Raw genomic sequence first — 461,373 nt, 5'->3', positions numbered from 1 at the left:
GGAACAGTTGATTCTGCTGTAGACGCCATGAGAGAAGGCGCTTACGATTTCTTAACAAAACCCTTAGACCTTGAAAGACTCTTGCTAATAATAAAAAGATCATTAAATAAAAAAGAAAATAACAATGAAGAAAATGTCAATTTAGAAAATATTCTAATAAGAAAAGATTTAAAATACTATGAAAAAATCATGGGAAAATCGCTGTTAATGCAAAAGATTTTTGAACTTGTAATAAAAATAGCAAAATCAAACGCATCTGTTCTTATAACGGGCGAAAGCGGCGTTGGAAAAGAGATAATAGCCGATGCTATTTTTGATCTTTCAAATAGAAATGACAAACCATTTATAAAAGTAAATTGCGCTGCACTTTCTGAAAGCATCCTTGAAAGCGAGCTTTTTGGGCATGAAAAAGGAGCATTCACTGGCGCAATTTCCAAAAAAAAGGGCAGATTTGAACTTGCTAACAAGGGTACAATTTTTCTTGATGAGATAGCAGAAATTTCACCTGAAATTCAAGTGAAACTTTTAAGAGTACTGCAAAACAAAACCTTTGAACGCGTTGGGGGCGAAACTACAATTAAAGTTGACATTAGGCTTCTGGCTGCAACAAACAAGAACCTTGAAGAAGAAATTAAAAAAGGAAAATTTAGAGAAGATTTATTTTATAGATTAAATATCATTAATATAAACATACCGCCTTTAAGAGAGAGAAAAGATGATATATCTAATTTAACAAGCATACTAATAAGAGACGTCGCAAAGGAAAATAATAGACAAGAAAAAACTCTTTCTAATGATGCAATTAAAGCTCTTTATTATTACGATTGGCCAGGAAATATTAGAGAATTAAAAAATGTACTTGAAAGCGCATTAATATTATCAAAAGGAAAGCAAATCACTAAAGAAGATTTACCCGCAAAAATCAAAAATAATGAAAATCTTATATTTAAAATCACACTACCAATAGGAATTAGCCTAAAAGAAGCTGAAAAAGAAATAATAAAACAAACGCTTTTTCATTCCAAAAACAATAAAAGTAAATGCGCCGAAATATTAAAAATAGGAAGAAAAACTTTACATAATAAAATAATCGAATATCAAATTGATCAATAAGATTTATTTCAAATTATTAAATAATAATCAATACAAAAAAATAACATTGTTATAAATTGAATGTATAATTTTGAACCCAAAAAATTTTTTAATGTCAATATTTATATTAAAATGAAACACTTTCTTTCAAAATCCTGGTGCAAAGGTGTAAAAATATTTTTACCAAACAATTAATTATACATTATTATTTATTAATAATCAATACAATTTAATAATATTATATTTAGCTACCTGCAACCCAGGTTTACTTCAAAAGCTTTAAAGGGTTAATAGGAATATTTTTTTTTAATATTTCAAAGTGTAAATGGGGTCCTGTTGAGCGCCCCGTTTGTCCTACCATTCCAAGCAATTCGCCTGATTTAATCGGGTCTCCTATCTTTACAGAATATGAATTTAAATGCCCATAAAGAGATTTAATATTATTTTTGTGACCAACTACAACAAAATTACCATAAAGATCATTGTATCCAACTTCAATGACTATTCCAGAAGAAGAGGAATACACTTCCGTATTCATTGGAGCTGCAAGATCTATTCCCGTATGAAAACTTTTATTACCAGTGAAAGGATCATTTCTGAATCCAAAATCAGAACTAACAATAAATTTTTTTAAAGGAAAAATAAAGTTGGCATTTAAAAAAAAAAGTAACTCTGTACCTGAAAAAAGTCCAAAATCTGGATTCTTTACAAAATCAAAAAAATAAAACTCATAAACTCTGTCGTTCCTTTTAATTTTTACTTTTTCAGCTTTAGTAAGATCTCTTGTTGCTAAGAGCAAATTATTAAACCTATAATCTTTGCTATCAAAAACAAAAACTCCTTTTTTACTAGGAATAAGAATCTCTTGCCCAACACTCACAAGAGGAGAGTCTAATAAATTAACGGTAGCAATGCCAGACTGCCATCCATTTATTTTATTAGCAATTTTAAAAAAAGTATCCCCCTTTTTAACTTTATATAAGTAAAAAAACAGGGGAATATGCTGTTTTTTATTATATTTTAAAACTTTGACTTTAAGATCAGAAAAAATAGGATCTTTTCTTGAAAAATTTTTTATTTCTGGATAAGAAAAAACACAAATTACTTTTAAAAAAAAGAAAACTACTTTAAATAAAAAAATTTTACTCACACTGCAAATTCTTTCACCCTTAATTAATCAAAATATAATAAAAAAAATAAAAAAAATAAATCGTGTTTAGACTTGCAAATAATAACAAACTGTAATAAACTTTCTCTCAACATGAAGCTAAACGAATACCAAGAAAAAGCAAAAAAAACTGCTAAATACAAAAATAAAAAAGAAGAATTAATTTTAACAACACTTGGTCTTGCTGGAGAAACTGGAGAAGTTGTTGAAAAAATAAAAAAATTAGGAAGAGATAAAAATTACATTATTGATGATGAGTACTTAATATCAATTAAAAAAGAGCTTGGGGATGTTTTATGGTACTTATCAACTTTAAGTAATAATCTAGGCATTACACTTGAAGATGTTGCCCTAACGAACCTAAAAAAAATACAAAAGCGTCATGAGAATGGAACAATAAATGGTGAAGGTGACGACAGATAAAGCATTGAGATCAAAAATACTTAAAGTCTAAAAATACAAATGCTTAATGTTTATATCAAGGGAATTTTACTTGGAATTGCAAACATAATCCCAGGGATTTCTGGGGGAACACTGGCTTTAATATTAAAAATTTATTATAAAATAATAAACTCTATTTCAGAAATCTTAAAGCTCACAGAAATTAAAAAAAATTTAATGTTTTTAACCATTTTGGCAACAGGAATGTTAACCTCAATATTATTAACTGCAAAAATATTCAAAGCTTATGCCTTTGACAATGGAATAATAGAAGCATTGCTAATAGTATTTTTCATAGGATTAACATTTGGGAGTATGCTAACACTAAAACCAGAAATATCAAAAGAAACAAATAGTAATAAAAAAATATTAAAGTATTTGTTGTTTTTGATTGGCATGGCCATTATTGTCCTTTTCTTAATAATCAAAGAATCTAATATACAATTGCAAAGTACAATACCTAAAGACAAAAACTCAATAAAATATTACTTATTATTAATATCCTCTGGAACAATAAGCGGAGCATCAATGATCTTGCCCGGAATCTCGGGATCTGGAATGCTTTTACTACTTGGTTTTTATAAAGAAATAATACTCATTATATCCAAATTTAACATTGTTCTTATTACAATCTTTGCAATAGCTGTAATAATAGGAATAGTTATATCAATATTAATAATAAAAAAAATAATAGATAATCACTTAAATAATTTTATTTATTTATCAAGAGGCCTAATTTTTGGCTCCATTCTACAAATGATATTAATCATTTTAAAATTTAATTTTAAAATCAGCTTTACATCTTTTACACTTCTGGGAACATCATTTATATTGGGAATGTTTATAAACAAGAAAATAGCTAAAAAATGTAAATAAAAATCTTAAAAATACCGAAGACCGGACTTGAACCGGTACGGAGCTTCCTCCTCAGGATTTTAAGTCCTGTGTGTCTACCACTTCCACCACTTCGGCATAGAATAATATAATAAATAATAATAATTGCGATGTCAAGTTAAACAAGAATACAAATCCAAAAACTCAGCTGATAACTATTTTTTGAGGAAAATTCTCAATAACATAATGACTATGCAAATAATCTACAATTACAAACATAAATGAATATAAAGAAACTCTAGCAAAAAAATTAGAAAAAACTCTAAAGTTAATTTTATTTGCCAACATTGAAATATTGTTTGAATTATTTATTAAGCTAAAAAATCCATTTTTGATTAATAAATCAAAAATAATAAATTCGGATTCATCTAAAATAAACATTAATTTATCTATTTGGGCTTTTAAATATAAAATTTGCTCATTAATTTGCAAACTAGTAGGATTTTAATAAAATCATTACTTAAATTATAAATAACAATACCATAACGATTATCCTTGAATTTAAAATCAACAAGCAATCCTAATTTTAAATCGCCATAATCTTGCATTGCGCTTAAAACTTTAATATTTATTTTACGCTTAGAAAGAATACTAACAGAAAGCCCTTTCCCTTGATCAATAAAATAAGCATTCTTAAAAGTTCCAAATAAAACTCTATTGTTGATTAAATCAAGAATATTTTTATTCTCAAGGTTCTTAATGATTATTAAATCAAAACTTTGATTTAGAATATTATAAGCAGAATCTAATAATTCTTGATTCTTGAAAAGAATTATCACTTAAACCAAGGTTTGCAACCTTAAGCTCCAAAATACTAAAATCTATATCTACAAAATTACAGGAAAAAAATAAAACACTAAGCAGAAATAAACTCTTCAAGTTGACACTTTGTCTCAACAACTTCAAATACAAGTCCATACTTTTTTGCAGCACTACTGTCTAACCAAAAATCCCTATCAGTGTCCTTTTCTATTGTAGAAATCTCTTGACCTGTTTCTTTTGAAATAATATTATTAAGCTCTTTTTTAACTTTATTTAACTCATTAGTATAAATCTCAATGTCTGTGGCAACTCCTTTAAATCCGCTCAAAGGTTGATGCAATAAATACCTGGCAAAAGGCAATGAAAATCTATTTTCTAATTTTGCAGCCAAAAAAATTAAAGCGGCAGCGCTAGCAACAAGCCCTACTCCAACTGTAAAAACTTTAGGCTTAACAAAACGAATCATATTGAAAATAGCAAATCCAGCATCAATATCGCCTCCTTCTGAATCAATGTACACAAATATAGGCTTTTTAAAATCTAAGGTCTCTAACAATAATATTTTTTCCTGAAAAAGTCGAGAAACATCCTTAGTAATCTCACCAGCAATCACTATTGATCTACTCTTTAAAATTAATTCCAATGATTTATCATGCAAAACACAAATATTATCATCTTCTTTACCGGTCATAAAACATCCCTTATACAAAAACATAATGATATATTATAATTTAAAACAAAAGGTTTTTAAATTATAAAAAAGTATAAAAACTAAACAATTGCAAATAATTTCTTAAAAGCAAAAGGCTAATGGATCTTTAATTAACTTAATTATAGTCAAACAATACTCTAAATTTATATATAAGAAAAATCTAAAAAGGAGTTTATAATGCATTATGAATTTGCAGTTATCGGCGGAGGAATAGCAGGAAGCACCGTTACTTACGAACTACTTAAAAGACATAAAAAAGTAATTCTTTTCGATGATGAAGATACAAAAGCAACAATAATAGCTGGCGGACTTATTAATCCTATTATGGGTAGAAAAATGAACATTGCCTGGAAAGAATCGCATATTTTTGAATTTGCAAAAAACTACTATCAAGAAATTGAAAAAACCATTAAATCCAACTTTTTCATAGAAAAAAATATCTTTAGACCCTTTACTACCGAAAATCAAAAAAATGAACTGGTTGATAAACTTGAAAACGATAAAAACATTAAAAACTTTATTTTGAAAATAAAAGGTGGAAAAATTTATAATTTCTCAAACGACTCTAACGGCGGAATGATAATAAAAGGCGCTAGGATTAATACAAAAATCTATATAAAAAATATTAAAAAATATTTAATCAAAAAAAAGTCATACATAAACAAAAATATCGACGAAAATAAAATTAAACTCGGAGAAAGTTTTTTTAAAATAGAAGATTTCAAGTTTGAAAAATTAATATTTGCAAAAGGATATAAAGAAAAACTCAAAGGATTTTTTTCTTACCTACCATTTGAACCTGCAAAAGGTGAAATCATTATATTAGAATGCAAAAAATTAAATTTTAAAGAAGTTTACAATAGGCATGTATCTTTAATTCACTTAAAAGACAATAAATTTTACCTTGGGGGTACTTACGAATGGAACACTTGGAATACACTTACAAATGAATGGGCAAAATTAGAATTATTAAAAAAATTCCAAAAAATAACAAATCTAAAATGCAAGGTCATTGATCAAAAAGCACACATAAGGCCCTCAACTCTTGACAGAGAGCCTTTCTTAGGAGAACACCCTAAGCATAAAAATATCTTCATATTAAATGGTTTTGGAACAAGAGGTATATCAATGGCACCATACTTATCCAATTTATTGGTTAATAATATTGAAAAAATTGACAAAATTCCAAATCATTATAATATTAAAAGATACGCAAAATATTACAATATTTTAAATCATTCTTAAAATCAAAATTTTTATATCCATACTGACAAGCAATTACATATCTTAATATTTCTAAATTTATGGAAAAATAATATAATGTTTAAGTTAAGCTAAAATAATTATTGTCAAAAGAGAAGCTAAAAGTGAATCAAGATTTAACAAAGCAATTAAAATTAATCAAAACTTTTAAAACAAACCAGGAGCATAATCTTTGGGATTCAACATTAACATTATAGGAACTGGGGGAACAAGGCCACTCCACAACAGATATTTGTCATCAGTGCTAATCGAATACAATGGAGACAATTTTTTATTCGATTGTGGAGAAGGAACTCAAATGTCTTTAAGAAAACAAAAAATATCTTGGCAAAAAATAAAAATGATTTGTATTACACACTTACATGCTGATCACATTACAGGACTACTTGGAATAGTAATGCTAATGTCACAAAGTGGAGAAACAAGAAAAGAGCCATTAATAATCGCTGGACCTGTTGGAATAAAAAACTATACAAAAACTAATATAGATATTCTTAAAATATATAAAAACTATGAAATAATTTATAAAGAAATAATCATAGACAAAACAGAAAAAATAATATATGAAGATAAAACAAAAAAAATTGAATACACCAGGCTAAAGCATTCAATAGAATGTGTTGGATATTTATTCATAGAAAAAGATAAACCTGGCAAATTTAATACAGAAAAAGCAGAAGAGTTAAATATCCCCAAAGGGCCTATTAGAAAAACTCTGCAAGATGGGAAAGAAATACTAATAGACGGAAAAATTATAAAGCCATCAGAAATACTTGGAGAATCTAAAAAAGGATTGAAAGTTGCATACATTACAGATACTGGTTATTTTAAAGAGCTTATACAGCAAATCAAAAATTTCAACCTTGTAATAATTGAGAGCACATTTAAAAATGAGCTTAAAAAGGAAGCGGATAAAAAACTTCATTTAACAGCTGGTGGGGCTGCAAATATTGTTAAGCAAGCAAAAGTTTTAAAAACAGGCCTTATTCATTTTAGCGAAAGATATACATTAAGAAAAGATCTTGAAAACTTACTAAAGGAGGCAAAATTGGAATATCCAGATGGAGAAATTTTTTTAACAAAAGACGGAATGAGACTTGAAGCAAACAAGAATAATTTTATTATTAAATAGGAGGGTATATGATAAATGTAGAAAAAGTTACCAAAATGTATGGCTCATTTACAGCGCTACTTAATATTAACTTTAAGGTGGAAGAAGGCGAAGTGCTTGGCATACTTGGCCCAAACGGAGCCGGAAAGTCCACATTAATCAAAATCTTAACATCATTTCATTATCCAAGTAAAGGTAATGTAAAAATTTTTGGAAAAGACATTGTAGAGCATTCAAAAGAAATATTACAACAAATAGGATATGTTCCTGAAAAACTAGCTCTTTATCCAGAACTTTCTGTTAAAGAATATTTAAAGTTCATATCAGAAATAAAAGGTGTTAAAAAAATAAAAAAAGAAATTGACAAGGTAATAAGCATATTTAAATTAAAAGAAGTTGAAGATAAGCTGATTTCTCAACTTTCAAAAGGATTTAAGCAAAGAGTAGGAATAGCTGGTGCTTTAATAAATAATCCTAAGCTTGTAATACTTGATGAACCAACAAATGGTCTTGACCCAAATCAAATAATTGAATTTAAAGAATTCTTAAGAGAACTCACAAAAGAAAGTACAATATTATTCTCTTCACACATACTAAGCGAAGTAGAATCTATTTGTAAAAGAATAATTATTGTCAACAACGGAGTAATTGTTGCTGATGACACAAAAGAAAATATTATTAAAAATAAACTTAAAGAGATCGAAATAGAATTAATAGTTTTAAAAAAATCTGAAAATGAAAAAAAAATTTTCAATAGTAAAAACGATATTTTTACATTAATACAACTTGAAGAACACGAGAAGGACTTAAATATTTCATTAAAACTATCTCAAGGCAAAACAGAAGAAGATCTCTTTAGCTACATAGTAAAAAATAATATAATCTTAAAAGCAATGATCCCAAAACATGAAAGTCTTGAAACGATATTTAGCAAATTAACCAAGGAGAGATAAAAATGAAAATAGATTTAAAGCAATCTTTAGCTCTTTCTAAAAAAGAACTAAAAATATTATTCGGAACTCCAACTGCATACGTTGTGATGCTATTTTTTTTAACATTTATAAACTTTTCATTTATTTTTTTATCAGGATTTTTTATTAAAGACAATGCATCTCTTACCTCTTATTTCTCTTCAATGCCTATTATTTTAATGTTAGTACTGCCAGCACTTAGTATGGGAGTGTTCTCAGAAGAACATAAAACAGGAAGCATTGAACTACTTTATGCTCTACCGCTAAGACCTCAAGAGATAGTCTTAGGTAAATTTATTACACTCAAAATATTTACCTTAATACTATTCTCACTTACCTTACCTCTTACAATAATGACAATTTTCATGGGCGAATTTGATCTTGGAATAATATTGCTTCAATATCTGGGGATAATTCTTTATTCTCTCTCAGTGCTAAGCATGGGAACATTTATCTCCTCTATTACAAAAAGTCAAATAGTCTCTTACATAATAACCGTATTTACACTGATATTAATACTATTTTCTGGGAAATTGGTTATGATCTTTGGAAAAGAAAATATAATAGGAGAAATGCTTAATTTTATTTCAATAACTAATCACTTTAGCTATTTTAATATGGGAATACTAAACTTATCAGACTTTATTTATTTTATTACATTCACAATCACATTTCTAATACTAAGCACACACAGCATAACGCTAAAAAAATGGAGATAAAATTATGAAAAATAAAGAAAACGAAGTTTTAAACCTAACTTTAAACCTTACAATAATCTTTTTGATTTTTTGCAATATATCTATTTTCATTTTTAAAATAGACTTTACAAAGCACAAAGCTTTTACAATATCTAAAGTTACAAAAAATTTGTTTTCAAGTGCAAATGAAACAATATATATAACATATTACAATTCAGGAAGCCTTGAAAACTATTTTGCTTTTCCAAATCAAATAAAAAATTTTTTAATAAGTTTTTCTGATGCTTCAAAAGGCAAAGTAATTTATAAAGAACTTGATGCTGATAAAATTTCAACACCATTAGAACACATTGGCATTCCTTCTCAGCAAATCGACTTAAGAGATATTAATCAACTCTCAATACTCAAAATATATTCAGGAATTGAAATTATTTATGAAGGTAAAAGAGAAATAATACCAGTTGTAACAGAAATCAGCAATTTAGAATATGACCTAGCAAATGGACTTGACAAGCTAATAAACAATACCAAAAAAGTTTTAGGACTTGCTTTTGGAGACATTACTTTAAAAGAAGCACACAAAAACTTTTCTGAAATAATGAAAAAAGCATTTGGTATTGAAATAAAAGAAATAGATTTAAAAACTGAGAAATTAGAAGACATAAGAAAAGAAATCAATGGATTATTCATTATTGGTGCTAAAGAAATTGATGAAGAGATTGCAAAAAAAATTGACGATTTTATTGTTAATGATGGAAAAATATTTGTTGCAACAAGCACAATTGACTACAATCCTCAAAATCCATATGGCATAACTCCTATTAAATCTAAACTATTTGATCTATTTGAAAGTTATGGTATAAAATACAACGACAATATTATTCTTGATAAAAGAGCACCTACAATCTTTTTAGGTGGTAATTTCCAAACTTACTATCCATGGGTCTTAATAGACAAAAGTAATATTGTAAAAAAAGACATACCACTACTTAAAAATTTTTATGCTGCTACAATTCCTTGGAGCAGTTCATTAGAACTTGTAAAAAAAGATGCAGCAGAAGTAAAATTTTTGCCTCTATTTGCAAGCTCCAAACAATCATGGCAAGTTAAAGAGCCTAATCTTTCAAACATATCTTTGAATGCATTCGAAGTTCCAAATAAATTTGAAGAAAATGAACTCAAAATGCTAGGATATGCAATTGAAGGAAAAATTAAAAGTCTATATAAAGAACAATATTCCAAAAATTCTAAAATAATTCTAACAGGATCAAGCATGATATTTAGTGATTATATGTACAACGGTTCTCCATCAAACTTTGAACTATCAGGAAGAATTTCGGATTATTTAATGCAAAAGGAAGAATTTTTTAATATTAAGTCCAGAGAAGTACGAGCTAAATTAAAATTTACAAGTTCTTCAAACGAAATGGTCAATGCAAAGTTTTCATTAATAATTGTTAACTTAATTATTCTTCCAACAATAATATTAATATTTGGACTTGTTAGATTTACTAGAAAAAGAAAAGCAAATTAAGAATAAAGGAGTATTTATGACAAAACCAAAAATATCCTCAATCAATAAAGAAAAAATAAAAATATTGACAATATTAGTGTTAACATCTACATTCTTATTAGGAATAATTTTTTCAAATGAAAATAAAGTAGCAAGAATCCTGGAAGAAAAATTTTTCGATTTTGACTTAAATTTAATTTCTAAAATCGAAACAGAACTTGAAGGAACACTGACAAAACTTGGTAAAGATTGGATGCTAACATACAACAAACAAAATATTCCCGTTGACAATAAAAAAGTTAATGCTCTAATCAGAGCATTAGACGAACTTCAAAAAAATAAACTTGTAAGTAGAGATCAAAAAAAACACAAAGAATTGGGAATTGGAGAAAATCCAAGCTTCAAATTATTTGACAATAATAACAAACTATTGACAGAAATTTTTGTTGGAAAACCAGGAGAAGGCGATTCAAGATTGGCATACATTAAAGGTAGTAGCGAAAATGTTTACTTAACAAAAAATATTTTCTTATCATATAAAGGGAATTCTTATAATACATTTTCAGATACTACACTATTTCAAGAAAAAAACACAAAATTAGAAAATTTATCATTCAAAATAATAAGAAAATTAAACAAAGAAAATGAAAATAACATAAATAATAACTATGAGATTACCACGAAAGATGGTCTTTATTTTTTAAATAACCAAAAAATGTTAAAAGAAAGACCTTTAAATATTATTGCTGAATTTAAAGCCGATGGACTTGAAATTGATAAATCTAAAATAAATGGCTATAACCTTCAATACAAGATTGAAGTCAAATGGAGCAATAAAAGTGTTAACAATATTGAAGTTTACTTTAATAAAAACGAAGAAAATGACAAAGACATATTAATCAAAAAAGATAAAGATGAATATTACTACATGACTAGCAAATGGACTTTTTTTGATGTATTTAACTTAGAAAAAAAAATAATAGAAAAAGATAATATTTCTAGCAATGATAATCAAGAAGATGAGCATGAACACCACAACAATGCAGATTAATCTTGCTATGGATTAAAAAGAATAAAAAGCAAAACATATAAAAATAAATATAATCAAAATATAACCATGAAAATAGACAGCATCTTATCAAAAGATAAGATGCTGTCTCGCTTTAATGATAAATTAGTTAATCTTTTAAATTAAAAAAATATATTAGATAAAGCAAAAAAATTGTTCAGCTATCAAAAATTAAGTTAAAAATTTTTATATAAAAATGAAATAGAATTTAAACTGAATAGATTCTTTAACCTTTAGTAAGTAAAAATTTAACTTTTTTTAAAACTTCATATTCTTGTTTAACTTTAAAAATATTTCTATTAGGATTTAACTCAAGCTCACTTTCTACCCTATCAATGAAATTTATTAATACGGTTTTTTCATCGCTATTTAGCACAACATTACTTAAAGATTCTTCAGCATTAAATTTGCTCACAACCTTTTCAACATCATGAAAATTGAAATGAGAAGAAGAATGATCCTCAGTTATATTTTGAGAACTAAGCTTTTCACAATTAGCAATATTATTACTTTGGTCTTGACCTGCTACATCTCTTAAACTATCACGCAAATTTTTCTCTCCATCATTAGAAAAAGAACCTTCAATCATTTGAGAATCTAGGTCCTTTTTTAAAATGCTTTCAAAGTCATCAAATTCTTTTAACTCAAGAGGTTCACCAGAACTCTTAAAAACCGTACAATTAGCACTATCCTCATGCTCAATATTTCCATTATCATACATTAAATCTAAATGTTGTTTATTATCTACAAAACTCTCCAATTTTTCATTATGATCGTTATTATTATTTAACTCCATATTTTCTAAAGACACATTATCGCTACCAACGTAAATACCTTCTTTTTTAATCAAATTATTCGAAATATTCGAAAAATTATCAGCCGTATGTAAATTGCTAGTTAAATCAAAATCTTTATCTTTATTAAATTTAACATCATGCTGAACTACTTCACTTTCTTTTGGGGCATAATTAATACCCTCAAGTAGCGCATCTAATTCTTCTTGACCAATAGAAATATTAGGCAAATTATCTTCTTTTTTAGAATTAGAAAATGAATCGTCAATCTCAGGCGACTTTTTTTCAAAATCTTTAGAATCAGAAGTAATAAAATCTCTTTGAACAAGCTTAAGCCCATTATCAATCATTTCTTTTTCAACTCTTTCAACACGAAGCTCAACATCCTTTAAACAATTAATCAACTCACCATGTCTTTCTTTTAATATATTATCGAGTTTTAATAGCTTTTCATCTAAAAAAAATTTAAGATTATCTGAAGCTGTAGAAACAACATCAACAGACTCATTTCTTAAAAATACTTTTTCCATATCAAAATCAACTTCCTTGGGACCTTCTTTGATAAAAAAAACACTTTTCTTCATGCTAAACTTGCTCTCCAAAACTACTCAATATAACTACAATCTAAATCAACCTTAACTACTTGTAAATATAGTATATTAAGAATATAATTACAAGCTATATGATCATTTATAAAAAAATTGCGATGTCTTTTTACTCAGGAATACTAAGCTACTTTATAATAGCTCCCATATTTGGAGAGAGAGGATTTGTTAATTATCAAAAATTAGATAATAACTTAACATTAATAAAAAATCACATCGGAAAATTAAAAGAAATTCAAAAAGAATTAAAAGCAAGATATATTAATTTACAAGTATCTAAATCCGAAATTCTAAAAGAAGCCAACAAGTTGGGCTACTACCCAAAAAACTCAATAGTAATAAAAACCAATAACAATAAAGATCAATATAGCCAAGGGCAAATATTAACACTACAAAATCCCCTTTCTAAGAATCAAAATTTTTACTTTATATCAATAGCAATAGGTTTAATTTATTATTTTTTATCAAGTTGTATTATCCAAACCAAAAAAATCACAAAAAGCAATAAACTTGCTTCCAATAGCTCTAAGGATTAGCTTTATTGAAAATATTTATTTTAAAAAATGTAATATATTTATTAATTAATTTAATTTGTGCATCATTTTTTTGTGTATCGTTAGTAAGTTTTTTTTCAAATGAACACCAGTATACTCCTTTTGTTAAAATAAATATCCTAAAAAAATACTTGCAGTACATTGGAATATGTAAAAGTATAGAAAGATATGCTTTGATACATAACTTTAACCCCAAATCAAAATTAGAAAAAAATTACTTTTTAAAACATATAGCTGGTAATTCATATATAATATACAAAACAAAAAACAAAGGAATACTATGGGGTGATTATCGATACTCACTACTGAGTCAAGGAAAGCCAACTACTAAAATAATTTTCGAAAAAATATTCAATACTTTAAAAGTCTCAATTCCAGGAGCCCTGCTCTCTTATATTGCAGCAATAGCCCTTATTATAATTTGGAAACTTTACATAAAAAACAACCTAATAAATAATTTTTTAGAATATTTAATGCTATTACTCCACTCAATGCCAAGAAACTTAACAGTATTTTTAATATTGTCTTTAATATATTACTTAAATTTAAATCCAAAAAATTTAATAATAGGTGGATTCGCATGGTTTTTTTCATTCTTTATATTTAATTCTGTAATTTTCAAACAATCTCTTGACAAAACTTTATCAGAATTTTACATAAAAGCTGCAAAATCAAGAGGAATAAATAAATTACAAATAATCTTAAAACATGCATTAATTCCATCGATAACACCATTACTTACTAACATGAGACCTATTCTCACAACTGCCTTTTTTGGAGCATCAATGATTGAATCAATGTTTAAAATTGATGGAGTTGGAGCCTTATATTTAAATGCTTTAAAATTCAACGATTATGCTATTTCTAAAGATTTAATTTTTATTGGTGTTTTCATTATGCTTATTCCAAATATAATAACAGATATATTAATTTACAAAATCAACCCATACAAGGACACGCTAAGCTAATGAAACCAGGTACAATAATAAAAAAAATTTATATCTTACTATTTAGCATATTTATTATATTATTAATCATTGCTCCAAAACTAGTTAATGAAAATTCAAAAATTGCAATCTACAAAAAAGATCCAAATAAAATTTATTTAAAATCTATCCAAAAAATACCTATGCCACCCACAAAAGACAATCCACTAGGAATCGACAAAATGGGAAGAGATATTATGGCAAGATTAATAATTGCAACTAGAAATTCTATTCTACTTTCACTAAGCTATGCAACAATTTCCGCAATAATCGGAATCTTCATTGGGACAATAATTGGCATGTTTAGTTTTGAAATTTGCATGCTAATTTCAAAACTAATCGAAGCATTACAAACATTACCCTTTTTTTATGTTGTGTCTTTAGTTTTTTACTACTTTTTAAAACAAAAAACTTACAATATGCTTCAAACAGCAACACTATTCGCATTGATTCATGGATGGATTAGGTTTGCTTTTATTGCAAGAAACAACACGCTAATAATAAAAAATTTAGATTATGTTAAAGCCGGTGAAGCTATGGGAGCAAGCAAAATTCGAATAATATTAAGTCATATTTTTCCAGAAGTATTCTCATCAATATCATCCATAATTCCATTACAAATGGCAAGAAGTCTTACTACTTTTGAAGTAGTAAGCTTTTTACAAAAAAAAGATAAAAATCTATATCCTAGCCTTGGAGAACTGCTCAACTATATGGAAACGGGTAATAAATATTCATGGATATGGATCAATCCCCTACTCATATTAATAGGTATAAACATAATACTAGCAATAATAAATTTACAACTGAGAAAAAAAATGAAACATTTAATATCATCTTAACTAAAAAAATTAAAAAACTCTTGGAGAAAATTTTTCTAAAAAACAATTCTCGCAACTTACATTTCTAGCAGTGCAAACTTCTCTTCCATGCTTATTAATAGCCATAGAAAATCTATACTGTTTACAAGACTCTATTCTTCTTTTTAGATCCAGTTCAATCTTAATAGGAGAATTTTCCAAAGAAATAGCATGCCTTTTAATAACTCTGATAAAATGAGTATCTACAATAATTGCAGGCTTATTGTAAACAGCACCAAGAATAACATTTGCTGTTTTTCGACCTACTCCGGGTAGCTTAACAAGATCAAAAATATTATTTGGAATAACACCATTAAATTTTTCCAAAATATCAATAGAACAATTTACAATATTATTAGCTTTCCTTGAATAAAAACCAGTCTTATAAATTAATTTTTCAACATCTCTCATATTTGCTCTTGATAAACTTTCAAAATTCCCATACCTTTCAAAAAGATATGGAGAAATTTTATTTACCAAATTATCTGTTGTTCTTGCACTTAAAATCGCCATTATTAAAAGTTCATAATTATTCTTATAATTTAGAAAGGGTTTAACATCGGGATATCTAAACAAAGTCTCATCAACAATCAAATCAAGATTAATCATAAAAAAATTATAAAACATAAAATATACAAATTAAAGGTATCTAGACCTTATTGACAAGGATTTTTCAAAATGATATACTCATCATTAGCATTTAAAATGCATCAATAGCTCAATTGGATAGAGCAACAGACTTCTAATCTGTAGGTTTTAGGTTCGAGTCCTAATTGGTGCGCTTCATTCGGGATGTGGCCTAGTGGCTAAGGCACCTGCTTTGGGAGCAGGGGATCGTGAGTTCGAATCCCACCATCCCGAAAAAAATTCAAAAAGCTAAAAACTGTGTTTTTAGCTTTTTGATAATTTATAAACATTTAATCAAACCTTAAAATTATTCAACTTTCTTTAAAGTATTTAAATCTAAAGTAATAAGACTTTTAAACTCATCTTGCAAATAAATAAAATTCTTTCTCACAGAAAAGCTAGTAAAAGGCAAAATTTTATTCTCTGAAAGAATAAACTCATCTAAATTTTTAGGAGAAAATTTAGCCAATCTCCAAACATTACCACTATCTTTCACAGCTACTAAAATCATTTTAGAGTCAACATAAAGAGATGAATTTTTATTAATCTCAAAATTAGACTCTGATATCACTTTTAAATTCTCAAGTTTATTAAGTATTTGAAGCTTAGCTTTTCCTGAATCCATTTTAATAACAACTAAATCTTTTTCACGTTCATAAATTCCATAACGCTGAATGCCTTGCTGAGTGCTTTCTTTAAGTCTAACACCAGTATTTAAATCAATAAGTTGAAGCATTCCTAAATTTGTAATAGGATCAATAACCTCTAAAAATACAGGATTACTAGAATCTATAGACATAGTAATCAAATCTTGATTTAAAGAAGTAGATTGACTTTTAGCTTGAGGCTTGGTTTCTTGCAAATTAACATCTTTATTATCTACAACCTCTTTTGAATCGATATCACTATAAGAAGGCTTATCTAATGGTGATGATTTGCTAACCTCATTGTTGTTAGACTTTGAAATTTCATTTACTCTCTCAATCTCAGAAACAGGTTTTAAATTTTTTTTACTATCTAATTTTTTATCCTCAGATAATTTTTGATCTTCCGGCGTCATAAGGGTTTCGTCATTATCCAAATCACCTAAACTTACCTTTGATTTCTCTTTGACTATTTCTTTTTCTTTGCCTTTAATTTTTTCTTTACTAGAAGCTTTAGAATTTAAATCTCGATTAAGATCTAATGCTTTAGGATCTTTGCTTTTTAAAAGTTCTTCATCACTTTTTTTGATTTCAATTTGCTTTTCAATTTCTCTTTTTTGATTTTCATCGCTAGTTTCTTTAAGCTGCTCCTGCAAGTCTTCTAGACTCTCTTTTATTTGTAGCTGCTTATCAACTTTAGGAGAACTTACATCACCAGGTTTTGGTAAATTCTTTTCCTTATTAATCTCGTTAATATCCTCTTGAATCTTCTCTCTAACAGTATCCCTTTGAATATCTAAATTATCTTCAGAAAAATCTAATTTTTGTTGGGCTTTATCAAGATCGATTGCCTTTTTATCTAGTTCTTCTTTTTGTTTCTTTTTAGCATCAACTTGACTTTCAATCTCTTTTCTATGCTCTTCATCTGTAGCCTTTTCAAGCTGATCTCTTAAATTCTCAATAGTTTCTGTTATATTGGAATCACTTTCATGAACATTATCTAATTCAATATCAATTTTATCTTGATCTGCTTTATGAGTTTCTCCTTGAATATCTGTAATATCCCTTGCAAAGTTAACACCTGCTTCATTTTCGCTTAAAAGAGCTGCCACAACCTTATCTGTAACCAAACTATCAATATCAATGTCAGACTCAATTTTTCCAGATAAAATATTCTTTTTAAGAGGAATAAATATTTGTGTCTTTCCAGCCCATTGACTGTACACTCTAGAAAGACCTGCATTTTCTTTAGTTAAAGACTTTAAAGCAGACTCAATATAAAACTCTTTATAATAATTTAAATCACCTCTATAAACAGCATTATGTATTGTAATAACCTTGGCAATTAATTCAGCACTAGATCTTTCATAATCAAAAGACTTTATCAAATACCCTGTAAGAATTCTTCTTAAATTCAATATACTGTCAAGCTGTGACTTACTACTAATAGAAAAAACATCAACGCTTGCTTTTTTATCTTGATCGTCAATAAATCTATTAATAAAATATTTACCATAATAACTTGAGTTGCTATTGAAATTAATCAATGGTCTTGCTAAAAACTCACCAATACCTACTATTTGTTCATATGTATTTGTAGAATCATAAGGACCTTTATAGTTTACAAACTCAAGATCCATATTAACAAAGTCCTTTAATTTTTCCTTATCAACTTCCCTTGCATTAAGGGGAAATCCATTCAAAGAAATAAGAAAAAAACTAAAGATTAGTAACATTTTTTTCATAAAAGAAATTCTCCTATAAACTTAATTATAATCTACCTTGCCAACTAAATTCACTAATTTAAACTTAATTTTAACATAATCAGATTTATATACAAAACAGCTATTTCAATCTTGAATGATTGAAATAATTTCATTAATGTGCTTGTTAATATTTTCAGAAAAATTTTGCCGCCTCATAAACATTAATAAATTTAGATACTTATGCTTACAAAGCGTAAGAAGCTTGTCTGTTGAATTTAAAATTATATTTCTCAAATTTAAAATTACAGAATAAGCTATTTCTAAATTACCTTGATAATTTAACACTATATGCTGGATGTAATTATATATAATACAATCTTGCCCATAATAACTTTCAAATTTGGTAATGGTTTTCACTATGGCAATTATATTATTAATATCTCTTTCTCTAATTGCCAAATCAATAAAGCTCTTAATTGCAAATTCATCATTAACATATATAAAATATCTATAAAGCTTGCCCCTTGAAATAATTCTATCAAGTCCCTTTTCTGGCAAAAGCCAAACATTAAAAGCCTTTTTATATAAATTTAAATATTTTTTGGGGAAATTTCCATCTTTAGTTGCAAGAAAATCTAAAATACCTAAAAATTTATCATAAGCAGAATGACTATAACTAGAATTAAGAATCTCATCAAGAAGTAAATAATTTTCATCATAATCTACAGAGCCTTTCTCTTTTAAATCTATTCTACCTTGATTGTATTTATTACCTCTAAAATGGTTCCACACGCTAACATCAAACTCTTTGTCGTACTCATAATAATAAGTACTAAGAACCCAATCACTACCCCCTAAGACAATAATACCTGAATTAGCACTAAGTCCCAACAAATCCTTAAGTTTAGAATCTGTGAAAGATATATCAAAATCTTCTTCAAAAGACAAAAGTCCATTTGATTTAGTTGAAATTAAAAGATTTCTATTGTTATAAAGAACAGCTTTCTCAGGCTTAAAGTTCATTTTTTTTTTAAATTTAAGCTTAAAGTTTCTACTTAAATTAAAAAACATACCAACACTTGAAATTGCGACATATTCACCATTAAACTTTTCAAACAAAAAATTAATAGGAAAGTCTAATTTAATAGAGTTAACAACTTCCCCAAAATCTCTCCCATAAGCAACAATATGACCTGACTTATGTCCAACAACTACCTCTTTTTTTGTATTTATCATTAACAAAAAAGGGAAAGCAACCAGCCTTGAAAACCATTTCTTATTACCCAAAAAATCAAACAAAAATATTTCATCATTTTCGCTTGCGATGCAAAAATCACCATTATCAAAAACTACAGGAGAAGTAGCGGGTTTGCCACCTATGTCAACTTCAAATATCTTTTTTCCACTCTTTAAATCAATAGAAACAACCCTCTCATTAATAAGGGGAATTAAAATGCTAACATTCCCTATGGCAGGATCGCCTAAAGGTGAAAAATCAAGCTTATGCTTCCAAACAAGCTTTCCTCTTTCAATCTTTTGAACTTCATTTTTAGCTGTAATAACATAATAACCATTATCAAAATCTTTTAAAAGAAAAGGATATGGAATTCTATTCAATCTATAAGAATATTTCTTCTCAAATGACATTGTATAAGTAATCAACCATCTATCTTTTGTTAAAACCGTAATAGTATCACGTTTTTCATCAATAATTGGATTGCCTACAACTTTACCAGTTAATGCTTTTTGAAAATATAAATTAATGCTAGAATAAAGCCTTAAAAAAGAAGCTGAAAACAAAAATATAAAAAGTAAGCCTCTCAAAACAAAAAACCTTTTGAGCTTTTAAAAAACTACCACTAAAGCCTAAACCCAGCATTATCACCATAAAGGTTATTTCTCAGATCCCTAATCTTAGTATCATCAACATACTCAGAAAAAGTCATATATCGATCAATTATTCCGTTGGGAGTAAACTCGATAATTCTATTGGCAACAGTATCTATAAATTGATGATCATGCGATGTAAAAAGAACAACTCCTTTAAATTCTTTAAGCCCAGCATTTAAAGATGTAATTGCTTCAAGATCTAAGTGGTTTGTAGGCTGATCCAGTATTAAAACATTTGCTCCGCTAAGCATAGCCTTAGCAAGCATGCATCTTACTTTTTCTCCTCCTGAGAGGACATTTACCTTCTTTAAAGCTTCATCTTGGCTGAAAAGCATTCGACCTAAAAATCCTCTAATATAAGTTTCATCTTGTTCTTTTGAATACTGACGCAACCAATTAACTAAATTTAAATCCAAATCAAAATATTTCCCATTATCCTTATTAAAATATGAAAAATTAACAGTAGATCCCCATTCATAATGACCTTTATAATTTTTATCTTCATTTGTAATAATATCAAACAAAAAAGTTGCAGACATGGGATTTCCCAAAAAAACAATCTTTTGTTGGGGTTCAATAATACTGCTAAATTTATTTAAAATTAAATTCCCTTCAAATTCTTTTGTCAAATTTTTAATTGTAAGAACATTTTTACCAAGTTCTCTTTCGCTTTTGAAATTAACATAAGGAAACTTCCTTGAAGAAGGCTTCAAATCTTCAACCTTTATTTTTTCAATCAACTTTTTCCTTGATGTTGCTTGCCTAGACTTAGATGCATTACTAGAAAATCTTTGAATAAATGTCTTAAGTTCAGCAATTTTATCTTCAGATCGCTTTTTAGCATCTTTTAGCTGCTTGTTTAAAATCTGGCTTGTTTCATACCAAAAGTCATAATTTCCAAGATACACTTGAATCTTTCCGTAATCAATGTCAACAATATGGGTACAAACTTGATTTAAAAAATGTCTATCATGAGATACAACAATAACTGTATTTTCGAAATTAATTAAAAACTCTTCCAACCATTTAATAGATTGTAGATCAAGATTATTGGTAGGCTCATCAAGAAGCAATATATCAGGTTCACCAAAAAGCGCTTGCGCCAAAAGAACTCGAACCTTTAAAGACCCTTCAATGTCACCCATTAAATTATTATGAATTGACTCATCTATTCCAAGACCCTTAAGAAGAACTGCCGCACTAGATTCAGCCTCGTATCCTCCAAGTTCTGAAAATTCTGCTTCAAGCTCCCCGGCTCTAATCCCATCCTCATCACTAAAATCAAGTTTATTATAAATTTCATCTTTTTCTTTTTGAATAGAATAAAGCCTTTTGTGACCCATAATAACAGTATCGATAACCTTATATGCATCATAAGCAAATTGATCTTGCTCAAGAGCCGCTACTCTTTGATTTTTTGGAATAAATATTTCACCCTTAGTAGATTCAATCATTCCACCTAGCACTTTTAAAAAAGTGCTTTTTCCTGCTCCATTAGCACCAATTATTCCATAACAATTTCCAGAAGAAAATTTAATATTTACATCTTTAAATAAAACTCGCTCTCCAAATGCAACTTCCAAATTATTTACAGTTATCAAACCATTACCCTGCCTAAAATTAATATTCTAATAACAAAATTATCTTGAAAATTAATTTAATTTTCAAGCACTATATAAATATATTGACTCAACTCTCAATTTTTTCGTATATTTAATATTATTAACACAAGGAGATGTTTGAAATGAAAAATATTAAGCCTTTAGCTGATAGAGTTTTGATAAAAATCAAAGAAGCTGAGAGTAAAACAATCTCAGGACTTTACATACCAGAAAATGCAAAAGAAAAAACAAATATTGGGACGGTTATAGCCATCGGTTCTAACAAAGAAGAGATCACTGTAAAAGTTGGCGACACTGTACTTTATGAAAAGTATGCAGGAGCTGCTGTAAAAATCGAGAATAAAGAGCATTTAATACTAAAAGCAAAAGAAATAGTTGCAATAATAGAAGAGTAAAAAGCTAAGTAGCTAAACTTAGCTTTTATCTTTATAAAAAATATTTTATAAAGATAAAGATTATTAAAAAATAAGGCTATGGTTTTAATATGAATAAAAAAATGACCATAACTTAAAGAGATAGTAGGAATGGTAGGAAGTTTTATATTCCTAAAAAAATACTAAACTTTACAAATACTTATAAGTTAAAATTTTTTATTAAAATTTGCAGTCTTTTAATAAAGATTACAAGTTTATCATAAAAACTTATTATTCTGATCAATCAAATTAAAAATTTCAAGCTTACAAAATTCTGTAAGCTTGAAAAAGTGAAATTAAATGACAAATCTAATTTTTAAAGAGAATACCATATATTCAAGCAAATTCGATGACATCTATTACAATCCAAAGTATGGAATTGAAGAGAGTTTTTATACATTTATTAAAGGCTGCAATCTGGATTTAGAATTAAAAACAAAAGAAAATATTTTAATAGCAGAGTTAGGATTTGGAACAGGATTAAACTTTATATGTCTTTTAAAATTCATAAAAGAAAACAATATAACCTCAAAGATTAATTATTATTCTATAGAAAAATTTCCACTCAAAAAAAAGACAATAATGCAAATTTCAAAGTTCTTCGTTAAAGAAACCGCTTATTTCAAATTAATGCTAAAACATTATCCTAAAATTCCAAAAAAAAATTTAAAACTAAAAATAACAGAAAATGTTAATTTAAAAATTTTAATTGGAAACGCTAAAATAAAAATCAAAGAAATTCCAAAAAATGTAGAATATTGGTTTTTAGATGGATTTAGCCCTAAAAAAAATCCTGAAATGTGGAACAATGAAATATTTAATTTAATTTCTCAAAAAAGCAGTCCGGGATGCAAGCTTTCAACATTTTCTTCTGCAAGAATTGTAAAAGATGGCTTAAAGCTTGCCAATTTCAAATACATTCACATAGAAAAAGGATTTGGAAATAAAAGACATATGATAAGGGCCCAAAAAAATTAAAAATTACTTTTAAAATAAGCTATTAAAAAAACAATGCCAATCAAATATGATATACTATCAAGGAAAGGAGAATTTTAATGACAAGAAAAATATTTACTACAGTCTTAATTTTTTTAATATCTAATAATTATATTTTTGCAAAAGACACAATCAAGGATTTGTTCTTTATACAAGATATATTAATAAAAAAAGAAAAATATTCTGACGTTCTAAATAATGCAAGCCTTGAAGGCATTATTGAAATTGAACATAAAGGATCATACATTAAAGATAACGATTCAGAAGTTAAGCTTATCCTAAAAGAAAATGGATATAGAAGAAATTTTAGCTTTTTTAATCTTTTAAATACTAGCAATATAATCAAAAGTCTAAGCTTATTTGATGACAGACCAAAAAGCATCAAAGAAAACGAAATCGTATTATTAGGCACAAAAATGATTAAAGAAAATCCTAATAAACGATACAAAGACAATGATGATTTTGAATTAAAACTGAGCGTAACTCGTAAGAGTAATCAAATTTATTTAATTCTTGATTTTGAGTTTCTCTTTGATCAAAGAAAAACGTTTCCATCAATTTACATCAAAGAAGAAGATGTATCAACAATAATAAACAGCTTCATGAAACTACAAGATTCAAACTTTTTATCTCCTCAAGCATTTCTTAGCAATTAATAGCACAAAATATGCTATTTCTAATAGAAAGCAAGCATTTTGCTGAAAAGCTAACCATAGCAAATTCAATTACATAATAATTTTTCAACTTTTTTACAGATTTTTTAAATTAATAATATAACTATTTATCTTATTAATCAAAGAAGAAAATTCTACAAATTTTAATTTTTCAGATTCAATAATTTCCTTAGGAGCATTCATTAAGAAATTTTCATTTTCAAGTTTCTTTGAAACAGAAATCTTAAGCATTTTATACTTTTCAAGCTGCTTTTCAAGCCTTATTAACTCCTTGGTTTTATCTATCAATAACTTAACATCTGCATAAATTTCAAAACCAACTACAGCTAAACCAAGCATACCATCACAATTTTCATTATAAAATATATTTTTAAAATTAATCATTCTTTTTGAAATGCTCTCATTAGCCTTAAAGTATCCTTCATATTTAAAGTCAGAATCAAACTTCAAAGCAACATCAATCTCAATGCTAGAAGATATATTGAATTCACTCTTAAGTGTTCTAACGGCCACAATGAAAGTTTTAAATACTTTAAAACTTTCAAATTCTTCTTTAAAATTGCTAGAAATATCAAAACTTGGATATTCATTTAAAGCTAAAATATCTCCTTTTTCTGAAAATTCAGAATAAATTTTTTCTGTAACAAAAGGAATGAACGGGTGTAAAATTAACAATGCTTTTTTAAGAAAAAATAGCAACTTAGAAATAGCCATATTTTGAATATCAACATTTTCACTATTAAGATCAATTTTACTAATTTCAATATACCAATCACAAAAATCATTCCAAAAAAACTCATAAACAAATTTTGAGGCTTCATTATATTTATAATTTGCAAAAGAAGACTCTACGCCAAGAATGGTTGAATTTAAGCTTGTAAGCAACCATTTGTCAATGTCGTTAAATTTCAAATTATTGAATATTTCTCTATTTTCTAAATTTAAAAGAATAAATTTGGAAGCATTAAAAACCTTGTTTGCAAACTTGGCTCCAAGCATAAAATCCTTAGCATCAATATTTAAATCTTGGCCTTGAACAGACAAAAAGGATAAAGTAAATCGCAAAGAATCACTTCCATACTCATGAATAATATCAAGAGGATCAATTCCATTACCTAAGGACTTTGACATTTTTTTACCCTGTTTATCACGCAAAAGAGGCGTAATATAAACATCTCTAAAAGGAGTTTGTCCTGTAAATTCTAATCCCGCCATTACCATTCTTGCAACCCAAAAAAATATTATATCGTAAGCTGTAATTAAGGTCTTTGTTGGATAATAATTTTCAAAATCAACAGTAATATTAGGCCATCCAAGCGAAGAAAAAGGCCATAACCAAGAAGAAAACCAAGTATCAAGAACATCTGGATCTTGAACAAACCTCTTCCCCACGTTCTTTTCATCTAAAGAAGGATCAGTATCACTAATAATAAGTTCTGATGTATCAATATTGTACCAAGCCGGTATTCTATGTCCCCAAACAAGCTGCCTTGATATACACCAATCTTTAATATTTGACAACCAGTATTTATATGTATTTTCCCACTTTTTAGGGTAAAATCTTAATTCGCCACTCTCTAAAGCCTTTAAGGCTTTCTCTGCCAAAGGTTTCATGCTCACAAACCACTGAGTAGATAAATAAGGTTCAATAACCTCCCCTGATCGATAACAATGCCCAACCTGTTGCCTATGTTTTTTAACACCTTTTAAAAACCCTTTTTCCATTAATTCTATCTCTATTTTAAATCTTGCATCCTTAATGCTTAATCCTTGATATTGTAAAGGAACATTTTCATTAAGTTTTCCATCTTGAGTTAAAATATTGACCTTGGGAATATTATGCCTTTTTGAAATTTCAAAATCATTAGGATCATGTGCAGGAGTAATTTTTAAAGCCCCAGTACCAAAAGCACTATCAACATGAAAATCTGCAATAATTTTTATCTTTTTAGTTGTCAAAGGAATTGTGACCTCTTTCCCAACTAAAGATTTATATCTCTCATCATTGGGATTAACAGCAATAGCAGTATCCCCAAACATCGTCTCAGGCCTAGTTGTCGCAATCTCAATAAAAGAAGAATCATCGATAAAATACTTAACAAAATAAAGCTTGCCATCAACTTCTTTATATTCAATCTCTTCGTCACTAACAACACTCCCAGATCCAGGATCAAGATTAACAAGATACTCACCTCTATAAATCAACCCCTTGGAATATAAATCCTTAAAAACCTTGTTAACAGCCTTACAAAGACTCTCATCAAGAGTAAACCTTTCTCTTGAGTGATCATAAGACGCGCCGAGTTTTTTTATCTGATTAACAATTACACCTCTATGCTTATCTTTTAATTTAAAAATTTCTTTAACAAACTCTTCTCTCTCAAAATCATTCTTACTTTTGCCAATATTTTTAAGATTCCTTTCAAAAACAGTCTGCGTTGCTATTCCTGCATGATCTGTGCCAAAAAGCCATAAAGTATTATGCTTTTTCATTCTTTTATACCTTACAAGAATATCTTGCAAAACAAAATTAAGAGCATGCCCCATGTGCAATACACCAGTAACATTAGGAGGCGGCGCAACCATACTAAATTTTTCAAATAAAGAATTATTTGGCAAAAAAACATTATTTTTAAGCCATTTGTTGTAAATTTCATCTTCAAATGCCTTGGGATCATATTTTTCAAGAAGTCTAAAATTCATTGTTTTAAAAATCTCCTACCATGTCAATAACGTTTAAATTTTCAAAAAGCTCTTCGTAAGTTTTTGAATTTATAAGATTTGAGAAATATTTACTCTGTCTTTCCTTCTCAGTAAAATATATCTTAAAATATTTTTTAAGTTTATTAAAATCTTTTTCAAGTCCCCAAGTAGCATGAAAATCCTTTATATGGAATTTTAATATATTTAATCTAAAATTTAAATTACTATCCAAAAAATGTTTTGAAGATAATTTAAATAAATTTAAATTCTTAAAAATTCCACGACCAAACATAATCCCATCAATTAAATATTTATCAACGTAATATCTAGCATCCTTAAGACTTAAAACATCTCCATTGCCAATAATCAGAGTAGAAGGACTAAGATTATTCCGCAATTTAACAAGTTCATAAAAAATATCAAAATTAACAGGGCCTTCGCTCTGATTAACAGCAAGTCTTGGATAAACCGTTAACATATCAATTCCAAAGCCCAATAAAAATCCCAGCCAATCATTAACTTCTGGATATGAAAATCCATGCCTGGTCTTAACGCTAAGAGGTAAATTAAATCTCGCACAAGCTTCTTTGCTTGCAAGAATTATTTCTTTGGCTAAAGATTTATTATTAATTAAAGCCGAGCAAACCCCTTTTTTAATTATTTTATTCTTAGGACAACCCATATTAATATCAATTCCCCAAAATCCCATGCCCCCTAATATTTCTATTGCTCTATAAAATTGCTCAGGATCATTACCCCAAATTTGAGCAATTAAAGGCCTATTAAGTTCATTGGGTTTTAAAAAAACATGTTGAATAGACTGTTTTGACTCATTTAAAATTCCCTTTACAGAAATAAATTCAGTAAAATAAATATGGGGTTCTCCTTCTTTAGATCCTATTAAATGAATTAAATTTCTAAAAACAGTATCAGTAACGTCTTCCATTGGAGCCAAAATCATAATTGGAAGAGGAATATCAAATAAAAACTTCATCAATTAACTATATAACAATAAAACATATCTATTAATCAAAACAGTTGCTTTGCTTAATAGATTCAAATTTTTAAAAATAACATTATAATTTTTAGAATAAAAAACCACCACAAAAGGATTGGTAACAAATAAAATAATCATAAAACTTTAAAAAGTCAATAAATAATTTTGATAAAAAAATAATTTAAAAAATTAATCCATAATAAGACTCTCTCCTGGAACCTTGGTTTTTCTTACTAAAGTATCTTTATATCCAGCAGATTTAATCAGTTCTATATTTCTTTGAATATTATCAGCATTAGTAGGAATAAAAACAGTATAAAAAGGCCCATGAGAATTTACTACAACAAAAAGGCCTGCTTTTTTTAATATTCGATAGGCCCTATCAGCATAATCTTTTTTTCTATAAGATCCAACTTGTATGTAAAAATCTGTTTCTTTGTCGGCAGAAATTGAATAATCTGCTAATAAATTTGAAGATTTATTTTCAATAAAAACATTCTCTTCTGATTGCTTGGTTTTCCTTTCTTCTTTAATCTCAGGAGTATTAAATGCTTTTTTAAAATCATTAGATCTTGATACAGAAGGTCTTTTTTCATTTACACTTTCAATTACTTCAATTTTTACAGGAGCAACTCCTATCCCTAAAAAATCAAGCTTTTCAGCAGCATGTTTTGATAAATCTATTATTCTATCCTTCCTAAAAGGCCCTCTATCATTAATTCTTACAACAACTGATCTATTATTTAAAAGATTTGTAACCCTTACAGCAGTATTAAAAGGCAATTCTTTGTGAGCAGCAGTAAGAGCCATCATATCAAATTTTTCGCCATTAGCAGTAATTTTGCCGTGGAAAGCTTCACCATACCATGAAGCAAGGCCTACTGTAGCAGAATTTAAATGAGAAGCAATAAAAAAAAACACAAAGAGAAAAACAAAATTTCTATTATCTTTTGCGAGGGCATCAATTAAATTTCTCATAATGTTTATTATAATATAAAAACATATTTCAATAAACAATCAAGCTCACAAATTGCTTATTCACATTTTTTTTGATTTAATTATAAATAAAAAGAAAAAAGACTAAAAAATGATATCGACAGAAATAATTAGAAGTAACCAAATACAAAAAGCAGCAAAATTTATCAAAACAGGCGAGCTTGTTGTATTTCCAACAGAAACAGTCTATGGAATTGGTGCAAATGCTTATAATGAAGATGCCGTAAAAATGATTTTTTTAGTTAAAAAAAGATCTATTCAAAACCCCTTAATAGTACACGTTGACACAGTAAAAAAAATAAAAGAATTAACGGAATATATTCCTAAAAGTGCTCTAATGCTAATCAAAAGGTTTAGTCCAGGCCCTTTAACTTATGTTCTTAAGAAATCAATAAAAATATCCAGATTTGTTAGTGGAAATCTAGACACAGTGGCAATAAGAATTCCTGCAAATAAAATAGCTTTAAACCTAATTAAAGCATCTAAAGTCCCCATAGCGGCACCGTCTGCAAATATATCAAAAAGACCAAGCGCAACAAACTTCGAAATGGCTTTAAAAGAATTAAATGGGCTTGTAAGGGGAATAATAAAACTAGAAGAAAATAAAGACTTTAATATCGGAATCGAATCAACTGTAATTGGATTTGACCTAAAAGATAACGTAATAATATTAAGACCGGGTGCAATAACAAAAAAAATGATAGAAAAAGAGCTTAAAGGAAGATATACAGTGAATTACGCAGAAACAAAAATAGAGTTAGAAAAATCACCAGGGAATATAATAGAACATTATAAACCAAAAATTCCCGTCTATTTATTTAAAAGTCAAGACAACATAAGAAGATATTTAAACAAAGATACAAAAATACTTATTACAAAACCTACTCTAAACTCCTACTTATTTAATTTTTTGTGGGATAAAAAAAATATTACAGTATTTAACACTCTTGAAGAATATGCGCAAAATCTTTACAAAGAGCTAATCAAGTCTGAGAATAACTACAAACAAATCCTTAGTGAATTCGTAAAAGACGAAGAACTTGGGTACTCAATAAACAATAGAATCAGAAAAGCCAGTTCAAATACATTTATTAATTTAAAATAATGCTGAATTATTATTTTAAAAGCTAAAAAGCATAAATATAATTACTCATTAGTAAAACAATACTAAATCTACAGGTAAACGTCTAAGCCCATAGTACAACAAGCTGCCTCACCCTAATCCCAATAAAGCCAAAAAATAAAATAAAGAAAAACTTAAACTAAGTATTACGAGCAAATTTTCACATAAGAATTATTTTAATCTTTTGATTAATTAAAATAATCATGGATTAACATAGTATACTCAAGTGGTATTTTGTCTTCATCAAAAGCAATGCCAAGCGCAAAAACCTTTCCATTAGGCGTCTGAATAACACTTAAACTTTTTGATTTACCCTCAATAAAAATCTCTTTATCCATGAATTCAAAACTAAAAATCAAATCAATTGAATCTTCTTTGAAATCTCCATAATCAAAAGAAGAAATTACTAAAGCACCCCCATAAGATAAATCTTTTATTAAGCATTTATGTTTTGATCCATTAAACTTGATAAAAGCTTTATCAGAATCAATTTTTAGTTTTCTAATAGAATCTTTATCAACAATAATCCTCTCGTGAATTCTCTGATTTTGCCCAAGTTTTAAATCAAGAAGTTTCCCAACTTTAATAGCAATCTCTTCTGGCATAGGAGATAAAAATTCCAATGTTAATAAGTTGTATTCTTTATTTTGAGAAGAATAGGCAGAAGCACTTAAAAGTTTAACAGACAAAAAGGGGGAAAAAGCCACGTTATTATTAGGATCTGAATTCTTCTTAAGTTGAAGAGAGCCTAAATTTTTATTTTTAGCCAAAGCAGGCAATACTGTATCTTCTTGAAAAATAAGCTTAAGAGAATCCATAGAAATAGAATAAATTACTCCAAGCACAGAATAAGCGCCTATTCTCATCTCAATAGTATTGCGAAGATTTAAAAAACTATTTATCTCTGTACTCATTTTAATTTCTTTGCCCCTATACTTAGCTCCATAATCTCTTATTTTTCTAGATAAAAGCATAAACCTCTCCTTTCTCCTTTTTTTGAATATAAAAATAAAAATACTAAACAAAATTGAAAGCTATTTAAAACAGCTTTCAAACAATCAAGTTATAAACAAGCTTAATCAATAATCAATAAATCTGCTCTTAAAATCAAAGACATACCATCACCCCACCCTTACAGCATCCGTTTAATTTAAAAAACTTTAAAATACTGTATACATAGTGTAAAATTATAACAATAATTTTACACTATAACAATCAACTTATAACATTATTAATTCTTATGCACTTATAGTATACTTTAGTAAAAAGTATGAAATTAAATAGTCTTAGTTTGAAAAAAATAAATAAGCATAAGCTACTTATTTATTTAACATATTTCACAGTTAGCTTTTCTATTATTGCACTCTCATTGGCAATATCTAAGACTATAAACATACAAAAAGATAAAAACTTTGGATATGTAAACCCAGCAATTCCTTCAAGGCTTTTAGATATTAATGGAAAACAAATAACTCAATTTATATCTGATGAGAATAGAGAATTAATGCCATTGAGAAAAATGCCTGACAATCTAATTAATACACTTCTTATCGAAAAAGATATTGGCTTTTTTTCTCATCGAGGTTTTTCCTTAATAGGAATATTTAGAGCCGCATTTAATATTGTTCTTGGCAGATATTTTTCAGGCGGCAGCACATTAACCCAACAGCTTGCAAAGCTCCTATATACAAATCAAGCAAGAAGATCTATCTTAAGGAAATTACATGAAATATGGTGGGCAATCCAACTTGAAAAAAAACTCTCAAAATACGAAATACTAGAAAAGTACCTTAATAAGGTTTATTTTGGAAACGGCAACTATGGAATAGTTGCCGCATCAAAATTCTTTTTTGGTAAAAGCGTAAATAAAATAAATACAGCAGAATCTGTGATGATGATAATCCAACTCCCAAATGCAAAACTTTATTCACCTCTTTACAATCCAGAATTTTCAAAAAAAATTCAACGCGCGGTTTTAAACCAAGTTGTATCAAATGGAATAGTAAAAGCCGAAATTGCTGAAAAAGAATTTAATGAATATTGGCGAAATTATGATTGGACTAGAATGGCTGATACATCCGCAATTTCAAACAAAAAAGACCAAGCTCCTTATTTCTCTGAATACATAAGGCAAAAAATACTAAAATATTTACCAGATGGTGCAAACATATATAAAGATGGATACTCAATATACTCAACTCTTGACCTTGAAGCACAAAAATATGCAGATAAAGTTACAAACGATATGATTAATAAAGCAAGAACAATGCATAATTTAAATAGATCATCTGAAACAATGATTATTAATTCAGAAATTGTCCCCGTAGTAGATGCAATATCAGATTTATTAGGAATTAAAAATTTAAGAATAAATGGACGGCAATATAAAAAACTTAGAAAAAGAAAATTTTACGAAGACAATATTGATCTAATTGCAAGCTTTGGAGCTATACTTGGAATTGATAAAATAGATAAGGCAACAAAAGAATACATTATCAAAAATAAGTTAACACCAAAACTCATTGCACAGCCCGAAGGAGCAATGATAGCAATAGACACAGCAAGCGGAGCAATAAAAGCCATGGTTGGGGGTAGCGGACATGCTAAAGACAATGAATTTAATCGCGCCACACAAGCAAAAGTCCAGCCTGGAAGTGCATTTAAAGCATTATATTTTGCAGCCGCAATTGATCTGAAAAAAATAACAGCTGCCACAATGTTTTCAGACTCTCCGGTAGCATTTCTAGATAAAAAAGGAGAGGTTTATGCTCCAGGAAATTATGGTGGCAAATGGAGAGGCAACGTTTTAACACGCCAGGCATTGGCTTTGTCTTTAAATATTCCAGCATTAAGAATATTGGACAAGTTGGGTTTTGACTCTGCAATTAGCTACTCCTCAAAACTACTAGGAATAACAGATCCAAAAGAAATAGAAAAAACGTTTCCAAAAGTTTATCCGCTAGCACTTGGTGTAATATCGGTTTCTCCAATACAAATGGCAAGAGCCTTTGCAATTTTGGGGAATAGTGGTAACGAAATCGAACCTTATGGAATAAGATACATTGAAGACAGAACTGGAAGAATAATAGCAAATGAAGAAGCAAAGATATTGGCTAAAATAAAAAGCCAAGAATATCAAACTCAAATAGTGTCTCCTCAAGCTGCTTATATCATAACAGATATGATGAAATCAACAATTCAATATGGAACCTTAGCAAATCAAAGATATACAAATCTCAAAAATTTTAAATCTGACATTGCTGGAAAATCGGGAACAACGCAAAATTGGGCAGACGGATGGGCAATAGGATATTCTCCTTATATAACAACAGCATTTTGGGTTGGATTTGATAAAAAAGGATATTCACTGGGAATATCCGGAACAGGAACAGGATTGGTAGGACCTAGTTGGGGGGAATTCATGGCAGAATATCACAAAAACTTGCCTAAAAAAGTTTTTGTAAAACCTGCAGGAATAATTAGTATCCCGGTGCAAGCAGAAACAGGGCTATTACCAGAAGAGATTGCTGACGAAAAAATAATAAATGAACTATTTATTTCCGGCACCCAACCAATTGAAAAATCAAAATACTATAAAAATAAACTAGAATTTAAAAATACAATAGAATTTAACATATATGGAATTGATGAGATTAATAATAACGATGAAATAAATTTTGACACTCCTGAATTTGAATATCTTGATAATAACCTTGAAAGCCTAAACAATAATAACAATGATTTTGAAAACAAAAATAATAACAATGATCTTGAGAGCATTAACAATGATGAAAATAAAAATGAAGATGGAATAGAAATAAATATTAAAGAACCCTTAAATGAAATAGAAAATAAAAACCCACAACAAGATTTAATAAATAACGACAACAATAACGAAGAAATGTTTATTAAAAATACAAAAGAAATTAAAGACGAAGTCATTGTTAATGAAACAAACACAGAAGTACAAAACATAAAAGAATTAAATTCAAATAACAATGAAAATGAAAAAATTAACAATAAAGACGTCAACGGAGAAGATATCCAATTGGATTAAAGCAGTATGTTAATAGATATCGATCAAATAAAAATAAAAAAAAGAATTAGAAAAAATGTAGGTGACATTGAAACCCTTAAAAACAGCATTATAAAACATGGATTAATTTATCCAATAATAATCGATAAAAATAAGAATTTGATTGCAGGATTTAGAAGATACCAAGCCTTAAAAGAAATCGGCTATAAAGAAGCTGAAGTAAAGGTAATCTCAATTGAAAACAAAAAAACTTTACTTGAAATTGAAATTGATGAGAATAATGTTAGAAAATCATTTACAAAAAGTGAAGCAAACGAAGGTGAAGCTTATTTGAAGATTTATTCTGAAAGTAATGTAATAATAAGATTTATTAAATTTATTATCTTGAAAATTAAAAACATGTGGAAAAGAAAAAATAGAAAAATTTAAGCCATAACAAAGGGGTATGTTTATGATAAATTACAAAAATCTTAATGAACTTGAAAATTTTAAAATCCTTGAAGGAATTGCTCCAGAGGTGCTAAAAACTGCATTGACTGGGAAAAGGATAAAAGAGTACGACATTACAATAGAAGGAGATAGTGTACATTATAATTATGCTTCAAAGCAAATTAATGAAAATCACCTTAAAATTTTTCAAAATTTAAGCGATGAAGCAAATTTAATAGAAAAATATAAAGAAGTACTTAATGGGGAAAAAATCAATATTAGTGAAAACAGAAAAGTCCTACATCACCTTACAAGAGGGCAAATTGGTAAGGACGTAATAGAAGACAATAAAGAAAATATGAGAGAGTTTTTCCAATCAGAACTTGAAAAAATATATAATTTTGCAAAGCAAGTACATTCTGGAAATATTAAAAGTGTAAATGGTAAAAAGTTTAAAAATGTAGTTCAAATAGGAATTGGCGGATCCAGTCTAGGACCAAAAGCTCTTTATAGCTCAATAAAAAATTATGCAAAAAAACACAATCTAGCCTTAATGAATGGCTATTTTATTTCAAACATTGATCCAGACGAATCAGAAGAAGTATTAAATAGCATTAATCTTGATGAAACGCTTTTTATTATTGTCTCAAAAAGTGGAAATACATTAGAAACCACAGCTAATATGCAATTCTTAATAAACAAATTAAAATCAAATGGCATAAAAGAATATAAAAAACAAATGACCATTATAACATTAAAGAATAGCATGTTAGCACTAGAGGAAACAGGATGCCTTGAATATTTTTTCATGCATGATTCAATAGGTGGAAGATTTTCTCCAACATCAGCAGTTGGACTTGCACTACTTACTCTTTGCTTCACAGAAAAAATTGTAAAAGAAATTATAAAAGGAGCCAATAAGACTGATAAAAAATCATTAAATAAAAAAGTAAAAGACAATGCACCTCTATTAGCAGCACTAATTAGTATATATGAAAGAAATGTTCTCAACTACAGTAGCAACTGCATCATTGCTTATTCTAAGGCAATGGAAAATTTTTATCTTCACTTACAACAGCTTGAAATGGAAAGCAATGGGAAAAGTGTAAACAGATTTAACGAAACAATCAACTATAAAACTGTAAGAATAATTTGGGGAGGTGTTGGAACGGATGTTCAACACTCATTCTTTCAAATGCTTCATCAAGGAACAGATATAGTCCCAATGGATTTTATAGGTTTTAATGCAACACAACTTAAAGAAGATGTAATATCTGATAATAGCTCAAGTAATGACAAATTAAAAGCAAATTTAATAGCCCAAATAATAGCATTTTCAAAAGGCAAAGAAAATAGTAATAAAAATAAAAACTTCAAAGGTGAGAGACCTTCTGCACTAATATATTCAAAAGAATTAACACCTTATGCAATAGGGGCAATACTCTCCCATTATGAGAATAAAGTAATGTTTGAGGGATTTTTATTAAATATAAACTCATTTGACCAAGAAGGGGTTCAGTTAGGGAAAATTCTTGCAAATCAAATTTTAAAAAATAATGCCTTTGAAGATGAAGTAATAGAGTCTTATTCTAAAAAAATATTAAAACAAGATTAATTAATTTTGAATATATAAACTTAAGTTTAAAAAAGAATGCGCTAAGCTTATATAAAAGAGGTAAGAATGGATAAGGTAAGTATATTATATACATTAATTAATATTATAATTATGCTTATTCTAATAAGTATAATTTCTTTTTGTAAAAGAAAAAATATTTCTTTTACAAAAAGAGTATTTATATCGTTAGGACTAGGAATAGTATTTGGAATGACTATCCAATATTTTTATGGCACAAATTCATCTATAACAAACGAAACTATCAATTGGATAAATATTTTAGGTGATGGATATGTAAGGCTTCTTAAAATGATTATAATTCCCTTAATAATAACATCAATAATATCTGCAATAATAAAATTAACAAACAGTAAAGATGTTGGGAAAATGAGCCTATTTGTAATATTAACACTAGTATTTACAGCAGGCATTGCTGCTATAATTGGCATTTTCACTGCTTTAATATTAGGATTAACAGCTGAAGGACTGCAAGCAGAAGCCAGCGAAATTTTACAAGGTGAAAAATTGCAAAAAGGCCTTGAAATATTAAATCAAACACCAATCACAAAAAAAATTACAGAACTTATTCCAAAAAATATATTTGAAGATTTGGCAGGACTTAGAAAAAATTCAACAATCGGAGTTGTAATATTCTCAGCTATCATAGGAATAGCTGCCCTTAAAACATCTAGAAAAAAGCCAGAATCAATAGAATTTTTTAAAAAAATAATATTAACGCTTCAAGACACAATATTGGGAATAGTAACTTTAATTTTAAAACTAACGCCTTATGCTATATTAGCCTTAATGACAAAAATTACAGCAACCAGCGAAATCAAAAGCATAATAAAGCTTGGAGAATTTGTAATTGCTTCTTACATTGCTATAGGTCTTACATTTCTTCTGCATATGACATTAATTGCAATAAACAAATTAAACCCAATTACTTTTATAAAAAAAATATCTCCAGCACTAACATTTGCATTTATATCTAGGTCTAGTGCTGCAACCATACCTATTAATGTAGAAATTCAAACTAAAAACCTAGGTGTAAGCGAAGGAATAGCAAATTTATCAAGCTCTTTTGGAACATCAATTGGACAAAACGGTTGTGCAGCACTGCACCCCGCTATGCTTGCAGTAATGATAGCGCCAACTCAAGGAATAAACCCTACAGATACTTTATTTATACTCACGCTTCTTGGATTAATAATAATAACTTCATTTGGAGCTGCTGGTGCTGGCGGAGGCGCAACAACAGCTTCATTAATGGTACTCTCAGCAATGAACTTTCCAGTAGGATTGGTTGGACTTGTAATATCTGTTGAACCTTTAATTGACATGGGAAGAACAGCTGTTAATGTAAGCGGCTCAATGGTTGCCGGCGTCATATCTGCTAAACACCTTAAACAATTTAACCACAATATATACAGCAAAAAAGAGTTTATAACTAAATAAATGGAAAAACAATCATGAAAATAATAATTATTGGGGGCACATCAGCAGGAACTAGTGCCGCAGCTAAAGCAAAACGCTTAAACAAAAAGCTAGACATCACTATCTATGAAAAAACAAATATTGTGTCCTTTGGAACTTGTGGCCTACCTTACTTTATAGGGGGATTTTTTGATAATCCAAATAAAATGATCTCAAGAACACCGGAAGAATTCGAAAAAACTGGGATCTCTGTTAAAACTAACCACGAAGTTATCAAAGTAAATGTAAAAAACAATACAATTGTAATAAAAAATCAAATAACAGGAAGCATTTTTAACAATACTTACGACAAACTCATGATAGCAACTGGTGCAAAACCTATTATTCCGGCAATCAATAATATCAATCTTAAAAATTTTTATACGCTGAGAAATTTAGAAGACGGTCAAAAAATAAAAAATTTAATGGATAAAGAAGAGATCAAAAATATAGTGATAATTGGTGCTGGATACATTGGAATTGAAATGATAGAAGCAGTAAAAAATAAAAGAAAAAATGTAAGATTAATTCAACTAGACAAACACATACTAATAGATTCCTTTGACGAAGAAATAGTTAAAATAATGGAAGAAGAACTAATACAAAAAGGAGTTGATCTTCATACAAGTGAATTTGTAAAAAGTTTAATAGGAGGAAAAAAAGTAGAAGGAGTAGTAACAAACAAAAATACTTATCAAGCTGACGTTGTTATACTTGCTACTGGAATAAAGCCTGCTACTGAGTTTTTAGAAAATCAGCTTAAAACTAGTACAAATGGAGCAATAATTGTAAATGAGTATGGCGAAACTAGCATAAAAAATATTTTTTCTGCAGGAGATTGTGCAACTATTTATAATATAGTAAGCAAAAAAAATGAATATATACCTCTGGCAACAACAGCTAACAAACTTGGAAGAATAGTCGGTGAAAATTTAGCTGGGAATCATGTTTCATTTAAAGGTACATTGGGCTCAGCTTCAATTAAGATACTATCTTTAGAAGCTGCAAGAACAGGGCTTACAGAAAAAGATGCAAAAAAGCTTCAAATAAAATATAAAACGATTTTTATAAAAGATAAAAATCATACAAATTATTATCCTGGCCAAGAAGATCTTTATGTTAAACTAATTTATGAGGAGAATACTAAAATAATCCTTGGAGCACAAGCAATAGGAAAAAATGGAGCCGTAATAAGAATCCATGCTTTATCAATTGCAATCTATTCAAAACTTACAACAAAAGAACTAGGAATGATGGACTTCTCATATTCTCCACCATTCTCAAGAACCTGGGATATATTAAATATTGCTGGAAATGCTGCTAAGTAGAAAGAATTTAATTAATTTAATTCTTCATGCTAATCGGTTGTCCTGTGCTTGAAAGAACATCTCTCCAAAAAGAACCATTGGGATTAACCTTATTTCTGTCAATTACTGCCATCTTAATCGGTATGTGCACAAACTTTGTACTCCACAAACTAATCAACATTTTTGTCTTGCCAGACATTGCAGCATGCACAGCATTTGAACCAAGCCTAGCACAATAAAGTGAATCACTAGCATTAGCAGGCGAACTTCTAATAATATAGCTGGGATCAATGTATTTAAGAGTAAATTGTATATTTTTTGCTTTAAAATATTCTGTAATTTTATCTTTAATATAAAGCCCAATATCCTCATAAAGCAAATTCCCAGAATCGTCTTTTTTGCGAGGAAACTGATTAAAATACTTTTGCCCTGCTCCTTCTGCTATCAATATTACTGCATGAGGAATTTCCTCTAAGCTCTCTTTCTCTAAAAGTCGTCTTTCAAGATGAACAAGAAATCCATTAGGACCTTCTATATCAAAATCAAGCTCTGGAATTAAACAAAAATTAACATCATTAGAAGAAAGCGCAGTATGAGCAGCAATAAACCCAGAATCCCGCCCCATAACTTTAACAAGTCCAATACCATTATAAGCACTATTAGCTTCAAAATGAGCACCAGCAACAGCTGCAACCGCTTGTTCTACAGCGGTCTCAAATCCAAAAGATTTTTGAACAAACATAAAATCATTGTCTACAGTTTTAGGAATGCCTACAACCGCTATTTTTAAATTTCTTTTTTCTATCTCCTCAGCAATAAGAAGAGACCCCTTTTGAGTACCATCTCCACCAATATTAAAAATCATATTAATGTTCATTCTCTCCAAAGTGTCAACTATTTCAACGGGTTTAATACCACCCCTTGAAGAGCCAAGAATAGTGCCTCCAAATTTATTAATATCATCACCAACATCTGGATTAAGATTAATAAAAGGTGAATTTGACTCAGGAAGAAGACCTTGATATCCAAATTTTACCCCATAAATATTACGAACCCCATAAATTTTCCATAAAGTTCGCACAATAGAACGAATAACATCGTTAAAGCCAGGACAAAGTCCACCGCAAGTAGTAATAGCAGCTTTAACGTGCCTGGGCACAAAATAAATTTTTTCTCTAGGTCCAGCTTTTTCTAAAAGAATATCTTCATACTTATCTCCCTCGTCCTCATTTCTATATACACTAAATTTAATTTTATTTTTTTCATTAACAAAATGTGAAGAGCCCTCACCAGCATAAAAATCAATCAAAGGATTGTTTTGCTTGCATTCCCCTAAACTATCTATTTTAAAATCTAAATTTTCATTTTTAATTCTATACACTAAATACTCCTTTATAGAATTATAACCCAATTATTTTCTAATAAATTGACTTTGATCTTTAATCATATCGTATATGTCGTCGTAAATATAAGGAGACCCTTCAACAGGAGATTTAATTAAATTCCTAGCTATGAATTCAAAATATTTATTCAGCTTTGAATTCTTCTCAAAATCAATAAATGGCACTCTATTATTAATAGCCTCTCTAAAACTTTTTGCAAAAGGTACAAAGCCTATAAACTCTATTGGTATATTAATATTATTCTTAACAACATTAATCAAATTTTCACACATAGCGATCTCTTCACTAGTTTCTATTCTATTCAGCACTACTCTAGGATAAAAATTATTCATCATCTTCTTAACTTTCAAAGAAGAACTCAAAGAAATAAGTTCAATCCCAACAACCAAATCTTTAAATCCAAGCCTTGTCCCTTCAATCTTATCTTTAAAAAAATTACCAATATAATCGCGCTCAGGACTTTTCTGTGGAAAGCTTAAATATAAAAGACGATAAAGAGCATTCTTTAAAAAAGAATAAGCATTAAGTATAGAAGGGGTTTCTGGTACTGTAATAATTACACCACTATAAGATGCTAAATAAAAATCTATTGTATTATAAGAAGTTCCAGATCCTAAATCCAAAAAAATAAAATCAGCAATAAGATCTTTTTGAATGGATTCTATAATCTTTTTCTTAGCAGAAAAAGGAAGATTAGCCGTTCCTGTATAAAGAGCATCACCTGGAATAAGGTAAAGTTTGTCATAAGATGTTTTGCATACCAAATCCGAAAAACTTTTATCCTTTTTATTAATAAAAGAACCAATACCCACGCCCTTATTTTTGACACCTAAACACGTATGTAGATTAGAACCTCCAAGATCAAGGTCAACAAGTATTACAGTTTTACCTAAACTAGAAAGCTTATAGCCAACATTTGCAACAAAAGATGTTTTTCCCACACCACCTTTGCCACTTGCTACAGGAATAATTTTAGTCATTCTTGAATCCTAATTATCCTTACGATCTTTTTGAAAAATTTTCATAAAATTAAAAATCCCTAAAAATCTCGATTTCTTTTCAGCATCTTTATTTAAATTTTCATCCTCTTTAGAAACCGAAATTAAATCTTTAATTAAATCTTTATTGTTTGTAAAATTTTCAATACTATCTGGTTTCCCACAAATTACAATTTTATCATCTTTTAAAAAAAAATAATCGCCATCAACAAATTCATATCTAGAATTACTTAAATTTCTAACAGCAATAACTGTAATTCCACATTCTCTTCTAAGATCAGCTTCAAAAAGAGTTTTTCCAACATATTCCCTAGGAATAACAGTTTCAGCAACAATAATATCATACCCAATAATATTATAAGTTGAAAGATTAGGAGATACTAATAATGGAGTTAATCTTCTTGCAGCATCTTTACTTGGAAATATAATTTTTGTTGCGCCAAGAGTTTTTAATATTTCAGCATCATCCCTATTTTCTGTCTTAACACATATTTCCTTCAAACCCAAAAGATTACAATAGTGAGTTACAAGAGCACTTTTACCAAGATCATCATCAAAGTCAATCACAACAGCGTCTGTATCTACAGGAATTATTCTTTTTAAAGCATTTTTAGTGAATTGTTCGACAACAAAGCTTTCTGTAGATATCACATCATATTCTTCAATAAGCTCTTTAGATGTATCTATAATAATAATTTGACAATCAAGTCTGCTTAAATCTTCAAGCAAGTGAATTCCTAAATTACTCAGTCCAATAATAACAAATGTTTTCATATGCTTCAACCAACCAAAATATCTTGCCTTGGCCTTGTAAATTCTTCAAAACGCGACTTTCTTGAAACAAAAACAGCCATTGAAAAAAGTCCTATTCGTCCTGAAAACATAGTAAAGATTATAATAACTTTACCCCAAAATGACAAATCCTGAGTTACTCCAACCGAAAGACCAACTGTTCCAAAAGCAGAAAACACCTCATAACCTAAATCAATAACTTTCCAATTGCCAGATCCTCCTTCAAAAAAAAGAAGCATAAAAAAGGAAAAACTTACAATAAAAATAGCTCTTGCAAAGAATAAAAGTGCGAATCTTATACTATCTATTGAAACCTTGTAAGACCCAATAATATATCCATTGCCGTTTTGATTTTTAACAACAGCTAATACAATTAAAAAAAATGTTGTAATCTTAATTCCTCCTGCAGTTGATCCAGGTGCCCCACCAATAAACATAAATGGTAGAGAAACTATTTGAGTTCTTCCACTTATTAAAGAATTATCAAGATAATTAAACCCAGCTGTTCTGGTACTAATCGAATAAAAAATTGAATTAAATATTAGAGTACCTATTGAATAACCATCTTTTAATTTATGCATCTCTGTAAAAAAGAATAAAATTGCACCAATCATAATTAAAAAGAAACTTAAAGAAAAAACTATTTTAGCATGAAGTGATAGTTTTTTTTTGTTTTTAATAGTATTATTTACATCCCTATAGACCATAAACCCAAGCCCACCACAAATTATTAAAACAGAAACCACAACTATAGCTTCAGGAACATCTCGCCATGCATAAATACTCTCAGAATGCATGGAAAAACCTGCATTGCAAAAAGCAGAAATTGTCGTAAACAAAGCTTCTAAAAATGAAATATTAACTCCCCTAAGCTTAAAACAAATAAGTATCAATATTAAACCTATCATTTCAATTGAAAAGGTTATAAACAGTATGCCTTTTAAAATTCTAATAGGATTATATTCTATATTTGAAAGAGAATACTGCTTTATTATTCTTGCATCTGTTAAATTCATTTTCTTTTTAGGTATAAGCAAATAAAAAGTAGTAATACTTATAAATCCCAATCCCCCAAGCTGGACTAGTAACATTATCAAAATAAATCCAAAAGTAGAAAAACTTTCTATTTTAACTGTTATAAGACCTGTAATGCTTACAGCAGAAACAGCAGTAAAAAGCGCATCAATGTATGCTAATTTGCCATCACCTCCCCAAGAAATAGGCAGCATTAATAAAAGAGAGCCTATAAGCATAATTAAAACAAAATAACTAAAAAGTAAAAACCTGTCGCTAAATTCAAATTTCAACATATCATACAAAAAGTTGTTTAAATTATTAAAAATCCATTTTATATAGCATAATATTTTAACATTGAAATATTATCATAATTACATTATTTTTAATATATGTTAGAAATAGAATCAAAAGCATTTATTCCCCAAAAAGAGTTAAAAAGAATTATTAAGTTAGCAAATAAAAAATTCAAGTTTATTAAAGAAGAAATAAAAACTGACATCTATTACTCAAACCTAAAAAAAATTATAAGAATAAGAAAATTAAATACTCTAGAAAAAATTGTCACATTTAAAAAAATATTAGACAACAACAATGCTATAGAAATTAATAAAGAGGTAGAATTTAAAATAGATAATATTAATAATTTTTTAATCCTTATTAAAGAACTTGAATTTAAAAAGCTATACAAAAAGATAAAAAAAAGTCTAATTTATCAAACTAATAATTTAAATGTAGAGATAAACGAAATAAAAAATCTTGGATTTTTTTTAGAAATAGAAAAAATAATTAATAATCAAAATGATATAGATTTAGCAAAAAAAGAAATTCACAACATAATTAATCAATTTGGATTACAAGAAAACCTTGAAACTAGATCTTACTTTGAATTACTTTCATTGACAAATCAAAGTAAAAAATAATTCATTGGAATTAGCGCTTAAAGTAGAGATTACAAGGCCTTTATTGCCATAAATTCCAATCTGGGGACTAGCAACATTATTCTTAAGATACTCCAACTTATTTAAAAAATACCAATTTTTATTCTTAAAATAAATTAATCTCACATTATTATTGTCTTCAAAAGCTAAAAACAAATTATTTTTATAAAACCCAACATCAATGCTTGAACCTTTCATTTCAACATTAGGGCTTATATTAACCCACCTTTTGCTTTTTAAAGGACAAATGCTTACAATAGGCCTATTCTCAGAAAGAAAACTCATAATTATTTGATTAAAATTAGAATCAAAAAAACCTTTAATAAAATTAGCCATATAAACAGAAGAAATATTTGCATTTGCCCAAGCATTCTCATTGTTTACAATAAATTCAGATTTAATCTCATTATTTGACTTATAATTATAAAAAATACCCAAAAAAGGTTCAGATATTAGTCCAATGTTTGATGAATCAACATTAGAATCACCTTTGCTTAAATAAGAATGTATTACATCGGTCCAAATATTTCCGTAGCCCATATTTGAGATTAAATTTATTTTATATTCACCTCCAATTTCTCTTAAATATGTCAAATAAAGCCTATCTTTTAAATCAATGCTAATATTCAATAAAGATCCAAAATTTTCTATGTAACCAGGACTAATATCAATCCATTTCCTACTATTAAATTTTTTAACTACAAGCTCACTAGCAAAATCAGAACCTGATTTTGTAACAAAAGCAATATATAAATTTCCTTTTGAATTAATTGAAAAATCAAAATTAACTATATTAATGATATTCCCATTAACAGATGAATCAAGGTTAAACCAACCAACATCCTTAATAAACTCAGCAACTTTAATGTCGTCGCTATTTTCTAACTGATAAGCAATATAAATATTGTTTTTATAAATCCTTAATATATACTTTTTAAGCTTGGCAGTTAAATTTAAAACGGGCAAATCTTTTAAAGTAAAAAATAAATCTTCTTTTTCAATCTTAGATGTTTTAGCTTTAAGGGAATCGCTATTCAAAATTGAAAAATCTAAATCTGTGAGCGAAAACTTTATGTTTTCATTTTTAGTACCAACATATATTATTGCATAAAGAAAATTTTCATCTAACCTTATTTTAAAATCTCTTCTTTTTATTTTATCAGTTATATACTTTTTATTAGAAATATCATAAATTTTAAAAACAAAATCGGAATTTGAACTCTTATCTAAAGTTAAAATATAATTAGAAGATTTGCTGACTTTTAAATAAACACTCCCTTTCCCATTTCCACTTAAAATACTTATCGGACTAATTTCTGTTAATATTTGATTTACTTGAACTTGAATAGAAGAAAGCTTTGTAAATAAAAATAGCAAAATTAATATCTTATTTATTTTCATATTTTTTTACATTCAAGAATATTAACACATAATCTAAAAATGATAAAATTGCAAAAAAAGCAGCACAAACATACGCTACTTGAACAATAAATAAAAATTTAAATTCAAAATTTAAAATGTAACTAATAAAATTTTGAATCGGTTCTGTAAAGTTTAGTTGATTTAAAGTATAAAACAAAAGGCTTGCAAAAGTACAAACAGCATAAAGAATTGACTTTAATTTTCCCAAGAAATTAGCTTGTTGAACTATATTAAACTGAATAATTAAATTTCTAACAAAACCAATAGAAATTTCACGATAAATAAATATTACAAAAAAATAATAAGGGGTTATGTCTTTGTAGAAGAAAAAAACAAAATATGTTAAATGTTGCAAAACATCTGCATAAGGATCTAAAATTTTACCCACATTGCTAACAAGACCATATTTTCTTGCAAGATACCCATCAATAAAGTCAGTAAATTCATTAAAAATGATTAAAAACCAAATAATCCCAAAAAACAAATATGGAAAAAATATATTTTCCAAAAAAAATAAAATTAATATGATAAAGGAAAGTATAATCCTAGCTAATGTGATTTTATTAGGAGTAATAATCTTGATTAAATTATTCAATTTATGAAATCTCCTTATCTCTTACTTTTAATAAAATAAGTTTAAGAGCTTCATCAAGTTCAATTCCATTTATTTGCTCATTTGTTCTTGTTCTAATAGATATTCTTTCTTCTATTGCTTCTCTCTCACCAATTATAAACATATAAGGTATTTTTTTAGCCTGATATTCTCTAATTTTAGCATTCATTCTTGAGGAACTATTATCAAGTTTTATTCTAATGCCCGCATTTTTAAATTTATTAAAAACCTTAATAGTATAATCTTCTACAATATTGTTAACAGGAATGATTACTGCTTGAACATGAGACAACCATAAAGGAAATGCTCCACCATAGTGTTCTACAAGAATTCCAAAAAATCTTTCAATAGATCCCAACAGGGCTCGATGAATCATAAATGGTCTTTTTTCTTTACCATCCTCAGAAGTATAAGTCATATTAAATCTCTCGGGAAGATTAAAATCAAATTGAATCGTACTCATCTGCCACTCTCTCTCAAGCGAATCAACTATCTTGAGATCAATTTTAGGTCCATAAAAAGCACCTCCCCCTTTATCAATTTCATAAGGAACTTCAAAATCACTTAAAGCCTCTTTAAGGACCTTTAAAGACATTTCCCAGTCAGAATTATTCCCAACAGACTTGTCAGGCTTTGTAGAAAGATATGCCTTTAAGCTGTTAAAGCCAAATTTGCTCCACATATAAATAGCGAACCTAAGAACTTCTTTAATCTCATCTACAACTTGAGAATGGGTACATATAATGTGAGCATCATCCTGAGTAAAACCTCTGGCTCTCATCATACCATGCAAAGCACCTATCTTTTCATAACGATATACAGTACCAAGTTCAGCCCATCTAAATGGCAAATCTCTATAAGAATGCTTACCTGTATTGTAAATTGCAATATGAAAAGGACAATTCATAGGTTTAAGATAATAATCACTTTTATCCATTTCTATTTTTTCAAACATGCTGTCCTTATAAAAGTTTAAATGGCCAGAAGTTTGCCAAAGCCAAGATTTGCCAACATGAGGAGTAAAAAGAATATCATATCCATTTTTAGAGTGCTCTTCTCTCCAAAAATCCTCTATTAAAGCTCTTATTTTAGCTCCATTTGGATGAAAGAAAATAAGCCCTGGTCCAATCTCTTCATGAATAGAAAATAAATCAAGCTCTTTCCCAAGCTTTCTATGGTCTCTTTTTTTTATTTCCTCTCTCAAATTAAGATAAGATCTTAGCTCTTTTTCATTATTCCATAAGGTTCCATAAATTCTGGTAAGCATTGTATTTTTTTCATTACCTCGCCAATAAGCCCCAGCAATACCAGTAAGCTTAAATGCCTTTGGATCAATTTTATTCATATTATCAACATGGGGACCCCTGCAAAGATCGATAAAATTATGACTCTTGTAAATAGAAATTTCATTTTGTAAATCAAAATTTTTAATCAAATCGATCTTATAAGGTTCATCTTTAAAAATTTCAAGAGCCTGTTCTAAGCTTATTATCTCTTTTTCAAAAGAACTCCCAGTCTTTAAAATCTCTCTCATTCTATTTTCTATATCCAAAAGAGAATCTTCTGTAATTGGATTTTTGAATTCAAAATCATAATAAAAACCATCTTTAATAGGGGGTCCTATTGCAATTTTCGTATTTGGAAATAAATCGCACACAGCTTCTGCCATAACATGGGCTATTGAATGTCTTTTTTTGTAAAGAATATCTTCTTTATATAAATCTTTACTCACAATAACACCTTTAATCTTTCGATTTTTATTAAACGATTAAAACTCACATTCATCACTTTTACGCAAAAACACGTACCTCAAATATTTATAATTACTAAATTAAAATATACAAAAAAATTTTCTAAAAAAATAGAGATAAGAAAACAAAAAAATTAAAAATAAATTTTCAATCCATAGCAACTATTGATTCAATATTAAAATAAAAAGACATCGCTAAAAAAAATGTAATAGTAGAAGAACCCCCATAAGAGAGAAAAGGGAAAGGAATTCCAGTAATAGGAAGAACTCCTAAAGACATTCCAACATTAAAAGAGGTATGAAAAAATAAAAGTCCTAAAATTCCAGATATTACTAAAGCCATATATCTATCTTGACTTTTATTCATTATTATCAAAAATTTGAAAAAAAGAAAAAAAAATAATATTAAAATCGTACTAACACCTAAAAACCCAAACTCTTCAGCAAGAATAGAGAAAATAAAATCCGTGCTCTGAGACGGCACATAATTAGCATGAGTATAAGGCCCTTTTAAAAATCCTTTACCAAAAAGACCTCCAGAACCGATTGCTATCTTAACTTGATTCAAATTCCAACCAGCGCCCTTGGCATCAATAGCAGGGTCCAAGAATACTAAAAACCGTCTAATCTGATAAGTCTTCATTAACTTTGAAAGGACTTTTGAAAGCACTATTGAAACCAACAAAATAGAACTTGCAAAAAATACATAAAAGTAAATTATTTTAATACTCAAACCATATTTAGCAATAAAAAATCCTAAAACAGAAATCAAAAGTATTAAAAGCAATACCCCTATTATTACTCTAAAATAAAAAGGATTTGAGAAAATAAGATAAAACACATTACCCATATTTACCTTATATTCATACCAAACGGGCAGAATTGCAAAAACAAAAGAAAAAAACCCTATCAAAGTAAATGCTAAAACATAATGTAAATCTATTCCTGCAAAAAAAGAAATAAATATAAAAATGGTTAAATACACTATAGCTGTACCAAAATCAGGTTGCAATAATATAAGAATTACCGATGGAAAAATTAATAAAAATGCAGCAATAAAGATAAAAAATTCATTATAACCTTTTTTTTCAGTATAAAATTTTGAAAGGGTTAAAATAATAATAACTTTACCAAATTCAGAAGGTTGTCCTCCAAGTTTCCATATACCAATCCAAGACCTTGCTCCGTTTACCGTCATTCCAAAAAGTGCAGTACAAATTAAAGCTAAGATTAATAAAAAATATAAAGGATATACCATGCTATAAACAAATTTTAAATCATATTTACCCACTATAAAAATTAGAAAAAATCCAATAATTACCCAAAATATTTGCTTTATATATTCATTCTTAGTTAAAGATCCACTAATATTATAATCGCTAGAATAGATTAACAATATACCAACAAAAGAAACCATAAGTAAGCTTATCAAAGCTAAATAATCATAATTTTTTCTAAAAACCATTAATCTACCTAATATACCATGGCCTATAACCTTTAAGAATATCTTCATAACTTTGATTTGCAAAAATACCTTGCATTATTAAATCTGTAGATTTTGCAGGCCACCAATCCACATTACTCTTTGCCTCAACTAAACTAAAAACAATAATTTGATTATCAGCTGAACCGTTATAAGGAGCAAGTCCAATAAAAGAACTATTTTCAAAACCATCTATACCGGTTTGACCAGTACCTGTTTTTCCTCCAACCTCAACAGCTTTCGTAAGAACTGCATATCTTGCTGTACCATAAGTTATAACACTTCTCATATATTTTTTTAGAAGCTTAAATGTGTTCTTACTAATAAGGTTTGTCTTTCTTAGTATTTCTGGTTTATTTTCAAGAAGAACTTCATTACCACCGCCTTTTAAAATTTTATTTACAATTCTAGGCTTATATATAACACCTTCGTTTGCAATCATAGCAACCATATTGACAATCTGAATAGGAGTAGCATTCAAAAATCCTTGACCTATTGAAAAATTTACAGTATCTCCTCCTACCCAAGACTGATTAAAAGTTTTTTCTTTCCACTCAGGACTAGGAAGAAGACCAGATACTTCGTTGGGCAAATCAATTCCCGTTTTTTCTCCAAACCCAAATTCTTTTGCATATTTTCTAATTCTATCAACCCCAAGATACTTAAGTCCAAGTGTATAAAAATAAACATTAGAAGAATGTGCAATTGCCTCTTCTAAATTAACATACCCATGACCACCAGGCTTCCAACAATGAAAAATTCTATTTCCAACTTTAAAATGTCCAGGACAATAAATTTTACGATCTTTGTCTATAACTCTCTCCTCAAGAATAGCAGCAGCAACAACTAATTTAAAAATAGACGCTGGTGGATAAACAGATTGAATCGCTTTATTTAAAAAAGAATAATCTTCTTTATTATATTTATTGTAAACATCTGTCATAGAATAATAAGGATAATTATGAAGAGCAAGAACAGCGCCTGTTGATGGTTTTAATACCACAATAGCACCATACCTTTTGCCTAAAGCATTCTTAGCAAGATCTTGAATATCTTTATTAATATTAAGTACAACATCATTACCCGGCACCATATTCCTTATAATAGTACCGTCGTCTATTCTTCTCTCCTTGGAATCTACTTTGTATTTAATTAATCCCTCTTGCCCTCTAATATAATTATCATAAACTTGTTCAATACCCAACTTTCCAATTGTAGACGTATTATCATATCCACTAATATTATAAAAAGTTCTAAGTTCTCTTTGATTTATTTGTCCAACATAACCTATTGAATGCGAATATGAATCGTCTACTAAGTAGTTACGCTTAAAAGAATAGGTCCATAAAAGAGCAGGATAATAAAACTTTTTTTCAGAAATTTTAAACAACATCTTTGGAGTAAGTTCAACTATTTCAACATCTTTTAGATATCCACCGGGCTCTTGAAGCTTAGATAAAATGATTGATTTATCAATATCTAGAGTGCTTGATAAAAAGTCTATCATCTCAATTCTAGTAGCAACAGGCATATTATAATACTGTTGCAAGCTTATCTTTAAAATAAACATAGTTAAATTATTTGCCAAAACATTAGAATTAGAATCTAAGATCTCACCCCTTGAGGCATTGATTTTTTCCAATCTTGATAAAAAAACATTAGCTTCTCTATCGTAAAATAAATGCTTACCAATTTGCATTTGAAATAAAATCGCTAAATAAAGCAACATAATTATTATTAAAAATAATATGGCAAACTTGTATCTAAAATTTGTTATAACACCCACTAATAATCCTCTTTAAAAGAATAAAAACTTCTAGTAAAATAATTTTGAATTGGATATAAAAAGTTGATAAACATTATATTTACAACAAGGTCAAGATTAAAAATTGAATAATTAAAAGATTTTAAATCTATGAAATCATAAAATATGATAGCCAAAAACCATAATATAACTTTTGCAAAGACAAAAAATATTGTCATACTAAGCATATTTTTAGGCATTAATAACTTTATTTTATTGTTAAAATAAAATATTAGTGTATACCCAAAAACAAAAAATCCAAGTGGCAATCCTGTAAAATAATCCATAAGAAGACCATATAAAATACTAGATAATAATCCCACATTAAAAATAAAATTCAAAGAATTAAAAACTAAAAAAATTAAAAAAATATCTATTGAAAAATAAAAATAAGTTGCAAAATAATATTGAAAAATTTTACCTAAAAATGCACTAGAAATAAAATATGTAAAAAATGCTACCATTATTCACTAATCTCTTTGTTGTTTTTAACAAGAAAAACATACTCAAGTTTATCTAAAACTATTGCCGGTTCTACTTCTATTTTTAAAAGAGAATTGTAATCAAGAATATGAAAATTGGTAATCTTTCCAATATAAATACCAACAGGATATTCACTAAACCCAGCAGTAACAATAGAATCACCTATTTTCAAATCTTTTTCAGCAAGCCTATTAACATAATTCATTTCAAGTTTTTTGCCATAACCATTTCCTTCAATAAGGCCTATAAACCTACTGCTTTGAATCCTTGCCGAAACAAAATTTTCATAATTAGTTAAAGGCAAAATTTTAGCAGTATTAGAATAAACTTTTACAACTTTACCTACAAGTCCACTAAATCCATCTTGATATGCAACTGCTATCATATCCTTTTCTATTCCATCATTGAATCCTTTATTAATAGCCATTAAAGTCGATATATTTGAATAATTTAGATATATAATCTCTGCTGAAATAAAATCGCTAGAACTTGACGAATAAAAATTTAATTGCTCCTTAAGGCGAATATTCTCTTGCCTTAGTGACTGTATATTTTGAGTTACTATTTCAAGCTGTTGTATCCTTTTTTTATAAAATTCTATCTTGTCCTTATAATTTTTGTATTCATTTACAGTTTTAAAAACATTGGAAATAAAACTAAAAGCCCCATGCATTCTACTTTGAATATAAGAACTAAAAGTAAAAAACAAAAAATTATCAGGCCTTCTCCTTTGAACACTGCTTGAATCATAAATCATAAAAACAAGAGAAACTATCAATACTAAAAGCACTTTGATAAAATTCTTGAATTTGACAAGAAAATTCATAACTTATTCATTGATAAAACTGTAAATATTCTTACTGATATCTATTCTGTTAGCATAATCATAAAATAATCCCGCACCAACAGCTACAGAGAGAAGCGGATTGTCTGCAACATAAACAGGAACTCCAGTCTCTTTTGAAAGAAGCCTATTTAAACCCTTAAGAAGAGCTCCTCCTCCTGTTAAAATGATGCCACGTTCAACAATATCTGTAGCAAGCTCTGGAGGCGTTGCACCAAGAGTGCGCTTAACTTCATCCACAACAACATTAATGGGCTCTTGTAAAGATTCCCTTACTTCCATAGAATCAACAAGTTGCTTTCTAGGAAGACCGGTTACAGCATCTGTACCCTTAATATCTATTTTTTCTACCCTCAAATTTTGAATATCGGGATATACATTTCCTATCTTAATTTTTAATTTTTCTGCTGTCTGTTGACCAATTATAATATTATGAGAATTCCTCATATACTTTATTATGCTCTCATCAAATTCGTCACCACCAGTTCTAATCGCTCTACTTACAACCATACCACCAAGAGAAATAACCGATATTTCTGTAGTTCCACCTCCAATGTCACACACCATATGCCCTGTAGGTTCAAAAATAGGAATATCAGATCCAATAGCAGCTGCAAGAGACTCTTCTATTACCTTAACTTCTCTTGCACCGGCATTCATTGCACTTTCTTTTACAGCTCTTCGCTCAACCTCTGTAATGCAAGTTGGGACACCTATTACCATTCTTGGCTTAAAAAACAATTTTTTACGCGAAAAAATTTGATTAATAAAATATTTAATCATTTTCTCCGTATTCTCAATATCAGCAATAACTCCATCTCTAAGTGGGCGCACAGCTTTAATATTTTCTGGAGTTTTCCAAAGCATTTTTTTAGCATTTCGGCCAACCGCAACGACTTTATTACCTTTGGTGATATCTATTGCAACAACAGAAGGCTCACTCATAACCACACCATAATCTTTAATATAAACCAACGTATTACATGTACCAAGATCAATACCAATATCTATTAAAAAAGACTTAAACAAATTCAAATCAACCTCCCTAAAAGTCTTCCAAAGTAATTCCAAGCCTCTCTCTTGCTGATTCTAAATAAGGATTTAGATTGAGAGCTTCTCTCCAGTATTTTCTAGCTTTAGGATAATCTTTATCTTTCTTCCTATATATATCTCCTATTTTAACATAAACGCTAGAATTTGAACTATTAATTTCTAGAACTTTATTATAGTAATTAAAAGCATTGTCAAAGTCACCCTTATCTAATAAAATGTCTCCATAAAGCAAATATACCTTTTGAATTAAATTTTCATCAGTTTTCTCACCCTTTGACAATTTTTCTTGCTCTTCTTCTATTATTTTTTTTATATACTCGATACTTTTATTTATATCATTCAGCTTATAATTAACATAAGCCAAGCTCCAAAGCACTAAATCAGATTTATTTTCATTATAAGCTTTTTCAAAAAACTTTAAACTAGACTTGTAATCTCTTAAAAGCTGATAAGAATATCCCAAATATTCAAAAATATCTTCTTTAATGTTCATGAAATTAAAATTATCAACACTTAAAGCCTTCTTCAAAAATTTTACAGCAAGTTCACTATAAAACTCTCCTTTATGAGAATATGCCTTTCCTAATATATAATACAAAGGGCCTATAGAGACTCCATTATTTATAGAAATCAAAAATCTTAATCTTTCTATGGATTTATCTAAAAATTCTCCTTTTAAATACCCTTCATTTACTATTAAAGAATAATAAAAGTATGAAAATCCTAAAAGCAAATTTAAATTAAAATCAAATCTATGATTTTTAATATCATTTTCAGCATAATCTATTATTTCTTTATATTCTTTTTTATCCCACAGTAAAAGCAAATCAACCTCTGTTGGCCCGGCTTTCAAATAAGAATTAGAAAAAGATTTAAAATATGACAAAATATAATAAATTAAAAAAATAAAAATGAAAATCATAAATGAATAAAAAATATATCTTAAATATCTTATTTCCATTTAAAACTCTCTTTTGGACTTATGAAATTAAGCTGACACCCATAAGCCGAGTTCTGTACTATGCCATCATCTCTCTTGTTTTCTTATCGCTAAAAAAATCATGCGATCTACCCGTAAGCATGTCCTCAAGAACAAAGGAAGCCTACATACTTGATCTTGCTCCTAATGAGGTTTATCTTGCCTGTATTTATTACTAAATAAGCGGTGAGCTCTTACCTCACCTTTTCACCCTTACCTTTTATGGCGGTAATTTTCTGCGACACTTTCTTAGGTTTAAAACCCCTAGGCATTACCTAGCATTATGTTCTTATTGGAGCTCGGACTTTCCTCTTAAGCTTTAATTATTATAAAACCAAGCGATGGCTGACTGTCAGCTTAAATAAAAAATATCAAATTAATAAATTTTATTCAACAAGATCTGCCAAACTACCAGGAATTATTTCATCACTTATTCGAATTTTATCCTGATAATAGAGTATTCTACTACAATAAGGACAAAATTTAATATCGTTGGGCTCACGTCTTACTTTATTTGCAAATTCAACAGGAAGTATCATATGACAACCTTTGCAAACATTGTTAATCAAAGGCACAACTCCATTTGACTTATTTCTTATTATTCTTTGAAATTTAAATAAAAAATCTTCATTCATCTTAGAAGCACAATTTAGCTCTTCACTCTCTATTTCTAAAAGCTTATTTTTAATTTCTAAAAGCTCTAACTCTAAACTATTACTTTCAGCTCTAAAACATTCTTCTTCTTTACTGTGCTTCTCGTTGAGATCTAATATTTCCTTTTCCACTTTAGTTTTAAGCCCATTAACATGTGTCATCTTTTTCCTAATTGTAACTTCATCGTCAATAATAACTTGCAGTTCTTTTTCAAGAGCTTCATATTCTCTTTGCGTTTTAATGCTATCAATTTTTTCTTCTGCCTTGCTCTTTCTTGAATTAATATCTTGAATATCTAGCTTTAAAGCAGCGTCTTCTTTTTGATATTCCTTAAACTTTTCTTGTAAATCAATAAGAACTTTCGATAATTCTTCAATCTGAATTTTTTTCATCTCTAAATATCTAGGAATACTTTTTCGCCTTTCCTCAAGCTCAAACTTAGATTTATATATAATTTCAAGTTTCTTTAATGTATCAATATTATTCTCCATTAATCCTCCATGTTCAATTTAAATCTTCAAGATAATCTTTTAATTTTTGAGTTTTTTTAGGATTTTTAAGTCGCCTTAATGCCTTAGATTCAATTTGCCTAATTCTTTCTCTTGTAACATTAAAATGAAGTCCAACCTCTTCAAGAGTTAAAGAATAACCATCTTCAAGTCCAAATCTCATTTTTACAACTTCTTGCTCTCTTTCGGGAAGAGTCCCAAGAATTGATCTTATTTGATCTTGCAAAACCACAAAGGATGTATGATTCGCAGGATTTTTTATTGCCTTATCCTCAATAAAATCACTAAGAACAGAATCTTCTTCTTCTCCAATTGGCGTTTCAAGAGAAACAGGCTCCCTTGAAACACTTTTTACAGTTTTAACCTTTTTAAGCTCCCATCCAAGTCTGTCTGAGAGCTCTTCATCTGTAGGATCTTTCCCTAAAACTTGAACTAAATATCTAGTTTCTCTATTAAGCCTATTTATTTGTTCAATCATATGGACAGGAACTCTAATTGTGCGAGCTTGATCAGAAATAGATCTTGTTATCGCCTGTCTAATCCACCAGGTAGCATAAGTTGAAAATTTAAAACCTCTCTTATATTCAAACTTTTCAACAGCTTTAATTAATCCAATATTGCCTTCTTGAACAAGATCAAAAAAATGAAGACCTCTATTTGCATATTTTTTAGCAATGCTTACAACAAGCCTTAAATTGGCCTTAATCAACTGATCTTTAGCATGCTGCATCATTTGTTTTCCTTTAGCAATTTCTTCTGACATGCTTATTATTTTATCCATTGGATATTCATAATACATTTCAATTCTCTCAAGTTCTTTCTGAGCAAGTTGAGCCTCTGTAATCTGCTCTTTGATAGCATCTTCTTTAAGTTTAAGAGATTTTTCTATCTCTATTCTTTTTTCAGCAATAGTCAAATCTCTTCCAAGTACCCTTAAGTCTCTTATTTTTTCAATTTTCAACCTGCTTAAAATTATTCTTTGCTGTCTTTGCAAATCCTTTATTTTGTTAGCAGAGTCAATATAATCATCTGAAAAAATCCTTAGTTCATCTTGATATAAAGGAACATCTCTTAAAAGCTCTTTTAGGGCCAATCTCTCACTTTTTAAATTCTTTTCAAAAATATCCCCCCCAAGCTCATATACCCTATGCTTATTATCTACATAACTTATTAAACGATCTTGAATTGGTTTTAAAGGAATTTTATAAAAAGAGGCAATTCTTTTTTTTTTATTATAATAATCAGGGTTACTCTCTTTATCCTTATCTTTTTCTCTTTTAAAAAACTCTTCCCTTTCCATTCTTGAATAAATAGTATTAATAAGATTATAATAATTTTCTATAACAAGTCCCTCATTCTTAAGAATATTCTCAATTATACTCTCTCCAGAATCCATTTGCTTTGCAAGTTCAACTTCCTGATTTCCTGTTAATAAAAACTCTTTTCCTATTTCCTTTAAATAAAGCTTTATTGGATCTTCTGAGTGACTATCTTTTAAGGCATTACTTTTAATATACCCTGAACCTAAATCATCCTTTACAGAAATATCTTCTTCATCACAATCATCCAGCTTTCCATCAATATCAATATCTTCCTCATCACTTTGAAAACCATCATCTAAAATCATAAAATTTCTATCAGATTCAATCTCTGACTCTTCCTCTTCATCATTTCCATCTTCGGTGCCGACCAGATCCAATTCTGAAATTTTATTAACTAATATTATTCCCCTATCCTCAAGTATCGAACAAATAAAATCAAGTATCTCTGGCTCTAATATATCATCGGGAAGTAAATTTGACAATTCACTAAAACTAAGAGATTTTCTATCTCCCAAATGAGTAACAATACCCTCTATAAGCTTCGAATATTTCTTTTCCAAATCGGACAAAACTTAACTCCCTGGAACATCGTCTGTGTAGATTTTTAAATTTTTTCTCTGCATATTTAAAAACATTAATTCATTTATTTGAATCTTAGCATTTACCAAAGAGTCCCCATCAATTTTTTTCTTGCAAAGCAAAACACGAGAATCTAATTTTCTTCTCTTGATTGCAATTAAAATATGAATGAGCGCCTCATCATCTATTTCAAATCCAGAATTTAAAATTTCTTCAAAAAAAAATTCACTAACTTTATAGCTATCTTTTAAATTTCTTTTTAAATCCATTAATGAAAAATCTTTATTATTTTCAAATAAATCCTCAAAACACATAAAAATTTTTCTGGCATTGATATCACTTAAATCACTATCAATAATATTGCGCCTTATTATACCAAAATAACTAAAATTTTTCAACAAAGCTACTATTAGATACCTCTCATAAGAATCATCATTATGAGCATACAAATTTCTTTTATTATTGTCAACTACAAATCTTTCTTTTATTCTATAATAATCTTTCAATAAAGTTGTTACACCAACACCAAGCTTATTGCTTAGCTTATCTAAAAAAATTTTTTTTTGAGTATCTATTTTAGATAAATTTATCAAATTTAAAAATAAATTAATCATAGCATTTAAATCTACAGTTTTATTTAAATCATATTTATTAGAATAAGCATCTAAGAGATATTCAAAAGCATCGCATTTATTATTTAAAATTTTTTGTAAAGATCCCTCACCTTTATCTTTAAGAAGATCCGCAGGATCAAGGCCAAAATCCATTTTAACAACACTAACATTAATATTAAATGGCAAACAAATTTGATAAGCCTTTAAAGTTGCAGAAAGTCCAGCATCATCCCCGTCAAAAGAAAATATTACCTCATTGGCATATCTTTGAATCAAAGCCAGATGTTCTTTTGAAAAAGAAGTGCCAAGGGTAGATACAGCTCTCTTAATCCCAGATGTAAAAAAGGCAAGAACATCTATATATCCTTCTACTAATATAACTGACTTTGTAGATTTAATCTCATTAAGACCCTCATAAAATCCATAAAGAAGCTCCTTTTTTTTAAAAACTTCAGTTTCACTTAAATTAATATACTTAGAGCCTTTCCCATCTAAATCTCGGCCCCCAAAGCCAACAACATTTCCTTTAAAATCTTTAATTGGAAAAATTAATCTTTGAGATAAAATAGAAGCTTTGGGATTTGTTTTTGAGAATAAACCACTTTTCCTTAGTATTTCAGAAGAGTATCCTTTTGAAACTAAAAAATCATGAAGTTCTAAGCCATCTTTAATACTAAACGGCAAATAACCAAGTTCAAATAAATCAACGACTTCCTTAGATATTGCTCTACTCTTTAAAACGTAATCTAATGCTTTTTTATTTTTATTCAAAAAAAATTTAATAGTATTGATTAATCTAGAGTTTAAAGAGTAAATTTTTGAAACCATGTCTTTATTTTCACTTTTTTTTTCACTTTTTCGATTTATTTTTAAATCATTATAATAAATACCAAATTTTTCACATAAAATCTTAAGAGCATCATTGTAATTGATTTTTTCCATATCCATTAAAAATCCAATAACATCCCCACCCTTTTTACATCCAAAACAATAAAAATATCCTTGCAAAGAATTTACAAAAAAAGAAGGGGTTTTCTCGGCATGAAAAGGACACAGCCCTTTATAAGTAGATCCCGATTTAGCAAGCTTAATATATTGCTCCACAATAGCTACAATATCAAATTTAGCTTTAATTGAAGCTGCAGTTTGTAAATACTCCATACTTCTTAATCCTTAGTAATAAAATTTTTAATATAATCTTTTGCTCCTAAAAGATGTGAAGAATAATCTGATGAAAATTGATGTGTGCCCAACTTAGAGTCTTGTACTACAAAAAATAAATATTGCGTATTTTTAGGGAAAAAAGCTGCTTGCAGTGAAATAATACCAGCATTTGAAATTGGAGTAGGAGGATACCCTTTATTAATATATGTATTATAGGGAGAATCTATCTCTAAATCTGAAAAATAAATTCTTTTGGGATGGCTTCGTCCTAGCTCCTCTGTAATAATATATTCAATAGTAGCACAAGATTGTAATGCCATACCGGATTTTATTCTGTTATAAAAAACCGAAGACATAGTTGAAGCTTCACTTTTAACTCTATACTCACGCTCAACAATAGATGCTATTATTACTCTATGGTAAAGATCTTTATTTGAATAATCACTAAAAACAACACCTATAGATTTAAGCTTATTAAAAAAATTGTCAACAAACATGCGAACAATATTCTTTATTTCCATACCCTTATAAAATTTATAGGTATCTGGGAATAAAAATCCCTCAAGAGAATCATAATCGAACCCAAGCTCGTAAATAAATGATTTTTCGTTGATCAAAAAAAGAAAATCTTGAACATCATCAATAACAGCAAATTCTTTAAGCTTAGAAGCAATTCTTCTGCTAGTATACCCTTCGGGTATTGTAACATCAATATTTACATTAGAAGATCCCCTTAAAAACTCTTTATACATCTCAAATGTAGAAAGATCACTATTGATTAAATATCTTCCCTCTTTAAATTGTTTGTCACTACCAAAAATATACGAAATAAAAACAAGAAGCAATTCGGATTTAATTAATTTTTGTTTTTTTAATTCTTTAGCTATTTTTTTAACTCCCCAACCTTTCTCAACATCAAATTCATAAACTAAACCATTTGCTAAAGAAGATAGATTTAAAAAATATATAAAAATTAAAAAAACAGATCCTAAAAAGAACAAAAGAATAAATACTTTCCCAATTTTAATAAGCACAAGAATCTCCTAGCTAAACAAAAGTATTTGCTAATTACTCTTTAGTTATCAATTAAAAGCTTTAACTGATAACTAACATCATATTTTATAACCAATAAGAACTTTTCTAAATAGATAAAAATATAAGCACCATAATGAAACGATACAACACATTTAAAAGATTACAATCAAAAAATTATAAAAAGGAAATCATTTATAATTCCACTAAATTGGGGAGGGTGGGATTCGAACCCACGTAGGCAAAGCCAACAGATTTACAGTCTGCCCCGGTTAACCACTTCGGTACCGCCCCTAAAAGCCGACTGTCGGAGTCGAACCGACGACCTGCGGTTTACAAGACCGCTGCTCTGGCCAGCTGAGCTAAGTCGGCAAATAAGAAACTAATAGTTAGTTTATAAAAATAAAATTTATTAGTCAATAGAATAATGACAAACAATTAATGCAATCTTCCTATTAATCTATTTATTGCCAGAAAGAAAAATTTTAAAAACAAGAGCACAAAAAAAAATCATAAAACTAAAAATTAAAATTAAATAATAATTAATTTTTTTATTTCTCAATAAATAAAAAAATATTAGCCTAGTAGATTCAAGCCCAAAAGAAAAAGCACTTAAAACAATAGTAAGATCAAGATAAAATTTCTGAAAATTGTAAACAAAAATATTGTAAGAACCTGCCAAAAAAACAAAGAAACTCAATAAAGAATTTAAAAACAATACAATAACCAAAATTCTAATAAAATTTGAAAAACGTCTTAGATTTTTTACTTTAAAAGCTTTCATCAAATTTATAAATTTTTTATTATAAAAAGTGCTTGATTAATAATTTCTAAAAGATTACCAATAACATCAGCTAATGTAATTTTTTTATTTCCATTTGCCATTGACTTGTAAGAAACTGTTAAGGATTTTCGAATAAAAACATTTTGATTTTCTAAAAGAGCCAAACATCTCTTTTTAAGCTCAATAAAATAATCTACAAATCTATTTGAAGCTTTATCAATAGAAATCGATTCATTTAAACACCGCTTCAAAATCCTTTCCTTATAAGAATCATCAATTTTACTCTCTCTTTTATGCCTTTCAAACTCTTCATTTTTATAATCAATCTCAAAGTAAATATTATAAATTTCTTTTTTCAAAGCAGTAATATTATTTTCAATGTCAACATATATATTTCTAAGGTCATGATTATTGATTAATACGACATTATTTATAGTTCTTAGAACTTCCATCATTCTAACATCATATATGTTTTTAAAAAAATCATTAAGAAAATATAACTTTTTAAAACTATAGTGACCAAGATTTAATTCTTTAAAAATCTCACCCTTTAAATTTAAAACTACACCAGGATCTCTAACAAGATTTTTTAGCTCTTTAATCACAAGAGCTTTTAAAGAGCTATCACGCCTTTTAATAGCCTGGCCCATAACATTTAAAAATAAAATGTTCTCATAAAAATTTTTCACATCAAAAAAGGGTACATATCTTTTAGGAGATGCAACCGGGTTTTTGCAATAAACCTTAAAAACATCTAAATAAGGTAAGGTTCTTGACAAGCCAACAATCTTAGATAAAATCGATAAAACATTTTTCAATACATATTCTACTCGAGATAAATGATCTTCTCTTGAAATTATTTCTGAATTGCTAATATCATCAGATATTAAAAAATAATTTGATATAATACTTTTAACGATATTCTCATCTATCTCAGTATCTTTTAATGTATACAAAATGTCAAAAAAATAATTCAAATACTTACTAACACTTGAAAAGCTAGTTCCAAAGTCAACCTCAAGGTCAACGATGCTAATATTTTCAACATTATCTAAAAGATCTACATTGAAAAATGAAAAAAAAGATTTGTAAGGAAAAAACGCTAAACTATTAAAAACATAATAAACTTCAAACATATTAGAGACAGTTCTGTAAGTATCAAGTGGAATAGAATTAATATACTCATTTATCTTAACCTGAAGAGATTCTTCTAAATCGTTTTGGGTCTTTTCTTTTTTCAAAAAAAGCTCATATTCGCCTTCATCCAAAAAATCTTCCAAATTTTTCTTAGAATTAAGAACTTTGTTTTGAATAATTTCTAAAATAGTTTGTTCAACAGCAATGCCACCTTTTTCTAATTTTTTAAAAAATTCTTTTAATTCCATTGAATATCGGCAAACACTAAAAAACATTTCTACAAAGCCAACATACAAACATTCTTTCTTAAAATCTATTACTGGATTTTTACACATTTCATTAATTTGATTTTCTAGGTTTTTTATAACATAAGCTTTATAAATATCTTCTTTACTTTTATCCTTCTGAAAAAAATTTAAAATAGTTAACCACATTCTCATAAGAAATGACTCTTCCATTAAACGCCCTGAAAGAAATTTTTCAAGCTGAGAATCAACATAAGGCTCATTACTACAATTGGGCAAAACAAACTCAGAAGAATTCAAGCCTAAACTTTTTCTTATATCGTTCATCAACCTATTTTTGGTCTCTTTTGAAAGCTGCCCTATAGCGTTGTATACACTATTGTTATTACCACTCATAAAACCCCAATAAAACCATTTAAAAAATAAAAGCACTACTTACAACATACTTCAAATAAATTAAAATTGTAAATCAATTTTAGAAAAAAATTATTTACAATATAATATAATTTTATATGAATCTAGGTAAAAATAATAAAGATATAATTAAAATTGGTAAAATTTTTAAAAAAAACAACTACGAATTTTATTTAGTTGGAGGAGCTTTAAGAGACTTACTACTCAATAAACAACCTTGCGATTTTGATTTTGCAACAAATGCGACTCCTGAAGAAATAATAACATTATTTCCAAATAACATTAAAACAGGAATAAAACATGGCACAATTGGCATTATTTTTAATAAAAAAATCTTTGAAATCACTACATACAGAATAGAAAAAGAATATGAAAACAATAGAACCCCTAAACAAGTAGAATATACCAAAAATTTAATTAAAGATCTTGAAAGAAGAGATTTTACAATCAATGCAATTGCAATGGACATTTTTAATTTCAACATAATAGATTGCTATAATGGAAAAAAAGATCTTAATAAGAAAATAATAAGATGCATAGGAAACTCAAATAAAAGACTTGCAGAAGACGCCCTTAGAATACTAAGGGCAGCAAGATTCTCATCTACACTTAATTTTAAAATTGAAAAAAATACTTTAATTTCAATGAAATATAAAAAAGAAAATATTTTAATGATTTCAAAGGAAAGAATAAAAAATGAATTTCATAAATTGTTAGAGGGTAAAAATATACAAAAAGGAATTTATTATCTTAAAAAAGTTGATTTTTTTAAAAATTTTTTTAATCTAGAAATAAAAACAAAATTAATCAAAAAAACTGCCCTGCTTAACAAAGAAAAATTTTACCTAAAGGCAATCACTATATTGACAATTGAAAAACCTATAACAGAACTAAAAGAAAAATTAACTTTACTTAAATTTTCAAATAAAGAAATTAAGTTAATTTTATTTTATAGAAGCATAATCGATAATAAAAATATTTTTAATATCAAAAAATTGAGCGATATTAGATATTTGCTTAGCAAAAGTACAAGAGAACATTATAAAGAAATAATCGATATATACAAGGCACTCAAAGGGAAAAAGAAAAAATATTTATTTATAATAAAAAACATAAAAAGAAAAAAATTGCTAAAAAATCCTCTCTCTTTAAAAGATTTAAAAATAAATGGAAAAGATATTCAAAATCTAGAAGAAATAGAAAATAAAAATATAGGTAAAATTTTAAATATACTTCTAAACCATGTAATTGAAAATCCCAGACTTAATACTAAAAAGTATCTTATTAAAAAAATAAAAACCCTAAAGATTAATATCTTCCATAGCCTTTAAAGCTACTTCAGCAGCTCTCATTTCGGCTTCTTTTTTAGATTTGCCCTTTCCATTTGATATAAACTTTTCTCCAACATAAAGCTCCACGCAAAAAACTTTATCATGATCTGGACCTATTTCCTTGTCTAGCTTATAACTTGGCGAGATTTTATATTTCTTTTGAACATATTCTTGCAACAAGCTCTTATAATCTTTAAAATCACCTCTATTAAACATTAATCTTATATACATGTCAAAAAGTCCAACCACAAATTCTGTTGCCATTGAAAACCCACTATCAAGATAAATAGCGCCTACAAAAGCTTCAATAGCATCTGCAAGAATGCCTTTTTTGTTGCGACCATCATTACTCTCCTCCCCTCTGCCAAGTAAAATATAAGAACCAAGATCAATCTCTCTAGCAATACTAGATAGGGAGTCTTCACTAACAATATAAGACCTGGCCTTACTAAGCTCTCCTTCACTTTTATTTGGATAAGTTTTATAAAGATGATCTGTGATAATCAAATTAAGCACAGAATCTCCTAAAAATTCTAATCTCTCATTATTGTCAGCTTTCTGATCTAACTCATTAGAATAAGACGAGTGGCTCAATGCCGTATTTAGTAAATCAAAATTATTAAAATCAATGCTCAAATTTTCCAAGAATTCACTTAATTGTGCTTTTCTTTCACTGCCAAAACAAAAATCGGAAGATTTTTTTTTCATCAACCTTTTCTCTTTTTAATAAAATTAACAACATCACCTACTGTCTCAAATTCATTGGCTTCGTTCTCTGGAATCTTATCATCAAAAGCCTCTTCAAGTAAATATAAAAGCTCATAAATATCAAGACTATCTGCATTAAGATCCTCAACAAATCTAGAATCTATAGTAATTTCATCTTCTTTTTTATCAAGTTGCTCAGATATAATAGACCTAACCTTACTAAAAATTTCATCATTATCCATGAATACACCTTCCTTGCTACAAATTACAAACCTATTTCTAGATATTGGTTATTTCTATAATATCCACACTTTAAACAAATTCTGTGCCTCACCCCAAGATTACCACAATTAGAGCATTCTTGAAATTGTGGAATTTTTTTTCTCATATTTATACTACGCCTTGTTCTACTCCTAGATTTTGAAGGCTTAAATTTTGGAACAGCCATTACTTTCTCCTACTACTTTTAAACTACATTAAATTATCTTAATAATATATATATTAACCAAGTCATTTGTCAATAAACTTAGATTTCAATCTATTGAACACCAATTCTGGAACAAAATGAGAAAGATCAACATCCTTTTTCATCATCAATTCCTTTACAAAATCTGACCTTACATATAAATGCTCTGCACTACTTGGCAAAAATATAGTATCAATTTTAAAATTTAACTTGTTATTAACAAGATATCTCTCAAACTCTATATCAAAATCATTAAAAGCCCTAATTCCCCTAACAATAAACTTAATAGAATTAATTAGTGCATAATCAACAATAAACCCGCTATACCTATCTACAAATACATTTAAAAAATTTAAAGAAGAAATAACATCTTTTGCAAGACTAAACCTCTCAACATCACTTAGCAAATATTTTTTTGATTTGTTTTTAGCTACTAAAACAACAACTTTGTCAAAAATAGCCAATGATCTTTTAATTAAATCAATATGACCCCAGGTAATTGGATCAAAAGATCCTGGAAAAACTGCCACCTTCATATCAAGAAAGCCTAAATCCTCTATTAATATCTTTAAGAATTTTTTTGCGCCACATTGGCTGTTCTTCTAAATTTTCAAATTCAATTTCTTTAATAATTTTGAAATATAAATATTCTCCTCTAGAGGATGTATCCACAATAAAAAATTTACCAACACCCCTATAAACCAATTTTTCATTACGTGAAAGATTATTTTCAGCCGTTAATTTGTTGATAGCACAATCAAAATGAATAGGCTTATCTTCATTTTCAACCTTTAAAGACATACTAAAAGCAAGATCATTTATTTTTTTTTCACAAATAACACAAGTAATATCAAGATTTATTCTTGTTTTAAATTTTATATTTTTTCTTCTAAACTTACCCTTAAAAACATTTTGTTTATCTGGATTTAAAACACTCGATCTATTATTAAAACTGTTTAACGGGATAACATTTTGACTTTTACTCTCAAAATTTAATCTTTTATTTTTAAAACCATAAAAACGCTTATTGTATTTCTGAAAATTACTACCCTTAAACTTACTTTGAGTATATTTCAAAATCAACTCTCCTTAAAGAAAATAAATAAATATTTGTCCTCCAAAAAACAAAAATTTAAGAACAAAATTACTTACATAGCTTAAAAGTTTTTCGATAAATCAAAATTTCAAATCTTTAGCTTTTGAAAATAAAAAAATGCAATTAAACTCGCATTAAAATTAATAAAAATAGTTAATTAACGCCTTTAATCACAACAAATACAAAATTAAGCTTACCGAAATTATTTTCTAAAACAGTAAAAATCCTAAATTTTTGAATAAAAATTTGCAAAACAAAAAAGCATTCAAAAATAATTTTTAATATTAATCTCATGACCCAATTTACTAAAATATTTAAAATAACTTAAAAACTAATGCTTAACTTTTTTAATATTAAGACGCTCCTTTATCTTCATAGCAGCTTTACCAATTCTATTTCTCATATAATAAAGCTTCGCCCTTCTAACCTTTCCCCTTCTTAAAACTTCAACTTTTTCTATAATAGGAGAATATACTGGAAAAATTTTTTCAACGCCTATTCCTGAAGAAATTTTTCTAACCAAAAATGTTTTGCCAATCCCCTTATTTTGAAAAGAAATAATAATTCCTTCAAAACTCTGCAACCTTTCATTACTACCTTCAATAATTTTATAAATAACCCTTACAGTATCCCCCACATTAAAGACAAAAGCCTCGCTTTTCTTATTCTGGGCTTCAATTTTTCTTATCAAATCCATTATCTTCTCCTATTATCTCTAAATATTTAAGGTATAAATCATATCTATTTTTCTTAGTTTTTTCTCTAGCTTTAAAAAGTCTCCAATTCTTTATATTTTCATGATGTCCTGAAACAAGAACTTCTGGAACCTTTATCCCCATAAAATTATAAGGTCTGGTGTAATGAGGATATTCAAGTAACCCATTTTTCATCCCAAATGATTCTTCCAATAAAGAATTAGGATTTATTACTCCATCTAGCAACCTATATACACTATCTATTAAAACAAGAGCTGCAATCTCCCCTGAAGATAGAACATAATCTCCAATAGAAATCTCAAAATCAACATATAAATCTATAATACGTTGATCAATTCCTTCATATCTTCCACAAATTATAACAATTTCTTCTTTTTTTGACAAGGAATATGCCAATTCTTGAGTATACTTTATACCAGAAGGACTTAAAAATATTGTTGTTTTCTTAGTAGCTTCGACATGCTCAAGAGCAAAAGACATGGGCTCAGCTTTTAACACCATCCCAGCACCGCCTCCGTAAGACAAATCGTCACACCTTTTATGTTTATCTTTTGAAAAATCTCTAACATCAATAAGCTCAAAACTTACTATTCCCTTGTTAATAGCTTTTTTCATTATTGAATTTTCAAAAAATGGTTTAATTATTGCTGGGAAAAGAGATATAACGGTAAATTTCATCTTAAAAGATCTAAAACCTTAAGCTCAATTGTTTTTTCTCTTGCATCTATATCTCCAATATAAATGCTCAAAAAGGGAATAAAAAAAAATTTAATACCCACTTTGACCTCAAGAAATACGCTATTTAAATATTCAAAGAAAGATACAACCTCTCCTAGCCTTCTGTTGTCGTTAACAATAGCATAGCCAATCAATTTACCCAAATAATATTCACCTTCTTTCAAACTCGATGCAAGCGAATCATCAACCCATAATTCAAAACCAATCAAAGACTTTACTGACTCTGGAGTATTAATCCCTTCAAACTTCAAATATAAAGAATTGCTTTTTATATTAACATCTACAACTTTAACTTCAATGGTAAAGCCATTGTTTTTTTTTAGAAGGACTTTATTGTCTTTTAGATTAATAAAATCACAAAAATTATTGGATATGCTTTTAACCCTAGCATACCCATTAACTCCATAAGACGATAATATTACGCCTTTAATAAACATAAATCAATCTAAAATTTCCAATTGCACTCGCCTATTGGTTTTAGCAGCACAAGCTCCAAGCAAAGTTCTAATAGCTCGCGCAATACGCCCTCGTCTTCCGATTATTTTTCCTACATCACTTTGAGAAACCCTTAATTCTAAAATAGTTGATTTTTCACCCTCAATTACATTTAACTTTACTTCATCTTGTTTATCTACAAGAGACTTTACTATAAACTCTATAAGTTCAATCTCATTCCCATACTCTTTCATCTAAACCTCCTGACTTTTCGCATTCAAGTTGTTTTTATTTAAAAGCATTTTCACTGTATCGCTTAAAATTGCTCCCTTGCTTATCCAATCTTTCATTCTATCTTCCTTAATTTTTATTTGCTTTTGCTTTTCAACAGGATGATAATAACCAAGTTCTTCAATTGCTCTACCATCTCTAGGAGAAGCAGAATTCATAACTACAATCCTATAATAAGGTCTTTTTTTAGCACCCATTCTCTTCAATCTTATCCTAACACTCAAATTTATTCCTCCTTATTTCCCTAAAAGGGATGCAATCTTATTTTGAAAATCTTTATTTTTCATTTTTTTCATAATTAAAGTTGTTTGACTAAACTTCTTTATAAGCTTATTAACATCAAAAATAGTTGTTCCACTACCCAAAGCTATTCTTTTTTTCCTTGAGGGATTGTTCAAAATAACTGGATTTATTCTTTCTTTTTTAGTCATAGAAAGAATAATAGCCTCTTCTTTGTTAAAACTTTCTTCGGTTAAATTATTGATATTCAACATTGATTTTGAAACACCTGGTAAAAAACTTACAAAATTAGAAACCCCCCCTATTTGCCTCATGCGCTTAAATTGACTTAGATAGTCTTCAAAATTAAAACTAGCTTTATTAATTTTTTCCTCAAGCTTAATAGCCTCTTCTTTGTCAACAACGCTTTGAACCTTCTCTACAAGGCTAACCACATCCCCCATGCCAAGAATTCTAGAAGCAATTCTTTCCGGGTAAAATGAATCAAGATCTTCAACTCTTTCTCCAACCCCAATAAATTTAATAGGAACTGCACAAATACTTTTGAACGATAGCACAGCCCCACCCCTAGTATCTGAATCAAATTTAGAGAATATTGCACCAGTAAGTCCAACATTCTCATTAAATTCCTTAGCAATATTTACCGCAACTTGTCCCATCATAGAGTCTACTACCAAAATGGTTTCTGTGGGTTTTAGAATATCCTTGATTTTTTTTATCTCTTCAACTAACAAAGATTCAACTTCAAGCCGTCCTCTAGTATCAACTATTACAGAATCAAAAAACTCAGACTCGGCAAACTTTATAGATGCTTTAACAATTTTAATAGGATCTTTTTCTCCTGTAAGTGAAAATACTGGAACACCTATTTGGCTGCCCAATATTTTTAACTGCTCTATAGCTGCTGCTCTAAATGTGTCAGCAGCTACAAGAAGCACTTTTCTATTTTCCTTTTTAAGCTTTAAAGAAAGCTTAGCACATGTTGTAGTTTTGCCAGAACCTTGAAGTCCGAGCATAAGAATATAAGATTGCTTATTGACAGGATGTAAGCCAAGCTCATAACTTTTGCCTCCCAAAAATTTAACAAGATTATCGTTGACAATTTTAATAAACTGAGATTTAGGATCAACACCTCTTAAAACTTTTACTCCCTTGGATTCTTCAATTATAGAATTTAAAAAACGTCTTATAACTCTTAAGTTGACATCAGCATCAACTAAAGAATTCTTAATAATCTCAATAGCCTCTGAGATGTTTTTATCATTTATTGTAGATTTTCCAGAAAGATAGTTTATAAAATTTTTAAAATTTGACCCCAAACTTTCAAGCATTAAAAACAACCCTTATTCTCAAAAATAATCTTATCAAATATAAGATACAAAAAAAGGCAATATTAATCAATATCTCCTCCTGTCAAATAAAATTTATTAAAAATAACACTAGAAGCGGGTCCAACAACAGAAACTTCGGTGTCTAATGAACTAAGCTTTAATATTATATTCTCTTTATTGCGCTTTTTAATCTCTTCTTTTAACGAATCAAAAAAAGCTTTTAATTTAAAACTTTGACCATAGAGTACTAAATAATTAAAATCAAGCATTCTTTGAATATTGATAATAATTATTGCTAAATATTTAACCGTATCTTGCATAATTTTATTTACAAAATCATATTTTTCATAAAGAGAGAAAACATCATATATTGTAACCTTTTTCAATCTACCCTCATACTTTTCATAAAGCTCAGGAATCTCACCATTCATAAACTCTTTTGAAATCAATCTCTGCAAAGCAAAGTTAGATATTAACATATTAACACAACCCTTATTGCCACAAGTTGGACAATTTTTTTCTCCTTCGTAATCAATTATCATGTGACTAACCATACCTGACTTATTATTAAAACCGGGATAAACATTGCCATCTGACCAAATCGAAAGTTCAGCAGTATCTGTATAGTCAAAAAACATAATATTATCTATATTTTTGCCCATAAATTCAGCAAGAGATAAATTTTTAACATAACTTTCAAGATAAACTGTAAGTGAAAAATATTCCTCAAGTATTCTCTTAACAGGGACATCTTTTTCAATCCATGCTCCATAACTGTCATTAACAATGCCTGATTCTTTATCTTTTATTAGCCCTGTAATACTAAAGCCCAAACCAATAAACTTATCTCTTGAAAAATTATGTTTCCAAATAATTTCTATCATATGATCTTTTATTTTTTCTAAAATCTCATAAGCACTAACTGGGGGCTCAAAAGAATGAGTCTCGCTTATTAAAACCTCGCATTTAAGATTTGCAATACCTATTTGAAAATAATTGCTAGAAATAATAACTCCCATTGAATACGCATAATCTTTATTAATATCAAGAAGTATTTCTTTTCGTCCATGTTTTTTAATATCAGACACTCTAGAACCAACTTCAATCAAAAGATTTTCTTTTATCATTTGATTAGTCAAAATAGTAACCGCAGCATTTGTTAAGGTTAACTTACGAGCTAAGTCTGTTCTTGAATATTGCATATTTTTCAAACTAAGAAGAATTTTTCTTCTATTTCCGCCCCTAATTGAAACCATATTTTCACCCTGCATAATAGGCCTCCTTTGTTTTTTAAAATAAAAAAATATTATAAAATATCATACAAAAAAAACAATATAATATTCTATCTATCCCTAAAAGACAAACATGCCTTTATAAGGCTAAAAATATTTTACATCATAATATCACATTCATAAACTATTAAAAACTTAAAGCTTAGCAAAAAAAGGAATAAAATCATTTTTACATAAAACTCATCAATAAAAATTAATTAGATTTAAAAAATAACAAAAACAAGAAAAGCCATTTTACCTTAAAAACTAATAACTTTAACCTACTTTTTCCTTAAAATAAGAAAATTCCATAGTAAAACTACCTCTCCCTTTAGTAGAACTTCTTAAAATAGAAGCATACCCAAAAAGTTTCTCAAAAGCCGCCTCCGATTTTATTAAATCATACTCCCCAATATTGCTAACTGAATGAATAACACCCCCCATAACATTGAATTTAGAAATAATTTCTCCGGTATGCTCAATAGGCGTTCTAATTTCTAATAACATTATTGGTTCAAGTTTAATAGGATCCGATTTTTGAAAAATACTATGAAAAGCAAATCCTGAAATTGATTCAAAAGCGCTCTCGCTAATCTTACTAGTCTCAGAAACAATAGAAAAAATACCAACATTAATATCAATAATAGGATACCCAAAAACTCCACTTACAAATGCGGTTGTAATTCCCCTAAATATTGCAGACTTAATTGTGGGGTTAATGTCACATTCAAAATCGATTTTATTTCCTTCCCCCCGTGGCAAAGGTTTAATGATCATTCCAATTTTAAAATCAATATTTTTGCCAGCAAAGATATTATTAAACTCAAAAACTTCTTTTACAATTTTACCTGCACTCTCTCTATAACTTACTTGAGGTTTTCCTGTATAAACATTAAGATTGAATTCATCTTTAATTCTTGTCAAAATAATCTCAAGATGTAATTCGCCCATTCCAGATATAATTAATTGCCCTGTTTCTTTGCTTTCATAATAACTAAAAGTAGGATCTTCTTTAGATATTATTCCAAAAATTTCCCTTAGTCTAACTTCATCTGATGATCTTTCGGGCTCAACAGACATTAAAACAACTGGTTCTGGAAACGTAACAGATTCAAGTAAAACATTATTATTTTCTTCAACAAGAGTATCCCCTGTAAAAGAAAACTTTAATCCTAAAACAGCACCAATATCCCCTGTTTTTACGCAATCTATTTGTTCATTTTTATTTGAAAAAACTCTAAAAATTTTTGTAAACTTTTCACGCTTGCCATTTGAAGCATTAAAAATTTTTTTACTAGAATTAATCTCGCCAGAATAAACTCTAACAAAATAAAGATGAGCAGCAATTACGCTTGAATATTGAACTTTAAAAACAAGCGCTGACAATTTTTTATTTTCATTGGGATTAACTAAAATTTTTTTATTTGCATCTAAAGAAAAAGCACTAAAGTTTTTTTCAAAAGGACTTGGCAAGTAATCTACAATCGAATCAATTAAAGGTTCTATTCCAATATTTTTTAAACTAGTTCCCATTAAAACAGGAATAATGAATCTAGAAATAGTACCTCTTCTGATCTCACTTTTAATAATATCTAAACTAATTTCTTTATCTTCAAGAAATAATTGAGTAATCTCTTCACTAAATTGACTAAGAATGTCTATTAGTTTTTTCTTAAAAAACCCCACTTTTTCAGCGAATTCTTCTCTAATAGGGCTATAAGTTAATTTTGGAATTCCATTTTCCATTGCAAAATGAAGCTCTTTGTTTAAAATAATATCAACTACTCCTTCAAAATTACTCTCATTTCCAATTGGAATTTGCAAAATTAAAGGAATAGTTTTAAACTTGTTTTCAATATCTCCTACAACTTTAAAAAAATTAGCGCCCAATCTATCCATCTTGTTAATATAAGCAAGTCTAGGAATTTCATATTTTTCCGACTGTTTCCAAACAGTTTCTGTTTGAGCTTGAATTCCATCAACAGCGCTAAAAATAACAACACCCCCATCAAGAACTCGAAGGGATCTTTCAACTTCTGCTGTGAAATCAACATGTCCTGGAGTATCAATAATATTTATTTGGCAATCTTTCCAATGGCAAGTAATAGCAGCTGAACTAATAGTAATTCCTCTTTCTTGCTCTTGAGGCATCCAGTCAGTAATAGTATTTCCAGAATCCACATCTCCTATTTTATGACTTTTGCCAGTATAATAAATAATTCTTTCTGTAGTAGTAGTTTTGCCAGCATCAATATGAGCCATAATTCCAATATTTCTAATACTCATAAAATTCCCAACAATAACTACAGCCTTAATTCAGATAAACTAATCATTGGTATAAGTTAAGCCTTTTTTTAATAAAATTGTTATTTTATATCGCACTCGCAACATTTGTGCTCATCATGACAAAGACAATCACAATTTTCAAGCAATGCCTTATGCATCCATAAATGCTTTTCAAGATCACTCATTATGTCATCCATAATATTAGCAGTACCATAATCACAAGCAACATCAATCAATTTCCTCATTTCAAAAATATTTTTCAAAATCTCAGCAAGACTGCAAACAATGCTTTGCATTGAAAGTAAAAAATCAGAAGTTGATTCAATATCAAGCTCCTTAATAAAGGATTTTTTTATAAACTCAGAATATCTAAATTCAGAATCATATCCAAGCATTCTTGAACGCTCTGCAACAATATCAATAATCTTTTCAATATATTCATAAAGATCTTGGGTTTTTTTGTGAATAACAAAGAAATTGGTATCTTTTATATTCCAATGAATACCTCTCAAATTAGAATAAAAAATATGCAAACTTGCCAAGAGTTCTTGTAATTTTAAGTGTATTTCTTCTAAATCATCCTTTTTTATATAACTTAAATACTTTTCCATAACTATCTCCTTTATATAATCATTATAATACATAATGAGATATAATTATGATTTTAATACCATAATAAATAAAAAGGATCTTTAATGAAAAAATTGATTTTGATTTTTACACTGTTTTTGTCTCAAGCATGCAATTTAAATACAATACATCCAATAGATACAGAAGAAGATATGAAAATTCTATATTCAGAAATTGCTGAATTGAGAAAAAAATTAAATCTAAACCATCTAGAAATAGATGATACTCTTGAAAAAGTTGCAAAAGAATATGCTATCAAACTAGGTGAAAATAAAACACTAACTCATACCCTTTTTGGCACAAGCCCAATGACAAGAATACGCAAATACGATAAATCCTTTACTTTAACAAGAGAGATACTAGCATCAGGAATTGAACTTGACAGAGTGGTTGATGCATGGCTTAAAAGTCCAAGCCACAAAGAAGCTCTTATTAATAAAGATACCAATAAAATAGGTGGCTATAGATTAAAAACAGATAACAATATAAATATATTTGTGGTTCTTTTTGGAAAAAGAAAAGAGAATAATTGACACCATTAAAGCTTATACTGTATACTACTTATTAGTAAAAAGGGCTCATAGCTCAGTTGGTCAGAGCGCCTGCCTTACAAGCAGGATGTCGGGAGTTCGAATCTCTCTGGGCCCAAAAATAACCTAAGCTTCAAGTATTTTTAACTCTAAGACCAAGTTTATTTTATAATTTTTAAGCATATTGTTTAATTCTTTTTGAACTGTATTGGCTTTTTCTCGACTTTCAAAAAGAAAAACAAAAGCTCCTCCTTTACCAGAGCCACTTAACTTACCAGAAAGAGCGCCCAATTTAATCCCACTACTTATTAGCCAATCAAGAGTATCATTAGATAGCCCTAAGCGCTTTAAAAAATAGTGTGCAACATTCATTTCATTAGCTAAAGAATATATATCTTTATTATGAAAAGCAGTATAAGCATTGCTTACAGCAAGACCAAGCTTTTCAATAAAAACAAACAAATCAGCATTAGATAATAACTGTTTTTTTAAATTAACAACTATTTCTTTAGTAGTAAAATCTCTTTTTATAGCTCCTATTAAAAAATAAAAACCAGAATCTTTCAATTTTTTTGAATTAAAAACATCTTCTTTTTTCTCTAAATAAAAAGTTCCACCAAGATCAATTAGTCTAATATCCATTCCAGAAGATTTGCCATGAAAAATGTTTTCAATTTGATTTGCCAACAAAATTTTATTACAATCCCTATATTCAAAATGACTTGTAATATATTCTGCAAAACACAAACTAAGACTAGCAGAAGAACCAAGGCCAACTCCAATAGGAATTTCAGAAAGAATAACAAACTCAATTGGATTAACTTTGTTGTAATTCGAAACAATAAAACTTATCAGGCCATTTAGTCTTGTACTAGATTTTCCTAAATATTTCCAATTTTTAGATACACTGTAAACCAAATCCATATAAATTGGAACTGTGGCTCCAATAACTGGAAATCCATAAACAGCGCTATGTTCACCTAAGAATAATATTTTAGCAGGCTTTCTTATTCTTAGCATTTCTCGCTTTCAAACTTAATGTTTTCGTGCTCTAGAACAATTGGAATAATTTTTGACAAATCAAAAGCTTTAATATTAGGCCTAAAAACTAAAAAAGTTTCATTTCCAGCTCCCAAAGCCTTAATCAAATCACATTGATCCTGAAGGTGCTCAAAACTTGGGGGCAAGGCTGCAGAAATTCCTATTGCCTCTCCGATTGCCAATCCCAATTCCTTAGCTCTTCTTAAACTAGAAATTAATGCAGATTTAGAAGTGCTAACACTTAAAACAAGTTTTTTCATCTCCGAATTGCATTTAAATATAAAATCTAAAATAGAATCTCTATGTTTATTGTACTCATAAATAGAAGCAGTGGTTTTAACTGCTTGCAAACCCCGCATTAAATAAAAATCATCAAACTCTAAAGAACCTAGTTGTCTGTATTTAGGAGTAAAACCGCCTTCAAACTCAATAACACCTCCAAAAATACTAGTAGCAATATCATACCCACTACCTATTCCTCCTTGAGCGTGCCTGTAAGCTTCTAAACAATATTTAAAAATTTCATCTTTCTCAACAACATTAGTAGCATTATAAATAAAAAAAAGTCCACACGCTATACCAATAGCAACAACAGCACTTGATCCAAATCCCTTTTTAGTTCCATCATTAAAGAAAAAATTACTTGTATCAATATAAACATCATATGCAAAACTCTCTAAATTTAAAAAACAATTTTGACTCAAATATGAAAACATTTTAAAAACAAGATCATTTCTATTTTCTATTAAAGAAAAATCATCTATCTCTTTCTTTTTGCTAAAGAAACGCCAAGAATCGCTTTTTTTGAAAGAAAAAAATGCTCTCTTATTGATGGCAATTGCCAACCCCAATCCATTTTCCTCTAAAATAGTATATTCCCCCATTAAAAGCAAATTTCCAGGCACAGAAAAACTAATCAAATCCATTCTAAGCCACGCCCAACCTTTGAAACAATAAAATTAATGTCGGTAAAATTTTGTTTAAGTCTTTTTAAAATAGTATTTAAATTTTCCTCCAAACAAAGAAACTTTACCTGGGGGCCTGCATCCATTGTCTCAAATACAAAAATTCCTTCATTTCTCAAATTAGCAGCATATTTAATTAAATCTATTGTACTACTTTTAAAATAAAAAATAGAAGATGCAAACATTAAGGCAAACATATTCTGATAACTTTTTACAACAGTTGCTCCAAAGCGTATAAAATCTTTTTTTAAAAAAAAATATAAAGCATCTTTAAAAATCTTTTTACTAGAAGCAATCCAAGCATCATAATAAAATTCATGGTGTTTACAAATATTCATTGCAACTCTTGAAGACAATTCTTTTTCATTACTATCAATTATGGCGAATATAATGCGCAAGTCATTAAAATAAGATTGATCTCTTAATTGAAAAGATTCTTTTGATCCTTCTTTCAAAATAGTAAACCCTCCATAAACAGCCCTTGCTGCAGAAGCTGATCCTACTCTTGCAAGATTAGATGCACTATTAAAAGAATATTTATTAAAATATTTCAAAATGCAAGCAGCAATAGAAGCAAAACCTGAACTTGAACTTGCAAGGCCTGCTGCTGTTGGAAAATTGTTTTCACTTTTAATTTTAAATCTAACATTCGGTTCACTAAGAATTTGTCTTGCATAATCAAAAAACACCTTTTCTCTATTTTGAAATACAACTGGCTTTGAATTTAAAATTATTTCATCTTGGTCTGAAAGTTCAAGTTCACTTATTGAATAAAATTTATCAACACTAACGGCAAGACTAGAAGTCGCTGGAATGTTTAAAAAAGCATCCTTCTTGCCCCAATATTTAATTAAAGCTAAGCTTGCATTAACTTTGCACTTTACTTTCATTCTCTAACCTTATTTTCTTTAAAATTTGAAAAGCAAAATCAAAAGAATAAATATCCATTCTTTCCATTTCTAATAATAATTTGTCTTTCTCGAAATTAGAAATATTATATTTTGTCTTTAAAAGGTAAAGTATTTTATTAACATGTAATCTCATATGACCCTTTTTAATCCCGTTAAATGCAAGAGCTCTTAATGCAGCAAAATTACTAGCAAGTCCAACGCAAGAGAGAATGCCCATAAATTCACTCTTACTATTTACATTCATAATTCTAAAACTTAAAATTGAAGCTTCGCTAAAAGATGTAACCCCACCCTTAGTGCCAACTTGCAAAGGAATTTCGATTTCTCCAACCAAAGCATTATCAATAGTATAAAATTTACTAAGAGGAAGATATTTACCACTTTTTGAAGCAAATCTGTGAGCAGAGGCCTCAAGCGCTCTTGTATCATTAAAAGTTGCAAGACATACTCCCGTAATTCCATTCATAATACCTTTATTATTAGTAACAGCTCGCTCCTCTTCGTAGAAACCTATACTAGAAATAAGTTCAATTTTTTTAGCCAAATTCCAAGACTCCTCTTTATTTGGTAGCAAATGCTTAAAATCTAAAACAAAAGAGGCTTTGGTTGTAAATTCATTAATATCATTGCTTAAAACTTTTAAAACGCACTCATATCCAAATTCTAAAAAAATACATTCTGCTACACGCTCTGCAATTGAGTTTAGTAAATTAGCACCCATAGCATCACAGGTATCCAAATAAAGATTAAATTTTTGAATACCAAGCTCTTTAATATACCTAGTTGATAATCTTCTAAATCCACCTCCTCTTTGATTCATATTGACCAAAAGAGGTTCAATCCAGGTCTTGATTTTATCACTAAGATCAACAAAAATTTTACTTAAATCTTTTTCCGTTTTTATATAAATTTGAGAAATTCCCAATACTTCGCCCAAAGAATACTTCAAATTAGCATTTTCAAGAATTTTTGCCGCAAAATTTAAGGCAGCAACCACAGAAGATTCTTCTGTTGCAATAGGCAAAGAATAGTATTTACCATTTATTTTCAAATTTTTTACGATTCCAATAGGAAAAGATAAATATCCAATATAATTTTCTATCATATTAAAAAGAAAATCTTCATTGGCATTATTATAAAAAAAATCTTTAAAAGATAATCCCAAAAAACTTTTTATCTCTTGCCTTTTTTCTAAAACACTTTTATGCCTAAAATTTTTACTAAGTTTCATAAAACTGCTTAAAAACTCCAAGCTCTGCAAGTAAATAGCTACTCAAAAAATACTTATTTTTTCTAAGTTCTGACAAACTTTTACTTCCACTTAAAAACATAGACATTTTTAAAACATGCTCATAATCAGAAAAAAGACTAAGTACAGCATCTTCTCCTGAATTATAAAAAGCTCTAAGAACAACAGCTGCAACGCCTATGAGCTTAGCTCCAAGAGCAATTCCTTTAGCAATATCCATACCAGTCTCATATCCACCAGATGCAAAAACATTAGCCTTTAGAGAATCATCAATGCCAAGCAAAGTAAAAATCGAAGGAATACCCCAATCAGAAAAACAAGATGCAACATTTAGATTATTACTCCTTATACCTTCTACTAAGACCCAATTAGTTCCACCACTCCCCGCAAGATCAATATAAGAAACACCAAGTTTCAATAATTCCTTAACGTCGTTTGGTGAAATTCCAAAACCCGTCTCTTTAACAATCAATGGAACACTTAAAAAATCAGCCAATTTAGCTATTGACTCTTTTATTCCTTTAAAATTTCTGTCTCCATTAACATTCATCAATTCCTGACCTGCATTAAGATGGGTAACAATTGCATCAACTTCCAATCTTTTGATCATTTCAGCTATTCTAGAAATACCAAACTCAACAATCTGAACAGCGCCAATATTGGCAAACAAAGGAATATCATAAGCATACCTTTTAAGACTAAAGTCTCTTATATATTCGGGATACTTAAACAAAAGCTTAAAAGAACCTAAGCCAATGGGAATTTTCAAATAATTTGCAATTTTAACTAAAGATTTATTAAAATCATTCCCTTGTTTACCGCCTCCTGTCATGGAAGAAATAAAAACAGGCATATTAATATTGTATCCAAATATTTCTTCTTTTAAGCTTATCTCAGAAAAATTAAAATCACTAAGAGCATTATGTTTTAGCTTAATAAACTTTAAAAAATTGCAGCCACCTTTAACATCGTTTTTATTTAAACAAATTTCAATATGCCTTTTTTTATTTTCTAGTATATTAGGCTCGATACCCATAAACTCGGTATTTATCATTCCTTAATTCTTTTAAATAAAATCCTTTGGATTCACCAGGAACTATTTTATTCTGAAAGAAATCTTTATATTCTTCAAAATTTGCATTATTTCTATTTTTTATAAGTCCATCAAGATCCCATAATTTAACAACATCAAAAGCACCTTTTTCAATGGTAAATTCATAAATAATCATAATATTGCCAGATCCATAAGAACAAAACAATATCTTTTCTCCTGTAATATCTTTCTTGGAAAAAACTTTTTTTAAATAAAATGCTAAAGATAGAAAAATTGAACCCGTATACAAATTCCCCACTTCCATAGCAGCTTCAACTCCATCGTAAAAATCTATTGATTCTAAATAAGCATTCCTAACAGATTCATCATCACTATAATATTTTTTTAAAATATGATGCATTGAATCTATCGGCATTTTAGCAAAAGGAACATGCAAAATAAACCTATAATTAGAAAACAAATCTTTAATACTAAGTTGCTTTTTGGCAGCAAAATCTTTTAAAGCATTTTCATTGGCATTATTGTAACATTCAACTGAATATTGACCCCGCACCTTAGCTTCAACACTTCCAAAAGGTCTAAAAAAATCATCAACATCATCAGTATAAACTCCGAATTCAGATAAATTAATAGAGAGTAGCTTTGGATTTTTTTCAACCAGAATTGCAGTTGCACCAGCTCCTTGGGTAATCTCAGCTGTAGTAAGATTGCTATAATGCGCAATATCTGAAGAAAAAACTATACCATATTCAGAATTATTAGAATGGCTTAAAACACTTGCTACACTGTGTAAAGAAATAGCAGCACCAGCGCACGCATGCTGAACTTGGAAGGTTAGAAAATTATTCCCCAGACAAATACCAGACTGCTTTAAAGCCCCAAAAACATAAGAAGAAATTGCCTTTGAATGATCAACACCTGTCTCAGTTCCACCTAAAAGCATTCTAATTTTGTTTAAATCAAGATTATTGTTGTCAAAAATAAGCTTAACAGCCGAACTTGCCATTGTTACACTATCCTCATTGGGACTGGTAAACCTAAAACCTTTTTGCAGAGTTGCATCTATCGCTCTATTGATTTTTTTTAAAAAAACTTCATTGGAAGAATATAAAGGATTTTCCAAAAGAACAGAAAAGTCTAAATAATTTAAAGGTAAAAAAATCCTAATATCACTAATACCTATTTTCATATATTCCTCGGTGCATTAATGGATTTAAGTATTATATTATAATTTACAAAAATTATCAAAATCTTATATAATGAAACCTAAAAAGGGAAGTTTATGAAAATAGCCGTACTTTTATCTGGAGGAGTTGATAGTTCTATTGCCCTTTATAAAGTTATAAACAAAGGATATACAAATATAAAATGCTATTATCTAAAAATTTGGCTTGAAGATGAACTGTCTTATATTGGAAACTGCCCTTGGCAAGAAGATTTAAATTACGTTGAAGCCGTATGTAATAAATTTAATATACCGTATGAAATAATAAACTTTCAAAAAGAATATTATAACAAAGTAGTAATCTATACTATTGAAGAACTAAAAAATGGCAATACACCAAGTCCAGATATTTTTTGCAATCAAAGAATAAAGTTTGGAGCATTTTTTGAGAAAATTAATGAACAGTATGATTTGGTTGTCACAGGACATTACGCCAGAATACAAATAAAAGAGAAAAAGTTTTTTTTAAAACAGGCAAAAGATAAAATTAAAGACCAAAGCTACTTTTTATCTCATCTCTCTCAAGAACAAATGTCAAAACTATACTTCCCCTTAGGAACATTGTTTAAAAGCGAAGTAAGACAAATAGCTAAAAGCATAAATTTGCCCAACAAAGATAGAAAAGACAGTCAAGGTATTTGTTTTTTAGGAAAAATTAAATATAACGAATTTATAAAATATCATCTTGGCGAGAAAAAAGGCAATATAGTTGAAAAAGAAACAGGAAAAATAATAGGAATTCACAACGGATATTGGTTTTTTACAGTTGGCCAAAGAAGAGGAATAAAACTTAGCAACGGACCTTGGTTCGTCATAGAAAAAGACTTAGAAAAAAATATTATATATATCTCACATAACGAGAATTATTTAAAACAAGCAAAGCGCAAATTTTTAGTTCACGAAATACATTGGATAAATGGCATGCCTTCAGATTTTGAAAATTTCAAAATTAAAATAAGGCATGGTGAAAAAAAATACTCATGCAAATTAAGACTTATTACAAATAACTTAATTGAAATTTTTCTAAACAAAAAAGATCATGGGATTTCTCCTGGGCAATTTGCAATCTTTTACAAAAATACAGAATGCCTAGGAGGTGCTAAAATTTTTAAAATCATAGAATAATAAGCCACCAAAAAGCTAGAGAAGATTTTTTCAATCTTCTCCTTACTTTTCGATCTTAAAGTAATCAACAGATTCTTTTAAATCTTTGACACTCTCTAGCATTTTTTCAGACATAGCAGAAAGCTCTTCGCTACTTGAAGCTGTAGTCTGAACTAACTGACTAACCTGTTCTATTGCATTTTTAAATTGCTCTATCTGAACACTTTGCTTAGAACTTTCATTAGAAATGTTTTTCACAAGTCTAGCCGTTTGCTCCATGCCAGGAACTATTTGTTCAAAATTTTCCCCAGCACGGCTTGCAACAGTTAAGCTTCTGTTTGCAATATCAATAATCTCTCTTGCTGATTCCTTGCTTTGATCCGCAAGCTTTCTAACCTCAGCGGCTACCACTTCAAATCCCTTACCTTTTTCACCTACTCGAGCAGCCTCAATCGAGGCATTTAAAGCAAGCAAATTAGTTTGTCTTGTTATCTCATCAATAATTCCAATTTTTTCAGTAATTATGGTCATTGCCTTAATAGCTTTAACAACAGATTTATGGCCCTCTTTGGTTCTCTCATTAGTATTAACGGCAATTTTTTCAGTAGTAGATGCATTTTCAGTATTTTCAGAAACACCTTGTGATATTTGTTCAATATTTGCTGTCATTTGCTCTAAAGTAGAAGCCTGCTCAACAGCACCAGAACTTAAATTTTGACTTGCATTTGCTATTTGAATAGCATTTTCATAAAGGTAATCTAGGTTTTCAATGACCCCTTTAGCAACTGAAGAAAAATTAGTTCTGAGTTGTTCAAGACCTTCGTACAAGCTATACAGCTCCACGGTATCCCATTTGCCAAAATTAACATCTGCAGTAAAATTACCAGAAGCAAGTCGCTCAGAATATTCTAATATCTTATTCAAAGAAGAGCTCAATCTCTTTACAAGATAAAGAGTTGCAATGGCAAGAATAAGCAATGTAAATGCAAAACTAATACCCAAAATTAAAGATGTAGCTCGCGACATATAATAAAAATCATCCTCTGAAGTTCTCATCAAAAGAATAAATTTACTATTAGACAAATTTAATAACACCTTTTGACTAATTCCCACATATTTTTTACTGTTATTAGGATCATAATAATAAACAGTTGAAATTTCTTTATTTTTTTGCAACAACTCTTCAGATGTTTTCTTAAGAATATTAGAATAAGAAGCACTAAGATCAGTCAAAACATCGCCTGGCAATACTGTATGATGAACCAAGAATCTACCCGTAGTATCATAAGCTAAAGCACGGCCGCTAGATAGTATTCCAAAATTAATTCCTCTAAAAGACCTATTTATATAATCTACTGAATAAAAAAACATAAAATAACCAAAAATATCGCCTGTGCCAAAATCTCTTAATGGTATACCTATTAATATATAAGGAGTCTGACCTTTTTTATTTCTTATTTTGGAAATATTTTTAACTAAAGACTCCTCAATAGATCCAGGATCTGCTAACATGACAAAAGAATTGTAAACAATGCTTTGAGATTCTTTAAGTTTTGTAAAATATTCTCTATCCCCAATAGACTTTCCAAAATCACTATTATCCTTAACAGCCGTAGTAAAAACTATTTCACCTTCCTTGTTTGTAACCATCATATTACTACCAGTTTGAACAAGAATTTCAGATTGATCTGAAATGAAATTCAATCTTTTGGATCTAATTTTACTAGCCTCATTAAATTTTTCAGCAGAATTGAAATACATGGAACTAACCCTAACTTTCTCTTCCATTGAAGAAATATAAAGGTTAAAAGAACTTTTAATGTTTCCAATAAGATTTATCATAGGATCAAACTGTTGATCTACCAATTTATTATTAATCAACATTCCAAACACAAAAAACAAAATTGATATAAAGAATGCTATAAGAACAAGAACAAGTAGCAACATCCTAGCTTTCAGCTTCATACTAACCACCCCTTTTTACAAAAAAAATTCTAAAACTCTGAAAAATCATCATCAAAATTTAAATCCTTATCAGCAATATCGATAGCTTTTTTAGGATCAACCCGCTTATTAATAGTTCTTGCAGAAGGCTCGCTTTCAATACTTAAAGAATAATTACTATGTCTACTGCCATTTAAAGTAGAGATTTCATTTCCTTTCAAATCTTGATTTTCATCTTTAAAAGAATTTTCAGGACAATCCATCAACCTGAAATCATAATCACCATCTTCCAGATTTTCAATCTTAGAATCTTTAATTTTGAAAAATAATACAGATTTTCTGAGTTCCTTAGACTTTTCTAACATTTTATCAGACATGCTAGAAAGTTGCTCACTACTTGAAGCTGAAGACTGAACAACTTCTCCAACCTGGTCTAAAGCCATTTTAAATTGAGCAATTTGATCGCTCTGCTTAGAGCTACCTTCTGAAATTTTTTTGACAAGATTAGCTGTTTCTTCTATTTCAGGTAACATTTCTTTGAAGATCACTCCAGCTTCGGTTGCTACCTTAGAGTTATCTTCAACCAACTCTCCAATCTCAAGAGCCGAAATTTTGCTAAGATCAGCCAACTTTCTAATCTCACTAGCCACAACAGCAAATCCCTTTCCTTCATCACCTGCTCTTGCAGCTTCAATAGCAGCATTCAAAGCAAGTAAATTGGTTTTTCTAGCTATTTCTTCAATAACGCTAACTTTCTCTACAATATCTTGCATAGCAATAACAGATTCTTCAACAGCTTTACCACCTATCTGAGAATTTTCATTGGTCTTTAAAGCTATTTGCTCAGTTTCATAAGAATTATTAGCGCTCATATTAACACCTGACGCTATTTGCTCAACATTGGCTGACATTTCTTCAAGAGCAGATGCCTGCTGTAACGCACTAGAAGTTAAATTTTGACTAGAACTGGCAACTTCTAAACTTGCCTTATTTACATAGCTAATATTTCTCAAAACACTAGCAATTGCTACAGAAATAGCTTTTTTCATTTTCACAACCTGAAGACTTAACATGCCAAGCTCATCAAAATAATCATCACCATCATCAAGGGCATAATCTTTGTCTAAATCTCCCTTGACCATATCTTGAACTAAAACTCTAATTGCGTTTAAACGAAAACTAATAATCCTATCTATTCTCATTAAAAGAACAATGCTTAATGAAATAATGCCTAAAACAGAATACAAGATATACTGAAATTTTAGACTAGATATTACTCCGTAAATATCTTTATAAGGAAGTCTAGCAATAAGCACCCCACCTTTCTCTCCTAATTTACTACTTATGGGCAACAATGCATAATAACACTCTTCTCCCATTTCGGAGAATAATATCCTATCAATAGTGTAAACCGACACTTCAGTAGGAATATTTGATAAAAGAGGTGGCTTAGAAAAAACATCTTTAAGAATATTTAAAAATTTAGAACTAACCCTACTGGTTTCATTGTATTCTTCAAAAGGATTAACTGCTATATTATTAGAATCTATATAAACAAAATTGCCCCTTTTATAAAAACCAAATCTAAATCTATCAAAACTATCTGCTAAAACATCATTAAGCAAATATCCAGCCAAATATCCACAAACAAGCTTATCTTCTGGGGAGTATACAGGCACAATTATTGCAAAAGCCTTTTTTTCACTTTGCCTAGACCTAATGGCAACTTCTGCAGATATTCCTTCAGAAAGATTTGAATACCAGCCTATAAATTTTAATTGGTTTTGCTTATAATCCTCAATCGCTTTTTTAAAATAATTAGTATTGGCCTCAGAATGTCCAAAATCCATATTATTTTCATGCCTTGTGCTAACAATTATTCTCCCTTCAAAATCAAAAAACGCGAATTCTTCAAAAAGAGTATCATTTTTAAGATTAGTCATAAAATTGTATAAGTATTGTCGATATTTTTTATTCACCTTTACAGAATCAATAACAAATTTTGAATTTTTTCTTAAATCTACCAATTCAGACTCAGAGAAATCTTTTCCTCTATTCTCGGAAATTGCAAATTCTGATATGGTTTCAAGTGCTAAATTAGAAGCTGCACCGTTGATTATAACATACAAAGTGTCTAAAAAAGATTGCGTAGAAAAAGCTGCTCTTCTTAATTGCGCCCTTGTAAGCTGCTTATAATAATCTTCTAAATAACCACATAAAACAAAATTAAAAATCATAGAAAAAAGCAACAGTATAAAAATTAAAAACAATAATAAAAATCCAACAAACCTGTATTTAAGCTTCACAAGCATAATAAACTACCTCACAAATCATCTACTTATTTAATCAAACAAACTTAAGACCAAAAGGGTATTAAAAAAAATTTACAGCAAAAAATTAAAAACTCTTAAAAATATTAAAAGAATTTTCACAATATGAAAAACAAGTTATAAGCTACATATTAACTGCTAATGCTTTTTATAGGGTATTCCTAAAAACTTGGGCGCATAACTTCTTTTTGAAAAAAAGATAAGACTTAAAATAACAATTAAATACGGAGTAATAACTAACATTTTAGGAGGCATTATTAAAGACAAAAAAGGCGATTGAGCCAAAACAATTGCCAAAGTTTTAACAAATGAAAACAAAAAACTCCCCATTAAAATCCCCAAAGGCGTCCATTTTCCAAAAATTAACATCACAATAGCAATAAAACCTTGTCCACCTGTAACCCCTTGCACATAGCTTGATGCAATTACTGTTGTAAGAATAGCACCCGAAACCCCTGCTAAAAAACCACTCAAAAGAACACAAAAAAATCTAATTTTATTTACACTAACTCCAACAGACTCCAATGCCTCTGGATTTTCACCACTAGCATTAATTCTAAGCCCAATTTTAGTATATTTGAAAACAATATGAAATAAAACCACGCCTAGCATTGCAATGTATATAGAATATCTTTTGCCAAAAATTTGGAATATAAAAGACGTTTTGCTTAAAATTCCATCAAAAAGTATTGGCAATTTTATTTCTATAGGCGGAGTTGAAATAGAAGAAAAAATCAAAGTGCTTATAAAAACAGCAATAGCGGGTCCTAAAAAATTAAGCGCCATTCCGGTTATAATTTGATCTGATTTTAAAAAAATTGTAAAAACAGCGTGCAAAATAGCAAGCGCAAGACCTGCTAATCCACCAACAAAAATTGAAAATAATGGGTCATTTGTAAAATATGCAACCGTAGCTCCTGAAAATGCTCCTATTGTCATTATTCCTTCAAGTCCAATATTAATAATTCCACTTTTCTCACTTATAAGACCACCAAGGCCAGCTAAAATTAAGGTTTGAGAATTTATTAGAGTTTCACTAATTAAAAATATTATTACGTTTGACACTCTTAACACCTTTTAAAAAGATTTTATTTAAAAAATAACTAGCAGAAATCACAAGAACAATTATTCCCATCATCAAGGATACAATTGAAGATGGAAGGCCCATTAAACTTTGAACCCTACTACTTCCATAAAGCAATATAGAAAAAAGAATACTAGAAAATATTATACCAATCGGCGAATTGTTTCCTATCAAAGACACAGCTATCCCATTAAAACCAACTCCTTCCATATAAGAAAGCTTAAATATGGCTTTATTAACACCCATAATTTGGATAGCACCAGCAAGGCCCGCAACAGCTGCTGAGAGAAACATTGAAAAGATTAGCACGGCTTTTACATTAATGCCCATACATCTTGAAGCTTCAATATTACTCCCTATGGCATTTATTTTAAATCCAATAATAGTCTTATTAAGCAAAAACCATATTAAAATAGCAAAAATTATTCCCAAAATTATTCCAAAATGAAGAGGCGCTTTTAAAAGCTCATTAACAAAAGGATGAGAAGATCTATAAGCAAGACCTTCTGGTGAAAGCTTCCAAGAACCTAAAAGATCAATAAATGCACTTTCTTTAATGGACTTTGAAAAATCGCTATTATCTCTTTTAATAAAACTAAAATCCAAAATTATATTATTCAAATGAAATAATATCCAATTAAACATTATTCCTGAAATCACTTCGCTAATATTGAATTTAGCTTTTAAATATCCAATTAAAATTCCTAAACTACCTGACGCTAAAAAAGCAATAACAAAAATAGTAATTACATGTAAAATTGGAGGTAGATCAAGGAAAATCGATGCTATTAAAGCAACAATAGATCCTAGTATAAACTGACCTTCAACCCCAATATTAAAAAGGCCTGTTTTCAAAGAAATACCAATAGAAAGACCTGTAAAAACCAAAGGAGCTGCATAACTTAAAACATAACCTAAATGTTTGGGGGACGAGAATAGAATCTCTAGTATTATAAAATACATTCTAAAAGGAGAATAACCAAGCCCCATCACCACTAGCCCAACCATTAAAAATCCAACAAATAGAGCAAAAATACTAACAAATGCTGAAGAATTTAAAATTTTTAATATAAATTTGCTGCATATGTTTTTACTAATTGTCATTTAGCTTAAACCCATCATCATTTTACCAATAACATCAATATCAAAATTGTCCTCTAAAATACCCACTATCCTCCCATCATGCATTACGGCTATTCTGTCACAAACATTAACAAGCTCATCAAGTTCAAGAGAAACCAACAAAACGGATCTACCAGCATCTCTTTGCTCTATTATTCTTTTATAAATATTCTCAACAGCTCCAACATCAAGACCTCTTGTTGGCTGAATAGCTAAAAGAATGTCTGGCTCTAAGCTAATCTCACGAGCAATAATCACTTTTTGCTGATTGCCTCCAGATAAATATTTTACCTTATTTAAAATACCTCTTGGCCTAATATCAAAATAATTTACAAGTTGGTTGCTCAATTTTTTTAAAATGTCAAGATCAAACCCTACAAATTGTCTTTTAACCTTATCAAATTGTCTTTTAATAAAATTGAAAAAATTAAATTTTAAATCAAAATTACTCTTTGAATGATTTTTTTTTAATCCTAAATAATCGGGATTATCAAAGCTCTTAAGTCCAATATTTTGCATAACATTGAACTCTAAAATAAGACCATGTCTTTGCCTGTCCGAAGGAATATTACCAATTTTTTTATCTATTATTTGCTTAATCGTTAAACCTTTTAGAGATTCTAGGCTCCCTGAAGAATTTTTTTTAAAAATATCGCCCTTAAATATGTTTTTTAAACCCAAAATTGCATCAACTAAATCCTCTTGGCCACTTCCCTCAATACCAGATATCCCAAGAATTTCACCATTTTTCAAATTAAGATTAACGTCTTTAACTTTTAAAACTCCCCTCTCATCTTTAACACTTAGATTTTTTATTTCAAGAACATTAAAATGATTTTCAAATTGAATTTTAGATGAGCGAAGTGAAATCTCTTTGCCTATCATTAATTTTGTAAGATCCTTGTCATTAATCTCAGCAATATCAACAGTTTTAACAGCCCTACCAAGGCGCATAATTGTGCATCGCTTTGCAATAGACCTAATTTCTTTTATTTTATGAGTAATAAGTATTACAGTATGACCCTCTTGAGTTAGTATCTTTAAAATATTTATAAAATCATCAACTTCACTAGGAGTAAGCACTGCAGTAGGTTCATCAAAAATAATAATATCTGCATTTCGATAAAGCACTTTCAATATCTCTATTTTTTGCTCCATGCCAACACTTAAGTCTTCAACCTTTTTCTCTAAATCTATCTTTAAACCATACTTTTCCGAAAGATAATTTATTTTTCTTTTGGCTTGTTTGTAATCAAGAAAACCAAATTTTGAGTTTTCATATCCTAAAATAATATTCTGAACAGCGGTAAATTGTGGAATTAACATAAAATGCTGAAAAACCATTCCAATCCCATTGTGAATGGCCTCGCTTGAATCCTTAAAGCTTACTTCTTGGCCTTTTAAAATAATTCGACCACTATCTACTTGATGAATCCCGTAAATAGTCTTCATTAAGGTAGTCTTTCCAGCACCATTTTCTCCAAGAATAGCATGAACTTCGCCTGCCTTAAATTTAATAGAAACATCATCATTGGCAACAAAATCACCATACTTTTTTGTAATATTTTCTAATACTAGTACATCTTCTTTCATTAAGCTTTAAATCCTAATAAACATCAAACATGAATTGCCCACAATATTCTTATTCTAATGAAATATAATAAAGCTTAAAGTTTATATTTTCAATAGCATTTCTAGATTTCAATAAACAAAATAAATCATTCATAAAAGTTGTTAATTAATAGTAAATAAAAAATGCTTAAAATATAAAAACCTTAATAAAGAGCGCAAATTAATGATAAAATAAAAGAATGATTAAACTATTAAAAAAGAGAGTATTATGAAAATCAAAGCCTGCATTTTTGATATGGATGGAACCCTGGTAAATAGCATCATGGATATTGCATTCTCAATGAATTCTGCTCTTTCAAACTTGGGATATAATGAAATAGAGCTAAACAAATTCAATGCCCTTGTTGGTAGAGGATTTGACAAATTTGTAATAGACACTCTAAAGCTATTATCTCTTGAATATAATAATCCCAATTTACAAGACAAACTTTATAAAGAATTTGTAAAAGAATATAACAAAAATCTTTCATCTAAAACGCAACCATACGAAAATATAAAAACCCTTCTAGAAAATATGAATGATCTTAAAATTCCAATTGGAATTTTAAGTAATAAAAACCACGAAGAATTAATAAGTTTGGTAAAAAATATTTTTGGAAATATACTTTTTTTTGAAGTCAGAGGTTATTCAAAAAAATTTCCACCAAAGCCAGATCCTGAAAATGCCCTTGATATGATATTAGAATTGAATATCCAAAAAGAAGAAATCGCATATATTGGAGACAGCGATGTAGACATGCTAACTGCAATAAACGCTGGATTTATACCAATAGGAGTTTCCTGGGGATTTAGAAGTGTTCAAGAATTAAAACAAAATGGAGCAAAACATATAATCCATAAACCCCTTGAACTATTGGACCTAATAAAATGAATGCAAAACCATATTTTCCTTACCTATATCATTACCTATTTAATCATGAAAGCATAAAAAGTTTGTCTGCTATAGAAAAAGAAATTGAAATGCTCAGCTATTTAAAAGAAAACAAAAAAACTATTACTACATTCATCAAAAATGATTTTGAATCAGAACTAAAAGATCTAATTCAATACATCAAAGATAAAACAGATGCAATGATTACGCCATTTGTTTTATCTGGCATTGAAGCTATTGATTTTAACATTGTAAAGCCTCTTTTTACCAAAGAATTAACAAAAAACGACTTAAATTTGATATTTAACTTCGTTAAAGCCAACTCATCTTTAAGAAAAGAATTCTTTTATAATTTTAATACTATAAGCAATGGATACATCACTTTTTACATAAACAAACTATTTGAAGGAAAAAATTCCTATACAATATATTTAATACAAAAAGAAAATAAAGCCCTTTATTCATCAGACATTATAAAAAATTATATAAAGATATTACTCCTCTTAAAGGTATTGGTAATTAAATACTGCTTTGAAAAAGGAATAGAATTGACTATTAAAAATATTGAATCGACTTCAAAAGCAATAAGCAATGATACCGATTTTTTAGACGAAAAAACAGCTAGACTCATAATTGAAAGCTTTTTTAAATATGAGACTTTACAAACAATGTCTCCAATTTCAACATTAATTGCCATTTTTTCAGCCAGAGCAAGAATTCCAAAATATAAAAACAATCCAGTCAAAGGTTTTATTGGGTATGATGAAAGTTGGTTTTCAATAAAACAATCAGGCTCTAGAGAATATGATTCAAGAATAATCAAAGAATTATTAGAAATAGCTAAGGGAAATAAATGGTAAAAAAATTTTCAATTTTCTTAAAAGCAATAATAATTTTTTCAATATTTGAACTTTTAATCGAAGAGCTCTCAATAATTCTTTTTTTACCATACAAAATACGATTTGCACTAATATTTCTTGGTTTTCTATTTGACACAATTTTTATTTTCATTTTTTTATATAAAATAACCAGGGCTTACCTTTCTAAAAGATTAGAAATCTACGTCAGAAACAATCTATTTTTCGATATAATTCACTGTCTTATCCCATTAGTATTTTATAGTTCATATCAGCTTAAAAACATAATTGTCACCTACGAAACTATATTAAATCCAATAATGCTATCACTTTTTAAGCTAAGATTTTTAAGGCTTCTTAGGTTTAACGACCTAATAATAGAAATCTATTACAATTCAAAAGAAAAGAACCTAATATTAATAGCATTTGCTAGGACATTTTCAATGAGCTTATTAATACCATTTACATTTTTTATAATAATATCAAGCTCAAAAATTGTAAATTCAATACCAGAAAAACAAGAATTTAATATTATTAAAAATATATCAATAATAAATGAAAAAGCTTACATTAAGGAAAAATATCCCTTCATCCTAATAATCAAAGAAAAAGAAGATATAATATACTCAAAATCAGACGAAATATTTGTTTACTACAGTCCTAGTGAATACAAAGTAATAGAAATAGAGAAGACAAAATTTTATATAGATAAATATTTGCAAAGAAAAAGCGATTCTATTCTTGGAATTTTTCTATTTGCATTGTTTGCATCATTTACTATTTTTTTAATGAATTTTTATAAATTTTTTAAAGCAAGCTTTTTAAATCCTATTATTTTAATGACAAAAATTTTACAAGACCCATTAGAATATCGAAAAATTCAAATTCCTTTTACTTTAAGCGAAGAAAAAGTATATGAACTTGCAAAAGCATTTAACAATCTTTTACTAAAAGAAAAACTAAATTCAAAGCGAAAAAGCAAAATACCTTTAGAAATTGAAAAAGTAAAAAAAATAATTAATAAAAGCCAGGAATTAAAATGAAAATTCAAATAATTGCAATGCTACTTATATTATATTTTCCACTTAATGCTAGGCTTTTGAACATCTCAATTGAAAAAAGAGTAAACGAAGAAATAAAAAAATACTCATCTTTCAATTTAATTTTAGAAAAAGAATACTATACTAATTTTCCAACAAGCGAAATAGAAAAAAATATTTATCAATTAACCGAACATTTTGTAAAAAGCATAATGCTAAATAAAACTGATTACAGCTTATTAAATTCAAACTACAGGGAAGTAAATAAATATCTAATTCAAAGCGAGCTTATTGATAACAAATTTTTAAAATATAAAATATTTAAAATTAAAAATATAAATGGGATTTTTAAAAGTTATTCACTAATATACACAAAAACGGGATTTTACAAATTAGAGCTTTACATAGAAAATAATGCAGAGCCTATAAAAATATTCAATCTTAACATTACTTATTTTTTAAAGAATTCAGATAAAATAAGTAATGAAATGATTTTTTTCCAAAAAGAATGAAAATAATAAAATTAAAACTTGAGCTATTTTATAAACAATTTATTTAACAAAGACAGACATTACTCTTTGAAGAACCTTTGCCCTATCTAATGGTTTAACAATAAATGTTTTTGCTCCTTTTATTAAGCAATCCTTAACTAATTGTTCTTTACCTAAAGCAGATATCATTATCACTCTAGCATTTTTATCAAATTCCATAATATTAGAAAGACAAGTTATTCCATCCATTTTTGGCATAGTAATATCAAGAGTAACAATATCAATATTAGGATAATGATTCTTGTATTTTATCACAGCCTCCTCTCCATCAGCTGCTGTATCAATAATATTAAAGCCCTCTGATGTAAAAATTTGTGTAAGCTGCTTTACAGTAAAAACAGAGTCGTCAACAATTAAAACATTAAAAGGAATGCCTGTATCATAATTGATTCCTCTAGGTTTAGATGAAGAATCTGCAGCAATTGTAGTCTTTTGAATCATATTAACCTCTCTTTTCTAATAAAAAGATTTTTTTTTTCATATCAAACCCTCTCTCTTATTGCAATATTAACTTCTATAATTTTACCATCAGGCAAAGAAAAAGGAACAATCAAAGCCTCAGAACCTTTATTGCTTATTTTCATATTTTCTCCATAAATAAAAGCTGGTGGGGTTATATCAAATACAAAACCTTTAGCGTGCAAAGTAGTAACAAAATTTCCGGCAATAATGTTGCCAACCTCAGTAAGAGTTGCAGCAACCATCTCTTTTGTTTCCTCATCATCAAAATCATCATACTCTTCAAAATTCAATTTAGAAGCAACAAAAAGAGCTGTTTCTATGTCCATGTCAATAATTATACTACCCTCAACAGACCCGGCAAGCCCTACTATTACAGAAACACCTTTTATCTTTTGATTTATCGATTTAAGCCCTGGTTTACCCATTTCTATATTCTCAACAAGCAACATATCTCTTAAAACTGAAGAAGCGGCATCCAAAAACGGCTCTATATAATCTATTCTCATTAATTTCTCCTTTAGACTTTCCTGTATAAGTTAAAATATTTTGCGGATTTCTCTTTTATAAAAACATCATTATTTTTAAGCTCTTCGTTATCTCCCAAAACCAAAAGAGCCCCTTTAATAGTTTTGGAAGCAATGATATTTAAAATTAAAATCTGATCTTTACTATCCAAGAAACATAAAACATCTTTTAAAAAAACCATTCCCAAATTATCAGGCAAATCTGAAAAAAGAGCATCGGAATATTCAAACAAGACATTATTAAGAATTTCTGACTTAAATTTATAAACCCCAGGACTTTGTTCAAAAGAGTTCCTACGATAAATTTCACTAATACCAATTTCTGACTCTGAAAAAATCAACCTAGAAGTTTCAACCACTTTTGACAAATCATTATCAATAGCTGTCAACTTAAAAGGTTTTACATAATATTCAGACAAAGCATTAACTAAGGCTATAGTCTCTCTTCCGCTACCACAACCAATTTCCAACACGTTAAAAATAGAATTCAAATTATCCATAAAATTTAAGCGATTCTTAACAATTTCATTTTGAAATTCTTCCAAACAATCAACTCCCCACAAACTTCCCGATGATTTTGAATAAAATTCATTTAAAAAAATATCGTAAGGCAAGCAATCAGTATCAACCATATTAAATTTTACTCCAACTTTTTCTAAAAACACATCATTTACTAAAGAAGCATTAAACTCGTATTTCAAAAGATTTTTTTTAATATTCTCCAAATTAAAAGTTGAAATATTCTTTAAAGTTGAATTTTCATTGTTATTACTATTTTTTGGAAAAACATTATTGGTGACAAAATTACCTTTGCAATCATCTAGCACATCTAAATCATCAGAATCGCTTACAAAATCGATTTTTTCAGCAGAATTTTGGCCAGGCTTTAATACCTTTTCTTCTTCACTATAATTAAAAATTTTAAAAACATCGAGGAGTATATAAAGTTTTTCGTTATAATCTACAACGCCTTTTATATAGTTTATTAAAGAATCTTGAGATAAAACTGGGTGTGGATCTTGAATAAGACTAGAATCTATTGAAAAAACATTATTAATTTTATCAACAATAACCCCTATAAGAAGGTCTTCATTTTTTAAAACCATAATATCTTCAAGATCTTTTTTATTAAATTCTAAATTAAACATTATTCTAAGGTCTATAATAGGAATTATTTCGCCTCGTAAATTATCAAGCCCAGCTACATATTTTTTGACATTTGGCACATAAGTAAAATTACTAGATTTTCTAATTTCTTTAACTTGCATAATGTCTACCAAATAATGATCTGGTCCAAGCTCAAAAGAAACAACCTTAAAATCAAAATTGGTCAATTTAGAATTACAATTTTTATCGTCTAAAATTTTAGGTCCAAAATAAATTTCTTTTATCTGCACAAGAGATTCACTCCTTAATATCCTTTTTTAAATCAAAAAGTTTAAAAACATCAATTATTAATACAACCTTACCATTACCAAGCGTAGTAGCTCCAACTATACCCGAGCTTGCTGAAAATTTATCCTTAATAGGCTTTACTACAAAATCTTCCTCGCCAAGAATAGAATCTACAACAATTGCAGTTTTTATGTTATTAGTATTAACAACTATTAAAAATTTCTCTATTAATGAATCGTCTCTTGCTATATTAAAAAGTTTATCAAGCCTGAGAACAGAAATGATTTCATCTCTTAAATTATAAACTTCATGATAATTTTCAAGTAATTTTATATCGTACTCAGTTATTCTATGAGTTTCAAGAACATTGTTCAAAGGAATAACATAGGTCTCAGGCCCTGACTTCACCAAAAGACCTTGTATAATCACTAATGTCAATGGTAGCTTAATTTTAAAAATTGTTCCACGTCCAATTTCTGATTCTACTAAAATGGTTCCATTAAGCTTTTCAATACTTTTTTTAACAACATCAAGACCAACCCCTCTACCTGAAAGGTCTGTCACTTGAGCTGCTGTTGAAAAACCAGGAGCAAAAATTAAGTTAATAAGTTCAAAATCAGAGTAAATTAGACCTTCCTTTATTATTCCCTTTTCAATTAATTTGCGCTTAATAATCTTTGGATCTATACCAATCCCATCATCTTCAATCTCAATTGATATTACATTTCCCTCATTCTTAGCGCGCAAAATTATAGTACCTGCTTTATTCTTCCCCTTTTTAACTCTCTCTTCGGCTGTTTCAAGTCCATGATCCATTGAATTTCTAACACAATGCATCAAAGGATCTACAAGGTCATCTATAACAGACTTATCAAGCTCAGTTTCCTCTCCTTCCATTTCAAGATTTACAATCTTATTCAATTTCTTTGAAAGATCTCTGACAACTCTTGTAAACCTTGAAAATATATTAGATATTGGCAACATCCTAGTCTTTAAAACGCTCTCATGCAAATCTGTAATTATTCTAGATAGCCGCCCAGAAGTCATTTTAAAATTTTGAAGAAGTCTGAAAAAAGAATTTCTCAATTCAGATATATCATTAAGAGATTTCTCCATTTTAAAATTCATCAAAGAATTAATGTGTGATTCGATCTCATCTTCTAATGTCAAGCCTGCATCTTTAAAAATTATCTTTAAATCAATTAAAAAGTTTCTCTGAAAACTTTCTTGATAATCATAAAAATAATTAAAATTATAAAATAACGTAATCATTTCTGAATTTATTTGATTATAAGATGATTTACTTATTACAGCTTCACTGACAAGGTTTAATATGTAATCTATTTTTTTACTATCTATTCTAATTAAATTAACGCTAATTGGATTGTTTTTCTTAATACTTTTATTTGCCTTAAAAGGTACTTCATCGTTTTCTTTTAAACTTATATTCTTTAAAGATTCTAAATCAACATTTTCAATTTCAAAATGACTAACAACATCTGGTAAATTAATCTTTTTAACAATACTGTCTATACTGACATTTGATATTAAATAATATATAACAAAATCAAAAAATTTATCTGCCAATAATTCACTAGAATCTGGAAGAGACTTGAAAATTTTTCCAAGACTTTTTAATGCCTGAAGCATTTGAAACCCACTAATCGTAGCCATAGGATTATCTTTTACAAAATTCAATTTAACTTTAAATAACTTTTGATTTTCAATCTCAAGTAATAAATCAGAAGTTTCATTCTCTGTAAAATCAAAACCATCATTTAAAACAAGATTGGAATCTAAATCAATATCTTTAGTCTTTCTATCTGAGAGCTTTTTCAATTCTTCTTTTACATTAAATTCATCAACCAAATAGCTCTCAATTAAACTTGAAGCGTCTAAACTTTTTTTCACGCTCTCTATATCTGAATATATCAGATAATAATCTACTCTTGTTAAAAATTTATCTTCAATGATTTGCTCATATTTAGGGATTGTATGTAAAACAGACCCTAAATTTTTTAAAATATTAAATATTTTCAATCCACCATTTTCAACTTTAGAATCACTGCTTGCATTAAAAATAACGCTGATCCTTAAAACCTTTTGCCCAATTCCTAACCCCTCTCTTATCTCCTCAAGATCTAATTCTGAAAGACAAAAATCGTTTTTGGTTGAATTTTCGTCCAATCTCTTAATATAAGTTTGATTATCAACTACTAAAAATTGATTTAACTTGCTTTTAAGATTACTTATATCACTCAAATAAACCTTGCCATCAAGACGAAACGCAAGCATTTCCTTAATAACATCTAATGAATTTAAAAGCAGATCAACAAGATCATTATTTATATTTATCCTATCATCTCTAATAGCATCAAAAACATCTTCAACAATATGGGTAAAATCAGATAACTCCATCATATCAAGAGAAGCAGAACTTCCTTTTAAAGTATGAGCTGCCCTGAATATTTCATCAATAGTATCAGAATTATTAGGATCATCCTCTAATGACATAATATTCTCTTCAAGAATATCTACAAGATTTTGAGCCTCTTCGAAAAAAACTCCTAAAAGCTCTTCATTTTCTAAATCTAATATTTCCATACCATTTCCTATTAAAATCTTATACATGTAAAGCTAACCTTTTAGGTTAGCTTTACATGTTATTTAAACCTACTTTTTTGGGGATGATTCTTCAGGTTTTTCACTCTCAACCTTTTCTATAAAGTTTTGGAAAGACCCTTCGGGCATAGAAATTTTTTCTCGAAGCTTTAAAACTCTTTTAAAAGTTTCATGTGCCTTTAATTTACGAAGAGATTCAGTTCCGCTAGTCTCATAAACTTTAAACACAGATTCACTATCAATATCAGAATCTATTGAAACACTCAACTTATCATAAAGAACTCTCAAATCTTTAACATAAAAGATGAAATTTTGCTCTTTTGAACTATGTGATTTTGAAACTCTAAAAGCCTTAAATCTCATTTTACTTGAAGCAAGAGGATAATTTGGAACATCGTCCTTAATTATTCTAGATGATATATTGGGAATATAGTTAGGATTTGACCAAATTAAATCAGCCCACCCTTTAAACTTTAAAGTCCCTAAGGAATAAGCATACTCCATGCCATTCATATCTTCAAATAAAACTTCAAGATCTATTTCATATCCTAAACTATAAACTGCTACTTTAATCTCTTTCATAGTTTTAATGTTATCAATAAGACCTTTGCCTAAGAATTGATTACCACTTTCTCCTGAATAAAAAGGAATTTTAAATGGTGGCATAATCATAGCAGATGATTGAGAATAGCTTGGAAACAAAACTCTTACTCCTAAAATAGTGTCGCCTGCATATCTTTTTGACTCGCTCTTGACAACAGCAGGCGCAACAACTGAATTTTTAACGTAAGCCTGCAACCTCGCAGAAGGAGTAAGCAAAACACTCCAATTATTTATCCCAAGATCTACAACCATATCTTCCGGCTTCACAATACCAGAAGCACCTGAATAAACATAATCAACATAATTTGTAAGATCAAGTTTAGTTGAACTTGGATCTCTTGCAAGTTCTGCAAAATCTAAAACTAATTCTCCAGGCTCTGCCCTTTTAGAGCCTTCTGGCAATCCATCAGTCTCTTGAGCAAAAAGAGCCGTGGATAATAAAAAAAGTAAAATACTTTTAGCTTTCATCTTCATATAAACCAACTCCTTATATATAAATCTTTTATAAAATTTTCGTTTTTTAATTGCCATTATTAATAAAATTAAACTTATCAAATTTGCTCCTTTAGCATACACCCTTCAATAAGAATAACAAGCTTTTTTACCTTGCCGGGATAGTTAAAGTGTATTGTTTTTATTAAAGACATGACAAATAGGTTAACCTTAACATCAAAAGATTCATAAGATTCATTATGATCCCCATTATTAAAAGAATCATAGAACTCCCTTGAAAGATTTATATAATAAATTCCATCTTTTAAAAAAGAATATAAAAATCTTGCATCACTTAATAAAAATCCAAAAGAAAATCCTTCATTGCTTCCCAAAAGGAAATCTTTTGCTAAAAGATCTAAATTATCTTTCAATTTTTTTTCATCTCTTAAATACCTTAAATTAGAAACAAACCCCTTGCTAGAGTAAAAATAAAAAACCTTTTTTGAAAAAAGATTATCATAATTTAAAAAAACCATACAAATAGAAAACAAAAAACTTGCTGCCAAAATCACTAAAAGCAATCTAACCGTATGCTCTTTTTTTGAATTTAAAAAATTATAAATCACTGTATTATATTTAAAAAATACATCCGAAATATTATTTTTCATAAAAATTTATAAATTTTACCAAAGATTTAAGTATTAGGATATTAAACTTGCTCATGTAATTATAATCCAAAATTAATTTAGCATCTAAAATATTGGACAAAAAACCCATTTCAATCAATACAGCAGGCATACTGCTATTTTTTATTACAAACCACTGCTCTTCTCTAATTGGCCTAATATTAGTTTCGTTTAACTCATTTTTAAATACTTTATACAAAATTTCAGCCAATCTTTTAGATTCATATTTATATTTAATATCTAGTATATCATTAAGCTCACTTAAGTATCTATTACCTTTAATATCATATCCCTTAAAATGTTTAATAACCTCTCTTTTTGAATCCTTAGGAAGATACCAAAACTCAACTCCTCTAGCTTCATTATTTGGAGCATCATTAGCATGTATGGACAAAAATATGACATTATTTGGAAAATTTGGCTTTATTGCATTTGCAAATTCCGACCGCTCTTTTAAAGTTAAAAAAACGTCATTTACACGAGTTAACAAAATATTTTTATTTATAAAATAATTACTTAAAATTTTAGACAAATATATAGAATAAGTTAATGCAAAATCTTTTTCTTGAAGCACAACATCGTAACCATTTATCTTTAAAGTCACAACCGCACCAGCATCATGCCCTCCATGTCCAGGATCAATGATTATTGAAGTAATTCTGGGTTTATTATAACTTTTAAGAGAATTGAAATAATTTTCAATTTGTTTTAAGACCTTTTGGCTTATTAAAATTTCTCCACGAATGTCAATAATTGGGTCTACAAACATATAATAACCAGAAGATGTAAGCGCATATTCAAAACCTAACCTAAAATTTAAATATCCCTTATCATTTTCAATTGTAAAAACATCATTTTCAATGTTTAAATCAAACTTAAAAACATCGGTGTCAAAAAAATCAAGAACATTTAAGTAATCAAGGGTCTTGGAATATAAGCTTAAATATGAAAACAAAATCAAATTAATCAATAATATCATTTTCCCAAAGCTCGATGGCACTCTTTAAGTCTCCTTTGAATCTTAAGCTATTTTTAGCAATTTCACCTTTTATTTCTTTAAACTCTTTTTGAAAGAGAAAGGGATTAATTTTGTATTTTAAACAAATTTTACAAAACCTCAAAAAAGAAAAAACAACGCCATTTCCAACAAAAATTGGGACATAATTCTTAAGTAAAAAAATTAAAAAACTTTTATTTTTGGTCAAATTTTCTGGCGAATTTAATGCAGTATACTGGATTCTTAGCTTTCTATAAATATAGACATGTTCTCCAAAATAAATAGCTCTTAGTCCAAAATCTATTCTTTGAAAATATTCATTTTGAATCCTTCCATCAAAACCTCCAAGCTGTAAAAACTTCTCCTTAGAATAAAGTCCACAATAATCCATGGTAATCAAAGTTTTTTCATAGTCTTTTTCAGAATTTACTAAAATTACCTTAAACTTTTGCTGTTCATCTATGCTGGGAAGAAAAATTGAGGGAATCATCTCTTCTTCTTTGTCAAAAAACTCACCCCCAACAAGAAGAACATTTTTTTTGACTATTTCGTCAAATATATTTGGAATCCAAAAAGGATTTAACAAGTACATATCACTTTGCAAAACAAAAACAAAGTCACAGCTGGATTCTTTCATTGCTAAATTAACCTTTTCTCCAGAATTCAAATCATCAGAAAGTAAAATAAATTTTAACTTACCATAACTTTCTGAGATAAACTGCAAAGAACTTCTATTGCTCTGTTTTTCAATTGAAATTATTTCTCTTATAAAGTCAAAATTTGATAAAAATTCAAACAAATCTTCTCTAAAAATTTTTGTTCCTCTGCTTAATATTACAAAAGAAATTCCAAAAGAAGATTTTTGTGAATAATTATTTTTAGATTGAATAACAGTATATGAATAGCCGCTACCTTGAAGACGCATAAATTACTTTTAAAATCCTCACAATTAAATTATAATAATCATATGTCAAATAATACAATGTTAATTCCAAGAATAATTAATATTAATTCATTATTCTATAGCACGATTATTATCATTTTTACACTCATTTCTTGCAACCATAAGAATATACAGTATGACAAGAGAATTAAAAAATTTTTAGATAAAAACAAAATTGAATATAAAATAGACTCAGAGAATGACTTTATAGCATTTAAAGATATAAACGACAACGAAAGAGAAGAAATAATTATTAGATCAAGGCTAAACTCATATAAAAATTCAAAAATAAGAGAAATATTTGGAATTGTTAAAGTATTTGATGTAAACACACAAAAAATTAAAGAAATATCTGACTCCCTTATGAGCGACAGCTATAATAACAGAGTACTGGGATCATGGGAGATTATTCACAATGCAGAAAGAGGAATTAACTCTTTAGTATATATTGTAAAAGCAGAAGAATTTGCAAGCGAAACACTTTTGCTTGATGCAATTGACGAGATCGCCTCAACAATAACTATTTTTAAGAAAATAATAACAACCAACAACGAAAGCATTGATAATAATGAAGAAAATAATAATGCAAATAAAGCATCAAGTGAACAGTCCTCTTTAAAAAAAGAAAAAACAAATTCAATAAAAGAATCTAATAAAAATGAACTTAAAAAAGATCAAATCGAAGAAGAACTTCAAGAAATTAAAGCCCAATAATTTCAAAATCATTCTACCGATAAAGAATTAATATCAAAGCAAAAATTCACCTTATCGCCTATTTTTATTTGAAATTTAGAAAATGAGCCTCTTGGAAGCTCAAGGGCATACTTTGCTTTATAAATAGAATTAACATTTGCTCTAGAATATGGCTCTAAATCATAAATCTCTTTAATAATTCCATTTGAATCAATATAGGCTATTTCAAGAGGCAAAGGCGTATTTTCCATCCAAAAAGATAACTTTTGCTCTTTTTTAAAAATAAAAAGCATTCCATTTCCATATTCAACTTTTTCGGTGCCCATATAGCCTTTTGCTCTATCAAATTCATTAGATGCTATTTTTATAAAAAACTTAAACCCATTTATCACAACTTTTCTATCATAAAAATGATCAGCGAAAGATAAAAAAGGCATCAACAAAGCTAAACATAAAAACCGTTTTAAAATTTTTTTCAATTATCAACCTTATTAAAAATCATTTATTATAATTTTCAATATAAGATTTTAAGGTCATTCTTAAAATATTTTTATTTAAAACAATAATATACTCACCAAGATCCCACAAATAATTCAAAGGCGTTACCAGAGTAGCCTCGCCAAACTTTTTCTTTACCTCAATAAAAATTGAATACTGAGATATTAATTTTTTATCAAAAACAAAAGTGTATGAAAACATTTTATTTTTGTCAAAATTAAAAACAGCATATTTTAAATGGGTTTTACCAATAAATCGTAAAGTCTGTTTCATGGCATAAGGAAATTCAACTTCTTCAATATCATAATAAAAAATAGTACTCTTGAGAACATTCTCTTTAACAGACTCCATGCTAGAACCCATAACAAAAGATGTAAAAATAGAAAATAAATAAAAAACTGTAATACCCATACAAAGCCTTCAGCCATAAACAATGTAAAGAAAAAGTAGAACAAATAAAAAACTTGAAAATAAATAAAGCAAAATACTAACATTAATCCCAAAATGAAAAAGTCTTATAAAAACTTTAGAAACTACTCCACCACCGGCCATTCTTACTCTTTCTTTTCTTTTAAAAGGTTTTTCTTTAAGCTCTTGAAAGGGACTGTAGTGACAATTAGGACAACCCTCTCCAAAAGCAGAAACTGGGCCTACATGCCGACAATTTGGACATTCTATGTCGCCAAGCTTAGCAGCACAGTTAGGACAAATAGACCTATTAAGCCCAACCTTTTCACCACATTGCTCGCAAAAAACTTCAAAAGTTACTCTTGCCAAATGAAATTTCCTCAAATTTTACTTAAAAATAAAGTATCTAAAATACTATATAATTAATTATAATAAAAAATATATGAATATTACATATTTAAGGAATGCTAAAAGATGAAATCAGGATTTGCAGCAATACTTGGTAGACCATCAACTGGAAAATCTACCCTTTTAAATTCAATATGCGGGCATAAAATATCAATCATATCCCCTATTCCACAAACAACTAGAAATAAAATAAAAGGAATCTTTACCGATGACAGAGGACAAATTATTTTTATAGACACACCAGGATTTCATCTGAGTAAAAAAAAGTTTAATATTGCAATGATGAAAAACATACACTCTTCAATAGGGGAAGTTGAACTTATTCTATACATAATAGATATTCAAGACAAACCTGGAGAAGAGGAAAATAAAATACTAGAAATAATTAAAAACTCTAAAATTAAATTCTTAGTACTACTCAATAAAGTTGATCTTAAAAATACAAAAATAAAAGAAATAACACAATTTCTAAAAGAAAAAGAAATAGAAGATAACAATATAATTAAGATATCTGCTGAAAAAAAAATTAACACAGAAGAATTAAAAAATAAAATTTATGAAAATTTTTCAGAAGGCCCACTTTATTATCCACAAGAATACTACACAGATCAAGAAATAAATTTTAGAATTAGTGAAATAATAAGAGAAAAAGCTATTGAAAACCTAAAAGAAGAACTTCCCTATTCTTTGTATGTAGATATTGATATCTTGGAAAATAAAAAGGGAAGTCTTTTTATCAGAGCCAATATTTTTGTAGCCAATGAAAGTCAAAAAGGAATAATTGTAGGAAAAAACGGAAAAGAAATAAAATCAATAGGAGAAAGGGCAAGAATAACGATTGCAAAAATTTTTGAAACAAAATGCAACCTATTCCTCCAGGTAAAACTTAAAAAAAATTGGAACAAAGAAGACAAACTAATAAAAAGACTTATAAATTAATATTCAACTACAATTTTCTAAAATCTTGAAACTTGAAAAATAAAATGCTAAAATTTGGGTTAGGAATAAAATGTGAAAACGGCGCATTGGGCAGATTTTTATGCAGAAAAAATAAAAAAAGAAAAGGGTCCAAAAAATATATATACAGTAGCATCAGGAATTACTCCATCTGGAACTGTGCACATTGGCAATTTTAGAGAAGTTATCTCGGTAGACCTTGTAGCAAGAGCTTTAAAAGACTCTGGATCGCAAGTAAGATTTATTTATTCTTGGGATAATTACGATGTATTTCGCAAAGTTCCCAAAAATATGCCAGAACAAGAACTTCTTACAACTTATTTAAGGCAAGCAATAACAAGAGTTCCTGACACAAGAGGATATAAAACAAGTTATGCAAGAGCTAATGAAATTGAATTTGAAAAATATCTGCCTATAGTAGGCATCAATCCTGAATTCATTGACCAAAGTAAAAAATATACTAACAGTACTTATGCAAGTCAAATAAAATTCGCACTTAATCATAAAAAAGAACTGGCTGAAGCATTAAACGAATATAGAACTTCAAAGCTTGAAGAAAATTGGTATCCAATCAGTATATTTTGTACAAAATGTAATAGAGATACAACAACTGTAAATAATTATGACAATCATTACTCTGTTAAGTACTCATGTGAATGTGGAAATCAAGAATCTCTAGACATAAGGACTACATGGGCCATTAAGCTTCCCTGGAGAATAGATTGGCCTATGAGATGGAAATATGAAAAAGTTGACTTTGAACCTGCAGGAAAAGATCACCACAGCAGTGGTGGTAGTTTTGACACATCTAAAAATATTGTAAAAATTTTTCAAGGCAGTCCACCTGTAACATTTCAATATGACTTTATTTCAATAAAAGGACGTGGTGGGAAAATATCATCCTCATTAGGAGATGTCATATCACTCAAAGATGTTCTTGAAATCTACACGCCTGAGGTCACAAGATTTTTATTTGCCGCTACAAAGCCAAATACTGAATTTTCGATCTCATTTGATCTTGACGTAATTAAAATATACGAAGATTACGACAGATTTGAGAGGATCTACTATGGAGTAGAAGATATAAAAGAAGAAAAAAAAAGATCATTTAAAAGAATTTATGAGCTATCTCAACCATATATGCCAAGTAAAAGAATCCCTTATCAAATTGGATTTAGACATTTAAGTGTAATCTGTCAAATATTTGAAAATAATATAAATAAAATTCTAAATTACTTAAAAAACGTTCAAGACGATCAGAAAGATAAACTAATAAATAAGATCAAATGTGTAATTAATTGGATAAAAGATTTTGCACCCGAGGATTTCAAATTTTTATTAAGATCTAAATTTGATAATATAGAAATACTAAAAGAAGATAACAAAAAGGCAATTAGTGAGCTTTTGGATTCCTTAAAGAAAAATTTTGAAGTTGCTACAGAGCAAGACATTCAAAACGAAATATATAAAATTTCAAGAGAAAATAATATAGAACCCGCTTTGTTCTTTAAACAAATTTATAAAATTTTAATCGACAAAGAAAAAGGGCCCAAATTAGCCGGATTTATTAAAATAATTGGTATTGACCGCTTTGAAAAGATTGTAAGCAAATATATTTAAACCTTAAAATGATAAAAAAAATAAGCCATAAATACGGCTTATTAACACTTTAATAGTAATAGACTATTACTTTAACTTTCCTTGACTAGCAACAGATTCCATTGCACTTTTAATCTTACTTTCATCACCTAAATAGTAATGTTTAATAGGATTTAAATCTTTATCTAATTCATAAACTAAAGGAATACCCGTAGGAATGTTAAGCTTTAAAACATCTTCTTCGCTTAAATTATCAAGATATTTAACAAGAGCTCTTAAAGAATTGCCATGAGCAGCAACAATAACTTTTTTACCCCCAAGAACTTCTTTTGCAATCTCATCAGTCCAATAAGGAATAACTCTTGTAACAGTATCTTTAAGGCATTCTGTTGAAGGAAGCTCCCTTTTAGGAATATATTTATATCTTGGATCTTTTATTGGATGACGATCTTCAGACTCATCTAAAGACATTGGGGGCACATCATAACTGCGTCTCCAAATTAAAACTTTACCTTCCCCATATTTTGCAGCTGTTTCTGACTTATTTAAACCTTGTAAAGCTCCATAGTGCCTCTCATTTAATCTCCAGGTTTTTTTTACACTAATATAAGATTGCCCCAATTCTCGCAAAATAATATTTAAAGTATCATTAGCCCTTGACAATAAAGAACTAAAAGCAATATCAAAAGAATAGCCTTCTTGCTTTAGGAGCAAACCTGCTTCTAAAGCCTCATTGATACCCTTGTCAGAAAGTTTAACATCTGTCCAACCAGTAAAAAGATTTTCTTTGTTCCATTCACTCTCTCCATGCCTCACTAAAACTAATTTATACATAAAATCTCCTAGCATATTATTTTATTTACTAATACTAATAATTATAAATTAGCACGAAATCTAGTCAAGATTTCAATCTTAATTAAACAATGATATACTTTAAAATGCATTGGGTTTTAAATCCATTAAAGCAAGGAAAAAAATTTATGGAAAATCAAAAAATGTTGGTAGCAAAATACGCAATTGATCGCTACATCAAAAGCAATATGAACCTTGGGGTTGGAACAGGTACAACTATTTATTATGCAATAAAATATTTAAGCGAAAAGATAAAATCGGGCAACCTAAAAAATTTAAAACTCTATGCAACAAGTAGCGATACAAAATATTTACTATCAAAAGAACAAATTCCTTGTGAATCAAATTTTTCAAAACTTAATAAAAATCTAGACATTGCAATTGATGGAGCTGATGAAATTCTATTAGAAAAAAAAAGCTTAATAAAAGGAATGGGAGGCGCACATCTAATGGAGAAAGTAATAGCTTACAATTCAGAAACATTGCTAATAATAGCAGATGAAACAAAAATTGTAAAAAAATTGGGAACAAAAATGTCTATTCCCATAGAAGTTGCCCAAAATGCAGTTGGATTTATTATGACCAGGCTTGAAGAAATGAATTTAGACACAACCTTAAGAGTTTGTAAGGAAAAAAAAGGACCTATTATAACTGACAATAATAATTATATTTTAGATGTAAAAATGCACGTAGAAAATCCCGAAGGAACAGAAAAATACTTCAAACTATTTCCAGGTATACTTGAGATTGGAATATTCAATCATAAAAACACAAAAATAGTTTATTACCAAAACAAACAAATCAAGGAAGCCTAAACTTAACTTTAAAAACGTTATCATTAAAATAGTTCATAATTTTTAATAAATAAAAATCTAACTTAAATCTTTCTCGCCCTTTTAATAACATAATATTATTATCAAAAACAAACTTTTTACTTAAATTTGAACAATAATTAATAAAATGAAAAAATTGTTTGTCATTATACTCAAATCTAAGCCTAAGAGACCGCAAATTAACACCTTGAATAGTTCCAAGTCCTTGAATAAAATGATAAATAAAAAACTCTAAATCCTCTAACAATTCAAACTTTGCCAAGTGATTACTTGCTTTTACAAAACCACTATCTTTTCTAATCAAAGCTCTTACATTATTATTCTTATCATTACAGAAAAGCAAGCTTACAGCGTGCAATCCTAATCCTAAATACGGTTTTAACTCCCAATTTAATTTATTATGCTTACTCTCATGACCCTTTAACATAAAATTGGTAATTTCATAATTAATGTAGCCATTGGACTCTAAATATTCAAGAGCATAAAACCATAGCTTTTCTGAATCAATGCCGCTATCAAAATCCCTCAAGGTAAGGTCTTGCTCTTCACATATAAAATCACTAAAACAAATATGTTCAGGTATATATGAGAGTAATTCTTTTAAATCTCGCTTGAGATCAGATTTTTTTTGGAAAGGAATATTAATAGTCATATCAATATTTAAATCAAAAGAAAACTTTCTAATATTTTTAATTAGAATATTTATTTTCTCATAAGAAATTTCGGGTATCCCCATAATCTTTCTAAATTTTAAAGAAAAACTTTGAACACTAAGATTAATTCGAGTAATACAAAATTCATCCAAAAGTTTGAATTTTTCAAAATCAACATAACCTGGAATAATTTCTAAAGTAAATTCTTCTAATAAAGCCAAATTAATATATTTGGACAAAGAAGTGAAAATAAATTTTAAACTATCCTGCCTACATAAACAAAAATTTACATGCTTAATGTAAAGTGTTTTTATAATTGGATGACCTAATAAGGTTAAATAATATTTCAATTCCCCTAAAATTCTATTAAAAATGCTAAAATCTTTACAACAAAATGACATATTAATATAAAGACTTAACTCGAAAAGAGGTAAAAGATCTACTCTCATAATTGGTCTTTTAAAAATTTAAATTTAATTATAACATATATAAAGTATAAATATTAAATTTTATTTCAAAAAATATAGTAAATAAAGGGATTTGAAGGAGATTTTTTAATGGCAAAAGATTACTATAATATACTTGAAATACAAAAAAATGCTAGTAATGAAGAAATTAAAAAAGCTTACAAAAAATTGGCAATAAAATATCACCCGGACAAAAACAAAGGAAACAAAATAGCTGAAGAAAAGTTTAAAGAAATAAATGAAGCCTATGAAATTTTATCTTCTCCTGATAAAAAAAGAAATTACGACGCTTTGGGTAGCACCAATTTTAATGGCAACAACGACCATTTTGAAAGAGAATTTAATGGCTCAAGATTTAGCAATTTTGAAGATTTAGATTTTTTTTCCAAAATATTTACTGGATCTTCAAGAAAAACAGCAGACAAAGAAATAACTTTAAATATTTCACTTTATGATGCTTATATGGGAAGTAAAAAAACAATACTTATAAACAACAAAAAAGTCGAAGTAATAATCCCAAAAGGAACATTAGAAACAACTAAAATAAAAATAAACAATAAAGGCCCTATTAATCCAATTTCTGGAACAAAAGAGATCTTAATAGTCAAATTTAACATATCAAGCTATAAAAAATTTAAACTGAATGGAAAAACCTTAGAAACAACAATAGAAGTTTATCCATGGGAAATAGCTCTAGGTTGCGAAAAACTATTTGAAACAATTGAAGGAAAAAAAATAAAACTTAAAATTCCTTCGGATGCACAAAATGGAGAAATTTTAAACTTAAAAGAACTAGGAATGCCTATAATTGGAAGCAACTCAAAAAGGGACCTTAAAGTCACTTTGATAGTAAAAATTCCAAAAATAATAAATAATGAAGTAAAAGCTATTTACGAAAGATTAAAAGAGATATATGACTAAAGTATTTCTGAAAATAAATGACCAAAGTTTTTTAAATTTGCCTCCCAACCTGACCTATATTCATTAAATTTATTTATCTTAGACTCATATTCTTTGATTCCATCCTCAATATTATCAAAATTCTTAGCAATATCCACTGAAAATTGAAAAACATCGCCTTGTCGAGGGGCAAGAGTAAAAAAGGCAAATTTCCAATTTCCAGAATTTATAGTAGATATTATCCTTTTTTGGAAAACATAATCAGATATTAAAACAAATTTTTGAAATTCTTTTCTTCTTAAATAAATAAGCTCATTCCACTCATTAAAAATAGCATCAGGCAATTCATTTAAACCTATCTCAATTATATTATTAATAGATAAAAGAATTTGTAAAATTTCCAATAAATTCAAATAATAGCTATCAAAACATTGAATTGTAATCTCAAGCAAAGCAATTTTTATAAGCAGCTTAGAAATGTCAAGACTATGATCTTTCATGATTTTATCAATTCTATCTTTTGTGTGGTCTATAATAAATTTCTTATGGGTTTCTTTAATGTTGCTACTTTTCTTAATTTGCTCTACTTTTTCATAATAATCATTAATTTCTTTATTAATTACATCTAAATTATTACTATTGGCCTCATTAGAAAAAAAATCCAACGAATTACTAAGTCGATCTAAAAACTCTTCTTGAATAAAGAATGTAGCAATTCTTATGCAAGAAAATGGAGCTTTACTCTTTTTTTCAAAATTTTCAATTTTTTGTTTAAGATCTACTCTAAAATTCAAATATTTAAGTTTATCTAAAAATTTATTAAAATGAGAAACATCTTCTAACAATTCATCTTCTTGAATGTCTAAAAATTCTGAATTAGGATGATATTTTTTTATTAAATTCTTAATAATCAGCAAAGTATCTAAAAAAATAGCTTTATTAGCATCCCAAGATTTACTGATACTGGGATTAAAATCCTTATAAATCTTATCCAAAAACACAAGTTTATCTTTAAGTAAATTAGCATCGTTAATAAGGCTAGACTGTTCTCGATAAGAATAATAATTTATTAAACTATACCTAAAAATACTAAAATTAAGATATTTTTGAAAATCAAAAAATCTATAAAATCCCAATGAACCGAAATCAAAAAACTTCATGTCGCAATATCATCTTATTTAAGATCTACTTTATCTTTTTATACAGATTTAAAAGTATTGGAGATGCTATGAACACAGAAGAATAAGTTCCAACAATTACACCTACCATAAATACCAAAGAAAAATCTTTTATAGACCCTTCAGTAAACACATAAATAGAAAATACTGCAACAAATGTTGTAACTGACGTCAAAACAGTTCTTGATAAAGTTTGACTAATACTTATATTTAATACATTTAAAAATGTGTTATCGGTTAATCGCCTAACATTATCCCTAATCCTATCAAAAATAATTATTGTGTCGTTTAAAGAATATCCAATAATGGTTAGTATTGCCACAATAATATAACTATTGATCTCTATTCTAAATACCCCTAAAAAAGCAACTATAAAAAATATATCATGAAATGTTGCAAGTATGGAAGCAATAGCATAACTTAGTTTAAATCTTAAAGTTATATAAATCAAAATCAGAGTAAATGTTCCTAATACTAAAAGTATAGACTTAATTCTCAAAGTAGAAGAAAAGCTTGAATCAATAAAATAAGAATCTAAAACTTCAATATTGGTATTAAATGTTTTTTTAAGTTCGTCCATTATTGTTTTTTGAACTTCTGTTTTAAAAGCATAATCAATAATATCTGACTTTACCATAATAGAGAATTCGCTTTTATTCTCATTGGGTGAAAAAATGCTATTGACATCTAAAGCCTTATAAATAGGAGAGAATATTCTTTTAATTTCATTTTCTTTAATATCTGATTTTTCTATTGAAAGATTAATATTAACTCTAGGAGAAAAATCTATTCCCCAATTGTATCCACCATGATAAAAAAAGGTATAAATAAGCCCAATAAAAGTCAAAATAACACTAACAATTAAAAAATTGCTTCCATATTTTGAAAAATTAATTACTCTTTGCATATTTTGAACTCCAAGATATACTTATAAATTTGCTTTTTCTAGCAGATATGATCAATTCCAAAATAAATCTTGAAAAAATCAAACTACTAAAAAGAGATGCCACAATTCCAACAGAAAGAGACCATGCAAAACCTTGAATAACTCCTGTCCCAAGAAGAGTTAAAAAAAGCACTGCAATAAATGTCGTTATATTTGCATCCATAATAGATAAAAAGGCTTTTTTAAAACCATCTTCAAACGCATTTTCAAATTTTCTGCCTTCTCTAATTTCTTCTTTAATTCTTTCATAAATAACTATATTTATGTCCACAGCCATACCCATTGTCAAAATAAGACCTGCAATACTTGTTAAAGTTAAAGTAAAATTAAAGGCAGACAATATTGCTAAAATTAAAAATACATTATAAATAACAAGTGAAAATCCAGCTACAACGCCACTCAAACCATAATAAATACACATAAATAAAAAAACTAAACAAAGAGCAAGTGCAGAAGATTTAATACCGAGATCAACAGTCTTAGCACCAAGAGTAGGCCCTATTATTCTCAAATCATCTATTTTAATATCAACCGGAAAGGCTGCAGTTTTAAACACCAAAGCAAGATCTAAGGCCTCTTTTTTATCAAAAGAATCGCCTTGAATTGAAACATTGCCTCCAGTAATAGCGTACCCAATTCCTGCTACAGACTTAATTTTACCTTCCATAACAACGGCCAAAGACTTTCCAACATTTTTTTGAGTAAATTTAAAAAATTTTTCACTCCCATCAACATCAAGATTAAAAGCAACAATATCTCGGCCTGTTCTAGGGTCATTAGAAACCCCGGCATCTTTAATATGAGCACCATCAAATGAATTTTCAGGACTTGCATCAACTACATAATAACGCACTGATGACTCATCATCCACTCCATAAGAATCCTTAACATACCAAGGAAAAATTTGCTTACTATCTGGAAGGTTCATATTTTTCTGAATTTCGGAAATAGAAAAAAGAGAGCCTGCTTCTAATATTTTTTTATGTAAAAGAGATGTAAGTTCGTCATCAACCACATAAAAAGTTAAATTGCCTTTCCCACTCAAAAGAGTGCTTACCCTACTTTCATCTTTTTCTCCAGGAATATCTAAGAAAATTTTATTTCCTCCAGCCTCTCTTGCAATTTTAGGCTCTGTAAGCCCAAACCTATCCACCCTATCCTTAAGAATTTGCATTATGCGGTAAATAGCATCTTCTTTCTCAGCAAAGGTCAAAGAACGACCTAATTTTTTTTCAACACTTGAATAATCAAGAGAAATGGTAACACTCATACCTCCAGACAGATCAAGCCCAAGATGTATTATTCTGCTTTTACTCTTCTTTATGTTCTCATAATGTCTATAAATCTCTAAACTTACTTCTCCCATATCCGAATCGGTCAAAAATCCTTCACGCAAAGATTTAGCAGTAAAAAAATTGGGCGGAATTTTCATTGAAGACTTATAATTATTTTTTGCTATCGGAATCAAATAAGAAAGATTAGACGGAATACTGCTATTGGGATCTTTATGATACAACTCCTTAAGCTTAACAAGATCATCCAAAGCTTTTTTCTTTGAGTAATCCCTCAAAGCCTCTTGTGAATATGAGCTTATCTTTTTATCCTCAATACTCATTAAAAAATACCACTTTAAAGTCGGGAATATTAAAAGACATGCAAAAAGCGTCACCAACAATATCAATATGAGCTTAGATCCTTTTTTCATTATACAAATCCTTAAAATTTTTAATAAATACCATTATTAGCTAACAGTTTTAATTTTACCTTAAATTATATAATACCTTATAGCACCTTTTTAACTTCATTTTTTTCAGACAAAACTTTATCAATAGAGTTTTTTACAAATACTGCTTCGATATTTGGATTTAATTCTAAAATAACATTCGTATCACCTAATTTTTTTACAACTCCAAAAATTCCACCTATTGTTAATACCTTATCGCCTTTTTTTAAATTTTTTATCATTTCTTTTTTATTCTTTTCTTCCTTGCGCTGAGGAAATATTACTAAAAACCAAAATATAGCAATAACAGGCAAAAAAACCAATAAACTTCGAAAAAAGATGCTATTGCTGCTAAATTCTTGCAATAAAAACACAAACCCTCCCCTTACTATACATATGTCACTTTTATCTTATTAATATCATCAGGATAAACTACCCCAAATAAAAGCTTAAAGTCGTCTTTTTTGGTATAATTAGAATTACTTATTTTATTATACTCTTCAATTAAATAATTAATAAGAGCATCGTCATTTCTATAAAGAGCTTTGCTAAAGGCACTTCTATAAAGACCAAGTTCAAAAAGTTTCTTAACGCTTTTACCTTTGTTTTCCCTTAAAAGATGCCTATCTACTATTGCTTTTGAACAATCATAGCCTATACAAAAAACAAATTCATCCTCACTCAAAACAAATTCCTTTGAATAATAAAATATTTCACCGGCAAAAACAAAAGTTCACCGGTGAAACTTTAATTTACATCATTCCCATTCCCGGGTCCATAGGATAACCACCGCCACCAGAAGTATTTTTCTCTTCTTTAATATCGGTGATTGCGCATTCTGTTGTTAATAAAAGCCCAGCAATTGAAGCAGCATTTTGAAGCGCGCTTCTTGTAACCTTAGCAGGATCAATTATTCCACTCTCAATCATATTTACCCACTTGAAGCTGGAAGCATCAAACCCAAGCCCCTTTTTCTCAGTTTTAATTTGATGGATATAAATAGATCCTTCAAAACCAGCATTTGAAATAATCTGTCTCATTGGCTCTTCAAGACTTCTTTTTACAATCTCAAAACCTTGCTTTTCCTCATAGCTTAATTTGCTTGTATCTATTGTATCCAAATACATGGCAACTTCAATAAGAGTTGATCCGCCACCAGGCACAACACCCTCTTCAACAGCAGCGCGAGTTGCAGAAAGAGCATCTTCAACTCTATGTTTTTTTTCCTTAAGCTCTACTTCAGTAACAGCTCCAACATTAATAACCGCAACTCCGCCAACAAGCTTTGCAAGACGTTCTTGAAGTTTTTCTTTATCATATTCAGATGTTGAATCTTCAATTTGTTTTTTAATAAGCTCTGAACGCTCTTTTATTTGCTCTTTATTGCCGGTATTAATAATAGTAGTATTGTCCTTATCAACCTTAATAGTTTTAGCCTGTCCAAGTTGCTCAATTTCAACTGTCTCAAGAGTAATACCTAGCTCCTCACTGATTAAAACACCACCGGTAAGCACTGCAATATCCTCAAGCATTGCTTTTCGTCTATCACCAAAACCAGGCGATTTAATTGCACAAACTTTCAAGGCTCCTCTAACGCTATTTAAAACAAGAGCGGCAAGAGCATCCCCTTCAATGTCCTCAGCAATAATTAATAAAGGTTTATTTGTTCCTAAAACTTTCTCAAGAACTGGTAAAAGCTCTTTAATAGAACTAATTTTCTTCTCATATATTAATATAAAAGCATCATCAAAGCTAACGCTCATATTCTCTTTATTGGTGGAAAAATAAGGAGAAAGATATCCTCTGTCAAATTGCATACCCTCAACATAAGAAATCGTAGTATCAAAAGTTTTTGACTCTTCAACTGTTATAACCCCATCTTTTCCAACTTTATCCATTGCCTCAGCAATTTTTTCACCTATATAACTGTCATTATTAGCAGAAATTGAAGCTACTTGTGCAATCTCTTCTTTTGTTGTGATTTTCTTTGCAGACTGACGAATTTTCTCAGCAGCTAAATTTACAGCATGATCTATTCCCTTTTTTATTCCAATAGGATTAATTCCTGAAGACACATTCTTAAGGCCTTCTCTTGCAATAGCATAAGCAAGAACAGTAGCAGTTGTTGTTCCATCGCCGGCAACATCATTTGTTTTAATAGCAACTTCCTTTAAAAGCTGCGCTCCCATATTTTCAAACGGATTTTCAAGCTCAATCTCGCGAGCAACGCTAACCCCATCTTTTGTAACCGTTGGAGAACCGAACTTTTTATCAATAAGAACATTTCTCCCTTTTGGCCCAAGAGTTACTTTTACAGCATTGGATAATTTTTCAACGCCACTAAGTAAGCTTTTTCTAGCATCTTCATTAAAATATATGTCTTTAGCCATAAAAATTTTACCCCTTTTTATACATAAAATAATTTATATTTAACAATATAAGATTAACATAAACTTAATACATTCGCTATAGAGTATTACTTCTGTATATCAAAAAATACAAAATATACAAAGCCAGCACAAATTTTTATTATATAATATAAACATTAACTGATCTTTACATCATAAAGACAAAGAATTTATGTTTAGAAAACTAAAAAAATCAAAAACTTATATTATTATTATTTCAATAACTAAATTTTCAGAGAATAACCTGTTATCAATAATATCAAATATAAAATATTTGATTGAGCACAAACAGCTAGCTTACAAAATACATTGGACATTTCCAATATACTTTTTTGAAATTCTAAGAGAACATGAGGAATTAAATAAATGGCTATTTGAAAGATTTAAAACCAATAAAGATATATATATGCCAGGAACTTACAGTGGAAGCCCTCATGAATACATGCTACACGATGAAATACATTTAGATTTGTATTGGGCACTAAAAAATCCATTTAGAAGTGGATACAAAGATATATTTCAAAATACACCTATTATGCTTTATATATACAACATAGAAAAGTTTAGAAAAAAAGTGACTGAACTTTACAGAAAGCTTAATTTCAATTATACAGAGGGAATAAGGCAGAGTAAAAATAATAAAACTTACTTAATTTTTTATAAAAATAACTGTCAATATTTATATGAAGTCCAAAAAATAGATTCTCCCAAAAGCAATGTAGAAACTCTTATTTATTTTTATGAAATCAAAGAAAGCTATGATAATCAAGAATTAAAAAATTTTTTACTTTATTTAAAAGCCTTGGAAAATAATTTGCACAGCATCAAAATACAAAATCTAGAAGGATCTAAACTTACTGCTGAACTGCTAGAAATTCCAAAATTTAACTCCCTTAAAGAGCAAGAGCCAATAATAAATTTTCAAAACAAAAGGCTTAAAGATTATCAAATCAATGAAAAAAGCTTAAGAGAATTTTTAATAAATAAACAACAAGAAGAAATTGTTAAAGATTTGGAATCCATTGCACCTAAGAATTTGGAATATAATATGGAAGGAAATTTTACACTATCTCACGATCAATACAATATCAAATTCGAAAATGGAAAGTTAAATAAAATAAAATTTAAAGATAAAAAAGTTGAATTTTTAAACACATCTAGAACCTATTTAAAAGTTTTATCAAAAAAAGAATTAATAAGAGAAGCATCTATTGAAAGCTCATTTTCCTTCTCAAATGAAAAAATTTTAGGAATAAAACAATATTTAGCTTTTAACTCTGCCACAAAATCAACAATTGATTTTTTTATAGATGAGACTATCCCTAGCTTCTTTTTATCAATTAAAATAAAATGGCCTTCCAAAATCAATCTGGATAAAAAAACATTAAAAAAATGTAATCCTGATTATCTTCTTGAATATTCAGCCCTTGAAATACCTATTTTTGAAATTGCAAAAGGCACTAATTTAAAAATAACAGCAAAATACAGTGATCTTGATACTTATGAAAAAATAATAATAACTAAAAACAATCCCAAAGGATACATTAATGGTACAGAATTTTTAATATCTAAAGGAAATGATAAAAATAGTAATTTTTTTATAAGCTTTTTAAATGTTGAAAAACAAATCATTCATACAATTAATTATAAAATTGAAAAAATAAATTCTAAAAAATGGTTAATTTTAAACATAGGGGGTTCCTATAACACAGTCAAGATCCAAGATGTAATAAATTATTCTCAAACGCTAAATTTAATGATACTGCCATTAAATAATAATTTTGATAACAAAATAAAACTGAATTCAAAAATAAAAAATTTAATTTTTTATACTAATATAAAAAAATATGAAAATAAATAAATAATAAGTAGTAAAATATTAATAACTGGGTATAAAATTATCTTAAGTAGAACATAAAAGTATTTAATCTTTAATTTAAACAAAAAGGTATAATGACATGAGCGATAACATAATAGACGTCCACTCTACATTGGAAAAAGTCGGCATTACAAATGATCCTGTATTATTGAAAAATTTAACATCAGAATTGGGAATTAAAGCATCTCATTCGAGAAACAGAATCATTTTATATATAGCATCAAACCCAAAAGAATATTTTACGGCAAAAGAAGTTTACAATAAACTTGTAAAAGAAATTCCAAGCCTATCAAAAGCAACAGTATATAACACATTAAACATTTTAAAAGAAAGAAATATCCTAAAAGATATAAAAACTACTGATCAAAAAGAAACAAAATTTTATCTAAGCTTGGCTTCCACAATAGCTCACTTTAAATGTAATAAATGCAATCAAGTCCATCCTATTCAACTTGACGATATTAAAGATATTTTGAAAGACAAACTTGGGGAAAACTGGGAAACAAAATCTATTGAAATAATTTACTCAGGGCATTGCAATAATTGTTACAAAAAAGATATTCATAATAACAACAACGTCCTAAATAGCAAGGAAATCACTGTATGAATATAAAGAATATCATTTTTATAATTATATTCTTATTACTCTTAATACTAGTTAGTCCAAGAATAAAATTCAAAAATGAATTTTCAAAAAAAACAATTCCCAAAAACCTTAAAGAAATTGATAATTACCTATTAAAAGAAGAATTACAATTTAATTTAGAAAAAAATACAAAAAAAGAAATAATATGGTATAAAGAGGCTCAAAAAACAAAATATTCTGTAGTCTATATTCATGGATTTGGAGCATCAAAAAATGAAATTTATCCAGTTCCAAATAATATTGCAAAAGCGCTTAATGCAAATATTTTTTTTACAAGATTAAAAGGACATGGAATTAACAATAAAAATGCATTTCGGGGGGTCACTACCCAAGATTGGCTGAGAGATATTGATGAAGCTATTAAAATTGGAAAAATGATAGGTGATGAATTAATACTAATTGGCACCTCTAATGGAGGTGCTGCCAGTATCTGGGCCTTAGCAAACTATCCAGATAAAATAAACTCAGCAGTATTAATTTCTCCCAATATATTCCCTTATGATAAGAGAACAAATATTGTTTACTATCCCTGGGGACGACAAATTGCATATCTTATAACAGGTGGTTACAATAAATTCGAAACAAAAGAGGATAAACGAAAAGAGCATAAGACTATAAAAAGTTACTCTTCAAAAGTTCAACATGTAGACGCAATTATTGCGATGATGGGCCTTGTCAAATTATTAAATTCATATGATTTTAATGTAATTAAAACACCTTTAATAATAACCCACACACCTAATGATCATACAGTGGACCCAATAAAAATAAACGAATTCATAAAAAATTATGGGGGTAAAAAAAAAGATATTCCCATTATACTTCTTGAAAATTCACACGCACACGTGCCTATTGGAAACCAAAGCTACAAAAGCGCCCAAAACACATCATACTTCACAAAATATGCAGTTGACTTCATAAATAAGACAAATAAGCAATAGCCTTAGGGCTATTGCTTATTAAAAAAATCAATCATCTAGCAATTCTTCTATTTCATTTTTAAGAACGCTAACACCTGGTCCATAAACAACCTGAACCCCATTACCTTTAATAATTACTCCTTTGGAACCGGTTTTTTTTAAAATTTTTTCAGAAACTTTAAGAGCATCTCTTACTGTAACTCTTAACCTGGGTGCACAACAATCAAGCTCAACAATATTTGAAGCACCGCCAAGCCCAATAATAACCTTAGTAGCATAATTTTCTTCGAATTCACTACTCTTAGAATTTGGAGAATCTCCAGAATTTAAATCTTGCGTTCTACCAGGGGTTTTAAAATCAAATTTATTTATTAAAAATACAAAAGTAAAGTAATAAAGGAAAAACCAAACAGTGCCTACAACTGGCACCAAAAGCCAATTAGTTCTTGAATTCCCCTGCAAAATACCAAAAAGAATAAAATCAATAAACCCCCCAGAAAATGTTTGACCTATTGTAATTTGAAGAATATGCGCCAGCATAAAAGCAAATCCATCAAATGTAGCATGAACAATATAAAGAATAGGAGCTACGAACAGAAAAGAAAATTCAAGAGGCTCTGTTATGCCTGTTAAAAATGATGTTAGGGCTGCAGACATTAAAAGACCAAAAACTTTTGTTCTCTCATCATACTTTGCGGTGTAGTATAGCGCAAGTGCGGCTCCTGGCAAACCAAACATCATAGTAATAAATCGTCCACTCATAAAACGACTAGTTCCAACAAAAAATCTACTTGTACCTTGAGAAGCAAGTTCTGCAAAGAAGATATTTTGAGTCCCTTCAATCAACTTTCCATCAATAATAACAGATCCCCCAAGGCCTGTTGTCCAAAATGGTAAATAAAATATGTGATGCAGGCCAAAAGGTCCAAGCATTCTTAAAAAAATTCCAAAAATAAGTGTTCCGATATAGCCGGTTGAATCTACCAAGCCTCCTACTTTATTAATTCCATTTTGTACAAATGGCCAAAAAATAAACATAATTACAGCAAGAAAAATACTAGAAAAAGACACAATAATCGGCACAAATCTGGATCCCGAAAAAAACCCAAGAGCCTTGGGTAAATCTACCTTGTTAAACCTAGAATGAAGATAATAGGTCAAAATACCAACTACAACTCCGCCAAAAACCCCTGTTTCTAACGTCTTAATTCCAAGAATCAAACCCACAGCACCGCTAGAAAGAGACTCTGCTTTGCCCGACATATCAATTAAAACCCCAATAGTAGCATTCATTACAAGGTAACCAATAAATGCTGCAATTCCAGCTGTACCCCTATCTGACTTGGCAAGCCCAACAGCAACCCCAATAGAAAATATTGGCGCTAAATTCGAAAAAATAATAGAACCTGATGCACTCATTATCTTGAAAACTGATTGTAAGAAAAATATATCTAAAAAAGAATACGACTTAACAGTTTCCGGATTAGAAAGAGAGCCTCCAATTCCTAAAAGCAACCCTGCTGCTGGCAAAATAGCAATGGGAAGCATGAAAGAACGCCCAAATTTTTGAGCTTGTTCAAAACCCTTTACCATAAAAACCTCCTAAAATAAACAATACATTGACTCTATAATGCTTAAAATTATCTTTTAACCTGATTTATTTTCTCTACAAATTTTTTAGTAATCTCAACGGGTCTTGTAATAGCTCCCCCTACAACTACTAAATCAACCCCCATTTCAAAACATTTTTGAGCCTTTAAAGGGGTATCTATTTTTCCTTCCACTATTAAAGTGGACTTAAAATTAGAATTAATCAAAGCTTTTAAAAAATTAAAATCATTGTCTGCAATATCTAAACCATTAGTACTTTTTGTATAGCCATACAAAGTTGTTCCAATAAAATCAAACCCCAATTTATCGGCATTAATAGCTTCATCCAAAGAAGAAATATCTGCCATTAAACACTGCTTTGGATATTTTTTTTTAATACTTTCAAAAAAATCATCAAGCAATACACCATCGGGCCTATTCCTAAAAGTGGCATCAAGGGCAATTATATCTACTCCTTCATTACAAAGCTCATCGATCTCTTTCATGGTGGGAGTAATAAACACATCGCAATTATTATAATTTCTTTTAATAATACCTATTATTGGCAAATCAACTTCCAACTTAATCTGGCTAATATCATTAACTCCGTTAGCTCTTATTCCAATAGCTCCACCCATTTTAGCTGCCAAAGCCATCTTAGACATAATAAAACTACTATGTAAAGGCTCGTTCTCAAGGGCTTGGCAAGATACTATTAACCCTCTTTTGATTTTTTCAATAATAATCAAACCTCCTATAAATTTATTTTTAAAAAAGTATAAAAACTCAAATACAGAATATATTTTAAAAAAAAAACAATTCTTTTAAAGAAAACTAACATAATTAACATAAATTTAAAAGATAAAAACAAAAATAATTTATTATTCAATACACATTAAGCTATAATTTAGGCATGATAAATAAAATCAACTGGTTTCCTGGCCACATGAAAAGAGCCTTAGATTTAATAAAGAATAATTTAGAAAAAACCAATATTGTGCTAGAAATACTTGATGCTAGAGCTCCATTTAGTAGCAAAAATCCATTAACTGAAAAAATTATTAAAAATCAAACCAAAATAATTCTTTTACACAAATCTGATATTGCTCAAATAGCTGAAATTATAAAATGGAAAAAATATTTTGAAAATCTTGGCAATACTGTAATAATAAGCAATATTTACAAAAAAGGAATGCGTAAGCAAATAATAGATAATATTAAAAAATTGGCAATTGTTAAAAAGATAAAAAACTATAAAGAAAAAATAAAGGTTTTGATTATTGGAGTCCCGAATGTTGGAAAATCTTCAATAATAAATCTATTATCCGGCAAAAAAAGCGCAAAAGTTGCTAATAAACCTGGATATACTAAAAATATACAAATAGTAAAAATAAATGAAGAAATCAATCTTTTTGATATGCCAGGGATTTTGTGGCATAATCTAGCAGACCAATCAATTGCAAAAAAACTTGCAATATTAGATATGATCAAAAATGAAATAGTAGACAATATAGATCTTGCATTATATTTGCTTGAAATAATGGATCAAAATAATAAAAATATTTTACTAAAAAAATATGAAATATATCATAAAAATTCACTTGATATTCTTCAAAATTTTGCAAAAGCAAGAAAATTAATCCATAAAAAAAATGAGCTTAACCTTGAAAAAGCATCAAAAATATTAATTAAAGAATTCAGAGAAGGTAAATTTGGGAAAATAATTCTTGACAAGAATTATAATGTCTTTTAAAAAGGGCATTTACATAAATAATAATATTAAGTATAATCTTGATCTGTATTAATACAGCCATAAGGAGGTTGGAATTAGTTGGATAATTGTATCCTAGAGATTAGAAATCTAAGTCATTATTATGATAACAATGGAAACAAAACTTTAGATAACATAAATTTAAAAATTAAAAAAAATGAGTTTATTACATTATTAGGCCCATCTGGATGTGGAAAAACAACATTAATAAAAATATTGGGTGGTTTTTTAAGTCAAAAAAATGGAGAAATTTATTTCTTTTCTAAGGAAATATCTAAAACCAGCCCAAATAAAAGAGAAATTAATACTGTATTTCAAAATTATGCACTTTTCCCGCATATGAATGTTTTTGATAATATTTCATTTGGACTTAGAATGAAAAAAACACCAAAAGATATAATAAAAGAAAAAGTAAAAACATCTCTTTCGTTGATAGGAATGCCAAAATATGCATACAGAAATATTAACGAACTATCAGGGGGACAAAAACAAAGAGTTGCAATAGCAAGAGCAATGGTAATGGAGCCCAAGCTTCTGCTACTAGATGAACCACTTTCTGCTCTTGATTTAAAAATGCGACAAGAGATGCAAAAAGAATTAAAAAAAATACAGCGCCAACTTGGAATCACATTTATATATGTTACTCACGATCAAGAAGAAGCATTGACAATGAGTGATAGAATTGTTGTAATGAATGAAGGAATAATTCTGCAAGTAGGAACACCTGAAGAAATTTACAATGAGCCTAAAACAAAATTCGTAGCTGATTTTATTGGAGAAAGTAATATTTTTGATGGAACATATAAAAAGGAGCTAGTTGTAAGCTTGCTCGGCTATGAATTCGAATGCCTTGACAAAGGATTTGAAGCTGAAGAAGCAGTTGACCTTGTAATACGCCCCGAAGATATAAAACTGCTTCCAAAAGGAAAAGGACATTTAAGCGGCATCATAACATCTGCAATTTTTCAAGGAGTTCATTACGAAATGACTCTAGAAATTCAAAAAACAAATTGGATAGTTCAAAGCACAAGACTTACAAAAGTTGGAGAAGAGGTTGACATATTCTTAGAACCCGATGATATTCATGTTATGCACAAGGAATAATGGTTTTGAAAAAATTGATATTAATCATATACTCTATATTCCTATTAACATTTAGTATTCTGCCTTTACTAATAATAATAATACTGGGATTTTTAAATGAAAAGCATGAATTTACAATCTATAATTTTATTGGGCTTTTAAACTCAAGTTATCTTAGTATCTTTTCAAGGAGCTTGAAACTAGCAACAATAGCAACAATTTTCTGCATTTTAATAGGCTATCCTGGCGCCTGGCTAATTTCATTATCAAAAAAAAGTGCTCAAAATAAATTAATAATAATGATAATACTTCCCATGTGGATAAACACATTGCTTAGAACTTATGCCTGGATGAGAATACTTGGAAAAAATGGATTCATCAACAACTTATTTGAAAAGATCGGAATTGGTGCTTTAGATCTTCTTTACAATGAACAAGCTGTTACAATGGGCATGGTATACAATTTTTTGCCTTTCATGATCTTGCCAATATATACAGGATTTTTAAAAATCAAGTCAGAATACATTGAAGCAGCACAAGATCTTGGAGCAAGAATGTGGCAAATATTAATTTATGTAAAAATACCCTTAACGCTCTCCTACCTTGCAACAGGAATAATCATGGTATTTATTCCTTCAATCACGGTATTTATAATTTCAGACTTATTAGGAGGCTCTAAACAAATTTTGATAGGAAACCTAATAAGCAAGCAGTTTCTTTTCATAGAAGACTGGAATACTGGAGCTGCAATTTCATTTATTTTAATGTTAGTAATATTAATTTTTAATTTAATAATAATAAAATTAATGCGAAAAAATAATGGAGAGTAAATATGTTTAGAGCTTTTAAAAACATTTTCCTATTTCTAATACTCAGCTTTATTTACCTCCCAATAATAATCTTAATAATTTATTCCTTTAACTCTGGTGATAGTGGATTTATATGGCAAGGATTTAGTCTAAAATGGTATAAAGAAATTTTTGCTTCAAGTCAAATAAAATCAGCAATATTTAACACCATTTTAATAGCTACAATCTCATCTTTAACCTCTGTTATTATTGGAATTATTGGTGCTTACGCAATCTACAAAGCAGAAAATAAAAAATTAAAAACAATATTATTATCAGCAAATAAAATAACAATAATTAATCCAGACATAGTAACAGGAATAAGCTTAATGACATTTTATTCTGCAATAAAAATGCAATTAGGATTTTCTACAATGCTAATATCACACATAATTTTTTCAACGCCTTACGTGGTAATAATAATTTTGCCCAAATTATATTCCCTTCCTAACAATATTATTGATGCTGCAAGAGACCTTGGAGCATCAGAAATTCAGATATTCTTCAATATAATTTATCCAGAAATTGTCGGGAATATAGCAACTGGAGCTCTTATTGCCTTCACATTATCAATAGATGATTTTTTGATATCATTTTTCACTACTGGACAAGGATTTAATAATTTAGCTATTCTAATAAACTCTCTAACAAAAAGGGGTATCAAGCCCGTAATCAATGCTATTTCTGCTATATTATTTTTTACAATATTGAGCCTTTTGTTTGTTATTAATAAATTTATAGGAATTAAAAAATTAACAACAGATGCTGAGCTTTAAAATAAAAAAAGGAGTACTTATGAAAAAAATGTTTATATTAATAGCAATTCTTACAACTTTTACTTGCACAAAAAAAGACACAATAACCTTAAACGTATTTAATTGGGCAGAATATATTGACGAGACTTTATTAGATCAATTTGAAAAGGAAAATAATATAAAAATTAATTATGAAATCTTTCATAACAATGAAGAAATGATAGCTAAATTTAACACCACAAATAGCTACTACGATATAATAGTCCCATCAGAATATTTAATCCAAGAATTAATCGATGAAGGCAAAATTACAAAATTAGATTACTCAAAATTACCAAATGTAGTAAAAAATATTTCTCAAAATCTCACAGACCTAGAACATGATCCTGGCAATTTTTATTCAGTGCCAGCTTACTGGGGATTAATGGGAATACTTTACAATAAAACCAAAATAGATTTAAATGACATGCAAGGTTTTGACATACTATTTAATGAAAAATATAAAAAAGAGATTACAATGCTAGATTCCCCTAAAGACAATATTGGGGTTGCTCTAAAAAAACTTGGATACTCAATAAATGAAAATAATATAGATAAAATCAAAGAAGCAGGTGAACTTTTAAAAATCCAAAATCCACTATTAATCGGATATTTCTCAGATGTACCCGCAAAATCATTAATGCTAAACGGAGAAGCATCTATTCAGCTTACATGGAGTGGTGAAGCACAAAACGCCATGCTAAAAGATAAAAACTTAGACTTTTATGCGCCAAAAAACACTAATCTATGGATAGATGCATTTGTAATTCCTATTGATGCTCCAAATAAAAACTTGGCTTACAAATTTATAAACTTTCTATACGAAAATGAACCATCTTATAAAAATTTTAAAGAAACTAGATATAATTCTCCAAATAAAAATGTAATAAAAAGAATAGAAGAAGAAGCAAAAAATAATCCCGAAATGAAATTATATTTAGAAGAAAAATTTCTACCAAAAGATTTTTCCAAATTTGAAATTTTTAAAAAAATACCTAAAAAAATAAAAGAGGAAATCCTAAAAATATATTTAAATCTATCTTCTTAAATATTTAAATGCAAAAAAAAATCTTAAAAGCTTTCATTTTAAAAGCTTTTAAGATTTTTGGCTATTATTTAAAAAAGATCTAAATACTAATCTTATATCAAGTCCAATTATAGACAAAACAATCAATAAAACTAAAAATCCTTGATAAATTAAAAATGGAAAAATGTCAAAAGGAGAAAGCTTGCCTTTTGTAAAATCTACAAGAGCTATAACATGCATACTATGGGGCAAAATACTTAAAAAAAAGCACGAAGACATACAAAGTAAAGCTGCAATACGTTTTGAATTTAAATTATTCTCTTGAGTTATTGATCTTACAACAGAACCACTCATTAAAATAGCAAGTCCATTATTTGCAAGAAACACTGTCAAAATGCCAACCAAAAACACAATTACAAATTCCGAAGTTCTTTTAGACTTTGACATTTTTTGCAATTTTAACAGTAACCAATCAAACCCCCCATACTTAATTGCCATATAAGAAATTCCGCCTGTAAAAACAACAAGAATAAACATTTCTCCTAAGCCTAAAAATCCCTCATTGATTTTTTTAGCCAGCAATAAAAAAGTAATATCTGAGTAATAAATTCCAATAATACCAGCAACAAAAATCCCTAAAAACAAGGCTAAAAATACATTAAAGCCTGAAATTGCAAAAGCCATAACAAAAACATATGGAACAATTTTAAAAAAATTTATATCACTAGGCTCAATAATAAAATTAGCAGTCTTACTATAATAAGAACCTAAAAATGCAAAAACAATGCTTGCTAAAATTGCTGCTGGAAACGTATAAAAAGCTCCATTTTTAAAAACATCAACAATATTAACCTTTTGAGTATGACTTGAAATAATAGGAGTATCTGATATTAAAGACATATTGTCTCCAAATGCACCAGCGCTAAGAATAGCGCCAGCAACCAATGGAAGAGAAATGTTCACCTTATCTGCAAGTTCCAAAGCAATAGGAGCAACAGCAACAATAGTCCCCATAAAACTTCCAGTAGAAAAAGACAAAAAAAGAGTAATTAAAAAAATGCCACATACTAGTAAATTAAATGGAACATATTTAAGGCCAATATTTACTACAGCCTCAACACTTCCTATTTCTTTGCAAACAGCAGAAAAAGCACCGGATAACATAAATATTAAAGATATAAAAATAACATCTTGCTGAGCACAACCTTCAATAAATTTATTCATTTTTGCTAAAAAAGATCCCCTAAAAACAATAAATGTCAAAACAATAGCAATAAACATAGCAAATATGGGGGGCATTTGATAAAATGCCCTTTCTACACCATTAAAATAAAGAACAAGTCCTGTACCAATATAAATCCCTATAAAAAGAAAAAAAGGCGTAAGTCCCCAAAAATTTGGAACTATATTAGTTTCTCTTTCCAATTTTAAACCTCCTAAATCATATAGCACAATTAAAAGCAATTTATTCTAAATAAAACAAATAAAAATTGAACAAGACAAATCTTAAAATTTTCAAAATTTTTATTTTTTTAAAAAATATAAAAAAACTTTTTTTATATCAATTCCCAAAATAGATAAAATAACAAAAAACAATAAAAATCCAAAATAAACTAAAAATGGTAAAACGCTAATTGGCGATACAAGCCCATTTGAAAAGCCTACTAGAATAATCATTTGAGCACCATAAGGAATAATACCCTGAAAAATACAAGAAAACATATCTAAAATAGAAGCACTTCTTTGAAATCTAATATTATTTTCAAAAGCTATCTTTTTTGCTACTTTACCGCAAATAAGTATGGCAATTGTGTTATTAGCAAGAAACACATCAATTATTGAAACAAAAGCCCCAATAGAAAATTCAGCTGAACTTTTCCCTCTAATTAAAGATTTCAATTTAATAAACAACCATTTAAAGCCTCCATTATGAATAACAGTAAAAGACACTTCCCCTGTTAACATTGAGAGAAAAATTAAATCCGCCATATTTAAAAACCCTTTATTAATGTTTTTCATTACATCCAAAAGGTGTAAATTCCCGTAAAAAACACTAATAAGGCATATAAAAAAAATGCCCCAAAAAAGAACTAAAAAAACATTCATCCCAGCCAAAGAAAAAAATATAATTATTAAATAAGGCACAGTTTTCACCAAATCTATTGAACTTTCATGTAAAAGGTTTGTAGTATTAAGTAAATTTTCAGAAAGAAAGAAAAAAGAAAAAAAAGTTAGTATAGCAGATGGAAAAGCATAAAAACTACTGCTAATAAAAACATCTAAGATACTACTGCCTTGAGTTCGACTAGAAACAATAGTTGTATCTGATATTAAAGAAAGATTATCCCCAAACATAGCTCCACACATTACAGATGCTGCTATTAAATTTGGATTAATATTGCTTTTAACAGCAATATTAAAAGCAATAGGAGCAATTGCAACAATAGATCCAACAGAAGTACCAGCAGAAAAAGAGAGAAAGCAGGTTATAAAAAATATACCAGAAACAATCCAATTGGGATGAATATACTTAATCCCTAAATTTGCTACAGTTTCAACACAGCCTATTTCTTTGCAAAGAAAAGAAAAAGCTCCCGAAAGCATAAAAATAAGACACATTAGTATAATGTCATACTGAGCAGCTCCTTGAATAAATATGTGAATTTTGTCGGAAAATTTGCCTTTAAAAGCTAAAAAACAAACAATAGAAGCAAAAAACATTGCAACGCTGGCCGGTAGTTGATAAAAGGCCATTTCTACCCCAATAACCCCCAAATAAATCCCTGTGCCTAAATACATAATAATAAAAACAAAAAAAGGAACGAGTCCAAAAAAATTTGGCTGACCTCTTACTTCAATATTTTCCATATATATACATCCTTTAAATATAAGCACTGTTTTTAAAAAAAGATTACTTATATTTTTTAAATGATAACGCAAATTATTAATCGCTGCATAAATTTACAATCAATTCAAGAACAAAAATTCCTAATTTTCTTAAAATATCTAAAAAGAAATAAAAATTTGATGCCTTTAAATTACAAATAAAGTAAGCGTTAAAAATAAACAAGAATAAATGATATAAAAATTTTTATCTCATTTATCTTTTAAAATTAAGAAACTGAAAAATTAAATTTTACGCCAAAAATGATCTTTTTCTAAAATAGAATCTATTTCTTTTGGTCCTTCAGATCCATAAAAATAATTACAAATTTCAATATCTTCCCATTTATTTGCAATATCTGAAACGAATTCCCAAGAACTTTCAATCTCATCGCTTGTTGCATACAAAGTGCCATCTCCTAAGAAAGCATCTAACAATAAACGCTCATAGGCCTCATCAAACAATCTTTTAAATGTCCCGTAATATGAAAATTCCATATTAGCAGTTTGAATTTCATAATTATATCCGGGCTTCTTGGTATTGAATTTAATTTCAATTCCATCTCTTGGTTGAATCCTAAATATTAAGGCATTAGAAAAATCAACAGAACTATTGTTAAAAAGAGTAAAGCTTGGTTTTTTAAATTGAATATATATTTCTGAAAATTTTCTAGCAAGACCTTTGCCGGTTCTAAGATAAAAAGGAACACCAGACCAGCGCCAATTATTAATAAACACTTTCATGGCTAAATAAGTTTCAGTATTTGAATTCCCCAAAGATTCTGTTTCATCTTTATAGCCTTTTTTAAAAACTCCTTGAACTTGTGAACCTATATATTGCCCCTTAACAATGCAATTCTTAATATCCTCTCTGTTAATTTTCCTCAAACTTTTTAAAACTTTTACTTTCTCATCATGAATAAACTCAGAATCAAATTTAATGGGAGACTCCATTGCAACAAGACTTAACAATTGTAAAATATGGTTTTGAACCATATCCTTTAAAGCACCAACAGAATCATAATATTCAGCCCTTCCATCAAGGCCTAATTCTTCTGCAACCGTAATCTGAACAAAATCTACATAACGATTATTCCAAATATTTTCAAAAATAGAATTGCCGAATCTAAATGTAAAAATATTTTGAACTGTCTCTTTACCTAAATAGTGGTCTATTCTATAAATTTGATCTTCTCTAAAAGCAGAGTAAAGTAAACTATTTAATTTTTTTGCTGTCTCAAGACTAGAGCCAAAAGGCTTTTCAAGAACTATTTTTGATAAAGTCAATCTTTCGCTTACAAAATGTTTTTTTAAATTATTAATTATTGGGCCATAAAATGTAGGAGACGTCGAAAGATAATATATTGTTTCTCGACTTTTATCTAAAAATTTAAATAGTTTTATATAAGGCTCATTTTCATTAAAATCACCAAATACATAAATAAAGAAATTTAAAAAAATTTCAATCAAAGAATCGGTCTCTTCCTGCCATAAAGAATCTTTAATATACAATCTAAATTCTTTATCTGTAAAAATTTTACGAGAAAAACCAATAACCCTAAAATTGCTAATACATTTATTTTTAAACAAGTTAAAAAGTGAAGGAATAAGTTTTTTTCTAGACAAATTCCCAGTAACTCCAAAAATTACAATATCAAAATTAGAAACACTTTTTTCTTTCATATAATTAGCCCAATCTGGTCAATTTATTACATATAAAACACATTCATAAACATTAACAAATAAAAATTAAATATCATTTTTTTACAAGCAAAACTAGTATATAATAAGTAGAATGAAAAATCTATCACTATTCACAGATTTTTATGAAATTTCAATGATGAATGCTTATTTTACAAAAGGCATTAATCCTAAAGCAAAATTTGAGGTTTTTTTTAGAAAAACACCGTTTAAAAATGGTTATATTGTTTTAGCTGGAATGCATACATTAATTAATGAATTAAAAAATATTTGTTTCAATGAAAATCAACTTAAATATTTAAAAAGCTTGAATATACTTGATAAACAATTTTTAAACTTTCTCAGAGAATTCAAACTAAACATAAAAATAAGCTCAATAGAAGAAGGTCGCCTGGTCTTCCCCTATACCCCAGTAGCTGTGATTGAAGGGAATCTAATAGAATTACTATTAATAGAAGGACTGGTTTTAAATATAATAAACTTTGAAAGTTTAATAGCAACAAAAACCGCAAGAATAAAAGAATCTGGTGCAAAAATTTTAGCAGAACTTGGGTTAAGAAGAGCACAAGGAATAAATGGCGCACTCTCTGCTAGCAAAGCCGCCTACATAGGAGGAGCGGACTTTACAAGTAATATGCTTGCTGGGTATAAATACAATATACCAGTCACAGGAACAATGGCCCATAGTTGGATAATGAGTTTTGAAAGCGAAGAACAAGCATTTAGAGAATATGCAAAGACCTATCCAAACAAAGTAAGTTTACTAATTGATACTTATGACACGCTTAATAGTGGATTAAAAAATGCTATTAAGATATTTAAGGAGCTAAAACAAGAGGAAAAAAATAAATTTTCAATAAGAATTGACAGTGGGGATCTTGAATATTTAAGTAAAGAAGCAAGAAAAGAATTAAACCGAAATGGATTAAATCACGTAAAAATTATTGCATCTAATGAGCTTGACGAAAATATTATCATGTATCTAAATTCAATAAATGCTCCAATTGATATTTGGGGCGTTGGAACAAATCTAGTTACAGCAAAAGGAGATCCAAATCTTTCAGGAGTATATAAAATGATCTCTATAGAAAAAAATGGAAAATTTATACCAAAAATGAAAATATCAAATAACATAGAAAAATCAACATTACCTGACCAAAAAGAAGTTGCAAGAATCTATTTAAATGGTCAAATGATCTTTGATTTTATATTTTTGAAAGAAGAAAAAGATGAAATTAAAGACCATCTAAACTTAAGAAAAGAATTTACCATTTTTCATCCAATACAAGATAATGTTTTCAAAATTATCAAACAATATGACGATTTTGAATTTTTAATTCACGCTGTCTTAGAAAATGGAAAACTTTGCAAAGGCTATGAATCTAGTTTAAACAACATTAGAAATAAAACGAAGCTTGACTTAAGTAGACTTGAACATACTTACAGAAGAATAATTAATCCCCATATATATAAAGTAAGTATAAGTAAAAACTTAAGAAAGTTAAGAAACAAACTCATAAAAGATAATAAAAGTAATTAATCTGTGAATATATATAAAACTAATAAAGTAAATAAAATTTATAATAAAATAAAAGAATTAACTCAAAAAGACAATATCTTTAAAAAAGAAACACTCATAATAGTAAAAAATGATCTTTTAAAAGAAGAAATTAAAAAAACTATAGCAAGACTAAATGAGATTTCTTATAATCTAAATATTAAAAAAAATGCTGTAAAAAGCATATATGAAATTTTTTTAAAAAATCCCAATATAAAAAAATATATAGAAAAGAACACTTTTCCATTTTATTTGGAAACAGAAAAATTCATTTTATACAACATATTAAAAACTGAAAAACTAAAATACATAAAAGATTTCAAATCAGCAAAGAATAGGTACTTTTTTGCATCCAAAATAATAGATTTATTCCACCATTATTACTCAAAATTTTCAAAATTAATTGAAATCTGGGAAGACGATGGATTTTTATTCCAAGAAGAAAATTTAAAACCCTACGAGAATATGCAAAAAGAACTATTTAAAAAGCTCTTTGAAAAGCAAAAAAATATTTTAAACTTACATAAAAAAGCAATTCAGGAAAAACCAACAAAAAATATAGAAATTGAAATTAAAAAAATAATATTTATTGGCAATAATAGAGAGATTGAAAAAAAAATTCTTAACTCTTTAGAAAAAATTTTTGATTTTGAAGTGCATGTATTAATTTTTGAAGATTTTCTCAACTATAAATCTACTCTTATTGAAGAATTATTGCTAACAAAAGCAAAAATCAATCCAATAAAATATAAAGCTTTAGAAAAAGTAGATATTGAATTATTTAAAGGTGAAAATTTTTTAACAAGCATTAAAAATAACATTATAAGAGGAACTCCGCTTTCAAAATTAGACGATAGCTTTAAAATAATAGAAGCTAAAAATCAAAAACGTGAAGTAGAAATTTTAGTCAATCAAATTGTACACTCAATGCAAAAAAATAACCTAAAATTAAGTGAAATAGCAATAACTTCTTTGCAAGAAAGCTTTAATGAATATTTGCCATATATAGAAGAGTGCCTAAATAAATATGAGATTGAATACAGTGTTCTATCTTATAATAATTTGTCAAAAGGAGAAAGTATAATAGCCTTAAAAAGGCTAATGGATCTTTTTATATCAAAAAACGAAAAAATTAGCAATTTCAGCAGAAAAGAAGTATTCAACCTGCTAAGTAATAATAAAGTAATGAAAAAATTTAATATATCAACTTCTGAATTAAACTATTTAATAGAATTTAGCGATGCAATGAACATTAGTTTTGGTGCAAACAGCACTCACAAAGAAAATTTAAAATATGATCAAAACTTTTTAAACTCATGGGAAGACGGATTTAATCGATTTTTAATGTCTGAAATATTTGACGAAAAATACGAAGGTGAAACTCCAAAAGAAAGCATAAGATTTCAAGATCAAGAATCAATAATAAAACTTATAACAATAGTAAAAAGTTTGTACGAAGATATAAACTATTTTAAAAATAAAACATATAAAGTATACGAATGGGCAGAAATAATAGAAATTTTTATTCAAAAATATATTGATCTTGAAGAATTTAATATAACTGATGAATATTTAAAAAATAAAATAAAATCCTTTAAAAATTTCCCCAAAGATTTTAATGACAATCTTTACAAAAGCTATTTAAAAGAAATTAATGAAATAAAAATTGAATTTTATCTTTTTAAGATTATGTTTGAAGAAAGTCTTGAAAAAGAAAAATATGGAGTAATGTATAAAAAAAATGGAATACTAATTGCCAATTACAAAGAAATAGAATATCTTCAAAAAAAAGAAATTCATTTTTTGGGATTTCAAAAATTCAACTCCAAGATAAATTATGATAATATGAATTTATTAAATGAATACTGCGAATATAATAACACTGAAAAAGAGGCAATCGCGAATCTTTTTAATTTAATTTTTGCAACATCAGAAAAATTTTACCTTTACTACTCATTTCAAGACAATCTAAACCCAGAACTTAATATATCAAAAACAATAAACAAAATACTTGATCACATACAAAAATATGAAAAAAATTTTCAAATAGAAAAGCATCCAAATGAAAACCATGACCTAGCATACTTTAAAGATGTAAAAGAAAATTATTTAATAAACTATGATTTAGAAGCCTTTAACATCGCAAAAATACTACAAAATTCTAAGCCAATTAAATTTAAGCAAAACAAAATTCAACTAGAAGGTCCAATTAAATTAAATTTATACGAATTAAAAAGCGCCCTTTCTAATCCTTATAAACATTTTTATGAAAAAACTTTAAACGTTAAAATACAAGACATAAGATTAGAAAATGAAATCAAAGAAAAACAAGAAGAACAAATTTTCAGCACTATTGAGATTATTTACAGACTTATAAAAAATTCAACACTACTGCATGAATACATAATGGGTAAAAAATATGATACGGATAAAGCAATAGAAATTATTAAAAACCATATTAGATATGAAATACAACAAGGAAGTATTCCTTTCAACATAGATCAAAAAACGATTGTGAGTGATATCTTTACAAAAATAAATAAATTAAAATATAATGCTGCTGAAAATCTTAAAAACCTTTCAATAATGATTGAAGCCAAAATTAAATTTTGTCAAACAATAAAACTAAATTTTCAAAAAAAATATATAGAATTTGAATTAAAAAAAGATATTGAGAATCTATATAAAATTGAAAACGATTATTTTTATTTAAATTTTGTAAAAAAAGACTATTGCAGCATTCCAGATAAAATAAAAAATGAAATAGATTTATATATAACAGGACTGCTAATAAAAAAAGAAATACAAAATTTCAATTCATTAACAGAAGTAAAAATTAATCTTGAAAGCTTATCTGCTAAAACAACTATTTTGTATCACAACGAAGAAATAATAATTGATGACATTGGAAATATACTTATGCAATTTGCATACATATCAAGCTATCCAACTCCAATTTATCAAAGCTCGATAATTAAAATTTTAACAAAAATAAATCAAAATAATTTTTCAAATTGCTTTAAGAATCTCATAAAAATGCAAATAAAAAACCCTTCCAAAGCCTATTTCACAAGCAAATCACACGAGAGATTCTTAAAAACTAGCGAAATAACACTATGTGATTACTATAATAGATTTAAAGATACTCATGATTTAAAGCTAGACAAAAATTTACTAATATTGATAGAAAAATTTTATATTAAATTCGCAAGGACAAAAAATTAAAATTAATGGACAAAATCCTAGAAAAAGTTCAAAATAACACAACAATATTAATAGAAGCATCAGCAGGCACTGGCAAAACCCACATACTTGAAAATTTGGTTATAAATTTAATTAAAACTAAACTATACTCCATAAATGAAGTTTTGGTATTAACTTTTACAAACAAAGCCACAGAGGAAATGCATACAAGGATACTAAAAGCAATAGAAAATGCTTTTTTGGGCTCAAAAACAAATGAAATTTTAAAAGAAGCTTATGAGCAATCAAAAAAACTCTTTATATCAACAATCAATAAATTCGCATTACATGCCTTAAATAATTTTCAAATTGAAACAGAAAATTATTCCAAATATAAACCTAAAGAAAAATTTTCAAAAGAAATAGATGAAATAGTGTATGACTTTTTAAGAAAATCAGATAGCTTGATTCAAGCTCTTGATATCAAAGACTATGAACTTAAAGTATTTAAATCTGATGCTAAAAAAACAGAAGAAATTGTTCTTAAAATAAAAAAAGCTTACGAAAGGGATACAACTCAAGAGCTCGGAGATTGGCTTAAAACCCAAACATCATTTGAAAACATTCTTCTTAAAAAAGAAGAATTGATAAAAGATTACAACAAAATAATAGAAAACTTAGACCAAATGACAGCAAATGAAATATTAAGTTTTTACAATAAACATATTCAAACTGGTAAACTTGAAATAGAATATTCTAAAGAAAACGACATATTCAAAATAGCAGAAACATTATTAAAAAATAAATTTTTTTCAACTCTAATAGAAAAAGAAACTAAAAAAAATGCTAAATTATTACCTAAAGAACTTAAGATTAAAAATGATTTAATCTATTTAGGAATTAATATTAAACATGAAAAATATAAATCAGAAGACAATAGAAATAAAAATAGAAATAATTTAAAGCAATATATTATTTTAAAAGTTGAATACAAAATACTAAAATATATAGAAAAAGAACTAAAAAAAATTATTAAATCAACAAACACAATAGATCAAAATTACATAATTTCAAATTTAAAAAATTATTTAAAATCAGAAGATCAGAAACTTCTAAATGCAATTAAAAATCGATACAAAATCATTTTAATTGATGAGGCTCAAGACCTAAGCTTGATGCAAATCGAAATATTTAAAATATTAAAAACAGCGGAAATAAAATTAATATTCATAGCTGATCCAAAACAGATAATATATTCCTTTAGAAAAGCAGACATTGCATTTTATAACAAAGAAATAAAAAATAAAATCAAAACAGATGCTAGAATTGTGCTAAAAACAAATCACAGATCAAGTAAAAAACTCATAGAACCTTTAAATAGAATTTTTAATAATATATACAATAATGCGATATCCGATGAAATTGAAAAAATTGAATTTACCAATTCACTTCCAAATCAAAAAAATGACAATAATATTTTAATCAACGGACAAGAAATAGAAGGAATCAATATAATAACCACAACTACCGAAAACGAAGAAGACATTTACCAAAAAACAGCATTAACAATAAAATACTTACTTACACATGGAACAATTGTTGAGAATAATAAGATTAGAAATATTGAAATGCAAGACATTAAAGTACTTTGTAGAGGAAAAAATGAAATCAATTTAATAGATAAAGCATTACAAAAAGAGCAAATCCGAACAAACAAAACCCAAGAAAAAGTTTTAAAAACCAAAGAATTTAACGAAATTTTCTATATACTTAAATGCTTAGACCGAAAACAAAGTTTTAAAAACTTAAATTATATTCTAAACAGCAAAATATTAAATGTACCATGGGATTTGCAAAAAATTTTAATCAAACAAGAAAAAATTCAACTTATAGAAGAATTTATTGAAAATATAACAGTTTTGCTTGAAAAAAATGAAATAACATTAATAAATGCAATTAATAAAATCACATTAGAAAAAAACTTGTGGATCAAAATTGCAAATAGCACTAAGGATCCAAAAATTATTGAATGGGCAAAAAACAAAATAAATTACAAAGGTCTTCTCATTAAAGAAAGCAAGCTTGAAAATTTAAAAAACTATGAAACAGCACTTGAGATCATCTCTAGAATATATTATAAAGAACAAAACATACAATCTCTAATCTCTAGTTTAGAAAGTTTAATAATAAACGAAGAGTCTGAAGAAATAGAAGAAAAAGCAAATAATATAAATAATGATAATGAATCTATAGAGTTGATCACAATACACAAATCAAAAGGGCTTAGTATGAATATTGTATTCTTAATAAATACATCTCCAGTAGAAAATAGCAATATTTTTTCAAAAAAAAATCATTTTTACAAATTTTATAAAAACGGAAACATTGAATATGATTTTTTTAAATTGGAAGAAAACAAAAAATATGCAAGACTAAAAATACTAAGTGAAGAAAAAAATATATTTTATGTGGGAGCAACAAGAGCTAAATTTGCTCTTTTTATTACAAAAACAAATAGCATAACTAGCAAATTATTAGAAATAGCAAAAAGTTTTACTATAGATGATATAAATCATGACTTTAACATATATCAATTTATTAGCCAAAAAAGATTAAATAAAAAAAAGAACAATGCAAATGTAAATATGGAATTAATTCCCCCAAAACCAATAATTAAAAACATGTTTAAAAAAGAATATACATCTAGTTTTTCAAGTTTAACAGCGCATGCTCATCATACAACATTTTACGAAAACTATGATTTTAAAAATACCAACTATGAAAAAGAAACTGATCTTGATTACGAAACTACACTAGAAGAGACTCTACCTAAAGGAAAAGATAGCGGAAACATTTTACATGCTGCCATGGAGGAAATAGTCTTTAGTACAGCAAAAGATACGTTTGATAATTTTAAACAAATTAACATTGAAATTATTAAAAAACAAATACAAAAAATTAACTCAAACCTGAATACAATAGAAATACAAAATTCATTCACTAAAATGATTTACAATATACTAACTTATAATATAAGAGCAATTAATACTCGTCTGTGTGATATTGAAGAATTACAAAAAGAAATGGAATTTTTAATCAAAATAAATTCTAAAGTTCAAAAACAAAAATATCTTTTTGAAAACCACTTTGAAGATCTTCACATAAAACTAAGTGATGGATATTTAAAAGGAATAGTAGATCTCATATTTAAAGCTAATAATAAAATATATATCCTCGATTACAAAACAAATTACCTTGGAAAAGATAAAAATGATTATAATATAACAAATTTAGAAAATATAATAAAAAAAGAATATTATGATTTGCAATATAAAATATATGCACTTGGAATAAAAAAAATTTTATTTAAAAACAAAAGAGAATATAATCAAAAATTTGGCGGAATAATATATCTTTTTACAAGAGCATTTAAAGACAATATTGAATGCTTGCAATCAAAATCTGAAAATGGCATTTATTTTGATCTTCCAAAATTCAATGACGTGGATTTAGATAAAATTATCTTAGAATTAAGTATTAAAAGGCACTTATGAGAGATTTTTTAGTATTAAGAGAATTTTTAAAAGATAAAAACAAAAAATTCTTAATTCCTGAGCTTAAGCTTTATGAAATGATTGAACTTTTAAATATCAATAAAAAAAATTATTATAAAGCACAAACACTTGCAAAGTCCATAAACGATGAAAATATTGTAATATTTTTAATATTTTTATTTAACTACTATGATAAAGGCCACTTAAGAGCTAATATAAAGCTATTAGCAAAAGATATTCAAAATACAATAACATTAACAAAAGACAACCTAGAAAAAACCAATAAAAGTTATAACAAATCAATAAAAATGCTAAAAGGGTTAGAAATATTTGGGGGTCTAAAAACTATTAATAATATAGTCTCACTTTTAAAAAAAAATAATATACTAATGGAATTTAATAAACTTAAAATTACAACTCCCCTAATCCTAGAAAACAATATCTACATTTATACTCAAAAAAACTATAGAGAAGAAGAAGAGTTAATAAAACAAATTATAAAAAGATTAGAAAACCATAAAAGTGAATTAAATGACAACGAAATAAAAAATATAATATCAAATTTAAACACCAGTAATTTAAATAAAGAGCAAATTACATCAGTGAGAAAAGCATTAAAAAGCAACTTCTTTTTATTGAGCGGAGGCCCTGGAACAGGCAAAACCACAACTATTAACTATATCTTAAAAGCAATTAATCAAACATTGAACAATACAAAAAAAAGATTAGTAGCAATTACAGCACCTACAGGAAAAGCTAGTTTAAGACTACAAACAAGTATTGACTATTCATTCAAAAATTTAGAAATAGAATGCAATACAATCCAAAAACTATTGGGAATCAAATTTATAAACAAAAAAAATCTATATGATGAAGAAAATCAACTAAATTTTGATGTAATAATCATTGACGAAGCTTCAATGGTAGATGCATATACTTTTTTAAAGCTATTAAAAGCAACACCAATAACTACTAAATTAATAATAGTAGGAGATAAAAATCAACTCCCATCGGTAAATGAAGGAAATGTATATTCAAGTCTTCTAGGAATAAAAAAAATAACTAATGACAATGTAGAAGATCTTAAAGAAAATTTTAGAAGCAACAAAGAAATAAACTTGCTCTCAAAAGCCATATACAAAGAAGATAGTACCTTGATTTGCAAATACATTAATAACAATAAAAATATTAAATTAAAAGAAATAGAAAAAATAAACTTAAAAAAAGATCTAATAGAATATATAAACAATTTATATAGAAAAATACCCACTTTTAATCTTAAATTACTAAAAGAATCAAAAATTGAAACAATGCTTGAAACTTTGCTTGAAAATATAATTTTAAGTTCAAAGAATTTTGGAAAATTTGGAACTAAAACATTAAATGAAATAATAAAAAATTACCTAAAAAAGACCTATGGAAACTTTATTGGTCAAATAATAATGATAACTAAAACTGACTATAAAAATAAATTATTTAATGGAGAACGGGGCATAATTTTTAATGAAAATTCTAAGTTTTATGCCTTATTTCAAAGAAAAAATGAAAAATATAAAAAAATAAATTTAGATTTACTAACAAATTATGAATTCAGCTTTGCTACAACAATACACAAAAGCCAAGGATCTGAATATAAACATATAAAAGTAATATTAGAAAATAACCCTTTTTTGACAAAAGAACTTATGTATACTGCAATAACAAGGGCTAAAGATAGTTTAGAAATAATTTCTAACAAAGAGACTATTCTTAAGCTAAGTAAAAAATCTATTAAAAGAGATTCAAAAATACTAGAACACTTAAACTCATTTAAAGAAATTGACAAATAAATTAAAAACCACTATAATCTTAAAAAAAGTATGACTTTGGGGGCGTAGTTCAGATGGTTAGAACGCCTGCCTGTCACGCAGGAGGTCGCGGGTTCGAGACCCGTCGCTCCCGATAACAACTTTTTCAATTTATTATATCAACAGTTTTTCTTAGAGAATTTATTACTACTCTAGCGAGTTTTGGATAATAAAAAATTACAAATATTCAATTTAAAAGCTATAATTTAAGTAATTAAAAAAAAATAAAATCTATAAGGAGAAGGTAAAATGAATCTAAAAAAATGCTTATTTTTCACTGCTTTACTATTGATTTCAACATCTGTTTTCGCGCAAGCCAGCATAATAACAAAAGGGAATATAATTCAAAATGAAAACTTAAGCCAATTTGGAGTAGAAGAAATCTGCCCAATATGTGGATATGTTAACTGTGTTTGCGATGAAAAAACTACAGAAATCGCTGCAAAAATTACTCAAACAAATACAACAAGCTCGTTTACAAGCATAGCTATACTTACATTGTTAGCAATTACAGGATTAGTCCTAACAGCAAATAAGTTATATAAGTCAAAATTAAAAATTTAAGCAAACTAAATACTGTAGCTTTTAAAAAGCTACAGTAAAGTTTCAAAATCAAATCTTCAGCTCGATTTAAAAGATTAAGAAATACAAATATCCTCAATCCCAATCTCACAAAGCATTTTTTCAACATCTTGAAATTCACAAAGACTACCTTTTAATGCCGTAGCTGTACCAGCCGCAACACCAAATTTAAATGAGTCTTTCAAAGTATTTCTATTATCAAAAGCATACACAAATCCTGCAATCACAGAGTCTCCTGCTCCAATAGTGCTAGCAGAGCTGATCTTTGGAACAAAGGCTCTAAAAGCAACATTTTTACTACCAATAAAAATAGCTCCGTCACTTCCCATGGAAATTATAATATTTTGAACTCCACTTTCTACAATATTTTTCCCAATTTTAATTAGTTCTTTTGTAGAATTTAATTTGGCATTAAAAAGATCCTCAAGTTCATAAATATTGGGTTTTATTAAAAAGGGATTTAATCTAAGAATTTTTTTTAAAGGTTTACCACTAGTATCAATTATAAGCTTAACATCATTAGAAATGGTGTTAGATATTTCATTGTATGCATTCTCACCAAGAGCTGCAGGAACGCTTCCCGACATCACCAATATACTATTATTTGTTAAACTTTTAAGCTTATCTTTCAAAAGTTTAAATTCATTTTCAAAAATATCTGGAGAATTGGCATTAATTTCTGTTTCTCTGCCATTTGCTATCATTTTAATATTTAATCTTGTATCATATTTTATTTTAATAAAATCGTTTTTTATACCCTTAGAATCAAGAGAAGATTTAATATAATCACCTGTAAAACCCCCTAAAAATCCAAGCGCCGTACTGGACTTTCCTAAATTTTTAAGAACAGTGCTTACATTTATCCCCTTACCACCAGCAAAGAAATTGTTATTCAAAGCATAATTAAGACTTTCTTCCTGAAATTCTTTTAAAACTATTTTATAATCCACAGAAGGATTAAGTGTTAGAGTATATATCAAGATAATCTCCTTTAATTGATAAAATTAATTAAATAAATGTAAAATTTAATAAATATATATACACTATATAATATATAAAGGTGATTATTATGCAAAATTTATTTTCAAAAAACTTAATTATTTTAAATTACAATGCAACTAGTAAAGAAGATGTAATTAGAAAAATGGCTAGCATGCTCAATGAAAATGGATACTTAAACGACATGGAAGCATTCATAAAAGAAATTAAAAAAAGAGAAGAAATTAACGGAACAGGCATTGAAGAACACATAGCCATGCCCCATGCAAAAGGTGGTTTCATTAAAAAGCACGGAATTGCTATTTTAAGAGTTGATGGCAATGGATTTGATTTCAACTCTTCTGATAAAAAACTTTCAAAACTGTTTTTCATGATGGCTCTCCCCGAAGAAACTCCTAGTAATGCGCACATAAAAGCTATATCATATCTAAGTAACACTTTTAGTAAAAACATATTAAGAAATGAACTTATGAGCACAAATAATGGGGATAGATTTTTAGAAATAATCATGAGTAATAATAACGTAAATGAATCTAACAATTTAAATACAAAAAAAGATTTCATTCTTGCAGTAACAGCATGTCCTGTGGGAATAGCTCACACTTATATGGCTGCAGAAAGCCTAAAAAAAGCAGCTTTAGAATTAAACATAAACATAAAAGTAGAAACAAATGGATCTAGTGGAACTGAAAACCCAATAACAGAAGAAGAAATAAAAAATGCAAAAGGAATCATTATTGCATCTGGCAAGACTATCAACAAAGAAAGATTTAGCGGAAAACCTTTAATTGAAGTAAGCGTAAAAGACGGCATACATAAAGCAAAAGAGCTTATTCAAACAATTCTTAAAAACGAAGCACAAATTTACAACAAAAGCAACGCAAACACCATTGCCGAAAAACCCAAACAAAACCAAAGAACAGAAATTTATAAACACCTAATGAATGGTGTCTCATTTATGCTTCCATTTGTAGTCTCAGGAGGAATAATAATAGCAATATCATTTATGTTTGGAATCAAAGCATTTGATATAAACGACCCAAGCTACAATAAAATAGCAGATATTCTAATGCAAATCGGCGGTGGAAGCGCATTTGCTTTAATGATCCCAATACTTGCTGGCTACATTTCATTTAGCATAGCAGAAAGACCAGGACTTGCACCTGGAATGATTACAGGATTAATGATGAGTAATGGAAATGCGGGATTTCTGGGAGGCATCTTGGCAGGATTTATTTCAGGATATGTTACGCTAATTGTAAAAAAAATATCTGACAAAATCATTCCTAGCAGTTTAAGAGGAATAAATCCGGTATTAACTTATCCTTTTTTATCAGTTATAATTTCTGGAATTTTAATATATGTAATGCTTAGTCCAATATCATTTATTAATGAATCAATAACAAATATGCTAAATCAACTTAGCGGGACTAATATGGCAATACTTGGCGCTTTACTTGGAGGAATGATGGCAATAGATATGGGAGGACCTGTAAATAAAGCTGCATACGCATTTGGAATTGCAATGATAACTGCAAAAAATTATATTCCTCATGCAAGCATAATGGCAGGAGGAATGATACCCCCTATAGGGATTGCTATTGCTACAAGTTTATTTAAAAATAGGTTCTCAAAAGAAGAAAGAGAATCTGGAAAAGTTTGTTATTTTTTGGGAGCATGCTTTATTACAGAAGGAGTAATTCCATTTGCAGCATCAGACCCGTTAAGAGTAATACCTGCATGCATACTAGGCTCATCTTTAGGAGGATTTATTTCTGCACTTTTCAAGGTAGAAGTTATAGCACCACATGGAGGAATATTTATTCTACCAATAGTAGCAAACCCATTAATGTGGATAATATCTATTTTAGCAGGATCAATTATAACAGCTGTTTTAATAGGATTTTTTAAAAAAGAATATAATTCAAGAATATAAACTTAATAGTTTATATTCTTAGCTTCTTCAATAAACTAACCTCAGTTTTATTGGTGTTTCAAGGCTCAATCCTTTAATCATGTCTATCTCAAACTTTAGTGCTTTTGAGTTTATCTGTTTGAATCCAAATTGTTCTTGAATATTTTTAGAAGTCTTAACTATAAGATTAAGTTTTGAATTGTCAATAAGTTCACTTGCTTTAGAGGTAAAATCCGATAAAAAATAAACCAAAACATCTTTATATTCTTCAGCAGACATTGGAATCTCATCTGATGGCAAAAGAGCAGCAAGTGCATCACTAATATATTCTTTATTTTTATTAATATTCTTAGTAGCATTTTCTAAATTAATATTAAGTTCAATAATATTTTTACCATCTTTTTTTTCTATCTTAAACACAGACATATCAGATTTTTCCATATAATCACCTAAAATTTTAATTAAATTATCAAACTTAACAACTAAATTAATAGAATCTCCCTGGGTTTTAATACTCAAAAGCTTAAGTCCAAGCTTTCCCTCCCCATCTTTAAAGTATTTTTTTATTTCATCTACAGGGAAAAGAGGCATGCTTGCAATTTCTCCCCCCACCAAAGTTGTTAAGAGTTCTTTTCTAATTTTTTCAAATTCTCTATTAACATTGACCAATATTGAAACAATGCCGCTAAGATCATCTTTTAACTCAATTTCGACATTAGAACTACAAGCAAAAAAAATAAAAACCAATAAACTCAAGCTGACAAAGCGCTTTCTCATAACAAACTCCTAACTAATATACAGTTAAAAACTATTATAATAGAATATATAGCTATAAAGCAATAAAATTAAAGGAGACCCCTATGGTGCAAGATAAAACACTAGAACCAAAATTTTTTCAAAACCTACTAGACAATAATCCTACCCCTTATCACTTAGTAAATTATATTGAAGAGAAATTAATAAATTATTTTAATGCACAACAATTAAAACTTGATGAAAAATGGAAAATTGAAACAGGATCTTATTACATAAAAAAAGAAGGAACTAGCCTTATTGCCTTTAATATTGATGTAAAAAAAAAATATGAACCTTTTCTAATAGCAACAGCACATACAGACAGTCCAGGATTAAAATTAAAAATAGATGCAACAGAAAAAACAGGTGACGTGTTCTACAACCATATTGAAGTTTATGGTAGCCCAATAATTTCCACTTGGCTTGACAGAGACTTAAGCTTAGCAGGAATTCTATATTTCAAAAAAAATGAGAATATTAATTCAAAATTAATCAATATTGAAAACATAGGAATTATTCCAAACCTTGCAATCCATTTAAACCGACAAATCAACGAAGGATTTAAATACAATACTCACGACAATTTAACAGTAATAAATAGCACTAAAAAAACAATAAAAGATAATATCTTAGAACAACTTGGAATAGAATATGAAAATTTTCTATCTTGTGATCTAATATTCACAGAATCACAACCTTCCAAAATAATAGGAACTGAAGGAGAATTTTTAGCATCTAAAAATCTTGATAACAAATCGGGATGCCATGCAATCATGAACTCTTATATCCATACAAGCAATAATAAAAATAAAATAGCTGTATTTTTTGACAACGAAGAAGTAGGATCTTTAACCTCAAGAGGCGCTGATTCCAATCTTTTGTCAGAAGTTTTAGAAAGAATCGATCTTGCTCTTAACTTAACCAGAGAAGAACATTTAATAAAAACAAATAAATCATTTAATATATCTATTGATAGCGTTCACGGCATTCATCCAGGATATGCATTTAAACATGATCCAAACTATCAAGCGACTCTAAATAAAGGTGTGGTTGTAAAAAATAGCGCCAATTTCAGATACGCAACAACTTCAACAGGATTTGCAAAATTAAAAAATTTGGCTATTAACAATAATATTAAGATCCAAGAAATAATAATGAAAGCAAATGTTCCTTCAGGCACAACAATTGGTCCAATCTCAAATGCAAGAACAGGAATAGAAACTATTGACATTGGAACACCGATGTGGGCAATGCACTCCCTGCGCGAAACAGTATCAATAGCTGACCATATAGAAGCAATTAAATTACTAAGAGCTTTCTTTGAAAAAGGAATTTAAAATTGGAAAAAATAAAAGAAATAATTGTAGTTGAAGGGAAAGATGATCTTAAAAAAATAAAAGAATCTTTTGACTGCACAGTAATAGAAACAAAAGGATTTGCTTTAAAAATCGAAACTATTAAATTACTAAAAAAAGCCTTAAAATACAAAGGAATAATAATTTTAACAGACAGCGATAAATCTGGAAATATTATTAGACAAAAAATAGTCAAACATCTAGGAGAAAACAATAAAATAAAACATGCATATCTTAATACTAAAGATACCGAAGTTGAATCAGTAAATAAAACAGAAATAATAAAAATACTTAAAGAAGTTGGTACTTTATATAAAGATAATCAAAAAGATTTATTAACATTAAGCGATTTACTAGAAATTGGCATACTAGGAGAAAATTCAAAAGAAAATAGACAAAAAATACAAAAGCGCCTTTGCCTGGGATATGGAAATAATAAAAAACTCTTAGAAAGACTTAATTACTTCAAAATAACAAAAACAGAACTAAAAAAGCAACTAACTCCCCCAGAAGGACTTGAACCTCCGACCTAGTGGTTAACAGCCACCCGCTCTACCACTGAGCTATAGGGGAAATTGAACACTAGGAATATTATCTTAAATTTAAAAATTTTTGTCAATTATTTTCTAATATTTTTAAAATCCCATTAGCAAGAATTTTGGAATCTTGATCTCTAAGCTTAGAAGACCTAATAGACCAAGCTTCCTCTGGAAATGCTAAATTTCTTACTTCTATTAAAAGCTTCGTCATTACTATATTATTTCTTAAAACATGGAGATTTTGACCCTTAATATAAAAACTTCTTTTCATTCCTTCTGTAATTTTTTCTGCTACAGATTTTGAATGAATATCATATTTTTTTTCGTCATCTTTTTGATAATAAAACCCCATACTCTTAGGCGCACCAACACTATTATCTGCATGTAAACTAAAAAAGGCTATATCCTTATCTTTAATATTTTTATATTTACTAACAATGTTTTTAACAACGACCAATCTTTTTTTAAGGCCCGATGGAGTACCGCTTATCCAGGAATCAACAGTATCATTTTTGTTTAGGTCATAATCATTGTAAATCTCATTTTTAACATTAACAAAAGTATTGTTAGCAAAAACACTATTCCTAATTAAATGATCGGGGGCTAAAATAGTAAGCTCAACATTGGCCCCTTCTTGTTTAAGGTATACATAAAGCCTTAAAGCAATATCATAAACATATTCATCTTCAACAACAAAAACTTCGTTTCCAAGACCATCTCTAGATTTAACAATAGCTCCAGGATCAAGGCCCCCGTGTCCGGGATCAAGAATTATTAACTTATCTTTAAGTCTTGATCCTTTATTAAACCTAGAATTTACCAACTTTTCAAAACTTTTGAAAAGTTGAGTCGCCTTTTTATAAGAATTTAAAGGAGAATGCCAATCTTCTGAATAAAACTCACTTGGCTGACTTATCTTTTTAGGTCTATACCAATAATAGAAATCACCAACAACTTCAAATATTGGTATTTTGGAGTCTAAAATAACCAAAGAACTAATATCAAAAAGATCTTGATTGACAGTAGTTCCAAAAGTATTTAAATTTAGCTTTTTGTTTTTGCTTGAGGGAAAATTAACTATTGTTTGAACTTTATTAGAAGAATTAGCGCTAGAATCAACTTTGTTTTTAATATCTGAATCGTTTTTAGATTTAATTATAGAAGAATCAAGTAAAAGTTTTTTATCAAAAATTTTCAATTTTTGATCGTGCATAATATTGTTACTACTTAAATTATTCCAATTTTTAAGATCCTCAATTAAAACACCATAGTGCCTAGCAATGCTATATAAAGTTTCCCCCACAGCAACTGAATGATAGATAAACTGATTACCTGTTTTTTCCTCAATTTTTAAATCTTTCTCAAAAGGCTTTTCTAAATCATTATTTACAATCTTTAAAACATTTAGCAATGAGCCTGCTTTAAGATTAACAGCTCGATTGCCATTAAGAGCTACAAGATCCCTAGCAGTAAGGCTATAGATATAAGCTATTCTACCAAGAGTTTCTCCTTTTTTAACATAATGAAAATTAACACTCTCGGTCGCTTTCTTTAAAAAAAGACGTTGGCCAATCTTTAATTTATCATCATTAAGAAAATTAAATTTTAAAATATCCTTAGAACTAATATCAAAATCCTGAGCAAGTTTTGAAAGTGAATCGCCTTTTTTAACTACATAAGGCTTTAAAAAATCAGGCTCAGTTAATACAAGCTTCATTCCAACTTTAAGGTCTTTAGATCGTAAATCATTCCAAGCTATTATCTCTTCTTGGCTTATTCCAACAAGCTTTGAAACGCTCTCAACAGTGTCATTCTCTTTTGTGGTATAAAGAATTACCCCTTTCTTAACAGATTCTAACGAATTAAAAGAATTATTGACTTTATGAGTAATGTTCTGATCTAAATTAGAATCACTTGGAATAATTAATATTTGACCCACCCTAATATTGTCAACATTAAGTTTATTAATCCTTTTAAGATCATTTAATTTAGCTTTATATTTAATTGCAATTGAAAAAAGAGTATCTCCTTTGACAACCTTATACTCAAAATCAGCATTAAGATTAGTAGGACTTATTATTGAAAAATAAAATAAAATAATAAGTCCTATAATTTGTAAAACACCAAGAGTTTTACTTTTCCTTAATACCAGTATTTTGAACAATGTAGTCATAAATTATCCAATAATAATCATATTTTTTGAAGAAAAAAGTATATCTTTTGGAAATATAAAAATGCCCATCGTCAAAATATAAATCAGCAATGACTTTGCCCGCAGTATCAGAATAAGTTGTCTCAATAATAGAAAATTCATTTGGTGCTTTTGAAATATCTGAATTATTAGAATTCCATAAATATTCCTTATACTCTTCAAGTACATTTTGATTAGGAGCAGATGATAACTTTTGTTTATAAAGGTATGCTTTGCCTTTATCGTTTAATAATAAACCTTCAATATCAAGATATAAAAAGAATTTTTCTTTTTTTCCAAGCTGCAATGCCTTTAATAAATATTTAACAATTTCATCAGGAGATAGTTTTTTCTTTTTCAGGATATCTTGAATATCCTTATTTTCAGATAAATTAACAAGATCTATACTGCCTGGATTTTCATCAAAACTATCATTTAAAAAAAGCGTAATAATATTGGATTCTTTTTTCTTAGATGGATCTGAAATGTCTGGGAAAAAAACACCCTTAACAAAATAAACTCCATCTTTACTAAACTTAACAAATTGATTTAAATTAATAACTGCAGAAAACTTTTCATTAGGTCTTAAACTCATATTTCTAACAGGAATAGCAACATTTTTAGATCTCATTTCAACATATTCAATAGGTCTTTTAACTTTAATATTGGTGGTATCAGTAACATCAAAATCAAAGCCAAAAGAATTAATATCGCCTATTTCTAAAGTTAAAACACTGTCAGATGTATTGCTAAGAGAAACTTCAATAAAAACATTACTATTGATACGATAAATAGATTGATTGAAAAACTTGATTTTAAAATCAAGGTCCTTGTAATCCTCCGCAAACAAAACAAAAGAAATATTCGTAAAAAAGACACAAAAAAGTAATTTTCTAATTTTCATAAGCTCCCCTCAAAACCTAACCACATTATATATAAAGAAAGTAATAATACCTATAGTATATTATTATACTAAATAAATTAAACAAAAAGGTAAAAAATGAATATAGATGACGAACTAACAAAAATATTAAAAAATAATTCCAATTTAAAAAAAATGAAAGAATTTTTAGAGCAAAATACATTTTTTTCACTAACAGGATATGAAGGATTTTTCAAGGCTTTTTTAATTAAAAAAATCAAAGAATATAGCAAAACCGGAAAAATAATATTAATAGTTAAAGACGAGCATACATTAGATAACATCAAAAATGATTTAAAAGTAATTACAAATCAAATCTTTGAGCTAAGCTATTTCAGTCCCCTTGTATATAAGGGGATTGGCTCAAAAAGTACGATCTTTAACGAAAGAATCAAATTCTTGATCAATTTTTATAAAAAAAATCCTGGAATATATATTACAGTATTAAAATCACTACTAAGTAAAATACCCGATAAAAATACATTACTAAATAACATATGTAAAATTGAAAAAAATACTAAGATTAATAGAAAAGACATTGAAAAAACTCTTATAACATTAGGATATGAAAAAACATTAAGAGTAACAATTCCAGGAGAATTTGCAATAAAAGGAGAAATTATAGACCTATACCCTTTTGGAGAAGAAAGCCCAATAAAAATTGTACTAAACTTCGACAAAATAGAAGAAATAAGAAAATTTAATCCTTTAACCCAATTAAAAAAGGATAATGAAATTTTAGAATTCCAAATTCTTCCAAAAAAAGAAATTATTTGGAAAAATGAAATTATTAACAGCTTAAAAACAAAGATTAAATCTGTTGAATACAACAAGATTTTTGAAGAGTTGAATTTTAAAAAAGAAGCAAAAACAGAAGAAATGTTTTATCCGCTAGTAGCAAATACTTACTTAAGTGATGAGATTGAAAAACAAACACCCATTGTAAACTTTGAAATTAACAATTTTGAAAAAGAAATTGAAAAAATACACCAAGAATATGAAAAGCTCTACAAAGAAGCAAAAGAGGCTAGTAAAAATACAATTGATCCAAAAAGAATTCTCTTAAATTCTAAAACCTTTAATCTAAAAAGCGATGTTTTATTTTCAAAGATTAAAAGTTCTAAGTCCAAAGAAATTGTAGAATTTAAAATTGAAAGTGAGAGAAGCTTCTTCTCAAATATTATGCTTACAAAAGAAGAATTCAAAAATTGGCTAAAAAATGGATTTAAAATCATTATTGCAGCAGAGTCTGAATCACAAAAAGAAAAACTCAAATATATTTTCAAAGAATTACCAAAAGTATCAATTGAAGTTTTAAAAATATCCAGCTCTTTAATAATAGAAGAAGAAAAAATTGCCATTATTCTTGAATCAAACATCTTTAATACAGGACAAAAAATAAACAAAGCCTTTGAATCTTCAAAAACAAAAGCTATTGACTCTTTTATTGAGATCGAGAAAAATAGTCATATAGTTCACATAAACCATGGAATTGGTATATTTAGACAAATAAAGAGAATAAAAACAAGCTCTCTTGAAAAGGATTATATTGAGATTGAATATGCTGAAGGAGAAAAACTATTTATTCCAATTGAACAAACAAATTTAATCCAAAAATATATTGGGAGTAATCCTAAAAATATTAAATTAGATAAAATTAGTTCTAAAACATGGATAAAAAATAAAGCAAACGCAAAAAAAAGAATCGACGAGATTGCAGACAAATTAATAGAACTTTACTCAAAAAGAGAAAGTATTAAAGGTATTAAATACCCAGAAGATAATGAATTACAATTATTATTTGAATCTGAATTTCCATACGATGAAACTCCAGATCAAATAACGGCAATAAAAGAAATTAAAGAAGACATGATGAGTTTCAAAGTGATGGATCGCCTTCTTTGTGGAGATGTTGGATTTGGAAAAACTGAAGTAGCAATGAGAGCTGCATTTAAAGCTGTAATGGGAAACAAACAGGTTATTGTACTCTCACCAACAACCATCTTAGCAGAACAGCATTTTAATACATTCAAAAAAAGATTCAAAAATTTTCCAGTCAAAATCGAGGTATTAAGCAGATTTATAAAAAATAACTCAGAAAAACGGATTTTAAAAGAATTGAAAAGCGGGGAAATCGATATAATAATAGGAACACACAAAATTCTTTCAAAAAAATTCACTTGCAAAAATTTAGGATTAATAATAATTGATGAAGAGCAAAGATTTGGCGTAAAGGAAAAAGAAAAACTTAAAGAAATAAGAATTTCGGTTGATTGTCTTACTCTTTCTGCAACGCCAATTCCCAGATCTCTTCACATGTCACTAATTAAGCTCAGAGATATTTCTGTTTTAAAAATTCCGCCTAAAAACAGAGTAAAAATAGAAGCTTATTTAGAATCGTTTAGTGAACTTTTAATAAAACATGCGATTGAAAGTGAACTATCTCGAGATGGTCAAGTTTTTTTAGTAAATCATAATATTGAAGAACTGCATTATTTGAAAACGCTAATTGAAAAATTAACTCCTTATGCAAGAATTGCAATTATTCATGGAAAACTCACAGGAGACGAGATTGAAAACATAATGCACAATTTTATTAAAAAAGCGTATCAAATTTTATTGGCAACAACAATAATTGAAAATGGAATAGACATTCCAAATGCAAATACAATAATAATTAATAATGCAAACAAGTTTGGACTTGCACAGCTATATCAACTAAAAGGAAGGGTTGGAAGGGGATCCAAGAAAGCTTATGCTTATTTTTTGTACCAAGATAGCGAGAAGCTAAATGAACGCTCTATTGAAAGACTAAGAGCAATAACCGAATTTTCAGATCTAGGAGCAGGATTTAAAATAGCAATGAAAGATATGGAAATAAGGGGTGTTGGAAATTTGCTTGGCAGAGAACAACATGGAGAAATTGAGTCGATTGGGTTGGATTGCTATCTAACAATGCTAAACAAAGCAATTGAAAAGAAAATGGGAAAAGTCTCATCAGAAGAAGAAGTTGATATTGAAATTAACCATAGTGGATTTATTCCTGACAATTATGCAAAAAATGAAAAGGATAAAATACTAATCTACAAAAAAATCTTTGAAATTCAAACTGAGGAAGAAAGTAAAAAGATAAGATCAGAAATCCACGACAACTTTGGCCCAATTCCTAAAGAAATAAATAGTCTATTAATATTAGCTGAACTTAAAATTTTAGCAAAAAAATTAAACATAACAAAACTAAAAGAAACAAACAAAACCTTGGAAATAGAATATAAAAATGCAGAAAGCATTCCTATGGAAAAAATAATAGAAATACTTAAAAAGTATCCTGATTTATTAATGTTAAATCCATCGTATCAAAAATCAATATTTTTAAGCTTTGAAAATATTGAAAAATCTGACAAAATGAATTACATATATAAAAATATTAACTTACTAGAAACAAACACATAGCTTATCAAACATAAAAGGAAGAAAATGAAAATATTAATCATAAACACAGGAAGTTCTTCATTAAAATTTGCTATTTATCAATATGAAAATTCAAAAAAATTAATATCTGGGGTTATTGAAAAAATAAAAGAGCAAAAATCAATCATAAAAATTATAAATACTGACGGATCAATAACAGAAAGATTTGAGAAAGGAATTGAAAATCACCCAAAAGCAATAGAAAAAATGTTTAAAATATTGCTAAACAGTAATTCAAAAATCCTTAAAAATATCAGTGAGATTAAAATAATAGGACATCGCGTTGTACATGGAGGATCATACTTTAAAAATTCAGTAATTCTTAAAAACAGTAATTTAGATAAATTAAAACAAAGTTCCAAACTTGCTCCACTTCACAACCCAAGTGCAATCGCCGCAATAGAAACAGTACTTAAAATTTTACCACACGCAAAACAAGTTTTATGCTTCGATACATCATGGCATCAAACTATAAAAAAACACGCTTTTCTTTATGCAACCCCATATTCTTGGTACAAAGAACACAATATTAGAAAATATGGCTTTCATGGTCTCTCTTATTCTTACGTAACAAAAAGATCCTCAGAAATTTTAAATAAAAAAATAGATAATCTAAATTTAATAATATTACATCTTGGAAATGGAGCAAGCATTAATGCTGTTAAAGATGGAAAATCTTATGACACAAGCATGGGAATTACTCCACTTGAAGGCCTTGTAATGGGAACAAGAAGTGGGGATATAGACCCATCAATTATTAATTTGATGAGCACTATATTAAATAAAAACACTAAACAAATTGAAGAAATATTAAATAAAGAAAGCGGCATACTAGGAATTTCTGAAAAATCAAATGACATGAGAGATATTTGGAACAAAATCGAAGAAGGAGAATATCAATCAAAACTTGCAGTAGAAATAATGACATATAGAGTAAAAAAATATATTGGATCTTACATTGCCATTCTTGATTTTAATGTTGATGCAATAGTTTTTACAGGTGGAATTGGTGTTGTTGATTATGAAGTAAGGGAGCTTGCACTAAAAGGGTTTGAAAAAATTGGAATAGAGCTAGACCTTGAAAAAAATAAAATGGCTCAAAACAAAAATTTAGAATCCGAAATATCAACCATTAAGAGCAAAGTAAAAATACTAGCAATACCAACAAACGAAGAATCAACCATTCTTGAAGACATTTATAATTTGATTCCAAAAAATTTATAATTTTAAAACCTAAATTTGATTTATTTAGCATAATTATTTCAAATAATTTTATGTTTAACTATCACAAAGCAAGGTTGCTTTTTTAACATTTTCCATTATTTGTCTTCCCTTTACCATTTCAAGAAGAGTAAAAGCAAATTCAAATGAAGTTCCAACTCCTTTGGAAGTAATAAAATTATTGCTAATAACAACATTTTTATCTACAAACTCACCATCAAGCACACTTTTCTCCAAACCCGGATAACATGTAAACTTATTAGATCCTAAAAGACCTTTAGCAGCAAGCACTACTGCTGGAGAAGCGCAAATAGCTGCAATAAATTTACCTCTAGAGTTCATATCTTTTAAAATCAAATCTAATTCTTTTGAATTAAAAAGATTAGTGGCTCCAGGCATGCCTCCCGGAAGAATTATTAAATCAAAATAATTCTCCTTACAGTTTAATATTACATCGTCTGTTAAAAAAGAAACACCTTTTGAACTTGTAACAACATTGTTATCATTTAAGCTGATAACTTGAATATTAACATTGCCCCGTCTTAAAATATCAATCGGGATTATAGCCTCAATATCTTCAAAGCCATTTGCAAGAATAATTCCCACTACCATTTAAAACCCCTAATGCTGATGGAGGGACTTGAACCCACGACAACTCGGATATGAGCCGAGTGCTCTAACCAACTGAGCTACATCAGCTTAAACTTTTATTAAGTGTATAAATTAAGCAATGCTTTGTCAATGTTATTATTCAAAAGCATTATTATAAAGTATAATACAAAATGATTTGCTAATAAACATAGACACTAATATTGGCATTTATTATTTGTATGGTTAAATGAAAAGAAATTTTTATCTTATTGTACTTTTTATAGCTAATAACTGCTTCTCAATTGATTTTTGGGATACGATGGAAAGAGAAAAACTAATAAACGAAATGGTAAACAAAATGCAAGACCATGAGCTATTAGGACAAATGTTTATGATAAGTTATCCAAATCAATCAATAACAAATTTTGTTCTTGATTTTATAAGTAAAAAAAACCTTGGTGGAATTAAAATTTTTGGATGGAACGCAAAAAATTTAAAAAACTTAACAGAAAGTATTAATAAAGCTCAAAAAACATCTCAAAATAATAAATTTAAAATTCCTTTATTTGTAGCAACAGATCAAGAAGGAGGGTTGGCACAGCACATAAAATTAAATACATCAGAAACAATTGGTAATCTTGGAATTGCAGCATCTCTATCTCCAAAAGATTCTTACAACACAGGATATTATATAGCACAAGAGCTAAGTCAGCTTGGAATAAATTTAAATTTTGCACCCATAGTAGATATATATAGTGACGAAAATAATTTCACAATAGGGCCAAGAACATATTCAGATAACCCTAAAATAGTATCACTTTTTTCCCTGGCCTTTTACAAAGGACAAAAGCAAGGGGGAATAATTTCTACTGCAAAGCATTTCCCAGGACACGGTAATACTACTCTTGACTCCCATATAAGTATTCCAATAATAAATTCTAATTTACTAGAAATAAATTCAAATGAACTTTTGCCATATAAAATATTAATCCAAGAAAACATCCCTGTAATAATGACAGGCCATATAGCATATCCAAAGCTTACAAATGGAGAAAATATTCCTGCATCATCCTCAACAAAAATAATTAAAGATATACTAAGAAAAAAATTAAAATATAATAATATAATAATTACTGATGACCTATTAATGAATGCAGTAAAATACAATAATGAGAGTATTTATAATACAATCGAAAGAATAGTTAGAACCAAAAGTGACATTTTTTTAATATCTTTAAATGAAAATATACAAAAAAATGCTTACAATATGTTATTAGGCTTAATGAAAAAAGATTCCGAAATAAAAAACAATATTATTGAATCTAATAAAAGAATATTAAGAATAAAATTGGAATACTTAAAAGAAAATAAAAATCAATCTGATCTTTATCCTAATTTCAATAAAAATGAGAAAATATATTCAAAAAAAGGTGAAAAATTTTTCGAACAAAGCACATTAAGAGGTATTACAAAAGTAAGAATAGAAAAAGAAATATCTAAAACTAAAAAAACCCTTATAATATCTCCTTATTACAAAATGATTATAGAAGGCCAAAAAATATTTCAAAATACATATGCTTATTATTATAACTATTATCCCTTAAATGGGATTAATCCCCAAAAACTCGACGAAATTAAAAAATTAATTAAAAAATTTGATCAAGTAATCTTTAATTTATCAACACCCGGAAGCTTAAAATACTTAGAAAATTTGAAAGAATATAAAGATAAAATAAGTGTAATTGTATCTCTTACACCTCAACATATTAAAAAATTAAATTGGATAAAAAACATAGTAATCATTTATGGAACAACACCTCTGGCATTTAAATCTGGACTTTTAACACTCACTAAGGATTTTGGTCCAAAAGGAAATATCCCTTTAAGCAATATTACAAATAAATATTATCCTTAATATATGCTAGCATTCGATTTTTTACGATCTCCAGAGAACTTTGTTTAATTCTAAACCCACTAGCATTTTTATGCCCCCCGCCCCCAAAATCTTCTGCTAATTTTCCAACATTAAAAGAATCTTTGGACCTTAGCCCAACTATAATCGAACCATCATCCATTTCCTTTAAAATGCCTAAAATTTCATTATTCTCAACATTGCTTAAAATCATATAAAAAAGTTCATTAACTCCACTAACACTACCATCTTTATTAAAACTAGAAGAAGATAAAAATGTAAACAAAACCTTTCCATTCCAATAAGATTCAAGGCTGTTTAACATTAACTTGAGAGTTTCTATTGATTTTAGGCTTTTGGTTGTTTCTATATAGCTGTGAACTTCTTTAAGGCTTATTCCTTTTGAAACTAGTCTCGCAATCATTTCGAAAGGCTCTGGATCACTTCTTGAAATAAATTTAAAAAAACCAGTATCGGTACAAAATCCTACTAAAATATACCAAGCTTCTTCTCTTGTAAGATCATATCCAAACTCTCGGATCAATTTTTCAATTAAAAAAGTAGTAGAGGGTGCAAAAGGATCAATATACTTTTCCCATTTTAATTTTTCACCAGACATATGATGATCGATTACTAAAATAGGCATATCCTTTACATAAAATATAAATTCATCGCCTATCCTATCTAAAATTGAACAGTCCAAAATAATAACTGAATAATCTGAAAGCTCAATATTAGGCCATTCAGATAAAAATTTATCCTTAAAAGGAATTATTTCCTTTCTAACAAAAGGACCTTCATTTAACAAAACAGAATTTTTACCAATTCTTGAGAGAAAAGATGATAAGGCCAAAGACGAACCTATGCAATCAAAATCAGGATCTTTGTGTCCAATAATAATAAAATTATTATACTTTTTAATAAAATTAATAACATCTCTCATAATAAAGTCCGCAAACCTTCCGTAAAACAAGTTTTTAACTTATTTTACATTGACTATATTACAATATTTCAATAAAATAAGCCACAAGAGCTAATAAAATATAAAAGATAAGAGGAAATAGTGGAAAAGCCAAAACAAGAAGATATTAATAAAGCATTTTATATGGCAGAAAAAGCAAGAAACAATTCATATTCTCCATATTCAAAATTCAAAGTAGGTGTTTGCATTAAGACTAAAACAAACGAATTTTTTATTGGAACAAATGTTGAGAATGCAAGCTTTGGAGCAACTTGTTGCGCAGAAAGAAGTGCGATTTCAAATATGATTGCAAAAATTGGTGTACAAACAATAGATTTCTTATTACTTAATACAAGCCCTGAAGCTATTCCATGTGCTATATGCCTACAAGTAATGGCAGAATTTTTTGATCAAGATACAAAAATAATAATAACAGAATCTAAATCTTTTAATGAAAACAAAATGCCAACAAAAATTTATACATTAAAAGATTTACTTAAAGTTCCTTTTGATAAAAAAGAGCTACACAGAGTAACACAATAGCAACTTTCGCACAAAAATTAAATCAATCTAATATTTTTAGAAAAACTAAAGCACTTGCAAGTCTATTTAATTTGTCACTTTCAAGAGTATTGGCAGATAAATCAAACACATTTAAAATAAGTTTTTTCTCATCAGAATTAAAATTATATTCCAAATCCTCGGATAATAAAAAATTAATAATTGGAACAAATTTTTCTACAAAGCTGTATAAACTATTATTAAGATCATAAGTTTCATAATAATAACTAAATATATCCTCTAATGACTTTCTGTCAAAATCTTTTAAAATCTCATAAAAAATATTTTTAATATTCTCAATTAAACTGTGCAAATCATTATTATGTAAAATATTTTTTTTACATTTTTTCACAAAAAAATCCGCTTGCTGCATAAAATATTCCTCACTTTTGTCTTAAAAGGCCAAGATTGAGCTTGAATTTAATAAATGATAAAATGTAGTATTAATGCTACATTAATAAAATTATGCAATAACTAGGAGAATGTTACAATTATGGTCAAGGTAATAAGCCTAAAAAACCTTCATAAATTTACTTATTTAAAACTGGATCCTTTAAAAAAAGAAGATATCTGTATCGTTTATATTGAAAATAATTCAAAAATAATTGCAAATCTTAAAGCAAAAACAAAAGCTGATCAAATTGAAATAATTCATTTTTATATTAGTGATGATTTTAAATCAGAAGGCATAGAAAGAATAATGATTAGTAATTTAATTTACTATGGCAAAAAAAATAAATTTAAACCAATTTCATGCAAAATTACTGAAATACAAGAAGAGCTTTTAAGCTTAGGATTTGAAAATATAGATTTTCAATATAAAAAAGAATTGGACTCTGAAATAGAAGAAGATAAATTTGTAATGGGAATAGGAATAATCTCTATATTTACAGAAGTAGCATCAATATCTTCTAAGCTTGCTGTTGGAATACTATTTAACTCATTTGCACTTATTGCTGATGCTTTCCACGTCATGGCCGACTTTGTTTTATCTACAATAACTTATTTTAGTTTAAAAATTACAAGCAAACCTGAAACCATCCATTATCCTCATGGACATAAACTAATGGAAAGCTTAATAGCTTTTATCATGGGAATAATAATACTTATGGCAGGATTTACACTATTTTTAAATACAACTGGATTAAATAAATTTATCACCCTTGGGGGAGAATCTGGATTTAATCTTCACATACACCAAAACAAAAATAAAAATGATAATATATATGAACATGACCACGACCACTTACATGGCCATGACCATGATCACGACCATGATCACAACCATAGCGAAGAAGACAAAAAAAATATACTAGAAATATTTTCAAATAAATCTCTTAAAAAAAGCTTATGGATACCAATAACCCCCTTCATTTTTTTTATAGTGAAAATAATAGAATATTTAACAAAATTCCAAATAGGAAAAAGATACAACAATCAACTTCTCTTAGCATTAGCTTCAGCTGATAAAAACTGTATATTCTCACATGGTGGGATTACACTAAGCTTGCTACTTGCAACTTACATGTGGAGTGGATTTGATAAAATTATGTCTATATTTATTGGTTTTATTATAATAAAAGAGGGCCTTAACGTAATAATAAATAACGCAAACAATTTACTCTCAAAGCAAAATATAGATCTTAAAAGAAGCGTAAAAGACACATTAAAAAATTTAAATATAAACTTTAAAACACTCAATTTTCATAATCAAGGTAACAAGCTTGTGCTTTATATTAAAATAAATTTAAATTCAGAAAATGAATTTCAAAGTTTTATAAATAAAACACAAAATATTAGGAAAATAATAAAACAAGAATATAAAGAAATAAATGATATATATTTCTTAGTCTAATTTAATTATTTAATTAATAATAAACAAATAATTGACACTTATAATAAAGTTATGCTAACATTTTAAACTGTAAGACGCAGGGTAGAGCAGTTGGTAGCTCGTCGGGCTCATAACCCGAAGGTCATAGGTTCGAGTCCTATCCCTGCTATGCTTTATTTTTAATATGTGAGGAATTGATGAATAGAAAACAAATAGCTAAAGGTAAGCTGGTAAGGAGATTCGGTATTAACATTTTTGAGCAGCCAAAATATGACAAAATCCTTAAAAAAAAGCCACATCCTCCTGGAATGCATGGAAAAGCCAGAAAAGCTAAAATCACAGAGTATGGAAAACAATTAATAGAAAAACAAAAGATAAAGTTTACTTATGGTGTAAGTGAAAGACAGTTAACCAATACTTTTAAAGAAGCTAAAAAACATCATGGTGTTACTGGGGACAATTTGCTCTCAATACTTGAGAGAAGAATTGACAATATTGTATATAGAGCTGGATTTGCCATCTCAAGAGCACACGCAAGACAAATAGTTTCTCACGGCATTATTATATTAAATGGAAGAAGAGTCACAATCCCTTCAATAATACTAAGAGCAAATGATCAAATTCAAATAAAAGAAAAAGACAGTCTAAAAAAACTAATAAGATCAAATATAGAAAAAACTTCGTCTCTTAGAAATTTACCAACTTGGATAGAAGTAAATGCTGATGATTTAAACATAAAAGTCAAGCATGCTCCATCAAGAGATGAGATACCAACACTTGCTAATGAGCAAATGGTTGTAGAGTATTATTCTAAGAGAGCATAACATATCTTTTTTATTTCTGTATTATTAAAGAAACAAAAAGTGGCTAATTAAAGCCGCTTTTTTATTTACCCTTTTTCTTACCCTTTGAAAAATTTTTTCCCAAATTATTTTTAGCAAAACAAGAAAAACCATTATTCTTTCTCAAGCTTTTAGCATAAGGCTGAACACTAAAAGACGTCCTACTGCTTGTGGGCCTTCTAACTCCATCTTTCATATATCTACTCCTAAAATATAAATATATAAACTTTTAAATAATATTCAAATAATCAAAAACTTCTTCCAAACTAGAGACAAACTTAACATCTATATTATCCTTAACTTCTTCTGGAAGCTTAAAATAATCTTTTTTATTATCTTTAGGTAAAATAACTTTGTTTATACCATTTCTATAGGCTGCTAAAACTTTTTCTTTAATGCCGCCCACAGGAAGAACAAAACCTTTTAAAGTCACCTCACCAGTCATTGCAAGATCCAAGGGGACCTTCTTGTCAGACAGTATTGAAGCAATTGCTGTTGCAATGGTAATACCTGCAGAAGGTCCATCTTTTGGCGTTGCCCCTTCTGGAAAGTGTAAATGAATTTCGGGACTTTCTTTTATGTCAAAATTAAGCTTAGAAGAATAGGTCTTAACTATAGAATATGCAAGCTGTGCACTCTCTTTCATAATAGCCCCAAGACTTCCTGTTAGAATAATGTCTCCTGTTTTCTCAAACTTAGTTGCCTCAACAGGAAGAACTGCGCCACCATAATTTGTCCAAGCAAGTCCATAAACAAATCCAGAAGAGTCAATCTTAATTAAATCCAAGTTATACTCAGTATCAACATAATTACAATAATTATTAATATTTATTATTTTATAAATACCTGGAATATCAGGATCATGAGTAAAAAGTGAATTGTTTCCATGTATTAAAGAACTTGGTGAATAAAAATTGCCTTTGATGATTTGATCTTTAGAATACTTATAAAGCAGCTCCCTTACGAGTTTTCTAATTAAATTAGTTAAAACTCTCTTTAGTCCCCTTACACCAGATTCCATAGTATACTTTCTAATTAAATTAAAAATAACCTCGTCTTCTATTCTTATATAAACTTTGTCTAAAAAACTCTCTTTAATTATGCTTGGAATCAAAAAAATCTTAGCAATCTCTAACTTTTCAATATAAGAATAACCCTCAACTTTAATTATTTCCATCCTATCAAGAAGTGGCTTTGACATACTATTAAGAGAATTGGCTGTTGTAACAAATAAAACATTAGAAAGATCATAAGGAATTTCTAAATAATGATCTATAAATTTATAATTTTGCTCGGGATCTAAAACTTCTAAAAGGGCAGATTCGGGATTTCCTTTATAACTATTATTAATTTTATCTATTTCATCGAGAAGAATAACGGGATTAGATTTGCCTGCTCTTTTCATTGCACTAATAAAAACACCTGGAAGAGAACCAACATAGGTTCTTCTGTGTCCCCTAATTTCTGCCTCATCTCTTAAGCCACCTAGAGATATTTTAACAAATTCTCTAGACAACGATCTTGCAACAGATTCTACAAGAGATGTTTTGCCAATACCGGGAGGTCCTACAAGGCATAAAATAGGAGCTTTAACCTTAGAATTAATTTGATAAACAGCTAAAAAATTTATTATCTTTTCTTTTGCTTCATCCATACCATAATGAGAATTTCTTAAGATAAACTCAATCTCGCTTAAATGATTTTTCATAAGAGTATTTTCATTCCAAGGAAGATCTAATATTAATTCTATATAGCTTCTAATAATATTAGCATCGGGAGAATTCATCTGCATTTTAGATAATCTAGAAATTTCTTTTTCAATCTTAGATTTAACATCTTCTGAAATATCTTTGGAATTTAATCTGTCAATATAGTCGTTCTCATCTTTACCTAATCTTTTTTGTATCTCTTTAACTTGCTCAGAAAGAAAATAATCTCTTTGTCCTTTATCCAGCTTAGCTCTAACTTTAGAATTAATATCTTTTTTAAGATCTAAAAGGTCAATTTCAATGTTTAAATTAACAATTAACTTTTCTATTCTGGTTTTAACATTTAACTCTTGCAAAAGCTCTAATTTTATACTATTCTCTAAGTTTGAATTAGAAGCTATAATATCAACAAGCTTGCTTGGATTCTCAAAATAATCAATTGGCTCATTATCACTATCATAAGATTTTAAAGATAAAGAATTTCTATAAACTTCGTAAGTTTCTTTTAAAAATTTAGAATAAGTAAAAAGCTCTCTGTTTAATCCACTAACATCAGGCACAAAAGTAACTTTGGCTCTTAAATAATCATTTTTTTTTGAAACACTGTCTATAAGAACTCTGCTTTGACACTCAACCAAAACTTTTACTACGTCTTTACTGACCTTTATAACCTGGATAAGTTTAGAATAAGTGCCTACAGAACATAGGTTTTTAATCCCTCCTTTACCAAATTCGTCATAATTAGATTCATTTGGATATGCAAAAAGAATCAACCTTCCCTCTAACATAGATTGGGCTATGGAATTAATTACATATTCATTATCAAAGGTTACCCACAATGTAATATTAGGGAAAAGAACATTTTCTTTTAAAATAACAATTGGAAGATCTTCTTTTCTATTTTTTATCATATTTAAGATTGATTTCATATAACTCTTTTGCCCAAGGCTTTTTAATTGCATTTCCCACCAAAATTAATGGGTTAATATCTGTATTTAAAACAGATTCTTTTGTAACAATAACCTTCTTAGTCTTACTAATTGAAGGAACCTCAAACATAACATCTTTAAGAAGACCCTCTAAAATAGATCTAAGACCCCTTGCCCCAGTATTTTTTAGAATAGCTTCATCTACAATTGATTCCAAAGCATCTTTTTCAAATACCAATTCAACATTATCCATTTTAAACATATGATAATACTGCTTAATAATGGAATTTTGAGGATCAACTAATATTCTCATCAAATCTTCTTTATTTAACTTTTCAAGATACGAATGTACAGGAAGTCTACCAACAAACTCTGGTATCAAGCCAAATTTAATCAAATCTTCCATTTCTAAATACTTTAATGAAGTGTCCTCTCTTATATTCTTTTTTTCAATTGCTGAAAACCCAATAGAACTCTTGTTTATTCGATTCTTAACAATATTTTCAAGCCCAACAAAAGCGCCACCACATATAAAGAGTATATTTTGAGTATTAATTTCAATAGTATCCTCATAAGGATGCTTTCTACCACCTCTTGGGGGAACATTAGCAATAGTGCCCTCAATTATCTTTAACAAAGCCTGCTGAACCCCTTCTCCAGAAACATCTCTTGTTATTGAAACGTTTTCATTTTTTTTAGCAATTTTATCTATTTCGTCTATATAAATAATCCCTTTCTCAGCCAGACTAACATCCCCATGAGCAGCATGTATTAATTTAAGCAAAATATTTTCTACATCTTCACCAACATATCCAGCTTCTGTTAAAGTCGTAGCATCTGCTATTGCAAATGGCACATTCATCTCTGCAGCTAACGTTTTTGCAAGCAAAGTTTTACCACTGCCTGTGGGCCCAACCAAAAGTATATTGGATTTTTCAATTTCAATGCCATTATCATATTTATTATTTTTCAATATTCTCTTATAATGGTTATAAACAGCCACAGACAAAACTTTTTTTGCATCTTCTTGCCCAACAACATGCATGTCTAAATGATCTTTAAGTTGTTTGGGAGTTGGCAAACCATTGGATTTAGAATCTAGCGGATTGCTCAACTTTTCTTTAAAAAGATTGTGACATATTTTAGAACATTCAGGACAAATCGCTACTCCATTAGATATAACAACATTGCCCCCAAGCTCAGCAACGCTAAGTCCACAAAAAGAACATTCTTTTACTTTTTGACCTTTTAATCTTGCCATAAAAATTTTTACCAAAAATAAAACTACTCCCGTACTAAGATACTATCAATAAGACCATATTTAAGAGCATCATTTGAAGTCATAAAATAATCTCTTTCCATATCAAGAGCCAGTTTTTCCTTATCAATCCCTATCTGATTAGACATAATATCTATTATTAACTTTTTAAGTCTTAAAATTTCATTAGCTTGTATATTAATATCACTAGCCTGACCACTTATTCCTCCCCAAGGCTGATGAATCATTATTCTAGAATAAGCCAGAGATTCTCTTTTACCCTTAGCGCCACCAGCAAGCAAAAAAGCTCCCATTGAAGCAGCTTGCCCAATGCAAATTGTCCTTACATCAGGTTTTATATACTGCATAGTATCATAAATTGCAAGACCTGCAGTAATACTGCCTCCTGGAGAATTCAAATAGAGATAAATATCTTTATTTGAATCTTCTGATTCTAAAAACAAAAGTTGAGCAATAACAGTGTCTGCCTTAAGATCATTAATCTCACCACTCAAAAATATTATACGCTCTCTAAGTAATCTTGAATATATATCAAATACTCTCTCATAATTTCCCGTATGCTCTATCACAGTGGGTATTAAATTATGCATAAACTCCATTTTTCTTACTCACAAATTTTATAATTAACAAAATCTTTAAAAGAAACTTGCTTGCCTTTTAACTCTTTAAGATTTGCTAAAATTTTTTTCTTAACTCTTTTCCTTTTAATATCATCCTTTAAATAAGAAATCAAATTTTGATCTTCATAAAATTTCTTAATCTCCTCGCAACTCATACCTGAATTCTCAGACTGTCTAGCTATTTCATCCTCAAGATCACTCTCAGTAACTTCAATTGGATCTAAATCTACCATTTTCTGAATTATCAACTTAGATTTCAAATTGCTAAGAATTTTATCTTTCAAATTGACACTACCAACATATCCCGAAGAATAAAAAATACTTTTAAACTCCTCAAGCCCCATCTTATTTTGCTTTGCAGTATCCTTAAAAGCAATTTCAATTTCAGCCTCAATCATTGAATGCGGAATATCTATTTCTAATTTTTCAGAAATAGTAGAAAAAAATTTATTTAGCTTTAAAGCTTCCTTTTTTTCTTCAATAACGTTTAAAATATCAGATCTTATAAAATTTTTAAGATCATCCAGCGTATCATATCTGTCGCTAATATCTTGCGCAAACTCATCATCTATTAAGGGGAGATCTCTTTTTTTGATACTTTTAATTTTAATCTTTAATTTTCTTGAAGAGCCCGCAAGTTCTTCAAATTTGTAATCCGTAATGTAAGATTTTTCTAAAACTTTCTCCTCATTTATCCTCATGCCAATTACATCTCTGTCAAAATCATAATAGGTTTCAGACTTTCCAACTGTAAAAACAAAATCTTGTCTTTTGGTTGATAATATCTCATTTAAAAGATCATCAAGTTCAACAAAATCCACTTTAACAATGCTATTTTTCTTGACAACCCCTTCCTCATCTTCAATAATAATTGAATTTTCTATTTGAAGACGCCTAATCTCATTATCAATATCAGAATCATCAATAAAAACTTCAGGAACCTCTACTTTAATATCAATACTATCAACACTTGGAATTTCAAATTCAGGATAAGTCTCATATGTAAAAGTAAATTCAAAATCTTTGTCAAGATCTAATCTCAAATCTTTTTCCTTTATAGTAGGAGCAGCATAACTCAAAGGTCTTTTAGGTTCTTCTTTGAAAAATTCTTTAAAAGAACCATTAATCACTTCTTCTAAAACAGTAGCTTTTAACCCCTCAGAATATTTATTCTCAATAATATTAATAGGGACTTTTCCAATTCTAAAACCCTGAATCTTAAGTCGGGAAGAATAATCTTGTAATAACGACTTATATTTTTCCTGAATAATATTTTTTGAAACTCTAATTAAAACCTCAACTTTCGAACCTGGAAGAAGTTTAATATCTTTACTCAAAATCACTGCTAATGCCTCAATTAAACTTTATTGATAATTATTTAAAAGCGAAAGACGGGATTTGAACCCGCGACTTCCACCTTGGCAAGGTGACACTCTACCCCTGAGTTACTTTCGCACTTTTACAGAAGGTGGGAGTCGAACCCACACGCCAAAAGCACTAGATCCTAAGTCTAGCGTGTCTGCCAATTCCACCACTCCTGCATACTTCATACTCAAACTAGTATACAAAAACTTAAAAGCTTTTGCAAGTATGCCTAATCCAAGAAATAAATAACATTTTCGCACTCAGCAGGACTCGAACCTGCAACCTTCGGATTCGAAGTCCACTGCTCTATCCAATTGAGCTATGAATGCAGCTAAAAGAAAATTAAATACAGGGTGATTGACGGGGCTTGAACCCGCGACATTCGGAACCACAACCCGACGCTCTACCAACTGAGCTACAACCACCAATAACTATGATTACTATAACATTTTATAAATATTTAATTTCTAAGTCAACAAAAGATAAGGATAATAAAAGCTATAAGACCTTTATTCAAAAATTTATATTAAAACATTAAATTTTTAAAACTAAAATTTTTGAAATCTTTCTAAACTTTTTTTCAAGAAATCATAAACTCTAATAGTTGAAGAAATATTTACCCTTTCTCTAGTAGTATGAGGCGATTCAATCCAAGGCCCAAGAGTAACAGATTCTATGCCCCCCAACCTCGAAGATATTATACCTGTTTCAAGCCCCGCATGTATTAAAGAAACATTAGCATCTTCAAGATACATCTCTTTATACACCTCTTTAAGATGTTTTAAAAGATTACTATTCTTGTTAGACTTCCAAGAAGGATAGTCATAAATTACACGCAAATTAGCTCCTGATAAACCGCCTATTGATTGTAAATGATTAAAAACATACTCTTTATCTGAATCAAATAAAGATCTTATTAAAAAAGTAAAAATATAGTCGTCTTTAATTTTGAAAAGACTTGAAAAATTTAAAGAAGTCTTGATGAGCTTATTTTCATAATTTTCTACTTTTTGAACTCCATGTAAAAATCCCATTCCCATATTTAAAAGCTTGCTTTTGCTATTTTCATCAAGAACTTTAACTGATGAAAATTCTTTTTTATTAACAACAATGTCAAATTCATCCTCAAGAGAATATACACTTTTAACTTTAAATACGAAAAGTTTAAGTTCTTTACTTAATAAATCATAATCACTATCATTAATAAAGATTAAAGCCTTGGCTTCATTTGGAATTGCATTACTGCTGTCTCCACCAAAAATACTTTCAATCTCAAAATCAATATTTGATTTAATTTCGAAAAGAGCAAAAAACATTAATTTTAAAGAATTTGCCAAATCTAAATGAATATCTGCTCCAGAATGGCCGCCTTTAAGCCCTTTAAGCAAAATTTCTACTTTTGTTTTTTTTGTTGCAAGACTATACTGAGGAGAAAAAACAATCTCAACAAGTCTTGATCCCGCACAACCAACTAAAAAATAACCCTCTTCCTCCCCATCAAGATTAATAAGGCTTTTGCCACTACATAGCTTAGAATCAAGACTAAGAGCACCTATTAGGCCTATTTCTTCATCAACGGTAAAAAGAAGTTCTAAATCAGGATGAGAGAAGCTATTGGCCTCACTCATAATGCTCAACATCATAGCTACTCCAATCCCATTATCAGCTCCAAGGGTAGTCCCCACTCCTTTTAGATACCCATCCTCTTCAACAATTTCAATTGGATCTGTTTCAAAATTATGTAAACTGGATTCATTTTTTTCACAAACCATATCAACATGAGATTGTAAAATGATAGGGTGCATATTAATATTACTATTGGATTTTATCTGCACAACAAGATTTCCAACACTATCTTCTTTAAAAGAATAACCAAATTTTTTGGATCTCTCCTTAATAAAATTAATAATTCCTTTAACATTTTTTGAACATCTTGGAATTTTTGATATCTCTTTAAAAGAATCAATTACAATACTCATAATAAATTTCCTTTAATTATGTGATTATATTAAATCCATAAAAATACTTAGACTTAATTATAATTAATAATATAATATACTAAATCAATATTAAAATTTATTCAATAATACTAATCAAGCTTTATTTTTAGAAAAATCTGCATAATAGTTAAAATTTAAAAATTCTTTAGGAATTTCTGAAATAAATCTTGAAGGCAGCTGATCAAAAATTTGCCTATCTTTTTTTCGCTTATTGGCCATAGTAATAATAAGAGAATCTTTTGCACGAGTTAATGCAACATAAAAAACTCGCCTTTCCTCCTCTAAACCAATCTCGCTCTCTTCAATTATTCTATGATGCGGAATAATATTGTCTTCAACAGCAATAAAAAATACATAATCAAATTCTAAACCTTTAGCAGAATGCACTGTCATTAAATTAATATTAATATTTTCAGATTCCTCACTAACTTCATTAGATTGAAGAAGTATATAGTTTAAAAAACTGCTTAAATCTCTCAATTCGCCAAATTGCTTGGATTCCCAATTTTTAATTATACTTAAAAACCCTTCTATATTTTGATATTTATACTCAGCCACTTTAATTGAATTGGGATTTTCATTAACTAGAAATCCCCAATATTCAATACTTTCTATCATTTCTTTGATTATATTAGAATAAGTGTTTTTTGTTATACTAAATTTATATTGATACTCTTCAATAAAAGACACAAAATCTTCTATACTTTCAATGACCTGCTTATTTAAAGCTTTGTCGTAACTAGAAGTGCTTGTAAAAGAAAAAACAATATCACAAAGAGCATCATAAATACAGCAACCTTTCTTATCTGCTATATCTCTAATTTTTTTCAAATATTCCTTGCCAATTCCCCTTCTTGGAACATTTATAATTCTAAGCAAATCATAATCACTTTTAGGATTTATTATTACATTTAAATAAGAAATAATATCTTTTATTTCTTTTCTCTGGAAAAAAGATGTTCCCCCTGAAACCTTATATTTTATGCCCTGTCTTTTAAAAATCATCTCAACGTTTCTAAAAAGAGCATTAGTTCTCATAATAACTCCTATTTTTTTAGATTTAAAACCTTCTATCCTTGAAAGCTCTATTATTTGACTTGCAACAAACTCAGATTCTTGAATCTCATCATCAAACATAAAAACATCTATAACTTTGCTACACATCTTTGAAGACCATAAGGTCTTTTCCTTTCGATTTTTATTATTTAAAATCACAGAATTGGCAACATCTAAAATATTTTTTGCAGAACGATAATTTTGTTCAAGCTTTATTTCTTTAGCACTGTAATCTTTTTCAAATTGCAAAATATTGTTATAGCTAGCCCCACGCCAAGAATATATCGATTGATCATCATCCCCAACGCAACATAAATTACTATGATTTATTAAAAGGCGAATAAAATTATATTGAAGCAAAGAAGTATCTTGAAACTCGTCAATCAAAACATACTTATATCTTTTAGAATATTTACTTCTAATGTCAGAATTATTACTTAACAATTCTTTTGGCTTTAAAATTAAATCGTCAAAATCAAAAGAATTATAAAGCCTTAATCGATCTTCATAAAGTCTAAAAATATGTATATCTTCTTCCTTTAAATCATCAAAAGTGAGAATACCATTTTTTAAAAGTGAAATAGCATTGCTAAGCGAACTTAAAGAAACTTTTTTATTAAAAAGACCTTCATCAAGTAAAATCTCTTTAAGAAGAGAAATTCTATCATTATCATCATAAATGCTAAAGTTTTTTTTATATCCTAACAACTTATAATTTTCTTTCAAAAAGAAAAGTCCAAAAGCATGAAAAGTTGAGATCATAAGATTGCTAAGAGGATTTTTCAAAATTTTTTTAATTCTATCTTTCATTTCATTAGCCGCCTTATTAGTAAAAGTTAAGGCTAAAATTTCCTTCTGAGCAATGCCTTTTAGAAGCAAATAAGCTATTCTATGAGTAACAACCCTTGTTTTTCCACTGCCAGCACCAGCAATAATTAAAAGAGCACCCTCAATAGTGGTAACCGCTTCATATTGAAATTGATTTAGAGAATTTTTAAAAAAATCATCAGGCAAAATTAAAAAACCTTTGTTCCATCTGGATATTCCACAATAACTTTAAAGTTTTCAGGAAAAGCAAAAATCTTTCGTGACTTAGATTGATCAAAATCTTTAGCTAAGATTGGAATACGATACTTATTTAATGTATGAACAGCAAACTCTGAATTTTCAAGTCCCACTTTAACAGATCCTTTTGCCATAAAATTAGTTCCTCCAAAAAGCTTAGCCTTAAGATTACTTTTATTAGCCCCATTCTCTAACATCGCATTTATTAACATGGGAATAGCATAAATCCCATACCTTCCTCTTTGATCAGGAGATATATCAAGATCTGACCTAACTAGAACATAATGATTCATCCCAATTAAATTGTTTGATTCATCGCAAAGCACAACAGCAACACAAGAACCAAGAATTGTAGAAATAACTCTTTTATTTGAAACAAAAGCTTCACCAGGAACTATTATTGTAACATCTCGTTTCAATTTGAAATTAAAATGATTTAACATAAAACTTAATACTCTCTTAAAAAAAATTTATAAAACTTTTATAAAGACCTTGCCAAAACCCTAATTTATTTACTTTACTACTAAACAAAGCAACATCCCCTACTTTTTCATTTTCTAAAAAAATCATAGCCCTCCCAACAGGCATATCCCCACTAAGGGGAGCAACCAACTTATCAACAGTATAACTTATCTTAAGTTTATCAAATTCATCTTTTGTTAAAACATAATAAAAAGGCTCTTTAGAAAAAAGAGCAACTGTATCTACTGTACCATTATAGACTTTTTCTTTTAATTTTACTATTAAAGGGAATTTGGAGTATTCATTAAATCCGTACTCAAATAAATCTTTTGCAATCAAAGCTCTCATCTTCTCTCCAAGCCCATTAATTCCTTTCTTAACCCCCAATACAACTGCTATTAATCTTCTTCCATCCTTTTGGGCAGTAGCAACAAGATTTAAGCCTGATTCCTTAATATATCCCGTTTTAAGGCCATCTGAATAAGGATAATCAGATATTAATAAATTAGCATTTTTTTGTTTTAAGTTTAAAAACTTTGATGATAAAGTAGTTCCTAAATTTTTACTCTTTGGGTAAACAAAATACTTTAAAGAATGGATATTAAGCATAAATTTAAACTTTTCAATATAAGATTTTACAAAAAAAGCCATATCTAGTGCTGTAATTTTATTCTCATTACTATATCCAGAAGGTTCAACAAAATGCATATTAAAAAGTCCTAAATTTAAAACATTAATATTCATCAAATTAACAAAACTATTTAAATCGCCTACTACAAACTCAGCAATTGCAATAGAAGCATCATTGCCTGACGAAACTGAAAGCCCCTTTAAAATCTCTTCAAAATTAACAATTTGACCTTTTTCTAAAAACATTAAAGAAGAATTTAAAGGCGCATTATAATATGAAGCAGAATCACTAATAGGGACTATGCTTTTTAACTTTATATTTCGCTTTTCAGCTTCAATTAAAGCCGTATAAATTGTAACAATCTTTGTAAGCGATGCAGGAGGAAAAACCAAATTGGGATTCTTAGAATAAAGTATCCGCTTAGTGTCAAAATCCATCAAAACTATTGATTTTGCATGCTTTGATAATTCATTAATCTCAGCTAGATTAGCTGCAAAAAGATCATCAAAAAGCAGGAAAAAAATTAAAAATAAAGTTAATAGCAATTTTTTAATAACACATATACTATTCATGTTGTAATATTAAAATTATATATTATTTATTGATTGTTAATCATAATATAATTAACAAGGAGTCATTTTTTATGAATTCTTATGATTTTATAATAGCTTTGGTGCCAACAATCCTAATAATTATTGGACTTGGCATAATAAAAAAGCCTGCTTACTATGTAATACCTACGTCATTAATCACCACTGTTGCTATAGTTATTTTTTATAAAAACTTAGGAATAGTAAACACAAGTCTTGCAATGTTTGAAGGCGCCTTAATGGGGATATGGCCAATAGCAACCGTAATTATTGCTGCCATATTTACATACAAAATGTCAGAAGATCAAAAAGACATAGAAACTATTAAAAATATATTGTCAAACGTATCTTCTGATAAAAGAATTATAGTTTTGTTAGTAGCATGGGGATTTGGGAATTTTTTAGAAGGAGTTGCCGGATATGGAACTGCCGTTGCAATCCCTGTGTCAATATTAATAGCAATGGGATTTGAACCATTTTTTGCCTGCTTAATCTGCTTAATAATGAATACCTCATCAACCGCTTATGGATCTGTAGGAATCCCTATAATATCTTTAGCCCAAGCAACTAACTTAGATGTTAACACTCTTTCATCTGAGATTGCATTACAACTAATACTTCCAACCTTAACAATACCTTTTGTATTGGTAATTCTTGCAGGAGGAGGCATCAAAGGATTAAAAGGAGTATTTGTTCTTACCCTACTCTCAGGAATGTCAATGGCAATATCTCAAGTATTAATATCAAGAACTTTGGGTCCAGAACTTCCTGCAATACTTGGAAGCATCCTTTCTATGGCAATAACAATAGTTTATGCAAAGTTTTTTGAAAATAAAGATATAAAAGACCACCAAAGCAAAAACAAAAGCACAATACCCTTATCAAAAGGAATTATTGCTTGCTCACCATACATTTTAATAGTAGTATTTATAGTGCTTGTATCTCCTCTTTTTAGCAAAATTCACGAATACCTAAAAACTTTTCAAAGCACTATTAGCATTTATCCAGAAGCAAACCCCCTACACTTTAAATGGATTACCTCTCCGGGCTTCTTGATTATACTTGCAACAATAATATCTTATTTAATAAGAGGAGTTCCAATATTAAAACAACTAAAAATATTTACACTAACCTTGAAAAAAATGGCATTATCTTCATTTATAATCATATGCATTGTTGCAATATCAAGATTAATGACACACAGTGGAATGATAAGAGATCTTGCTAATGGAATCTCAATAATAACGGGTAAATTTGGCCCATTATTTAGTCCACTAATTGGAGCTATTGGAACATTTTTAACAGGGAGTGACACAGTTTCAAATGTTCTTTTTGGACCTTTGCAAACACAAATGGCAGAAAATATTGGAACAAATCCTTACTGGCTTGCAGCAGCAAACACAACAGGAGCAACTGGGGGAAAAATGATTTCTCCCCAAAATATCACAATAGCAACAACAACTGCTGGATTAATTGGACAAGAAGGCAAGCTTTTATCAAAAATAATACCTTACGCTTTATACTACATTCTAGCAACAGGATTGCTAGTTTATTTAGTATAAATTAATCATTTAAAATAAATAAGATTAATTTAAAATAAAATTAATCTTATTTATAGATTTGAATAATATAAAAATCACAAAATAATAATATGATCTTGAATTTTTACCCAATATTTTAATATTATATACATATTATATACATGTTATTATTATGTGCATAATAGCATGTATATAATATATTATTAATACGTTTAATAAATAACTAGAACTAATAAAAAGTTTATAGTTACAACAGGAAGGTATAATTATGAAAAATCATATTTTATATAAATTAATTATATTTTTAACTACATCTGTAGCAATATTTGCAGCAGCAGATAAATTAAAGGAAGAAGATATATTTAAAATAAATCCATGGATACCTACATTTGGAATTGAAAACACAAGTGAGTTCAGACTTGATATGGATGAGCTTGTTCCTGGATTTGAAAACAAAAGCAAAATTACTATTAAACTTAAACCATTTGAAGTTAATCCCGAATTAGGCAAAGACGATCCATTCTCAGCTTACATTAAGGTAGAAGATCTTGCATTAAAAGCGGAAGGTAAAAAAGGTGATCCATTTCAAATTGACATAGGAGACATAACAGCCCAAATTAATATATACGATTTTTTTATTAAGATAAGCACTATGACAGATTTTGACTTTAATAAAGAATCTTTATTTAGTTTTGCGCCTATGACCGGATTCAAAAGCACTTACTACGGATTTCCAAGCAAAGACAGAATAGTAAGAGGAACAATTCTTGCAAGAGGTACTTCTAAAAACATAGGAACAATTCAAATGGGATACAAACTCCCACAAATAGACCTTACATTTGCAATAGGGGGAACAGGAACAGGTAACAGAAATCAAGAGAATGACAAAGACACTCCATACAATAAAACCTATAAAGGAATACTTTATGGGGTTCAAGCAACATGGAAGCCAATTAAAAATCTACTTGATAAAAACGAAGATAATCGATCTGTAATTGCAGAAACACCTTTTGAATTAAATTTTGGCTTATCAGGAGCTTATGGAAATGAAACATTCAATAATTCATCAATAACATACTCTTTGAAAGATAAATCTGTAGTTGGTAACGATTTATTGAGTCCAACTTTATCAAATTCTGCAATTTTAGCATCTTTTGGAGCTCAATATAAGCTTGGATTAACAAAAATCAACAATAAAGATATCTATCTTATTTTACAAATGGGTACCGATTTTGGAATAGATCCTTTCGCAAGCGATTTTTCTGTATTTGGACACATCTCAAAAGCAGCAAATTTTAAAAAAGGAATATCCGCAGATCCTAGTAAAAAAACCGAAGATATATTTGATCCAAATGGCAATGCTCTTAATTTCAGTAAAAATACAGAGCTGGGCATTGCATTTTCAACAGGAGCAAGCATAGGGCTTCTTTGGAATAAAGACGACGGTGAAAAAGAATCTTGGAAGGTTAAGGGAGCTGATTCCTACAGTACAAGACTATTTGGAGAACAAGACAAAAAATCTGGAGTTGCATTAGGAATAAGCTATGGACAAAATCTTTACAGATCCAAGGATACAGAAAAAAGATTAAAAACCATATCCGAAAATGCATTTCAAAGCTTAAATGTTGAAATCTCAAGCTATGAAGACAATAAAAAAGGACTTATGAATGGAATAGGATGGATAACATCTATCGGTCTTTATGATATTTTAAGACAAAAATCTGTAGAAAACTATCCCACAGCAACAAACTCAGCTACTGACACAAACAATCAAGCCGGACAAAGTTCAGAAAGCACACAAGCTACAATCCCTAATCTAACATTTGAAGACGCAATGAAACTCGGCATAGCTTTATATCTTGATTATGCAATTCCAATAGAATCCATTTCAACAGAAGCATATGTAGTACCTTATATTGGAGCATACCTTTTAGGGCCTTCTAATAAAATCTCAAGCGATGCTACAAAAATTTATTTAAAGACAGGACTTAGTCTTGAAAAACTAATAAGATTTACAACAATTTCTCTTGGCTGGGATTCAAATAACATTATAGAACTTGCTAATAAAAATACAAATAATGCTGCCATTGGTAGTGCTTTCTTGCAATTCAAAATAGCCTACAGCGGAAGCTAAAAGCAAAAGAAGGGCCCTTGGCCCTTCTTTTTTTATCTTTAAAAACAAATTAATATTAATTACTTTATATTTCTTTCTTTGCAAATCTTTTCATAAGCATCTTGAATTTTAATAAATTTATCATTTGCATCTTTTTGCCTTACAGGATCATTTGCAAACTTATCAGGATGATATTTTATAACAAGACTTTTATAAGCCTTTTTAATCTCATCATCACTAGCACTATAGACTAACCCCAAAACACTATAGGGATTTACAATTTTAATATTAATATCTTTATAAGCTTCATAACCATCAGATTCAAGTTCAAGAAAAACGCCAACATAAGAAATAAATTTTTCAGCTTCTAAGTTTTTATACCTCGAAAGCCTGTTAATTTCTTTAAGAGAGGCAAAAAGCCATATAAAAAGATCTTTGTGTTGAAAATAACCAAGCTTAAGGGTATATAAAATTTTATCCGCATTATTATTCTTAATAATAGCAGAATGAAAGATGGTATACAATTCTGATTTACCACGTTCAGATAAATTCAAAGAATTAATAATAAAATTGACGTAACTTAGCTGTTCTCCAGTTACAGTTCCTAAAATGGATAGTAATTTAGACATTAATAAAAAAGAAAGTTTATAAAATTCAAACTCTCTAGATCTAGAATATGAATAATCTCTTGTAAAGTATATTCTAAAAACACCCAAAAAACTAAATAATATCAAAATAAAAGGAAATAATATAAAAAGCATTCCTATTAAAATGGGATTAAAAATGAAAATAAGTAGCAACACTAAAAAAAACGTTCTAATTAAGCTTGGCATTTATTGATCATAACCTCCAAACATAATTAAGGCATGTCAAAATCTCTAATAAATCTTACAACTTCCTTTTTGATTTGTTTTAATTCGATGTCAGACCTTGTCTTTAAAGCTCTAACAATAAATTTAGCAACATTTAAAGAATCATTTTCATTTAAACCTCTGGAAGTAATAGCAGCGCCTCCAATTCTAATACCAGAAGCTAAAGAAGGACTTTTTTTATCAAAAGGAATGGCATTTTTATTTAAAGTAATATTTACACCCTCAAGCAATTTCTCAGCATCGGCACCTGTAAGATCCAAATTACTAAGATCAACCAAAAATAAATGATTGTCTGTACCTCCACTGACAATCCTAAATCCTTCCGATTTGAAATATTCAGCCATAACTTTAGTATTTTTTATTACGTTAGCAATGTATTCTCTAAAACTTTCTTGAAGAGCCTCTCTGAATGCAATAGCCTTCCCTGCAATAACATGAACTAAAGGACCTCCTTGAGTGCCGGGGAAAACTGTAGAATTTACAGCATTAAACAAAGCTTTCTCTTTTCCATTAAAGGTTACCAATTTGTCAAAATCTTTTCCAGAAAGTATTATTCCACCTCTTGGCCCTCTTAAAGTTTTATGGGTAGTACTTGTAGTAAGATGTGCTACATCAATCGAAGAATTATGAAAACCGGCAACAATAAGGCCCGCAATATGGGCAATATCACACAAAAGATAAGCAGAAACATCGTCTGCTATTTCCCTAAATTTTTTAAAATCAATTTCTCTTGAATAAGAAGAAGCTCCAGCTATTATTAAATTTGGTCTACAATCTCTAGCTATTTTAAGAACCTCATCATAATCAATCAACTCAGAATCTCTAGAAACGCCATAAAAATAAGTGTTAAAAAATATGCCAGAAAAATTTACCCTACTACCATGTGTTAAATGCCCTCCATGAGACAATTGCATACCAAGAATCCTGTCACCAGGGTTAATAAGAGCCATTATAGCAGCCATATTAGCCTGAGATCCGCTATGAGGCTGAACATTGGCATACTTTGCACCAAAAAGCTCTTTTGCCCTTAAAATTGCTAAACTTTCAATCTCATCAACAAAAGAACATCCACCATAATATCGATTCAAAGGGTATCCTTCCGCATATTTATTAGTTAAAATACTCCCAACAGCTTGCCTTATCTCTAAAGATGTAAAATTTTCAGATGCAATAAGCTTAATATGTTCTTTTTCTCTTAATTTCTCTTTCTCAATTAAATTAAATATTTGATCATCTCTCATCAAAAATTATCCTCCAAAACAAACCTATGCATTAAAGAATACGATCCGTTTGTCAAGCTTTTATACTTCAAAAACCTAGAATCTAGGTATCCATCAAAAAATTCATTTTTATCATAGTCCTCTATGCACCCATATTGAATATAGTTCTCAGACATATTTAAAAAATACTTAGAGTTATCCTTAAATAATACTGCATTTATTATATCAAAATATACAAAACCAACCCCATCCAAAAAAAATTCAAACCAAAAATGCTCAGTCAATTTAAGAGAATTAGAATCGTAGTAAAGCCCAACTATATTTCTAAGCGGAATCTCGTATTTTAAAAATAGTAAATTCGTAAGAAGTATTAAATTGCTAGATGAAATTTTTTTCTCTTTAATAGAATCCTTTAAGCTTAAATTATTCTCAACAATTTTAAAATTTAAAGTCAAAACATCAATAATTGCTTTAGCCAACTTATAAACTGAATTATTTCCAGCAGTCATAGATAAAATTAGAGAATCTAACGATATTAAATCAACGGAGCTGTAAGATAAATAATCTTTTTTTTTGTCTTGAACATACGTTTTGTACTCTTGATTGTTAATATCTTCTCTACTAACCTTAATGCTTTCTAAATATTTAGTATCCAAAAATTCCAAATTAAGTTTGTGTGTCTTTACCTTAGTCTCAAAAACAAATTTATTTGTCCTTAAGCTTTCAAAAAATAAATTACCAATATTAAAATCAAGAGACTCACTGCTACACTCTATAATTTTTTGACGCTCATTTTCAATTGGTCTTAAATAGAAGATATTAAAATTAATATCTTCAGGTCTTGAATCAACATTGCTACCAAGATCCTGATTAAAATCTTGATTAAAATAAATTTCTTCAATTATTGTAAACTCTTTTGAATCATTCAAAGTCCACCTAAAAAAATCATTTTTAACAGAAAACGGAACTTTATTGCTTTGAAGATTGTCCAATAAAACATAAAGCTTCCCGTCAGAATTTAAAGTTTTAGGAGAAATAAATTCTACTCTATCCTCAGAAACATTTAAAATATTTTGGGGTAAAATTGTATAAAATTTATCTTTGGTTTCAAGAAAAATTTTAATAGCACTAGAACGTGAAAACAAATTCATACCCTGTAATAAAGTTAAAGAATTTGCATTTAAAATTATTTTATCCTCTGAAAAAATAGAAGGAATATTTTCTCTATTAAGCTTAACAGGAACTTGTCTACTAATAACAAGAAAAAGTTCGTTACTAGTCCCTCTTTCGCTTTTTACAAAAATAAGTCCGGAATTTACTTCATCTGTAATTTTAAAAACTATTTCGGTGTTGTTCCAACTAATGATACTACTTTTAACCAAATAATTATTGTTAATATTGATCTCTCCTGTACTATAGCCTAAATTATTCCCCTTAATAACAATAATATCCTTATGTGAAGTGGGAATTGGAGATATATCATAAATAATTGGCTTTGAATAAAATAAAAATCCAGAAAAAACAAACAAAAATAAAAAAATAATAAAAATTAAACTTAAATGAAAATATTTGTTTTTAAAAAAAATAGCCAAATACTAGCCTCTTTTAACTTTAGTTCCTTCCTTGGTATCAATCAAAACAAAACCTTTTTTAGCAAAAAAATCCCTAATTTCATCTGCACGCTTAAAATTTTTTTCACATTTAGCTATTCTTCTTTCTTCAAGCAAAATTTTCATATTCTCATCAATAACTATATTATGATTTTCTGATTTTTTTAAAATTTCTTCTCTTAAATTAAGCGATATAATCTCATCAAAAATAAAAGCTAATTTAAGCTTTGAAACAAAGCCTAGATTTTCAGATTTAATTACCTCCCAAAGTAAAGCCAATCCTTTAGAAACATTTAAATCAAAAGAAACTTTTTCTACAAAAGAATCATAATATTCTTTTTCTATACTAAAACCAAAATTTTTTAAATCTTTATTAAGCATATTTAAATCAGCTGGATCTAAAGATGCATAAAAATAGCTTAGCCTGTTTATCATATTTTCCCTAGCAATCTTACTTGCTTTAAGATTATTAAATGAAAATTTTAATTGATTCCTGTAGTGTGATGTTAAACATAAATACCTAAAATCAAGAGGAGAAAAATTTTGTTCTTCTAAGCCTTTAACTGTAATAAAATTCCCATGTGACTTTGACATCTTGTTATAATCCATGATCAAAAATTCTCCATGAACAAAAATATCACACCATTTCTTATTCAAAAAACACTCTACTATTGCTATTTCATTTATATGATGAACTCCAATATGATCAACTCCGCCTAAATGAATATCAAGTGTATCTTTGAAATACTCCAAATTCATAGCGGCGCACTCCAAATGCCAACTCGGATAACCAAATCCCCAAGGAGAATCCCATTTCATTTCCTGATCTTTAAATTTAGAATTAGTAAACCACAGAACAAAATCGGTTTTATTTCTTTTAAATTTATCAATATCAACCCTGGAAAAAGCCATATCTTTATCAATCAAATCAATGCCAGCCATCTCACCATAGCTTTTAAAACAAGAAGTATCAAAATACACATTGCCATTAGAAAAATAAGTAAATTTTTTTTCTTCAAGAATTTTAATAACCTCTATCATATTAGGAATATGTTTACTTGCAATAAGAACTTTATCGGGATATACAACGTTTAATTTTTTACAATCCTTAAAAAAAGCTTCCGTAAAAAATTTACTAATCTCATAAACTGTAAGGCCTTTCTCTCTTGCCGTTTTAGCAACTTTATCTTCTCCATCATCAAGATCACCTGTTAAATGCCCAATATCTGTAATATTCATTGCATAATTAACTTTATACCCTAAAAACCTTAAAGTTTTAATTAACAAATCTCCAAAAATATAAGTTCTAAAATTTCCAATGTGAGCGTAATTATAAACAGTGGGCCCGCAAGCATACACTTTAACATCAGAAAAATTTGCTAATTCTGAAAAATCCTTTGTTCTAGTATTATATAATTTTAAAATCATACATTTCTCAAAATTGAAAAAATACAAAGTCTAATTTATTATTAAGTAAGTATGATTAAAAGACTAAATAATTTTTTTGAAAAAATCAATATAAAGCCTCAAACAAAAAATCTGATTAACTACACAACATATAAAATTGGAAACATTTCGAAATTATTTCTCATTCCTAAAAATATTCAAGAAGCTGAAAATATTTTTAAAGCAGCAATAGAAGAAAAAATTACACTATTTATTCTTGGAGGAGGATCCAATATTTTAGTCAATGACAAGGAAGAACTTGATTTTCCAATAATATACACCGGACATCTAAATAAGATAGAAGTTCACGACAATAAAATTGTAGCCGAATGTGGTGCAAATTTCGAAAATTTATGTAAAATTGCGCTCAACAGCAGTTTAAGCGGCCTGGAATTTATCTATGGGCTACCTGGAACACTAGGGGGAGCTGTATGGATGAATGCCAGATGCTTTGGAAATGAAATCTCTGAAATACTAAAAAAAATTACATTTATAAACGATAAAGGAAAGACTATTTGCAAAGAATTTAAAAAAGAAGACTTTAAGTATAAAGTATCACCTTTTCAAAATAAAAACTTTTTCATATTAAAAACTGAATTGAACTTAAAAAAAGAAAATAAGAAAATTATTGAAGAAAAAATGAATAAAAATAAACAGGCAAGAATAAACAAAGGTCACTATTTATTCCCAAGTAGTGGGAGCACTTTTAAAAACAATAAATCATTTCTAAGACCTAGTGGACAAATAATTGAAGAGTGTAAACTCAAGGGGCTAAGCGTTGGGGGAGCTGAAGTATCTAAATATCATGGAAACTTTATTATCAATATTAACAATGCCACTTCAAATGACATAAAGAGTTTAATTGAAAAAGTAAAAACTGAAGTCTACTCGAAAACTGGACTTTTACTCGAAGAAGAAGTGCTTTACATAGGATTTAAAAATCAAAAAAGCTAAAAAATAATATCTTTAATCTCATCATTAATCTTTTGAGTCAATTCCTTTATCTTTAATATCTTATCCTTAGAAGATTTCATCAAAGATGAATATTCTTGAAGAGAACTTATTGCGTCTAAATTCATCTTAGAAACTTTAAACTCTTTTAAATCTTGACTAAAGTTGTTAAACTTGCTGCTCACAAAAAAATGGTTATTAAATATTTCTTTATACATATTCTTAGCATCTCTGATCTTAGTATCGTGAGACAAATACCTTTCTTTAAACTCACCAATTTCTTTAAAATGCTTAGCAAGAGTAAGGTCTACTTTCTCGTGTCTTGAAAAATTGCTGTCCACATTATCTTGAATGTCTATAAAATTTTTATAAATTGTATCGATCTCTGAATTAATTACCGCAATAATACTATCAACCGTTTTAAGTTCATCTTTAATGGTTTTAGAATATTTTCCAGAATTAATAGCAAGCTTTCTAATTTCCTCAGCAACAACTGCAAAACTTTTACCCGCATCGCCTGCTTTTGCTGCTTCAATTGCTGCATTCATAGCAAGCATATTAGTCTGAGCTGAAATTGACACTAAAAGTTTATTTGCACTTTGTAAGCTATTTGTTTGAGATAAAAGATCTGCAAAATTTTTATTCACATTTTCAAAAACAATATTTAAATCAAGAACTTTACTTTTAATATTTTCAATATCAGTAGAATTTGTAGTAGCAACTTTATTAAAAATTTCCAAATTTTTATCTATAGTATAAAAAAAACTAACATTCTCTTCAAAATTTGAGGAGATTTCTGACATATGCTTATTGTGATCATTAATTGGATCAGCAACAGATTCAAAGCCTCTTAAAATATCAACAATTGATTTTTCAAATCTAGAAAAAGTATCTCTTAGTTGCTCGTAAGCTAAAACGCTAGAATCTATACTTTCAGTATTTAACATAGCAGTTTCTATTTGTTCTAAATAAGCATTTAAATCTTCAGAATAAAATTTTATTTTCTCAAAAGATTTGTTACTTTTGGACGAAATACTGTCCAGCTTTGAACTAATATAAGAAATAATAGCCGACGAATACTTAACCTCTAAAGGGGGCTCAAGATTAAAAGGATCGCTTTTTGATTTTTGATAATTAACAATTCTGTTAAAATCATTAATTAATGAAAAAATAAAAGTATTGCACAAATAAAATATAATTGCAAAAGATGATAATAAGAATATAAAAAATACAACCCAATTTGATTTAAACATAATAGGAATAGAATTGACATTAAAAATCAATCCTTGAATCAAAAAATCATCGGTTTTTACAAAGCTTAAAGAATAAAAATCGCTTTCATAATTAAAAGTATGCTGAGAAGCAGAAGAATCTTTTTTAATATAGGCTATAACTTTGTTCAAAACATTCTCACTATAAGATGTAGAAAAAGATTTGGCCTTAAGATTATTAAAGTTTAAAAAAATGGGCATATAATTTCTATCAAGCATAAAAAAATTATAATCCTTACTGCTAAATTTAAGAGAAGAATACAGTTGATTTTCAATAATATCAAACGATTCATCAAAACATACTAGAATCCCTATAACGCCCAATGTTGCAACAGAATCCCTAACGGGAAAACTTACTATAGAATAAATTTTTCCATCTATTCTCATGAACCTTGAATAATATTTAAAGTTTTTTTCTACAGGAACAGAATAAATTGGATCAAGTCTAACATCTTTTAAGCTCAGAGATGAAAAATTTAAATTTGATATTAAAACATTTTTCCCTATAGGAATATAAAATATACCTTCTAGTGAATTTTCTGCTACAGGAATAGTTTTAAAAATTTTATCTATAGAGCTAAATTCTCTTGACTTTAAAAACAAATCGCTATTTTCATCTAAATTATCACCCAATTTTAAACTTGAAGACAAAAGAAAGCTCTTTGAAGAATTCACCAATATCCCAAACCTATAGCTGTCTTTTATAAACTCTTCAAGAAACCTAGAGGATTCCAAATATTTAGCCCTAATAACAGAAGAAGCGCTGTTTAAAAATAACTTAGCATCAAATTTAAAGCGATCCAAATATTCATTTTTATGATTTATATAAGAATAGCCTATAAATAAAAAGTTTAAAAAAAGAAATCCAAATAAAATTAGATAAAGAAACCGTTTAGTATTTTTCAGATTAACATCGATTAAATTCTCATCAGTCATAAAAGCTCTCCAAACATAACATTAATATGATTAAAACCTTAAAACAAAACTTTCACCTTCACAAATAATGTATAAATAATTACTAATAATAATAATTAGCAAATTAGACTTTTCTTTCTAAATCTTAAAGATTAAATCCCCAAATATTTGCAAATAATTATTTTATTATTTAGCTACATGCATATATAATTATATAATAAAACATATGGAATACTAAAAATTTAATATTTTAAAATTTTATGAAAAATCAAAATTTTGAGGGGACTTAGTGAAAGAAAAGAAACTTAACTCCAACCTTTTTTATAAATTTAATTTTATAATTCTGGCATATACAATAATCATTATTGCAACAACCTTTTTACTATTAGACCAAGGCTATAAAAAAATAATAACAAAAGAACTTCAAGACTTTACAAAATTCATTAACCAAGCAATGATTAAAAGCTTTTCTGATGAATCTAAAGAGATAATAAAAGCCTTAAGCTTATTAACAGCTAGGCATGATTATAAATCTGCAATTCTAAATAACAGAAGTGATGATCACTTAGTATCTGACAAGATTTTAGTTACACTCCCGTCCTTTATTAAGATAATAGAGTATGCAAATAAAGATGGATACATAATAGCATCAAGTGAAAAAAGAAGAAATGGTCAATACATGAGCTTAAAAGAATTACTCTTGGGTAAAGCTATAACTGCATTTCAAATTTCAATTCTTTACAACAGTTTAGCGAAAATAAATAACAATTTTTATATTCCAATAGCATATAAAATAACAGATTCAAAAAAATCTAATATTGGATATATTATTTTATATGCTGACATTTCAGAAAAAATTGCTGAACTAAAAGAATATCTTTTATTGCTTTTGGAAAACTCACTACTAGAACAAAATGCAAGCAGCCAAAACTCATCAAAATACTTTAATGTATACATAATAAACAGCAGTGGAGATGCATTTGGGGGAAAAGATGAAGTTTTGAAAAACATAAAGCACATATTTGGCTTTAACGTAAAAACATTAACTCAAATATTAAGCGCATTATCTCAAGGAAAAGCAAATTACAATACAAGCAATTCAAATGAAATAATCTCCTTAGCAAGAATCACAACATCTAATTGGTACTTAGGAATAAAGATAGATTACAATAACATATTTTCAAAAGAATTTAAAAATATGAGATTGGTTTCACTTTCCATTATATTTATTTTGGTAATAATTTTTATACTAATAATGATATCAACAATAAAAACTTTAATAATATCAAAAATAGATAAACTCAATGTTGTCATTCCAAAAGTTAAAAACGGCGACTTAACATTTAAAATCGAATCTAAAGGCAAAGATTCAATAAGCTCAACAATAAATCTTTTTGGGCATTTTATTGAAAATCTAAAAAATGTAATCAATTCACTACAAGAACGAGTGAGGCTGCTTAAAGAAAACGGAGACCATTTATTTAGTGAAATAAATAAAACCCATAGTACAATAAAAAATTCAAATCAATACATAGAAAAAACACAAGAAGAAGTAGAAAAACAGGTAGAATTCATCTCTAATACAACAGGCGTAATTGAAAGTCTTTCAAAAAATATTTCGTCTCTTGACAACTCAATTGAAACTCAAGCCGCAAGCGTTGAACAATCCTCATCAGCTATCGAAGAAATGATAGGGGGGATACAATCAATAACAGAAATAACTCAAAAAGCTGCAAAAAGCACAGAAGAACTAAAAAGATTTTCTGATGATGGGCGAAAAAAACAAGAAGAAGTTATTACTCAAATCAAAGAGATTTTCAAAAACTCAACAAGATTACAAGAAGCAAACTCTTTAATTTCATCCATAGCCAGCCAAACTAACCTACTCTCAATGAACGCTGCAATTGAGGCATCTCATGCTGGTGAAGCTGGAAAAGGATTTGCCATTGTTGCAGAAGAAATAAAAGACTTAGCAGAACAAGTAACATCACAATCAGAATCTGTTGCTTCATCAATTAACGAAATAATGGATTCAATAACTAAAACTGTAAACACCTCTGAATTAACAAATAAAGCTTTCAATCAAATATTCGATTCAATCAATCTAGTTGTTCAAGTAATAGAAGAAATAAATCACACAATGCAAGAGCAATCAATAGGTAGCCAAGAAATTTTAAAGGCTTTAAATACAATGAGGGAAATAACATATGAAGTAAAGATTGGCTCAAATGATATGTTTAGAGGCAACAAAGAAATCATTAGCACTTTTAAACTATTAGGAGAAATTAATATTACAGTCTCAAACTCAATGAAAGGGTTAAAAGAAGAGATTAATAAACTAGTAGAAGCAATTGAGCGTATTAAAGTTTTAGGAACTACAAACTCAAGCCATATTTCTGGAATTAGTGAAAGTACAAATCAATTTAAAACCAAATAGAATGGAATAAAGGGAAATAATATGCAAAAAAAGACATTTTATAATACTGAAAAATATCTTAAAAGTCATTTAATGCTATTTCCTATTTTTGCTTATACAAAAAACTTTTTAGATGCTAGTATCGCATCTGTTTGGATTTCACTGTGCATTATATTCCCTGCCTTAATAATCAATCAAATAGAACTAAAAAAACATAAAAGTCATATATTAGGAATATATCTATTAATAATAGGAATTTTTACTAGTCTTACTTACTTATTCATGCTATACTTAACACCAACCTTATACAAAGAATTCAAATTTTCAATACCCATTTTAATAGCCATAATAATATCATTCCATAAAAATGAGCCTTTTAAGATCATGAAAAATCCATCAATGATAATTAAATATTCTAAAATTCCAATTTTAATTTTCATTGCTCTAAGTTCAACAATTTCAATTATTAGAGAAATATTAAACACAGGAAGTTTAAAACTTTTTAACAAAGAGATACCTATAATAAAAGAGTTTATAAATACAAAAATGTCAGCCCATAGCTCAAACATTTTTATTTTAGCGTCTTTAATTTTACTATTAATCAATATACTAACAAGTGTTAAAGAGGAAAAAAATGACTAAAAGTGTTAAAAAAAATATTAAAAACGAAATTAGCATTATAGTTGCCAATCTGGCATTATCAAAAAATATAAAACTGGACAAAATCAATATAAATATTCAAAAACCTCCCAAAAGTGATTTAGGAGATATTTCCATATTAATATTTGAACTTAGCAAAACCTTAGAACTTCCTATTGCAACTATCTCTGAAGAAATAATAAAAACTCTTAAATCTAAATATGAAATTAAAGCTATGGGGCCTTACTTAAACATTAAAATTCCTAGAAAAGAATATATAAACAATACAATACAAATGGTAAATGCCCAAAAAGATAGCTATGGAACAAGTAAATATCTAGACAATAAAAAAATAATATTGGAATTTTCATCGCCAAATACAAACAAACCACTGCATGTAGGACATCTCAGAAATGACGCAATAGGAGAAAGTCTGTCAAGAATATTAAAAGCTGTGGGTGCAAAAATTACAAAAATAAACTTAATAAACGATCGGGGAGTTCATATCTGCAAATCAATGCTTGCATACAAAAAATTTGGAAATTGCATTACCCCGGAAAAAGCTTTTAAAAAAGGAGACCATTTAATTGGCGAGTTTTATGTTGAATACAACAAATACTCACAAGAAAATGAAAATGCTGAAAAAGAAATTCAAGATCTACTTTTAAAATGGGAACAAAAAGATAAAAACACAATTGAACTTTGGGAAAAGTTAAATAAATGGGCAATTGAAGGAATAAAAGAAACATACAAAACTACAAACATCTCATTTGATAAAATTTACCTTGAAAGTGAAATTTTTGAAATTGGAAAAAATGTCGTATTAGAAGGGCTTGAAAAAGGATTTTGCTATAAGCGAGAAGATGGCGCAATATGCATTGACCTGCCTTCTGACTCGGATGAAAAAGCAGAGGCTAAAGCAAAACAAAAAGTACTAATAAGATCAAACGGAACATCTATCTATCTTACCCAAGATTTAGGAAATATAGCAATTAGAACAAAAGAGTTTAATTTTGACGAAATGATTTATGTGGTTGGAAGTGAGCAAATTCAGCACTTCAAAAATTTATTTTTTGTATCAGAAAAATTGGGAATTTCTAAAAACAAACAACTTATTCATTTGTCACACGGAATGGTCAATCTTATTGATGGCAAAATGAAATCAAGAGAAGGTAATGTAATTGACGGGGATAATTTAATCTTAGAACTAATAGAATCAATAATGCCTGAAATTACACAAAAAATTGATAATAAAGAGAATGCTAAAAAAAATGCTTTAAATATTGCACTAGGAGCAATTCACTATTATCTGCTAAAATCAGCTGTACATAAAGATATTGTATTTAACAAAAAAGAAAGTCTATCTTTTACAGGAAATTCTGGACCATATATCCAATATGTTGGAGCAAGAATTAATAGTATTCTTGAAAAATATAATGCACTTTCTATTCCAATAATAAAAAAAATTAATTTTGAACTTTTAAAACATGAAAAAGAGTGGGAAATTATTAAAATAATATCAGAATTAGAAGAAAATATAATCAAGGCGGCAAAAGATTTAAACCCTTCAATACTTACAAACTATTCATACTCACTTGCAAAGCATTTTAGCGCATACTATCAAGAAGTGAAAGTAATAGATATAAACAATACAGATTTAACAGCTGCAAGAATCGAATTTTTAAAAACTATATTGCAAACAATAAAAAATTGCATGCACCTGCTCAATATTCCTTATATGTTAAAAATGTAGACAAGAAAATTCTACAAAATTTTCTTGTCTAATATCCGTTTAAATCTAGGTCACTTTTACTAAAAATTAATCTTATTTTATCTTCATACTTTTGAGATATATAATATCTTTTTAACTTAAGGGTATTGGTAAGCTCTTCCCCAATTGAAAAAGAATCCTGAAGTAAAACAAAGCCTACTATTTTTTCAAAATTTTTAAAACCCGATTTAGTATTAATAGTATCTGAGATATGCTTAGAATAAAGTTTGTTAACACCCTCATTAACCAATAAATCACTTCTAGAAGAAAAAGATATTCCACTGGAATTTGCCCATTTTTCAAGATTATCAAAATTAGGCACAATAACGGCTCCCAAAAATTTTTGATCTTGACCAACAATCATAATATTTTCAATAAATAAAGATTTACCCAAAACTCTCTCAAGAGGCTCAGGTTCAATATTTTCTCCTCCTCTGAGAACGATTGTATCTTTGCTTCTACCAACAATTGAAATTTCATTATTAATTGTCAATCTAACTAAGTCTCCAGTGTTAAACCAACCATCTTCTGTTAAAACTTCACTGGTCTTAGCCTTATCCTTAAAGTAACCACTCATTATTTGTGGTGACTTTACCCAAAGCTCACCTTTTTCTCCATAAGGCAAAACTTTCCCATCAATTCCAACTACTTTGTATTCAACATCTGGCAAAATAGGGCCTACGGTTCTTGCTACGGGACCCTTAAGACGCCTAACACTCAAAACAGGACCCGTTTCAGTAAGACCATAACCTTCAAGAACTTTAATTCCTATAGCCTTAAAAAAATAATCAACATAATCAACCAACGCCCCACCACCAGAAACTCCAAATTCAAAATTTTGTCCAAGGGCATTTTTTATTTTTTTAAATACCAAAATATCACCTAATAATTTAATAGGAAAAATTAAAATAATTCCAATGAATAAAAATAACTTTGAAAAAATTGAAATAAATAAATTGGGTTTTCTATAAACAGGTGAAAAACCTAAAAATTTTTCATTAAGCTTTGCATAAATAATTCCAATTTTTAAAAATCCCCCAAACACAAGTTTCTTAATTAAAGATTCTGATACCTTTTTAATAATGCCTATTCTTATGCCTTCCCAAATTCTAGGTACAGAAATAATCATTTGAGGGTTTAAAAGTAAGAAATCTTTTAACAAAACAGGGCCTATAGGCTTTGAATATGCAATTGCTACACCCTTTAAAGCAACTATATATTCACAAGCCCTTTCAAAAGAATGCCAAAGAGGAAGAATAGAAATCATTATCTTGCCAGGTTTAATTGCTGGAAGATAATCATAAAGTCTGTCTAATTGAAAAATAAAAGATTCATGTCTTAACATCACTCCCTTTGGCATACCTGTTGTACCAGAAGTATATATTATAGTTGCAATATCTTTTGAAGAACCTTTTTCAATCTCTATATCAAATGATTTTGGATTAGCTCTTAAATGCTCAGCTCCAAGTTCTAGTAATTTTTTATAAGAAAAAACAGTAATAGTCCCCATTTTTTCTTCATAAGATTTATCATCATCAATAACAACAATGTACTTCACCAATCTAAGATCATGTTTTTTGGATAAAACTTTTTGAAGTTGTTTATTGTTTTCAACAAAAATAAAAGTGGATTCAGAATGGTTAATAATATAAGTTAATTCATCCTCAGAAGAATCATTTCCCCGTGGAACATCAACACAACCTAACCCTAAAGCAGCAATGTCAATTATTACCCACTCTCTTCTAGAATCAGAAATAATGACAACCTTTTCTCCCCTTTTAATGCCATAATGCAAAAGCCCAGAAGCCACTCTTTTTACCTCATTCCAAAAGTCAGCATATATTTGCTTCTTAAAACTTTTAGAATCTCCTTCCTTATACATAAAAATATCAAGCTCACTATAAAGAGTTATTGCCTCTTTAAAACGCTTGGGCACAGTATCTCTCATAAATCCCCCTCGAATCAATTTGAAATTAACTTAAAACAAGCAACAGGATACTAACAATAATATTATAAAAACTATGTATAAAAATCACATAATATACATTTTTATACCTTAAATAGATAAAAGCAAAAAATATCCCTAATATAAATGTAACCAAAAATCCTAACATTCCATAATATAAATGTCCATAAGCAAAAAAAATACTACTGAAAAAAATGGCAACTACAGCGGGAAATCCCATTTGTGCAAACTTGGTAATAACAAAAGCCCTATAAAACAACTCTTCAAAAGATCCTGTAAAAAAAGAGGTAAAAGTCATTAAAAACAATGATTTTTTACTGCTAATTTTCCAATTAAATCCAACATTGTTTTGGAAATAATAGGCAAGTGCCGATTCTGGCAACAGATATTCAAGTAAAAAAGCTATCAAAAAAATAAATATCATTGCACTCAATATTGTTTTAATAAAAATTACAACAGATTCCCAAATAAAAATAAATTTAAATTTAGGAATAAAAAACTCTACTCTAAAATCATCATAAGAGCTGGTAAGTTTAAAAAAATAAATTATAAAAACAATTAAAAAAGATCTTGAAATCCAAAAATAATAATGGTTTTCATTAACATTCCAAAATTCTGAATTGACATTTTCAAAAGGAGATGCGAGATAAATAACTACATAGACCAAAAAAATATCAAGCAAAGCTAGCTTGAATGGATATTTATTTTTTAACAATTGCATAAAGTATTGTAATTAAATAATCATTAATTGTCAATTAATGATTATTGATTGATTAATCAAAACAAATTAAAATTCAAAAGATAATTATTATTAATAAAAAATTAGGAATATTATAAATGATTTTAATATTTATCCTTATTTTAATAAATTTATCAATTCAATATTATTTAAAACTCAATTTGATTTATTTTGACATAATACTAACATTATTTTTTATAATAAAAAATAACAAACACCTAGCACTTAGTTTTATTTTTTGCACAATATTGCTATTAAGCTTTCAAGCTAGATTAAATTTTAAAACATTGGAAAAAAATATTTATCAAATAACAAACATTAAAAATTTTAAAAAAGATTCAAAAACCATTATTGAAGTAATTGACAATAAAATAAACACACATAGATTCAATTTCAAAAATATTGAAAATATTTATAAAATCGGAGATACCATTAAAATTGAAAACCAAAAAATAAAACTTATTAAAAGACCCTTTTTTGCCAAGCTTAGAAAAAAGTATACAAACAATTTAAATAATTTTTTTACCACATTAAATCCTAGTTATTCCCATTTTGCAAAAACAATAATTTTTAATATCAAGTCAGAAATAACAAAATATGAAAAAACATTATTTCAAAATGCAGGGGTTGCCCACATTTTAGTAGTGTCTGGACTACATTTTTACCTAATAAGCTTAATAAGCTTACTATTTACTTTTAATAATCACAAATGAAAAATTAAAATACTTAATACTAAGCATAATTTTATTAAATTATCTAATATTAACTGGATTTACACCTTCAACACTAAGATCATTTCTAATGACAGAATGTCTTATAATAAGACAAACTAATTTACGGAAAAATTAATTTAATAAGCTGTACATCTATTAGTTTTATAATAAATGCTATTACATTCCCCAAAACACTAAATTCAATAGGATTTCAGCTCTCCTACCTTGCAACAATAGGGATATCAACATCGGTTTATCTAAAAAATAGATACAATCTTAAAAGACTAACATCATCAATGCTTACAACGTTTTTTATTCAAATATTCACTTCACCGGTAATTTATGTTAACAATTTTGATCTAACACCAATTTCAGTGCTATCAAACTTAATAATTATTCCATTAATATTAATTTTCTTATCAATAACAATATTAAGCCTAATAACTTACTTTTTAAGCTTAAATTTATTTTTTTCCTTGACCTTATAAATGCCTACATATTCCAAACAATAAAAATTACAGCAACATTTTTTAGCAAATTCTTTATAGTAAAGCACCACCAAATACCTATATTTTTAATATTAAGTATTCTCCTTATAACTTACATTACTTATAATAACGAAACCAAAAAAACTTCAAAATAATCCAAAAATAGCTGCAAATATAAAAAATAATATGATATTATCTCTTTTATCTATGAATATCAACTATAACAGTATAACTAGCATAAAACAAATATTAAAAGAAAGAAAAATAGCTCCAAGAAAATTGTGGGGACAAAACTATCTAATCAACGAAAGCATAAGACAAAAAATAATAGAAAGCTTAGATATAAAAGAAAATGAAAAAATCTGGGAAATTGGTCCAGGCCTTGGCGCAATGACTGATATTTTATTAAAAAAAACCAATCTTTTAACCGCATTTGAAATTGACTTAAAATATTCAGAAATATTAAATGAAAAATTTGGAAAATTAAAAAACTTTAAATTGATAAAAGGAGATTTTTTAAAAAAATATCCAAACGAAAATAAAAACATTGATAAAATATTTTCAAATTTGCCATACAATATTGCTTCAAAAGTAATATCTAAATTAATTGAAGAAAATTTTTTAAAAGAAATGGTATTAACAGTGCAAAAAGAATTGGCCGACAGAATAACTGCAAAAACAAATAGCAAAAACTATTCTTCATTTACAGTCTTAGTACAATCACACTTCACGGCAATTAAAATAATAGACATAGGAGAAAACAATTTTTATCCTGCACCTAAAGTTAAATCCACAACACTAAAATTAATTCCTAAAAAAAACAACATAAAAGACTTCAAAGAATTCAACAAACTGATTAGAACTGTATTTTCGGGCAGGAGAAAGAAATTAAAAAACACTATTATTAATTTCATCAAAAATAAAGCTATTCTGGAAGAAAATTTTTTAAAAGAATATTTAGGCAAAAGACCTGAAAACATTTCTGTTGAAGAATTCATACAAATTTCAAACAATTTAAATGCCTATCATTAAAGCACTTGCAAACACAATTTCATCAACAGAACAACCCCTTGAAAGATCACTAATAGGCTTTGACAAACCTTGTAAAAAAGGACCGTAAGCCTTAGCAAAAGCAAATCTCTCTACTAATTTATAACCAATATTCCCGGCATCTAAATTAGGAAATATTAAAACATTAGCAGAACCTGCTAGCAAAGATTCACTACATTTTTTCTCTGCAACATCCTTAATTATAGCTGAATCAAGTTGAAGTTCCCCATCAATAAGCAAATCACTCTCTTTATTCTTTACAATATTTAAAGCATTCTTTACCTTTTCAGTTTCTCTAGCATTGGAAGATCCTTTTGTTGAAAAACTTAAAAGAGCAACCTTGGGCTTTGCATTTAAAATATCTTTAAAAGATTTAGCACTTTGCAATGCAATTTCTGCAAGCTCTAAAGAATTGGGATTTACTACTAAAGAACAATCTGCAAAAAATAAAATTCCATTATGTCCAAAACAAAAATCAAGATTGCGAGCAATATTTAAAGTATCCATAATCATAAAAGATGATACAGTCTTAACACCATCCAACTTAGGAATTATTCTTAAGACATTAGACAAAACCTTAGCAGAAGTTGAAATAGCCCCACAAACACAAGACTTGACATGCCCAAATCTTACCATAAGCATAGCAAAAGTAATTTCATCTAAAACTTGAGTCTTTAAACTTTGCTTAGTAGCTCCTTTTAGCTTTAACAAACTCCAATATTCATCCAAATACATTTCAATGTCTGGGAAAGAATTAGGATCAATAACTTCTATTCTTTCTAAAATATTATTACAATTAGAAAATTTTTTTAGAGAATTAATAACAGGATCTTTTTTACCTACCAAAATAACTGAATTAGCAAGATTTTTTTGCAAAACAATAACAGCTGCCTTCAAAACTCTAGAATCACTACTTTCAGGAAAAACTACACTGGCCTTAAACTTATTCTCTTTTACAAATATTCTTGCCTTATTAAAAACATAATCTTTTAAACAAAACACTTTATAAAAATATTAAAACATAAATTTACAAGTGCATAAAGAAAAGATATTTTTTAAATAAAAAGATCTTTTCTCATGCATAATTTTTCAATTATAAAAATTAAATATTCCTTAAAGAATTCTTAAAATTTCTTGTACAACTTTAGCTGAATTAAAAGAAGCTAATTTTAAAAATTTACTATATTCAACCTCATTTTCTTCTTTATTTACAATGTCAGATATGGACCTAATAACTACAAAAGGTACATTCAACATATGAGCAACATGCCCTATTGCTGCACCTTCCATCTCAACAGCTATTACATCTTTAAAGTCTCTTATAATTTTTTTGATATAAATTGGGTCAATAAACTGATCTCCTGTTAATATTAATCCTGAATATGCATTAGAGCCTCTAACCTTTAATTTAACGGCCTCTTTAGCTTTGTTAACCAAATTTTTATTGGCAATAAATTTTTGAGGTAATCCCATAAGCTGTCCCATCTTATAACCAAATTTAGTTAAATCAACATCATGATATGCAATCTCTGAAGACACTACTATATCTCCCACTTTAATATCTTTGTATTTATCACTAATAACGCCACCAGCAACTCCATAATTAATTACATGACTGATATTGTATTTTGACAAAATATAGCTAGTCCACACACCTGCATTAACCTTGCCAACCCCACAAACAATAGCCATAACATTGCGATTAGACAACTTACCCTTTACAATCTTTTTATTAAGACCATATTCCTTAAGTACTATTTCTTCCTTATTAGACATCAGCTTGTTTATCTCTTCGAGCTCAGAATCCATGGCAGTTACTATTAAAACATTGATGTTTTTAGAAAAAGCAACATAGCCGTTTGAAAAAACTAATAAAAAAAGAAAAAATTTTCTTAAAAAATTGTTCATAAAAACACACTCCTTATAGCAAAAAACATTTATAGCATTATTTTACAAAAAAAAATCAAAATTGAATTACTTTTGAAATAATTTTTATAAAAGGTATTGAAAAAAAATATCCTATCCATATTACAATATTAATAGCTTAAACAAAAAAGGGAAACTGAATGAAAAAAATGAATCTGGTTACAGCTGCTCTACCCTATGTTAACAACATTCCTCATCTTGGAAATTTAGTACAAGTATTATCAGCTGATGCTTTTGCAAGATATTCTAAAATGTCAGGAATTGAAACTCTTTATATCTGTGGAACAGATGAATATGGAACAGCCACAGAAACCAAAGCCTTAATTGAGAAAACTAGCCCTTTAGAACTTTGCAATAAATATTATAAAATACATAAATCAATTTACAAATGGTTCAATATTGAATTTGATATCTTCGGTCGCACAACCAATAAGCACCATCAAGACATTGTACAAAATTTTTTCCTAAAATTAGAAAAAAATGGCTATATAAAAGAGAGAGAAACTGAACAGTTTTTTTGCAACAAAGATTCAATATTCTTAGCTGATAGATATGTGATAGGAGAATGCCCAGAGTGCCAAAGCATAGCTAAAGGAGATCAGTGCGAAAACTGTTCTAAACTTTTAAATCCAATAGACCTAATAAATCCAAAATGTATAATTTGTAAAAACAAACCTGTTTTAAAAAAAACCAACCATCTTTATATAGATCTTCCCAAAATAAAAAGAAAACTTGAGAAATGGATAAAAAATTCGACTACTAGCAAGAATTGGAATACCAATGCCCTTAAAATGACAAATGCTTTTTTAAGAGATGGTCTTAAAGAAAGAGCAATTACAAGAGACCTAAAATGGGGAATTCCTGTACCTAAAAAAGGTTATGAAAATAAAGTATTTTATGTCTGGTTTGATGCTCCAATAGGATATATTTCAATTACCAAAAACCTTGTAAAAAATTGGGAATCTTGGTGGAAAAACAATGAGCAAGTAAATCTTGTACAATTTATTGGAAAAGACAATATATTGTTTCACACAGTTATATTCCCTTCTATAGAAATTGGAAGTAAAGAAAATTGGACAATATTAAATCAGCTCTCATCAAGCGAGTACTTAAATTATGAAAATCTTAAATTTTCAAAATCAGAAGGAACAGGAATTTTTGGAAACGATGTTATTACTACAGGAATCCCTTCTGATGTTTGGCGATTCTATATCTATTATAACAGACCCGAAAAATCTGATTTTCAATTTATGTGGCAAGATCTTATGGAAAGAGTAAATACAGAACTTATTGATAATTTTTCAAACCTTGTCAACAGAGTATTAACATTTCAAAAAAAATTCTTTGGAGATGTAATAGAAACAATAGAAATTCAAAATAAATTTTGGAAACAAATAATACCAAAATATAATAAAATACTAAATCTTTTTAAAAAGACAGAACTAAAATCTGCACTAAAAGAAATACTTAAAATTTCATCCCTTGGAAACAAAATCTTTCAAGATAATGAACCGTGGAAAAGAAAAGATAGCTCTCCGCAAGAAACAAAAGAGCTAATCTCAAACTTAATATACTTAATCAGAGATTTATCTATTTTAATGATGCCATTCATTCCAGAAACAAGCAAAAAAATACAACAATTCTTTGGCAACAGCTATCAATTTTCTACCAAAATTCTTGGAACTAAATCGGGAATTAAAAGAATTGAATTCACAGAAATATTATTCAATAAACTAGAGCAAAAAAAAATCAACAATTTAAAGCTAAAATATTCAGGAGAAAAAAACATGGAAGAAAAAGAACAACCAGAAAACTTATTTAGAGAAAAAGTGCTCTTAAAAGTTGTGAAAATAAATAAAATAGAAAGAAATCCCGAGGCTAAAAACCTATTCATATTAAAACTAGATGACGGAACTAATGAAAACAAACAAATAGTAAGTAGCCTTGAAGGATATTATACAGAAAAAGAGCTTTTGGGAAAACATATAATAATAGTAGATAATCTAAAGCCTGCAAAGTTTAGAGGAATAAAATCTGAAGGAATGCTAATAGCTGCTGAAGATAAAAATAAAAATTTTAAAATTATAATTGTAGAAGATTCAATTAAAAATCCTATTCCTGGGGAGCGAATAATACTTGAAAACGATCAAAATAAAGATCTCATTTGCCCACCTAAAATTGACATAAATAAATTTTCAAAAGCTAATATAGTAGCAAAAGACGGAGAGCTCAAAATAAACGGAATAAACTTAATATTAGAACATTCTAAGAATAAAATATTGTCTAAAGATATTCCAAACGGAATAGTTTGCTAAGAGCTGTTAATGACTATTAAAAAAATAAAAACAAAAGAAATGGAAGAAAATTATCTTCAAAGCGAACTGTGGGCATTAATAAAAACAACAAAAAACAGCAATTGGAAAACCATAGCATTTAAAAGTGATGTTCTTGGTAAAATTGTTATAATGCAAAGAAGACTGTTTAAAAATTTTTACTTAGCATATATTCCACATCCAGAATTCTCAAACAAAACTCTTGAGAACATTGATATTGACAAAATTAGCAAAACTATTAAAGAATTTAGCATAAAAATAAAACCCTACTTACATAAAAATACAATTTTTTTAAGATTCGATTTAATGTATTATTATCAAAGAACACTCAATGACAAATACTATCCGCTAAAAATTAACATCAAATATCTAAAAAAATCATTTGATGACATACAGCCCTCAAACACAACAATATTAAACTTAAATAATTCTATTGAGAATATTTTACTTAACATGAAAAAAAAAACAAGATACAACATAAAGCTCAGCACAAAAAAAAATCTGAATATAATAATAGATGATAAATTTAAGCATTTAAATGAATTTTACAAACTCTACAAAGAAACTAGCAAAAGAGATAAATTTACTATCCACTCAGAAGAATATATAAAAAACCTCATTGAAATATTCGAACAAGACAAAAATGCTCAAATAAAATTGATATTTGCATTTTATAACAACATAATTATTTCTGGCATAATAGTGGGAATTTACAAGGAAAAAGCAGTCTATCTTTACGGAGCCTCCAGTAAAGAATATAGAAATTTGATGCCAAATTACGCAGTGCAATTTAAAGCAATACAAATTTTAAAAAAATTAGGAATAAAAGAATATGATTTTTTAGGAATTCCCCCAATTGTAAATAAAAAACACCCCTTATCTGGTCTTTTTGCTTTTAAAACAGGATTCGGGGGAGATATCATTCACAGAATTGGATGCTATGATTTTATTTACAAAAATTTTATTTATCAGATTTATGCAAATCTTGAAAAACTCAGATACTTTTATTACAAAGTAATAAGGAAAAAAATTTAACCAAGCATATTAACTAAATTTTTGAATTGTAAGCCTCTATCAAACTCATTATTGAAAAGCTCAAAAGAAGCACTGGCGGGGGAAAATAATACAATGTCACCTGGACTTGAAATCTTGATAGCATAATTTACTGCATCTCTTAAAGAATCAAATACAAAATATTGTATGCTACTTTTTTCTAAAATCTTAATAATTTTTACAGTTGCACTACCTTTGATCAAGATCCAAGTTTTCACAAGATTAATGATCTTACGAAAACTTGAAAAATCAAGCTCTTTATCAGTTCCTCCAGCAATTAAGTTAATAGAATTATCATTTGTTTTTAAACTTTTAACAGATAAAACCGTAGAATCGGGAATAGTTGAAGCTGTATCATTATAAAACATTACATTTTGAACTAATTTAACAAACTCTACTCTATGCTCAATACCTCTAAACTTATTTAAAATCTTAAACGTATGATTAAGGTCCATATTTAAATAATACGAAACAAAAAAAGTAATAAGCTTGGGAATCATAAAAACAACTTGTGACTCAGAAAAACTTCCAATCAAGTTGTCATTAAAATATACTTCGCCTTTATTATAATAAAAAACATCTTGATCTAAAACGAAAGGATTAAATTCGGAAAATAAAATAACTTTGGCTTTTGATTCAAATTTTGAAAAATATTTGTAATAAGCCTTATCCTGAATAATCGTAATTCCTGAAGCTTGATTTACAAAAATCTTTGACTTATCAATAATATAGTCATCAAAATTTAAATAATAGTTTTGGTGATCGTTGTAAACATTTGTAATAATACTAAGAATAGGATTAAAATTCTCTAAAGATTGCAACTGCCAAGAAGAAAGCTCTAAAATCAAGGGAGATATTCCATCAAGTTGATCAAAAAAACTTAAAGGAGATACACCGATATTTCCTCCAAGCTTTGCCCTTGGATAATTTTTTTTCAAAACCTGATACAAAAGAGATACAAGAGTTGATTTACCTTTAGTGCCTGTTACTGCAATTATAGGGTTCTTGTTGAATATCAAAAATAAGCTAATATCAGTTTCAACTCGTTTTGCAAGCTTTAAATATTTATTATTAGGCTTAACACTAGGATTTTTAACAACAATATCAGCTTTTTTAAAATCGTTTATATCATGTTTACCTAAAACGTACCTAATTTGATCATCAAAATCTTTTAAAGAATCAATACTTAAAGCTAATTCTGCTTCACTTTTAAGATCAGTAATTACTAGCTTTGCCCCGTGCTTTAATAAAAATCTAGAAAGAGCTACTCCCCCTCCATTAAGACCTAATCCCATGACTAAAAAATTTAAATTTTTAATTTCGTCTAAACGCACAATAAGATTATATCAAACCCACCAACTTGTTTTAACAGGTTTAATCCACCTTTCACTATAAAAATAAGGAAGCGAAATAGCAAGTTTTATTGCATCCTCAAGAGCTGGAATAAAAACAATGATTTCAAAAGACAAATTTGTATAATTTGCTAAAACAAAAGCAATAGGAATAGTATAAATAAACGTTACAGAAGCTTCCATAATAGCCCCAAAGCTTGGAGATGCTCCTGCACGAAAAAATCCAAAAAGATACTGAAAAGCAAGCGCCATAAAAAAGGCAGAAATAGAAGAATACCTTAAAATAATTCCTGTAAGTTGCGAATATTTTAATGTATAAAAAATATAGGGAGCAAAAAATGAAAATACAAACAATGCAAAAGATGTTAAAAAAGCAAGTTTGAAGCCAATGTTACCTAAATAGACTGCAACTTTCATGACTTCTTTTTTACTATTATTATGCATTTCATAGCCCATCATAATATTTAAAGAGATGCAAAAGGAATTTATTATATTAAAGATAATAAAATAAATAGAAAAAGATATACTATAAGCAGCATATTTATGAGTATCAATTCCTATAAAAATTGATGTCAACACAAGATAGCCAAAAAACCAAATAAAATCATTTAAAAGAATTGGAATAAAAAATTTAATTAGCTGAACAAACGACTTAATATTAATATTTAAATCATCAAGCTTAAGATTCAAAACTGAATTCTTGTTAAACACTGTATAAATAAGATAAACAATAAGCTCTAAGGCACGAATAGCTGTTGTTGCAATAGCAGCTCCAACTACTCCCATACGAAAACCAAAAATAAAAATATAATTTAATATTAGATTTAAAAGAACTGAAAAAACAGAAATGTAAACTTGAAATTTAACAATCTCAACAACTTTAAGAGCATTAGCAACAAGTCCTTTTATGATTGCAAATACGAAGGAAAAAATAGCTATGTTTAAATAAATCGCTCCATAATAAACTGCCTGCAAATCATTAGAAATTAATCTAAGTAAAAAAAAAGGATTCAATTTCGAAATCAATATAAACGGGAAAGAAAATAAAATAATAATTAATATACTAATAAAAAATGTATTTCTAAAACTCTTAAAATCACCCCGATTGTATTGCCTTGTGGCAATTATATTGTAAGCCCCTACCATAGCAAACCCAATAGTAACAAACAGTTCAAAAAATTTATTTGCAAGAGAAACTCCCGCAACAGGATAATCGCCAAGATATGCAACCATAGCATTATCTGTAAGAGAAATAAAATTAAATAAAAAAAACTCAATAGCGGTTGGAATTGCAATTTTTAGAAGATCTTTATAAATTTTATTTTTTTTTAACACACTTAATGAATACATGAACTTCTCCAAATAAAAAATCAAGACTTTTGCAAAGACAAATACTAAAACACTGCAATAAAACAAAAGGAATTGCTTTTAAATCAGTATAATCAGAATGAATTATAGACCAACCAAGATCATTAAAATTTTTATTAACACCAAATATATCATACTGCTCTATCACTAAATCAAGCTCTTAATAATCAATCTCTCGTATCCAATCATCATGAAAAAATTCAATCGTGATGAATATATTTTTAATGATCTCTTCAGCATTTACAATAAAAACCACTATTGGCAAACTTAAATTTGTATAAAACACTAATAAATAAGCAACCGGAAGCGTATAAAAAACAATTACCCCTGATTCAATAAAAAAACAAACATTTGGGATACCGCTGGCCCTAAAAACACCAACAAGAACTTGCAACGTAAAAGCTTTAAAAACTACAATACTTGCAAAAACATAAATAAAAACACTAACAAGTTTAGGAGAATTTAACTTACTAAAAATATAAGGTGCAAAGCCCGATATCCCAATAAGCAAAATAGCTACAAAAATACCCAAAAGAAATCCTAAAAAAGATAAAAAAAATCCAACTGACCTAACATGTTTTTTATCATGAATCATTAAATGCCCAATAACAACGCCTGTTGCAAGTCCCATGCCATGAAGCAATACAAAACAAATGTCAAAAAGATTTGATGCAACAGCAAATGAAGCGTATTCAATACTCCCAACACGAGCATAAAATGCATGCAAAATAGTTATACTTAATACCCAAAAAATCTCATGCGATAAAACAGGTATAATTAGTTTCAAATTAGCTCTAGTAACTATCTTTGAAGCAAAAAAATCGCTAAACTTAATCCGATAATATGAATTGTCACCTATCAAGCTGTATAAAAAATAAAAAACAAACTCAATAATTCTAGCAAGCACAGTAGCATATGCAACACCTTTTATTCCCATGCTAAAACCAAAAATAAAAATATAATTAAAAACAATATTTATTAAAACAACAATAGAAGTAACATACAAAGGTATTTTTACTTCTTTAGCACTCTTAAACCCCATAGCTGATAAAAAAGAATATGCCATTAACACATAAGACCATGAAATAATTTTTAAATATTCTGATCCAAAATTTAAAGAATTCTGATTAGCTGTGAATAGTCTAAGAATGTTTTTTGGGAAAAAAAATGAAAATATAAAAAAAATTATTCCTATTGTAGTTCCAATTGATAATATATAAGCAAAAGATTGTCTTATTTGAAGAAACTTCTTTTTTGCAATTGCTTGGGACACGTAAGCGCTTAAAGCTGTACCAAGTCCAAACACAATAATAAAAAAAAGAAAAGTTACTCTATTTGCTAAAGAAACTCCTGTAATATGAAAAGAACCCAAATAGGAGATCATAAAATTATCAAAAAAAGTTACCATTTGAAATAAAAGCGATTCAAAAGCTGTAGGAATAGCTATAATAAATAGCTCTTTTATTATCTGATCATAATTTTTAAACTTTTTGATCATATTCCCTATATACACTCTCCTTTATTTATTACTTTTAAGTAAACTTAACCCAATCTGGAATATACATATTATATATACATATATAATTAGAATTAACTATTAATTATACTAAAATATATTATAATTAAATAATATGAAATCAATCTATGTTTTATTGCTTATATTTATTAACATATCTTTATTGACCAGCAATATTTCAAAAAAAGATTTAAAAATACTACTAAAGATTACTAAAACAATGAATGAACAGTGTAAAAATTTTATTGAAAAAAATCCTATTCAATTTTTAAAAGACATAAAGCCTTTAGTAGATGCAGAAAAAAACAACCTCTTAACTCTAATAAATAAAAAAATACCAATTCCTGAAGATTATAAGATACCTGATCTGGTAAATATTGATGATTTTAAAGATCTTAAAAATCTTGGAGCAAAGAATCTTAAAGTAAGACGAATCTTAATCGAAGATTTAATTCAACTAATAAAAGATGCAAAAAAAAATGGAATTGAAATTAAAATCAAATCTGCTTACAGAACAAAAGAATACCAAAAATTTTTATTCGATTACAACGTAAAAACTTACGGCAGAAAAGTTGCAGAAACTCAATCAGCAATTCCAGGTCATTCCCAACATCATACGGGAACAACAATAGATTTTATAAATCTAGACGATAATCTGCTAAACACAAAAGAAGGAAAATGGCTTTACGAAAATTCTCTAAAATATGGATTTTCTATTTCATACCCAAAAGGATACGAAATAGAAACTGGATATAAAGCAGAGCCTTGGCATTACCTATACATAGGCCCTAAGCCATGCTTTATTCAGAAAAAATATTTTAATAATTTACAACATAAGCTTCTTGAATTCTGGAATCATAACAAAACAAACCTTATTAACCTGATTGAAAAATACCCAGCAAACTAAATACTTCTTCCGACATTCAAATAAGAACAAAAAAGATTATCTAGCAAATCAATATCAAGCTTATCGTAAGAAGAATTATCATCAAAAAACAAGTCGAGTTCTTTTCGAATTAAAACTATAACATCTCTATCATCAACAAAATTAGATATTTTTAATTTTAAATACCCTGCTTGCTCAAGCCCAAATAAATTACCAGGCCCTCTTAACCTTAAATCCTCCTCTGCTATTTTAAATCCATCCAAATTTTCTTTTATGGTTTTCAATCGAAATTTTCCAGCACTTGTCAAAGGCTCTTTATAGAGTAAAAAGAAGAAAGATTGCAAATTACTTCTACCAATACGACCTCTAATTTGATGTAAAGTAGAAAGTCCAAAACGCTCAGCATGCTCTACCACCATGCAAGTTGCATTTGGACAATCGATTCCCACCTCAATAACACTAGTAGCCACCAAAATATCTACCTTTTTAGAATAAAAATTCTTCATAATTTCTTCTTTTAAATCAGATGGCAACTTAGAATGAAGCATGTCTACAACATATTCGCTAAACACTTCCTTCAATTTTAAATACATATTATTAACGTCTTTTAATTCGAATTTTTCTGAAGATGAAATTAATGGATAAACAAAGTAAACCTGATGACCCTTTAAGAGCTCTTTTCTTAAAAAATCATAAACTTTATCTTCATTGCCATGTTTTGCCAAATAAGTAGTAATAGGTAAACGGCCCTTGGGTAAGGTTTTAATAAGTGAGACTTCAAGATCACCAAAAAGTGTTAGCGCAAAGCTTCTAGGAATAGGCGTTGCAGACATTAAAAGTATGTCTACCCCTTCTCCTTTATTTTTAAGCTCTTCTCTTTGAACAACTCCAAATTTATGCTGCTCGTCAATAATAACATATGCTAATCTTTTAAATTCTGTACTTTCGTAAAAAATAGAATGTGTTCCAACTATTAAACCAGAAACTCCACTTTTAATACTTTCTAATGCTTGTTCTTTATCTTTCTTTTTTAAACTACCTGTCAAAAGAGTCACTGAAATGTTAAAAGAAGACAATATGTTGGATAAATTATCATAATGTTGGCGAGCCAAAAGATCAGTAGGTGCCATAAATGCCACTTGATATCCAGCTTCAATTAAAGGCAGCCCTGAAAGCAAGGCAACAAGGGTTTTGCCACTTCCAACATCACCCTGAAGCAATCTATTCATTGGCTTAGAAGAGCTAAGATCTGAGAATATCTCATCAACAGAAATTTTTTGATCTTCTGTAAGCTCAAAGGGCAAACTTAAAACAACTCTTTCAAGCAAATCTCTTGATAAATGTTTTTTTTCTCGAAAAAGAACCTTAGAAGATCTATACCTTGAAAAAAACTGAAGCAAGAAAATTTCTCTATAAATTAAAGTTTTTTTTGCCCTTTCAAGCATTTCTAATGAACTTGGGAAGTGAATCTCTTTTAAAGCCTCGCTTAATGACAACAAAGAATACTTTTCTATTAAAAATTTAGGAATATCTGTTTGGCCAAACTTAAAAAAATATTCAAGAGCTTCTCTTACATATAATGAAATTTTCTTTGATGTTAAGCCTTCTGTTAAAGAATAAACCGGAAGAATTTTTTTAAACCTTTCAGGACTATCACTAAAAACTTCACTATCAAAATTAGAACAACTCCATAACCCACTATAATCATTATAAGTAAATTTAGAATAAATATAGAATTTTTTATCTATTCTAAAAACATTCTCTAAAAAAGCCCTATTAAAAAGTAGAATTTCGAAAGACTCATCATTTATACTTCTAGCCGTTAACTTTAAATTTTTTTTAGAACTATCTCCAAATTTTTTATGCCCGATAACAGTGAAAACCGTCATCATATCAAAACTTTTCACCTTAGAAAAATCTGGAAAAGTTTGTATATTTTGACGATCTTCATATTTTACAGGAAAAAACTCAATAAGATCTTTAACATTAAAAATTTGCAGATTTTTTAACCTTTCAACCCCTTTTTCACCAAGGCCACTTATACCTTTAAGCTCATATTCAAACTCATGTAAAAACATTCCAATCTCCTAAAAAGGTAAATATTCTCCTAAAACTCTAATAGCAAATACAACTTGTTCAATAATGATTATAAAGGCTACCATTAAAGCACTCCCAATAATTAAACGTGAAGTATAAGACATATGTTTGTCAGTAATTACACCACTTATCCTAGTAGATAAAGGAATTAAAAATGAATCGACTGTTTTAAAAAAGTCTGAACCTTGGAACAAATTTAAAAGCAATAATAACAATCTCAATAATAAAAAGAAAACTATAGCAATAAAAATGCTTCTAAATATCCCCCAAATTTCAACAATAAATAAAATAATAAATGTAGAAAGCTTATAATTCCCATAAGCCAACATTCTTTCCAAAATAGTTAAAGTTATTAAAGCTGCAATTGGAGAAAAATCAAACATGCCAAATGTAAAAAAAGGAATTCTTCTAAAAAAAGATAAAAATGGTTCTGTTACAATATATATAAATCTGAAAAATACATTAGTATTAATCCCCGAGGACACAAGCCAGCTAAGAATGATTCTAACTAAAATTAAAATCCTATAAATCTGTAAAAATACCATTAAAGTTTCTATTAAAACAACTAACACAGCACCTCCTAATCAACCCAAACATCTTCAACTATCATACACCGCCTCAATTTATCAAGCTTGTCTTCATCTGGCACAAAATTCAAAATTGAATTCATTTTTAATTTTAAATCCTTGCCATTTTCCCTTAAATAAAAATAAACATTTGAAAATCCAGAATTGTCCTCAAAATTACTTATACTTTCCTTTAAAGAATTAAGTAATTGCAAGTCATTTAATTTATTATTCAAAAATTTAATATGAATATTCTTTACTTTATCTTCAGAGAGTCTCTCAATATTTACAACTTTTTCAACTACAATCGAAAATTTGTCTCTGTTAAACGTAAGTCTACCTATAACCCCAATAACATTGCTTTCAAATAAAAAATCCCTATACCTTTCATAGCTTTCTGTAAAAACTACAATATCTATTGCACCTTTAAAATCTTCAATGACTCCAAAAGCCATTTTTGCATTATTTCTTTTGGTTTGAATAACTTTTACTGAATTTAAAATGCCAGAAAATTGAACAATGCTATCTTTTTTGGTAGCAAGATCTTTTAAAACATTTAAACTGGAAAAACTATTAATTGCCTTTTTATAAGGATCAAGAGGATGGCCCGAGACATAAAATCCTAAAAGCTCTTTTTCAAATTCTAAAAGCTCAGAATAAGAATATTCTTTGAAAGCCTGATAATTGAAATTTTGATGGATTGGGTTTTGACCTTTAAGGACATCAAACAAACTATTTTGACCAAGTTTTTTATTATTTTTATCTTCTGAAACAACTTCAATCAAACGATCAAGATTTTCAAATAAAGTTTTTCTATTTTGATCCAAACTGTCAAAAAGTCCAGATTTTATTGCAGATTCTAAAAATTTCTTATTAATTACTTTATCGTCTACACGTCTGATAAAATTCTCAAAAGAACTATATTTGCCGTTTTTTTCTCTCTCATCAATTATTAAATCAACAACAATTTCTCCAAGATTTTTAATCGCATTAAGCCCATAGGAAATTCCAGAATCAGTTACACGAAATTCTTTAAATGATCGATTTATATCAGGCTTGAGCACATTTATACCTATAGCTTTTGACTCCTCGATATAATAAGAAAGCTTATCATTATTATTAATTTCATTTGTCAAGTTAGCAGCCATAAAATACTGAGGATAATTAGCCTTAAGATAAGCAGTTTGATACGCTATTAAAGAATATGCTGCTGCATGCGATTTATTAAATCCATACCCCGAAAAGGGCTTTAAAAGTTCAAAAATTTCACTAGCAACCTCTTTGTCATACCCTTTCTCAATAGCACCTCTTAAAAAATCGACCTTCATTTCATCCATCTCATCTTCTTTCTTTTTTCCCATAGCACGTCTTAAAATATCAGCCTTGCCAAGAGAAAAACCTCCAATTATTTTTGCGACTTCCATTACTTGTTCTTGATAAACAATAACTCCATAAGTTGGCTTTAAAACTTCCTTTAAATCTGGATGAGGATACTTAATACTCTTTACGCCTTTTTTGGCAGCAATAAATTGAGGAATAAATTGCATAGGACCTGGCCTATAAAGAGCATTTAAGGCTATTAAATCTTCAATATTATCGGGCTTTGCGTCTTTTAGAATTTGCTGCATTCCCTCAGATTCGAACTGAAAAACAGAAGCGCTTTTTCCTTCTCCTAGCATCTTAAAAGTCTTAACATCATTATCTGGAATATTTTTTATTTTAAAATCTGGATTTACACTTCTAATAAGATTTTCTGCATTTTTTATTAAAGTTAATGTTTTTAGGCCAAGAAAATCCATCTTAACAAGTCCACATTCTTCAAGCAAATCCATTGTGTATTGAGTAGAAACAGAGCCTTGCTTATAATCCTTATAAAGAGGCACATAATCGGTTAAAGGGGTTTTAGAAATTACAATTCCTGCAGCATGAGTTGAAGCATGTCTATTCATTCCTTCAAGAACCAATGCAGCATCCATTAATTCTTTATAAACAGGCTTGCTAGTAAAATACTCTTTCAAAGAATTGTCATCTAAAACCTCTTTTAAAGAAACTTTGGGACCATCGGGAATAAGCTTAGTAAGTTCATTCGATTCGGCAAATGGAATATCTAAAACTCTAGCTACATCTTTAACTACAGCCTTGGGCTTTAAGGTTCCAAAAGTAATTATTTGAGCTACCTTATCTTCTCCGTATTTATTGGTAACATATTTTATGATCTCATCTCTGCCTTCGAAACAAAAATCAATATCAAAATCAGGCATAGAAATACGCTCAGGATTTAAAAATCTCTCAAAAAGCAAATTATACTTTAAAGGATCAATATCCGTAATCCTAAGAGCATAAGCTACAATTGAACCAGCACCAGAACCACGACCAGCTCCAACAGGAATATCGTTATCATGAGCAAATTTAATAAAATCCCAAACAATCAAAAAATAGCCTTCAAAGCCCATCCTAATTATTACACTTAATTCATAAAAAGCTCTATCTTTTATTTTGCTTGTCAAAGTTTTATATCTAAACTTTAACCCCTCAAGAGTAAGATATTCTAAATATTCACCAAGAGTATTAAATTCAATAGGAATTTGATAATCAGGCAAAATAGGTCCTGGAAAAGTTATTTTAAAATCATCACATTTTTCTGCAATCCTTACAGTATTTTCTAAAGCTTCAGGCAAATCATTAAAAAGTTCACACATTTCCTCTTGAGATTTAATATAAAATTCATTGGTTTCCATTTTCAATCTATTCTCATCGCTCTTCTTGGCACCAGTACCAATACAAACAATGATGTCTTGAGCAATTGCATCCTCTCTATTAACATAATGAGAATCATTAGCTGCCGTTAAAGGAACTCCAAGTTCTCTAGAATATTCAACAAGTCTTTCATTCACAATGTCTTGATCTTTAATGCCATGCCTTTGAAGCTCAAGATAAAAATCGTTGCCAAAAACTTTTTTAAACCAAAGAATTTCATTCTTAGCATCTTCAAATCTATTCCCCAAAATAAGTCTTGGAATGAGTCCTCCAATGCAAGCTGAAGTACAAATTAAACCTTCTGAATATTTTTCAAGATCCTCTTTATCTATCCTTGGACGATAATAAAACCCCTCAAGATAAGAAATACTTGTTAACTTTAATAAGTTTTTATAACCTATCTCATTCTTGGCAAGCAAAATTAAATGATAAGACATTTTCCCAAGATCATCATGTTTTTTAAAAAACTTAGAAGTTTTTGCCATATAAGCTTCAATGCCAATTATTGGCTTTATTCCTGCTTTTTTAGCTTCTTTATAAAATTTAATAGCTCCAAAAAGATTACCATGATCTGTTAATGCAATATGTGACATATTGCATTTTTTTGCTTTTGATATAATATCTGATATTTTTGCAGCTCCATCCAAAAGAGAATAATCTGAATGAACATGAAGATGAATAAATTTAGCCTTAAAACTCATACCTAAAATTATTTTATCAAAATAAAACTTGATTTTTAACAAACCCTAGTTAAATAAATAAAAATTTAAAAAGCCATAATAATTTTAAATCTCTAATTTAAATTATTGCAACAACTCTTATCAAAATAATCAAGAAAAAATACTAATTCCTTGATTATCTAATTCAATTACCATTTTTTTAATTTGTTCAAGTTTTCTGACAATTTCTTCGGATAAACTCTCAGCTTGAGACAAAAAATCTTTAGCTTGCCTTAAGCCACTATCATTACGATTCTCTACCCTAAATATAATCAAAATTTCAGCTGCAAACTTATTAATATTTAAATAAGGAATATATACTTCTTCCCACAGCTGTTTAATGGCATCATTCTTGGGAGACAGTCCTTTATAAAACAATCCAAATCCATGCTTGGAGGCGTCCGTTTGAATAAATACTGCCCTTTGTCCTTCAACAATTAATCTCAAATTATTAATCCAAGAAAACTGCTCTGAGAGAATAAATTCTAGCTCTTTTAAAAATTCATCATTAGAAAGCACAAAAGTATCAGAACTAATCAAAGAATCACAGTTCCTTGAATAATAAGCCATATTAGCATCTATGCTTTCAAGATTTTCAACTAAAGAAGAAAATTCTTCTTGACTGCTTGAAAAGCGTTTAAATATGCTTTCAAGATAATTAAGCTGTTCAAGAATCTCGGCAAAGAACTTATCAATATCAATCTGCAAATCCTTAAGGTTATGAGAAATTAAATCTTTAGAAACCTCCTCAATTTCCTTTACAGAAATCATATTCATAACACCTTTTGCCTGATCAGAAAGTCGCTTAATTTCATCTGCAACAACAGAAAATCCTTTTCCATATTCTTTAGCTCTTGCAGCTTCAAGCTTTGCATTAAGAGAAATCATATTAGTAGCGCCCAAAAAACTACTTATTGTTTCTAAGCTTCCCTGAATTCCAACAATAACAGAAGATATTTGATTTAGTTTTTCCTTGTTATTTTTACCAATATCACTAAAAATAACACTTATCTGATCGCGAGCATCATTTGTTATCTTAACAAGAACGGAAAATATCTGATCAAAATCTTCTATTCCAGAAAACAAAATTCTTTGTAACGATTCAAATCCTACTTTTAAAGTAGCAATGGAAGCTTTGGTATGATAAAATCCCTTTAGCATTTCCTTAACAGGAGCTTTATACTCATACGTACTCAAATCTTTTTTGTCATTATCAACAACATTTAAAAGGCTTGAATCAAAAACTTTTTCTTTCTTTTTCTTTAAAAACGAAAATTTTTTCATAAAGGGATTCTAACATAAAAAATTTTTTTTGAATAGATCCAAATGTACTTAATTTGACACATTATTTCAACCTTAATATCAAATTAAATACAGAGATAAACAAAAAAATATTTTTACATTCAAATAGTAAAAATTAATAAAGATTAAAGCTTTGACATAAATTTAAACTTTTACCTTAACCCATAAAACCATTTAAAGATACAAATCATTCTCCTCATTTAATTAAATTTTAAAATAATATTAAATTTTATTTATTTCTTTTTATCCAAGAGTAACGCCCACTAGCCTCATTATACTCAAAAAGAGCATCTCTGTAAGAAAAAAAACATAAAAAAATATTAATAAACTCTTCTAATTTAGACTTAACTTTTGGCAAGTTAAAATCGTTGTCAAAATTAAAAATATCATCTGATCCTGCTGTAAATATTTTGTCATCTTGCTTAAGAATAACTTTTTTGGGCTGCCAAAACAGAACGTTGGTTTTTTTATCCTGAAGAAAAAATCTATTAAATTCATAGTCAAGATCAACTTGATCCGTTTTTGCTTCAACAATCCCAACAATAACACATCGTTCATGATCAATTCTTTTAATCAAAACAGCATCCGTAAGCACAACTCTCTCACCAACTTCAAGAGCAAACTGCTCTTCTATTTCATATTGCTTATTAAAAGGAAGATTTGCAATTTTCCTGAAAAGATTGAGAAGTATGTACTTAGTGCTCATCTCTTTATTGTTTATTCTAAGACAAGAAATCTTCATTCTATACTTAAGCTCATCAAAAAAATATTTAACAAGTCTTTTCATTAAAATTGTTTTTCTAATGTCTTCTTCTTTCATTTAATCCTCCTAAAATTGCCAAAAGTTAAAACCATTATACGAATATAATAAAGTCTGAATCGTATTAAAGAAATTAAAATACTTTATTATATACTAATTATAATTAAATCATTACCTAAAATGAAGGAGACAATTATGTTAATAAAATTTATGTTCTCAAACATTAATCTAATCTTAATAGTCAGTATGACTTTATTTAAAATATTATTAGAAATAATATACCGAAAAATATTATGTAAAAAAATAATTGGCAATGTCAACATATTAAATGCTCAAAAAAAACAATGCAAAATAATTGTTATAGTCGTTTTAGCTTTCAGCAATTTATTACAAAGTTTTTTAATTAACGCTCTTATTAATTTATTTAATAATTTAATAACCCTAACTAACAACTCTCTTGAAAGCTTAATAAGCTTAAATTACAATGTATTATCTGCAATGCTAATATCTAGCATAACTTGGCTTGCATTTAGCTTGCCTAAAGTAATAAACGATATAATCTATGAAAAAAGACCGTTTAAATTAACAATGGCTAATGCTTTCTTTGACCTTTTAATAATAATATTGCTAACCATATTCTCTAAATTATTTTTAAGCTATAAAGTATTGCAATTTGAGAATACTACAAACATTAATTTTGAAAACCTGCCCACTCACTAAGTAAATAAACAGAGACTCAAATACAAGCTTTAATTAGCCCTAAAAAAAGCTTAGCTGGATTTTCTATTCTTGTAATAAGTTCTGGATGAAATTGACAGGCTACAAAAAATTTATTTTTAGGAATTTCTATTAATTTTGCTATTTTAAAATCACTTGAAAATCCAGATACTACAAGTCCATTTTTCTCAAATAAATCTATATAATCATTATTAACTTCATATCTGTGCCTAAATCTTTCGATTATCCTGTCTTGACCATAAAGATTAAAAACTATTGTATTCTTTTTAAGAATCACAGGATATCCTCCAAGCCTCATTGTAGCACCTTTATCTTTAATTCCCTTTTGCTCGGGAAGCAAATGAATAACAGGGCTTTTTAAAGGTTTGTCTTTTAATAAGTTTTCCTCTGTATCAGCATCAAGTATCCCGCAAACATTACGAGCAAATTCTATTACAGCAAGCTGTAAACCAAGACAAATTCCAAGAAAGGGAATGTTATTTTCACGAGCGTATTTAATAGCAATAATTTTACCCTCATATCCTTTGCCTCCAAAGCCTCCGGGAACAATAATGCCGTCAAACTCTTTTAAATAACTCTCATTTAAATCATTAGAATCAATTAGAGTGCTTTTAATAAGTAAATCCAAATTAGCTCCAACATGAACCAAAGACTCTCGAATTGACGCATAAGAATCATCAAGTTCAGCATATTTACCACAAATGGCAATATTAATAATTTTTTTAGGCACAAAAAAATTAGATTTTATAACTCCTACAAGCTTTGAAAGCTCTTCTATTTTTGGATCAACCTTAATATTCAACTTAGAACTTAAAATCTCATGTACGCCTTGTTTGTAAAAAGATATAGGAATTTCATAAATAGTAGAAACATCAATATTATCAATAATAGAATTGCTCTCAACATTACAAAACATTGCCACTTTTTTTCTGATTTGGTCTGTTAATACTTGAGAGCTTCTAGCAATAATCAGATCGGGGAAAATGCCTGCTTTATTTAAAGTTTTAACACTCTGTTGAGTGGGTTTAGATTTTTGCTCATTAATTCCAGCTGGACTTGGTACATAGGTTAAATGAATAAAAGCAATATTACCGCTTCCAATCTCATGCCTTATTTGCCTTACTGTCTCAATAAATAAAATATTTTCCATATCTCCTACAGTTCCACCAATTTCAATTATCAACATCTCGCTATTCTCAGAACTTGCAATCTGAAAAATTGTAGACTTAATCTCATCAGTAACATGAGGAATAAGCTGAACTGTTCTTCCTAAATATTTACCCTTTCGCTCATTTTCAAGTATTTTTTTGTATATCTTGCCCATTGTAATGTTCCAACTAGACTTCGCATTAAGATTTAAAAATCTCTCATAATGACCAAAGTCCATATCAACCTCTCCTCCATCATCAAGCACAAAAACTTCTCCATGCTCAACAGGATTAATAGTCCCGGGGTCAGTATTTAAATATCCATCACATTTGATTGGAGTGACCCTAAAATCATATCTAAACAACCTTGCAATACTTGCCGATGTAACTCCTTTCCCAATTCCAGAGATCACGCCTCCTGTTATTACCAAAATCTTTAAGTTTTTTTTCATGTATACCCCAAAATCAAACCTTTAAATTTCAAACCAATTAAGCTTACGCTTAAAAAGACACACAAATTACATATAAAAACATTGCTTACTTACATTAAAACAAACAAAAATATTAAACTAAAATAAAAATTATTAATGCTTAGCTACAACTCTATTTCTAAGCCATTGTTCTAAATCTTTTAAACTATTTTAATCATATTTAACAAAACAATATAATGAACCTTTGGTTAAATAGTAATAATTAAACATTGCCAAAAAAACTAAAAATCCTAAAATAGCAAATAAATTGCCTTTTTTTCTAACACTTCCAAGCTCCACCATCTTAAAATATGAAGCTAAATATAAAAAAAATGCTGAACTATAAACTATTTTTAAAAAAAAGTCACCTAAAAATCTATCAAAAGAAAAAATTAAATCCGAAAAACATGGTACATATTTAAAAACCAAATAAAGAAAAGATGTGAAAAAAAATAATAAAACAATATTCCCTAAAAAGAATATCAAAACCTTAATAAAAGGATGCGTTTTAAACGCTATTCTAAAAAACATGAAAATTGGAAAAATAGATAAAAAATTCAAATAACTAAAAAAGAAAAAATCAGAAAGATATCTTAATTCTAAAAAGACAGCATTCTCCCCTCTTACAAAGAATGCACTATCTAGAAATAAAAAAATATTAAACACCAAATAATAAAAAAATATTAAAATCAAAGGTAACACAAATAGATATTTAATTAAATTGAAAAAATAACGCTCAAAAGTTGAAACGGGTAAAGATAAATAAAGAATATTCCTAAACGGATCGTGAATTACTTTGTAGTAATCACACATAGCAAACATCGATATAATCAAGGTTAAAACCATAATTTTAGGAACAAAAAATCTTAAAAAATCAGTTGCTGTAAAATTAAAATAAAATCTAACAAGAAAATAAGATATAAATATCATTCCTAAAATTTTAATTATTAATAAAATATAGAATTTTTTATTATAAAAAAAATCAAAATAAAATAAATTTAAAAATCTTTTTAAGCTAAACATCCTTTATTACCTCTCCTTTTTATTTTCAGTAACATATAAAAAGAAAAATTCAATATCAACAACTTCAGCTCCATTGCTACTCTCAAAATAAAGTGCCTTAAACCCATCTTTATTTTTTTCATAATACAATTCATTTCCATTAAGTTCACTGATAATTTTAATCTTATAATTTTTATTAATATAAGATATTGAATTGGAAAAAAAAATTGACTTCTCCCCAACAATAATTAAATAATCTATAACTCCTATCAAATCCCTCACATTGTGACCTGTAATAAAAATTACTCTATCATTTAAATTAGAAAGTAGATTTCTAAAAACATTTTTTGAAACAATATCAAGACTATTTGTTGGCTCGTCAAACAATAAGCAAGAAACATTTGTAGCTAGAGAAAATGCAATAATACTTTTTTTCTTTTGTCCAAAAGAAGCGGAAGATAGATCAAGGGAAATATCTAGATTAAAATCTAATAAATATTTTTCAAAATCTGCCTTATTAAAATTTGGATAAAATCTAGATAAAGCTTTACTGTATTCGACCAAAGACAATCTGGGAAGTGAAAATTCTTCAGGAACAAAAAATAAATTCATTAAATTTAAGGGATTTCTTGGGAAAGCTGCCAAAGAGTTGAATAAAACCTTCCCCTTTAATGGCTCTAAAAGTCCACTTACAAGTTTAAGCAAAGTTGTTTTTCCAACCCCATTTTTACCAAGAAGCAAATAAGCTTGAGGAGTCTCAATATTTAAATTCAAATCTGAGTAAACTTCTTTTCCCTTATAAGAAAATTTCACATTAGAAACTTCAATAGCCATAAATACTCCTTAATATTAAAGGTCAAAATATAAAAAAAATTAATTATTCCAAAAATATAAATTCAATTCTTTATAAACAACTTATAAATAAATATAGAAAAATTTACATAAAGTCTTGAGCTAAAATTCCAAATTTTCAACATAATTCTAGGTAAAATTTGAATTTCGTTAAATCCAAAATTTTTTGCATATTCATAATAATCTTGAAATTCAGATAATCCTTTAATCTCATCAAGAACAGAAATAAGCTTTTCTTTGTAAGCCCTATAAACAAGCTTATCGGAAATATTCCAGCTAATAATATAAATTTGCTTAAAAGAAATAAAATAATAAAATTGCAAAAAAAATCTTTTATACAAATGTTGATATTCGTTTAAAATGCCTTCTTTTTTCAATAAAGTTTCTATTGTATTAAGAGATAATTTAGCTTTATGCAAAACACTAATAGAAGAGCTCATGCTTCCCATTCTTTGGAAATTAGTATAAAAATAATTATTTACAAAAGAAACCTTAGAGGCTTTTAAAAAAATTTGCATAACAAAAACTATATCTTCAAATACTACATTTTGCTGACGAATATTATTCTTTAAGATCAATTCTCGTCTAATCAATTTATCCCATAACGTTCCAACAACAAAATTTTTCCTTCCAAAAGTCGCATAAACAGTAAAAAACAAATTTTTAAAAGCCTCCTTACCTGTCAATGGGTAATTGGGGAAAGGAAGAAGGGATTTTCTTTTTACATTTATTGCAAGAAAATAAACATAAAATTGAGAACAAACAATATCAGAATTATCTGCCTTTGCCCTATTATATAAAACTTCAAGCATAGTACTCTCTACAGAATCATCACTATCCCAATAAATAACATATTCCCCTTGGGCCTCAGAAAGTCCCTTGTCTCTAGAAGCAGGAAGCCCCATATTTTTTTGACTAAAAATCTTAATAAAGCTATACTTATTAGCATATTTTTCTGCTATCTCTAAACTACTATCATAAGAACCATCGTTAATTAATATAATTTCTTTATCTTTTAATGTTTGATTAACAGCGTCCTTTATCATTGCATCAAGAGTTTCAGCCGAATTAAAAAAACAAATAATAACAGAAACTTTACACTTATGCACAATATCCTCCAAAATAAAAACTGCTAAGTAAAACCGAAGCTAAAGCTAAAACACTTAACAACAAATTCTTTTAATTTTTAGCATAACAATTAAATTGTAATATATAATTAACAAGTTTGTATTGTTTTAAACTTATTTTTAATGAAAATTTTAGCAGAAATTGCTATATTATTAAAAGTAAAAATTTAAAAAACATTAACCTAAATAAGGAGCTTGAATGCTTGAAATAATAAGTCTTGGGGGAGGAGTAATAAATTCAAATCAAATCAACATAGAATTCATTAAAAATTTCAAAAACTTTGTTTTTAAATGGTTACTAGAAAATGAAAAAAGAAAAATCATTTTAATAGTTGGTGGAGGAAAAGTTGCAAGAGAATACCAAGACGCCTATAAAAAAATCAACCCTGATTTTAAAGTTCGTGAGCTTGATGAGATTGGGATAATGTCAACAAGGTTAAATGCAGAATTTCTCTGCAAAGTGATGAATCCCCTTTGTAAAGACAAAATTGTCACCAATCCCTTAAAAAATTTTTCTTTTAAGGGTAAAATATTAATTGCTTCCGGATGGAAATCGGGATTTTCAACGGATTACATTGCTGTAAAATTTGCAGAAAAATTTAATAAAAAAGATGTCATAAATATAACAAATGTAAATCAAGTTTATGATAAAGATCCAAAAAAATTTAAAAACGCAACAGCTTTTAAAAAATTAAATTGGAAACAATTACAAAACATTGTAGGACAAAAGTGGAATCCGGGCTTAAATTTACCTTTTGACCCAATAGCAACAAAGCTCTCTTCAAAACTTGGACTTACTCTTTATATAGTAAACGGAAATAATATTGAAAACTTAGAAAAAGTTTTCAACAAAAATAATGATTTTTTGGGTACTGTTATAGTAAAATAAAAATTAATGCCGGTATGGCGGAATTGGTAGACGCGTCAGACTCAAAATCTGATGAGGGCAACTTCGTGTCGGTTCGACTCCGACTACCGGTATTTTAATTGCTTTTTTAGAAATTTCAAAATTACCGAATGTTACTATGTAATAATTGCTTCTTTTAAAAAAAATTTAATTTCATAAACTATTTATACTAATAAAAATTTATTACTATCCTTTATGGTCAATAAAATTTAACATTATTATAATAGAAATAAAATACACTCTTCAATATGCTATCTTTATTCTAAAACAACATATTGAAAATTATTTTAATTTATAATAAAGCTTTAAAGTCTATAAATTAATTGAAAAATAAAAACTTAAAATATCTTTGAGATTGTTTTCATCAAAGCTTCAGGATTAAAGGGTTTAACAAGCCAACCAGTAGCACCTGCTTTACGTCCCTCATCAACCTTAGATTGCTCAGATTCAGTAGTAAGAACTAGTATAGGAACAAAGCTTCCAAACTCCCTTATCTGCTTAATAACACCAATTCCGTCTAAATTAGGCATGTTGATATCTGTAATAACAAGATCAAAATCTTTATCTCCTTGCCCAACTGCTTCTTTAAACTTTAAAACTCCTTCTAGACCATCCTTTGCCTCTGAGACTCCAAAACCGTTTTGTTCTAAAATATAAGCAACGCTTTGCCTTATTGCCCTATTATCATCAATAACCAAAATTCTTTTTTTCATCTAAGTTTCTCCTAAAACCCTCCCAAAAAGTATATAAAAATTAAAATAAAATTACACTACCCTCATCAAAGGAATGAACATCCTTAGCTTCCTCTATTAAAGATAATAGGTATTTTTTATGAACAAATAAAGTAAATCGATTAGCAATTCTATTAACAAATTCTTTATCTTCAATTTCAACAAATTGAATTCCGACTTTGGATAATTCTAAATTAAGACTAAAGTTTATTTTGCTTTCCATATTACTTAAAAAGTTTTCTATATCTAAAAGAGAATTTTTTAAATTTCTAACATTATAGACTTCTAATTTCATTTCTTCAAATATTTCCATAAATTCAATTGAAAAAACTTCATAAGACAAAATATTATCAATGGCTATGTTCTTAATATCAAGAATATCATTCTTAATTTCTATAAATAATTTTTTAAATTTATTAAAATAATTTTTTTCAAGATAAAATCTATTGTCATAATCTTTAACAACTTTTTCAAGAAAAAAGATTATTTGATCTAGAAATTCTATTCCCTTAGTAATATTAGAATCAATCTCTTTAATAATTTTCGACATTTCTGAAATATTACCCTCCATAGCTTTAAGTTCTGATCTTTTGACAACTTCTATCTTTGACGCTATATTAATATTTTGAAACCTAGCAGAAATAGCTGCAATATTTGAAAACATTAGCTCTAATGATTTTATAAGCTTAACCTGTTCATAATATAAATTCAAAAAATTAGAATTATTTTTCTCAACATCATCAATTCTTCTAAGCAGGTCAGACAAAATGTTAGAAAATTGTTCTATTATTTTAGGAATATCTATGTATAAGGAATTATCAGATCTTAAATCGTTAATAGTTTGAATAGAACTAAGAGAGGCATCAATAAATTTCTCAAAAATAGTATAATTTTTTTCAAGCTTTTCAAGAACATCTTTTACTATAACTTTTGATGTATCAGTAAAAACTGATAAAATTTTTAATTTTTGAATCTCGCTTATATCTCTAAATTTAAAAACATCAATATTAGAATACATAATATTTAAATGTTGTAAAGATTGAGTTAGTCTGTCTTGGAACTGAAGATAAGAAATAGAATTTACAAGTTTAAACTTAAATTCTAATAAAACTTTTAAAATATCATCATAAAGAGCAATAACACTTCCTATTCCATCTGAAAAGGCATCTATTTTTTTCATTAAATTATCTCTAAATTCTTCAAGAATTTTATTTTCAGCTGTATTACTTTCATATACTTGATTTTTAGCCCTATCTAGACCAATTTTAACTTCGCGCCCCTTACTGGTAAGTTGATCTGCCTGTTTAATCATAGATTGGGTTAAAACCTTGATTTCACTAGTAATATAAGAAAAGGCTCCCCCAGCCTTACCAGCCCTCATGGCAACTGTTAATGTATTAATAGACATTATTTCCATATCAAGAGAGCTTTTTTTCATTTTCTCAATCACATCTTCAAGTATTTCTATGTCTTTAACCTTACTCCTTATTACACTAAATTGAGATTCAAGAGAAGTTGTTGAAGAATTGAAGTAAGCAACAAAATCATCTAATGCTCCTATAATCTTAGCTATGAAATTATTCAAAGAAGCATCATTATCAAGATCAAGATTAGAAATCAAGTCAATACTAAAAGATAAATCCTTAGAATCTTTAGAAATTTTTTCTATTAATTTAGGAATTGATTTGCTTAAATTTGAATAAACATGCCTTGCACTCTCATCAAAAACTTCAAGTTTATAAAATAAGGTTGCCAAATAATCATTAGCAAAAAAGTCATTATTGTCATTATCCATTACTAAGATCTCCTCAGAACATGATCAGCTATTTTACTCAAAGGAAGAATTTTGTAAACGGCTCCTATTTTTATAGCTTCCATTGGCATACCAAAAACAACAGACGTTTCTTGATCTTGGGCAATAGTATAAGCGCCATTTTTTTTCATTTCAAGCATACAAATAGCACCGTCATCTCCCATACCTGTAAGAATAACACCAATAGCATTAGAGCCTGCATACATTGCAGCAGACCTAAAAAGTACATTTACAGAAGGCTTATGCCTACTAACAAGGGGCCCATCTAATAAGTTTACAAAATAATTTCCACTACCATATTTTACAATCAAATGATAACTTCCATTAGCAATTATTACAAGACCTGGACGAAGAATGTCTCCATCCTCAGCTTCTTTAATATCAATATTAAACTCATTGTTTAAGTTTTTTGCAAAAGACTTTGTAAATCCCCCCGGCATATGTTGAACAATAATAATTGGAGGAGAATCTTTTTTAAAAGAGCTTAAAAAAATTCTTAAAGCCTCTGTACCACCAGTTGAAGAGCCAACAACAATAATTTTACCAGTTTTATGCTTATTGAGAAGGCCTTGATATTTAATAATAACATCCGGATCATTTTTGGGAGCAAAATTAATAACATCAGAAACTCTATAACTTTTCCTTATACTTGAATCATCTAAGCTATTTCCTCTCAACTCTACTTTAGAATGACTGGAAAAATCGGGTGCAGAAATTCTTTTAACTTCATAAGAAGATATTAATTTATTTTTGCCTAGATTTCTCAACTCAAGCTTTATTAAAGCTAAATATTTGCTACGAAATAAATCAACTGTAAGCTTAAAGTTAAGTTTATTTATTATTAATTTAACCTTTTCTTTACTTTGCTCAAGACATCCAAAATTTGGAAACATTTCATTTTGTGCAATAAATACCACAGGAAGAGATATATTATTAAGAACATTATTTAAAGAATTCCCAAAATTAGATCTCGCCGTATTCTCATCAATAATGACTAAATCTGGAAATTTTTGTAAAAACACATTAATAAGATTCAAAGAATTAAAGCCAGCATTTAATATCTCAACATCATTATCTTTAGAAAAAGCTCTAATAAAAACCTGCTTTATAAGACCTTGAATATCAATTACTAATATCTTCATTATTATATTTTAATCTTTTTAACCTTTAAAACCAAAAATCTGTATTTTCGTTTTTTTATCTTATAAGCTTAGTTATTGCATCTATGTCAACAACCAAAGCCAAACTTCCATCACCAAGTATAGTAGCTCCAGAAACCCCTTCCACTCGAGAATAAATTTTACCCAAAGCTTTTATAACAGTTTGATGTTGCCCTAAAACTTCGTCAACTACAATACCCATTTTCCCGCTATTTGTATTCACAACAACAACTTGCTCACTAAAGCTCTTCTCACTAGAAACCTGAAAAAACTCTCTAAGCCGAATACAACTAATCATGCTACCCCTATAATTCATTACATTGCTTTTAGTCTCAACCCCATCCATTTGAGAAATTAACTTATTAGATTCTAAACAAGACTCAACATTAGAAAGAGGAACAATAAAGTGCTCATCTTTTACTCTGACAAGCCAACCCTCAATAATAGCCAAGGTTAATGGAAAAATTAATTTAGTTCTAGTATATTTGCCAAGCTCGCTTTCAAGTACAACATGTCCTCTTAAAGATTCAACCTGCTTCTTAACAACATCCATACCAATCCCACGACCTGATATATCAGTAACAGAACTTGCGGTTGAAAATCCAGGCTCAAAAATCAAATTATAAACATCAATATTTGATAAAGTTTTGACAGCTGAGTCAGAAATTATATTGCGCTCTATGGCCTTTTTAAGTATTTTATTCTTATCAAGACCTCTCCCATCATCCTCAATAATAACAATAACAGAATCCCCAGATTGACAAGCTGAAAGCTTAATAATTCCTTTAGGATCCTTGCCTAATCTTTCTCTCTCTTCAGGCGATTCAATTCCATGATCTATTGAGTTGCGAATTAAATGAACCAAAGGTTCATTAAGCTTTTCAATAATACTTTTATCAAGAACAGTATCGCCTCCATAAGCATTATAAAGAATTGACTTGCCAAGACTAGTAGATAAATCTTTTACTATCCTTTGAAATTTTACAAACAAAATCTCAATAGGAACTGTTCTAAGCCCTGTTGTATAATCCCTAAGCTCATTAATCAGTAAAGAAAATTCTGCTGATATTGAATTTAAAATATTACTATTTCTGTTTTCGGCCTCTTTTGAAAGCTTTGATTGTATTGTAACAAGCTCTCCAACAAGATTTACCAAATGGTCAAGCTTTTTAGAATCTACTTTAATACTAGCAATATTAACCTTGCTTCTAGCAGTATCATCTTGAACATTGGATCTGTTTTTGTCTCCATTTAAAAAAGATTTTCCAATAAATGTCGATTTTTTAAATGCAGAATTAGCAGAATCTTTGATACTTCTATCCAAGCTCGATAAATTAAAATTTTTAAGTCCTAAATTATAGCCTTTATCTGTCTCTAAACATTTATCTAATTCTTGAATATCAATTTTCGATTGAGAATCTAAAAATATAAAAATATCTGCAATACTCTCTCTGCTCTCTTCTGTATCTAACCTTATCTCCCAATCAACATAAACATTGTCAGGAGAAATAAGCTCTAAATCTGGAATGTTATCTACTTTGGCTCTAACATGGCCACTTCCCAAATCAATTAACTTGTTCAATAGATTTATAGGCTTGTGCCCATGAAACAAAATACCCTTAGCAGGAGAAAAAAGAATTTTATAACTCTTAAATTCAGATCGTAAAGCCTCATCATCAAATTTATTGTCTGAATTTACTTTCAAACACTCTTCTAAAACAGAACTCTTGTCGGGCTTTGAAAAATCATTTTCTAAAGCTTCTTGAAAAGCGCCTTTAACATTAGGAGTCTCAAGAACCCTTTTAATTTCATCTACCAAAAACTGTTTACGCTTATCAAAGTCAATCTCAGAAATTGCTTCATCACCTTCAATAAGCTCCCTAATAAAATCAACTGACATTAAGGTAGTATCGATAGCAGCTTGATTAAAAGCAGCTCTACCATCTTTTATAACATCAAGAACTGTTTCTATTTCATGGACAAGCGATGCTGTAAAATTAAAACCAAACATACCAGAACTTCCCTTTATGGTATGTAAATTTCTAAAAATAGAATTAATAATCTCTTGATCTGAACTTGCCTCAAGATTAAGAAGTGCTTGCTCAATATCTGAAATATTTTCTATTGATTCTTCCTTAAAGGAATTCTTAAATTTATCAATCACATCACTACTATCCATAAGCTTTCCTTAAATTTAAAATCCAACTAAATTAGCTCCCAAATCAAAGCTATCAACATCTTCAATATCTATTAAAAACCCGCCATATATTAATGAACTTAAAACTTCATCGGATGGATACTCAATTTTTACAAATAAATTTTTATTCTTAGCATATTTATTAGATGCATACAAAATTTGTATAAAAGTAATATCTATTTTTTCAACATTCGAAAGGTCAATAGTAAGAGTATCCCCTTCTTTCATTTTTTTAAAAATATGCAACAAATCTTCTTTTACCTTAAAAATACTATTTACTACAAGCTCTCCCTCAGGCCTATAAATCATGACTAAAACTCCTATTGCTGCTGATGCTCGGGATCATATATTGTTGTATTTCTAAATCTAGAAAGCTCTCTAACGTCAAATAAATTTTCTACATCTAAAATAATAATAAACTTATTATTACTCTTGCCAATTCCTGAAATAAATTTTGAATTAAATCCTGATCCAATCTTAGGAGCGTCATCAATACTAAATGGATCTAATTCAAGAACTTCATTGACATAATCTACTAAAATTCCAAGATTAAATTCATCCCCCTCGTAAACTAAAGTCAATATAATAATATTTGAAATATTAACTCCCTTATTTCTCTTTTTTGCATCCTCATCAACAACACGATCATCCATTCCAAATTGTTTTCGAATATCAATTATTGGAACGATCTTACCTCTATTATTTATTATTCCTGCCATATAACTAGGAGTCCTTGGGATTTTTGATATTTTGGTATATTCTAAAACCTCAACAACATATTTAACCTCAATAGCATAAAGCTCGTCCAAACTAAATAAAAGATACTGGCTTAAAGAATCTTGCATATCTGAATCCATGCCCATAAACGCCCCTTTAAATACAATTTAAATCGCAAATAGAATGTTAATATTAAGATTAATATTACCTCATATATTAATAAATACAAATTAAAAACTAATAAAATTTAATTTCTAATAAACAATAAAAGACATGATTTAGCAGAATTCTATCTTATAATTTAGATATAAAGTTTTAGTTTAATTTATATTTCGAATAAAAAAGTTAACAATGCAAAGTAAAAACAAAATTATCAAATTATTAATAATAATTATATTATTTTTCAATGTTGAAAATATTTTCACAAACGAAAAATCTAAAAACAACTCAACTAGTTCAAAAATAGATAGCTTAAAAACAAAAACTAAAATAAAATTTGGCTTTATTATGCCTTATCCTACTGCAATAGAATTTAGCATTAATAACTTTAATATTGGAATAGGAGTAACAATACTAAGCGTCTCGGAATTTTTTCCAAAATCACCAGTAGCATTGCTATTTAAAACATATTTTGACTATATGTTCTTAAATTTAAGAATTAAAAATTCAAATTTTATCTTTTTTCTAGGATCTGGCCTATTTTTTGAAATAGGCAAAATTACAAACTCAAATTTAACAAATGTTTTTTCTGGGATTACCTATAAAATCGGAATGGGTTTGCCCTTAGGAATAACATATGAAGCTTATTATGACGTTATTGAAATTATAATAAAAACAACACCATCAATTTTTATTGGCCAATTACCTAACGGAAATTTAATGTTCCCAATAAAAGGAAACTTCTCTATTGGAATAAAAGGCTCTCTTAAGATATAGTTTCCACTCTTTAGATAAAAAAAATTATTGAACTAAAATTATTTAAAGGCCAAAATATTGCGCTTAGGAGATAACAAAACAATGAGAACAAAAATAATTATTATGTTGATTATTATTTTATTAGCCCCAAGCTTAGGATTTGCTAATTCAAAAGCATCTGCAAGGGGTAAATTTGGAGCAGGAATTATCCTCCCACTACCAATTGCTTTACATATTAATATGGGAAGCTTTGATCTTGACATTGGTCTTTACAGTGGAGTAAATAATTTATTTTTAGATTGGAAAACACTGTTTATAGCATTGGACTATATTTTCTACATATATACATTCCCAGGAACTGCTAATATTTTGGATTTTTCAGTTGGGGCTGGGGGGTATGGAACAATATGGTTTTCAAGATTTGGCGGCAGTAAATCAGGCTCTGGACCAATGAGCATTGGAGCAAGATTGCCTTTGGCTTTAAATCTTGCAGTATTTAGAAAAAAATTTGACATATTTTTACGAATAGCACCGGGGCTTGGAATGAATATTTGGAGCGCTGGCATTGGATTTAGATGGGAAGTATTCGCAGGATTGGGACTAAGATTCTGGTTTACTTAATAATACAATTATTCTTTTTAAAAGAATAATTGTTAAAAAATCAAATCATTCCAAAAAACTTAAACAAAAAATTTAAATATCCAAAGACTTATTTTTATTGTTTTAAAATTCAAAAATAAAATATAATAATAAGATAAAATTTGGGAGACAATGTTGAAAAAAATCTTCATATTACTCATTATGATTGCAAATATATCTACAAATAGCTTTGCAAAAGATTCTTATTTAAATAGAGGTATTGGCTTTGGAGCAAGCATTGGAAATCCAATTATTAACTTAATAATGTCATTTCCTTTCATTGACTTTGAAATAGGCTATGGTGGTAGCAATGGAATAAATTTATCGGGCCTTAAGCTTGAATCAAAACTTTATGATTTTAATTTATTAGCAATAGCAGCATTTGATTTCATTTTTACAATACCTTTGATAAAAAAATTAAATTTAGGGGTTGGAATAGGAGGAAATCTAAGTATATCGTCTCACACATCTAAATTAATAAACATAGAATTAGGATTTGGAATAAGAATTCCACTGGTTATTTTTTACGACATTACAGAAAATTTAGAAATAGGTATAAAGATAGCACCTTCAATAGAATTCATCTCAAATACAAGATCCCTTGCACACCATAAAACCTATTCAGGCATAAAATCAAACTTTACTGGGGGAATATTCGCTAAGTACTATATCTAAATCCACATAGTGATTCATTAAATTTAAAATTTATTGCCAAATACTATGAAAAAATTCACCTCGTTTTGAGTCTAATCTTTCAAAAGAATGGGCACCAAAAAAGTCTCTTTGTGCTTGAATTAGATTAGAAGGCAAATAATTAGTGGAATAAGAATCTAAAAATGAAAGACTGGCATAAAATGCTGGCAAAGGAATCCCAATTTCACTAGCCTTTGAAACTATTCTTCTCAAAGATTTGTGATTATTTTTTAATAAATCCAAAAAATAATCATCAAAAAGCAAATTAATAAGATGGGGATTTTTATCATAAGCTAATTTAATTTTGTCTAAAAAACTGCTACGAATAATACAGCCTTCTCTCCAAACTAAAGAAATTTTACCCAAATTTAAATCCCAACTATAATTTACAGATGCGGTCTTAAGCATCATAAAACCTTGGGCATAAGCTACTATTTTTGAAACCAAAAGAGCATAATAAAGATCTAAAATCCAATCGCTAAGCTCAAACTCAAAAGAAGCAGTATCCATCTTAAGCAAATCACTAGCAATAATCCTTTCGTGTTTTAGCCCCGACATAAATCTTGAAAAAACAGATTCAAGAATTAAATTTACAGGCATGCTAGATTCAAGAGCATCAATAGATGTCCAAACACCAGTACCTTTTTGATTTGCAACATCTAAAATCTTATCAACTAAATATTCATTATTTTCTTTATACCTAAGAATCTTAGAAGTTATTTCTAGCAAATACCCTGAAAGATCGCCTTCATTCCATTTTTCAAAAACTTCAGAAATTTTTGAATTATCTAAATTGAAAGCTTTTTTCATGAAGAAATAAACCTCGCTAATAAGCTGCATATCAGCGTATTCAACCCCATTATGTATCATTTTAACATAGTGTCCAGAACCATTCTCTCCAATATAAGTCGAACAAACATCGTTGTTTTTAGTTTTAGCTGCAATTTTATTTAAAATAGGCTCAAGAATTTCATAAGCTGATTTACTGCCTCCATACATTAGAGCAGGACCAAATCTTGCACCCCTCTCTCCTCCAGAAATTCCAAGCCCTACAAAATAAATGTCCTTGGCAAACAATTCTTTTTCTATTCTCATTGTATTCTTATAATGAGAATTCCCACCATCAATAATTATGTCCGATTTATTCAAAAGGGGTAAAATTTGTTCAACAACCTTTTCTACAGCTAAACTTGTCACCATTAAAATGATTTTTCTTGGGGGTTTTAAGCTTTTAACAAAAGATTCAACATCTTTAAAGCCATTTATCTTTTTATGAGAATTTTGTTTAACAAAAATTTCAGTTTTTTCACTATCTCTATTGTAAACAGAAACATTAAAACCGTTATCAGCAATATTTAGAGCTAAATTGCCGCCCATAACACCAAGACCATAAATTCCTACATCCATTGCATTCTCCTTGATTCTAATTTTCTATTTTAAACAAATTGCTTTATTTATTATTTTTAGATTATGTTATATTATAAAAAAAGTAAAGATTAAATTGAAAAGGAAAATTTACATGAAAAAACAATTTGATACAGAAGTAAATGATTTGCTCTATTTAATCATTCACTCTCTTTACTCCCATAAGGAAATATTCTTAAGAGAATTGATATCAAATGCATCTGATGCCATTGATAAACTCAAGTTTTTAAGCTTGACAAATGAAAAATTCAAAAACATCGCCCTAGAACCAAAAATAGAAATAACATTTGATGATAAAAGTATCCTAATTAAGGATAATGGAATCGGAATGAATGAACAAGACTTAACTAATCATCTTGGTGTAATTGCAAAATCAGGAACTAAAGAATTCATTAACAATTTAAAACAAGATGAAAAAAAATCTGCAAGTCTAATTGGCCAATTTGGAGTTGGATTTTACAGTGCATTCATAGTATCAGAAAAAGTAGAAGTTACATCAAAAAAAGCACTAGAAAGCGATGCTTATATTTGGTTCAGCGATGGGAAAACAGGATATGAAATAGAAAAAGCAAAAAAAGAAGAGTCGGGCACAGAAATAAAGCTTTATCTCAATAAAGAAGGGCTTGAGTATGCTAATAAATGGAAAATTCAAGAAATTATTAAAAAATATTCAAATCACATAAATTATCCCATTTATATAAAATACAGCGAACCTATAATGAAGGACGGGAAACAAGAGGGAATAGAAGAAAAAGAAGAGAAATTAAATGAAACCACTGCTCTTTGGACAAAAAATAAAAGCGAAATTAAAGCAGAAGAATACAATGAATTTTATAAAAATACAACCTTTGATTATGAAAATCCATTGATGCATGTTCATACAAAAGCTGAAGGAAATTTAGAATATACTAATTTATTTTATATCCCAAGTAAAGCTCCTTATGATTTATATTATCCAAACACCAAACCTGGAGTAAAGCTATTTATAAATAGAATCTTTATTACAGACTCTGAAGGTAGTTTGCTTCCAAACTATCTAAGGTTTATAAAAGGAATTATAGACTGCCAAGATTTACCGCTCAATGTAAGTAGAGAAATTTTACAACAAAATAAAATTTTGTCTAAAATAAAATCATCTTCTGTAAAAAAAATACTAAGCGAGCTTGAAAAGCTAAGCAAAAAAAATCCTGAAAAATTTTCAAAGTTTTCTAAAGAATTTGGGAGATGTATTAAAGAAGGTGTTTATTCTGACTTTGAAAACAGAGAAAAGCTTATCTCATTAATAAGATTTAAATCTTCAAGCGTAGATGGATTTGTGTCTTTTAAAGAGTACAAAGAAAGAATGAAGGAAAGCCAAAAAAGCATTTACTATATAACAGGGGGTAAAGAAAATATATTAAAAGAAAATCCAATAGTAAGCGCTTATAAAGAAAAAGGATTTGAAATCCTAATCATGGACGATGAACTTGATGAGGCTATTTTAAATCTAATTCCAGAATACGAAGGATTAAAACTAAAAGCAATAAACAAAAATGAAACTAGCAATGAATTAAAAGATGAAAATTTCAAAAAAATTGAAGAAGAGTTCAAAGATATACTTACAAAAGTAAAAGAAATCCTTAAGGACCACATAAAAGAAGTTAATCTCTCAGCAACATTGATAAAAGAGCCTTCGGCAATAATAGTTGACAGCAATGATCCAACTTACCAAATGCAAAAAATCATGCTATCAATGGGACAAGAAGTAAAAGAAATTAAACCAATACTTGAACTAAACCCTAATAATAAAATAGTCCAAAATTTAAAAAATCTAGAGTCTGAAAAATTAGAAAAAATAAGCATTCTCCTATTCGAAGAGGCTCTGCTAACTTCAGGAATGCCTAGCAAAAATCCAGGAAAATTCATAAACATAATAAACGAATTCCTAGAAAAAGAGTTGTTATGATTAAAAATAAAAGAGAGGGTTTAAAACTCTCTCTTTTTCACTTTCTAACTCGCAATACTAAATCTTTGCCTGCTGTAACAGGCTTTGTTTGAGATATTTTATGTCTAATTTCTTCTGTTAAAACAGTTGACGACGACAAAATATATTCGGACTCATTTTCAAGTCTTCCAAAAGAATATTCTATGCTTGAAACTTCATCAGAATTTGCAATAACAACTGGAGTAATAACGGATTCTGAATGCTCTTTTAAATATTCAAGATCAAGCCTAATAATAACTTCGCCTTGTTTAACATTAATGCCCTCCTCGGCAACTCTTGTAAAACCCCTGCCATTCAAATTAAGAGTATTAATTCCAAAATGAACAAAAATTTCAACGCCCTCTTTGGTTTCAAGGCTAAAGGCATGATTAGTTTTAAAAATTTTGCCTATTTTCCCATCACAAGGCGCTAGCAACTCATTACTTGTTGGAAGAATTGCAATTCCATCACCAACTATCTTTTCAGCAAACGCTTCATCGGGAACCTTATCAATTGACATAACTTTTCCACTAATCGGCGCAATCAAATCCAATGTAGCGGTTTTTTTAAAAAAATCTAAAAACCCCATAACTAATCTCCTATAAATTTATCAAAATAACTTAAAGTCTCTTGCTCAGAATTACTATTTAAAACCTTATTTGCCAATTCTTCTAATTCCATTATTGTATACTTTCTAAGCAAATATTTAATTCTAAGTGTAGCGCTAGGAATCATGCTTAAAGACCTAAATCCAAGACCTACAAGAAGTAAAGCTCCAGCATCATCTCCCCCAAGCTCGCCACAAACAGACACATCAATTCCAGAGCTAATTCCATCGTCAAGAACCTTTTTGATTAATTTCAACACAGCAGGATTATACTTGTCATATAAATTTGATATTTTTTGATTGCCACGATCAACAGCTAAAACATATTGGGTTAAATCATTAGTCCCTATGCTAAAAAATTTCAATTTATTGGCAAGTTTAGAGGAAATTAAAGCTGCAGAAGGAACTTCTATCATACAACCCACTTCTAAGTTTTCATCAAAAGGCAAGCCTCTAGACTTTAAGCTAATTTTTGCATTATTCACAAAATATTCGATCGTTTCAATCTCTTCATATCTAGTAAGCATAGGCACCATTACCCTTATTTTCCCATAATGACTGGCCCTGAAAATAGCATTAAACTGTGCTTGGATCAATTCCTCATATTTCTTATACATCCTAAGTGCTCTAAAGCCTAAAAAGGGATTCTCCTCTTTCTCAAAATTAAGATAGGGAATTTCCTTATCCCCACCAACATCAAGAGTACGAATCGTAACAATCCCCTTTTTTTCCATTGTATCTAAAACTCTCTTATAAGTTTCAAACTGTTCATCTTCTGTTGGAGGTTGTAAAGATTTCATATATAAGAATTCTGTTCTAAAAAGACCTATTCCCTCAACGCCATATTTATTAACATAGGCAATATCAACAGGTGTTCCAATATTTGCCTTTAAAAATACTTTTACACCATCTTTTGTTTCAGCATCTTTATCTTTTAAAGAAAAAAGCTCTTTTTCCATCTCTACTTGGCGCAAAATCTTACCCTTATAAAGATCAAGCTCATCAGAAGAAGGATTTTTAATAACAATAGAAGATATTGCATCAATGACTATTTTATCACCATCCTTTAACGCATCAATATCTAACAAAGTCATAACAAGCGCTGGAAGCCCCATTGTTCTTGCCAAAATAGCAGCATGAGAAGTTTCTCCTCCAACTGCAGTTAAAAACCCTTTAACATAATTTAAGTCAAATTGCATGGTATCAGATGGAGTTAATTCCTCGGTAACAAGAATAATATCTTTATTAATTTCAGAAAAATCGGTTACTTGACCTAAAATGATAGAAATTAATCTATTCCTAATGTCCTTATAATCAGACGCTCTTTCTTTTAAATAAGGATCTTTATAGTCTTCCACGCTTTTAACCAAATTTTCAAACGCTAAATAAATAGAATAAGCAGCGCCATAATTTTCCTTTGTAATAAGCTCAATAACAAGCTCGGAAAGCTCATCGTCTTCAACGATCAACACTTGACCTTCAAAAATACCTTTCTTGTCATCTCCAAATTGAAGCACAGCTTTTCTATCAAGGTCTTTAAGCGCTTCAATTGCTTTTAACTTAGCTTTATTGAATTTTGATATCTCGCTATCAACTTGAGAAAATTCGATTTTTTCTCTACTTACAATTTTATCAAAATTTTTTCTAATACAAAGAACTTCTCCAATGCCTATTCCTTTGGATATTCTTTTACCCGATAAAGTCATAACTTAAATCCTTCTAAAATTCATTCTTTAAAAGATTCGATAAGCTCCGCAAGCTCTGAAGCAGCAATCTCCTCATCCTCACCCTCAGCACATATCAAAAGCTTTTTACCTGATGATAATTCCAAAGTTTGAAGCCTGAATAAGCTTTTACCGCTAACAGACTTTCCATCGGACTCTATTGTTATCTCGCTAGAATATTCTTTAGCTTTTTTTACAAAAGTTGACGCAGGCCTAACATGTAAACCGTTTACAGCCTTAATAATTGCTTCTTTTTTTACCATAAGTACAGAAACCCCTCATTATGAATATTATTTTTTTGATTAACTTTTTACATTATAATACATAAAAATAAATTATATATTCCCTTTATATAAGAAATATAGCATAATAAAGATAGTAATTAAACTTATTCGAACTATTAAAAATTAAAATTCATTAATATATCTAAATAAAAATTCTTTATTAGCTTTAAATTTCTCTCTCCTATATTAAAATTTTTAGAATCTCTTATGTTTTTATCCAACATTTTAAGAGAATTTTCTATCTCAGAAAATGAAAGCGGCAAAGATTTATTTAAAAGTAAAATCTGAAAATCCTTGATGACAATCACCTTATCATCATAAAATATTTTTAACAAAAAATCATTTATAACATCTCTTTTTATGTTTAAAAGAATGCATATAAAGATAATGTTCGCTTCTTCTAAAATATCAAAAGATAAGGTATTGAAAAATACTTTATGATAAAAGCTTCTGTTGCATAGATTCATCATTGGAAATTTAAATTTAGTAACAAGAACAGTACTTCGGTTTGCAATATACTCAGCTCTATTTAAATTGTAAGCACTAAAAACATAAGTTTTTTTGGTTAAAACATTTTTAAACTCAATTTGTGCATCAAGGCTTAATAATAAAGGATAAATATCAAAAATAGTGTTTTTATAATAAAACCCATTTGCAAGGTTAATACTATTTAAATATATTTTATCATTAAATTTTGAAATAAATTCATAAAAAAGACTTGGAATATTTTTCTTACCAATCTTAAGTATCTCGTTGTAAGTAACACAAGGTCCCATCTCAAGAAAATTACCCCTTAAAGATACCTTATTAAATTTTTCAAAATTACCAACAAGAAAAAAATTATCAATAGGCGTTTCCCTATTAAACAAATTAGGATTTTTTTTAAAATCTAGCTCATTATAAATAATATAATTATTTAAATTTTTGTTAAATAAATTAGATAGTATATTAAAATTTTCAGGATAATAAACCTTTACATTAACCATTTTTTCTATACAATTCTTCAGCTTTCAAATAGAGAGATAAAAAAGTATTAACATCCATACAATTACATTTTAATGAATTTCTATAGCCTAAAATATCTGATTTGCTTACAATCTTGTTTTCCAAAAAGTAATAAAACAACAAAATATTAGACTCAAAACAATTGCTGCAAAAATTAAAATCATCTTCTAATAAAATATTTTGCATGTGCTGATAAAAATTTGTTTTCTTAAGTCCTTCAAGAGTAACTACACTACGACCATTTAAAATAAAAGCAGGAATTAAATGAGAATACACAAGTCTAAAATCCAATAAAATTAAAAAAAATCTGTTATTAACAATATACTCTAAACTATTACTCTTGGCAAAAAAAATAGAATCCAAAAGACTTCTAGTGCCCAAAGAAAGACTAATCTTTTTTGAAATACTCTCTCCATTTAGATTGAAATTAATTAATATCAATTTTTACACTCCAACTATTTAAAATTTCTTCAAAATTAAGAGGCGTGCTGCCTGCATTAAAATCAAATATCTGAATCAAAGCAGTCCGAATTGCAGAAACAGAAACGATAAAAAAACTTCTAAAAGAAAAAACAAACTCGCCATCTTCAATAAACTCTAAGCTTAAACAATCTTTAATATCACAATTTACATTAGCACTGCAAAATACATAATCAACTGCTAACCCAAATATTGTACGAATTCTTTTGTTATTTAACTTAAGCTTGGTAAACTTGCCTTGCTCTACAAAAAAACTTACATTAGTAAAAACAGCATTAAGAGAATAAAATTCAAATTTAAGCTCAACAGAACATCCAAGCACGCAATCATTAACATATTCATTAGCTATTTTTTCTTTAAAAATAACAGGATATTCACTTATAAAGCCCGTACTTATCAAAGAAGAAAAATTATCCTTAATGGTTAAAATTGCTTTTTCAATCAAATAAGGATCTTTAAAAAGAAGACTATAAAAATTAGTAAAATCTAATGAACTCCCATCTATCAAAAAATTTATACTGTTATAGGCTAGGCCCAATGTTTTAGCTAAGCTATTTTTCAAATAGTTGCTTAAATTGTTGTCAATAATACTGTAAGGCAAAAATATATTTAATCCATCCTTATATAAGAAAGCAACAACATATTGCTCACCACTTAAAAAATAAGCATTTGAATTCAAATAAGCAAAACCGACTCCCCTGCGACTAGTGTCAAAAATATCATAATTTTTATTAACACTTATAACAGAAGATTTCTTTATTAAAGAATTCTTTAAATCTAATCTTTTAAAAATTTTAAAAAACCTGCTATAATCACCTTTAATCTGTGTAAGCAAATAACCTATTGGCTCACAAGGCATCGCTAAAGCAAGATTATAAAAATTAGAATAAATAAAATTATAAACCGAAGTCTCAAATGCTAAAAGATTGTCATAAAAAAATATGAAATCACTTTTATTTTCAACAAAAAAAATTTCTAAAAACCCATCAAAAAACAAATTTTTAAAAATATTATTAATAAATTTAAAATAAAACTTATATAAAAAATTTAAAGGTCTATTTATTATAATTTCTAAAATAACTTTTGAAAGCTTGTTATCCGCCAATAAACAATTAGAAACTGAAAAAGTTAAATTTAAATTATCTAAAATTCTAAAATGCCTTTTGTAGTAAATAACATTAACCCTTTTATTAATTTTTTTTGAAATTACAATGCCCTGTAAAATTGCATTAAAAGAAACAGGAAAAATAGAACTAGACCAATAATTATTAAGAGAATTGATTGTGATTTTGTCTTTATTCACACTAAAATTTTCACTAATAAAAAATTTTAAAAAAGAAATATTGTCTACATTAGCATCAATAATTAAATTTTCAGAATCAAAAAATATTTTAACCAAAATAAAGTCATCTGGAAAACTATTGTAATCACTAAATTCATAACAAGCATTCAAGGCATTACAATCTCCAGATTCTTTCTTTTCAAATCTAGGGGAATAATTATTACTACCATCACTAATTCTTAAATTAAAAAGAACACTTTTTTCTGCTTTTAGCAAATACTCCAAATTATCTGAATACAAAACCAAGGGAATCTGACCCTCAAAGCTTACTTTATTGTCAAAAAGCTTTAAATTAAATTCATTAGAATCAACAAAATCCCTAAACTTTAAAGTTATATTGTCTTTATAACTGATACTAAAAATTGAACTTAAATGTTCATCTACAAAGCTAAAATCTTCAATAAAAGAATCTTTAACATTACAGCAAACTGGCAAAGCCCAAAATTCATATGCATCAACATTTGTCAAACTCGCAAACTCCAACTAAACAAAAAAATTTAATTAGTAAGAACATAGCATTAAATAAGTAAAAAGGATTGAAAAATAAAACTTCAAAAACAGCTGACCTTACCAACATATGCAACAATCTTAAAGCAACTTAATAAGAAATTCACTTAAAACTAATTTGAAATCAATGCCGCTTGTCAATAAAAATAGCACCTTCGGTGTTTTTTTTATCACTTTTGAGAAATGGACAAACTATGCTAATATTATAAATTATAGATGTTTTCTAAATAAAAACAAGGACCTTATGAATAAAACAAAAAATCAAAGCTTTAAATATTTTATAATGCTTTTATGTATATCATTATTTGGGGCTAATAATACAATAAATTACTCTAGCATTGAAATTCCCTTAGAAGACTTAAGTGAAGAATTTAAAGACACTGGGAATAAAAACGATCAAATAAATACCTCAAAACATTTAAACAAAAAAATAGTTTCTTATAAAGACCCCAAAAAGGGTAAAGAGCTAAAATTGCCAGAAAATATAAGAGACGAAAAATTGTTAAAAAAAAGAATGGATGAAAATGATCTAAAATCTATAATCGAAAATTATGAAAATAAAATTAAAAATATAGAAAAGCTTTTAAAAGCTAAAAATCAAAAAGCATCGTCAAATGAAAATAAAAAAATAGAATCAATCGAAAAAAAAGCAAAAAAATATGAAATTTTAACCAACAAATTAAAAAACGAAATAACAGAAATAAAAAAGCTCCTTAACAAGAGGTCCAAACCTAAAGAAGATGAAAATTATGAAAAAATAAATATTGAAAACATTGATGATGATGATGATGATTTTGAAGAAAATTATGAATATAATGATGAAATTGAAGAAATAAATGAGGACAAGTACCCTTCTAATGAAGGAATAATAAATAGCCTAAAAGAAAACCTTCATGCAAATGAAAAATATTATGCTATTAATGAAAAAAAAATCGATGAACTTGAAGACAGAATTAATGATAATGAAAATACTATTTTAGACTTGCAAAGAGAATTAAGAAATTTTAAAAAAAAAGATAACTCAGATAAAAACTTAGAAGAAATTGAAGAGAACTTATCTTCAATAGGAAGAATAATTAATGACTTAAAAGAAAAAATTAGCGCAAATGAAGCAATAAATAAAGAAAATCAAAAAAAAATAAGAACCGATAAACATAAACTCAAAGAATTAGAAGATAAAATAAAGGAAAATGAAGAGACTATTTTGAAACTTCAAAAAGAATTAAACAATTTTAAAAAAAAAGAAATTTCTCAAAAATCTTCAAACGAAGAGACTTTTATTCCAAGTATTACAAACAAAAATGACGAGCTAGAAGAAAGTAATAAATTAGAAAAGAAATATTTTAAGCCTATAGAAAAAAATGAAAGCGAAGATCTAGAAGAAAAAGCCAAAAACACTAAAAAAACAACTATGATCAAAACAGCAAATTTTCAAGTCTACCCTGACATATACATTAATAACTATAAATTCAAGGAAAAAGGGGATCAATTTGCATTTAAAAAAGAAAACACATACTATATTGAAATAGATCCAACCAATAATTTAAATGAAGCTCTAAAAAATCATGAAATAATCTCAAAATATAAATTTGAAAAATATTTCATTAATCCTACTCTAAAAAATAAAGAAGAATTTTTTAGGAACTTAATAGAAGTTAAAAATATCCATGAACTAGGAATTATGTATAAAAGCCTAAAGCCTAAATTTAAGCAAATAAAAATAATTAAATAAAAATCAAATCTTTTTAAATCTAAATCAATTTAAATAACTCTTTATGTCTTCAAAAGACATAATTTTTACATTCAAATTTAAAGCTTTTTCAAGCTTTGATCCAGCTTTTTCTCCTACAATAAGAAAATCTAAACCCTCAGTAACACAAGTTTTAAAAATTGCTCCTTTGTTTTTTAGTTTGTCAATAATAATAGACCTAGAATAACCGTTAAAAGTTCCAGTAATACAAAACTTTTTACCAGCTAATAACCTGTTTTCATCATCAATCAAAATAGACTCTTCCATTTTAAATCCCAAATTTTCAAAAAATTTAAACTTATTAAGCATTGTTGAATCATTAAAAGCTTCAATAATATTTAAAGCAATTTTCTCCCCTATTCCTTTAATTTTCAACAATGTTGAAAAAGCAAAATTCCTGTCTTGACAAAGCCTAAAAAGCTTTGAAAATGAATTTAAATTATTAAGAAATAATAACCTTATGGCGTTTTCTCCCAACTCTTTAATTCCTATGCTAAGAAGTAATTTGCTAAATGGTTTTTTTTTGCTAGCTTCAATTGAATTTATCAAATTATATACCTTCCTATCTTTAAAGCCTTTAAATTTAAGAAGTTTATAAAAATTAAATGTATAAAGATCAATTTCTGAAGAAATAAATTCTTTCTCAAAAAGAAAAGAAATAGTCTTATCGGAAAACCCTTCAATATCCATACAATTTTTACTACAAAAATATTTTATTCTCTCAACTGCTACTGAAGGACAACTATTATTTGTACAAAAAAAATGTGCCCCTTCTTTTACTAAAACCGTTTTACAAGCTGGACAATTGTCAGGAACCTTAAAAACTCCTTTTGAACATTTATTTATCACCATTTCAACAGCAGGAATTACATCTCCCCTTCTTGAAACTTTAACAACATCCCCAACATTTAAACCAATAGATATTATATAATCTTGATTATGCAATGTTGCGTTAGTAATAAAAGCCCCTGAAACAAAAACTTTATCAATATTAGCAACCGGAGTAATTTTACCACTACGCCCAACCTGAACAACAATGCTATTTACCCTACTAAAACCCGAAAGCGCTTCAAATTTATAAGCCATTGCCCATTTAGGATGGTGCGAGGTATACCCTAATTTTTCTCTTAAAACAAACTCGCTAACCTTAAGAACAACTCCATCTATTTCATACTCAAAAGAATTTCTTTTTTTTGTTATATCTGCTATGTAATTTAAAACTTCTATAATTGAACTTTTTTGATCAAAAAACCTAATCAAAGGATCGACCTTAAAGCCCAATTTTTTAAGTTTTGCAATAGCCAAATCATTGGTTTTAAGCTCTAGTTCAGCATTCAAAAAATCATAAATGAAAATATTTAAAGGGAAATTAGCAACCTCTCTGCTATCAACCCTTCTAAGTATTCCCGAGGCTAAATTTCTAGAACTAGTATAAGGCTTTTCCAAAAATTTATTTATTTTAAAAAAATTTTCTTTAGTAATATAAACTTCACCCCTTAATACTAAATCAACCTTTTCATCAAGAAATAGGGGAATATGCCTAATGGTTCTAATGTTTTTAGTAACATCATTGCCAAATTTCCCATTACCCCTAGTAAGAGCTTTTTCAAGAATACCATCCTTATAATAAAGAACAATAGAACATCCATCAATCTTTGGTTCAACAGAAATATTAAAAGAATTATTAAAATCAATCTTATCTATCCATGATTTTAGTAAATCAAGATCATAAACCTTATCAAGACTTAATATAGGAACAGAATGTTCAACCTCTTCAAAGTTATTTAAAAGATCGCTACCAAATTTAAGAGTAGGGGAATCCAAGGTCTTATATTCGGGGTGCCTACTTTCCAACTCTTTAAGCCTTAAAATATGATTATCATATACAAAATCTTCAACACTAGGCAAAGAATCGACATAGTACTCTTTATCCCACTTTCTGATCAGCTTCTTTAAGTCTTCAATTTCTTGCTGTATTTTAATGCTCATAGGGTAAAATTTAACATATTCTTTATTATTTTATCAAATAATCTAAACTCACAAGCAAAAACCACCTTTTTATTATAAAAACTGTAAAAGAGTACCACAAAACATATCATTTTTACTTATATTCAAATTAAAATAATCTTTAAATAAAAAGATCAATAAAAAAGACAATATTATAAAAATGTGAATTATATTTTAATTGTCGTTAAAGATATTTTAATATGTTAAAATTGATAGAGGAGTGTTCGTTTGGAAGAAGGCAAAAAAGCTTTAATAGCTGATGACTCACTTTTTATGAGAAAAAACCTAATAAAAATCTTAAAACAATTAGGATTTAAAGAATTCTTAGAGGCTGAAGATGGAATTCAAGCTGTTAAAGAATTTGAAAAACAAAATAATATTGATTTAATAACACTCGATATAACAATGATGGGAATGGATGGAATCACAGCTCTTGAGAGAATGTATGAAATTAATAAAAAATTGCTTAAAAAGGTTAATATACTAATGGTTACAGCCATTGGAAAGCAAGAATTAATACAAAAAGCTTTATCTCTTGGAGCTAGAGGATACATTACAAAACCTTTTAAAGAAGACCAAATAATAGAACAAATTAAACTTTTAGATTAGAGGAAATTTTGATAGCAAAAGAAACAATATATAAACAAACACAAATAAATACATCAAACCCCCTCTCAATATTGATAATGCTTTATGATAAAGCAATACAGGATTTAAAAATTGCTAAAGAACTTATAAAAGATGAAAATTGGCAAAATAAAATTAAAGCTAATGAAAAAATCTTTCATGCACAAGAAATCATTACTGAATTAATGTCAACTTTAAATTTTGAAAAAGGTGGAAACATTTCTACAAACTTACTCTCAATATACTCGTTTCTAAATAAAGAACTAGAAAATGTTCTTTTAAAAAAAGAAATACATAAAATTGACAATGTTATAAAACAATTACAAGAATTAAGCTTTACCTGGAAAAAGTTAAGAAAAAAAGAAAATAATATTACTCAAAATAAATTAGGAATCAATATTGTCGGTTAATGAAATTTTAAAAAAATATTTTAGCAATTTATTATTAGAATTAAAAGAATTAAAGTTAATACTAACAATAGAAAGTAATGAATTGCAAAGAGAAAAAATAAGAATATTAAATATAACCAATCCTAAAAAGGATTTAATATTAGAATCAATCAAAAGCTATTATAAAACAATAAATGCATGGTTGAAGTCCTCCAAAAACCAAAAATTGGATAATTTCGACCACTTGATTAAAGAAATTAACCTACTAAAAGAAGAAATATATATTAAATATCAAATTTGTTATAAATTATTACAAAAAATTGTAAATTCAAAAAGAAAAATCCCAAAAATTAAAAAACATCAAAGCTGCATTATAGTAAGCAATTCACCTATAATGTTAGATATTAAAATATGAAAGAACTTTACCTAATTGACGCACTAAACATAATATTTAGAAATTATCACGTATTGAAAAATTATCCACTTTTAAACACACAAGGAGAAAATGTAAACGCATTTATCGGCTTTTTTAAAACATTATTTTTTATAATAAAAGAAAAAAATCCTGAACATTTGATCATTGCCTTTGACTCAGAAATGCCAACTTTTAGAAAACAAAAATATCCAAACTACAAAGCAACAAGAGATGCGCCTCCTAATGATTTAATACCTCAAATTGGATGGATAAAAGAAGGCCTTTTAAAGGCAAAAATACCAATCTTTGAAATCGATGGCTACGAAGCTGACGATATTTTAGCTAGTTTTGCGAAAAAAGCTGAAAAGAACGGCTATTTAACTTATATTATTTCTCCTGATAAAGACTTGCTGCAAACAATGTCAGAGTATATAAAAATACTTAAAATTGAAAACAACAGCTTTATTGAAATGAACAATGAGTACGTAATAAAAAAATTTGGAATAAATAGCTTTCAAATAAAAGATTATTTAGCTATTGTTGGAGACAGGTCTGACAATATACCTGGAATAAAAGGCATTGGGTCAAAAGGAGCAGCAAATTTATTAAGAGAATTTAAAACCTTAAAAGGAATATATTCAAATTTAGAACTAATAAATAAAAAACATCAAGAAATTTTAATTAAAGAAAAAGAAAACGCTTTTTTAAGCTACGACCTTGTAAGTCTTGAAGAAAATTTACAAATTCCAGAAATTGAAAACTTCTACTTAAAAAATTTTAATGAAGAGATAATATCTTTGTTTGAAAAGCATTCAGCAGTTGCTCTAATAAAAACTTATAAAAAGGATATCTTAAAAAAAAAAGAAGAAAATTTAGGACAAAAAAGCCTATTTGAGCAAGAATCTATTACTAAAAGCTTAAATGCCCTAAATACAATTGACACAGAAAATGTTAAATACTATTCAATAACAACAAAAAAAGAGCTTGACAATTTAATAGAAGGCCTAAAACAAGCTAACTACATATCAATAGACACAGAGACATCTTCGCTTGATACCTACACAGCAAAATTAATTGGAATTTCCATTTCATTCAAAGAATTTGAAGGTTACTATATTCCAATCGAAACCAAAGGAAAAATTTACATAGAAAAACATTATATAATACAAAAATTTAACAATCTCTTTAAATCAAACCCAAAAATAATTGGTCAAAATTATAAATTTGACTATAAAATACTAAAAAATAATGGATTTAGTCCTATACCGCCTTATTTTGATACAATGATTGCAGCATACCTTATTGATACAAACTCAAAAGTATCGCTTGATTTTCTTGCAGAAAAATATTTAATGCATAAAAATATTAAATATGAAGATGTAATACAAAAAAATGACAACTTCGCAAATATATCTCTAGAAATGGCAACGAGTTATTCATGCGAAGATGCTGATATTACATTTAGATTATTCAATATATTTACTGAAAAATTAAAAGAAGACGAACTCTATGAGTTGATGCACGAAATAGAAATGCCTTTTAATAATGTAATTATAGAAATGGAAGAAAATGGTATTTACCTGGATAAAGAATATTTAAAAGAATATGGAAAAGAACTTGGAAAAGAATTAGAACTAATCGAAAACGAAATAATAAAAAGCATAGGAATTGATTTTAATCTAAATTCTCCAAAACAAATGCATGAAATTTTATTTGAAAAATTAAATCTAAAATTACCAGAGAAAATGAAAAAAGATTCAACTGATATAAAAGTGCTCGAATCTCTAAGAGAGCAGCATGAATCAATTGGAAACCTCATAAAACACAGACGAATTGCAAAATTAAAGAGTACTTACACAGATAATTTGATAGAACTAATAAACTATAAAACAAATAGACTGCATACAAGCTTTATACAAACAAGAACAGCAACTGGTAGAATCACTAGCATAAATCCCAACTTACAAAACATACCAATAAAAGATGAAAAAGGGCGAAAAATAAGAAAAGCATTTAAACCGGAAAATGGAAACATTTTTATTTCAGCTGATTATTCTCAGATTGAGCTCGCCATACTTGCTCATTTATCACAAGATGAAACCCTTATTAAAGCATTTGAAAACAATAAAGATATTCATATAGAAACTGCTTCCAAGCTTTTTAAAATAGAGGAAAAAGAAAAAATTACTCCTAACTTAAGAAGAATAGCAAAATCTATTAATTTTGGAATAATTTATAGAATGTCAGATTTTAGACTTGCAAAAGAACTCGGAATTACAAAAGAAGAAGCAAAAGGATTTATAAACTCTTACTTTGACTCTTATCCAAAGATTAAAGAGTTTATAATAAATCAAATAAACTTCGTAAAAAATACTGGATATAGCGAAACTATCTTAAAACGAAGAAGATATATAAAAGAAATTAATAGTAATAATTATCTAGAAAGATCTGCCGCAGAAAGAATAGCAATAAATAGCACAATTCAAGGAAGTGCCGCTGATTATATGAAGATTGCAATGATCAAAGTATTTAATGAATTTAAAAATAAAAAAATGGAATCAAAAATATTATTACAAGTGCACGATGAAATGCTCATTGAATCTCCTATTAAAGAGGAAAATGAGGTGAAAAAAATATTAAAAATTATGATGGAAACCGCTTACACATTAAATCTACCCCTAAGAGCAAATATTGAAACAGGCAAATCATGGGGAGAAATCCATTAATCATTGGAATAACAGGAAGAATTGCATCTGGCAAAGATGCTGCTTCTAAAATAATTAGCAATAAATATGGATTTTATGAAATAAGTGCAGACAAGCTTGGACATTTGGTCTTACATGAAAAAAAAGAAGAATTAGTTAAAATATTTGGTCAAAAAATATTAAATACCAGGAATGAAATAGACAGACTCTTGATAAGAAATCTTGTATTTAATGATAATAAAGAATTAAAAAAACTTGAAAGTATATCGCATCCAATTATATTTAATAAAATAAAAAAAATCCTAATTCAAAACCAATCTACAAAAATAATAATCAATGCTGCTTTACTTTTTAAAATAAATTTAGAAAAACTTTGCGACTATATAATTGTAGTTAAAGCAAAGGCTCCTATAATAAAAAATAGATTATCATATTCTATGCCAAGCATTGACTCAAATATAATAAATAAAATACTCGAAATCCAAAAAGATATTTTTTTTAAAAAAAATATTATAAACTTAAAAATAATCAATATAATTAATAACAAGAATTATGCATATCTAGAAAAAGAAATTGAAAAAAAAATGCAGGAGATAATTAACTATGAAAGATTTGAATGAAAACAATGATAATAATAAAGGATTTTTTGTAGCATTAACCTCGATTGCAACAGTTTGTATCATAATATTTCTTGGGACAATTATTTTCTTTCCAAACAAAAATTTGGCCTCAGATATTGCAGAGAAGAATATTGTTTTAGAAGAAGCCAAAGATCAAAACATTTTAGAAAATATTGACGAAAATGAAAAATCTTTAAAGGTATCTGAAACTCCAAATGAAATAATAATAGATTTAACACAAGATTTAAATAAAGAAAAAAAACTTACAAGTAAAACCCCTAATACTTCTCAAAAATCAAAACCTATTGAAAAATCTCAACCCGTAGCTAAAAAAATACCTAATACTTCTCAAAAATCAAAACCTATTGAAAAATCTCAACCCATAGCTAAAAAAGCTTTAGATATTGATAGCGTATATGACCCTAATACAGAATATTACATACAATTCGTATCACTCTCAGACCCAATCAATGCAGACAACTATATTCAAAAATTACTCAAATATAATATAGTTGCCAAAATATATTCTGCAACAGTAGATAATAAAGATATTTACAGGGTAAGATCTGGTCCTTATAAAACGAAATCAGAAGCAAAAGCAGACTTTAAAAAAATAACAGGAATAAGTGAATTTAAAGAAACTTATATATTACCCGTTAACAAATAGACTATAATTATTAATATATTTTTGATATTTTTCTAAATATTCTTCATGAATCTCACTAATAGGCGAAACAACGTGCTTAATCTTTGCAAGCTTTAGAAAAGAATCATTCAAACTGCCAAATTCTCTTAAAGAATAGAATGCTTGAATTGCTCCCCCAATAATCTCTGAATGCTTAAAATCAAAAATCTTTAAATCTTCACCAAGAATATTTGCTTTTACTTGATTTAAAAACAAATTATCGGAATTAGATCCACTAACAAAAATACTTGAAATTTCTTTTTTATAGGCTTTTAACTCTACTAATCTGTTGTAAAAAGCAAAACATACAAACTCAAGTATTGCTAAACCAATCTCTAACGGATTTTTAATACTCCCAAAAATTCCTTTACTTAAATCTTTACAAATATAAGGATCTAAAATAAATAGATCATTAAAAAGTCTAATTTTGCTTGGATAAAAGTATACATTATTTAAAGTGGCACTTTTAACAATCTTTTTTAAAAGAGCCTCAAAAGTCAAACTTTTTTTATAAAAACTGTCTTTTAATAATTGAATCAAATATCCAAAAGGAACAATTCTCCCAACAATAAAATATCCTTCTAAAAAATAAGGATATTCCAAAGAAAATCCGGGCAAATATGTACTTGAAACAAAATTAAACCCTTCACTTGTACCCATTCTATTTGATACAATTCCCTCTTCAAAAGCACCACTTCCCACTAAAACACTCAAATAATCTGATCCCGCATTAATTACACTAATTCCGCTATTTAGTCCAAATTCAACTCCTGCTTTATAAGTTACAACGCCAACATTTTCCCCCATTTTTATAAACGGAGGGAATTTGTTCTTATCAAGCCCATATTTTTTTATCTCTATATCATCCCAAATAAAGGGAATGTACTCTATGCTTGGAAAGCTTGTAAAAAGCTTTCCTGTAAGCAAATAAATAAAATACTCGAAACAGGAAACAAAATAGCTTATTTTAGAATATGTGCCTCTTTCAACCGTATTAAGCACATAGGGCAAAAATACAGACTTCCCTCTAAAATCGGGCTTAATTTTTTTAAGGGAATTCCAATGTAACACTTCTAAAGGAATTAAATTTGAATTTAAAGCAATTAAACATGGTGAAATACCACTAACAGAAATGCAATCTATTTTGCTAGACTGAAAATTGGATATAGCCTTTTTAAAAGAAAAAAGCCATATATTGAAGTCAAAATTTTCGAAATCGATATCAAAATAATCCGAATAACTAACATCAATATAACTTAAAACACCACTTTCAGAACTAACTAATGCTGCCTTTAAAACACTGGTGCCAATATCAATGCTAAGGGAATTCATAAACTAACCCTTAGTAATCAATTTTTGAATATCGTCCCTTCTATCAAGAATCTTTTGTAAACCAACTTTATTATAAATTGCAAATATTGCATTCGCAAAAAGATGCGCAACATTAGTTTCATGATACCAGGGTTTATTTATTAACTCATCATTATGACAAACAGCATTCGTTCCAATTATTTTATAAAAATACCCTTCCTCATAAGCTTTGTCAAAATATTTAATAGCATCTCCATTGAAAAAAGGCAAACTAATCCCACATATAATCTTTTTAGCGCCCATACTTTTAAGCAATTTCATTGCCTTAATCAGAGTGCCCCCAGTAGCCAACATATCATCACTCATAAAAACATTCTTACCCTCAACATCTCCTAAAAGTTTGGTTACAGAAATATTTGAATCAGCAACATCATTTGAAACTCTTGAATAATCTCTCTCCTTATAAAGCAAAGCAAGAGGACTCTTAAGGCTTGATGCAAAAAATTTATTTCTACTTACAGCACCTGTATCAGGTGAAACAATAACTAAATTAGAATCTCTGATGTCAATTAAATCCCCAAGAGACTTAAAGATTTCATAAGAAACATTTAAATTTTCAAAATAAACCTTTCTAAATACATTCTCAATGGCCTTTGAATGAATGTCTAAGGTTAAAATATGCCTAATCCCCAACTCTTCTAAAAATCTTCCAATAAGACTTGCCGTTAAACATTCTCTTGAATGCTTTTTATCTTGTCTTGAATAAGGATAAGATGGAATAATAACACTAACTGAGTTGGCTTTAGCCTGCATACAAGCATCTATTGTTGTCATTAAATTCATTATATGATCATTAACTGTCATAATAATTTTTTCACTACTATTTATCTCAACTTCATAAGTATTAGCAACATCCTGGACAATAAAGATATCCTTATTCCTAATTGTTTTTAAAATTTCAGTTTTAAATTCACCATTAGCAAATTTAACAAATTTTACAGGAATTTCTAAAGGCTCTTTACTTTTAAAAGTAGATAAACTAAGCCCTTCTAAAAAAGGAGATAAAACTTTTTCAATCTTAAAAATTTCCTCCTTTAAGGCTTTAGAATCTTGACATATACTATCTACAATATCATTTTCAACATTTATAAATATTCGTTCAAGCTCTTCTATTATTTTATTGGCGAAAACTCTGCCCCCAGGACAAGCAATAATTCCTATTGATTTTTTTTTAAGTAAATTCACCTAACTCCTCGTTATTTTTTTAAAAAATACCTTAACAACTTTCATTTGACAATTAATATAATTTATAAACACGAAAATAACTAAAAATTTTTTAAAGCAAAGTCATTAAAATAATTTAGCTTTAATAATAAAAAGAAAAATCAAAAAATCCTATTAATATCAAAAACAAATATTATGCATAATCCTAAAAACAAAATTGACTAAACTACACAATTCCAAATTCAAATCCTATCCCAAACTTAAAATCAGAAAATTTAAAGTTTTGAATATTCCAAACATAGTAACCTTCAAGAATTAAAAAAGAGAATGAAAGCCTAGCACCAATATCCCAACCCATTGTTCCCATTTCTGCTAAAACAGAATCTGCAGCAGCAGTAGCTATATTAATTTTAGGACCTGTGAAAAACGCTAAAGCCAAAACAAAAAAATCTAATTTTGTATAAAATCTCGGTGTTATTGCCATAACAAACGAGAAATTTTCATTTGCAGTTCCATCTGAACGCTTTATTACTTTAAAAAGGTTTATGTCAAACATGAGCTCACATCCAATAGAAACAAAATCATCAAATTTAGCACCAAATTGAGCATAAGTCCCATATCTTAATCCAGATTTAGAAATATTAGCCAAATCGGAAAATTTTTGAGCTATATCTTCTTTTTTCATTGGGGATAAATCTGAAGGCAAATTTTGCTTAAGCTTTGCATTGATCTCTAAAGCCTCATTATAAAAGCTTGAAAAGGGATTAACAGGAAAAGCAACCCCCCCACCAAAATTAAATTCAAAATTAGTATCTGTAAAGCCATTAACCACAAAAATTCCAAATAAACACAAAATTAAAACTTTAAGCCTCATCATATACAAAATCTCCTACAAAAATTTATGAAAAATAAAACAGAGTTTATATTGCATACCTTATTATATAATAATTATGATAAAGTAAAAAAGTAAAAAGTAAACAAAAAATTAACTCTTGAGAATAGAAGAAACTATTTCTTCAACACCGCTTGGCATAGGATGATTTAGCTCTTTATATCTTAAAATATATTTCTTTGCATTTTTTTTATCGCTCTTTAAATGATAATTGTAAAAAATATTAAATAGGGCCTCTTTATTTGCAGGCGCAAATTCTAGAGTTTTTAAATAATAAATCAAAGCATTATCTAAATCATTTTTCTTAAAGAGTAAATATCCCTTTAAATTAATTAACAAAATATTTTTTGGATCTTCTTTTATAATGGAATTAAGTTTCAACTCAGCTTCTACATATTTTTTCAAATTAATGCAGGCTAAAATAAAATTGTAACTTGAATCATTGCCAGCATTAATATTAAATTTAATAGATTTTTCATAAAGCAAAACAGAAGTCTCATTATTACCAAGCTCTTCATTTAATTTAGCAAGCTTATAATATTCACCTGATATGTTTTGATATTCCCTAAAAATAGAGCTACAAGACAAAATAAAAACAACAATAAATAACAATTTATACATAAAATTTATTTAAGTCCTTAATATCATTTAAATTATTCAAAGCAGCAAAATAGCACTAAATCTAATAATAATTAAAATATAAAACTTCGATGCTATCAAATTTTAAAATTAAACAATCTAAAACTATATTGACTACTATAGAATAAAACTTATCACTCTAAAAGCCAACCATAAATAAGCCCTCCTGTTTAAAAAAACAAAAGGGCTTTTAATGTTATCTAAAAACCAAATTAAAGCTTTTCTTGATCATACTTGTTAAATATATTTTCTGTCAAATATTTACCAACCGATCTTTTGTCCTCAATCAATTTAGATATTACGCTAAAATGTCTTGGTTCGATTTTAAAATACTTATAAGCTCTTCCATCCTTAAAAAATACAGAAAGCTCAGACACAGAAGAATCATAACCTACCTGTGATATTTTGCTCAATTCATTAGATATAATTAAAGTTTCCAACTCAAATTCCTCCAAATAATTATCTTAGGAGTATAATAATAAAGTAAGAGTTAATTCACTAAATAAAAAATTTTAATCAATAAAATCAAAATCTACTAAATGATATATTCCCTAAGATAAGGATATACATTAATGCAACTTTAATCAAGCAAACTGCAAACATCGTGTTAAAAATATCATGTTAAATAGTTTAAACTTCAAAATATTTAATAGTATAAAATGCTATGAGATAGATTTTTAAAAAAAAATTTTGTAAAATTACTAAGATAGTTAATCTTCTACTCAAATATCATCAGGAGGGACAATGTCTAATGGACTACAATAAATTACGAAACATAGGTATCAGCGCTCACATCGACTCGGGAAAAACCACTCTTACAGAACGCATTCTTTTTTATTGCAACAAAATTCATGCAATTCACGAAGTAAAAGGCAAAGATGGAGTTGGCGCAACAATGGACTCAATGGAACTTGAAAGAGAAAGAGGAATCACAATCGCGTCAGCTGCAACTCACGTTGAATGGAAAGATTTTCCAATAAATATTATTGATACACCAGGTCACGTAGATTTCACAATTGAAGTTGAAAGATCTCTTAGGGTACTTGACGGAGCAATATTAGTTCTTGACTCTGTTGCTGGGGTTCAATCCCAATCAATAACTGTTGATCGACAACTTAAAAGATATAGCGTACCACGCCTTGCATTTGTAAACAAATGCGATAAAACTGGAGCAAATCCCTACAATGTAAGAGATCAACTAAGATCAAAACTTGACTTAAACTCCGTTTTAATGCAAATTCCAATTGGGTTAGAAGATAAACATATTGGAGTTATAGACCTTGTATTAATGAAAGCCTACTATTTTGAAGGAAAAGATGGAACAGAAATAATAGAAAAAGAAATACCCTCAGATCTCTTAGGAGAAGCAAAAAAGAAACGAGAAATAATGCTTGATGCTCTTGCCGACTTTAATGATGAACTTATGGAGCTGCACATGGAAGGTAAAGATGTCCCTATTGAAATAATATGCAATGCAATTAGAACAGGAACATTGGCTTTAAAATTATGCCCTGTATTTATGGGATCTGCTTATAAAAACAAAGGAGTACAATTGCTCTTAGATGCTGTAACTAGATTTCTACCATCCCCTCATGATATAAAAAACACTGCTCTTGACATTAATAATAATGAAAAAGAAATCGATCTTAAAATTGACAACGATCTACCAACTGTGGCTCTTGCATTTAAACTTGAAGACGGGCAATACGGCCAATTAACCTACGTTAGAATCTATCAAGGAACTTTAAGAAAAGGACAAGAACTTATCAACTCAAGAACTTCTAAAAAATTCAAAGTCGGAAGACTTATCAGAATGCACGCTAATAATACAGAAGATATTGAATTTGGAGGAAGTGGTGACATCGTTGCTTTATTCGGAATAGAATGTGCATCAGGAGACACATTTTGTGATCCATCAATCAATTATTCAATGACATCAATGTTTATTCCAGACCCAGTAATTTCTCTTTCTGTAAAACCGAAAGATAAAAAATCTGCTGACAATATGGCTAAAGCTCTTGGAAGATTTACAAAAGAAGATCCAACATTTAAAACTTATGTTGACATTGAATCAAACGAAACAATAATTCAAGGTATGGGAGAACTACACTTAGAAGTTTACATTGAAAGAATGAAAAGAGAATTTAAAGCAGAAGTTGAAACCGGCATGCCACAAGTAGCCTATAGAGAAACAATTACAGGAAAAGCTGAATTCAATTATACTCACAAAAAGCAATCTGGGGGAGCTGGTCAGTTTGGACGAGTTGCTGGATTTATGGAACCTCTTAATAAAGAAGGAGAAACATATGAATTTGTCAATCTGATAAAAGGAGGAGTAATCCCAACAGAATACATCCCATCATGTGACAAAGGCTTCCAAAAGGCAATGGAAAAAGGAACATTAATTGGCTTCCCAATAGTTGATATAAAAATTACAATCAATGATGGCCAATATCACATTGTTGACTCATCTGATATTGCATTCCAATTAGCAGCAATTGGTGCTTTTAGAGAGGCTTATGAAAAAGCAAAACCTACAATTCTTGAGCCAATAATGAAAGTTACCCTTGAGGGGCCTACTGAATTCCAAGGAAATATGTTTGGACTTTTAAACCAAAGAAGAGGAATAATAACAGGTTCACTAGAAGATGGAAGTTTTTCAAAAGTTGAAGCTGAGGTGCCTTTAAGCGAAATGTTTGGATTTTCAACAGTCCTTAGATCCTCTACCCAAGGAAAAGCAGAATTCTCAATGGAATTCTTAAAATATGGAAAAGTTCCAAACGCCATATTTGATGAACTTCGCAAAAAATTTAACGATCAAAACAAATCTTAAACAATAATAAGGAGGCTTTATTATGATTGAATTAACACAAGAAAAACAAGAAATATTAATAAAAAACAAATTTTTAGCCAAAGTTTTTGGGCTTATGTCAATTGGACTTTTAATTTCAGCAATATTTGCATACGCGACCTCAGAAAATCAAGCAATAAAAGCAATAATATTCTCAAATCCAATGTCATTTATGGCTATAATACTTATACAATTTGGACTTGTATATGCAATAAGTGGCGCTCTTAATAAAATATCAAGCAATACTGCAACAGCTCTTTTTCTACTCTACTCAGCACTAACAGGAGTAACATTATCTTCTATATTTATGATTTATACACAAGGATCAATAGTATTTACATTTGGAATTACTGCTGGAACATTTCTTGGAATGTCTGTTTATGGATACACCACAACAACAGATCTAACAAAAATGGGAAGCTATCTAATAATGAGCTTATGGGGAATTATTATTGCATCTCTTGTTAATATGTTTTTTAGAAACTCAGGCCTTAATTTCCTTATATCTATTTTAGGCGTAATCATATTCACAGGACTAACAGCTTATGACGTTCAAAATATTGCTAAAATGGATAAAATGCTACAAGACGATACTGAAATAAAAAATAGAATGGCAGTTGTAGCATCACTTAAGCTTTATTTAGATTTTATAAATTTATTCTTATATCTTCTAAGATTTTTGGGCCAAAGAAGAAACGACTAAAATAACAATAAAAAAACATTTTTATGAAAAATTCAATCAAAAATGAATGCTTTTAAGTTAAAGCATTCATTTTTAGAGGTTCCAATGAGCATAGATAGTTTAGAATTCGAAGAAAGTAGTACTCAAAATGTAATTAAAAAAAATTTTGAATTTGAAGGATATATTGAAAGTAATAAGCCAATAATAATAGAAGGAAAGCTTAAGGGCTTAATAAACTCATCAAACTCAATCTATCTAAGGGAAAAAGCTAGTGTTGAAGCTGAAATAAAATGCCAACACTTGCTAAATCATGGAAAAATAAAAGGAAATATTGAGGCTTTAAAAACAATTAAAATCTACAAAACCGGCAAATTAATAGGAAACATTAAAACCAAAGAACTTTTTATTGATTCTGGAGCAATATTTAAGGGGAATTGTGAAATGGAGAATTTTGAAGAATGAAATTCTTTTTTCTATTACAAATAACTTTAATTCTGCTATTCAATTTAAGCTTATTATTTGGACAATCGCAGCCTAAGGAAAAAGAAGACTCTCTCCTTCTCTATAAAGAAGGAAAATTTAAAGAAGCTATTTCAAATACGTTAGAAGAAATTCGATTAAATCCTAACAACTTAGATGCTAGAACAATATTGATATGGAGCTTAATAGCTATAGGAGAATACAAAAGAGCTGAAAAAGAAGCTATTGTGGGTCTTGGCATTAAAAAATATGACATAAGAATTATTCAAGCACTAGGAGAAGCTTATTTTTTCCAAAAAAATTATGAAAATGCATTAAAATACTTTCAAGAATATATTAGCCTTGATTCCAAGGGCGCAAGAATAATAAAAGTTTATAATTTGATTGCAGATTCCTTCTATGAGTTAAAAAGATATAATGAAGCAGATTTTGCATACGAACATGCATTACGATTTGCTCCTAATAACCAAAATTTATTAATAAAATTAGCAAGATCAAGAATAAATGCAAATAATAAAATATTAGCGGAAGAAGCACTAATTAAACTCCTTACGATCTCTCCTAATAATCTAGAAGCAAAAAATTTACTAGAAGAATTAAAAAAAAACAACAGTAAACCTTGACATTCAACTTATAAAAACTTATTCTTATTGTTAGCAAATCAATAAACTGGGCTGCTAGCTCAAGTGGTAGAGCATCGGACTCTTAATCCGTTGGTTACAGGTTCAAGTCCTGTGCAGCTCAAATTGTTAAGTGCCTTTTTGGTATAAAATTATTAATTTTTATGCCAATTTAACTTGACATTATTGGAAATTAAATATACCATTAATTTTGATGGTCATAAAATGACTTTTGGGCTCATAGCTCAGGTGGTAGAGCAGCGCCCTTTTAAGGCGTTTGTCGTAGGTTCGAGTCCTACTGAGCTCATTTTTGTCCTCTTCGTCTATCGGTTAGGACTCCAGGTTTTCATCCTGGCAAGAGGGGTTCGATTCCCCTAGAGGATGTCTTTTAAGAAAAAGTTATATTTAGTCTGTTAGGTTTTCAATAAACATAACCTATTCGGGTATTAACAATATCTCTGCTTTTTCGTTAAGATTAATTTTCTTAAAAAATTTATTTATCAAATCTTTGCTTAAATTTGCCTCTATAAACTTAACACCAAAATTATTTTTAAATACTCCATGCCAGGATAATGATGCTAATATATTTGAAATCCAATAACTATTTTTTTCTGAATTTATCTTTGTATTTTTAATATAATTTTTCTTAACATAAGAAAAATCTTGATCACTAAAATCTATTTTTTGCCTTTCGATCATATAGCGATTAATAGAATTCAAAACATTATCCAGCTCCTTGGGCTCAGTAGTAAAAACAATAGACAAAATACCATCGGAATCTACATATTTCCTTAAATTGGAGTCAAAAGAAGCTTGAATTGAATAAACACTCGACATTTTTTCTCTAATATTTTTTATAAGATCATCCGTTAAAAGATCCGCTAAAGCATTTAAATTTAATGAGGTTTCTTCTAAATAATTAAATTTAAAAGGATAAACCACATAAGCAAAGCTAGTTAAATCTTTTCCCTTCCTTATAACTGTTTTATTAAAATTCTTACTATAAGAATAATCTAAATCTTTATACTCGCTTATTTTTTTAAAGTTAAGATTTCCTAAATATTTCTTTGAATAAGCTTTTATTGTCTCAATATCTGAATCTCCAACAAAAACAAACTTAAAATTATTTGCATAAGTAAACCTTTTCTTATAAAAAGATAAAATATTTTCTTTTGTAAAATATTGCAAATCACTATCTTTTGGATCTTCAAATCTAGGATCATTATTGTTTAAAAATTTACTAATAGCTTTGTTAAAATGATATTTAGAATTATTTTCATCGCTCTTTATTAATGCTTTTATATCATTAATAGCATTTTGCAAGAAAACATCATCTATTTTGGGTGCCTTAAAAGTAAAATATATAAGCTCAAAAAGAGTTTCAAGATCTTTTTGAGCTGAACTTCCAACAATATATGATTCTTGGGCTCCAACACTAACATTTAAAGAAACAGATTTATCTGATAAATATTTTTCAATCTGCAATGCAGAATAATCACCGTAGCCTGAACTAGATACTACTAAAGGAGCAAAAGTTAAAACAGGAATAAGCTTTGGATTCTCATTGATTAAACCTCCCCAAGAAGTTGCTCTAAAATCAATTACACCTTTTTTTTGATCATTATATTTAAAATAAACTTCAACTCCATTTTCAATAACAAATGATGAAATTTTATTTTCAAGCTCATTTTCTCTAATAATATCTTTATTCTCTAAAGACTCTTTAAAAAATTTACCTTCAATTGAAGAATTCTCATAAGGCTTAAACTCTCTTTTTAAAGCTATCTTTTGAAGATTATCAACGTCTTCAAAAGCCAAAGTAGGATGTACTCTTCCATTATAAGAATAAAAAATTGCACAATTTTTCACATCAAACTCTTTTTCTACAAGATTGTTCATTGTCTTTAAATCAATTTTTCCTAAATATTGTAAAGAAAGATCGCAATATTCACTCATATCGAATTTATTAGAACCACCAACAGCAAGGTCTATTAAATCTTCAAAAATAGCCCATGAATTTGTTTTATTTATATTATCTTTCTTTAGTGATAAAAATTTAAAAAATTGAGATCTAACTTTTTTAAACTCATCCTGAGTAAATCCAAATTTTTTTATTCTCTCAAGCTCATAAAAAAAGTCTTCTATTCCTTCCTTCAAATAATCTGGATTAAAGTTTAAGGAAATTGATCTTGCAACAATAGTATTGTTATCTGATTTAAATGAAAAAAAATCTTTATTTGAAACATTTTTAAAATGCTTTACCCCAACAGTCTTTAATTCAGAAAATCTATTTTCAAAAAGAGCAGCCAATAAAGAACTTTTAATACCATTTAAAACATCATCTTTAGTCTGTTCTACGTTAACAATTTCCTTTTTAAAGAACATTAAACTGGGCTCCCCCACTTCCAAATCTTCTAAAAGTAAAAACTTATCTTTAAGCCTTACATCTAAATTTACTTTTACCTTTTTAATTTTATCAGTTGGATTTTTCCAAGAAATAAATTGCTTCTTGATTTTCTCTTCAATTTCTCTAGGATCAATATCTCCTACCACAATAACACTCGCAAGTTCTGGCCTATACCACTTTCGATAAAATTTTTTGAAATCTTCTGGCTGAAAAAACAAAATTTGCTCTTCAAGTCCAATAGGATTTCTAAATTCATAAATACTTCCGCTTGCCAAAAACTTATACATTTTTTCATAAATCCTTCTAGGATAAGTTTCACCCAACTTTTTTTCCTCAATAATAATATTACGCTCCAAATCTATTTCTTCTTTAATGAAGCTGATTTGAGAAGCCCAGTTCCTCAAAATATTTATAGATTCATCAATTTCATCTTTATTGTTACCATCTGACAAATCAAGTCTATAATAAGTGAAATCAAAACTAGTAGCAGCATTAATATCAGCGCCAAATTGCATTCCAAATTTTTTAAGAACATCGACAATAGAATTCCCAGGATAATCTTTTGTACCATTAAAGGCCATATGTTCAAGATAATGAGCAATGCCCCTCTCATTATCTTCTTCATTAATAGAGCCGACATTAAAGACAATTCCCATATTAACAGCATTCTTTGGGGTTTGATTTTTATAAATATAATAGCTAAGTCCATTAACAAGTTTCCCCTTTACTAAGTTTTTATCTAGCTTTAAATCATTAGAAACACAGGAAAACAAAAAAAATAGAAAAACGCTTGTAAATTTCCAATAATTTTTAATTCTTTGACAATTCATTTGCACTCCCCTTTTTTAAATTTATTTTTTCAGAATAAATTTTATTTAATGTTTTTGAAATAGATGAAAATCCAAAATCATTCCAATCTTTTAAACTCTTTAGCTTGGAAATTGGAAATAACTCATAAAATAAAAATAAAAGCTCTTCTTTGCTTAATTTTGGAATATCATTTAAGTAAACGTTTTTATTAAAATCTTCAAGATAAACAAAAGGATTTGAGCGCTTATCTAGAATAAATTTATTTAAATTAGGCATTAAAATGCTTTTATTATAAATTTCAATAGTAGTATATTCACTTGGCACATTATTATAAAAATCGTTATTCAAAAAAGAATCTAAAATAATAAATTTATTATCTTTAAATCCCACATTTCTTCCATCTAAAGTCTTTAAAAGCCCATCCTTACTAATATGAACTAAAGTATTTAAATCCTTTGTAGCGTTAAAAATAAGCCTTGCATTGTTATAGACCTTAGATTCTCTTAAATGTTTAATATTACTATCTACTGTTAATTCTTTGTCATTTTTTAATAATAAATTAATATTTTTTTCTTTTAATGCTTTATAAGCTAATTCAATATACTCTAAAGCACAACTATTTGCCAAAGTAAGTTGCTCTCTCTTTAGCAAATTAATAAAAAACATCAATTCTTCCTTTTCAAGACTACGGTAAAAATCAAAATCATTTAAATTAATGCCAAAACTAAAAATAGCACTAAATATTAAATAAAAAATTGCAATATTTTTTTTCAATCTAGCTTCCTCCCTTTAACTAACTACATCAGCCAACTCTAAAAAAACAGGACAATGGTCGCTTCCCATTACTTTGTCTAAAATTAGAGATTTTTTAACATTTCTCTTAAAAAATTCATTCACAACAAAATAATCAATTCTCCAACCCATATTTCTCTCCCTTGCTCTTGTTCTATAGCTCCACCAAGTATAATAACCGGGTTCCTTATTAAATATCCTAAATGTATCCACATATCCTTTGTTTAAAAAACTATCTAGCCAAGTCGTTTCTTCAATATAATATCCGGGAGAGTCTCTATTAGAATCAGGACTTATAAGGTCAATCTTGGTATGAGCAATATTAAAATCACCACAAATTACTACATTTTTCCCACCATTTACAAGAGAATCTATAAGATTCTCAACATAAGATAAAAAATTAAGTTTATAAACAAGCCTTCTTCTTAAAGCTTGAGAATTAGGAAAATAACCGTTAATCAATACAAAATTATCATAGTATGCTATAAGCCCCCTACCTTCATTGTCAAAGATTTCTTTTCCAAGTAAATTTACAGAAATAGGCTTAACTTTAGAGTAAATACAAACACCACTATAACCTTTAATCTTTGACTTTGAAAAATAAGAATAATAATTTTCAAGAATTAAATCCCTTGGCAACTGCTCTTTCAAAGCTTTAGTTTCTTGAACACATAAAATATCTGGGGTATATTCTTTTACAAACTCAAGAAAACCTTTCTTTAAAACAGCTCTAATTCCATTTACATTCCATGAAATTAATTTCATAAATCCTCTCAAAATTTAAATCAAAAATAAATCTTTAATCCATCATAAGCTAAATAGATATTGTCTTTTTCTAAATAATCAAATTCTTCATGCATTATATCGTGTGCAATATGTGTAAAGTAAGAAATTTTAGGATTGATTTTTCTTACCTCGCAAATAGCCTCTGAAAAATTTAGATGAGCAGGATGAGACTTGATCCTTATAGCATCTATTATAAGTAGATCTAAATTTTTTAAATAATCATAGGACTCTTCCGGAATAAATTTAACATCGGTAAGATACGCTAAATTGCCTATCCTATAACCCAAACTAACTATCTCTCCATGAATCAAAGGAATTGGCACTATCTCTAGACCTTTAAAAAAAATGGGTTCAAAATCTCTAATCACATTAGGAATAATGTTTGCCTTTCCACTTAAAGAAGGTTTAGATGAAAAATTATGCGGAAAAGCATTCATTATGTGAGCCATAGTAGTATCTCTAGCATAAATGTTTAAAGGAGCCTCTCGTGTATAAAACTTAATATCATCAAAACCCATAATATGATCATAATGTTCATGAGTATAAAGCACTAAATCAAGCTTATCTATATTCTCTCTTAAAAGTTGTTGCCTAATATCAGGACCTGTATCAATCAATAATTTAATGTCAGAAGATAACTTAAGAAAAAAAGAACTTCTTAGCCTTTTATTTTTGCTAAAACTTGAAGTACAGACTCTACAACTACAATTTAACATAGGAACACCACTTGAAGCACCTGTTCCTAAAAAGGTTCCAACCATATGTTTACTACCTTTCGCCTGTAAACACAATCTATTTTAACACAACATTTTATATTAAACAAAAAATAAACCCTCTTAATAAAAGATCCCCTTAAATCTAAAATTAAATTAACGCTATTTAATAAGCAATTCTGTAAACTATTTTGGAAAAAACACTTTTATGCTTATAATTATTTAAGGAAAACTTATTTTTATGGATACGCAAATTTATGAACTCATTTTCTTAACCAGCTTTAGTATATTTTTAATAGTAAATTTATTTAACTTTAAAAAAGAATTTACTTATGAAGACTACTTCATAATATTCCCAGGTACGTTTTTTGTAATAACTTTATACTTTACAGAAATCAGCCCATTAATGTTATATATTGGCAGTATATTCTTAATCTTTATGATAATAATCTTCTTTAAAAACATAAAAACAATAGTAAATAGAAGAAGAAGAAGAAGTAACAACAGACCTATAAAACAATCAAAAGGAATATTTCTTTCAATTTTGCTAAAAACAATACTTGTAATGCCTGCTATTTTAACAGTTATTATTGCAACCATTTTTTCATACTTAGCACTTTTTATAAATTATCCCAAAGATGAAAACAGTAGCTATCAAATTGGATTCATAAGGATTAAAGATCACAAAAATGATTTGAACTTGTCGATTTGGTATCCTGTAAGCTCAACATTGGGCCTAAAAAAACAAAATCCATTTCTTTTATATGAATTTAATCCTTTTTTCATAAACGAAATGAATTATTTACCCAAGCAGAATAATATATATAAACAAGCCTTTATTAGCAATAACCAAAAAATATATGATTCTATTTTACTTATACTTCCTTATTATTCTCACGATTCAATGTTCAAATCCCTAATCAGCAGACTTGTTAAGAAGGGAAAAATTGTTTATTTATATTCACCAAAATATAAGCATATGAAAAGATACGATTTTATTAAAAATAGCCATAAAAGTATATTTAGCTATGTAATTAATAAAAGCATTAGCTATTTAATTGAACCTGCCAATATCCTTAATGAAAAAGCTGATATCGCATCTACTGAAAATGATATTCAAAGCATTATTGAACTAGTAAAATCAAGCAAAAATTTAAAATTTTTAAATTCAAAAATGAACCTGAATAAATTAACGTTAATTACACTGGGAAATCAAGCAAATATTGCTAATTTTATCCTTGCAAAAAACACAAATATAATAAAATATATCAATATAGGAGGCAAACCACAAGCAATAAGAAATTTAAAAAACTTACAACTAATTCTCAAAGAAAATGAAAAGGAACTCCATACAAAAGTTACTAATATAAATTCTATAAAACTAATAGACATAAGTAATATTGCAGAAATTTCTGATCTTATTTTTAGTCGAAACTATTTAAAAAGTTTTAATTTTTTAAAAAACAAAAAATCAATGCTATCAAGATTTAATTTTATAGTTACTGAAATTAATAAATTTATTGAAGAGGAAAAATAACAATGATAAAAAAATTCTTGCTATTGGCAATGATAAACATCTTTCTAACAAATAAAGCTTATAGTAATGAAGAGGTAATCGAAATAAGTACTGAAATACAAAAAGAAAAATATATTCCCTTTTTAATAAGTAGAGGAAAAACCCAACTGGAAGACCTTGTAAAATATACTCTAGAAATAAATCCAGACCTTGACAAAAAATATGTAAATACTATTGCTAAAACCTACATAGAAGAATCTTTAATTGAAGGCATTAATTACGATATTGCCTATGCTCAAATGCTACTAGAAACAGGCATTCTAAAATTTAATGGGATAGTATCAAAGGAGCAACACAATTTTTCAGGAATAGGCGCTACTAATAATCTTACAAAAGGAAATTCTTTTCCCAATATTACAGAAGGAATTAAAGCTCATATTCAACATTTAAAAGCCTATGCATCAAAACAAAATATCAACTCAAATATGGTTGATCCTAGATTTTACCTTGTTGAAAGAGGATCTGCTCCAACAATATATGATTTAACTGGGAAATGGGCAAAAGATAAATTTTATGATAAAAAGCTTAAAAAAATATTATTAGAACTATTAGAATATAATAATGCAAATAAAAGCTAAAAACTCGCTATATGATTTTCTAGAAGAAATATATTCAAAATATAATAAAAAAAAATTTATACATCCTGATCCTTTAGAATTTTTATATAGATATAAAGAAAAAGAAGCCATTGAACTTGTAGGCCTAATTAGTTCTTCATTGTCACTTGGAAGAGTAGAAAAAATTTTAGAAGCAATAGAGAAAATACTCAAACCACTTGGCAAATCCCCTTCTGAGAACCTTAAGCTAGTAAATGAAAAAGACTTAAAAGAAATGTTTAAAGGCTTTGTTTATAGATTTTTTAAAGAAGAAGACATTGTAAGATTACTATATACCCTTAAGATAATAAAAGAAAAGCATCATACACTTGAAAATCTTCTTTACAGTATTTATTACAAAAACCAAAATTTTATACTTAGTATAGATGAATTAATAAAGCATATGGAAAAAATAAATGGAAGAGAATTTGGAATGCTGCTTCCAAAGCCTTCAAAGGGAAGCTCTTGTAAAAGACTTTTTTTATTTTTAAGATGGATGATACGCAAAGATGACGTCGATTTAGGTATTTGGGAAAAATTCAATCCTAATAAGCTTATAGTACCAATGGATACTCATATGACAAATATTGCCTCAAAGCTATTTAAAATAAAAGAAATAAAAAACGTAAATCTTAAAAAAGCAATAAAAATTACAAGATATTTTTCAAAAGAAAATAGAGAAGATCCTGTAAAATACGATTTTTCTTTAACCAGATTTGGAATAAATAGAGATTTTAATAAAGAAAAATTATTAAAAAATATTGACAAACTATGAAGTTTTAGTTAAAAAACCTTTAAAATAATAAATACTTAAATCATTAAAACAAAAATATCATTTTATCATAAAATAAAAAGGAAAATCTATGAATAATCTTAAAGAAAAAATAAATACTTATAGCAAACTAATTTTGGGATCTTGGCAATTTGGAGGGGGATATTTTAAACAGGTTGAAAAAGAAGCTGCCAAAAAAATATTGAAAAAAGCATATAATCACGGGATTAGAAATATTGACACTGCAAAAGCTTATGGAAATGGAATATCAGAAAAAATCATTGGTGAAATAATATTAAAAGACCCAACAATAAGAGAAAATATTTTAATTGCAAGTAAATGCTACCCAATGGAAATTTCAGAATTTACAAACAACTTTAATGAAAGCCTTAAAAATTTAAAAACTGATTATATAGATATTTACTATATACACTGGCCTAAAAACGATTTTGACCTAAAACCAATCGCCTCATTTCTTGAAGAAATGAGGGCAAAAGAAAAAATAAAATATGTGGGTGTAAGTAATTTTGAAATATCACACATGGAAAGCATAAAAAACGTTTGCAAAATTGACGTCAACCAAATAGGATACAACCCCTTATTTAGAAATAAAGAAAAAGATGTAATTCCTTACTGCGAAGACAACAATATTGCAACCATATCATATTCAACAATTGCTCAAGGACTTTTATCTAAAGCTAATATAAAAGACAAAAGAAAATTTAATGATATTATAACGGGGAAATTGATACTTTTTAAAAAAGAAATTTGGCCTCATACTTTAAAAACCATAAATAAACTTGAAGAGATAGCAAAGAGAAACAACTTAACAATTTTAGAATTAACATATTCATGGCTTAAAAAAACAAAATTAAGTGGATTTATAGTGGGTTTCAGCAAGGAAAGTTATGTAGAATCAAACTTGAATTCATTTAAAGCGGAAATTAATGACGAATTATACAAAGAGATTACATCAATCTTAGACAATTTTAATCACCAAACAAAAAATTTCCCAAATTTATTTAACAAAAAAATTTAAGACTTCATAAAAATAAATATTTCAATTAACAAACTTAACGACAATAGAATTTCCTAAAATTCTAATACCTTCTACGGTTAAATGAATATTAAAAATAAATTCTACCTCAATTAATGGTAAAAGTAGATTCGCATTACCCCCAGTAATTATCAAATTAAATCCTCTTTTATATATCTTTTTAATATCATGATAAACACCTTCTATTAAATACTTATATTGATAAAATAAACCGCTGTTTACACTACCAGATGTAGTTCTCTCTAAAAGATTAGTTGGGGTACTAATGGGAAATTTATTAAGAAGATAAGCATTATCTAATAAAGAATTAAAATTTATCAAAGGACCAGAATTAATAAGACCTCCAAGTATTCCATCCTGCCTACTAACAGCAAAAATAGTACATGCTGTCCCAAGGTCTGCTACCAAAACATTTTCTAATGAATAATTTTCAATGGCTGCAACAAGATTAGCAAAAACGTCTGATCCTAGCAAAAATTTACCACTTCCGTAAGGATTAAATGTCAAATCATAATTTAAATCAAAACTAATAAACAAAGGTTTTATCTTAAAAAAAGAAAAAATGATATTTTCAAATATTTTGTTAAGAACGGGAACAACGCTACTTATAAAAACTTGATTTACATTAAAATCAAAATTTTCTTTAAAAAAACTATAGACCTCATCATAACTTAACATAAGATTTGTTTTCATTTTAATAAATAAATTGACTTTATTGTCTTCAAATAATGCAAAAGCAATACTAGTATTTCCAATATCAATTATCAATTCTGATAATAAGGACTTATTCATAAATGTTTATTTTTTTTGCAATTTTGTCAAATCTTAATAAAAGATTAAGGGGCTTCTTTTTCTTAGGCGTTGCTTTAATAACTAAAATTTTATTCAAAGGATAATACTTCCAACCATCGGAATATATATAAAACTTATAATCTGTAAACCAATCAATTTCTCTAAATCTAACTAAAGTTGGATTTAAAATATTTCCAAAAAATATATAGTTTGAATAATTAATTTCTTGATCAAAATTAATTATAACCTTGGTATCAGTAATTTCGCGATTTAAAATCCTAGAAGCAGCATATATCCACCTGATAGAACCATTGCTAGGAATGAAAATAAATTGGGGTATGTATTGATTATCAATAATATCAGAATAATAGCTTTCATAAGGAATTCCTTTAACATAATCATTTATTAAAGAATAATAAATCACATTAAATGAAAGCTTTAATATTAAATTATCTTTCAAATAAGATGCTATTCTTTTAAGAACTCCAGAAATCTTTACTGCATACTCAACAACATCAGATGAATTCATGTTATAATTATTTAAAATATACACTTTTCCTTCATCTGTAACGCCAAATACAGTGAATATAAATCTATAAAGCTCCTTTTTAAAATCTGAATAAACAGAATCATCATTACTAATCTTAAGAAAAGTAAGATAATTAGATAGAATGTTATAGGTTTGAGTAAAATCAAAATTAGAACTTAATATTTTTTTAGGATCTTTGAGAAGATTTAAAGCATCATTCAATTTATAACCGTTTTCTGATAAAAAAATTTTTTCCAAAAGACGAGGATCCTCTTTTAAATAAACCATAAGTCTGTCTTTCTCAAGAGAGTCAATAAAAGTTTTATTTCTTGATAAATAAAAAATAAATTTATCGATTTGATCTGAATTAGCATAATAATTTAAACTTAAATAAGTAAGTTTATGTTCATTTTTAACCAATAAAGAATTTAATTTCAAAAATATTGATTCGTGATCTCCTCTAATTAAAGATTCTGCTAAAAAACAAACCATTAGATTTTCATCAAAGCCATAATCACCGTATTTAAGCCATCCTCCCCTTGAAACATTAAAATTAGCAGGATTGTTCCAAAAATCATAAGCACTTTGTCTAAAATTATCTAAAGTATCACTAAAAATTTTATTATCCACCTCTTTAATTTTTGAATGAATAGTAGAATGGTCTAATATATTGCTTTTATTGCCCTCTATAATTAAATTTGGAATATTTTTCTTTGGTGAATCGATATAAATAGCATTGCCAATTCTAAATGTTGCTTGAGGAAAAATTAAAATATCTTTTTCTCTTAGTTTTACATTTTCTCCTAAAAAGACTCTATATTCTAAATTCTCTCCTTGTCTTATTGAAATAGTAGGCTTATCTAATAAAACTTCATAATGATCTTCAACTTCATAGCTTAACAAAAAGCTCTTAGAGAGATTTGACTCAATACTAAAATTATTTTCTGAATCAAGCAAAAATCCTAGAAAAATATTATTCTCAAAATAAACATAAATGCCCATGTCTTGCACTTTATAAGAGATGGGTAAAAGATTTAACCCTGTTTCCAAAACAATAAGTGGATTAAGTTTGGACAAAAGTATCCTAAGTCCCCTAACATTAACAACAATATCATTTAAAATATATTCACTATTTTCAACCTTATTGTTTACTTCTAATTTTATATCTTTTAGAAAAAATATATTTAAGTTTAAATTCCTAAATTGTAAAAAAATAACAACAAATAATATTAGAACACCAAACAATAAATTAAAAGCTCCTGCCCTTAAAAACCCCTTCATATGATGATTCTAATAATAAAAAATTAAAATATCAATATTGATTGCATAAAAACACAAAAAATAATAAAATATATAGGTTGGCTAGCTAAATAGGAGAAAAATGTATGAAAATTCCTAAAAATTATATTCCAGGAACAAATCCTTACAAGTCTCTACCTAAAAAACCTATTATTGAAAACAAGAAAAAAATTACTAAAAAACAAGAACAAATTAATTCAGAAATTATGAAATCACAAGAGCGTATTTTGAAATTATATATGAGACGTCTGCAAAAAAAAGATCAAATAACTCTTCAAAACTTTATTCTAGAAGGACATAGAGTTGGTTCAAAAATTTTCAACAATTTGCCAAAAACACTAAAAGAAATAATAGCTTTAATGAATATAGAATCGTTAAAAGTGCTAAAAAAAAATACAAAAAATCCAATTAAAATGCTTTACATAAAATTTTCAAGCTGGACCTTAAACAAGCTAATCAAAACACTCGACATTGAATCTAATAAAACTGTAAAAAATAAATAACAATTTTCAAATTCTTTTTAAATATCTTACTTATTAAATTTTTTATTCGCGACTTTTCTTGCAATATCTATTGTTGATTTATTATCAGAATAAATAAAAAAATCTTTCAAGGACCATCTTTTATGATTATTAGGCTCTAAAATGTACATTGAATCTAAAATGTCTAATGTCATTTTATTGCCACAATAAAATTCACCAACCATGCCTAATTTATTCCCAATAGCTAAACACGCTGCAATATCCCAAAGTCCTACAAAAGAAAAATAAGCCTTATAAGAACCTGTAAAAAGTTTGACAAAAGAACTTATGTATACTGCAATAACAAGGACTAAAGATAGTTTAGAAATAATTAAGATTAAATGACCTAATAGACTTTAAAACTGCAAGCAAACTGTGGTTATTATAACATTCAGAATTAGTAAAAATAAACTTATTAAAATCTTTTCTTAAAGGATAGGTATCAACGGTTTTTTTTAGCATAAAATACTAAAACAAAGTGCTTTAAATTATACTAGCTTTAACTAAAGCTAGTATAAAATCATAAATATCCATATTAACATTTTTTTATTTTTAATCTCATAGACTCCATTAAATAGCAAAAGCTGAGAAAATTTATCAAACATAAACTCTTTCCCCCTCCTATAGATATATTAGTAACTGTAATAATATAAAAATTAATAATATTGATAAACTAAACAAGAAAAAAACAGATCCTATAACATAACTAGACATGTCTATTAAATAGATTTTTAATTAATTATTATTTATAAAATAATAATTAATTAAAATCCTCATATAATTTATTTAAGGGTATAAAAATTTAATTTAAACTTTAAAAAAGCTGTTTTTCAATTTTTTAGCAAGTAAACCTTTAATATAATGCCAACCAGATTTAATTATATCATTCTTAAAATACTTTCTATTTTCAAATAGAAACCTTAAATACTTTTGTTATTAATCTTTGACTCGCTTCTTTTTAATAAAATTTTTAATTTTAGCATCCAATATTGTAAAATCCAGACTCTTTAAAAATAATCAAACTTCTCTCTAAAGAACGCCTTAATAATATTATTATCGCCTATTTTTAATAAAAAAATAATGAGGATCTTTTCTAAAAGACTGTTCCTTTAAAAAATTTAAGCAAATTTGAAGCTAAATTAGTTTTACTTTTAAAAACTCAATCAAAAACAATTAGAGCATAAAAGACATTTTAAAGGCCTTTTTAAAAAATCTAAAAATATTTAAAATATTAATACTATATCTTTTTAAAATTAAATACTCTGTAATTTTTTACTATAAATAATATTATGATATAGGATTGAAATCCTACTACTTTTTAAATTGTAAATTTTTTTATTCTCAAACACATTAAATAATATTAAATCTCCAATTTTCCCCATAAAAAATATTATCAATAAAATTTAAAAAAAAGGAAAAGAATTTAAAAAACTAAGCTTTACATAATTTCAAATCATATTATTTAAAATAGGAATTGAAAGTTCAAACCCAAAGGTTTTTTTAGAAACTTTAACTATAGGAGCTCCTTGTCTTCTTTTGTATTCATTTTTAAAATATAGAGTTAAAACTTTATCGACTACACCTTTTTCAAAATGAAGGTAAATTGAATCTACAGATTCATTGTCAATCAAATATCTACTTAAAATAACATCAAGAAATTCATATTTTGGAAGATAATCGCTATCTTTTTGGTCAAATCTTAACTCAGCTGAAGGCTCCTTTAAAATAATATTAACAGGAATAATACATTGGTCAAACTTTGCATTAATGTACTTTACAAGATCATAAACCTCAGTCTTAAAAAGATCTCCAATCAAGGCAAGTCCCCCACAAGCATCCCCATAAAGGGTGCAATAACCAACTGCAATCTCGCTTTTATTGCCAGTATTTAAAAGTAAAGAATTTTGAGAATTACTATAAGACATTAATAAAAGTCCCCTTAACCGGGCTTGTAAATTTTCTTCGGTAACGCCTTTAACATCAAAATGCCCTTCAAGAAATCTACTGCTTACCTCAAACAAGTCTTTTATTGGCATTTCAATCAATTTAAAACCTAATTTTCTAGAAAGCTCTTTAGCATCAGAAATAGAGCCTGTTGATGAAAATTTACTAGGCATAGAAATTCCAACAACATTATCAGCGCCCAAAGCAAAACATGCAAGACACGCAACAAGGGCAGAATCAATACCCCCAGATACCCCCAAATGCACTTTAGAAAATCCTGAAAAACGAACATATTCTCTTAAGACAAGAGATATTGCTATAATAATTTTTTCAAAAAAATCATTATATGTATCAAATTTTAAATCTTGAAATGCATCATTAGATATAAAATCAAATTCAAATCCTTTGGCTTGTTTTATCTTCCCAAAACTATTAATAAAAAAGCTACACCCATCATAAACTGCAGAATCTTCAGCCCCATAAAAATTTGAATAAACAACATCTAGATTGTTTTCAACAGCAACTCTTTCAAAGAATTTTAACCTAAGATTATTCTTTTCCTTAGTAAAATAAGATTTGGATGGTACTATTAAGTACTGAGCCTTCTTTAAATTCTCACCAAATTTGGGACTTAATTCATTAAACAATAAAGCATCTTCAAAATTTAATACCGCAAATACATTGTCCTTATAACTAAAAAACCCGGGAAAGTTGCATTGTGATATAGTTAGAATAACTTTATGATTACTGATTACAGAAATAATATTTACAAATTCGCCACCCTTATAAACACTATGCCCAAAAACAACTAAAATTCTATCATCAACCTGTTCTCTTATAAACTCAATGAACTTACATATATTTTGAGAATATTGAGAACGCTCAAACAACTCACTATGCTTAGTCTTATCTAAAAACATAGAAGGAAAAACTAAAACTTCTGATCCCCTTAGCAAGGCTTCTTCATAATTAATTTTAAAATCATCAATACATTGATTAAAATCTAAAACTCTGTATTTCGTTTGAACAATGCTTATTTTCATAGGTAAATAATAAGCAATAATACATTAAATTACAACAAAATTTTAACAGATTCGGAAAGCCAATACTCATCCATATTTTAATAATACCTTAAAATTAAGATTATCTATAAACGCGCTAAAAACAAACAAAATCAAAAAATGATATCAAAAATATTCTGAGAAATAAAAAATTAAAATTTTTTATTTTGACAAAAAAATACACACCAAAATTTTGTTAAATAACAATATGTATCAATACAACACTATTATTGAAAGCTTAAGAAAAATATATATCTTGCGAATGCTCAAAATGAATCAATTTTAGTAAATTTTAAGAAAGAAAAAAATTTGTAAAATATTTTTTTTAAAGATAAAATGCTTTATCAAAGGAGGAAAAATGGAAAAAAAAGAAACTAAAAACGATGCCGAAAAAAACAACAAACAAGATAACAAAAGTACAAAATCTCAAAAAAAAGAAAACTTAAATTTGGTAAATTCTGATAAAAAAATTACCGAGCTTGAAAATGAAATCTCCAATCTTAAAGATTTGTATTTAAGAAAACAAGCAGAATTTGAAAACTTCAGAAAAAGATTAGAAAAAGAAAAAGACAATTTTGTTAAATTTGCAAATGAAACCATAATGAAAGATGTTGTTAATTTTCTTGATAACCTAGAACGAGCTATTAACTCTTCAAGAAAATCTAAAGATTTTGACAACCTATTAACAGGAATCAGTATGATTGAAAATGAAATACTATCAATCTTTGATAAAAAATATAATTTAAAAAAATTTGGAGAAAATGGCGAAAATTTTGATCCAAGTCGTCATGAAGCAATAAGTATTGAAGAGAAAGAAGATCTTAAAAATCCAGAAATAGTAGAAGTATACCAAAAAGGATATTGCTACAACGACAGAATATTAAGAACAGCAAAAGTTAAAGTTGCTCAAAGTAAAAATTAATTATAAAAAAGGAGGCTTATAATATGGGCAAAATAATAGGTATTGACCTAGGAACAACAAACTCATGCGTAGCTATAATGGAGCATGGAAAACCAGTTGTAATACAAAATTCAGAGGGTGGAAGAACTACTCCATCTATTGTTGCTTACACAAATAAAGGCGAAAGGCTTGTGGGGCAAGTCGCAAAAAACCAAATGGTTACAAACCCTGAAAACACAATTTATTCTATTAAAAGATTTATGGGAAGAAGATTTGAAGAGGTTGCAAGCGAAATAAAAATGGTTCCTTATAAAATAGAAAAGGGACTAAATGGCGATGCAAGAGTAAACATTTCCAATATAAAAAAGCAAATGTCACCGCCTGAAATCTCAGCAGCAACCCTTACAAAAATGAAAGAAACAGCAGAAGCTTACTTGGGTGAAAAAGTTACAGAAGCTGTTATTACAGTTCCTGCGTATTTTAACGATGCTCAAAGACAAGCGACAAAAGATGCTGGTAAAATAGCCGGCCTTGAAGTAAAAAGAATTGTTAACGAACCAACTGCCGCTGCTCTTGCTTATGGAATTGAAAAAAAACACGAAGAGATTGTTGCTGTTTACGATCTTGGTGGAGGAACATTTGATATTTCAATATTGGAGCTTGGAGATGGTGTTTTTGAAGTGAAGTCAACCAATGGAGACACACATCTTGGGGGAGACAATTTTGACGATGAGATAATAAAGCATTTAATTTCAGAATTTAAAAAAGAAAGCGCTATTGATTTGTCAAACGACAAAATGGCTCTTCAAAGACTCAAAGAAGCAGCTGAAAAAGCTAAAATAGAACTTTCAGGCGCTCAAGAAGCTTCAATAAATCTTCCATTTATTACAGCAGATGCAAACGGCCCAAAACACTTGCAATATACTCTAACAAGAGCAAAATTCGAACAAATGGTAGACCACTTAGTTCAAAAAACAAAAGAACCATGCCTTAAAGCTATTAAAGATGCAGGGCTTAAAGCCTCTGACATTAACGAAGTAATACTTGTAGGCGGATCAACAAGAATTCCTGCTATTCAAAAAATTGTAAAAGATATATTTGGACAAGATCCCAACAAAGGAGTAAATCCAGATGAAGCCGTAGCAATTGGAGCTGCTATTCAAGGTGGTATTTTAACCGGAGAAACCAAAGACATGGTACTCCTTGACGTTACTCCACTCTCACTAGGAATAGAAACTCTAGGTGGTGTAATGACTAAACTTATTGAACGAAACACTACAATTCCTACAAAAAAAAGTCAAGTATTCTCAACAGCTGCTGATAATCAAACCTCTGTTGATATTAAAGTCCTTCAAGGTGAACGTGAAATGGCAGCACAAAATAGAATACTTGGTAACTTTATACTTGATGGAATACCAGCAGCACCAAGAGGAGTACCTCAAATTGAAGTAAGCTTTGACATTGATGCTAATGGAATAGTTCACGTATCCGCAAAAGATATGGGAACAGGCAAAGAACAGAAAATTAGAATTGAATCATCATCAGGACTCTCTGAATCAGAAATAGATCGAATGGTAAAAGATGCAGAAGCTCATGCGGAAGAAGATAAAAAATTAAAAGAAAATATTGAGGCAAAAAATACAGCTAATTCTTTAATTTATCAAACAGAAAAATCATTAAAAGAATATTCTGAAAAAATTTCAAGCGAAGACAAAGAAGCTATTGAAAATAAAATAAAAGAATTAAAAGAAAGTCTTGATAAAGAAGACATTTCACTTATAAAATCTAGAACAGAAGAACTTCAAAAAGCTTCTTACAAGATAGCTGAGATGATGTATAAAGATTCTTCACAGCAAAATGCAAGCAACCAACAAGAAAATGGTACCCAAAGCAATACAAGCGAAGAAGGGAAAGAGGCTGATTACGAAGTTGTTGACGAGGATAAAAAATAGTGAAAAAAGATTATTATGAAATTTTGGGGCTCTCAAAAGGAGCCTCAAAAGATGAAATAAAAAAAGCTTATAGAAAAATAGCAATTAAATATCACCCCGACAGAAATCAAGGAAATGAAGAGGCCGCTTCTATCTTTAAAGAAGCTACTCAAGCTTACGAAGTTTTAATAGACGATAATAAAAAAGCCAAATACGACAGATTTGGGCATTCGGCTTTTGAAGGAGGGGGTTTTGAGGGATTTTCAGGTGGATTTAGTGGATTTTCAGACATCTTCGAAGATTTTGGCGATATTTTTGATTCATTTTTCACTGGAAACAAAGGACAAGAAAGAAATAGAAAACATGCAAGAGGTGAAGACTTAGGATACAATATAGAAATATCCCTTGAAAATGCATACTTTGGTTACAAAAATAATATAAACATAACAAGACAAATACTCTGCCATTCTTGTCTTGGGAAAAAATCCGAAAAAGGGACAAGTCCTTCAATATGTAATATGTGTAACGGTAGCGGCAGAGTAGTACAAGGCGGAGGATTTTTCAGAGTTACAACAACATGTTCCAAATGCTACGGTGAGGGTAAAACAATATCAAACCCTTGTAAATCTTGTAAGGGGAAAGGGCGTATTACAAATCAAGAAACTATTCAATTAAACATTCCTTCAGGGATTGATAATAACCAACAAATAAAAATGAAAGGGAAAGGGAATGTTAATCCAGACAACCAAGAATATGGTGATCTTTATGTAAAAATATTAATAAGATCTCATAAAATATTTAAAAGAAATGGCAAAGATCTCTACGCAATGCTTCCAATAAGCTTTACTCAAGCAGCCCTTGGAAAAGAAGTAAGAATAAAAACAATAGCTTCAAAAGAAATTAAAATACAAATTCCAAAAGGAATAGAAAATGAAGAACAAATTATAGTTAAAGGCGCAGGAATGCCAATTCTTCAAACCGAAAAGTTTGGAAACTTAATATTAATCACTAAAATAAAAACACCTAAAAATTTAAATTCTAATGCTATCAAACTTTTTGAAAACTTAAGTAAAGAATTAAGAGATGGTGATGAAATAGATTTACTCAAAGTATAAATATGTATATAACTCATTCCAATTCAATAATTGAAAGCATAAAAAATAATAAAGGTTTTGAACTTTATATATCAAAAAAAAGTTCAAAGACTAAAGAAATTGAAAGATTAGCTAAAACACAAAATATAAAAATAATAAAAATAAGTATAAATGAACTTGACAAAATTCTTAAAAGCAAAGACCACAGAGGATTTGCATTAAAACTAAAACTTGAAAAAAATAAAAATGGAAAAACACAAACTAAAGATTTTGAAAACCTACTAGAAACATTTAAAAAAAAAGAACATGCTTTCATTTTGCTTTTGGATGAAATAGAAGATCCCCAAAACTTCGGAGCAATCCTTAGAACAGCAGAACAGTTTAGCATAGATCTTGTAGTTACTACTCAAAAACGTAGTGCAAAAGACAATTTAACAGTTTTGCGCACTAGCTCTGGTGCAAGTCAATATGTAAAAAAAATAACAGTTACAAATATAAACAACACAATATATTTTTTAAAAAAACATGGCTTTTGGATATACGCTGGTGATATTAAAGGACAAGATATAAACAAAATTAAAATAAACGACAAAAAAATTGCACTTATTTTAGGCAATGAAAGCAAAGGCGTACACAAGCTAATAAAAGAAAATTCTGATTTTTTAATAAGAATCCCAACTAGCGGTAAAATAGACTCACTTAATGTTTCTGTGTCAACAGGCATTTTAATTTTTGAAATCAAAAGGCAATTAAATCTACTCTAAAACATTAAATTAAAGCTTTATCTAAAACTAAAAAATATCTTAATAAAAACTATTTTAAAAAATTTCCTAACTCAACAGATGCAATAAACCCTTCAGCAGCAGCAGTAATGGCTTGAGCATAAAGTTTATTGCTAACATCTCCACACGAAAAAACACCATCAACACTTGTTTTAACAATATCTTTAGTTATAATAAATCCCTCTTCATCCAAATCTAAAAATCCCTTTAAAAATTCTGTATTCGGCTTATAACCAACAGCCATAAATACACCATTTACTTTTAATTTATTTACAACATTATCTTTTTCATTAAAAATCTTAATCGAAGAAACAGAAGATTCGCCATCTACTTCTATGGCTTCTGAATTATAAAAAATCTCAATATTAGGCAACTTCGCAACACTATCTCTTAGCATAGCAATAGCTCTAAGATAATCTTTTCTTACAATAATATAAACCTTATCCACTAATTTGCTTAAATAAATTGATTCTGAAAGGGCAGTATTGCCTCCACCAATTACGGCAACCCTTTTACCTTTAAAAAGATGTCCATCACAAATAGCACAAACCGAAATACCCTTATTCCAAAATAAATCTGAATTTTTAAGAGTTTCAAGTTTTTTAGGTTTTGATCCCACAGCAATAATAACAGCTTTACTTTTATAAATATAATTTTCTGTATAAAGGTAAAAAATACTATTCTCCCTTTTTATAGAAAAAACAGTTTCGGGAAAAGTTTTGGCTCCAAGATTTACTACTTGCTCTCTCATATTTAACATCAAATCTCTACCACTTATTCCATTTTTAAAGCCAGGATAATTATAAACTTCTGTAGTTGTAGTAAGCTGTCCTCCAGGTTCAGGGCCTTCTAAAATAGTAACTTTATAATTACTCATAACAGAATAAATACCAGCTGTTAATCCAGCCGGACCAGATCCTAAAATTATTACATCTTCAATAAATTCTATCTCTTTTTGAGATAAATTTTCCTTTTTGGTCAGATTTACATTAATAGTTTCAAATTCTAACATATATAAATTTTAAGCCTCTCTTAAAAACTTCAATACAAATCTTAGCATTGCTAAAATTAATATTAAATATTTAAGATTGACTCACAAGTTTATTGATATTAACCTCAAAAACAGAACATGGAATAAAAATTCCAAAATTATTTAAAACATAAGGTGAAATTTCACCAAAGCTACCCACATTGAAACCTTCAATCAAAATATCTGCCCCCCTGCCATTAATATAAAAAGTAGCTTTTGACTCTCTTAAAATAATCTCAATATTTAAATAATAAAAAAGCGTTGCAACAATTGAATTAATCTCATTAAAAGAAATTTCTTTGCCAGACATTAAAAAAGCTAAATTGGTAAAAGTGCTTGTTCCTTCAGCAGCATCCAAATTCTTTAAAGCTACCTTGCCAACCTCAAAAATTTTATGTGGATAAGGAAAATTAGAACTAACGCTTTCTGATTTTAATAAATTAGGTATTATTGATGCTCTAATATATTCATAATTCTCTGTCATTGGATTAGATACTTTTAAAAAATTTTGATCATTAATATTCATTCTATCAATAAAATCTTTCCTAGAGCCCATATAATTATAAATCATCTCTTGGAATCCCATACCCATCATTAAATTTCTAACATTCCTTGAAAACTCTTCCAAAGCACTAAGCCTTCCTATTGTAAAGGCCTTGGGAAGCTCTGGATAAAAACTTGCAAGACCCTCCCCTATCATTACATCTTCAATTACATCAACCTCATGAAGAAAGTCATTTCTATAAAAGGGCGGAACAATATAATTTTTAAAATCTCTAGAATAAGAACTTACTCCCATTTTTTTTAAATTAAGGCAAATACGCTCTAATGTTAAATTATTTCCAAGCAGTCTATTAACATTTTTAACATCAAACTCTACTTCTTCTTGAAAATAATAAGGGCATACTAATTCTTCAAAATCTAAACCAAAAGGGTCTTTAAACACAGTTTTTACGGGCAAAATTTCAAAACCCATATCATAAAAATCACAAGCTACTATAGATAACGCTAACAAAGTTGCTTCAAAATCGATACCTGTAACCTCAACAAATAACTCAGTATCACCAACCTTTAAAGATCCAATATTGTTAGAATTAATTATTGGGGGGTACGAGACTACGTTATTATTATTATCTAATAATAAAGGATACTTATCAAAATTTTTGACAATATAGGAATATTCCAACCCTTTGGGATGCTTTTCATTTATTTCTAAAAGAGAAAGCTCACAATCCATTCCCAAAGGAACAAACTTATGATTAGGAGACGAAGCAACATAACTGATTGGAAATTTAATAAAATTAGAATTATACATCCCCATTGCAACTCTTCTTCTCTTTTGTCCATAACTTTGACAAAGTTTTTCCTGAAATTGAATTAGTGCTTCAAGCATTCTATCATTAATAATCAATCCTTTTGCTAAAAATCCAAAAATAAACGGTCTTATTTGGGACATTTTATTGTCCACTAAAATTTCACCATAGCACTTTTTGAAATCTCCTTTTTTTGAAAAAAAATCATAATAAGGAATTTCTCCAAAAAGATACGTTTTTATTTGACGAGCAAGTCCAGTATAAGACCATAAATCTGGTCTATTTGTATCATTAAATTCTATTTTGATTTTTCCTGAATTTTCATCAAAGCCATCAAATTCTGCTTTAAATGGTTCAAGTAATTCTGAAATCTCTAAATTTGTAAAATTTTTTCCTATTTTATCTAAAAAAAGATTTTTGTAAATTTCTACCTTTGGCATCTTCTCTTTCCTCGCCTTAAAACAACATCACCAATATCATACGTAAAAAGATCTCTCAAATCATTTAGGCCCAAGTGCATTAAAGCCATTCTATCTATTCCAATCCCCCAAGCAATAACAGGAAAATCAATACCTAAGGGTTTTGTAACTTCTGGCCTAAAAATTCCACTTCCTCCAAGCTCAAACCAGCCAAGAACAGGATGTTTTACATGTATTTCAATCGAGGGCTCAGTAAAAGGAAAATATGCGGGAACATATTTAACTTCTGTAGCGCCCGCAAACTCTTTGGCAAAAATTTCAAGAAGGCCTAGCAAAGTCTTAATGCTAACACCATCTTCAATAACAATCCCCTCGGTTTGATAAAAATCGACTCCGTGAGTTGCATCTACTTGATCATATCTAAAACATCTAATAACTCCAAAATATCTGCTTGGATTTTTGGCATTAATTAATTGTTTTGCAGAAAGAACGGTGCCATGAGTTCTTAAAACCAATCTCTTGGAAAGATCCTCACTAAAACTATATCTCCAACCTCTTGAACCTGTTGCATATCCTGTTTCATGAGCTAATTTTACATTAGAAAAATAAGGTTCGGGTAAAGATTTTTGCATACTGGGATCTGAAATGTAATAAACATCCTTAATATCACGAGAAGGATGAAATTGAGGCATAAAAAGAGCATCGTTGTTGAAAAATTCTGTTTCTATTAAAGGACCGTCAAACTCTTCAAAACCAAGCCCTACTAATTTGTCTTTAATTTTAGAAATATAATCTAAATAAGAATTAAAGCGCCCAATAAAAGTTTTAGCTGATGGAACATGAATATTATAAGCTCTAAATTTTTTATTCTCATAAGTCTTATTTTTTAAAATTTCAGGAGTAAGCTTAGCAATCTCATCTCCTGTTAATTTATTTTTCATTAAAAAATTTTTCACTTCCAATCCAAAACCAGACAATCTAAACGTTAAATCAAGTTTTTCTATTATTTTAAAAAATACAGAATCTGCTCCTTTTTTCTTAGCAAAATTTGATATTAATAAAAGCTCTTCATTTGTTAAACTTTCTCTAAGAAGATCACTACTTTTTGCTCTTTCTAGCAAGAAACGTATTTTTTGATAATTGACCTCTATGCCATCTAAACAATTTATAATAATCTGTTTATTCAAATCAAGAGAAAGAATGCCCTCTTTTAATAAATTTCCAAACGCTTTTCCCACTTCTTTAACATCAAGATCAAGCTCTAAGGCTAAATTTGAAGCCAAAACTGCCTTTCGAGATACCAGGTTTATTATTTTTTCCTCAACAAACCCAGCTATTAAAGCGCTAAGGCCTCTTTCTGTTGCTTTATAAAATACATTTAATTTTCTACAAGTCTCTTCAATAATCCTTTTAGAATTTAACCATTCAATTGTTTTGTTTGCCTGACCTTCATTAAACCCTAATTTTTCAATAATAATTGAAGCAGAAATATCATCCTCTTCTCCATTGTTTAAAATTACTTTCATCTCAAGAGGATGTAATGTTTTTATTAAATTTAAATCTGCCTTCATAAATATAACCCTTAATCACCTTTATTGCTTATACCAAGCTCTAAAATAAGCTCAACTTCCCCAATAGATAATTTAGTAGCTCTAGAAATTTCTTCAGCACTCCATCCCTGTCTCATTAATTTTATTACAGAATTCCTAACAGTTTCATTATTAAGACCAACATTATCTTGATATTTAGAATCTGTTTTGACAAGAATACCAAGAGTTTTTATTCTTTCTTCTGCCGCAATATTTAAATTCTCTAGCCTTGTTTCAGATTTCACTACCTTTTCTCTCATAGTTAAAGTATTTTTTAACCTATTTTCAATATCTAAGAGCATTTCCTTTAAATTCTGAGCATTAATCAATACTTCTTCTGAAAGCCCTTTGTTTAATAAGAGATTCGAAACAACATTTTCCATATCCTTTAGATTGTTCTGAAAATTAGCACTCTCTTTACTTAAATTATTAAATCTCTTCTCCATTTCATTTATTAAATCAAAGTTTTTATCAACGGACTCTATAGTACTCTTTAATATACCCTCTTTATTGCTAATTCTTTCATAATTATCAAGAATATTTCTCTGCTCATCAGCTATTTCTTTTATTTTGGCTTTATAAATTTGCATTTCATCATAAGATTCGATTAAACTCTTATATCTACTATCAAATGAAGAGTAAAATTCAAAAAATCTATTAAAATCATTCTTAATAGCTTTAATAGATTCTTGTTCTAACTTCAACTCATTAAAAGTTTCAATAATACCTAATGTTTCTTTTTGAATATTATAGAATTCCTTGTTAACATTTTCAAAATTATTTTTATATTCTTGAGCAAGATTTATCTCATTTTTTAAAGTTTCCCATAATTTTTCCAACTTCTCCTTAAGAGAATAAGCCTCTAAAAATATCGAATTATTTTTTTCAAGCTCAGCATCTAGTTTCTTAAAATTTTCAATTTGAAAATTTATTTTATCATAACTATCTTCAAATTCTTTTCTCAAATCAGATTTATATTCAACCAAATTGTCTTTAGATTCACTAATAAATTTATTAAATTCAGTATCACAATTTAATATTTTAGATTCAAGTTCTAAAATATTAGTATCAACTTCTTTCAATAATTTTTTATGATTTTTCTTGAACTCAACCTCAAATTTATCAATTTGTTCTTGCAAATCATTCTTTACAGTTTCAATCTCCAACGTTGAATGTTTTAAATTTTTTTTAAGCTCGTCTTCAAGTAAGCCAAACTCTGATTTTATAGATTTAGAAAACGCATTATATTCATTCTCAATTGATGTCTCAATATTATTTCTATATAAACCAATTTTTTCAGAAAATTCTGAAATATTTTTATGCATTAATTCAATTTGACCTTCAAAGCTTTTTTTATCACTAGAAATTACATCAATCATTTCTCGTCTTACTTTATCAAGATTAGAAGACAGGGTTGTAAACTCATTCTCTAATTTTTGATTAAGCTCAAAAATCCTATCTTCAAGGCTCTTTTGCTGAGTTAAAAATTTCACTTCTGCTTGAATTAAGATGTCTTCGGTTTTCTTATTAACCCTTTCGTCTATCTTTTCTACTTTAAAATCAACAAATTTTTCAAGATCTAAAACTTTAAGATTTAATGACTCACCAATATTTTTAAAATCAAGATTAACTGATTGTTCAAATTTTTTAGCCTCGCTTTGCAAATTGCCAAAAATCTCTTCAGCCTTAATCTCAAAACTATCTTTAAAAGATTCTAAACCAATCTTAACATTAAGAATATCATTCTCAAATGATTTAATTTCAAGTTCAGCAAGACTTATTTTCTTTTCTATTGCACTATAAGATTTTTCTTGCCAATTTTTTACATCATCTTTAATATTTAAAAACCAAGAATCAATAATATTTTGCCTATTATTTACAAAATCAATAAATTCATCTATCCTTTCAGTAATATTAGTTTCCATTAAAGCTATCTCACTCTCCATATCTTTTTTTTTAGAAGAAAATTCCTTAGTAAAATCTAAATAAAAAGTTTCTTTATCATTTTTCATTTTTTGTTCAATATCTAGGCGGAAACTTTGAATAAGTTCTGTTTTATTTTCTAGATTTTTAGACAAATCATATTCTAAATTTTGAATTTTATCATTATGCGAAGCAATAAAGTTTTCTAAAGAATATTTAAGCTCTTCACCTCTAATTTTCAAATCTTTAAAAAAATCTTCTTCTAATAGCTTAAGATGAGATGAAACATTATGATAAGACTCTTCTTTCAATCTAATAACATCCTTTTCAACATTATTTAAATCAGATTCAAGATTTTTAAGATTTTTCAGTTGAGATTCAAGTTCAAAAATCATCTCTTTATTTGAATGCTTAAACTCTTCACTTAAAGTTGCAATATGAGAATTTAATCTCTCTAAAAACTCATCGTACATATCAGCATACTTTTTCTCAAGCCCATCATATTGACTTAAAGCTAAATTATCAATGGCTTTAATTTTATTGTCAATTTTACTCTCCAAATTTAATTGCCCTTCATTACACCTTTCTTCAAGTTCAATATACTTAAGATTAAAATCATTGGATATTTTATCAATGCACCCATTCACTTTATCATTCAAATTTTTCTCTATGCTATCAAAAGTATTTTCAATCGATTTTAAAGAATCGATTCTCTTATGAATTTCATTTTCATACTTTACAATGTCATCATCAATTAAAGTGTTGACCTTTTTTATACAAACCTCAAAATGATTTTTTATATTCTCTTCAACACTTCCCTTAATCTCTCCAAATTGAGAATTTATAATACCGTAACAATCTTGAATTTTATCTCTCAATTCTTTTTCAAACTCTAAAATATCTTTTGATCTTTGCTCTATTATCTCAAAATTATGATCCATTTCAGAAATCTTAATTTGCAAATTTTCATCATTTATTGTAAGTGTTTTATAAATTTCATCTCTAATTTTTGAAATAGCTCCTTCACTTTCAATTAAAAACGTAGAATACCTCTCTTCAAAATTACTCTCAATAAGTTTAAATCTTTCCTTATAAAGATCGTTTAAAAACTCAGACTTACTCTCAATATTATTTTTAAGATCATTTGTTATCTCTCCAAATCTCTCTTTTGCTTGCATAATATCACTATCAATCGTTCTCCTATAATCAATTGCTTCCTCTAATCTAGATTTATAATACTGTTCAATCTCTTTAATAAACTCACTAATTTTTGCCTCTCCAGAGTCTGTTAGATCTTTAACTTTTAATTCAAATTTTTCAACTTGATATTTTGATACATCAAAAGATTCCTTAAGTTTTTGAAGATTTTCATCCATACCTTTGCTAAGATTATCTATTCTATCTGTCAATCTTCTATTTATATTTTCAATCTCATGCATTATTTCATTTTCAAGTTTACTAGAAATATTTTCTGAATACCCTCTATAATTAGATATCACCTCATTATATTTTCCATTAATTTCTTTATTTATATCATTAAACTTTACACTAAGGGAATCAAGAGTAATATCTATATTGGCCTGAAAAGACGCAATATCGGTTCTTTTATCCTGCAGCAAGCTATCAACCTCTTTAACAAATTCCTCTGAATTATTTAAAACTACAGCAAACTTTTTTGACAAATTTTCCTCAAGTTCTCTAGTCTCTTTATTAAAATGGTTCATTATATCTTGTAAAAGCTCGTCAGAATATATAGCACCTTGATTTCTAAACTCATCTATTTTTTCAAGGTAATAACTCTCAAGGCTTTCTATGGAAAATTTAAGCTCTTTAATTTTTGTAGTCACCTCAGAATCTATTAAATCCAAATCCACTTTACCCGAAGATAATAAATTCTCAATTTTAACAGTTATTTCGTTTAATTTGCTTTGCCAATCATTAAGCTTACTGTCTACTTCATTGTTAATTGAATCTTTCCTATTTAAAATATCTTTAGAAATTCTATCTAAAAAATCATCAATTTGCTTTTGATTGTCCGATTTTATATTAGAGACAATTTGTAGCTTTGATTCAATAAATTCATTAAGATCAGATTTAAAATTATTTAAAATATCTTCTGATTCACTCTTGAAATCTTTTAATTTATAATCACATTCTTCAATCTTACTTATAACAAAATTATTCTTATCATCAAATTTTTTATTCAAATCCTCAAGCATAAATACGCTTTTATCTTTAATTATTTCTGTTTGCCTATTAATAAATTCTTTAATTCCTAATATAGCCTCGTCACTTTGTGAATATGACATATCTTTTAATTCTTTATATTTTTCTATCACTAAACTCTCAATATCGCCTGTTTTTAACAAAACATATTCTATTCTATCGTTAACATCTCTTTCTAGATTTTCTATTTTTAAAGTAGCAGATGAAAGTAGCTCTTCACTAGAAATCTTAATATCAAGCAATGATTTATTTAAAGCAATAAGCTCATCTTTCCAACTACCATGAATGTCAATAGCTTTCTTTTGAATATGATCTGAAAGATCATTAAAAACATTTTCACTAAGTTCTATTCCCTTGTCTTTTTGAATCTGAATTAAACTTAAAAATTCTTCATTTGTTTTATTTATTTGAGATTCAATATTTTTTAAATTAGAATCCATATCACCTTGCCACTTTGAATATTGAAGCTTACTTTCTTCTAGCTTACTAACAAAATTATTTACCTCATCGGAATAACGATCCTTAAACTCTACTATATTTTTATCAATTTCATCTTTAATATTAATTAAATTGGTATTAAAATCTCTCTTTAAAATCTCTTGGTTTTCTTCAAACATATTACACAAAGATTCAATTTCATTTTCTAATTTCTTGTTTAAATCTTGAAATTCTTGATAATTATTAATTGCTTCTTGAGAGAGCGTGTCAAATTTCTCACTATAAACTAAAGAAAACTCATCCATTTCTGCCGTTAATTTATCTTTAAAGCCTTTATATTTAGATTCCATTTGATCTTCAAATTTAGAGCTACTAGAATCTAAAGATTCAAAAAGAGTAATATACTTGGAATTTATATTATCAGTTAAATTTGAATAATTATTATTAAACCTGCCATCAATTTCTTGAAAATTAGAAATCAAATTATCATTAAGCTTAATAAGCTTTTCTTGCATATTTGAATCAACATCTAAAAGTTGAGATTCTAATTGCCTTTTAAGTTGATTAATATCATCTTTAAAACTTTCACTAAATATTTCAATGTCTGACTCAAACTTATTTTTAAATTCAAGATATATTCGATTAGAATCATCTTCAAGTCTCTTGATCAAAGAGATGGCACCTGTTTGAACACTTTCCATTTTAGAATTCAAATCTAACAAACTAAGCTCTACCCTTTCTCTAATATTCTTATCAACTTGGCTTATTTTATCTTCATAGTCCTCATAAATATTTTTAAGATTCAGTTCAACTTGAGATCTAAATTTATCAAAAACATCATCAACCTGCTCCTCATACTTTCCCATCTCTATTCGTATTGACTCCTCAAGTGAATTAATTCTTGAATAAACATTGTCCTTGAAAGAAGAACTCATAGAAGAAATTTCATTGTCCACTAAAATCAATTTATCCTCAAGTTTATCTTGAATTTCCCTAGAACGATCATCAACGTATGTGAAGATATCTTTAAATTTATTTTCTAATTCCTCATTCAGTCTATTTAAAATAAAATCTTCTTTCTCATTAATTTTATTCTTTACGCTCTCCATAATAAGCTCTATAGAATCTTCTATTAACTTATATTTGTTTTCATAAAAAATAAAAGAACTTTCTATCTCTTTATTATATTTACCAATATTAAATTCAACCTTTTCAAGAAAATCATTAAATTCTAAATCTAATTTCTCATTACCCTTATCTAAAATATCCTTTTTTCTCTCTTCAATATTTGCTAAATCTTTTTCATAAAGATCAATCTCTCTGTTTAAATTATCCATTTTAAAAACAAGGTCCTTAATATTAATATCAAACTTTTCCCAACTAGCAATTTTAATAGACTCGAGATTTTCTTTATTGGACTTTTCAAATTTTTCTAACACTGAATTCAAATTTGATTCAACAGAATCAATCTGAGTATTAAATCCTTTTAAAGTTTTTGAAAGTTTATCTACTATTTTCCCATCAACTTGCAACCTTTGAATATTCTCTTGAACTTTCAAGGTCATTTCATCAAGATCCTTGAGCATAGAATCATGATAAGCTATCTTTTTTTCAACCTCTGCAAAATCATTGCTTTTGTTTTTAATCTTTGGCTGAACTTCATCAATCTTTTTTATTATTTCTATACTAGATCTTTGATAAGCTTCCATATCAACAGCAAGATCATTAATCTCTTTTGTCTTATCTTCAATAAAATCTTCAAGATTAACCTTCACAAGATCGATGAACTTTTTAATTTTATCTAACGCCCTAGAACGCTTGTCATATTGCCTATAAATAAACAAAACTATTGAAACCAAAAAAAGGTTAACTAAAATAGTAGCAAAATCTATCATAAAATATTTTACCCATATTCTATATATTTAAACGTATATATTCTCTTAAGTCTTTATAATCATGAAAAATAAAATCAATCATTACTTTCCAATTTATATTCTTTTTTGAAAAAAAAGCTGCTTTCATTGAAACATTTTTAGCGCCCAAAATGTCATATTCATAAGAATTTCCTACATACAAAATATTATTACTACTTAAATTTAAATCCTCAATAACCTTTAAAAAAGGTACTTTATGTGGCTTTAAATATCCAGTATCTTCTGAAGAATAAAGAATATCCCAAAAACTATCCTGAATGCCTAATAAATTTTTGACACGATCTAAAATAGGAAAGTCTGACATTACACCCAATTTTATTCCCTTAAATTTAAGCCAATAGATTAAATCTTGAACTCCAAGATATGGCTTGAGTTTTTTAAACTTATCGCTAAAAGTTTGACTGTAATATATTTTATTTAATAAAAAGGCACACCTATTCTCATCAAGATTTAAATGTTGGGAAAGCATTTTAACCTGAAGGGACAAAAATTCATCCCTATTTGAAGGCGAAAATTGATTGCTTTGTAAAATTCGTATTTTTTTCCTAATCTGTTTAAAAGCTAAAAAAAACTTAACATTAGTTAAAAATTCAAAAAACATTAATTTATTTCTATCCACCTCAGGATACAAGGTACCATCTAAATCAAATATTACAGCTTTAATCATGATGATTGATTATTTGCCTTTATAGGTATAGGTACTATTGGTAAATTTTCAGGAACCTTAACTCTAACTAAATGAATATAAGAGTTTGGATATCTTTTTTGAAGAGACTTGATTGAAGTTTCAGAATTAACCTCATTAACTGAAACTCTAAAAATCCTATTTTCATCAAGAAATGGAAGAAACAAAACAACATGTTTATGAAGCATCGTGCTTGATAAATTGTTAACACCTGTACTAATAGATCCAAAATAAATATATCCAGGCTCATCTAAAGCCAGACTATATAATAAAAACTCTAAATTTTCAATTTTATAGCCACGATTGTCAATATAATTAAAAAACTTAATATTATTGACATCATTTTCCTTAATTTTAGATAATTTTAGATCCACATTAATATTATTTATCCTATAGGCAATATTACGAATCCAATCAAGACCAAAAAAAGGATCCTTGTTAAATTCCTGACTTTTAGTAAAAACACTCCCTCTAGCACCAATATGCCTAATCTTAAGATCATCAATTCTTAAAAGTCGCCCCGTCATTGATTTATAAATCGAATCCGCCACCCATTTAACAAATCCTGAACAATTAAATCCTACAGGATCTTTTTGCAACAACCCAGTTTCTATGTGAACCATTTTGCCATACTCATCCATTGCACCATCAACAACCTCAGCAATGGGAAAAGATGAGAGAGTCTTTCTTAAACTAATTACCATATTAGAAATATTTTTATAAATATCAAAATATTCAGGAATAAAATATCTAAAATCAATAACCTTGGCAATATAATTTATTATATTGCCAATAGAAGTTACTGCAATGTCTTGAATCTTAAAAGGTAATTTAACATCTTTATAAATTAAAGTATTTATTAAATAAAAATCAGCACTAGAAGAAAATTTTGAAGATTTTATTCTAATAAACGTATCCCCTCTGTTTATGAAAAATATTTTTATCTGCTCAATACCATCTTTACCCACCTTAATCACATAAGAACCTGGAAAAATATAATCCACATTCTTTTTTTTATTAAAAAAAGAATAATAAACATACCCAGGATAAACTGCACTTGAAACTTCAATGTAACAATTTTCTGTAATAAAATGCTTTATTGGACTTATTTTTTTTTGCACATCGCTTGAATTAAAATATTTTGAATACTTACTCCTTATATCAAAATCATAAAAAAAGCTCTCAAGCGCAAAAAGATTTAGACTCTTAATTATTAAGAACAAAAATATATATTTCACTTTAAATCTCTTATTTTTTCTCTCAATTCTACTAAAATTGGAATATTTTTATATCCAATTTTACGTAAATTATTTACTAAATAATTATAGTAAGAATTTGGAAAATTCTTTATTTTATTTGCAAAAAGAATAAACTTTACAGGATTAGTGCTAACTTGTGTAATATATTTTATTTTATGAGAAATGTTTAAATGATAGTCTTTGATCCATAAATTTAACATTTTATTTAAATCTGGAGTGTTGGTTTTAAGCTCAAGCTGATCTTTTACCTTCAAAGCTTCTTTAAAAAGAGAATCTAGACCTATCTTTTTATAAACAGAAATTCTAAATATAGGAGCAAAATTTAAAACAGGGAAAAAAAATTTCACACGACCCTTTAAGGTTTCAAAATAGCCTTTAGATTCCTCTAAAAGGTCCCATTTACTAAACACAATAATAATTCCTTTCCCCTTTTTAGTAACATAATGGGCAATCTTTTTATCCTGAGAGGTCAATTCTTCTTCAACATCAATCAACAAAAAAACAATATCCACTATGTCAATTACTTTCAATGCCCTATTAACAGAATAATATTCAACAACTTCATTTACTCTAGCCCTTCGCCTTATTCCAGCTGTATCAATAATCTCAAAAACTTTCCCATTTCTAGTTAGCTTGGTTTTAATAAAATCTCTAGTAGTGCCGGGCTGGTCTGAAACAATTGAAATTTCATTTCCAGATAAATAATTAATAAGAGTAGATTTGCCTGAATTAGGCTTACCTATAATCCCAACCTTAATATTAACTTCCTCCTCAATATTGACTCTGCCGACTTCTACTTTTAAAAAATCTCTAAGCTTAGTAATGCCTCGACGATGAAGTGCACTAACCAGGAAATACCGCTTAAACCCTAAATTATGAAATTTATGGGCTAAAAATTCCTTATCTTTAGTATCTACTTTATTTAAAACTAAAATTACCTTACTACTGTATTTTCTCAGTCTTTCAATAATCTCATAATCTTCAAGTAAAATTTCATTAACATCTAAAACTAATAAAATTAAATCAACTTTCTCTAAAGAGCTTAAAACTTTTTGAACAACAATTTTGCTAATTTCATCTTTTAAGATCGTAAACCCACCAGTATCAATTAATTTAAAATTAAAAGAACCAACCTTACAAACCTCTTCAACTAAATCTCTAGTAACACCATAAGTACTCTCAGTGATACTTCTTTTTGCATCTAAAATTCGATTAAATAAAGCAGATTTCCCAACATTTGGTCTACCAACAATAAGAACCTTTTTGTAACTAAGCAAAGCAAATATACCTCTTTATTTATTCCGATATTTCCATTATAATAGCAAATATTAGTATTTATGCCAATTACAAATGAGTGTTTATATTGAAAAGAAAAAAAAGTTCAAGCTCAACTAAATCAGACATACTTTTAATTTTAATTGCTATTATTTTAACAATAATTAGTGCACTATTAATAATCAAAAATTCGCTTATTATGCATATTTTTAAGGAAGAAAATTATGATAACAGTTTATTTGAATCAAGTCAAACACAAGATAATAAGTTAATTGAAGCCAAAAAAGACGCAAATCAAAATGTAAATATAAAAATACTTAAAAATGAAAGTTTTTTAATCCAACCACCAGAAATAAAAAAACTTGAAGAAGAGCTCAAACAAAACCAAAGAAATAATAACCTTAAAAACAAAAAATTTATTAAACTTTATTTTATAAAAGTAACCCCAGAAGGCTATTTTTTAAGACAAACTGTAAAAAGAGCTATATATTACGACAAGAATATTCTTGAAGAAACACTAAAATCTTTAATCAAAGGGCCAAATGAATACGAGCTAAAAAATAATTTTTTAAGTTTAATACCTATAAAAACTAAGCTGTTAAACTTAAGCCTAAGCGAAGGAATTGCCAAAATAAACCTATCTAAAGAATTTTATGAAAATAGTTTTGGCATTGAAGGAATAATTAATCAAATAGCTCAAATAACCTTGACATGTCTTGAAATTAAAGGAATTGCTGGAATAATTTTAACAATAGAAAATAATCCAATAATACTTGAAGAATTAAACTTAAACTTTTCAGGAATATTAAATAAAAAGACTTTAGACAAATATTAAAATTCAATATTGTTAAGCAATTGCATAGAGCTTACAATATTTAAAACACTTGACCTAGCAACTAAAAACATAAATTCTTGATTGCCTTTTTTACCTTTTGTTTTTAACTTTAATATATTTTTAACTTGTAATTTGTTTTTATAGAACTTTTCAATTACACTTTGCAAAATTGTCTTCAAATAATCACCATTCACAACACCATTAAAATTTTTTATATCTAAATTTAAACTTTTAACCTCAAACTGAGGCTTGATCAAAACTATAATAAAATTATCAGAAAGCTTATCTATTAAATTCACACATATGCTTATTGATGATCTAAAAGAAACATCTACAACCGCAAAATTAGGAACAATTTTAAATTCTGTAACATCAAAAATATTAGTTCTCTCTAAAACTTTAACTCTTGGATCAATTCTCAATTTATAAGAAAGTTGATTAATGCCTACATCAACTGAATAAACAAAATTGGCACCACACTGCAATAAACAATCAGTAAAACCACCAGTTGAAGAGCCAACATCAACACAAATTTTATTTTTAACTTCGATCTCAAAATCTTTAAGAGATTCTAAAAGCTTGTAACCTCCCCTTGATACAAATGTTTGACAAGCATTCTCAACTAAATCTATTTTACTTGTTTTGTTTATTAAGATTTTAGGATTTTTTTCTTTATGAGAATTTACATATACATTCCCTGTTAAAATCAAAATCATTAATTCTTCTCGTGTTTTTTTTGGATACCTTTTACAAAGTATGTTTAATAAATTATTTCTGAATCCTTTCAATTTTTAAAGCGCGGCCTGTCTTTAGATTAGAAGTAATAATAACTCCCCGTAAAATTATGTTATCTTCTACAACTTCAGCTCTTAAAGGAGTATATTTAAGTAAGCCTTTAAGAGAAATATCAGGATTAAATCCTATTACAGAATTTAATCCACCTGTCATTCCAACATCACTAATATAGGCTGTCCCTTTTGACAATATTCTTTCATCTTTAGTCATAACATGGGTATGAGTACCAACTACACCTGTTACAAAACCATTTAAAAAATATCCAAAACTTTCTTTTTCATAATTACTCTCAGCATGGAAATCTACAAAAATAGTTCTAACCTTGTTGCTGAGCATATTGACCAATTTTTTTGTATTATTAAAAGGATTCTTAACAATAAAATTCATATTTAAAACCCCTTGAACATTAATCACAGCAACCTTTTCATCTCTAATAGTTAAAAAACAATAACCATGACCATCTAACAAATCTGAAAAATTATTTGGCCTTAAAATATATGTTTGCTTATTGAGATAGTCATTTATTTTGTAATTAGAATACACATGATTGCCAGTAGTAATAACATTAACACCCGATCTAAAAAGATTATTTGCTATTTCTGGAGTTATTCCAAAACCGTTTGACGAATTTTCTCCATTAGCAATTACCAAATCTATTCTATATTTGTTCTTAATATTTTTAAGATTAAAAAAAACTTTTTTTAATCCACTCTCGCCTACTATATCTCCAATTATCAAGGTTTTAATAGTGCTATCTTGCATATTCAATAACTCTAGTTTCGCGAATAATTGTAACTTTAATTTTCCCAGGATATCTCATTTCAGCTTCTATCTTCTTAGCAATGTCTCTTGCAAGTAAAATTGATTTTTCATCATTAACCAACACATTGTCAACAATAATTCTAACTTCACGACCAGCTTGAATCGCATAACATTTTTGAACACCTTCAAAACTATATGCAATATCTTCAAGTCTTTTAAGTCTATTTATATAGTTATTTAAACTTTCCCGCCTTGCTCCAGGGCGAGATGCCGAAATGGCATCTGCTATTTGAACAACAATAGCCTCAAGACTCTCGGGTTTCACTTCATTATGATGAGCAGCAATGGCATTAACAACAATTTCGCTCTCCCCACAACTTTGAGCAAGTTCAGCACCAGTAATAGCGTGTCCCTCGCTATTCTCAGAAATACTTTCCATCCCCTTCCCAATATCATGTAAAAGACATGCTCTTTTTACTACAATAGGATCTAATTTCATCTCTTTAGCTAAAATTTCTCCTATTATGGCCGTTTCTTTAGAATGGCTTAAAACATTTTGACCATAACTACTTCTAAAATAAAGCCTTCCCAACCCTCTAATAAGTCTCTTGTCAAGTCCATGTATATTAAGATCAAAAACTACTTTCTCCCCTTCTTCTTGAATAATACTATTTATCTCATTGGTAACATTATATACAACTTCTTCAATCCTAGCAGGATGAATTCTGCCATCTGTAACAAGTCTTTCTAAAGTCCTCTTGGCAAGCTCTTTTCTTATTGGATCAAAACAAGAGATAACAACAGCCTCAGGAGTATCATCAATAATAATATCAGCTCCTATTAAAGTTTCAAGGGCCCTAATATTGCGCCCTTCTTTACCTATAATCCTCCCTTTCATCTCGTCATTAGGTAATTCAACAGAAGCTACTGTAAACTCCGAGCTTACCTCTGTAACAATACGCTGCATAGTAGATACTAAAATATCTTTTGCAACTTTATCTGCTAATAACTGGGCTTCCTGTTCGCTTTTATTAATAATAACTTGAGCATCTCTTCTGGATTCATGCTCAACTTTTTCAATTACAATTTTTCTTGCATCTTCTCTTGTAAGACCAGAAATATTCTCCAATCTTTTAACAAGATCTGCCTCTTTTTCTCTTATTGCTTTTTCTTTTTGTTCAAATTCTTTAATTTTAAAATCAACTCTAGACTGCTGTTTATCAAGAGCAGATATCCTCTTATCTAAGGTTTCTTCTCTTTGTAACAATCTTTTTTCTAGATTAACAATCTCATTTTTCCGATCTCTTATATCCCTATCTTGCTGGTTTTTTTCTTTAAGCATTTGAGATTTTGCATTAGCAATAATTTGCTTTCTTTCATTTTCTATCTCTAATTGTGATTCTACCCTTACTTTTGTCAGATTTTTTTCTAAATCTAATAAAGACAATCTACCTAAAAAAACTCTTACTAAAAATCCTAATATAAAGCCAGCAAAAATAGAAGAAAAAATAATATATATCATATCATTTAACTCCTATGCTGTTTAAAAGCAATTTAAACTTTAATCTTTAAAACAGTGTGTAATTATTAATTATTCAACTTTTAAAGGCTTTTCAACTAATTCTAGGATAGCCATTTCAGCCGCATCTCCATATCTTTTTCCTAATTTAATCATCCGAGTATACCCACCACTTCTTTGCCTAAAAACAGGAGAAATTTTTGTAAACAGCTTATTTAAAATATACTTATCATGTATAAATTTTGATAATTCCCGTCTATTATGAACAGTATCAACTTTTGCCCTTGTAATTAATCTTTCAGCAAATCTTTTAACTTCAAACAATTTTGCCTTAGTAGAAGAAATTTTTTCATGTTTTAAAAAAGAAATTACCATATTTTTTAAAAGTGCTCTCCTATGACTAGATTTCCTACTTAACCTATTAAAGCCTAATTTTGTTTTCATGAAATAACCTAAACTCTCCTTTTATTCCGATATTTTAACATTCTTACTCAATACAAATAAAGCATCTTCTTTAGACATTCCTAAAAACAATTGATAAGAACTAAGTTTTTCAATTATCTCTTCTAAACTTTTTTTCCCAAAATTTCTTGCCTTAGAAAGCTCTTCTGCATTTTTACTAATAAGTTCCCCTAAAGTTCTAACATTTTCTTTAGCTAAACAATTTAAAGATCTGACTGACAAATCCAATTTTTCAATACTCATATCAAGTAAGTTAGAACTTTCTGATTTTGATTTCTCAAAAGATGTATTAATATTATCTTCAAAATCTATAAGAGGAAATAAAAACTCTCTTATTATTGATGCGGCTTTTTTTATTGCATCTTTGGCAGAAATCACGCCTGTGGTCCAAATTTCCATTACAAGCTTGTCATAATCTGACCTTTGCCCAACCCTAGTATCTTCTACAGAGTATGAAACTTTCTCTATAGGCGAAAATATAGAATCTAAAGCAATAACATTAACTTCTTCTAAATACTTGGAATTTTGCTCAGAAGACACATAGCCTCTACCATAATTAATTTGAAATTCAAGATCTAAATTCACATCCTGTGATAAAGTAGCTATAACTAAATCTCTATTAAAAACCTCAACGCCATCTCTTTCAAAATGAGAAGCTTTCAAAACCTTAGTATCTTTACCGCTAACACTAAAGCTTATTATCTTTCTTTGCTCTCCTTCTCCAAGTTTCAAATGGATATTTTTAATATTAGCAATGACCTCAAGAGTATCTTCAGAAACTCCAGGAATCAAATCAAATTCACTTGAAACAACCTTTGACGAAGAGTCTTTATTGTTAGACTGAATTCTCATAGCAGTAATCGCATACCCTTCAATAGAAGAAAGCAACACGCGTCTTAAAGTATTACCTATAGTAACTCCAAAACCTCTTTCAAAAGGATATATCGTAAATTTACCATAAGATCCATCATCTTGGCTTTTCAAAAATTCAATTTTTTCAGGTATAGTAAAATCTTTCAAAAATTTTTCTACAGGCATCATAACTCCTTCTAGCTAAACTCGTCTGGTTTTTTTCGGTCTGCATCCATTATGAGGAATAGGGGTAATATCTGAAATTGACTTTACAGTCATACCAATTGAACCAATAGCTCTTATTGCAGATTCTCTACCAATACCTGGCCCTTTTATATATACATGAACATAATTAATTCCAAAATCTCTTACTTTATTTAAAGCAGATTCTGCTGTTATTTGAGCAGCATATGGAGTCGACTTTTTAGCCCCTTTAAAACCCATTCCGCCGGCACTTGCCCAAGCTAAAGCATTCCCCTTTATATCAGATACAGTAACTATCGTATTATTAAAAGTAGCTTGTATATAAACGTTTCCTTCTCCGATGTTTCTTTTAATTTTTTTTTTACTATTAGTTGATAATTTTGCGCTCAACTTGCCCTCCAAATCTTAAAAACTATTTTACTTACTAGCTATTTTCTTATTAGCTACAGTCTTTCTTTTCCCTTTTCTAGTTCTTGCATTCGTTTTAGTTCTTTGTCCTCTCAAAGGCAATCCTTTTCTATGCCTAACACCCCTATAACATGCTATATCCATAAGTCTTTTAATAGACATAGCAACCTCGCTTCTAAGTTTTCCTTCTACAACATAATCACTCTCAATTACCTTCCTAAGTCGATTAACCTCATCATTATCTAAATCTTTAGCAATTTTGCTTGGAGAAATACTTGACTTATTGCAAACTTCCAAAGCTCTTGTTCTACCTATACCATAAATAGAAGTAAGCGCTATTTTTAATTGTTTATTACTTGGTAAATCTATTCCAGATATTCTAGCCATCTTATTTCCTCTAATTTTTACTTTTGTCTTTGTTTGTGCTTTAAATTATCACAAATAATCCTTAATACACCTTTTCTTTTTATAACTTTACATTTTTCACAAATTGGCTTTACACTTGCCCTAACTTTCATAGTTAAACACTCCTAAATTTTTTGCAAAAATGCATAATTTTTTTTATTTCTATAAGAAAATCCTTGAGTTTTCAAATAAGCATCAATATGAATCAATGTATCAAGCGCAACTCCTATCATGATAAGTAAAGAAGACCCCCCCATTATCCTAGAAACATCATGCGGAAATCTAAAAATATTTTGCACTAAAAATGGAATAATTGCAATAATTGACAAAAAAATAGATCCTGAAAATAAAGTTTTATTCATAATTTCATCTAAATATTTTTCCATCTCATCAGACTTTATTCCAGGAATAGTGCCTCCGTTCTTACGAATATTATTACTTATGTCTTTAGGATTTAACTGAATCTTAGAATAAAAATACGTAAATCCGATTATTAAGACTACATTCAAGAAAGTATAATAAAATCCGTTGGGCCTTAAATAAGATAAAACTTGTCTAGCTATAGAAGAAGTTTCCGCAAAACCGCTTAAAATTTGCAAGGGCAAAGTAATTAAAACAGAAGCAAAAATAACAGGCAAAACGCCCGATGGATTCAACTTGATTGGCAAATATGAACTAACCGTACTATTAGAATTTGCTCTAGCATAATGAATAGCAATTCGCATTTGAGCTTTATATTCATATATAATTAAGATAACAACTAAAATAAATATGCTTATAACAAGTATCACAAAAACAGGATTAACATTTTGAGAAGGATCTTGCATGCTTTGGAATAAGTTAAACAAAGCTGCCTGAAGTCTAACTACTATGCCAGAAAAAATTATCAAAGATGTTCCATTGCCCACACCTCTTTGGTTAATCTGCTCTCCAAACCACAAAAGGATAAATGTTCCTGTAGTAACTGTTAAAATAGCAATAAAAATATACCTATAAAAAGGAATAGTAACGGCACCCGGAATACCCTTAGCATAAAGACTTGTTGCATATCCTTGAACCATAGCTGCAACTATTGTTAAATATTTTGTATATTTTTTAGTCTTTTGTCTTCCTCCATCACCTTCTTGCATTTTTTTTAAAGAAGGAAAAGAATAAACAAGAAGCTGAACAATAATAGATGCTGAAATGTAGGGCCCTATACTAAGCATAAATATAGAAAAATTACTAAAAGCTCCACCTGAAAAAAAATCAAAATAATTAGCAATTGAAAAATCTGATTGTGACTTAAAATAACTTTTCAGCGCTACAGAATCTATTCCTGGTATCGGCAAGTATGAACCAACTCTAAAAAGAAAAAGAATAAATAAAGTAACCAAGAACTTATTTCTTAAATCCTTAACAGTAAATAAACTTAAAAACAATTCTTTCATTTTTATTCCACTTTAAACTAATTTAATAGTACCACCAATTCTTATTACAAGGCTTTCAGCCGATTTAGAAATTTTAGAAACTTCCAAGGAAACTTTTTTTGTAAGCTCTCCATTAGACAAAATCTTAATTTTTTTATTTTTCTTTCTTATAAGTTTATTTTCAAGCAAAGTGTCATAGTTGACTACTTGTCCATCCTTAAATTTTTTATCTATATCTCCAAGATTAACAATTGTATATTCCAATTTATAATCATTATTAGAGAAGCCTTTCCTAGGTAATCTTCTATAAAGAGGAGTCTGCCCACCTTCAAATCCAAGTCTTGGAGAAGTATTTCTTGCTTTTTGACCCTTTTGCCCTCTCCCAGAAGTTTTACCAAGTCCTGAACCCGGACCTCTACCAACAATTTTACGGCGCTTGCTCGCTCCTTTAGGCTTTAATAGGTTAAACATTATTTACCTCGCTTAATAAAATCATATTAATAGTCTCGTTAAGCATGCCTTTAATAGATTCATTTAAAAAATGGACCTTTTTATCGCCTATTTTATTTAAACCTAGCGCTTTTAAAACTTTGACCTTTTTATTTAATTTCCCAATAAGACTTCTTACGAGAAAAACTTGTACATTAATATTATTTTTAGAAATAATTTCCCTATTCTTTTCCATTCTTCTAATAAAACATTTATTTTTAGACCTGGACCTTGAGGCATTAAACCTAGCTTTCTTTAGCTGCAATCTTAATTTCCTTTTAATCATATATTAACCCCATAAAGTTTTTAAAGTTTTTTTTCCGCGCATCTCTGCCACTTTTTCAGCATTTAAAACTAAATCAAATGCCTTAAAGGTCGCCTTTACTACATTCATAGAATTATTAGAACCAAGAGATTTACTCAAAATATCATGCACTCCTAAAGCTTCCATTACAGCACGAACAGGCCCTCCTGCAATAACACCAGTACCATGAGTAGCCGGCTTGATTAAAACTTTAGCTTTTTTAAAGCAACCAATAACCTCATGTGGCAATGTTCCTTTTCGAATAGGAACAAATCTTAAATTTTTTCTAGCACTTGTTAAACTTTTTTTTATTGCATCACTAGCATCATTAGCTTTGCCAAAACCCCAGCCAACATATCCTTCTCCATCTCCAACAACCATGAAAGCAGCAAAAGAGAATCTTCTCCCACCCTTAACAACTTTAGTAACTCTGTTGAGTGATATTAATTTTTCTATCTGCTTTCTCTGTGCCTGAACATCTACCATAAATACACTCCCTTAAATATTAATACCAAACTCTCTCAAAGAAGTTGCAAAACTTGCAATAAGTCCATGATACTTATAACCATTTCTGTCAAAAATAAGATTATTTATATTTTTCTCCTTAAGCCTTTTAGCAAGAACTTCTCCAAGTTTTTTTATATCATCAATATTTTTGCTTAAATTAAGACTTTTTTCAATAGTAGAAATACTTACAACAGTATGCCCCCTGCTATCATCTATGACTTGTGCATAAAAATACCTATTAGATTTAAATATAGTAATTCGTGGCCTGCTCGCTACTCCACGCCCTATTTTGTCCTTTATTCTTTTTTTACGCCTAAGCTTTCTCTGTTCTGCTTCTTTTATTTTTTTCATAACTACTAACCCAAAATTTATTTTTTTACACCAGATTTTCCAACTTTTCTTCTAATAACTTCATTGTCATACTTAATACCTTTTCCTTTATATGGCTCTGGTTTTTTTAAACTTCTAATCTCGGCAGCAACCTGACCAACCTTAAACTTGTCTATTCCTTCAACAGAAATTTTAGTATTACCATCAAGCTTTACACTAACACCATCTGGAACAACATATTCAAACTGAGTTGAATAACCAAGGTTTAAAAAAAGGCTATTGCCTTGTTGCTCTACTCTATACCCTATACCATTTATAGTAAGAGACTTGGAAAATCCTTCAGTTACTCCTTTTACCATGTTAAAAATCAAACTTCTATAAAGACCATGGTAAGCCTTTGTTTTTTTATCATTAAAAGCTCGATTAACAATAACGCTACCATTCTCAACTTTAACATTAATGCTGTCTTTTATATCTTGAACCAATTTTCCCCTAGTACCTTCAACTATTACTAAATTGCCTTTAACATCAATCTTAACAGTATCTGGAATCTTTATCGGAAGTCTTCCAATACGTGACATATATTCCCCCTATTAAACTACCAAACTGAGCAAATCAACTCACCACCTATTTTTTTATTTTTAGCTTCCTTGCCAGTAATAACACCTTTGGAAGAAGATATGATTAATATTCCATATCCATTCTTTATTCTTGGCATATTTTTATACGAAGAATAAATTTTTCTACCGGGAGTAGAAATGGCATCTATTTTATTTATAACAGGATTTCTTTTGTTGTCATACTTTAATAAAACCTTAATAAAAGCAATTCCTTCTTTTTCTAAAAAATTAAAATCCTTGATATAACCTTCTTCTTTAAGAATGTTTAATATTGATTTATTCATATTAGACATCTTTAAATCTACAGATCCATGCTTAACTCTGCTTGCATTCCTCAATTTAGTTAGCATATCTCCTACTGAATAAGTAATCGCCATAAAATCCCCTTACCAACTTGATTTTGAAACGCCAGGAATTAATCCTTGAGACGCATACTTTCTAAAACATATTCGACACATACAAAAATCTCTCAAATATCCTCTTGGACGACCACATAACTTGCATCTATTATTTTGCCTTGTTTTATACTTAGGCTTTCTTAAAGCCCTAATAATCATTGATTTTTTAGCCATATACCTTATAAATCCCTTTAATTACTAAACGGCATTCCAAATTTTAAAAGCAAAGCTTTACTTTCTTTGTCATTTGAAGCTGTTGTTACAATTGTAACATTCAAACCAGATATTCTTTCTATTTTATCATAGTCTATCTCAGAAAATATTATTTGCTCCGTTATCCCAAAAGAATAATTTCCATTACCATCAAAAGCATTTCCATTGATTCCCCTAAAATCCTTAACCCTTGGCAATGCTAAATGAATAAGCTTGTATAAAAATTCATACATTGCATTGCCCCTAAGCGTAACTTTAGCGCCTATTTCTTGGCCTTGTCTAATTTTAAATCCTGCTATTGCTTTTTTTGCTTTTGTCTTTACAGCTTTCTGACCAGTGATCTGAGAAAGCTCTAAAACAGCAGAATCTAACAACTTCTTATTCCTAACAGCCTCACCAACACCTACAGAAACTACTATTTTCTCAAGCTTGGGAACTTGCATTATAGATTTATATTCAAATTCCTTAACAAGCTCCTTTATAACACTGTCTTTATAATATTTCTTCAATTCAGGAATATAATTCATAAACTCTATATCCTCTGTCCATTTTTTTTAAGATATCTTATTTTTTCATTATTTTCAAATCTAATGCCCAATCTTGAAGAAGTTCCTTTGATAAATATTATTACATTTGAAATATCTATAGCGGCCTCCTTATCTATTATTTTACCTTTTTCTTGGGGTGTCCTAGCTTTAATAACTTTTTTAACCATATTGCAAGATTCAACAATAACTTTATTTTTTTTTCTATTTATACTAGCAATCTTACCTATTCTTCCCTTATCTTTTCCAGAAAGAATTTTTACGCTATCACCTATCTTCAACTTTGTTTTCACAAAACCCCCTTTTGCTATATTACTTCTGAGGCCAATGATACTACCTTCATAAAATTAGCATCCCTAAGTTCTCTTGCAACAGGCCCAAACACCCTTTTACCCCTAGGGCTCAAATTGGCATCAAGTATCACACAAGCATTATCATCAAATCTAACATAAGTTCCGTTCTTACGTCTTACTTCCTTAGAAGTCCTAATAATTACAGCTTTACAAACATCTCCTTTTTTAACAGAAGAATTAGGAATTGCTTGTTTTACTACAATAGTTATTATGTCCCCGATTTTGGCATAACGCCTTTTACTACCACCAAGCACTTTAATACATTGAGCTAGCTTGCCACCAGTATTATCAGCAATTGTTAAATAAGTTTGCATCTGAATCATAATCAACCTCCTTTAGAAAAATCAAAGCTATTTTAATTTTTCTAAAACCTCAACAAGAGCCCATCTCTTATCTTTACTAATAGGCCGAACTTCAATAATTTTTACCTTATCGCCAACCTTTGAAACTTCTTTTTCGTCATGTGCTTTAACCTTCTTGCTAACCTTTAAATACTTATGATAGATTGGATGCATCTTCCTTTGAACAATTTCTACTACTATAGTCTTAGACATCTTATCACTAACAACCTTACCAATTAATTCTTTTTTATTTTCTCTTGCCATATTTAAACCTTTCTAATACCTAATTCATATTCACAAATTATTGTATTAAGCCTTGCAATATCACGTCTAATCTCTCTTTTCTTTAAAGGATTTTCAACATGACCAACAATAGATTTAAATCTTAAATCTAAATATTCTTTCTTTAATTCTAGCCTTTTGGCCTTCATGTCTTCAAGAGTAAAATTCTTAAAACTTTTTAACATAATTACCTCAAATCTCGTCTTACAACAAACATGGTTTTTACTGGAAGTTTAGAACTCGCAAGTGACATAGCCTCTTGAGCAAGCTCCTCTATAACTCCAGCCATTTCAAACATAACAGTGCCAAGCTTAACAGGAGCATTCCAATGATCAACACCCCCTTTACCTTTGCCCATTCTAGTTTCAGCTGGTTTTTTAGTATAAGGAATATCAGGAAATATTCTTATCCAAACTCTCCCACCTCTTTTTATTTTACGAGTCATTGCAATACGAGCAGCTTCAATTTGGCGAGCAGTAATAAAACTTGTTTCCAAAGAAACAAGTCCATATTCACCAAAAGAAATTTTATTGCCCTTCTGAGCCTCTCCAGACAATCTTCCCCTCTGCTTTTTTCTATATTTAACCTTTTTTGGACTTAACATCTAATTATCCTCCAATATTCTGCTCATTAGAATCGATTCTTTCTTTAGAAAAAGACGAACCAAGCTTATTTAAAAGACCTGTTTCGTCTTTAGATAATCCATCTTTTTTATTTAAAGCAGCCCTACTTTGCCTTTCATTAGCCTTTTCTCTATTATTTAAAATTTTATCAAAATTTTTAACGGACTCGCCTCTTTCTCTAAAAGGCTTTTTATTTATTACCTGCCCAGCATCAGAATTGGTTTGCCTACCTAAAACTTCACCTTTAAATAACCAAACCTTAACTCCAATAATGCCGTAAGTAGTTTGGGCTTCAGAAAACCCATAATCTATATTAGCTCTAAGGGTGTGTAAAGGAACCCGACCTTCCTTAACTTCAAAGCTTCTTGCAATCTCAGCCCCACCAAGTCTACCAGCAATTTTAATTTTTAGCCCTTGAGCACCTTTTAACATAGAAGTAGAAAGAGATGATTTTAAAACTTTCCTATAAGACACTCTATTTTCTACTTGCTTTGCAATCCCATTAGCAATAATTTGAGCATCAAGCTCTGGTCTTTTAACCTCTTTGATTTTAATACTAATCTTTTTAGAAATTTTTTTAGTTAACAATTGCCCAATTTTTTCAAGATTAGAACCTTTAAGTCCTATCACAGAACCAGGCCTTGGAGTAACAATTACTACTGTTACTTTTTGAGGATTATTTCTAATTATTTCTATATCAGAAATATCAAATTTAATCCCTTTAAGAAACTTCATAATCTCCAGTCTTATTAAAAAGTCTTCATGAAGAATTGTAGAATACAATTTTTTATCAAAATACCATTTTGATTTCCAATCCTTATTAATTTTTACCCTTAAGCTATATGGATGTACTTTTTGGCCCATGCTTTATCCTTTAATATCTTTTTTTTCATCAACTTCAACAAAAATATGACAATTTCTATTAACAAGCCTATCAGCTCTACCTCTAGCCCTAGGCCAAATCTTTTTACGACGACGCCCATCATCAACCATAACTATTTTAACAAATATCATGTCCTCGGAAAGATTTTTATTGTGATACATCGCATTTGATGCTGCTGATTTAACAACTTTTTCTAAAAGCTTAGCTCCTTTATTAGGCATAGAACAAAGCACTGCAATAGCTTTAATATAAGACTTCCCCCGTATATTGTCAGCTATTGGCCTAACTTTTTTTGGAGAAGAGGGTAAATTTTTGCCCCTTGCTGTATATCTTCTATTTACCAACATAACTACTCTATTTCCTTCCCTTTTTATCTGACTTAGCATGCCCTCTAAAAATCCTTGTAGGTGAAAACTCACCAAGCTTATGTCCCACAAGATCCTCAGTAATATAAATAGGTATAAAAGTCTTGCCATTGTAAACAGATATAGTAAGACTTACCATTTCAGGAATTATTGTTGAAGATCTGGAATAGGTTTTAATAACAACCCTCTTCTCACTTCCAAAAGATGATAAAACTTTTTGATAAAGACTCTTTTCTATAAAAGGTCCTTTTTTAATAGATCTTGCCACTATACTCTCCTATTTATTTCTTCTTTTAATAATAAATTTATCTGAATATCTCTTCTTCTTGCGAGTCTTATAGCCTTTAGTAGGCTGTCCCCAAGGAGACACAGGATGGCGACCTCCAGAAGTTTTCCCTTCACCACCACCATGCGGATGGTCAACAGGATTCATAGCAACACCTCTAACCTTAGGTCTTCTACCAAGCCACCTACTTTTACCAGCCTTCCCTATAGAAACATTAGCATAATCTTCATTCCCAATTTCACCGATTGTTGCAATACATTTTTTGAAAATTAACCTCATCTCACCAGATGACAATTTTACAGTGACATAATTCCCATCAGAAGCAAGTATCATGGCATACCCCCCAGCACTTCTTACAAGCTGTCCACCCTTTCCCACATTAAGCTCGATATTGTGAATAGTTCTTCCAATAGGAATGTTTTCAAGGGGTAAAGCATTGCCAATTTTAATTGGGGCATTCGGACCACTTTCCAAAACATCTCCAACCTTAATTCCTTTAGGAGAAATAATATACCTTTTTTCTCCATCTTTATAAACAAGCAAAGCTATATTAGCACTTCTATTGGGATCATATTCAATAGAAGCAACTCGAGCAGGAATGCTAAATTTATCTCTTCGATTAAAATCAATCAACCTATATTTTCTCTTATGCCCACCACCTCTTCTTCTAATGCTAATCCTACCAGAAGAATCTCTGCCCGATTTCAATTTTTTACCTTTTGTTAAAGATTTCAAAGGATCATTACCTTTGCTCAAATCATCAAAAGATAAAGTCGTCTTATAGCGCAAAGAAGAAGTTTTTGGCTTATAAGTCTTAATACCCATATTTATTTTTCTCCAAAACCACTAAAAAATATCTATTTTATCTTCCTTTTTGAGATAAACATATGCCTTCTTCCATGAAGAAGTTTTCCCCTTACCTATAGGATATCCTCTTCGAGACACCACAACCTTGGCTTTACTTTTAATATTAAGTAAATTACACGATACTGGAGTAACATTGAAAAGTTCTTTTATTGCTGCACCAACCTCTTTTTTATTTGCTCTCTTATTAACCTTAAAAACATAAACATTAATACTTTCTCTTTGAGTATTGGTTTTTTCAGTAAGCATAGGTGAAACTATTATATCATAAGCTTTCATACTTATCCTCAACATCTTTTTTATTTAACATAAAACTCATTAAGCTTGTTAACAGCAGATTCCAGGGCTATTAAATTCTTAGCATAAAACAAATCAACAACTCTAAGTTTATTAAAAGACAAAATCTTTAAATCTCTTATATTTTTACCAGCCCTTTTAATCATCTGATCATCATTGCCCAAAAGAATGACTACCTTACCATTGAAACTCGCAAAATTCTTGATTATTAAAGCAAGATCTTTTGTTTTACCTGATTCAATATTAAAATTCTCAACAACCTTAAAATTATTTTCATCAGCAGCACGTAAACTTAATACAGACTTAAATGCAAGCCTTTTTACCTTTTTAGGCAATCTATAGCTATAATCTCTGGGTTTTGGACCTAATGCTATACCTCCGCCAATCCAAATTGGATTTCGCTTTGTACCCACTCTAGCCCTGCCAGTTCCTTTTTGCTTCCAAGGCTTTTTAGAACTACCCCTAACCTCTGATCTGGTTTTAGTTGAAGATGTTCCAACCCTAAGATTAGACAACTCATTTTTTATAGCATTATAAATAGACCCATGACTAATTTCTATATTAAAAACTCTATCATCCAAATTTATAGTACCGATCTCTTTCCCATCTTTAGAAAAAACTTTTCTTTCCATACTAAATACCTACTTTTTAGATTTCTTAACAACAACAAAAGAACCCTTAGCACCAGGCACAGCTCCTTTTACCAGAATAGCCCTATTTTCTTCATCAATTAAAACAACTTCAAGATTTTGAATAGTTTGTTTATTTCCACCCATTCTACCAGCCATTTTGGTCCCTTTAAATGTTCTTGCGGGAGTAGTAGCTTGTCCTGTTCCACCAAGATGTCTATGGAATTTTGATCCATGAGAAGATGGACCACCACTAAAATTATGCCTTTTCATAGCTCCTTGAAAACCTTTGCCTTTAGTAGTACCTGTAACATCTACATACTTAACTGACTTAAAAACATCAACCTTAATCTCATCCCCAGCATCATATCCGTCAAGCCCCTTAAGCTCTATTACATATTTTTTAGGCTCAATATCTTTTAAACTCTTATATTGACCTTTTATAGGCTTTGAAACTTTAGAACCCTTAAGATCAACAGAACCTGCTATAAGAGCGCTATAACCATCTCTATCGACTGTTTTCTTCCCTATAATATAATTGGGCTGAAACTCTATAACAGTAACAGGAATCACAATGCCATTTTTCTGAAATATCTGAGTCATGCCAACTTTTTTTCCAATCAATCCCAACATTAAAACACCTCAAATTCATATACTTAACTTAAAATATCATTTACTGTTTAATATCTACCTCAACGCCTGCTGGAAGCTCTAATTTCATTAAAGAATCCATTAAAGCAGAAGTGGGTTCTAAGATATCAATAAGCCTTTTATGAGTTCGCATCTCAAATTGCTCTCTTGACTTTTTATTGACATGAGGAGAACGTAAAACAGTATATTTTTTTATTTTTGTCGGCAAAGGGATTGGACCCTTAATCTGAGCCTTAGCCTTCTGAACAGCTTTAACAATAGATTCGGCACTCTGATCTAATATCTTAACATCAAAACTAAATAATCTTACGCGTATCTTATCTTTAGCAATCAATTTATTCTCCTAAACTTTAGAGAGTATTAAATATATCCCTAAAGTCTTAAACTATTCCAATATCTCAAGAATTCTTCCTGAGGCAACAGTTCTCCCGCCTTCTCGAACAGCAAATTCTACATTTTTATCCATAGCTATTGAAGAGATCAGCTCAACAACAATATCAACATTATCGCCAGGCATAACCATTTCTTTGCCCTCTAAAGCAACAACGCCAGTAACATCAGTTGTTCTAAAAAAGAATTGTGGCCTATACCCTGGGAAAAATGGCTTATGTCTACCACCTTCTTCTTTAGTCAAACAATAAATTGAAGCTTTAAACTTCTTATGAGGAGTAATTGTGCCCGGAGCTGACAAAACCTGTCCTCTCTCAATATCTTTTTTATCAACTCCTCTCAAAAGAAGACCAACATTATCCCCTGCTTGACCTTGCTCAAGAATTTTTTGAAACATTTCAACACCAGTAACAGTGGTTTTTCTGGTTTCTTTAATGCCGACTATTTCAACTTCTTGACCAACCTTAATAACACCTCTTTCAATACGCCCAGTAGCAACAGTACCTCTTCCTGAAATAGAAAACACATCTTCAACAGCAAGCAAAAATGGCTTATCAATATCTCTTTCTGGAAGATCAAAATAATTATCCATAGATTCAAGAAGCTCTTTAACACATTTTGTAGATTCAGGATCTTCTGGATTAGACATAGCGCCAAAAGCCGAACCCTTGATTATTGGGGTATTAGCTGAAAAGCCATATTTTTCAACAAGCTCTAAAACTTCAACTTCAACAAGTTCAACAAGTTCAGGATCTGCTAAATCTAATTTATTTAAAAAAACTATTATTTTCTTTATTCCCATTCTTTGAGCAAGAAGTAAATGCTCTTTTGTTTGGGGCTCAGCACCACTATCAGCAGCAACTAAAAGTATAGCTGCATCCATTTGCGCTGCTCCTGTAATCATATTTTTTATATAATCAGCATGGCCTGGACAATCAACATGAGCATAGTGCCTATTGGCTGTTTCGTACTCAATATGCCTAGCATTAATTGTTATTCCTCTTGCTTTCTCTTCTGGTGCATTGTCAATATCTTCATACTTTAATGCTTTTGCATCTTTATTTAATTTTGAACAATAAATACTAATAGCCGCTGTTAATGTTGTTTTACCATGATCAACATGACCTATTGTTCCAACATTCATGTGCGGCTTTGTTCTTTGAAAAACTTCTTTTGCCATGATTAACCTCCTAAATTTCACATTCTAAATAGCTACTTACATTTAATCTCTTTAAAAAATTTTTAATAATTTTATTATTATCAAAATAAAAAATAGCTACAAATAATCAAAAAATAAAAAACTATTTTTTAGAAATTGACCCGCACTGCGTGTTTTTCTAAAAAATTTTAATAGCTTTAAAATTCTACACATTTTATAAAATATAGTCAACATACTTTAACTTTTAAACTTAATTAATCTCACATATAACATAGTATTAAAATTAACATAAACTTTATATTAATTAAAGAAAAGCACAAAATATTTAAAAATAAAGCTTTAAAAACAACTGCCTAAAATAAAAAATACTCGAATAATAAAATTCAAAACAATAGTCAATAATCTTCAAAATCTAGTCACCATTTAAAATTGATCAAACATCTTTGTTTTATCAAAAAGGTTAACACTGATCCAATAAAAAAAATATAATAAAAATGATGAAAATTCAAAAATTTAAACTTAAATTGCTCCTAATGCTTACAATTACTAGTATTTCAATTGTTTTTATATCTTGTTTGAAAACAAGTACAATAAAATAAAAAGAGCATGCACAAGAAATTACCTATCTTATTAGCACTATAAAAACTACTAAAAAAGTAGAAATGGTAAACTACAAATCCGACAGCAAAAACAATCTAATAATTGCGCTTAAAAACAAAAGTGGAGAAAATATCAATGCAAATTCATTAGCAATTTTTAAAGAAGGCAGCAAAACGGGTGAATTAATTAGATAAAAACTTAATGGATTTGAAACAAAAACTTTTTATTTGAAAATTAAAATCAACACTAAAAGAAAAAACATATTATATATTTTTGAAAAACAATAACAAAGAGAAACAATTTAAAACCAAAATTATTAAAATTAATTCTACTTAAAATAAATCTTATTGCAAATTAAGCTATTACACTTTAAAATAGATTAACAAAAAATCTAAAAACAATTTTAAAGGTCAAAAACATTAAATTATTAAAAATAAACCATTTCCTTTGGTAAAACAAAAATATAAATAAATCTTAATTACTATTTCTATTTTTTAATTAAAATGGGTTTAGCCCAATAGCGAGTACAAGTAAAACCAACTAAAATGATAATTGCCAAATAATTGGAAATTATAAAAGCATAACCTAAAGAATTTTCAATTATGCCAAAATATTGAAAAATAAAAACTACCGGAAGACGAATAAGCCACAACCTAATAAAAATAATAATCATTGCAACTTTTGTCCTACCAGATCCAATAAGTCCTCCAAAGAACACTTGCTGCAATCCATATCCAAAAGTACCAATAGTTGTTAACAATAAATAATTATTAGCATAATTTAAAACTTCCAAATCATTTGTAAATAATCTCAGTATAAAATGTTTATTAATAATAACAATTGAATTTATTATTAATAAAATTGCTAAAGAAATAAAAAATCCCTTTTTCAAAACTTCTCCCACCCTATTAATTTTCTTAGCACCAAGATTTTGACCAACAATGGAAATAATTCCAGTACCAATCCCCATGGCAGGAAGGAATAAAAAAGAAATAATTGTGTTTGTAAGTCCATACGCCGCCAAAAATTTCGGACTAATCTCAATACCGATATAATTAAAAATAAAAAAAGACAACGAAACCATTATTTGCCCAAAAGTTGAAGGTAATCCTAAATTAACAATTTCTTTAATATATCTTATATCTAACGCTAAGTCCTTAGGATAAATTTTTAATCCACGATTTAGCCCATAGGTCAAAAATAAATAAAAAGCAACGGTTAACAATTTTGAAAATAAAGTAGCCCAAGCGGCTCCAGTAATGCCCATATTAAAACTAAATATTAAAATTGGATCAAGAATAAAATTAACAATATTAGCAAATAAAACTATTATCATTGAAATGATAGTTTCTCCTTGAGCATTTAAAATATATGTAATTGAAATGCTTAAAAACATAATAGGTATTCCAAAAATTGTCACATAAAAATAAGCTCTTGAAAGTTCTTTAAGCTCGCCTTTTACACCTAGCAAATCCAAAAGATGCTCAATAAAAAAAAAAGAGCAAATAGCAACAAATAAAGATAAAACAAAGTTTAAAACAATAAGTTGCCCCGCATACCTTGAAAAACGAGAAAAATTTCCCTCTCCTATACATTTTGAAGTCAAAGAAATGCTTCCTGTAGCCATACCCATAGCAATAGCCATAATAAAAAAATTTACAGGACCAGCAAGTGAAAGCGCTGACAAAGGCATGGCTCCAAGCTTACCAACATAAAACATATCAGTAAGATCATAAAAAGCTTGAATAATATTGGTTATAACAATGGGAAAACTTATTAAAAAAAGAACCTTATATAGATTGCCTTTTAATATTAATTCCCTAGCCTTGCTCTTATTTTTAGACATAAAATTTTATCCTTATCTAAAAGATTTTTTATAAAAAATATAAACTCAAATTTATTCATCAATAATAAAAAAGTATTTAATTTTTAATTTTAAAAATTAAAAATTAATATGCAATGTCAAAGCAATTAACACATTATGTATTATAATAGTCAAGATACAAATAAAATCTATTAACATGCTACAACAAAAAAATCATAACCAAAAACATAAAAATTAAAACCAGATATAATAAAAATTTAATAATACTGATATTAATCATAAATAAACAGCAATTAATAAAATTAAAACCATTTTTAAGAATTAAAACAAAGCAATAAATACTTATTTAAAATAATAATTAATATTATAAAGGCAAAAATTCAAAATCAGAAATACCGCTGCAAATTTTTCTCAATCTTTCAATATTATTTTTTATATTAAAATCTTTAAACTATAAAATAGAACAAAATTTAATAATATTAGATAGAAAATCCCAACAATAAAAATTATTTAATATATTCTCATTCACAATTCAATCAGCTAATACCTTATCCTCTCTTAAAAACATTTTCAATAAACCACATATAATAAAAATATAATAAAGTCTATTAACAAGCTATTGACTTTTAACTTTCTTAATTTTTGCCCCCAAATTAATTAATTTATTAGCTACATCTTCGTATCCCCTTTCAATTTGATAAACATTTTGAATCTCGCTGCGACCTTCAGCAACAAAAGCAGCAATAAGAAGAGACATTCCTGCCCGCACATCTGGAGAAGATAAAACATTGCCTTTAAGAGGAGATTTGCCAGTAACTACTACACGGTGTGGATCACAGAGTACAATTTGAGCCCCCATTTTTATTAATTTGTCTACAAAAAACATCCTGGATTCAAACATTTTTTCAAAAACAAGAACTGTGCCTTCTACTTGAGTTGCAGTGACTATAATAATACTCATAAGGTCTGTCGGAAAGGCGGGCCATGGACCATCATCAATTTTTGGAATGTGTCCGCCAAAATCTAGCTTAACCTTTAACTCTTGTTTATCTCTTACGTATACATTTTCCTTGTCATATTCAAAATTAATACCAAGCCTTGAATATATATGTCTAATTAATCTGAAATGTTGGGGATCTGCTTTTTTAATTTCCAATTCACCCCCTGTTAATGCAGCAAGACTAATCAAAGAACCAACTTGCATGAAGTCGGCACCTATTCTAAATGTGGTTCCTCTTAATTTTTTTACACCCTTTATTTCTAAAACATTTGAACCAATCCCTAAAATATTAGCACCCATTGAATTCAACATATTACATAAATCTTGAACATGTGGCTCACAAGCAGCGTTCATAATAACAGTATTCCCTTCGGCAAGAACTGAAGCCATAATGATATTTTCTGTAGCTGTAACAGAAGCTTCATCTAAAAACATTTCAGCTCCAACAAGCTTTTTGGCCTTTAAAACAATTCTTCCATCTTTGTTGATTAACTTAGCTCCTAGTTTAGAAAGGCCATAAAAATGAGTATCAAGCCGCCTTTTTCCAATCACATCTCCTCCTGGAAGCGCCATATCTATTTCCCCAAATCTAGAGACAAAAGGTCCTAATAAAAGTATGGAAGCCCTAATTAAATCCGTAAAAGAGGAATCTATTTCTGTTTTCACAATATTTGAAACTTTTATTTTTAAAGCATTTCCCTCTCTTACAATATCTGCTCCTATATCACTTAAAATATCTAAAACAACTTTTACATCATTAATATTAGGAATATTTTCTAAAATAACATCTTCATTGGTAAGTAAAGCCGCTAAAATACAAGGTAAAGCAGAATTCTTATTGCCGCTAGCTGTAATTTGACCACCTATCTTAAAACCACCTTCTACAATATAACTATACATAACTCACCCTCCTATACATACTATATATAAGAAAATTAATAAAATTAAATCACATTAATAAGATCAATTAATAAGATCAATTAATAAGATCAATTAAATTTAAAAAATCCCTTAAAAGACATAAATATCAAATAATATCCATATCATCCATATCTTTTAAACTTGATTTATAATCTATATATTCTCTGACAGTTTCTACAGAAAAAGAATGTCCATTCTCATCGATATCAATTAAAACACCGTTAAAACCAATACCTTCCCAAGATTCATTAAATCTTTGATTTAAAAATCCTTTCAAAAATTTATCCACCTCTAAATCAGGAACATATCCAATAACGCTATCCAAACTCCCAACTCTGCCTAAATCAGTTATAACAGCAGTATTATCTAAAATTCTCAAATCAGCTGTTAAAATCCTTTTGCCAGTTCCAAGACAAGCACTAACTCTTGATTTTAGATAAAAAAATAAAGCATTAACTTCGGCCGTAGTATTTGAATCAAAAAGAACAATAATATTGTTTGTTTGCATTTCAATTCTTTTATAAAAAAAGTCAAAACTATAAAAAGGATGATTAAATTTATACTTAGTTATTCCTGTTTGGCCTACAATTCTCACCACAGCCAATTTTTTACCATTAATATTATAAATAAAATAAGAATATCCTTTTAATTTTGCAGGACAATTTAAAGGTTTTAAAATAAAATTATACTTGTCAAGATCATTAGACAAATCTGCCCTTGCAAAAGCATTTTCACCTAAGGTTAAAACATCAACTCCATACTTTTTCAATAAAAAGGCATGCTTCTTGCCAAGACCCCTTAAACCCGTAGTAAAATTATTGCCAGATATTACAAAATCAATCCCTCTCCTAACTCTAAAGGATGATAAAAAAGATTTTATAGCAATAATTCCAGCTTTACCGACAACCTCGCCGGCAATCAAAACCCTTAAAGACATAAAGCCTCTCTTTATTTATCTGGTTCAAATAACTCAATAAACAAACTTCTTACAATAAAAATTGACACAAAATATCCCACCAAAATAGCAAAAACAATCATCATGAAAATCAATATAAATTGCAAATAAGGCTTTACGATAATACTAAATTTAATAGCTAAAAGAAACTCTAAAAAGAAAACTAAAAACATTATAGATAAGTTTATTAATGCGCATAAAATAAAGCCTAAAATCTTCATGTATTAAGCACTTTTCTTTTTATAAAAAAATCATAAACCAAAAATAAAATCATTCCTATAACAACATAGCTATCTGCAAAATTAAAAGTAGGCCATCTGTCAAGTCCAAAAATTCCATAAAATTTAAAATCTAAAAAATCTACAACTCCAGAAGGTCTAAATAATCTATCAATAATATTCCCCACCCCTCCTGAAAAAATTAATAAAAGTGAAATTCTGGTAATACAATTTTTCTCTTTCAAAGCAAGAGAAAAAACAAATATTAAGATGAAAATAGGCATTGCAATAAAAAAAATTTTTTTCAAACTATAATGGATGTCAGAACCCATGGAAAATAAAATGCCCGTGTTTCTTACATGTATTATCCTAAAAAAATTATCAAAAAAGGAAAAATATATTGAACCCAATTTGACATACTTCACAACCAAATACTTAGAAAGTTGATCAAAAAAAATTAAACTAATAACAAATACAAAAATATTAAAATATTGTTTACTTTTAGCGCCCATATAAAAATCCTTATAAATTAGTATCTTTAAAAATAAATTTAACCTCTAAATCTTCTTGAATTTTGAAATCTTCCATTAATTTGATTAAACCAAAAGTTTCAGTAAAATAATGACCCGCAAAAATCAAGCTCACACCGCATTCTTCTGCTAAAGAATATATTTGATGAGAAGTGTCCCCGGTTATAAACAAGTCTATACCATGACATAAAGCCTCTTCAAAAAAAGAGTATCCAGAGCCACTAATAATCGCAACCCTATTCACCGATTCTTTAAACTTTTTATAAAAAAGAATATGTTTATTTTCTTTTTTGATTTTTTCTAAAATTTCAGAAAAGCTAAAAGTAGAATCGGCAATAATTCCTAGATTAAAACCCCCATAATTTGCAAAAGCAAAAGGATTTTTTAATCCTAAAACATCTGAGAACACTTTGCTGTGTGAATAAACAGGATGAGCATCCATAGGTAAGTGTACCGAATAAAGAGCTATATTATTTTTAATCAAAAATTTGATTTTATCATACATACTAGAAACAATGCGCTCTTTTTTTGACCAAAAAATACCATGATGAGTAATTAAAAAATCATTTCCTTTTGCTTCTTTTAAAGTTGAATAGCTAGCATCAACTGCAAAGGCAACCTTGTTAGCCTCGGCATTGAGATTTCCTACTTGAAGACCGTTTAAATTTTTATCAACATGCTCATACTTCTCTATATCAAAAATTGAATTAAGCTTAAAAGACAAATCTCTTACTTTCAAATTAAATTCTCCAAATTAAAGCATAACTTTGTCCTTCTCTTAATCTTCTATAAGAATAAAGATTTTTCAAACAATGCGTACAAAGTTTTGAATTATAAATATTTAAATTAAAACTAGAAAGTAAATTTAAATTAAAACTAGCATTATCAAAGTATATTTTACCATCTCTTATGTCAAAAACAGTATTTAATAAGCCTTTGCTAAATTTATTACCTACTTCTTTCAAGAAAATTTCAGAAACTTCATAACAACAAGATCTGTTATAAGGTCCAAAAACAATTTTTAAATCTTTAAAAGTTGATCCCATTTTCTCAAACATAAACAACATTTTCAAAATAATCAAACTAAAGCTTCCTTTATATCCACTGTGAATAAGTCCTACGATTTTTTTCGCTGAATCATAAAAGTATATTGGAAGACAATCTGCAAAGTAAGCAACAAGAGCTACATCTAAAGAACTAGATATAAGCCCATCTCCTTCTTGGAAATTTATAAAATCATCTTCAGCCCTATAAATAATATCTGTATGCAATTGCTTTAAATATTTTATTTTCTTAGACTTAGGAACAAAATTTAAATTATCATTATTAAGTTCTCTTAAATTTAGATGAAAAGGCTTTTTAGTATAAATCATTCTAACATCATCAGCTACCCTAAATTCATAATAAAATTCATGATCTATTGTTTTCATAATCTAAATTCTTCTCCTAAATAAAGCTTTTTAGCTTTTTCACTATTTATTATATAACCAACATCACCTTCATCAAGTACTTGTCCCTGATAAACAATATAAGCTCTATCGATTATATCAAAAGCATCTCTTACATTATGATCGGTGATAAGAACTCCAATGTTTCTTTCTTTTAAAATTTTTATTATATTCTTTATATCCCCGATCGCAATAGGATCAATACCGGCAAAAGGTTCATCTAAGAGCAAAAAATAGGGGTTTACAGCTAAAGCTCTTGCTATCTCTGCCCTCCTTCTCTCTCCACCAGAAAGAGTATAAGCTTTTTGGCTTTGTATTCTTTTTATCTCAAATTCTTTAAGTAAATTCACAAGTTCTATCTTGCGTTCAGCCTTAGACAGATCTTCTCTTCTTTCTAAAGCAACCATAATATTCTCTTCAACTGTAAGTTCCCTAAAAATTGAAGCATCTTGAGGAAGATATACAATTCCTATCCGAGCACGCTCATACATATTAAGAGATGAAATATTATAATTATTTATTAAAACCTTACCTGCATTAGGCCTAATAAAGCCTACAATCGTATAAAATGTTGTTGTTTTGCCAGCTCCATTTGGACCAAGAAGCCCCACAACTTCACCTTTATGAATGTTGATCGTAATACCATTAACAGCAAACTTTTCACCATACTTTTTAATAATATTGTCTGCTCTTAAGACAACATTATTAACAGAATTAAGGTTAAGACTTTCCTTAATCTCTTTTATTTTATTTTTTTTCTTCAGAAACATCATTTTCAACTTGAGTAAACTCTCCCTCAACACTCCCCTCAAGTTTATACCTATTAGTTTTTGTATTAAAAATGATTCTTGAAGCAGAATAATAATTGTCCTTCTGATAAATTACTGGAACTCCTTCAAGAATCATTTCTTTGTCTTCTTTATTATAAGTCCCATTTTCAGCTCTTGCAAAAGTATCATCCTTATATATTTTAACAGAATATTGCATAATATAAACATTGGATTTATTACTGCCTTCAACTCTTTCCGCTTTAATAAGCATATTGTTTTCTAAGTCTTCAAGCTCGACCCCTTTTTGAAGATAAAAATTATCTAATTTTCTATTAAAAAACAAAAACTGGGCCTTAACATGCATCTTATTCTTATAATCTTCATAAAAAATATTGCCTCGAGCTTCAAGATAAGAGCCATTTTCTCCATAAATTTCAATTTCATCTGCTCTAAGTTTAAAATCTGGCGAAATAACCTCTGAATTTCCTTTTAAAACAATTTTTTTATAAAAAGAAGACACTATTCCTTGTGCAAAATCTGACTTAAAGGTAAAATTAGTATTTTTTTTTTCATTCTCTTTAAAGCCTTTAGATTGGGGCTTAGATTCTATTTGTGTTGCTTGAATATTGTTAACAAAAATAATAAAAATCCATATTAAAATTAAATCCTTCAATTCATGATTCCTTCAACCCCAGAATCAAAATAAAAAACATTGCTCTTTAAAAAATAAGAAAATCCTTTTCCTTTTATTTTGCTACCATTAAATCTAATTAATACTAGCTCATTTGGAGGAGATTGCAACTTCTTGTCTTTATTCTTCCACAAAATCCTATTTGAATTAAGTAAATAATAATTATTTTTATCTTCTATTTTAAATTCTACAGAATCTCTCATATCCAAATCCTTTGTAATATAAGAACCTTCCAAATTATTAAACTTTCCTGAAATTTCATTATCTAGCGAATGATATAAAAACCTTCCATTCTCTGCTTTATAAACTTTATAGTCATTAAAATAGCTAAAGCTTAAAGACTCTAAAGCGGTTTGCTCTCTATTGTATACAACATTATAATACTTGATTCCTAATATTTGTATTGAGGGAAACTTTTTGGCCGCATCAGACCTATTAGAATATTCATCATAATCAAAAGTACAAGCAAAAAATAAAAATAACGAATAAAGCCTTAGTATTCTCATAACTATTTTCAACAAGAATAGAAATTTTCTATTTCAATTGACAATCCACTAAACATAACAACATAACATTAAAAACTTTATCAAACAAAATTTATTTACATAATTAATTATAATGTAAAACATAAAAACAAAATAAAAACACCATTCTTAGGAATAGCCTTCTGTATAAAAATTCTCCTAAAAATACCAAAAAATTAAAATAAAATACAAAAATTGCTCTTATTTTAGATTGGTATTAAAATGACAATTTAAAACTTATTCCTTTAAAGAAATAGATTATAAAAATCAACAATAATAATGTTCGCATTCATCATCTCTTTTGTAGTTTAAAATTTCATTATCTTTAAACCAAATTGGTATTTCACGAATCGCATCTACCTCATTTGCAGATGCATGAATTACATTATAAATTGAAAAACCTTTTTCATTTGAATATCTAAAGCTATGATAAGAAAAATCTCCCCTTATTGTTCCAGGAATGGCTAATTTTGGCTCAGTAGCGCCACAAAGCTTTCTGACAACCTCAATACTTTCAACTCCTTCAACAACAAATGCAAAAACGGGAGAATTTGAAATAAATTTAATTAAAGACTTCCAAACCGCCTCGCTATGCCTAAGAACAATATCATCATATAAATAATGTTTTTTTGCTAGACTCTCGTCAATAATAAGCATTTTAGCAGCCACTATTTTTAAACCTACTCGTTCAAACCTAGCAACTACATCGCCAATTAAACCTCTCCTAACCCCATCTGGCTTAATAATACATAAAGTTTTTTGCAATAACATTGACATAAAATCCCCCTAAAATTTAGGACATTTATTTAAAAATAATTAAATAAATTAAAATACTTACTTAATACTAACAGTATACCTGATTAATTAAATTTATACGGAATGCTAAAAGTTATAAAGCACATAACATTATATTAAAAAATTAAAATATAACTTTTACAAAATTAATAACTACATTCCAAAGGGAAGCACTCCCATAGTTTTTAATTTTATCTCTTCTTTAACCTTAGAGACAGCATCATTTAAAGCAGATTTAACCATTTGTTCAAAAGCACCATTGTCTAAATCATCAAAAAATTCCTTATTAATTGAAACTTTTTTAACATTAAATTCGCCATCCATCTCAATAACAACAATATTGCTGCCAGCTTTACCACAAACCGTAATTTTAGACATTTCCTTTTTAATATTGTCAATATTGTTCTTAACGCTAGACATATTTTTTAAAAAATCTAATGGATTTACTGCCATATTTCTATCCCTCCAGAACTTCACTTGCTCCAAAAATATTTTTTACAGTTTCTAATTTTTCAAAATCCTTTTCAAGGCTTTTAAAATTTTTCTGAAAAACAATGCTTAAATTGGGAAATTCTTTATAAAACTCAGACCTTATTTCACCTTTATAATTTTGAAGCTCATTATACTCAAATTCACTAAACACCTTATAATAGAGAACATTGTCATCAATAACAACTTCTCCTGAATGAACTAAAGTTTGAATATACCTTGAAACAACATAAATAAATTTATCTCTTATATTAATAAAATCATTTGCTTCACTTGAATTATCATCCTCAATAAAAATCTCATCAATCTCCTCAATGCTATTGGCCTCTAAAAGATTTTCATCAATTTTTGTTGACAAATTTTTATCAAAACTAGTCTCCTCTTTTTCTAAAGGTCTGATTTCAGGAAATTCATCTTCTAAACCAGGTTTTGCTGAAATAAAAGCTAAATCATCTTTATTCTTCTTATTTGCTAAAACATCAAAATTGCTTGAATCTAAAGCCATATTTTCTAACAAATTGTCTTCAAGATTTTGAATTTGTTTTATTAAAACATGATTTGGAATATAGTTTTTAAGTCTTAAAATTTTAACAAAATTAATCTCAAGCTCATATCTTGGATTAACCGAAAATTGCAAATCTCTGTAAGTTTCAAGCAAAACAACAATAATCCTCTCAAGATAGTTCAAATCAAACTCAGCTAATTTTTTTCTTAAATCTTCAGATTTAATTCCAATAAACTCAAAATTTTTAATGCCTATCTTTAAAAATAATGCCTCTCTAAAAAATTCGATTGAATCTAGTAGGAATTGCTCATAAGACACCCCGGACAAAAAAATAGAATCAAGAACACAAATTAACTCTTTTACATCCTCGCTAAGAATACTAGCTGACAACTTCTCTAAAAATTCATCATTGGTTAAGCCCATCTTAGATCTTATTTGATCTAATTTAATGTCAGAACTAGTAAAAGAAACTACCTGATCAAAAAGAGTGTAAGCATCTCTTACACTACCACTACTTTTATATGCAATCCATTTTAAAGCCTCATCTTCATATTTAATATGATCTTCAAAGCAAACTTTCTTAAGCATATTATAAATTTTTTCTAAAGACAAAAGTTTAAAACTAAAATGCTGACATCTGCTTTTTATTGTCTCTGGAAGTTTATGTGACTCTGTAGTAGCAAAAATAAAAACAATATAATTGGGGGGCTCTTCAATTGTCTTTAAAAGAGCATTAAAAGCAGAATTGGAAAGCATATGCACTTCATCAATAATATATATTCGATATTTAGAAATTGCAGGAGGAAACATTATTTCTTCTTTAATTTGCCTAATATCCTGAACCGAAGTATTTGAAGCACCATCAATTTCAATAACATCAAGACTGCTATCATTCTCAATAGATTTACAATTATTACACTCTCCACAAGGCATAACTGTCGGACCATTCTTGCAATTTAAGCATCTAGCAAAAGCTCTGGCTGATGAAGTCTTCCCAACACCTCTTGGTCCCGAAAAAATATAAGCATTCGCTATTTTATTTTTCTCTATAGAATGCTTTAGAGTTTCAACAACAAAATCTTGCCCTTCAAGAGAGTTGAAATCTCTGGGGCGTTTCTTAAGAGCAGTACCTCTTGAAGGCGCCATTAACGTTTTACCTCCCAATGCTTTAATAAGTAAAATGCTATAAATATATACTATACAATATATTTATATCTCAGAACTATTATTTTAAAAGATTTACCAAAGGATTTGATAAAGAATAAAAAATATCTAACAAAGAAAAGGTCCTTAAGAAAGGATAGCAGAGTTAAAAGCTTCAAAAAGATAAATTTATATCTTAACATAAAACGAAACATTACATTTTGACTTAAAATTCAACCTAAGACTTGCGTACTCACCAAAAAAATCGCTTACCGCTGCTACCTTCCAGTCCTGACGGGGTTTAGCAACACTTGATAGTACGGGTCCTAGGAATCGGAGAGAATGGGATTCGAACCCATGATACATTTTACCGTATACACGCTTTCCAAGCGTGCGCCTTAAGCCACTCGGCCATCTCTCCAAACTAACAAATTTTTCGTGTCCAAGAGGACTTGAACCTCCGACCTTAAGAATCGCAATCTAACGCTCTATCCAACTGAGCTATGGACACAAACAATTAATTTTTATTGTAATAAAAATTACTATTTATTACAATAAAAACATTCAATAGAAAATGGAGAAGTTGTGAAAACTAAAATAATCATTTTTCTTTTAATGTCATCTATTTCATCATGCTCTAAATCAGTTTCGAATGAAATTAATTCTGAATTCATAATTAAAACTAAAAATATCAAAGAAAAAATACTAAAAAACAATAATATTCTCCACATAGATGCAAAAATTCCTTTTATGGAAAATACAAACTTTGAATTTGAAAATTTTATAAAAAAATGGAAAAAAGAAATCGAAAATAAAATATCAAAAACCGAAAGTTCAGAAAATGAATATTTTTATTTTTCAAGCTTTACAATATTTCAAAATGAAAATATTGGCATTACATCTATTTTATATAAAGAATCTTTAAAAGAAAAAGAATCAAGCACCCTCTTAAGATATTACCCTTTAAACTTAAAAGGAAACAAAAAAATAGAAATTTCAGAAATAATATCAAAAGATCAGCTAGACTCTCTAATAAACGTATTAAAAGAACAGGTAAGAAGTAAGATTAAAGATTTTAACGTCAAAGACAAACATACCCCAAACGAATTGGAAAAAAAATTCACAACAATTTTTCCAAGATATAAATATTACTTCAAAAAGAACCAAATTGTAATTTTTTATAATCCATTCTTAATTGATTATAAAAAATTCGATAAAATTGAGTTTCAATTCCCTATACACGAAAATACAGAAAATGAATATCAGTCCAATAAAAAACTGCGCCCTTAATCTTAATACTTTAAATATAATAATTACGGAGAGGGTGAGATTCGAACTCACGGTAGGCTTACACCTACAACGGTTTTCAAGACCGTAGCATTAAACCACTCTGCCACCTCTCCAGAGCTAAAAAAAATTTTAATAAATAAAGCATCCACTGTCAAGATTTAAATAATTACGGAGAGAATGGGATTCGAACCCATGGTCCCCTTTCAAAAGGACAACTTCTTAGCAGGAAGCCCCATTCGGCCACTCTGGCATCTCTCCTACAGCATTAATAAATATTATATTAGAGATATTATTATTGTCAACTAAATAAATTACAAATAATAGTAATTTATTCTAAACTCTTTATAAGCTTCTATTAACTTTTGGAAATCCCCAATAGAAATGTCAATTTTGGGACAAACACATTCTGAATGTAATATCTCTTGCACCATTTTTTCCTCATTATTGCTAAATTTTAATTCAATAAACTCATCTTTAATTCTCCAAATATATGTATTTATCCTTATATTGTGATCAAAAATAAAAATAGGATCTCCCAAATTTAAAGAATTGTCAATAAAAAATAAATACTCTAAATGCCAATTTGCTCTTAAAGATACTGCAAATTCTTCAAGCAGATTTTCAATTAACATATCCTCGCTAGACTCAAGTAATTTTAAAAATTTTGAATAAGGCTCTGGATTAAGCTCGCAAAGTTTTTTCATGTAAAAATAGGCATCTTCAAGATCGCGATTTCTCAGAAAAAATAAAGTTGCATACAAATATATCAAGTCTAAGTTGGAATAATCGTCAATCATTCTCTCAATAGACTTTTTAGGAGAAAATTTTAAAAGCTCAATTGTTGCAATATGCATATTATAAATTGTATAAATATTTGGAAAATTCAAAATGGCTTTAACATAAGATGTAGTAGCTTGAGTCATATTGCCTATTTTATGAAAAATAGTTCCCCTATTGTGCCAAATATACTTAGAATAATGAGAATCTGTTAAAAATTTTTCAGAAAGTCTGATTGCCCTGCTTATTTCTCCAATAAAATAGAAATAATACATCAAATAATTAACAACAAGAGCAAGATTGACATCAGAAAAAATTTTGTCTACTTCTAAAAAGCTTCCTGCTTTAAGAGATTCTCTATTTTTTAAAATCCAAATATTAAGCCTAACAAGAGAATTATTTTGATCTAAATCTCTAGCCTTAAAAAATAATTTTAAAGCCTCGTCCTTGTTGCCCAACATTTCAAATAAGACAGCACTATTGTTTAACGCTTGTATAAAGTCAGATTTTTGCTCTTTGGCTTTTAAAAAACAACTTAAAGCAAGTTTATATTCTTTTAAATTGAAATAAAAAACACCCAAATTATAACTCTCAAAAGGCCCTAAATCTTCTTTATTTTTTTCAATTTTACCATAATCTATAAGCTTAACTAAAAAATTGTATTCACTCAAAACAGCAGGATAAGTATTCAAGACATATAAAAGAGCCTTATAATCCTTTTTCTTAAAATAAATAAGAGCTTTAAGTGCAAGAGAATCTAAATTTTCATCAAAAACATCTAAATTGTCAAGAGAGCTTTTAAGATCACCATTTTTATAAAAATTTAAAGCTTTCTCAAAATTAAAGTTATTCATATTTTTTTAAAATCTCCATAGGCCTTACAGAAATTTCCTTAGAAAAGGAAGTCTTATTAACACTTTTATCCAAATTATAAGCAGCAATACTAATATAATAAAGCCTTCCATCTTCAAGTCCTGTAATCTTAAAAGAAGTTGGATTTCCAACATCAATAGGAGAAGTTAAAACACCACTAGTTTTTCCATGATAATTGCCAGAGGTAACACCAATATAAATATAATATCCTTCAACACTGCTATTAACAACAGGAATCCACTCTAGAAAAACTTCTCTGGAACCCGGAATAACCCTTGTTATTACAGGAGGGAATGGAGCTGCTTCAGGAACATAAGTGATCGACATACTATAAAGAGAAGGACTACTTACAGAATCTCCACTAGGATAAAATTCAACTTTTATTTGAATATATTTTGATATCTTTGAATCTGGAAAGTCTTTTTTAGGATCAAAATGAATCCACGCCCCGGTTAAATTTTTCTTAATATTCCCATAGCTATCAGTATCATAAAATACCTTATTGTCTAATCTATAATAATAAACAATCTCTGTATCCTTAGGAACATTAGAATCAACATCAAATGACAATACTTGAGAATAATATTTAGAAAGCTTGATAGGCTCTGTAATAATGTATCCCATATTCTTTGAAAAAAAAGCATTACTAACCTCTTCAAAGCTTTTATGTATTTCTAAATTTTCAACAGCACCAGTAAAATAAGTTCCTAAGGTAAAATCAATAAAATTGCCAATGCTTAATAAATATCCCGATCCTTCTTTCTTATTATCTGTTATATATTCTATTGCCTGAGGTTTAGAATCTATCAAATATTCAAGTATGCCATCCCTTTGCCTATATCTTAAAGTATGCAAATGCCATTTCTTTGGAATAAAATCATCATTACTTTTCATTCTAATTTTGAGAGGCTTTTTATTATCTTTTAAAAATACATTGTTTAAAACCCAAACAAAATTTCCCTCATCACTTTCTAATCTAATGGACTGATCTACCCATAAATTATTAATATTTTTATAACCATCCCAACTAAAAATAATTTCTCCTGTAACAGAGGTTGTTCGATATACCCAAAACTTAATAGTAAAATCAGAGACAGTATTACCTGAGGAAAAGAAAGCTTTCTTTGTTAATGGCTTAAACTTAACAGGATTTTGATTTGAATAAAAAATTAAAGAGCCATTAGAAACATTTCGAAATTCATTTGAAACTCTCAAGCTGTTTGCACTAACTAAATAGTTTGAAGATGTGTCTTTTAATTTATTATCCCTTCCTATTTCTAAGCGTAAATCAATATTATTTAAATCTAAAACAGCTTTATATCTGTCCAAATAAATGCCAAGCACACCCCTCATATCCCTTTCAAAAGTAATATTGCTAGAATCTTGAACAAATTTAAAATTTTTTTTCGAATCAAGTATTAACTTCAATTCTTGAGATAAAAGAATAGAAAAGCACAAAAAAAATAGCAAGAGCATTAAAATTAATCTCATTTTTGACCTTTTATTTGTTATTATTAATATTTTTAAATATCTCAGATCATAAAACAAACTGTCTTATGATACAATATTATATCATAAGATGATTTCTAAAATCTAAAAACTATCTGACATTATGAAAGAGGCCCTAACAAGTTTATTCGAAAAAGTAACCAAATTGCCAACTACAAGCGGTTGCTATAAAATGCTAAATGAAAATAAAAAAATACTCTATATTGGAAAAGCAAAAAATCTAAGATCAAGGATAAAAAGTTATTTTTTAGAAAAAAAAAGTCACAAAATCAAAATATTAATGAAAAATGTAAAATCAATAGAAGTTATTACAACAAACAGCGAATACGAAGCATTACTACTAGAATGCAATCTAATCAAAACTCACAAGCCTGATTATAATGTAAAATTAAAAGACGGAAAAGGCTATCCTATGATAAGGATAACTCATGAAAAATATCCAAGAATTTTAAAAACTAGAAAAATAATTAATGACCAAAGCGAATATTTTGGACCATTCACCAATGTAAAAAAATTAGACCAAGTATTAGATTTTATTAACAAAACATTTAAGATTAGAAAGTGTAAAAAAAAATCCAATGCTCCTTGTCTATATTATCATATGGGACAGTGCCTTGGAGTATGCTACAAGGAAAACCTTGAAAAAGAATATCAAATAGAAGTAAATAAGGCAAAATCCATACTAAACGGGAATATATCAGAAATATTAAGCCAAATTGACATTAAATTAAAACTTGCTGTACAAAAAGAAGATTTTGAAACTGCCATTAAATTAAAAGAAATGAAAAGTTCTTTAATAGAAATTAATCAAATCCAAATCGTTACAAAAGCCAATAATTTAAACATAGACTATGTATATGTTCACCCGGGAGAAAATGTAAATACAATAATAGTGTTAAAATATAGAGATGGAAAATTAGTTGAAAGAGATGCAAACTTTGATGAGAGCATATGTAAAAAAGATGAGTTGGTTTTACAATTTTTGATTCAATATTACACATCTATTAATATGATAGTGCCCGACAAAATTCATATTTTTCTCAAAGATGTCGATACTAAAAATGTTGAAAAACTAATAAATGAAATTAAAAATACAAAAACAGAAATTATTTACAAAGAAACAAAAGAAATTTTAAAAATAATGGAAATGGCCATATCTAACGCAAAATTATCTTTAAGAGAATACGAAAATAAAAGCAACAAAGCACTTGAGAGTTTAAAAATTTTTCTAGAAATGGATAAACTTCCCAAAATAATTGAAGGATTTGATATTGCTCATCTTAAAGGTCAAGAAACAGTGGCTTCTATGGTTACTTTTAAAATGGGAATACCCTTTAAAGAAAACTACAAGCTTTACAAGCTAAACTCACTGTTAAAAGGAGAAATTGACGACTTTAGGGCAATAAAAGAAGCAATTTTAAGAAGATATTCAGAAATAATCAATAAAAAATTAGAGCTACCAAATTTAATTTTAATTGACGGGGGAAAAGGACAATTAAGTGCTGCTTTTTCTATCTTAAAAAGCTTAAAAATAGAAGACAAAGTTAAAGTCTGTTCGTTGGCAAAAAAACACGAAACAATATTCTTAATCACCAATAAAAAAGGAATAAATCTCCCCCAAGGACATCCTGCTCTTAGGATACTGCAAAATGTAAGAGATGAAGCACACAGAAAAGCTAATGGATTTAACAAAAAAAGACGGGAAAAAATAACCCTATTGTATAAAAAAATAGATGGGGTTGGAGAAAAAACAGCCCAAAAAATATTAAAATTAATTGGAACCTATAAGGATATATTACCTTTAAGTGAAAATGAAATTTCAGAAAAAATAAAAGTAAATATTAAACTTGCAAAAAGAATAAAAGAATTTGCAATAAAAGAAAACTCAATAAAAAATATTGATAACGATAAATAAATTTTAAATTCAATTAAAATTTTATGTACTTCCTCAAGTAACGATAAAATTACAAAATTTAAACTAGATTATTATTTATTAATATTTTTTAAAATTAAAACACTATTGGAAATTCCAGGCGATAAAACTAAAAAAAGTTCATTAATAAGCTTGTTTCTAACTTGTATATTTAAAACATCTCCCAAAAGCTCTATTTTATAGTCTCCGGAAGAACTCTTGACTACTCTAAAAAAATGAACAATCTCAGTGTAATCAAAATTATCTAACTCTCCAACAACTTCATTTATTAAATTGTCAAATATTTTTTTACGCTCTTTTTCCCCTAAGTTTTTAATCTTTGAAGATCCTACTTCAATTTTATTTAATTTGACCAAAAATTTTTCTATCCCGTTTTTGAAGTTAATATTTTTAATAATAACTTCAAATTCAAAGCCCTTAGAAATATTTTTTTTACCTATTATTTCATATCTTAGATTATTAAAAAACAAAGGATAAAAAATAAAATCATCCTTTGCCTGAGATTTTAATCCAAAAATTTTTGCCCTCAGATCATCATCACTTGGAATATTTAAATAGTTAAAAAATATTTCAGGACTGCTTTGCAAATTTTTAATAGAATCAAAAAACTCTATTAAAACAATTTCCGCCAACCTAAATTCATATCTACAAGATAAAAAACAAAACAATAAAATCCAAATTAATTTTTGCTTCATAGATTAAAAATTAAATTTTGATTCTTTGGAACAATCTATTAAAAAGTTATTATTAAAATTTAAGATTGAAAATATTAAAAAATATGACAAATTTTGATGAATATTTTTAGAATAAATCCTCAAATATAAATCAAACTTATATAAAATTTTCAAAACAATTTTTATTTCCTCAATTGAATAATTTTTAACCCCTACTCTATAAATTTTATTTAATGAAAAAAAAATTTTATTTTTATTCAATGCACTCTGTAAGCTTCCACATGTATTGTAATCTATTTGCACCTTTAACAATCTTTTAAATTGCCAAATAAGACTCATCAAAACATTAAGAAAATCTTCTCCCTGATCCAAAATAGACTTAATCTTTATCAAAGAATGCTCCATATGTTTTTTTAAAATTGAATTAAATAAAGAAAAAGTGTTTTCAAAACGAACAAAGCTAATCCAAGAAGTTATATCTTCCTCATCAATGGTGTTGTTCTTGGCAAAAAGCGCAAAAGAATCTATATAAAATTTTAAAATTTTAGTATCTGAATTTAACATTAAAAGCATTAAATTTATTGCAGAATCTGTAATTTTAATATTAAGATTAAAAAAATTTCTTTTTACAAATGTAAATTTGTCATCATCAGGAATTTCATAAAAAACTTTTTTTATAAACTTAAGCTTACCCTTAAAATCAATGTTACATGTATTGCTATTAGAAACAAAAATAATAGTTTTATTGCTAGACTTTAAAATTGCATTACATACTAGTTCTAAATCTTTATCTGCTTTTAAAAGTTCAGACTCATAAACAATAAAAATTTCTTTTTCTGAAAAAAAAGAATTGGAAAATAGCTTCTCAACAAATTCCACAACTGAGAGTTCTGACAAAAAAATTTTAGTAACTAAAACTTTCGATTTAAAAGCATCCATCTTGACTAGCAACTCTTTTAAATAAGCTTCTTTTAAGCCTTGCTCACTACCCAATAATAAATAAACCACTTGCATCAAAGTAAATTATAATCCAAGTATTAAATATATTATACTTAAGCTAGGAGGAGAATATGAAAGTTGCAATATTTACAGATACTTATATTCCAGAAAAAAATGGGGTGGCAACGTCAATAAAGCAAATTAAAGAAGGATTTGAAAAAAATGGCTATGAGGTTTACATATTTTGTCCAAAATCCAAAACATCTTTAAACGAAAAAAACGTTTACAGATGTTCATCTATTCAAATAAATAAAAAACTTGATGCTGTAATAGCTTTTCCCAATAAAAGAAAAATATCTAAAATAATAAAAAGTTATAAACCAGACATTATTCATACTCACTCCGAGTTTTCTATGGGTAAAATTGGAAAACAAATTGCATTAAAGCAAAACATACCAATAGTTCACACAAGTCATACAATGTGGGATTATTATTTACATTACCTAGGAATTTTTAAATATTTTATTAAACCCGACAAAATGATGCAAAAACATTATAATAAAATAAAACATTTTATTTACCCGTCAAGCAAAGCAAAAGAAAGGTATTTTCGACTTTCAAATAATTCTAATTATAGAATTATTCCAAATGGCGTTGATAGAAAGCTTTTCATAAAAACTTTAAGCAAAGAAAAAAAAGATGAAATTTTTAAAAAACACAATATAAAACAAACAGACAAAATAATAATATTTGTTGGAAGAATCAATAAAGAAAAAAACATAAATTCATTAGTAATGAATTTAAAAGACCTTTTAATACAAAACAAAAATTATAAGCTTATCATTATTGGTAAAGGAAGTGAAGAAAAGGAAATAAAAAATTTTAGCATCAAACATCGGCTTGAAAAACAAATATTGCTAATAGGAACAATTCCATGGGAAGAAATATGCTTTTACTACAAAATTTCTGATATCTTTGCTAGTCTATCAAGAAGCGAGGTGTATCCAATGACAGTAATAGAAGCATTAACTGCTGGAATACCTGCTATTTTAATAAATGATTATATATATAAAGACGTAATAAAAGAAGGAATAAACGGATTCTTAATAAAAAAGTATGAAAACTTATCTTATTACATAGAAAAAGTAATAAAAGATGATAAAACACTAAAAACATTTAAACAAAATGCTAAAAAACACTCTATTAAATTTTCAAGCCATTTTTTTACAAAAAAAATTGAAAATTATTACTCAGAAATTATTGCAAGAAAAAATCATTAATATAGCTTATCAAAAGGTATAAAACAAATTGGAAACTTAATTTTCATATCCAATAAAACATTTTTAATAGACTCACCAATAAAATATTGAAAAGTCCAAAAAGCATCTGTATTAATAAAAAATCGAACCTGCACGACTATGTAACAGGGAGTATATTTTTTGACAATAAGAGTAGGAGAACAAATCTCAACATTAAATTTCTTATTATTAAAAATTATTAAATCCTCTATTTTATCTTTCAATAAATCAATATTCGTATCATGGGGAACTTGAAAAGAAAATACAACTCTTCTTCTAGGATTTGCTGAAAAATTAACAACAAAATTAGATGTAAGCTTACTGTTTGGAATTTTAATAATTTCTTCGTCGAATGTTTTAAGTGTAGTAAAAAAAATTTGGACATTTTCAACCAAACCTTCAACATCGCCACATTTAATATGATCTCCACACTTAAAAAACTTAGAATTCAAAACAATAATTCCGCTAACAAAATTAGATAAAATACCCTGAGCAGCAAGCCCAATAGCAAGCCCTAATGATCCAAATACAGCAATAATAGATGTTGTAGGCACCCCAAGATATGGCAATATTATTAAAACAATAAGAAAATCTGTTAAGATTTTGAAAAAAGATTTTAAAAAGTTAAAAACCGTAGCCTCTAACTTCTCCTCTAATTTAGACTTTTCCAAAGTCTTAAATAAAATTTTACCTATTTTCTTAACTATTAACTTTAAAAAATACCATAGCGCTATAGCAATCGAAACCTTTAAACCATAACCTACCACACTCTCAAGAATATAATTAAAATAATCTTGAAATATAAAAAACTCCTTAAACAAACTAAACTTTCCTTCTAATATTCACATAAATTAATTGAATTATATCACAAAAACAAACAAACCTTTTCAATAGAAAAAATCTAGTAAAAACAACAAGTAAATATTTTAAATATAATAAAGTATGTTTTAATTGCCGATACTCAACAAAAAAATGCACATTACAATAATATTTGTGGTAGAATTAGTGCCAAAGGTTTTTACTAAATTTGAAGAAACAAATGAAGAAAAAAAAACAAAAAAAACTATATGAAATTCTGAACTTATTTTTACTTGTCTTCAAAACAACAACGCTTACAATTGGTGGGGGATTAATAATCATATCTGAACTTAAGAAAATACTTGTTAAAAAAAGAAAAATAATATCTGAGGACGATTTTAACAAAATACTAGCAACATCAAATGTTATTCCTGGAGTTACAGCAATTAATTTTGTGTTCCTAGTAGGAAGAAGATTTGGGGGGTTCCCATGCGCACTTTTACTCGTTGTTGCCGGAATTTTACCTTCCATTATTGTAATAATAATGGTTTTTTTTTACCTAAAATTAGTACCAAATAGCATACATGTTGAGAAATTTCTCGAAGGTGCAAAAATCTCTTCAATTATTATAATGTTAACAGTTGTTTTAAAGTTTTCAAAAAAAATGTTGAATAATTCTATAATAAAATGGACAATATGTTTTCTTGTAATTTTTGCAATTTTTAAATTAAAAATAAGAATATCATATGTGCTGCTAATTTTCTTTTTAATATACACATTAAAATATATAACAATAAAAAAAATATTAACCAAAGAGAAAAAGGATATCGATTGATTTTAATAAATTTATTCATTACATTTCTAAAAATCGGATTATTAAATTTCGGAGGTGGCAATGGAATTGCAGCGACAATAAACAATGAAATAATTAATAATAAACAGTGGATAACAAAAGAAGAATTTGTCAATATGATTACAATATCAAGAATAACTCCTGGGCCTATTGCCACAAACATAGCAACATACGTTGGAATGAAAACTGCAGGAATTGCAGGAGCAATAATTGCTACAGGAGCATTAATAACCGCCCCAATAATAATAATGGTTATAATCATCCTAATGCTACACAAAACAAGCTTTTTAACTTATTGTTTAGAAAATCTAAAGCCTATTATTGTTGCACTGTGGATAATTACAATAATCATTCTACTCGAAAACACATATTTAAAGATAGAAAACGACAAAACAGAGTTTTTAAGAACCTTGGCTATTGTGGGAATTAATTTTTTTATTTTATTTTTTTATAATAAAATAAGCCCAGCATTAGTAATTATACTTAGCGGATTTTTTTATACATTAATATAAATATGATTAAACAAAAATTAAAGTTATCCCAAAATTTAAACTCAATTCAATTGCAAACAATAAAAATATTAAGTCTTAATAAAAAAGAATTAACACAGCTTATAGTGGAAGAAAGTGAAAATAACGAATGCCTAGAAATAGACTCAAACAAAATATTTTTTGAAACATTAAAAACATATAGGTTTAAAAAAGTTTTTTATAAAGAAGATAATATGATAAAAAATCAACACGACATAGCTCTTGAAAAAACACAAACAAATACTTCTTTAAAAGAACACCTTTTACTACAACTAAGAATTCAGAGAATAAATGAAGATGAACTTAAAATAGGTGAAATATTAATAAACAATCTAAACAACAAAGGGTTTCATATAATAAACCCTTACGACCTTTTTAAAAAGGAAGAAAAAGAAAAAGTAAAAAAAATAATTGAACTTATTCAAAAATTTGATCCAATTGGAATTTGCGTTCCCAATATAATAGAATCGTTAATTTTACAAGCAAAGCATCATAAATTAGAAACCAATATTATTAAAATTCTTGAAAAGGCAGAACTTCTTGAAAAAACTCAAGAAAAGTTAAAAGAAGAACTTAAAATAAGAAGTAAAGAATTTAACAAAGCTTTAGAAATTATAAGACAAAAACTCAATCCCAACCCAACACTCGAATTTAAAGACCCAGAAGATACTAATTTCTATGTTGATCCAGATATATTAATAATAAACCACAATAACAAATTTGAAATTAAAATCAAAGAAGTTAACATCTTTAAAAAAGAACTTAAAAAGACAGCTATAAATCCTCAAAAACAAAAAAAAGCAAAATGGTTAATAGAATCATTAAGATATAGAGACGAAATACTTGCAAAAATAGGAATAGCTATATATACATTGCAAAAAGAATTTCTAAGAAGAGGTTTTAAAAGCTTAAGACCAATGAACTTGAGCATTTTGTCAGAAAAAATAAGTGTATCAAAATCAACAATATCAAGAGCAATAAAAAATAAATATTTAAAATGTGAATGGGGTACTATATTAATCAAAGAGCTCTTTAGCTCTGTTGGTGGAGCAAAAACAAATGAATTTTCAAAATTAAGCATTAAAATAACAGTAAAAAAGTTACTAGAAGTAAATAAAAAGATGTCAGATAAAGCGATTTCTGCTATACTGAAATCCAAAGGGATCTCTATTTCTAGAAGAACAGTAAACAAGTATAGAAATGAATTGAAATCTGAGAAAGGAAAAATATATTATGGAACCTAAAATTCAGACAGTTAATTATAACTTAAATGAGAGTGAAAAAAATTTTATTCTCAAAAAACTAGAAAAATTTGATACTCATATCAAAAAACATGTAGAAAATTTAAAAATTACAATCAAAAAAGAACATGAGCTTTTTGAATTCGACGCACACGTTCACTTTAATTGGGGGAAAATAATACATATAAGAGAAGATGATAAAGTATTTCTCAACCTTATTGATAGAGCAATAGAAAAACTTTACAAAACAGCAACTAAAGAAAAAGAGAAAAAAAATAATAAATAAGATAAGTAAAAAATGCAAGAAGTAAAAATTGAGATAATAAATAAGGATGAAATACATTCAAGGTCAGCAAACATCATTGCTGAATTTATAAATAAACACTCTTTATGCTATATCAAGATAACAAAAAAGAATAGTAGAAAAGCTGATGCAAAATCTGCAATTGAAATTATTATATTAGGAACAATATACAAAGAAAAAACAAAAATAATAATCATCGAGAAAAAAGAAAAACTGGTAATTAAAAATTTGCTAAACTTGCTAAAATGCAATTTTTAAAAAGAGCTTAAAAAATGAATAAAAAAATTTTTTATACAACAATATTACTGCACTTACCTAATCTTTTATTTTCATACTCAACAAAATATGACATTGAAGCAAAAATGTCATATTTTGTCATGAGTCTGGCGATCATTGTAATCTCATCTATTTCACTGGGTAATCTAGTAACTAAAATAGGGATTCCAAAAGTAATAGGGCAAATAACAGCAGGAATAATTCTAAGTCCGAATGCCTTTGGGAAAATTAAAATACCTTTATTATTCCCATTAGGGATAACTCAAATTGGAGAAAATTATTTAATAGATGAAAAAATATTTGCAATATCTACCATAGCTTCAATAATATTGCTTTTCACAGCAGGACTTGAAACTGACTTAAAATTGTTTATCAAATTTTTGCCACGCGGAGGAATTATTGGAATAACAGAAGTTATTGGCACCTTCACAAGTTTTGTACTAATGGCCAGCATAATTTTCAACGTCCCTCTAATAAGCCCAACCTCGCTTTTTATTGGAATAATTGGAACTCCAACATCAGCAGGAATCGCAGCAAGTATACTCTCTGCAAAGAAAAAAATGAGCACTTCAGAAGGAGTGACAATAATCTCAACTTCAATTATTGACGATGTGCTTTCAATGCTTATGCTTACAAGCGTAATAACTATATCAAGATCTATATCAGATCTTGATATAGCAAGCTCTATTAAAACCATAATTCAAAGCATAGTAATTTGGCTATGTTTAACTTTCTCTTTAATATATGTATCAGAAACACTCTCAAAACTGTTGAAAAAATTAAATAGTGTTACCTTAGCAACCGTAATAACACTCTCTCTAGCCCTTACTATTGCAAGTATTTTTCAAAATCTAGGAATGTCTTTTGTTGTCGGAGCTTATGTATTTGGACTTGCCATGTCAAAAACAGACATTGTATATGTAATTCAAGACAAACTAACAATCTTTGAAAGATTTTTTATCCCAATCTTTTTTACATCAATTGGACTTATGTCAGATATTAATGAAATACTCTCAAAAGAAGTTCTTATTTTAGGATTAGCAATTAGCGCAATAGCAATAATTACTAAAAGTATATTTTGCTTTATTCCAGCACTCTTTTTAGGATTCAATAAACTTGGAGCCTTAAAAATTGCAACCGGAATGGTTCCTAGAGGAGAAGTTTCACTTATTATGGCAAATGTAGCATTATCTTCGGGATTTATTAGCCAAAAAATATTTGGAATAATAATAATAATGGTATTTTTGCCAACAATCATTGTAACACCCATAATAAACTTTTTATTCAAAATAAATAAAAGCGGACTTAAAAAAGAACTCCCAATAGATCAAAATACACACATATGTGTGTATTTTGAATATGATAATTTAGCCAAAATTCTTATATGGGACTTGAAAAATGAGTTAAGAAAAGAAGGATTCTTCACACAACAAATTAAAAATGACTCTTCACAATATATTAATGCAAGAAAAAATAATATATCCTTCTCAATAAAGCGAGAAGGCAGTCAAATCACATTCGAATGCCCAAACAATCACTTAATTATAATACAAGATCTTTTTAGAGAAACAATTTTAAACTTAGAAAAAATAACCGAAGAAGTTAAAACGGTCTCTTTAAGAGCAAAAAAACTAGATTATTCAATAAATTATGATAAAATTCTTAGTAAGATCAACCTAAATAAAAGAATAAAAAAGGAAAACATTATTCTAGAATTAAAAGCAAGCAATAAGGCTGATGTAATAAGAGAACTTCTAAGCGTAATAAACATTGAAATTGATAAAAAAAGAATATTTCAAGATTTAATGGAAAGAGAAAAATTAATTACTCCTGCACTAAAAGAAGGTTTTGCTATTCCTCATTTAAAAACAAATTTAATTTCAAAAATACATATTGCAATAGGAATAAGCCATGAAGGGATTGACTTTAATGCTCTTGACAAAAATTTAAGCCATGTTTTTATATTAATATTATGCCCAGCAAAAGATTATGTTAGCTACCCCAGAATCTTAGCATCTGTTGTAGGCAAAGTTGATCTATACAAAAAAGAAATTTTAAATGCGAAAACAGACAAAGAAATTTATAATATAATAGTAGGCTAAGTTATGTTTAAAGTTATCAAATGTAATGAATTGAATGAAAAATTGATAAACAAAAAAGTTGAAATAAATGCTTGGGTGAAAAAAATCAGACACCACGGAAAATTTATCTTTCTAAATATAAGAGATAGATATGAAAAAGCTCAAGTTCTGATAACCGAAGAACACCTTTTAAAGATAGCAGAAAAAATAAAACTTGAATATTGCATTAAAATTCAAGGATTATTAAGTAAAAGGCCTCCCAACATGATAAACGAAAATATGAAAACAGGATCTTTTGAAATATTGGCAAAAAACATTGAAATTATCTCAAAGTGTAATGAATTGCCATTTATGATAGAAGATGACAATAATGCAAGTGAAAACTCAAAGCTTAAATATAGATACTTAGATTTAAGAAGAGATTCATTAAAAAATAAAATCATTTTAAGATGTCAGGCTACTCATCTTATTAGAAATTTTTTAGTAAAAAAAAAATTTCTAGAACTAGAAACCCCAACTTTTGTCAAATCAACACCAGAAGGCGCAAGAGACTTTGTAATCCCATCAAGGATTCATAAAGGATCTTTTTATGCTTTGCCTCAATCTCCACAACTTTACAAACAGCTTATAATGATAGCAGGATTTGATAAATACTTTCAAATCGCCCGTTGCTATAGAGACGAAGATTCAAGAGGAGATAGGCAACCAGAGTTCACTCAGCTCGATCTTGAAATGAGCTTTGTCAAAAAAGAAAACATTTTCAAATTAATAGAAAATATGCTTTTTTTAATATTTAAAAATTGCCTTAATATTAAATTACCTAAAAAATTCAAAAAAATAACATACAAAACGGCAATGAATAAATATGGGAGCGATAAACCAGACACTAGATTTGAACTTACATTGCAAGATATAAGTCGCAATCTAAAAAATTCAGAATTCAATGTATTCAAAGAGACTCTAAAAAACAAAGGTTCAATTAAAATTTTAATAGTAAAAGATGAAGCTGATAAGTTTTCAAGAGCAAAAATAAATAATTTAGAAGAAATTGCAAAGCTTTACAAAACACAAGGGCTTTATTTTGCAAAAATTGAAAACAACAAATTTTCTGGAGGAATTGCAAAATTTTTAAAAACAGAAGAACAGCAATTAATAAAAACCTATTCTCTAGAAAATAATGATATAATTTTCTTTACAGCTAATAAAAAATGGGAAACTGCTTGCAAAGCAATGGGCCAAATTAGAATAAAAATTGCAAACGATCTTGGACTAATAGATGAAAATAAATTTGAATTTCTATGGGTCTACGACTTTCCACTATTTGAATATGATGAAAATACAAAAACTTATACGCCAGCTCACCACATGTTCTCGCTTCCTAAAAAGAGATATATTGCCAGTTTAGAAAAAATCCCAAATAAAACCATAGGTGAAATTTATGATCTTGTTTTAAATGGTGTAGAGCTTGGTTCAGGTTCAATTAGAATACACAACAAAGAACTTCAACAAAGAATTTTCAACATAATAGGATTTCAAAAAGAAAAATCAGAAGATAGATTTGGATTTTTTCTAAAAGCATTAGAATATGGCGCCCCTAATCATGGTGGCATTGCAATTGGTATTGATAGACTAATAATGCTAATGACAAAATCAACTTCAATAAAAGATGTAATATTATTTCCCAAGAATTCTTTTGCGACAAGTCCTCTTGATGACTCCCCCTCTAAAATTTCCAATGAACAACTAAAAGAACTCGGAATAAATATTGTTACTGATGATGCTTAAATTCATAATATAGATTGTACTATATGCTTTTAAAAAGTATAAAAATCAGTTAAACCGTATTCCTTGGGATTTTACAATAATCTACTATTCTTTCAAGAAATTAAATCTCAAAGCTCAAGTTTAATTTTTCACAAACAATAAACAATTTAAAAAAACATGAAGTCAATCCAGAGCAAAATGCTTTTTTAGAAATTTAGAAACAATCTTGATTGCCTCCTTATTTAATCATAAAAGGCTCATAAACATAACATTTAACAATCATTTAAATAAATTAACATTTTATTTAAGTTCTGAAAAAAAATAAGCAAAAATAATCAAAAAAGATGGCTAAATAAACAATAGGAAAATACATCGAATCATCAATCATTTTATAATTCAATATCTAAAGCATAATAGAATAATAAAAAAGCCGCTTAAAAAGCAGCTTACAAATAAAAATTAGTGAATTTTTATTTAATTCCTATTAATATTATTAAGATTTTTGCATGCAATCTTTACACGCTCTTTTATGGAAACTTCAGCTTCTCTTAACCAAACTCTTGGATCATAAAATTTCTTATTAGGAATATCAATGTCCTTACCATCTCCTAATTGACCTTGTAAACGACTTTCATTTTTTTTATAATAATTTAAAACACCCTCCCAGGCAGCCCACTGTGTATCTGTGTCAATATTCATCTTTACAACCCCATAAGAAAGTGCCTCATTAATCTCATCAATTGTAGATCCAGACCCCCCATGAAAAACATAAGAAACTGGCTTGGTAACATTTACTCCTGTTTTTGATATGACATAATCTTGACCATCTTTTAACACTTTTGGAGTAAGCTTAACATTTCCCGGTTTATATACTCCATGAACATTTCCAAAAGCTGCTGCAATCTGAAAATTTGGACTAATCTTTAAAAGCTCTGAATATCCATAGTAAATATCTTCGGGAGTTGAAAATAGTTCATGCAAAGCTCTATCAGAATTATCAACTCCATCCTCTTCTCCACCCGTAATTCCAAGCTCTATTTCTAAAAACATTTCAATTTTTGCCATTCTTTCTAAAAATTTTTTAGAAATTTCAATATTTTCTTTAATAGGTTCTTCCGACAAATCTAACATATGTGAAGAAAATAATGGCCTTTTGTGCTGACTATAGTATTTCTCACCATACTCTAAAAGTCCCTCAACCCAAGGAAGCAAATTCTTAGCACAATGATCAGTATGAAGAACAACAGGAACTCCATAATGCTCTGCCATCAAATGAACATGCATAGCACCAGAAATGGCTCCAACTATTGAAACTCCTTGCAGTTTTTCCATCTTCAATCCTTTCCCACAAATAAAAGCAGAACCACTATTGGAGAATTGTATCATAATAGGAGAATTAATTTCTTTTGCTGCTTCTAAAACCGCATTAATAGAATTTGTTCCTATACAATTAATAGAAGGAATAGCAAATCCTTCCTTTTTACATATTTCATATAAAGAATGTAATTCTTTCCCATAAACTACACCGGGTTTAATCTTATCTAAAACACCCACTTATATCACTCCTTTCTATTTTATTTTACTTTATTTTTTCTTTTATCAAATGCCTATAATAAATTATACACCTAAGAAATAGAATTGAATTTAAATAAATAATTAATTATTAAACTAAAAATAAACATAAAATTTATTATGCTGTATCAAAAAGCTTAAAATTAAACCTTCTCAGTAGACTCTAACATTTTATACCACTGTGAAAATTCTTTTATTCCTTCTTTAATAGAAATTTTAGCCTCATATCCCACATCATTTTTAAGCTTTACAATATCACAACAGCTTTCCACAACATCTGCTTTTTGCATGGGCATATAATTTTTTAAGGCCTTTTTATCAAAATTAGCCTCAAGCTCTCTAATAAAATCTAACAATTTAGTTGCATGTCCAGTCCCTATATTATATATTCTGTAAGGAAAAGAAGATGTTGACGAATTTGGATTTTTAACGTCAAAATTACAATCACTCTTAGCTGGATTTTTCAACACTTTGTAAACGCCGTTTGCAATATCACTTACATATGTAAAATCTCTAGCCATATTCCCATTGTTAAAAATATTAATAGGCTCACAATTTTTAATTCCATCTGAAAATAAATATAAAGCCATGTCAGGTCTTCCATATGTTCCATAAACTGTAAAAAATCTAAGCCCTGTTGTAGGAATATTAAAAGATGCACTATAAGCATGAGCTATCATCTCATTAGATTTTTTACTAGCTGCATATAAATTTAAAGGATGATCCGTAATAGAATCCTCACTAGATGGAATATTCTCATTTATACCATAAACTGATGACGTTGAAGCATAAACAAAATGTTTGATGTTTTCTTTATAAACCCTACATACATCTAAAACATTAAAAAATCCAACAATATTTATTGAAACATAGCTATCAGGATTTTCAAGACTATCTCTAATGCCCGCTTGAGCAGCCAAATGACAAACATGTGTAAACTTATACTCTTTAAAAAGTTTCAGTAGTTTGTCCTTATTTAGTATATCAAGGTAGGCAAAGGATAAATTATTATATTTTTTACTCTTAATAATCTTATGAGTTTTGACATCCTTGGGACAAAAACCTAAAGCCTCTAATCTTTCATTTTTAAATTTAAGTTCATAATAATCATTTAATATGTCTACACCTAAAACTTCATGTCCTTCTTCTACAAGCTTTTTAGCTACATGAAATCCAATAAACCCTGCAATTCCGGTTAAAAAAATTTTCATATTATCATTCCCCTTTAAAATTCAATACAAACTAACGCCATCAATTTATTTTTTAAAACCAAGATCTTTTTTTTGATAACTGCGAGAATTATTGTTACTAAACCTATTATTTCTGACATAAGAAACTCTTATTCTTTTTATATTTCCATCACCCTCGCTTTCAGTTTTTATATCACTATAACGATTTAAAGTTGTATGAATAATTCTTCTTTCAAAAGGATTCATTGAAGGTAATAAAATAGAGCGTCTGGTTCTTTTGACTTTATGAAAAGAATTTATTGCTAAATTAATAAACCTAGATTTAAATCGTTCTCTATAGTCTCCAATATCCAATACAACCCTATTAAAGGAACCATTTTCACCAATAAGCTTAGAAGTATAAACATTTGTCAAAAGCTGTAAAGAATCTAAATTTTTACCCTCTCGTCCAATTAAAATATTTGGACTATCTGTCTCAATAGAAATCTTAATATGCCCTCCTTCTTTAGGCTCTATTATCAAGTTTACAGAATATCCCATTTTAATTAGCATTTCTTTTAGAAATTCTAAAATTTTATCACAAATTTCATCCCCAATTTTAATTTCAAAACCACCTTTTTTAACTTCCTTTACATGAGGAGAAACCCTTATTTTAATCATTTCTTTCTTAAATAAAAATCCAACCCTTTCTTTATCTAAAATTTCTACATCAAACTCACCTTCTTTTAATTCAAGGTCTCTCATTGCTTTCTTTATTGCTTCTTGTTCGGTTTTTCCGTAAAATTCATAGCTCATATTATTCCCCCTTTAAGACAAATGCATCTTTATATAGTATTGCTGCAAAATAGTAAAAATATTTGTTGTAATCCAATATATCAAAAGCCCTGACGGCATATTGTAAAGTATGAAAAAAAACATAATAGGCATTCCAAAATATAAAAACTTCTGTTGTGCTCCAAGATTTTTTAAATCAAGATTAGAACTAACAATTGTAGATCCCAATTGAGTAAACATCATAATAAAAGGTAAAATTCTAATATCAGTCCAAGAAACAAAATAAAGCCTATATCCAAAATTATATACACTGTCACCAATAGACAGATCGTCAATCCATCCTGGAATAAAACTAGCTCCTCTTAATAAAAATAAATTATTTACAAGTGAATAAAGAGCAAAAAATATAGGAAGCTGCAAAATTACAGGAAAACACCCCCCAAGAGGATTAACCCCTTCTTCTTTATAAAGTCTTCCCATCTCTTCATTCAACTTCTTGGGATCATGCTTAAACTTTACTTGAAGTTCTTTCATTTTAGGTTGAAGTTTGGAAAGCTCAGCAGTAGCTCTAAATCCCTTAAATGTCAAAGGAAAGATAAGTATTCTAACAACAATTGTCAAAAAAATAATTGAAAGCCCCCAATTAGGTATAACGTCATAAAAAACTTGCATTACCATTTGCATAGGAACTTGAATTAAATACCACAAACTCTTTTCTACTGACATTCCAAAAGCAATATCAGATAAACCGAAGGTATTGTCACCACTCTTGTCAAAAATGTCTAGATATCTATTGTCCTTAGGTCCAGCATAAATAAAAAACTCATCACTAATATTTTTTTTATTTCCAACATTATTGACAATAAATGATTTAAGAACTCCTCTTTCCTTCTTAAACTCAACCTCCATATTTTCTCTAGAAATCAACACCTCAAAATACTTAGTACTAGAACCAATCCATCTGGGATTGTTAATACTTAGACCATCCTTACCATATTTAAGCTTATTGTCATAATAAATTATTTGAGATAAATAATTATTATATTGTAGCTTAGCTTTATCGCTCAATCTCTCAATCTCAGAACTAAAAACAATTTTATAAGAATCAATATCAAATAAGTCATAATCGTTAAGACTATTTACAATAACTGTAAATTTCATTAAGTATTCATTTTTTTCCGAAAATGTATACTTCTTTACATACTCATAAATTTTGCCATGATTTTTAAAATAAGCTTTGAATTCGTGATTTAAATTATCTATTTTTTTATACAAAAATAAATCCTCTACTAAATAGTCTAAACTAACATCGAAAAAAGTTTCATTTTTATAATCAACATTAATCAAATCTGTAGGATCTTTTTCCAAATTTAAATGATTTTTAAGCTTTAATGAAACCAAATTTCCTCTAAATGTCGAAAAAGTAGCAAAATATATTTCTGTTTCTACAACAATATTTTGAGACTTATTAATCAAATCAAAGCCATTGCTTTTACTTAAAAATATTTCATTATCATCAAAACTTTTATTTAAATCAAACTGCACTTCCTTGTCAGAAGACTTAAAGCTTAACATGATTGAAGAAAAAATATCATTAATAAGCATAAAAAGACCTATTAAAAATAAAGACAAATAAACCGTTCTTAGAATTTTTTTACTTTGATTCACTCATGCCCCTTCACACCATTAAAACTAAATTTTTTATAAGAGATTCAATCCTAAAATACGTCAAATTCAACCTGTTATAAGAAACTACAAAAATAATATCTACAGCTCTACCTTCTAATAATTCTAATCTTTTCCTAAAAGCTTCTTTAAAAAGTCTTCTAACACGATTCCTTTTAACAGACCCCCTAAAACCTTTAGAAAAGGTAACAAGAAGTCTAGAATAAATCAAATTATTTGATTTAAAGAACATTTTAAGATTAAGATTACTAAACCTAATCAGATTGCCTTCTTTAAAAATTTTTTGAATTTCTATTTTTGATTTTAGACTAATATTTCTTTTTTTCATCAGAAACGGTTAATTTCATTCTTCCTTTTGCCCTTCGTCTTGCAAGAATAAGTCTTCCACCTTTAGTCTTCATTCTAGCTCTAAACCCAAATTTTCTATTTCTTTTAACACGACTAGGCTGATAAGTCCTTTTCAAAACGCTCCTCCATTAAAAACAATTTCCCGCTACTAAGCTGCAAATTGAACACTACAATGGTATAGTATATAAATGCGATTGTCAATAATGATCACTTTACTAAAACTTTTATATCTATTATTGCAATCCTCGTTAATTCTTTTATTTCCCTTATTATCTTTGACTTATTAATTGATATGCTATACAAAATACTTGAATTGCTTACCTCAAGGAAAAGAACCTGCTCATTTTTCAAATCTAAAAATTTTACATCATCTGATAAAGTCTTAAAGATCTGATTCCATTTGTCAGCAATCAATAATTTTGAACTTATTTTTTTATTAACAAGCAAATTAGATTCTAAATAATCTTTAAGCACATTACCTATTTTTTTAAAAGCAGAATCATTCATAACAATTTTTTTATACCGCAATGCAAAAAACAATATAAAATAAGCTTTATAAAAGCTCGTTTTAATATTTAAAATTACATTAATAATTCACTTTAACCTAAAGACATCGGCATTATCAAGTGTGTAAAATTAAAGTTTTCAGGTTCACTTAATTTCAATACATTCCCTGAATTAAATTGTATTTCTATCTTCGAAGTTTCAAAAACACTAATAGCTTCAATAAAATATGAAATATTAATCGCCACAACTTCATCTGATCCGTCATACAGATAGTTCGGGTTTTTAATAAAAAATTCACCTTTTCTTCCAGTAATTAAATCTTCTCCAAGAAGTTTAAATTGAAGCTCAGAAAAAGTTAAAATCAACTTTTTTGACTTATCAACATATAAATTAACTCTTGCGAGTCTATCTTTTAAAATGCTTAGCGAAACCAAAGATTTATTTTCTTGTTCTTTAGGTATAATGCTCTCGTAATCAGGATAATTACCACTAATCAAACTGCAGGCTATTTTATAATTATCAAATTCAACATAAAATTTTTTATCCGAAGACTTTATTTTAACCATACCTTCTCCTGACATAAGGTGTTTTAAAAAATTAAATATTTTTACAGGAACTATAAAATTAACATCTTCTTCAACTATGACTTCTGTTTTGCAAATAGACATTCTGTGGCCATTAGTAGAAACAAGCAATAACTTAGAATCTTCACCTTTTGTAAAATATATACCATTTAATACATTTTTGGATTCATCAAGATGTGCTGAAAAAGCTATTCTATTTATTATTTTTTTAAAAGATTTTTGTTTTAATTCAATTTCAAAAGTGTAATCTTCATTAACCATATCATAATTGTAATTTTCTATTTCTTCGTATGAAAAGGTAGGTTCCTTTAAATGATCTTCACATTTTTCTTCTTTTTCATCTTTTGCTTCTCCCATAATTTCCAATTTACTGTTATTCTCATTAAAAACTATTTTAATTTTCTTGTAAAAACTGAATGCTTTTACTGCGTCATAAAAATTTGAGGCGTTAATTAATACCTTAAAATCTGTTTCTGAAATAATTGATATTGTGCTTTCAAAAAATATGTTCCTGTCTGTTGATTTAATTATGAGATTAGACCTTTTTACTTCAATTAACAATGCGCTCCAAATGTCATTCATATTTCTGTTTAATATTATTCCTTTTGCTTTTTCTATTTCACTTGTAATTTGATTTGTTTCGCAAATAAAAAATGTGTTATTTAGCATGATGCCTCCTCATATATTTTATTACATTTTATCTTTGTAAGTTTTTATTGTTTTTTATTTTTAGTTTTTTTAGATATATATAATAGTAATAGTAGTAAGTTTCTGTTTGATTGTTTAATTGTATTTAATGTTGTATAACATAAAGAAATATCTTGTTGAATTATAGTTTATTTTTTGTTGTGTTTTTGATAAATTATTTGTTTTAATTGTTTAAAAGAATGTTTGATTTTTCAATTGGGTTTAATTTTTTTTTATTTTGTTCATAAGTTCTGTGATTAAATTGTTGATTTCTTTGTCATTATTTCTGTCCCTATCTATTTTATTTATTGAATAAAGTACTGTTGAATGGGTTTTCCCCCCAATAATTTTTCCAATTTCAACTGTTGATAACTCTGTAAAATTCCTTAAAAGGTATGCATAAATATGTCTAGCTTTTGTTATCTCTGGTTTTTTGCTATGTCCCTCAATGTCTTTATGTGCAATTTTTAGCTCTCTTAAGAGTATTTTTTTTATATTTTCGATATTTATTTTATTGCTTGATTCATTGGTTGTTTCTTTTTCGTAAATTATTATTTCTTTGATTATTTTTTCAACAATGTCAATGTCAATTTCTATATTGTCTAAATCTATATATGCTTTTAGTTTTGTTACAGCAGCTTCAAGATCTCTTACATTTGTTGTAACTTTTTGGGCAACCAGATTTAGTATATCTTTAGGAACCTTTATACCATCCTCTTCTGCTTTTTTTTCAATAATAGCGACTCTGAGTTCAAAATTGGGTTTTGATATATCAACATTTAGTCCTCTTGTGAACCTGCTTTTTAGTCGATCTGTAAAATTTGTAAGCTCAGAAGGAGATCGATCACATGTGAATACTAATTGTTTATTATCTTCATAAAGGGCGTTAAATGTGTGAAAAAGCTCTTCTTGTATGCCTTCTTTTTTTTGTAAGTCGTGGATATCGTCTATAAGTAGCATATCTAAGTATCTATATTTTTTTTTAAACTTTTTTGTTTCGTGTGTCTTTATGCTTTCTACAAACTCATTTAAAAAATTTTCAGCGGTAACGTATAATATCTTTAGGTTATTATGTAATTCTTCTGTTTTGTTCCCTATGCTTTGAAGCAAATGTGTTTTTCCAAGTCCAACTCCACCGTAAATTAAACAAGGATTATATTTTTTTCCAGGATTTTTTGAGATTGATAAGCTGGCGTTGTATGCAAGTCTATTATTTGGTCCTATGATAAAATTTTCAAATGTATATCTTTTTTTAAGAAAGGGATTTTTAAAATTTGTAGGCTCTTCTTCTTTGATATACATTTTTATGCGATCTTTAATGCTTTGAATTGGTTCTTTAGAAAGTGTATTTCCTTTGAGCTTGTCAAAATTTTGCAAAGTTTCTTTAAAAGTTGTTTTTTCACTTTCTTGTTTGCTAGAATAGGTTTTAGGTGGTTGATTCGTAAATACAATTGTTACGTTATTATAGCCATTTTTTGTGAGGATTTCTTTGATTTTTTTTGTAAATCTTTTTTCTATTTGATTTTTGTGGAATAAATTTGGAGTAGATATTTGAATATTATCACCTATTGATTCTAAAAAGCACAAATTTTCAAACCAAACATAAAACTCTTCTTCTGATAGTTCTTTTTTTATTTCTGTTAAAATCAAGCTCCATATATTTTTTGATTTTTCCATTTTTTGTCCTTGTTGGTTTTAGTACTATACTTTTAACATTATATAGTATAATGTTAAATTAGGATTCTATCTAAGTTGTTTGTGAAGTTTTAAAAATTTTTGATGCTTTATATGTAATAGATATTATTTTTTTTTTAATGTAGAATTTATCTGTGTCTAGATTTTGATTAAATGAATGGAAGGTTTATGAATTATGTTGCTAGTAACATTCAGGTCTTAAAAGGACTTGAGGCTGTTAGGAAAAGGCCTGGTATGTATATAGGCTCTGTTTCTGTTAATGGTTTGCACCATTTGGTTTATGAGGTGGTTGACAATAGTATTGATGAGGCTTTAGCTGGGTTTTGTGATAGAATAGATGTTGTTATTAATTTAGATAATACCATAACTGTAATTGATAATGGGAGAGGGATTCCCACTGATATTCATGAAGAGGAGGGAATTAGTGCTCTTGAACTTGTTTTAACAAAACTGCATTCTGGCGGTAAGTTTAATAAGGGTACTTATAAAGTTTCTGGTGGGTTGCATGGCGTTGGAATTTCGGTTGTAAATGCGTTGTCTTCATTTTTAGAGGTTTATGTTAATAGGGATGGAAAAATTTTTAGGCAAACTTTTTCAAAAGGTATTCCAACTTCTAAAGTAGAAGTTGTGGGAGAATCTTCTGTTACGGGAACCAAGGTTACTTTTTTAGCAGATTCTGAAATTTTTGAAACCTTAGATTATAATTTCGATGTTCTTGAAAAAAGGCTTAAAGAGCTTGCTTTTTTAAACGATAAAATATACATTACAATTGAAGATAAAAGAGCTGGTAAAGAAAAATCTTCAAAGTTTTATTTTGAAGGTGGGATAAAGTCTTTTGTAGATTATTTAACTAATGACAGTAAAGCTTTTCAATCAGAATCTTATTATATTGATGGTTTTATTAATGATGTTATTGTTAATGTAGGTCTTAAATGGACTGAAAGTTATTCTGACAATATTCTTTCTTTTGTTAATAATATTAATACAAGAGAAGGGGGGACCCATGTTATGGGGTTTAGAAGTGGCCTTACTAAGGCTATGAACGAAGCTTTTAAAAATTCAAAAATAAGTAAAAAAGATATTCCAAATCTTACGGGAGATGATTTTAAAGAGGGACTTACAGCTGTTATTTCTGTTAAAGTTCCAGAACCTCAATTTGAAGGTCAAACAAAGAGTAAGCTTGGTAATTCTGAGATAAAGAAAATAGTTGAGATTATTGTATATGAGCATTTATTAGAAATTATTAGTTCAAATCCCTTAGAGATAGACATTATTCTTGAAAAAGCAATAAGAGCCGCTCGTGCTCGTGAGGCTGCAAGAAAAGCAAGAGAATCAGAAAGAAAAAAAAATGCATTTGAAAGCTTGGCATTGCCCGGAAAATTGGCTGATTGTGCTTCTAAAAACCCCTCAGAAAGAGAGATCTATATTGTAGAAGGTGATTCTGCTGGAGGAAGTGCCAAAATGGGTAGAAATAGATTTTTTCAGGCCATTTTACCATTGTGGGGTAAAATGCTTAATGTTGAGAAAACAAGAGAAGATAAGGTAATTACCAATGACAAGCTTATTCCTATAATTGCATCTCTTGGCGCAGGAGTTGGCAAAACTTTTGATATTACAAAACTTCGTTACCACAAGGTTATTATTATGGCAGATGCTGATGTTGATGGATCTCATATTAGAACTTTGCTTTTAGCTTTTTTCTTTAGATATATGAGAGATTTAATTGAAAATGGCTATATATATATAGCAATGCCTCCTCTTTATAAAATAAAGTATGATAATCGTATTTATTATTTTTATGACGAGAAAGAAAAAGAAAAATTTTTAGATTCTATTGAAACTAAAAATCGCAATAATATTTTTCTTCAAAGATATAAAGGTCTCGGGGAGATGAATCCAACGCAGCTTTGGGAAACGACTATGGATCCTGCTAGAAGAAAAATGAGATTGATAAATATAGATGATGCTATTGAGGCTGAAAAAATTTTTGTTACTCTTATGGGAGATTTAGTTGAGCCTAGAAAAGAATTTATTGAACAGAATGCACTCAATGTAATTAATCTTGATGTGTAATTGGAGCGTTAATGGCAGTTGGAGAAAATAAAGAGCAAATATTAAATATTAAGATAGAAGATGAAATAAAAACTTCTTATTTGAATTATGCAATGTCAGTTATTGTTTCCAGGGCTCTTCCAGATGTAAGAGATGGTCTTAAGCCAGTTCATAGGAGAATACTTTATTCTATGTATGAACTGGGGCTTCGTTCTGATAAAGCTTTTAAAAAAGCTGGAAGAATAGTAGGGGATGTTCTTGGTAAATATCATCCCCATGGAGATCAATCAATTTATGATGCTCTTGTAAGACTTGCTCAAGACTTTTCACTTAGATATCCTGTAATACGGGGACAGGGAAATTTTGGATCTATTGACGGAGATCCTCCTGCTGCTATGCGATATACTGAAGCTAAAATGGAAAGAATAACTGAGTATATTGTTAAGGATATAGACAAAGAGACCGTTAATTTTAAGTCTAATTATGATGATTCTTTAAGTGAGCCTGAGATCATGCCTTCATCATTCCCATTTCTTTTGGTAAATGGCTCTAGTGGAATTGCTGTTGGAATGGCTACTAACATGGCACCCCACAATTTAAGAGAGATTTGTGATGCTATTGTTTATATGTTAGATAATGAGAATGCTTCTATTTTTGATTTGCTCAAAATAGTTAAAGGTCCCGATTTTCCAACTTTTGGGGAGATTGTTTATAATGACAATTTAATTAAAGCATACAAAACTGGCAAGGGAAGTGTTGTTATTAGGGCAAGATACCATATTGAAGAAAGAATAGAAGGTAGAAATGCTATAATTGTTACAGAAATACCTTATACAGTAAATAAATCTGCGCTTCTTATGAAAGTTGCGCTTTTGGCAAAAGAAGAAAAGCTAGAAGGACTTTTGGATATAAGAGATGAGTCTGATCGAGAAGGAATTAGAATAGTTCTTGAAGTTAAAAGAGGATTTGACCCTCATGTTATTATGAATTTGCTTTATGAATATACTGAATTTAAAAAGCATTTTAGTATAAATAATTTAGCCCTTGTTGATGGTATTCCCAAACAGTTAAATTTGGAAGAATTATTATTTGAATTTATTGAGCATAGAAAAAATGTTATCGAAAGACGTATTGAATTTGACTTGAGAAAGGCAAAAGAGAAAGCACATGTTCTTGAGGGATTGAATATTGCTTTAAATAATATAGATGAGGTTATTAATATTATTAAATCATCTAGATTGGCAAAAGATGCAAGGGAGAGACTTGTTGCAAATTTTGGCCTTTCAGAGATTCAGGCCAATTCAGTTCTTGATATGAAGCTGCAAAAACTTACAGCGCTTGAGATTTTTAAGCTTGAAGAAGAGCTTAATGTACTTTTAAGCTTAATAAAAGATTATGAAGATATTCTCTTGAATCCAGCAAGGATTATTAATATCATAAGAGAAGAAACTATAAATTTAGGTTTGAAATTTGGCGATGAACGTCGAACTAAAATAATTTATGATGAGGAGGTTTTAAAAACTAGTATGTCGGATTTAATGCAAAAAGAAAATATTGTTGTTATGCTTACAAAGAAAGGTTTCCTTAAAAGACTTTCACAAAATGAGTATAAATTGCAAGGTACAGGAGGGAAAGGTCTCAGTTCTTTTGATCTTAATGATGGAGATGAGGTTGCTATTGCTTTGTGTGTCAATACTCATGATTATTTGTTTATGGTTTCAAATGAAGGAAAGCTTTATTTAATTAATGCTTATGAAATAAAAGATTCTTCAAGAGCTTCAAAAGGCCAAAACATTAGTGAGCTTATTAATTTAGGAGATCAGGAAGAAATATTAACTATTAAGAATAGTAAAGAATTTACCGATGATTCCTATTTATTGCTTACAACTGCAAGTGGGAAGATAGCTAGATTCGAATCTACAGATTTTAAAGCAGTAAAGTCACGAGGCGTTATTGTTATTAAACTTAATGATAAAGATTTTGTTACAAGTGCAGAGATTGTTTTAAAGGATGAAAAAGTAATTTGTCTTTCTAAAAAGGGTAGTGCATTTATATTTAATTCAAGAGATGTTAGGCTTACTAATAGAGGTACCCAGGGTGTTTGTGGAATGAAATTAAAAGAAGGCGATTTGTTTGTTAAGGTTTTGGCGATTAGAGAAAATCCTTATCTTTTGATTATTTCTGAGAATGGGTATGGAAAAAGATTAAGCATTTCTAAAATATCTGAACTTAAAAGAGGAGCCACTGGCTATACTAGTTATAAAAAATCTGATAAAAAAGCGGGTAGTGTTGTTGATGCTATAGCAGTTTCAGAGGATGATGAAATCTTGCTTGTAAGTAAACGTTCAAAAGCTTTAAGAACAGTAGCTGGAAAAGTATCTGAACAAGGCAAAGATGCTAGAGGAATTCAAGTATTATTTCTTGATAATGACAGCTTGGTTTCTGTTTCAAAATTTATTAAATAAAGAATTGGTTTTTCTTATTTAAGAATGTTCCACGTGGAACATTCTTTTTTTTTATTCTTAAATTGTAATTCAATATTATAACCTGGTAAAATTTGGTGTTGTAGGAGGTTCTGATAATATGGATGGAGTTTATAAAATGATAGATATTCAACTTTTAGATATTGATAACGATCAGCCAAGGAAATTTGTTAGCCCTGTTGAATTAGAAGAGTTAAGCATTTCTATAAAAGAAAATGGAATTTTGCAACCTATAATTGTTTGCAAAGCAAATGAGAGATATAAAATAATAGTAGGAGAAAGAAGGTTTAGGGCTGCTAAACTTATTCAGATGACGAATATTCCTGTTATAGAAGTTAACATAAAAGAATCTTGTAGAGATTTTATGCCTTTGGTTGAAAATATTCAAAGAGAAAATTTTACGCCTGTTGAGGAAGCCTATGCCTATAAAAATGTAATGAATAAATATTCTTTAACTCAAAAGGATTTGTCTGAAAAAATTGGCAAAAGTAGAGCCTATATTTCAAATTTAGTTAGGATTTTGGATCTTGAACAAGAAATATTAAATGCAGTGCATAGGAAAGAAATTTCTTTTGGGCATGCTAAAGTTATTTTATCCTTAAAAGACAAGCAAGACAGGTATAATCTTTATTTAATGATAGTGAAAAAAAAGTTTTCTGTAAGAGATGCAGAAAAATATGTAAAAAATTTTTATAAATCCATAGTAAGAAAAAGGGAATTAGAACAAGATCCTTTTTTAAGCAATATAAAAGAGTTTTTATTTGATAAAATTCAAACAAAAATAGATATTAAAGGAAATCAAGATAAAGGAAAAATAGAGATAGAATATTTTACAGCGGGTGATTTAAGAAGAATTGTTTCCTTTTTTGGTAATATTAGCTAAATTGTTTTTATAATTTAAAGATTGTAAAATATCTTTTCTTAATTTTATGAGAGTTTTTATTTTTTAGACATTTGTCACAATGTGCAATTTTTTAAGCTTGTTTTAAAATTATTTAGTTTTTACAAAGAAATCTTAATTTTTAAATGAAAGGCAAAGTTTATATTTTGTTATTTATAGTTAAATTTAAAAGTAAAAAAACAATCTAATATTTGCAAAATGAACAATAAGAATATATATTTTATTTATACTTATTAGTGAGGTTGTAAATTTATATAAAATTATTCTTGATATATTTTATTTTTTTCTTTATTTCTAAAATAGAATGAAAAAATAATTTTAAGTTTTCTTGGCTTAATTTATTAAATTCAATATTTTTAAATTCTATTATATTTTTTAATATGAAATCCAACTCTTCTTTTATATCGTTTTCATATTTTTTATCTTTATTAAGCAATGATTTGTGTGTATTCTTTAAATCAAAACTTTTTTTATAAACAATTTTAAATTCTTTTAAAGAATTTATTTTGCCATTTAGAACTTCATCTTTTAAAATAGAGGGGCAAGATTTTTTAGATATTTCATATGATAAAGATAATGGCAATTTTTCTATAGTGAGCTGCTTGTCGGAATTTTCGATAAGCAAATTATATCTTGATATTAAAGCGTAAACCTTATCTTTTTTAAATCCCATGCTTTTGAACCACCGATAAAAAAGTCCGTTATATTGATTATTGCCTTTTAATTTATCTTGAGTTTCTTTAAGTATCTTTCCAATTTTTGTATAAGTATTATTAAAAATATTGAAAATTTCATATTGTTTTGTTTTTAAAAAATCAGAAATACTTTTATCTAGATTGTTGTAGTCAAAGTTTTTTCTTTCAATTGAAATAATTTCTTTTTTTTCGATATTTCTCGAATCGCTTGAAGATGTTTCTAATTTTTTTCCCATTAGAAACATTAAAGTTTCTAGATTGTCAGACATAGTTATTCCTCAATTTTGTCTATTATCTCTTTTGAGAGCTCTAAGAAATCTTTTGCAGCATTGCTTTCTTTGTCATATTCATATACAGGCATTTTTGCTTCTTGAGATTTTGAAATGGTTATATTTTTCCTTATTTTTGTATTTAAAAGTTTTTCTTTAAAAACTTTTTTTAACGAGCTTACATATTTTTCTTTACTTTTGTTTCTTATGTCGTATTTGTTTATAAAAACACCCAAAATCTCCAAATTTGTATTTATTTGCTTTACTGTATTTATTGTATCTATTAGTTGATTGATGCCTTCAAATGCAAAAAATTCTGTTTCAATTGGTATTAATAAATAATTACTTGCAATAAGGGCATTTATATTTAATATTGAAAGTGTAGGAGGACAGTCGATAATGATAAAATCGTATTTATCTTTTTCGTATAATGTTAATGCATTTTTTAAAAAATTTTCCCTTGAAAGTTCATTTATTAATTCTTTTTCGAGTAAAGCTAATTTTATACTAGATGGGATTATGTCTAATTCAAAATGATTTAAAGGTTTGACCTTAATTTTTTTATTAATAAGTTCATAACTTGAATTTTCGACTATATATTCTGAAGTGTTTGTGCCGCTAGTAGAGTTTCCTTGTGAATCAATATCTATTAGAAGAATTTTTTTATTAAGTAGGGTCATTGAATAAGAAATATTAATAGCGCTTGTAGTTTTTCCTACTCCCCCTTTTTGATTAATTACAGATATTATTTTCATATAAATTTTCTCTTTTTATTTGGTTTTGTTTTTATATTTTAAAACATAAATGGCAAAAATAATAATACTTTAAAGTAGTTTTAAATATTTGATTATTTGGCATATATATTATTCTTTATTAAATTTGATAATTTCTTGAATTAAGCCGTTTTTTATAAAAAATTCCGATATTTTTTGCTTATTTTTTGTTTTAAATTTAATTGAAGTGTTTATTTTGTTTGAAAAGTTTGAATCTATTATTTCTATTTCAAGTTTATTTTTCATTTTTAATAGTAAATTGTATTGATTGTAATTTAGATTTAAACTTAGAGTTTCTAACTCCTCTTTTTCTATTATAGGTGTATTTTTAATAACTTCTTTGGCAGACTTGTAATATGCTTTAATCAACCCCCCCCTACCAAGTAAAGTTCCTCCAAAATATCGTAATGTGATTATTAAGGTATCAGTTAAATTGTTATGTATTATAGCATCTAATGTGGGTTTTCCGGCCGTTAAATTAGGCTCTCTATTATCACTCATTCCATTGAGAAATGAGTTCTTGTTCCCAATTCTAAATCCATAAACTACGTGTGTAGCATTTTTAAATTTTATTTTATATTTTTTAATAGTTTTACTTATATCTTCTTTTTTTTCAATATTTAAAATATATGAAACAAAGATAGATTTTTTTATTTCAATTTTAGAATTACTATTGTTTTTGGGTACGAATATCATATAGCGTAAGTATACTATTTTTTTAGATATTGCAGTATTTATTGTTTATGTATATTATTAATAGTGTTTGTTTTTATTATTGATTATTATAAAGTATGGTCAAAAAAGGGGTTTTAAATGATATCAGGCTTGAATCCAACATTAAGGTTATTTAAAGATCATAAAATACTTTATTCTAACATGGAAAGGGGATTAAAGCCTCTTTTAGAGGTAGATAATTTTATCAACAAGTATATTCAAAATAAAGAAGGACTTGAAATTTATGATAAAGTTGTGGGCAAGGCGGCGGCCATTATTATTTATAATATAGGCCTTCAAAATGTTCAAGCTGGGGTTGTTTCTCAACCCGCAAAGGATTTTTTAGAAAGTAGGGGAATAAAAGTAGCTTATAAAAAATTGGTGGAAAAAATAAATGACAAGGCAGAAAACTTGATTGAAAGCTTGGAAAATCCCGAAGAGGTTTATAAATATATGATTAAAAGAGGCATTATAGTTAATAATTTATAAATTATTAAAATAATTAAGCTTAGCTTTAGCTAACTATGTGACTTTGAGTATACGGTGATAATTAGGGCTATATTGTATATTAATATTATTAAATTCCCCCAATTTAGGTAAAAATTGTTTTTATCATAGTTAAAGATCCAAATTCCAGCATAAACGCCCAAAAATCCTCCTATAGAAGATGTAAACATAATTAAATTAGGTTCGATTTTATGTTGATTAATTTTGTTTTGATTCTCTTTAGCATTAGATTGTTCGGTAAATTTGCTGTCAATAAAAATCATGGCAAAGCCTGCAAGAGTAATGCATAGAAAATAAATTATAAATATTTTTCTAATTAATGCAAACATAAATTTTCCCTTTCTTTTAACTTTTTGATCATTAATACTTAATAATATAACTAAGTGTAATACAAAAGCAAGTATTTTGATAGACATATAAAATGTAGCTTATAGATTATTTTTATATTTTAGTAAATAAAGGATTTTAGAATTTTATTATGAAGGAAGATGCTTTTAATATATTTATTTTTGGTTTTTGGAGGAATTAAAAGGAGTTATGTTATACATTGTGGGTACGCCAATAGGCAATTTAGAAGATATTACTTATAGAGCGGTTGATGTTTTAAAATCGGTAAATGTTATTTTTGCAGAAGATACAAGAGTCACTATTAAGCTTTTGTCGCGATATAAAATTAATAAAAAAATGATTTCTTGTAATGCCGTAACAGAAAATAAAAAGATAAGATTGCTATTGGATTATTTAGCAAAAGGAGATTCTGTTGCTTTTGTTAGTGATGCCGGTACTCCAGGCCTTAGTGATCCCGGTAGTCTGTTAGTTGCCGCTGCTTTTCGAGAGGGATATAAAGTTTGCCCAATTCCTGGAGTAAGCTCTTTTAATACGATTGTAAGCGTTAATCCTTTTAGAGACAAATCAGTACTTTTCGAGGGATTTTTGCCTAACAAGGGTCTTAAAAGATTTAAAAAAATTGCCGAGCTATATAAAAGGGGTGATGCATTTGTGTTGCTTGAATCTGGTCATAGACTTTTGAAATTGCTTGTTGAAATTTCTTCCGTTAGCTTAGATGCGAAGATTCTTATTGGTCGAGAGATGACAAAAATTTATGAAGAATATCAAATTGGCAAGCCCTTAGAATTAAAAAAATATTTTGAATCAAGTAAGGAGAAGGTTAAAGGAGAATTTACTATTTTAGTCAGCAGAAGTTCTTCATAATAAATGTTTTCTATTTAGATATTAAAACTTTATTTATTTTTGGTTTTACCCGATTGATTTATTATGTTATACTTAAATTTTAATAGGGGTTTTTATGAAAATTTATTTAGCTTCTCCATTTTTTAACGAAGAGCAAATTAAGCTGAGGGATGAGGTTTTAAAATTTCTTGAAGAGTTTAATTTAGATATATTTTCTCCAGAGCATCATGCTGTCAAAAAGATGGGATTGCTTGAAAAGGTTGATTATAAGTTTGCCAATAGAGATATAAGAGAGAAAATAAGAGAAATAGACTTAAAAGAGTTAGTTAGTAGTGATATTGTCTTAGCTTTGGTTAATTATGTTGATGCAGGCACGGCTTATGAGAGGGGATTTGCCTTTGCTAAAAAAATACCAAGCATAGATTTTTTTAAAGACAAAAAAGATTCTGATTTTTATAATTTGATGTATAGCGATTGTAATGCATCTTTTTCTAATTACAAGGATCTTAGGGAAGGAATTTTGACTTTTAAAGAATTGTGGATTAAGTTTAAAGGAGATAATGAAAGTTTTAGAACTTTCTTCGATTATTTAAAAGCTAAATTAGGAGATAAATTGAAAAAAATTCTTACAACTCTACCTGTTAATGAAAAATGTGGTTGTTAATGCTTTTATCATGGTTGATTAATAAAATTTATTTTTTATGTTTTTGTGTTAATAAAATAATGCAAAAGTATTGACAATATGATTCTTCTTTTGTTAAAGTATTAAAGGTTGAAATGATTATTGGAAGATGAGAGAAGGGAAGAGTTAAGTAAGGTTGAAAGCCAAACAAAAGAATAAACACAACTTGTTAATTTTTTTAAATAAAAATAAGAAATAACGAAGAGTTTGATCCTGGCTTAGAACTAACGCTGGCAGTGCGTCTTAAGCATGCAAGTCAAACGGGATGTAGCAATACATCTAGTGGCGAACGGGTGAGTAACGCGTGGATGATCTACCTACGAGATGGGGATAACTATTAGAAATAGTAGCTAATACCGAATAAAGTCAATTAATTTGTTGATTGATGAAAGGAAGCCTTTAAAGCTTCGCTTGTAGATGAGTCTGCGTCTTATTAGTTAGTTGGTAGGGTAAATGCCTACCAAGGCGATGATAAGTAACCGGCCTGAGAGGGTGAACGGTCACACTGGAACTGAGATACGGTCCAGACTCCTACGGGAGGCAGCAGCTAAGAATCTTCCGCAATGGGCGAAAGCCTGACGGAGCGACACTGCGTGAATGAAGAAGGTCGAAAGATTGTAAAATTCTTTTATAAATGAGGAATAAGCTTTGTAGGAAATGACGAAGTGATGACGTTAATTTATGAATAAGCCCCGGCTAATTACGTGCCAGCAGCCGCGGTAATACGTAAGGGGCGAGCGTTGTTCGGGATTATTGGGCGTAAAGGGTGAGTAGGCGGATATATAAGTCTATGCATAAAATACCACAGCTCAACTGTGGAACTATGTTAGAAACTATATGTCTAGAGTCTGATAGAGGAAGTTAGAATTTCTGGTGTAAGGGTGGAATCTGTTGATATCAGAAAGAATACCGGAGGCGAAGGCGAACTTCTGGGTCAAGACTGACGCTGAGTCACGAAAGCGTAGGGAGCAAACAGGATTAGATACCCTGGTAGTCTACGCTGTAAACGATGCACACTTGGTGTTAACTAAAAGTTAGTACCGAAGCTAACGTGTTAAGTGTGCCGCCTGGGGAGTATGCTCGCAAGAGTGAAACTCAAAGGAATTGACGGGGGCCCGCACAAGCGGTGGAGCATGTGGTTTAATTCGATGATACGCGAGGAACCTTACCAGGGCTTGACATATATAGGATATAGTTAGAGATAATTATTCCCCGTTTGGGGTCTATATACAGGTGCTGCATGGTTGTCGTCAGCTCGTGCTGTGAGGTGTTGGGTTAAGTCCCGCAACGAGCGCAACCCTTGTTATCTGTTACCAGCATGTAATGGTGGGGACTCAGATAAGACTGCCGGTGATAAGTCGGAGGAAGGTGAGGATGACGTCAAATCATCATGGCCCTTATGTCCTGGGCTACACACGTGCTACAATGGCCTGTACAAAGCGAAGCGAAACAGTGATGTGAAGCAAAACGCATAAAGCAGGTCTCAGTCCGGATTGAAGTCTGAAACTCGACTTCATGAAGTTGGAATCGCTAGTAATCGTATATCAGAATGATACGGTGAATACGTTCTCGGGCCTTGTACACACCGCCCGTCACACCACCCGAGTTGAGGATACCCGAAGCTATTATTCTAACCCGTAAGGGAGGAAGGTATTTAAGGTATGTTTAGTGAGGGGGGTGAAGTCGTAACAAGGTAGCCGTACTGGAAAGTGCGGCTGGATCACCTCCTTTCTAAGAGAAAGATAAATTAAGGCTAATTCCATTAACTCTTCCCTACTCTTTTCTTTTGGTAAAAGAGTTTTTAAAACCAAGATTATTTTTATAGACTTGAGAAAAGTTTTTATATTGATTTTTTTAGGAATATTAAAGAATTTTGTTAAGCCCAAGCTTAGGTTTAGATTGATTGGGGGTTTAGCTCAGTTGGCTAGAGCATCGGCTTTGCAAGCCGAGGGTCAAGGGTTCGAGTCCCTTAACCTCCATTATACATATAGATTAAGCATGTTGTTAAGCAAGTTTATTAATTCTTTTAAATAAGAACAAGAATGACGAAGGGTTTGGCCCTGACCCAGAACTAACCCTGTTGGTTTGTCTTAAACATGCAAGTCAATCGGGATATAGTAATGCATTTGGTGGCTAACAAGCAATTAACGTGTGAATGGTCTACCCATGAGATAGGAATATCCACTAGAAATAATTTATAGGTTTATGTATAAATGGCATAGCTCAATTGTAGATCTATGTTGTCAGCTATATATCTAGGGCTTAATAGGGGAAGTTGGAATTTTTAATGAAAGGGTGGTATGGTATTTTTTGATGTTGGGAAGGATGTCAGAGGCGAAGGCGAACTTTTAGGGTAAGGCTGATACTGAGTCACGAAAGCGTAGGGAGCAAATAGGATTAGGTATCCCTACATTCTGTGCTGTAAATGATGAAAACTTAGTTTTAACTAAAAGTTGGCACTAAGACTAATGTGTTAAGTATATCTCTTGAGGGAGAGATTCTTTCAATAGTGAATCTCAAAGGAATTGACTGGAGCCTATATAAGCGGTGGAGCATGTGTTTTAATTCGACGATATGCGGTGAACCTTGCCGGGGTTTGGTGTGTATAGGATGTGGTTAGAGATAATTATTCCCAGCTTGGTAGCTATATATAATTGCTATATGGTTATTGTCAGTTTTGATTGTGAGGTGTTGAGCTAGGCTTTGCGAGGAGTTCAATCCTCATTCTTTATTATCAATGTATAATGGTAGAGACCTAGATAAGACTGCAAGCGACAAGTTAGAGGAAGATGAGAATGTCTCCAGATCATCATGGTCCTTATGTTCTAGGCAACACCTATTACAATGGTCTTTGCAAAGCGGAGCTAAACAGTGATGCGAAACAAGGTGCTTAAAGCAGGTCTTAATTCGAACTGAAGTCTTAAGGTCTGTTTCATAAAGTTAGAATCGCTAGTAATTGCGTATTTAAATGATATGGCGAATATGTCTTTGGGCCTTCTATACACTGCTCGTCACACCGTCTGAGCTGAGAATGCCTAAAACCATTGTTCTAATCTATAAGAGAGTAAGGTATTTGAGGTATGTTTAGTGTAGGTTGAAGGCTTAACAAGGTAATTGTATTATAAAATATGGTTAAATTGTCTTCCTTTTTAAGATAAAGATAAATTAAGATGAATTTCATTAATTTTTCTCTGTATTTTTATTTTGATGAAAATTTTTTTAAGTCAAAGTAAATTTTTAGTTTAAACTTGAAAAAAAATAAATCTTTGGTAAGTATTTGGTGTTATATAGTTGAGTATTGAATTAAGCGTTGTTAATAGTAAATCATAATTTTAAATTTTGAGGTGAAAGGTTTTTATATTGCTAGATGTGCATTTTAAATCTAATATAACGGCAATTGGCCATTTTAAAATTGAGATTATATTATAAATATTGCTTAATATATACCAAATGTTTTATTGTTCTGATTAATTGGCTTAAAGGAATGCCGAAGTGACTATAATAATGGAACACATTGGGACCAGGATGAGTTGAACATCCGACCTCAGGTTTATCAGACCTGCGCTCTAACCACCTGAGCTATGATCCCTTAAGCATACCAATTCTTTACAAATTTTATTTAAATCTTTTGACTTTGTCAATATCTCTTGCATCTTGAAAAGATATAAGAGATATTGTGTATGGTTTATGATTTTCCATATATTTATTAATGCCTGTTATTTATATAAGTGTTTTATAAGATTTGTTAATTTTATTTCTACCTATTTAAAAGATTGTTATGATTTATAGCAATTATTTCGATATTGAAATTGCAGTATTTTATTGTGCGGTTGTTGTGAGCAAGCCAAAAGAATTTTTAAAGTTATAGCATTATTTATTCAGCTTTTTTGGGAAAGTTGAATAAATAAATAATGCTGCTTTTGTTTTGGCGGCTTTTATAATTACCTTAAGTGGCCTTTAAAGGTAAAGATATTTTTCTTTTTTTTTGAAGTGCAATCAATTTTAGAAATATTTTTTATTGATCGATAGATTAATTTAATCAATTTTTTATAAAATATCTTTTATTTTTACTGCTTAGATATTTTGAATTATATATTTTCATATAAGCTTATTGAAGCTGGGCTATTTTAGCTTTTTAATTTGTTTTATTGCTATAGAGGAATAAGTTAAAGGTAGTCTAAAAAGTACCATGTTTGATTTATTATGCATGACCAATGTTTGATTTTTTAAAAAATGCAAAACATTTTATTAGTAGATATTTATAATTGGTAAAATCTATAAATACCTATTTTAAAAATTAATCTTTATTAATAGATGGCGGATTGTTCAGACCTTTTTTCAATCTTAGCAATTGAAATTTTTAAAGAATTTGTTATTAAAAGTTTTTCATATAAGTAGATCTAAAATCTATAAATTTGTGTACTGTTAAATTTTTTTGTTTTTTAATCAATAAAAATTTATTAACCAGTCAAGAATTTTATTAAAATATGTATTTATTGAATAAATAAACCATTTTAGTTTTTATTCTTATTATGGGGAATGTGTTCTTGTATTTTACATATGTGTTTTGGCAATAATTTTTTTTATTATTGTCTTGTTTTAAAATTGAGTTTATGGATCGATATTTTTTTTTGCAAGATGCTACTACTGTCGCAAGATTATTGCTCGGAAATTTGTTGATCAGGAAAATCAATAAAAAGGAAATAGTTGCCAGAATTGTTGAAACAGAAGCTTATATGGGAATAGCAGATAGCGCTTGTCATTCTTATGGCGGCAAGAGAACAAATCGCACAAATGCTATGTATAGCATAGGAGGATATTCTTATGTGTATATGATATATGGAATGCATTATATGTTTAATGTTGTGACTGCGGATAAAAACAATCCTCAAGCCGTTTTAATTAGAAGCATAGAGCCTATTTCTCCATTATTGGGGAAGAAAAGCGCTCTTACTAATGGCCCCGGTAAACTTACAAAATTTTTAAACATTGATTTAACTTTCAATAAAGTTGATCTTATTGGTAATAATGAACTTTTTTTGCAAAGAGATTTGAATCTAGATTTTAATATAGTTTGTTCAAAAAGAATAAATATTAATTATGCGCAAGAGGATGATATAAACAAACTTTGGAGATTTTATATTAAAGATAATAAATTTGTTTCAAGGCGTTGATTTTTGTTTAAATAAAGTTTTTAAAAAGTTTCAAAAAATATAATTTGCTTAAATTTGATTATTTTATGTTTTAGGATCAATTTATTAAGAATAAATCATTTGTGATATTATATCTTACAAGAGAGATTTATATATGAATTCTAATTATAAAAGATATAAAATGCTGGTTTTTGACCTTGATGGTACTTTGCTGAACGATAGTCATGAGATTACTTTTTTAACCCTTGAGGTTCTTTTGACCTTGGAAAAAGATTTTAAAATAATTATTGCAACTGGTAGAAGGCTGAGTGAAATTAGAAATGTCAGGAATCAATTAAAAGAAATTAATATTAATGAGAATTATCTTGTAACGGCGAATGGAGCTGAAGTGTTTTTGCAAGAAAATTTAATTTTTAGACATGCAATGAGTTATAGCTTAGTAAAAGAAATTCTCAAGATACATAAAGATAATGTTGATGTTAATCTTTATACTTTTGACACTTGGTATTCTAATTCAGATGTTAAAAGCCCCATTATGAAACATTTTATTAGGGATTTAGGCTTAAATGTTATCATCGGAGATTTGACTAAATTAGACGTTGATTCTGTTTCTAAGATTGTTTATTATTGTGACGATTTAGCAACTCTTAATAAACTTGACAATGAAATTAAGAATAAAGATTTTCAGGACATAAGGGTGTTTTTTTCTTCTAAGGATTTATTAGAGATTACCAATATTAATGCTGATAAATATAATGCTATTAAAAATATTGCTTTTCTTGAAAACATTCCATTGTCTGATGTTTTAGCCTTTGGAGACAATAATAATGATTATGAGATGCTAAAAAATCTTGGCAAAGGTGTTTTAATGAAAAATGCCAATGAATTTCTTAAGATTAACTTAGCAAATAATGAAACAACAAAATTTAGTAATAATGAAGATGGTGTTGCTAGGTTTTTAATTGATTTTTTTGAGCTTAATATTAAATATTAATAGTTTGCATTCTAATGTTTAATGCATTTGGTTTATTTTTAGCAGAATCTTTTATTTAAAATGTAAATTTTTTACTTATAATGTATTTTTGTAAATTTATTTATTAAAATATTGGGATAAGTATTGACATGGATTAAACAAAGATATATATTATTCTATGTTGCATAAACAAATTGGCAAAATAGAGATGGAAGATAAAAATATGGTCAAAGTAATAAGAGTCTATGGTGAATGCCTAGGAGCTTTAAGGCGAAGAAGGTCGTGGTAAGCTGCGAAAAGCTTGGGGGAGAAGCAAACATTTATTGATCCCAAGATTACCGAATGGAGTAATCCAGCTAGCAAGATGCTAGCTATCTATTATCTAAATAATAGAGGCGATACCAGGGGAAGTGAACCATCTAAGTACCCTGAGGAAAAGAAATCAAAGAGATTCCCTTAGTAGTGGCGAGCGAAAGGGGAGTAGCCCAAACTTTAAATGTGTCAAGTTGCAGAGCGTTGCATTTATAGGGTTGTAGGACGTTTAGGCTTAGTCTGTGATAAGCAAAAAAGTTACAAAATATTTACATAGAAGAATAATCTGGAAAGTTTAACCAAAGAAGGTGATAGTCCTGTAATTTAAATGTAAATATCTTTTTAAAATGTTCCTGAGTAGGACGAGGCACGAGAAACCTTGTTTGAAGCTGGGGAGACCACTCTCCAAGGCTAAATACTAAAAAGCTACCGATAGAGAAGAGTACCGTGAGGGAAAGGTGAAAAGAACCCCGGGAGGGGAGTGAAATAGAACTGAAACCGTAGACTTACAAGCAGTCAAAGCCGCGATTTATTGCGGTGATGGCGTGCCTTTTGCATAATGAACCTGCGAGTTATCATGTCTAGCAAGATTAAAGCATTGAAGTGCTGGAGTCGAAGCGAAAGCGAGTCTTAAAAGGGCGATTTAGTTAGATGTGGTAGACCCGAAGCCGAGTGATCTATTTATGGCCAGGCTGAAGCTTGGGTAAAACCAAGTGGAGGGCCGAACTCTAGTCTGTTTAAAAAGGCAGGGATGAGCTGTGAATAGGAGTGAAAGGCTAAACAAACTCGGAGATAGCTGGTTCTCCCCGAAATGGATTTAAGTTCAGCCTTATTTTAGTTTAATGGAGGTAGAGCACTAATTGAGCTAGGGCCTGTCAAAGGGTACCAAACTCAGTTAAACTCCGAATGCTATTAAATAATGAATAGGAGTGAGGCTATGGGCGATAAGGTTCATAGTCGAGAGGGAAACAACCCAGACCAACAGCTAAGGTCTCAAAAATGTGTTAAGTGGAAAAGGAGGTTTAGGTACGTAAACAGCCAGGAGGTTGGCTTAGAAGCAGCCATACCTTTAAAGAGTGCGTAATAGCTCACTGGTCGAGTACTTAAGCGCCGATAATGTAACGGGGCTAAACACATTACCGAAGCTTTGGATCTTGACGAAAGTTAAGATGGTAGGGGAGCGTTCTGTAAGCCAGAGAAGTTAAGCTGGAAAGTTTGATGGAGGTATCAGAAGTGAGAATGCAGGTATGAGTAACGAAAAAATGGGTGAGATCCCCATTCGCCGAAAACCTAAGGTTTCCTGGGTAAAGGTCGTCTTCCCAGGGTTAGTCGGCCCCTAAGGCAAAGCTGAAAAGTGTAGTCGATGGGAAACGGGTTAATATTCCCGTACCTCTTATAGTTTCGATGGAGTGACGCATGAGGTTAACTACTGCTAGGCGATGGTTGTCCTAGTTTAAGCATTAAGGTTATGATCTTAATAGGAAAATCCGTTAAGAGAGCTGAGATGTGATGATGAGTGTTATTTAGGTAACATGAAATGTAGGTAGTCAAGGTGCCAAGAAATAACTTCTAAGGTTAGGCTATAAGGGACCGTACCGCAAACCGACACAGGTAGGTGGGATGAAAATTCTAAGGCGCGCGAGAGAATCCACGTTAAGGAACTCTGCAAAATACGTACGTAACTTCGGGATAAGTACGACCTAAGCAATTAGGTAGCATAAAAATGGTCCAAACGACTGTTTACCAAAAACACAGGTCTCTGCAAATCTGTAAAGAGAAGTATAGGGACTGACACCTGCCCGGTGCTGGAAGGTTAAGAGGAGATGTTAGTTTATTCGAAGCATTGAATTTAAGCCCCAGTAAACGGCGGCCGTAACTATAACGGTCCTAAGGTAGCGAAATTCCTTGTCGGGTAAGTTCCGACCCGCACGAATGGTGTAACGATTTGGACGCTGTCTCAACGTGGAGCTCGGTGAAATTGAAGTATCGGTGAAGATGCCGATTACTTGTGGTTAGACGGAAAGACCCCGTGAACCTTTACTATAGCTTGGTATTGAGATTTGATTAAATATGTGTAGGATAGGTGGGAGACTTTGAAGCTATCTCGTTAGGGGTAGTGGAGTCAATCTTGAAATACCACCCTTGTTTAATTAGGTTTCTAACTTATAGAAATATAAGGAGAGTGCCAGGTGGGTAGTTTGACTGGGGCGGTCGCCTCCTAAAGAGTAACGGAGGTGCGCAAAGGTTACCTTAGAGTGGTTGGAAATCACTCTGTAAGTGTAAAGGCATAAGGTAGCTTAACTGTAAGACTGACAAGTCGAACAGATACGAAAGTAGGTCTTAGTGATCTGGCGGTGGCAAGTGGAAGCGCCGTCACTTAACGAATAAAAGGTACTCCGGGGATAACAGGCTTATCCTTCCCAAGAGTTCACATCGACGGAAGGGTTTGGCACCTCGATGTCGGCTCATCGCATCCTAGGGCTGGAGCAGGTCCTAAGGGTATGGCTGTTCGCCATTTAAAGCGGTACGCGAGCTGGGTTCAGAACGTCGTGAGACAGTTTGGTCCCTATCTGCCACAAGCGTTGGATATTTGAGAGGAGCTATCTTTAGTACGAGAGGACCGAGATGGACGAACCTCTAGTGTACCAGTTATCCTGCCAAGGGTAAGTGCTGGGTAGCTACGTTCGGAAAGGATAACCGCTGAAAGCATCTAAGTGGGAAGCCTTCCTCAAGATGAGATATCCTTTAAGGGTCCTGGAAGAATACCAGGTTGATAGGTTAGAAGTGTAAGTATAGTAATGTATTAAGCTCACTAATACTAATTACCCGTGTCTTTGGCCATATTTTTGTCTTCCTTATAAAAACCCTGGTGGTTAAAGAAAAGAGGAAACACCTGTTATCATTCCGAACACAGAAGTTAAGCTCTTATTCGCTGATGGTACTGCGAGTTCGCGGGAGAGTAAGCTATTGCCAGGGTTTTTATTTTATATTTTAAACATTGATTTTATTTTTTATGTTTTTAGATGTTCATTTTTTTGAATGTTTTATTCAAATAATATAAAAAATAAAATATATATTGACATGGATTAAACAAAGATATATATTATTCTATGTTGCATAAACAAATTGGCAAAATAGAGATGGAAGATAAAAATATGGTCAAAGTAATAAGAGTCTATGGTGAATGCCTAGGAGCTTTAAGGCGAAGAAGGTCGTGGTAAGCTGCGAAAAGCTTGGGGGAGAAGCAAACATTTATTGATCCCAAGATTACCGAATGGAGTAATCCAGCTAGCAAGATGCTAGCTATCTATTATCTAAATAATAGAGGCGATACCAGGGGAAGTGAACCATCTAAGTACCCTGAGGAAAAGAAATCAAAGAGATTCCCTTAGTAGTGGCGAGCGAAAGGGGAGTAGCCCAAACTTTAAATGTGTCAAGTTGCAGAGCGTTGCATTTATAGGGTTGTAGGACGTTTAAGCTTAGTCTGTGATAAGCAAAAAAGTTACAAAATATTTACATAGAAGAATAATCTGGAAAGTTTAACCAAAGAAGGTGATAGTCCTGTAATTTAAATGTAAATATCTTTTTAAAATGTTCCTGAGTAGGACGAGGCACGAGAAACCTTGTTTGAAGCTGGGGAGACCACTCTCCAAGGCTAAATACTAAAAAGCTACCGATAGAGAAGAGTACCGTGAGGGAAAGGTGAAAAGAACCCCGGGAGGGGAGTGAAATAGAACTGAAACCGTAGACTTACAAGCAGTCAAAGCCGCGATTTATTGCGGTGATGGCGTGCCTTTTGCATAATGAACCTGCGAGTTATCATGTCTAGCAAGATTAAAGCATTGAAGTGCTGGAGTCGAAGCGAAAGCGAGTCTTAAAAGGGCGATTTAGTTAGATGTGGTAGACCCGAAGCCGAGTGATCTATTTATGGCCAGGCTGAAGCTTGGGTAAAACCAAGTGGAGGGCCGAACTCTAGTCTGTTTAAAAAGGCAGGGATGAGCTGTGAATAGGAGTGAAAGGCTAAACAAACTCGGAGATAGCTGGTTCTCCCCGAAATGGATTTAAGTTCAGCCTTATTTTAGTTTAATGGAGGTAGAGCACTAATTGAGCTAGGGCCTGTCAAAGGGTACCAAACTCAGTTAAACTCCGAATGCTATTAAATAATGAATAGGAGTGAGGCTATGGGCGATAAGGTTCATAGTCGAGAGGGAAACAACCCAGACCAACAGCTAAGGTCTCAAAAATGTGTTAAGTGGAAAAGGAGGTTTAGGTACGTAAACAGCCAGGAGGTTGGCTTAGAAGCAGCCATACCTTTAAAGAGTGCGTAATAGCTCACTGGTCGAGTACTTAAGCGCCGATAATGTAACGGGGCTAAACACATTACCGAAGCTTTGGATCTTGACGAAAGTTAAGATGGTAGGGGAGCGTTCTGTAAGCCAGAGAAGTTAAGCTGGAAAGTTTGATGGAGGTATCAGAAGTGAGAATGCAGGTATGAGTAACGAAAAAATGGGTGAGATCCCCATTCGCCGAAAACCTAAGGTTTCCTGGGTAAAGGTCGTCTTCCCAGGGTTAGTCGGCCCCTAAGGCAAAGCTGAAAAGTGTAGTCGATGGGAAACGGGTTAATATTCCCGTACCTCTTATAGTTTCGATGGAGTGACGCATGAGGTTAACTACTGCTAGGCGATGGTTGTCCTAGTTTAAGCATTAAGGTTATGATCTTAATAGGAAAATCCGTTAAGAGAGCTGAGATGTGATGATGAGTGTTATTTAGGTAACATGAAATGTAGGTAGTCAAGGTGCCAAGAAATAACTTCTAAGGTTAGGCTATAAGGGACCGTACCGCAAACCGACACAGGTAGGTGGGATGAAAATTCTAAGGCGCGCGAGAGAATCCACGTTAAGGAACTCTGCAAAATACGTACGTAACTTCGGGATAAGTACGACCTAAGCAATTAGGTAGCATAAAAATGGTCCAAACGACTGTTTACCAAAAACACAGGTCTCTGCAAATCTGTAAAGAGAAGTATAGGGACTGACACCTGCCCGGTGCTGGAAGGTTAAGAGGAGATGTTAGTTTATTCGAAGCATTGAATTTAAGCCCCAGTAAACGGCGGCCGTAACTATAACGGTCCTAAGGTAGCGAAATTCCTTGTCGGGTAAGTTCCGACCCGCACGAATGGTGTAACGATTTGGACGCTGTCTCAACGTGGAGCTCGGTGAAATTGAAGTATCGGTGAAGATGCCGATTACTTGTGGTTAGACGGAAAGACCCCGTGAACCTTTACTATAGCTTGGTATTGAGATTTGATTAAATATGTGTAGGATAGGTGGGAGACTTTGAAGCTATCTCGTTAGGGGTAGTGGAGTCAATCTTGAAATACCACCCTTGTTTAATTAGGTTTCTAACTTATAGAAATATAAGGAGAGTGCCAGGTGGGTAGTTTGACTGGGGCGGTCGCCTCCTAAAGAGTAACGGAGGTGCGCAAAGGTTACCTTAGAGTGGTTGGAAATCACTCTGTAAGTGTAAAGGCATAAGGTAGCTTAACTGTAAGACTGACAAGTCGAACAGATACGAAAGTAGGTCTTAGTGATCTGGCGGTGGCAAGTGGAAGCGCCGTCACTTAACGAATAAAAGGTACTCCGGGGATAACAGGCTTATCCTTCCCAAGAGTTCACATCGACGGAAGGGTTTGGCACCTCGATGTCGGCTCATCGCATCCTAGGGCTGGAGCAGGTCCTAAGGGTATGGCTGTTCGCCATTTAAAGCGGTACGCGAGCTGGGTTCAGAACGTCGTGAGACAGTTTGGTCCCTATCTGCCACAAGCGTTGGATATTTGAGAGGAGCTATCTTTAGTACGAGAGGACCGAGATGGACGAACCTCTAGTGTACCAGTTATCCTGCCAAGGGTAAGTGCTGGGTAGCTACGTTCGGAAAGGATAACCGCTGAAAGCATCTAAGTGGGAAGCCTTCCTCAAGATGAGATATCCTTTAAGGGTCCTGGAAGAATACCAGGTTGATAGGTTAGAAGTGTAAGTATAGTAATGTATTAAGCTCACTAATACTAATTACCCGTGTCTTTGGCCATATTTTTGTCTTCCTTATAAAAACCCTGGTGGTTAAAGAAAAGAGGAAACACCTGTTATCATTCCGAACACAGAAGTTAAGCTCTTATTCGCTGATGGTACTGCGAGTTCGCGGGAGAGTAAGCTATTGCCAGGGTTTTTATTTTATACTTTAAACATTAATTTTATTGTGTATACTTATTTTTACACATTAGTAAAACTATTGTATTTTAAATAAGGGAATTTTAAAATAACATGAAAAAAGCAAATTTTTTAAGTATTAATTTTTTAATTTTGCTTTTGGTTTGCTTTTTTAACGTTAATTTATTTTCTAAGGATATTTTCAAGTTTAAGCTTGTAGGGCAATATTTTCCTTTTTACTATAAGAATGGTAAAGGAAAATATGAAGGGCTTATTTTTCCTATTTTAGACAAATGGGCAAAAGATAATAATTTTGATATTAGAGTTGAAACTATTGACAATTTAAATGAAAGTAAAATTGAAGACGACTCCATATATTTAGGATTAACTTATAGGTCAAAATTAAATGATTTATTTTATTTTAAAAGTGAGTTTTCGAGGAGCATTGCAATTTTATTTTCTAAAAGCTCTAATAAAAAATATAAAAATGCTCATTCACCATGGTTATCTAATTTTAATATAGGAGTTGTTAAAAATCCAATATATGAAGAATTCTTAAAACTAAGACGTGCTAACACTATTTTTTTGGTTGATAATGCTGAAGAGTTATTATTAGCTTTAAAAAATGATAAAGTTGACTATATATATGGCGATTGTAAGACTTTAGCTTATATTGCAAAGCGTTTTTTAGGTGAAGATCTTGCAATTTTTAATGGAGATATTTTTTATAGTATCAAAAATAGGGTGGCTATTAGTAGAAATGCTCCTGAGATAATAAAGAATTTAAATTTGGATTTGTTTTCGTATTTAATGGAAATACCCGATGAACATGTTTTTTCTTTTTTAGATAGTACTTCTAAGGGTAATTTTATTGATATTGGCTTATATAACGATTATCCCCCTTTAAGTTTTATTAATTCAAAGGGGAAGTTGTCTGGTATTTTAGTAGATTTATGGAATCTTCTTTCAAGGCAGCATATCTTTAAACCTATTTTCAAGGGATTTCCTAAAGAGGATATTAAAAAATCATTAGATGGAAAGTCAGTAGGCATTTTTGGAGGAATTATTAGTAATGATAGTGTATTTAAAAATGTTAATTATGTGGTAAGTAAGCCAATATATCCTCTTAATTTTAAATTTTATTCTAAAGGGTTAAGCAATAATGTTGGCCCAATAAATTCTCAGTTTATTGATTTTGATTTTAATAATATTCAATTAAATAAGAATCAAGATATTGTTAATAACTTTATAGATATTGTTAATAATTCATATGGGTTTATAGAAAATTCAATAACAACAAAATATTTATTAAAATTAAATGGATATAACGGTAGATTAAAATCTTACGATTCGATTTTTAATAAAAATAGATTTTTAGTATTAGCTATTGATAACAGGATTTATAAGGTTATTAAATATATTCTTAATTCTATATTTGATGATATTTCATTTGAATCTTTACTTCAAATAGATAAAAATTGGTTAGATAAAGAAGAGATTAATAGTTCTCGAATAAATAGTTATAAAATTATGAATAAGCTTAAATTCAATATAGAAGAAAAAATTTGGTTATTAAAAAATAATAAATTAAATCTTGCTGTTAAAAATTGGTATCCAATAGATTATGTTGAAGCAAATAATTATAAAGGAATAAATCAATTTTTGCTTGATAAGATTAGAATGTTTTCAGGGTTAGAATTTAACATAATTGAAACACATAGCATCTTAGATCTCAAAAAATTAATCAAATCTGGAAAAATCGATATGCTAAATACTAATGCGATCGATTCAAATTTAGATAATGTTTTTAATATAAAATTAAACTCTAGAATTCCACTTTATATTTTTTCAAATAAAAAAAGGGTGCTTCCATCTAGGTCTTTAGAGAGGTTTGCTGTACTTGATTTTTTGTATAATAAAAACTTGACTTCTAATATTAAATCAAAACTTATTTTGGTAAGTAGCTTTAAAGAAGCCTTACTTCTTCTTTATAAGGGAAAGATAGATGGGATTATTAGCGATGAGTATACAGCTGCCGCTGTTTTTGAAGAATTAAATGTTGCCGATGTTGAAAAACTTCCTACTTTTAGAGATTTGGCTTTTGATTTGAGTCTTGCTATTTATAATCAGGATTATATCTTGAAAGAAATTATTCAAAAAGTTGTTATTCGTTCAAACGTTGATAGTCAGAAGTATTTAAATGATTGGAAATTTGATATTTATTATAAATCCAAAGGCATTAGGTTTAAAAATTTCAAATTTTTAGTGTTAACAGTCATTATATTTTATTTTACTTTTTTAGGATTTGTAATAATTCTTATGTTTAAATTATCGTTTGAGCAGAAAAGAAAATATTTTTCTGTAATGAATGAAAAAAAGATTGCAGAATCTGCCAATACTGCTAAAACTATTTTTATAGCTAACATTAGCCATGATATTCGGACTCCCATTAATGGAATAATGGCGGCTACTGAGCTTTTGGATACCACTATTCTTACGGATGTTCAAAAAGACTATGTTAGGATGATAAATTATTCGTCTGATTCTTTACTTTCTTTGATTGACGATATATTGTATTTGTCTCAAATAGATGTCAATGAATTATATGTTGATAGTCAAGAGATTGATTTAGAGAGTGAAATGGAAATGGTTTTAAAAATTTTTCAATCTCAATGTGCAAAGAAAAATATTGATTTATTCTCTTATTCTAAATCTATTTTTAAGAATTATATAAAAGGTGACATTGTAAAAATTAAACAAGTTTTAATTAATTTAATAGGCAATGCTTTTAAGTTTACAGATGATGGTGTTATTGTTTTAAACTATGAAGAAGTATGTAGAACAAGAGTTGATGATAATAGAGTATTAGTTACAGTTGAGTTTAAGGTAATAGATACAGGTAAAGGTATTAAAAGGGAGAATCTTTCTAAGATATTTGAAATATTCAAACAGGAGGATGATTCTTCTTCAAGAGTCCATGAGGGTGCAGGACTAGGATTGTCAATATCTAGAGAGCTTATAAGGCTAATGGGTGGTCTTGGCATTGCTGTTGATAGTAAGGTGGGGGAGGGGGCAACTTTTTCATTTATGTTGCCTTTTTACTTAGGGGATGAGCTTAAAAGTGAAAGTTTATCAATCAATACATTTCAATTGATAAATAGTAATAATAAGGTTAAGGTATTGAATGTGCTCTTGAGTCAAAAATCTATTAAAATTTTTGAGCATTGTTCGACTTTGTTGGGCGAATCTTCTAATGTAGATTATGTAGCGTCTTTTGAGGATGCTTATAAATCCTTTAAGGAAGCCCCTTTTTATAATTTTGTTTTTGTAAATGTAAATAACGACAATATTAAAGAGAGTATTCGATTTGCTAATAATATTGAAAGACTAAGCCCTGATGTACAAATTATTTTTTTATTTTATTATTTAGATAATAAAGCTTTAAAAAATTTAAAATATATGTATGTTAAAAAGCCCTTAATGGGGCTTGGCATATCTTCTATTCTTTCTAAAAAAGAGTTTAAAATAGAAACGGATTTTGAAGATTTGGTTCCAATAGATAGTGCTTTTAAGATAAAAGGCCCTATTAATGTGTTAATAGCTGAAGATAATCAAGTAAATCAAAAAGTGTTGAAAGACATTCTCGTTGTAATAGGTATTAATGAAAATCTTATTGATGTTGTAGATGATGGATTAAAGGCTTTAAAATCTTTAAAAGAGAAACAATATAATATCTCTTTTATTGATATAAGAATGCCAAGATATGATGGATTTTCAGTGGCTAGAGAAATTAGAAAATTTGAAAAGGCAAAGAATTTAAAGCCATGTGTTTTGGTTGCTGTAACAGCTCATGCTTTGCAAGAGTATAAAGACCAGTGTTTTGAAAGTGGCATGAATGATTACATCTCAAAACCAATACACATAAGTTCAATTAAAATTATATTAAAAAAATATTTACAGTTTGAAGTTGATGATACTTGGGAGAATAAAGATTTGAATCAACCTGTTAATTTTCCTCATTTAGATATTAATAGAGCTTTAAAAGAATTAAATCTTTCATATGCATTATATTCTGAATTATGTAGAGGCCTTGTCGATTTTATCTCTATTAATATTATTGATTTAGAAAAAGCTTTTGATGAGGAAAATTTGCCTTTAATTAGGGACATATCACATTCAATATCTGGAGCTCTTTCTAATATGCGTAGCGAATTGTATAAAGATTTTAAAAAAATTGAAACAAGTAAAGATTCAATTTATGAGTTGAAAAAAATGTATTCTTTTGTAAAAGATGATTTATTGAGACTAATAAACAACATAAAGGAGAATGTTTTACTTGAGTCTGAGGTTATTAGTGAGAATAAGTTATACTTTAAAAACAATGATCAATTTTTAACCCTTCTCAACAAGCTTTTAATTGGTATTAAGACTAGAAAGCCAAAAGAATACAAAGAAATTCTTGAAAGCATTGAAAAGTATGTTTTAGACGATAATATTCAGATATTATTTAGTGATCTTCGCAGGAATTTAAGATTATATAGATTCGCTGAGAGCTCTAAGATTCTTAAAGAGATTATTGAAATGTTTAGTAATAAGAGATATTAGTAGTGGAAATGATAATTAAAGATAAAGCTTTTGAAGTAGAAAATCAGAAGCTTTTAATTGTAGATGATTCTCCAACCAATTTAGATTTATTGGTAAATATATTACAAGGTGCTTATGAGGTTGAAGTTGCAACAAATGGACTTGATGCTTTAAAGCAAGTTGAAAAAGATAGTCCTGATCTTATACTTCTTGACATAGGCCTTCCAGATATTAATGGCTATGAGGTATGTAGAAAGCTAAAAAGCGATCCTGATACTAAAGAGATCCCTGTAATTTTCATTAGCTCAAGAGGTTCTACAGACGCTCAACTTGAGGGATTTAACGTTGGTGGAGTAGATTATATTTTAAAGCCTTTTAATAGCCGAATAATTGATGCTAGAGTTAAGACACATCTTGAATTAAAGCGGTTAAGAGATTATTTTAAAAGCTTATCTAGAATTGATGGGCTTACTCAGATTCCAAACAGAAGATTTTTTATGGATAAATTTTCTAAGTCATGGATTAAAGCTTTAGAAAGTAAAGAAATAGTAATTGTTGGGATGTTAGATATTGATAATTTTAAAAATTACAATGATAATTATGGTCACACTAATGGTGATGAGTGTCTAAAATTGATTGCTAAAGCCTTATATAAGGTTTCTTTAAAATATAAAATAGATGTTGCTCGATATGGAGGAGAGGAATTTATTTTTTTCTCTGTTAATAAGAGTCTAAATGAAATGATTAGTATTATTAAAACAATGATTAATGATATAAAGTGTTTAAGAATAGTGCATGACCATAGTAGTACTTCTAACATTGTGACTGTTTCAATTGGTCTTGCTCAAGAAATTCCTATTGACAACAATTTCACCAATATCATAAAGCTTGCTGATAGCAAGCTTTATGAGGCTAAAGTTTCTGGAAGAAATCAGTTTAGATATTAAATTTATCTTTATTAGACTTTAGTATTTATAAGTTACAGAGATTCCGATAGAATCGTAGTAAAAATAGGAATTGCCAGTTGCTATTCTTTTTGAAACATCAGCTAGCCCAGCTGTGTTACTTGTGTATGTAGGATTTGTAGATAATTTTAATTGAAGGCCAATTGTTAAAGGTTTGACAACTTCAAAATTAGCAATAAGAGAAATATTGTGATAAAAAATATCACTTCCCCAACCTTTGTTTTTCCATGAGCTTATGTTTCTTTCTTTGCCAATTTGTGTTTTCCCTTCGTAAAGTAGTCCTATGGTGTTAAGGGGTATTGGCATTTTGTAAGCTAAAAGAGCGTAAGGCTTTATTAGCATGCCATTTATATTTTTGCCATCGTCTGCTTTATATTTCCAAAGTTGATCTTTATTTGCATGAGGATTAATTAAGTATGTAAAATCATTTCCAATAACTGTAATAATGTGTGTCCATTCCCCTTTAAAAATAGCGTTTAAATCAAATTGGAATCGTCCCCCTATTGTTATTTCTGAATAAAATTCAATATCATTTGAATATTTTCCATTTTCAATGTGCACACCAATCCCCTTAAATCCAAAAGCTTTCCAGCCCATACCAATTTCATTTGATACATATAAATTTAAAAAAGCAATAGGAGTAAAGCTTAGCATGCTTTTAAGCGAGATACTTACAGGAGATAATCCGATATTTAAATCGACTTCTATGCCATTGTTTTTAAAAAATATAGAATTAGGATTGTGTAAAGCTTTAAAATTTTTATAGTATCCTAAGTATGATATTAATTTTATTCCTCCCCAATAATTGGCTGGAATTTTTAAACTTGGTTCAATATTTTGGAAGTTGGGGTGTTTAAAGCTTTGTGAAAAGTTACTTCCACTTGTTCCTAGCTCATGGGGAGGGTAATAAGCCGATTGAAAATTAAAGTAAAAATATTCATTATTGAATTTTAAGTCGTGTTGATTTTGGGCAAGAACTATTTTTGCTTGCAAAAGAAGCAGCAAACAAAAGCAAATTTTTTTTATTTTAAATACCTTTTCCATTTATTTTTTTTACCTTTTCCATTTAATTTTTTTTTAACATTATTTTAATTATTTTTTTTTTAATTTCATCAATTTCAACAGATGCATCAACATTGTTAAGTCTAGAGCATTTTGAGTAAAATTCTATTAGTGGTTTTGTTTGTAATTTATATTCTTTAAGTCTTGTTTTTAAGCATTCTTCTTTATCATCTTCTCGCTGGTAAAGATCTCCTTTGCAAACATCGCAAATGCCATTTTTTTTTGTGGCTAAGGTATATATATTGAAAATATTGTTACAAGATTTACAAATTCTTCTTCCCGAAAGTCTTTTTATTACTAATTCTTCATTAATTAAAAAGTTTATTATTTTTACATTTGGCAAAAACTTATCAAGAGCTTCAGCTTGGCAAATATTGCGCGGAAATCCATCTAAAATAAAATTATCATTCTTTTTAATAGCTTTAATTTTATCTTTTACTATTTTGATTGTAATTTGGTCAGGGACCAGTTCTCCTTTTTCAACAATTTTTTTTATTTCTTTCCCAAGGGTTGTAGAATTTAAAATATTTTCTCTAAATAAATCTCCTGTTGAAATGTGATGGTATTTAAATTCGTTAGAAATAATTTTTGAAATAGTCCCCTTTCCAGAACCTGGAGGACCTAAAAATACAAGTCCCATATATATACTCCTGTGTAGATATTTATTGTTTTAAGGGTTTATTTGAAAACATTTAATAAAAATTTAAGCCCTACAATTGTTCCAATTGTAGATCCAAGGTTTACAAAAAGCACTATTAATAGAATTCTTGTAACTTTGTTTTTGAAATATCCTTTTGTTGTTGATAATTCTTCTTGTAGATTTTCAAAATCTTTGACCTTTGGTTTGTTTATGTAAGCTTCAACAAGTCCTGCTACCATGCCTGTTCCTATGAATGGTATTAAGGAAAATATTGGAGAGCCTATAACAGCTGTTAAAAATGGTAAAGGGTGAGATTTTAATAAGATGGCTGCAATGCCTGAAAAAAGAGAATTAGATATTATCCAAAGCTTTAAATTTTTGTAAGCAAAATCAAATCCTTTAAAATAAAAAGAGCTTACTATTAGTAGAATGATTGAAATTGCGATTAAGTAAGATAGCACTTTGCCAAATGAAAAATGTTTTTTAGGTATTTTGTCGAGTTCTTCAACGTTTATTATTTTTTTATTTTGGCTTATTTCTTTTAGAGTGCTCATGATTCCGTTTACATGACCTGCGCCTACAACGGCAAGAACGATGCCTGTTCCTTCAAGTATTTTATTTGTAATAAATTCGTCTCTTTCGTCAATCAAAACTTTTTTTACTTTGGGTATTTCTTTAGAAAGTTCTTCCATTACTTTTGAAAGAGCGTCCTGTTCTTTGAGTTTTTCGATTTCATCTTTTGTAAGTTTTGTATCTGTTAGGGAAAAAAGGCTTGAGATTATTTTTATTTTTTCAAATATCGGAATAGATATCCAAGCTCTTTTTAGAGTTGTTTCAATTTTTCTGTCAGCAAGAATTAGTGGAATATTGTGCTTTTTAGCTTTTAAAATAGCTGTTTTCATTTCTTCGCCAGGTTGTATTCCCTGTTCTTTTGCTAATTTTTTTTGAAAGTTGCTAAGAATGATGTTTATTATGAGAAAGAAAGCTTTTCCCTGTTTTAATGCTTTATCTATATCTAAGTTCCTCCATTTTTCATTTTCATCGGTGTTTAATATCGAATGATAGCGAGCTTCATCAAGTTCAACGGCAATATAGTCTGGCTTTAAGATTTCTATTAAATTTGCAGTATCTTCTGAGCTTTTTTTTGATACGTGAGCAGTTCCAAGTATGTATATTGTTTTATCGTGTATATTAAATTTACTTACATGGGAAAAATAGTCTTCTTTATTGGTGTTTCCTTTTTTGTTGTCCAAAAAATATTCCTTATTTAAAAAATTTAGCTATCAATTAGTATAGCTTTTAATAATTTTACCATATGGTTTAGTGGAACTATATAGTCTATATTGTTTTCTTTTATTGCTATTTTGGGCATTCCAAAAACCATGGAACTTTCTTTATCTTGCGCAATAGTTAGTCCCCCAGCTTTTTTTATATCACCAATTTCTCTTGATCCATCATTTCCCATTCCAGTCATTATTAGGGCAATTGCTTTATCTTTTGCAATTTCTGCAATAGATTGAAATAATACCCCAATAGATGGTTTGTGGCCATTTATATGTTTGCCGTCGAAGATTTGTATTTTATAGTTGCCATCGATTTTTTGAATTTTTGTATGATATCCACCTGAGCTTATGTATGCATGTCCTTGCTTTAATATTTCTTTATTGGCGGTTTCTTTTACCCTTATTTTGCAAAGATTATTAAGATTTTTTGCAAATTCTTCTGTAAATCCTTTAGGCATATGTTGAACAATTATTATTGGGGGGAAGCTTTCAGGTATTTCTGGTAATATTGATTTTAAGGCCACAGGACCCCCCGCTGATATTCCAATTGCTATTATGTCGAATTTTCTAAGTTTAAGTTTTTTTATTTCTTTTTCATTTAATATTTTTTCTTTTGTATGTTCTTCAAGTTTATTTAATGAAAAAATGTCATTTTTGTGATTTAAAAAAATTCTAGCTCCCTCATAGTTTTTTATTTTCATATCCTTATTGCAAACAATTTTGTTTTTTATAGATATTGATCCATAGGCCAAAAGAGAATTAATAATTTGTTCTTTTTTGATTTCATGTGATTTTTTATTTTTAGATACTAGTATAAGATCATCAGCGCCCTTTAAAGCAGCAATATTTATTAGGTTTTGATTTGAAGATGTGACTATAATTGGTATTGTTTTGTTTATATTATTTTTTTTCTCCAAAAAGAGAATATCTTTAATGTTATTTTCTTCTAAATTCATTAGTATTACTTCGGGGTTATGTTTTTTAAGCTTATTGGTTGCAAATTTGCCATTAGAAGCAGTTGCAATGACTTGGAGTTTGGGAGACGAATTAATAAGGTCTGATATAAGCTTTCTCTTTACAGCAAAGTATTCTATGATAAGTACAGAAATTTTTGTTTCCACCGTTATTTTTTCCCTATTTAATTCTTGTTAAATTATAACTTATATTTATTTTGTAATTTAAATTTTTCTTTTTGAGAGCCAGTATCTTTTTTTTCATATATTATTGCCCAAGGTGTTTTTAAGAATTTAAAAGGTAGGTTAAGCCCAAAAAGTGATTCTGAGTGTCCTATAAATAAATAGCCGTTTTTAGACATGTTATTGTAGAATTTTTTAAGTACTTTGATTTTTGATTTTTCATCAAAGTATATTAATACATTTCTACAAAAAATAACATCAATTTCTGAAAAATTGCTTTCAAAGTTTAGATTATGATAATCAAATCTTATGTGATTTTTAATTTCATGTTTAATTTTATACCCGTTTGAATGAGAATATATATAGTGTCGGTATTCTTTGGGAATATTTTCACATTTGTTTGATGAATAATATCCTTCTTTTGCTATCATCAAAGATTTTAAACTTAAATCAGAAGCAATAATAATAAAATCTATTTCTTTTGGAAGCTTTGATTTGAGTACAAATGCTAATGAATAAGGTTCTTCTCCTGTTGAGCATCCTGCAGACCAAATAATAATCCTATTTTTTTCTTCTATGTTTTTAATATTAATTAAATTAGGAATTACAAATTTTTCAAAAGTTTGAAAATGTAGAGAATTTCTAAAAAATCTTGTTAAATTAGTTGTAACTAGATCCAAAAAATATTCTTTTTTTAATTTTTCACTAATTATTAAATTATAAAGTTGTGATGGATTTTTAAGAGCAAGTTCTCTTACTGCGTCATTAATTCTGCTTTGAAGAACAAATTTATTTTTTTCGTCAAAGCGCATTCCACTGTTATTGTATATAAAGTCACAAAATTTTAAAAATAGTTTATCTTCAATTTCTAGCATTTTTTGGAACCTGCTTAATTATTATCTTTATAAATAAGTATTACCTATTTATAATAAATCTCTAGATAAGAATATTTTTTTTAAAAAAAATTGTAAAATTAACATAAATAATTTTATTATAAGATATTTATTTATAAAAAGGTTTTTGTTTATTTTAATTTATTTGCAGCAATAAATGAGGAATTTAATGAATGTTTAAAAAAAAATTTGCAAATGCCGATTTAATATATTTAAAAAGATTGAATGATGTTTAATAAGTTTAAAAGAATAATTTTTAGAGAAGACGTTAAGTATGAAATTTTTAGAAAATTTTTTCATATTTTTAGCTTAATAGTTTTATTTTTTTATGGAATAAATTTTTGGATAGGATTTTTTTCTAATATACTTTTTATGATTTTATATTTAAGTTCTGAAGTTTTTAGAATTACTAAAAAAAAACTACTTTTTTTTAAAACTATTTCAGACATAATATTAAAATCAAGAAAAATATTACCCAATAAAGTATCTTTTCCGCCTGTTTTTTTGTTTTTAGGCATATTGATATCATATTGCTTGGTTATGGAACCCTTTAATTATATTGGAATATTTTCAGTATGTCTTGGTGATGGATTTGCAAGTATTGCTGGAAAGTTAATTCCTTCTTTTAAGCTTGTAAACGGCAAAACGATTTCTGGTAGTCTTGTTGTATTTTGTGCTACTTTTTTTTCATATTATTATTTTTTCCCCTATTTGATAACAGCTTTAATTCTTGGAATTTTAGCAGTATTAGTAGAGCTTTTTGATGCTGATAATTATGATAATTTATTTTTACCTCTTATTGTTTCAACTTCGTCCTATTTTTTAACTTCTTTTTTTTATAGCCAGTAAAAGAAAATTTTTCCTGATTTTTTTAAGTAGATTGGTATACCAATTGAGATTGGGAGAAAAGCATAAGGTATTTTTAGCAAATTCAAGTAAATTCCACTTAATATTAAAAGCATTGAAACAAAAAGGAAAAAATAGTCAAAGTTTTTTTTTCTTAAAAAGGCTACTATAAAGTTTATTAAAATAAGCGACAAGAATGCGTCTATGTAAAATTTTGTACTTTTGATTTTAAGAATACCGTAGTTTTGGCTATTTTCGTACGAATTAATAGGCATTGTGTAACTATATATGCAAGCAAAGGTCAAAATAATGTAAATTGTATAATTTATTGATTTTATTTTGAAATCGCATATATATAAACTTAGAAAAAATAAATTTAATAATGAAAAAGTATTTACAAAAATGATAAATTTTGTAAATAAGTAATAACTTGAATTTAGGTTGTTTTTTAAAAAAAAATCTTCAGAGATCAAAATAGGCTCTAATGTATATGAACTGATAAAGCAATAGAAAAGTATAAATTGTATATTATTGGTTCTTTTGTAATTAATATATGACCAAAGTGAGCCTATGATTCCAGCAAAAAAGATGGCGAATTTATTAACCAATATTATAAAATTATTATTGTAAATTTCTAGAACATAATTTTGATAATTTCCATTATATTTTATTTTATAAGAGAAAATCAGTATAACTAGTGTTGCTAAAATAAAAATTATAAAGAGAAAGAGATTAATAGAAGCGTTTAACTTTGTAAATATTGATTTCATTTAAACCTCCAAGAATGCGTGGTTTTTATTTTTTTGATATTTTTTTTAATTTTTGAATCAAGTTTTGCAAAAAAATCTATTTTTGTTTTTTTTTCAATTAAATCTACGTTGACAACGTAATTTTTCAAATTCAAGTCTTTTGCTTTTTCATTTGGGATAATAAAAGAGATTATGTCATAAAAATTTTTATTATTAATTGCTAGTACTATTTTATAAAAATTTTTAGGTATCAAAATTTTGTTTTTACCAATAAATCCTTTATTTTCCGTTAAAATTCCAGCACTTATGATATATATATATCCTTTTAAGATTGCCCATTCTCTTACTAATTTTTCAAGTTTTAGCCAAATCCCAGAATTAAATTCGCTTTTTTGGGGTGACATATTTGATAAAAAATATGTATCTTTCATTGCATTTTCAGAAAAAGACATGTCTGCAGAACTTACTATGTGTCCTCTGTCATAACCGCTTTTAAAGTAATCTTCAAGTTTTGGAAAAATGCCTTTGATATTGGTGTCTTCAAAGAATTTAGGACTCCTTTTAATTTTTTTTGATTTTAACAAAGTTAATGCTAGTTCCACCATTTCTCTTTTAAGCGGATAAGCAGCCCATTCGGATTGTCTTGCGCTTTCAGCATATCCCAAGGTATAGTGTTTTTTACTTATTATTTGGGTAGTAAGATATCCTTTAGGTATTAATTGGGATTCTTTTATTGGAATAGATTTTGTAATTTTAATATATTTATTTTCTATTATCTCTAAATAGTCATTAATTTTGTGTTTAATTTGTTTTAGGACTTTTGGATTTAAGGAAAAAAATAAAAATCCTGCTAGACATAAAATATAGCAGTAAAGAAAAAATTTTGATCTTTTTTTCATGTTTCCATCTCTTTTTCGTCCTTAAGATTATATCTAATAGTGAAATTAAAAGAAATGTTAAATGTATCTAAAAATAAAAAATCAATTTTAAAGTCTAATCCCATTAAAGGGATTGCCTTTTTAGTAGAAATTTCAATAAACATATAAGGCTCTAGCACATAAGGCAATTTTTCATAAAATTGAATGTCTCCTATAAAGTTTGTAGATAAGTAAAAACGACCACCTATGCCAATAGTAGAGCAAAAATATTTTGTTTTTTTAATTAAGTTTGCAATGTGCCAGTTTATTCCTCCTCCAATATAGGATTTAAAGTATTGCATTTCTTTAGGGATATTAAGGGTTTCCCTTGTTAATATCATAGCAACGATTAAAAAATCAAAAGTATTAATAGAGAATGTGTAGTAAGGTCTAAAAATAAGATGTTTAGTATTTGAATTTAGGAAAAATCCAATTCCAATTCCAATCCCTGTTGAATATGTGAATCCTCTTTCTGGATTAAAGAAATTGGAGCTTTGTTTGGATTGATTATTTTTTTCATTGGTATTGTCTTCTTCATTTGCAAGTGCATTTAAAGTGGAAATGATGAGCAATGTTAAGGAAATATAAATGTTTGGATTTTTTTTCATAAACAGATTATTTTAAATAATATAAAAATTGATTTGTCTTTTCAATATTATACATGTATTCAGTGGTAATTTTCCTGTTTAATAAAAAATATTTTTTATATTAGGTGGCTGTGGTATGCTGTTTTATTGTATATTATACAATATGTTTAATTACTAGGAGTCTACATTTATGTTTTTTAATTTTTTGAAAAAAGATCTTGTATTTATTTTGCCAGAAGCAAATTCAAAAGAAGATGTAATTGATTTTTTAGTTGAAAAAGTCAATGATAAGGGATATATAGATAGTAAAAAAGAGTTTCTTCAAGGAATTCTTGATAGAGAAAAAATAGGCGACACTTCTTGGGAAAATGGAGTTGCAATTCCCCATTTTATAGGAGATGCTGTTAAGACCAGTTTTATTTCATTGCTTTACATTAAAGGTACTGGTGTTAAATGGTCTGAAGAAAATCCTCCTGTTAATTTAATATTTTTAATTTGTATGTCAAAAAAACAACAAGGCAACGAACATATTAAGTCGATCGCTTTTATAGCTAAACTATTTGAAGACGATGCTTTTCAAAATGCTTTAAGTGGGATTGTTACTGCTGATGACATTTATTATTATATAGAAAATGTTCATAGAAAAGTTAAAGAAGAGGTTTTTGGAGCTACAAAAAAAGAGAAAATAGTAGCTGTAACGGCTTGTCCTGTTGGAGTTGCTCATACATATATTGCAGCAAAGAAAATTGAAAATGAAGTTAAAAAGCAGGGTTACAATATTAGAGTCGAAACCCAAGGATCTATTGGTATTGAAAATGCATTAACAGAAGAAGAAATTAGGAATGCAGATATTGTAATACTTGCTGTTGACAAGGATGTTGATGAAAAGAGATTTGAAGGTAAAAGAGTTTATAAAGTCTCAACTGTAAAAGCGATAAACAATACAGAAAATATTATTAAGGAGGCATTTAATGCCCCAGTATTTTTTTGCAAAGACTCTGGTGCTAATAACAGATCTAAAGGCTCGATTATAACAGGCAAAGGTAGTTTTTATAAATATTTAATGAGCGGAGTATCTCCAATGATTCCTGTTGTTGCAACTGGAGGAATTTTAATTGCTCTTAGCATTGCTTTTGTTGGGATTGGACCTGATGGGCCCAATTTTTCTGAGCATCCATTTTATAAGCAGCTTGCAGATATTGGCTCTGTGGCTTTTGGAATGATGCTGCCTGTGCTTGCTGGATTTATTTCAATGGCAATTGCTGATAAACCTGGTCTTGCGCCCGGTCTTGTTGGTGGAGTAATGTCTGGCAATGTAAAAGCAGGATTTTTGGGTGCAATATTTGCGGGGTTGCTTGCAGGCTATGTTGCAAGGTTTTTGGCAAAGAGATCTGTTCCTGAGTGGTTAAGGCCCGTGATGCCTATATTTGTGATTCCACTAATAAGCACTATTATTGTTGGCTTTTTTATATTGCATGTTGGTGTTTATATTGGAGAATTTATGGGGGTGCTTGAGAGCGGGCTTAAATCTTTACAAAGTAATTCAGAAACGTTTGGTGTGTTGGGTAAAATTTTCTTAGGGTTGGTACTAGGTTCAATGATTACTGTTGATATGGGTGGGCCTTTTAATAAAGTGGCATTTCTTTTTGGTGTAGGGCTAATTCCTCAAGTGCCAGAAATAATGGGGATGGTGGCAGCAGCAATTCCTGTTCCTCCTATGGCTATGGGGCTTGCAACTTTTTTAGCGCCTAAATTATTCGAAAATGAAGAAAAAGAATCTGGCAAAATAGCCTTTTTAATTTCATTTATTGGTATTAGCGAGGGAGCTATTCCTTTTGCTGCTAGTGATCCTGGAAGGGTGATTCCTTCGATAGTGGTAGGAGGAGCTGTTTCAAGCATTATTGCTGCCTTTTTGGGTGTTGCCAATCATGCTCCACACGGAGGGCCAATAGTTCTTCCTGTTGTTGATAATAAATTTGAGTTTATTATTGCAATTGCTGTTGGAGTTGCAGTTGCAACGGCTTTGGTAATTTTTTTGAAATCTTTAAAATCAAAGGAATCCGAATGAATAAAGATAATATTTATTTAATGAAAAATAATATTAAAGAATATGATTGGGGAGGGATTAGTTTTATTCCCAATCTTTTGGGTGATAAGATTGATGGAAAGCCTAAGGCTGAAATGTGGCTTGGAGCACACAAGACATTTTCTAGTAAGATTTTATATAAAAATGAATATGTGCTTTTAAGTGGTTTTTTAGAAGATCATAAAGAGCTTTTAGGCTGTAATGATGAGTTTCCTTTTTTATTTAAGGTATTGTCTTCAAACAAGCCTTTATCTATTCAAATTCATCCTTCTAAAGATATTGCCTTAAAAGGCTACGAATCAGAGAATAATAAAGGTATAGACATTAATGATCCCAAAAGGATATATAAAGACAAAAACCCCAAAATTGAACTTATTTATGCTTTAAGTGATTTTTACGCTCTTAAGGGCTTTTTGCCTTTGGGTGAGATTAAAAAAATTTGTGAAATTCTGAAATTAAATTTAGACTTTCAATCACATAGAGGCTTTGTAAAGACTATTTTTGATTTACAAGTGCATGAACTTGAGAAGATTATTGAAAAAATTTTAAAAAATTTAAATCTTATGGATAGTTTTAGGGGTTATTGGTTTAATGAAATTTACAATATTTATGGTGTAGATGTGGGTCTTTTAGTATTTTTGGGCATGAATATTTTAAAACTAAAACCAGGAGAAGTTGTTTATACTAATAGTCAGGAGGTGCATGCATATCTTAAAGGAGACTGTATTGAGCTTATGACCAATTCTGACAATGTTATTAGAGCGGGGCTTACTACCAAGTATATTGATAAAGAAGAGATGTTGAGAGTTGGTCAATTTGAAGAAGGAAGGGTATCATTTTTAAAGCCCGATTTTCAAAATACTTTTAATGTATTTAGACTGCCAAATACTAATTTGAAACTAATTCAAAAAAAAGTAAATGAGAGTATTTGCATCAATAGAAATAGTGCAATGGTTTTGTTAGTTTTAGACGGTTGTGTGAGTATAAATAAATCTTTAGACCTTGACAAGGGAGAGAGCATTTTTATAGGCAAAAAAGCTGAAAACTTGTTTATTGATGGGAATGGTCAAGCTTTTATTGCTGGTTTTAATTAAAATTAAGCTTGCTTAAGTAAGCTTAATTTTAATCACCAATTTAATTATTTGGTTAATTAAATGCAAATTTTATGAATCCAAATCCAAAAAAATTGAATTTAATTCCTTCAAATAAAATGTTTGGCTTTGTTAGCAATATTGTTGGCCCTAGTGCAGGGTAAACTTTGAATCCTATGTATAAATTTTTTGCAAAGTTATATTCCATTACAAAAGGAATTCTTATAACAGCGCCTATTCTCTCATAATCAGTCTCTTCCTCTTCGTCAGGAGGCATAAGGGATGTTTTTGACCAATCTGCACCTATTCCAATACCGCCACCGATTCTCATGTATTGTCCAATTTGTTTTTTAAAAATAATATCTATTCCGCCGTTTAGATAATTTTCAAAATTATTTGACTTAGGGCCAATAAAACCCCCATATCCAAAATCAATATTTACATAAGGAATTGTAATTATGATGTTTGCAATAGGATTACCTATTCCAATACCCATTGAAAATAAGTCATAACTTTTTTTTTCTTTTATGCCTTTAAGCTTTGCGATACAGGTGGTTGAATCTTCTTCCTTGCTGCATCTGACCATATAATTGTCAGATGCAAAAGAAAGGTGTGCTACACCTAATACTAATATTAAAATATGCATTTTTTTAAAATTTTTTATCATTTATTCTCCACTATATATATATTTTGATAAAGCCTGTACCCAAGAAATTAAATCTAGCTCCTTCAAATGACATTGGGCCGCCAAGCAGCATAGTTGTTCCAATAGTAGCAACAGCTTTAAACCCAATCACAATATTTTTAAGAAAGCTATATTCTATTACCAAGGGTAGCCTTATTACAATCCCTATTCTATTCTGAAGAGAATTTACTTGTTGAGCTTCATTTTCTTCCTCTTCTTCAAGTTTTTCATTCGATTTCTCAGGGCTTCCTTTTGACCAATCTGCGCCTATTCCAATGCCGCCAGAAATCATGGTGTTTTTATGTATTTCATCTTTAAATAAAAGATCTATTCCTGCTGCAACATAGGGCATGAAATTGTTGGGCTTAAGCCCTACAAATCCTCCGTAGCCAAGGTCTATGTCTACATATGGAACAGATATTGTAATGTTTGTAAGTGGGTATCCAACCCCAAAGCCTATACCAAATAAACGGCGGACAGACTCTTCTTTTGCAAGAAGTTTCTCAAAATCAAAGTCATCTTCAACCATAGATTTGCTTTTTGATTGGGCAGTTAACAAGCCTGTTGTTAATATAAGTATTATTGTTGCTAATAGCATTCTCATTGAAATTCTCCTTTTTTATATCCAATAATTTTAGATTTTATATTTACAATATTTTTAATAAAGCATAAAAAATTAAAAATATTGATGTTTATTTGCTTATCTTGATAGCAAAACTTTATTTTTAATTTTTTTATCGTTTTATTTATTAAAGTTTTGTTTATCAAAAAATTTTTAATCACAAATATAGGTATTATTATACTACTTGACTGGGTATTGATGTTAATCTTATTCGTTTGTATAAGATTTTTGGGAATATATTTTTGCTTTGATTTTTTGGCCTTTAAAAAAAACATAAATTGATGAATTTGCAATAAATAAGGTTTATTGCAATGTTTTATTTTAAAGCGCTTGCAGAAAAACTTTATTTGCCTTAAGGCTTTTGAAACTAATTTTAGGCTACTAATCCTTTTGTCCAAAAATTTATCCCAAAAATTTGAATATTAAGTTTTTAATCTATAAATAAATAGTACATCAAAGTTTTGAATTTGAAATGCTGTTTGATATTATTTTAAGTAAGAGTAAATTAATTATAAATAAGTTTAGCGTGTAATTTATTGTTATTAAACTTATACAAAGCTTATGATTAAATTGTATATCGTTTTTTTTTATTTTTTTTCTTTTTTATTGGGGTTTTCAGAAAATATTTTTTTTAAAAATTTAGGATTTTCAAATAATGATCAGTGCTTTATGTTTGGCGAATATGGGTTTGAAAATGGATATTATTATTCTGCTGTTTACTTTGTTGATGTTATTAGAAATAATTTTGCAAACTCTGGAGTGCATTCTAAGATTTTTAAGGAGCATATTGAGTATTCAGACAGTTATGATAAAAGTCTTTATGAACTTTTAAAGATGATTAATTTTAAAGTTAAGGAATTTAAAATTAATCATTTAAGAAGAGGACGAGAAATTTATTTTTATGTTAATAGTGAAATTCCAGAAACAGATTTTTTAAATTTTGTTGATTTTAAAACAGGAAACGAATATCAAGTTTTTGTAAATAAGGATATTAATTTTCAAGAACTTTCTTCTTCTTTTAATATTTTTTTATCTGTCAGATATTGTAATTCAGCTTTAGAAAAACATCTGACTGTTGGGAGAGGGAATTACTATAGAAAGAATGTTATTGATTACAAAATAAGGGAAATTTTTTTATTCCCAAATGAAGATGGAATTGTTTTTGTTTTGGAAAAAATCATGTTAAATTCTTATGGGAATAAGTATAAGCGGTTTATGGTTGAAGTTAAAAAATATTGAATATAATTATTTAGTGTTTTAAAGAAGTTTAATGCTTCATTAAGGATAATTTATGAGTGATTTTATAGCATCAAAAGAAGATGATTATTCTAAGTGGTATTTAGATATAGTCCAGAAAGCAAAACTTGCTGATTATAGCCCTGTAAAAGGGTGCATGGTGATTATGCCTTATGGATATTCTATTTGGAGTAAAATTCAGAGCATACTTGATAAAAAATTTAAAGAGACAGGACATGAGAATGCATATTTTCCTATGCTTATTCCTTATGGTTTTTTAGAAAAAGAAAAGGATCATATTGAAGGATTTTCTCCTGAGTTTGCTATTATTAAGGACGCTGGTGGAGAGAGCTTGGCAGAGCCTTTGGTTTTAAGGCCTACCTCTGAGACAATTATTTGGAATATGTATAGTAAGTGGATTAAGTCTTACAGAGACCTTCCTCTTAAAATTAATCAATGGGCAAATGTTGTTCGCTGGGAAAAGAGAACAAGGCCTTTTTTAAGAACTACCGAATTTCTATGGCAAGAAGGGCACACTGCTCATGCTACTGAAGAAGAGGCAGTAGAAGAAACTTTGCTTATTTTGGATTTATATAAAAGATTTATGGAAGACTATTTAGCTATTCCGGTTTTTTGTGGTAAAAAATCTGAAAAGGAAAAATTTGCAGGGGCCGTTTCTACTTATTCAATTGAAGCATTGATGCAAGATAAAAAAGCCCTTCAAGCCGCTACATCCCATTATTTGGGGTTAAATTTTGCAAAGGCATTTGATGTAAAATTTCAAGACAAAGATGGAAAGATGAGGCACGTATTTGCTAGTAGTTGGGGTATTTCTACCAGATTAATTGGTGCTTTGATTATGGTTCATTCTGACGAGAAAGGTTTGATTTTGCCGCCTCGCATTGCTCCTATAGAAATTATTGTTATTCCTATTTTTAAAAAAGAAGATGAGATTAATAAAAAGATTTTAGACTATTCTGATTGTGTTGTTCATGCTTTAAAAAAAGCAGAATTTAGGGTTGAAATTGATAAGGATGTTAGAAGTTCTCCGGGATTTAGATTCTCATCTGCCGAGTTTAAAGGAATTCCAATACGTATTGAAGTGGGGATAAATGACGTCCTTTTAAATTCTGTTACTATTATGAGAAGAGATAAAGACAGAAAATTTAAGTATCAAATATCACTTGATTCTCTTGCCAGCAAGGTTAAGGTTGAGCTTGATTCTATGCAAAAGGATTTATTTAAAAAAGCATTGAATTTTAGGACCTTAAATACCAAAGAGATTTTTAGAATTGGGAAGGATAGTTATGAGTTATTCAAAGCTTACATGAATGATCATTCTGGATTTGTGCTTTCTTGTTGGTGTGGTGGTTTGGATTGCGAAAATATTATTAAAAACGAAACTAAAGCTACAATAAGATGCATTCCTGATGATTTTAAAGCCAAGGATTTAACAGGTATGGCCTGTATTTATTGTGCTTCTAGGGCTAAATATTTTGTTTTATTTGCCAAATCTTATTAATTTGTTTTGCTTTAATTAATCTTTTCTTGATCTTTCAATTCTTTAAAGTTTATTATATGAATAATTGCAATGTTAAAAGCAAAGTCAATTAGCAAAGCCAAAGAGATTAGTATTGGCAGCATTGGGGTTATGTTAGAAACATTTAGCTCTATTCCTTTTGTATAAGTAGAGCAAAGCATTGTAATTACATAAATTAAGCTATTTGGTATATGAGGAAATGCAAGGACAAAAAAAAATGATAAAGTACTCATATAGCTTATCTCATAGATAGAAATAGGCAAACTTGAATATGATTTTAAAATTATAAAAAATGATATTACTGAAACAAAAATAGTTCCAAATTTAGAAACAAAATTTATTAGAGGTATGTTTATAATTATAGATTTTTTTATATTTATTCTTTCGTTTTTAATATCTTCTATTAATATTACATAAGGGGAATAAGAATCTTTTGTTAGTCCTGAAAATATTATGTTTTTAAATGATACAAAGATTCCTTTATATATCATTCTGAAATTTTTTGTTAATCTATAGCTAATTATTGGCAATATTGCGAATAAAATTATAATTGTCCATGTCAAAAAGAATGTTATGCTATTTGTATAATTTTGATAATCTTTAAAGCTTTTTAAGCTTGTAGTATAATCTGCTGTTATAAAAATAATTCCTATATTTAATATATTTACAATAAATCCATTTGCATGGTAAAAAAGATTGGATGCGCTTAGCATTAGTTCTCTAGCTATTCTTCCCTTTTGTTTTGCATAATAAAAACTAGTTCCTATTATTATTGAAATCATATAAATGCTAAGTAGATTTGGATTGCTAGACGTAAATATTTTGAAAATATTTTTTGGGAAAAATGTTTCTAATAAAGCTTCTTTTTCAAAAAAATATATATTTTGTATTGTTTTTTCTAGTATTGGAATTCTTTGTGGAAGATATATTATTGCAGCTGTTATTGATACAGCAACTCCAGATAGGTTTATTAAAATTCCATAATAAATTGTTTTGCTAAAGAGTTTTTTAAAGTTTTTATTTTCAATAATATTTTCAATTCCTAATGGAATTGAAAATATTAAGAAAGGAATAAGAGACAAGTATGATAATCTTATAAAAGCATGAGATAAAGAGCTGTAAATCCCAAGAGGTAAAAACAATCCCAATAATATTCCAATGGGTATAGTGAAAAAAAAATTGATTTTTACATTCATATGACTTCTCCTTTCAGAGATTTAAGGTACACTGTGCATAATAAATAGTACTAAATTTTTTTGTAAATATAAACTTTAGAGTTACAATTATAATTATGTTGTTATGTTGCTTGGGGGTGTTTTTGGGGGTCTTTTGTATAAATATCCTGATTATGTAGATACAGATTTAGATTCAAGATTGCCAAATATTTTAACTTTAGAGGAGCATGATAAACAATTTTTTACTAAAGATTTTTATAAAAATCTTATTTCAAGTAGCAAAGAAATTGGCCTTAAGCTTCATAAAGTTTTAGTAGATTATTTAAATCCTCAACCAGAAGAGGTTGATAGGGTTTTAAAGTATAATCAAGTGATTAACATTTATTGGTCTTTTCTGAGATCAATTGCAAAAAACATTTCGGCATTAACTATGGAGCAGAAAATTTTATTTAGATTTGCTGCCCTTATTCCAAATGCACTTGGATCTGAAATTCAGTTATTAATTTCAAAAACTATTTGGGACAATCATTATAATGAGTCTTTTATTTATTTTGATGAATGGCTTTATGGGGTTAGTAGTTTAAAGCTTAGTAGATTAGCAACTGATTTGCCGATGGATAATTTTAAAGAAGAAGATATGGAAAAAATTTTACTTAATAAGAAAGAAAAACTTTTGGCAAATATTGATTTTGCAAAGAGCAGCCTAAAGAGAACTGACAAGATTAGGGAAGAAGCTCTTTGTAAGCTAAGAAATATGTTTGGATTTTTATTTTCACATAATAGCCAAAACGATTCAACTTATATCCCTGAATACGGAGTGAGAAGCCCTTATGCCAATTCGATTTTAAAGCCCTTAAATTTTGCCAGTGATTATGTTGATGATCTTATTAAATCAAATAGAGATATTCATGTTTTTATCAATAAAATTGAAGATGCTAACAAAGAGCTTTTTGAAATTCAAAATAAAATGAACAATATTGGAATGTCTGTTGAATCAACTATTGCATATGATGAAGTTGAGGTTATTAGAAGTGCTAATAAACTTGCAATAGGCCCAAGAGGCAACCATTTTCCTATTCTTTTGAGAAATAATATAGTTGCAAATCCTCAATTTTTTGGAAGCAGAGAAAGAATTATGCAACTTGTTTGGGAAATTGAAGATATTCAACCCAGGCTTTTTCAAAAAGCGTATAGAGGAGATTTGCTTAGAGTGGTTCCTTATTTTATATTGATACCTTCTTATGGTGATAAAGGAATTTGTTGGGAATCAATTGATGTTAAAAATAGAGCAAATGGTAGGGGTAAAATATTAATACCTATGTATGCTAAAAACTTAAGAAAGGCGGTTATTTTAGGCATTGGTGATTTTGTTTGGGAGCTTGCTAAAGAACAAGCTTCTTTTAGGTGGATGGAAACAGGAATTACAGGTCAATATTACGATTATTATGTTAAGTTTATTAAAAAAGGAAATGTTAAAAATTTTTTTCTAGAAGATTATTTTCTTTGGATAGAGAAGGAAAGTAAGGGAATTCAAAAGCTTGATAAATTGGTGCGTGGAATAATGTGGAGAAATTTACCCTTTTCTAAAAATTTAAAAGAGACACTTGCTAAAAAATCTTTTATATACAAAGATCTTATTGATAAAGATAAAAATATTCAAACATCTGATGGGTATTAAATTTATTTTTTATTTTGTTAGAATTCTAACTATTTCTTTGTTTTTCAGCGCTTTAATTTCTTTTTTGTAATTGTCGTCAATGTAAATTTTTTTATTTTTAAGAGATTCAATTAATTTTATATTTTCTGTTTCTATTGCAGCTTGCATTGGTGTTTTTCTATTTTCAAGTGTGCAACTTAAATCAGCACCGCTTTCTTTTAAAAATTCAAATACTTTTTCGTTATTAGTATATATTGCCCAAAATATTGGAGAATGCCCGGTATCATCTATTTGATTAAGACCTATTCCATAATCTACCAATATTTTTATGATTTCAAATTTATTGTTTATTATTGAAATTGAAATTGGAGATATTTTATGTTTAAGGTTTATTTCTGCTCCAAGATTTAGTGCAATTAAAATCCCTTTTTTATTGTCGAAAAAAACAGATATTATAAAAAGATCATTTTTAATTTTTTCTAAATTTTGCAAGGTTTTTTTATCGTTTATATTTATTGAATTTATAAATTTATTTAAAGTGTCCTTATTATTTTGATATTCTTTACTATTAAAAGCATACAGATTTTTTTGTAATTCTTTTATTATTGAAGTACTTGTATCAGTGTTTATTGAATTCAAATTTTTTATTATTTGTAATAATAAAAAAAGTATCATTAATTCCTTTTTCATTTTTTGTGAGTTTTGTATTCCTTTAGTAAAGTATTTAATTTTAGATGATTGCTTTTTTAATAAGTATTAAATTAACATTTATTATAGGTTATTATAAGATTATTTTTCAATGTTTTTGTAATCATAATTATCCATTTTTAAAATATTAGGTATTTTTATTTAAAATCTATAATTTAGATTTTGGCTGTGTTATTTTGATGTTTTTTATATTGATATTAATATAAAATGTGATCATGCTAAATTAGTATTTATAAAAATTTTGATAATTTTTTAAATTGAGGTGTGCATTTTATTATGTATAGTTTATATTGTAAAATACTCTTATGAATCTGTTTGCTGAAATTGCTAAATTTTTTTTGATTTTATTTTTGTTTGCTTCTTGTAAACAAAAACAAAGCGAGATTCAAAATCTTACGCATCTTTTAAAATCTTCTAATAAGAATAGATTAGATAAATTTCTTATTGTTGATAGAGCTGTTAATATATATATTGCAAATAAAAATTATGAAAATGCTTTAGAAATTGTAAATAGTGGAATTATTGATGATGAATCTAGAGAGTATTATCCTTTGTATCTTTATTTAATGGGCAATATTTATGATTCTATGGGAGAAGATTTTGTAGCTTTTAGTATTTATAAGTATGTTGTTGACAATTTTGATGATTATGTTTATGAAAACTGTTCAGTGAAAACAAAAGTAGCCAAAAAGATTGTTAATTTAAATATTGATTCAATCGATAAGATCAATTATTACAAATTTATATTAAATACAGAAATTGATAATTTAAATAATGAGGAAAAGGGTAATTATTTTTATAATCTTGCATTAAGCTTGGAAGATGTTCAAAATTATGATGAATCTTATTTTTACTATAAAAAATTTCTTTCAATTCCAAGAGCACATTTAAAAATAGATTCTAGAGACTATTTTAATGTAGTTACAAAAATTAATTACTTTAATAATCCAGAGTTTATTGTTTATAGAAATTTAGGAGATTTAATCCAGGATGTTAAAAAATTTGTTCTTTCTGGAGATACTTCTAGACTGCTTAATATAAGAGATAAGAATAATTTTTTTATTCAAAGCTGGGATCAAAAGGGCGGAAAAAGTAATTCCATTAATACCAACAGCTTTTTAACCACGATGATTAGGCTTGGAGGTAGAAGAAAAAACGGAATACAATTTGCAAAGCATCTTGAGGCGGATTCTAGTGATGATATATCTTATCTTGAATCAAGCGGCTGGGATCATATTCGGGAATGGTATTTTGTTTTTAAAAGAATTGCTTATCCTAAAGATCCAGAAATTAATAATGGCTGGACTTGGATCGGTGTATATTTAGGCAAAAAATAATAGGAAGGAGATAATGCATTTTCTTAAGTTTCTTTTTAGTTATTTATTTCTACTTTATTCTAATGTTTCCATAATAAAAGATGAGGTTGCCGAGACAAGTGTGCATAGAATAATTGATTGGGATAGGAAGGTTATTTGTTTTGACATTGTTAAGGAAATTAATGAAAATGAATTTAGGCCAGTAGGCTTAAATACAGCTTCTAAATTAATAGCAACCATCAATGATTTTAAAGATACGTTAATAAGAGAGTCTCTTTTTAAGATAATTATGGACTCTGAAAATACTTTTAAGAATTATTTTGATCTGAATCCTAGCTTAATACTTAATTTTTCAGGCCCCAATAGTATTTTGAAAAGATCTTATATAAAGTATTCAGAAGACTTAAGAAGTCTAACTGTTAGGTATGAGCTTAGTCTTTTTCCCGATTTTATAAATTTATTTTTTTCGCATGAAAAGCCATATAAAGCTTTTTATCCATTAGTAAATTCTGATATTGATAAGACTGATTATACAGGAATTGTGATTTATGTAGGTGAAGTCTATAATAATGCTTTTGGTTCTAAAAAATTAGAAGACTCTTTTTTTATCAAAATTTATGATGAAAACATTAGGCCATATTTTGACAAGAGAATGGTTTCTTCAGAGGCTTTAAAAAAATGGGGAATGCTTGAGTATAGTAATGATATTCTTTATAATAATAAAAATAGGGTTGGGCATCGTCCTTTAAAATTAGTTGCCAAAAGTGTTTATGGCAAAAACAATACAGATATTATACTTGATGAGTATTCTATTAATAAGTTATTTTCAAACAACAATAACATTAAACTTTTACAAGACGGAAAACTTGTTGTAATAAAGCAGGAAAATTAAACTGGGTACTTGTTTTTTTCCAAACAATCAACTAAGATAATAAAGAGTTTTATAAGGAATTAATGCCCTTATAGCTCAGTTGGTAGAGCACCACCATGGTAAGGTGGGGGTCGTCGGTTCAAGTCCGATTGAGGGCTTTTATTGGTAGTTAGGAGTTTTGTTGTATGGGTAAAAAGAAAGGGAAAGGAGCTGTTGAGCTTATATCTTTGATTTGTGAAGAGACGGGAATTAGGAATTATACTACTACTAAGAATAGACGTAATAAGCAAGAAAAGTTGGAATTGATGAAATATTGTCCAAAATTACGCAAACATACTCTTCATAAGGAAGGAAAAATAAAATAATAAATAATAGGTCAGTAGTTCCAACGGTAGAACGACAGTCTCCAAAACTGTATGCTGGGGGTTCGAATCCCTCCTGACCTGTTGTTAGAATTAAAGTGAGGCTTTAAGTGTTTAGGTTTATCAAAGATAGTATTTTGGAGCTTAAGAAGGTAACGTGGCCTAAGTATAATGAAGTGGTTGAAAATGGGAAACAAGTTTTTTGGTTAGTATTATTTGTTTCAATCTTCTTAGGTGTAGTTGATTATCTCATGTTTCTTGTTGTAACTTATGTATTTTAGTTTTATTATAAGAAGGTTAAATTATGTCTAGAGCTTGGTATGTAATTCAAACTTATTCTCAATATGAGAAAAAGATAGAGCAAGACATAAGGCTTTTAATAAGCGAAGGTGCTTTTGGTAGTATAGTATTAGATGTTAAGGCTCCTATTGAAAAAGTAGAAGAGATAAGAAATGGCAAGAAAAGAATAAGAGAGAGAAAAATTTGGCCAGGTTATATTCTTATTGAGCTAGATCTCCCAGAAGTAGGTTGGAAAGATGTTGTTGCCAATATCATTAAAGTTCAAGGTGTTATTAATTTTGTTGGTGTTAGTAAGGGGCAAAAGCCTATTCCCATTAATGATGAAGAAGTAAAAAGTGTTTTTATGCTTACTGGAGAGATTAAAGCAAATAAATCTATTTTTATGCTTTATGACTTTGAAGAAGGAGAAAGGGTTAGAATTAAAGGTGGGCCTTTTGACTCCTTTGAAGGACTTATTAGTTCTATTGATTATAAAAGAAAGAAATTAAAAGTTGCAGTTCAAATTTTTGGAAGGTCAACGCCCGTTGAAGTTGATTTTCAACACATAGAAAAGATTTAAAATTTAATATTAATGGGAGCTTTTTAAGCGTTATTACCATAAGGAGATGATATGGCAAAAAAAAAAGCAATTTCTTGGATTAAATTGCAGGTTCCAGCTGCTCAGGCAGCTCCAGGAGCTAAAATAGGACAAGCGCTTGGACCTCATGGAGTGAGCGGTCCTCAGTTTGTAAAGGAATTTAATGAGAGAACCGCAAAGATGGATCCCGGCATTGTGGTTCCCGTTATTATCACTGTTTATAGTGACAAAAGTTTTTCTTTTATTGTAAAAACTCCTCCAGCTTCGATTTTAATTAAAAAAACTATTGGGATAGAATCAGGATCTAAAAAATCCAATACAGATAAAGTTGGAACTATATCAAAAGAAAAGTTAATGGAGATAGTAAAAATCAAAATGCCTGATTTAAACGCAAAATCAGAATCAGCAGCGTTTAAAATTATTTCGGGGAGTGCACGTTCAATGGGTGTTGAGGTAGAGAAATAATGTCAAAAAAGGGTAAAAAATATATTGCAGCTTTTTCCAAAGTAGATAAGAGTAAATTTTATAGCATTGAAGATGCAATTTCACTGTTGAAAGAAATTAAATTTGTTAAATTTGATGAAACTATAGATATATCTATTAACCTTAATTTAAAAAAGAATCATACTGTTAGAGACACTATAGTTTTGCCAAATCAGTTTATGAAGCCGAAAAGAATACTTGTTTTTGCAAAAGGCGATCGAGCAGATGAAGCTAGAGCTTTTGGTGCAACTTATATTGGAGATGATGATCTTATTAATAAGATTAAAAGTGGTTGGGATGAATTTGATATTGTTGTTGCAACTCCTGATATGATGAAGGACGTTGGAAGACTTGGCCCTATTTTAGGGAAAAGAGGCTTAATGCCAAATCCAAAGACTCAAACAGTCACAAATAATCTTAAAGATGCAATCAACAGTCTTAAAAAGGGTCGAACAGAATTTAGAGCAAATAAAAATGGCGTAATAAGCTTTTCTTTTGGTAAATCTTCTATGGACAATGCAAAGATAAAAGAAAATTATGATGAATTTATCAAGGAAGTTGTTAAAAAAAGGCCAAGTGACTTAAAGGGAGCTTTTATAGACAGTATTTATATTTCATCTACTATGGGGCCTTCTATAAAAATTGATTTTGTTTGGAGGTAGCATTATGAGTGCAAAGATAAATTCTAAAAAGTTGGAAATGTTTGATTTATTGAAAAAATTTATAGACAATAAACAAAATCTTTTTTTCTTAGATTATAGAGGCTTAAGTGTATCTCAGTTGACAGATCTTCGTAATAAAATAGAAGGCGAACATGGAGCCTTAAAAGTTGTTAAAAACAATATAATGAAGATGGTTTTAAAAGAAAAGAATATTAATATTGTTGATTCTTGTTTGGTTGGCCCTACGGTTGTTGTTACTGCATTAGAAGAGGCTAATGTAATAGCAAAAATTTTTTATGATTTTGTAAAAAGTAGTACTTTAAAAGTAAAGGGCGGTTTTGTTTTAGGAGAGTTTTATGATGAGGCTAAAGTTCAAGCTTATAGCAAGCTTCCTACCAAAAAAGAGTCTATTTCTTTATTAGCTAGCGTGTTAAAAGCGCCAGTTTCTAAGCTTGCAAGAACCTTGAAAGCTTTGGCTGATATTAAAAATTAACATGGCAGTGTTAGTCTTAATTTTTGAGTGCATGCTATCACTGTAAAATGAAAATATATAAGGAGTTAATATGGCACTAAGTAAAGAAGATATTTTAACCTGGCTTGAGGGTGCAAAAACTATGGAAGTTGTTGACCTTGTAACGGCTATTGAGGAAAAGTTTGGAGTAACTGCCGCTATTTCTGCTGTCGGAGGGGGTGCTGCTTCAACAGGCTCAACTGATTCTGAAGAACAAATTGAATTTGATGTAATACTTATGTCTTTTGGTAATAGTAAGATAAATGTTATAAAAGAGGTGAGATCTATTACGGGGCTTGGTCTTGGAGAAGCTAAGGCTTTAGTTGAATCTGCTCCTAAAGCTATTAAAGAAGGTCTTTCTAAGTCAGATGCTGAGGAGTTAAAAAAGAAACTTGAGGCAGTTGGCGCAAAAGTTGAAGTTAAATAAAAAATTAAAAATATATCAAAGTTGTTATTCCGCATGTCTTTATGATATGCGGCTTGTTATGTCTTAAAAAAGGAGTCTTTTAATGATAAAAAGAGTTCATCTGGGACAAGGAAGAGCTGATGAGATTTTAGACCTACCTAACCTGATAGAAATACAATTAAATTCTTATGAAAAATTTTTACAACTTGATAAATTAAAAAATAAAAAACCTTTACTTAATGAAGGCCTTGAGTCTGTTTTTAGAAATATATTTCCCATCAAAAGTGGAAATGGTGATGTTGCTCTTGAGTATGAAAGGTACTATATAGAAAACGATGCCCTTAATTTTACAGAAAAAGAATGTAAAAGAAAGGGCCAAAGTTATGAAGCTGTTTTAAAAGTAAGACTAAATTTACAATTTTTGACTACTGGAGAAATAAGGCAAAAAGACGTTTACATGGGAACTATTCCTTTAATGACAGAAAGGGGAACTTTTATTATTAATGGGGCCGAGAGGGTTGTTGTTTCTCAAATTCATAGATCCCCAGGAGTTGTTTTTTATAAAGAAAAAGATTTGTATTCTGCCAGAATAATTCCTTATCGTGGTTCTTGGTTAGAATTTGAGATTGATTCTAAAAAGGATTATCTTTATGTAAAGATAGATAGAAAAAAAAGAATACTCATAACTCTTTTTTTAAGAGCTTTAGGATTTGATACGAGAGAAAAAATAATAGAAACTTTTTATAACATTAAAAAAATTAAAGTTGAAGACAGTACAAAAAGAGATCTTCCGGGTCAATATTTAGCTAAGAGCATTAATATAAGAGAGAATATGTATTATCGAGCAGGAGATAAGATTACTCTACAAGATGTTGAAGATTTTTTGCAAAATGGAGTAAACGAAATAGAGCTTGTTGATTTTGATGGTTATGATGCTATTTCTGGAAAGTGCTTTGTGAGTTCAAATGTTATTTTAAATTGTCTTGAGAAAGAGGATGCCTTTTTTGCTTTAAAGGATGGCTCTAAAGAGCTTCCAAAAGAATCAGTTATGCTTGCTGTTTATGGTGCTCTTTTTCCTGGCGAACCAATATCGATTGATAATGCTGAAAATGATTTAAAAACTATATTCTTTTCTGAAAGAAGATATGATCTTGGGCGTGTGGGGCGCTATAAACTTTCTAAAAAATTTGGATTTGACGATTTAAGTACATCGGTTTTAACTATGTATGATATTGTTAACACCATATCTCATCTTTTAAGAATATATGAAGGTCATGATATTCTTGATGATATTGATCATTTAGGAAATAGAAGGGTGCGTTCTGTTGGGGAGCTTCTTACCAATATATATAAAGGCGCGATGTCAAGAGTTGAAAAAATTGCTAAAGATAGAATGTCTAATAAGGAAGTTTTTAATCTAAAGCCCCAAGAGTTAATAAGCGTTAAACCTATTGTATCTGCTGTTAAAGAATTTTTTGCAACCAGCCAGCTTTCGCAGTTCATGGATCAGGTCAATCCTTTGGCCGAACTTACCCACAAAAGGCGTCTTAATGCCCTTGGACCAGGGGGACTTTCAAGAGATAGAGCAGGATTTGAGGTAAGAGATGTCCATTATACTCATTATGGCAGAATGTGTCCTATTGAAACTCCTGAAGGACCAAATATTGGACTTATTGTTTCTTTAGCTACTTATTCGAGAGTTAATGATTATGGTTTTTTGGAAACTCCCTATAGGAAAGTTGTTAATGGAGAAGTGACTGACGAATTAGAATATTTATCTGCTATTGATGAAGAGAAAAAGTGCATTGCGCAGGCCAATGCCGCCTTTAATTCTAATGGAAAGTATCTTGAAGATTTAGTTTCTGTTAGAATTTCTGGTGATTATACTACAACAAACCCTAAAAATATAGACTATATGGATGTTTCCCCTAGACAGCTGATTTCAGTATCTTCGGCATTAATTCCTTTTCTTGAACACAATGATGCAAATCGAGCTCTTATGGGTTCTAATATGCAAAGACAAGCAGTACCCCTGCTTTTTCCTAAACCCCCAATTGTTGGCACAGGGATGGAAAGTGTTGTTGCAAAGGATTCAGGAGTAGTAGTTAAGGCTAAAAGAAGTGGGGAAGTTATTCTTGCAACAAGTAGTAAAATAGTTGTTAAGCCTTTTGAATCAGAAAATGCTAAAGATTTAGATGAATACCATATTGTTAAGTATGAAAGGACAAATCAAGACACTTGCTTTAATCAATCTGTTTTAGTTAAAGAGGGTCAAAAGGTTGAAAGTGGAGAAATAATAGCTGATGGCCCTGCTACTAGATATGGAGAGCTTGCTCTTGGTAATAATTTATTACTAGGGGTTATTCCTTGGAATGGGTTTAATTATGAGGATGCTATATTAATATCTGATAGAATTGTAAAGGAAGATCTTTATACATCTATTCATATTAAAGAATTCAGCATAGAGGTAAGAGAAACCAAACTTGGTCCTGAGAAGGTTACAGGAGATATACCAAATGTTAGCGAGAAGATACTAAACAAATTAGATGAAAATGGGATTATACGGATAGGAACCTATGTGAAGCCCGGTGATATTTTAGTTGGTAAAGTTACTCCAAAGTCAGAAGGAGACATTACTCCTGAATTTAGACTTTTAACTTCCATTTTTGGAGAAAAAGCGAAAGATGTTAAAAATAATTCTTTAAAAGTTCCTCATGGTACTGAAGGTACAGTTATTGATGTTCAAAGGATTACTAAAGAGGATGTTGGTAATCTTTCTCCTGGGGTTGAGGAGATACTTAAAGTTTATGTTGCTAAAAAAAGGAAGCTTAAAGAGGGCGATAAAATGGCTGGGCGACATGGTAATAAAGGTGTTGTTGCAAAAATTCTTCCTGTTGAAGACATGCCTTATCTTGCAGATGGAACCCCTCTTGATATATGCTTAAATCCTTTAGGAGTTCCATCTAGGATGAATATTGGACAGTTAATGGAATCGCAATTAGGCCTTGCTGGTAAATATCTTGGTGAATCTTATAATGTTCCTGTTTTTGAGTCTGCCACAAATGAACAAATTCAAGAAAAATTGAAAAAAGCTGGATTTAATCCAACTTCTAAAGAAATTTTATATGATGGTTATACAGGAGAGCCGTTTGAAAATGAAGTAATGGTTGGCGTGATTTACATGCTTAAATTGCATCACCTTGTTGATGACAAAATGCATGCAAGATCAACAGGACCATATTCTCTTGTTTCTCAACAACCTCTTGGAGGAAAAGCTCAATTTGGTGGGCAAAGACTTGGAGAAATGGAGGTTTGGGCCCTTGAGGCTTATGGTGCGGCTCACACTCTTCAAGAACTTTTAACAGTTAAATCTGATGATATGTCGGGTAGAGTCAAGATATATGAAAATATAGTAAAAGGCGTTCCTACTAATGTATCCGGTATTCCTGAGTCTTTTAATGTGCTAATGCAAGAGCTTAGAGGGCTTGGACTTGATTTGTCAATTTACGATGACAATGGGAATCAAGTCCCCTTGACAGAAAAAGAAGAAGAATTGATTAATAAAGGCTAGGTTTTTGGAGTTTTTATGAAAGAGATAAAAGATTTTGAAAAAATAAAAATTAAAATAGCATCTCCTGATCAAATTAGAAATTGGTCTTATGGAGAGGTTAAAAAGTCCGAGACTATTAATTATAGAACTTTGAGACCCGAGAAGGATGGGCTTTTTTGTGAAAGGATTTTTGGCACTACAAAGGAATGGGAATGTTATTGTGGTAAATTTAAATCAATTAGATATAAAGGTATTATTTGTGATCGTTGTAATGTAGAAGTTACCCATTTTAAGGTAAGACGTGAAAGAATGGGGCATATTGAGCTAGCAGCTCCAGTTGCCCATATTTGGTATTACAAATATATACCCTCTAGGATTGGTCTTTTGCTTGACATTACAGCATCTAGTTTAAATTCTATTCTTTATTATGAAAAATATGTAGTAATTGAACCGGGTGATACTGATCTTAAAAAAATGCAACTTTTAAATGAAGATGAGTATATAGAGGCTAGAGAGCGATATGGAATGTCTTTTAATGCTTCGATGGGAGCTGAAGCTATTAAAACTCTTCTTGAAAATCTTGATCTTGATGAACTTTCATCTAAGCTTAGGATTCAAATGATAGATAAAGATGATAAAACTGATAAGAAACTTTTAAGACGTCTTGAAATTATTGAAAATTTTAAAGTTTCTGGAAATAAGCCAGAATGGATGATTATGGAGGTTCTTCCTGTTATTCCTCCAGAGATTAGGCCAATGGTTCAGCTTGATGGAGGGCGCTTTGCAACATCTGATCTTAATGATCTTTACAGAAGAGTTATAAATAGGAATAATCGTTTAAGGAAGTTACTTCTTCTTAATGCGCCAGAGATTATTGTGAGAAATGAAAAAAGAATGCTTCAAGAATCGGTAGATTCTCTTTTTGATAATTCTCATAAAAGAAAGGTTGTCAAAGGCTCATCTAGTAGACCTCTTAAGTCGCTTTCTGATGCGTTAAAAGGCAAGCAGGGAAGGTTTAGGCAAAATCTTCTTGGGAAAAGAGTAGATTATTCTGGTCGTTCTGTTATTGTTGTTGGACCTGAGTTAAAGCTGCATCAATGTGGACTACCCGCAAAAATGGCTCTTGAGCTGTTTAAGCCTTTTGTGATAAGAAGGTTAATTGAGAGTGAGGCTGTTTTTAATATCAAAAGAGCAAAGAATTTAATCGAACAAGAAGTGGATGAGGTATGGCAAATTTTAGATTTTGTTATAAAAGAGCATCCTATTCTTTTAAATAGGGCGCCTACTCTTCATAGACTTGGAATTCAAGCTTTTGAGCCTGTGTTAGTTGAGGGTAAGGCAATAAAATTACATCCTCTTGTTTGTCATGCATATAATGCTGATTTTGATGGTGATCAAATGGCAGTGCATGTTCCCCTTACTCCATCAGCACAAGCTGAAAGTTGGGCTTTAATGCTTTCAACAAACAATCTTTTAAATCCTGCAAATGGGCATCCTATTGTTTTTCCATCTCAAGATATTGTTTTAGGTCTGTATTATTTAACGATGGAAAAAAAGAATATTGTTGGAGAAGGTAAAAAGTTCTTAAACTTTAGCAACGTTATTCTCGCTATAAACAATAGAAGTCTAGATTACAATGCTTCTATTTATGTAAAAATTGATGGCGAATACAAAAAAACTACAGCGGGTAGGGTTATATTTAACGAGGCTTTGCCCAAAGGAATTGAATTTGTAAATAAAACTCTTAGTGATTTGGAACTACAAATTTTAATATCAAAAGTTTATGTAGTTCATGGTTCTTCTACTGTAATTGAAATGCTTGACATTATCAAGGAGCTTGGCTTTAAGTATGCCACTAAGTTTGGGTGCACAATTAGTATGAGCGATATTATTGTTCCTGATGAAAAGAAAACTTATATAGATAGGGCTAATAAAGAGATTGCTAAAATTCAAAATGATTATGCCAAAGGTGTTATTACTGGTGAAGAGCGCTATAATAATGTAGTTTCTGTTTGGTTAAAGACTAATGAAGAACTTACTAATAAGATGATGGAAATTTTAAAGAAAGACAGAGATGGATTTAATGTTATATATATGATGGCAGATTCTGGTGCTAGGGGTAGTAGAAATCAAATAAGACAACTTGCTGGTATGAGAGGATTAATGGCAAAAACTTCCGGGGATATTATTGAGCTTCCAATTATTTCTAACTTTAAAGAAGGTCTTTCTGTGATAGAGTTTTTTATATCTACAAATGGAGCTAGAAAAGGTCTAGCAGATACTGCTCTTAAGACAGCTGATGCTGGATATTTAACTCGAAGATTAGTAGACATTGCTCAAGATGTTGTTGTTAGAATAGAAGATTGTGGAACTATAAATGGAATAAAAGTTGAAACTGTCAAAAATGGTGAAGAAATATTAGAATCTTTAAAAGAAAAAGCTGTTGGGAGTTATTCCATTGAAAGAATAAAAAATCCAATTACTGGTGAGATCGTTTTAGATGCAAATGAAGAAATCTCAGAAGCCAAAATAGAATTATTAGAGAAAATTGGTATTGAAAAGCTTGTGATTAGATCTGTTTTAACATGTGAAGCTGAACATGGTGTTTGTCAAAAATGTTATGGTAGAGACTTTTCAAAGAATAAGCCTGTAAATATTGGCGAGGCTGTAGGAATAATTGCTGCTCAGTCTATAGGGCAACCAGGAACTCAATTGACCATGAGAACTTTTCATATTGGTGGAGTTGCTCAGGCCGGCAGTGAGGATGATAAAATATCTTTAAAGAATGCTTTTATACTTAATAGCATAGAGGGTTTTAATGTTAATGTTGACAATGGAATTCTTTTCACAAGAAAAGGAACTTTAAAAATAATCAATGTTTTTTATGAAGAAAAAATTAAGAACATAAAAGAGATTAAAGTTTTAGATTCTCAAAGAGTAATCAAAGGAATTCCTTTGTTTGTTAATAAAAAGGGTGTAGAGATTCTCTCTTCTTATATTGGTTATGCTAAATTAAGAGACGATAAATTTTTAATAGTATCAGAAGAGCAAGAAGTTGCTTTAAAAGCTGGCACAAAGCTTGAAATAGGGGTTGGTGATTATGTTGAATCAGGTAAAGTTATCGGCACATTTGATCCATTTGCAGAGCCTATTATTGCAGAAGTTAAAGGTAAAATTAAATTTAAGGATATTATTTTAGGAACCACTCTTAAAGAAGAGATTAATACTGAAACAGGAAATGTTGAGAAAAGAATTACAGATAATGTTTTTGAATCTCTTGATCCTAGGATTTTTATTATTGATAGTAGTGGTATGGAGGTTGCATCTTATGTATTACCAGGAGATGCTTATCTTCAAGTTGAAGATGGTCAAAATATTAATATAGGAGATGTTATTGCGAAACTTTCTAAAGGCTCTGAAAAAACTCAAGATATTACAGGGGGATTGCCCCGTGTTAATGATCTTTTTGAAACAAGAATCCCTAAGAATTTAACCGAAATGGCTAAAGTAAGTGGAATTGTGCAATTTAAATCAATTCAAAAAGGCAAAAGGCTTATTAATATTTTAGATGAGTATGGGGTTGAACATAAGCATTATATTCCAGCCGGTAAGCATCTTTTAGTTAGAGACGGAGATGTTGTTAAAGCAGGCGATATGCTTTGTGATGGCAGAATTAATCCCCATGATGTGCTTGAAATTTTAGGTGGGATTAGTTTGCAAGAGTTTCTGTTGGCAGAAATTCAAGATGTTTATCGAAAGCAGGGTGTTAGCATTAATGACAAACATATTGGTGTGATAATTAAACAAATGATGAAAAAAGTTAAGATTGTAGCAGTTGGTGATACCAATTTTGTTTATGGACAAAAGGTAGATAAGCATACTTTTTATGAGCAAAATAGAAAAGTAATCGAGCAAGGTGGTGAGCCAGCAATAGCAAGTCCTATTCTTATAGGAGTAACTAAGACGTCTCTCAATATAGATTCTTTTATTTCTGCAGCTTCTTTCCAGGAAACAACGAAAGTATTAACAGATGCTTCTATTGCTGGAAAAATAGATGATCTTAGGGGATTAAAGGAAAATGTTGTAATTGGGCATTTAATTCCTACTGGAACCGGTATGGGACTTTATAAAAAAATTAAAGTTAGTGAAAATATCGATGCTAAGGTTTAACTTGAAAATAAGCGATATATTTGCTACCATTTTATTAATAATTTCTAAAAGGAGAGCGTTGATAAATGCCTACAATTAATCAGTTAATTAGAAAGCCTAGAAAAAGTCAAACGGAGAAGACCGCATCTCCTGCGCTTCAAAATTGTCCTCAAAGAAGAGGAATTTGTACGCGTGTAATGACTGTAACTCCTAAAAAGCCTAATTCAGCTTTAAGAAAAGTAGCGCGTGTTAGACTTTCAAATGGATTTGAAGTAACAGCATATATTCCAGGAATTGGCCATAATTTGCAAGAACATTCTGTGGTTCTTATTAGAGGTGGTCGAGTTAAAGATTTGCCTGGAGTAAGATACCATATTGTTAGAGGAGCCAAGGATACTCTTGGTGTTAATAATAGGAAAAAGGGTAGATCTAAGTATGGGACAAAAAAACCTAAAGCTTAACTGAAAGGTGGATTAATATTAAATATGTCAAGAAAAAATAAAAAAATCAAAAAGAAAATTTTCATTGATACCAGATATAATTCTAGAATTGTTGCAAAGTTTGCAAACAGAATGATGTATGATGGAAAAAAATCAATAAGTGAGAGTATACTTTATAGTTCGATTGATTTGCTTGCTGATAAGCTTGAAGATAGTGATAAGATGGCTGTTTTTTATAAAGCTTTAGATAATATTAAGCCATTAGTAGAAGTAAGAAGTAGGCGAGTAGGTGGCGCTACATATCAAGTTCCTGTTGAAGTTAGAGAAGAGAGAAGAGAGGCTTTAGCTATGAAGTGGATTATTTTTGCTGCTAGAAAGTCTAGTGGTAGATCCATGAAGGAAAAGTTGTCAAACGAACTTTTAAATGCATATAATTCTACTGGAGCTGCTTTTAAGAAGAAAGAAGATACTCATAGAATGGCTGAGGCAAATAAAGCTTTTACTCATTATAGATGGTAAAAAAGACACCCTTTAAGGTGTCTTTTTTTTGTTTATATATTGTGGTATCACTAAGGATTATTTTTTTTATATTTATTTTATTAAAAGTAAGGGGGTATTTTGTGTTAAATAAAGTTTATTGCTTTATTGTTTTTTTATTTATTATTGCTTGTTCTGGTTCTGATGATGTTAAGTTAGAGTCAAAAACAGTTTCGCTTATAGTTGATGGCGCTTTTGATGATAAAGGATTTAATGAAAGTTCTTCTAAGGCGATAAGAAAATTAAAAACAGATTTTAATATTAATATAATTGAAAAAGCATCTACGGGTAATTCTCATTTAGGAGATATTGCGACTCTGGAAGATGGTAATTCAAATTTGATTTGGGGAATTGGATTTAGATTGTCTGATGTTCTTTTGCAAAGAGCCAGCGAAAATATTTCTATTAATTATGCAATTATGGAGGGTGTTTATAATGAAATTCAAATGCCCAAAAATCTTCTTAATATTAGTTTTAGATCCGAAGAGGTGGCTTTTTTAGCTGGATATTTTGCTTCAAAGACTTCTAAAACGGGTAAGATTGGATTTATTGGAGGAGTGAAGGGAAAAGTTTTAGAATCTTTTATGTATGGATACGAAGCTGGTGCTAAGTATGCAAATTCTACTATTAAAGTGATCTCTCAATATGTCGGCACATTTGGGGATTTCGGACTTGGTCGCTCAACAGCATCTAATATGTATCGTGATGGGGTTGATATTGTATTTGCAGCTGCAGGACTTTCTGGTATAGGGGTGATTGAGGCCGCAAAAGAACTGGGGCCCGATCATTATATTATTGGAGTCGATCAAGATCAATCATATCTTGCTCCTAATAACGTTCTTGTTTCTGCTGTAAAGAAAGTTGATTCATTAATGTATAGTTTAACAAAAAAGTATTTAGAAACTGGAATTTGGGATGGGGGGAAAAACATATTTTTTGGGCTTAAAGAAGATGGACTTGGTTTAGTTTTAAATGAAAACTTAAAATCAAATTATTCTGAAATTTATAATAAATCATTGGAAATTGGGCAAAGTATAATGGAGGGTATAATAAAAGTGCCTTATGACAAGGCATCTTATGATAACTTTGTTTTGCAAATAGCAAATTAACTTGATTTTTATGGAGTTGGCCTTTAAAAAATGTTTTTAGTTTTTTGAAGAGATTTTAAAGAGTTTTTTAATTGTTGTAAGTTTAATTTAGATTAATCTTGCAAAAGGGTTTAAATTTAGATATTATGGTGATGTAGGAAAAATAATTTTTCTTATCACCATGTTTTTATTAATGCTAAAAGTATTTTTTATTTTTAAAAGGTTTATTGAGATTTTTGTTTTATAAATAAAGAGTATTACTTGTTAGTAAAATAAAGTTAATATTTTAATTTTTAAAAAATTCTAAATTTTTTAAATAAATTTTGCAAGGGGAGGATTAATTTTGTTTAAAAGGTTTGTTTTTATTGCTTTATCTTTATTAGTATTGGCTTGTTTTAAATCTAATAAAAAGTCTGTTAAATCTGACAAAGTTATTATAGGTGTTTTGGCTAATGGTAGCTTTTATGATAAAGGCTATAATCAAAGTGTTTATGATGGCGTTGTAAAGCTTAAAGATGATTTTGGAATAAAACTTATAACTAAATCTTTGAGGCCTTACCCCATTGAGGGTAAAAGACTTCTTACTGTTAATGAGGCAATGGCAGAGGATGCTTATGAGGTACAAAAAAATCCTTTAAATCTTTTCTGGTTGGCTGGATACCAATTTTCCAGTTTATCGGTTAAGCTTTCTTATGAACGGCCAGATATTTATTATGGGATTATAGATGCTTTTGATTATGGTGATATTCAAGTTCCTAAGAATTCCTTGGCTATTAAGTTCAGAAATGAAGAGGCTGCATTTTTAGCTGGGTATATTGCTGCCAAGATGAGTAGAAAGGAAAAGATTGGATTTTTAACAGGTCCTGAAAGTGAGTATTTGAATGATTTTAAGTTTGGTTTTAAGGCTGGAATTTTTTATGCTAATCCTAAATTAAGATTAGTTTCAAAAAAAGCACCCTCTCTTTTTGATAAAGAGAAAGGCAAAGAAATGGCTCGGTTTATGTATAAAGAGGATAAAGTAGGTGTTATTTTCCCAATAGCAGGTATAACTGGTCTTGGAGTTTATGACGCTGCTAAGGAACTTGGGCCCAAATATTATGTTATTGGTTTAAATCAAGATCAATCATATATTGCACCTCAAAATGTTATTACTTCAGTACTTAAGGATATTGGCAAGGTTATTTATTCTGTTTCATCAGATTATATTAAAAATGGAGTTTTTAAAGGTGGAGTTGTTATTGATCGAGGGTTAAAAGAAGGAGTAATAGAAATTGTTAAGGATCCTGATGTTTTAAATAATAGGTTAGTTAATGAAGTTGTTGAGCTAGAAAATAAAATAATAAGTGGAGAAATTATTGTTCCTGATAGTGAATATGCATTTGATTTGTTTAAATCAAAGTTATAAACTACTTAGGTATAACTTTATTTAGAAAGGGGAATAGTTTATGAATAAATTATTATTGTTAATTTTGTTTGAATGTATTATTTTCTTATCTTGTAGTGGTAAGGGTAGTCTTGAGAGTGGAATTCCCAAGGTATCTGTAATAGTTAATGGAACTTTTGATGATAAATCTTTTAATGAGAGTGCTTTAAATGGCATAAAAAAAGTTAAAGAGGAATTTAAGATTGAGCTTGTTTTAAAAGAATCTTCAACAAATTCTTATTTATCTGATCTTGAAGGGCTTAAAGATGCGGGTTCAAATTTAATTTGGCTTATTGGATATAGATTTAGTGATGTAGCCAAGGCTGTTTCTTTGCAGAATCCCGAGATTAAATATGCAATTATTGATCCTGTTTATTCTGAGGAACCTATTCCTACAAATTTAGTAGGTATGACTTTTAGAGCTCAAGAAGGTGCGTTTTTAACAGGCTATATTGCTGCAAAAGTTTCTAAAACCGGTAAAATTGGATTTTTAGGGGGAATAGAGGGTGAAATAGTAGATGCTTTCAGGTATGGGTATGAGGCTGGTGCTAAGTATGCCAATAAAGATATAAAGATATCTGCTCATTATATTGGTAGTTTTAATGACGTTGAAGCCGGTAGAAGTGTTGCAACTAAAATGTATTCGGATGGGATAGATATTATTCATCATGCTGCAAGTCTTGGAGGAATTGGGGCTATTGAGGTTGCAAAAGAACTTGGTTCTGGGCATTATATTATTGGAGTTGATGAGGATCAATCATATCTTGCTCCGAATAATATAATCACATCTGCAACTAAAGATGTTGGGAGATCTTTAAATATTTTTACATCTAACTATTTAAAAACTAATACTTTCGAAGGTGGAAGGTTAATAAATTATGGCCTTAAAGAAGGAGTTGTAGGATTTGTAAAAAATCCCAAGATGATTCCGTTTGAACTTGAAAAAGAAATTGATAATCTTTCTAGTAAAATAATCAATCAAGAAATTATTGTTCCATATAATAAAGAAAGTTATGAAAAATTTCTTAAAGAATGAATTTATTTAAATAAAGAATCAATTTATATGTTTTATTTTTCAGTATAAAAAACATATTAGTTTTGTTTAAATGATGGAAATGGAGAAGCGTTCTATATTAGGATTGTAATTTTTATATTCGGCATTTTATTGACTTCTTGCTTCAGTGGGAATGAAATAGAATCTGGCTCAAGTAAAATTAAGACATCTATGTTGGTAAATGGTGTTCTTGATGATAAATCTTTTAATTCTAGTGCCAATAGGGCTTTATTGCGTTTGGAAAAAGATTTTTCATAAAATATTGAAAAAGTTTTTTCTAGTGCTACCTTTGGTGTTTATTCTAGTTATGTTTCAGATTTTGATAATTTAAAAATGAATGGTTCAGACTTGATTTGGCTTGTAGGGTATATGCTTACGGACGCTTCTTTATCGGTTTCATTAGAGAATCCAAAAATTAGCTATGGAATAATAGATCCTGTTTATAGTGATAATGTTCGGATTCTTAAAAAATTTGATTGGTTTTGTTTTTAGAATAGAGCAAGGCTCTTTTTTAGCTGGCTATATTGCAAGCTAAAAAAAGTGTTTCTGAGAAAATAGGTTTTATAGGGGGAGTTAAGGGTGGTATAGTAGATGTATTATATTTGGTTGCTAGCGAATATAATAAAAATAATAATACTTGGGAAGGTGGAAAAATTATTTAAATGGGATTAAGAAATGGTGTTGTTGGCTTATCTAATGTGAATAAATTTGAATACATAAAAGTCATTGAAAGAAAAATAGTTAATGAAGAAATTATTGTTTCTGATAGTGAATATGCATTTGATTTATTTAAATCAAAGTTATAAACTACTTAGGTATAACTTCATTTAGAAAGGGGGACAATTTATGAATAAATTATTATTGTTAATTTTGTTTGAATGTATTATTTTTTTATCTTGTAGTGGTAAGGGTAGTCTTGAGAGTGAAATTCCCAAGGTATCTTTAATAATTGATGGAACTTTTGATGATAAATCTTTTAATGAGAGTGCTTTAAATGGTATAAAAAAAGTTAAAGAGGAATTTAAGATTGAGCCTGTTTTAAAAGAATCTTCAACAAATTCTTATTTATCTGATCTTGAAGGGCTTAAAGATACGGGTTCAAATTTAATTTGGCTTATTGGGTATAAATTTAGTGATGTAGCCAAGTCTGTTTCTTTGCAGAATCCCGAGATTAAATATGCAATTATTGATCCTGTTTATTCTGACGAACCTATTCCTGCAAATTTAGTAGGCATGACTTTTAGATCTCAAGAAGGTGCGTTTTTAACAGGCTATATTGCTGCAAAAGTTTCTAAAACCGGTAAAATTGGATTTTTAGGGGGAATAGAGGGTGAAATAGTAGATGCTTTCAGGTATGGGTATGAGGCTGGTGCTAAGTATGCCAATAAAGATATAAAGATATCTGCTTATTATATTGGTAGTTTTGCTGACCTTGAAGCTGGTAGAAGTGTTGCAACTAAAATGTATTCTGATGGGATAGATATTATTCATCATGCTGCAGGTCTTGGGGGAATTGGGGCTATTGAGGTTGCAAAAGAACTTGGTTCTGGGCATTATATTATTGGAGTTGATGGGGATCAATCATATCTTGCTCCGAATAATATAATCACATCTGCAACTAAAGATGTTGGGAGATCTTTAAATATTTTTACATCTAACTATTTAAAAACTAATACTTTCGAAGGTGGAAGGTTAATAAATTATGGTCTTAAAGAAGGAGTTGTAGGATTTATAAAAAATCCCAAAATGATTCCGTTTGAACTTGAAAAAGAAATTGATAATCTTTCTAGCAAAATAATCAATCAAGAAATTATTGTTCCATATAATAAAGAAAGTTATGAAAAATTTATTAAAGAATGAATTCCTTTAAATAAAGGATCAATTTATATGTTTTGTTTTTAAGGCTAAAAAACACATTGGTTTTGTTTAAATGATGGAAATGGAGAAGCGTTCTATATGAGGATTGTAATTTTTATACTCGGAATTTTGTTGACTTCTTGCTTCGCTGGGAATGAAATAGAATCTGGCTCAAGTAAAATTAAGATATCTATGTTGGTAGATGGTGTTCTTGATGACAAATCTTTTAATTCTAGTGCCAATAGGGCTTTATTGCGCTTAGAAGAAGATTTTCCAGAAAATATTGAAAAAGTTTTTTCTAGTGCTGCCTCTGGGGTTTATTCTAGTTATGTTTCAGATCTTGATAATTTAAAAATGAATGGTTCAGACTTGATTTGGCTTGTAGGGTATATGCTTACGGACGCTTCTTTATCGGTTTCATTAGAGAATCCAAAAATTAGCTATGGAATAATAGATCCTGTTTATAGCGATGATGTTCAGATTCCTAAAAATTTGATTGGTGTTGTTTTTAGAATAGAACAAGGTGCTTTTTTAGCTGGCTATATTGCAGCTAAAAAAAGCGTTTCTGGGAAAATAGGTTTTATAGGGGGAGTGAAGGGTGATATAGTAGATGCATTTCGTTATGGCTATGAAGCTGGTGCAAAGTATGCTGATAAAGGCATAGAGATTGTAAGTGAATATTCCAATTCTTTTTCTGATGTTAATATTGGTAGAGCCATAGCTAATAAAATGTATGCTAAAGGTATAGATATAATTCATTTTGCAGCTGGTTTAGCAGGAATTGGTGTTATTGAGGCAGCAAAAGAACTTGGTGATGGTTACTATGTTATTGGAGCTGATCAAGATCAGTCTCATCTTGCTCCTAGGAATTTTATTACTTCTGTTATAAAAAACGTTGGCGATGCATTATATTTGGTTACTAGCGAATATCTTAAAAATAATAATACTTGGGAAGGTGGGAAAATTATTCAAATGGGATTAAGAGATGGTGTTGTTGGCTTATCTAATGCGAATAAATTTGAATACATAAAAGTTATTGAAAGAAAAATAGTTAATGAAGAGATTATTGTTCCTTATAATCATGAAGGATATGAAATTTTTATAAAACAAATATTAAAGTTATAGACTTTTCAGATAAAAAGATTTTAATTTTCTAGTTTTTAATTTTTTAATTATGTTGTATTTATTGTGTTATAATAAATAGAAGTAGATTTCTATTGTTTTAGAGGATTTTGCATTGAATAAAAAAATGTTTCCTAAAATTTACTATTATGATCAAGACTTTATTGATATTTATAATAAAAGTTTATCTTGGATTCAAGATAAGGTTATTTTACAAAAAGTTGCTGATAAGGGTAAAAAAGATAAAAATTATTATTCGGAGAATTGTAATTATATAGATCAGATGCAAGCTTGTATGGCAAGCTTTTTTCTTGTTTATAGTAATGGGGAATATTCATCTACATCTGCCATTGATAAATTTTATCAACTACAGGAAGAATCTGGTGCAATCAGAGCTAGATATGACAATGACAATGCTATTATTGATCTTGATGAGAATGAAGAGAATATTGGATTTCCTATTTTTGCATGGGCTGAATATAATTTATATCATAAAACAGGAAATAAAAAGAGAATTTCTGAAGTTTTGCCAATTCTTGATAAGTATTATAAGTGGATAGAGAGCAAATTTTTAAAGGAAAATGGTCTTTATTCAATTGATGTAAATAAAATTTTTTATAAAAACTCTCCAAGGGTGGGTGCATACTATCCCATAGATTTTAATTCATTACAAGTTCATAGTGCATATTGTATTTCTAAATTAGCGGATATTTTAAATGATAAAAATTTATCACTTGAATACAAAAAACGATTTTTTTCTCTTAAGGTCAAAATTAATTCTTTAATGTGGAGTGAAAAAGATGGATTTTATTATGATCTTGATGTTAATGAAAATATTCTTGAAATCAAGACAATAGTAGGGTTTTTTCCAATGCTTTCCGAGATTCCTAGTGAGGACAGAATAGAAAGAATGATTTTTTATTTAAAAAGCACTAATCATTTTGGAACTCCAAATCCTTTTCCAACTCTTTCTGTTAGTGAGCCGGGTTTTAGTGAGGATGGCAATGGATATCATGGATCAGTTTATACCTATATGAATTTTTTTGTGATCAAAGGCCTTGAATATTGTGGTCGTGCAAATATTGCAAGAGAATTTACTATAAGACATTTATATTATATATTAGACACTTTAATGCCATTTAATAAAATCAAAGGGCATATTTGGGAAGCTTATAAGCCCATGCAAGAAGGACCTGCATATTTTGATTCCAATAAAAAAACTTATACTGAGAAAGACCTTATTTGCTATCTTGCTCTTTTTAGCATTAGTTTAATGATAGAAAATATTATTGGACTTACAATTAGTTTGCCCGATAAAACTGTATATTGGAACATACCCACTCTTGAGATTATGGGGATAGAAAGCTTATCTCTTAAAAAGAATCAAACTACAATAATTTGTAATAAAGGAAAAAGAGGTTGGGAAATAAAAATGGAATCTGAAAAACTTTATTATTTTACAATAAACATATTAAATAAAAAAGAGAAAACCCTTCCTATTCCTTCGGGAAGATGTTCTATGTTGTTAGATAAGCTTTGATGAATTGGATTCATTAAATGTCTTGTAAAATTTAAATTTTTGGAGGCCTTTTAATGATAGATATTGATGAATTGAGAATTTTTCTTAAGGAAAGGAGTTATTCTAAAATTAAAGAAAAATTTTTAAAGCACGATTCCTTTGATATTGCTGAGGCTCTTAAAAGACTTAATGGATCTGAATTGATTTTACTCTACAGATTTTTGCCCAAAAAAATAGCAGTTGAAACTTTTTCTAATTTTGACCAATCTACAAAAAATAAATTAGCAAATTCTTTTACAAATAAAGAAATAAGTGAAATGATTGATGAACTTAATCTTGATGACGTTATTGATCTTTTAGAAGAGGTTCCTGCAAATGTTGTTCAGAGATTTTTAGCAAGTTCTACAGAAGAGAATAGAGAAATTATTAATAAATTTTTGTCTTACAGTGATGATTCTGCGGGGTCGATTGTAACAATTGAGTATGTTGAACTTAAAGAAGATTTCACCGTTGGTGAATCTCTTGACTATATTAGAAGGGTAGCTAAAACCAAAGAAGATATTTACACTTATTATATTACAGATGATGAAAAGCATTTAAAAGGAGTTATAAAAATTGAAGATTTAATATTAGCTAAAGATGATGTCATCCTGTCATCAATAATGAGAAGTAGTGGATTTTATATTGTGGGGGTTAATGATGAGAAAGAAGATGTTGCACTTCTTTTTCAAAAATATGATATTACTAGTGTTCCTGTTGTTGACAATGAAGGGAGAATGATAGGTGTTATTATTATTGATGATATTTTAGAGGTTATTCAATCTGTAAATACTGAAGATTTTCAAATGATCGCGGCTGTTAAACCTTTAGATACATCTTATCTTGATACTTCTATTTTAGTTATGACAAAAAATAGGATAATTTGGCTTTTGGTTCTTATGGTATCTTCTACTTTTACAGCGACAATCATTTTAAATTATCAAAATTTAATGTTATCTTTAGTGGTTTTGGCTAGTTTTATTCCCCTTTTAATGGATACCTCAGGTAATGCTGGTTCTCAGGCATCTGCTTTAATAATTCGTGAGCTTGCTCTTGGCACTGTTAAGGTAAAAGATTTTTTTAAAGTTTTTTTAAAGGAAATATGTGTTAGTATTCTAGTAGGAGTAATTCTTGCTAGTGTTAATTTTTTAAGAATTATATTTTTTGTAGCTCCGCATCATGCTGATAAACTGAAAATAGCATTTGTAGTTTCAGCTTGCTTAATGGTAAGCTTGACAGTAGCAAAGATATTGGGGGGTCTTTTACCCATTGTTGCTAAAATTTTCAAGCTAGATCCAGCACTTATGGCAGGTCCTTTGATCACTACTATTGCAGATGCTATTACTTTGATAGCTTATTTTAATATAGCAAAATGGGTTTTGGTTAGTTATGCTGTTTAAATCCCATTTAAATATGTTAATTGTTACTTTTTTCTAATGGGGTGTTTTTAATGTATGATTGCATTTTTTGTAAAATAGTAAACAAAGAGCTTCCTAGTTATAAAGTTTATGAAGACGATTTAGTTTTAGCATTTTTAGATGTTAATCCTTTAACTGTTGGGCATACTCTTGTTATTCCTAAAGAACATAGTGAGAATTTATTGAATATGGATGATAAATTTAACGAGAGAGTTTTAAGAGTGTGTAAAAAAATTTCGAATGCTTTAAAGAGAATGAATTCAAGCATTTATGGTGGAATAAATATTTACTCTTCCTTAGGGGCTGGTGCAGGGCAAGAGATTTTCCATACCCATTTCCATGTAATCCCAAGATTTAAAAATGATGGTTTTGGTTTTAAGAGAGGCAATAAAATTAATCTTGAAGTTGAAAAATTTAAAGAGTTGTCTATACAAATAAGTATGAATATTTAATTTTATTTTGCCAAAAAGGATTCTTTATGAGAAGAAGCTTTTTTTATTTTTTTTTAATGCTTAATGCATTAAGGCTTTATTCAGGAATTCCTGGTTATCTTAATGTATACAATGGAATTGGGGTTGGTGTTGATAATTTTACTCAAGATTTATTCTTCTATGAAAGACTTAAGTATCAATTTTTCAGCGGACTTGGTATTAATGTTTCTCAAAATTTTGCATTTGGTGGAGAATTTAATTTAGATATTAAATTTTTGCCAAGCCATACTCTTTACACCAAAGAGATTATGTTTATGTTGGACAATCAAGCATATTTGAAGCACTCTCTAAATTATTTCATAGTAAAAGATGTTTCAGCCTCGATGAGAATGTATGGTAATTATTTCTTTTTACCTTATACCCCAATGTTTAGTTTAATCTTTTTTGCAGGTTTAAAATTTTCATACATTGGTGCAAAAGTTTATTTTAGAGATTCACGTGGTTCGGTATTATTTGATAATATTGTTTTGGGAGTAGACATTGGAGCTAGAATTAATATAGATTTTATTTTTTTGGAATATACAATTTCTCCAATTTTTTATAACAAACTTTTACTTTTAAATCAAATGCATAAAATAACTTTAGGCTTTATTTTTCAGCTTGACGTAGCAACAAAAAATGACAGCGAGATACTTTCTATTTTGTAAATTTTATGAACTAGGGATATTTTAAATTTTCTTCTTTAATATTGTTTAATATTTGTAAGTATTTAGAAGATTCATATTTAGCCATATCAAGGTTATGATCTTTGTAATTCCCGCATTCTTTATGGCTTGCGCCTGGAATGGGCTCTGAAAAGTTCACAATTTCGGAAAAAAGCCATGATATTAAGTCAATAAGATCTTTGCTTTCATAGTTTCCAAAAATTATTAAATAAAAACCAGTTCTGCACCCCATGGGACCAAAATATACTATTTTTTCGGTCCAAACTTCATTATTTCTAAGTAAAGTAGCTCCTATATGCTCTATTGTATGTATTGCTGCGTTTTCAATTATTGGTTCAATGTTGGGAGCTTTGATTCTAATGTCTATTGTAGTAAATATTACATTTTCAAAGGTGTCTTTTCTTGAGACATATATGCCGGGGTTTAATTTTGTATGATCTATTGTAAAGCTTGTTATTTTTTTCATTTTTTTAGCACCGTTTGTATTTTTTTTACAAAATCTAATTTTTCCCATTCAAATTCATTCTTTCCCAACTGACCATACGTACAAGTTTTAAGATATATGGGTTGTTTTAGTTTTAATTTTTCAATTATACCGTTGGGAGTTAAATCGAAGTTATTGACAATGAAATTTAATATTTTATTTGCATATTTGGGATCATTGATTCCTGAAGTTATTTGAATAGATATTGGATTTTCAATTCCAATTGCATATGCAAGTTGTAGTTCGAATTCTTTAGAAATGCCGGCTGCCACCATATTTTTTGCTATATATCTTGCCATGTAGGCGGCTGATCTGTCTACTTTTGTGGCATCTTTGCCGCTATATGCTCCTCCTCCATGCCTTGCAAATCCTCCATAGCTATCGGCAATAATTTTTCTTCCTGTAAGACCTGTGTCTCCGGTAGGTCCTCCAATTACAAAATTTCCAGAAGGATTAATACAATAAGTAGTATTTTCATCAATTATTGACTTGTCTTGAATGGTGGGCTTAATAATTTCTTCAATTATTGGTTCTCTTATTAGTTTTTGGGAGATATTTGGATGATGTTGGTGAGAGACTATAATATTTTTGATTTTTACAGGCCTTCTGTTTTTATCGTATTCTATAGTAACTTGAGATTTTGAGTCGGGTCTCAACCATTCTATTGCTCCTGATTTTCTAAGATTGCTAGCTTTTTTTAAAATTGAATTGGCAAGTTCATAAGGAGCAGGTAAAAAATTTTTTGTTTCATCGCAAGCATATCCAAATATTATTCCCTGATCACCTGCTCCAAGAGCATTAGATCCTTTTTTTTTAATTGCGTTTATAATGTCCTGCGACTGATTGCCAATGGCGTCTATTACCGTTATTGTTTTGTAATCAAGCCCATAATCAATATTTGTATAGCCTATATCTTTAATGATTTTTTTAGCAATTTCTTTTATATCTAAGGTTTTTTTAACAGGACTATTTATTTCTCCTGCTATTACTACTAAATTTTGTGTAATTATGACTTCGCAAGCTACTTTTGCATTTTTATCTACTTTTAGTATTTCATCAAGGATTGCATCAGAGATTTGATCTGCAATTTTATCTGGATGTCCTTCAGATACAGCCTCAGAAGTTAAAGTTTGGTTAGCTGCTAGTATTTTATTCATATTAGCCTAATAAGTTCCTTTGTCATTTTGCTTGAATTTATTGATGATGTTTTTAAAAATTTATTAAAGTCTATATGGTTGTCTTTATTGTTTGGTAAATCAGAAATTGAACGAATTATTATAAATGGTATTTTGAATATGTATGCCACTTGAGCTATTGCAGCCCCTTCCATATCTACAGCTAAAGCATCTTTGAAATTTTTTTTAATTGTCTCAAGACTTTTTTCATTATCAACAAATCGATCACCTGTTAGTATTAAGCCAATATGGATATCAATGTTTAAAAGCTTATTCTCAACAATATTTACCACTTTTTTTAATAGCTCTTCATCCGCTTTAAACTTTTGTGGCAAATTAGGGACTTGTCCTATTTTATGTCCAAACTTGGTTAGGTCAAAGTCATAGTATGCTGTTTCTGAGGACACTATGATATCTAATATTTTAAGATTAGAGTTTTCTTTTATTCCACCAGAACTTCCAGAGTTTATTATATGAGTAATTTTGTATTTAGATATAATTTGATTGCTCCAAGTCGCTGCGTTAACCTTTCCAATTCCTGTAGTTAAAGATATTACATCTTTTCCTAAAATTTTTCCTTTATAAATTTTTTTATTTTCTAAGTAGTGGTTTAATAAGACTTCTTCTCTGTCATCAATCATTTTGTTTATTTCTTCTGCTTCTTCTTGCATAGCTGATATGATTAAAATCATGTTTTTTCTCCTTTTAAGTATCTTATATACTATCTGCTAAAGAATGTTTATTTTTAATTAATTCTATTTCATCTTGATTGAGTATTTTTTTTATTCCTGTGTTTGTGTTTGGTATAGACTGAACGCTAGGCTCATTTTTGTCTACAACTTTTCCATTTTTTATTATGTAGTTTACGTATGGGAGATTTGGGTTCGAATCATCTATATCTACTATTTTGGCTATAGAATTGTCATTAAGCTCTACAATAAAGTCTAAAGGGCAAGAAGATATTGCATTGATTATTAACTTTAAAACTCTTTTGTCAAATTTTTTGTCAGCATCTTTAATTAATTCAATAATAGATGCCCCAGAATTAAAAGATTTTTTGTATGCCTTATCTAAAATGATAGCAGAATAGGCGCTAGCAGCGCCTATTATATTTGACTCTATGCTTATATTTTCACTTGTTAGTCCTTTAGGATAACCTGTTCCGTCTAGATTTTCTTTATGTGTTAAAAGCGTCAAACATATTGATCGTGACAAATTGCTTGTTGAAGCTACTTTATAACTAATTATGGGATATTTTTGTATTATTTCTAGTTCTTTATCAGTTAATGTTTCTTTTTTTTCGCTGATTTTTGAGGGGATAAATAGAAATCCTATTTTATGTAAAAGAGCAATACTACAAAGCTCTACTGTTTTGTAGTTATTTAGTCCCATTTCATTGCCAAGGGCTACTGTTAAGATAGCTGTATTTACTGAATGAATAATGTGATAGTTCGCAGAAAGCTTAGGAATTCTAAAATATTTAATAAAAATTTTTTTCTGTTTTTTATAAAATTCTATTACTTTTTTTACAGTAGGCATAATGTCTTGGTAGTAAATTTTTTTATTTCTTTTGCAATTTTCATAAATTTCTTCTAAATTGCTTATTATTACATGGTAACTAGAAATAGCCTCTTCGTTGAATTTTTTGTGTATTTCTTCATATTCTCTTTTAACAGAATCATCGCTAAAAAAATTTGTTCTTTCTTTAATGTATGATTTTAGCTTCCATTTTTCAATAAGCTCAATGTTTTTGTCTCCAATAAATGCATTCTCAGGCCAAACCAAGAATTCCTTGTCTATTAAATACGATGAATTTTTTATATTTTTGATAATGCTTTCAAAATTTTGCATTTATTCCCTTGAAATTAAGCTCTATTAACCATGTATATCATATTATTTATTAATTGTCTATCTATTAGTATAATGTACTTATTATATCTCAATTTTTGAATTAAGCTTTTTTTGAAGAGATTTTTATGGTAGAAAAAATACGCTTAGGCTTTAATATTATATTTCTTGGATTATTTATTTATTTTCTGGCAATTTTAAGATTTCAAATGAACTTAAGCTTCATTTTATTTAATTACCAGTTTATTGTAATTTATTTTTTACTAGTGATTGTTTTTAATATTATTTACTCTCAACATTTTTCTTCAAGATTGTATTTTATTTTAAATGGGATGGAAGATACATTTACTTTTTTAAAGCTTAAAATGGTTCGCAAAAAGCTTAAAAGTGTTTTTGAAATATCTATTCTTCTTAGGTTTATTTTAATAAAACAAGATAAAAAAAGCCTTGATGAGCTTTATTTTTATTTAAAAGATAATAGATTAAGGCATAAGACAATAATAGAGCTTTATTCTGTTCTCATTAGCTTTAGGGAAAAAGAAAAGGCTTCTAGTTTAATTTTGAATTACAAGTGGAGTAGAAATAAGTGGGTGAAATATTGCGAGGCTCTTAGTATGTTGTCATTTGAAGAGCATTTAAAGCTAAAAGAGTTAGTAAATTTTTTAGATAAGTTTTTTTTAAAAAATGATATTTTTACTATTTATTTCTATTATTTGTTGCGAAAATCGAGTATGTCTTTTGATTTGCTTGAAAGTAGGAAAATTGAGATTAGAGATCGATATTATAAATTTAAAAATAGGATAGATTCTAAGCATACAAAGCTACTTAGTTCAAATTTATTTTTTGTTGTTTTTTATTATATTTATGATTTTTCTAAAAAAGATGTTTTTTATTGAAGGAGTTGTGTTTTGAGTATAAGAGTTCGTTATGCGCCTTCTCCAACGGGCTTGCAACATATTGGCGGGATTAGAACGGCTTTGTTTAATTATTTTTTTGCAAAGTCTTGTGGGGGTAAATTTTTACTTAGAATTGAGGATACAGATCAGAGCAGATATTTTCCAGAAGCTGAAAATGATCTTTATTCAAGCCTTAAATGGCTTGGTATTTCTTTTGATGAAGGTCCTATTGTAGGGGGTGATTATGCACCTTATGTTCAGTCTCAAAGAAGTGCAATATATAAAAAATATGCTAAATATTTAATTGAATCTGGACATGCTTATTATTGCTATTGCAGTCCTGAAAGGTTGGAAAGAATTAAGAAAATTCAAAATATTAATAAGATGCCACCTGGATATGATAGGCATTGTAGAAATTTAAGTGATGATGAAGTTGAGAATGCACTAATTAAAAAAATCAACCCTGTTGTTAGATTTAAAATTCCTTTAGAAGGAGAGACCAGCTTTGATGATATTTTGCTTGGAAAGATTACATGGTCGAATAAAGACATTAGTCCTGATCCTGTAATTCTCAAGTCAGATGGATTGCCGACTTACCATCTTGCGAATGTTGTTGATGATTATTTAATGAAAATTACCCATGTATTAAGGTCTCAAGAATGGGTTTCTTCAGGCCCATTGCACATACTTCTTTATAAGGCTTTTGAATGGAAGTCGCCTATTTATTGTCATCTTCCAATGGTTATGGGAAATGATGGTCAAAAATTAAGCAAAAGACATGGATCAACAGCTTTAAGGCAGTTTATTGAAGATGGATATCTTCCGGAAGCTATTATTAATTATGTTACTTTGCTTGGTTGGTCTTACGATGATAAGAGAGAATTTTTTTCAAAAAATGACCTTGAGCAATTTTTTTCAATTGAAAAGATCAATAAATCTTCTGCAATTTTTGATTATCATAAGTTAGATTTTTTCAATAGTTACTATATTAAAGAAAAAAAAGATGAAGATTTATATAATCTTTTACTCCCTTTTTTTCAAAAAAAAGGGTATGTTTCCGAGCTTATTACTTTAGAAGAGAGTCAAAAATTAAAATTATTAATCCCTCTTATAAAGAATAGAATTAAAAAACTAAGTGATGCTTTAAATATGACCAAATTTTTTTATGAGGACATTAAATCTTGGAATTTAGATGAGTTTTTAAATAGAAAAAAAACAGCTAAAGAGGTTTGTTATATTTTAGAATTAACAAAGCCTATTTTAGAAGGATTTGAAAAAAGATCATCAGAGGAAAATGATAAAATTTTTTATGATTTTGCTGAAAACAATGGTTTTAAATTGGGAGAAATTCTTCTTCCTATTAGAATTGCAGCACTTGGCAGCAAAGTCTCTCCGCCGCTTTTTGATTCTTTAAAATTGATAGGTAAGTCTAAGGTTTTTAAAAGAATAAAATTGGCACAGGAATTTTTAAGAATAAATGAATAACTATTAAGGATATTTTTATGGTTAGAATGGAAGATATTATTTCTCTTGCTAAAAGAAAAGGTTTTGTATTTCAGTCTTCAGAGGTTTATGGAGGTCTTTCGGGAGCTTGGGATTATGGTCCTTTGGGGGTTGAGCTTAAAAAAAATATAAAAAGCGAGTGGTGGAAGAGCATGGTGTACTTACATGAAAATATTGTAGGTTTAGATAGTGCTATTTTTATGCGACCTGAAATTTGGAGAGCATCTGGTCATATTGATGGTTTTTCAGACTCTATGGTTGATTGCAAAGATTGTAAAAGTAGATTTAGAGCCGATTTTATTGATTTGTCAAAAAATTGTCCAAATTGTAAAGTTGGAAACAATTTTACTTCTCCGAGAAGTTTTAATTTAATGTTTAAGACCCATATTGGAGTAGTTGAGGATAGCTCTAGTGAGATTTATTTAAGACCCGAGACAGCACAAGGAATTTTTGTTAATTTTAGGAATGTTTTGGATTCTTCAAGGCTTAAGATTCCTTTTGGAATTGCTCAAGTAGGTAAAGCGTTTAGGAATGAGATAGTTACTAAAAATTTTATATTTAGAACTTGTGAGTTTGAGCAAATGGAAATGCAGTTTTTTGTTCATCCCAAGCAAATAGATGAATGGTTTTGTTATTGGCAACAAAATAGAATGAATTTTTTTATAGAAACTCTTAAAATTAGACCCGATAAATTAAGATTTAAAGCTCATGATTCAACACAACTTGCTCATTATGCAAAATCTGCATTTGATATTGAGTATGAATTTCCGTTTGGATTTCAGGAAGTAGAAGGTATTCACAATAGAGGCAATTATGATTTAACTCAGCATTCTAAATTTTCTAACAATCCTAAAATATTTGAGTATCATGATTTGTTAACAAAAGAGAGATATGTGCCTCATGTTATTGAAACTTCTGCTGGACTTACAAGATCTGTTTTAATGACCCTTTGCAACGCTTATTCTGAAGAAGAACTCTCAGATGGAGATAAGCGTATTGTTTTGCGATTACACCCTAAGTTGGCTCCTTATAAAATTGCTATATTTCCTCTTGTTAAAAAAGTTGAGCTTGTTGAGATTGCTAGAAGGATTTATATAGAGCTTTGTGATGATTTTCATATATTCTACGATGATAGTGGAACAATAGGCAAAAGGTATAGACGTCAAGATGAAATAGGAACCCCTTATTGTGTAACAGTAGACTACAGCACTATTGAGGATGAAACAGTTACCGTTAGAGAAAGAAATAATATGACTCAGAAAAGAATTTTTATTAATGATTTATATTCATACATTAAAACAGAGATTTTAAATTACAAAGAGGATTTTAATAAGTGAATCTTGCTTTAAACCTTTTATATAAGCGCGGATTTTTAAAGCAATGCACATCTTTAAAAGTTTTAAGTGATTTAATGGATAGAGAAAAAATAGTTTTTTATGCAGGAGTTGATACAACATCTAGTTCTCTTCATATTGGTCATTTGATTCCTTTTTTGGCTATGATGCATCTTAGACAACATGGTCATATGCCAATTGTTTTGATTGGAGATTCTACAACAAAAATAGGCGATCCTTCCGGAAAAAGCGAGATGAGAAAGATTTTGTCTTCAGAAGTGATTAATAATAATGCTTTGTCAATAAAAAATCAACTTCAAAAAATAACGAGGTTTAGTTCAAGCTGTTTTATTCATAATTCAAATTGGTTAGATAATCTTAATTATATTGAATTTTTAAGAGATATTGGCATTCATTTTTCTGTTAATCGTATGTTAAGCTTTGAAACTTATAAAAGAAGACTAGATTTTGGACTTTCATTTATTGAGTTTAATTATCAGCTTTTGCAGTCTTATGATTATTATATGCTTAATAAAATTAAAAATTGTAAACTTCAAATTGGTGGAGATGATCAATGGGGGAATATTGTATCGGGTGTTGACTTGATTAGAAGAAAAATGGGAGTAGAAGCTTTTGGACTTACGTTTCCATTAATTACAAGAAGTGATGGGAAAAAGATGGGCAAATCAGAAAAAGGTGCTGTTTATCTTGATTCTAGTCTTTACAGTATTTATGATTTTTATCAGTATTTTAGAAATACTTCAGATTCTGATGTGAAAACTTTTTTATACCTTTTTACTTTTTTAGAAGAAGATGAGATCGAATCAATTTCAAATTTTAAGGGAAATTCTTTAAATAAGGCTAAAGAGATTTTAGCTTTTGAGATAACTAAAATTGTTCATGGAGAAGTGGAAGCCTTGAAAGTTCAAGAAGCATCCTTTGCTGCATTTAGGGGTAGTGGAGATAGAAGTAATATTCCATTTTTTAAATTTAGCTTTTCTGGCTTAGAAGAAGAGATATTGTTGATTGATTTAATGCTTGATTCAAAAATTGTGCCTAGCAAGTCAGAGGGTAGAAGATTGATTAATTCTGGGGGGGTGTATATCAATGGCAAAAGGGTAGAAAATCAGAACCATTGTATTACTAGAGAGGATTTTAATAACAATGAAATTGAATTACGAGTAGGTAAGAAAAAATTTTTACGAATTGTTTTATAGTTAATTTTGAATGTATGACAGAAGAGCTTTAAATTGTTTGTTTTTTAACACGTTTTTGTTTTTCATAAAGTCTAAGCATCTTGTTTTTACAGAAGAGCACATTTTTTATGGGTTGATTAAAAGTGATAAAATTAAAGAACTGCTTAATTTTTGTACAATTGACTTTTATAAGCTTAATAAACAGCTAGAAGAATTTTTTAGTAAACTTCCCTTAAGAGACAATTATATTCCCGATTATGTTTCTAGTATGGATTATTTGTATGACGACATAATCAGTGTTCTTTTTGTTTATAAAAAGCCTTATAAAATACAAGAAAAAGATTTATTGTGGGTGCTTGTCAAAAAAAGAAAAAATAGCATTTTAGATGCGTTAATTAACTCAGGCTTTAATTTAACTATTTTTGACAAACTTATTGAAGTTCATGATTATTTGGCTGTAAATACTAAATCCGATTCAGGTTATGATATTGAATTAATTGCAGAATATATTCACAACAATGTGCCAAAAAGTAAAGGAGGCTTTAATATTTTTAATGATAATCGTGATAAGTTGAATCAAAATAATACTTTCTTAGAAAAGAATGACTCTATCGGCAATTTTTTAACAAACATTATTGATGCTTTGGATTTAAAGCACAATCCTTTAATTGGTAGAAAGCGAGAATTATCTCGGTTAATCCAGGTAATACTTAGGAAGCATAAAAGTAACCCTATTTTATTTGGAGAGCCTGGCGTTGGAAAAACAGTGTTAATCCAAGGTCTTGCATATAAAATAAAAATAGAGAATGTCCCAAGGGATTTAATAGGATATGAAATCTATTCTCTTGATATTGGTAGGCTTATTTCGGGTACTAAATATAGGGGAGATCTTGAGAGTAGGATTAATAGGGTTTTAGATTTTTTAAACTCAAGAAAAAAAGTTATGCTTTTTATTGATGAGATCCATATGATAGTAGGGGCGGGCGCTACTTCATTTGGTAGTATGGATATTTCTAATTTATTGAAGCCTATTTTGACTTTAGGAAAAATCAAATTTATTGGAGCTACCACAGAATATGAATATAGAAAATTTTTTTTAAAAGATAAGGCTTTAATGAGGAGGTTTCAGAGTATAGAGCTCAAAGAGCCTGATTTTGACGACACTTATAATATTTTGCAGGAGATTAAGAAAGATTATGAGAGATATCATAATGTGGAATATACAGACGAAGCAATAAGAGCCTGCATTATTATGTCTCAAAAATATATTAAAGATAGATTTCTTCCAGACAAAGCTTTTGATATTTTAGATGAACTAGGTTCTAAGTTTAAGCTTGAAAACAGAAGAAGAGTCATAACAAAAGATGATGTTTGTGACCTGATTAAGTCTGTTGTTGGCTCTAATATTTTTAATTTTGAAGAGTATGATAGTGAGTTGTTAATTAATTTAGAGAATAGAATAAAAAAAGAACTTATTATACATGATAGTTTAGTATTTGATTTGATACTAAATATAAAACTATTAAAATTTAATTTACTTGCCAACAGAAGTACTATTGGCATATTTGCCTTTATTGGTCCTTCTGGAGCGGGAAAATGCAAATTGACGGATATTTTATCAGAAGAGCTTGGAATTCAAAAATTTAGTCTTAATATGGGCGAGTATGGCGATTTTAATTCTCTTGATAGGTTGCTTGGACCTGTTTTAAGTAATGAAGGGTATTATGAATCTACTAGATTTTTTAATTTTTTGAACAAATCTTCTAATTCTATTATTTTTCTATCAGATTTTGATAAATGTAATAAAAGGATTTTAGATTTTTTTTTGGAAGGATTTAAAACAGGCAAGCTTTTTGATGGTCTTGGGAAAAAGGCAAGTTTATCAGAAAGTTTAATAGTAATAAGTATTAATGCTGAGAGTAATGAGCTTAATAGTATTGGCTTTAAAAATAAAATGACAGGGGAAAATGATTTTAATCTTATATTAGAGAAGAGATTTCCTAATGAATTTTTAGAGTTAATAGATTATGTTCTTTTATTTAAATCTATTGATGAGTTGGATTTTGAAAAAATTGTTTTTAATGAGCTTAATCGTTTTGCTAGGATATTGAGAGATAGAAAATTTGATGTTTTTTTTGAGAAAAGTGTTATTGATTATATTCGGGAAAAGATTTATGGAAAGGGTTATGGATTAAAAAGTATTAAAAAGTTTATATTCAAAGAAGTGGGAAAGCTTTTAATAGATGAAATTCTTTTTAAGAAAATTGAAAATTCTGGTAAAATAAAAATCTATTTAGATAAAACAATAAAATATGAGTTTTTATAAGGTTATAGGGAGTATTTATGAAAATATCAGTAATAGGAGCAGGGGCTTGGGGGACAGCTATCGCAAAGTCTTTGGCAGATAAATTTGATTTTAATATTTTTTTATGGTCTTTTGAAGAAGATGTTAAGAATGGTATTAATAATGATAATGTTAATGATAAATATTTAAAAGGAATTAAATTGCCAAAAAATTTGGTTGCAAGTTCAGATTTGTTTGAAGTTGTATCGATGTCTGATTATATTTTAATTTCAACGCCTTCTCTTTTTACTGTTGATATTTTTAAAAAATTGGATCAATTTTTTGATTCTTTAGAGCTAAAGCCAAAATTAGCAATACTTACAAAAGGATTTCTTACTTTTAATGGAAAAACCCATACAGTTATTGAAGCTGCTGAGAAAGTTATTAAAGGATATAAAGATGAAATTACCTATATTGTTGGGCCAAGTCATGCTGAGGAAGTTGGACTTGGCGTGATAACAGGACTTGTTGCGGCTAGCAATAGCAGGGAAAATGCATATTTGTTTATTAATTTATTTAGTAAAACATCAATTTCTTTGTTTTATAGCAACGATGTTTTTGGGGTGCAAATAGCAGCAGCTTTAAAAAATGTGTTTGCAATTGCATTTGGAATTTTAGATGCGTATAAATTAAATTATCCTAATTTAATAGGGAATAATACAGAATCATTTTTATTTTCAATATCCTTAAATAATATGAAAGACATTGCAATTGAGCTTGGAGGAAAAAATGTTGAAACTTTTTTATTTTTGTCTGGTTCTGGCGATTTAGATGTTACTTGTAGGAGCATGTTTGGAAGGAATAGGCGATTTGGCAATGAAATTGTTAGCAAAAATATTTTGGAAAGCTTTTTTAGTATAGATGATTTGATAAACAATATTGAAAAAATTGGATATTTGCCAGAGGGAGTTTTTGCTGCTAAATCAATCTTTTCCCTTTTAAAAGAATTAAATCGCGATTTCAATCCTAATAGCTTGTTAAGTGTTATATATAAAATTTTGAATAAAGAGCTGAGAGCTGAATCTGTTATTGATTATATGAGGAATATTGGATAATGAAATAAAGCCTCTTAAAGAGGCTTTATTGTTTTTGATCATTCATCATATATAAAATTTTATTATAAACATCTTCTATTATTTCGAAATTCATTACAATTTCTGTAAGTTCATTAGATTTAATAGTTCCTATTATGTTGTCATTTTTTGTTAAATCGTCTCTTTTGACTAAAGAATTGCTGTCTACTAAAATTTTTATTCTCGTTATGTCTTTGCTGATGTTTTTAATATTTTTGATTCCTCCAAAGCATTCTACAATATGCTCTGCTACTTTTATTTTATTTGTTTTTTCTATGTCTGCCATAGCAATTTATTCCTTGTAGAAAGCTTTGTATGCTAAATAAGCATTGTATAAATCAAATTTAGAAGTTATTTCCATTGGAGAATGCATGCTTATAACGGCAGGTCCCATGTCTATTGTTCTTATTCCATAGCTAGCTAAGAATTTAGCAACAGTTCCTCCGCCCCCTTCTTCTACTTTTCCAAGTGTTGCTACTTGCCAGGCTATATTGTTTTTATTTAATAATTGCCTAATATAAGAAACAAGCTCGGCATCAGCATCGCTGGCCATAACTTTCCCACCATGTCCTGTATATTTCATTATAGGTATGCCATAGCCAAGTTTGGGAGCATTTTGTGCGTCATGAACTGAGTTAAATATTGGGTTTATTGCTGCACAAACATCAGCAGAAATGCTTTTTGAATTCCATAAAGCTTTTTGGACTTGAAGATTATTGTATTCTGATTTTTTAATTTTAAAGATCATGTCAGAAACAAAATATTCAAGATATCTTGAATCTAATCCAGTTGAGCCTGTTGAGCCAATTTCTTCTTTATCTACAAGAAAACAAATAGCTGTTTTGCTTGGAATCTCTTCAAGATCAAATATAGCTTCTAGTGAAGCGTAAGCGCATATTTTGTCATCTTGTCCGTAAGCACCAATTAAAGCTTTGTCAAATCCAACGTCTTTTGCTGTTCCTGCAGGTACTATTTCAATTTCTGATGATACGAAATCTTCTTCTTCTATTTTGTATTTTTCTTTTATTAGTTGCAGAGTTCCCAGTTTAACTTTATCTTGTTCTTTTGATTCGATTGGTAGGCTTCCAATTAAAATTTTTAGATTTTCTCCCTCAATAATTTCATCTGATTTTTTATTTCTTTGTATTTTTTTATCAAGATGAGGTAAAATGTCGGGAATTACAAATACAGGATCGTTTTCATTGTCTCCAATATTGATTTCAACTTTTTCTCCATTTTTTAAGAATACCACACCTCTTATTGAAAGGGGTGTAGATAACCACTGGTACTTTTTTATTCCCCCATAATAATTGGTTTTAAGAAATGCAAGTTCGTTTTCTTCAGAGATTGGGGAAGGCTTTGCATCAAGTCTTGGGGAATCTGTATGAGAAACAATTAAATTCATTCCATTTTCAATAGGATTTTTGCCAATAATAGCAAAAGCAACAGATTTTTCTCTACAGGTATAAAAAATTTTATCGCCTGGAATTAAATTTTTTTTCTCCTCAGCATCAATAAACCCCCTTTTTTTTGCTTTATCTAGAGCATAGGATGTAACTTCTCTTTCTGTTTTAAATTTACTTATAAATTTTTTGTAACTTTCGGAAAAATTGAAAATTTGATTTTTTTCTTCTTCGCTTAAAGATATCCATGGATTTTGTTTTTTCATTAATAATACCCCCTATCTCATTTTAGCATTTTAATTGTTTTTAAGGTGTGTACAAAATAAATTATTTATTGTAAACTTACCTTTAATTTTAATATTATAAATAAATCATAAGGGAGAATTTTTATGTATAAAAATGGTTTTTTAAAAAACTATTTAATGGGGTTTTTATTTTTTTTAATAATTGCGTGTACTTCAAAAGATAGCTCAAATGAATATGTTGAGGAGCAAGAAGTGGACAACACTTCTAAACTTGATGATACTTCTAAAATAGATGAGCATACTATTGGTCATGTTTTTCATGCTATGGGAGTAGTTCATTCAAAAAATGATCGAAAAAGTTTAGGAGAAAATATAAAGGTTTTTTATTTTTCTGAGAAAGATGGATACTTTGAAACAATACCTTCGAAAGAGGATGCAAAGTTGATAGTTTATTTTTATGACAATATTTATGCAGGAGAAGCTCCAATTAAGATTTCTGGGAAAGAAGCGTTTATTTTTGTTGGGATTACCTCTGATTTTAAAAAGATTATAAATAGTAATTTACATGGTGCGAAAAGTGATCTTATCGGTACTTTTAGAGATCTTAATATTAAAAATTCAAAATTGGAAGTTACAGTTGATGAGAATAATTCAGATGCCAAGACTTTCCTTGAATCTGTTAATTATATTATCGACGGTATTGAAAAAATTTCACCTATGATGATGAATTAATTTATATTTTTGATTTTTTAGGCTTTAATTTTAAATTAAAGCCTATTTTAAAATTAAGTATTCAAACCCTCAAATCCTTTTATTAAAATTTCTGCTGTTTTTACGTTGGTTGCAAGCGGTATATTATGTACATCGCAAAGTCTAATAAGAGCTGACACATCTGGTTCGTGAGGCTGATTTGTTAGGGGATCTCTAAAGAAGAATATAGCTAAGACATTCCCTTCAGCTACTTCAGCTCCAATTTGCTGATCTCCCCCCATAGGGCCCGATTTATATTTAATAATTGTAAGATCAGTAGCTTGCTGGATTCTGGACCCTGTTGTCCCTGTTGCAATAAGCTTGAATTTGGATAAGAAGAGATAGTTTTGTTTTACAAAATTTACCAAATCATCCTTTTTTTTATCATGTGCAATTAATGCTATTTTTTTTTCCATTAATTTTATTCCTTTTAAATGCAAAATAATTTTTTTTGAAATTTAATAAAATTTAGCCATGAATATATTTGTTAGATTTCACTGTTTTTAGAATTTATATTGGTTCTGGTTTGTGCCATAAAAATCCTTGTCCATAGTCTATTTCTAGTTCATTTATTTTTTTCAATATTTCTTCATTATATACAAATTCAGCAATAATTTTTATATTTTTTGTATCTGCTATTTTTTTAATGGATTTTATTATTACATAATCTATTTCACTAGAGTTTATTGCTTTTATGAAAGATCCATCTATTTTAAGTAAGTCTATTGGTAGTGTTTTAATATATGAGAGTGATGTATGTCCGCTTCCAAAATCATCAAGTGCTAGTTTGATTCCAAAACTTTTTAATTCTTGAAAATATTTATTTATTATCTCAAAATTTTCAAGAATTCCAGTTTCTGTTATTTCTAAACATATATTTTGAAGTGGGATTTGGCTTTTTAATAAAGTATCTCTTAAAAAGATTCGAAAGTTTTGGGATTTTAGCGAATAAGGAGATATGTTGATTGAGAAAATATGAACCCCATTTTTTGATACAAAGCTTTTGTATTCTCTTAAAGCCTTTTTAACCACCAATTGATCAACTTCAGCAGTTAAATTGTATTTGTCTATTAAGTTAAAAATTTGCTCGTTTGGAATTGGTTTGCCCATGTGGTCAAAAAGTCTTGTCAAGATTTCTATTTTAGGCTTTAGGTTCTTTTTAAGAGGATTTATTTTTTGATAATAAAGAGTAAAAAAATCATTTTTTATTGCTTTAAGTATATATTGAAAGATTTTGTTTTGATTTTTTAAAATCACCGCTTCTGGTAGTTCTTCTTTATATATAATAGGATTAGAGTCTTTGTATTCTGATGATATTTTTGTAGCCATCATTAATTTGGGGATTTTTAATTCTAGGTTTTCTCTTAAATTTACTTCTATTATTCCGATATTGAATTCGAATATAATAATATCTTCTTTTTTTAATGCTAACGTAATTGTTTTTTTGATTTTTTTGGCAATTGAGATTATTTGGTTTTCATCACCACTTGTGCATATAATTACTATTAAATTGTTGTTTTTTAGCTTAAAAATATATTCAGAGTATAATGACATTATTTTTGAATACATTATTTTAAGTATTTTTATATTAAGCTTTTCTTTATCTTCTTTGTATTCATATTCTGTTGTTAGGAATAGATCTAAATTAAGCAAATATATTCTTTTTTTCTTGTAAATATCCACATGGTTTACTAGTAATTTTTCAATTTCTTTGGCGTTTTGAATCTCGTCTTGCGAATCAATAATTTCTAGATATTTATAGTTTTCTATCTCATTAAGGTTTGGTATTTCTTTTATTGTTATTAATTTATCAATATTGTTTTGATCAATTGTGCTAATAAATACATCTACATATAGTTTTTTATTATTTTTTAAAGTTAAAATACAATTGGTTATTAATATATTTTTAAATTCAGGAATAGAATTTGTATGACAACTTAAATCTATTTTTTTTAACTTTTCCCAATCTCTAATGTCTATGTCGGTTACTTTGATTTTATTTCCAGAGGTTTTCATTGGAAGATTAAGATTTTTACTACCTTTTTCATTAATATAAATAATTTCATTTTCGGTGTTTGTGATGATTACTATTTCTTTAATGAGTTCTGATAAATTTAAAAAGAAATCTAAGGTTGAGTTTTGGTTGTCGCAAAATAGTTTTTTTTGGTGTATTAAGCTTTTTTTATATTCTAATTCGCTTATATCTTTTATTATTTCTATGTGATTAAGTTTTAAATATTCCTCATCAAATTTTTCATTGCTAATTATAATAGAGTGAATTTTGTTTATATTTTTTAATTCATTTGCAACGTTTATTGAAAAATCTATTGGTTTTTCATGATTATAAATAATAGCGAATTTAATATTATTTTGTTTTACATATTCACTGTATAAAGCTTTTTCAGATTTTACAATTTGAATTAAGTTAAAAATAGATTTAAGTTTTATAAGATCTCTAACATCAATTTCGTTTTTAGAGATTACAATAGAATTTATATTTTTGTAATTATTAACCCCTTTCATTTTATTGGCGTGCTCTTATTTTAATTTTTATATGCCAAGTTAGTATTATTTTTTATTTTTTTATCTGCGATTTTTTTAGTGACTACTACCCATATTAAACCTGAGAACATTAGTACTAGTGAGAGAATTTGTCCCATTGATATGTTTAAAAAAGAAAATTCTGACAGACTTTTAATTGGCTTGTAGTTTATTATAAATCCAAGGTCTTTGTCAGGTTCTCTTAAATATTCAATAAAGAATCTGAAAAAAGCGTAAAGCATTACATATATACCAAAAATAAATCCATCATATTTTTTAATTTTTCTAAATAAAAACCATAGTAACATACAAGTTACAGGTCCTTCGAAAAATCCTTCAATAAGTTGAGAAGGTATTCTTGGTAGGTTGATTAGCAGGTCATGAGGCAAAATTTCAAGCCCTATGGATGATGCAAATTCTTTGACGCCTGGTGTATTTGTGTCAAATGGTTCTGCATTGGGGAATATTATTCCTCCTTTCATTACTCTTCCATAAAGTTCTGCATTTGCGAAATTAGCGAGTCTTCCAAGTATGTAACCAGAAGAAAAAGCTATTGATCCATAGTCTGTCAGTTTTAGAAAATATTTTTTAACATTTGTATTTTTAAGTTTTGTATTTATTATGATTAAAGGAGCAATTATTGCACCTAAAAAACCACCATGAATGGCCATGCCTCTAAAGCCTGTAAAATTCCAATTTTGGTCGAATGGTAAAAAAATTAACCACGGATGAGAATAATAAATCCCTGATTTATCGTAAACCAGAGTAGACGCCAATCTGCCTCCTAAAATTGCTCCAAGTACAAGCGAGAACATAAATGTTTCATAATCTTCTTTTTTGATATCAATTCTGTCTGATTGTATTTGATACCAAATAAACTTATAAGAGATTAGTATTATAAAAATGTAAGATAGGCTATACCATGTAATTGGTATACCTTGAATCACTTCAGGATGTAACCAACTTGGGTAATTTATATAATTTGGCATTAGACCTCCTTAGCCTTTTCAAACTTTTCAAAAAGCTTTTTTTTAAATAACATATTTTGCTTTCTTAAGGTTTCGATTTCTCTTTTTTGAGATTTTATTATATCAATAATTTCGCTACTTTCTATTGTTTTATTTTTTATCAACGATTCAAGGTATTCAATTTTTTCAATATATTCTTCTTGAGCTTCTCTTAACACGAAATCATAACTTTCATTTAAATCTTCTTCGTTTAAAAGCTCAGCATCATTTGTTAAATCTTCAATTTCGATCAATTTTTTTGCAATTTTTTTAATACTTTTAGAGGTTAAGCTTGTAGGTTTGTATATGGTAATAGGGATTTTGTTGTTTAAAGCTTGATCAACCATTTCATCTTTATAGATTGCTCCAATGCTTTGTAAATTTATGCTTAAATAGTTTTTTGCTGATTTTATTATTTTTTCGGTTTTTCCAATGTCATTGGGAGTTTTGAGCATGTTAAATATCATAAAAGGACTAATTTTTTTAAACAATTTGTTAAATGTAGAGTAATTTTCAGGATCTTCGCTTTCTAGCTTTAACAGCAAATTAGGGATATATACCCTTTGAAGATCGATTGAATTTTGTTTTATTGTTTTTAGAATTTCATTTCCCTTTGTCCCTCTTTTAAATACGCTTGATAACAGTCTAAATATTATATTTTTAAGGAATAAATATGCATTCATTGTGGCTGTTACTGTTGGCGTTGTTACTATTACTCCTCTTTTTGACATTAAAAAAAAGTCTATAATATTAAAAGTTGTTCCTGCTCCAAGATCAATCACTAAGTAATCATATTCTAAGGCTTTTAAATTTTTTATTATAGTTTTTTTTTGAGAAGCAGTTATATTAGCAAGCTCTGGTATATCAGAATCTCCTGCAATGAAGTTTAGATTTTTAATTCCAGATTTAATAATAATGTCTGAGAAATTAATCTTTGTTTTTAAAAATGTGCCTATACTTTTTTTGGGCGTAATGTTTAACATTGAATGCAAATTAGATGCTCCAAGGTCAAGATCCACAAGCAAGACACTTTTTCCCTCATTCGCCAGGCAAATTGCTATGTTTGCCGAGAAAAGGGATTTGCCAACCCCCCCCTTACCACTGGCTACAGGAATAATAATCAAGCTTTACTCCGTTGTTTTTATTTTTGCTTTAATTATTGCTAAAATTATTACATTGAATACCAGATAAACTGCTGTAATTCCCAAAAGTATAGCCAGAGAGATTTGATAGACGTATATTTTAAAAGTAAATCCTAAGATAAATAATAATAATGTTAATATTATTTGGAATAATTTAGTTATTACTATAATGCTATGAAGAATTTTAAATTTTTCGTAGATAAAATAATAGAGTGTTAAATTTGCCATGAAAAATTCGGGTGAGTATAGAATAAATGTTAGCATAAACTTTATGGAGTAATTGTTAATAAAAATTAATTTATTAATGGCTTGGTATAGTAGGGCTAAAATCAAAAGGCTTTCGAGTATTTGTAATATAATAAGGCTTACTCTTTTGAGGTTTTGTTTTTTTTTAGGATGTGAGTTTAACATAGTTTTAAAATATTATATTATGGAAATAAAATCAAGTTTTAATTTTTGCATTAGGAATGGATAAATGAAAAATAAATTTTTAATATGCGCGTATTTTTTACTGACTCTGAGCATAAGTTCTTTAGTAATTGTTGAATCTATTTTTGCTGTTGATGAGTCTAATAATAATAAGTTGTCAAGATCTAGTTATGAGCAGATGATGATTCAAGCTTTTGAATTTGTAAAAGAAAATTATGTTGAACCTGTAAACGATGAAGTGATTTTTGAAGGTGCTTTAAAAGGAATATTTCAAGCCCTAGGGGATCCTTATTCTCAATATTTGACAAAAAAAGATTTAGAAGAAATTTCAAAAACAACAGTAGGAGATTATGTTGGTATTGGAATTTCTATAATAAAAAAAATGCATTCTCAAGATAAGCAAGACAAGGCAAAAAATCTTGATTCTAATAGCTTTTGTGTTTCTATTGTTACACCTTTTGAGGGAGGTCCGGCTTATAAGGCTGGAATTAAATCTGGAGATTGTATTATCGCTGTTGATGGCAAGAGTGTTTCTTCTATGGAAGTAGATCAAGTTGTTGATCGTTTAAAAGGCAAAGAGGGTACAAAAGTTAAAGTGTCTATTCTTAGGGGAAAAGATTTAACATTAGATTTTGAACTTACAAGAGAAAAGATAGAAATACAAACAATCAAGTATGATGTTATTAATCCAGATATTGGTTATATAAGAATAGTAAGCTTTAATCCATACACTTCTGTAGATTTTAGCAAAGCTTTAGACAATCTTAAGAATAGAAATATTAAATCTTTAATTCTGGATTTAAGACTTAATACTGGTGGATATTTTCAGGCAGCTATAAAAATGGCAGATGATATTTTATCTAAAGGAACCATTGTTTCTACAAAATCAAGAAATTCTAGCAAGCCTATTGATTACAAGGCAAGCTCAAAACAAGTTTTGCCTTCAGATATAAAAATCGTTGCTTTAATAGATAGATCATCGGCGTCAGCGTCGGAGGTTTTTGTAGGGGCTTTGAAAGATAATAAGAGAGCCTATATTATAGGCGAAAAGTCTTACGGCAAGGGAGTTATTCAGCATGTAGTTCCTTTTTATACTGGTGGATTTAAAATTACAAGCTCAAAGTATTATACTCCATCTGGAAAGAGTATCCACAAAGTTGGGATTGAGCCTGATTTAGAAATAAAATCTCCAGATTTTTCTGAGGAAGAAGCAGTAATATATAAAGAAATTTTTGATAAAAAGCTAATAGAAGGCTTTTTAAAAGGCAAAAAATCCATTACTGAGCAAGAGATTGATTTTTTTGTTGAGAATCTTGTTAAAGAAAATCCAAAATATAAAATTGATAAAGAATTTTTAGGCAAGTATGTGTTTTTTAATTACTATCAAGATAATAATAAAGAACTCCCAATTTATAATCTACATTATGACAAGGTTTTAAAAGCAGCTTGTGAGTATTTATCTAAATTAGGTAATTAAATTGTGAAGCAAATTGTTTTAGATGCTAATTGTTTAGCGGGCGATTTTATTATAGTTAAAGATATGAAAATATATCATCATCTTGTTAATGTAAGACGACTTAAAAAAGGTGATAAGCTTAACATTCTTTTAAAAGATAAGGAATCAAGGACGTCAGAGATAGTTAAGATTGGTAGTAATTTTATTAAGTTTGCTACCAATAAAATAGATAAAATTGAAAAAAATAATTTTGAGATAAGTATTTTTATTTCTAGCTTAAAGGGCAAAAAAATAGATTCGGTGTTAAGACAAGTTGTTGAAATTGGAGTTTCAGAAATTAATATTATTAATGCAGATCATTCTGTGTCTAAAATAGATATAAATAGCACATCTGCCAAAACTTTAAGATTTTCAAAAATAATAGATGAGGCTTTAAAGCAAAGCGGTAATCAAATTGTTCCTAAAATTAATTTTTATAATAATTTTTTTTATTTGCCTTATTCTTTTTGTACTACTAAATATTATGTTGCTCATCAAAGTGGAATGATTTTAAGCAAAAATGAAAGTTTTGATAATTTTAGCAAAATTGGAATTATAATAGGCCCTGAAGGATGTTTTTCAAAGCCAGAAATTGCCTTTTTCAAGGAGAAAGGCTTTAATTTTGTAAGGTTTAACACTCCGGTTTTACGAGCGGATACGGCTATTATTTATTCACTTGCTTATTTTAAGGCATTATTAGGGGATTATAATGGCTAATCTAAAAGACATATATTCAAAACCAGACAGATTTTATTTTTTAGGGGTGCCTATAGATGTTTTTGATAGTCGCAGTAAGCTTATAAGCAGATTTGCTTATCTTTCAGGACATCCTTATCATTCAATAGTAATTTTTATTGGCTTTAAGGCTTTCCTTAAGGTTTTGATTTTTAAAAAATTTAGAAATCACATTAAAAATTCTTCTCTTGTTTTTTTAAATTCTAAGATTGTAAGATTTTTTTGTAGGATTTTTAAAAGAGTTAATATTGACTGTTATGATTCAAATACAGTTCTTCTTATTTTAATGGAAATACTAGAAAATGCCCATAAAACATGTTATATTATTGACAAGGATAAAGTAATTTCAAAGAAAAAATTTTTAAGATTAAAAGAATCTCATAAAGAAATTAGTTTTATTGGGTATTATGATTTAAAAGCTGTAAAGAGAAATAAAGAAATGTTTTTTGCAAATATTAACAAACTTACTCCTAGTGTAATAATAAGCTTTTGTAATGATAGATATCTTGAAAATTTATTTTATAAAAATAAATTTAATATTAGGACCAATTTAAGCGTTTTTTTATGAACTTTTAAATTTTAACTATCTATATTTTATGAGGTAAGTATGGCATTTTTGCTAAACCAATCGGTAGTTTATCCAATGCATGGAGTAGGTACGATTAAGGATATTAGGACTAAAGAGTTTAATGGCGAGATTATTGATTATTATGAAATACATTTTCCATTTAGCGATATGATTTTTATGGTTCCTGTTGCTAAAGTTGACGATTTTGGGATTAGAGCTTTGGTTAGTAGGGAAAAGGTAGAAGAAGTTTTTGATGTTATTAAAGAGTTCGAAGGTCAAATAGATTCAAAAAAAATAAAAGATGGTGGTCATGAATTTTATAAAAAAAGTGATATTTTGGATACAGCAAAGTTATATAAATTTTTATATAAAAAATCTACTCAAAAAGAACTTCCCTTTTACGAAAAAAGGATTTTAAATGATTTTGAGTTAATATTGGAGCACGAGATTAGCTTAGCTTTGCAAATTAGCTTTGAAGAAGCTAAGGAGAAGATTAAAAATATTTTGGTCGATAACAAAAAGGCTTAAAGTTTTTTCAATTTTTGAGGGGGAGGATTTGCTGTGCTTGATTCTTTAAGATTGATCTTTTTAATAATTTATAGATTTATTTTAATATTTTGCCTTTTTTCTTTAATGTTTATATTTACATTTTATTTAAAATATAAGTTTTTGTATTTTAATTTTTCTATTTTTAGTTATAGTCTTTATTACAATGCCTATATTTATTCTTTTCCTTTGTCGCTTGTTGTTACTTTTATGAGAATTCCTTATCCTTTTTATGGAGTGGTTTTAAAGCCCCCCAGAGATACTTTTCATTTTTATTGCATTATTTTTATTCTTATTTTATTGTTTTCTTATTTAGGATTTTTGGTTAGTCATAGTTTTCATTTTCACTATATTAATAGCAAGAGCAATGACAATTTTGTTCTTAAAGACGAGGTTGTGCATTTTTTAAATGGCAAAATAATATTTTCTAGTAATAGGCCTAAATTTTATGGTTTTAATGGAGTTTTAATTGTTGCAGAGGATGATAAAAAGGATAAAAGTTTTTCTTATCAATCAAATCTTTCTTATTCTAATAAGATTGATTTGATTGATAAGAATTTTTTAGAGCAAAAGATTTATAATAGCTTTGTTGATTTTCTTTTCAGGGATTTGAAAATTTTGAATAATTTTCTACTCTCACTCAATTATTTAAATTTAATTTTTAATATACTGGGAATTTCTTTATTATTATTTGCGTTTTCTTATGTTTTCAATCTTATTTTTTCAAATAGTTTTGCAATATTTCTTTATCCTATTTTTATTATACTTTTTTTAAAAATTTATAATGTCTATTCGATCGAGTTTCCTAAGATTTACAATGTAATAATAGGAAAGAGTGTTATCTCTGATTTTATTCCTTTTATTTTTTGTGTTTTAACTTTTTTTTCTACCTATTTATTTGGCTTTGTTTCAGAATATATTAAAATCAGCAAAGATTTAGATAATAATTTATATAAGGTTAGTTAATTCTTAAAGTTTATGAAAAGAGAAATATATGCATTTTTGAGCAACTTTATTATTTTTCTATGTTTTTTCCTAGGATTAATCTTTAGTTATTCTTATTTTTTTGGAGAAAATTTTTTAGAAAAGCATAGGCTAATAGCAGCTTTTTTTGATTCTATTTTGCTTTTTTATAAGTATTTTTATGGATTTTTTATTTTTATTGTTTGCATTTACTTTGCTTTTTTTGTTCAGCAAGAAATAAAGATTTATTTAAAATCGTATAATGGATATTTATTTTCTAGGCTTTATGCATTTTTACTATTATTTTTTATTATAGGGCTTTTTTTTACTTTTATATTTAATTTAATATTGCCTTATATAATTGCCCAGAGAAATGAGTATAAGTTTAGTTATGATAGATATAACCTTCTTGAAAGTGAAGCAAATGAAATATCTCTTAAAATTAAAAATATAGATATAAGTTTGTCTTCAAATAGACTTTTTTTATCTACTGATTTGTCAGATTCAATGAAGCAAAAAAGGAAACATCTTGAAAATTTGATTAGAATATATGATAAAATGCGAATTATTTATGTAAATAATGAAGAGCTTTTAACAAATTATTATTTAGTGAAATCTGAATATAATAAAATTCCAAGCTATGATGTTGATTTGGAAAAGGTTAAAAAAACTTTTTCAAGGTATCCTTTGCGAAGCCTTAAAAAGCAAGATTTTTTTAATATTGTTAATGAATTTATTTCCCAAAATGATTATCATACGGCCAATTACTTTGCTTATATTGCTTATGTTGCAACAAAAGACGATAATTTTGTTGCGCTTTTAAATTTGACTTTAAAGTTTATTAATGAAAACAGGAATTTTGAAAAAGAAAAAATGCAGTTGATTTCTGAAGAAAAGCAAAAAAATTTTTTGTATCTTAATACTGAAAAGTTTAAATTAGCTTATTACGGTTTTTCTAATCTTCATAAGCTATTGCCCAGTGATAATGAAATTTTAAATTATAAAAATAAATCGCTTGAAAAACTTAGGAAAAAGTATCTTTTTTTTGATGAGATTGAAAAATATTTTGAATATTATGGAATAAACGATGTATTTTTATTGCAGCCAGATTCTAATAAAAGGTTTTATGATTATATTTATATGCAAAAAGTTGTCACTCTTAATAATTATTCTAAAATAATAAAAAATTTTGAGCTTATTAGATTTAATAAGGCAGGAAATGTTATATTGCATATTAAAATTCCATTTGCTACTTTGAGAGGTAATTTTGTGTATCAAAATGTTTTAAACAAAGACGATGAGCAGAGTGAAATTACTCTTACCAAAGTTTTTGTGTCTGTGGATAGTTTTGATACGAATGTTTTAGAGGTTGTAAAAATTAATGAGAATGTAGAAAATTTAGCTTTATTTTCAAATTTCTCTGAGGTTGGATTTTTTTTAAAAATTCAAAGTTTGTCAAGCGCTTTTAATAAAGTTGCTATATTAAATTTGAAATTAATTAATATTTTTTCCTTGAGCTTGATTTTGCTGATTTCTCCTATTTTGCTAGTTTTAATGGGGGCATTTTTTATCTCTTTGTTTTCTAAAATAGAATTTAATTTTAATTCCAAGGCTATGATTTTTTTAGTTTCATTAATGATAGCTATTTTTTCTGGGATTATTTGTCTTTTTGTAAATTATTTTTTAATTGTCTTTACCTCTCTTCTTATATATACTTTTAATAGTGTACACATATCTTTAGCTATTCTTTCTTCGTTATTGTTTTTCCTTATTTTTAAAGTCATTGTTGGAAATTACAAGGAAAAGCATATTTAATTTTTATTTTTTTTTTGATTCTTAATTCTAGAGAAAAACCATTCATTTATTAGCAAGTTTTCTTTTTCAATTGTTTTTTTACTTAATACATAAGAATAGCTATTGATTTGGGTTTCGTCAATTATAAAAGGAGATATTCCATCAATTGAGTGTTTTATTTTTAAATTTAATTTTTTGTAAGGAGTAAAACCGTTAGCAAAACCAAAGCATATGTTTGATTGGAATTGATTGTTAAATCCAATTAGGTTTTTTTGGGTTTTTTTATCTAAAATCCAGTTGATAAATTTTTTAGTTAAAATAGATGTTTCTAAAGTGCCAATAAAATTTGGGTTTGAGATAACAATTTCATTGTTATTGTTGATGAGATATGAAAATTTTATTTGTGCTTTCTCTTGTTCGCTTAAGCTATTGTAAAAGGTTAGATCACTCAATCCTGTTATTAGAAGAGATTTTTTATTAAGTAATATTTTGTTTAGTTTAAGGTAGCCGTATTTATTAAAGAAATCTTTTTGCAAATCCATTTGTTTTGCATTTAAAAATGATGAGAAATATTCTAGCATTTTTAAAATTTTATTTTCATTATAATTTAATTTGTTCTTTTCAAAAGAAAACCCCACATCATTTATTTCAGAAATCACATAAAATAAGTTTTCAGAAATATAGGGTGATATAAAGAATTTTCCGTCTTTAATGAAATTTTCGTATTCTTCTTTTAAATACTTATTGTTTATGTATTTTTTAACGTGGTGTGTATTTTTATAGATTAAAATAGGAATATCAAAGCTTAATGGGATAATTTTGTAGTTAAATTGTTTGAAAATGTTTTTTAAAATAGGATAATCGGTATTATAATTGATTTTTATAGATTTAAAATAGTTTATAATATTTGTATTGCCAATATTTTTAGAAATAATTATTTGTGCATTATCTTTTTCTACTGTTTGCAGATCAATGTTGTTCCTAAACTTAATTATAAAATCTAGTTTATTTTCGATGTTAAATTGATTTATATAAAATGGTATTGTTTTGTTGTCAGTTAGTACAATTATATTTTTATTTTTTGCACAGCTAGTACTAATCAACAAAATTGCTATTAGTATTAAATTTTTTATTCTCATAAAATTATTCAAGTTTTTTCTTTTATTTTACAATAAATTATGTATAATTTTTATAGTTAATATTGATTTTCGTGTTTAATTGAAGAATAGAGCAAGGGAACCGAAGAGTTTTTAGGGGGATAATGAATTTGGGTTTATTTGATTTTATACTTTCTATGTTTAGTATTAATAAAGAACTTACTTCTGAACAGATAAAGCAAAAAAGGCTAAAAGAAGTTAAAATTAGTTTAAGCAGAGCAAGCAATTTTTTTAATGCTTCAAAAATTCATGCTTTACCTCAATTTTCTAGATTTCTTTATAATTTTTATAAAATTTTTTCTCCCTTAAGGCCATTTGTTCAAAGATATAAAAATTCTAATAAAATTGTTCATTTTGTTGTTGAAAAATATTTAAATGAAAGTCAGAAAAAATCTTTAGATTATATTTATTCTTTTTCTGCAAGCGACAATATAAATTTGACTCCAGATCTTCCTAAAAATTTACATAATAATTTATCTTATTTGTTTAAAAACATAACTCAAGAACAAATTAAATTGATAGATGAAACTTATGGAGCTTTGCATAATTTTTTTGATTTAGTCTTATATCAATATTATTTGGTTCTTAAAAATTTTGACAACTTGCTTCCAGAAGATGATTTTGTCTATAGGCCTAGATTCAGTTCTATAGGTTGTGGAGTTATTATAGATGATCTTAAAGATTTATTAGAATGTATTTCTTGCATTAAGAATATTTCTATTTGGAAAAACCTTTATGACATTATTTTAGAAATTTATGGAAATAAAGAAGATTTTCCCATTAAATCGAATGTCTGGATTAAGATTGTTTCTTCCATTCTAGATATAAATAAGAGTAAAGAAATTTTATATCTAATAAGATATGTTAGTGGGGATCCAGATTATTTTCCTATTTCTATTGGGCAAAAGCCTAATCCAGTGGCAAGAATATTTTTTAATGATCTTACCAAACATGTTGCCAATGAAATTGAAAAGATTAAAGTTTTGCAAAAAAATAGCAAATCTAAAATATTAGCCGAACAGCTTTTCCCAGGAATATCTTTTTTAAATTTGGATAATTATAATGAAAAAATGAATGAAAAGATTGTATCTAAAATTATGAGCACTACAGGCTATATTTATTGCGAGCTTTTAGTTTATTTAAGAACATATACTATTTATTTTGTTAAAAAAGATCTTAATGATATTATTAATTTGCTTATTATTAAAGGACAATGGAAGCTTATAGAGCTTTCTAGAGAAATGTCTAATGACATGCATGCTTTGATTAATATTTATGCAAGTCTTATTGATTTTGATTCTAGTTTAGGAGAGCAAGGTGGCTATGGTAATAGAATAAATGCATTACTACATAGAGCTTCTGTTGGAGATAAATCTTCGGAGAAATTGTTATTAAATATAATAGCAGATGTTAATAAAAAGGCGTTTACTATATCAAGTGAATATTATTCCAAAATTTATTCTATTGAACAGCGTTTACAAGATTGTCTTTCAGACTATTCAAAAGCGTCGTTGGAAAGAGAGCTAATTTATAATTGGAAAGAGCTTGATGTGGATCTTGCTAAAAGCTATGGAAACAATTTAAACTTTGGAGGTATAATGAAGAGTATTTTGGGTAGTTTGGCTTTATTTTTAAAGTTAATGGATTTGTATTTGGAGAAAAAATAATAAATTTGAAGGAGTGTTCAAATGGCTAGAAAGTGTGAAATAACAGGAAAAAAAACTATGTTTGGGAACAATGTTCCAAGGAAGGGTCTTGCCAAGAAAAAGGGTGGAGCTGGGCAGCATATTGGAGTAAAAACCAAAAGAACCTTTAAGGTCAATTTAATAAATAAAAAATTTTTTATTCCAGAACTTGGAAGAAGTATTAACATTAAAGTTTCTGCCAATGCATTAAGAAGTATTTCAAAGGTAGGACTTGATGCTTTTTTAAAGAAAAACTGCAAAAAAATAGAAAACTTTTTATAAATTTTAATTTTGACAATTTTATTTTATTAGAATGCTGCTTGATATCAAGTATTCTGGAGGGTCAGTTGTTATTTTTGAGTCTTTAAATTCAAAATTTTTAAAAAGGCTTGAAATAGCCATGATTGCATTTATGTTTTCCGGAAATATTTTTTTTGATTTATAGCTTTCTAGTATTATATTGAGATTAGGCGGTTTTTCTTCAAGGAAGATGCGCTTTAAATTCTCTTCAAGCCTTAGGGTTTTTTTTATATTTGTAGATTTTGAAATAAAGTAAGATAGAAAAATAAATGAATTTTCTTCTTCGTTTATAAAAGGTGTTAAAAACTCACAAAATTGTAGTAAATGTGTATTGCAAATTTTCCCAAAAATTATTGGAATTATTTTTATATTTTGCTTTATATTACTAATAAAATTCAATGTAATTTCAATTTTATGATCATTTTCGATTAATTTATCGTCTATATTGATAAAATTTAAAATTTTTAGTAATTTTAATATTTTTAGGTTTACTTTAATATTTTTATTAAAAATTCTCCATACATGATGATTAGATATATTAATTAAAAAATTGCTTTTTGCTTCAGAGATTATAAATACATTATTAGTTTGATTTGATATTATTTTTTTAAACAAACATTCATTTTTTAAAAAAAACTCATAGTTTCCATAATTTGTTAGGATAGCTTTGTGAGTTTTTTTTTCTGCCAGCTTAAATGATAAGCCGTTTGTGTTATTTGAATAAAATATGTTTTCAACCAAGGGGTTTCTAACTTGCTTTATATATTTCGCCCCTTGATTGCATCTTCTACTGTGTTTATTTCCATAAATTCTGTTCCTTTGTCAGTATCTCTATTTGGGTTGCCAGAAATAATTATTACAGTATCTTTGTCATTGACAATATTTTGTTCTTTTAACATTTTAAGAGAAGTTACTACAAATTCGGTAGTTCTTTTAAAATTATTGTCTACAAGATTAGAATAAACACCGTAAGATAATGATAATTCTCTTGCCAGCCTTTCGCTATTTGTTGTAATGAATAATGGAACACTTGCCCTGTAAGTTGCCATTATTCTTGCAGTTTTGCCTTTTAGAGAATCTACAATAATTGCTTTTACATCCATAAGCTTTGTAGCATCGATTGCACATTTTATAATATAGTTTCTTGTAATGCTTTTATCGTAAAAAAGTTCATCTTTATATAAAGTCATTTTTCTATGTTTTTCAACTTTTTTAGCAATACTTGTCATCATTTTTACAGCTTCAATTGGATATTTCCCGTAAGCGGTTTCTCCAGATAGCATAATTGCATCTGTACCGTTTAAAATAGCGTTGGCGATGTCAGATACTTCTGCTCTAGTAGGCCTTGGATTTTCAATCATTGTATGAAGCATTTGAGTTGCTGTAATCACAGGTATTCCATACTTTATGCAGGTTTGTGTTATTTTGAGTTGGGCAATAGGCACATCTTCTGCAGGAATTTCGACCCCCATATCTCCTCTTGCAACCATTATTCCATAAGATGCTTTTACAATTTCTTCAATATTGTCAATTCCTTCTTGATTTTCGATTTTGGATATGATTTTTACATCAGGATTTCCAGCAGCATTTAAAATTCTTTGAACATCTTGAATGTCTTTGGAATTTCTTACAAACGAATGGGCAATAAAATCAACATTATATTTTGCTGCAAGCTCAATAAATCCCTTGTCTTTTTCGGTTACTGATTGCAGTTTAAGAGAAATGCCGGGAGTATTGATTGATTTTTTATTTTTAATTTGGCCGTCATTTTTAATTTCACAAATTAATCGGTCAGGCAGCTTAGTAACAACAGTCATTTCAAGCTCACCATCATCAATTAGCACTTTAGATCCTTGGGGCACTTCTTTAACAAATCCATCATAATTAGTTTGAAGGTTGTTAGGTTCATTAATAGGCGAAGTTGAGATTATTACGTTGTCTCCAGTTTTTACAATAATAGGATTTTCAATATTAGCTGTTCTAACTTCTGGTCCTTTTGTGTCGATCATTAGAGCTATTTTATTTGAAATTTTTCTAACATTGTCTATTACTTTTATTGTATCTTCGTGTGATTGATGAGCAGTATTTAGTCTTATTACATTTACTCCTGCATCGTATAAATCTTTTATGTGTTCTGGTTCGCATCTAAGATCAGATATTGTTGCTACAATTTTTGTTAACTTTGAAATCATAAAGTTCTTCCTCCACTTTTATAAATTTTATGCTTTTTGTCTTTGAATAACAATATTTTGTAAAAAATTCAAAACTTTGCTTTGCTATAAACATTATTTAGGTTTTATTTTTTATTTTTTTTATTAGATCTTCATCTAGCTTAATATGTAAATTTTTTTCTGCTTTTGGAATTACAAGGCCTAGTTTTCCGTTTTTAACCCTTCTTAAATTTTTAACTTGCGTGTAGTAAAGATCTGCTTTTCCTGATTTTTTTGCTAATTTTGTATAAAATACGCATAAATTACCAGCAGCTAAAAGGACATCAAGGCAAGGAGTTTTATTTTTTTGATTTCTAATAAAAACATAAGCTCCAGGATAATCTCTTGTATGAAGCCAATAATCATTTCCTTTAACACAGCGCCTTAAAAGTTCATCGTTTTCTTTTGCGTTTCTTCCAATAAGAATTTCAAATCCACAAGAGGTAAAATGTAAGCCTATTTTTGGTGTTTTTTCTTTTTTTTTAATAGCAGTTTCTTCTTGATTATATTCTTCTTTTGGAATGAAATTTTTGATCTTTAACATATTTATTTTTGATTTAATGAGATTAAATTTGTCTAGATTATCTTTTAATTGATTTTGTATGGTTTCAAAAGAATTTTTGCCCTTTTTGTATGCTTTAAAATATTGTAAGGCGTTTTCTTTTGGCGATAACGATTGGTTTAACGATATTTTTATTTTTTCTTCTTTATAATTTAAGAGGGCTATTTCTTTGATCCCTTTTTGTATTTTGTTTATATTTAATAAAATCAACTCACCCTTTTCCTTTTCATTTTCAATGTTTTTAATTAGTTTGATTTGTTGTTTTAAAGACCCTATTCTTTTTTCTAAAGCAATTAACTCTTTTTTATATTTTTCAATAAGCAATTCTTTTATATTGTTTTTTTTAATTTGATTACTGAGTGATTCGTAGTAATTTTCAAGAAATTCAGAATAAGATTTATGGCTGGTATTATCGTATTCTTCTTTTAGACCCATGATTTTTTTATCAGGCATTTTATTGCTTTCATGTATTTCTTTAGCTTTTAAAAAGGTTTCACCCGTTGTTTCTTTTGCTTTTGGTCTTCTGTAATATGCGTCCAGTATTTTAAAGTTTTGGTTTGTAGCTATTATATTTGGAGAGGATGGCCACAATTTAATGAATAAGATAATTATGTCCTTTTTAAAAATCTCAAGATAAATTATTCTTTCATTTTTCATTTGGGAAGCTTTTAGAATTTTTCCATTTTGAATTTTTGATTTTAAGAAGTCAGAAAATCTTAATTTTAAAGCATTCTTTTTGAAATTTTTTCTTGTTATATGGAATCTGGTAGTGCTTGGATTTAAAGAGATTAATATTTTAAATTTTTTATTGTCAATTTTATTGTAAATCTCTAAAATCAAACTTTTATAATCCGGCTGTATTATTTCTTTTATTAAAGAGTTTGCGAAAGGGATTTCTTTAATCAAAGTATTTATTTCAACGTAATTCAAAGACATTTTTATCAAATCCTAATTCTTTAAAAGTGTTATATACTTAAGCTTTAAATTTTTATTTTATGTATTAAACTATTACTATTAATAATAGTTTATTTCCATGATATGTAGTATTATGGAAATAAACTATTATTAATAGTAATAGTTTAAATTTAGTTTTGTTAATAGCTTAAGCTTAATAATAAGAGTTCATAGAATGATAAAAACAATGCTTTTATTAGTTTTGTATCCTGTTGCTGTTTTTGCTCAAATATCTGCAAATCAATACTTTGAAGGAATTTATGCTAAATATCAAAATATAGAGGATATGCAAGCGACAATTAATTTCACTTTAAAGGGATTAAAGCAAACAGGTATTTTGCTTTATAAGTTTCCAGACAAGTTTATTATTAATCTAGATTCCAATAATCAAGTTTTTGTAAGCGATGGTGAATTTTTGACAGTTTATGTTCCATCTCTTGGTACCTCGTTTAATCAGCAATTATTAAAAGGTAGTAGTGGGGGAGGTCTTATGAAAGTTTTGAATAGTGAGTACAGCGTATCTTATACCAATTCTCCAAATCTAGAAGCTCTAGATTCATCTGAGCCTGGGAAATATATTAAATTAACCTTTTCTAGAAAGCTTTACAAAGGGGCCGCTACTATTAATTCTTTTATTATTGCCTTTACTCCGGATGGAATAATTAGAAGGATTACTGCTTATCCTACTAGTGGTGGGCGTGAAATAGTTATTGATTTAATCGCTGTTAAGTTTAATATTGGAATTCTTGATAGCAAATTTAAGTACGATCCCCCAAAATCTTCAAATAAGGTAGATAATTTTTTATATGATATTAAAAAAAATTAAGGTTTAATCTATGGAAGAAAATGATTTTATTAAATTTGGGAGTTATTTGAGAAAAGTTAGAAATGGTAAAAATTTGACTCTTGAAATGGTCGCGGAGGATATTAAAATTTCTATTAAGTATCTTAAAGCTCTTGAAGATTCTAATATTGAAATTTTTCCAAATGAAGTTTTGGCTGTTGGATTTTTAAGAACTTATAGCGAATATTTAGATATTGATTCTAGATTGATATCAACACTTTTTAAGGATTATAAAAGTAAACTTAATAATAGTTATATTGGGATTAGATCTGAAGATAAAATTTCAAATTTGGGATTTTTAAGCGATAATAAAGTTTTAGATAAAAAATTGTTTTTTTTAAATTTAGAGTCCTTAAGTATATTGAAAATCCTGCTAGGAATTGTTGGTGTTATTTTGCTATTGTTTGTGTTTTTTGCTTTTAGAGAAGTGGAAGTTTATTTTAAAAAATTTTTTAAGCTTAGTCAGAATGAAAAGATAATTTCAAATCTTCATGAAGTATCTTTTGATAAAAAGAATTTTTGGAATATTTCTCTTAAAGAAGGAGATTCTTTATTTTTAACGTATGGCGATAATATTGCAAAATATAGAGCATCTTTTATTAGTGACGATTTAGTTATTGTTGATGAGTCTAAAAAAAGTAAAAATATTTTTAATTTAGGAGAGTTTAAAGAGATAAATCTTGATGATAATATAAGAGTCAAAATTATTTATGAGAATTATTATTATGATAAGTCTAAAATAGCCAATGTAAGTTTAGAATCTTTTGCTTTAAATGTTAAATATGTATCTGAGACTAATATTGACAATAGGTTTAATATTTTAAATTGGCAGTTTGATGTTAAGGGAACTGAAAAATTACCAAGTGGCGATTATCTTACTCTATATTCTTCTCAGAAACTTTCAAATGTTGATTTAAAAATCGATTTTTTAAATGATACATTTTTTAGATATGCCGATGAAAACAATCTTCATGGCAAGTCTTTTTTTGCATCCAAAGGTATTCCTATTAATCTAGCTTTTGAAAAATCTTTGATACTATTCTTTTCAAGACTTTCTGATGTTAATATTATTCTTAATGAAAGAGATATTACTCCTTTTTTAAAAGAGCAGGGAAAAGAAATTTTTGCTGTTCAATTCTTCTGGGTAAAGACACCTTCAGGGTTTGATCTTAAAGTTTCTGAAGTTTATTAGTAATGGATAAAATAAAAAATTTTTTTTCCAGCTTAAATTCGTCTCAAGAAAAAATTGTTTTTAGTAAAAGTAAAAATCCAATTCTTGTTTTAGCAGGGCCTGGAAGTGGTAAAACTAGGGTTATAATTGCAAAAATTGTGTATTTAATCAAAAATATGAATATAAATCCTAATGAAATTTTGGCTTTAACTTTTACTAATAAAGCTGCAAATGAAATGAATGATAGAATAAATGATCTTTTAAAATTTGACAAGAAACTTCATATTCAAACTTTTCATTCTTTTGGATCTTGGCTTTTGAGAGCTTACTATAATGATTTTGATAGAAATTATGATTCAAATTTTACAATTTGGGATACTAATGATGTAGTTAAATTTGTCAAAGAAATTAATCTTGCTCCAAATTTTGAAATGGCAAAACATATTGCAGCTTTGATTTTAAAAGACAAAGAACATTTTTTCTTAGAAAAATTTATTAAATTTACAGAAAAGGAATATGAGTATATTAAAATTTATGAGGAAGAGAAAGCTAAAAATAATGCTTTTGATTTCGCAGACCTTATTATTAAACCTATTTTAATGCTGAGGCATTCTAAATCTCTAAAAGAATCTGTTCAATCTAAATTTAAAGTTATTTTTGTAGATGAATATCAAGATACTAATTATTCACAATTTTTATTTTTGAAAGAACTTTATTCGGATGGTATGTATTTTATGGTTGTAGGAGATGAAGATCAGTCAATATATTCTTTTAGAGGAGCTAGAATTGAAAATATTCTTGAATTTGAAAAAACTTTTGACAATGTTATTAAATTTTATTTAGTGCAAAATTACCGTTCAAATTCAAATATAGTGAGTATTGCAAATGGGGTTATCTCAAAAAATAAAAATAGGTATGAAAAACAAATAACAACTCAAAATGGTTCTGGTAAAAGAATGAAATTTTTAGTTTTTCAAAGCACATCAGATGAAGCTGAATATTTTTCTAACTTGCTTGTTGCCAATGATATTGAGACAGCAATACTTTATAGATTTAATTCTCAATCTTTTCATTTTGAAACATCTTTTTTAAAGAAAAATATCCCATACAAGGTTTTAGGATCAATTAAATTTTACGAGAGAGAGGAAATAAAGGATATTGTTTGTTTACTTAGGCTTCTTATAAATAAGAAAGATAAAATAGCTTTTCTAAGAATGATAAATAAGCCTTCTAGAGGAATTGGAAAAACTACTCTAGATAAAATAATTAGTTTTTTAAATGATGATGATGTTAATTTCAATTTGTTTTGTGCTAGTAAAAAAACTTTAAGTTCTCTTAAAAATAGGGCCAAAGAGTCTCTTTTATTGGTTTTAAATATTTATGATAAGCTGGTCAGAAAACTTTTTGAAGGTAATTATATTAATTTATCTGCTTTTATTGAGGATGTTGTAATTAAGTTTGGTCTTTTAGATTATTATAAAAAATTTGATAAAGATGAAAAATTAAGAAATATTGATGAGCTTATTAATAGCGGAATTGAATATTCAGGCACATTTGAAGGTCTTGCTATTTTTTTAGAAAATTCTTCACTTTCTCCTTTAATTTCTGGAGATTTTAAGTCCAATATATTTTTATCTTCAATCCACGGTGTTAAGGGGCTTGAATTTGATAGAGTTGTGATTTCTGGACTTGAGAAAGGTCTTTTGCCAGCTGAAATTGAAGCATTATCAGAAGATAGGCTTGAGGAAGAGAGAAGGCTTTTTTATGTTGCAATCACAAGAGCTAAATCAGAGCTTATTATTGCCTTAAACTTGAAGCGAGCTTTTAGAGGTTTTTTTAAAAGTACCGAGCTTTCCGTTGTTTTCCAAGATATTGACAAAAATTTTTATGACACTATTTTTATTCCTGAGTATTTAAAAGAGAATTTTAATAATTTTTTTATTGATAGTAAAAGGGATGTCGGATTTAATATTGGAGACTATATAATTTATAATGGAGAAAGGGGAATGATTATTGATAGCTGGTACCAAGGTAACTCGCAGTTTGTTAAAATTAGTTTGATAAATGGAAAGAAGGCTATTTTGAGTTATGAGTATATTAAAAGAATTATTAAAGTTTAGAGGTTTATTTTGGAAGATATACATTTAGAAAATAGTTTGAAATTAAGCTTGGTGACACTTAGTAGGGATAATGAAGATAAATTTATTTCAAAATTTGAGAAAGTTATTAAATTGGTTAATGAAATTTCAAATTTTGAGGTTAAAGTTAATTTTAATGCTAATAAAAAAAAGATTTCTACATTGCGTGAGGATAAAGTAAGATGTTCTCTTTCTATTGAATCAATTAAAAAGCTTAGTAACTCATTTTTAGATGGATATTTTTCATCTCCTAAAATATTAGAATAAGGATAAGGTCTTGGACTTAAGTAATTTAACTTTAACTAAAATTCAAGAATTAGTTTTGACTAAAAAATGTAAAATTTATGACATTTTACTTGCTTATAAAAATAATTATGAATTAAATAAAGATATCAATGGATATATTGAATTTTTTGATGATTCTTTAGATATTGCAAAAAGGTATGACGATTGTTTAAAAAATTGCGAATTAGAAGATTTGCCTTTAATTGGCATGCCTATTGCTGTTAAAGATAATATTTCAATTCAAGATAAATCTTTAACTTGTGCTTCTGAAATTTTAAAAGGCTATATTTCTCCTTATGATGCGACTGTGATTAAAAGACTTAAGAATAAAGGAGCAATCTTAATTGGCAAAACTAATATGGATGAATTTGCCATGGGTTCTACCGGTGAATTTTCATGTTATGGTGCAACTTTAAATCCTTTAAATAGAGAATATGTTATAGGCGGAAGTTCTGGAGGCTCTGCAGCTGTAGTTGCATCTTTTCAAGCACCTTTTTCTCTTGGCAGTGATACTGGGGGTTCTGTTAGACTTCCTGCATCTTTTTCAGGAATTTTAGGTTTCAAACCTTCTTATGGAGGCCTTTCTCGCTATGGGCTTGCATCTTATGCTTCGTCTTTTGATCAAATAGGATTTTTTTCTCATTCTATTGAAGACATTGCTTTAATATTAAAGCATACTTGTGGAGCTGATAAAATGGATTCTACCAGTGTAGACATCTTTGACGATTTTTATCCTTTAAAAACTGAGCCTTTGCAGGGTAAAAATTTAGCTTTAATTAAAGAGCTTAGCGAAGATTTAATGGACAAAAATGTTGCAAGTAGCTTTGCCAAATTTAAATTTGATCTTTTGTCAAAAGGTGCTAATATAAAAGAAGTTTCAATAGAAGAGATTAATTTTATTTTATCAATTTATTATACAATTTCTCCCGTTGAAGCATCTTCCAATCTTGCTCGTTATACTGGACTTTGCTACGGCAAGAGAATATCAGAAAATTTAAGTCTTAATGATTTTTATTTTAAACATAGAAGTAATTTCTTGTCAGAAGAAGTTAAGAGGCGTATTATTCTTGGAAATTATTTATTGTCAGAAGGGTATGATGCCAAATATTATGCAAAAGCTTGTGAAATTCTTCAGAATTTGATTATTCCCAAATTTAACAAGCTTTTTGAAAGCTGTGATTTTATTATTACCCCAACAAGTTTTGTTAAGCCTTTTAGAGTTGGTTTGGATTTTGATGATCCTGTTAAAATGTATTATTCAGATATTTGCACTGTGATTGCAAATCTTATTGGTGCTCCTGCTATTTCGCTTCCGTATTCTAAGGACAAGGAAGGATTATCTATTGGAATGCAAATTATTGGGCGTAGCAAGAAGGATTTTGAACTTTTAAGTTTTTCAAAAAATGTGATTAGGGAATTAGGATTGAATGGAATATAAATTAGTTATTGGATTAGAAATTCATATTCAGCTAGGGCTAAGAACAAAGGCTTTTTGTGGATGTAAGAATGAGTTTGGAGGAGTTCCTAACTCTCGTATTTGTCCAATTTGTCTTGGACTGCCTGGTTCATTACCAAGTGTGAATGTAGAGCTTATTAATAGTGCAATTTTAGCGGGTCATGCTACAAATTCAAATATTAGGCATGTTGTTAAATTTGATAGAAAACATTATTATTATCCAGATTTGCCAAAAGGATATCAAATTTCGCAAAATGATAAGCCGATTTGTGAGAGAGGAAGCTTATTAATTGAAACCTCTTCTGGGCTTAAAAAGATTAACATTATTAGAATTCATATGGAAGAAGATTCGGGTAAAAGTCTGCATTTACTGGATAGTGAAAATCAAAGCTATATTGATTTTAATCGTTCGGGAGCTCCTTTACTTGAGATTGTTTCTGCTCCAGATATTAGCAGTGGGGATGAAGCAGTTGCTTTTTTAACTTCTTTAAGAGAAATTTTTAGGTATCTTGATTTATCGGAATGTAATATGGAGAATGGTTCTTTTAGATGTGACGTAAATGTTAATTTAATCATTACAGAGAGCGGTGTTGAGCATAAAACTCCTATAGCTGAAATAAAGAATTTAAACTCTTTTAAATCTATTAAAGCTGCCATTGAATATGAAGAATTAAGGCAGAAAGAGGAGTGGGTTCAATTTAGAAAAACCCTTGATAGTTGTGGTAAGCACACTAGAGGATTTGATGATAAAAATGGGGTAACTGTGGTTCAAAGGGATAAAGAGACCGTATCTGATTATCGTTATTTCCAAGAACCCGATCTACCTTTAATAGAGATTGATGATTTTTATATTGCCAATATTAAAAAAATAAAATTAATTGAATTTCCATTTGATGCAAGAGTTAGGCTTAAAGACCAATATGGGTTAAGTGATTTTGATGTTATTACTTTAACAACAGATAAGCACCTACTTAGATATTTTGAAGAGGCTGCTATTAATGCAAGCGATCCTAAAAAAGTAGCCAATTGGATATTGTCTGAAGTTTTAAGCGTTCTTAATGATAAAGGGATTAGTGTTCTTGAATTTAATTTATTCCCAAGCTATATTACAGAGCTTGTTGAATTTATTGTTGCTGGTAAAATAAGTGGCAAAATGGCAAAAAAGGTGTTTTTAGAGATGATGAGTAGAGAAGTTCCCGCTTCTGTTATTATAAGTGAAAATCAATTAGAGCAAATAAGTGACAAGTTTGTTATTAGACAGATTGTGTTTGAAGTTTTAAATGAAAATCCTAAATCAATTGAACTTTACAAAAAGGGTAAAGATCATGCTATTAAATTTATGATGGGACAAATAATGAAAAAATCTTCAGGAAAGATTAATCCTATCCTTGCAAATGAAATTCTTTTACAAAGTTTATCAAATGTATGATTTATCCTTAATAGACAATTTGCCAGTGATTAAAAGGGCAAGATTTTTTTATCTTTACGATATTAACGGTAAGAGATATTTAGATTTATATTTAAATGGTGGAAAAAATTTTTTAGGCTATAGAATTCAAGGCTTAAATCGCCTTTTTAAGCAAACTATGTCGAGGGGTTTAATATCTCCTTATGCTTCTGTTTTTAAAAATCAGTTTATCAATTTGGTATTTACTTTTTTTAAAGAGGCTGGATCTGTTTATATTTTTAAGCTAGAGCAAGATGCAAAAAAATTTTTATTATCTTTAACTGGCAAAGATAAAGTTTTTATGCCCTGGGAAAAAGAAGAAGGAATATATGAGTTTAAAGTGGGATTTAGGAATATTAAATATCCTATGATTTTTAATATTCCTTTGCCCGATTTTATGTCTGTTATTATTGTTGTTGTAGACAATCTTTCTAGGAAAATAGAATTTAGAGATAATTTTGATGCTGTAACTTTATCTTTGGCTAGACATACATTAAGCAAACTTTTATTTTATAGTAAAAATCTCAATATTGATTTTAATTCTTTTGCTACATCTTTGTTTAGAGTGACTGATAGGTATATGTTTCCTCTTTACGATGCTTGTTATCATGCTGAAATTTTTAATGAATTTCTCAAACATGGATATTTAATTAGTCCAAATTTTAGTATTCCATCTATTATTCCTTTGAAGTTTTCAAAAGGAGATCTGGATAATTTTAAAAAAATTTGTTTTGCCCTTAAGGATAAGTTTATTGATGTACTTGACAGTGATCCTTACAAATAATAAAATAAATAAGATTTATGCATAAAATTATATGCAAGGGTAATGCGCTATTATGAAGAAAATAACCA

At 28.5% G+C, this 461,373-nt stretch carries 409 protein-coding genes, 25 tRNA genes, 6 rRNA genes, 2 other RNA genes and 3 pseudogenes (2 of these 445 only partly in view); 187 read left to right on the top strand and 258 right to left on the bottom strand.

Annotated elements, in window-relative coordinates; translation table 11 throughout:
* Positions 1-1,113 carry the 3' portion of a sigma-54-dependent transcriptional regulator gene (locus BG_RS03830; RefSeq protein ID WP_011194056.1) on the top strand. It extends 246 nt beyond the left edge of the window, so the window shows 1,113 of its 1,359 coding nt (coding positions 247-1,359); its start codon lies off the left edge, out of view; its stop codon occupies positions 1,111-1,113.
* Positions 1,114-1,357: 244 nt separating this feature from the next.
* On the opposite strand, the gene BG_RS03825 is transcribed toward BG_RS03830, so the two are convergent.
* Positions 1,358-2,242, bottom strand: a complete 885-nt coding sequence (locus BG_RS03825; RefSeq protein WP_011194055.1) for a LysM peptidoglycan-binding domain-containing M23 family metallopeptidase — start codon at positions 2,240-2,242, stop codon at positions 1,358-1,360.
* A gap of 111 nt (positions 2,243-2,353) precedes the next feature.
* Between BG_RS03825 and BG_RS03820 the strand changes: the two genes are divergently transcribed.
* Complete coding sequence (locus BG_RS03820) at positions 2,354-2,683, top strand: nucleoside triphosphate pyrophosphohydrolase family protein (protein ID WP_011194054.1); 330 nt, start codon at positions 2,354-2,356, stop codon at positions 2,681-2,683.
* A 39-nt stretch (positions 2,684-2,722) separates the two neighbouring features.
* Positions 2,723-3,577, top strand: coding sequence for an undecaprenyl phosphate translocase family protein (locus BG_RS03815; protein ID WP_011194053.1), 855 nt, complete (start codon positions 2,723-2,725; stop codon positions 3,575-3,577).
* 12 nt (positions 3,578-3,589) lie between these two features.
* Here BG_RS03815 and BG_RS03810 read toward each other — a convergent pair.
* The 3 genes and pseudogenes from BG_RS03810 to BG_RS03800 all read right to left on the bottom strand — a co-directional run bounded on the left by BG_RS03810 (position 3,590) and on the right by BG_RS03800 (position 5,048).
* A tRNA-Leu gene (locus BG_RS03810) sits at positions 3,590-3,673 on the bottom strand.
* A 66-nt stretch (positions 3,674-3,739) separates the two neighbouring features.
* A pseudogene (locus tag BG_RS03805) lies at positions 3,740-4,405 on the bottom strand (hypothetical protein).
* 46 nt (positions 4,406-4,451) lie between these two features.
* Positions 4,452-5,048: an ATP-dependent Clp protease proteolytic subunit gene (locus tag BG_RS03800; protein ID WP_011194050.1), complete on the bottom strand. Its 597-nt coding sequence runs from the start codon at positions 5,046-5,048 to the stop codon at positions 4,452-4,454.
* Between the two features lie 198 nt (positions 5,049-5,246).
* Here BG_RS03800 and BG_RS03795 point away from each other — a divergent pair, with 198 nt between their 5' ends.
* From BG_RS03795 to BG_RS03770, 6 genes are all read left to right on the top strand, one after another.
* Complete coding sequence (locus BG_RS03795) at positions 5,247-6,314, top strand: NAD(P)/FAD-dependent oxidoreductase (protein WP_011194049.1); 1,068 nt, start codon at positions 5,247-5,249, stop codon at positions 6,312-6,314.
* A gap of 190 nt (positions 6,315-6,504) precedes the next feature.
* Entirely contained in the window at positions 6,505-7,464 is a 960-nt protein-coding gene (locus tag BG_RS03790; protein ID WP_011194048.1) for a ribonuclease Z, read from the top strand.
* A gap of 8 nt (positions 7,465-7,472) precedes the next feature.
* Positions 7,473-8,396, top strand: coding sequence for an ABC transporter ATP-binding protein (locus tag BG_RS03785; RefSeq protein WP_011194047.1), 924 nt, complete (start codon positions 7,473-7,475; stop codon positions 8,394-8,396).
* A 2-nt stretch (positions 8,397-8,398) separates the two neighbouring features.
* Positions 8,399-9,133 (top strand): ABC transporter permease, encoded by a 735-nt coding sequence (locus tag BG_RS03780; protein ID WP_011194046.1) that lies wholly within the window; start codon positions 8,399-8,401, stop codon positions 9,131-9,133.
* Positions 9,134-9,137: 4 nt separating this feature from the next.
* The gene (locus tag BG_RS03775; protein WP_011194045.1) at positions 9,138-10,646 is read left to right on the top strand and encodes a GldG family protein; all 1,509 of its coding nucleotides are present in this window, start codon (positions 9,138-9,140) and stop codon (positions 10,644-10,646) included.
* A 16-nt stretch (positions 10,647-10,662) separates the two neighbouring features.
* Complete coding sequence (locus tag BG_RS03770) at positions 10,663-11,676, top strand: DUF4340 domain-containing protein (protein WP_011194044.1); 1,014 nt, start codon at positions 10,663-10,665, stop codon at positions 11,674-11,676.
* A 244-nt stretch (positions 11,677-11,920) separates the two neighbouring features.
* Here the strand turns inward: BG_RS03770 and BG_RS03765 are convergent, their stop codons facing one another.
* Positions 11,921-13,072 (bottom strand): hypothetical protein, encoded by a 1,152-nt coding sequence (locus BG_RS03765; RefSeq protein ID WP_011194043.1) that lies wholly within the window; start codon positions 13,070-13,072, stop codon positions 11,921-11,923.
* Between the two features lie 98 nt (positions 13,073-13,170).
* Between BG_RS03765 and BG_RS03760 the strand changes: the two genes are divergently transcribed.
* Genes BG_RS03760 through BG_RS03750 form a run of 3 tightly spaced genes read left to right on the top strand, consistent with a single transcriptional unit; the run spans position 13,171 to position 15,475 of the window.
* Complete coding sequence (locus BG_RS03760) at positions 13,171-13,629, top strand: septum formation initiator family protein (protein WP_011194042.1); 459 nt, start codon at positions 13,171-13,173, stop codon at positions 13,627-13,629.
* Positions 13,630-13,634: 5 nt separating this feature from the next.
* Positions 13,635-14,615, top strand: a complete 981-nt coding sequence (locus BG_RS03755) for an ABC transporter permease subunit (protein WP_011194041.1) — start codon at positions 13,635-13,637, stop codon at positions 14,613-14,615.
* Positions 14,615-15,475: an ABC transporter permease subunit gene (locus BG_RS03750; RefSeq protein ID WP_011194040.1), complete on the top strand. Its 861-nt coding sequence runs from the start codon at positions 14,615-14,617 to the stop codon at positions 15,473-15,475. The genes BG_RS03755 and BG_RS03750 overlap by 1 nt, the downstream gene beginning before the upstream one ends.
* 9 nt (positions 15,476-15,484) lie before the next feature.
* Here BG_RS03750 and BG_RS03745 read toward each other — a convergent pair whose 3' ends face one another.
* Positions 15,485-16,120 carry an endonuclease III domain-containing protein gene (locus tag BG_RS03745; RefSeq protein WP_044007927.1) on the bottom strand — a complete coding sequence of 212 codons (636 nt, stop codon included), beginning with the start codon at positions 16,118-16,120 and terminating at the stop codon, positions 15,485-15,487.
* 80 nt (positions 16,121-16,200) lie between these two features.
* Between BG_RS03745 and BG_RS03740 the strand changes: the two genes are divergently transcribed.
* Positions 16,201-16,274 (top strand) — tRNA-Arg (locus tag BG_RS03740).
* 7 nt (positions 16,275-16,281) lie between these two features.
* Positions 16,282-16,354 (top strand) — tRNA-Pro (locus BG_RS03735).
* A gap of 73 nt (positions 16,355-16,427) precedes the next feature.
* On the opposite strand, the gene BG_RS03730 is transcribed toward BG_RS03735, so the two are convergent.
* The 3 genes from BG_RS03730 to BG_RS03720 all read right to left on the bottom strand — a co-directional run bounded on the left by BG_RS03730 (position 16,428) and on the right by BG_RS03720 (position 21,961).
* Positions 16,428-18,509: a P83/100 family protein gene (locus tag BG_RS03730; protein ID WP_011194038.1), complete on the bottom strand. Its 2,082-nt coding sequence runs from the start codon at positions 18,507-18,509 to the stop codon at positions 16,428-16,430.
* A gap of 105 nt (positions 18,510-18,614) precedes the next feature.
* Entirely contained in the window at positions 18,615-20,294 is a 1,680-nt protein-coding gene (locus BG_RS03725) for a PQQ-binding-like beta-propeller repeat protein (RefSeq protein ID WP_044007925.1), read from the bottom strand.
* A 35-nt stretch (positions 20,295-20,329) separates the two neighbouring features.
* Positions 20,330-21,961: an ABC-F family ATP-binding cassette domain-containing protein gene (locus BG_RS03720; protein WP_011194036.1), complete on the bottom strand. Its 1,632-nt coding sequence runs from the start codon at positions 21,959-21,961 to the stop codon at positions 20,330-20,332.
* Positions 21,962-22,104: 143 nt separating this feature from the next.
* Here BG_RS03720 and groES point away from each other — a divergent pair, with 143 nt between their 5' ends.
* From groES to BG_RS03705, 3 genes are all read left to right on the top strand, one after another.
* Entirely contained in the window at positions 22,105-22,377 is a 273-nt protein-coding gene (groES, locus tag BG_RS03715; protein ID WP_004789371.1) for a co-chaperone GroES, read from the top strand.
* 318 nt (positions 22,378-22,695) lie between these two features.
* Positions 22,696-23,373, top strand: a complete 678-nt coding sequence (mnmC2, locus tag BG_RS03710; RefSeq protein WP_011194035.1) for a tRNA (5-methylaminomethyl-2-thiouridine)(34)-methyltransferase MnmC2 — start codon at positions 22,696-22,698, stop codon at positions 23,371-23,373.
* A 77-nt stretch (positions 23,374-23,450) separates the two neighbouring features.
* Complete coding sequence (locus BG_RS03705; RefSeq protein ID WP_011194034.1) at positions 23,451-24,047, top strand: hypothetical protein; 597 nt, start codon at positions 23,451-23,453, stop codon at positions 24,045-24,047.
* A 93-nt stretch (positions 24,048-24,140) separates the two neighbouring features.
* Here the strand turns inward: BG_RS03705 and valS are convergent, their stop codons facing one another.
* The 3 genes from valS to BG_RS03690 all read right to left on the bottom strand — a co-directional run bounded on the left by valS (position 24,141) and on the right by BG_RS03690 (position 28,743).
* A complete protein-coding gene (gene valS / locus BG_RS03700) occupies positions 24,141-26,768 on the bottom strand; it encodes a valine--tRNA ligase (RefSeq protein WP_011194033.1) in 2,628 nt (875 codons plus the stop codon).
* Between the two features lie 4 nt (positions 26,769-26,772).
* A complete protein-coding gene (locus BG_RS03695) occupies positions 26,773-27,762 on the bottom strand; it encodes a tRNA dihydrouridine synthase (RefSeq protein WP_011194032.1) in 990 nt (329 codons plus the stop codon).
* A 192-nt stretch (positions 27,763-27,954) separates the two neighbouring features.
* Positions 27,955-28,743 (bottom strand): septal ring lytic transglycosylase RlpA family protein, encoded by a 789-nt coding sequence (locus tag BG_RS03690; RefSeq protein WP_011194031.1) that lies wholly within the window; start codon positions 28,741-28,743, stop codon positions 27,955-27,957.
* A 109-nt stretch (positions 28,744-28,852) separates the two neighbouring features.
* Here BG_RS03690 and BG_RS03685 point away from each other — a divergent pair, with 109 nt between their 5' ends.
* On the top strand, positions 28,853-29,866 hold the full coding sequence (locus BG_RS03685) for an L-threonylcarbamoyladenylate synthase (RefSeq protein ID WP_011194030.1): 1,014 nt from the start codon (positions 28,853-28,855) through the stop codon (positions 29,864-29,866).
* A 206-nt stretch (positions 29,867-30,072) separates the two neighbouring features.
* Here the strand turns inward: BG_RS03685 and plzA are convergent, their stop codons facing one another.
* Positions 30,073-30,858 (bottom strand): c-di-GMP-binding receptor PlzA, encoded by a 786-nt coding sequence (plzA, locus tag BG_RS03680; protein ID WP_011194029.1) that lies wholly within the window; start codon positions 30,856-30,858, stop codon positions 30,073-30,075.
* Positions 30,859-31,154: 296 nt separating this feature from the next.
* Here plzA and BG_RS03675 point away from each other — a divergent pair, with 296 nt between their 5' ends.
* The 5 genes from BG_RS03675 (at position 31,155) to BG_RS03655 (ending at position 38,768) form a co-directional block, all read left to right on the top strand.
* A complete protein-coding gene (locus BG_RS03675) occupies positions 31,155-33,941 on the top strand; it encodes a penicillin-binding protein 1A (RefSeq protein WP_011194028.1) in 2,787 nt (928 codons plus the stop codon).
* A 6-nt stretch (positions 33,942-33,947) separates the two neighbouring features.
* Positions 33,948-34,349 (top strand): ParB N-terminal domain-containing protein, encoded by a 402-nt coding sequence (locus tag BG_RS03670; protein ID WP_011194027.1) that lies wholly within the window; start codon positions 33,948-33,950, stop codon positions 34,347-34,349.
* Between the two features lie 22 nt (positions 34,350-34,371).
* The gene (locus BG_RS03665) at positions 34,372-35,964 is read left to right on the top strand and encodes a glucose-6-phosphate isomerase (RefSeq protein ID WP_011194026.1); all 1,593 of its coding nucleotides are present in this window, start codon (positions 34,372-34,374) and stop codon (positions 35,962-35,964) included.
* Positions 35,965-36,030: 66 nt separating this feature from the next.
* Positions 36,031-37,422: an L-cystine transporter gene (locus tag BG_RS03660; protein WP_011194025.1), complete on the top strand. Its 1,392-nt coding sequence runs from the start codon at positions 36,031-36,033 to the stop codon at positions 37,420-37,422.
* Positions 37,423-37,436: 14 nt separating this feature from the next.
* A complete protein-coding gene (locus BG_RS03655; RefSeq protein ID WP_011194024.1) occupies positions 37,437-38,768 on the top strand; it encodes a CoA-disulfide reductase in 1,332 nt (443 codons plus the stop codon).
* A 16-nt stretch (positions 38,769-38,784) separates the two neighbouring features.
* Here BG_RS03655 and BG_RS03650 read toward each other — a convergent pair whose 3' ends face one another.
* The 4 genes from BG_RS03650 to BG_RS03635 are packed head-to-tail and all read right to left on the bottom strand — an operon-like array spanning position 38,785 to position 43,250.
* On the bottom strand, positions 38,785-40,128 hold the full coding sequence (locus BG_RS03650) for an ATP-dependent 6-phosphofructokinase (RefSeq protein ID WP_011194023.1): 1,344 nt from the start codon (positions 40,126-40,128) through the stop codon (positions 38,785-38,787).
* Positions 40,129-40,158: 30 nt separating this feature from the next.
* Positions 40,159-41,130 carry a MinD/ParA family protein gene (locus BG_RS03645; RefSeq protein WP_011194022.1) on the bottom strand — a complete coding sequence of 324 codons (972 nt, stop codon included), beginning with the start codon at positions 41,128-41,130 and terminating at the stop codon, positions 40,159-40,161.
* Between the two features lie 9 nt (positions 41,131-41,139).
* Positions 41,140-41,922, bottom strand: a complete 783-nt coding sequence (locus BG_RS03640) for a potassium channel family protein (RefSeq protein ID WP_032986120.1) — start codon at positions 41,920-41,922, stop codon at positions 41,140-41,142.
* A gap of 5 nt (positions 41,923-41,927) precedes the next feature.
* Positions 41,928-43,250, bottom strand: coding sequence for a TrkH family potassium uptake protein (locus tag BG_RS03635; RefSeq protein ID WP_044007922.1), 1,323 nt, complete (start codon positions 43,248-43,250; stop codon positions 41,928-41,930).
* Positions 43,251-43,346: 96 nt separating this feature from the next.
* Here BG_RS03635 and cyaB point away from each other — a divergent pair, with 96 nt between their 5' ends.
* Complete coding sequence (cyaB, locus tag BG_RS03630) at positions 43,347-43,877, top strand: class IV adenylate cyclase (RefSeq protein ID WP_011194019.1); 531 nt, start codon at positions 43,347-43,349, stop codon at positions 43,875-43,877.
* Here the strand turns inward: cyaB and BG_RS03625 are convergent.
* The 18 genes from BG_RS03625 to BG_RS03545 all read right to left on the bottom strand — a co-directional run bounded on the left by BG_RS03625 (position 43,851) and on the right by BG_RS03545 (position 62,762).
* The gene (locus tag BG_RS03625) at positions 43,851-45,296 is read right to left on the bottom strand and encodes a hypothetical protein (RefSeq protein WP_011194018.1); all 1,446 of its coding nucleotides are present in this window, start codon (positions 45,294-45,296) and stop codon (positions 43,851-43,853) included. The genes cyaB and BG_RS03625 overlap by 27 nt on opposite strands.
* Positions 45,283-45,912, bottom strand: a complete 630-nt coding sequence (gene pgsA, locus BG_RS03620; protein ID WP_011194017.1) for a CDP-diacylglycerol--glycerol-3-phosphate 3-phosphatidyltransferase — start codon at positions 45,910-45,912, stop codon at positions 45,283-45,285. The genes BG_RS03625 and pgsA overlap by 14 nt, the downstream gene beginning before the upstream one ends.
* 1 nt (position 45,913) lies before the next feature.
* Positions 45,914-47,662: a threonine--tRNA ligase gene (gene thrS, locus BG_RS03615; protein ID WP_011194016.1), complete on the bottom strand. Its 1,749-nt coding sequence runs from the start codon at positions 47,660-47,662 to the stop codon at positions 45,914-45,916.
* Between the two features lie 166 nt (positions 47,663-47,828).
* A complete protein-coding gene (rodA, locus tag BG_RS03610) occupies positions 47,829-49,145 on the bottom strand; it encodes a rod shape-determining protein RodA (protein ID WP_011194015.1) in 1,317 nt (438 codons plus the stop codon).
* A gap of 4 nt (positions 49,146-49,149) precedes the next feature.
* Positions 49,150-50,949, bottom strand: coding sequence for a penicillin-binding protein 2 (mrdA, locus tag BG_RS03605; RefSeq protein ID WP_011194014.1), 1,800 nt, complete (start codon positions 50,947-50,949; stop codon positions 49,150-49,152).
* A complete protein-coding gene (locus tag BG_RS03600; protein ID WP_011194013.1) occupies positions 50,949-51,431 on the bottom strand; it encodes a hypothetical protein in 483 nt (160 codons plus the stop codon). The genes mrdA and BG_RS03600 overlap by 1 nt, the downstream gene beginning before the upstream one ends.
* Complete coding sequence (gene mreC / locus BG_RS03595) at positions 51,431-52,276, bottom strand: rod shape-determining protein MreC (RefSeq protein ID WP_011194012.1); 846 nt, start codon at positions 52,274-52,276, stop codon at positions 51,431-51,433. Before mreC ends, BG_RS03600 begins: the two co-directional genes overlap by 1 nt.
* Before the next feature lie 3 nt (positions 52,277-52,279).
* Entirely contained in the window at positions 52,280-53,329 is a 1,050-nt protein-coding gene (locus BG_RS03590) for a rod shape-determining protein (protein ID WP_002557301.1), read from the bottom strand.
* A gap of 10 nt (positions 53,330-53,339) precedes the next feature.
* Positions 53,340-54,308, bottom strand: coding sequence for a tetratricopeptide repeat protein (locus BG_RS03585; RefSeq protein ID WP_011194010.1), 969 nt, complete (start codon positions 54,306-54,308; stop codon positions 53,340-53,342).
* Between the two features lie 24 nt (positions 54,309-54,332).
* An RNA gene (rnpB, locus tag BG_RS04705) (RNase P RNA component class A) lies at positions 54,333-54,686 on the bottom strand.
* A 26-nt stretch (positions 54,687-54,712) separates the two neighbouring features.
* On the bottom strand, positions 54,713-55,471 hold the full coding sequence (locus BG_RS03580) for a zinc ribbon domain-containing protein (RefSeq protein ID WP_011194009.1): 759 nt from the start codon (positions 55,469-55,471) through the stop codon (positions 54,713-54,715).
* 13 nt (positions 55,472-55,484) lie between these two features.
* Positions 55,485-57,380 (bottom strand): RNA polymerase sigma factor RpoD, encoded by a 1,896-nt coding sequence (gene rpoD / locus BG_RS03575; RefSeq protein WP_011194008.1) that lies wholly within the window; start codon positions 57,378-57,380, stop codon positions 55,485-55,487.
* Between the two features lie 3 nt (positions 57,381-57,383).
* Entirely contained in the window at positions 57,384-59,165 is a 1,782-nt protein-coding gene (dnaG, locus tag BG_RS03570) for a DNA primase (RefSeq protein WP_011194007.1), read from the bottom strand.
* A gap of 5 nt (positions 59,166-59,170) precedes the next feature.
* Complete coding sequence (mltG, locus tag BG_RS03565) at positions 59,171-60,202, bottom strand: endolytic transglycosylase MltG (RefSeq protein WP_011194006.1); 1,032 nt, start codon at positions 60,200-60,202, stop codon at positions 59,171-59,173.
* 210 nt (positions 60,203-60,412) lie between these two features.
* Positions 60,413-60,494 (bottom strand) — tRNA-Tyr (locus BG_RS03560).
* Positions 60,495-60,498: 4 nt separating this feature from the next.
* A tRNA-Thr gene (locus BG_RS03555) sits at positions 60,499-60,572 on the bottom strand.
* An 88-nt stretch (positions 60,573-60,660) separates the two neighbouring features.
* Positions 60,661-60,984, bottom strand: a complete 324-nt coding sequence (locus BG_RS03550) for a hypothetical protein (protein WP_004793254.1) — start codon at positions 60,982-60,984, stop codon at positions 60,661-60,663.
* Positions 60,985-60,989: 5 nt separating this feature from the next.
* Positions 60,990-62,762, bottom strand: coding sequence for a DUF5312 family protein (locus BG_RS03545; RefSeq protein WP_011194005.1), 1,773 nt, complete (start codon positions 62,760-62,762; stop codon positions 60,990-60,992).
* A 116-nt stretch (positions 62,763-62,878) separates the two neighbouring features.
* Here BG_RS03545 and BG_RS03540 point away from each other — a divergent pair, with 116 nt between their 5' ends.
* On the top strand, positions 62,879-64,111 hold the full coding sequence (locus tag BG_RS03540) for a CCA tRNA nucleotidyltransferase (protein WP_011194004.1): 1,233 nt from the start codon (positions 62,879-62,881) through the stop codon (positions 64,109-64,111).
* On the opposite strand, the gene rnc is transcribed toward BG_RS03540, so the two are convergent.
* From rnc to BG_RS03470, 14 genes are all read right to left on the bottom strand, one after another.
* Positions 64,082-64,819 carry a ribonuclease III gene (gene rnc, locus BG_RS03535; RefSeq protein ID WP_004790777.1) on the bottom strand — a complete coding sequence of 246 codons (738 nt, stop codon included), beginning with the start codon at positions 64,817-64,819 and terminating at the stop codon, positions 64,082-64,084. The two genes, BG_RS03540 and rnc, sit on opposite strands and share 30 nt — an antisense overlap.
* Positions 64,819-65,061, bottom strand: coding sequence for an acyl carrier protein (acpP, locus tag BG_RS03530; protein ID WP_004789379.1), 243 nt, complete (start codon positions 65,059-65,061; stop codon positions 64,819-64,821). The genes rnc and acpP overlap by 1 nt, the downstream gene beginning before the upstream one ends.
* A 23-nt stretch (positions 65,062-65,084) precedes the next feature.
* Positions 65,085-65,267: a 50S ribosomal protein L32 gene (rpmF, locus tag BG_RS03525; RefSeq protein WP_002557290.1), complete on the bottom strand. Its 183-nt coding sequence runs from the start codon at positions 65,265-65,267 to the stop codon at positions 65,085-65,087.
* Positions 65,268-65,329: 62 nt separating this feature from the next.
* Positions 65,330-65,821: a pantetheine-phosphate adenylyltransferase gene (gene coaD, locus BG_RS03520; RefSeq protein WP_011194003.1), complete on the bottom strand. Its 492-nt coding sequence runs from the start codon at positions 65,819-65,821 to the stop codon at positions 65,330-65,332.
* A 1-nt stretch (position 65,822) separates the two neighbouring features.
* Positions 65,823-66,362, bottom strand: coding sequence for a hypothetical protein (locus BG_RS03515; protein ID WP_011194002.1), 540 nt, complete (start codon positions 66,360-66,362; stop codon positions 65,823-65,825).
* Between the two features lie 350 nt (positions 66,363-66,712).
* Positions 66,713-67,078: a 50S ribosomal protein L19 gene (rplS, locus tag BG_RS03510; protein ID WP_011194001.1), complete on the bottom strand. Its 366-nt coding sequence runs from the start codon at positions 67,076-67,078 to the stop codon at positions 66,713-66,715.
* Positions 67,056-67,775, bottom strand: coding sequence for a tRNA (guanosine(37)-N1)-methyltransferase TrmD (trmD, locus tag BG_RS03505; RefSeq protein WP_011194000.1), 720 nt, complete (start codon positions 67,773-67,775; stop codon positions 67,056-67,058). The genes rplS and trmD overlap by 23 nt, the downstream gene beginning before the upstream one ends.
* The gene (gene rimM, locus BG_RS03500; protein ID WP_011193999.1) at positions 67,772-68,272 is read right to left on the bottom strand and encodes a ribosome maturation factor RimM; all 501 of its coding nucleotides are present in this window, start codon (positions 68,270-68,272) and stop codon (positions 67,772-67,774) included. Before rimM ends, trmD begins: the two co-directional genes overlap by 4 nt.
* 3 nt (positions 68,273-68,275) lie before the next feature.
* Positions 68,276-68,524 (bottom strand): KH domain-containing protein, encoded by a 249-nt coding sequence (locus BG_RS03495; RefSeq protein WP_004791279.1) that lies wholly within the window; start codon positions 68,522-68,524, stop codon positions 68,276-68,278.
* Positions 68,525-68,785, bottom strand: coding sequence for a 30S ribosomal protein S16 (gene rpsP, locus BG_RS03490; protein WP_011193998.1), 261 nt, complete (start codon positions 68,783-68,785; stop codon positions 68,525-68,527).
* A 12-nt stretch (positions 68,786-68,797) separates the two neighbouring features.
* Positions 68,798-70,132 carry a signal recognition particle protein gene (gene ffh / locus BG_RS03485; RefSeq protein WP_011193997.1) on the bottom strand — a complete coding sequence of 445 codons (1,335 nt, stop codon included), beginning with the start codon at positions 70,130-70,132 and terminating at the stop codon, positions 68,798-68,800.
* A 62-nt stretch (positions 70,133-70,194) separates the two neighbouring features.
* Positions 70,195-71,403 (bottom strand): host adaptation transcriptional regulator BadR, encoded by a 1,209-nt coding sequence (gene badR / locus BG_RS03480; RefSeq protein ID WP_011193996.1) that lies wholly within the window; start codon positions 71,401-71,403, stop codon positions 70,195-70,197.
* 276 nt (positions 71,404-71,679) lie between these two features.
* Complete coding sequence (gene fusA / locus BG_RS03475) at positions 71,680-73,689, bottom strand: elongation factor G (protein WP_011193995.1); 2,010 nt, start codon at positions 73,687-73,689, stop codon at positions 71,680-71,682.
* An 80-nt stretch (positions 73,690-73,769) separates the two neighbouring features.
* Positions 73,770-74,300 carry a Dps family protein gene (locus BG_RS03470; RefSeq protein ID WP_011193994.1) on the bottom strand — a complete coding sequence of 177 codons (531 nt, stop codon included), beginning with the start codon at positions 74,298-74,300 and terminating at the stop codon, positions 73,770-73,772.
* Positions 74,301-74,384: 84 nt separating this feature from the next.
* Here BG_RS03470 and BG_RS03465 point away from each other — a divergent pair, with 84 nt between their 5' ends.
* Positions 74,385-74,852: a BB0689 family surface lipoprotein gene (locus BG_RS03465; RefSeq protein WP_011193993.1), complete on the top strand. Its 468-nt coding sequence runs from the start codon at positions 74,385-74,387 to the stop codon at positions 74,850-74,852.
* Between the two features lie 41 nt (positions 74,853-74,893).
* Positions 74,894-74,967 (top strand) — tRNA-Val (locus BG_RS03460).
* 8 nt (positions 74,968-74,975) lie between these two features.
* Here BG_RS03460 and mvk read toward each other — a convergent pair.
* Genes mvk through BG_RS03430 form a run of 6 tightly spaced genes read right to left on the bottom strand, consistent with a single transcriptional unit; the run spans position 74,976 to position 81,258 of the window.
* A complete protein-coding gene (gene mvk / locus BG_RS03455) occupies positions 74,976-75,869 on the bottom strand; it encodes a mevalonate kinase (RefSeq protein ID WP_011193992.1) in 894 nt (297 codons plus the stop codon).
* Entirely contained in the window at positions 75,863-76,816 is a 954-nt protein-coding gene (locus tag BG_RS03450; RefSeq protein ID WP_011193991.1) for a GHMP family kinase ATP-binding protein, read from the bottom strand. The genes mvk and BG_RS03450 overlap by 7 nt, the downstream gene beginning before the upstream one ends.
* Positions 76,807-77,745, bottom strand: a complete 939-nt coding sequence (gene mvaD / locus BG_RS03445; protein WP_011193990.1) for a diphosphomevalonate decarboxylase — start codon at positions 77,743-77,745, stop codon at positions 76,807-76,809. The genes BG_RS03450 and mvaD overlap by 10 nt, the downstream gene beginning before the upstream one ends.
* Positions 77,723-78,997 carry a hydroxymethylglutaryl-CoA reductase, degradative gene (locus BG_RS03440; protein WP_011193989.1) on the bottom strand — a complete coding sequence of 425 codons (1,275 nt, stop codon included), beginning with the start codon at positions 78,995-78,997 and terminating at the stop codon, positions 77,723-77,725. Before BG_RS03440 ends, mvaD begins: the two co-directional genes overlap by 23 nt.
* The gene (gene fni / locus BG_RS03435) at positions 78,987-80,051 is read right to left on the bottom strand and encodes a type 2 isopentenyl-diphosphate Delta-isomerase (RefSeq protein WP_011193988.1); all 1,065 of its coding nucleotides are present in this window, start codon (positions 80,049-80,051) and stop codon (positions 78,987-78,989) included. Before fni ends, BG_RS03440 begins: the two co-directional genes overlap by 11 nt.
* The gene (locus tag BG_RS03430; RefSeq protein ID WP_011193987.1) at positions 80,035-81,258 is read right to left on the bottom strand and encodes a hydroxymethylglutaryl-CoA synthase; all 1,224 of its coding nucleotides are present in this window, start codon (positions 81,256-81,258) and stop codon (positions 80,035-80,037) included. The genes fni and BG_RS03430 overlap by 17 nt, the downstream gene beginning before the upstream one ends.
* A gap of 93 nt (positions 81,259-81,351) precedes the next feature.
* Between BG_RS03430 and mnmA the strand changes: the two genes are divergently transcribed.
* A complete protein-coding gene (mnmA, locus tag BG_RS03425) occupies positions 81,352-82,419 on the top strand; it encodes a tRNA 2-thiouridine(34) synthase MnmA (RefSeq protein ID WP_011193986.1) in 1,068 nt (355 codons plus the stop codon).
* Positions 82,420-82,461: 42 nt separating this feature from the next.
* On the opposite strand, the gene BG_RS03420 is transcribed toward mnmA, so the two are convergent.
* The 5 genes from BG_RS03420 to BG_RS03400 form a co-directional block, all read right to left on the bottom strand.
* Positions 82,462-84,363, bottom strand: a complete 1,902-nt coding sequence (locus BG_RS03420; protein WP_011193985.1) for a methyl-accepting chemotaxis protein — start codon at positions 84,361-84,363, stop codon at positions 82,462-82,464.
* A 29-nt stretch (positions 84,364-84,392) separates the two neighbouring features.
* Positions 84,393-86,654, bottom strand: a complete 2,262-nt coding sequence (locus BG_RS03415; protein ID WP_011193984.1) for a methyl-accepting chemotaxis protein — start codon at positions 86,652-86,654, stop codon at positions 84,393-84,395.
* A gap of 156 nt (positions 86,655-86,810) precedes the next feature.
* A complete protein-coding gene (locus BG_RS03410; protein WP_011193983.1) occupies positions 86,811-87,737 on the bottom strand; it encodes an ABC transporter permease in 927 nt (308 codons plus the stop codon).
* Positions 87,709-88,860 carry an ABC transporter permease gene (locus tag BG_RS03405; protein ID WP_011193982.1) on the bottom strand — a complete coding sequence of 384 codons (1,152 nt, stop codon included), beginning with the start codon at positions 88,858-88,860 and terminating at the stop codon, positions 87,709-87,711. Before BG_RS03405 ends, BG_RS03410 begins: the two co-directional genes overlap by 29 nt.
* Positions 88,861-90,471 (bottom strand): ABC transporter ATP-binding protein, encoded by a 1,611-nt coding sequence (locus BG_RS03400; protein ID WP_011193981.1) that lies wholly within the window; start codon positions 90,469-90,471, stop codon positions 88,861-88,863.
* A 247-nt stretch (positions 90,472-90,718) separates the two neighbouring features.
* On the opposite strand from BG_RS03400, the gene BG_RS03395 reads away from it, so the two are divergent.
* Genes BG_RS03395 through BG_RS03380 form a run of 4 tightly spaced genes read left to right on the top strand, consistent with a single transcriptional unit; the run spans position 90,719 to position 93,790 of the window.
* Positions 90,719-91,381: an HAD family hydrolase gene (locus BG_RS03395; protein WP_011193980.1), complete on the top strand. Its 663-nt coding sequence runs from the start codon at positions 90,719-90,721 to the stop codon at positions 91,379-91,381.
* Complete coding sequence (locus tag BG_RS03390; protein WP_011193979.1) at positions 91,378-92,241, top strand: hypothetical protein; 864 nt, start codon at positions 91,378-91,380, stop codon at positions 92,239-92,241. The genes BG_RS03395 and BG_RS03390 overlap by 4 nt, the downstream gene beginning before the upstream one ends.
* On the top strand, positions 92,235-93,281 hold the full coding sequence (locus BG_RS03385) for a hypothetical protein (RefSeq protein WP_011193978.1): 1,047 nt from the start codon (positions 92,235-92,237) through the stop codon (positions 93,279-93,281). Before BG_RS03390 ends, BG_RS03385 begins: the two co-directional genes overlap by 7 nt.
* Positions 93,278-93,790 (top strand): hypothetical protein, encoded by a 513-nt coding sequence (locus tag BG_RS03380; RefSeq protein ID WP_011193977.1) that lies wholly within the window; start codon positions 93,278-93,280, stop codon positions 93,788-93,790. The genes BG_RS03385 and BG_RS03380 overlap by 4 nt, the downstream gene beginning before the upstream one ends.
* A gap of 39 nt (positions 93,791-93,829) precedes the next feature.
* On the opposite strand, the gene BG_RS03375 is transcribed toward BG_RS03380, so the two are convergent.
* The 8 genes from BG_RS03375 to BG_RS03340 all read right to left on the bottom strand — a co-directional run bounded on the left by BG_RS03375 (position 93,830) and on the right by BG_RS03340 (position 102,478).
* On the bottom strand, positions 93,830-94,270 hold the full coding sequence (locus tag BG_RS03375) for a response regulator (RefSeq protein WP_002557259.1): 441 nt from the start codon (positions 94,268-94,270) through the stop codon (positions 93,830-93,832).
* 41 nt (positions 94,271-94,311) lie between these two features.
* Entirely contained in the window at positions 94,312-94,797 is a 486-nt protein-coding gene (locus tag BG_RS03370; RefSeq protein WP_002557258.1) for a chemotaxis protein CheX, read from the bottom strand.
* An 11-nt stretch (positions 94,798-94,808) separates the two neighbouring features.
* A complete protein-coding gene (locus BG_RS03365; protein ID WP_011193976.1) occupies positions 94,809-96,212 on the bottom strand; it encodes a CheR family methyltransferase in 1,404 nt (467 codons plus the stop codon).
* Positions 96,213-96,219: 7 nt separating this feature from the next.
* Entirely contained in the window at positions 96,220-98,814 is a 2,595-nt protein-coding gene (locus BG_RS03360; RefSeq protein WP_044007962.1) for a chemotaxis protein CheA, read from the bottom strand.
* A gap of 69 nt (positions 98,815-98,883) precedes the next feature.
* Positions 98,884-99,909, bottom strand: a complete 1,026-nt coding sequence (gene flaA, locus BG_RS03355) for a flagellar filament outer layer protein FlaA (RefSeq protein WP_011193974.1) — start codon at positions 99,907-99,909, stop codon at positions 98,884-98,886.
* Between the two features lie 77 nt (positions 99,910-99,986).
* The gene (locus tag BG_RS03350) at positions 99,987-100,538 is read right to left on the bottom strand and encodes a hypothetical protein (RefSeq protein WP_011193973.1); all 552 of its coding nucleotides are present in this window, start codon (positions 100,536-100,538) and stop codon (positions 99,987-99,989) included.
* Entirely contained in the window at positions 100,528-101,526 is a 999-nt protein-coding gene (locus BG_RS03345; protein WP_044007961.1) for an N-acetylmuramoyl-L-alanine amidase, read from the bottom strand. Before BG_RS03345 ends, BG_RS03350 begins: the two co-directional genes overlap by 11 nt.
* Positions 101,519-102,478 (bottom strand): glycosyltransferase family protein, encoded by a 960-nt coding sequence (locus BG_RS03340; RefSeq protein ID WP_011193971.1) that lies wholly within the window; start codon positions 102,476-102,478, stop codon positions 101,519-101,521. The genes BG_RS03345 and BG_RS03340 overlap by 8 nt, the downstream gene beginning before the upstream one ends.
* Positions 102,479-102,535: 57 nt before the next feature.
* Between BG_RS03340 and BG_RS03335 the strand changes: the two genes are divergently transcribed.
* Positions 102,536-103,210, top strand: coding sequence for a hypothetical protein (locus BG_RS03335; RefSeq protein WP_044007921.1), 675 nt, complete (start codon positions 102,536-102,538; stop codon positions 103,208-103,210).
* A gap of 8 nt (positions 103,211-103,218) precedes the next feature.
* On the opposite strand, the gene BG_RS03330 is transcribed toward BG_RS03335, so the two are convergent.
* From BG_RS03330 to BG_RS03320, 3 genes are read right to left on the bottom strand one after another with little or no spacing between them, the layout of a single operon-like run.
* The gene (locus BG_RS03330; protein WP_044007920.1) at positions 103,219-103,668 is read right to left on the bottom strand and encodes a DUF192 domain-containing protein; all 450 of its coding nucleotides are present in this window, start codon (positions 103,666-103,668) and stop codon (positions 103,219-103,221) included.
* A 19-nt stretch (positions 103,669-103,687) separates the two neighbouring features.
* Positions 103,688-104,098: a hypothetical protein gene (locus BG_RS03325; protein ID WP_011193968.1), complete on the bottom strand. Its 411-nt coding sequence runs from the start codon at positions 104,096-104,098 to the stop codon at positions 103,688-103,690.
* Between the two features lie 9 nt (positions 104,099-104,107).
* Positions 104,108-104,464 (bottom strand): hypothetical protein, encoded by a 357-nt coding sequence (locus BG_RS03320; RefSeq protein WP_011193967.1) that lies wholly within the window; start codon positions 104,462-104,464, stop codon positions 104,108-104,110.
* Positions 104,465-104,569: 105 nt separating this feature from the next.
* Between BG_RS03320 and era the strand changes: the two genes are divergently transcribed.
* Both era and lysS read left to right on the top strand, forming a co-directional pair.
* The gene (gene era, locus BG_RS03315) at positions 104,570-105,442 is read left to right on the top strand and encodes a GTPase Era (protein WP_011193966.1); all 873 of its coding nucleotides are present in this window, start codon (positions 104,570-104,572) and stop codon (positions 105,440-105,442) included.
* Between the two features lie 72 nt (positions 105,443-105,514).
* Positions 105,515-107,080, top strand: a complete 1,566-nt coding sequence (lysS, locus tag BG_RS03310; RefSeq protein ID WP_011193965.1) for a lysine--tRNA ligase — start codon at positions 105,515-105,517, stop codon at positions 107,078-107,080.
* A gap of 66 nt (positions 107,081-107,146) precedes the next feature.
* Here lysS and gpmA read toward each other — a convergent pair whose 3' ends face one another.
* A complete protein-coding gene (gene gpmA, locus BG_RS03305; RefSeq protein ID WP_011193964.1) occupies positions 107,147-107,893 on the bottom strand; it encodes a 2,3-diphosphoglycerate-dependent phosphoglycerate mutase in 747 nt (248 codons plus the stop codon).
* 146 nt (positions 107,894-108,039) lie between these two features.
* Between gpmA and rpiA the strand changes: the two genes are divergently transcribed.
* Positions 108,040-108,726: a ribose 5-phosphate isomerase A gene (rpiA, locus tag BG_RS03300; RefSeq protein ID WP_011193963.1), complete on the top strand. Its 687-nt coding sequence runs from the start codon at positions 108,040-108,042 to the stop codon at positions 108,724-108,726.
* Here the strand turns inward: rpiA and psgB are convergent.
* Positions 108,713-109,846, bottom strand: a complete 1,134-nt coding sequence (psgB, locus tag BG_RS03295) for a HemN-related non-iron pseudo-SAM protein PsgB (protein ID WP_011193962.1) — start codon at positions 109,844-109,846, stop codon at positions 108,713-108,715. The genes rpiA and psgB overlap by 14 nt on opposite strands.
* Before the next feature lie 108 nt (positions 109,847-109,954).
* On the opposite strand from psgB, the gene BG_RS03290 reads away from it, so the two are divergent.
* Entirely contained in the window at positions 109,955-110,785 is an 831-nt protein-coding gene (locus BG_RS03290) for a DnaJ domain-containing protein (protein WP_011193961.1), read from the top strand.
* On the opposite strand, the gene BG_RS03285 is transcribed toward BG_RS03290, so the two are convergent.
* From BG_RS03285 to groL, 6 genes are all read right to left on the bottom strand, one after another.
* Positions 110,782-111,924, bottom strand: a complete 1,143-nt coding sequence (locus BG_RS03285) for a hypothetical protein (protein WP_011193960.1) — start codon at positions 111,922-111,924, stop codon at positions 110,782-110,784. The two genes, BG_RS03290 and BG_RS03285, sit on opposite strands and share 4 nt — an antisense overlap.
* A gap of 25 nt (positions 111,925-111,949) precedes the next feature.
* A complete protein-coding gene (gene secF / locus BG_RS03280; protein WP_011193959.1) occupies positions 111,950-112,849 on the bottom strand; it encodes a protein translocase subunit SecF in 900 nt (299 codons plus the stop codon).
* Positions 112,833-114,593 carry a protein translocase subunit SecD gene (gene secD, locus BG_RS03275; protein WP_011193958.1) on the bottom strand — a complete coding sequence of 587 codons (1,761 nt, stop codon included), beginning with the start codon at positions 114,591-114,593 and terminating at the stop codon, positions 112,833-112,835. Before secD ends, secF begins: the two co-directional genes overlap by 17 nt.
* 77 nt (positions 114,594-114,670) lie before the next feature.
* Positions 114,671-114,985: a preprotein translocase subunit YajC gene (gene yajC, locus BG_RS03270; protein WP_011193957.1), complete on the bottom strand. Its 315-nt coding sequence runs from the start codon at positions 114,983-114,985 to the stop codon at positions 114,671-114,673.
* A gap of 14 nt (positions 114,986-114,999) precedes the next feature.
* A complete protein-coding gene (locus BG_RS03265; protein WP_011193956.1) occupies positions 115,000-115,296 on the bottom strand; it encodes a hypothetical protein in 297 nt (98 codons plus the stop codon).
* A gap of 67 nt (positions 115,297-115,363) precedes the next feature.
* A complete protein-coding gene (gene groL / locus BG_RS03260) occupies positions 115,364-117,001 on the bottom strand; it encodes a chaperonin GroEL (RefSeq protein ID WP_011193955.1) in 1,638 nt (545 codons plus the stop codon).
* A 190-nt stretch (positions 117,002-117,191) separates the two neighbouring features.
* On the opposite strand from groL, the gene BG_RS03255 reads away from it, so the two are divergent.
* From BG_RS03255 to BG_RS03245, 3 genes are all read left to right on the top strand, one after another.
* Positions 117,192-118,880 carry a hypothetical protein gene (locus tag BG_RS03255; protein WP_011193954.1) on the top strand — a complete coding sequence of 563 codons (1,689 nt, stop codon included), beginning with the start codon at positions 117,192-117,194 and terminating at the stop codon, positions 118,878-118,880.
* A gap of 97 nt (positions 118,881-118,977) precedes the next feature.
* Positions 118,978-119,505, top strand: coding sequence for an oxidative stress transcriptional regulator BosR (bosR, locus tag BG_RS03250; protein ID WP_011193953.1), 528 nt, complete (start codon positions 118,978-118,980; stop codon positions 119,503-119,505).
* Entirely contained in the window at positions 119,502-120,485 is a 984-nt protein-coding gene (locus tag BG_RS03245; RefSeq protein WP_011193952.1) for an alpha/beta hydrolase, read from the top strand. Before bosR ends, BG_RS03245 begins: the two co-directional genes overlap by 4 nt.
* A gap of 27 nt (positions 120,486-120,512) precedes the next feature.
* On the opposite strand, the gene BG_RS03240 is transcribed toward BG_RS03245, so the two are convergent.
* Positions 120,513-122,057, bottom strand: coding sequence for a maltose/glucose-specific PTS transporter subunit IIC (locus BG_RS03240; protein ID WP_011193951.1), 1,545 nt, complete (start codon positions 122,055-122,057; stop codon positions 120,513-120,515).
* A 47-nt stretch (positions 122,058-122,104) separates the two neighbouring features.
* Positions 122,105-122,803: an N-acetylmannosamine-6-phosphate 2-epimerase gene (locus BG_RS03235; protein ID WP_011193950.1), complete on the bottom strand. Its 699-nt coding sequence runs from the start codon at positions 122,801-122,803 to the stop codon at positions 122,105-122,107.
* Positions 122,804-122,967: 164 nt separating this feature from the next.
* Between BG_RS03235 and ylqF the strand changes: the two genes are divergently transcribed.
* The 5 genes from ylqF to BG_RS03210 all read left to right on the top strand — a co-directional run bounded on the left by ylqF (position 122,968) and on the right by BG_RS03210 (position 127,598).
* The gene (gene ylqF, locus BG_RS03230) at positions 122,968-123,807 is read left to right on the top strand and encodes a ribosome biogenesis GTPase YlqF (protein ID WP_011193949.1); all 840 of its coding nucleotides are present in this window, start codon (positions 122,968-122,970) and stop codon (positions 123,805-123,807) included.
* Between the two features lie 78 nt (positions 123,808-123,885).
* Positions 123,886-124,929: an ABC transporter ATP-binding protein gene (locus BG_RS03225; protein WP_004791287.1), complete on the top strand. Its 1,044-nt coding sequence runs from the start codon at positions 123,886-123,888 to the stop codon at positions 124,927-124,929.
* A 5-nt stretch (positions 124,930-124,934) separates the two neighbouring features.
* Positions 124,935-125,738, top strand: a complete 804-nt coding sequence (locus tag BG_RS03220; RefSeq protein WP_044007960.1) for an ABC transporter permease — start codon at positions 124,935-124,937, stop codon at positions 125,736-125,738.
* Positions 125,739-125,740: 2 nt separating this feature from the next.
* Positions 125,741-126,532, top strand: coding sequence for an ABC transporter permease (locus tag BG_RS03215; protein WP_011193947.1), 792 nt, complete (start codon positions 125,741-125,743; stop codon positions 126,530-126,532).
* Between the two features lie 19 nt (positions 126,533-126,551).
* On the top strand, positions 126,552-127,598 hold the full coding sequence (locus BG_RS03210) for an ABC transporter substrate-binding protein (protein WP_011193946.1): 1,047 nt from the start codon (positions 126,552-126,554) through the stop codon (positions 127,596-127,598).
* 48 nt (positions 127,599-127,646) lie between these two features.
* Here the strand turns inward: BG_RS03210 and BG_RS03205 are convergent, their stop codons facing one another.
* The 3 genes from BG_RS03205 to zwf all read right to left on the bottom strand — a co-directional run bounded on the left by BG_RS03205 (position 127,647) and on the right by zwf (position 132,143).
* Positions 127,647-129,002, bottom strand: a complete 1,356-nt coding sequence (locus BG_RS03205; protein ID WP_011193945.1) for a Na+/H+ antiporter NhaC family protein — start codon at positions 129,000-129,002, stop codon at positions 127,647-127,649.
* Between the two features lie 99 nt (positions 129,003-129,101).
* A complete protein-coding gene (locus BG_RS03200) occupies positions 129,102-130,445 on the bottom strand; it encodes a Na+/H+ antiporter NhaC family protein (protein WP_011193944.1) in 1,344 nt (447 codons plus the stop codon).
* A 261-nt stretch (positions 130,446-130,706) separates the two neighbouring features.
* Positions 130,707-132,143, bottom strand: coding sequence for a glucose-6-phosphate dehydrogenase (gene zwf / locus BG_RS03195; protein ID WP_011193943.1), 1,437 nt, complete (start codon positions 132,141-132,143; stop codon positions 130,707-130,709).
* 112 nt (positions 132,144-132,255) lie between these two features.
* Here zwf and BG_RS03190 point away from each other — a divergent pair, with 112 nt between their 5' ends.
* The 6 genes from BG_RS03190 (at position 132,256) to BG_RS03165 (ending at position 142,867) form a co-directional block, all read left to right on the top strand.
* A complete protein-coding gene (locus BG_RS03190) occupies positions 132,256-133,701 on the top strand; it encodes a nicotinate phosphoribosyltransferase (protein ID WP_011193942.1) in 1,446 nt (481 codons plus the stop codon).
* A gap of 3 nt (positions 133,702-133,704) precedes the next feature.
* Entirely contained in the window at positions 133,705-136,944 is a 3,240-nt protein-coding gene (locus BG_RS03185; RefSeq protein WP_011193941.1) for a PD-(D/E)XK nuclease family protein, read from the top strand.
* Positions 136,945-136,949: 5 nt separating this feature from the next.
* Positions 136,950-140,456, top strand: a complete 3,507-nt coding sequence (recB, locus tag BG_RS03180) for an exodeoxyribonuclease V subunit beta (RefSeq protein WP_011193940.1) — start codon at positions 136,950-136,952, stop codon at positions 140,454-140,456.
* Positions 140,453-142,285 carry an exodeoxyribonuclease V subunit alpha gene (recD, locus tag BG_RS03175; RefSeq protein ID WP_011193939.1) on the top strand — a complete coding sequence of 611 codons (1,833 nt, stop codon included), beginning with the start codon at positions 140,453-140,455 and terminating at the stop codon, positions 142,283-142,285. Before recB ends, recD begins: the two co-directional genes overlap by 4 nt.
* Before the next feature lie 38 nt (positions 142,286-142,323).
* Positions 142,324-142,397: transfer RNA gene (locus BG_RS03170), tRNA-Asp, on the top strand.
* A 155-nt stretch (positions 142,398-142,552) separates the two neighbouring features.
* Positions 142,553-142,867, top strand: coding sequence for a hypothetical protein (locus BG_RS03165; RefSeq protein WP_011193938.1), 315 nt, complete (start codon positions 142,553-142,555; stop codon positions 142,865-142,867).
* A 74-nt stretch (positions 142,868-142,941) separates the two neighbouring features.
* Here the strand turns inward: BG_RS03165 and pfkB are convergent, their stop codons facing one another.
* Entirely contained in the window at positions 142,942-143,865 is a 924-nt protein-coding gene (gene pfkB, locus BG_RS03160) for a 1-phosphofructokinase (protein WP_011193937.1), read from the bottom strand.
* A gap of 89 nt (positions 143,866-143,954) precedes the next feature.
* Here pfkB and BG_RS03155 point away from each other — a divergent pair, with 89 nt between their 5' ends.
* The gene (locus BG_RS03155; RefSeq protein WP_011193936.1) at positions 143,955-145,820 is read left to right on the top strand and encodes a fructose-specific PTS transporter subunit EIIC; all 1,866 of its coding nucleotides are present in this window, start codon (positions 143,955-143,957) and stop codon (positions 145,818-145,820) included.
* Positions 145,821-145,847: 27 nt separating this feature from the next.
* Here BG_RS03155 and BG_RS03150 read toward each other — a convergent pair whose 3' ends face one another.
* Positions 145,848-146,576: a hypothetical protein gene (locus tag BG_RS03150; RefSeq protein WP_011193935.1), complete on the bottom strand. Its 729-nt coding sequence runs from the start codon at positions 146,574-146,576 to the stop codon at positions 145,848-145,850.
* An 83-nt stretch (positions 146,577-146,659) separates the two neighbouring features.
* Between BG_RS03150 and BG_RS03145 the strand changes: the two genes are divergently transcribed.
* The gene (locus tag BG_RS03145) at positions 146,660-147,931 is read left to right on the top strand and encodes a M18 family aminopeptidase (RefSeq protein ID WP_011193934.1); all 1,272 of its coding nucleotides are present in this window, start codon (positions 146,660-146,662) and stop codon (positions 147,929-147,931) included.
* 2 nt (positions 147,932-147,933) lie between these two features.
* Entirely contained in the window at positions 147,934-148,482 is a 549-nt protein-coding gene (gene rnmV / locus BG_RS04745; RefSeq protein WP_011193933.1) for a ribonuclease M5, read from the top strand.
* Here the strand turns inward: rnmV and BG_RS03135 are convergent.
* The 3 genes from BG_RS03135 to BG_RS03125 form a co-directional block, all read right to left on the bottom strand.
* Positions 148,451-148,522, bottom strand: a tRNA-Asn gene (locus BG_RS03135). The genes rnmV and BG_RS03135 overlap by 32 nt on opposite strands.
* A gap of 42 nt (positions 148,523-148,564) precedes the next feature.
* Positions 148,565-150,661 (bottom strand): LysM peptidoglycan-binding domain-containing protein, encoded by a 2,097-nt coding sequence (locus BG_RS03130; RefSeq protein WP_044007918.1) that lies wholly within the window; start codon positions 150,659-150,661, stop codon positions 148,565-148,567.
* On the bottom strand, positions 150,621-151,583 hold the full coding sequence (locus BG_RS03125; RefSeq protein WP_011193931.1) for a hypothetical protein: 963 nt from the start codon (positions 151,581-151,583) through the stop codon (positions 150,621-150,623). The genes BG_RS03130 and BG_RS03125 overlap by 41 nt, the downstream gene beginning before the upstream one ends.
* 96 nt (positions 151,584-151,679) lie before the next feature.
* On the opposite strand from BG_RS03125, the gene mfd reads away from it, so the two are divergent.
* Positions 151,680-155,054: a transcription-repair coupling factor gene (gene mfd, locus BG_RS03120; RefSeq protein ID WP_011193930.1), complete on the top strand. Its 3,375-nt coding sequence runs from the start codon at positions 151,680-151,682 to the stop codon at positions 155,052-155,054.
* A gap of 24 nt (positions 155,055-155,078) precedes the next feature.
* On the top strand, positions 155,079-156,296 hold the full coding sequence (locus BG_RS03115) for an acetate kinase (RefSeq protein ID WP_011193929.1): 1,218 nt from the start codon (positions 155,079-155,081) through the stop codon (positions 156,294-156,296).
* A gap of 54 nt (positions 156,297-156,350) precedes the next feature.
* On the opposite strand, the gene BG_RS03110 is transcribed toward BG_RS03115, so the two are convergent.
* A complete protein-coding gene (locus BG_RS03110; protein ID WP_011193928.1) occupies positions 156,351-156,905 on the bottom strand; it encodes a DJ-1 family glyoxalase III in 555 nt (184 codons plus the stop codon).
* Between the two features lie 13 nt (positions 156,906-156,918).
* Positions 156,919-156,992: transfer RNA gene (locus tag BG_RS03105), tRNA-Met, on the bottom strand.
* A 211-nt stretch (positions 156,993-157,203) separates the two neighbouring features.
* Here BG_RS03105 and BG_RS03100 point away from each other — a divergent pair.
* Positions 157,204-158,799 (top strand): glycoside hydrolase family 3 N-terminal domain-containing protein, encoded by a 1,596-nt coding sequence (locus BG_RS03100; RefSeq protein ID WP_011193927.1) that lies wholly within the window; start codon positions 157,204-157,206, stop codon positions 158,797-158,799.
* Here BG_RS03100 and BG_RS03095 read toward each other — a convergent pair.
* Positions 158,777-159,739, bottom strand: coding sequence for a DHH family phosphoesterase (locus BG_RS03095; protein ID WP_011193926.1), 963 nt, complete (start codon positions 159,737-159,739; stop codon positions 158,777-158,779). The two genes, BG_RS03100 and BG_RS03095, sit on opposite strands and share 23 nt — an antisense overlap.
* A gap of 120 nt (positions 159,740-159,859) precedes the next feature.
* Between BG_RS03095 and cdd the strand changes: the two genes are divergently transcribed.
* On the top strand, positions 159,860-160,300 hold the full coding sequence (cdd, locus tag BG_RS03090) for a cytidine deaminase (RefSeq protein ID WP_011193925.1): 441 nt from the start codon (positions 159,860-159,862) through the stop codon (positions 160,298-160,300).
* 22 nt (positions 160,301-160,322) lie between these two features.
* Here cdd and BG_RS03085 read toward each other — a convergent pair whose 3' ends face one another.
* On the bottom strand, positions 160,323-160,691 hold the full coding sequence (locus BG_RS03085) for a hypothetical protein (protein WP_011193924.1): 369 nt from the start codon (positions 160,689-160,691) through the stop codon (positions 160,323-160,325).
* Between the two features lie 120 nt (positions 160,692-160,811).
* On the opposite strand from BG_RS03085, the gene BG_RS03080 reads away from it, so the two are divergent.
* The 3 genes from BG_RS03080 (at position 160,812) to rpsD (ending at position 162,976) form a co-directional block, all read left to right on the top strand.
* The gene (locus tag BG_RS03080; RefSeq protein ID WP_011193923.1) at positions 160,812-162,173 is read left to right on the top strand and encodes a cation diffusion facilitator family transporter; all 1,362 of its coding nucleotides are present in this window, start codon (positions 160,812-160,814) and stop codon (positions 162,171-162,173) included.
* A gap of 75 nt (positions 162,174-162,248) precedes the next feature.
* Positions 162,249-162,321 (top strand) — tRNA-Met (locus BG_RS03075).
* Between the two features lie 28 nt (positions 162,322-162,349).
* Complete coding sequence (gene rpsD, locus BG_RS03070) at positions 162,350-162,976, top strand: 30S ribosomal protein S4 (protein ID WP_011193922.1); 627 nt, start codon at positions 162,350-162,352, stop codon at positions 162,974-162,976.
* Between the two features lie 61 nt (positions 162,977-163,037).
* Here the strand turns inward: rpsD and BG_RS04790 are convergent, their stop codons facing one another.
* From BG_RS04790 to BG_RS03010, 13 genes are all read right to left on the bottom strand, one after another.
* Positions 163,038-163,190 carry a hypothetical protein gene (locus BG_RS04790; protein WP_011193920.1) on the bottom strand — a complete coding sequence of 51 codons (153 nt, stop codon included), beginning with the start codon at positions 163,188-163,190 and terminating at the stop codon, positions 163,038-163,040.
* 33 nt (positions 163,191-163,223) lie between these two features.
* Positions 163,224-165,614, bottom strand: a complete 2,391-nt coding sequence (lon, locus tag BG_RS03065) for an endopeptidase La (RefSeq protein WP_095205656.1) — start codon at positions 165,612-165,614, stop codon at positions 163,224-163,226.
* The gene (gene clpX, locus BG_RS03060) at positions 165,601-166,893 is read right to left on the bottom strand and encodes an ATP-dependent protease ATP-binding subunit ClpX (protein WP_044007959.1); all 1,293 of its coding nucleotides are present in this window, start codon (positions 166,891-166,893) and stop codon (positions 165,601-165,603) included. Before clpX ends, lon begins: the two co-directional genes overlap by 14 nt.
* Before the next feature lie 23 nt (positions 166,894-166,916).
* Entirely contained in the window at positions 166,917-167,501 is a 585-nt protein-coding gene (gene clpP / locus BG_RS03055; RefSeq protein WP_011193917.1) for an ATP-dependent Clp endopeptidase proteolytic subunit ClpP, read from the bottom strand.
* A gap of 14 nt (positions 167,502-167,515) precedes the next feature.
* Positions 167,516-168,874, bottom strand: a complete 1,359-nt coding sequence (tig, locus tag BG_RS03050; RefSeq protein WP_011193916.1) for a trigger factor — start codon at positions 168,872-168,874, stop codon at positions 167,516-167,518.
* Between the two features lie 40 nt (positions 168,875-168,914).
* Positions 168,915-168,986 (bottom strand) — tRNA-Gly (locus BG_RS03045).
* A gap of 5 nt (positions 168,987-168,991) precedes the next feature.
* Positions 168,992-169,072: transfer RNA gene (locus tag BG_RS03040), tRNA-Leu, on the bottom strand.
* A 79-nt stretch (positions 169,073-169,151) separates the two neighbouring features.
* A tRNA-Arg gene (locus BG_RS03035) sits at positions 169,152-169,225 on the bottom strand.
* Positions 169,226-169,248: 23 nt separating this feature from the next.
* Positions 169,249-169,321: transfer RNA gene (locus BG_RS03030), tRNA-His, on the bottom strand.
* Positions 169,322-169,444: 123 nt separating this feature from the next.
* On the bottom strand, positions 169,445-170,875 hold the full coding sequence (gene pepD, locus BG_RS03025) for a beta-Ala-His dipeptidase (RefSeq protein ID WP_011193915.1): 1,431 nt from the start codon (positions 170,873-170,875) through the stop codon (positions 169,445-169,447).
* Positions 170,876-170,989: 114 nt separating this feature from the next.
* Positions 170,990-172,969 (bottom strand): ATP-dependent helicase, encoded by a 1,980-nt coding sequence (locus tag BG_RS03020; RefSeq protein WP_095205642.1) that lies wholly within the window; start codon positions 172,967-172,969, stop codon positions 170,990-170,992.
* Positions 172,969-173,460, bottom strand: coding sequence for a chemoreceptor glutamine deamidase CheD (cheD, locus tag BG_RS03015; protein ID WP_011193913.1), 492 nt, complete (start codon positions 173,458-173,460; stop codon positions 172,969-172,971). Before cheD ends, BG_RS03020 begins: the two co-directional genes overlap by 1 nt.
* Positions 173,461-173,476: 16 nt before the next feature.
* Positions 173,477-174,682 (bottom strand): D-alanyl-D-alanine carboxypeptidase family protein, encoded by a 1,206-nt coding sequence (locus tag BG_RS03010; RefSeq protein ID WP_011193912.1) that lies wholly within the window; start codon positions 174,680-174,682, stop codon positions 173,477-173,479.
* 71 nt (positions 174,683-174,753) lie between these two features.
* Here BG_RS03010 and BG_RS03005 point away from each other — a divergent pair, with 71 nt between their 5' ends.
* The gene (locus tag BG_RS03005) at positions 174,754-176,262 is read left to right on the top strand and encodes an L-lactate permease (RefSeq protein WP_011193911.1); all 1,509 of its coding nucleotides are present in this window, start codon (positions 174,754-174,756) and stop codon (positions 176,260-176,262) included.
* A gap of 247 nt (positions 176,263-176,509) precedes the next feature.
* A complete protein-coding gene (locus BG_RS03000) occupies positions 176,510-178,375 on the top strand; it encodes an integrin-binding adhesin P66 family protein (RefSeq protein WP_011193910.1) in 1,866 nt (621 codons plus the stop codon).
* A 59-nt stretch (positions 178,376-178,434) separates the two neighbouring features.
* Here BG_RS03000 and BG_RS02995 read toward each other — a convergent pair whose 3' ends face one another.
* Genes BG_RS02995 through BG_RS02980 form a run of 4 tightly spaced genes read right to left on the bottom strand, consistent with a single transcriptional unit; the run spans position 178,435 to position 183,484 of the window.
* Entirely contained in the window at positions 178,435-179,187 is a 753-nt protein-coding gene (locus tag BG_RS02995; protein WP_011193909.1) for a J domain-containing protein, read from the bottom strand.
* Positions 179,188-179,213: 26 nt separating this feature from the next.
* Complete coding sequence (gene glyA / locus BG_RS02990; protein ID WP_011193908.1) at positions 179,214-180,467, bottom strand: serine hydroxymethyltransferase; 1,254 nt, start codon at positions 180,465-180,467, stop codon at positions 179,214-179,216.
* A complete protein-coding gene (locus BG_RS02985; RefSeq protein WP_011193907.1) occupies positions 180,467-182,038 on the bottom strand; it encodes an IPT/TIG domain-containing protein in 1,572 nt (523 codons plus the stop codon). Before BG_RS02985 ends, glyA begins: the two co-directional genes overlap by 1 nt.
* Positions 182,039-182,041: 3 nt before the next feature.
* Complete coding sequence (locus tag BG_RS02980; protein WP_011193906.1) at positions 182,042-183,484, bottom strand: cysteine--tRNA ligase; 1,443 nt, start codon at positions 183,482-183,484, stop codon at positions 182,042-182,044.
* A gap of 51 nt (positions 183,485-183,535) precedes the next feature.
* Between BG_RS02980 and murB the strand changes: the two genes are divergently transcribed.
* Positions 183,536-184,456, top strand: a complete 921-nt coding sequence (gene murB, locus BG_RS02975) for a UDP-N-acetylmuramate dehydrogenase (protein WP_011193905.1) — start codon at positions 183,536-183,538, stop codon at positions 184,454-184,456.
* On the opposite strand, the gene BG_RS02970 is transcribed toward murB, so the two are convergent.
* Positions 184,453-186,660: a methyl-accepting chemotaxis protein gene (locus tag BG_RS02970; protein WP_011193904.1), complete on the bottom strand. Its 2,208-nt coding sequence runs from the start codon at positions 186,658-186,660 to the stop codon at positions 184,453-184,455. The genes murB and BG_RS02970 overlap by 4 nt on opposite strands.
* A 268-nt stretch (positions 186,661-186,928) precedes the next feature.
* On the opposite strand from BG_RS02970, the gene BG_RS02965 reads away from it, so the two are divergent.
* Genes BG_RS02965 through argS form a run of 3 tightly spaced genes read left to right on the top strand, consistent with a single transcriptional unit; the run spans position 186,929 to position 191,447 of the window.
* Positions 186,929-189,076, top strand: a complete 2,148-nt coding sequence (locus BG_RS02965; RefSeq protein WP_011193903.1) for a methyl-accepting chemotaxis protein — start codon at positions 186,929-186,931, stop codon at positions 189,074-189,076.
* 21 nt (positions 189,077-189,097) lie between these two features.
* Complete coding sequence (locus BG_RS02960) at positions 189,098-189,697, top strand: hypothetical protein (protein WP_044007913.1); 600 nt, start codon at positions 189,098-189,100, stop codon at positions 189,695-189,697.
* Positions 189,690-191,447, top strand: coding sequence for an arginine--tRNA ligase (gene argS, locus BG_RS02955; protein WP_011193901.1), 1,758 nt, complete (start codon positions 189,690-189,692; stop codon positions 191,445-191,447). The genes BG_RS02960 and argS overlap by 8 nt, the downstream gene beginning before the upstream one ends.
* 28 nt (positions 191,448-191,475) lie before the next feature.
* Here the strand turns inward: argS and BG_RS02950 are convergent, their stop codons facing one another.
* Together BG_RS02950 and BG_RS02945 are read right to left on the bottom strand one after the other, a co-directional pair.
* A complete protein-coding gene (locus tag BG_RS02950) occupies positions 191,476-193,413 on the bottom strand; it encodes an AMP-binding protein (protein ID WP_011193900.1) in 1,938 nt (645 codons plus the stop codon).
* Between the two features lie 25 nt (positions 193,414-193,438).
* Positions 193,439-194,152, bottom strand: coding sequence for a CPBP family intramembrane glutamic endopeptidase (locus tag BG_RS02945; protein WP_011193899.1), 714 nt, complete (start codon positions 194,150-194,152; stop codon positions 193,439-193,441).
* A 116-nt stretch (positions 194,153-194,268) separates the two neighbouring features.
* Here BG_RS02945 and BG_RS02940 point away from each other — a divergent pair.
* A pseudogene (locus tag BG_RS02940) lies at positions 194,269-195,526 on the top strand (ComEC/Rec2 family competence protein).
* 31 nt (positions 195,527-195,557) lie between these two features.
* Positions 195,558-196,403: a 16S rRNA (adenine(1518)-N(6)/adenine(1519)-N(6))-dimethyltransferase RsmA gene (gene rsmA, locus BG_RS02935; RefSeq protein ID WP_011193897.1), complete on the top strand. Its 846-nt coding sequence runs from the start codon at positions 195,558-195,560 to the stop codon at positions 196,401-196,403.
* Here rsmA and pta read toward each other — a convergent pair.
* Together pta and BG_RS02925 are read right to left on the bottom strand one after the other, a co-directional pair.
* The gene (pta, locus tag BG_RS02930; protein WP_011193896.1) at positions 196,386-197,423 is read right to left on the bottom strand and encodes a phosphate acetyltransferase; all 1,038 of its coding nucleotides are present in this window, start codon (positions 197,421-197,423) and stop codon (positions 196,386-196,388) included. The genes rsmA and pta overlap by 18 nt on opposite strands.
* A 111-nt stretch (positions 197,424-197,534) precedes the next feature.
* Positions 197,535-198,329, bottom strand: coding sequence for a 5'-methylthioadenosine/adenosylhomocysteine nucleosidase (locus BG_RS02925; RefSeq protein ID WP_011193895.1), 795 nt, complete (start codon positions 198,327-198,329; stop codon positions 197,535-197,537).
* Between the two features lie 158 nt (positions 198,330-198,487).
* Here BG_RS02925 and metG point away from each other — a divergent pair, with 158 nt between their 5' ends.
* Both metG and BG_RS02915 read left to right on the top strand, forming a co-directional pair.
* A complete protein-coding gene (metG, locus tag BG_RS02920; protein ID WP_011193894.1) occupies positions 198,488-200,662 on the top strand; it encodes a methionine--tRNA ligase in 2,175 nt (724 codons plus the stop codon).
* Between the two features lie 9 nt (positions 200,663-200,671).
* Positions 200,672-201,715, top strand: coding sequence for a lipid II:glycine glycyltransferase FemX (locus BG_RS02915; protein ID WP_011193893.1), 1,044 nt, complete (start codon positions 200,672-200,674; stop codon positions 201,713-201,715).
* Here the strand turns inward: BG_RS02915 and murD are convergent.
* The 4 genes from murD to BG_RS02895 are packed head-to-tail and all read right to left on the bottom strand — an operon-like array spanning position 201,712 to position 205,951.
* Entirely contained in the window at positions 201,712-203,067 is a 1,356-nt protein-coding gene (gene murD / locus BG_RS02910) for a UDP-N-acetylmuramoyl-L-alanine--D-glutamate ligase (RefSeq protein WP_011193892.1), read from the bottom strand. The genes BG_RS02915 and murD overlap by 4 nt on opposite strands.
* 12 nt (positions 203,068-203,079) lie before the next feature.
* Positions 203,080-204,435 (bottom strand): MATE family efflux transporter, encoded by a 1,356-nt coding sequence (locus BG_RS02905; RefSeq protein WP_011193891.1) that lies wholly within the window; start codon positions 204,433-204,435, stop codon positions 203,080-203,082.
* The gene (locus tag BG_RS02900; protein ID WP_011193890.1) at positions 204,404-204,601 is read right to left on the bottom strand and encodes a hypothetical protein; all 198 of its coding nucleotides are present in this window, start codon (positions 204,599-204,601) and stop codon (positions 204,404-204,406) included. The genes BG_RS02905 and BG_RS02900 overlap by 32 nt, the downstream gene beginning before the upstream one ends.
* Positions 204,602-204,613: 12 nt before the next feature.
* A complete protein-coding gene (locus tag BG_RS02895) occupies positions 204,614-205,951 on the bottom strand; it encodes an MATE family efflux transporter (protein WP_011193889.1) in 1,338 nt (445 codons plus the stop codon).
* Between the two features lie 133 nt (positions 205,952-206,084).
* On the opposite strand from BG_RS02895, the gene BG_RS02890 reads away from it, so the two are divergent.
* Complete coding sequence (locus BG_RS02890) at positions 206,085-206,876, top strand: M15 family metallopeptidase (protein WP_044007909.1); 792 nt, start codon at positions 206,085-206,087, stop codon at positions 206,874-206,876.
* Here the strand turns inward: BG_RS02890 and recG are convergent.
* The 5 genes from recG to BG_RS02865 all read right to left on the bottom strand — a co-directional run bounded on the left by recG (position 206,873) and on the right by BG_RS02865 (position 215,116).
* Positions 206,873-208,933 carry an ATP-dependent DNA helicase RecG gene (gene recG / locus BG_RS02885; protein WP_011193887.1) on the bottom strand — a complete coding sequence of 687 codons (2,061 nt, stop codon included), beginning with the start codon at positions 208,931-208,933 and terminating at the stop codon, positions 206,873-206,875. The genes BG_RS02890 and recG overlap by 4 nt on opposite strands.
* Positions 208,934-208,942: 9 nt before the next feature.
* Complete coding sequence (locus BG_RS02880) at positions 208,943-209,524, bottom strand: YggT family protein (protein ID WP_011193886.1); 582 nt, start codon at positions 209,522-209,524, stop codon at positions 208,943-208,945.
* 8 nt (positions 209,525-209,532) lie between these two features.
* A complete protein-coding gene (gene dnaE, locus BG_RS02875; protein ID WP_044007907.1) occupies positions 209,533-213,018 on the bottom strand; it encodes a DNA polymerase III subunit alpha in 3,486 nt (1,161 codons plus the stop codon).
* A gap of 87 nt (positions 213,019-213,105) precedes the next feature.
* A complete protein-coding gene (locus tag BG_RS02870) occupies positions 213,106-214,278 on the bottom strand; it encodes a methyl-accepting chemotaxis protein (RefSeq protein ID WP_011193884.1) in 1,173 nt (390 codons plus the stop codon).
* A 247-nt stretch (positions 214,279-214,525) separates the two neighbouring features.
* Positions 214,526-215,116 (bottom strand): hypothetical protein, encoded by a 591-nt coding sequence (locus BG_RS02865; protein ID WP_011193882.1) that lies wholly within the window; start codon positions 215,114-215,116, stop codon positions 214,526-214,528.
* Positions 215,117-215,251: 135 nt separating this feature from the next.
* On the opposite strand from BG_RS02865, the gene BG_RS02860 reads away from it, so the two are divergent.
* Positions 215,252-215,776 (top strand): DUF1761 domain-containing protein, encoded by a 525-nt coding sequence (locus BG_RS02860; RefSeq protein WP_011193881.1) that lies wholly within the window; start codon positions 215,252-215,254, stop codon positions 215,774-215,776.
* A gap of 16 nt (positions 215,777-215,792) precedes the next feature.
* On the opposite strand, the gene pyrG is transcribed toward BG_RS02860, so the two are convergent.
* From pyrG to BG_RS02840, 4 genes are all read right to left on the bottom strand, one after another.
* Complete coding sequence (gene pyrG / locus BG_RS02855; protein WP_011193880.1) at positions 215,793-217,394, bottom strand: glutamine hydrolyzing CTP synthase; 1,602 nt, start codon at positions 217,392-217,394, stop codon at positions 215,793-215,795.
* Between the two features lie 189 nt (positions 217,395-217,583).
* Entirely contained in the window at positions 217,584-218,435 is an 852-nt protein-coding gene (locus BG_RS02850; RefSeq protein ID WP_011193879.1) for a membrane protein, read from the bottom strand.
* Between the two features lie 6 nt (positions 218,436-218,441).
* On the bottom strand, positions 218,442-219,248 hold the full coding sequence (locus BG_RS02845; protein WP_011193878.1) for an ATP-binding cassette domain-containing protein: 807 nt from the start codon (positions 219,246-219,248) through the stop codon (positions 218,442-218,444).
* 62 nt (positions 219,249-219,310) lie between these two features.
* Positions 219,311-220,387, bottom strand: coding sequence for a glycosyltransferase family 2 protein (locus tag BG_RS02840; protein WP_044007903.1), 1,077 nt, complete (start codon positions 220,385-220,387; stop codon positions 219,311-219,313).
* 205 nt (positions 220,388-220,592) lie between these two features.
* Between BG_RS02840 and pyrH the strand changes: the two genes are divergently transcribed.
* Both pyrH and BG_RS02830 read left to right on the top strand, forming a co-directional pair.
* A complete protein-coding gene (gene pyrH, locus BG_RS02835; RefSeq protein ID WP_011193876.1) occupies positions 220,593-221,282 on the top strand; it encodes a UMP kinase in 690 nt (229 codons plus the stop codon).
* Between the two features lie 8 nt (positions 221,283-221,290).
* Positions 221,291-221,374, top strand: a tRNA-Leu gene (locus tag BG_RS02830).
* A 264-nt stretch (positions 221,375-221,638) separates the two neighbouring features.
* Here BG_RS02830 and BG_RS02825 read toward each other — a convergent pair.
* Genes BG_RS02825 through BG_RS02800 form a run of 6 tightly spaced genes read right to left on the bottom strand, consistent with a single transcriptional unit; the run spans position 221,639 to position 228,064 of the window.
* Positions 221,639-222,013, bottom strand: coding sequence for a response regulator (locus tag BG_RS02825; protein ID WP_002557158.1), 375 nt, complete (start codon positions 222,011-222,013; stop codon positions 221,639-221,641).
* Between the two features lie 40 nt (positions 222,014-222,053).
* Entirely contained in the window at positions 222,054-223,826 is a 1,773-nt protein-coding gene (locus BG_RS02820) for a BB0569 family chemotaxis protein (protein WP_011193875.1), read from the bottom strand.
* 2 nt (positions 223,827-223,828) lie between these two features.
* On the bottom strand, positions 223,829-224,986 hold the full coding sequence (locus BG_RS02815) for a CheB methylesterase domain-containing protein (RefSeq protein ID WP_011193874.1): 1,158 nt from the start codon (positions 224,984-224,986) through the stop codon (positions 223,829-223,831).
* 55 nt (positions 224,987-225,041) lie between these two features.
* Positions 225,042-227,183 carry a chemotaxis protein CheA gene (locus BG_RS02810; protein WP_011193873.1) on the bottom strand — a complete coding sequence of 714 codons (2,142 nt, stop codon included), beginning with the start codon at positions 227,181-227,183 and terminating at the stop codon, positions 225,042-225,044.
* A 15-nt stretch (positions 227,184-227,198) separates the two neighbouring features.
* Positions 227,199-227,510: an STAS domain-containing protein gene (locus tag BG_RS02805; protein WP_004790948.1), complete on the bottom strand. Its 312-nt coding sequence runs from the start codon at positions 227,508-227,510 to the stop codon at positions 227,199-227,201.
* 11 nt (positions 227,511-227,521) lie between these two features.
* On the bottom strand, positions 227,522-228,064 hold the full coding sequence (locus BG_RS02800; protein WP_011193872.1) for a chemotaxis protein CheW: 543 nt from the start codon (positions 228,062-228,064) through the stop codon (positions 227,522-227,524).
* A 205-nt stretch (positions 228,065-228,269) separates the two neighbouring features.
* Between BG_RS02800 and BG_RS02795 the strand changes: the two genes are divergently transcribed.
* From BG_RS02795 to BG_RS02785, 3 genes are all read left to right on the top strand, one after another.
* Positions 228,270-228,854 (top strand): BAPKO_0422 family outer member beta-barrel protein, encoded by a 585-nt coding sequence (locus BG_RS02795; RefSeq protein WP_011193871.1) that lies wholly within the window; start codon positions 228,270-228,272, stop codon positions 228,852-228,854.
* Between the two features lie 81 nt (positions 228,855-228,935).
* A complete protein-coding gene (locus BG_RS02790; protein ID WP_011193870.1) occupies positions 228,936-229,454 on the top strand; it encodes a DUF3996 domain-containing protein in 519 nt (172 codons plus the stop codon).
* Between the two features lie 153 nt (positions 229,455-229,607).
* A complete protein-coding gene (locus tag BG_RS02785; protein WP_011193869.1) occupies positions 229,608-230,147 on the top strand; it encodes a DUF3996 domain-containing protein in 540 nt (179 codons plus the stop codon).
* A 30-nt stretch (positions 230,148-230,177) separates the two neighbouring features.
* On the opposite strand, the gene gnd is transcribed toward BG_RS02785, so the two are convergent.
* The gene (gene gnd / locus BG_RS02780; RefSeq protein ID WP_011193868.1) at positions 230,178-231,572 is read right to left on the bottom strand and encodes a decarboxylating NADP(+)-dependent phosphogluconate dehydrogenase; all 1,395 of its coding nucleotides are present in this window, start codon (positions 231,570-231,572) and stop codon (positions 230,178-230,180) included.
* Positions 231,573-231,684: 112 nt separating this feature from the next.
* Here gnd and htpG point away from each other — a divergent pair, with 112 nt between their 5' ends.
* Positions 231,685-233,535: a molecular chaperone HtpG gene (htpG, locus tag BG_RS02775; protein ID WP_011193867.1), complete on the top strand. Its 1,851-nt coding sequence runs from the start codon at positions 231,685-231,687 to the stop codon at positions 233,533-233,535.
* A 37-nt stretch (positions 233,536-233,572) separates the two neighbouring features.
* On the opposite strand, the gene crr is transcribed toward htpG, so the two are convergent.
* The 6 genes from crr to BG_RS02745 form a co-directional block, all read right to left on the bottom strand.
* Entirely contained in the window at positions 233,573-234,142 is a 570-nt protein-coding gene (gene crr / locus BG_RS02770; RefSeq protein ID WP_011193866.1) for a PTS glucose transporter subunit IIA, read from the bottom strand.
* A 2-nt stretch (positions 234,143-234,144) separates the two neighbouring features.
* Complete coding sequence (gene ptsP, locus BG_RS02765; RefSeq protein ID WP_011193865.1) at positions 234,145-235,866, bottom strand: phosphoenolpyruvate--protein phosphotransferase; 1,722 nt, start codon at positions 235,864-235,866, stop codon at positions 234,145-234,147.
* A 20-nt stretch (positions 235,867-235,886) separates the two neighbouring features.
* Positions 235,887-236,147: an HPr family phosphocarrier protein gene (locus BG_RS02760; RefSeq protein ID WP_002557145.1), complete on the bottom strand. Its 261-nt coding sequence runs from the start codon at positions 236,145-236,147 to the stop codon at positions 235,887-235,889.
* A 137-nt stretch (positions 236,148-236,284) separates the two neighbouring features.
* Positions 236,285-237,154, bottom strand: coding sequence for an FAD binding domain-containing protein (locus BG_RS02755; RefSeq protein ID WP_011193864.1), 870 nt, complete (start codon positions 237,152-237,154; stop codon positions 236,285-236,287).
* Positions 237,147-237,614, bottom strand: a complete 468-nt coding sequence (locus BG_RS02750) for a hypothetical protein (protein ID WP_011193863.1) — start codon at positions 237,612-237,614, stop codon at positions 237,147-237,149. Before BG_RS02750 ends, BG_RS02755 begins: the two co-directional genes overlap by 8 nt.
* Positions 237,601-239,463 carry a hypothetical protein gene (locus BG_RS02745; protein ID WP_011193862.1) on the bottom strand — a complete coding sequence of 621 codons (1,863 nt, stop codon included), beginning with the start codon at positions 239,461-239,463 and terminating at the stop codon, positions 237,601-237,603. The genes BG_RS02750 and BG_RS02745 overlap by 14 nt, the downstream gene beginning before the upstream one ends.
* 283 nt (positions 239,464-239,746) lie before the next feature.
* On the opposite strand from BG_RS02745, the gene BG_RS02740 reads away from it, so the two are divergent.
* Positions 239,747-241,234 carry a coiled-coil domain-containing protein gene (locus BG_RS02740; protein WP_011193861.1) on the top strand — a complete coding sequence of 496 codons (1,488 nt, stop codon included), beginning with the start codon at positions 239,747-239,749 and terminating at the stop codon, positions 241,232-241,234.
* 24 nt (positions 241,235-241,258) lie between these two features.
* On the opposite strand, the gene ligA is transcribed toward BG_RS02740, so the two are convergent.
* Positions 241,259-243,241 (bottom strand): NAD-dependent DNA ligase LigA, encoded by a 1,983-nt coding sequence (ligA, locus tag BG_RS02735; RefSeq protein WP_011193860.1) that lies wholly within the window; start codon positions 243,239-243,241, stop codon positions 241,259-241,261.
* Positions 243,242-243,487: 246 nt separating this feature from the next.
* Here ligA and BG_RS02730 point away from each other — a divergent pair, with 246 nt between their 5' ends.
* The 6 genes from BG_RS02730 to BG_RS02705 are packed head-to-tail and all read left to right on the top strand — an operon-like array spanning position 243,488 to position 248,682.
* Positions 243,488-243,868: a response regulator gene (locus BG_RS02730; protein ID WP_004791346.1), complete on the top strand. Its 381-nt coding sequence runs from the start codon at positions 243,488-243,490 to the stop codon at positions 243,866-243,868.
* A gap of 8 nt (positions 243,869-243,876) precedes the next feature.
* Complete coding sequence (gene fliS, locus BG_RS02725; RefSeq protein ID WP_011193859.1) at positions 243,877-244,296, top strand: flagellar export chaperone FliS; 420 nt, start codon at positions 243,877-243,879, stop codon at positions 244,294-244,296.
* Complete coding sequence (locus tag BG_RS02720; protein WP_011193858.1) at positions 244,286-244,690, top strand: hypothetical protein; 405 nt, start codon at positions 244,286-244,288, stop codon at positions 244,688-244,690. The genes fliS and BG_RS02720 overlap by 11 nt, the downstream gene beginning before the upstream one ends.
* A complete protein-coding gene (gene polA / locus BG_RS02715; protein ID WP_011193857.1) occupies positions 244,687-247,416 on the top strand; it encodes a DNA polymerase I in 2,730 nt (909 codons plus the stop codon). Before BG_RS02720 ends, polA begins: the two co-directional genes overlap by 4 nt.
* Positions 247,398-248,015 carry a dephospho-CoA kinase gene (coaE, locus tag BG_RS02710; protein WP_011193856.1) on the top strand — a complete coding sequence of 206 codons (618 nt, stop codon included), beginning with the start codon at positions 247,398-247,400 and terminating at the stop codon, positions 248,013-248,015. The genes polA and coaE overlap by 19 nt, the downstream gene beginning before the upstream one ends.
* Positions 247,999-248,682 carry an SPOR domain-containing protein gene (locus BG_RS02705; protein ID WP_011193855.1) on the top strand — a complete coding sequence of 228 codons (684 nt, stop codon included), beginning with the start codon at positions 247,999-248,001 and terminating at the stop codon, positions 248,680-248,682. Before coaE ends, BG_RS02705 begins: the two co-directional genes overlap by 17 nt.
* Here the strand turns inward: BG_RS02705 and BG_RS02700 are convergent.
* The 5 genes from BG_RS02700 to BG_RS02680 all read right to left on the bottom strand — a co-directional run bounded on the left by BG_RS02700 (position 248,665) and on the right by BG_RS02680 (position 253,206).
* Positions 248,665-250,032: an FGGY-family carbohydrate kinase gene (locus BG_RS02700; RefSeq protein WP_011193854.1), complete on the bottom strand. Its 1,368-nt coding sequence runs from the start codon at positions 250,030-250,032 to the stop codon at positions 248,665-248,667. The two genes, BG_RS02705 and BG_RS02700, sit on opposite strands and share 18 nt — an antisense overlap.
* A 3-nt stretch (positions 250,033-250,035) precedes the next feature.
* Positions 250,036-251,256, bottom strand: a complete 1,221-nt coding sequence (locus tag BG_RS02695) for a ribose-phosphate pyrophosphokinase (RefSeq protein WP_011193853.1) — start codon at positions 251,254-251,256, stop codon at positions 250,036-250,038.
* 205 nt (positions 251,257-251,461) lie between these two features.
* Positions 251,462-252,112, bottom strand: a complete 651-nt coding sequence (locus BG_RS02690) for a hypothetical protein (RefSeq protein ID WP_011193852.1) — start codon at positions 252,110-252,112, stop codon at positions 251,462-251,464.
* Between the two features lie 108 nt (positions 252,113-252,220).
* Positions 252,221-252,748, bottom strand: coding sequence for a tetratricopeptide repeat protein (locus tag BG_RS02685; protein WP_011193851.1), 528 nt, complete (start codon positions 252,746-252,748; stop codon positions 252,221-252,223).
* Positions 252,749-252,978: 230 nt separating this feature from the next.
* A complete protein-coding gene (locus BG_RS02680) occupies positions 252,979-253,206 on the bottom strand; it encodes a KTSC domain-containing protein (protein ID WP_011193850.1) in 228 nt (75 codons plus the stop codon).
* A gap of 311 nt (positions 253,207-253,517) precedes the next feature.
* On the opposite strand from BG_RS02680, the gene fusA (BG_RS02675) reads away from it, so the two are divergent.
* The 6 genes from fusA (BG_RS02675) (at position 253,518) to BG_RS02650 (ending at position 257,706) form a co-directional block, all read left to right on the top strand.
* The gene (gene fusA / locus BG_RS02675; RefSeq protein ID WP_011193849.1) at positions 253,518-255,599 is read left to right on the top strand and encodes an elongation factor G; all 2,082 of its coding nucleotides are present in this window, start codon (positions 253,518-253,520) and stop codon (positions 255,597-255,599) included.
* Positions 255,600-255,621: 22 nt separating this feature from the next.
* Positions 255,622-256,320 (top strand): Bax inhibitor-1/YccA family protein, encoded by a 699-nt coding sequence (locus tag BG_RS02670; RefSeq protein ID WP_011193848.1) that lies wholly within the window; start codon positions 255,622-255,624, stop codon positions 256,318-256,320.
* Positions 256,321-256,362: 42 nt separating this feature from the next.
* Positions 256,363-256,761, top strand: coding sequence for a bactofilin family protein (locus BG_RS02665; RefSeq protein WP_095205641.1), 399 nt, complete (start codon positions 256,363-256,365; stop codon positions 256,759-256,761).
* Positions 256,758-257,402 carry a tetratricopeptide repeat protein gene (locus BG_RS02660; RefSeq protein ID WP_011193846.1) on the top strand — a complete coding sequence of 215 codons (645 nt, stop codon included), beginning with the start codon at positions 256,758-256,760 and terminating at the stop codon, positions 257,400-257,402. Before BG_RS02665 ends, BG_RS02660 begins: the two co-directional genes overlap by 4 nt.
* Before the next feature lie 48 nt (positions 257,403-257,450).
* Positions 257,451-257,523 (top strand) — tRNA-Lys (locus tag BG_RS02655).
* Between the two features lie 110 nt (positions 257,524-257,633).
* Positions 257,634-257,706 (top strand) — tRNA-Lys (locus tag BG_RS02650).
* Positions 257,707-257,834: 128 nt separating this feature from the next.
* Here BG_RS02650 and BG_RS02645 read toward each other — a convergent pair.
* The 4 genes from BG_RS02645 to BG_RS02630 are packed head-to-tail and all read right to left on the bottom strand — an operon-like array spanning position 257,835 to position 262,955.
* The gene (locus BG_RS02645; RefSeq protein WP_011193845.1) at positions 257,835-260,636 is read right to left on the bottom strand and encodes a M16 family metallopeptidase; all 2,802 of its coding nucleotides are present in this window, start codon (positions 260,634-260,636) and stop codon (positions 257,835-257,837) included.
* Complete coding sequence (locus BG_RS02640) at positions 260,617-261,390, bottom strand: hypothetical protein (RefSeq protein ID WP_011193844.1); 774 nt, start codon at positions 261,388-261,390, stop codon at positions 260,617-260,619. Before BG_RS02640 ends, BG_RS02645 begins: the two co-directional genes overlap by 20 nt.
* A gap of 15 nt (positions 261,391-261,405) precedes the next feature.
* A complete protein-coding gene (xth, locus tag BG_RS02635; RefSeq protein WP_011193843.1) occupies positions 261,406-262,173 on the bottom strand; it encodes an exodeoxyribonuclease III in 768 nt (255 codons plus the stop codon).
* 20 nt (positions 262,174-262,193) lie between these two features.
* Positions 262,194-262,955 carry an MBL fold metallo-hydrolase gene (locus tag BG_RS02630; protein WP_011193842.1) on the bottom strand — a complete coding sequence of 254 codons (762 nt, stop codon included), beginning with the start codon at positions 262,953-262,955 and terminating at the stop codon, positions 262,194-262,196.
* Between the two features lie 193 nt (positions 262,956-263,148).
* Here BG_RS02630 and BG_RS02625 point away from each other — a divergent pair, with 193 nt between their 5' ends.
* From BG_RS02625 to BG_RS02610, 4 genes are all read left to right on the top strand, one after another.
* Entirely contained in the window at positions 263,149-264,444 is a 1,296-nt protein-coding gene (locus BG_RS02625; protein WP_011193841.1) for a hypothetical protein, read from the top strand.
* A gap of 2 nt (positions 264,445-264,446) precedes the next feature.
* Complete coding sequence (locus BG_RS02620; RefSeq protein ID WP_011193840.1) at positions 264,447-265,061, top strand: glucosaminidase domain-containing protein; 615 nt, start codon at positions 264,447-264,449, stop codon at positions 265,059-265,061.
* Positions 265,045-265,854: a TIGR02757 family protein gene (locus BG_RS02615; RefSeq protein ID WP_011193839.1), complete on the top strand. Its 810-nt coding sequence runs from the start codon at positions 265,045-265,047 to the stop codon at positions 265,852-265,854. Before BG_RS02620 ends, BG_RS02615 begins: the two co-directional genes overlap by 17 nt.
* A gap of 88 nt (positions 265,855-265,942) precedes the next feature.
* Positions 265,943-266,890: an aldo/keto reductase gene (locus BG_RS02610; RefSeq protein ID WP_011193838.1), complete on the top strand. Its 948-nt coding sequence runs from the start codon at positions 265,943-265,945 to the stop codon at positions 266,888-266,890.
* A 21-nt stretch (positions 266,891-266,911) separates the two neighbouring features.
* On the opposite strand, the gene BG_RS02605 is transcribed toward BG_RS02610, so the two are convergent.
* Both BG_RS02605 and BG_RS02600 read right to left on the bottom strand, forming a co-directional pair.
* Entirely contained in the window at positions 266,912-267,700 is a 789-nt protein-coding gene (locus BG_RS02605; protein ID WP_011193837.1) for a type III pantothenate kinase, read from the bottom strand.
* Positions 267,693-269,510, bottom strand: coding sequence for a hypothetical protein (locus BG_RS02600; RefSeq protein WP_044007897.1), 1,818 nt, complete (start codon positions 269,508-269,510; stop codon positions 267,693-267,695). The genes BG_RS02605 and BG_RS02600 overlap by 8 nt, the downstream gene beginning before the upstream one ends.
* Positions 269,511-269,614: 104 nt before the next feature.
* Here BG_RS02600 and BG_RS02595 point away from each other — a divergent pair, with 104 nt between their 5' ends.
* Complete coding sequence (locus BG_RS02595) at positions 269,615-270,031, top strand: hypothetical protein (protein WP_011193835.1); 417 nt, start codon at positions 269,615-269,617, stop codon at positions 270,029-270,031.
* Between the two features lie 26 nt (positions 270,032-270,057).
* Here BG_RS02595 and BG_RS04940 read toward each other — a convergent pair whose 3' ends face one another.
* Positions 270,058-270,234 (bottom strand): hypothetical protein, encoded by a 177-nt coding sequence (locus BG_RS04940; protein ID WP_011193834.1) that lies wholly within the window; start codon positions 270,232-270,234, stop codon positions 270,058-270,060.
* 1,263 nt (positions 270,235-271,497) lie between these two features.
* Positions 271,498-273,036 carry an NAD(+) synthase gene (gene nadE / locus BG_RS02585; protein ID WP_011193832.1) on the bottom strand — a complete coding sequence of 513 codons (1,539 nt, stop codon included), beginning with the start codon at positions 273,034-273,036 and terminating at the stop codon, positions 271,498-271,500.
* A gap of 376 nt (positions 273,037-273,412) precedes the next feature.
* Here nadE and grpE point away from each other — a divergent pair, with 376 nt between their 5' ends.
* The 4 genes from grpE to rlmB are packed head-to-tail and all read left to right on the top strand — an operon-like array spanning position 273,413 to position 277,744.
* Positions 273,413-273,976, top strand: coding sequence for a nucleotide exchange factor GrpE (gene grpE, locus BG_RS02580; RefSeq protein WP_011193831.1), 564 nt, complete (start codon positions 273,413-273,415; stop codon positions 273,974-273,976).
* A gap of 23 nt (positions 273,977-273,999) precedes the next feature.
* Positions 274,000-275,907 (top strand): molecular chaperone DnaK, encoded by a 1,908-nt coding sequence (gene dnaK / locus BG_RS02575; RefSeq protein ID WP_011193830.1) that lies wholly within the window; start codon positions 274,000-274,002, stop codon positions 275,905-275,907.
* A complete protein-coding gene (gene dnaJ, locus BG_RS02570) occupies positions 275,907-277,001 on the top strand; it encodes a molecular chaperone DnaJ (RefSeq protein WP_011193829.1) in 1,095 nt (364 codons plus the stop codon). Before dnaK ends, dnaJ begins: the two co-directional genes overlap by 1 nt.
* A 2-nt stretch (positions 277,002-277,003) precedes the next feature.
* Positions 277,004-277,744 carry a 23S rRNA (guanosine(2251)-2'-O)-methyltransferase RlmB gene (rlmB, locus tag BG_RS02565; RefSeq protein ID WP_011193828.1) on the top strand — a complete coding sequence of 247 codons (741 nt, stop codon included), beginning with the start codon at positions 277,004-277,006 and terminating at the stop codon, positions 277,742-277,744.
* A 49-nt stretch (positions 277,745-277,793) separates the two neighbouring features.
* On the opposite strand, the gene trxB is transcribed toward rlmB, so the two are convergent.
* From trxB to der, 7 genes are all read right to left on the bottom strand, one after another.
* Positions 277,794-278,774, bottom strand: coding sequence for a thioredoxin-disulfide reductase (gene trxB, locus BG_RS02560; RefSeq protein WP_011193827.1), 981 nt, complete (start codon positions 278,772-278,774; stop codon positions 277,794-277,796).
* A 70-nt stretch (positions 278,775-278,844) separates the two neighbouring features.
* A complete protein-coding gene (gene pheT, locus BG_RS02555) occupies positions 278,845-280,545 on the bottom strand; it encodes a phenylalanine--tRNA ligase subunit beta (protein WP_011193826.1) in 1,701 nt (566 codons plus the stop codon).
* Positions 280,533-282,095, bottom strand: coding sequence for a phenylalanine--tRNA ligase subunit alpha (pheS, locus tag BG_RS02550; RefSeq protein ID WP_011193825.1), 1,563 nt, complete (start codon positions 282,093-282,095; stop codon positions 280,533-280,535). The genes pheT and pheS overlap by 13 nt, the downstream gene beginning before the upstream one ends.
* 11 nt (positions 282,096-282,106) lie before the next feature.
* Positions 282,107-288,595, bottom strand: coding sequence for a SpiroCoCo family coiled-coil protein (locus BG_RS02545; RefSeq protein ID WP_011193824.1), 6,489 nt, complete (start codon positions 288,593-288,595; stop codon positions 282,107-282,109).
* Positions 288,596-288,614: 19 nt separating this feature from the next.
* Complete coding sequence (locus BG_RS02540) at positions 288,615-289,301, bottom strand: HAD family hydrolase (RefSeq protein ID WP_011193823.1); 687 nt, start codon at positions 289,299-289,301, stop codon at positions 288,615-288,617.
* The gene (locus tag BG_RS02535; protein WP_011193822.1) at positions 289,298-290,557 is read right to left on the bottom strand and encodes a DUF8515 domain-containing protein; all 1,260 of its coding nucleotides are present in this window, start codon (positions 290,555-290,557) and stop codon (positions 289,298-289,300) included. The genes BG_RS02540 and BG_RS02535 overlap by 4 nt, the downstream gene beginning before the upstream one ends.
* The gene (gene der / locus BG_RS02530; protein WP_011193821.1) at positions 290,554-291,855 is read right to left on the bottom strand and encodes a ribosome biogenesis GTPase Der; all 1,302 of its coding nucleotides are present in this window, start codon (positions 291,853-291,855) and stop codon (positions 290,554-290,556) included. Before der ends, BG_RS02535 begins: the two co-directional genes overlap by 4 nt.
* Positions 291,856-291,941: 86 nt before the next feature.
* On the opposite strand from der, the gene BG_RS02525 reads away from it, so the two are divergent.
* On the top strand, positions 291,942-292,688 hold the full coding sequence (locus tag BG_RS02525) for a GerMN domain-containing protein (RefSeq protein WP_011193820.1): 747 nt from the start codon (positions 291,942-291,944) through the stop codon (positions 292,686-292,688).
* On the opposite strand, the gene BG_RS02520 is transcribed toward BG_RS02525, so the two are convergent.
* The 31 genes from BG_RS02520 to tuf form a co-directional block, all read right to left on the bottom strand.
* The gene (locus BG_RS02520; protein ID WP_044007892.1) at positions 292,685-293,476 is read right to left on the bottom strand and encodes a TlyA family RNA methyltransferase; all 792 of its coding nucleotides are present in this window, start codon (positions 293,474-293,476) and stop codon (positions 292,685-292,687) included. The genes BG_RS02525 and BG_RS02520 overlap by 4 nt on opposite strands.
* On the bottom strand, positions 293,457-294,245 hold the full coding sequence (locus tag BG_RS02515) for a TIGR00282 family metallophosphoesterase (protein WP_011193818.1): 789 nt from the start codon (positions 294,243-294,245) through the stop codon (positions 293,457-293,459). Before BG_RS02515 ends, BG_RS02520 begins: the two co-directional genes overlap by 20 nt.
* Positions 294,235-295,767, bottom strand: a complete 1,533-nt coding sequence (rny, locus tag BG_RS02510) for a ribonuclease Y (protein ID WP_011193817.1) — start codon at positions 295,765-295,767, stop codon at positions 294,235-294,237. Before rny ends, BG_RS02515 begins: the two co-directional genes overlap by 11 nt.
* 69 nt (positions 295,768-295,836) lie before the next feature.
* Positions 295,837-296,208, bottom strand: a complete 372-nt coding sequence (gene rplQ / locus BG_RS02505) for a 50S ribosomal protein L17 (protein WP_011193816.1) — start codon at positions 296,206-296,208, stop codon at positions 295,837-295,839.
* 21 nt (positions 296,209-296,229) lie between these two features.
* Positions 296,230-297,264, bottom strand: coding sequence for a DNA-directed RNA polymerase subunit alpha (locus BG_RS02500; RefSeq protein ID WP_011193815.1), 1,035 nt, complete (start codon positions 297,262-297,264; stop codon positions 296,230-296,232).
* 15 nt (positions 297,265-297,279) lie between these two features.
* Positions 297,280-297,672 (bottom strand): 30S ribosomal protein S11, encoded by a 393-nt coding sequence (gene rpsK, locus BG_RS02495; RefSeq protein WP_002557092.1) that lies wholly within the window; start codon positions 297,670-297,672, stop codon positions 297,280-297,282.
* Between the two features lie 27 nt (positions 297,673-297,699).
* On the bottom strand, positions 297,700-298,077 hold the full coding sequence (gene rpsM / locus BG_RS02490) for a 30S ribosomal protein S13 (RefSeq protein WP_004791369.1): 378 nt from the start codon (positions 298,075-298,077) through the stop codon (positions 297,700-297,702).
* Positions 298,078-298,094: 17 nt separating this feature from the next.
* Entirely contained in the window at positions 298,095-298,208 is a 114-nt protein-coding gene (gene rpmJ, locus BG_RS02485; protein ID WP_004790059.1) for a 50S ribosomal protein L36, read from the bottom strand.
* Positions 298,209-298,220: 12 nt separating this feature from the next.
* Positions 298,221-299,525, bottom strand: a complete 1,305-nt coding sequence (gene secY / locus BG_RS02480) for a preprotein translocase subunit SecY (protein ID WP_011193814.1) — start codon at positions 299,523-299,525, stop codon at positions 298,221-298,223.
* Between the two features lie 12 nt (positions 299,526-299,537).
* Positions 299,538-299,975: a 50S ribosomal protein L15 gene (gene rplO / locus BG_RS02475; protein ID WP_011193813.1), complete on the bottom strand. Its 438-nt coding sequence runs from the start codon at positions 299,973-299,975 to the stop codon at positions 299,538-299,540.
* Positions 299,968-300,279, bottom strand: a complete 312-nt coding sequence (gene rpmD, locus BG_RS02470; protein WP_004791144.1) for a 50S ribosomal protein L30 — start codon at positions 300,277-300,279, stop codon at positions 299,968-299,970. The genes rplO and rpmD overlap by 8 nt, the downstream gene beginning before the upstream one ends.
* A 3-nt stretch (positions 300,280-300,282) precedes the next feature.
* The gene (gene rpsE / locus BG_RS02465) at positions 300,283-300,783 is read right to left on the bottom strand and encodes a 30S ribosomal protein S5 (protein WP_011193812.1); all 501 of its coding nucleotides are present in this window, start codon (positions 300,781-300,783) and stop codon (positions 300,283-300,285) included.
* Positions 300,784-300,795: 12 nt separating this feature from the next.
* Positions 300,796-301,155: a 50S ribosomal protein L18 gene (gene rplR / locus BG_RS02460; protein WP_004790849.1), complete on the bottom strand. Its 360-nt coding sequence runs from the start codon at positions 301,153-301,155 to the stop codon at positions 300,796-300,798.
* A 17-nt stretch (positions 301,156-301,172) separates the two neighbouring features.
* The gene (gene rplF / locus BG_RS02455) at positions 301,173-301,715 is read right to left on the bottom strand and encodes a 50S ribosomal protein L6 (RefSeq protein ID WP_011193811.1); all 543 of its coding nucleotides are present in this window, start codon (positions 301,713-301,715) and stop codon (positions 301,173-301,175) included.
* 17 nt (positions 301,716-301,732) lie between these two features.
* Positions 301,733-302,131 carry a 30S ribosomal protein S8 gene (rpsH, locus tag BG_RS02450; protein ID WP_011193810.1) on the bottom strand — a complete coding sequence of 133 codons (399 nt, stop codon included), beginning with the start codon at positions 302,129-302,131 and terminating at the stop codon, positions 301,733-301,735.
* Positions 302,132-302,140: 9 nt separating this feature from the next.
* Positions 302,141-302,326: a type Z 30S ribosomal protein S14 gene (locus BG_RS04735; protein ID WP_004791438.1), complete on the bottom strand. Its 186-nt coding sequence runs from the start codon at positions 302,324-302,326 to the stop codon at positions 302,141-302,143.
* Positions 302,327-302,343: 17 nt separating this feature from the next.
* Positions 302,344-302,892 (bottom strand): 50S ribosomal protein L5, encoded by a 549-nt coding sequence (rplE, locus tag BG_RS02445; protein WP_011193809.1) that lies wholly within the window; start codon positions 302,890-302,892, stop codon positions 302,344-302,346.
* Positions 302,893-302,897: 5 nt separating this feature from the next.
* The gene (gene rplX, locus BG_RS02440; RefSeq protein ID WP_011193808.1) at positions 302,898-303,203 is read right to left on the bottom strand and encodes a 50S ribosomal protein L24; all 306 of its coding nucleotides are present in this window, start codon (positions 303,201-303,203) and stop codon (positions 302,898-302,900) included.
* A 14-nt stretch (positions 303,204-303,217) separates the two neighbouring features.
* The gene (rplN, locus tag BG_RS02435; RefSeq protein ID WP_011193807.1) at positions 303,218-303,586 is read right to left on the bottom strand and encodes a 50S ribosomal protein L14; all 369 of its coding nucleotides are present in this window, start codon (positions 303,584-303,586) and stop codon (positions 303,218-303,220) included.
* 27 nt (positions 303,587-303,613) lie between these two features.
* Positions 303,614-303,868 (bottom strand): 30S ribosomal protein S17, encoded by a 255-nt coding sequence (gene rpsQ / locus BG_RS02430; protein ID WP_011193806.1) that lies wholly within the window; start codon positions 303,866-303,868, stop codon positions 303,614-303,616.
* 2 nt (positions 303,869-303,870) lie between these two features.
* Positions 303,871-304,071, bottom strand: a complete 201-nt coding sequence (gene rpmC / locus BG_RS02425) for a 50S ribosomal protein L29 (RefSeq protein WP_011193805.1) — start codon at positions 304,069-304,071, stop codon at positions 303,871-303,873.
* 2 nt (positions 304,072-304,073) lie between these two features.
* Positions 304,074-304,490: a 50S ribosomal protein L16 gene (rplP, locus tag BG_RS02420; protein WP_011193804.1), complete on the bottom strand. Its 417-nt coding sequence runs from the start codon at positions 304,488-304,490 to the stop codon at positions 304,074-304,076.
* A gap of 4 nt (positions 304,491-304,494) precedes the next feature.
* Positions 304,495-305,373 carry a 30S ribosomal protein S3 gene (gene rpsC, locus BG_RS02415; protein ID WP_011193803.1) on the bottom strand — a complete coding sequence of 293 codons (879 nt, stop codon included), beginning with the start codon at positions 305,371-305,373 and terminating at the stop codon, positions 304,495-304,497.
* Between the two features lie 3 nt (positions 305,374-305,376).
* A complete protein-coding gene (gene rplV / locus BG_RS02410) occupies positions 305,377-305,739 on the bottom strand; it encodes a 50S ribosomal protein L22 (RefSeq protein ID WP_004790845.1) in 363 nt (120 codons plus the stop codon).
* A 7-nt stretch (positions 305,740-305,746) separates the two neighbouring features.
* Entirely contained in the window at positions 305,747-306,025 is a 279-nt protein-coding gene (gene rpsS / locus BG_RS02405) for a 30S ribosomal protein S19 (protein WP_002557073.1), read from the bottom strand.
* 9 nt (positions 306,026-306,034) lie between these two features.
* A complete protein-coding gene (rplB, locus tag BG_RS02400) occupies positions 306,035-306,868 on the bottom strand; it encodes a 50S ribosomal protein L2 (protein ID WP_011193801.1) in 834 nt (277 codons plus the stop codon).
* A gap of 21 nt (positions 306,869-306,889) precedes the next feature.
* Positions 306,890-307,186, bottom strand: coding sequence for a 50S ribosomal protein L23 (rplW, locus tag BG_RS02395; protein WP_011193800.1), 297 nt, complete (start codon positions 307,184-307,186; stop codon positions 306,890-306,892).
* Between the two features lie 20 nt (positions 307,187-307,206).
* On the bottom strand, positions 307,207-307,836 hold the full coding sequence (gene rplD, locus BG_RS02390) for a 50S ribosomal protein L4 (protein ID WP_011193798.1): 630 nt from the start codon (positions 307,834-307,836) through the stop codon (positions 307,207-307,209).
* A gap of 9 nt (positions 307,837-307,845) precedes the next feature.
* A complete protein-coding gene (gene rplC, locus BG_RS02385; RefSeq protein WP_011193797.1) occupies positions 307,846-308,466 on the bottom strand; it encodes a 50S ribosomal protein L3 in 621 nt (206 codons plus the stop codon).
* A gap of 40 nt (positions 308,467-308,506) precedes the next feature.
* Positions 308,507-308,818 (bottom strand): 30S ribosomal protein S10, encoded by a 312-nt coding sequence (gene rpsJ, locus BG_RS02380; RefSeq protein WP_002557068.1) that lies wholly within the window; start codon positions 308,816-308,818, stop codon positions 308,507-308,509.
* Positions 308,819-308,869: 51 nt separating this feature from the next.
* Entirely contained in the window at positions 308,870-310,054 is a 1,185-nt protein-coding gene (gene tuf / locus BG_RS02375; RefSeq protein WP_011193796.1) for an elongation factor Tu, read from the bottom strand.
* A 476-nt stretch (positions 310,055-310,530) separates the two neighbouring features.
* On the opposite strand from tuf, the pseudogene BG_RS02370 reads away from it, so the two are divergent.
* A pseudogene (locus BG_RS02370) lies at positions 310,531-310,920 on the top strand (hypothetical protein).
* A gap of 200 nt (positions 310,921-311,120) precedes the next feature.
* On the opposite strand, the gene BG_RS02365 reads toward BG_RS02370, so the two are convergent.
* The 16 genes from BG_RS02365 to BG_RS02295 all read right to left on the bottom strand — a co-directional run bounded on the left by BG_RS02365 (position 311,121) and on the right by BG_RS02295 (position 322,958).
* Positions 311,121-312,479, bottom strand: a complete 1,359-nt coding sequence (locus tag BG_RS02365) for an MATE family efflux transporter (protein WP_011193794.1) — start codon at positions 312,477-312,479, stop codon at positions 311,121-311,123.
* Between the two features lie 595 nt (positions 312,480-313,074).
* Positions 313,075-314,358, bottom strand: coding sequence for a UDP-N-acetylglucosamine 1-carboxyvinyltransferase (murA, locus tag BG_RS02360; protein ID WP_011193793.1), 1,284 nt, complete (start codon positions 314,356-314,358; stop codon positions 313,075-313,077).
* Positions 314,359-314,485: 127 nt separating this feature from the next.
* The gene (locus BG_RS02355; protein WP_011193792.1) at positions 314,486-315,316 is read right to left on the bottom strand and encodes a TIGR00282 family metallophosphoesterase; all 831 of its coding nucleotides are present in this window, start codon (positions 315,314-315,316) and stop codon (positions 314,486-314,488) included.
* An 11-nt stretch (positions 315,317-315,327) separates the two neighbouring features.
* Positions 315,328-315,507, bottom strand: coding sequence for a hypothetical protein (locus BG_RS02350; RefSeq protein ID WP_044007958.1), 180 nt, complete (start codon positions 315,505-315,507; stop codon positions 315,328-315,330).
* Positions 315,508-315,551: 44 nt separating this feature from the next.
* Entirely contained in the window at positions 315,552-316,064 is a 513-nt protein-coding gene (gene lspA, locus BG_RS02345) for a signal peptidase II (RefSeq protein WP_011193791.1), read from the bottom strand.
* A gap of 10 nt (positions 316,065-316,074) precedes the next feature.
* On the bottom strand, positions 316,075-316,821 hold the full coding sequence (locus BG_RS02340) for a Nif3-like dinuclear metal center hexameric protein (RefSeq protein WP_011193790.1): 747 nt from the start codon (positions 316,819-316,821) through the stop codon (positions 316,075-316,077).
* 1 nt (position 316,822) lies between these two features.
* Complete coding sequence (gene pgeF / locus BG_RS02335; RefSeq protein WP_011193789.1) at positions 316,823-317,512, bottom strand: peptidoglycan editing factor PgeF; 690 nt, start codon at positions 317,510-317,512, stop codon at positions 316,823-316,825.
* Positions 317,509-318,300, bottom strand: coding sequence for an LPS export ABC transporter ATP-binding protein (gene lptB / locus BG_RS02330; protein ID WP_044007891.1), 792 nt, complete (start codon positions 318,298-318,300; stop codon positions 317,509-317,511). Before lptB ends, pgeF begins: the two co-directional genes overlap by 4 nt.
* Positions 318,278-318,973, bottom strand: a complete 696-nt coding sequence (locus tag BG_RS02325) for an LptA/OstA family protein (RefSeq protein WP_011193787.1) — start codon at positions 318,971-318,973, stop codon at positions 318,278-318,280. Before BG_RS02325 ends, lptB begins: the two co-directional genes overlap by 23 nt.
* The gene (locus BG_RS02320; RefSeq protein WP_044007957.1) at positions 318,970-319,497 is read right to left on the bottom strand and encodes a hypothetical protein; all 528 of its coding nucleotides are present in this window, start codon (positions 319,495-319,497) and stop codon (positions 318,970-318,972) included. Before BG_RS02320 ends, BG_RS02325 begins: the two co-directional genes overlap by 4 nt.
* Before the next feature lie 285 nt (positions 319,498-319,782).
* Entirely contained in the window at positions 319,783-320,292 is a 510-nt protein-coding gene (locus BG_RS02315) for a nucleoside-diphosphate kinase (RefSeq protein ID WP_011193785.1), read from the bottom strand.
* 171 nt (positions 320,293-320,463) lie between these two features.
* Complete coding sequence (gene efbC, locus BG_RS02310) at positions 320,464-320,763, bottom strand: nucleoid-associated protein EbfC (RefSeq protein ID WP_011193784.1); 300 nt, start codon at positions 320,761-320,763, stop codon at positions 320,464-320,466.
* A 4-nt stretch (positions 320,764-320,767) separates the two neighbouring features.
* Positions 320,768-322,450, bottom strand: coding sequence for a DNA polymerase III subunit gamma/tau (dnaX, locus tag BG_RS02305; protein ID WP_011193783.1), 1,683 nt, complete (start codon positions 322,448-322,450; stop codon positions 320,768-320,770).
* A 231-nt stretch (positions 322,451-322,681) separates the two neighbouring features.
* An RNA gene (ffs, locus tag BG_RS04730) (signal recognition particle sRNA small type) lies at positions 322,682-322,778 on the bottom strand.
* A gap of 3 nt (positions 322,779-322,781) precedes the next feature.
* Positions 322,782-322,868 (bottom strand) — tRNA-Ser (locus tag BG_RS02300).
* A gap of 16 nt (positions 322,869-322,884) precedes the next feature.
* Positions 322,885-322,958, bottom strand: a tRNA-Arg gene (locus BG_RS02295).
* 74 nt (positions 322,959-323,032) lie between these two features.
* Here BG_RS02295 and BG_RS02290 point away from each other — a divergent pair.
* A complete protein-coding gene (locus tag BG_RS02290; protein WP_011193782.1) occupies positions 323,033-323,737 on the top strand; it encodes a hypothetical protein in 705 nt (234 codons plus the stop codon).
* Between the two features lie 26 nt (positions 323,738-323,763).
* On the opposite strand, the gene BG_RS02285 is transcribed toward BG_RS02290, so the two are convergent.
* From BG_RS02285 to BG_RS02270, 4 genes are all read right to left on the bottom strand, one after another.
* Positions 323,764-323,850 (bottom strand) — tRNA-Ser (locus BG_RS02285).
* Positions 323,851-323,906: 56 nt separating this feature from the next.
* A tRNA-Ser gene (locus BG_RS02280) sits at positions 323,907-323,995 on the bottom strand.
* A gap of 53 nt (positions 323,996-324,048) precedes the next feature.
* Complete coding sequence (locus tag BG_RS02275) at positions 324,049-325,368, bottom strand: tetratricopeptide repeat protein (RefSeq protein WP_011193781.1); 1,320 nt, start codon at positions 325,366-325,368, stop codon at positions 324,049-324,051.
* A complete protein-coding gene (locus BG_RS02270) occupies positions 325,361-326,878 on the bottom strand; it encodes a fibronectin type III domain-containing protein (RefSeq protein WP_011193780.1) in 1,518 nt (505 codons plus the stop codon). Before BG_RS02270 ends, BG_RS02275 begins: the two co-directional genes overlap by 8 nt.
* Before the next feature lie 121 nt (positions 326,879-326,999).
* Between BG_RS02270 and uvrC the strand changes: the two genes are divergently transcribed.
* On the top strand, positions 327,000-328,811 hold the full coding sequence (uvrC, locus tag BG_RS02265) for an excinuclease ABC subunit UvrC (protein ID WP_044007889.1): 1,812 nt from the start codon (positions 327,000-327,002) through the stop codon (positions 328,809-328,811).
* Between the two features lie 71 nt (positions 328,812-328,882).
* On the opposite strand, the gene BG_RS02260 is transcribed toward uvrC, so the two are convergent.
* Both BG_RS02260 and holA read right to left on the bottom strand, forming a co-directional pair.
* Positions 328,883-329,524, bottom strand: a complete 642-nt coding sequence (locus tag BG_RS02260; RefSeq protein WP_044007888.1) for a hypothetical protein — start codon at positions 329,522-329,524, stop codon at positions 328,883-328,885.
* A 3-nt stretch (positions 329,525-329,527) separates the two neighbouring features.
* Complete coding sequence (gene holA, locus BG_RS02255) at positions 329,528-330,517, bottom strand: DNA polymerase III subunit delta (protein ID WP_011193777.1); 990 nt, start codon at positions 330,515-330,517, stop codon at positions 329,528-329,530.
* Positions 330,518-330,573: 56 nt separating this feature from the next.
* On the opposite strand from holA, the gene BG_RS02250 reads away from it, so the two are divergent.
* Positions 330,574-331,722, top strand: a complete 1,149-nt coding sequence (locus tag BG_RS02250) for a glycosyltransferase family 4 protein (protein WP_011193776.1) — start codon at positions 330,574-330,576, stop codon at positions 331,720-331,722.
* Here the strand turns inward: BG_RS02250 and BG_RS02245 are convergent.
* Positions 331,719-332,561 (bottom strand): mechanosensitive ion channel family protein, encoded by an 843-nt coding sequence (locus BG_RS02245; RefSeq protein ID WP_011193775.1) that lies wholly within the window; start codon positions 332,559-332,561, stop codon positions 331,719-331,721. The two genes, BG_RS02250 and BG_RS02245, sit on opposite strands and share 4 nt — an antisense overlap.
* Positions 332,562-332,767: 206 nt before the next feature.
* On the opposite strand from BG_RS02245, the gene BG_RS02240 reads away from it, so the two are divergent.
* The 7 genes from BG_RS02240 to aspS are packed head-to-tail and all read left to right on the top strand — an operon-like array spanning position 332,768 to position 339,608.
* On the top strand, positions 332,768-333,373 hold the full coding sequence (locus BG_RS02240) for a chromate transporter (RefSeq protein WP_044007887.1): 606 nt from the start codon (positions 332,768-332,770) through the stop codon (positions 333,371-333,373).
* Positions 333,370-333,903, top strand: coding sequence for a chromate transporter (locus tag BG_RS02235; RefSeq protein WP_011193772.1), 534 nt, complete (start codon positions 333,370-333,372; stop codon positions 333,901-333,903). Before BG_RS02240 ends, BG_RS02235 begins: the two co-directional genes overlap by 4 nt.
* Positions 333,904-333,905: 2 nt before the next feature.
* On the top strand, positions 333,906-335,165 hold the full coding sequence (rpoN, locus tag BG_RS02230; RefSeq protein WP_044007886.1) for an RNA polymerase factor sigma-54: 1,260 nt from the start codon (positions 333,906-333,908) through the stop codon (positions 335,163-335,165).
* Positions 335,155-335,448: an HPF/RaiA family ribosome-associated protein gene (locus BG_RS02225; protein ID WP_011193770.1), complete on the top strand. Its 294-nt coding sequence runs from the start codon at positions 335,155-335,157 to the stop codon at positions 335,446-335,448. The genes rpoN and BG_RS02225 overlap by 11 nt, the downstream gene beginning before the upstream one ends.
* Before the next feature lie 12 nt (positions 335,449-335,460).
* Positions 335,461-335,724, top strand: a complete 264-nt coding sequence (locus tag BG_RS02220; RefSeq protein ID WP_011193769.1) for an HPr family phosphocarrier protein — start codon at positions 335,461-335,463, stop codon at positions 335,722-335,724.
* 14 nt (positions 335,725-335,738) lie between these two features.
* Positions 335,739-337,844, top strand: coding sequence for a cation:proton antiporter domain-containing protein (locus BG_RS02215; RefSeq protein WP_011193768.1), 2,106 nt, complete (start codon positions 335,739-335,741; stop codon positions 337,842-337,844).
* A 3-nt stretch (positions 337,845-337,847) separates the two neighbouring features.
* A complete protein-coding gene (gene aspS, locus BG_RS02210; RefSeq protein WP_011193767.1) occupies positions 337,848-339,608 on the top strand; it encodes an aspartate--tRNA ligase in 1,761 nt (586 codons plus the stop codon).
* 453 nt (positions 339,609-340,061) lie between these two features.
* Here aspS and fbaA read toward each other — a convergent pair whose 3' ends face one another.
* From fbaA to dnaA, 9 genes are all read right to left on the bottom strand, one after another.
* Positions 340,062-341,141: a class II fructose-bisphosphate aldolase gene (gene fbaA, locus BG_RS02205; protein WP_011193766.1), complete on the bottom strand. Its 1,080-nt coding sequence runs from the start codon at positions 341,139-341,141 to the stop codon at positions 340,062-340,064.
* A gap of 161 nt (positions 341,142-341,302) precedes the next feature.
* Positions 341,303-342,370, bottom strand: coding sequence for an NAD-dependent epimerase (locus BG_RS02200; protein WP_011193765.1), 1,068 nt, complete (start codon positions 342,368-342,370; stop codon positions 341,303-341,305).
* Positions 342,371-342,415: 45 nt separating this feature from the next.
* The gene (gene jag, locus BG_RS02195; protein ID WP_011193763.1) at positions 342,416-343,144 is read right to left on the bottom strand and encodes an RNA-binding cell elongation regulator Jag/EloR; all 729 of its coding nucleotides are present in this window, start codon (positions 343,142-343,144) and stop codon (positions 342,416-342,418) included.
* Between the two features lie 12 nt (positions 343,145-343,156).
* Positions 343,157-344,791: a membrane protein insertase YidC gene (gene yidC / locus BG_RS02190; RefSeq protein WP_011193762.1), complete on the bottom strand. Its 1,635-nt coding sequence runs from the start codon at positions 344,789-344,791 to the stop codon at positions 343,157-343,159.
* Between the two features lie 10 nt (positions 344,792-344,801).
* Positions 344,802-345,137 (bottom strand): ribonuclease P protein component, encoded by a 336-nt coding sequence (gene rnpA, locus BG_RS02185; protein WP_011193761.1) that lies wholly within the window; start codon positions 345,135-345,137, stop codon positions 344,802-344,804.
* The gene (gene rpmH / locus BG_RS02180) at positions 345,118-345,273 is read right to left on the bottom strand and encodes a 50S ribosomal protein L34 (protein ID WP_011193760.1); all 156 of its coding nucleotides are present in this window, start codon (positions 345,271-345,273) and stop codon (positions 345,118-345,120) included. Before rpmH ends, rnpA begins: the two co-directional genes overlap by 20 nt.
* A gap of 91 nt (positions 345,274-345,364) precedes the next feature.
* The gene (locus tag BG_RS02175; RefSeq protein ID WP_011193759.1) at positions 345,365-345,664 is read right to left on the bottom strand and encodes a hypothetical protein; all 300 of its coding nucleotides are present in this window, start codon (positions 345,662-345,664) and stop codon (positions 345,365-345,367) included.
* A 92-nt stretch (positions 345,665-345,756) separates the two neighbouring features.
* Positions 345,757-346,917 carry a DNA polymerase III subunit beta gene (dnaN, locus tag BG_RS02170; protein ID WP_011193758.1) on the bottom strand — a complete coding sequence of 387 codons (1,161 nt, stop codon included), beginning with the start codon at positions 346,915-346,917 and terminating at the stop codon, positions 345,757-345,759.
* Positions 346,918-347,157: 240 nt separating this feature from the next.
* Positions 347,158-348,612 (bottom strand): chromosomal replication initiator protein DnaA, encoded by a 1,455-nt coding sequence (gene dnaA, locus BG_RS02165; protein ID WP_011193757.1) that lies wholly within the window; start codon positions 348,610-348,612, stop codon positions 347,158-347,160.
* A 186-nt stretch (positions 348,613-348,798) separates the two neighbouring features.
* Here dnaA and gyrB point away from each other — a divergent pair, with 186 nt between their 5' ends.
* The 3 genes from gyrB to BG_RS02150 all read left to right on the top strand — a co-directional run bounded on the left by gyrB (position 348,799) and on the right by BG_RS02150 (position 354,048).
* Positions 348,799-350,703: a DNA topoisomerase (ATP-hydrolyzing) subunit B gene (gene gyrB, locus BG_RS02160; RefSeq protein ID WP_011193756.1), complete on the top strand. Its 1,905-nt coding sequence runs from the start codon at positions 348,799-348,801 to the stop codon at positions 350,701-350,703.
* Between the two features lie 11 nt (positions 350,704-350,714).
* On the top strand, positions 350,715-353,147 hold the full coding sequence (gene gyrA, locus BG_RS02155; RefSeq protein ID WP_011193755.1) for a DNA topoisomerase (ATP-hydrolyzing) subunit A: 2,433 nt from the start codon (positions 350,715-350,717) through the stop codon (positions 353,145-353,147).
* Between the two features lie 118 nt (positions 353,148-353,265).
* Positions 353,266-354,048 (top strand): ParB/RepB/Spo0J family partition protein, encoded by a 783-nt coding sequence (locus tag BG_RS02150; RefSeq protein WP_011193754.1) that lies wholly within the window; start codon positions 353,266-353,268, stop codon positions 354,046-354,048.
* Between the two features lie 268 nt (positions 354,049-354,316).
* On the opposite strand, the gene BG_RS02145 is transcribed toward BG_RS02150, so the two are convergent.
* The 3 genes from BG_RS02145 to BG_RS02135 all read right to left on the bottom strand — a co-directional run bounded on the left by BG_RS02145 (position 354,317) and on the right by BG_RS02135 (position 356,499).
* A complete protein-coding gene (locus tag BG_RS02145) occupies positions 354,317-355,030 on the bottom strand; it encodes a hypothetical protein (protein WP_011193753.1) in 714 nt (237 codons plus the stop codon).
* Between the two features lie 2 nt (positions 355,031-355,032).
* On the bottom strand, positions 355,033-355,785 hold the full coding sequence (locus BG_RS02140; RefSeq protein ID WP_011193752.1) for a ParA family protein: 753 nt from the start codon (positions 355,783-355,785) through the stop codon (positions 355,033-355,035).
* Positions 355,786-355,893: 108 nt separating this feature from the next.
* Positions 355,894-356,499, bottom strand: a complete 606-nt coding sequence (locus BG_RS02135) for a YigZ family protein (RefSeq protein ID WP_011193751.1) — start codon at positions 356,497-356,499, stop codon at positions 355,894-355,896.
* A gap of 117 nt (positions 356,500-356,616) precedes the next feature.
* Here BG_RS02135 and BG_RS02130 point away from each other — a divergent pair, with 117 nt between their 5' ends.
* Positions 356,617-357,006, top strand: coding sequence for a DUF1893 domain-containing protein (locus BG_RS02130; RefSeq protein ID WP_004790796.1), 390 nt, complete (start codon positions 356,617-356,619; stop codon positions 357,004-357,006).
* A 29-nt stretch (positions 357,007-357,035) separates the two neighbouring features.
* Here the strand turns inward: BG_RS02130 and BG_RS02125 are convergent, their stop codons facing one another.
* Complete coding sequence (locus tag BG_RS02125; protein ID WP_011193750.1) at positions 357,036-357,353, bottom strand: hypothetical protein; 318 nt, start codon at positions 357,351-357,353, stop codon at positions 357,036-357,038.
* Between the two features lie 208 nt (positions 357,354-357,561).
* Here BG_RS02125 and rsmI point away from each other — a divergent pair, with 208 nt between their 5' ends.
* From rsmI to BG_RS02100, 5 genes are all read left to right on the top strand, one after another.
* A complete protein-coding gene (gene rsmI / locus BG_RS02120; RefSeq protein ID WP_011193749.1) occupies positions 357,562-358,236 on the top strand; it encodes a 16S rRNA (cytidine(1402)-2'-O)-methyltransferase in 675 nt (224 codons plus the stop codon).
* A gap of 94 nt (positions 358,237-358,330) precedes the next feature.
* The gene (locus BG_RS02115; protein WP_004792617.1) at positions 358,331-358,879 is read left to right on the top strand and encodes a nucleoside 2-deoxyribosyltransferase; all 549 of its coding nucleotides are present in this window, start codon (positions 358,331-358,333) and stop codon (positions 358,877-358,879) included.
* A 213-nt stretch (positions 358,880-359,092) separates the two neighbouring features.
* Positions 359,093-360,628 (top strand): 16S ribosomal RNA (locus BG_RS02110).
* Between the two features lie 174 nt (positions 360,629-360,802).
* Positions 360,803-360,876, top strand: a tRNA-Ala gene (locus BG_RS02105).
* 63 nt (positions 360,877-360,939) lie between these two features.
* Positions 360,940-362,045: ribosomal RNA gene (locus BG_RS02100) — 16S ribosomal RNA — on the top strand.
* A gap of 367 nt (positions 362,046-362,412) precedes the next feature.
* On the opposite strand, the gene BG_RS02095 is transcribed toward BG_RS02100, so the two are convergent.
* Positions 362,413-362,486: transfer RNA gene (locus BG_RS02095), tRNA-Ile, on the bottom strand.
* A gap of 1,024 nt (positions 362,487-363,510) precedes the next feature.
* On the opposite strand from BG_RS02095, the gene BG_RS02090 reads away from it, so the two are divergent.
* The 8 genes from BG_RS02090 (at position 363,511) to rrp1 (ending at position 377,070) form a co-directional block, all read left to right on the top strand.
* Complete coding sequence (locus BG_RS02090) at positions 363,511-364,071, top strand: DNA-3-methyladenine glycosylase (RefSeq protein WP_011193747.1); 561 nt, start codon at positions 363,511-363,513, stop codon at positions 364,069-364,071.
* A gap of 133 nt (positions 364,072-364,204) precedes the next feature.
* Positions 364,205-365,044, top strand: coding sequence for a Cof-type HAD-IIB family hydrolase (locus BG_RS02085; RefSeq protein WP_011193746.1), 840 nt, complete (start codon positions 364,205-364,207; stop codon positions 365,042-365,044).
* 204 nt (positions 365,045-365,248) lie between these two features.
* Positions 365,249-368,177, top strand: a 23S ribosomal RNA gene (locus BG_RS02080).
* Positions 368,178-368,200: 23 nt separating this feature from the next.
* A 5S ribosomal RNA gene (rrf, locus tag BG_RS02075) occupies positions 368,201-368,311 on the top strand.
* 181 nt (positions 368,312-368,492) lie between these two features.
* Positions 368,493-371,421: ribosomal RNA gene (locus tag BG_RS02070) — 23S ribosomal RNA — on the top strand.
* Positions 371,422-371,444: 23 nt separating this feature from the next.
* Positions 371,445-371,555, top strand: a 5S ribosomal RNA gene (rrf, locus tag BG_RS02065).
* Positions 371,556-371,653: 98 nt separating this feature from the next.
* A complete protein-coding gene (locus BG_RS02060) occupies positions 371,654-376,144 on the top strand; it encodes a response regulator (RefSeq protein ID WP_011193745.1) in 4,491 nt (1,496 codons plus the stop codon).
* A gap of 2 nt (positions 376,145-376,146) precedes the next feature.
* Entirely contained in the window at positions 376,147-377,070 is a 924-nt protein-coding gene (rrp1, locus tag BG_RS02055) for a cyclic-di-GMP-producing response regulator Rrp1 (protein ID WP_011193744.1), read from the top strand.
* Between the two features lie 18 nt (positions 377,071-377,088).
* On the opposite strand, the gene BG_RS02050 is transcribed toward rrp1, so the two are convergent.
* Genes BG_RS02050 through BG_RS02030 form a run of 5 tightly spaced genes read right to left on the bottom strand, consistent with a single transcriptional unit; the run spans position 377,089 to position 382,084 of the window.
* Positions 377,089-378,132 carry a hypothetical protein gene (locus BG_RS02050; RefSeq protein ID WP_011193743.1) on the bottom strand — a complete coding sequence of 348 codons (1,044 nt, stop codon included), beginning with the start codon at positions 378,130-378,132 and terminating at the stop codon, positions 377,089-377,091.
* Between the two features lie 22 nt (positions 378,133-378,154).
* Positions 378,155-378,790, bottom strand: coding sequence for an adenylate kinase (locus BG_RS02045; protein ID WP_011193742.1), 636 nt, complete (start codon positions 378,788-378,790; stop codon positions 378,155-378,157).
* A gap of 38 nt (positions 378,791-378,828) precedes the next feature.
* Complete coding sequence (locus tag BG_RS02040; protein WP_011193741.1) at positions 378,829-380,043, bottom strand: TraB family protein; 1,215 nt, start codon at positions 380,041-380,043, stop codon at positions 378,829-378,831.
* A gap of 23 nt (positions 380,044-380,066) precedes the next feature.
* Positions 380,067-381,194 (bottom strand): chemotaxis protein CheB, encoded by a 1,128-nt coding sequence (locus tag BG_RS02035; protein ID WP_011193740.1) that lies wholly within the window; start codon positions 381,192-381,194, stop codon positions 380,067-380,069.
* A 32-nt stretch (positions 381,195-381,226) separates the two neighbouring features.
* Positions 381,227-382,084 carry a protein-glutamate O-methyltransferase gene (locus BG_RS02030; RefSeq protein ID WP_011193738.1) on the bottom strand — a complete coding sequence of 286 codons (858 nt, stop codon included), beginning with the start codon at positions 382,082-382,084 and terminating at the stop codon, positions 381,227-381,229.
* Between the two features lie 246 nt (positions 382,085-382,330).
* Here BG_RS02030 and BG_RS02025 point away from each other — a divergent pair, with 246 nt between their 5' ends.
* Positions 382,331-382,951 (top strand): diacylglycerol/polyprenol kinase family protein, encoded by a 621-nt coding sequence (locus tag BG_RS02025; RefSeq protein ID WP_011193736.1) that lies wholly within the window; start codon positions 382,331-382,333, stop codon positions 382,949-382,951.
* On the opposite strand, the gene BG_RS02020 is transcribed toward BG_RS02025, so the two are convergent.
* The 3 genes from BG_RS02020 to BG_RS02010 are packed head-to-tail and all read right to left on the bottom strand — an operon-like array spanning position 382,939 to position 385,222.
* On the bottom strand, positions 382,939-383,718 hold the full coding sequence (locus tag BG_RS02020) for a hypothetical protein (RefSeq protein WP_011193735.1): 780 nt from the start codon (positions 383,716-383,718) through the stop codon (positions 382,939-382,941). The genes BG_RS02025 and BG_RS02020 overlap by 13 nt on opposite strands.
* Entirely contained in the window at positions 383,715-384,596 is an 882-nt protein-coding gene (locus tag BG_RS02015) for a DNA/RNA non-specific endonuclease (RefSeq protein ID WP_011193734.1), read from the bottom strand. The genes BG_RS02020 and BG_RS02015 overlap by 4 nt, the downstream gene beginning before the upstream one ends.
* Positions 384,593-385,222, bottom strand: coding sequence for a hypothetical protein (locus tag BG_RS02010; protein ID WP_011193733.1), 630 nt, complete (start codon positions 385,220-385,222; stop codon positions 384,593-384,595). Before BG_RS02010 ends, BG_RS02015 begins: the two co-directional genes overlap by 4 nt.
* Positions 385,223-385,391: 169 nt before the next feature.
* Here BG_RS02010 and BG_RS04725 point away from each other — a divergent pair, with 169 nt between their 5' ends.
* Both BG_RS04725 and manA read left to right on the top strand, forming a co-directional pair.
* Entirely contained in the window at positions 385,392-387,269 is a 1,878-nt protein-coding gene (locus BG_RS04725; protein ID WP_011193732.1) for a fructose-specific PTS transporter subunit EIIC, read from the top strand.
* Positions 387,266-388,381 (top strand): mannose-6-phosphate isomerase, class I, encoded by a 1,116-nt coding sequence (gene manA / locus BG_RS02000; RefSeq protein WP_011193731.1) that lies wholly within the window; start codon positions 387,266-387,268, stop codon positions 388,379-388,381. Before BG_RS04725 ends, manA begins: the two co-directional genes overlap by 4 nt.
* Positions 388,382-388,433: 52 nt before the next feature.
* Here the strand turns inward: manA and BG_RS01995 are convergent, their stop codons facing one another.
* Genes BG_RS01995 through BG_RS01985 form a run of 3 tightly spaced genes read right to left on the bottom strand, consistent with a single transcriptional unit; the run spans position 388,434 to position 390,083 of the window.
* Positions 388,434-389,045 carry a DUF3996 domain-containing protein gene (locus BG_RS01995; protein ID WP_011193730.1) on the bottom strand — a complete coding sequence of 204 codons (612 nt, stop codon included), beginning with the start codon at positions 389,043-389,045 and terminating at the stop codon, positions 388,434-388,436.
* Positions 389,046-389,055: 10 nt separating this feature from the next.
* A complete protein-coding gene (locus BG_RS01990) occupies positions 389,056-389,667 on the bottom strand; it encodes a DUF3996 domain-containing protein (RefSeq protein WP_011193729.1) in 612 nt (203 codons plus the stop codon).
* The gene (locus BG_RS01985; RefSeq protein WP_044007885.1) at positions 389,664-390,083 is read right to left on the bottom strand and encodes a hypothetical protein; all 420 of its coding nucleotides are present in this window, start codon (positions 390,081-390,083) and stop codon (positions 389,664-389,666) included. The genes BG_RS01990 and BG_RS01985 overlap by 4 nt, the downstream gene beginning before the upstream one ends.
* A 163-nt stretch (positions 390,084-390,246) precedes the next feature.
* On the opposite strand from BG_RS01985, the gene BG_RS01980 reads away from it, so the two are divergent.
* Together BG_RS01980 and proS are read left to right on the top strand one after the other, a co-directional pair.
* Positions 390,247-390,924, top strand: coding sequence for a DUF2259 domain-containing protein (locus BG_RS01980; protein WP_044007884.1), 678 nt, complete (start codon positions 390,247-390,249; stop codon positions 390,922-390,924).
* Positions 390,925-390,976: 52 nt separating this feature from the next.
* Entirely contained in the window at positions 390,977-392,443 is a 1,467-nt protein-coding gene (gene proS, locus BG_RS01975) for a proline--tRNA ligase (RefSeq protein WP_011193727.1), read from the top strand.
* Between the two features lie 11 nt (positions 392,444-392,454).
* Here proS and BG_RS01970 read toward each other — a convergent pair whose 3' ends face one another.
* Positions 392,455-393,657 (bottom strand): dicarboxylate/amino acid:cation symporter, encoded by a 1,203-nt coding sequence (locus BG_RS01970; protein ID WP_011193726.1) that lies wholly within the window; start codon positions 393,655-393,657, stop codon positions 392,455-392,457.
* A gap of 103 nt (positions 393,658-393,760) precedes the next feature.
* Between BG_RS01970 and BG_RS01965 the strand changes: the two genes are divergently transcribed.
* Positions 393,761-395,314: a DUF8510 domain-containing protein gene (locus BG_RS01965; protein ID WP_044007883.1), complete on the top strand. Its 1,554-nt coding sequence runs from the start codon at positions 393,761-393,763 to the stop codon at positions 395,312-395,314.
* A 9-nt stretch (positions 395,315-395,323) separates the two neighbouring features.
* On the opposite strand, the gene BG_RS01960 is transcribed toward BG_RS01965, so the two are convergent.
* Positions 395,324-395,983: an ankyrin repeat domain-containing protein gene (locus BG_RS01960; protein ID WP_011193724.1), complete on the bottom strand. Its 660-nt coding sequence runs from the start codon at positions 395,981-395,983 to the stop codon at positions 395,324-395,326.
* Between the two features lie 323 nt (positions 395,984-396,306).
* On the opposite strand from BG_RS01960, the gene BG_RS01955 reads away from it, so the two are divergent.
* The 28 genes from BG_RS01955 (at position 396,307) to BG_RS01835 (ending at position 420,823) form a co-directional block, all read left to right on the top strand.
* Positions 396,307-397,338 carry a hypothetical protein gene (locus BG_RS01955; RefSeq protein WP_011193723.1) on the top strand — a complete coding sequence of 344 codons (1,032 nt, stop codon included), beginning with the start codon at positions 396,307-396,309 and terminating at the stop codon, positions 397,336-397,338.
* Positions 397,339-397,351: 13 nt separating this feature from the next.
* A complete protein-coding gene (locus BG_RS01950) occupies positions 397,352-398,209 on the top strand; it encodes a TP0624 family protein (RefSeq protein ID WP_011193722.1) in 858 nt (285 codons plus the stop codon).
* Between the two features lie 64 nt (positions 398,210-398,273).
* Positions 398,274-398,346: transfer RNA gene (locus BG_RS01945), tRNA-Thr, on the top strand.
* A gap of 27 nt (positions 398,347-398,373) precedes the next feature.
* Entirely contained in the window at positions 398,374-398,553 is a 180-nt protein-coding gene (rpmG, locus tag BG_RS01940; protein ID WP_002556991.1) for a 50S ribosomal protein L33, read from the top strand.
* An 8-nt stretch (positions 398,554-398,561) separates the two neighbouring features.
* A tRNA-Trp gene (locus tag BG_RS01935) sits at positions 398,562-398,634 on the top strand.
* A 26-nt stretch (positions 398,635-398,660) separates the two neighbouring features.
* Positions 398,661-398,831 carry a preprotein translocase subunit SecE gene (gene secE / locus BG_RS01930; RefSeq protein WP_011193721.1) on the top strand — a complete coding sequence of 57 codons (171 nt, stop codon included), beginning with the start codon at positions 398,661-398,663 and terminating at the stop codon, positions 398,829-398,831.
* 23 nt (positions 398,832-398,854) lie between these two features.
* A complete protein-coding gene (nusG, locus tag BG_RS01925) occupies positions 398,855-399,409 on the top strand; it encodes a transcription termination/antitermination protein NusG (RefSeq protein ID WP_011193720.1) in 555 nt (184 codons plus the stop codon).
* Positions 399,410-399,460: 51 nt separating this feature from the next.
* Positions 399,461-399,892, top strand: coding sequence for a 50S ribosomal protein L11 (gene rplK / locus BG_RS01920; protein WP_011193719.1), 432 nt, complete (start codon positions 399,461-399,463; stop codon positions 399,890-399,892).
* A complete protein-coding gene (gene rplA / locus BG_RS01915; RefSeq protein WP_011193718.1) occupies positions 399,892-400,572 on the top strand; it encodes a 50S ribosomal protein L1 in 681 nt (226 codons plus the stop codon). Before rplK ends, rplA begins: the two co-directional genes overlap by 1 nt.
* A gap of 4 nt (positions 400,573-400,576) precedes the next feature.
* Positions 400,577-401,065 carry a 50S ribosomal protein L10 gene (gene rplJ, locus BG_RS01910; protein WP_011193717.1) on the top strand — a complete coding sequence of 163 codons (489 nt, stop codon included), beginning with the start codon at positions 400,577-400,579 and terminating at the stop codon, positions 401,063-401,065.
* A gap of 70 nt (positions 401,066-401,135) precedes the next feature.
* Positions 401,136-401,510, top strand: a complete 375-nt coding sequence (gene rplL, locus BG_RS01905; RefSeq protein ID WP_011193716.1) for a 50S ribosomal protein L7/L12 — start codon at positions 401,136-401,138, stop codon at positions 401,508-401,510.
* A gap of 82 nt (positions 401,511-401,592) precedes the next feature.
* A complete protein-coding gene (rpoB, locus tag BG_RS01900) occupies positions 401,593-405,060 on the top strand; it encodes a DNA-directed RNA polymerase subunit beta (RefSeq protein ID WP_011193715.1) in 3,468 nt (1,155 codons plus the stop codon).
* A 15-nt stretch (positions 405,061-405,075) separates the two neighbouring features.
* Positions 405,076-409,209, top strand: coding sequence for a DNA-directed RNA polymerase subunit beta' (gene rpoC / locus BG_RS01895; RefSeq protein ID WP_011193714.1), 4,134 nt, complete (start codon positions 405,076-405,078; stop codon positions 409,207-409,209).
* A 65-nt stretch (positions 409,210-409,274) separates the two neighbouring features.
* Positions 409,275-409,649 carry a 30S ribosomal protein S12 gene (gene rpsL / locus BG_RS01890; RefSeq protein ID WP_002656492.1) on the top strand — a complete coding sequence of 125 codons (375 nt, stop codon included), beginning with the start codon at positions 409,275-409,277 and terminating at the stop codon, positions 409,647-409,649.
* A 24-nt stretch (positions 409,650-409,673) separates the two neighbouring features.
* Positions 409,674-410,147, top strand: coding sequence for a 30S ribosomal protein S7 (gene rpsG / locus BG_RS01885; protein WP_011193713.1), 474 nt, complete (start codon positions 409,674-409,676; stop codon positions 410,145-410,147).
* A gap of 101 nt (positions 410,148-410,248) precedes the next feature.
* Positions 410,249-411,274, top strand: a complete 1,026-nt coding sequence (gene bmpD / locus BG_RS01880) for a nucleoside ABC transporter substrate-binding protein BmpD (protein WP_011193712.1) — start codon at positions 410,249-410,251, stop codon at positions 411,272-411,274.
* Between the two features lie 322 nt (positions 411,275-411,596).
* Positions 411,597-412,658 (top strand): nucleoside ABC transporter substrate-binding protein BmpC, encoded by a 1,062-nt coding sequence (gene bmpC, locus BG_RS01875; RefSeq protein WP_011193711.1) that lies wholly within the window; start codon positions 411,597-411,599, stop codon positions 412,656-412,658.
* A gap of 40 nt (positions 412,659-412,698) precedes the next feature.
* Complete coding sequence (gene bmpA / locus BG_RS01870) at positions 412,699-413,712, top strand: nucleoside ABC transporter substrate-binding protein BmpA (protein ID WP_011193710.1); 1,014 nt, start codon at positions 412,699-412,701, stop codon at positions 413,710-413,712.
* 129 nt (positions 413,713-413,841) lie between these two features.
* A complete protein-coding gene (locus BG_RS04935; RefSeq protein WP_269976829.1) occupies positions 413,842-413,988 on the top strand; it encodes a hypothetical protein in 147 nt (48 codons plus the stop codon).
* A 3-nt stretch (positions 413,989-413,991) separates the two neighbouring features.
* A complete protein-coding gene (locus BG_RS04930) occupies positions 413,992-414,222 on the top strand; it encodes a BMP family ABC transporter substrate-binding protein (RefSeq protein WP_275540919.1) in 231 nt (76 codons plus the stop codon).
* A gap of 32 nt (positions 414,223-414,254) precedes the next feature.
* Positions 414,255-414,392 (top strand): hypothetical protein, encoded by a 138-nt coding sequence (locus tag BG_RS04925; protein ID WP_269976828.1) that lies wholly within the window; start codon positions 414,255-414,257, stop codon positions 414,390-414,392.
* Positions 414,393-414,536, top strand: coding sequence for a BMP family ABC transporter substrate-binding protein (locus BG_RS04920; protein ID WP_269976827.1), 144 nt, complete (start codon positions 414,393-414,395; stop codon positions 414,534-414,536). It abuts the gene before it with no gap.
* Between the two features lie 40 nt (positions 414,537-414,576).
* Positions 414,577-415,590 (top strand): nucleoside ABC transporter substrate-binding protein BmpA, encoded by a 1,014-nt coding sequence (gene bmpA, locus BG_RS01860; protein ID WP_011193709.1) that lies wholly within the window; start codon positions 414,577-414,579, stop codon positions 415,588-415,590.
* Positions 415,591-415,686: 96 nt separating this feature from the next.
* Positions 415,687-416,712 carry a nucleoside ABC transporter substrate-binding protein BmpB gene (bmpB, locus tag BG_RS01855; protein ID WP_011193708.1) on the top strand — a complete coding sequence of 342 codons (1,026 nt, stop codon included), beginning with the start codon at positions 415,687-415,689 and terminating at the stop codon, positions 416,710-416,712.
* Positions 416,713-416,824: 112 nt separating this feature from the next.
* Positions 416,825-418,249: an MGH1-like glycoside hydrolase domain-containing protein gene (locus BG_RS01850; RefSeq protein WP_011193707.1), complete on the top strand. Its 1,425-nt coding sequence runs from the start codon at positions 416,825-416,827 to the stop codon at positions 418,247-418,249.
* 53 nt (positions 418,250-418,302) lie between these two features.
* On the top strand, positions 418,303-419,667 hold the full coding sequence (gene mgtE / locus BG_RS01845) for a magnesium transporter (RefSeq protein ID WP_011193706.1): 1,365 nt from the start codon (positions 418,303-418,305) through the stop codon (positions 419,665-419,667).
* A gap of 50 nt (positions 419,668-419,717) precedes the next feature.
* Positions 419,718-420,137, top strand: coding sequence for an HIT family protein (locus BG_RS01840; RefSeq protein ID WP_011193705.1), 420 nt, complete (start codon positions 419,718-419,720; stop codon positions 420,135-420,137).
* A gap of 26 nt (positions 420,138-420,163) precedes the next feature.
* Positions 420,164-420,823, top strand: coding sequence for a hypothetical protein (locus BG_RS01835; RefSeq protein WP_011193704.1), 660 nt, complete (start codon positions 420,164-420,166; stop codon positions 420,821-420,823).
* Between the two features lie 10 nt (positions 420,824-420,833).
* On the opposite strand, the gene BG_RS01830 is transcribed toward BG_RS01835, so the two are convergent.
* From BG_RS01830 to pdeB, 4 genes are read right to left on the bottom strand one after another with little or no spacing between them, the layout of a single operon-like run.
* On the bottom strand, positions 420,834-421,307 hold the full coding sequence (locus BG_RS01830; protein ID WP_011193703.1) for an S-ribosylhomocysteine lyase: 474 nt from the start codon (positions 421,305-421,307) through the stop codon (positions 420,834-420,836).
* On the bottom strand, positions 421,304-422,482 hold the full coding sequence (gene metK / locus BG_RS01825) for a methionine adenosyltransferase (protein ID WP_011193702.1): 1,179 nt from the start codon (positions 422,480-422,482) through the stop codon (positions 421,304-421,306). Before metK ends, BG_RS01830 begins: the two co-directional genes overlap by 4 nt.
* Positions 422,479-423,192 carry a 5'-methylthioadenosine/adenosylhomocysteine nucleosidase gene (locus BG_RS01820; RefSeq protein WP_011193701.1) on the bottom strand — a complete coding sequence of 238 codons (714 nt, stop codon included), beginning with the start codon at positions 423,190-423,192 and terminating at the stop codon, positions 422,479-422,481. Before BG_RS01820 ends, metK begins: the two co-directional genes overlap by 4 nt.
* A 22-nt stretch (positions 423,193-423,214) precedes the next feature.
* On the bottom strand, positions 423,215-424,351 hold the full coding sequence (gene pdeB / locus BG_RS01815) for a cyclic di-GMP phosphodiesterase PdeB (protein ID WP_011193700.1): 1,137 nt from the start codon (positions 424,349-424,351) through the stop codon (positions 423,215-423,217).
* A 125-nt stretch (positions 424,352-424,476) separates the two neighbouring features.
* Here pdeB and BG_RS01810 point away from each other — a divergent pair, with 125 nt between their 5' ends.
* The 6 genes from BG_RS01810 to BG_RS01785 are packed head-to-tail and all read left to right on the top strand — an operon-like array spanning position 424,477 to position 432,676.
* On the top strand, positions 424,477-425,244 hold the full coding sequence (locus tag BG_RS01810) for a hypothetical protein (protein ID WP_011193699.1): 768 nt from the start codon (positions 424,477-424,479) through the stop codon (positions 425,242-425,244).
* 12 nt (positions 425,245-425,256) lie between these two features.
* Complete coding sequence (gene gltX, locus BG_RS01805; RefSeq protein ID WP_011193698.1) at positions 425,257-426,729, top strand: glutamate--tRNA ligase; 1,473 nt, start codon at positions 425,257-425,259, stop codon at positions 426,727-426,729.
* Between the two features lie 17 nt (positions 426,730-426,746).
* On the top strand, positions 426,747-428,084 hold the full coding sequence (locus BG_RS01800; RefSeq protein WP_011193697.1) for a glycine--tRNA ligase: 1,338 nt from the start codon (positions 426,747-426,749) through the stop codon (positions 428,082-428,084).
* The gene (tyrS, locus tag BG_RS01795) at positions 428,081-429,298 is read left to right on the top strand and encodes a tyrosine--tRNA ligase (protein ID WP_011193696.1); all 1,218 of its coding nucleotides are present in this window, start codon (positions 428,081-428,083) and stop codon (positions 429,296-429,298) included. Before BG_RS01800 ends, tyrS begins: the two co-directional genes overlap by 4 nt.
* 10 nt (positions 429,299-429,308) lie before the next feature.
* A complete protein-coding gene (locus BG_RS01790) occupies positions 429,309-431,603 on the top strand; it encodes an AAA family ATPase (protein ID WP_044007882.1) in 2,295 nt (764 codons plus the stop codon).
* Positions 431,604-431,620: 17 nt separating this feature from the next.
* Entirely contained in the window at positions 431,621-432,676 is a 1,056-nt protein-coding gene (locus BG_RS01785) for an NAD(P)H-dependent glycerol-3-phosphate dehydrogenase (RefSeq protein ID WP_011193694.1), read from the top strand.
* Between the two features lie 25 nt (positions 432,677-432,701).
* Here the strand turns inward: BG_RS01785 and BG_RS01780 are convergent, their stop codons facing one another.
* Both BG_RS01780 and BG_RS01775 read right to left on the bottom strand, forming a co-directional pair.
* A complete protein-coding gene (locus BG_RS01780; protein ID WP_011193693.1) occupies positions 432,702-432,980 on the bottom strand; it encodes a PTS sugar transporter subunit IIB in 279 nt (92 codons plus the stop codon).
* 6 nt (positions 432,981-432,986) lie between these two features.
* Positions 432,987-434,363, bottom strand: a complete 1,377-nt coding sequence (locus tag BG_RS01775) for an aminopeptidase (RefSeq protein WP_011193692.1) — start codon at positions 434,361-434,363, stop codon at positions 432,987-432,989.
* A 123-nt stretch (positions 434,364-434,486) separates the two neighbouring features.
* Between BG_RS01775 and p22 the strand changes: the two genes are divergently transcribed.
* Positions 434,487-435,074: a lipoprotein P22 gene (gene p22, locus BG_RS01770; RefSeq protein WP_011193691.1), complete on the top strand. Its 588-nt coding sequence runs from the start codon at positions 434,487-434,489 to the stop codon at positions 435,072-435,074.
* A gap of 53 nt (positions 435,075-435,127) precedes the next feature.
* On the opposite strand, the gene mgsA is transcribed toward p22, so the two are convergent.
* The 5 genes from mgsA to BG_RS04915 form a co-directional block, all read right to left on the bottom strand.
* Entirely contained in the window at positions 435,128-435,508 is a 381-nt protein-coding gene (gene mgsA / locus BG_RS01765) for a methylglyoxal synthase (RefSeq protein ID WP_011193690.1), read from the bottom strand.
* Positions 435,509-435,602: 94 nt separating this feature from the next.
* Positions 435,603-437,615, bottom strand: a complete 2,013-nt coding sequence (locus BG_RS01760) for an EAL domain-containing protein (RefSeq protein WP_011193689.1) — start codon at positions 437,613-437,615, stop codon at positions 435,603-435,605.
* 20 nt (positions 437,616-437,635) lie between these two features.
* The gene (lgt, locus tag BG_RS01755; protein ID WP_011193688.1) at positions 437,636-438,622 is read right to left on the bottom strand and encodes a prolipoprotein diacylglyceryl transferase; all 987 of its coding nucleotides are present in this window, start codon (positions 438,620-438,622) and stop codon (positions 437,636-437,638) included.
* Positions 438,622-439,764: a MinD/ParA family protein gene (locus tag BG_RS01750; protein WP_011193687.1), complete on the bottom strand. Its 1,143-nt coding sequence runs from the start codon at positions 439,762-439,764 to the stop codon at positions 438,622-438,624. The genes lgt and BG_RS01750 overlap by 1 nt, the downstream gene beginning before the upstream one ends.
* 3 nt (positions 439,765-439,767) lie before the next feature.
* Positions 439,768-440,193 (bottom strand): hypothetical protein, encoded by a 426-nt coding sequence (locus BG_RS04915; RefSeq protein ID WP_095205640.1) that lies wholly within the window; start codon positions 440,191-440,193, stop codon positions 439,768-439,770.
* A gap of 64 nt (positions 440,194-440,257) precedes the next feature.
* Here BG_RS04915 and BG_RS01740 point away from each other — a divergent pair, with 64 nt between their 5' ends.
* The 6 genes from BG_RS01740 to BG_RS01715 are packed head-to-tail and all read left to right on the top strand — an operon-like array spanning position 440,258 to position 446,333.
* Positions 440,258-441,688, top strand: a complete 1,431-nt coding sequence (locus BG_RS01740; protein WP_011193686.1) for a S41 family peptidase — start codon at positions 440,258-440,260, stop codon at positions 441,686-441,688.
* Positions 441,689-441,691: 3 nt separating this feature from the next.
* A complete protein-coding gene (locus BG_RS01735) occupies positions 441,692-442,423 on the top strand; it encodes a 16S rRNA (uracil(1498)-N(3))-methyltransferase (RefSeq protein WP_011193685.1) in 732 nt (243 codons plus the stop codon).
* Complete coding sequence (locus tag BG_RS01730; RefSeq protein WP_011193684.1) at positions 442,416-443,009, top strand: hypothetical protein; 594 nt, start codon at positions 442,416-442,418, stop codon at positions 443,007-443,009. Before BG_RS01735 ends, BG_RS01730 begins: the two co-directional genes overlap by 8 nt.
* A 39-nt stretch (positions 443,010-443,048) precedes the next feature.
* On the top strand, positions 443,049-443,537 hold the full coding sequence (locus tag BG_RS01725; protein WP_004793081.1) for a CarD family transcriptional regulator: 489 nt from the start codon (positions 443,049-443,051) through the stop codon (positions 443,535-443,537).
* A gap of 33 nt (positions 443,538-443,570) precedes the next feature.
* Complete coding sequence (locus tag BG_RS01720) at positions 443,571-444,521, top strand: hypothetical protein (protein WP_011193683.1); 951 nt, start codon at positions 443,571-443,573, stop codon at positions 444,519-444,521.
* Between the two features lie 12 nt (positions 444,522-444,533).
* The gene (locus tag BG_RS01715) at positions 444,534-446,333 is read left to right on the top strand and encodes a hypothetical protein (RefSeq protein ID WP_011193682.1); all 1,800 of its coding nucleotides are present in this window, start codon (positions 444,534-444,536) and stop codon (positions 446,331-446,333) included.
* Here BG_RS01715 and BG_RS01710 read toward each other — a convergent pair.
* Entirely contained in the window at positions 446,330-447,463 is a 1,134-nt protein-coding gene (locus BG_RS01710; protein WP_044007880.1) for a hypothetical protein, read from the bottom strand. The two genes, BG_RS01715 and BG_RS01710, sit on opposite strands and share 4 nt — an antisense overlap.
* Before the next feature lie 110 nt (positions 447,464-447,573).
* On the opposite strand from BG_RS01710, the gene BG_RS01705 reads away from it, so the two are divergent.
* Together BG_RS01705 and rpmB are read left to right on the top strand one after the other, a co-directional pair.
* Positions 447,574-449,136 carry a DUF5312 family protein gene (locus BG_RS01705; protein WP_011193680.1) on the top strand — a complete coding sequence of 521 codons (1,563 nt, stop codon included), beginning with the start codon at positions 447,574-447,576 and terminating at the stop codon, positions 449,134-449,136.
* Positions 449,137-449,157: 21 nt separating this feature from the next.
* Positions 449,158-449,436, top strand: a complete 279-nt coding sequence (gene rpmB / locus BG_RS01700; RefSeq protein WP_011193679.1) for a 50S ribosomal protein L28 — start codon at positions 449,158-449,160, stop codon at positions 449,434-449,436.
* A gap of 18 nt (positions 449,437-449,454) precedes the next feature.
* Here the strand turns inward: rpmB and amrB are convergent, their stop codons facing one another.
* The 3 genes from amrB to BG_RS01685 all read right to left on the bottom strand — a co-directional run bounded on the left by amrB (position 449,455) and on the right by BG_RS01685 (position 453,162).
* On the bottom strand, positions 449,455-450,195 hold the full coding sequence (amrB, locus tag BG_RS01695; protein ID WP_011193678.1) for an AmmeMemoRadiSam system protein B: 741 nt from the start codon (positions 450,193-450,195) through the stop codon (positions 449,455-449,457).
* Positions 450,196-450,212: 17 nt separating this feature from the next.
* Positions 450,213-451,646 carry a pyruvate kinase gene (gene pyk, locus BG_RS01690; RefSeq protein WP_011193677.1) on the bottom strand — a complete coding sequence of 478 codons (1,434 nt, stop codon included), beginning with the start codon at positions 451,644-451,646 and terminating at the stop codon, positions 450,213-450,215.
* Between the two features lie 97 nt (positions 451,647-451,743).
* Positions 451,744-453,162 carry an NFACT RNA binding domain-containing protein gene (locus BG_RS01685; protein WP_011193676.1) on the bottom strand — a complete coding sequence of 473 codons (1,419 nt, stop codon included), beginning with the start codon at positions 453,160-453,162 and terminating at the stop codon, positions 451,744-451,746.
* A 193-nt stretch (positions 453,163-453,355) separates the two neighbouring features.
* On the opposite strand from BG_RS01685, the gene BG_RS01680 reads away from it, so the two are divergent.
* The 8 genes in view from BG_RS01680 to rplM are tightly spaced (at most 52 nt apart) and all read left to right on the top strand, a layout consistent with a single transcriptional unit that may run on beyond the window.
* Positions 453,356-454,006, top strand: a complete 651-nt coding sequence (locus BG_RS01680) for a LolA family protein (protein ID WP_011193675.1) — start codon at positions 453,356-453,358, stop codon at positions 454,004-454,006.
* Positions 454,007-454,016: 10 nt separating this feature from the next.
* Entirely contained in the window at positions 454,017-455,216 is a 1,200-nt protein-coding gene (locus tag BG_RS01675; protein WP_011193674.1) for a BB_0345 family helix-turn-helix protein, read from the top strand.
* A 2-nt stretch (positions 455,217-455,218) separates the two neighbouring features.
* On the top strand, positions 455,219-457,315 hold the full coding sequence (locus tag BG_RS01670) for an ATP-dependent helicase (RefSeq protein ID WP_011193673.1): 2,097 nt from the start codon (positions 455,219-455,221) through the stop codon (positions 457,313-457,315).
* Positions 457,316-457,324: 9 nt separating this feature from the next.
* Entirely contained in the window at positions 457,325-457,600 is a 276-nt protein-coding gene (gene gatC, locus BG_RS01665) for an Asp-tRNA(Asn)/Glu-tRNA(Gln) amidotransferase subunit GatC (RefSeq protein WP_011193672.1), read from the top strand.
* Between the two features lie 10 nt (positions 457,601-457,610).
* Positions 457,611-459,056: an Asp-tRNA(Asn)/Glu-tRNA(Gln) amidotransferase subunit GatA gene (gatA, locus tag BG_RS01660; RefSeq protein WP_011193671.1), complete on the top strand. Its 1,446-nt coding sequence runs from the start codon at positions 457,611-457,613 to the stop codon at positions 459,054-459,056.
* On the top strand, positions 459,046-460,503 hold the full coding sequence (gene gatB, locus BG_RS01655) for an Asp-tRNA(Asn)/Glu-tRNA(Gln) amidotransferase subunit GatB (protein ID WP_011193670.1): 1,458 nt from the start codon (positions 459,046-459,048) through the stop codon (positions 460,501-460,503). Before gatA ends, gatB begins: the two co-directional genes overlap by 11 nt.
* Positions 460,496-461,305 (top strand): hypothetical protein, encoded by an 810-nt coding sequence (locus tag BG_RS01650; RefSeq protein WP_044007954.1) that lies wholly within the window; start codon positions 460,496-460,498, stop codon positions 461,303-461,305. Before gatB ends, BG_RS01650 begins: the two co-directional genes overlap by 8 nt.
* Before the next feature lie 52 nt (positions 461,306-461,357).
* A protein-coding gene (gene rplM, locus BG_RS01645) for a 50S ribosomal protein L13 (protein ID WP_011193668.1) crosses the window boundary here: on the top strand, positions 461,358-461,373 show its beginning. It continues 449 nt past the right edge of the window; only the first 16 of its 465 coding nucleotides appear in the window; its start codon is at positions 461,358-461,360; its stop codon lies beyond the right edge, outside the window.

The organism is Borreliella bavariensis PBi (assembly GCF_000196215.1).
Classification (GTDB): Bacteria; Spirochaetota; Spirochaetia; order Borreliales; family Borreliaceae; genus Borreliella; species Borreliella garinii.
This window is presented reverse-complemented; position numbering and strand designations above follow the sequence as displayed.

What these genes read in the sequence shown, in the direction of transcription:
- BG_RS03820 (WP_011194054.1), top strand. Translation starts at nt 2,354, where the DNA reads ATGAAGCTAAACGAATACCAAGAAAAAGCAAAAAAAACTGCTAAATAC.
- BG_RS03815 (WP_011194053.1), top strand. Translation starts at nt 2,723, where the DNA reads ATGCTTAATGTTTATATCAAGGGAATTTTACTTGGAATTGCAAACATA.
- BG_RS03800 (WP_011194050.1), bottom strand. Translation starts at nt 5,048, where the DNA reads ATGACCGGTAAAGAAGATGATAATATTTGTGTTTTGCATGATAAATCA.
- BG_RS03795 (WP_011194049.1), top strand. Translation starts at nt 5,247, where the DNA reads ATGCATTATGAATTTGCAGTTATCGGCGGAGGAATAGCAGGAAGCACC.
- BG_RS03785 (WP_011194047.1), top strand. Translation starts at nt 7,473, where the DNA reads ATGATAAATGTAGAAAAAGTTACCAAAATGTATGGCTCATTTACAGCG.
- BG_RS03780 (WP_011194046.1), top strand. Translation starts at nt 8,399, where the DNA reads ATGAAAATAGATTTAAAGCAATCTTTAGCTCTTTCTAAAAAAGAACTA.
- BG_RS03775 (WP_011194045.1), top strand. Translation starts at nt 9,138, where the DNA reads ATGAAAAATAAAGAAAACGAAGTTTTAAACCTAACTTTAAACCTTACA.
- BG_RS03770 (WP_011194044.1), top strand. Translation starts at nt 10,663, where the DNA reads ATGACAAAACCAAAAATATCCTCAATCAATAAAGAAAAAATAAAAATA.
- BG_RS03765 (WP_011194043.1), bottom strand. Translation starts at nt 13,072, where the DNA reads ATGAAGAAAAGTGTTTTTTTTATCAAAGAAGGTCCCAAGGAAGTTGAT.
- BG_RS03760 (WP_011194042.1), top strand. Translation starts at nt 13,171, where the DNA reads ATGATCATTTATAAAAAAATTGCGATGTCTTTTTACTCAGGAATACTA.
- BG_RS03750 (WP_011194040.1), top strand. Translation starts at nt 14,615, where the DNA reads ATGAAACCAGGTACAATAATAAAAAAAATTTATATCTTACTATTTAGC.
- BG_RS03745 (WP_044007927.1), bottom strand. Translation starts at nt 16,120, where the DNA reads ATGTTTTATAATTTTTTTATGATTAATCTTGATTTGATTGTTGATGAG.
- BG_RS03730 (WP_011194038.1), bottom strand. Translation starts at nt 18,509, where the DNA reads ATGAAAAAAATGTTACTAATCTTTAGTTTTTTTCTTATTTCTTTGAAT.
- groES (WP_004789371.1), top strand. Translation starts at nt 22,105, where the DNA reads ATGAAAAATATTAAGCCTTTAGCTGATAGAGTTTTGATAAAAATCAAA.
- mnmC2 (WP_011194035.1), top strand. Translation starts at nt 22,696, where the DNA reads ATGACAAATCTAATTTTTAAAGAGAATACCATATATTCAAGCAAATTC.
- BG_RS03705 (WP_011194034.1), top strand. Translation starts at nt 23,451, where the DNA reads ATGACAAGAAAAATATTTACTACAGTCTTAATTTTTTTAATATCTAAT.
- valS (WP_011194033.1), bottom strand. Translation starts at nt 26,768, where the DNA reads ATGAATTTTAGACTTCTTGAAAAATATGATCCCAAGGCATTTGAAGAT.
- BG_RS03695 (WP_011194032.1), bottom strand. Translation starts at nt 27,762, where the DNA reads ATGAAGTTTTTATTTGATATTCCTCTTCCAATTATGATTTTGGCTCCA.
- BG_RS03690 (WP_011194031.1), bottom strand. Translation starts at nt 28,743, where the DNA reads ATGAGAAATTTAATTGATGCCCTCGCAAAAGATAATAGAAATTTTGTT.
- BG_RS03685 (WP_011194030.1), top strand. Translation starts at nt 28,853, where the DNA reads ATGATATCGACAGAAATAATTAGAAGTAACCAAATACAAAAAGCAGCA.
- plzA (WP_011194029.1), bottom strand. Translation starts at nt 30,858, where the DNA reads ATGCTTTTATCTAGAAAAATAAGAGATTATGGAGCTAAGTATAGGGGC.
- BG_RS03675 (WP_011194028.1), top strand. Translation starts at nt 31,155, where the DNA reads ATGAAATTAAATAGTCTTAGTTTGAAAAAAATAAATAAGCATAAGCTA.
- BG_RS03670 (WP_011194027.1), top strand. Translation starts at nt 33,948, where the DNA reads ATGTTAATAGATATCGATCAAATAAAAATAAAAAAAAGAATTAGAAAA.
- BG_RS03665 (WP_011194026.1), top strand. Translation starts at nt 34,372, where the DNA reads ATGATAAATTACAAAAATCTTAATGAACTTGAAAATTTTAAAATCCTT.
- BG_RS03660 (WP_011194025.1), top strand. Translation starts at nt 36,031, where the DNA reads ATGGATAAGGTAAGTATATTATATACATTAATTAATATTATAATTATG.
- BG_RS03655 (WP_011194024.1), top strand. Translation starts at nt 37,437, where the DNA reads ATGAAAATAATAATTATTGGGGGCACATCAGCAGGAACTAGTGCCGCA.
- BG_RS03645 (WP_011194022.1), bottom strand. Translation starts at nt 41,130, where the DNA reads ATGACTAAAATTATTCCTGTAGCAAGTGGCAAAGGTGGTGTGGGAAAA.
- BG_RS03640 (WP_032986120.1), bottom strand. Translation starts at nt 41,922, where the DNA reads ATGAAAACATTTGTTATTATTGGACTGAGTAATTTAGGAATTCACTTG.
- BG_RS03635 (WP_044007922.1), bottom strand. Translation starts at nt 43,250, where the DNA reads ATGTTGAAATTTGAATTTAGCGACAGGTTTTTACTTTTTAGTTATTTT.
- cyaB (WP_011194019.1), top strand. Translation starts at nt 43,347, where the DNA reads ATGTTAGAAATAGAATCAAAAGCATTTATTCCCCAAAAAGAGTTAAAA.
- BG_RS03625 (WP_011194018.1), bottom strand. Translation starts at nt 45,296, where the DNA reads ATGAAAATAAATAAGATATTAATTTTGCTATTTTTATTTACAAAGCTT.
- rodA (WP_011194015.1), bottom strand. Translation starts at nt 49,145, where the DNA reads ATGGTTTTTAGAAAAAATTATGATTATTTAGCTTTGATAAGCTTACTT.
- BG_RS03600 (WP_011194013.1), bottom strand. Translation starts at nt 51,431, where the DNA reads ATGGTAGCATTTTTTACATATTTTATTTCTAGTGCATTTTTAGGTAAA.
- mreC (WP_011194012.1), bottom strand. Translation starts at nt 52,276, where the DNA reads ATGAATTTTCTTGTCAAATTCAAGAATTTTATCAAAGTGCTTTTAGTA.
- BG_RS03585 (WP_011194010.1), bottom strand. Translation starts at nt 54,308, where the DNA reads ATGGAAATAAGATATTTAAGATATATTTTTTATTCATTTATGATTTTC.
- BG_RS03580 (WP_011194009.1), bottom strand. Translation starts at nt 55,471, where the DNA reads ATGGAGAATAATATTGATACATTAAAGAAACTTGAAATTATATATAAA.
- dnaG (WP_011194007.1), bottom strand. Translation starts at nt 59,165, where the DNA reads ATGGAGTATTTACAAACTGCAGCTTCAATTAAAGCTAAATTTGATATT.
- BG_RS03550 (WP_004793254.1), bottom strand. Translation starts at nt 60,984, where the DNA reads ATGAAAGCTTTTAAAGTAAAAAATCTAAGACGTTTTTCAAATTTTATT.
- BG_RS03545 (WP_011194005.1), bottom strand. Translation starts at nt 62,762, where the DNA reads ATGAGTGGTAATAACAATAGTGTATACAACGCTATAGGGCAGCTTTCA.
- BG_RS03540 (WP_011194004.1), top strand. Translation starts at nt 62,879, where the DNA reads ATGAATCTAGGTAAAAATAATAAAGATATAATTAAAATTGGTAAAATT.
- rnc (WP_004790777.1), bottom strand. Translation starts at nt 64,819, where the DNA reads ATGAAAAAAAAATCTTCCGATTTTTGTTTTGGCAGTGAAAGAAAAGCA.
- acpP (WP_004789379.1), bottom strand. Translation starts at nt 65,061, where the DNA reads ATGGATAATGATGAAATTTTTAGTAAGGTTAGGTCTATTATATCTGAG.
- rpmF (WP_002557290.1), bottom strand. Translation starts at nt 65,267, where the DNA reads ATGGCTGTTCCAAAATTTAAGCCTTCAAAATCTAGGAGTAGAACAAGG.
- coaD (WP_011194003.1), bottom strand. Translation starts at nt 65,821, where the DNA reads ATGAAGGTGGCAGTTTTTCCAGGATCTTTTGATCCAATTACCTGGGGT.
- rplS (WP_011194001.1), bottom strand. Translation starts at nt 67,078, where the DNA reads ATGGATTTGATAAGAAAAATTGAAGCCCAGAATAAGAAAAGCGAGGCT.
- trmD (WP_011194000.1), bottom strand. Translation starts at nt 67,775, where the DNA reads ATGAAATTTACCGTTATATCTCTTTTCCCAGCAATAATTAAACCATTT.
- rimM (WP_011193999.1), bottom strand. Translation starts at nt 68,272, where the DNA reads ATGTTTATTAAAGGCGTAATATTATCGTCTTATGGAGTTAATGGGTAT.
- BG_RS03495 (WP_004791279.1), bottom strand. Translation starts at nt 68,524, where the DNA reads ATGAAAGAGTATGGGAATGAGATTGAACTTATAGAGTTTATAGTAAAG.
- ffh (WP_011193997.1), bottom strand. Translation starts at nt 70,132, where the DNA reads ATGCTTGAAAGTTTGGGGTCAAATTTTAAAAATTTTATAAACTATCTT.
- badR (WP_011193996.1), bottom strand. Translation starts at nt 71,403, where the DNA reads ATGCAGGGTGAAAATATGGTTTCAATTAGGGGCGGAAATAGAAGAAAA.
- fusA (WP_011193995.1), bottom strand. Translation starts at nt 73,689, where the DNA reads ATGAGTATTAGAAATATTGGAATTATGGCTCATATTGATGCTGGCAAA.
- BG_RS03470 (WP_011193994.1), bottom strand. Translation starts at nt 74,300, where the DNA reads ATGGAAAAGTATTTAAGTTATATAAAAAAGGATGATTTAGAAGAAATA.
- BG_RS03465 (WP_011193993.1), top strand. Translation starts at nt 74,385, where the DNA reads ATGAAAAAATTGATTTTGATTTTTACACTGTTTTTGTCTCAAGCATGC.
- mvk (WP_011193992.1), bottom strand. Translation starts at nt 75,869, where the DNA reads ATGCTAAGAATAAGAAAGCCTGCTAAAATATTATTCTTAGGTGAACAT.
- BG_RS03450 (WP_011193991.1), bottom strand. Translation starts at nt 76,816, where the DNA reads ATGGATTTGATTAGTTTTTCTGTGCCTGGAAATTTGCTTTTAATGGGG.
- mvaD (WP_011193990.1), bottom strand. Translation starts at nt 77,745, where the DNA reads ATGAAAGTAAAGTGCAAAGTTAATGCAAGCTTAGCTTTAATTAAATAT.
- BG_RS03440 (WP_011193989.1), bottom strand. Translation starts at nt 78,997, where the DNA reads ATGAAACTTAGTAAAAATTTTAGGCATAAAAGTGTTTTAGAAAAAAGG.
- fni (WP_011193988.1), bottom strand. Translation starts at nt 80,051, where the DNA reads ATGGGTATCGAGCCTAATATACTAGAAAATAAAAAAAGGCATATTGAA.
- BG_RS03430 (WP_011193987.1), bottom strand. Translation starts at nt 81,258, where the DNA reads ATGAAAATAGGTATTAGTGATATTAGGATTTTTTTACCTTTAAATTAT.
- mnmA (WP_011193986.1), top strand. Translation starts at nt 81,352, where the DNA reads ATGAAAATAGCCGTACTTTTATCTGGAGGAGTTGATAGTTCTATTGCC.
- BG_RS03420 (WP_011193985.1), bottom strand. Translation starts at nt 84,363, where the DNA reads ATGAAGCTGAAAGCTAGGATGTTGCTACTTGTTCTTGTTCTTATAGCA.
- BG_RS03415 (WP_011193984.1), bottom strand. Translation starts at nt 86,654, where the DNA reads ATGCTTGTGAAGCTTAAATACAGGTTTGTTGGATTTTTATTATTGTTT.
- BG_RS03405 (WP_011193982.1), bottom strand. Translation starts at nt 88,860, where the DNA reads ATGACAATTAGTAAAAACATATGCAGCAAATTTATATTAAAAATTTTA.
- BG_RS03400 (WP_011193981.1), bottom strand. Translation starts at nt 90,471, where the DNA reads ATGAAAGAAGATGTACTAGTATTAGAAAATATTACAAAAAAGTATGGT.
- BG_RS03395 (WP_011193980.1), top strand. Translation starts at nt 90,719, where the DNA reads ATGAAAATCAAAGCCTGCATTTTTGATATGGATGGAACCCTGGTAAAT.
- BG_RS03390 (WP_011193979.1), top strand. Translation starts at nt 91,378, where the DNA reads ATGAATGCAAAACCATATTTTCCTTACCTATATCATTACCTATTTAAT.
- BG_RS03385 (WP_011193978.1), top strand. Translation starts at nt 92,235, where the DNA reads ATGGTAAAAAAATTTTCAATTTTCTTAAAAGCAATAATAATTTTTTCA.
- BG_RS03380 (WP_011193977.1), top strand. Translation starts at nt 93,278, where the DNA reads ATGAAAATTCAAATAATTGCAATGCTACTTATATTATATTTTCCACTT.
- BG_RS03375 (WP_002557259.1), bottom strand. Translation starts at nt 94,270, where the DNA reads ATGATTCAAAAGACTACAATTGCTGCAGATTCTTCATCTAAACCTAGA.
- BG_RS03370 (WP_002557258.1), bottom strand. Translation starts at nt 94,797, where the DNA reads ATGAGAATAGATTATATAGAGCCGTTTTTGGATGCCGCTTCTTCAGTT.
- BG_RS03360 (WP_044007962.1), bottom strand. Translation starts at nt 98,814, where the DNA reads ATGGAAATATTAGATTTAGAAAATGAAGAGCTTTTAGGAGTTTTTTTC.
- flaA (WP_011193974.1), bottom strand. Translation starts at nt 99,909, where the DNA reads ATGAAGATGAAAGCTAAAAGTATTTTACTTTTTTTATTATCCACGGCT.
- BG_RS03350 (WP_011193973.1), bottom strand. Translation starts at nt 100,538, where the DNA reads ATGAAAAATAATATTTCGGATGTATTTTTTAAATATAATACAGTGATT.
- BG_RS03340 (WP_011193971.1), bottom strand. Translation starts at nt 102,478, where the DNA reads ATGCGTCTTCAAGGTAGCGGCTATTCATATACTGTTATTCAATCTAAA.
- BG_RS03335 (WP_044007921.1), top strand. Translation starts at nt 102,536, where the DNA reads ATGTTAATTCCAAGAATAATTAATATTAATTCATTATTCTATAGCACG.
- BG_RS03325 (WP_011193968.1), bottom strand. Translation starts at nt 104,098, where the DNA reads ATGGGTATTACAGTTTTTTATTTATTTTCTATTTTTACATCTTTTGTT.
- era (WP_011193966.1), top strand. Translation starts at nt 104,570, where the DNA reads ATGAAATCAGGATTTGCAGCAATACTTGGTAGACCATCAACTGGAAAA.
- gpmA (WP_011193964.1), bottom strand. Translation starts at nt 107,893, where the DNA reads ATGTATAAATTAGTTTTAGTGAGGCATGGAGAGAGTGAATGGAACAAA.
- rpiA (WP_011193963.1), top strand. Translation starts at nt 108,040, where the DNA reads ATGGAAAATCAAAAAATGTTGGTAGCAAAATACGCAATTGATCGCTAC.
- psgB (WP_011193962.1), bottom strand. Translation starts at nt 109,846, where the DNA reads ATGAGAGTAGATCTTTTACCTCTTTTCGAGTTAAGTCTTTATATTAAT.
- BG_RS03290 (WP_011193961.1), top strand. Translation starts at nt 109,955, where the DNA reads ATGGCAAAAGATTACTATAATATACTTGAAATACAAAAAAATGCTAGT.
- BG_RS03285 (WP_011193960.1), bottom strand. Translation starts at nt 111,924, where the DNA reads ATGAAGTTTTTTGATTTCGGTTCATTGGGATTTTATAGATTTTTTGAT.
- secF (WP_011193959.1), bottom strand. Translation starts at nt 112,849, where the DNA reads ATGCAAAGAGTAATTAATTTTTCAAAATATGGAAGCAATTTTTTAATT.
- secD (WP_011193958.1), bottom strand. Translation starts at nt 114,593, where the DNA reads ATGAAAAAAGGATCTAAGCTCATATTGATATTGTTGGTGACGCTTTTT.
- groL (WP_011193955.1), bottom strand. Translation starts at nt 117,001, where the DNA reads ATGGCTAAAGACATATATTTTAATGAAGATGCTAGAAAAAGCTTACTT.
- BG_RS03255 (WP_011193954.1), top strand. Translation starts at nt 117,192, where the DNA reads ATGTTTAGAAAACTAAAAAAATCAAAAACTTATATTATTATTATTTCA.
- bosR (WP_011193953.1), top strand. Translation starts at nt 118,978, where the DNA reads ATGAGCGATAACATAATAGACGTCCACTCTACATTGGAAAAAGTCGGC.
- BG_RS03245 (WP_011193952.1), top strand. Translation starts at nt 119,502, where the DNA reads ATGAATATAAAGAATATCATTTTTATAATTATATTCTTATTACTCTTA.
- BG_RS03240 (WP_011193951.1), bottom strand. Translation starts at nt 122,057, where the DNA reads ATGGTAAAGGGTTTTGAACAAGCTCAAAAATTTGGGCGTTCTTTCATG.
- ylqF (WP_011193949.1), top strand. Translation starts at nt 122,968, where the DNA reads ATGATAAATAAAATCAACTGGTTTCCTGGCCACATGAAAAGAGCCTTA.
- BG_RS03215 (WP_011193947.1), top strand. Translation starts at nt 125,741, where the DNA reads ATGTTTAGAGCTTTTAAAAACATTTTCCTATTTCTAATACTCAGCTTT.
- BG_RS03210 (WP_011193946.1), top strand. Translation starts at nt 126,552, where the DNA reads ATGAAAAAAATGTTTATATTAATAGCAATTCTTACAACTTTTACTTGC.
- BG_RS03200 (WP_011193944.1), bottom strand. Translation starts at nt 130,445, where the DNA reads ATGGAAAATATTGAAGTAAGAGGTCAGCCAAATTTTTTTGGACTCGTT.
- zwf (WP_011193943.1), bottom strand. Translation starts at nt 132,143, where the DNA reads ATGAAAGAAAAAAGTGTTTCTAATTTTGATATTGTAATTTTTGGAGTT.
- BG_RS03190 (WP_011193942.1), top strand. Translation starts at nt 132,256, where the DNA reads ATGAAAAATCTATCACTATTCACAGATTTTTATGAAATTTCAATGATG.
- recB (WP_011193940.1), top strand. Translation starts at nt 136,950, where the DNA reads ATGGACAAAATCCTAGAAAAAGTTCAAAATAACACAACAATATTAATA.
- recD (WP_011193939.1), top strand. Translation starts at nt 140,453, where the DNA reads ATGAGAGATTTTTTAGTATTAAGAGAATTTTTAAAAGATAAAAACAAA.
- BG_RS03165 (WP_011193938.1), top strand. Translation starts at nt 142,553, where the DNA reads ATGAATCTAAAAAAATGCTTATTTTTCACTGCTTTACTATTGATTTCA.
- BG_RS03155 (WP_011193936.1), top strand. Translation starts at nt 143,955, where the DNA reads ATGCAAAATTTATTTTCAAAAAACTTAATTATTTTAAATTACAATGCA.
- BG_RS03150 (WP_011193935.1), bottom strand. Translation starts at nt 146,576, where the DNA reads ATGAGAAAGCGCTTTGTCAGCTTGAGTTTATTGGTTTTTATTTTTTTT.
- BG_RS03145 (WP_011193934.1), top strand. Translation starts at nt 146,660, where the DNA reads ATGGTGCAAGATAAAACACTAGAACCAAAATTTTTTCAAAACCTACTA.
- BG_RS03130 (WP_044007918.1), bottom strand. Translation starts at nt 150,661, where the DNA reads ATGACTACATTGTTCAAAATACTGGTATTAAGGAAAAGTAAAACTCTT.
- BG_RS03125 (WP_011193931.1), bottom strand. Translation starts at nt 151,583, where the DNA reads ATGAAAATTAGAAAATTACTTTTTTGTGTCTTTTTTACGAATATTTCT.
- mfd (WP_011193930.1), top strand. Translation starts at nt 151,680, where the DNA reads ATGAATATAGATGACGAACTAACAAAAATATTAAAAAATAATTCCAAT.
- BG_RS03115 (WP_011193929.1), top strand. Translation starts at nt 155,079, where the DNA reads ATGAAAATATTAATCATAAACACAGGAAGTTCTTCATTAAAATTTGCT.
- BG_RS03110 (WP_011193928.1), bottom strand. Translation starts at nt 156,905, where the DNA reads ATGGTAGTGGGAATTATTCTTGCAAATGGCTTTGAAGATATTGAGGCT.
- BG_RS03100 (WP_011193927.1), top strand. Translation starts at nt 157,204, where the DNA reads ATGGAAAGAGAAAAACTAATAAACGAAATGGTAAACAAAATGCAAGAC.
- BG_RS03095 (WP_011193926.1), bottom strand. Translation starts at nt 159,739, where the DNA reads ATGAGAGATGTTATTAATTTTATTAAAAAGTATAATAATTTTATTATT.
- BG_RS03085 (WP_011193924.1), bottom strand. Translation starts at nt 160,691, where the DNA reads ATGCAGCAAGCGGATTTTTTTGTGAAAAAATGTAAAAAAAATATTTTA.
- BG_RS03080 (WP_011193923.1), top strand. Translation starts at nt 160,812, where the DNA reads ATGGTCAAGGTAATAAGCCTAAAAAACCTTCATAAATTTACTTATTTA.
- rpsD (WP_011193922.1), top strand. Translation starts at nt 162,350, where the DNA reads ATGAATAGAAAACAAATAGCTAAAGGTAAGCTGGTAAGGAGATTCGGT.
- BG_RS04790 (WP_011193920.1), bottom strand. Translation starts at nt 163,190, where the DNA reads ATGAAAGATGGAGTTAGAAGGCCCACAAGCAGTAGGACGTCTTTTAGT.
- lon (WP_095205656.1), bottom strand. Translation starts at nt 165,614, where the DNA reads ATGATAAAAAATAGAAAAGAAGATCTTCCAATTGTTATTTTAAAAGAA.
- clpX (WP_044007959.1), bottom strand. Translation starts at nt 166,893, where the DNA reads ATGGCAAGATTAAAAGGTCAAAAAGTAAAAGAATGTTCTTTTTGTGGA.
- clpP (WP_011193917.1), bottom strand. Translation starts at nt 167,501, where the DNA reads ATGCATAATTTAATACCCACTGTGATAGAGCATACGGGAAATTATGAG.
- pepD (WP_011193915.1), bottom strand. Translation starts at nt 170,875, where the DNA reads ATGAGTATTGTAATTGATTCTTTTAAAGAGATATCAAAAATTCCAAGA.
- cheD (WP_011193913.1), bottom strand. Translation starts at nt 173,460, where the DNA reads ATGTTAAATCATTTTAATTTCAAATTGAAACGAGATGTTACAATAATA.
- BG_RS03010 (WP_011193912.1), bottom strand. Translation starts at nt 174,682, where the DNA reads ATGAATAGTATATGTGTTATTAAAAAATTGCTATTAACTTTATTTTTA.
- BG_RS03005 (WP_011193911.1), top strand. Translation starts at nt 174,754, where the DNA reads ATGAATTCTTATGATTTTATAATAGCTTTGGTGCCAACAATCCTAATA.
- BG_RS03000 (WP_011193910.1), top strand. Translation starts at nt 176,510, where the DNA reads ATGAAAAATCATATTTTATATAAATTAATTATATTTTTAACTACATCT.
- BG_RS02995 (WP_011193909.1), bottom strand. Translation starts at nt 179,187, where the DNA reads ATGCCAAGCTTAATTAGAACGTTTTTTTTAGTGTTGCTACTTATTTTC.
- glyA (WP_011193908.1), bottom strand. Translation starts at nt 180,467, where the DNA reads ATGAGAGATGATCAAATATTTAATTTAATTGAGAAAGAGAAATTAAGA.
- BG_RS02980 (WP_011193906.1), bottom strand. Translation starts at nt 183,484, where the DNA reads ATGATTTTAAAATTATATAATACTAGAACAAAGGATTTTTCAGAATTA.
- murB (WP_011193905.1), top strand. Translation starts at nt 183,536, where the DNA reads ATGATTAAAAGACTAAATAATTTTTTTGAAAAAATCAATATAAAGCCT.
- BG_RS02970 (WP_011193904.1), bottom strand. Translation starts at nt 186,660, where the DNA reads ATGACTGATGAGAATTTAATCGATGTTAATCTGAAAAATACTAAACGG.
- BG_RS02960 (WP_044007913.1), top strand. Translation starts at nt 189,098, where the DNA reads ATGCAAAAAAAGACATTTTATAATACTGAAAAATATCTTAAAAGTCAT.
- argS (WP_011193901.1), top strand. Translation starts at nt 189,690, where the DNA reads ATGACTAAAAGTGTTAAAAAAAATATTAAAAACGAAATTAGCATTATA.
- BG_RS02950 (WP_011193900.1), bottom strand. Translation starts at nt 193,413, where the DNA reads ATGAGAGATACTGTGCCCAAGCGTTTTAAAGAGGCAATAACTCTTTAT.
- BG_RS02945 (WP_011193899.1), bottom strand. Translation starts at nt 194,152, where the DNA reads ATGCAATTGTTAAAAAATAAATATCCATTCAAGCTAGCTTTGCTTGAT.
- rsmA (WP_011193897.1), top strand. Translation starts at nt 195,558, where the DNA reads ATGATATTATCTCTTTTATCTATGAATATCAACTATAACAGTATAACT.
- BG_RS02925 (WP_011193895.1), bottom strand. Translation starts at nt 198,329, where the DNA reads ATGAACAATTTTTTAAGAAAATTTTTTCTTTTTTTATTAGTTTTTTCA.
- metG (WP_011193894.1), top strand. Translation starts at nt 198,488, where the DNA reads ATGAAAAAAATGAATCTGGTTACAGCTGCTCTACCCTATGTTAACAAC.
- BG_RS02915 (WP_011193893.1), top strand. Translation starts at nt 200,672, where the DNA reads ATGACTATTAAAAAAATAAAAACAAAAGAAATGGAAGAAAATTATCTT.
- BG_RS02905 (WP_011193891.1), bottom strand. Translation starts at nt 204,435, where the DNA reads ATGTATTCATTAAGTGTGTTAAAAAAAAATAAAATTTATAAAGATCTT.
- BG_RS02895 (WP_011193889.1), bottom strand. Translation starts at nt 205,951, where the DNA reads ATGATCAAAAAGTTTAAAAATTATGATCAGATAATAAAAGAGCTATTT.
- BG_RS02890 (WP_044007909.1), top strand. Translation starts at nt 206,085, where the DNA reads ATGAAATCAATCTATGTTTTATTGCTTATATTTATTAACATATCTTTA.
- recG (WP_011193887.1), bottom strand. Translation starts at nt 208,933, where the DNA reads ATGTTTTTACATGAGTTTGAATATGAGCTTAAAGGTATAAGTGGCCTT.
- BG_RS02870 (WP_011193884.1), bottom strand. Translation starts at nt 214,278, where the DNA reads ATGAAAAAATTTTCGTTTTTAAAGAAAAAGAAAGAAAAAGTTTTTGAT.
- BG_RS02865 (WP_011193882.1), bottom strand. Translation starts at nt 215,116, where the DNA reads ATGAAAGAAGAAGACATTAGAAAAACAATTTTAATGAAAAGACTTGTT.
- BG_RS02860 (WP_011193881.1), top strand. Translation starts at nt 215,252, where the DNA reads ATGTTAATAAAATTTATGTTCTCAAACATTAATCTAATCTTAATAGTC.
- pyrG (WP_011193880.1), bottom strand. Translation starts at nt 217,394, where the DNA reads ATGAAAAAAAACTTAAAGATTTTGGTAATAACAGGAGGCGTGATCTCT.
- BG_RS02850 (WP_011193879.1), bottom strand. Translation starts at nt 218,435, where the DNA reads ATGTTTAGCTTAAAAAGATTTTTAAATTTATTTTATTTTGATTTTTTT.
- BG_RS02845 (WP_011193878.1), bottom strand. Translation starts at nt 219,248, where the DNA reads ATGGCTATTGAAGTTTCTAATGTGAAATTTTCTTATAAGGGAAAAGAA.
- pyrH (WP_011193876.1), top strand. Translation starts at nt 220,593, where the DNA reads ATGCTTGAAATAATAAGTCTTGGGGGAGGAGTAATAAATTCAAATCAA.
- BG_RS02825 (WP_002557158.1), bottom strand. Translation starts at nt 222,013, where the DNA reads ATGAAAAAAAGAATTTTGGTTATTGATGATAATAGGGCAATAAGGCAA.
- BG_RS02820 (WP_011193875.1), bottom strand. Translation starts at nt 223,826, where the DNA reads ATGGATAATGACAATAATGACTTTTTTGCTAATGATTATTTGGCAACC.
- BG_RS02815 (WP_011193874.1), bottom strand. Translation starts at nt 224,986, where the DNA reads ATGAAGATATTAGTAATTGATATTCAAGGTCTTATAAAGCAGGTTTTT.
- BG_RS02810 (WP_011193873.1), bottom strand. Translation starts at nt 227,183, where the DNA reads ATGGATAGTAGTGATGTGATTGATAAATTTAAGAATTCCTTTAAGGAA.
- BG_RS02805 (WP_004790948.1), bottom strand. Translation starts at nt 227,510, where the DNA reads ATGATTTATAGGCCTGAGGGAGAGCTTGTAGTAAATAGTATTTTTAAG.
- BG_RS02800 (WP_011193872.1), bottom strand. Translation starts at nt 228,064, where the DNA reads ATGGGCATGGATTCAGATATGCAAGATTCTTTAAGCCAGTATCTTTTA.
- BG_RS02795 (WP_011193871.1), top strand. Translation starts at nt 228,270, where the DNA reads ATGCAAAGTAAAAACAAAATTATCAAATTATTAATAATAATTATATTA.
- BG_RS02790 (WP_011193870.1), top strand. Translation starts at nt 228,936, where the DNA reads ATGAGAACAAAAATAATTATTATGTTGATTATTATTTTATTAGCCCCA.
- gnd (WP_011193868.1), bottom strand. Translation starts at nt 231,572, where the DNA reads ATGGATGTAGGAATTTATGGTCTTGGTGTTATGGGCGGCAATTTAGCT.
- htpG (WP_011193867.1), top strand. Translation starts at nt 231,685, where the DNA reads ATGAAAAAACAATTTGATACAGAAGTAAATGATTTGCTCTATTTAATC.
- crr (WP_011193866.1), bottom strand. Translation starts at nt 234,142, where the DNA reads ATGGGGTTTTTAGATTTTTTTAAAAAAACCGCTACATTGGATTTGATT.
- ptsP (WP_011193865.1), bottom strand. Translation starts at nt 235,866, where the DNA reads ATGACTTTATCGGGTAAAAGAATATCCAAAGGAATAGGCATTGGAGAA.
- BG_RS02760 (WP_002557145.1), bottom strand. Translation starts at nt 236,147, where the DNA reads ATGGTAAAAAAAGAAGCAATTATTAAGGCTGTAAACGGTTTACATGTT.
- BG_RS02755 (WP_011193864.1), bottom strand. Translation starts at nt 237,154, where the DNA reads ATGGTTAATGTAAAGGTTTATTATCCTGAAAATTTTAATATACTATCT.
- BG_RS02740 (WP_011193861.1), top strand. Translation starts at nt 239,747, where the DNA reads ATGAATAAAACAAAAAATCAAAGCTTTAAATATTTTATAATGCTTTTA.
- ligA (WP_011193860.1), bottom strand. Translation starts at nt 243,241, where the DNA reads ATGAGCATTAAAATACAGCAAGAAATTGAAGACTTAAAGAAGCTGATC.
- polA (WP_011193857.1), top strand. Translation starts at nt 244,687, where the DNA reads ATGAAAGAACTTTACCTAATTGACGCACTAAACATAATATTTAGAAAT.
- coaE (WP_011193856.1), top strand. Translation starts at nt 247,398, where the DNA reads ATGGGGAGAAATCCATTAATCATTGGAATAACAGGAAGAATTGCATCT.
- BG_RS02705 (WP_011193855.1), top strand. Translation starts at nt 247,999, where the DNA reads ATGAAAGATTTGAATGAAAACAATGATAATAATAAAGGATTTTTTGTA.
- BG_RS02700 (WP_011193854.1), bottom strand. Translation starts at nt 250,032, where the DNA reads ATGAATTCCCTTAGCATTGATATTGGCACCAGTGTTTTAAAGGCAGCA.
- BG_RS02690 (WP_011193852.1), bottom strand. Translation starts at nt 252,112, where the DNA reads ATGATGAGGCTTAAAGTTTTAATTTTGTGTTTATTTGGAATTTTTGTG.
- BG_RS02685 (WP_011193851.1), bottom strand. Translation starts at nt 252,748, where the DNA reads ATGTATAAATTGTTATTTATTGTTGTTTTTATTTTGTCTTGTAGCTCT.
- fusA (WP_011193849.1), top strand. Translation starts at nt 253,518, where the DNA reads ATGGACTACAATAAATTACGAAACATAGGTATCAGCGCTCACATCGAC.
- BG_RS02670 (WP_011193848.1), top strand. Translation starts at nt 255,622, where the DNA reads ATGATTGAATTAACACAAGAAAAACAAGAAATATTAATAAAAAACAAA.
- BG_RS02665 (WP_095205641.1), top strand. Translation starts at nt 256,363, where the DNA reads ATGAATGCTTTTAAGTTAAAGCATTCATTTTTAGAGGTTCCAATGAGC.
- BG_RS02660 (WP_011193846.1), top strand. Translation starts at nt 256,758, where the DNA reads ATGAAATTCTTTTTTCTATTACAAATAACTTTAATTCTGCTATTCAAT.
- BG_RS02645 (WP_011193845.1), bottom strand. Translation starts at nt 260,636, where the DNA reads ATGAATTGTCAAAGAATTAAAAATTATTGGAAATTTACAAGCGTTTTT.
- xth (WP_011193843.1), bottom strand. Translation starts at nt 262,173, where the DNA reads ATGAAATTAATTTCATGGAATGTAAATGGAATTAGAGCTGTTTTAAAG.
- BG_RS02630 (WP_011193842.1), bottom strand. Translation starts at nt 262,955, where the DNA reads ATGGTTGGAACCTTTTTAGGAACAGGTGCTTCAAGTGGTGTTCCTATG.
- BG_RS02625 (WP_011193841.1), top strand. Translation starts at nt 263,149, where the DNA reads ATGGATACGCAAATTTATGAACTCATTTTCTTAACCAGCTTTAGTATA.
- BG_RS02620 (WP_011193840.1), top strand. Translation starts at nt 264,447, where the DNA reads ATGATAAAAAAATTCTTGCTATTGGCAATGATAAACATCTTTCTAACA.
- BG_RS02615 (WP_011193839.1), top strand. Translation starts at nt 265,045, where the DNA reads ATGCAAATAAAAGCTAAAAACTCGCTATATGATTTTCTAGAAGAAATA.
- BG_RS02610 (WP_011193838.1), top strand. Translation starts at nt 265,943, where the DNA reads ATGAATAATCTTAAAGAAAAAATAAATACTTATAGCAAACTAATTTTG.
- BG_RS02605 (WP_011193837.1), bottom strand. Translation starts at nt 267,700, where the DNA reads ATGAATAAGTCCTTATTATCAGAATTGATAATTGATATTGGAAATACT.
- BG_RS02600 (WP_044007897.1), bottom strand. Translation starts at nt 269,510, where the DNA reads ATGAAGGGGTTTTTAAGGGCAGGAGCTTTTAATTTATTGTTTGGTGTT.
- BG_RS02595 (WP_011193835.1), top strand. Translation starts at nt 269,615, where the DNA reads ATGAAAATTCCTAAAAATTATATTCCAGGAACAAATCCTTACAAGTCT.
- BG_RS04940 (WP_011193834.1), bottom strand. Translation starts at nt 270,234, where the DNA reads ATGGTTGGTGAATTTTATTGTGGCAATAAAATGACATTAGACATTTTA.
- nadE (WP_011193832.1), bottom strand. Translation starts at nt 273,036, where the DNA reads ATGAAAATAAGCATTGTTCAAACGAAATACAGAGTTTTAGATTTTAAT.
- grpE (WP_011193831.1), top strand. Translation starts at nt 273,413, where the DNA reads ATGGAAAAAAAAGAAACTAAAAACGATGCCGAAAAAAACAACAAACAA.
- dnaK (WP_011193830.1), top strand. Translation starts at nt 274,000, where the DNA reads ATGGGCAAAATAATAGGTATTGACCTAGGAACAACAAACTCATGCGTA.
- rlmB (WP_011193828.1), top strand. Translation starts at nt 277,004, where the DNA reads ATGTATATAACTCATTCCAATTCAATAATTGAAAGCATAAAAAATAAT.
- trxB (WP_011193827.1), bottom strand. Translation starts at nt 278,774, where the DNA reads ATGTTAGAATTTGAAACTATTAATGTAAATCTGACCAAAAAGGAAAAT.
- pheT (WP_011193826.1), bottom strand. Translation starts at nt 280,545, where the DNA reads ATGCCAAAGGTAGAAATTTACAAAAATCTTTTTTTAGATAAAATAGGA.
- pheS (WP_011193825.1), bottom strand. Translation starts at nt 282,095, where the DNA reads ATGAAGGCAGATTTAAATTTAATAAAAACATTACATCCTCTTGAGATG.
- BG_RS02545 (WP_011193824.1), bottom strand. Translation starts at nt 288,595, where the DNA reads ATGATAGATTTTGCTACTATTTTAGTTAACCTTTTTTTGGTTTCAATA.
- BG_RS02540 (WP_011193823.1), bottom strand. Translation starts at nt 289,301, where the DNA reads ATGATTAAAGCTGTAATATTTGATTTAGATGGTACCTTGTATCCTGAG.
- BG_RS02515 (WP_011193818.1), bottom strand. Translation starts at nt 294,245, where the DNA reads ATGCAAGATAGCACTATTAAAACCTTGATAATTGGAGATATAGTAGGC.
- rny (WP_011193817.1), bottom strand. Translation starts at nt 295,767, where the DNA reads ATGATATATATTATTTTTTCTTCTATTTTTGCTGGCTTTATATTAGGA.
- rplQ (WP_011193816.1), bottom strand. Translation starts at nt 296,208, where the DNA reads ATGAAAACAAAATTAGGCTTTAATAGGTTAAGTAGGAAATCTAGTCAT.
- BG_RS02500 (WP_011193815.1), bottom strand. Translation starts at nt 297,264, where the DNA reads ATGCCTGTAGAAAAATTTTTGAAAGATTTTACTATACCTGAAAAAATT.
- rpsM (WP_004791369.1), bottom strand. Translation starts at nt 298,077, where the DNA reads ATGGCTAGAATATCTGGAATAGATTTACCAAGTAATAAACAATTAAAA.
- rpmJ (WP_004790059.1), bottom strand. Translation starts at nt 298,208, where the DNA reads ATGAAAGTTAGGGCAAGTGTAAAGCCAATTTGTGAAAAATGTAAAGTT.
- secY (WP_011193814.1), bottom strand. Translation starts at nt 299,525, where the DNA reads ATGAAAGAATTGTTTTTAAGTTTATTTACTGTTAAGGATTTAAGAAAT.
- rplO (WP_011193813.1), bottom strand. Translation starts at nt 299,975, where the DNA reads ATGTTTAACCTATTAAAGCCTAAAGGAGCGAGCAAGCGCCGTAAAATT.
- rpmD (WP_004791144.1), bottom strand. Translation starts at nt 300,279, where the DNA reads ATGATTAAAAGGAAATTAAGATTGCAGCTAAAGAAAGCTAGGTTTAAT.
- rpsE (WP_011193812.1), bottom strand. Translation starts at nt 300,783, where the DNA reads ATGGTAGATGTTCAGGCACAGAGAAAGCAGATAGAAAAATTAATATCA.
- rplR (WP_004790849.1), bottom strand. Translation starts at nt 301,155, where the DNA reads ATGAAAAAAATAAAAGAAGCAGAACAGAGAAAGCTTAGGCGTAAAAAA.
- rplF (WP_011193811.1), bottom strand. Translation starts at nt 301,715, where the DNA reads ATGTCACGTATTGGAAGACTTCCGATAAAGATTCCAGATACTGTTAAG.
- rpsH (WP_011193810.1), bottom strand. Translation starts at nt 302,131, where the DNA reads ATGGCGATTACTTATTCAGTAGGAGATATGCTAACTAAATTGAGGAAT.
- BG_RS04735 (WP_004791438.1), bottom strand. Translation starts at nt 302,326, where the DNA reads ATGGCTAAAAAATCAATGATTATTAGGGCTTTAAGAAAGCCTAAGTAT.
- rplE (WP_011193809.1), bottom strand. Translation starts at nt 302,892, where the DNA reads ATGAATTATATTCCTGAATTGAAGAAATATTATAAAGACAGTGTTATA.
- rplN (WP_011193807.1), bottom strand. Translation starts at nt 303,586, where the DNA reads ATGATTCAGATGCAAACTTATTTAACAATTGCTGATAATACTGGTGGC.
- rpsQ (WP_011193806.1), bottom strand. Translation starts at nt 303,868, where the DNA reads ATGGCAAGAGAAAATAAAAAAGAATTAATTGGTAAGGTTGTTAGTGAT.
- rpmC (WP_011193805.1), bottom strand. Translation starts at nt 304,071, where the DNA reads ATGTTAAAAAGTTTTAAGAATTTTACTCTTGAAGACATGAAGGCCAAA.
- rplP (WP_011193804.1), bottom strand. Translation starts at nt 304,490, where the DNA reads ATGTTAAGTCCAAAAAAGGTTAAATATAGAAAAAAGCAGAGGGGAAGA.
- rpsC (WP_011193803.1), bottom strand. Translation starts at nt 305,373, where the DNA reads ATGGGCCAAAAAGTACATCCATATAGCTTAAGGGTAAAAATTAATAAG.
- rplV (WP_004790845.1), bottom strand. Translation starts at nt 305,739, where the DNA reads ATGTTGGTAAATAGAAGATATACAGCAAGGGGCAAAAATTTACCCTCT.
- rplB (WP_011193801.1), bottom strand. Translation starts at nt 306,868, where the DNA reads ATGGGTATTAAGACTTATAAGCCAAAAACTTCTTCTTTGCGCTATAAG.
- rplW (WP_011193800.1), bottom strand. Translation starts at nt 307,186, where the DNA reads ATGAAAGCTTATGATATAATAGTTTCACCTATGCTTACTGAAAAAACC.
- rplD (WP_011193798.1), bottom strand. Translation starts at nt 307,836, where the DNA reads ATGGAAAGAAAAGTTTTTTCTAAAGATGGGAAAGAGATCGGTACTATA.
- rplC (WP_011193797.1), bottom strand. Translation starts at nt 308,466, where the DNA reads ATGTTGGGATTGATTGGAAAAAAAGTTGGCATGACTCAGATATTTCAG.
- tuf (WP_011193796.1), bottom strand. Translation starts at nt 310,054, where the DNA reads ATGGCAAAAGAAGTTTTTCAAAGAACAAAGCCGCACATGAATGTTGGA.
- BG_RS02365 (WP_011193794.1), bottom strand. Translation starts at nt 312,479, where the DNA reads ATGTCTAAAAATAAGAGCAAGGCTAGGGAATTAATATTAAAAGGCAAT.
- murA (WP_011193793.1), bottom strand. Translation starts at nt 314,358, where the DNA reads ATGTATAGTTATATTGTAGAAGGTGGTTTTAAGATAGGTGGTCAAATT.
- BG_RS02355 (WP_011193792.1), bottom strand. Translation starts at nt 315,316, where the DNA reads ATGTCTTTAAGGGTTTTGATTGCCGGCGAGGTTGTCGGTAAAGCTGGA.
- BG_RS02350 (WP_044007958.1), bottom strand. Translation starts at nt 315,507, where the DNA reads ATGTTTTTAGTTTTCTTTTTAGAGTTTCTTTTAGCTATTAAATTTAGT.
- lspA (WP_011193791.1), bottom strand. Translation starts at nt 316,064, where the DNA reads ATGGGCGCTAAAAGTAAACAATATTTTAATATTTTTGTATTTGTTATT.
- pgeF (WP_011193789.1), bottom strand. Translation starts at nt 317,512, where the DNA reads ATGAAAACAATAGATCATGAATTTTATTATGAATTTAGGGTAGCTGAT.
- lptB (WP_044007891.1), bottom strand. Translation starts at nt 318,300, where the DNA reads ATGTTTCTGAAGAAAAAAAATAAAATAAAAGAGATTAAGGAAAGTCTT.
- BG_RS02320 (WP_044007957.1), bottom strand. Translation starts at nt 319,497, where the DNA reads ATGAGAATACTAAGGCTTTATTCGTTATTTTTATTTTTTGCTTGTACT.
- BG_RS02315 (WP_011193785.1), bottom strand. Translation starts at nt 320,292, where the DNA reads ATGTCAATGTTATTGCAAAAAACTTTATGTATTATTAAGCCAGATGGG.
- efbC (WP_011193784.1), bottom strand. Translation starts at nt 320,763, where the DNA reads ATGGCAGTAAATCCATTAGATTTTTTAAAAAATATGTCTAGCGTTAAG.
- dnaX (WP_011193783.1), bottom strand. Translation starts at nt 322,450, where the DNA reads ATGGCGCCTTCAAGAGGTACTGCTCTTAAGAAACGCCCCAGAGATTTC.
- BG_RS02275 (WP_011193781.1), bottom strand. Translation starts at nt 325,368, where the DNA reads ATGAATAACTTTAATTTTGAGAAAGCTTTAAATTTTTATAAAAATGGT.
- BG_RS02270 (WP_011193780.1), bottom strand. Translation starts at nt 326,878, where the DNA reads ATGAGATTAATTTTAATGCTCTTGCTATTTTTTTTGTGCTTTTCTATT.
- uvrC (WP_044007889.1), top strand. Translation starts at nt 327,000, where the DNA reads ATGAAAGAGGCCCTAACAAGTTTATTCGAAAAAGTAACCAAATTGCCA.
- BG_RS02260 (WP_044007888.1), bottom strand. Translation starts at nt 329,524, where the DNA reads ATGAAGCAAAAATTAATTTGGATTTTATTGTTTTGTTTTTTATCTTGT.
- holA (WP_011193777.1), bottom strand. Translation starts at nt 330,517, where the DNA reads ATGCAAGTGGTTTATTTATTATTGGGTAGTGAGCAAGGCTTAAAAGAA.
- BG_RS02250 (WP_011193776.1), top strand. Translation starts at nt 330,574, where the DNA reads ATGAAAGTTGCAATATTTACAGATACTTATATTCCAGAAAAAAATGGG.
- rpoN (WP_044007886.1), top strand. Translation starts at nt 333,906, where the DNA reads ATGATTAAACAAAAATTAAAGTTATCCCAAAATTTAAACTCAATTCAA.
- BG_RS02225 (WP_011193770.1), top strand. Translation starts at nt 335,155, where the DNA reads ATGGAACCTAAAATTCAGACAGTTAATTATAACTTAAATGAGAGTGAA.
- BG_RS02220 (WP_011193769.1), top strand. Translation starts at nt 335,461, where the DNA reads ATGCAAGAAGTAAAAATTGAGATAATAAATAAGGATGAAATACATTCA.
- BG_RS02215 (WP_011193768.1), top strand. Translation starts at nt 335,739, where the DNA reads ATGAATAAAAAAATTTTTTATACAACAATATTACTGCACTTACCTAAT.
- aspS (WP_011193767.1), top strand. Translation starts at nt 337,848, where the DNA reads ATGTTTAAAGTTATCAAATGTAATGAATTGAATGAAAAATTGATAAAC.
- BG_RS02200 (WP_011193765.1), bottom strand. Translation starts at nt 342,370, where the DNA reads ATGAAAATTTTTTTAACCGGAATTGCAGGGTTTATTGGATTTCATGTA.
- jag (WP_011193763.1), bottom strand. Translation starts at nt 343,144, where the DNA reads ATGAGCTATGAATTTTACGGAAAAACCGAACAAGAAGCAATAAAGAAA.
- rnpA (WP_011193761.1), bottom strand. Translation starts at nt 345,137, where the DNA reads ATGAAAAAAAGAAATATTAGTCTAAAATCAAAAATAGAAATTCAAAAA.
- BG_RS02175 (WP_011193759.1), bottom strand. Translation starts at nt 345,664, where the DNA reads ATGAATGATTCTGCTTTTAAAAAAATAGGTAATGTGCTTAAAGATTAT.
- dnaN (WP_011193758.1), bottom strand. Translation starts at nt 346,917, where the DNA reads ATGCTAAATAACACATTTTTTATTTGCGAAACAAATCAAATTACAAGT.
- dnaA (WP_011193757.1), bottom strand. Translation starts at nt 348,612, where the DNA reads ATGGAAAAATCAAAAAATATATGGAGCTTGATTTTAACAGAAATAAAA.
- gyrB (WP_011193756.1), top strand. Translation starts at nt 348,799, where the DNA reads ATGAATTATGTTGCTAGTAACATTCAGGTCTTAAAAGGACTTGAGGCT.
- gyrA (WP_011193755.1), top strand. Translation starts at nt 350,715, where the DNA reads ATGGCAGTTGGAGAAAATAAAGAGCAAATATTAAATATTAAGATAGAA.
- BG_RS02150 (WP_011193754.1), top strand. Translation starts at nt 353,266, where the DNA reads ATGGATGGAGTTTATAAAATGATAGATATTCAACTTTTAGATATTGAT.
- BG_RS02145 (WP_011193753.1), bottom strand. Translation starts at nt 355,030, where the DNA reads ATGTCTGACAATCTAGAAACTTTAATGTTTCTAATGGGAAAAAAATTA.
- BG_RS02140 (WP_011193752.1), bottom strand. Translation starts at nt 355,785, where the DNA reads ATGAAAATAATATCTGTAATTAATCAAAAAGGGGGAGTAGGAAAAACT.
- BG_RS02135 (WP_011193751.1), bottom strand. Translation starts at nt 356,499, where the DNA reads ATGATATTCGTACCCAAAAACAATAGTAATTCTAAAATTGAAATAAAA.
- BG_RS02130 (WP_004790796.1), top strand. Translation starts at nt 356,617, where the DNA reads ATGATATCAGGCTTGAATCCAACATTAAGGTTATTTAAAGATCATAAA.
- BG_RS02125 (WP_011193750.1), bottom strand. Translation starts at nt 357,353, where the DNA reads ATGTTTGCATTAATTAGAAAAATATTTATAATTTATTTTCTATGCATT.
- rsmI (WP_011193749.1), top strand. Translation starts at nt 357,562, where the DNA reads ATGTTATACATTGTGGGTACGCCAATAGGCAATTTAGAAGATATTACT.
- BG_RS02115 (WP_004792617.1), top strand. Translation starts at nt 358,331, where the DNA reads ATGAAAATTTATTTAGCTTCTCCATTTTTTAACGAAGAGCAAATTAAG.
- BG_RS02090 (WP_011193747.1), top strand. Translation starts at nt 363,511, where the DNA reads ATGGATCGATATTTTTTTTTGCAAGATGCTACTACTGTCGCAAGATTA.
- BG_RS02085 (WP_011193746.1), top strand. Translation starts at nt 364,205, where the DNA reads ATGAATTCTAATTATAAAAGATATAAAATGCTGGTTTTTGACCTTGAT.
- BG_RS02060 (WP_011193745.1), top strand. Translation starts at nt 371,654, where the DNA reads ATGAAAAAAGCAAATTTTTTAAGTATTAATTTTTTAATTTTGCTTTTG.
- BG_RS02050 (WP_011193743.1), bottom strand. Translation starts at nt 378,132, where the DNA reads ATGGAAAAGGTATTTAAAATAAAAAAAATTTGCTTTTGTTTGCTGCTT.
- BG_RS02045 (WP_011193742.1), bottom strand. Translation starts at nt 378,790, where the DNA reads ATGGGACTTGTATTTTTAGGTCCTCCAGGTTCTGGAAAGGGGACTATT.
- BG_RS02030 (WP_011193738.1), bottom strand. Translation starts at nt 382,084, where the DNA reads ATGCTAGAAATTGAAGATAAACTATTTTTAAAATTTTGTGACTTTATA.
- BG_RS02025 (WP_011193736.1), top strand. Translation starts at nt 382,331, where the DNA reads ATGTTTAATAAGTTTAAAAGAATAATTTTTAGAGAAGACGTTAAGTAT.
- BG_RS02020 (WP_011193735.1), bottom strand. Translation starts at nt 383,718, where the DNA reads ATGAAATCAATATTTACAAAGTTAAACGCTTCTATTAATCTCTTTCTC.
- BG_RS02015 (WP_011193734.1), bottom strand. Translation starts at nt 384,596, where the DNA reads ATGAAAAAAAGATCAAAATTTTTTCTTTACTGCTATATTTTATGTCTA.
- BG_RS02010 (WP_011193733.1), bottom strand. Translation starts at nt 385,222, where the DNA reads ATGAAAAAAAATCCAAACATTTATATTTCCTTAACATTGCTCATCATT.
- BG_RS04725 (WP_011193732.1), top strand. Translation starts at nt 385,392, where the DNA reads ATGTTTTTTAATTTTTTGAAAAAAGATCTTGTATTTATTTTGCCAGAA.
- manA (WP_011193731.1), top strand. Translation starts at nt 387,266, where the DNA reads ATGAATAAAGATAATATTTATTTAATGAAAAATAATATTAAAGAATAT.
- BG_RS01995 (WP_011193730.1), bottom strand. Translation starts at nt 389,045, where the DNA reads ATGATAAAAAATTTTAAAAAAATGCATATTTTAATATTAGTATTAGGT.
- BG_RS01990 (WP_011193729.1), bottom strand. Translation starts at nt 389,667, where the DNA reads ATGAGAATGCTATTAGCAACAATAATACTTATATTAACAACAGGCTTG.
- BG_RS01980 (WP_044007884.1), top strand. Translation starts at nt 390,247, where the DNA reads ATGATTAAATTGTATATCGTTTTTTTTTATTTTTTTTCTTTTTTATTG.
- proS (WP_011193727.1), top strand. Translation starts at nt 390,977, where the DNA reads ATGAGTGATTTTATAGCATCAAAAGAAGATGATTATTCTAAGTGGTAT.
- BG_RS01970 (WP_011193726.1), bottom strand. Translation starts at nt 393,657, where the DNA reads ATGAATGTAAAAATCAATTTTTTTTTCACTATACCCATTGGAATATTA.
- BG_RS01965 (WP_044007883.1), top strand. Translation starts at nt 393,761, where the DNA reads ATGTTGCTTGGGGGTGTTTTTGGGGGTCTTTTGTATAAATATCCTGAT.
- BG_RS01960 (WP_011193724.1), bottom strand. Translation starts at nt 395,983, where the DNA reads ATGAAAAAGGAATTAATGATACTTTTTTTATTATTACAAATAATAAAA.
- BG_RS01955 (WP_011193723.1), top strand. Translation starts at nt 396,307, where the DNA reads ATGAATCTGTTTGCTGAAATTGCTAAATTTTTTTTGATTTTATTTTTG.
- BG_RS01950 (WP_011193722.1), top strand. Translation starts at nt 397,352, where the DNA reads ATGCATTTTCTTAAGTTTCTTTTTAGTTATTTATTTCTACTTTATTCT.
- rpmG (WP_002556991.1), top strand. Translation starts at nt 398,374, where the DNA reads ATGGGTAAAAAGAAAGGGAAAGGAGCTGTTGAGCTTATATCTTTGATT.
- nusG (WP_011193720.1), top strand. Translation starts at nt 398,855, where the DNA reads ATGTCTAGAGCTTGGTATGTAATTCAAACTTATTCTCAATATGAGAAA.
- rplK (WP_011193719.1), top strand. Translation starts at nt 399,461, where the DNA reads ATGGCAAAAAAAAAAGCAATTTCTTGGATTAAATTGCAGGTTCCAGCT.
- rplA (WP_011193718.1), top strand. Translation starts at nt 399,892, where the DNA reads ATGTCAAAAAAGGGTAAAAAATATATTGCAGCTTTTTCCAAAGTAGAT.
- rplJ (WP_011193717.1), top strand. Translation starts at nt 400,577, where the DNA reads ATGAGTGCAAAGATAAATTCTAAAAAGTTGGAAATGTTTGATTTATTG.
- rplL (WP_011193716.1), top strand. Translation starts at nt 401,136, where the DNA reads ATGGCACTAAGTAAAGAAGATATTTTAACCTGGCTTGAGGGTGCAAAA.
- rpoB (WP_011193715.1), top strand. Translation starts at nt 401,593, where the DNA reads ATGATAAAAAGAGTTCATCTGGGACAAGGAAGAGCTGATGAGATTTTA.
- rpoC (WP_011193714.1), top strand. Translation starts at nt 405,076, where the DNA reads ATGAAAGAGATAAAAGATTTTGAAAAAATAAAAATTAAAATAGCATCT.
- rpsL (WP_002656492.1), top strand. Translation starts at nt 409,275, where the DNA reads ATGCCTACAATTAATCAGTTAATTAGAAAGCCTAGAAAAAGTCAAACG.
- rpsG (WP_011193713.1), top strand. Translation starts at nt 409,674, where the DNA reads ATGTCAAGAAAAAATAAAAAAATCAAAAAGAAAATTTTCATTGATACC.
- bmpA (WP_011193710.1), top strand. Translation starts at nt 412,699, where the DNA reads ATGAATAAATTATTATTGTTAATTTTGTTTGAATGTATTATTTTCTTA.
- BG_RS04920 (WP_269976827.1), top strand. Translation starts at nt 414,393, where the DNA reads ATGGGATTAAGAAATGGTGTTGTTGGCTTATCTAATGTGAATAAATTT.
- bmpA (WP_011193709.1), top strand. Translation starts at nt 414,577, where the DNA reads ATGAATAAATTATTATTGTTAATTTTGTTTGAATGTATTATTTTTTTA.
- bmpB (WP_011193708.1), top strand. Translation starts at nt 415,687, where the DNA reads ATGAGGATTGTAATTTTTATACTCGGAATTTTGTTGACTTCTTGCTTC.
- mgtE (WP_011193706.1), top strand. Translation starts at nt 418,303, where the DNA reads ATGATAGATATTGATGAATTGAGAATTTTTCTTAAGGAAAGGAGTTAT.
- BG_RS01840 (WP_011193705.1), top strand. Translation starts at nt 419,718, where the DNA reads ATGTATGATTGCATTTTTTGTAAAATAGTAAACAAAGAGCTTCCTAGT.
- BG_RS01835 (WP_011193704.1), top strand. Translation starts at nt 420,164, where the DNA reads ATGAGAAGAAGCTTTTTTTATTTTTTTTTAATGCTTAATGCATTAAGG.
- BG_RS01830 (WP_011193703.1), bottom strand. Translation starts at nt 421,307, where the DNA reads ATGAAAAAAATAACAAGCTTTACAATAGATCATACAAAATTAAACCCC.
- metK (WP_011193702.1), bottom strand. Translation starts at nt 422,482, where the DNA reads ATGAATAAAATACTAGCAGCTAACCAAACTTTAACTTCTGAGGCTGTA.
- BG_RS01820 (WP_011193701.1), bottom strand. Translation starts at nt 423,192, where the DNA reads ATGATTTTAATCATATCAGCTATGCAAGAAGAAGCAGAAGAAATAAAC.
- pdeB (WP_011193700.1), bottom strand. Translation starts at nt 424,351, where the DNA reads ATGCAAAATTTTGAAAGCATTATCAAAAATATAAAAAATTCATCGTAT.
- BG_RS01810 (WP_011193699.1), top strand. Translation starts at nt 424,477, where the DNA reads ATGGTAGAAAAAATACGCTTAGGCTTTAATATTATATTTCTTGGATTA.
- BG_RS01800 (WP_011193697.1), top strand. Translation starts at nt 426,747, where the DNA reads ATGGTTAGAATGGAAGATATTATTTCTCTTGCTAAAAGAAAAGGTTTT.
- BG_RS01790 (WP_044007882.1), top strand. Translation starts at nt 429,309, where the DNA reads ATGTATGACAGAAGAGCTTTAAATTGTTTGTTTTTTAACACGTTTTTG.
- BG_RS01785 (WP_011193694.1), top strand. Translation starts at nt 431,621, where the DNA reads ATGAAAATATCAGTAATAGGAGCAGGGGCTTGGGGGACAGCTATCGCA.
- BG_RS01780 (WP_011193693.1), bottom strand. Translation starts at nt 432,980, where the DNA reads ATGGCAGACATAGAAAAAACAAATAAAATAAAAGTAGCAGAGCATATT.
- BG_RS01775 (WP_011193692.1), bottom strand. Translation starts at nt 434,363, where the DNA reads ATGAAAAAACAAAATCCATGGATATCTTTAAGCGAAGAAGAAAAAAAT.
- p22 (WP_011193691.1), top strand. Translation starts at nt 434,487, where the DNA reads ATGTATAAAAATGGTTTTTTAAAAAACTATTTAATGGGGTTTTTATTT.
- mgsA (WP_011193690.1), bottom strand. Translation starts at nt 435,508, where the DNA reads ATGGAAAAAAAAATAGCATTAATTGCACATGATAAAAAAAAGGATGAT.
- BG_RS01760 (WP_011193689.1), bottom strand. Translation starts at nt 437,615, where the DNA reads ATGAAAGGGGTTAATAATTACAAAAATATAAATTCTATTGTAATCTCT.
- lgt (WP_011193688.1), bottom strand. Translation starts at nt 438,622, where the DNA reads ATGCCAAATTATATAAATTACCCAAGTTGGTTACATCCTGAAGTGATT.
- BG_RS04915 (WP_095205640.1), bottom strand. Translation starts at nt 440,193, where the DNA reads ATGTTAAACTCACATCCTAAAAAAAAACAAAACCTCAAAAGAGTAAGC.
- BG_RS01740 (WP_011193686.1), top strand. Translation starts at nt 440,258, where the DNA reads ATGAAAAATAAATTTTTAATATGCGCGTATTTTTTACTGACTCTGAGC.
- BG_RS01730 (WP_011193684.1), top strand. Translation starts at nt 442,416, where the DNA reads ATGGCTAATCTAAAAGACATATATTCAAAACCAGACAGATTTTATTTT.
- BG_RS01725 (WP_004793081.1), top strand. Translation starts at nt 443,049, where the DNA reads ATGGCATTTTTGCTAAACCAATCGGTAGTTTATCCAATGCATGGAGTA.
- BG_RS01715 (WP_011193682.1), top strand. Translation starts at nt 444,534, where the DNA reads ATGAAAAGAGAAATATATGCATTTTTGAGCAACTTTATTATTTTTCTA.
- BG_RS01705 (WP_011193680.1), top strand. Translation starts at nt 447,574, where the DNA reads ATGAATTTGGGTTTATTTGATTTTATACTTTCTATGTTTAGTATTAAT.
- rpmB (WP_011193679.1), top strand. Translation starts at nt 449,158, where the DNA reads ATGGCTAGAAAGTGTGAAATAACAGGAAAAAAAACTATGTTTGGGAAC.
- pyk (WP_011193677.1), bottom strand. Translation starts at nt 451,646, where the DNA reads ATGATTTCAAAGTTAACAAAAATTGTAGCAACAATATCTGATCTTAGA.
- BG_RS01685 (WP_011193676.1), bottom strand. Translation starts at nt 453,162, where the DNA reads ATGTCTTTGAATTACGTTGAAATAAATACTTTGATTAAAGAAATCCCT.
- BG_RS01680 (WP_011193675.1), top strand. Translation starts at nt 453,356, where the DNA reads ATGATAAAAACAATGCTTTTATTAGTTTTGTATCCTGTTGCTGTTTTT.
- BG_RS01675 (WP_011193674.1), top strand. Translation starts at nt 454,017, where the DNA reads ATGGAAGAAAATGATTTTATTAAATTTGGGAGTTATTTGAGAAAAGTT.
- BG_RS01670 (WP_011193673.1), top strand. Translation starts at nt 455,219, where the DNA reads ATGGATAAAATAAAAAATTTTTTTTCCAGCTTAAATTCGTCTCAAGAA.
- gatB (WP_011193670.1), top strand. Translation starts at nt 459,046, where the DNA reads ATGGAATATAAATTAGTTATTGGATTAGAAATTCATATTCAGCTAGGG.
- BG_RS01650 (WP_044007954.1), top strand. Translation starts at nt 460,496, where the DNA reads ATGTATGATTTATCCTTAATAGACAATTTGCCAGTGATTAAAAGGGCA.